355 protein-coding genes, 11 tRNA genes, 3 pseudogenes, 1 riboswitch and 1 other annotated feature (1 of these 371 only partly in view) are annotated in these 382,551 nt (G+C 57.0%); of the genes and pseudogenes, 175 read left to right on the top strand and 194 right to left on the bottom strand.

Annotated elements, in window-relative coordinates; all coding sequences use genetic code 11:
* Nucleotides 1-52: 52 nt before the first annotated feature.
* From H8Z83_RS02185 to H8Z83_RS02135, 11 genes are all read right to left on the bottom strand, one after another.
* Complete coding sequence (locus tag H8Z83_RS02185) at nucleotides 53-949, bottom strand: conjugal transfer protein TrbL family protein (protein ID WP_187013563.1); 897 nt, start codon at nucleotides 947-949, stop codon at nucleotides 53-55.
* 81 nt (nucleotides 950-1,030) lie between these two features.
* Nucleotides 1,031-1,366: a DUF3852 domain-containing protein gene (locus H8Z83_RS02180; RefSeq protein WP_187013534.1), complete on the bottom strand. Its 336-nt coding sequence runs from the start codon at nucleotides 1,364-1,366 to the stop codon at nucleotides 1,031-1,033.
* 64 nt (nucleotides 1,367-1,430) lie between these two features.
* Complete coding sequence (locus H8Z83_RS02175) at nucleotides 1,431-6,716, bottom strand: MSCRAMM family protein (RefSeq protein WP_187013533.1); 5,286 nt, start codon at nucleotides 6,714-6,716, stop codon at nucleotides 1,431-1,433.
* A 105-nt stretch (nucleotides 6,717-6,821) separates the two neighbouring features.
* Entirely contained in the window at nucleotides 6,822-7,790 is a 969-nt protein-coding gene (locus H8Z83_RS02170) for a CAP domain-containing protein (protein WP_187013532.1), read from the bottom strand.
* A 113-nt stretch (nucleotides 7,791-7,903) separates the two neighbouring features.
* Nucleotides 7,904-8,686: a class D sortase gene (locus H8Z83_RS02165; RefSeq protein ID WP_187013531.1), complete on the bottom strand. Its 783-nt coding sequence runs from the start codon at nucleotides 8,684-8,686 to the stop codon at nucleotides 7,904-7,906.
* Complete coding sequence (locus H8Z83_RS02160) at nucleotides 8,683-9,600, bottom strand: cell wall anchor protein (protein WP_187013530.1); 918 nt, start codon at nucleotides 9,598-9,600, stop codon at nucleotides 8,683-8,685. Before H8Z83_RS02160 ends, H8Z83_RS02165 begins: the two co-directional genes overlap by 4 nt.
* A gap of 4 nt (nucleotides 9,601-9,604) precedes the next feature.
* Entirely contained in the window at nucleotides 9,605-10,225 is a 621-nt protein-coding gene (locus H8Z83_RS02155; RefSeq protein ID WP_187013529.1) for a hypothetical protein, read from the bottom strand.
* Between the two features lie 13 nt (nucleotides 10,226-10,238).
* Entirely contained in the window at nucleotides 10,239-10,970 is a 732-nt protein-coding gene (locus H8Z83_RS02150; RefSeq protein WP_187013528.1) for a DUF3849 domain-containing protein, read from the bottom strand.
* Entirely contained in the window at nucleotides 10,967-11,488 is a 522-nt protein-coding gene (locus tag H8Z83_RS02145; protein ID WP_187013527.1) for a hypothetical protein, read from the bottom strand. Before H8Z83_RS02145 ends, H8Z83_RS02150 begins: the two co-directional genes overlap by 4 nt.
* A gap of 29 nt (nucleotides 11,489-11,517) precedes the next feature.
* Nucleotides 11,518-12,480 carry a DNA adenine methylase gene (locus tag H8Z83_RS02140; protein WP_243184678.1) on the bottom strand — a complete coding sequence of 321 codons (963 nt, stop codon included), beginning with the start codon at nucleotides 12,478-12,480 and terminating at the stop codon, nucleotides 11,518-11,520.
* Entirely contained in the window at nucleotides 12,477-12,785 is a 309-nt protein-coding gene (locus H8Z83_RS02135; RefSeq protein ID WP_187013526.1) for a hypothetical protein, read from the bottom strand. The genes H8Z83_RS02140 and H8Z83_RS02135 overlap by 4 nt, the downstream gene beginning before the upstream one ends.
* A gap of 214 nt (nucleotides 12,786-12,999) precedes the next feature.
* On the opposite strand from H8Z83_RS02135, the gene H8Z83_RS02130 reads away from it, so the two are divergent.
* Nucleotides 13,000-13,323, top strand: a complete 324-nt coding sequence (locus H8Z83_RS02130) for a helix-turn-helix domain-containing protein (protein WP_187013525.1) — start codon at nucleotides 13,000-13,002, stop codon at nucleotides 13,321-13,323.
* 131 nt (nucleotides 13,324-13,454) lie between these two features.
* Nucleotides 13,455-13,688, top strand: coding sequence for a sporulation initiation factor Spo0A (locus H8Z83_RS02125; protein WP_187013524.1), 234 nt, complete (start codon nucleotides 13,455-13,457; stop codon nucleotides 13,686-13,688).
* Nucleotides 13,689-13,722: 34 nt separating this feature from the next.
* On the opposite strand, the gene H8Z83_RS02120 is transcribed toward H8Z83_RS02125, so the two are convergent.
* From H8Z83_RS02120 to H8Z83_RS02110, 3 genes are read right to left on the bottom strand one after another with little or no spacing between them, the layout of a single operon-like run.
* Nucleotides 13,723-14,919: an antirestriction protein ArdA gene (locus H8Z83_RS02120; protein WP_187013523.1), complete on the bottom strand. Its 1,197-nt coding sequence runs from the start codon at nucleotides 14,917-14,919 to the stop codon at nucleotides 13,723-13,725.
* Nucleotides 14,912-15,889: a DUF4314 domain-containing protein gene (locus H8Z83_RS02115; RefSeq protein ID WP_187013561.1), complete on the bottom strand. Its 978-nt coding sequence runs from the start codon at nucleotides 15,887-15,889 to the stop codon at nucleotides 14,912-14,914. Before H8Z83_RS02115 ends, H8Z83_RS02120 begins: the two co-directional genes overlap by 8 nt.
* Nucleotides 15,889-16,593, bottom strand: a complete 705-nt coding sequence (locus H8Z83_RS02110; RefSeq protein WP_187013522.1) for a hypothetical protein — start codon at nucleotides 16,591-16,593, stop codon at nucleotides 15,889-15,891. Before H8Z83_RS02110 ends, H8Z83_RS02115 begins: the two co-directional genes overlap by 1 nt.
* 95 nt (nucleotides 16,594-16,688) lie before the next feature.
* Between H8Z83_RS02110 and H8Z83_RS02105 the strand changes: the two genes are divergently transcribed.
* Nucleotides 16,689-17,132 carry a GNAT family N-acetyltransferase gene (locus tag H8Z83_RS02105; protein WP_187013521.1) on the top strand — a complete coding sequence of 148 codons (444 nt, stop codon included), beginning with the start codon at nucleotides 16,689-16,691 and terminating at the stop codon, nucleotides 17,130-17,132.
* Nucleotides 17,133-17,194: 62 nt separating this feature from the next.
* On the opposite strand, the gene H8Z83_RS19845 is transcribed toward H8Z83_RS02105, so the two are convergent.
* From H8Z83_RS19845 to H8Z83_RS02070, 8 genes are all read right to left on the bottom strand, one after another.
* A complete protein-coding gene (locus H8Z83_RS19845) occupies nucleotides 17,195-17,320 on the bottom strand; it encodes a hypothetical protein (protein WP_256435282.1) in 126 nt (41 codons plus the stop codon).
* A 64-nt stretch (nucleotides 17,321-17,384) separates the two neighbouring features.
* A complete protein-coding gene (locus tag H8Z83_RS02100; protein WP_243184677.1) occupies nucleotides 17,385-18,572 on the bottom strand; it encodes an antirestriction protein ArdA in 1,188 nt (395 codons plus the stop codon).
* On the bottom strand, nucleotides 18,547-18,780 hold the full coding sequence (locus tag H8Z83_RS02095) for a hypothetical protein (protein WP_187013520.1): 234 nt from the start codon (nucleotides 18,778-18,780) through the stop codon (nucleotides 18,547-18,549). Before H8Z83_RS02095 ends, H8Z83_RS02100 begins: the two co-directional genes overlap by 26 nt.
* Before the next feature lie 57 nt (nucleotides 18,781-18,837).
* Nucleotides 18,838-19,515 carry a hypothetical protein gene (locus tag H8Z83_RS02090; protein ID WP_187013519.1) on the bottom strand — a complete coding sequence of 226 codons (678 nt, stop codon included), beginning with the start codon at nucleotides 19,513-19,515 and terminating at the stop codon, nucleotides 18,838-18,840.
* A gap of 203 nt (nucleotides 19,516-19,718) precedes the next feature.
* Entirely contained in the window at nucleotides 19,719-20,525 is an 807-nt protein-coding gene (locus tag H8Z83_RS02085; RefSeq protein ID WP_187013518.1) for an MORN repeat-containing protein, read from the bottom strand.
* 135 nt (nucleotides 20,526-20,660) lie between these two features.
* Nucleotides 20,661-20,981 carry a hypothetical protein gene (locus H8Z83_RS02080; protein WP_187013517.1) on the bottom strand — a complete coding sequence of 107 codons (321 nt, stop codon included), beginning with the start codon at nucleotides 20,979-20,981 and terminating at the stop codon, nucleotides 20,661-20,663.
* Nucleotides 20,982-21,129: 148 nt separating this feature from the next.
* Nucleotides 21,130-21,354 (bottom strand): hypothetical protein, encoded by a 225-nt coding sequence (locus H8Z83_RS02075; RefSeq protein ID WP_187013516.1) that lies wholly within the window; start codon nucleotides 21,352-21,354, stop codon nucleotides 21,130-21,132.
* A 524-nt stretch (nucleotides 21,355-21,878) separates the two neighbouring features.
* A tRNA-Cys gene (locus H8Z83_RS02070) sits at nucleotides 21,879-21,953 on the bottom strand.
* A gap of 287 nt (nucleotides 21,954-22,240) precedes the next feature.
* On the opposite strand from H8Z83_RS02070, the gene H8Z83_RS02065 reads away from it, so the two are divergent.
* Nucleotides 22,241-23,422: a pyridoxal phosphate-dependent aminotransferase gene (locus tag H8Z83_RS02065; protein ID WP_187013515.1), complete on the top strand. Its 1,182-nt coding sequence runs from the start codon at nucleotides 22,241-22,243 to the stop codon at nucleotides 23,420-23,422.
* Nucleotides 23,423-23,540: 118 nt separating this feature from the next.
* On the opposite strand, the gene proS is transcribed toward H8Z83_RS02065, so the two are convergent.
* The 3 genes from proS to H8Z83_RS02050 all read right to left on the bottom strand — a co-directional run bounded on the left by proS (nucleotide 23,541) and on the right by H8Z83_RS02050 (nucleotide 28,132).
* Complete coding sequence (gene proS / locus H8Z83_RS02060) at nucleotides 23,541-24,977, bottom strand: proline--tRNA ligase (protein WP_187013514.1); 1,437 nt, start codon at nucleotides 24,975-24,977, stop codon at nucleotides 23,541-23,543.
* Between the two features lie 99 nt (nucleotides 24,978-25,076).
* Complete coding sequence (locus tag H8Z83_RS02055) at nucleotides 25,077-25,511, bottom strand: divergent PAP2 family protein (protein WP_187013513.1); 435 nt, start codon at nucleotides 25,509-25,511, stop codon at nucleotides 25,077-25,079.
* Between the two features lie 188 nt (nucleotides 25,512-25,699).
* Nucleotides 25,700-28,132 carry a phosphoketolase family protein gene (locus H8Z83_RS02050; protein WP_187013512.1) on the bottom strand — a complete coding sequence of 811 codons (2,433 nt, stop codon included), beginning with the start codon at nucleotides 28,130-28,132 and terminating at the stop codon, nucleotides 25,700-25,702.
* A 162-nt stretch (nucleotides 28,133-28,294) separates the two neighbouring features.
* Between H8Z83_RS02050 and H8Z83_RS02045 the strand changes: the two genes are divergently transcribed.
* On the top strand, nucleotides 28,295-28,804 hold the full coding sequence (locus tag H8Z83_RS02045) for a M48 family metallopeptidase (RefSeq protein ID WP_187013511.1): 510 nt from the start codon (nucleotides 28,295-28,297) through the stop codon (nucleotides 28,802-28,804).
* A 90-nt stretch (nucleotides 28,805-28,894) separates the two neighbouring features.
* Here H8Z83_RS02045 and H8Z83_RS02040 read toward each other — a convergent pair whose 3' ends face one another.
* The 9 genes from H8Z83_RS02040 to H8Z83_RS02000 form a co-directional block, all read right to left on the bottom strand.
* Entirely contained in the window at nucleotides 28,895-29,896 is a 1,002-nt protein-coding gene (locus H8Z83_RS02040) for a globin family protein (RefSeq protein ID WP_187013510.1), read from the bottom strand.
* Between the two features lie 89 nt (nucleotides 29,897-29,985).
* Nucleotides 29,986-31,485: a carbon starvation CstA family protein gene (locus H8Z83_RS02035; RefSeq protein WP_187013509.1), complete on the bottom strand. Its 1,500-nt coding sequence runs from the start codon at nucleotides 31,483-31,485 to the stop codon at nucleotides 29,986-29,988.
* Nucleotides 31,486-32,457: 972 nt separating this feature from the next.
* Nucleotides 32,458-32,533, bottom strand: a tRNA-Gly gene (locus H8Z83_RS02030).
* A 3-nt stretch (nucleotides 32,534-32,536) separates the two neighbouring features.
* Nucleotides 32,537-32,612 (bottom strand) — tRNA-Phe (locus H8Z83_RS02025).
* A gap of 5 nt (nucleotides 32,613-32,617) precedes the next feature.
* Nucleotides 32,618-32,694, bottom strand: a tRNA-Asp gene (locus H8Z83_RS02020).
* Between the two features lie 7 nt (nucleotides 32,695-32,701).
* Nucleotides 32,702-32,778 (bottom strand) — tRNA-Val (locus H8Z83_RS02015).
* A gap of 147 nt (nucleotides 32,779-32,925) precedes the next feature.
* Nucleotides 32,926-33,813, bottom strand: a complete 888-nt coding sequence (gene hslO, locus H8Z83_RS02010; RefSeq protein WP_187013508.1) for an Hsp33 family molecular chaperone HslO — start codon at nucleotides 33,811-33,813, stop codon at nucleotides 32,926-32,928.
* A 19-nt stretch (nucleotides 33,814-33,832) separates the two neighbouring features.
* Complete coding sequence (locus H8Z83_RS02005) at nucleotides 33,833-34,582, bottom strand: class I SAM-dependent DNA methyltransferase (protein WP_187013507.1); 750 nt, start codon at nucleotides 34,580-34,582, stop codon at nucleotides 33,833-33,835.
* Complete coding sequence (locus H8Z83_RS02000; RefSeq protein WP_187013506.1) at nucleotides 34,579-34,890, bottom strand: YerC/YecD family TrpR-related protein; 312 nt, start codon at nucleotides 34,888-34,890, stop codon at nucleotides 34,579-34,581. Before H8Z83_RS02000 ends, H8Z83_RS02005 begins: the two co-directional genes overlap by 4 nt.
* A 191-nt stretch (nucleotides 34,891-35,081) precedes the next feature.
* Here H8Z83_RS02000 and H8Z83_RS01995 point away from each other — a divergent pair, with 191 nt between their 5' ends.
* Nucleotides 35,082-35,798 (top strand): RsiV family protein, encoded by a 717-nt coding sequence (locus H8Z83_RS01995; protein ID WP_187013505.1) that lies wholly within the window; start codon nucleotides 35,082-35,084, stop codon nucleotides 35,796-35,798.
* 52 nt (nucleotides 35,799-35,850) lie between these two features.
* On the opposite strand, the gene H8Z83_RS01990 is transcribed toward H8Z83_RS01995, so the two are convergent.
* Nucleotides 35,851-36,114 (bottom strand): HPr family phosphocarrier protein, encoded by a 264-nt coding sequence (locus H8Z83_RS01990; protein WP_187013504.1) that lies wholly within the window; start codon nucleotides 36,112-36,114, stop codon nucleotides 35,851-35,853.
* 407 nt (nucleotides 36,115-36,521) lie between these two features.
* Here H8Z83_RS01990 and H8Z83_RS01985 point away from each other — a divergent pair, with 407 nt between their 5' ends.
* The 6 genes from H8Z83_RS01985 to mnmA all read left to right on the top strand — a co-directional run bounded on the left by H8Z83_RS01985 (nucleotide 36,522) and on the right by mnmA (nucleotide 41,684).
* A complete protein-coding gene (locus H8Z83_RS01985) occupies nucleotides 36,522-36,884 on the top strand; it encodes a hypothetical protein (protein ID WP_187013503.1) in 363 nt (120 codons plus the stop codon).
* A 178-nt stretch (nucleotides 36,885-37,062) separates the two neighbouring features.
* Entirely contained in the window at nucleotides 37,063-37,752 is a 690-nt protein-coding gene (gene tsaA, locus H8Z83_RS01980) for a tRNA (N6-threonylcarbamoyladenosine(37)-N6)-methyltransferase TrmO (protein WP_243184676.1), read from the top strand.
* A gap of 362 nt (nucleotides 37,753-38,114) precedes the next feature.
* Nucleotides 38,115-38,891, top strand: coding sequence for a serine O-acetyltransferase EpsC (epsC, locus tag H8Z83_RS01975; protein ID WP_187013502.1), 777 nt, complete (start codon nucleotides 38,115-38,117; stop codon nucleotides 38,889-38,891).
* Between the two features lie 45 nt (nucleotides 38,892-38,936).
* Nucleotides 38,937-40,121 carry a cysteine desulfurase NifS gene (gene nifS, locus H8Z83_RS01970; RefSeq protein ID WP_187013501.1) on the top strand — a complete coding sequence of 395 codons (1,185 nt, stop codon included), beginning with the start codon at nucleotides 38,937-38,939 and terminating at the stop codon, nucleotides 40,119-40,121.
* A gap of 61 nt (nucleotides 40,122-40,182) precedes the next feature.
* Nucleotides 40,183-40,620: a Fe-S cluster assembly scaffold protein NifU gene (gene nifU, locus H8Z83_RS01965; protein WP_187013500.1), complete on the top strand. Its 438-nt coding sequence runs from the start codon at nucleotides 40,183-40,185 to the stop codon at nucleotides 40,618-40,620.
* On the top strand, nucleotides 40,620-41,684 hold the full coding sequence (gene mnmA, locus H8Z83_RS01960) for a tRNA 2-thiouridine(34) synthase MnmA (RefSeq protein WP_187013558.1): 1,065 nt from the start codon (nucleotides 40,620-40,622) through the stop codon (nucleotides 41,682-41,684). Before nifU ends, mnmA begins: the two co-directional genes overlap by 1 nt.
* A 65-nt stretch (nucleotides 41,685-41,749) precedes the next feature.
* Here mnmA and H8Z83_RS01955 read toward each other — a convergent pair whose 3' ends face one another.
* On the bottom strand, nucleotides 41,750-42,253 hold the full coding sequence (locus H8Z83_RS01955) for a metal-dependent transcriptional regulator (RefSeq protein WP_366463630.1): 504 nt from the start codon (nucleotides 42,251-42,253) through the stop codon (nucleotides 41,750-41,752).
* A 205-nt stretch (nucleotides 42,254-42,458) separates the two neighbouring features.
* On the opposite strand from H8Z83_RS01955, the gene H8Z83_RS01950 reads away from it, so the two are divergent.
* From H8Z83_RS01950 to H8Z83_RS01935, 4 genes are all read left to right on the top strand, one after another.
* Nucleotides 42,459-42,671: a FeoA family protein gene (locus tag H8Z83_RS01950; protein WP_187013499.1), complete on the top strand. Its 213-nt coding sequence runs from the start codon at nucleotides 42,459-42,461 to the stop codon at nucleotides 42,669-42,671.
* A gap of 46 nt (nucleotides 42,672-42,717) precedes the next feature.
* Nucleotides 42,718-42,939 carry a FeoA family protein gene (locus H8Z83_RS01945; RefSeq protein ID WP_187013498.1) on the top strand — a complete coding sequence of 74 codons (222 nt, stop codon included), beginning with the start codon at nucleotides 42,718-42,720 and terminating at the stop codon, nucleotides 42,937-42,939.
* A 52-nt stretch (nucleotides 42,940-42,991) separates the two neighbouring features.
* Nucleotides 42,992-45,481, top strand: coding sequence for a ferrous iron transport protein B (feoB, locus tag H8Z83_RS01940; RefSeq protein ID WP_187013497.1), 2,490 nt, complete (start codon nucleotides 42,992-42,994; stop codon nucleotides 45,479-45,481).
* 63 nt (nucleotides 45,482-45,544) lie between these two features.
* Nucleotides 45,545-45,718, top strand: a complete 174-nt coding sequence (locus H8Z83_RS01935) for a FeoB-associated Cys-rich membrane protein (protein WP_187013496.1) — start codon at nucleotides 45,545-45,547, stop codon at nucleotides 45,716-45,718.
* A 96-nt stretch (nucleotides 45,719-45,814) separates the two neighbouring features.
* On the opposite strand, the gene H8Z83_RS01930 is transcribed toward H8Z83_RS01935, so the two are convergent.
* The 4 genes from H8Z83_RS01930 to H8Z83_RS01915 all read right to left on the bottom strand — a co-directional run bounded on the left by H8Z83_RS01930 (nucleotide 45,815) and on the right by H8Z83_RS01915 (nucleotide 50,791).
* The gene (locus tag H8Z83_RS01930; RefSeq protein WP_187013495.1) at nucleotides 45,815-46,828 is read right to left on the bottom strand and encodes a Gfo/Idh/MocA family protein; all 1,014 of its coding nucleotides are present in this window, start codon (nucleotides 46,826-46,828) and stop codon (nucleotides 45,815-45,817) included.
* A 99-nt stretch (nucleotides 46,829-46,927) separates the two neighbouring features.
* Nucleotides 46,928-47,953 carry an ABC transporter permease gene (locus H8Z83_RS01925; RefSeq protein WP_187013494.1) on the bottom strand — a complete coding sequence of 342 codons (1,026 nt, stop codon included), beginning with the start codon at nucleotides 47,951-47,953 and terminating at the stop codon, nucleotides 46,928-46,930.
* Nucleotide 47,954: 1 nt separating this feature from the next.
* Nucleotides 47,955-49,457: a sugar ABC transporter ATP-binding protein gene (locus H8Z83_RS01920; RefSeq protein ID WP_187013493.1), complete on the bottom strand. Its 1,503-nt coding sequence runs from the start codon at nucleotides 49,455-49,457 to the stop codon at nucleotides 47,955-47,957.
* A gap of 329 nt (nucleotides 49,458-49,786) precedes the next feature.
* Entirely contained in the window at nucleotides 49,787-50,791 is a 1,005-nt protein-coding gene (locus tag H8Z83_RS01915; RefSeq protein WP_187013492.1) for a sugar ABC transporter substrate-binding protein, read from the bottom strand.
* A gap of 453 nt (nucleotides 50,792-51,244) precedes the next feature.
* Between H8Z83_RS01915 and H8Z83_RS01910 the strand changes: the two genes are divergently transcribed.
* From H8Z83_RS01910 to H8Z83_RS01840, 15 genes are all read left to right on the top strand, one after another.
* Complete coding sequence (locus H8Z83_RS01910; protein WP_187013491.1) at nucleotides 51,245-53,017, top strand: Na/Pi cotransporter family protein; 1,773 nt, start codon at nucleotides 51,245-51,247, stop codon at nucleotides 53,015-53,017.
* A 236-nt stretch (nucleotides 53,018-53,253) separates the two neighbouring features.
* Nucleotides 53,254-55,350, top strand: coding sequence for a single-stranded-DNA-specific exonuclease RecJ (gene recJ, locus H8Z83_RS01905; RefSeq protein WP_187013490.1), 2,097 nt, complete (start codon nucleotides 53,254-53,256; stop codon nucleotides 55,348-55,350).
* On the top strand, nucleotides 55,347-57,560 hold the full coding sequence (locus H8Z83_RS01900; protein WP_187013489.1) for a RelA/SpoT family protein: 2,214 nt from the start codon (nucleotides 55,347-55,349) through the stop codon (nucleotides 57,558-57,560). Before recJ ends, H8Z83_RS01900 begins: the two co-directional genes overlap by 4 nt.
* A gap of 145 nt (nucleotides 57,561-57,705) precedes the next feature.
* Nucleotides 57,706-58,146 (top strand): D-aminoacyl-tRNA deacylase, encoded by a 441-nt coding sequence (gene dtd, locus H8Z83_RS01895; protein ID WP_187013488.1) that lies wholly within the window; start codon nucleotides 57,706-57,708, stop codon nucleotides 58,144-58,146.
* Between the two features lie 24 nt (nucleotides 58,147-58,170).
* Nucleotides 58,171-58,806, top strand: a complete 636-nt coding sequence (locus tag H8Z83_RS01890) for an MBL fold metallo-hydrolase (RefSeq protein WP_187013487.1) — start codon at nucleotides 58,171-58,173, stop codon at nucleotides 58,804-58,806.
* 1 nt (nucleotide 58,807) lies between these two features.
* Entirely contained in the window at nucleotides 58,808-60,325 is a 1,518-nt protein-coding gene (hemZ, locus tag H8Z83_RS01885; RefSeq protein WP_187013486.1) for a coproporphyrinogen dehydrogenase HemZ, read from the top strand.
* Nucleotides 60,326-60,357: 32 nt separating this feature from the next.
* On the top strand, nucleotides 60,358-60,720 hold the full coding sequence (locus tag H8Z83_RS01880; RefSeq protein ID WP_187013485.1) for a zinc ribbon domain-containing protein: 363 nt from the start codon (nucleotides 60,358-60,360) through the stop codon (nucleotides 60,718-60,720).
* 329 nt (nucleotides 60,721-61,049) lie between these two features.
* Nucleotides 61,050-62,663, top strand: a complete 1,614-nt coding sequence (locus H8Z83_RS01875; RefSeq protein ID WP_187013484.1) for a putative polysaccharide biosynthesis protein — start codon at nucleotides 61,050-61,052, stop codon at nucleotides 62,661-62,663.
* Nucleotides 62,664-62,731: 68 nt separating this feature from the next.
* On the top strand, nucleotides 62,732-63,529 hold the full coding sequence (mazG, locus tag H8Z83_RS01870) for a nucleoside triphosphate pyrophosphohydrolase (protein WP_187013483.1): 798 nt from the start codon (nucleotides 62,732-62,734) through the stop codon (nucleotides 63,527-63,529).
* A gap of 67 nt (nucleotides 63,530-63,596) precedes the next feature.
* Nucleotides 63,597-63,872, top strand: a complete 276-nt coding sequence (locus tag H8Z83_RS01865; RefSeq protein ID WP_187013482.1) for an HU family DNA-binding protein — start codon at nucleotides 63,597-63,599, stop codon at nucleotides 63,870-63,872.
* Nucleotides 63,873-63,931: 59 nt separating this feature from the next.
* A complete protein-coding gene (locus H8Z83_RS01860; RefSeq protein WP_187013481.1) occupies nucleotides 63,932-64,174 on the top strand; it encodes an RNA-binding S4 domain-containing protein in 243 nt (80 codons plus the stop codon).
* A gap of 52 nt (nucleotides 64,175-64,226) precedes the next feature.
* Nucleotides 64,227-64,508: a YabP/YqfC family sporulation protein gene (locus tag H8Z83_RS01855; RefSeq protein WP_187013480.1), complete on the top strand. Its 282-nt coding sequence runs from the start codon at nucleotides 64,227-64,229 to the stop codon at nucleotides 64,506-64,508.
* Between the two features lie 3 nt (nucleotides 64,509-64,511).
* On the top strand, nucleotides 64,512-65,018 hold the full coding sequence (yabQ, locus tag H8Z83_RS01850) for a spore cortex biosynthesis protein YabQ (protein WP_187013479.1): 507 nt from the start codon (nucleotides 64,512-64,514) through the stop codon (nucleotides 65,016-65,018).
* Nucleotides 64,975-65,277 (top strand): septum formation initiator family protein, encoded by a 303-nt coding sequence (locus tag H8Z83_RS01845; protein ID WP_187013478.1) that lies wholly within the window; start codon nucleotides 64,975-64,977, stop codon nucleotides 65,275-65,277. The genes yabQ and H8Z83_RS01845 overlap by 44 nt, the downstream gene beginning before the upstream one ends.
* A gap of 65 nt (nucleotides 65,278-65,342) precedes the next feature.
* Entirely contained in the window at nucleotides 65,343-65,798 is a 456-nt protein-coding gene (locus H8Z83_RS01840) for a S1 RNA-binding domain-containing protein (protein ID WP_187013477.1), read from the top strand.
* Nucleotides 65,799-65,945: 147 nt separating this feature from the next.
* On the opposite strand, the gene H8Z83_RS01835 is transcribed toward H8Z83_RS01840, so the two are convergent.
* Entirely contained in the window at nucleotides 65,946-66,797 is an 852-nt protein-coding gene (locus H8Z83_RS01835; RefSeq protein WP_187013476.1) for a hypothetical protein, read from the bottom strand.
* A gap of 378 nt (nucleotides 66,798-67,175) precedes the next feature.
* Entirely contained in the window at nucleotides 67,176-70,100 is a 2,925-nt protein-coding gene (locus tag H8Z83_RS01830) for an S-layer homology domain-containing protein (RefSeq protein WP_187013475.1), read from the bottom strand.
* Between the two features lie 382 nt (nucleotides 70,101-70,482).
* Between H8Z83_RS01830 and moaA the strand changes: the two genes are divergently transcribed.
* The 8 genes from moaA to H8Z83_RS01790 all read left to right on the top strand — a co-directional run bounded on the left by moaA (nucleotide 70,483) and on the right by H8Z83_RS01790 (nucleotide 76,709).
* Entirely contained in the window at nucleotides 70,483-71,427 is a 945-nt protein-coding gene (moaA, locus tag H8Z83_RS01825) for a GTP 3',8-cyclase MoaA (RefSeq protein ID WP_187013474.1), read from the top strand.
* Nucleotides 71,428-71,430: 3 nt separating this feature from the next.
* The gene (gene moaC / locus H8Z83_RS01820) at nucleotides 71,431-71,910 is read left to right on the top strand and encodes a cyclic pyranopterin monophosphate synthase MoaC (RefSeq protein ID WP_187013473.1); all 480 of its coding nucleotides are present in this window, start codon (nucleotides 71,431-71,433) and stop codon (nucleotides 71,908-71,910) included.
* A gap of 7 nt (nucleotides 71,911-71,917) precedes the next feature.
* Nucleotides 71,918-72,352, top strand: a complete 435-nt coding sequence (locus H8Z83_RS01815) for an MOSC domain-containing protein (RefSeq protein WP_187013472.1) — start codon at nucleotides 71,918-71,920, stop codon at nucleotides 72,350-72,352.
* Nucleotides 72,349-73,368, top strand: coding sequence for a molybdopterin-binding protein (locus H8Z83_RS01810; protein ID WP_187013471.1), 1,020 nt, complete (start codon nucleotides 72,349-72,351; stop codon nucleotides 73,366-73,368). Before H8Z83_RS01815 ends, H8Z83_RS01810 begins: the two co-directional genes overlap by 4 nt.
* A 118-nt stretch (nucleotides 73,369-73,486) precedes the next feature.
* Nucleotides 73,487-74,362: a molybdate ABC transporter substrate-binding protein gene (modA, locus tag H8Z83_RS01805; protein WP_187013470.1), complete on the top strand. Its 876-nt coding sequence runs from the start codon at nucleotides 73,487-73,489 to the stop codon at nucleotides 74,360-74,362.
* Nucleotides 74,363-74,463: 101 nt separating this feature from the next.
* On the top strand, nucleotides 74,464-75,153 hold the full coding sequence (modB, locus tag H8Z83_RS01800) for a molybdate ABC transporter permease subunit (RefSeq protein WP_187013469.1): 690 nt from the start codon (nucleotides 74,464-74,466) through the stop codon (nucleotides 75,151-75,153).
* Nucleotides 75,150-76,199 carry a sulfate/molybdate ABC transporter ATP-binding protein gene (locus H8Z83_RS01795; RefSeq protein ID WP_243184675.1) on the top strand — a complete coding sequence of 350 codons (1,050 nt, stop codon included), beginning with the start codon at nucleotides 75,150-75,152 and terminating at the stop codon, nucleotides 76,197-76,199. Before modB ends, H8Z83_RS01795 begins: the two co-directional genes overlap by 4 nt.
* A 12-nt stretch (nucleotides 76,200-76,211) precedes the next feature.
* The gene (locus H8Z83_RS01790) at nucleotides 76,212-76,709 is read left to right on the top strand and encodes a MogA/MoaB family molybdenum cofactor biosynthesis protein (protein ID WP_187013467.1); all 498 of its coding nucleotides are present in this window, start codon (nucleotides 76,212-76,214) and stop codon (nucleotides 76,707-76,709) included.
* Between the two features lie 185 nt (nucleotides 76,710-76,894).
* On the opposite strand, the gene groL is transcribed toward H8Z83_RS01790, so the two are convergent.
* The 4 genes from groL to H8Z83_RS01770 all read right to left on the bottom strand — a co-directional run bounded on the left by groL (nucleotide 76,895) and on the right by H8Z83_RS01770 (nucleotide 81,783).
* The gene (gene groL / locus H8Z83_RS01785) at nucleotides 76,895-78,523 is read right to left on the bottom strand and encodes a chaperonin GroEL (protein WP_187013466.1); all 1,629 of its coding nucleotides are present in this window, start codon (nucleotides 78,521-78,523) and stop codon (nucleotides 76,895-76,897) included.
* 296 nt (nucleotides 78,524-78,819) lie between these two features.
* Nucleotides 78,820-79,104, bottom strand: a complete 285-nt coding sequence (locus H8Z83_RS01780) for a co-chaperone GroES (RefSeq protein WP_187013465.1) — start codon at nucleotides 79,102-79,104, stop codon at nucleotides 78,820-78,822.
* Between the two features lie 168 nt (nucleotides 79,105-79,272).
* Complete coding sequence (locus H8Z83_RS01775; RefSeq protein ID WP_187013464.1) at nucleotides 79,273-80,202, bottom strand: diacylglycerol/lipid kinase family protein; 930 nt, start codon at nucleotides 80,200-80,202, stop codon at nucleotides 79,273-79,275.
* Nucleotides 80,203-80,673: 471 nt separating this feature from the next.
* The gene (locus H8Z83_RS01770; RefSeq protein WP_187013463.1) at nucleotides 80,674-81,783 is read right to left on the bottom strand and encodes a THUMP domain-containing class I SAM-dependent RNA methyltransferase; all 1,110 of its coding nucleotides are present in this window, start codon (nucleotides 81,781-81,783) and stop codon (nucleotides 80,674-80,676) included.
* A 171-nt stretch (nucleotides 81,784-81,954) separates the two neighbouring features.
* Here H8Z83_RS01770 and H8Z83_RS01765 point away from each other — a divergent pair, with 171 nt between their 5' ends.
* Entirely contained in the window at nucleotides 81,955-82,401 is a 447-nt protein-coding gene (locus H8Z83_RS01765) for an NfeD family protein (RefSeq protein ID WP_187013462.1), read from the top strand.
* Between the two features lie 143 nt (nucleotides 82,402-82,544).
* On the opposite strand, the gene H8Z83_RS01760 is transcribed toward H8Z83_RS01765, so the two are convergent.
* The 3 genes from H8Z83_RS01760 to H8Z83_RS01750 form a co-directional block, all read right to left on the bottom strand.
* Entirely contained in the window at nucleotides 82,545-83,294 is a 750-nt protein-coding gene (locus H8Z83_RS01760) for an XRE family transcriptional regulator (RefSeq protein ID WP_187013461.1), read from the bottom strand.
* Nucleotides 83,295-83,628: 334 nt separating this feature from the next.
* Nucleotides 83,629-83,713: transfer RNA gene (locus tag H8Z83_RS01755), tRNA-Tyr, on the bottom strand.
* An 11-nt stretch (nucleotides 83,714-83,724) separates the two neighbouring features.
* Nucleotides 83,725-83,800, bottom strand: a tRNA-Thr gene (locus H8Z83_RS01750).
* A 92-nt stretch (nucleotides 83,801-83,892) separates the two neighbouring features.
* On the opposite strand from H8Z83_RS01750, the gene H8Z83_RS01745 reads away from it, so the two are divergent.
* From H8Z83_RS01745 to H8Z83_RS01730, 4 genes are all read left to right on the top strand, one after another.
* On the top strand, nucleotides 83,893-84,078 hold the full coding sequence (locus H8Z83_RS01745) for a hypothetical protein (RefSeq protein ID WP_187013460.1): 186 nt from the start codon (nucleotides 83,893-83,895) through the stop codon (nucleotides 84,076-84,078).
* On the top strand, nucleotides 84,075-84,296 hold the full coding sequence (locus tag H8Z83_RS01740; protein WP_187013459.1) for a hypothetical protein: 222 nt from the start codon (nucleotides 84,075-84,077) through the stop codon (nucleotides 84,294-84,296). Before H8Z83_RS01745 ends, H8Z83_RS01740 begins: the two co-directional genes overlap by 4 nt.
* Entirely contained in the window at nucleotides 84,293-84,589 is a 297-nt protein-coding gene (locus H8Z83_RS01735; protein WP_187013458.1) for a sigma-70 family RNA polymerase sigma factor, read from the top strand. Before H8Z83_RS01740 ends, H8Z83_RS01735 begins: the two co-directional genes overlap by 4 nt.
* A 138-nt stretch (nucleotides 84,590-84,727) precedes the next feature.
* On the top strand, nucleotides 84,728-85,375 hold the full coding sequence (locus H8Z83_RS01730; protein ID WP_187013457.1) for an aspartate/glutamate racemase family protein: 648 nt from the start codon (nucleotides 84,728-84,730) through the stop codon (nucleotides 85,373-85,375).
* Nucleotides 85,376-85,428: 53 nt separating this feature from the next.
* On the opposite strand, the gene H8Z83_RS01725 is transcribed toward H8Z83_RS01730, so the two are convergent.
* Both H8Z83_RS01725 and H8Z83_RS01720 read right to left on the bottom strand, forming a co-directional pair.
* The gene (locus tag H8Z83_RS01725; RefSeq protein WP_187013456.1) at nucleotides 85,429-86,046 is read right to left on the bottom strand and encodes a cytidylate kinase-like family protein; all 618 of its coding nucleotides are present in this window, start codon (nucleotides 86,044-86,046) and stop codon (nucleotides 85,429-85,431) included.
* A gap of 22 nt (nucleotides 86,047-86,068) precedes the next feature.
* Entirely contained in the window at nucleotides 86,069-86,665 is a 597-nt protein-coding gene (locus tag H8Z83_RS01720) for a TetR/AcrR family transcriptional regulator C-terminal domain-containing protein (RefSeq protein ID WP_187013455.1), read from the bottom strand.
* A 250-nt stretch (nucleotides 86,666-86,915) separates the two neighbouring features.
* Here H8Z83_RS01720 and H8Z83_RS01715 point away from each other — a divergent pair, with 250 nt between their 5' ends.
* The 6 genes from H8Z83_RS01715 (at nucleotide 86,916) to cdd (ending at nucleotide 96,042) form a co-directional block, all read left to right on the top strand.
* Nucleotides 86,916-89,501 (top strand): efflux RND transporter permease subunit, encoded by a 2,586-nt coding sequence (locus tag H8Z83_RS01715; protein ID WP_187013454.1) that lies wholly within the window; start codon nucleotides 86,916-86,918, stop codon nucleotides 89,499-89,501.
* Nucleotides 89,498-92,701 carry a coiled-coil domain-containing protein gene (locus tag H8Z83_RS01710; RefSeq protein WP_187013453.1) on the top strand — a complete coding sequence of 1,068 codons (3,204 nt, stop codon included), beginning with the start codon at nucleotides 89,498-89,500 and terminating at the stop codon, nucleotides 92,699-92,701. The genes H8Z83_RS01715 and H8Z83_RS01710 overlap by 4 nt, the downstream gene beginning before the upstream one ends.
* 121 nt (nucleotides 92,702-92,822) lie before the next feature.
* Entirely contained in the window at nucleotides 92,823-93,839 is a 1,017-nt protein-coding gene (spoVAD, locus tag H8Z83_RS01705) for a stage V sporulation protein AD (RefSeq protein WP_187013452.1), read from the top strand.
* Nucleotides 93,840-93,844: 5 nt separating this feature from the next.
* Nucleotides 93,845-94,201, top strand: coding sequence for a stage V sporulation protein AE (gene spoVAE, locus H8Z83_RS01700; protein ID WP_187013451.1), 357 nt, complete (start codon nucleotides 93,845-93,847; stop codon nucleotides 94,199-94,201).
* Nucleotides 94,202-94,340: 139 nt separating this feature from the next.
* A complete protein-coding gene (locus tag H8Z83_RS01695; RefSeq protein WP_187013450.1) occupies nucleotides 94,341-95,618 on the top strand; it encodes a polysaccharide deacetylase family protein in 1,278 nt (425 codons plus the stop codon).
* Between the two features lie 22 nt (nucleotides 95,619-95,640).
* Nucleotides 95,641-96,042 carry a cytidine deaminase gene (gene cdd / locus H8Z83_RS01690; RefSeq protein ID WP_187013449.1) on the top strand — a complete coding sequence of 134 codons (402 nt, stop codon included), beginning with the start codon at nucleotides 95,641-95,643 and terminating at the stop codon, nucleotides 96,040-96,042.
* A 98-nt stretch (nucleotides 96,043-96,140) separates the two neighbouring features.
* Here the strand turns inward: cdd and H8Z83_RS01685 are convergent, their stop codons facing one another.
* On the bottom strand, nucleotides 96,141-97,601 hold the full coding sequence (locus H8Z83_RS01685) for a S1C family serine protease (RefSeq protein ID WP_187013448.1): 1,461 nt from the start codon (nucleotides 97,599-97,601) through the stop codon (nucleotides 96,141-96,143).
* A gap of 187 nt (nucleotides 97,602-97,788) precedes the next feature.
* Here H8Z83_RS01685 and H8Z83_RS01680 point away from each other — a divergent pair, with 187 nt between their 5' ends.
* Nucleotides 97,789-99,375 (top strand): NAD(P)/FAD-dependent oxidoreductase, encoded by a 1,587-nt coding sequence (locus tag H8Z83_RS01680; RefSeq protein WP_187013447.1) that lies wholly within the window; start codon nucleotides 97,789-97,791, stop codon nucleotides 99,373-99,375.
* Between the two features lie 34 nt (nucleotides 99,376-99,409).
* Nucleotides 99,410-100,591, top strand: a complete 1,182-nt coding sequence (locus H8Z83_RS01675) for an iron-containing alcohol dehydrogenase (RefSeq protein WP_187013446.1) — start codon at nucleotides 99,410-99,412, stop codon at nucleotides 100,589-100,591.
* Nucleotides 100,592-100,670: 79 nt separating this feature from the next.
* On the opposite strand, the gene rny is transcribed toward H8Z83_RS01675, so the two are convergent.
* Both rny and H8Z83_RS01665 read right to left on the bottom strand, forming a co-directional pair.
* Nucleotides 100,671-102,203: a ribonuclease Y gene (gene rny, locus H8Z83_RS01670; protein ID WP_187013445.1), complete on the bottom strand. Its 1,533-nt coding sequence runs from the start codon at nucleotides 102,201-102,203 to the stop codon at nucleotides 100,671-100,673.
* A 226-nt stretch (nucleotides 102,204-102,429) separates the two neighbouring features.
* Nucleotides 102,430-103,173, bottom strand: coding sequence for an N-acetylmuramoyl-L-alanine amidase (locus H8Z83_RS01665; protein ID WP_187013444.1), 744 nt, complete (start codon nucleotides 103,171-103,173; stop codon nucleotides 102,430-102,432).
* Nucleotides 103,174-103,310: 137 nt separating this feature from the next.
* On the opposite strand from H8Z83_RS01665, the gene H8Z83_RS01660 reads away from it, so the two are divergent.
* The 3 genes from H8Z83_RS01660 (at nucleotide 103,311) to H8Z83_RS01650 (ending at nucleotide 106,278) form a co-directional block, all read left to right on the top strand.
* Nucleotides 103,311-104,540, top strand: a complete 1,230-nt coding sequence (locus H8Z83_RS01660; protein ID WP_187013443.1) for a class I SAM-dependent rRNA methyltransferase — start codon at nucleotides 103,311-103,313, stop codon at nucleotides 104,538-104,540.
* 152 nt (nucleotides 104,541-104,692) lie between these two features.
* Nucleotides 104,693-105,391, top strand: coding sequence for a helix-turn-helix domain-containing protein (locus H8Z83_RS01655; RefSeq protein ID WP_187013442.1), 699 nt, complete (start codon nucleotides 104,693-104,695; stop codon nucleotides 105,389-105,391).
* Nucleotides 105,388-106,278 (top strand): IS3 family transposase, encoded by an 891-nt coding sequence (locus H8Z83_RS01650; protein WP_187013441.1) that lies wholly within the window; start codon nucleotides 105,388-105,390, stop codon nucleotides 106,276-106,278. Before H8Z83_RS01655 ends, H8Z83_RS01650 begins: the two co-directional genes overlap by 4 nt.
* A gap of 240 nt (nucleotides 106,279-106,518) precedes the next feature.
* Here the strand turns inward: H8Z83_RS01650 and H8Z83_RS01645 are convergent, their stop codons facing one another.
* From H8Z83_RS01645 to H8Z83_RS01595, 11 genes are all read right to left on the bottom strand, one after another.
* Nucleotides 106,519-107,739, bottom strand: a complete 1,221-nt coding sequence (locus H8Z83_RS01645; protein WP_187013440.1) for an IS256 family transposase — start codon at nucleotides 107,737-107,739, stop codon at nucleotides 106,519-106,521.
* A gap of 186 nt (nucleotides 107,740-107,925) precedes the next feature.
* Nucleotides 107,926-108,363 (bottom strand): lipoprotein, encoded by a 438-nt coding sequence (locus tag H8Z83_RS01640; protein ID WP_187013439.1) that lies wholly within the window; start codon nucleotides 108,361-108,363, stop codon nucleotides 107,926-107,928.
* A gap of 84 nt (nucleotides 108,364-108,447) precedes the next feature.
* A complete protein-coding gene (locus tag H8Z83_RS01635) occupies nucleotides 108,448-110,415 on the bottom strand; it encodes an S-layer homology domain-containing protein (RefSeq protein WP_187013438.1) in 1,968 nt (655 codons plus the stop codon).
* A 13-nt stretch (nucleotides 110,416-110,428) separates the two neighbouring features.
* Nucleotides 110,429-111,688: an ABC transporter permease gene (locus H8Z83_RS01630; protein ID WP_243184674.1), complete on the bottom strand. Its 1,260-nt coding sequence runs from the start codon at nucleotides 111,686-111,688 to the stop codon at nucleotides 110,429-110,431.
* On the bottom strand, nucleotides 111,679-112,380 hold the full coding sequence (locus H8Z83_RS01625; protein WP_275955721.1) for an ABC transporter ATP-binding protein: 702 nt from the start codon (nucleotides 112,378-112,380) through the stop codon (nucleotides 111,679-111,681). The genes H8Z83_RS01630 and H8Z83_RS01625 overlap by 10 nt, the downstream gene beginning before the upstream one ends.
* Before the next feature lie 3 nt (nucleotides 112,381-112,383).
* Nucleotides 112,384-114,057: an HlyD family efflux transporter periplasmic adaptor subunit gene (locus tag H8Z83_RS01620; RefSeq protein WP_187013437.1), complete on the bottom strand. Its 1,674-nt coding sequence runs from the start codon at nucleotides 114,055-114,057 to the stop codon at nucleotides 112,384-112,386.
* Nucleotides 114,058-114,353: 296 nt separating this feature from the next.
* Entirely contained in the window at nucleotides 114,354-116,345 is a 1,992-nt protein-coding gene (locus tag H8Z83_RS01615; protein WP_337416109.1) for a TRAP transporter permease, read from the bottom strand.
* Nucleotides 116,346-116,743: 398 nt separating this feature from the next.
* Nucleotides 116,744-117,760, bottom strand: a complete 1,017-nt coding sequence (locus tag H8Z83_RS01610; RefSeq protein ID WP_187013436.1) for a TAXI family TRAP transporter solute-binding subunit — start codon at nucleotides 117,758-117,760, stop codon at nucleotides 116,744-116,746.
* Between the two features lie 284 nt (nucleotides 117,761-118,044).
* A complete protein-coding gene (thrS, locus tag H8Z83_RS01605; protein ID WP_187013435.1) occupies nucleotides 118,045-119,805 on the bottom strand; it encodes a threonine--tRNA ligase in 1,761 nt (586 codons plus the stop codon).
* Nucleotides 119,806-120,329: 524 nt separating this feature from the next.
* Nucleotides 120,330-120,959, bottom strand: coding sequence for a trimeric intracellular cation channel family protein (locus H8Z83_RS01600; protein ID WP_187013434.1), 630 nt, complete (start codon nucleotides 120,957-120,959; stop codon nucleotides 120,330-120,332).
* 3 nt (nucleotides 120,960-120,962) lie between these two features.
* The gene (locus H8Z83_RS01595; protein ID WP_187013433.1) at nucleotides 120,963-121,847 is read right to left on the bottom strand and encodes a LysR family transcriptional regulator; all 885 of its coding nucleotides are present in this window, start codon (nucleotides 121,845-121,847) and stop codon (nucleotides 120,963-120,965) included.
* Between the two features lie 399 nt (nucleotides 121,848-122,246).
* Here H8Z83_RS01595 and H8Z83_RS01590 point away from each other — a divergent pair, with 399 nt between their 5' ends.
* From H8Z83_RS01590 to H8Z83_RS01575, 4 genes are read left to right on the top strand one after another with little or no spacing between them, the layout of a single operon-like run.
* Nucleotides 122,247-123,020 carry a TIGR00282 family metallophosphoesterase gene (locus tag H8Z83_RS01590; RefSeq protein WP_187013432.1) on the top strand — a complete coding sequence of 258 codons (774 nt, stop codon included), beginning with the start codon at nucleotides 122,247-122,249 and terminating at the stop codon, nucleotides 123,018-123,020.
* A gap of 12 nt (nucleotides 123,021-123,032) precedes the next feature.
* Nucleotides 123,033-123,515 (top strand): NUDIX domain-containing protein, encoded by a 483-nt coding sequence (locus tag H8Z83_RS01585; protein WP_187013431.1) that lies wholly within the window; start codon nucleotides 123,033-123,035, stop codon nucleotides 123,513-123,515.
* Between the two features lie 15 nt (nucleotides 123,516-123,530).
* On the top strand, nucleotides 123,531-124,022 hold the full coding sequence (locus tag H8Z83_RS01580) for a YbaK/EbsC family protein (protein ID WP_187013430.1): 492 nt from the start codon (nucleotides 123,531-123,533) through the stop codon (nucleotides 124,020-124,022).
* 7 nt (nucleotides 124,023-124,029) lie between these two features.
* Nucleotides 124,030-125,127, top strand: coding sequence for a metallophosphoesterase family protein (locus H8Z83_RS01575; RefSeq protein ID WP_187013429.1), 1,098 nt, complete (start codon nucleotides 124,030-124,032; stop codon nucleotides 125,125-125,127).
* 87 nt (nucleotides 125,128-125,214) lie between these two features.
* Here the strand turns inward: H8Z83_RS01575 and H8Z83_RS01570 are convergent, their stop codons facing one another.
* The 6 genes from H8Z83_RS01570 to H8Z83_RS01545 all read right to left on the bottom strand — a co-directional run bounded on the left by H8Z83_RS01570 (nucleotide 125,215) and on the right by H8Z83_RS01545 (nucleotide 131,226).
* Entirely contained in the window at nucleotides 125,215-126,459 is a 1,245-nt protein-coding gene (locus H8Z83_RS01570) for an ABC transporter permease (RefSeq protein WP_187013428.1), read from the bottom strand.
* Nucleotides 126,456-127,199, bottom strand: coding sequence for an ABC transporter ATP-binding protein (locus H8Z83_RS01565; RefSeq protein ID WP_187013427.1), 744 nt, complete (start codon nucleotides 127,197-127,199; stop codon nucleotides 126,456-126,458). The genes H8Z83_RS01570 and H8Z83_RS01565 overlap by 4 nt, the downstream gene beginning before the upstream one ends.
* Before the next feature lie 3 nt (nucleotides 127,200-127,202).
* A complete protein-coding gene (locus H8Z83_RS01560) occupies nucleotides 127,203-128,834 on the bottom strand; it encodes an RND family efflux transporter (RefSeq protein ID WP_187013426.1) in 1,632 nt (543 codons plus the stop codon).
* 13 nt (nucleotides 128,835-128,847) lie between these two features.
* Nucleotides 128,848-129,480: a TetR/AcrR family transcriptional regulator gene (locus H8Z83_RS01555; protein WP_187013425.1), complete on the bottom strand. Its 633-nt coding sequence runs from the start codon at nucleotides 129,478-129,480 to the stop codon at nucleotides 128,848-128,850.
* A gap of 367 nt (nucleotides 129,481-129,847) precedes the next feature.
* On the bottom strand, nucleotides 129,848-130,528 hold the full coding sequence (locus H8Z83_RS01550) for a 3'-5' exonuclease (RefSeq protein ID WP_207731961.1): 681 nt from the start codon (nucleotides 130,526-130,528) through the stop codon (nucleotides 129,848-129,850).
* A complete protein-coding gene (locus H8Z83_RS01545) occupies nucleotides 130,528-131,226 on the bottom strand; it encodes a DNA/RNA non-specific endonuclease (RefSeq protein ID WP_187013424.1) in 699 nt (232 codons plus the stop codon). Before H8Z83_RS01545 ends, H8Z83_RS01550 begins: the two co-directional genes overlap by 1 nt.
* A gap of 131 nt (nucleotides 131,227-131,357) precedes the next feature.
* Here H8Z83_RS01545 and pdaA point away from each other — a divergent pair, with 131 nt between their 5' ends.
* Nucleotides 131,358-132,176, top strand: a complete 819-nt coding sequence (pdaA, locus tag H8Z83_RS01540; protein WP_187013423.1) for a delta-lactam-biosynthetic de-N-acetylase — start codon at nucleotides 131,358-131,360, stop codon at nucleotides 132,174-132,176.
* A 247-nt stretch (nucleotides 132,177-132,423) separates the two neighbouring features.
* Here pdaA and H8Z83_RS01535 read toward each other — a convergent pair whose 3' ends face one another.
* Nucleotides 132,424-132,837, bottom strand: a complete 414-nt coding sequence (locus H8Z83_RS01535) for a signal peptidase II (protein WP_187013422.1) — start codon at nucleotides 132,835-132,837, stop codon at nucleotides 132,424-132,426.
* Entirely contained in the window at nucleotides 132,831-135,476 is a 2,646-nt protein-coding gene (locus H8Z83_RS01530) for a translation factor GTPase family protein (RefSeq protein WP_187013421.1), read from the bottom strand. The genes H8Z83_RS01535 and H8Z83_RS01530 overlap by 7 nt, the downstream gene beginning before the upstream one ends.
* Nucleotides 135,477-135,767: 291 nt before the next feature.
* Between H8Z83_RS01530 and H8Z83_RS01525 the strand changes: the two genes are divergently transcribed.
* Nucleotides 135,768-135,989 (top strand): hypothetical protein, encoded by a 222-nt coding sequence (locus H8Z83_RS01525; protein ID WP_187013420.1) that lies wholly within the window; start codon nucleotides 135,768-135,770, stop codon nucleotides 135,987-135,989.
* Nucleotides 135,990-136,253: 264 nt separating this feature from the next.
* Nucleotides 136,254-137,315, top strand: a complete 1,062-nt coding sequence (locus H8Z83_RS01520; RefSeq protein WP_187013419.1) for a branched-chain amino acid aminotransferase — start codon at nucleotides 136,254-136,256, stop codon at nucleotides 137,313-137,315.
* 136 nt (nucleotides 137,316-137,451) lie between these two features.
* Here the strand turns inward: H8Z83_RS01520 and H8Z83_RS01515 are convergent, their stop codons facing one another.
* Together H8Z83_RS01515 and H8Z83_RS01510 are read right to left on the bottom strand one after the other, a co-directional pair.
* Complete coding sequence (locus tag H8Z83_RS01515) at nucleotides 137,452-137,634, bottom strand: ferredoxin (RefSeq protein WP_187013418.1); 183 nt, start codon at nucleotides 137,632-137,634, stop codon at nucleotides 137,452-137,454.
* 14 nt (nucleotides 137,635-137,648) lie between these two features.
* On the bottom strand, nucleotides 137,649-138,398 hold the full coding sequence (locus tag H8Z83_RS01510) for an ATP-binding protein (protein ID WP_187013417.1): 750 nt from the start codon (nucleotides 138,396-138,398) through the stop codon (nucleotides 137,649-137,651).
* A gap of 133 nt (nucleotides 138,399-138,531) precedes the next feature.
* Here H8Z83_RS01510 and fliB point away from each other — a divergent pair, with 133 nt between their 5' ends.
* The 4 genes from fliB to H8Z83_RS01490 all read left to right on the top strand — a co-directional run bounded on the left by fliB (nucleotide 138,532) and on the right by H8Z83_RS01490 (nucleotide 143,259).
* Nucleotides 138,532-139,566 carry a flagellin lysine-N-methylase gene (gene fliB, locus H8Z83_RS01505; protein ID WP_187013416.1) on the top strand — a complete coding sequence of 345 codons (1,035 nt, stop codon included), beginning with the start codon at nucleotides 138,532-138,534 and terminating at the stop codon, nucleotides 139,564-139,566.
* A gap of 533 nt (nucleotides 139,567-140,099) precedes the next feature.
* Nucleotides 140,100-140,346: a binding site (T-box leader), on the top strand.
* A 96-nt stretch (nucleotides 140,347-140,442) separates the two neighbouring features.
* Nucleotides 140,443-141,495 (top strand): ABC transporter substrate binding protein, encoded by a 1,053-nt coding sequence (locus H8Z83_RS01500; protein WP_243184673.1) that lies wholly within the window; start codon nucleotides 140,443-140,445, stop codon nucleotides 141,493-141,495.
* A gap of 77 nt (nucleotides 141,496-141,572) precedes the next feature.
* Nucleotides 141,573-142,472, top strand: a complete 900-nt coding sequence (locus tag H8Z83_RS01495) for an ABC transporter permease (protein WP_187013551.1) — start codon at nucleotides 141,573-141,575, stop codon at nucleotides 142,470-142,472.
* Between the two features lies 1 nt (nucleotide 142,473).
* Nucleotides 142,474-143,259, top strand: a complete 786-nt coding sequence (locus tag H8Z83_RS01490) for an ABC transporter ATP-binding protein (protein ID WP_187013415.1) — start codon at nucleotides 142,474-142,476, stop codon at nucleotides 143,257-143,259.
* A 321-nt stretch (nucleotides 143,260-143,580) separates the two neighbouring features.
* On the opposite strand, the gene H8Z83_RS01485 is transcribed toward H8Z83_RS01490, so the two are convergent.
* From H8Z83_RS01485 to H8Z83_RS01450, 8 genes are all read right to left on the bottom strand, one after another.
* On the bottom strand, nucleotides 143,581-143,925 hold the full coding sequence (locus H8Z83_RS01485; protein ID WP_187013414.1) for a HepT-like ribonuclease domain-containing protein: 345 nt from the start codon (nucleotides 143,923-143,925) through the stop codon (nucleotides 143,581-143,583).
* A complete protein-coding gene (locus H8Z83_RS01480; protein WP_187013413.1) occupies nucleotides 143,915-144,214 on the bottom strand; it encodes a nucleotidyltransferase family protein in 300 nt (99 codons plus the stop codon). Before H8Z83_RS01480 ends, H8Z83_RS01485 begins: the two co-directional genes overlap by 11 nt.
* Before the next feature lie 120 nt (nucleotides 144,215-144,334).
* Nucleotides 144,335-144,523, bottom strand: a complete 189-nt coding sequence (locus H8Z83_RS01475) for a helix-turn-helix domain-containing protein (RefSeq protein WP_187013412.1) — start codon at nucleotides 144,521-144,523, stop codon at nucleotides 144,335-144,337.
* Nucleotides 144,524-144,865, bottom strand: coding sequence for a hypothetical protein (locus tag H8Z83_RS01470; protein WP_187013411.1), 342 nt, complete (start codon nucleotides 144,863-144,865; stop codon nucleotides 144,524-144,526). It abuts the gene before it with no gap.
* Nucleotides 144,866-145,137: 272 nt separating this feature from the next.
* Nucleotides 145,138-145,806 carry a hypothetical protein gene (locus tag H8Z83_RS01465; RefSeq protein WP_187013410.1) on the bottom strand — a complete coding sequence of 223 codons (669 nt, stop codon included), beginning with the start codon at nucleotides 145,804-145,806 and terminating at the stop codon, nucleotides 145,138-145,140.
* A 285-nt stretch (nucleotides 145,807-146,091) separates the two neighbouring features.
* Nucleotides 146,092-146,736 carry a hypothetical protein gene (locus H8Z83_RS01460; RefSeq protein ID WP_187013409.1) on the bottom strand — a complete coding sequence of 215 codons (645 nt, stop codon included), beginning with the start codon at nucleotides 146,734-146,736 and terminating at the stop codon, nucleotides 146,092-146,094.
* A 2-nt stretch (nucleotides 146,737-146,738) separates the two neighbouring features.
* Nucleotides 146,739-146,993 (bottom strand): YkgJ family cysteine cluster protein, encoded by a 255-nt coding sequence (locus tag H8Z83_RS20110; protein WP_187013408.1) that lies wholly within the window; start codon nucleotides 146,991-146,993, stop codon nucleotides 146,739-146,741.
* Complete coding sequence (locus H8Z83_RS01450; RefSeq protein ID WP_187013407.1) at nucleotides 146,990-147,940, bottom strand: helix-turn-helix transcriptional regulator; 951 nt, start codon at nucleotides 147,938-147,940, stop codon at nucleotides 146,990-146,992. Before H8Z83_RS01450 ends, H8Z83_RS20110 begins: the two co-directional genes overlap by 4 nt.
* Before the next feature lie 116 nt (nucleotides 147,941-148,056).
* Here H8Z83_RS01450 and H8Z83_RS01445 point away from each other — a divergent pair, with 116 nt between their 5' ends.
* From H8Z83_RS01445 to H8Z83_RS01410, 8 genes are all read left to right on the top strand, one after another.
* Nucleotides 148,057-148,290: a helix-turn-helix domain-containing protein gene (locus tag H8Z83_RS01445; protein WP_187013406.1), complete on the top strand. Its 234-nt coding sequence runs from the start codon at nucleotides 148,057-148,059 to the stop codon at nucleotides 148,288-148,290.
* Nucleotides 148,291-148,701: 411 nt separating this feature from the next.
* The gene (locus H8Z83_RS01440; protein WP_187013405.1) at nucleotides 148,702-149,625 is read left to right on the top strand and encodes a DUF932 domain-containing protein; all 924 of its coding nucleotides are present in this window, start codon (nucleotides 148,702-148,704) and stop codon (nucleotides 149,623-149,625) included.
* A 15-nt stretch (nucleotides 149,626-149,640) separates the two neighbouring features.
* A complete protein-coding gene (locus H8Z83_RS01435) occupies nucleotides 149,641-150,585 on the top strand; it encodes a YqaJ viral recombinase family nuclease (RefSeq protein WP_187013404.1) in 945 nt (314 codons plus the stop codon).
* A 2-nt stretch (nucleotides 150,586-150,587) separates the two neighbouring features.
* Entirely contained in the window at nucleotides 150,588-151,397 is an 810-nt protein-coding gene (locus H8Z83_RS01430; RefSeq protein WP_187013403.1) for a recombinase RecT, read from the top strand.
* Between the two features lie 70 nt (nucleotides 151,398-151,467).
* Nucleotides 151,468-152,523: an AAA family ATPase gene (locus H8Z83_RS01425; RefSeq protein ID WP_207731960.1), complete on the top strand. Its 1,056-nt coding sequence runs from the start codon at nucleotides 151,468-151,470 to the stop codon at nucleotides 152,521-152,523.
* A 3-nt stretch (nucleotides 152,524-152,526) separates the two neighbouring features.
* The gene (locus H8Z83_RS01420) at nucleotides 152,527-154,290 is read left to right on the top strand and encodes a vWA domain-containing protein (protein WP_187013402.1); all 1,764 of its coding nucleotides are present in this window, start codon (nucleotides 152,527-152,529) and stop codon (nucleotides 154,288-154,290) included.
* 61 nt (nucleotides 154,291-154,351) lie between these two features.
* The gene (locus H8Z83_RS01415; RefSeq protein WP_187013401.1) at nucleotides 154,352-154,687 is read left to right on the top strand and encodes an LPD28 domain-containing protein; all 336 of its coding nucleotides are present in this window, start codon (nucleotides 154,352-154,354) and stop codon (nucleotides 154,685-154,687) included.
* 3 nt (nucleotides 154,688-154,690) lie between these two features.
* Nucleotides 154,691-155,236 carry a hypothetical protein gene (locus H8Z83_RS01410; protein ID WP_187013400.1) on the top strand — a complete coding sequence of 182 codons (546 nt, stop codon included), beginning with the start codon at nucleotides 154,691-154,693 and terminating at the stop codon, nucleotides 155,234-155,236.
* A gap of 42 nt (nucleotides 155,237-155,278) precedes the next feature.
* Here the strand turns inward: H8Z83_RS01410 and H8Z83_RS01405 are convergent, their stop codons facing one another.
* Together H8Z83_RS01405 and H8Z83_RS01400 are read right to left on the bottom strand one after the other, a co-directional pair.
* Nucleotides 155,279-155,836, bottom strand: a complete 558-nt coding sequence (locus H8Z83_RS01405; protein ID WP_187013399.1) for a relaxase/mobilization nuclease domain-containing protein — start codon at nucleotides 155,834-155,836, stop codon at nucleotides 155,279-155,281.
* A gap of 1 nt (nucleotide 155,837) precedes the next feature.
* On the bottom strand, nucleotides 155,838-156,110 hold the full coding sequence (locus H8Z83_RS01400; RefSeq protein WP_187013398.1) for a plasmid mobilization protein: 273 nt from the start codon (nucleotides 156,108-156,110) through the stop codon (nucleotides 155,838-155,840).
* A gap of 317 nt (nucleotides 156,111-156,427) precedes the next feature.
* On the opposite strand from H8Z83_RS01400, the gene H8Z83_RS01395 reads away from it, so the two are divergent.
* The 5 genes from H8Z83_RS01395 (at nucleotide 156,428) to H8Z83_RS01375 (ending at nucleotide 162,804) form a co-directional block, all read left to right on the top strand.
* Nucleotides 156,428-158,221, top strand: a complete 1,794-nt coding sequence (locus tag H8Z83_RS01395) for a hypothetical protein (RefSeq protein WP_187013397.1) — start codon at nucleotides 156,428-156,430, stop codon at nucleotides 158,219-158,221.
* Between the two features lie 11 nt (nucleotides 158,222-158,232).
* Nucleotides 158,233-159,261 carry an ATP-binding protein gene (locus tag H8Z83_RS01390; RefSeq protein WP_187013396.1) on the top strand — a complete coding sequence of 343 codons (1,029 nt, stop codon included), beginning with the start codon at nucleotides 158,233-158,235 and terminating at the stop codon, nucleotides 159,259-159,261.
* 166 nt (nucleotides 159,262-159,427) lie between these two features.
* The gene (locus H8Z83_RS01385) at nucleotides 159,428-161,098 is read left to right on the top strand and encodes a hypothetical protein (RefSeq protein ID WP_187013395.1); all 1,671 of its coding nucleotides are present in this window, start codon (nucleotides 159,428-159,430) and stop codon (nucleotides 161,096-161,098) included.
* 192 nt (nucleotides 161,099-161,290) lie between these two features.
* On the top strand, nucleotides 161,291-161,527 hold the full coding sequence (locus tag H8Z83_RS01380; protein WP_187013394.1) for a helix-turn-helix domain-containing protein: 237 nt from the start codon (nucleotides 161,291-161,293) through the stop codon (nucleotides 161,525-161,527).
* 65 nt (nucleotides 161,528-161,592) lie between these two features.
* Nucleotides 161,593-162,804 (top strand): site-specific integrase, encoded by a 1,212-nt coding sequence (locus tag H8Z83_RS01375; RefSeq protein ID WP_187013393.1) that lies wholly within the window; start codon nucleotides 161,593-161,595, stop codon nucleotides 162,802-162,804.
* A gap of 117 nt (nucleotides 162,805-162,921) precedes the next feature.
* On the opposite strand, the gene H8Z83_RS01370 is transcribed toward H8Z83_RS01375, so the two are convergent.
* From H8Z83_RS01370 to H8Z83_RS01360, 3 genes are all read right to left on the bottom strand, one after another.
* Nucleotides 162,922-163,920, bottom strand: coding sequence for a GGGtGRT protein (locus H8Z83_RS01370; RefSeq protein ID WP_187013392.1), 999 nt, complete (start codon nucleotides 163,918-163,920; stop codon nucleotides 162,922-162,924).
* Nucleotides 163,921-163,938: 18 nt separating this feature from the next.
* Nucleotides 163,939-164,631: an iron-sulfur cluster assembly scaffold protein gene (locus H8Z83_RS01365; RefSeq protein ID WP_187013391.1), complete on the bottom strand. Its 693-nt coding sequence runs from the start codon at nucleotides 164,629-164,631 to the stop codon at nucleotides 163,939-163,941.
* Nucleotides 164,632-164,876: 245 nt separating this feature from the next.
* Entirely contained in the window at nucleotides 164,877-166,868 is a 1,992-nt protein-coding gene (locus H8Z83_RS01360; protein WP_187013390.1) for a sodium-translocating pyrophosphatase, read from the bottom strand.
* Between the two features lie 744 nt (nucleotides 166,869-167,612).
* Between H8Z83_RS01360 and H8Z83_RS01355 the strand changes: the two genes are divergently transcribed.
* The 4 genes from H8Z83_RS01355 (at nucleotide 167,613) to H8Z83_RS01340 (ending at nucleotide 170,974) form a co-directional block, all read left to right on the top strand.
* Nucleotides 167,613-168,824: an ion transporter gene (locus tag H8Z83_RS01355; protein WP_187013389.1), complete on the top strand. Its 1,212-nt coding sequence runs from the start codon at nucleotides 167,613-167,615 to the stop codon at nucleotides 168,822-168,824.
* A 23-nt stretch (nucleotides 168,825-168,847) separates the two neighbouring features.
* Nucleotides 168,848-169,459, top strand: coding sequence for a hypothetical protein (locus H8Z83_RS01350; protein ID WP_187013388.1), 612 nt, complete (start codon nucleotides 168,848-168,850; stop codon nucleotides 169,457-169,459).
* A gap of 40 nt (nucleotides 169,460-169,499) precedes the next feature.
* The gene (locus H8Z83_RS01345; RefSeq protein ID WP_187013387.1) at nucleotides 169,500-170,663 is read left to right on the top strand and encodes a cation diffusion facilitator family transporter; all 1,164 of its coding nucleotides are present in this window, start codon (nucleotides 169,500-169,502) and stop codon (nucleotides 170,661-170,663) included.
* A gap of 234 nt (nucleotides 170,664-170,897) precedes the next feature.
* Nucleotides 170,898-170,974: transfer RNA gene (locus H8Z83_RS01340), tRNA-Ala, on the top strand.
* A 16-nt stretch (nucleotides 170,975-170,990) separates the two neighbouring features.
* Here the strand turns inward: H8Z83_RS01340 and H8Z83_RS01335 are convergent.
* The 6 genes from H8Z83_RS01335 to H8Z83_RS01310 all read right to left on the bottom strand — a co-directional run bounded on the left by H8Z83_RS01335 (nucleotide 170,991) and on the right by H8Z83_RS01310 (nucleotide 180,578).
* Nucleotides 170,991-172,655, bottom strand: a complete 1,665-nt coding sequence (locus H8Z83_RS01335; RefSeq protein ID WP_256435279.1) for a recombinase family protein — start codon at nucleotides 172,653-172,655, stop codon at nucleotides 170,991-170,993.
* 115 nt (nucleotides 172,656-172,770) lie between these two features.
* On the bottom strand, nucleotides 172,771-172,932 hold the full coding sequence (locus H8Z83_RS01330; protein WP_187013564.1) for a hypothetical protein: 162 nt from the start codon (nucleotides 172,930-172,932) through the stop codon (nucleotides 172,771-172,773).
* Between the two features lie 483 nt (nucleotides 172,933-173,415).
* Complete coding sequence (locus H8Z83_RS01325; protein WP_243184671.1) at nucleotides 173,416-173,679, bottom strand: sporulation initiation factor Spo0A C-terminal domain-containing protein; 264 nt, start codon at nucleotides 173,677-173,679, stop codon at nucleotides 173,416-173,418.
* Nucleotides 173,680-174,107: 428 nt separating this feature from the next.
* Nucleotides 174,108-178,658 (bottom strand): InlB B-repeat-containing protein, encoded by a 4,551-nt coding sequence (locus tag H8Z83_RS01320; RefSeq protein WP_187013386.1) that lies wholly within the window; start codon nucleotides 178,656-178,658, stop codon nucleotides 174,108-174,110.
* A gap of 470 nt (nucleotides 178,659-179,128) precedes the next feature.
* The gene (locus H8Z83_RS01315) at nucleotides 179,129-179,980 is read right to left on the bottom strand and encodes a tyrosine-type recombinase/integrase (protein WP_187013385.1); all 852 of its coding nucleotides are present in this window, start codon (nucleotides 179,978-179,980) and stop codon (nucleotides 179,129-179,131) included.
* 49 nt (nucleotides 179,981-180,029) lie between these two features.
* Nucleotides 180,030-180,578, bottom strand: a complete 549-nt coding sequence (locus H8Z83_RS01310) for an SLOG family protein (protein WP_187013384.1) — start codon at nucleotides 180,576-180,578, stop codon at nucleotides 180,030-180,032.
* A 152-nt stretch (nucleotides 180,579-180,730) separates the two neighbouring features.
* Here H8Z83_RS01310 and H8Z83_RS01305 point away from each other — a divergent pair, with 152 nt between their 5' ends.
* Together H8Z83_RS01305 and H8Z83_RS01300 are read left to right on the top strand one after the other, a co-directional pair.
* Entirely contained in the window at nucleotides 180,731-181,003 is a 273-nt protein-coding gene (locus H8Z83_RS01305; RefSeq protein WP_187013383.1) for a helix-turn-helix domain-containing protein, read from the top strand.
* Between the two features lie 158 nt (nucleotides 181,004-181,161).
* Nucleotides 181,162-181,359 carry a helix-turn-helix domain-containing protein gene (locus tag H8Z83_RS01300; RefSeq protein ID WP_207731959.1) on the top strand — a complete coding sequence of 66 codons (198 nt, stop codon included), beginning with the start codon at nucleotides 181,162-181,164 and terminating at the stop codon, nucleotides 181,357-181,359.
* 127 nt (nucleotides 181,360-181,486) lie between these two features.
* On the opposite strand, the gene H8Z83_RS01295 is transcribed toward H8Z83_RS01300, so the two are convergent.
* The 5 genes from H8Z83_RS01295 to H8Z83_RS01275 all read right to left on the bottom strand — a co-directional run bounded on the left by H8Z83_RS01295 (nucleotide 181,487) and on the right by H8Z83_RS01275 (nucleotide 186,872).
* Nucleotides 181,487-181,822, bottom strand: coding sequence for a hypothetical protein (locus H8Z83_RS01295; protein WP_187013382.1), 336 nt, complete (start codon nucleotides 181,820-181,822; stop codon nucleotides 181,487-181,489).
* Entirely contained in the window at nucleotides 181,822-182,157 is a 336-nt protein-coding gene (locus H8Z83_RS01290) for a hypothetical protein (protein WP_187013381.1), read from the bottom strand. The genes H8Z83_RS01295 and H8Z83_RS01290 overlap by 1 nt, the downstream gene beginning before the upstream one ends.
* A gap of 94 nt (nucleotides 182,158-182,251) precedes the next feature.
* Nucleotides 182,252-184,129 (bottom strand): C40 family peptidase, encoded by a 1,878-nt coding sequence (locus H8Z83_RS19485; RefSeq protein ID WP_243184670.1) that lies wholly within the window; start codon nucleotides 184,127-184,129, stop codon nucleotides 182,252-182,254.
* Between the two features lie 78 nt (nucleotides 184,130-184,207).
* A complete protein-coding gene (locus H8Z83_RS01280; RefSeq protein WP_187013380.1) occupies nucleotides 184,208-186,535 on the bottom strand; it encodes a VirB4-like conjugal transfer ATPase, CD1110 family in 2,328 nt (775 codons plus the stop codon).
* Nucleotides 186,528-186,872: a PrgI family protein gene (locus tag H8Z83_RS01275; RefSeq protein WP_187013379.1), complete on the bottom strand. Its 345-nt coding sequence runs from the start codon at nucleotides 186,870-186,872 to the stop codon at nucleotides 186,528-186,530. The genes H8Z83_RS01280 and H8Z83_RS01275 overlap by 8 nt, the downstream gene beginning before the upstream one ends.
* Nucleotides 186,873-187,002: 130 nt before the next feature.
* Between H8Z83_RS01275 and H8Z83_RS01270 the strand changes: the two genes are divergently transcribed.
* Nucleotides 187,003-187,374, top strand: a complete 372-nt coding sequence (locus tag H8Z83_RS01270) for a hypothetical protein (protein ID WP_187013378.1) — start codon at nucleotides 187,003-187,005, stop codon at nucleotides 187,372-187,374.
* Between the two features lie 34 nt (nucleotides 187,375-187,408).
* Here H8Z83_RS01270 and H8Z83_RS01265 read toward each other — a convergent pair whose 3' ends face one another.
* From H8Z83_RS01265 to H8Z83_RS01210, 12 genes and pseudogenes are all read right to left on the bottom strand, one after another.
* The gene (locus H8Z83_RS01265; protein ID WP_187013377.1) at nucleotides 187,409-188,245 is read right to left on the bottom strand and encodes a VirB6/TrbL-like conjugal transfer protein, CD1112 family; all 837 of its coding nucleotides are present in this window, start codon (nucleotides 188,243-188,245) and stop codon (nucleotides 187,409-187,411) included.
* A gap of 63 nt (nucleotides 188,246-188,308) precedes the next feature.
* Nucleotides 188,309-188,647 carry a glutamyl-tRNA amidotransferase gene (locus H8Z83_RS01260; RefSeq protein WP_187013376.1) on the bottom strand — a complete coding sequence of 113 codons (339 nt, stop codon included), beginning with the start codon at nucleotides 188,645-188,647 and terminating at the stop codon, nucleotides 188,309-188,311.
* A gap of 16 nt (nucleotides 188,648-188,663) precedes the next feature.
* A pseudogene (locus tag H8Z83_RS01255) lies at nucleotides 188,664-190,214 on the bottom strand (VirD4-like conjugal transfer protein, CD1115 family).
* A 273-nt stretch (nucleotides 190,215-190,487) separates the two neighbouring features.
* On the bottom strand, nucleotides 190,488-195,191 hold the full coding sequence (locus H8Z83_RS01250; protein WP_243184668.1) for a SpaA isopeptide-forming pilin-related protein: 4,704 nt from the start codon (nucleotides 195,189-195,191) through the stop codon (nucleotides 190,488-190,490).
* 77 nt (nucleotides 195,192-195,268) lie between these two features.
* Nucleotides 195,269-196,057, bottom strand: coding sequence for a CAP domain-containing protein (locus H8Z83_RS01245; protein WP_187013375.1), 789 nt, complete (start codon nucleotides 196,055-196,057; stop codon nucleotides 195,269-195,271).
* Between the two features lie 156 nt (nucleotides 196,058-196,213).
* Nucleotides 196,214-196,978 (bottom strand): class D sortase, encoded by a 765-nt coding sequence (locus H8Z83_RS01240; RefSeq protein WP_187013374.1) that lies wholly within the window; start codon nucleotides 196,976-196,978, stop codon nucleotides 196,214-196,216.
* Nucleotides 196,975-197,835, bottom strand: a complete 861-nt coding sequence (locus H8Z83_RS01235) for a hypothetical protein (protein WP_187013373.1) — start codon at nucleotides 197,833-197,835, stop codon at nucleotides 196,975-196,977. Before H8Z83_RS01235 ends, H8Z83_RS01240 begins: the two co-directional genes overlap by 4 nt.
* A 340-nt stretch (nucleotides 197,836-198,175) precedes the next feature.
* The gene (locus H8Z83_RS01230; protein WP_187013372.1) at nucleotides 198,176-199,045 is read right to left on the bottom strand and encodes a hypothetical protein; all 870 of its coding nucleotides are present in this window, start codon (nucleotides 199,043-199,045) and stop codon (nucleotides 198,176-198,178) included.
* A gap of 17 nt (nucleotides 199,046-199,062) precedes the next feature.
* A complete protein-coding gene (locus tag H8Z83_RS01225; protein ID WP_187013371.1) occupies nucleotides 199,063-199,686 on the bottom strand; it encodes a PcfB family protein in 624 nt (207 codons plus the stop codon).
* A 6-nt stretch (nucleotides 199,687-199,692) separates the two neighbouring features.
* The gene (locus tag H8Z83_RS01220; RefSeq protein ID WP_187013370.1) at nucleotides 199,693-200,157 is read right to left on the bottom strand and encodes a hypothetical protein; all 465 of its coding nucleotides are present in this window, start codon (nucleotides 200,155-200,157) and stop codon (nucleotides 199,693-199,695) included.
* Nucleotides 200,084-201,466 (bottom strand): relaxase/mobilization nuclease domain-containing protein, encoded by a 1,383-nt coding sequence (locus H8Z83_RS01215; RefSeq protein WP_187013369.1) that lies wholly within the window; start codon nucleotides 201,464-201,466, stop codon nucleotides 200,084-200,086. Before H8Z83_RS01215 ends, H8Z83_RS01220 begins: the two co-directional genes overlap by 74 nt.
* Nucleotides 201,467-201,775 (bottom strand): plasmid mobilization protein, encoded by a 309-nt coding sequence (locus H8Z83_RS01210; RefSeq protein WP_187013368.1) that lies wholly within the window; start codon nucleotides 201,773-201,775, stop codon nucleotides 201,467-201,469.
* Between the two features lie 133 nt (nucleotides 201,776-201,908).
* Between H8Z83_RS01210 and H8Z83_RS01205 the strand changes: the two genes are divergently transcribed.
* The gene (locus H8Z83_RS01205; protein WP_187013367.1) at nucleotides 201,909-202,751 is read left to right on the top strand and encodes a hypothetical protein; all 843 of its coding nucleotides are present in this window, start codon (nucleotides 201,909-201,911) and stop codon (nucleotides 202,749-202,751) included.
* 77 nt (nucleotides 202,752-202,828) lie between these two features.
* Here the strand turns inward: H8Z83_RS01205 and H8Z83_RS01200 are convergent, their stop codons facing one another.
* From H8Z83_RS01200 to H8Z83_RS01170, 7 genes are all read right to left on the bottom strand, one after another.
* A complete protein-coding gene (locus tag H8Z83_RS01200) occupies nucleotides 202,829-203,656 on the bottom strand; it encodes a hypothetical protein (RefSeq protein WP_187013366.1) in 828 nt (275 codons plus the stop codon).
* 14 nt (nucleotides 203,657-203,670) lie between these two features.
* Nucleotides 203,671-204,264: a hypothetical protein gene (locus tag H8Z83_RS01195; RefSeq protein ID WP_187013365.1), complete on the bottom strand. Its 594-nt coding sequence runs from the start codon at nucleotides 204,262-204,264 to the stop codon at nucleotides 203,671-203,673.
* A gap of 8 nt (nucleotides 204,265-204,272) precedes the next feature.
* Nucleotides 204,273-204,668 carry an LPD28 domain-containing protein gene (locus tag H8Z83_RS01190; protein ID WP_187013364.1) on the bottom strand — a complete coding sequence of 132 codons (396 nt, stop codon included), beginning with the start codon at nucleotides 204,666-204,668 and terminating at the stop codon, nucleotides 204,273-204,275.
* Complete coding sequence (locus tag H8Z83_RS01185; protein WP_187013363.1) at nucleotides 204,655-205,587, bottom strand: ArdC family protein; 933 nt, start codon at nucleotides 205,585-205,587, stop codon at nucleotides 204,655-204,657. Before H8Z83_RS01185 ends, H8Z83_RS01190 begins: the two co-directional genes overlap by 14 nt.
* Nucleotides 205,588-205,593: 6 nt before the next feature.
* Complete coding sequence (locus H8Z83_RS01180) at nucleotides 205,594-206,004, bottom strand: DUF3846 domain-containing protein (RefSeq protein WP_187013362.1); 411 nt, start codon at nucleotides 206,002-206,004, stop codon at nucleotides 205,594-205,596.
* Nucleotides 206,005-206,010: 6 nt separating this feature from the next.
* Complete coding sequence (locus H8Z83_RS01175) at nucleotides 206,011-207,807, bottom strand: ParB/RepB/Spo0J family partition protein (RefSeq protein WP_187013361.1); 1,797 nt, start codon at nucleotides 207,805-207,807, stop codon at nucleotides 206,011-206,013.
* Nucleotides 207,808-207,877: 70 nt separating this feature from the next.
* Nucleotides 207,878-208,834: a replication initiator protein A gene (locus H8Z83_RS01170; protein ID WP_187013360.1), complete on the bottom strand. Its 957-nt coding sequence runs from the start codon at nucleotides 208,832-208,834 to the stop codon at nucleotides 207,878-207,880.
* A 43-nt stretch (nucleotides 208,835-208,877) separates the two neighbouring features.
* On the opposite strand from H8Z83_RS01170, the gene H8Z83_RS01165 reads away from it, so the two are divergent.
* From H8Z83_RS01165 to H8Z83_RS01145, 5 genes are all read left to right on the top strand, one after another.
* Nucleotides 208,878-209,741, top strand: coding sequence for a hypothetical protein (locus H8Z83_RS01165; protein ID WP_187013359.1), 864 nt, complete (start codon nucleotides 208,878-208,880; stop codon nucleotides 209,739-209,741).
* A gap of 434 nt (nucleotides 209,742-210,175) precedes the next feature.
* Nucleotides 210,176-210,907, top strand: a complete 732-nt coding sequence (gene ymfI, locus H8Z83_RS01160; protein ID WP_187013358.1) for an elongation factor P 5-aminopentanone reductase — start codon at nucleotides 210,176-210,178, stop codon at nucleotides 210,905-210,907.
* 95 nt (nucleotides 210,908-211,002) lie between these two features.
* Nucleotides 211,003-211,248, top strand: coding sequence for a hypothetical protein (locus H8Z83_RS01155; protein WP_187013357.1), 246 nt, complete (start codon nucleotides 211,003-211,005; stop codon nucleotides 211,246-211,248).
* Between the two features lie 96 nt (nucleotides 211,249-211,344).
* Nucleotides 211,345-212,499: a DEAD/DEAH box helicase gene (locus H8Z83_RS01150; RefSeq protein WP_187013356.1), complete on the top strand. Its 1,155-nt coding sequence runs from the start codon at nucleotides 211,345-211,347 to the stop codon at nucleotides 212,497-212,499.
* A 16-nt stretch (nucleotides 212,500-212,515) separates the two neighbouring features.
* Entirely contained in the window at nucleotides 212,516-214,225 is a 1,710-nt protein-coding gene (locus tag H8Z83_RS01145; RefSeq protein WP_187013355.1) for a peptide ABC transporter substrate-binding protein, read from the top strand.
* 125 nt (nucleotides 214,226-214,350) lie between these two features.
* On the opposite strand, the gene H8Z83_RS01140 is transcribed toward H8Z83_RS01145, so the two are convergent.
* Nucleotides 214,351-215,619, bottom strand: a complete 1,269-nt coding sequence (locus H8Z83_RS01140) for an amidohydrolase family protein (protein ID WP_187013354.1) — start codon at nucleotides 215,617-215,619, stop codon at nucleotides 214,351-214,353.
* 28 nt (nucleotides 215,620-215,647) lie between these two features.
* Nucleotides 215,648-215,756: riboswitch (purine riboswitch) on the bottom strand.
* A 135-nt stretch (nucleotides 215,757-215,891) separates the two neighbouring features.
* Between H8Z83_RS01140 and H8Z83_RS01135 the strand changes: the two genes are divergently transcribed.
* The 7 genes from H8Z83_RS01135 to H8Z83_RS01105 all read left to right on the top strand — a co-directional run bounded on the left by H8Z83_RS01135 (nucleotide 215,892) and on the right by H8Z83_RS01105 (nucleotide 221,263).
* Entirely contained in the window at nucleotides 215,892-216,650 is a 759-nt protein-coding gene (locus H8Z83_RS01135) for a ZIP family metal transporter (RefSeq protein ID WP_187013353.1), read from the top strand.
* An 89-nt stretch (nucleotides 216,651-216,739) separates the two neighbouring features.
* Entirely contained in the window at nucleotides 216,740-217,549 is an 810-nt protein-coding gene (locus tag H8Z83_RS01130) for an AAA family ATPase (RefSeq protein ID WP_187013352.1), read from the top strand.
* A gap of 3 nt (nucleotides 217,550-217,552) precedes the next feature.
* Complete coding sequence (locus H8Z83_RS01125; protein WP_187013351.1) at nucleotides 217,553-218,749, top strand: VWA domain-containing protein; 1,197 nt, start codon at nucleotides 217,553-217,555, stop codon at nucleotides 218,747-218,749.
* Between the two features lie 51 nt (nucleotides 218,750-218,800).
* Nucleotides 218,801-219,481: a selenium cofactor biosynthesis protein YqeC gene (gene yqeC, locus H8Z83_RS01120; protein ID WP_187013350.1), complete on the top strand. Its 681-nt coding sequence runs from the start codon at nucleotides 218,801-218,803 to the stop codon at nucleotides 219,479-219,481.
* Between the two features lie 237 nt (nucleotides 219,482-219,718).
* Nucleotides 219,719-220,303, top strand: a complete 585-nt coding sequence (locus tag H8Z83_RS01115; protein ID WP_243184666.1) for an FUSC family protein — start codon at nucleotides 219,719-219,721, stop codon at nucleotides 220,301-220,303.
* A gap of 233 nt (nucleotides 220,304-220,536) precedes the next feature.
* Nucleotides 220,537-220,803, top strand: a complete 267-nt coding sequence (locus tag H8Z83_RS01110) for a helix-turn-helix domain-containing protein (RefSeq protein ID WP_187013349.1) — start codon at nucleotides 220,537-220,539, stop codon at nucleotides 220,801-220,803.
* A 52-nt stretch (nucleotides 220,804-220,855) separates the two neighbouring features.
* Entirely contained in the window at nucleotides 220,856-221,263 is a 408-nt protein-coding gene (locus H8Z83_RS01105; RefSeq protein WP_187013348.1) for a response regulator, read from the top strand.
* A 148-nt stretch (nucleotides 221,264-221,411) separates the two neighbouring features.
* Here H8Z83_RS01105 and pta read toward each other — a convergent pair whose 3' ends face one another.
* A complete protein-coding gene (gene pta, locus H8Z83_RS01100) occupies nucleotides 221,412-222,389 on the bottom strand; it encodes a phosphate acetyltransferase (protein ID WP_187013347.1) in 978 nt (325 codons plus the stop codon).
* 302 nt (nucleotides 222,390-222,691) lie between these two features.
* On the opposite strand from pta, the gene H8Z83_RS01095 reads away from it, so the two are divergent.
* From H8Z83_RS01095 to H8Z83_RS01040, 12 genes are all read left to right on the top strand, one after another.
* A complete protein-coding gene (locus H8Z83_RS01095) occupies nucleotides 222,692-224,389 on the top strand; it encodes a peptidoglycan DD-metalloendopeptidase family protein (RefSeq protein ID WP_187013346.1) in 1,698 nt (565 codons plus the stop codon).
* A 165-nt stretch (nucleotides 224,390-224,554) separates the two neighbouring features.
* Entirely contained in the window at nucleotides 224,555-225,172 is a 618-nt protein-coding gene (locus tag H8Z83_RS01090) for an NAD(P)H-dependent oxidoreductase (protein ID WP_187013544.1), read from the top strand.
* A gap of 19 nt (nucleotides 225,173-225,191) precedes the next feature.
* Complete coding sequence (gene miaB, locus H8Z83_RS01085) at nucleotides 225,192-226,604, top strand: tRNA (N6-isopentenyl adenosine(37)-C2)-methylthiotransferase MiaB (RefSeq protein ID WP_187013345.1); 1,413 nt, start codon at nucleotides 225,192-225,194, stop codon at nucleotides 226,602-226,604.
* 764 nt (nucleotides 226,605-227,368) lie between these two features.
* Entirely contained in the window at nucleotides 227,369-229,978 is a 2,610-nt protein-coding gene (gene mutS, locus H8Z83_RS01080) for a DNA mismatch repair protein MutS (protein WP_187013344.1), read from the top strand.
* 668 nt (nucleotides 229,979-230,646) lie between these two features.
* Nucleotides 230,647-231,354, top strand: coding sequence for a CPBP family intramembrane glutamic endopeptidase (locus H8Z83_RS01075; RefSeq protein WP_187013343.1), 708 nt, complete (start codon nucleotides 230,647-230,649; stop codon nucleotides 231,352-231,354).
* A 30-nt stretch (nucleotides 231,355-231,384) separates the two neighbouring features.
* Nucleotides 231,385-232,296: an AEC family transporter gene (locus H8Z83_RS01070; RefSeq protein WP_187013342.1), complete on the top strand. Its 912-nt coding sequence runs from the start codon at nucleotides 231,385-231,387 to the stop codon at nucleotides 232,294-232,296.
* Nucleotides 232,297-232,307: 11 nt separating this feature from the next.
* Nucleotides 232,308-234,350 (top strand): DNA mismatch repair endonuclease MutL, encoded by a 2,043-nt coding sequence (mutL, locus tag H8Z83_RS01065; protein WP_187013341.1) that lies wholly within the window; start codon nucleotides 232,308-232,310, stop codon nucleotides 234,348-234,350.
* Between the two features lie 73 nt (nucleotides 234,351-234,423).
* A complete protein-coding gene (locus tag H8Z83_RS01060; RefSeq protein ID WP_187013340.1) occupies nucleotides 234,424-236,574 on the top strand; it encodes a Tex family protein in 2,151 nt (716 codons plus the stop codon).
* A 485-nt stretch (nucleotides 236,575-237,059) separates the two neighbouring features.
* The gene (locus H8Z83_RS01055) at nucleotides 237,060-238,397 is read left to right on the top strand and encodes an alanine/glycine:cation symporter family protein (RefSeq protein WP_187013339.1); all 1,338 of its coding nucleotides are present in this window, start codon (nucleotides 237,060-237,062) and stop codon (nucleotides 238,395-238,397) included.
* A 207-nt stretch (nucleotides 238,398-238,604) separates the two neighbouring features.
* A complete protein-coding gene (locus H8Z83_RS01050; protein WP_187013338.1) occupies nucleotides 238,605-239,765 on the top strand; it encodes a CobW family GTP-binding protein in 1,161 nt (386 codons plus the stop codon).
* A 12-nt stretch (nucleotides 239,766-239,777) separates the two neighbouring features.
* Entirely contained in the window at nucleotides 239,778-240,710 is a 933-nt protein-coding gene (locus H8Z83_RS01045) for a TIGR03943 family putative permease subunit (RefSeq protein ID WP_187013337.1), read from the top strand.
* Between the two features lie 363 nt (nucleotides 240,711-241,073).
* On the top strand, nucleotides 241,074-243,050 hold the full coding sequence (locus H8Z83_RS01040) for an LTA synthase family protein (protein WP_187013336.1): 1,977 nt from the start codon (nucleotides 241,074-241,076) through the stop codon (nucleotides 243,048-243,050).
* Nucleotides 243,051-243,108: 58 nt separating this feature from the next.
* Here H8Z83_RS01040 and H8Z83_RS01035 read toward each other — a convergent pair whose 3' ends face one another.
* Nucleotides 243,109-243,531, bottom strand: coding sequence for a ribonuclease P Rpr2/Rpp21/SNM1 subunit family protein (locus H8Z83_RS01035; protein ID WP_187013335.1), 423 nt, complete (start codon nucleotides 243,529-243,531; stop codon nucleotides 243,109-243,111).
* Nucleotides 243,532-243,718: 187 nt separating this feature from the next.
* On the opposite strand from H8Z83_RS01035, the gene htpG reads away from it, so the two are divergent.
* A complete protein-coding gene (gene htpG / locus H8Z83_RS01030) occupies nucleotides 243,719-245,602 on the top strand; it encodes a molecular chaperone HtpG (RefSeq protein ID WP_187013334.1) in 1,884 nt (627 codons plus the stop codon).
* Nucleotides 245,603-246,002: 400 nt separating this feature from the next.
* Here htpG and H8Z83_RS01025 read toward each other — a convergent pair whose 3' ends face one another.
* Both H8Z83_RS01025 and H8Z83_RS01020 read right to left on the bottom strand, forming a co-directional pair.
* A complete protein-coding gene (locus tag H8Z83_RS01025; protein WP_187013333.1) occupies nucleotides 246,003-247,619 on the bottom strand; it encodes a putative manganese-dependent inorganic diphosphatase in 1,617 nt (538 codons plus the stop codon).
* 144 nt (nucleotides 247,620-247,763) lie between these two features.
* Entirely contained in the window at nucleotides 247,764-248,837 is a 1,074-nt protein-coding gene (locus H8Z83_RS01020; protein ID WP_187013332.1) for a M24 family metallopeptidase, read from the bottom strand.
* 430 nt (nucleotides 248,838-249,267) lie between these two features.
* Between H8Z83_RS01020 and H8Z83_RS01015 the strand changes: the two genes are divergently transcribed.
* From H8Z83_RS01015 to H8Z83_RS01005, 3 genes are all read left to right on the top strand, one after another.
* A complete protein-coding gene (locus H8Z83_RS01015) occupies nucleotides 249,268-250,284 on the top strand; it encodes an ABC transporter substrate-binding protein (protein WP_187013331.1) in 1,017 nt (338 codons plus the stop codon).
* Between the two features lie 82 nt (nucleotides 250,285-250,366).
* Nucleotides 250,367-251,287 (top strand): ABC transporter permease, encoded by a 921-nt coding sequence (locus H8Z83_RS01010; protein WP_187013330.1) that lies wholly within the window; start codon nucleotides 250,367-250,369, stop codon nucleotides 251,285-251,287.
* Entirely contained in the window at nucleotides 251,280-252,074 is a 795-nt protein-coding gene (locus H8Z83_RS01005) for an ABC transporter ATP-binding protein (protein ID WP_187013329.1), read from the top strand. The genes H8Z83_RS01010 and H8Z83_RS01005 overlap by 8 nt, the downstream gene beginning before the upstream one ends.
* A 252-nt stretch (nucleotides 252,075-252,326) precedes the next feature.
* Here H8Z83_RS01005 and H8Z83_RS01000 read toward each other — a convergent pair whose 3' ends face one another.
* From H8Z83_RS01000 to H8Z83_RS00970, 7 genes are all read right to left on the bottom strand, one after another.
* Nucleotides 252,327-253,721 carry an MATE family efflux transporter gene (locus tag H8Z83_RS01000; RefSeq protein ID WP_187013328.1) on the bottom strand — a complete coding sequence of 465 codons (1,395 nt, stop codon included), beginning with the start codon at nucleotides 253,719-253,721 and terminating at the stop codon, nucleotides 252,327-252,329.
* 303 nt (nucleotides 253,722-254,024) lie between these two features.
* The gene (gene prfB, locus H8Z83_RS00995; RefSeq protein WP_187013327.1) at nucleotides 254,025-255,149 is read right to left on the bottom strand and encodes a peptide chain release factor 2; all 1,125 of its coding nucleotides are present in this window, start codon (nucleotides 255,147-255,149) and stop codon (nucleotides 254,025-254,027) included.
* Between the two features lie 165 nt (nucleotides 255,150-255,314).
* Nucleotides 255,315-255,971 carry an HAD hydrolase-like protein gene (locus H8Z83_RS00990; protein ID WP_187013326.1) on the bottom strand — a complete coding sequence of 219 codons (657 nt, stop codon included), beginning with the start codon at nucleotides 255,969-255,971 and terminating at the stop codon, nucleotides 255,315-255,317.
* Between the two features lie 134 nt (nucleotides 255,972-256,105).
* Nucleotides 256,106-257,074, bottom strand: a complete 969-nt coding sequence (locus H8Z83_RS00985; RefSeq protein WP_187013325.1) for a PLP-dependent cysteine synthase family protein — start codon at nucleotides 257,072-257,074, stop codon at nucleotides 256,106-256,108.
* 290 nt (nucleotides 257,075-257,364) lie between these two features.
* A complete protein-coding gene (locus tag H8Z83_RS00980; RefSeq protein ID WP_187013324.1) occupies nucleotides 257,365-257,877 on the bottom strand; it encodes a Gx transporter family protein in 513 nt (170 codons plus the stop codon).
* Nucleotides 257,878-257,887: 10 nt separating this feature from the next.
* A complete protein-coding gene (locus H8Z83_RS00975) occupies nucleotides 257,888-258,295 on the bottom strand; it encodes a NusG domain II-containing protein (RefSeq protein ID WP_187013323.1) in 408 nt (135 codons plus the stop codon).
* Nucleotides 258,279-259,334, bottom strand: a complete 1,056-nt coding sequence (locus H8Z83_RS00970; RefSeq protein ID WP_187013322.1) for an FAD:protein FMN transferase — start codon at nucleotides 259,332-259,334, stop codon at nucleotides 258,279-258,281. The genes H8Z83_RS00975 and H8Z83_RS00970 overlap by 17 nt, the downstream gene beginning before the upstream one ends.
* 182 nt (nucleotides 259,335-259,516) lie before the next feature.
* On the opposite strand from H8Z83_RS00970, the gene H8Z83_RS00965 reads away from it, so the two are divergent.
* Nucleotides 259,517-260,257, top strand: a complete 741-nt coding sequence (locus H8Z83_RS00965) for a hypothetical protein (RefSeq protein ID WP_187013321.1) — start codon at nucleotides 259,517-259,519, stop codon at nucleotides 260,255-260,257.
* A gap of 220 nt (nucleotides 260,258-260,477) precedes the next feature.
* Here H8Z83_RS00965 and H8Z83_RS00960 read toward each other — a convergent pair whose 3' ends face one another.
* The 3 genes from H8Z83_RS00960 to rpsT form a co-directional block, all read right to left on the bottom strand.
* The gene (locus tag H8Z83_RS00960; RefSeq protein ID WP_187013320.1) at nucleotides 260,478-261,086 is read right to left on the bottom strand and encodes a TIGR01440 family protein; all 609 of its coding nucleotides are present in this window, start codon (nucleotides 261,084-261,086) and stop codon (nucleotides 260,478-260,480) included.
* 76 nt (nucleotides 261,087-261,162) lie between these two features.
* Entirely contained in the window at nucleotides 261,163-261,678 is a 516-nt protein-coding gene (locus tag H8Z83_RS00955) for an ECF transporter S component (RefSeq protein ID WP_187013319.1), read from the bottom strand.
* Between the two features lie 155 nt (nucleotides 261,679-261,833).
* The gene (gene rpsT, locus H8Z83_RS00950) at nucleotides 261,834-262,097 is read right to left on the bottom strand and encodes a 30S ribosomal protein S20 (protein WP_187013318.1); all 264 of its coding nucleotides are present in this window, start codon (nucleotides 262,095-262,097) and stop codon (nucleotides 261,834-261,836) included.
* Nucleotides 262,098-262,283: 186 nt separating this feature from the next.
* On the opposite strand from rpsT, the gene gpr reads away from it, so the two are divergent.
* Nucleotides 262,284-263,180, top strand: coding sequence for a GPR endopeptidase (gpr, locus tag H8Z83_RS00945; protein WP_187013317.1), 897 nt, complete (start codon nucleotides 262,284-262,286; stop codon nucleotides 263,178-263,180).
* A gap of 2 nt (nucleotides 263,181-263,182) precedes the next feature.
* Here the strand turns inward: gpr and H8Z83_RS00940 are convergent, their stop codons facing one another.
* A complete protein-coding gene (locus H8Z83_RS00940) occupies nucleotides 263,183-263,938 on the bottom strand; it encodes an exodeoxyribonuclease III (RefSeq protein ID WP_187013316.1) in 756 nt (251 codons plus the stop codon).
* Nucleotides 263,939-264,078: 140 nt separating this feature from the next.
* On the opposite strand from H8Z83_RS00940, the gene H8Z83_RS00935 reads away from it, so the two are divergent.
* The 6 genes from H8Z83_RS00935 to H8Z83_RS00910 all read left to right on the top strand — a co-directional run bounded on the left by H8Z83_RS00935 (nucleotide 264,079) and on the right by H8Z83_RS00910 (nucleotide 270,715).
* Nucleotides 264,079-265,428 carry an MATE family efflux transporter gene (locus H8Z83_RS00935; protein WP_187013315.1) on the top strand — a complete coding sequence of 450 codons (1,350 nt, stop codon included), beginning with the start codon at nucleotides 264,079-264,081 and terminating at the stop codon, nucleotides 265,426-265,428.
* A 407-nt stretch (nucleotides 265,429-265,835) separates the two neighbouring features.
* Nucleotides 265,836-267,884, top strand: a complete 2,049-nt coding sequence (metG, locus tag H8Z83_RS00930; protein ID WP_187013314.1) for a methionine--tRNA ligase — start codon at nucleotides 265,836-265,838, stop codon at nucleotides 267,882-267,884.
* 266 nt (nucleotides 267,885-268,150) lie between these two features.
* Nucleotides 268,151-268,324, top strand: a complete 174-nt coding sequence (locus H8Z83_RS00925; RefSeq protein WP_187013313.1) for a hypothetical protein — start codon at nucleotides 268,151-268,153, stop codon at nucleotides 268,322-268,324.
* A 76-nt stretch (nucleotides 268,325-268,400) separates the two neighbouring features.
* A complete protein-coding gene (locus tag H8Z83_RS00920) occupies nucleotides 268,401-269,057 on the top strand; it encodes an HAD family hydrolase (protein ID WP_187013312.1) in 657 nt (218 codons plus the stop codon).
* Nucleotides 269,058-269,175: 118 nt separating this feature from the next.
* Complete coding sequence (locus H8Z83_RS00915; protein ID WP_187013311.1) at nucleotides 269,176-269,664, top strand: sigma-70 family RNA polymerase sigma factor; 489 nt, start codon at nucleotides 269,176-269,178, stop codon at nucleotides 269,662-269,664.
* The gene (locus tag H8Z83_RS00910) at nucleotides 269,654-270,715 is read left to right on the top strand and encodes a DUF4825 domain-containing protein (protein WP_187013310.1); all 1,062 of its coding nucleotides are present in this window, start codon (nucleotides 269,654-269,656) and stop codon (nucleotides 270,713-270,715) included. The genes H8Z83_RS00915 and H8Z83_RS00910 overlap by 11 nt, the downstream gene beginning before the upstream one ends.
* An 82-nt stretch (nucleotides 270,716-270,797) precedes the next feature.
* Here the strand turns inward: H8Z83_RS00910 and H8Z83_RS00905 are convergent, their stop codons facing one another.
* The 5 genes from H8Z83_RS00905 to H8Z83_RS00885 form a co-directional block, all read right to left on the bottom strand.
* Complete coding sequence (locus tag H8Z83_RS00905; protein ID WP_187013309.1) at nucleotides 270,798-271,013, bottom strand: IS3 family transposase; 216 nt, start codon at nucleotides 271,011-271,013, stop codon at nucleotides 270,798-270,800.
* Between the two features lie 8 nt (nucleotides 271,014-271,021).
* A complete protein-coding gene (locus H8Z83_RS00900) occupies nucleotides 271,022-271,657 on the bottom strand; it encodes an IS3 family transposase (RefSeq protein WP_366463643.1) in 636 nt (211 codons plus the stop codon).
* Between the two features lie 23 nt (nucleotides 271,658-271,680).
* Nucleotides 271,681-272,343, bottom strand: a complete 663-nt coding sequence (locus H8Z83_RS00895; protein WP_187013308.1) for a helix-turn-helix domain-containing protein — start codon at nucleotides 272,341-272,343, stop codon at nucleotides 271,681-271,683.
* A 275-nt stretch (nucleotides 272,344-272,618) separates the two neighbouring features.
* Nucleotides 272,619-273,914, bottom strand: coding sequence for a M23 family metallopeptidase (locus tag H8Z83_RS00890; protein WP_187013307.1), 1,296 nt, complete (start codon nucleotides 273,912-273,914; stop codon nucleotides 272,619-272,621).
* A complete protein-coding gene (locus H8Z83_RS00885; RefSeq protein WP_187013306.1) occupies nucleotides 273,856-274,383 on the bottom strand; it encodes an RNA polymerase sigma factor in 528 nt (175 codons plus the stop codon). The genes H8Z83_RS00890 and H8Z83_RS00885 overlap by 59 nt, the downstream gene beginning before the upstream one ends.
* A gap of 273 nt (nucleotides 274,384-274,656) precedes the next feature.
* Here H8Z83_RS00885 and H8Z83_RS00880 point away from each other — a divergent pair, with 273 nt between their 5' ends.
* Both H8Z83_RS00880 and nadE read left to right on the top strand, forming a co-directional pair.
* The gene (locus tag H8Z83_RS00880) at nucleotides 274,657-275,868 is read left to right on the top strand and encodes an IS110 family RNA-guided transposase (RefSeq protein ID WP_187013305.1); all 1,212 of its coding nucleotides are present in this window, start codon (nucleotides 274,657-274,659) and stop codon (nucleotides 275,866-275,868) included.
* A gap of 332 nt (nucleotides 275,869-276,200) precedes the next feature.
* Nucleotides 276,201-276,971 carry an NAD(+) synthase gene (gene nadE, locus H8Z83_RS00875; RefSeq protein WP_187013304.1) on the top strand — a complete coding sequence of 257 codons (771 nt, stop codon included), beginning with the start codon at nucleotides 276,201-276,203 and terminating at the stop codon, nucleotides 276,969-276,971.
* Nucleotides 276,972-277,196: 225 nt separating this feature from the next.
* On the opposite strand, the gene rnhA is transcribed toward nadE, so the two are convergent.
* Entirely contained in the window at nucleotides 277,197-277,634 is a 438-nt protein-coding gene (rnhA, locus tag H8Z83_RS00870) for a ribonuclease HI (protein WP_187013303.1), read from the bottom strand.
* A 797-nt stretch (nucleotides 277,635-278,431) separates the two neighbouring features.
* On the opposite strand from rnhA, the gene H8Z83_RS00865 reads away from it, so the two are divergent.
* The 4 genes from H8Z83_RS00865 to H8Z83_RS00850 all read left to right on the top strand — a co-directional run bounded on the left by H8Z83_RS00865 (nucleotide 278,432) and on the right by H8Z83_RS00850 (nucleotide 282,025).
* Complete coding sequence (locus H8Z83_RS00865; protein WP_187013302.1) at nucleotides 278,432-278,680, top strand: helix-turn-helix domain-containing protein; 249 nt, start codon at nucleotides 278,432-278,434, stop codon at nucleotides 278,678-278,680.
* Nucleotides 278,677-279,351 (top strand): ComF family protein, encoded by a 675-nt coding sequence (locus H8Z83_RS00860; RefSeq protein ID WP_187013301.1) that lies wholly within the window; start codon nucleotides 278,677-278,679, stop codon nucleotides 279,349-279,351. Before H8Z83_RS00865 ends, H8Z83_RS00860 begins: the two co-directional genes overlap by 4 nt.
* Nucleotides 279,352-279,458: 107 nt before the next feature.
* Nucleotides 279,459-280,484, top strand: coding sequence for a rod shape-determining protein (locus H8Z83_RS00855; RefSeq protein WP_301332340.1), 1,026 nt, complete (start codon nucleotides 279,459-279,461; stop codon nucleotides 280,482-280,484).
* Nucleotides 280,485-280,618: 134 nt separating this feature from the next.
* The gene (locus tag H8Z83_RS00850; RefSeq protein ID WP_187013300.1) at nucleotides 280,619-282,025 is read left to right on the top strand and encodes a GNAT family N-acetyltransferase; all 1,407 of its coding nucleotides are present in this window, start codon (nucleotides 280,619-280,621) and stop codon (nucleotides 282,023-282,025) included.
* 272 nt (nucleotides 282,026-282,297) lie between these two features.
* On the opposite strand, the gene H8Z83_RS00845 is transcribed toward H8Z83_RS00850, so the two are convergent.
* The 5 genes from H8Z83_RS00845 to H8Z83_RS00825 all read right to left on the bottom strand — a co-directional run bounded on the left by H8Z83_RS00845 (nucleotide 282,298) and on the right by H8Z83_RS00825 (nucleotide 288,768).
* Nucleotides 282,298-284,184 carry an ABC transporter ATP-binding protein gene (locus H8Z83_RS00845; protein WP_418481995.1) on the bottom strand — a complete coding sequence of 629 codons (1,887 nt, stop codon included), beginning with the start codon at nucleotides 284,182-284,184 and terminating at the stop codon, nucleotides 282,298-282,300.
* Nucleotides 284,177-285,913, bottom strand: a complete 1,737-nt coding sequence (locus tag H8Z83_RS00840) for an ABC transporter ATP-binding protein (protein WP_187013299.1) — start codon at nucleotides 285,911-285,913, stop codon at nucleotides 284,177-284,179. The genes H8Z83_RS00845 and H8Z83_RS00840 overlap by 8 nt, the downstream gene beginning before the upstream one ends.
* Complete coding sequence (locus H8Z83_RS00835; RefSeq protein WP_187013298.1) at nucleotides 285,907-286,356, bottom strand: MarR family winged helix-turn-helix transcriptional regulator; 450 nt, start codon at nucleotides 286,354-286,356, stop codon at nucleotides 285,907-285,909. The genes H8Z83_RS00840 and H8Z83_RS00835 overlap by 7 nt, the downstream gene beginning before the upstream one ends.
* Before the next feature lie 390 nt (nucleotides 286,357-286,746).
* Nucleotides 286,747-287,655 carry a GDSL-type esterase/lipase family protein gene (locus H8Z83_RS00830; protein ID WP_187013297.1) on the bottom strand — a complete coding sequence of 303 codons (909 nt, stop codon included), beginning with the start codon at nucleotides 287,653-287,655 and terminating at the stop codon, nucleotides 286,747-286,749.
* A 198-nt stretch (nucleotides 287,656-287,853) separates the two neighbouring features.
* Nucleotides 287,854-288,768, bottom strand: coding sequence for a nucleotidyltransferase family protein (locus tag H8Z83_RS00825; protein ID WP_187013296.1), 915 nt, complete (start codon nucleotides 288,766-288,768; stop codon nucleotides 287,854-287,856).
* Between the two features lie 173 nt (nucleotides 288,769-288,941).
* Here H8Z83_RS00825 and H8Z83_RS00820 point away from each other — a divergent pair, with 173 nt between their 5' ends.
* The 15 genes from H8Z83_RS00820 (at nucleotide 288,942) to ribF (ending at nucleotide 301,649) form a co-directional block, all read left to right on the top strand.
* Nucleotides 288,942-289,349, top strand: coding sequence for a Fur family transcriptional regulator (locus tag H8Z83_RS00820; protein ID WP_187013295.1), 408 nt, complete (start codon nucleotides 288,942-288,944; stop codon nucleotides 289,347-289,349).
* A complete protein-coding gene (locus H8Z83_RS00815; RefSeq protein WP_187013294.1) occupies nucleotides 289,339-290,055 on the top strand; it encodes a metal ABC transporter ATP-binding protein in 717 nt (238 codons plus the stop codon). Before H8Z83_RS00820 ends, H8Z83_RS00815 begins: the two co-directional genes overlap by 11 nt.
* Nucleotides 290,052-290,864, top strand: coding sequence for a metal ABC transporter permease (locus H8Z83_RS00810; RefSeq protein ID WP_187013293.1), 813 nt, complete (start codon nucleotides 290,052-290,054; stop codon nucleotides 290,862-290,864). Before H8Z83_RS00815 ends, H8Z83_RS00810 begins: the two co-directional genes overlap by 4 nt.
* Nucleotides 290,865-291,075: 211 nt before the next feature.
* A complete protein-coding gene (locus H8Z83_RS00805; protein ID WP_187013292.1) occupies nucleotides 291,076-291,444 on the top strand; it encodes a CidA/LrgA family protein in 369 nt (122 codons plus the stop codon).
* The gene (locus tag H8Z83_RS00800; protein WP_187013291.1) at nucleotides 291,437-292,123 is read left to right on the top strand and encodes an LrgB family protein; all 687 of its coding nucleotides are present in this window, start codon (nucleotides 291,437-291,439) and stop codon (nucleotides 292,121-292,123) included. The genes H8Z83_RS00805 and H8Z83_RS00800 overlap by 8 nt, the downstream gene beginning before the upstream one ends.
* Before the next feature lie 138 nt (nucleotides 292,124-292,261).
* A complete protein-coding gene (locus tag H8Z83_RS19480; protein ID WP_243184665.1) occupies nucleotides 292,262-292,879 on the top strand; it encodes a hypothetical protein in 618 nt (205 codons plus the stop codon).
* A 224-nt stretch (nucleotides 292,880-293,103) separates the two neighbouring features.
* Nucleotides 293,104-293,565: a ribosome maturation factor RimP gene (rimP, locus tag H8Z83_RS00790; protein ID WP_187013290.1), complete on the top strand. Its 462-nt coding sequence runs from the start codon at nucleotides 293,104-293,106 to the stop codon at nucleotides 293,563-293,565.
* A 52-nt stretch (nucleotides 293,566-293,617) separates the two neighbouring features.
* Nucleotides 293,618-294,754: a transcription termination factor NusA gene (nusA, locus tag H8Z83_RS00785; protein WP_187013289.1), complete on the top strand. Its 1,137-nt coding sequence runs from the start codon at nucleotides 293,618-293,620 to the stop codon at nucleotides 294,752-294,754.
* A 132-nt stretch (nucleotides 294,755-294,886) separates the two neighbouring features.
* Nucleotides 294,887-295,168, top strand: coding sequence for an RNase P modulator RnpM (gene rnpM, locus H8Z83_RS00780; protein WP_187013288.1), 282 nt, complete (start codon nucleotides 294,887-294,889; stop codon nucleotides 295,166-295,168).
* Nucleotides 295,155-295,901: a L7Ae/L30e/S12e/Gadd45 family ribosomal protein gene (locus tag H8Z83_RS00775; RefSeq protein ID WP_187013287.1), complete on the top strand. Its 747-nt coding sequence runs from the start codon at nucleotides 295,155-295,157 to the stop codon at nucleotides 295,899-295,901. Before rnpM ends, H8Z83_RS00775 begins: the two co-directional genes overlap by 14 nt.
* 117 nt (nucleotides 295,902-296,018) lie before the next feature.
* Complete coding sequence (gene infB / locus H8Z83_RS00770) at nucleotides 296,019-298,415, top strand: translation initiation factor IF-2 (protein WP_366463641.1); 2,397 nt, start codon at nucleotides 296,019-296,021, stop codon at nucleotides 298,413-298,415.
* A gap of 91 nt (nucleotides 298,416-298,506) precedes the next feature.
* Complete coding sequence (gene rbfA, locus H8Z83_RS00765; protein ID WP_187013285.1) at nucleotides 298,507-298,899, top strand: 30S ribosome-binding factor RbfA; 393 nt, start codon at nucleotides 298,507-298,509, stop codon at nucleotides 298,897-298,899.
* 3 nt (nucleotides 298,900-298,902) lie between these two features.
* Nucleotides 298,903-299,862: a DHH family phosphoesterase gene (locus tag H8Z83_RS00760; protein WP_187013284.1), complete on the top strand. Its 960-nt coding sequence runs from the start codon at nucleotides 298,903-298,905 to the stop codon at nucleotides 299,860-299,862.
* Nucleotides 299,863-299,872: 10 nt separating this feature from the next.
* On the top strand, nucleotides 299,873-300,739 hold the full coding sequence (gene truB, locus H8Z83_RS00755; protein WP_187013283.1) for a tRNA pseudouridine(55) synthase TruB: 867 nt from the start codon (nucleotides 299,873-299,875) through the stop codon (nucleotides 300,737-300,739).
* A gap of 4 nt (nucleotides 300,740-300,743) precedes the next feature.
* Nucleotides 300,744-301,649 carry a riboflavin biosynthesis protein RibF gene (gene ribF, locus H8Z83_RS00750; protein WP_187013282.1) on the top strand — a complete coding sequence of 302 codons (906 nt, stop codon included), beginning with the start codon at nucleotides 300,744-300,746 and terminating at the stop codon, nucleotides 301,647-301,649.
* Between the two features lie 80 nt (nucleotides 301,650-301,729).
* Here ribF and H8Z83_RS00745 read toward each other — a convergent pair whose 3' ends face one another.
* From H8Z83_RS00745 to dusB, 4 genes are all read right to left on the bottom strand, one after another.
* The gene (locus H8Z83_RS00745; protein ID WP_187013281.1) at nucleotides 301,730-302,239 is read right to left on the bottom strand and encodes a QueT transporter family protein; all 510 of its coding nucleotides are present in this window, start codon (nucleotides 302,237-302,239) and stop codon (nucleotides 301,730-301,732) included.
* Between the two features lie 180 nt (nucleotides 302,240-302,419).
* Nucleotides 302,420-303,199 carry an anti-sigma factor family protein gene (locus H8Z83_RS00740; RefSeq protein WP_187013280.1) on the bottom strand — a complete coding sequence of 260 codons (780 nt, stop codon included), beginning with the start codon at nucleotides 303,197-303,199 and terminating at the stop codon, nucleotides 302,420-302,422.
* A 1-nt stretch (nucleotide 303,200) separates the two neighbouring features.
* Nucleotides 303,201-303,797 carry an RNA polymerase sigma factor gene (locus tag H8Z83_RS00735; protein ID WP_187013279.1) on the bottom strand — a complete coding sequence of 199 codons (597 nt, stop codon included), beginning with the start codon at nucleotides 303,795-303,797 and terminating at the stop codon, nucleotides 303,201-303,203.
* 8 nt (nucleotides 303,798-303,805) lie between these two features.
* On the bottom strand, nucleotides 303,806-304,780 hold the full coding sequence (gene dusB / locus H8Z83_RS00730; RefSeq protein ID WP_187013278.1) for a tRNA dihydrouridine synthase DusB: 975 nt from the start codon (nucleotides 304,778-304,780) through the stop codon (nucleotides 303,806-303,808).
* 172 nt (nucleotides 304,781-304,952) lie between these two features.
* Here dusB and H8Z83_RS00725 point away from each other — a divergent pair, with 172 nt between their 5' ends.
* The gene (locus tag H8Z83_RS00725) at nucleotides 304,953-306,971 is read left to right on the top strand and encodes a SpoIIE family protein phosphatase (protein WP_187013277.1); all 2,019 of its coding nucleotides are present in this window, start codon (nucleotides 304,953-304,955) and stop codon (nucleotides 306,969-306,971) included.
* A gap of 90 nt (nucleotides 306,972-307,061) precedes the next feature.
* Nucleotides 307,062-307,334, top strand: coding sequence for a hypothetical protein (locus H8Z83_RS00720; RefSeq protein ID WP_187013276.1), 273 nt, complete (start codon nucleotides 307,062-307,064; stop codon nucleotides 307,332-307,334).
* Nucleotides 307,335-307,383: 49 nt separating this feature from the next.
* Here H8Z83_RS00720 and H8Z83_RS00715 read toward each other — a convergent pair whose 3' ends face one another.
* The 3 genes from H8Z83_RS00715 to H8Z83_RS00705 form a co-directional block, all read right to left on the bottom strand.
* Nucleotides 307,384-309,690 (bottom strand): polysaccharide pyruvyl transferase family protein, encoded by a 2,307-nt coding sequence (locus H8Z83_RS00715; protein ID WP_187013275.1) that lies wholly within the window; start codon nucleotides 309,688-309,690, stop codon nucleotides 307,384-307,386.
* Between the two features lie 31 nt (nucleotides 309,691-309,721).
* Nucleotides 309,722-310,222 carry a deoxycytidylate deaminase gene (locus H8Z83_RS00710; RefSeq protein WP_187013274.1) on the bottom strand — a complete coding sequence of 167 codons (501 nt, stop codon included), beginning with the start codon at nucleotides 310,220-310,222 and terminating at the stop codon, nucleotides 309,722-309,724.
* Nucleotides 310,223-310,338: 116 nt separating this feature from the next.
* On the bottom strand, nucleotides 310,339-310,893 hold the full coding sequence (locus H8Z83_RS00705) for a biotin transporter BioY (RefSeq protein WP_187013273.1): 555 nt from the start codon (nucleotides 310,891-310,893) through the stop codon (nucleotides 310,339-310,341).
* A 129-nt stretch (nucleotides 310,894-311,022) separates the two neighbouring features.
* Here H8Z83_RS00705 and H8Z83_RS00700 point away from each other — a divergent pair, with 129 nt between their 5' ends.
* A complete protein-coding gene (locus tag H8Z83_RS00700; RefSeq protein WP_187013272.1) occupies nucleotides 311,023-312,015 on the top strand; it encodes a biotin--[acetyl-CoA-carboxylase] ligase in 993 nt (330 codons plus the stop codon).
* Between the two features lie 111 nt (nucleotides 312,016-312,126).
* Here H8Z83_RS00700 and H8Z83_RS00695 read toward each other — a convergent pair whose 3' ends face one another.
* From H8Z83_RS00695 to typA, 3 genes are all read right to left on the bottom strand, one after another.
* A complete protein-coding gene (locus tag H8Z83_RS00695) occupies nucleotides 312,127-313,143 on the bottom strand; it encodes a stalk domain-containing protein (protein ID WP_187013271.1) in 1,017 nt (338 codons plus the stop codon).
* Between the two features lie 143 nt (nucleotides 313,144-313,286).
* Entirely contained in the window at nucleotides 313,287-313,910 is a 624-nt protein-coding gene (locus H8Z83_RS00690; RefSeq protein WP_187013270.1) for a peptidylprolyl isomerase, read from the bottom strand.
* Nucleotides 313,911-313,970: 60 nt separating this feature from the next.
* The gene (typA, locus tag H8Z83_RS00685; RefSeq protein WP_187013269.1) at nucleotides 313,971-315,794 is read right to left on the bottom strand and encodes a translational GTPase TypA; all 1,824 of its coding nucleotides are present in this window, start codon (nucleotides 315,792-315,794) and stop codon (nucleotides 313,971-313,973) included.
* Nucleotides 315,795-316,193: 399 nt separating this feature from the next.
* Here typA and H8Z83_RS00680 point away from each other — a divergent pair, with 399 nt between their 5' ends.
* Entirely contained in the window at nucleotides 316,194-317,363 is a 1,170-nt protein-coding gene (locus tag H8Z83_RS00680; protein WP_187013268.1) for a phosphoglycerate dehydrogenase, read from the top strand.
* Between the two features lie 51 nt (nucleotides 317,364-317,414).
* On the opposite strand, the gene H8Z83_RS00675 is transcribed toward H8Z83_RS00680, so the two are convergent.
* Genes H8Z83_RS00675 through H8Z83_RS00660 form a run of 4 tightly spaced genes read right to left on the bottom strand, consistent with a single transcriptional unit; the run spans nucleotide 317,415 to nucleotide 322,245 of the window.
* Nucleotides 317,415-318,143 carry a type 1 glutamine amidotransferase gene (locus H8Z83_RS00675; RefSeq protein WP_187013267.1) on the bottom strand — a complete coding sequence of 243 codons (729 nt, stop codon included), beginning with the start codon at nucleotides 318,141-318,143 and terminating at the stop codon, nucleotides 317,415-317,417.
* Between the two features lie 3 nt (nucleotides 318,144-318,146).
* Nucleotides 318,147-319,475: a MurT ligase domain-containing protein gene (locus tag H8Z83_RS00670; RefSeq protein WP_187013266.1), complete on the bottom strand. Its 1,329-nt coding sequence runs from the start codon at nucleotides 319,473-319,475 to the stop codon at nucleotides 318,147-318,149.
* Nucleotides 319,476-319,488: 13 nt separating this feature from the next.
* Nucleotides 319,489-321,360 carry a tRNA uridine-5-carboxymethylaminomethyl(34) synthesis enzyme MnmG gene (gene mnmG, locus H8Z83_RS00665; RefSeq protein ID WP_187013265.1) on the bottom strand — a complete coding sequence of 624 codons (1,872 nt, stop codon included), beginning with the start codon at nucleotides 321,358-321,360 and terminating at the stop codon, nucleotides 319,489-319,491.
* Nucleotides 321,361-321,366: 6 nt separating this feature from the next.
* A complete protein-coding gene (locus tag H8Z83_RS00660) occupies nucleotides 321,367-322,245 on the bottom strand; it encodes a metallophosphoesterase (protein ID WP_187013264.1) in 879 nt (292 codons plus the stop codon).
* A gap of 305 nt (nucleotides 322,246-322,550) precedes the next feature.
* Here H8Z83_RS00660 and H8Z83_RS00655 point away from each other — a divergent pair, with 305 nt between their 5' ends.
* Entirely contained in the window at nucleotides 322,551-324,074 is a 1,524-nt protein-coding gene (locus tag H8Z83_RS00655) for a 4Fe-4S dicluster domain-containing protein (protein WP_187013263.1), read from the top strand.
* Nucleotides 324,068-324,991, top strand: a complete 924-nt coding sequence (locus H8Z83_RS00650) for an AEC family transporter (protein ID WP_187013262.1) — start codon at nucleotides 324,068-324,070, stop codon at nucleotides 324,989-324,991. Before H8Z83_RS00655 ends, H8Z83_RS00650 begins: the two co-directional genes overlap by 7 nt.
* A gap of 358 nt (nucleotides 324,992-325,349) precedes the next feature.
* Here the strand turns inward: H8Z83_RS00650 and H8Z83_RS00645 are convergent, their stop codons facing one another.
* Together H8Z83_RS00645 and megL are read right to left on the bottom strand one after the other, a co-directional pair.
* Nucleotides 325,350-325,727, bottom strand: a complete 378-nt coding sequence (locus H8Z83_RS00645) for a RidA family protein (RefSeq protein WP_187013539.1) — start codon at nucleotides 325,725-325,727, stop codon at nucleotides 325,350-325,352.
* Between the two features lie 184 nt (nucleotides 325,728-325,911).
* Nucleotides 325,912-327,108, bottom strand: coding sequence for a methionine gamma-lyase (megL, locus tag H8Z83_RS00640; RefSeq protein ID WP_187013538.1), 1,197 nt, complete (start codon nucleotides 327,106-327,108; stop codon nucleotides 325,912-325,914).
* A 421-nt stretch (nucleotides 327,109-327,529) separates the two neighbouring features.
* On the opposite strand from megL, the gene H8Z83_RS00635 reads away from it, so the two are divergent.
* A complete protein-coding gene (locus tag H8Z83_RS00635; protein WP_187013261.1) occupies nucleotides 327,530-328,489 on the top strand; it encodes a LysR family transcriptional regulator in 960 nt (319 codons plus the stop codon).
* Nucleotides 328,490-328,650: 161 nt separating this feature from the next.
* Here the strand turns inward: H8Z83_RS00635 and H8Z83_RS00630 are convergent, their stop codons facing one another.
* The 5 genes from H8Z83_RS00630 to H8Z83_RS00610 all read right to left on the bottom strand — a co-directional run bounded on the left by H8Z83_RS00630 (nucleotide 328,651) and on the right by H8Z83_RS00610 (nucleotide 333,426).
* Nucleotides 328,651-330,156, bottom strand: coding sequence for a Na+/H+ antiporter NhaC family protein (locus H8Z83_RS00630; protein ID WP_256435278.1), 1,506 nt, complete (start codon nucleotides 330,154-330,156; stop codon nucleotides 328,651-328,653).
* Nucleotides 330,157-330,399: 243 nt separating this feature from the next.
* Entirely contained in the window at nucleotides 330,400-331,050 is a 651-nt protein-coding gene (locus H8Z83_RS00625) for an HAD family hydrolase (protein WP_187013259.1), read from the bottom strand.
* Between the two features lie 18 nt (nucleotides 331,051-331,068).
* Nucleotides 331,069-331,800, bottom strand: coding sequence for a purine-nucleoside phosphorylase (gene deoD, locus H8Z83_RS00620; RefSeq protein ID WP_187013258.1), 732 nt, complete (start codon nucleotides 331,798-331,800; stop codon nucleotides 331,069-331,071).
* A gap of 12 nt (nucleotides 331,801-331,812) precedes the next feature.
* Nucleotides 331,813-332,892, bottom strand: coding sequence for an S-methyl-5-thioribose-1-phosphate isomerase (mtnA, locus tag H8Z83_RS00615; protein WP_187013257.1), 1,080 nt, complete (start codon nucleotides 332,890-332,892; stop codon nucleotides 331,813-331,815).
* Between the two features lie 12 nt (nucleotides 332,893-332,904).
* A complete protein-coding gene (locus H8Z83_RS00610) occupies nucleotides 332,905-333,426 on the bottom strand; it encodes a nitroreductase family protein (protein ID WP_187013256.1) in 522 nt (173 codons plus the stop codon).
* A gap of 158 nt (nucleotides 333,427-333,584) precedes the next feature.
* Here H8Z83_RS00610 and H8Z83_RS20495 point away from each other — a divergent pair.
* From H8Z83_RS20495 to H8Z83_RS00595, 3 genes and pseudogenes are all read left to right on the top strand, one after another.
* A pseudogene (locus tag H8Z83_RS20495) lies at nucleotides 333,585-333,698 on the top strand (sporulation transcriptional regulator SpoIIID); the annotation flags it as partial.
* A 435-nt stretch (nucleotides 333,699-334,133) separates the two neighbouring features.
* A complete protein-coding gene (locus H8Z83_RS00600) occupies nucleotides 334,134-334,682 on the top strand; it encodes a hypothetical protein (protein WP_187013255.1) in 549 nt (182 codons plus the stop codon).
* A gap of 10 nt (nucleotides 334,683-334,692) precedes the next feature.
* Entirely contained in the window at nucleotides 334,693-335,394 is a 702-nt protein-coding gene (locus tag H8Z83_RS00595; RefSeq protein WP_187013254.1) for a hypothetical protein, read from the top strand.
* Between the two features lie 65 nt (nucleotides 335,395-335,459).
* Here H8Z83_RS00595 and H8Z83_RS00590 read toward each other — a convergent pair whose 3' ends face one another.
* Entirely contained in the window at nucleotides 335,460-335,954 is a 495-nt protein-coding gene (locus H8Z83_RS00590; protein ID WP_187013253.1) for a hypothetical protein, read from the bottom strand.
* Nucleotides 335,955-337,307: 1,353 nt separating this feature from the next.
* On the opposite strand from H8Z83_RS00590, the gene H8Z83_RS19840 reads away from it, so the two are divergent.
* The 6 genes and pseudogenes from H8Z83_RS19840 (at nucleotide 337,308) to H8Z83_RS00565 (ending at nucleotide 342,281) form a co-directional block, all read left to right on the top strand.
* Nucleotides 337,308-337,442 carry a hypothetical protein gene (locus tag H8Z83_RS19840; protein WP_256435277.1) on the top strand — a complete coding sequence of 45 codons (135 nt, stop codon included), beginning with the start codon at nucleotides 337,308-337,310 and terminating at the stop codon, nucleotides 337,440-337,442.
* A 106-nt stretch (nucleotides 337,443-337,548) separates the two neighbouring features.
* On the top strand, nucleotides 337,549-339,195 hold the full coding sequence (locus tag H8Z83_RS00585) for a recombinase family protein (RefSeq protein ID WP_187013252.1): 1,647 nt from the start codon (nucleotides 337,549-337,551) through the stop codon (nucleotides 339,193-339,195).
* A pseudogene (locus tag H8Z83_RS00580) lies at nucleotides 339,152-339,298 on the top strand (sporulation transcriptional regulator SpoIIID); the annotation flags it as partial. The gene H8Z83_RS00585 and the pseudogene H8Z83_RS00580, both read left to right, overlap by 44 nt.
* Nucleotides 339,299-339,312: 14 nt before the next feature.
* Nucleotides 339,313-339,570 (top strand): hypothetical protein, encoded by a 258-nt coding sequence (locus H8Z83_RS00575; RefSeq protein ID WP_187013251.1) that lies wholly within the window; start codon nucleotides 339,313-339,315, stop codon nucleotides 339,568-339,570.
* Nucleotides 339,571-339,780: 210 nt separating this feature from the next.
* Complete coding sequence (locus H8Z83_RS00570; protein WP_187013250.1) at nucleotides 339,781-340,785, top strand: LCP family protein; 1,005 nt, start codon at nucleotides 339,781-339,783, stop codon at nucleotides 340,783-340,785.
* A gap of 23 nt (nucleotides 340,786-340,808) precedes the next feature.
* On the top strand, nucleotides 340,809-342,281 hold the full coding sequence (locus H8Z83_RS00565) for an S-layer homology domain-containing protein (RefSeq protein WP_187013249.1): 1,473 nt from the start codon (nucleotides 340,809-340,811) through the stop codon (nucleotides 342,279-342,281).
* A 307-nt stretch (nucleotides 342,282-342,588) separates the two neighbouring features.
* On the opposite strand, the gene H8Z83_RS00560 is transcribed toward H8Z83_RS00565, so the two are convergent.
* From H8Z83_RS00560 to H8Z83_RS00530, 7 genes are all read right to left on the bottom strand, one after another.
* Nucleotides 342,589-343,683, bottom strand: coding sequence for a DUF3810 domain-containing protein (locus H8Z83_RS00560; RefSeq protein WP_187013248.1), 1,095 nt, complete (start codon nucleotides 343,681-343,683; stop codon nucleotides 342,589-342,591).
* 94 nt (nucleotides 343,684-343,777) lie between these two features.
* On the bottom strand, nucleotides 343,778-344,512 hold the full coding sequence (locus tag H8Z83_RS00555; protein WP_187013247.1) for an ABC transporter ATP-binding protein: 735 nt from the start codon (nucleotides 344,510-344,512) through the stop codon (nucleotides 343,778-343,780).
* Nucleotides 344,509-345,300, bottom strand: a complete 792-nt coding sequence (locus H8Z83_RS00550; protein ID WP_187013246.1) for an ABC transporter ATP-binding protein — start codon at nucleotides 345,298-345,300, stop codon at nucleotides 344,509-344,511. The genes H8Z83_RS00555 and H8Z83_RS00550 overlap by 4 nt, the downstream gene beginning before the upstream one ends.
* Nucleotides 345,300-346,109 carry an ABC transporter permease gene (locus H8Z83_RS00545; protein ID WP_187013245.1) on the bottom strand — a complete coding sequence of 270 codons (810 nt, stop codon included), beginning with the start codon at nucleotides 346,107-346,109 and terminating at the stop codon, nucleotides 345,300-345,302. The genes H8Z83_RS00550 and H8Z83_RS00545 overlap by 1 nt, the downstream gene beginning before the upstream one ends.
* Entirely contained in the window at nucleotides 346,106-347,044 is a 939-nt protein-coding gene (locus H8Z83_RS00540; protein ID WP_187013244.1) for an ABC transporter permease, read from the bottom strand. Before H8Z83_RS00540 ends, H8Z83_RS00545 begins: the two co-directional genes overlap by 4 nt.
* A gap of 53 nt (nucleotides 347,045-347,097) precedes the next feature.
* Nucleotides 347,098-348,669 carry an ABC transporter substrate-binding protein gene (locus H8Z83_RS00535; RefSeq protein WP_187013243.1) on the bottom strand — a complete coding sequence of 524 codons (1,572 nt, stop codon included), beginning with the start codon at nucleotides 348,667-348,669 and terminating at the stop codon, nucleotides 347,098-347,100.
* 227 nt (nucleotides 348,670-348,896) lie between these two features.
* Complete coding sequence (locus H8Z83_RS00530; protein WP_187013242.1) at nucleotides 348,897-350,144, bottom strand: AI-2E family transporter; 1,248 nt, start codon at nucleotides 350,142-350,144, stop codon at nucleotides 348,897-348,899.
* A 169-nt stretch (nucleotides 350,145-350,313) separates the two neighbouring features.
* Between H8Z83_RS00530 and H8Z83_RS00525 the strand changes: the two genes are divergently transcribed.
* The 3 genes from H8Z83_RS00525 (at nucleotide 350,314) to H8Z83_RS00515 (ending at nucleotide 352,550) form a co-directional block, all read left to right on the top strand.
* Entirely contained in the window at nucleotides 350,314-351,204 is an 891-nt protein-coding gene (locus H8Z83_RS00525; RefSeq protein WP_187013241.1) for a diacylglycerol/lipid kinase family protein, read from the top strand.
* Nucleotides 351,201-351,812, top strand: a complete 612-nt coding sequence (locus H8Z83_RS00520; protein ID WP_187013240.1) for an NUDIX hydrolase — start codon at nucleotides 351,201-351,203, stop codon at nucleotides 351,810-351,812. Before H8Z83_RS00525 ends, H8Z83_RS00520 begins: the two co-directional genes overlap by 4 nt.
* A gap of 219 nt (nucleotides 351,813-352,031) precedes the next feature.
* Nucleotides 352,032-352,550, top strand: coding sequence for a CarD family transcriptional regulator (locus H8Z83_RS00515; RefSeq protein WP_187013239.1), 519 nt, complete (start codon nucleotides 352,032-352,034; stop codon nucleotides 352,548-352,550).
* Nucleotides 352,551-352,863: 313 nt separating this feature from the next.
* Here H8Z83_RS00515 and H8Z83_RS00510 read toward each other — a convergent pair whose 3' ends face one another.
* The 14 genes from H8Z83_RS00510 to H8Z83_RS00445 all read right to left on the bottom strand — a co-directional run bounded on the left by H8Z83_RS00510 (nucleotide 352,864) and on the right by H8Z83_RS00445 (nucleotide 366,074).
* Nucleotides 352,864-353,778 (bottom strand): RluA family pseudouridine synthase, encoded by a 915-nt coding sequence (locus tag H8Z83_RS00510; protein WP_187013238.1) that lies wholly within the window; start codon nucleotides 353,776-353,778, stop codon nucleotides 352,864-352,866.
* Nucleotides 353,747-354,250, bottom strand: coding sequence for a signal peptidase II (lspA, locus tag H8Z83_RS00505; protein WP_187013237.1), 504 nt, complete (start codon nucleotides 354,248-354,250; stop codon nucleotides 353,747-353,749). The genes H8Z83_RS00510 and lspA overlap by 32 nt, the downstream gene beginning before the upstream one ends.
* 345 nt (nucleotides 354,251-354,595) lie before the next feature.
* The gene (gene ftsH / locus H8Z83_RS00500) at nucleotides 354,596-356,467 is read right to left on the bottom strand and encodes an ATP-dependent zinc metalloprotease FtsH (protein ID WP_187013236.1); all 1,872 of its coding nucleotides are present in this window, start codon (nucleotides 356,465-356,467) and stop codon (nucleotides 354,596-354,598) included.
* A gap of 84 nt (nucleotides 356,468-356,551) precedes the next feature.
* Nucleotides 356,552-357,106: a hypoxanthine phosphoribosyltransferase gene (gene hpt, locus H8Z83_RS00495; RefSeq protein ID WP_187013235.1), complete on the bottom strand. Its 555-nt coding sequence runs from the start codon at nucleotides 357,104-357,106 to the stop codon at nucleotides 356,552-356,554.
* Complete coding sequence (gene tilS / locus H8Z83_RS00490; protein WP_187013234.1) at nucleotides 357,099-358,406, bottom strand: tRNA lysidine(34) synthetase TilS; 1,308 nt, start codon at nucleotides 358,404-358,406, stop codon at nucleotides 357,099-357,101. Before tilS ends, hpt begins: the two co-directional genes overlap by 8 nt.
* Entirely contained in the window at nucleotides 358,390-359,739 is a 1,350-nt protein-coding gene (gene dnaB / locus H8Z83_RS00485; protein ID WP_187013233.1) for a replicative DNA helicase, read from the bottom strand. The genes tilS and dnaB overlap by 17 nt, the downstream gene beginning before the upstream one ends.
* Nucleotides 359,740-360,075: 336 nt before the next feature.
* Complete coding sequence (gene rplI / locus H8Z83_RS00480; protein ID WP_187013232.1) at nucleotides 360,076-360,525, bottom strand: 50S ribosomal protein L9; 450 nt, start codon at nucleotides 360,523-360,525, stop codon at nucleotides 360,076-360,078.
* 1 nt (nucleotide 360,526) lies between these two features.
* Nucleotides 360,527-360,778 carry a hypothetical protein gene (locus tag H8Z83_RS00475; protein ID WP_187013231.1) on the bottom strand — a complete coding sequence of 84 codons (252 nt, stop codon included), beginning with the start codon at nucleotides 360,776-360,778 and terminating at the stop codon, nucleotides 360,527-360,529.
* A gap of 8 nt (nucleotides 360,779-360,786) precedes the next feature.
* On the bottom strand, nucleotides 360,787-362,781 hold the full coding sequence (locus H8Z83_RS00470; RefSeq protein WP_187013230.1) for a DHH family phosphoesterase: 1,995 nt from the start codon (nucleotides 362,779-362,781) through the stop codon (nucleotides 360,787-360,789).
* Between the two features lie 205 nt (nucleotides 362,782-362,986).
* Nucleotides 362,987-364,819, bottom strand: a complete 1,833-nt coding sequence (gene uvrC / locus H8Z83_RS00465; RefSeq protein ID WP_187013229.1) for an excinuclease ABC subunit UvrC — start codon at nucleotides 364,817-364,819, stop codon at nucleotides 362,987-362,989.
* Between the two features lie 61 nt (nucleotides 364,820-364,880).
* Nucleotides 364,881-364,968: transfer RNA gene (locus H8Z83_RS00460), tRNA-Leu, on the bottom strand.
* 61 nt (nucleotides 364,969-365,029) lie between these two features.
* Nucleotides 365,030-365,117: transfer RNA gene (locus H8Z83_RS00455), tRNA-Leu, on the bottom strand.
* A gap of 28 nt (nucleotides 365,118-365,145) precedes the next feature.
* A tRNA-Leu gene (locus H8Z83_RS00450) sits at nucleotides 365,146-365,231 on the bottom strand.
* A gap of 126 nt (nucleotides 365,232-365,357) precedes the next feature.
* Entirely contained in the window at nucleotides 365,358-366,074 is a 717-nt protein-coding gene (locus H8Z83_RS00445) for an NAD-dependent protein deacylase (protein ID WP_187013228.1), read from the bottom strand.
* Nucleotides 366,075-366,113: 39 nt separating this feature from the next.
* Between H8Z83_RS00445 and H8Z83_RS00440 the strand changes: the two genes are divergently transcribed.
* From H8Z83_RS00440 to H8Z83_RS00415, 6 genes are all read left to right on the top strand, one after another.
* Nucleotides 366,114-366,449: an arsenate reductase family protein gene (locus H8Z83_RS00440; RefSeq protein ID WP_187013227.1), complete on the top strand. Its 336-nt coding sequence runs from the start codon at nucleotides 366,114-366,116 to the stop codon at nucleotides 366,447-366,449.
* Nucleotides 366,450-366,474: 25 nt separating this feature from the next.
* Nucleotides 366,475-367,347: a YihY/virulence factor BrkB family protein gene (locus H8Z83_RS00435; RefSeq protein ID WP_187013226.1), complete on the top strand. Its 873-nt coding sequence runs from the start codon at nucleotides 366,475-366,477 to the stop codon at nucleotides 367,345-367,347.
* Nucleotides 367,348-367,399: 52 nt separating this feature from the next.
* Entirely contained in the window at nucleotides 367,400-368,629 is a 1,230-nt protein-coding gene (locus H8Z83_RS00430) for an aminopeptidase (RefSeq protein WP_187013225.1), read from the top strand.
* A 32-nt stretch (nucleotides 368,630-368,661) separates the two neighbouring features.
* On the top strand, nucleotides 368,662-369,141 hold the full coding sequence (locus H8Z83_RS00425) for a gamma carbonic anhydrase family protein (RefSeq protein ID WP_187013224.1): 480 nt from the start codon (nucleotides 368,662-368,664) through the stop codon (nucleotides 369,139-369,141).
* Nucleotides 369,142-369,284: 143 nt separating this feature from the next.
* On the top strand, nucleotides 369,285-370,649 hold the full coding sequence (locus H8Z83_RS00420; RefSeq protein WP_187013223.1) for an MATE family efflux transporter: 1,365 nt from the start codon (nucleotides 369,285-369,287) through the stop codon (nucleotides 370,647-370,649).
* Nucleotides 370,650-370,652: 3 nt separating this feature from the next.
* Nucleotides 370,653-371,813: an AI-2E family transporter gene (locus H8Z83_RS00415; RefSeq protein ID WP_187013222.1), complete on the top strand. Its 1,161-nt coding sequence runs from the start codon at nucleotides 370,653-370,655 to the stop codon at nucleotides 371,811-371,813.
* Between the two features lie 121 nt (nucleotides 371,814-371,934).
* Here the strand turns inward: H8Z83_RS00415 and H8Z83_RS00410 are convergent, their stop codons facing one another.
* The 3 genes from H8Z83_RS00410 to mtaB are packed head-to-tail and all read right to left on the bottom strand — an operon-like array spanning nucleotide 371,935 to nucleotide 374,189.
* Nucleotides 371,935-372,270: a hypothetical protein gene (locus H8Z83_RS00410; RefSeq protein ID WP_187013221.1), complete on the bottom strand. Its 336-nt coding sequence runs from the start codon at nucleotides 372,268-372,270 to the stop codon at nucleotides 371,935-371,937.
* 39 nt (nucleotides 372,271-372,309) lie between these two features.
* Nucleotides 372,310-372,885 carry a 5'-deoxynucleotidase gene (yfbR, locus tag H8Z83_RS00405; RefSeq protein ID WP_494546114.1) on the bottom strand — a complete coding sequence of 192 codons (576 nt, stop codon included), beginning with the start codon at nucleotides 372,883-372,885 and terminating at the stop codon, nucleotides 372,310-372,312.
* 2 nt (nucleotides 372,886-372,887) lie between these two features.
* Nucleotides 372,888-374,189 (bottom strand): tRNA (N(6)-L-threonylcarbamoyladenosine(37)-C(2))-methylthiotransferase MtaB, encoded by a 1,302-nt coding sequence (gene mtaB / locus H8Z83_RS00400; RefSeq protein ID WP_187013219.1) that lies wholly within the window; start codon nucleotides 374,187-374,189, stop codon nucleotides 372,888-372,890.
* Nucleotides 374,190-374,325: 136 nt separating this feature from the next.
* Between mtaB and H8Z83_RS00395 the strand changes: the two genes are divergently transcribed.
* The 3 genes from H8Z83_RS00395 to H8Z83_RS00385 all read left to right on the top strand — a co-directional run bounded on the left by H8Z83_RS00395 (nucleotide 374,326) and on the right by H8Z83_RS00385 (nucleotide 377,897).
* Entirely contained in the window at nucleotides 374,326-375,459 is a 1,134-nt protein-coding gene (locus H8Z83_RS00395; RefSeq protein ID WP_187013218.1) for a cysteine desulfurase family protein, read from the top strand.
* A 217-nt stretch (nucleotides 375,460-375,676) separates the two neighbouring features.
* The gene (locus tag H8Z83_RS00390; protein WP_187013217.1) at nucleotides 375,677-377,062 is read left to right on the top strand and encodes an MATE family efflux transporter; all 1,386 of its coding nucleotides are present in this window, start codon (nucleotides 375,677-375,679) and stop codon (nucleotides 377,060-377,062) included.
* A gap of 10 nt (nucleotides 377,063-377,072) precedes the next feature.
* Nucleotides 377,073-377,897, top strand: a complete 825-nt coding sequence (locus H8Z83_RS00385; RefSeq protein ID WP_187013216.1) for a putative RNA methyltransferase — start codon at nucleotides 377,073-377,075, stop codon at nucleotides 377,895-377,897.
* Nucleotides 377,898-377,944: 47 nt separating this feature from the next.
* Here the strand turns inward: H8Z83_RS00385 and H8Z83_RS00380 are convergent, their stop codons facing one another.
* The 3 genes from H8Z83_RS00380 to H8Z83_RS00370 all read right to left on the bottom strand — a co-directional run bounded on the left by H8Z83_RS00380 (nucleotide 377,945) and on the right by H8Z83_RS00370 (nucleotide 380,346).
* Entirely contained in the window at nucleotides 377,945-378,652 is a 708-nt protein-coding gene (locus H8Z83_RS00380; RefSeq protein WP_187013215.1) for an SGNH/GDSL hydrolase family protein, read from the bottom strand.
* A 78-nt stretch (nucleotides 378,653-378,730) separates the two neighbouring features.
* Entirely contained in the window at nucleotides 378,731-379,336 is a 606-nt protein-coding gene (locus H8Z83_RS00375; protein WP_187013214.1) for an MBL fold metallo-hydrolase, read from the bottom strand.
* 56 nt (nucleotides 379,337-379,392) lie between these two features.
* Nucleotides 379,393-380,346 carry a DUF4349 domain-containing protein gene (locus H8Z83_RS00370; protein WP_187013213.1) on the bottom strand — a complete coding sequence of 318 codons (954 nt, stop codon included), beginning with the start codon at nucleotides 380,344-380,346 and terminating at the stop codon, nucleotides 379,393-379,395.
* Nucleotides 380,347-380,542: 196 nt separating this feature from the next.
* Between H8Z83_RS00370 and H8Z83_RS00365 the strand changes: the two genes are divergently transcribed.
* The 3 genes in view from H8Z83_RS00365 to H8Z83_RS00355 are tightly spaced (at most 5 nt apart) and all read left to right on the top strand, a layout consistent with a single transcriptional unit that may run on beyond the window.
* Nucleotides 380,543-381,559 (top strand): alpha-hydroxy-acid oxidizing protein, encoded by a 1,017-nt coding sequence (locus H8Z83_RS00365; protein WP_187013212.1) that lies wholly within the window; start codon nucleotides 380,543-380,545, stop codon nucleotides 381,557-381,559.
* A 5-nt stretch (nucleotides 381,560-381,564) separates the two neighbouring features.
* Nucleotides 381,565-382,353: a threonine/serine exporter family protein gene (locus H8Z83_RS00360; protein ID WP_302643014.1), complete on the top strand. Its 789-nt coding sequence runs from the start codon at nucleotides 381,565-381,567 to the stop codon at nucleotides 382,351-382,353.
* On the top strand, nucleotides 382,350-382,551 hold the beginning of the coding sequence (locus H8Z83_RS00355) for a threonine/serine exporter family protein (protein WP_187013211.1). 242 nt of this gene lie beyond the right edge of the window; 202 of the gene's 444 nt are visible here — the first part of the coding sequence; its start codon is at nucleotides 382,350-382,352; its stop codon lies off the right edge, out of view. Before H8Z83_RS00360 ends, H8Z83_RS00355 begins: the two co-directional genes overlap by 4 nt.

The raw sequence follows: 382,551 nt of genomic DNA, 5'->3' as shown, positions 1-382,551 counted from the left end.
CGAACAGGCTGCCCATGGTGATTTGTGTTAACCAGGTCATATCATCACCCTTTCATTTGATCGCCGCGGCGATGGTTCGGGTGGTGTTGACGGCAGCCTGCGCCGTATAAACGGCGCTCGTAATATTGGCCTTTGTCGTGGTGTCCAAGCCGAAGCTGCCGGCGATACGGGGCACCTCTCCCGCCGAGAGCATAAGCCCCACGCCCATCAGTGCGTGGTCCTTGAACACCATGAGTCCCGCAATGAGGATGGTGGACTGGAGGAAGGCCGTCAGGCACAAGCCGATGACCTGCCGCATCCAGCCCATAAAGCCGTCCAGATAGCCCCGTGGGACGCTGAACATATAAAGGCTGCCCACCGCGATCTGGATGAGCAGGATGCCCCCGCGTTTCAGGTTGGCGAAAAACACCTTCAGCACCGCGTAGCCCATGAGGATCACGCAAAAGAGGAGCATAATGGGGCTGGTGATGATGCCGAGACCGAAGTGAGAACTGTTTACCACGTCCGAGAGCGTCTGGATCTCGCTGAGCTCCGTTATGATGTCCTGTCCCACCTCACCGATGCTTCGTCCGTAGCCGGTAAGTCCCGCGGAAAAAGTTCCCTGCAGCGACACCGATAAGGCATAGAGCCGGACGGGGACAACGGTGAACAGGCTCACCGCCAGAAAGCCCTTGATGATATTCATCCCGCACTGCTGGAGATTGCCCCTGCCGGTGGAGTATTCGATGCCGCACTCAAAGGCGCAGACCACTACGCTGACCGTAAATAACGCCCACGCGAGGCGTGAGAAAAAGAGGACGATGGCGCTGACCCATTCCAGCTCGAACAGCTCCACGCCCATATTGCCCATGAGGGCAAAGAAGTTGCCGAGAAAGCCCACGATCTGCCCGTAGAACCAATCTACCAACTGATCCAGGACTGTCGCGGCGACAAAATCCCAAATAAATATTTCTGGTCACCTCCTCAAAATGCAGAAAGCCGCCGCCCAGGTGGGCGACGGCCTCGAACAGTCTGTTTCATTTTGTGCTGCTTAGATCCCAATGATATTCCAGATGTATTTCGGTGCAACCAGGCTGAAAATCAGGCAGGCAAAGAGGATAGCGGGGCCGGTCCACTCAAATTGACCTCGCTGGCGGTAGTCAAAATACGCGCCGCCAAGTTTTACAAAGAACGCGATGGCGAGGATCATATCCAGCGCCGGGAACACCACCTTCTCCACCACAGCCTTGATCTGTTTGGCCGCCTCCTTCCATGTCTGCTCCACTGCGCCTGCCACATCGCCGCCCGCGGCAAGGGCGGAGGTGCAGCAGAGCGCGGTCAGGAGCAGGAGCGCCAACGCCAAAATCATGATTTTTTTGTGTTTCAAGATCTTAACCTCCTTAATTTGGGGATGCCGCCCCTTGCGGAGCGGCATCCGTTGTTGTTAGCTCTTAATAACCGGTGCGGGGCAGGGGCTTGCTGGGGGCGTAAACACGGGTGACCCAGCGGGAGGTCGCCATGATCCACTGCCCGTTGTAGACGCCGCCCGCGTCCGACGTGTTGACGAACTGCGTACCGCCGGTGAGCTTGGCAAGGGCCTTGCAGTCCACGCGGGGGGCCTCCACCTGCCGGAAGTTGGCGGGGACAATGCCGAACGATGCCATGAACTCCGTCACATACTCGTTGGCGGCAAGCCCCAGTGCCGCGGGAGAGGCGTCCAGCACATAGTTTTTGGATGTGTTCAGATTATCCGCCAGTGTGCGCCAGCTCTCTCCACCGAGATTCGTGCGATACACGATCTTATAATTTCCAGGGGTATTCCACGTGCCGGTGTAGATGGTCTGGAGCCGAACCGCCTTGACGGGCAGGGTATCGCGCCAGTAGAAGGATTCCAGCGCCGTGGTGGAATTGTTGGCAATACCGGTGAAGTTGTAGCGGACGAGCTGCCCCGGCATGACCTCCACATAGCCGGTTTTCTTGATGGAAACGTTGGTAGACAGGCTCTTGTTGGTCATGCTTGCCTTGACGATCTGACCGGCGTACTCGATCTCCACCTCAATGGGCGTTTTATCCAGCCCGTAAAATTCCGCCGCCTTGGATTCCACGATCTTATACCGCGCCAAAGGCAGGGGTTTACTCACAGCCAAGCCGTTTTTATCCGTCTTGATCGTATCCACCAGCCGATTGGTACGGGCGTTGTAGATTTCAAAGACGGTGTTGGGGATGGGCGTCCCAGCGGGCCAGCCGTTCATAGAGTTGTAGTCGGCGCTGACCTTCGTCACTTGGATCTGTCCGGTGATGGGCGTATTCTTCCATTCGATTTCCGTGGTTTCGCCGGACTTTACATACACGGTCTTTTTCTGCGTGTCGGGGATGTATCCCTCATTTTCAAGCTCACGCAGATAAAAACGGCCAGCGGTCAGGTTTTCAAAGCGGACATAACCGCGGTCATCGCTGGTTTCCTGCGCGATGGGGTTGTTGCCGCTGTCATAGAGAATAAAGGACACGCCGGGGATGCCCTCGCCGGTGACGGCGTTGACCTTGTGGATCAGGATGCCGGAGATGGCCTTGTTGGTGATCTCCAGCGTGGCGGTCTGTCCATCCCTGACCTCGATCCGGTGGGGCGTATCATCCAGACGGTAGCCCTCGGCGGCCTTCAGCTCCGTCACGGTGTACCAGTCGTTTTCCGCTTTGGGGAGATGGATCACGCCGTTTTCATCGGTGGTGTAGGCACCAACGATCTCGCCATCCATTTTCCGGATCTCAAACTGGACGCCGGGGATGCGCTCTCCGGTTTTTTCGTCCTTTTTAATGACGGTAAGCCCGCCCGCGCGGACATTATAAAAGCGAAGGGTCTGTACCTCACCCGCCTTGATGAGAATAGATTTCGGCGCGCCGTCCAGCACAAAGCCATCCACGGTCTTGACCTCCCGCACCGTAACGGTGGTGCCGGGTTCCAGATCATGGATAACGATGCGGCCATGTTCATCGGTGATGAACTCTCCGTTGCTTCTGCCCACAACAGCGCCGCTGCTGTCGGTCACAAGGAAGGTCACGCCCTTCAGCGGCGTTGTGGTGCCCTCGATATACTTTTCAATCACAAGGGTGGTGCTGGGCGTGTTGGTGAAGTGCAGTGTCTGTGTGTCATTGGGATTGACTACCACGGTCTGGGTGCGGCTGGCCTCGTCGATGGTGTAACCGGGAATGGTGGCCGTTTCCGTCACCACCAGCGTCCCTACCACACCATGGATGGTGATTTTGCCGTCCTTGTCGGTGAAGTACAGGCCGTTGCTGCTGATCTGTCCGTTTTCAGCGGGTACAAACTCGCCGGTAGAGGTCGTCACCTTGAAGGTCACGCCCTGCAAAGGCTTCCCAGTGAGGGCGTCCCGCTTGTCGATCACCAGGGTTCCGGCCTTGGAGTTTTTCACGATGACCGTCTGCGTATCGCCGTTTTTGCCGATGACCACGTTTGTGGACACACGATCCATCACATACCCTGTTGGGGCCTTGATCTCGTTGATGACATAAGCACCGGGGGCCAGATTGGTGATCGTGATCTCGCCCTGCCCATCCGTGGTAAAGATGCCGTTCTGCGTCAGGGTCGCGGTGCCGATCACGCCGTCCAGCCCCACCTCACAGCCAGCGGCAGTGGTCACCCGGAACTCCGCGCCGGGAAGGGGCTGACCGGTGGCACTGTCCCGCTTCTGGATGATGAGCTTGCCCTTGGGCTGGTTCTTGAAGGTCAGGCTGACCGTGCGGCCTTCCTTGATCTGAACGGTCTGGGATTGGGTATCAATGATATAGCCGTCTGGAGCCTTCGTTTCCGTCACAATGACGCTCTTGCCGGGTTTCAGGCCGGGGATACGGATCTCGCCGTGCTCATCCGTCCGGAAGATGCCGTTGCTGTCCCCAATCAGCGCACCGTCCGCGTAGGTGATCTTGAATTCCGCGTTGGCGAGAGTCACGCTGGGGTTTACGGAACAGACCTTGCGGATCAGGAGAATGCCGTCCGGGGCGTTGTCAAAACGGACAGTGACCACACTCTGCTCACCGCTGTCCGCCAGATAGATCGTTTCCGAGGCGTTGATGATGCTGTACCCATCAGCAGGGTCAACCTCCTCCACGATATAGGTGCCGCTTTTCAGCCCCGTCCAGATGGCGGTGCCGTTCTTGCCAGTGACCTTCTGCCCAATGGTCGTGCCGCCGGTGCCGGAGGTGCCGCCCAAAAACCGCAGCTGGAAGGCGCAGCCGGGGAGCGCCTCATGGGTCACACTGTCGTACTTCTCGACAACAATGGCGTTCAGCGGGGTATTCTGGAAGGTCAGGGTCTTGCTCTCGCTGCCGTGGAGGATGATCTTCTGGGTGGAGGGTTCCTTCATCTGGAAGCCGGGAGCGGGTTCCACTTCTGTCACGGTGTACTCGCCGGGATAGAGCTGCTTGCCCTGCTCATGGAGCCGGATCTCGCCCTTGGCATCTGTGAGGATATTTCCGTAATCGATGGTGCCGGGAGCCTCGGCGGATTCGCCGCTGCTGGTGTAGGTGATGTGGAACTTGGCTCCCTCCACAGGCGCGCCCGCCACGCTGTCCTCCTTGTAGATGGTGAGCTGGGGCATTTTCCGATTCTTGAAAGTGACATTCACCTCGTCACCGGCGTTCAGGCTGACGGTCTGCTCCCGGTCGGCGTTTTTGCTGGGCAGGTAGTACGGAGCGGGAACAGACTTTTCTGTAATTTTGTAACTGCCGGGGGCCACGCGGTCAGTCACCGTGCCGTCCTCACCGGTGGTCCAATCGGCGGAGAAATCACTGTCGATGCCCTCCACGGTGAACACGGTGCCGGGGATGGGCTTGGAATCCTCCGCGTCGATTTTGGTGACGGTCAGCCGGGGCATTTTCAGGTTTTCAAATACGAGGTTTTGATCGTCACCGGGGCCGAGGTAAATGGTCTGGATCATCTCGCCGCCCACCACATAGGGGTCAGGGACGGATGTTTCCTTTACCTCATAGCTGTCAACAGGGATCGCGGTGAGAACCGCCTTGCCGTCCGGCCCGGTGGTGACGTCCTGATGATAGCCGTAATGGATGCCCTTGATCTCAAAAACCGTGCCGGGGATGGGCTGCTTGGTCTGCTTATCCAGCTTCTGGATGGTCAGATTCGGGAGTTTCAAATCCTTCGCCGTTACGGTCACAGTGCCGCCGCTATTGACGGTAGCCTGATCCACATGGGCGCAGACGGGGGCGGTCAGCTTGGCGTAGGGGGCGGGAGCGCTGACCTCCACAAAGGCGTACATCCCCTCCGTCACGTGGGGGACGGTGATCCTGCCGGACGCGTCTGTGACCTCCGTGCCGACCAGCTGCCCGTCCCGGAGGACGTGGAATACCGCACCGGGGAGGGGGCTGTTGGCGTCGTTCAGCTTGATGAGCTGGATCTTTACCTTCGCGTCATTCTCAAAAACGAGAGATACGTCCCTTTTGCCGTCCCAATAGAATTCCTGACGGACTTTGCCGGCGTCCTTGCTCAGAGAGTAGCCGTTGGGCGGCGTCACTTCTTCCGCCACATAGCTGCCGATGGGCATGGTATCCCAAGGCACATCCGTGAGTGCGCCGCCCGCTCCGGTGGTATAGGTGCCGGTGAAATTGTTATCCACGCCGGTGATCTTGATGACCGCGCCCGCGAGACCTCTGGTGGGATCGTCCGCGTCCACCTTGCGGATCTTGCCGCTGGCGGTGACGGTGGGGGTATCCGTAAAGGTGATCGTCACGGTGCTGCTGCCGCTGTTCGGCAGGACCACATATTCAGGCCCCGCGTTGTCGATCTCGTAGCCGTTCGGAGCCACCGTTTCCGTTACAGCGTAGGTTCCGGCGTCCAAGGGAGAGACGGTATAGGTGCCATCCGCGCCGGTGACGATGTCCCTGGAGAAGGAGCCGTTGGTGGATTCCACATGGAACCGCGCTCCGGCAAGGCCCTTGGTGGGGTTGGTGGCGTCCACCTTCTTGATCACCAGCTTGTACTGCTCGTTTGTGACGGTAAGACTGCCGATCATAACGCTCTGGACGGTGCTGGCGGGGTGGGCGGCAGAGCCCGCGCCGGTGAAGGAATACTCTTTTACGGCGCAATCGCCCCAAACATCCTGCTTGCCAAGATCCAGGATATATTTCGCCCGGTCCCGGAATGTGGCGCCGTCGCAGGTCTGGTCGATGCTGGTATAACTTGCGCCCTTCAGCGAGTTCCAGACGTACATCAATTCCTCCGCACAGGCAGTGGCGGGATCACCCAGGGAGCCGTCCTTATACCGCCACACGATTGCCTGCACCCAGGCGTTCATGTACCAGCTATAACCGGAATCCCAGATGTCATCCACGCCAAGGGCGTGGGCCTTGTCCGTGAAGATGCCGAGAGAGTGGGCGTAGTAATAGGCCATCATCATTTTAACGGTGGGATCGGTGACGGGCTTCGGATCGCCCCAGGTCTGTCCGATCAGGGAGGTGCCCATGCCGCCGCCCTTCGTCCCGCAGAAGCCCACGGAGGTCTTTCCGGCCACGCCGTAATACATCTGGTGCATTGTGCATCTGCCAAGGCTGGCAGACTGATAGGAAACACCGCTCATGCCGAACCGCTCCAGCTTGATGGTGTCGGCCCCCGCCGCAAGCGCGGCAGTGGGGAGCAGGCCGAGGACGCAGATCAGGGCCAGCAGCATCGCGGTCACGCGATTTTTCAATGAATGCCATGTCTTTTTCATCGTTATTTGACCTTTCTTTTTAGATTTGCTCATAAGATTTGCTCATAAAAAATGGCCTTCCGGCAATGCTGGAAGGCCATGTGAGCATATTGTGTTATGCGTAGGTTATGCGTAGGGATTGTGCGCGTTGGGATCACCGGCGAACAGGAAGCAGATCGTTCCGCCCTCATCAGTTGAGATCCCAACGCCGATGGTGTCGCAATCAGGGTTTATCATCGTCTGGAAGTGGCCGGGAGAATTCCGCCAATTCTCTACCGCCCGCCCTGCGATCTCAGAGGCGGGCACATTTGCGAATGCGGTGATGTTCGATCCAAATCCATGGGGATACCCAGCAGCCGCAACCGTCTCGCACTCCACCTTATTCTGGTGGTATGTGACACGCAGGGACGCGCAATGCTGCGCCGCGTCCATCAGAGCCGCGTTGACCGTCAGCTCCGACACACCGTTTTCCCGGCGCACCTGGTTGACCAGCCGGACGATCTCCTGCCGTGCCGCGTCTGTCTGACTGGCGCCGGATTCCGGGACGCTTGCGCTCTGTTTGCCATCGGCCACTGTCAGCGTTAAAGCGGCGGTTTTGCCATGCTGATCGGTCACGACCACATCGGCTGTGCCGCTGCTGACCGCGATAGCGGTCCAGAAGCCGGAGGTATTTTCAACGCGGATGATGTCGGGCCGTGTGGAGACCACGCTTTTTATTTCCTCACTGGGACTGATATTCAAGCCGCTGCGGTCTCCGGGGCGGAGGGTGCTGCCCTTGTAGCTGCTGACGCGGATACCGGATGCGGCAGGGGCGATCCCCGTGTATGGATGCCCGGTGTCGATTTGGACTCCGGCGTTCCAATACACATTGAAACCGACCTGTTCGCCCATGTCCCGCAGCTTCACATAGTTGTGTCCCGCAATGTTGTAGGCTTCCATTTCCACCTGTTGACCATCCACAAAGATGGGCTGCCAGGTAGGTTCCGCCGTGATCCCGGCCGCGACCGCGATAGAGCCGCCGGTCAGTGCCGCGCCGATCACCATGCCGGTGAGCATCATACTGACATTCTTTCTCACATTTTTGCTCTCGTTCATCTTTCTGCCTCCATTCTAACTGTGTATGTGTGAAAATCTTCTTCGCAGCTTCACCATATCACAAGTAAGGGGCAGAAGTCGAACAGAACTGATTCGGCAAAAGGGAGAAAGATTCAGACCTCCGCTGCGGTGACACACCACCGCTGGTCCCGCTGGTTGCGGACGCAGGTGTAGAGCGTCAGCATATTTTCGCCGGAGTCCGCAAGACCACTGCGGTCTGTCTCGCTGACCTTGAAAACATCCGTTACCTTGTAAGTACGGGTGCCCAGCTTGGTGGTCAGGGTAATTTTGTCTCCGATGTCCAGCGTGTGGATCTGGCCGAAGTAGCTGTTGGCGCCGCGGTTATGGGCGGCGAGGCAGACGTTGCCGTTCCAGATGGAGGTGTCCTCAAAGTGCCCGACGCCCTTGGCAAGCATCTTGCTGTCCGTTCCCTGATAAATGCGGACGCTCAGATCCAGCGCGGGGATCTCCAGCCTGCCGAGGGAGCCTTTTTTGTAGTAGAGGTCGCTTGTCACCTCCGTGAACAGCACGGCGGGCTGATAGCCGCTGCCGCCATTCACCGTGCTGCCGGGTGTGACAACGCCGATGGCGCTGCCGCCAATGACCGCGCCGGACGCGGGAATACCGCCGGGGGCAAGGTTGGGCGTGAGGTACTCGCCGGCGTGGAGGGCGTTCATGCTCTCCGAGCCAAATGCAGGCGGAATGAGCGCGGCGTTTTTGCTCATGTCGGCGTTTTTCGTAGCGCCGCCATCCGCCGTGTGGATGACCTCAATAGATGTATCCCTGCCAAAGTCAAAGTCCTTCGGAGGGGCAATGCTGTATTCCAGCGCCGAGGCACTGGCCGCAAGGGATGCCATCATACTGACGGCAAGCGCGAAAGTCAAAATCTTTTTCATTCTGTATCCTCCTCATCCGCGTTTTCTTTTCTGTGCTTCACCAGCAGTGCGCCGCCGACACACGCACCTGCCGCAGCCACGACACCGATGGGGATGAGCACATAAGACCAACGGAACGCGGACGCTGTGGCGGGTGTCTCCGCAGGCTCCGTGGGCTGGATGGGCGTTCCCTCAAAGATGGCAACATAGCGGACTCGGTTCAAGGCAATCCGGCTGACGGTCCCAGCGTAGTCCGCCGTGACGGTGTAGCCCTTGACATAGCTGCTGGTGGCACTGCCGGAATAGGTGGCAACGGCCGTGTAGCGATCCGCCACGGCGTAGCCGTCCAGATTGGCGGTATTGTCCGTCTGCCACTGGATGTCCGTGAGCGTCAGGGTCTTGCCGTTTTCCGTAATGGTTTTGGGAAGATACTGCGTATCCTGCTCGGCAAGGTTAGGATAGCTGCGCTTGGTGGTGATTTCCTTGGTGGAGCTGCCGTAGCCGGACGGCTCCACCTGCACGGTATCAAGTCGGAGTGTCAGGGTTCCCATAAGCCCGTCATCCGTGATGAATTCCCGCTCCTGCGGCAGCAGCGCCAATACAGATTCCATATCTTTTTTGGCACTTTCAACGGAAATGTGCTCCGTGTGCTGGCGGCTCTCATTTTCCGGAAGTTCCTGCTTCAGAAGGTCCGTCAGGGTGTAGTGAAAGCCGTCCTGACGGAAGTCCGAGCGGGGGATACCGGCAGGATCGTCTTCGGGGCTCAGATCATAGATCTTTTTCAGTTCCGTGCCATCGTCACCGCGAACGATGGCGGTGGGGTAGCAGACCTTGGCGTTCGGTACCGCAGGCTCAAAGTCCGCCGCCAGCGCGGTGGGCGTCAGCGTCAAGGTCAGGCACAGCGCCGCGGCGCAAAGGGAAAGCATTCGTTTCATGTTGTTATCCTCTTTTCTTCATTTTATAGTGATCTCTTGTCTGCTCCAGCAGGAGGTCATATTCCCAAGGCTCCACTTCTAAGGAGAGGTAGGCCCCATCCTTCGTCATGCCGTCCACCCGATAGCGCAGCACCAGAGGAAGCTGCCGCTGCTTTTTCACATCCTGGGGCGAGAGCCAGCCAACGCCGCCCACAAAGACGGAGCGGATGGCAGACTCATAGTTTTCCTCATAGCCCTGCCAGAGAAGGGCCTCCCGCAGTTCTTTCCGCAGCTTCTTGCGCTGGGGAACGGGGATCAGGCGCTCCGGCTCCAGCAGAAAGCGGGGACGCAGGCTTTCCAAGCAAACATCCAGCGCGTCTTTCAGGGCAGCGTTCTTTTTCGTCAAGCCGCCGTGCCAGTGATCTGCCGCCAGCACATCCTCGCCCTGGGCATCGCCGGGGAAAAGACGCACACAGCGGATGAGCTCATAGGCGTGGGCATCATCCGCCATGCCGAGGACGCGGGCCCCATCCATAGGGAGAGACCGGTAATGGGAGATCGCATCATTCAACGCGGAAAAACGTTTCACACCCCAGCCGGGTCTTCCGGGGCGGAGATCGTCCACGGTGTAATAGGTCATGCTCATGCAAATATCCTCCTCACTTCATTTTCATACCGCCCATAGTGGGGGCGTCCGTCTGTTCCTGTGTCATCATCTCCTCCAGTTTTTCCCGCGCCCAGTCGGGCAGGAACTTGTCATCCAGTACGCCGATGAAATCCTCCCGGTTCCATCTGGCTGTTTCACCGTCCGAGAGGCAGGTGGCAAAGACTGCTCGACCACTGGAATGCGGCTCGCAGCCAAAACCGCTCCGAGCATACCAGAGCTGGTTTTCCTGCCCCCAATACTGCTCCCGCAGCGCCTCCGGCGACAGCACCAGCACCTTGCCGGTGAAGTCCTGCTTCGCGCGGTCACCAACGCAGTGCTCCGCGCCAAACAGATTTAACGCCTGCACCGCTTTGCGGTAGAAAGTGACGAAGCCATCCAGCACGGCCGGATGGCTTCGGACAACAAAGTCGCTGTTGCGGTTGATGTCTTTGGGGATACAGACGCGCTCCGCCCACTGCTTGTTGGCATGTCCGAAGCGCCCGTCCCACTTGAGCTCGTGCAGGGTGTTGGCAAGCACCCACGCGGTGCGCTTGTAGCCGTATTCCTCCAGCACCGGCGTGATACAGTCCTTGTCCAGATGCATTCCGTCGAAATTCTGACGGATGGCGTCCTCGATGGTGTTGCGGCAGGCGATGTTCGCCTTGTGGCTCTCCCGCCAGAGAGGAAGCTCGTCCCGATCTCTCGCCTCGGCGGAGGAATAGGGGTAGAGATAGGTGTCATTCATTCTGAGATCTCCTCCTTTTCCAGCAGGCGGCATACTCCCTCCATCCGCACACCGGAATCCTCCAGCATGGTGCGAACATCATCGTCCAGCTCGTCGATGAGCACATCCGCGGCGGTTTTCTCCGCTGCCTGCACGATGATTCTGCCCTCCTCTACAAAGGACTCCAGCGCGGCAGTGGGCGAGATCCCCGCCTCCGCCAGCTGACAGGGTGGAATTTCAAGGCCGGAGCATTGGGGTTTGCGTTCACAGGCGCCGCACGCCGTTTCCGTCATTCCGGTCTCCATCGCCATCTGGCTTCGCTCCGCCAGACGGGAGATCAGCTGCGGCGTTACGGTGGAAAGCAGAGAAATGGTTTTCAGCAGCTCTGCCACGGTGGGATCTCCCGGCAGCAGCAGAACACAGCCGCTGTCGGTATGGAGGATCAGGTCGCTGACATCTGCAAGGTCGGAGAGCTGCAGCGCGGCGCGGGGGATGGTAAGGGTCTTGTTTGCGGGGTCATGGTTCAAATGGAATTTCATGATGTTTGCCTCCTCTTTTTTTGATTTGTTTAACATTTCAATGGGCACTTTGGCTCGTGGATCATCTCATAGCGGGTATCGCCGTCACCGCCCAGCAGGTTTTCCAAGGAGAGCTGCCAGCAAGCCTTACGGGGATCATAGTTCGTGATGATGATTTCCTCATATTCACTTCCTGCCTTTTGCGACATACTATTTGGGCGCGAGGTCCGGAAAATAAAGCAGCCATCTTGATAGAGATCGCAAATGTATTCCTGATAGTTATACGAAACAATAAAGTACCCCTCACTCCCGATGAGCACATCGTGAAGCCGCTGGTGATCCTTCAGCGGAAACTCTACCGGATAGCAGCCCTCTGCCATATAGTAGGGCGGATCGCAGTAAAGTACGGCATTCTTCCTGTCATATTGGCGAATCAGCTCCTCAAAGTCCTTATTCTCAATGACAACATTGGCCAGCCTGCGGGAGCACTCCCAAATCAGATGGAAGAAGCGGCGGATATCGCAGGGCTTACCGCCAAAGGACTTGGCGCCGCCGCTGAAACTGTATCGCACCAGCTTGAAGTAATCCGCGGCACGTCGAATATCTCCGCGTGGCGCGCGTTCCAACATGAGGGCACGGATGGCTTCCGCGTCGGGAGGATCTAAGAATACCTCAGTCAGATCCATTTCCTCCTGCAGATAATCATCCGTGATCTCATCCTTTGAGAAAAATTTATAGAGGACGTTGAAGTCATCCCGTGTGTTCAGCGGCAGGAACCCCAATTCCGCTAAGAGCGCCATGGTACGGTTTTTCACGCAGCAGAAGAGGTTCGTTAGATTTCCGTTGTAGTCATTGTAGACCTCCATACAGCCCCGCTGGATAGGACGGCTCATTGTCACTGTGCCGCTGCCGCCGAATACATCGATGAAACGCTTATAGTGGTCCGGCATCAGCTTGTTGATGATCCACAGCAGCTTGCCCTTGCCGCCTACCCAGGGGATAAAGCTGTTCAAGATGCACCTTCTTTCAAAGGAAAAGCATCCAGTGACCGCTCTAATCCGCGTCTTGCTGCCGCAAGTCCATTTTCCATGTTTTGAAGCTGCTGAATCGTGGAGTAGACTTCACCGGCAGTCGCCGCGTAGAAGTATCCGCATCGATCGCTCCCAATAGGAACACCCTTGCGTCTCATACGATTTACAAGTTTTCGAAGATCTGTTCCGCTAATCCCTATAGCCGCTTCCAGCGCAGCGCTGCTCGCACTGTACCTTCGCCCGGTACATGCTCCTTTCAGATAACTCAATAATTTTTCTTCTCGCATTTTTGCTCCTTTCCGGGGTTGTACTCCCGGAGGAAGGGACAATGCGCAAAAAAGAAGGGGCCGCTTTCCCCCTCCGGGAATACGGCCCCTAAGTGTGATTGTTTTTCTGAATGTTCCGTTCTTACGGAACGGTAATCGCCCCGTGTGCTCCTGTGAAACAAACGCCATCTCCCATATAATTTAAGAACGGATACCGTTCAAAAGGAGATTGCGTATGGATCAGGTCGCATTGGGTAAACGGATCAAGGCCGCTCGCGAGCGAGTCGGCATGACGCAGGAAGATCTTGCTGCCGCTGTGGATTATAGCGTGGATCATGTGAGCGTTGTAGAGCGGGGCGTGAAGCCGCCAAAGCTGGAAAAGCTGGTTGCCATTGCCAACGTGCTCAATGTTGGGACAGACGAGCTTCTTCAGGACAGTTTGAACGCGGCGACGATGCTCCGAGCCACGGAGCTCTCCGAGCGTTTGAAGACGCTTTCCCCGGACGGGCAGCGTAAGGTGATGAATGTGCTGGAGGCGTTGATCACCGAATTCCAGTAACACTACGACAGAGGTTTGCTTTTTGCAGACCTCTGTTTTTTTCGACTGCGTTCGACATATTTCCCGTAGACTCCTGTGGTATTGTAGTTCCATAAGAACGATAATCGTTCTAAAAACAAGGAGTGAACAATATGAAACAAATGAATGTTCGTGCCGAAGCAGCTCTGCTGGAAGTAGCCTGCAGACACCATACCACCGTGGAAGAGGTGCGCAGGGAGATCCGTCTGGCTATGGCGATGGCAATGTGTAGCCCTGACCCTGCCACGCGGAAAATCTGGGGTGAGATCCCATGTGATGGAAACGTCCTCACGCCGGAGGATCTCATCACCTATGCCGCGATGCGATGCCGGGAAGGGGAGTGCTGAAAGTTTCTTGCCCGTTTTACGGGTCAAGGCGGTGTTATTTCATCTCCATTTTCTGTGTTTCCTGCATTGGTGACAGCATGGGCTGATAGTCCGCACGGTGCAGCAGACCGTAGGGTGAGAGGACAGCGTTGTCCTCCTTGATGAGGTCGCAGCCGTAGGTGTAGAGGTTCACATACGGGATCAGCCGAACGGCTTCTTCACGGTCCATGATGAAACAAAGCTGATCCAGCGCCGCTTCCTGCGGTGAACTGATCTCTGGCGTGAGGATGTAGTCCGCCAGATGCTCCGTTAGGAACAGGGCGGTTTCGATGTCCCGTACCTCGAACTGCTCCAGCAGAGCCTTCAGCTTTGACAGCTCAGATCTCGGAGTGTCCCGCGCGGCCTTGGTGAAGGCGTTAAATTCCTCCAGCTCCATGGGCAGATCCGCAAAGAAGGCGGCGTTGGGCAGAATGCCGTCATAGTTGAGGACAACAGTGTTTTCCCAATTCAGGGTGCCGAGCTGTTCCTGCGCGTCCAGCAGCTCCGCCTCTGCTGCGGGAAGATCCAGTGTCACCGTGCGCGCATCGCCAATGTCGGGATGCAATCCAAGCGTGAGCCGAAAGAGGTATCCCGGCTTTCCCGGCAGCGCCTTTTGGACAGGCGGCGCAGTTGTCAGTTCGCCATCCCGCAGCACATACAGACTGTTCACAAAAACGCCGTTTTCACTGCATCGCATCATTCTTCCAATGCCGGCGAAGTCCAGCATCTCGAATACCTCGTTGGATACGCCGTCCAGTTCGGGGATAAATTCATTTTCCGCGTAGAAGCGGCCAAGCTGGGCGTCATCCGCGGCATCCACCACATGATAGCAGTCTGTTTTTGCGCTGACCGCCAGATCCCGCAGATCCTGCAGCGTGATGACGCCGCCGTTGGCGTTTACTTTTCTCTGCACCTCTATGGAAAACAATCCCTCAAAGGCAACCTCCTGCACCTCGTCCAGCGCCGACAGCAGTGCGGCAAGGTCGTTCAGTTCGTTGAGGCTGATGTCCAACCCGTCCAAATGGGGCGAGAGATACTCAAAGGCATCGTAGTCTTCGATCTCCATGTACAGGATGTCATCTGTCTGAAGGCGTACCTTGTCCAGCGCATCCCACAGTTCCCACGGTGAGGCAGGCAAGTCCAGCTTGGCATACGCCTCGTTGTTGGGTATGCCTTCTTTTGCAAGATATACCTCGAATATCTTCTTATCCAAGGGTCATCCCTCCCATTTTCAGCCCGTTCTGCTCATAGACTTTCGGGTCCGCGCCGGGGATGTTCCAGCCGAACATGGAACCCGTTTTCATAGCTTTTTCCTGCGCGGGGGTAACGCCGAGCCGCTCGTTGTTGTAGTCCGCTATCTCACGGTTATGCGTGGGATCGTTGGTGTTCCAATCACTGTGGTAGTAGCCGCTCTCACCGCGCTTGATGCAGATGAGCTCGCCGGTGCCGGGGAGCGTGGAGAAGCACAACTCCGGCAGACCCTCCGCCAGCTTGGGGGAGAAAAGCTCCTGCTCCGTTTGGATGCTCCACTCGTCCGAATTCCAAAAGTGGACATACAATTCACCGCCGTCATCCACGGAAATCTCCCGCTGCTCAAACCCCTCGCACCAGCCATCAGAAGCCTGTCCGGTGATAAACTCTTTCAAAGTATCCATTTCGGTATCCGACAATTTTCCGGCGACGCGGCATTCCGCCACGCCCCAGAGCTGCCGGTCACGTTCCTCTACGATGAAGACGGCGGAGCGCACCTTGCGGTCAACGCTGTCGGCTTCATCATACCAATGCATGATGCCGCGCTCCGCCTCCTCCGGCATCCGGTTTTTCACCAGCGCCGCCGTGATCTGATCCTGATAGCCCCGCAGCTCACTGCCCTCCAGAAGTGTGCTGCTGTCATCAAATTCGCCGTACTCGTTTCGCTCGTAGAGATCGGCGGTCAAGGGCATATACAGCTTGAGGGTGGTCAGCTTGGGCGGCAGCACGGTGAAGCTGTCCTCGCCGGGGATGAGCGGCAGCGTGCGGCCATTGTCCCACTTCATAAAAATTTGCCCCTCATTGTCCACAAAGTCTACTTCGCCCTCCGTGCCGGGAAGAATGGGATGATAAGGGTCCTCCATCGAATTGAGCCGGATGCGGGTGCCGGGGGGATACTGCTCCTTGATAAAATTCACCATTTTTCTGTCCATCACTTTATACCTCCCATTGTCATGCCCTGTTTGGGCGTTTTTTGATATTTCTCCAACTGGCGGGGATTCTCCTCGCCGTAGAAGTCGAAGATCATGTCATCCACCTGCTTGCGGACGCTGGGATCGTCGGTCAGCACCTCGTAACGGAAGCCTGTGGTGGGGTGATACGGCAATTCCTCCCGCACACACTTGAGAAAGGCTTCGGCATCGGTAAATTCCTGTGCATCGCCGTTGGCATAGGTGACGCGGCCTACCAGCGGCTTGTCCCGCGCCATATTCTGCCGCTGGACATCCAGATCATAGGCCGTACAGTAGCAGTTATAATCGCCCGGAGACGGATTACAGCGCAGGCAGTAGCGGTAGCGCTCCGTTTCCACGATGTAGCCGTAGTTCTGTACATAGCCGCCGTCGATTTTCCCGCCGTGGTCATAGCAGAAACGCTCCATGGCGAAGCGATTTTTCAGCACACTCTCCCGCAGCGTGTCCACGACCTCCTGCAGTTCCAGTTTGAACGCGGGGCTGTTCAGCTCCTCCGGGCCGCGGGGCCACCAGGTATGCCAGAACTCGTTGCCACTGCGCCCGAAGTCCATGCGGACATGACCAACGGTACCCAGCCGCTTATCTTCTTCGGGGTGCGGGGTATAAAATAAGCCCGCTTCCTCCGGGCGGGCAGGTCGGATATGAAATTGTGTTGCATCTTTCAAGGTTAAGATCTCCTTTCGGTGTAGAATTTGGCTTTACACATTACTGGGGATACGCTATGATGAGGTAAAGAAATCGGAATTTGCAGGTGTGATTGATGAGAATTGTAGAAGTTACAGAAAACAAAAAACAATATCTTGATTTGCTCCTATTGGCGGATGAGCAGGAAGATATGGTTGACCGTTATCTCTATAAAAGTAAAATGTATGTTCTCGATGATGACGGAGTGAAATGCGAGTGTGTCGTAACGGATGAAGGGACTGGAATACTTGAAATTAAGAATATTGCTACAGTTCCCCCATTTCAGCGAAAAGGCTATGCCAAAGCACTGATTGAATTTCTTGTTGAAAAATACCGTGGACAATTTTCGATACTGCAAGTGGGAACCGGCGACAGCCCATTGACGATACCCTTTTATGAAAAATGTGGCTTTGTACGCTCGTATATCGTGCCAAATTTCTTTACGGATCATTATGATCACCCGATATATGAGTGTGGTGTACACCTTGTAGATATGGTGTATTTGCAAAGGCCTCTATAAAACCAAATCCAGTTTATCTGCTTAGCAAGCGGCTTGATCCAAATGGATCGAGCCGCTTTCGCTTACATCATCCTCTGCCCCTGCCGCTGCTCTGGAAACGGCGGCTCCAAGCGGCGCAGCAGGCCGAACTCCGTTTCCGTCACACAGTCGTTTTCCATGCAGTCCTGACCGTATTTCTCAAAGCCCATGTAGCCACAGCACAGGGTTCTGCCTCACTCCCGGTTTGCTTACACTTCAGTTCTGCCTGAATGATCATCGTGAAAGCCCTCCCATCTCCATGCCGTTTTTATGCCGGTTTTCCATCACTTCTTCCATGCGAAAAAAGCCTTTGTAGGCAACATAGCCCCGGTCGGTGAACATCCCGTCCTCCTCGTTCATGCGCTCCGCGCCGTACTTTTCATAGTCATAAAAAGCGTCGAGGTTTTCGTCATACTCGAAGTGACCGGACTGTTGGATCATGTACTTGCCGTACTCGGCGGGAGAGTGCGCGCCAGGGGCGAAGTCAAAGAGGTCAAGGTTTTCCGCAAGATTTTTGATCTGTGCCGCGGACTTTGGCTTTGCCAGCATGACCACGGCCCCCAGCTTATTCATGTCGCTATCGGAAAGGCTATCCGCAGCCTGTGCCAATGCATTAAGGTCAGAAAGATTTTCACGCTCCATATCCAGCAGCACATCCACCTCGTTGGGGAGCTGGCTGTCCTCCAGCCGCAGGCGGGCATCAGCGGGATCTGTGATGCCCCCGCGAAGGAGCGCGCGGTCGATCTCCTCCCGCTCCATGGGGAGGAACAGCCATGTGATGTGTTCTGTGTCCTCCGGCTCGTTTTTGGAGGTCACCGCAACGGTGATGGCGTTCGGTTCATAGTAATAGCAGGGGAAGAGGCGGCCATCGTAGACCTGCTCTAACTTCATGCCGTTGTCGTAGACCACACCGTAGGGAGTGATCGTGCCGCCGCCGTTTTCGATGAGCCGCCGCGCGGTTTCCTCGCCATCCAGTTTGTTCAGCTCATCCACACTTGCGCTACCGCCGTGCAGGTTCATGTAGTGGTCACGGCCAACAGCGGCGAGGTCGGAAAAGTCGGTAATGACCGTGGCCTGTTGGCAGCAGAAGGTCAGGTTGATGAGATCCTTTAACTCAAACAGCTCCAGCTTGTGGGCCATTGCCTGAAACTGTGCGGCCTCGCCGGTGTCGAAGCTGTCCAGCCGTTTGGCGAGGTAGTTCAGTTCCTCCACATTGACCGTGAGCATTTCCGTGCGCTTGAGAACGGTGTAGAAGCTGTCGACCTTCTCCACCTTGCAGTCCGTCTTGACCGCGTCACCGATCTCCAACGCCTCCAATAGCTCCATGCAGTGCGCGTACTGGTCGCGGGAGATGGGGAACGGGATGGTTGCCACGCCGTATTCCGGGTGGTTGGGATTACCGAGAACCGCTTGAATCATCATTTGTGTTTTCCTCCAATCCGTTGATTTTGTTCATTCTGGTCCGCAGACAGGTCCCGTCCGCGCCCCAGCAGAGAAAACCGTGGCGGGGATAGGGGCAGTCCTTGCAATCCGGGGAATGGCTGCAAACAGGTGCCGGCAGCGGCTCCTGCTGAAAGCCGGGGAAGTGCGGAAGAATGAGTTTGAAGTGGATCGTTCCGTAAATTTCCATTGATTTTCCTCCTAAACTAAAAAAGACCGGACATTTCTGTCCGGCCTGCGTGGATACTTATTTCATTGTCATGCCGCTCTGTTCCGGCGCGTCCCGCTGCCGCAGAGCATCCGCGGGCAGCAGTCCGCCGACCTGTTCCATGAGCTCCGCCAGTTCCTGATTCCGCCCGAAGGATAGCGTTTCGTCCTGTTCACGGACGAACGACAGTGCGTGGTAGATCTCCGCAAGCTGCTCCGGTTCAAAAAGGGCGTCTTTTGGAACAAGCCCGCCGCGGACGGTGAAGTCCCGCTTGGCGGCATCGTAGTCATCCTGAAAATAATGTCCGTGATGGACGCCTTTGCGGTCGAAGTCCCACTCCCAAGTCACGAATTGGACGCCCCGCTCGGTGGGGTGGGCCGCCAGCACTGCGTCACCAAAGTCCGCGAGGACGCGGTAGTCGCCATCCAGTCCGCTGGCTTTGAGCCGCGGTGCGGTTTCCAGAATCGCCATGTATTCCGAAGTCATTTTGACGGTGTCAATCACCGTCTGCAAAGCGTCCTGCGCCCGAATACTGTCCACGTTCTCTTGCCGGTACAACACGCTGCCCTTGCCGGATACGCGGCAGAGGCGCCCTTTTTCAACGCTGACGGGCAGGTGGTGATCTTCGATTGGTTCCACCGTGAAGCCGTTCTGCCGCAACTGATTGGCGGCTTCCTCAAGGAAGCGGAGCTGCGCGGGTTCGTTTTGATGATTCATTTTGGAGTCCTCCTCGTAAGCAAAAAAATAAGCCGGAGCATCCTGAAATGCTCCGGCCGGATGATGAATTAAGGTGTGAAATGAAAACTCCCTTTTAAGTTAATTGTTGCTACTGCTTGGTTAGCCAATTCTAATGTAGATTTATTCATCAGGGGACATAATAAGAGGCTCTCTCCTTATCGGAGAGAGCCTCTTCAAAGCTATTACTCTATATAGCAAGCAGCTAAGACGATGACATTGGTGGTTCCGCCGCTTATGTTATCAAACGAAGAAGTTGAACATGGAATGGCGTAGGCTGTAAATGTATCTTCATTGTAAACCTCTGTGCTGCCCAAATAGTACAGAGCATAATAGTTGTTATCGTCATCAGCGGCCAAAAGGTATGTTAGCTTACCTCCCAAGTAGTCATCCTCAAACACCTGCACGGCGTAGAGGTCTAACTTTACTAAGCCAATCTGATCTTGCTTGCGTGTCTTATTGAACTGTTTATTAGAGAAATCTTGTATGTCAGAGGACTGTATCGCTTCATTCGTTGCAGTAGGAAATAGATTTTCATTTTCGTCAATATACTCAATCACTGCATCTGAAATAGTAAATTTACCGAATAGGTCTAACTGACCAATGTAGTTGAAAGACTCACCTGTAGTCGGTGTAAACTCTCCATTTGTGTATGTTCCTGACATCTCCAATGTTTCGCCATCATTTATGATGGTTGTCACGCCGTAGCCGTTAAAGGCTCCGTTAGAGAAATTGCCTTCATACGTATATGTAGACCCGTTTTCTCCGTCTGCTTCGAATGTTCCTACACCTTGTGGCTTGCCATTGACAACTTCTCCAGTGTACTTTCCGTCAATACCATAAGTGTCCGTTCCCTCTACCATAGTAACGGTGATATCATAGTCTGAAACGGTAGATGGTGTATCGTTTTTAGGTGTCTCTTGTGCGGTGCTCCCACAACCGGATAGGAGTACCATAAGCAGTGACAAAACGATAACGCCCGCCTTTTTCATGACTGCATCTCCTCATTGGTGGTATATTAGCCGATTTAGGCTTGTCACCTGTTAGGAGTATACCATGTTTGGCGAATTATGCCAATAGGAAAAGAAAAGATACGAAAGCTTTTGTAATATGACAGATAGTCATTTCTATTTGCGTTCCTTGATGACAGCTTCTATGACATCAATATACTTTTGAGGAAGATTGAAGTCTTTGTATAGTTCATCATCGGTGTAAATGTGGTCGAATTTTCCGCTTGGAGGTGCAGGAACAAATCTAAATACATGATTTGTCAGCATCCCTGTAAGCTTACTCTGGTATATAGCAACGAAAAACCTTACAAATCTCGTATTCAACCAAGATAAGAAACTTTCACATTCTGATTTTATCTCAGATGTGAATGTCATATCTGAAGCATCAGATCCCTTTTTCTCTCCTGCTTGAGTATCTATTAGTTGACTTTTAGCCAAATCCCTTTTACCTTTTGTGTTGATATAAGCCTATCCGCCAAATCCTTCGTCGATTTAACGGAACTCTAAGCACATGAAAAGGAGCAAGGTGTATCGACCTTGCTCCTCCTATGGGATATACTATTCAGTTCAACTAATTGGAATTGGCTTACTTCTTCTTTCCAAAGAACAAGGGAATTGCACCAAATATAATTGCAACGACAAGAGATATCATCGTTTTGAAAAACACCATATGGGTGATACTCTTAAAGAATATTTCTATCGGTTCTGCTTCTAACTTAATTCTCATGCCAGGGATTGCAAAGCAAATAATCAAATAAGTTGCAATAAAGGCAATCAAAAACAACACTATGGATACAGTTTTCTTTTTCATACAAACACACCCCTTTGTCAAATTTGAATTTGTCTAGCTGCTTCATTATTTGTATAGACGGAAAAGCCAGCAAATTGTTCCGACTTTTCTATATTATACAATATTTTTGTGTTACTTTCAAGGTATGAAAAGATGCCAAAGTTGCCTTCGGCTCTTTTCGGTATCCAGTACCGGTTAAGTGCGTGATTTAGTGAAATCACCGGAGTTCTACCCTATCCACACAAAAGGTAAAAGGGAGAATGAAAAAGGGCGCCTTTTTGATGGCTTCGACGAAACCAACAAACAGACGCCCGAAAGATCGTATAAAATTTTGAGGAAAGATCGTTCTATTTTGTGCCCGCAAAAAGGGCACTTCTCAGGTTTTTGCCTTTGAATCTGTGAAAGGGGGAGTTCAAATCTCTCCGGTTACCAAAATAACGCGAAAATATCTTTTTTTCTGAGTGCGGAATTTGAAATAAAAAAAGGCGGCAACCCTTTGACATTCTAAGCGTTGCGCTTAAAATATCCAAATTGTTGCCACCTTATGGAGGTGACACCCGGATTTGAACCGGGGAATCAGGGTTTTGCAGACCCTTGCCTTACCACTTGGCTATGTCACCGAAGCCGTATGATTGAGTGCCTATATAGGATACCCTAAAACGCCCCGTTTGTCAAGACAATTTTTATTTTTTCCTGACATCCGAAAAAATATTTTACAAAGGTGTTCAACCGCCTTTCCCGACCTCCGCCCCCCTGTGTCAAACGGCACAAAAAAGTCCCGGCTTTTCACTTTCGATTGAGCGGTGATGCCGCTTTACAGTGGCCAGACCGGGCAGTAAAATAAAAATACGGTAAACTGCCGTTCATGTTGTAAAATCAACCGATGGGAAGGACAGGAGGAGTGTTTATGGTTTCTCAACGGATGCTGCAGCTGGGCACGGCCCGTTCCGTGATCCGGGAGCTGTTTGAATATGGCCGTCAGCGGGCCGCAGAGGTAGGTGCGGAAAACGTATTTGACTTTTCATTGGGAAACCCCAGCGTCCCCGCTCCCGCAGAAGTGAATGATACCGCTATCCGGCTGCTGCGGGAACAGGCAGACACGATTCACTGCTACACCAGCGCCCCCGGCGATCCCGCCGCCAGACAGCGGATTGCTGACTCCTTGAACCGTCGGTTTGGGGAGCAGTATACGGCGGACGAGCTGTACCTCACCGTAGGCGCGGCGGCGTCTCTCTGCTGTGTATTGGGCGGACTGACCTGCCCCGGCGACGAGTACATCCTCTTTGCCCCCTACTTTCCGGAGTACCGGGTGTTTATCGAGGGTGTCAAGGGGAAGGTCAAGGTGATCCCCCCGGAGCCGGAGCACTTTCAAATCGACTTTTCCGCCTTTGAACAGGCAGTCACCTGCCGCACCAAGGGCGTGATCATCAACTCCCCCAACAACCCCTCCGGCGTGGTCTACTCCCGCCAGACGCTGGAAACTCTGGCAGCGATCCTCCGGGCTAAGGAAGCGCTCTACGGCCACCCCATCTATCTGATCTCCGACGAGCCTTACCGGGAGATTGCCTTTCACGGCGTGGAGGTCCCCTGGGTACCGCAGATCTACAAGGACACCATCGTCTGCTACTCCTTTTCCAAGTCCCTTTCCCTCCCTGGCGAGCGGTTGGGCTATGTGTTGGTGCCCAAGCAGGTGACGGACGCTGATTCCGTCTACGCCGCGGCGGCAGGTGCAGGTCGCTCTCAGGGATATGTCAATGCCCCCAGCCTATTTCAGAGGGTGGCGGCGGAATGCTGTGACCTGACGGCGGACATCAGCGTCTATGAACGCAACTGCGCCCTGCTGACCGACGCACTTCGAGAGATGGGCTACCATGTGGTCCAGCCCGGTGGAGCCTTCTACCTGTTCCCCCGGTCACTGGAACCGGATGACATGGCTTTCAGCGAGCGAGCCAAGCAATTCGACCTGCTGTTGGTCCCCGGCAGCGGCTTCGGTGCTCCCGGCCACTTCCGGATCGCCTATTGCGTCCAGACGGAAATGATCGAACGGGCGCTGCCTCGGTTCAAGGCACTGGCGGACTCCTATCAATAACATAGCAACGGCGAAACACCCCGGCTCTTTTGAAAAGAGCCGGGGTGTTTTTATCAGGCAACGATCCCCGTCCCTTCCGAAGAAAGGACGGGGATCGTTTATTTTGCAGAAAGTCGGCTTAGTAAGCCACACCCCAGTAGATATCAGTGGTGCACTTCTCGCCGCAGACGGGGCAAACGCCCTCGGTGCCGGACTGCTTGAGCGGCATGCAGCGGCTGGAAACACCTGCCAGCTCCTTCATCTTCAGCTCGCACTCCAGCTTGCCGCACCACTTAGTCCGGGCGAAGCCGCCCTTGGTCTCCACCATCTCCTTGACCTCCTGCCAGGAGTTCAGGTCGAAGGTGTTGTCCTCCAGATTCTTTTCCGCCTGAGCATACAGGTTGTCGTGAACGGCGGTCAGCAGGCTCTGCACCTGGCTTTCCAGCCCGTCCAGAGCGACAAAGCTCTTTTCGCCGGTATCACGGCGGGCCAAGCAGCACTGTCCCTTTTCCAGATCGCGGGGACCGATCTCCACACGGACAGGCACGCCCTTCATTTCATACTCGGCGAACTTCCAACCGGGAGAGTTGTCGGAATCGTCCAGCTTCACCCGCAGGCCGGCAGCCTCCAGACGGGTCTTGATCTCAGCGGCTGCTTCCAGCACGCCGGGCTTGTGGGCCGCCACGGGGATCACTACCACCTGAATGGGGGCGATGGCGGGAGGCAGCACCAGACCGTTGTTATCGCCGTGGGTCATGATGACCGCGCCGATGAGCCGGGTGGTGGTGCCCCAAGAGGTCTGGAAGGGATATTGCAGCTTGTTGTCCCGACCGGTGAAGGTCACATCGTAGGCCCGGGAGAACTTGTCTCCGAAATAATGGCTGGTGCCGGACTGGAGGGCCTTACGGTCCTTCATCATGCTCTCGATGGTATAGGTGGCCTCAGCGCCGGCAAATTTCTCCTTGTCGGTCTTGCGGCCCTTGACTACCGGCATGGCCAGCGCATCGCGGCAGAAGTCAGCATAGCAGTTGAGCTGCTGCTCCGTTTCTGCCATAGCCTCCTCAGCGGTCTCGTGGATGGTGTGGCCCTCCTGCCACCAGAATTCCCGGCTGCGCAGGAAGGGGCGGGTGGTCTTTTCCCAGCGGATCACGGAGCACCACTGGTTATAGAGCATGGGGAGCTGGCGGTAGGTCTGAAGGACGCTGTGCCAGTGGTCGCAGAACATGGTCTCAGAGGTGGGGCGGAAAGCCAGCCGCTCCTCCAGCTTGTCGCTGCCGCCCATGGTGACCCAAGCCACCTCAGGGGCAAAGCCGTTGACCAGTTCGCCTTCCTTTTTCAGCAGGCTCTCCGGGATCAGCGCGGGCATTGCCACGTTCTCGTGTCCGGTCTTTTTAAACTCCCCGTCCATGATCCGCTGAATGTTTTCCCAGATAGCGTAGCCGTATGGACGCAGGATCATAAATCCCTTCACGCTGGAATAGTCGATCAACTCCGCCTTCTTGCAGATGTCCGTATACCACTGGGCGAAATCGTCCTCCATACTGGTGATCTGTTCCACTTTTTTGTCCTGTGCCATGATTCTTCCCTCAACTTTATTCCAGAATTGGAGGCAAACAGCCTCCTTTGAACTCATAACGTCTTATTTTATCGTCTTTTTCCCCTGTTGTCAACCATTTCACCCCAGGGCCAGCGCAACGATAAAGCCCAGCACCGCACCGCAGCACACCTGCATAGGCGTGTGGCCCAGGAATTCCTTCAGCTTCACCTCCGGTGCCTCCTCGCTGTCGAGCATTTCCAGCAGCTCATTGATGGCCTTGGCATGGCGTCCCGCCTCCCGACGGACGCCCATGGCGTCATGCATGACGATGACGGCCAGGATCACGCACACGGCAAAAACGGGGGAGTCATAGCCGTATTCCAGACCGGAGGTCACCGCCAGTGCGGTCACGGTGGCAGAGTGACCGCTGGGCATCCCGCCGTCCCCTGTAAGCCGCTTCCAGTCGATGGTGCGGTTCACCGCCAAATAGATAAAGAACTTCAGGAGCTGCGCCGTGGCCCAGGCCAGCAGCGCGTTCATCAACAGGTGGTTGCTGAAAATATCAGAAAGCATAGATAATCTCCGATCATGTAGTAGGCGCGGAGACCCGCACTGTCTCTACTATACACCAGACGTTAAGAAGCTGTCAATTTTTGCCGGCTAAAACCTTTGAAATTTGCGAAAATCCCAGTAGCGGCGCAGAAAAAAAGCAGGACGGCCGTGATCCGGCCGCCCTGCGCATATTGGGGGTTCTTTCGGCGTTAGCCCTCCCACTTCCAGTTCCGGACCTCCGGCAGGTCGATGCCGTTGTCCCGGATATACTGGCGGTGCTCCACCAGCTTGTCATTCATCTTCTGCACCAGATAGGCGCCCCGGTTGCCCAGCTGGGGCAGGCGGTGCACGGTGTCGATGACCAGATCGAAGCGGTCAATGTCATTGAGGACCCGCATATCGAAGGGCGTGGTGATGGTGCCCTCCTCCTTGTAGCCCCGGACATGGAGATTCTTGTTGTGACGGCGGTAGGTCAGCTCATGGATCAGGGTGGGATAGCCGTGATAGGCGAAGATAATAGGCTTATCCTTGGTAAAGAGTGTGTCGTACTCGGAATCAGTCAGGCCGTGAGGATGCTCGGTATGGGGCTGGAGCTTCATCAGGTCCACCACGTTCACCACGCGGATCTTCAGCTCCGGCAGTTCCTTCCGCAGAATGCTGACGGCGGCCAGTGTTTCCAAAGTGGGGGTATCGCCGCAGCAGGCCATCACCACGTCCGGCTCCTCGCCGGCATCATTGGAGGCCCACTCCCAGATGCCAATGCCTTGGGTGCAGTGCTTGACCGCCTGCTCCATGGTGAGCCACTGGGGACGGGGATGCTTGCTGGCCACGATGACGTTCACATAGTTCCGGCTCTTGATGCAGTGGTCGAAGCAGGAGAGCAGGCAGTTGGCATCGGGGGGCAGATACATCCGCACCACGTCCGCCTTCTTGTTGGCCACATGGTCCAGGAAGCCGGGGTCCTGATGGGTAAAGCCGTTGTGATCCTGCTGCCAGACGTTGGAGGCCAGAATATAGTTCAAAGAGGCAATATCGTGCCGCCAGGGCAGCTCGTTGCACATTTTCAGCCACTTGGCGTGCTGGGAGAACATGGAGTCCACGATGCGGATGAAGGCCTCATAGCTGTCGAAGAAGCCGTGGCGGCCCGTCAGCAGGTAGCCCTCCAAAAAGCCTTCGCAGAAGTGCTCAGAGAGCATGGAGTCCATGACCCGGCCATCGGGGTCCAGGTCCTCGTCCACATTGGGGATCTGCTCATCCAGAAAGCGGCGGCCGGTGACCTCAAACACCGCCTGCAAGCGGTTGGAGGCCGTCTCATCCGGCGCGAAAATGCGGAAGTTCCGGGCGTCCAGATTCAGCTTCATTACGTCCCGGACGTAGGTGCCGAGGACGTACATATCCTGCGCTTCCACCGCGCCGGGAGCCTTCACGTCCACAGCGTAGTCCCGGAAATCGGGGGTGCGGAGATCCCGCAGCAGCAGTCCGCCGTTGGCATGGGGGTTGGCGCCCATGCGGCGGGTTCCGGCAGGGGGGAAGGAGGCCACCAGATCCACGGGGGTGCCGTCAGCGTTGAACAGCTCCTCCGGCTTGTAGGAGCGGAGCCATTCCTCCAGCTCCGGCAGGTGTTTTTCCGTGTCGGGGCCCATGGAGATGGGCACCTGATGGGCCCGCCAGCTGCCTTCCAGAACGTGACCGTCCACTTCCTTGGGGCCGGTCCAACCCTTGGGTGTCCGCAGGACGATCATGGGCCAGCGGGGGCGGCTGGCGTCGCCGCTGGTGCGGGCGTATTCCTGGATCCGCTTGATCTCACGGATGGCCCAGTCCACCGTGGCGGCCATCTTCTGATGCATCTCGGCAGGCTCGCTGCCCTCCACAAAGCGAGGCTCCCAGCCGCAGCCCCGGAAGAAGCTCTCCACTTCCTCATGGCTCATGCGGGAGAAGATGGTGGGGTTGGCAATTTTGAAACCGTTCAGGTGCAGGATAGGCAGCACGGCGCCGTCGGTGATGGGGTTCATGAACTTGTTGCCGTGCCAGGAGGTGGCCAACGGGCCGGTCTCGGCCTCGCCATCACCCACCACGCAGGCGGCGATCAGGCTGGGGTTATCCGCCACAGCGCCGAAGGCGTGGGCCAGAGAATAGCCCAGCTCGCCGCCCTCGTGGATAGAGCCGGGGGTCTCCGGCGCCACATGGCTGGGGATACCGCCGGGGAAGGAGAACCGCTTGAAGAGCTTCTTCATGCCGTCCTTATCCCGGGTGATATTGGGATAGACCTCGGTATAGCTGCCGTCCAGCCAGTCCTGCGCCACCATGGCGTTGCCGCCGTGACCGGGGCCGGAAAGGTAGATCATATCCAGATCATCCCGCTTGATGACCCGGTCCAAATGCGTATAGATGAAGTTCTGGCCCGGGCAGGTACCCCAGTGGCCCACGATGGTCTGCTTCAGATCCGCAGCGGTCAAAGGCCGCTCCAGCAGGGGGTTATCCAGCAGATAGAGCTGGCAGGCGGTGAGGTAATTGGATGCGCGCCAATACGCGTCGATCTGCTTCAGCTGTGCAGGCGTCAGAGGCGGTTTTTTAGAAACACGGGCGCTGCCGCGCGGATTTGCGGTGAGCTTAACAGGCGCTGTTTTCTTTTTTGCAGGCATAGAAGAACCTCCTTTAATTATATTCTGATTTTAGTATACCCTTTATTCGATACATGTCAACGCTAATATCATAAAAACGATTACGCATCCAGCAAAATTTACAATTAGTACAAAAATTGCTCATTTTCCTCAAGGACTTGACGAAGGTGCTATACTGCTCTTATGAACACGTATGAATTGATCCGCTCCCGCCGGGAAACCCTGGCACTGGAGCTGACGCGGGATGGACGGCTGATCGTCCGAGCCCCTCTGCGAATCTCCCGGCGGGAGATCGACGCATTTGTAGAAAAACATAAGGACTGGATCGTCCGCCATCTGGCAAAGCAGGCCGCCCGCCCCACTCTGCCGCCGCCGGATGCTCCGGAAACTCAGGCACTGAAAACACAGGCACAGGCCGTTCTACCGGAGAGGGTGGCCCATTGGAGCGCCATCATGGGGGTCCACCCCACCGGTCTCCGCATCACCACGGCCAGAAAACGCTACGGGAGCTGCTCCAGCAAGGGCAGTCTGTGCTTTTCCTGCTACCTGATGTGCTGTCCAGAGGAAGCAGTGGAACTGGTGGTGGTCCATGAACTGTGCCATCTCCGGGAGATGAACCACGGCCCCGGCTTTTACGCGCTGCTGGAGCGATACCTGCCGGACTGGAAGGAGCGGAAAAAGCTGCTGAATTAGAAAAGCGCGGAAAATGCCATCCAATGCGCAGCAAAAAAGCGGAGGCCGACGGCCTCCGCTTTTTGCATACCTATATACTTTATAATACGATCACTCGTAATTGCTGACCAGGAACATGGGCTTGATGGCCACGACCTCGTCATATTCCTCCTGAGAGACCTGCACATCGGCGTTCAGGGCCTTCAAATCCGCCTTGACCACCGCCAGCGCCTCCTCGGCGTTCTGGGCGCGGCCCTCCCGCAGGACGCGGATCATCCGATCCAGCACAACGGGATGGGCATACCGGGCAGGCAGGGGGAAATGTTCCGGCAGTACCCCGGCCACGTCCTTCTGGGCCTGCTCCCAAGCGGCGGTGACCGCCCGCTTGTTGTTCTTCATGGTGGGAATGACCTGCGTACCGGAGAACAGGAACACCACCGCCAGGCCCAGCAGGGTGAAGTACATACCAAAGCCCTCCTGCCGCCGCCAGGCAATGACACCGTAGACTGCGGCGATCAGGCCCGCCAGCACAATGGCCAGCGCCACCCACTTATGGGCGGGATTGGTGTGCTCATTGACCCGCTTGGCCTTGGCCGCAGTGGAAAGCCGGTCCGTCAGCTTCGGATAGCCGGCGAGGAAGGTTCTGGCCTTTTCCAGCTTCTCCCGGGCCGCCTGTGCCTCCGGCGTCAGCACGTCCAGATACCGGACGGCTTCCTCCTGTGCCTTCCGGGCAAGGCGCTGCTCCGCCTGAACGCTGTGCAGCGGCAAACCGGGACAGACCTTCGCCAGATAGGCCAGCAGATCATCCACATTGTCCTCCCGCTTGAAGGTGCATTGCTTCTGCGTACCGTCACCGTATTCTACCACCAGGTACGGAATAGCGCCAAAGACGCCGTTTCCGGTGAAACCGCCCTTGCTCATGGCGACCCGCTTGAATACCCGGCGGATATCCCCCAGCGCCACATAGTAGTGCCGGTCAAACAGGAAACCGTTCAGATACAGCGCTTTTTCCCCTACGCCGCAGGGGCCGAAGTGCTTGCAGTTTTTAACATCCGCAGTCAGGACTTCCGCCGACAGGGCGGTGCTGCCGAGACGCACAGGCGCAAATAACATAGTGTTCCTCCGTGATCGTTCATTGATAGCTTCAAAAGCGGCGGAAAGGAGAGAGTCTTTCCGCCGCTTTCGGATTGATTACTCAGAGCTTACTTGCCCAGAGTTTCGTATTGAGGCTTCACGTCGCGCTTCTTGATGCTGTACAGGAAGATGCCCAGGAACAGCGCGGCAGCGATGATGCCGACGGGATAAGCAACAGCAGTGTTGTAAACAACCGCGCCGTCAGCAGTCTTGTGGTTCAGGAACTGGCCCAGGCACTCGTTGCCCAGCATGAAGTAGGTGATGGACACAGCGCTCATGAAGGTAGCGGGGACAGCGGTGATCCAGTAGTTCTTCTTCTCATAGAAGAGGTACATGGAAGCGGCCCACAGCACGATCATGGCCAGAGTCTGGTTGGTCCAGCTGAAGTAACGCCAGATGATGGTGTAGTCGATCTTGCCCAGAGCGTTGCCCACGCCCAGGATCGCGCCGATGCCCAGCACGGGGATGCAGAGCATCAAACGGCCCTTGATGGACTTCTGCTCAATGTGGAACCAGTCAGCCAGCACCAGACGAGCGGAACGGAAGGCCGTATCGCCGGAGGTGATGGGGCAGGCGATCACGCCCAGCATAGCCAGAGCGATGCCCACGCCGCCCATGGTCTTGGAGCAGACGTCATACACGGTGGTGGAGCCGCCGCCGCCCATGGCCAGCAGATCAGCGCCGGTGTAGATTGCGCAGCCGGCAGCAGCCCAGACCAGAGCGATGATGCCCTCGGACACCATGGCGCCGTAGAACACGAAGTGGCCCTGCTTCTCACTCTTCATGCAGCGAGCCATCAAGGGGCTCTGGGTGGCATGGAAGCCAGAAATAGCGCCGCAGGCCACGGTGATGAACATGAAGCTCCAAATGGGAGTGCCCTGAGGATGCATATTGGTGAAGTTGTTCCAGATCTCGGGGATCACATAACCCTTGGTGAAGATACCCACGGCCACACCAACAGCCATGATGATCAGGCAGATGCCGAACACGGGATAGATCTTACCGATGATCTTATCAATGGACAGGAAGGTGGCGATGAAATAGTACACCAGAATCAGCACCAGCCAGAACAGCTTGTTGGTGAGGATACCGGTGCTGCCGCCGTTGGAGAACAGGAGCTGGATCAGACCAGCAGGGCCCACGGCGAACACGGTACCGACCATGATCAGCAGCACAACGCTGAATACACGCATGACATTCTTCATGGTGCCGCCCAGGTAGATGCCGGAGATCTCGGAGATAGAGGCGCCCTCGTTACGCTCGCTGAGCATACCGGAGAAGTAATCGTGGACAGCACCGGCGAAAATGGTACCGAAAGTGATCCACAGGAACACAACAGGACCCCACAGAGCACCGCTCAAAGCGCCGAAGATGGGACCCAGGCCAGCAATGTTCAGCAGCTGGATCATGAACAGCTTCCACTGGGGCAGAACCATGTAGTCCACGCCGTCATTGATCTTGACAGCGGGAGTCTCACGGTCATCGGGCCCGAAGGTCCGATCCACCAGGGAGCCATAGGTGAAATAGCCGCCGATCAGCAGTGCCAGGCAAATGAAAAAGCTAATCATCTTGAACTCTCCTTCCAAAAACACGTTTTTTCTTCTGAAGCAGGCGCAAAAACGTTTACTCGCCTGTTTTCGCTTACATATTAGCACTCTAACCCAGAAGTTCAAGTGCTGAAATTCACAAGAATCGTATAGAATCTTTGTTAATTTTAACAATAGATTTACGGAAATCGCACAATATCATTCACTTTAACCGGAAACCGGTTTGTAGATTTCTCTATAATTCCTTCGCATTCCAAAAAGATTCCCTTGTAAGCCGCTCACGTTTCACAGACAAACGTCCGCTGTACAACGCACCTTTCCACCGGGATCTGGATTTTCTCCTTAGGTGTAGAATGAGCAGCTACGGAACGCTGATTATTTTGTAAAAAAGAGCAGTCTATCCGTCACTCAACCCATCACAAGCAGGGCGGAGCGGCAGCAAATTCCAAGGAGAACCGTTCAGTTCCTCCTGTTTGAGTATGTTTACGCCTTTTGCAGTCGAAGCAAAAAGCCCCATCCATTCGGGTGGGGACGTTTAGATCCATGCACGGGGTATGGAGCTTATGCGCTCGACGCAGAAACCCTGCCTCACCTCTGATTGAAATGCGCTTCGCGCATGGGTGTCGGCAGCAAGTTCTTTTCGTCTGACGAATGCAGAATCCTTCGTTCTTCGCGAGGAAGGGGGTGTTTGCGGGGGAAACCTTTGCGGGTTTCCCTCCGCTTTTCTATAAAAGTCGCCGCAGGCGGGCGATTTGCAGCGCAAATCGAAAGTGCTCCAAAAAGAAACACCACCCGAGTGGGTGGTGTTTCTTTTTGGAGCGGGCTACGAGGCTCGAACTCGCTTCCCGGCATCCCACGAATTGCGTTCCGCAATTCGCAGGAACCCTACCTCACCTCTGATTAAAATGCGCTTCGCGCATGGGTGTCGGTATCGAGTTCTTTCCGTCTAACGAAAAAAATCAGGGCATCCAAATCGGATGTCCTGATTTACTCTGGAGCGGGCTACGAGGCTCGAACTCGCTACCTCCACCTTGGCAAGGTGGCGCTCTACCAGATGAGCTAAGCCCGCAAATGGTGCCCAGAGCCGGAATCGAACCAGCGACACGAGGATTTTCAGTCCTCTGCTCTACCAACTGAGCTATCTGGGCAAAAATGGCGACCCGGAACGGGCTCGAACCGTCGACCTCTAGCGTGACAGGCTAGCGTTCTAACCAACTGAACTACCGGGCCATTTTTGTGGTGGGAACAACTGGACTCGAACCAGTGACCCCCTGCTTGTAAGGCAGGTGCTCTAACCAGCTGAGCTATGCTCCCAGGTTTCCGTCATCCGTCATCGTCAGACGGCAAAAGCTATTATATGTGAAAGCAGGTCAAATGTCAACCCAATTTTTCAAATTTTTTATTTTTATTTTTTTCAGACCGTCTGCCCCCTGCTGCACAGGGGGCAGACGGTCTGTTTGGTCAGGCTTCGGAGGCCTTTTCCAGCAGCTCCCGGATCTCCTCCGGGGTGAACCGCTGACGGCTGTCACAGAACTGACAGGTCAGCTCGATGCCGTTGGGGTCCTCCGCCAGCTCCGTAAGCTGCTTGCGGCCCAGACTCACCAGCGCCGCGGCCATTCGCTCCCGGCTGCAATAGCAGCGGTACTCCACGGGGACCGTTTCCAGGATCTCCAGCTCAAAATCCGCCATGACCCGCCGCAGCAGGCTCTCCGGGTCATCGTTCTCCATCAGCAGGTTGGTGACAGGTCCCGCCGCCATGATCCCTTTTTCCAGACGGTCGATGATGCCCTCCGGCGCACCGGGCAGCAGCTGGATGAGATAGCCGCCGGCGCGGAGCACGCTCCGGTCCCGGTCCACCAGCACGCCCAGGCCGCAGGCCGTGGGGATCTGCTCGGACTCCACGAAGTAGCTTGCCAGATCCTCCGCGATCTCGCCGCCCAGCAGTTCCACGCTGCCCACATAGGGCTCCTTCAGATTCAGGTCCTTGATGACCGTCAGCGTCCCGCCGTGGCCCACAGCGCCACCCACATCCAGCTTGCCGTCCTCCCGGATGGGCAGGTCGATCTGGGGATTCTGAACGCTGCCCCGGACGTTGCCCTCGTTGTCCGCCACCACCAGCAGCGTCCCCAGAGGGCCATCGCCCTTGATGCGGAGGGTCACGCTGGAACCGTCTCCCTTTAGCTCATTGCCCATCATGGAACCAGCCGCCAGCAGGCGGCCCAAGGCCGCCGTTGCCACCGGAGAGGTCTGGTGGATCTGCCGGGCACGCTCCGTCAGTGCCCGGGTGGACACCGCCGCCGCCTTTACAAAGCCATCCTTTGAGATGGCGCGAACCAGTTGATCGCTCATGATTTTCATTACTCCTTTGTCAGTTCACGGGCTTCCGGCAGCGGACGATCCACCGGTCCTCCGTATCCTTAGGCGCCCGGGCCGTCAGGTCGCCGGTGATCTTGACGGCCTCAAAGCCCGCGTCCGTCAAAAACGCCGTCAGTTCCGCCGCGCTCCACGCCCGCTCCCTGTGCTCCTCGTAGTCCCGGTCCCATGTACCGTCTGCCCGCAGCTGGAACAGGTCCACCTGATAGGTGCAGATACTTGTCTTTTCTGAGAAAAATGTTCGCCAGACGCAGTAGCTTTCCTCGGTCTCGTCCGTATAGAGCTGTCCGTCCATCCGCCGCAGCTTGTATGGTGTGTTGACATCAAAGAAAAAGCTGCCGCCGGGCTTCAACGCGCGGAACACCCGCCGGAAGGTCTCCCGGATATCCTTTTCCCGGGTCAGATAGTTCAGGGAATCCAGCGTGGACACCACGGCATCCACCGGCTCCGGCAGACGAAGCCGGGGCATGGACTGCTGCACAAACAGCGGCGGCTGTTCCAAAGCCGCCGCCTTGCTCATAGCCTGAGTCAGCATTTCCTCCGACAGGTCCGTAGCCGTGACCGCATAGCCCTTGGCCGCCAGCAGACAGGCAATGGTCCCGGTGCCGCAGGCCAAGTCCAAAACGGTATGCACCGGGATCCTACTTTTCCGAAACAGCTTTTCCAGATAGTCCGCACGGCGGCGGTACACGCCGTCCGCCATCAGGCCGTCATAGCTGGCGGCCAGTGCGTCATAGCTGCTCATTTCGCCTCTTCCCCGGCCTTTTCCGCCTTCAGACGGGCAAAGACCCGCTCATACGCGCCGGTACCGTAGCTCAAAGACCGGTTCACCCGGCTGATGGTAGCGGAGGACGCGCCGGTCTGCTCCAGAATGTCGCTGTAAATCATACCGTCGTTCAGCAGAGAGGCCACTTCAAACCGCTGCTCCATGGAGCGCAGTTCGGAAACCGTACAGAGGTCCTGAAAAAAATCATAGCACTCCTGGGGATCCTTCAACTGCAAAATCGCCTGATACAGCTTATCACTTTTTTCCTTTTTTCCAATTCTGATCATAAAGGAGGCACCTTTCTTCCATAATTTCATATTTTCCGCACAAATTGCAGGATTCACTTTCAGCATTTACATTTTAACACAGTAGTTTAAGAAAAGGAAGCCCTCCAAATGTTAAATTTTAATTTCAGCTGCCGAACCCTTCCCAGCCGGGCCGCATAGGATGCGACAGTGTCAGGAAAGGAGGCAGCGCTGTGGAAGCAGTCACATCAGGACTGAACACCGAGATTTTTTCCGCTGAGCGGGAATGGACTGTGGAGGGACTTCCGGTGCTTACCGCGCAGGTGTCCCTCCCTGAGCCTGTGGGCTCGGAGAACCGGACCACCCGGCGGATCCGGCGGTACTACCGCGCCCAGTGCCGGGCCTTTCTCCGGTACTGTGACCGCTGGCTGTTTCCCATGGCAGCGCGAGCCTGCCGGGAGGCGCTGGCAGACAGCCGCCCCCTTCCCCAGCTCCAAGCGGAGCTGTCCTTTCGGGTCACCTACAACGAGGGCGGCTTCTGGAGTCTGTATACCCAAATCCGGGAGCCAGCCGCCGATGGACACATTCTGCTGCGACGCTGGGGCGATACCTGGGACCTGCGGCGGGGCTATCCGGTTTCGCTTCCGAGCTTTTTTCCGCACCGGCGGGGCTGGAAGCGGCGCCTGCTGACTTTGGCCGCTCAGGAGATCCAGCGTCAGGAGACTGCCGGGTACGCCCGGTATCTGGACGGCTGGCGAAGGCGGCTGCGGCAGCAGTTCAACCCCATGCGGTTTTACCTCACCCCGGAAGGCCTTGCCTTCTTCTACCCCATGTACGCCATCGCCCCGGCGGCGGAGGGTATCCCTGTCTTTACCGTCCCCTACGAAGCGGTGGGGCCATACGTGCCCGTTTCAAAAGCAGAGCCGTCCTCGTCTGCTCCGCAGACATAGCAAACAGCGTCCCCGCTTCCGCAGGGACGCTGTTTATTATCTTATTGTTCGCTTATTCGCCGAAGTTGTCCTTCACCAGGTCCACCAGTGCGCCGACAGCTTCCTTCTCGTCTGCGCCGTCCGCGATCAGGGTAATGGTAGTACCCTTCACGATGCCCAGGGACAGAACGCCCAGCAGGCTCTTGGCGTTAACGCGCCGATCATCCTTTTCCACCCAGATACCGCTCTTAAACTCATTGGCCTTCTGAATAAAGAAGGTTGCGGGTCTGGCGTGCAGACCTACCTCGTTATTAACGGTGATTTCCTGTGTATACATGATACAGCTCTCCTTTTCTATACCAAGTAATTCCTCATCTTAAATCAAAGAGGTGTGCTCCACCAGTTTTCTGATTGTTATTTTACCTGTTTTTTCACGTTCCGTCAACGGCGTTTTTCACAAACATTTGAATTGAAATGTGGAACGCCCCCCAACAATACAGGCAGGATTCCCAAAAGCGATCCTCCGTCCGAAAAAGCGTGGTATGCTCTTTTCATCATATTCCGCCAGAGCGGAAAGCGTGACCAGAGTGCACAAAGCGCCGGGTCTGCGGAGCATCTTCCATACGTTCGGACGCCGCCAAGGCGCTTTTCCAGAAAATACAAACGGAATTTTGCGTGAAAACCAGACCTTTGCGGCATACTACGCCATGGGTATCGCAAACTCCCAGCAAAGGAGGAACGCACATGAAATCTCGCGCTTCCCTGTTTTTGGCGGTCTTGCTGCTGGCACTGTCCCTCACCGCCTGCGGCAAGGAGCCGGCCAAGAACGATCGAAATGACGCCGGGTCCGGTCAGAACAGCGCCTACGACGCCGTTTCGGACCCAAACCGGGACAATGTTCCCAACAATGACGCCATCATTGGGCGGGATGACCACACCGTCACCGCCCCGGACACCAATCCCGCCCCCAACCCCGCCAACGAGCCTGCCGGAGACCTTCCCGGCGCGTCTATGGACCGGATGCTCCGCAACGGCCGTGTCCATGACCGGGACGGCGACCTGCTAGACGGCGAAAATTCCGTCACCCCCGGCGCAGACCGTTGGTAAAGCCGTTATTCCACTTCCGCCCTGACATGCGGCGTACCGCCCGAACCGCCGGTACGCCGCTTTCCGTCATTCTGTCCATCAGGCGGCACGGGGCTTTTCATCAGGACAGACTTCTGCTATAATAAGATAAAAGTTCCGCTCCGTCCTGACTGGGGGAGTGATCGCAGGAGGTCCCGCCATGTCCCAGAAATTTTCCATGACGCCCATTGCCCATATCCACAGTGATTTCGCCGAAAAATTCGGCGTGCCCCGGCAAAGCGGGCTGGTGGAGGAGCTGGAGGCTGACATTGTTTTCGAACCGGCCTATCAGAACCCGGACGCCCTCCGGGGCTTGGAGGACTTCTCCCACATCTGGCTCATCTGGGTCTTTGACCGGGCCATCCGGGATACCTGGTCCCCCACGGTCCGCCCGCCCCGGCTGGGGGGCAACACCCGGATGGGTGTCTTTGCCACCCGCTCCCCCTTCCGGCCAAACCCCATCGCTCTGTCCTGCGTGAAGCTGGCGGGCATCCGGCAGACGGCGGAAGGCCCCGTGCTCCGGGTCCGGGGGGCGGATCTGGTAAACGGCACTCCCATTCTGGATATCAAGCCTTACATCCCCTACGCCGACAGCCATCCCGACGCACTGGGAGGCTTCGCCGCCGTACCGGCAGGGGAAACCCTGTCTGTTTCCATCCCCCCAGCCCTGTTAGCGCAGGTGCCCGCAGAGCGGCAGGAGGCTTTGCGGGGCGTTCTGGCTCAGGACCCCCGGCCCCACTACCAGAAGGACCCGGAGCGGGTCTACGGCTTCTCCTTTGCCGGTTTTGAAGTCCGTTTCACCGTGGACGGGAACCAGCTCACCGTCCGGGATATCCGTCCGGCTGAATAAAATATTTGCTGAAACTCCGGCGGTCCGCATTGCTGCGGACCGCTGCTTTTTTGGAGGTCCGTTTCCCTATGTGCGCAAAACAAAACGGAACTGCGCAAAGGTTCAACGAGTGGTTTTTTATTTTTCGTGTAAAAACCCATTGACAAAGTAGGTTTGTTGGTATATGGTTTAAACACACTAAGCTTGTAGGTGATTACATGACTGCGTTCACTCACACTCCTGATATCCGATGTTGATGGTCCCCTTCCCCGCCGACCCATCAAACAAAATCATGTTCAAGGAGCGCTTTTTTATGATCTATCCTGCCATATCCGGTATTGCCTCCTCTTCGCCGTCATTTGCGAAACAGGAGGTACCGGCCCATGATTAACTACGCCCATCTGAAATCCCAGATGATCCAGCTTTTGGATCTTCTGCGGTCCATTCTCTACCCCAATGTGTTCGACGCCATGGAGGAAGCCCACTCCAAAGAAGAACTGGAAGCGGCCGCCCGGCGTCAGCTTCGGGAGATCCTGGAGCGAATCTATCGGGAACCCCCTCAATATGACGATGTGATCGACACTCTGTTTTCCAAACTCCCCGCCATCCGGGATACGCTGGACACCGACGTGCAGGCTGCCTACGAGGGCGATCCCGCCGCCACCTGCCGGGAAGAGGTCATGCTGGCCTACCCAGCCTTTGAAGCCATCAGCATTTTCCGCATCGCCCATGAGCTGTATCTCATGAAAGTTCCCATGCTGCCCCGGATGATGACGGAATACGCCCACTCCCTCACCGGTATCGACATTCACCCCGGCGCCACCATTGGGCCGTACTTCTTCATTGACCACGGCACCGGTGTGGTCATCGGCGAGACCACCGTCATCGGAGAGCGCGTCAAGCTGTATCAGGGCGTGACGCTGGGCGCCAAGAGCTTTGCCGTCCAGTCTGACGGCACGCTGGTAAAGGGCAACAAGCGTCATCCCAACATCGGCAGCAACGTGGTCATCTACGCCGGGGCCACGATCTTAGGCGGCGACACCTATATCGGTGACAACTGCGTCATCGGCGGCAATGTGTGGCTGACCCACTCCGTGGAACCCGGCAAACGGGTCCTTACCGCCCGGGAGCAGACGGAATTTGTGACCACAGATATCTGATAATTTTTACATATTATACACAGCACCACAAAGGAGGAACCCGCTATGGTATACGCAGATAATGCTGCAACAACAAAAATGAGCCGCACGGCCATCGACGCCATGCTGCCCTATATGGAGACCCACTACGGCAACCCCTCCAGCCTGTACCGGCTGGGGCAGGAGGCCGCCGAAGCCTTACAGAGCGCCCGGGAGACCGTGGCCGCCTGTCTGGGCTGCACACCCCGGGAGATCACCTTTACCTCCGGCGGCAGCGAGGCCGACAATCAGGCTTTGATCTCCGCCGCCCGCATCGGTGAGCGCAAGGGCAAGAAGCACATCATCTCCACCGCCTTTGAGCACCACGCCATTCTCCACACCCTGAAAAAGCTGGAAAAGGAAGGCTTTGAGGTCGAGCTGCTGCCGGTGGACCCCATCGGCACCGTCACCGCCCAGCAGGTAGCGGACGCCATCCGCCCCGACACCTGCCTGGTCACCACCATGTACGCCAACAACGAGATCGGCTCCATCCTGCCCATTGCGGAGATCGGCGCGGTCTGCCGGGAAAAAGGTGTCCTGTTCCATACCGACGCCGTGCAGGCCGCCGGTCATCTCCACATCAATGTCAACGAGCAGAATATCGATATGCTGTCCCTCTCCGGCCATAAGTTCCACGGTCCCAAGGGCACCGGCGTGCTGTATGCCCGGCAGGGCATCCCCCTGACCAACATCATCGAAGGCGGCGCACAGGAGCGGGGCAAGCGGGCCGGTACGGAAAACGTCCCCGGCATTATGGGCTTGGCCGCCGCGTTAAAGGAGGCCTGCGATCACATCGGCGAAAACGCCGCCAAGGTCTCCGCGCTGCGGGACCAGCTCATTGCCGGTCTCTCTCAGATTCCCCACAGCGCCCTGAACGGCGATCCCGTCCACCGGCTCCCCGGCAACGTGAACTTCTGCTTTGAGGGCATTGAGGGCGAAAGCCTGCTGTTGCTGTTGGATCAGGCCGGGATCTGTGCATCCTCCGGCAGCGCCTGCACCTCCGGTTCTCTGGACCCCAGCCATGTGCTGCTGGCCATCGGCCGCCCCCACGAGGTTGCCCACGGCTCCCTGCGGCTAAGCCTGTGCGAATGGAACACTCAGGAGGATGTGGATCACATTCTCAAGGAGGTTCCCCGGATCGTGGCGTACCTGCGGAGCATTTCTCCCGTGTGGAAGGATCTTGCCAGCGGCAAGAAGCAGTTCATGCTGTAATGTTTCCGTTCTTCTCAACAACGCGAATATTTACTTTTTATAACCCAAGGAGGCTTTCAATATGGCACTCTATACAGAAACTGTCATGGATCATTTCACCCATCCCCGGAATGTGGGAGAGATCCCCGATGCCGACGGCGTAGGCGAGGTAGGCAACGCCAAGTGCGGCGACATTATGAAAATGTACCTCAAGATCAAGGATGACCGCATCGAGGACGTGAAGTTCGAGACCTTCGGCTGCGGCAGCGCCATCGCGTCCTCCTCCATGGCCACGGAACTCATCAAGGGCAAGACCATCGAGGAAGCGCTGGCCGTCACCAACAAGCAGGTGGTGGATGCACTGGGCGGTCTGCCCGCTTATAAGCTGCACTGCTCCGTACTGGCGGAGGAATCCATCAAGGCGGCTGTCAAAAACTATTACGACCGCAACAACATCCCCTACGACCACAGCAAGTTCCCCGACTGCGAGCACTGCGAGGGCGGCTGTCCCATGGTTTGATGGGTAAGGTACTGATCGCAATGAGCGGCGGCGTTGATTCCAGCGTCGCCGCTTACCTTTTGAAGCACAGCGGCTGGGACTGCGTCGGCGCTACCATGACCCTTTACCGCAACGAGGACATCGGTATTTCCCGCAGCCGCACCTGCTGCTCTTTGGAGGATGTGGAGGATGCCCGCAGCGTGGCGTTTCGTCTGCGGATTCCCTACTACGTTTTTAACTTCTCCGATGAGTTTCGCCGTCAGGTGATGGACCGCTTTGCGGATGCCTACGGGCAGGGGCGGACGCCCAATCCCTGTATCGACTGCAACCGCTACCTGAAATTCCGGCATCTCTATGACCGGGCAGCCCTTCTGGGCTGTGACACCATCGCCACTGGCCATTATGGCCGGATTGAGCGGGAAAACGGTCGGTATCTGCTGAAAAAGGCACTTGACGCAAGCAAGGACCAGAGCTATGTACTCTATATGCTGACCCAGGAGCAGTTGGCCCACACCCAATTTCCATTGGGTGCCCTCCATAAAGCAGAGACCCGGCAGTTGGCGGACAGTCTGGGCTTTTTTAACGCCAGAAAGCCGGACAGTCAGGACATCTGTTTCGTCCCGGATGGCGACTATGCCGCTTTCATCCGTCGGCACTCCGGAAAAGCGGACACCCCCGGTGATTTCGTAGACGAATCCGGCCGGATATTGGGACGTCACAGGGGCATCGCTCACTATACCATCGGCCAGCGGAAAGGATTGGGTATTCCTTCCAATCAACCGCTGTATGTAAAAGCCATTGATCCAAAGAGCAATCAGGTGGTCCTCAGCGAAAATGACGCTCTATTCTCCCAGCAGCTCACCGGTGAGAATTTCAACTGGATCGCCTGGGAAGCGCCGCCCCGCCAGTTCCGGTGCAGTGCCAAGATCCGCTACCGCCAGACGGAACAGCCCTGTGAGGTGACGGTGGAGGAGAACGGCTCCGTGCAGGTGCTGTTCGACCGTCCCCAGCGGGCCATCACTCCGGGACAGGCGGTGGTACTCTATGACGGAGACACCGTTCTGGGCGGCGGTACGATTTTATAGCCCATGGCCGCAGCACAAAAAACCAGCGGAAAGGTCGAACCTTTCCGCTGGTTTTTCAGTTTCTATCAGGTTTCCGCTGTTTCATCGGCGGAGGCCATACGCTTCCGGGCATGGTCACAGATGGCCTTGAAGGTCTGGTCGCTGATGTCATGCTCCATTTTGCAGGCATCCTCCTCCGCGGTCTCCGGCTCCACGCCCAAACTCACCAGAAAACGGGTCAGGGTCCGGTGCCGCTGGAGCATTTTGGACGCGATCTGCATACCGGCATCCGTCAATGTGATGAGGCCGTCCTTATCCATCTCAATATATCCGTTTTCCCGCAGACGCTTGGTGGCGTAAGTCACGCTGGGCTTCGTCACCCCCAAGTGCTCCGCTACGTCCACAGAGCGCACATATCCATGCTTGGTCTGCATCATCAGCATGGTTTCCAGATAATCCTCAGATGCTTTCAGGATCTGCACGGCCATCACCGGTCCTTTCTTCCTATCACGATTCAGGGCATCGCCGTCCGCCCAAAAGCCTTGGCGAAAGCGACAGCCCGCATGAAGCTGTTTTGGGCATTTTACCATATTTTCTTCACAAATGCAAGGTGTCTTCTCCCCTGAGATTTTGACAATATTTTTAAAAATCCCGGTTGACAGAAGAGATTAGAGATGTTAAACTAAGCTGTAGTTAGAGGAGGCTAACGCCTTACAAAGCGTGACGGCTGCACTCCGACTATTCTTTTTCCATAATAGTTAGTTCAATTTAACTAACAGATTCGGAGGGATCGTTATGATGCCGCTTGCACTGGCAAATATCGGTGAAGAATACATGATCCGCAGGGTCAGCGGAAATCCCGAGGTAAAAAAGCACTTGGAGGACCTGGGGTTCACCGCCGGCGGGTCCATCACGGTGGTGTCCGCTCTGGGAGGCAACATCATCGTCAAGGTGAAGGAGTCCCGGGTGGCCATCAGCGAGGAGATGGCCCGCAAGATCATGATCTGATTCATTTGAATTTGAAATCTGATAGAAACAGTAGGAGGAAATAAGTATGAAAACGCTGCGTGACGTCAAAATCGGTGAGACCGTAAAGGTCGTCAAGCTCCACGGAGAGGGCCCCATCAAGCGCCGCATTATGGACATGGGTATCACCAAGGGCGTGGAGATCTATGTCCGTAAGGTCGCCCCTCTGGGCGATCCCATGGAGGTCACCGTCCGGGGCTATGAGCTGAGCCTGCGGAAGGCCGACACCGAAATGATCGAGGTCGAGTAAACACAAAAATTTTTCAAATACGGTTTGAGCACTCAAACCAAAAGGAGCATGTATGGAAAAGCAGATCAAAATTGCCTTGGCAGGCAACCCGAACTGCGGTAAGACGACCCTGTTCAACGCCCTGACCGGTTCCAACCAGTTCGTGGGCAACTGGCCCGGCGTCACCGTGGAGAAAAAGGAAGGCAAGCTGAAAAAGCATGACAATGTAGTCATCATGGACCTTCCCGGCATCTATTCCCTGTCCCCCTACACCCTGGAAGAGGTAGTGGCCCGTAACTATCTGGTGGGAGAACGGCCCGACGCCATTCTGAACATCATTGACGGCACGAACCTGGAGCGCAACCTCTACCTCACCACCCAGCTTACCGAGTTGGGTATCCCGGTGGTCATCGCCATCAACATGATGGATGTGGTCCGCAAAAACGGCGACCAGATCAACGTAGCGGAGCTGTCCCGGGAGCTGGGCGTGCGGATCATTGAGATCTCCGCACTGAAGGGCGACGGCGTCATGGAAGCCGCTGAAGCCGCTGTGAAGGCCGCCGAGGGCACCAAAACCGTTCCTATGCACACCTTCTCCGGCCCTGTGGAGCACGCCATCGCCCATATCGAGGAGGCCGCAGTGCACAACCTGCCGGAGGAGCAGCAGCGCTGGTACGCCATCAAGATCTTCGAGCGGGATGACAAGGTGCTGGAAAAGCTCAGCATCCCCGCCGATGTCATGACCCACATCGACGCCGACATCCAGGCCGCTGAGAAGGAGCTGGACGATGATGCCGAGAGCATCATCACCAACGAGCGGTACGTCTACATTGCAGAGCTCATCAAGAGCTGCTACAAGAAACACAATCAGGGGCAGCTCTCCGCCTCCGACAAGATCGACCGCATCGTCACCAACCGCTGGCTGGGCCTGCCTATTTTCGCCGTGGTCATGTATCTGGTGTACTACATCGCCATGGTGACCGTGGGCTCCGCCGCTACCGACTGGGCCAATGATGGCCTGTTCGGTGACGGCTGGCACCTCTTCGGTATGGGCACCAGCGAATATACCGAGGTCGCTGACAATTACACCGCCGCTTCCGAGGCCATCAGTGCCTACTATGAGCTGGATACCGAGGCCGATGACTTCGACCCCGACGCCGCTCTGGCCGACATGAAGGCGGTTCAGCCCGACTCCGCGTCCACCACCATCGAAGTGGAGGACGAAGAGACCCTGGCCATGAATGACATGACCGTTTACTATGACGCCATCCCCGCTGACGCTGACGAGGAAACCACCGTCGGCATGAGCTATCTGGACGCTGTCACCTACTTTGAGGAGAATGGCTTTGACGAGCCCGATCCTGCCGACTACGGCGTGTGGGTCCCCGGCGTGCCTGTACTGATCGGCAACGCTCTGGAAGCCGCCGGTGCTGCCGACTGGCTCAACGGCCTGATTCTGGACGGCATTGTGGCTGGCGTCGGCGCGGTTTTGGGCTTCGTGCCCCAGATGCTGGTGCTGTTCCTGATGCTGGCCTTCCTGGAGGCCTGCGGCTACATGGCCCGTATCGCCTTCGTTCTGGACCGTATCTTCCGCAAGTTCGGCCTGTCCGGTAAGTCCTTCATCCCCATGCTGATCGGCACCGGCTGCGGCATCCCCGGCATCATGGCTTCCCGTACCATTGAAAACGAACGTGACCGCCGTATGACGATCATGACCACCACCTTCATCCCCTGCGGCGCCAAGGTGCCCTTCATCGCCATGGTGGCCGGTGCCATCTTCGGCGGCGCCGCCTGGGTGGCTACCTCCGCCTACTTCGTGGGCATGGCCGCCATCATCATCTCCGGCATCATGCTGAAGAAGACCAAGATGTTCTCCGGCGATCCCGCTCCCTTCGTCATGGAGCTGCCCGCTTACCACTGGCCCACTCTGGGCAACGTGCTGCGCAGCATGTGGGAGCGCGGCTGGTCCTTCATCAAGAAGGCCGGCACCATCATCCTGCTGTCTACCATCTTCGTCTGGTTCACCACCTACTTCGGCTGGGCCGAGGACGGCTTTCGGATGCTCTCCGAGGAAGAGATCGACTGCTCCATCCTCGCCCACATCGGCAGCCTGATCGCCTGGATCTTCGCACCTCTCGGCTGGGGCAACTGGAAGGCCGCCGTGGCCTCCATCACCGGTCTGGTGGCCAAGGAAAACATCGTTGGTACGCTGGGTATTCTCTACGGCGGCGGTGATGAGACTGTCTATCAGGCTCTGGGAACTGTCTTTACCCAGATCAGCGGCTACTCCTTCCTGGTGTTCAACCTGCTGTGCGCCCCCTGCTTTGCCGCCATCGGCGCCATCAAGCGGGAGATGAACAACGCCAAGTGGACCTGGTTCGCCATTGGCTATCAGTGCGGCTTCGCTTATCTGTGTGCCCTGATGGTCAACCAGTTCGGCAAGGCCTTCACCGGTAGCCTGAACGTCATCGGTCTGGTGGCTGCCATCGCCGCTCTGGCCTTTATCATCTACATGCTGGTTCGTCCTTACAAGGAAGCTACCAAGCTTTCCACTAAGGTCTGATTTTCCCCTCACCCTCCATTCTATATCTTCCATCTTCTATTTCTTTCAAAGGAGTGATTTTCCATGCTGACCTGGTTGAGTGCCAATCTTTCTACCCTCCTCATTTCTCTAGTCTTATTTGCCGTTGTCATTTCCATTGTCCGGTATCTCATCCGGCAGAAAAAGCAGGGTAAGCACACCTGCGGATGCAGCGGCGGCTGCGCCGGTTGTTCCGGCGACTGTCACTGCGGGCGATAAACACTCCCAAAGAGAACAGGCGCGTGGGGCATCCCACGCGCCTGTTCTTCTCTTTGCTAACTTGTTTACAATTTGAATTCCTGCTCCACAAAAGGATCAGATTTTGACGATCTTCCCGGTTTTCCACGCCTCCGTGGTGGCGTAGCCCACCCGTGTGGCATAGATGCCGTCCGCCACGCCGGTATCCGGCTTCCGCCCTTCCCGGACGCAGCGGACAAATTCCTCCATTTCCGTGAGGTATGCCTCCGCAAACCGCTCCGGGAAGGATTCCACACATTCGGTTCGGGCGCCATTCACATCGTAGACCATAGCCCGGTTCTTCTCCGGCACGGCAGAAATGCGGATCGTGCCCTCCGTGCCTACGATCTCCGTTTCGATATGGTAGCCGTAGGGGGCGGTGCGGCCCACATGGACCATGCCCATAGCGCCGTTTTTGAATTTGTAGACGGCGACGCCGGTCTCATCGTCCCCGGCGTCCTGAAAAGCCGGATGCTTAAAGGTGCAGCCCATAGCGTAGACCTCCGCAGCCTCGCTCCCCAGAAACCAGCGCATCAGATCCATATCGTGAATAGCGGAATCCAGGAAGATCCCGCCGGAGGTCCCGCTGTACCGGATGGCCCCCTCCACCACGGCTTCCGGGTCGATGCCGGTGGATTTCACCAGATACGGCGTGCCGATGGCCCCGGCGGCGATTTTTTCCTTGGCATAGGCGTAGGACTTGTCATAGCGCCGCATAAAGCCCAGCATACACACCAATTCCGGGTGCCGGGCCACGGCGGCCTCCGCCTGAAGGCACTGTTCCATCGTAACGCCCAGAGGCTTTTCGGAAAACACGTGCTTTCCCGCATCCAGCGCCGCCTCGATCTGCCAGCAGTGCTCTCCGGAGGGGGACACGATGGCCACCGCGTCCAGCTCCGGGTCGGCGACCATCTCCCTGAAATCGCCGTACACCTTTTCAAGTCCCAATTCCTGACGGGCATAAGCCTGACTGTCCGCGCCGGGCACGCAGGCCGCCGTCAGGACCGCGCCGGGAATCTTGTGGGCAAGGTTGGCAGCATGGACCCGGCCCAGCCGTCCCAGACCGGCAATGCCAACACGCAGTTCCTTCATAAGCGTCTCCTTCCATTCAACTTGATCGGTTCCAAATAAAATTACGCCGCCGCTTTCGCGGCGGCGTAATTCAACTCAACAGTGCGTCCGGGGGACGGTTTACTGTGCAGCCATCTTACGGGCCTTGGCCTCCATCTTATTACGGAAGACGTCGATGGTAACGGCCAGAATGATAACAGAGCCGATGACGATGTACTGGACATCGTTCTTGGCACCGGCCAGGTTCAGGCCGTTGCGGATAACAGCCATCAGCAGAGCGCCGATCAGGGTGCCCCAGATGGTGCCCTTGCCGCCGGTGAAGGAAGCGCCGCCCACGATGCAGGCTGCGATGGCGTCGTTATCATAGGTGGAACCGGCGTTGCCGTTAGCGGAAGCCAGACGGCCAACAGACACGATACCAGCCATACCGGCCATGAAGCCGGACAGGGTGTAAACGAAGGTCAGCACGTTTTTGGAGGGGATACCGGATAGACGGGCTGCCTCGGGGTTGCCGCCCACGCAGTAGATCTGGCGGCCCAGAGCGGTCTTGCGCAGGAAGATATCAAAGATGATGAACACAATGATAACCAGAATGAAGCTGAAGGGGATACCGGGGAACTTCACCTTGGTGGTGCCCTCATAATAGGTGGTGAACAGAGAGCCGCCGCCGATCCACATGAGGCCGTCAATGCCGGTGTTGGTGAAGGCAATGGACTTGGAACCGGTGATGACCAGTGCCAGGCCCCACAGCACGTTCTTCATGCCCATGGTGGACACGAAGGGATGGGGCAGATCCAGACGGGTCAGCAGCGTGCCGTTGATGAAGCCGGCCAGGGTGCTGACGGCCAGGCCGCAGAGCACCAGCAGGAAGGGGTTCGTGATGCCGGACTGGACCATAACGCCGATGGTGCAGGTGCACAGCACGCAGTTGGAGCCAACGGACAGGTCGATACCGGCGGTAATCAGGGCGCACAACATACCGGAAGCGATCAGGCAGTTAATGGATGCCTGCTTCAGGATATTCATGAAGTTACCGACCTTCATGAACTTGTCCGGCATGGTGATGCAGAAAATCAAAACCAGGATGGCAAGGGCCACCAGTGTACCGAGCTTTTGCAGAAGCTCTTTCATTTTCGTGTTTTTCATATCAGTCTAATTCTCCTCCCCAGGCCGCTTTCATGATGTCTTCGGAATTGAAGTGCGGCGTGTCCCGGTCAATATCAGCCATCACTCGGCCGCCGCGCATAACTACCACATGGTCGCTCATAGCCAGGATCTCCGGCAGCTCGGAGGAGACCATGATGACGCACTTGCCGGCCTTCACCAGATCGTTCATGACCCGGTAAACCTCGATCTTGGCGCCCACGTCGATACCACGGGTGGGCTCATCGAAAATAAAGATGTCGGCGTCGGTATTGACCCACTTGCCGATAACCACCTTCTGCTGGTTGCCGCCGGACAGCTGACCGACGACCTCATTCAGGGAGGGGGTCTTGATCTTCAGGGCGCTGACATTGTCATTGCCCGCCTGCTCAATGCGGTCCTTGTCCAAGAAGGGACCGTTGGAGAAGCCCTTCATATTGGCCAAGACCAGATTGGTCCGCACATCCAGGTTGAGCACCAGGCCCTGACCCTTACGGTCCTCTGTCAGGAAGGCGATCTTTCTCTTGATGGCGTCCTTCGGCGTTCTGATATGTACCTTCTCGCCCTTGACGTAGATCTCGCCGCTGTCCAGCTTGTCAGCGCCGAACACCGCCCGCATGGTCTCCGTGCGGCCTGCGCCGACGAGGCCCGCAAAGCCTGTGATCTGGCCCGCGTGGGCCTTAAAGCTGACATCGTGCAGGACGCCGGCCTCGTTGAGGCCCTTGGCCTCCAGCCACACCTCGCCCTTGGTGCCGAATTCCTTGGGATACAGGTTATCCAGAGTACGGCCCACCATGGCGTTGATGAGGGAGTCCTCCGTGAGGTTCACGGTATCCTCGGTGATGATGTGTTCGCCGTCACGCATGACGGTCACACGGTCGCAGAGCTCAAAGAGCTCTTCCAGTTTATGTGACACGAACAGGATGGCCACGCCCTTGGCCTTCAGGCCCCGGACGGTCTCCATCAACTGCTCGATCTCTTCCTTACCCAAAGAAGAAGTGGGCTCATCCATAATAATGAGCTTGGCATCCAGGGACACAGCCTTGGCGATCTCCACCATCTGCTGCTGACCCACGCCCAGCTTACCGCACTCCAGGTGGACGTTGATCTCCGGATGTCCCAGTGTTTTCAGCGCTTCTTCCGCCTCGGCGTGCATCCGGGGATAATCCAGCAGCAATCCCTTCTTAACGGCACGCCCCATAAAAACGTTATCCGTGACAGGCAGCTGCTTGACGATGTTCAGCTCCTGATACACACAGGCGATGCCTGCCTCGCGGGACTGAACAGGGTTTTTGAAAACGACCTTCTGGCCGTCCACAAAGATTTCCCCTTCTTCCGGAGTATGAACGCCGGTGAGCACCTTGATCAAGGTGGATTTACCTGCGCCGTTTTCTCCGATCAGACCGTGGATCTCACCGGGTCTGATGCCGATAGACATATCTTTTAACGCGACAACACCAGGAAAACGTTTGGTAATATGTTTCAGTTCGACAACATACTCGCTCATGGAATTACCTCGTTTCTGTTTTTCCTGATTTTCGAACCGCTCCCACCGCAGCGGAAGCGCTCTCTCGATCCCGATTCCCGGGGTCATTTTCGTTGAAATGTGCTTGCTGTTTAATCGTTTTCTTCTGTGCGTATTGTAACCGGGATCAGACAGAGAATGGTTCCTGCCAGATCCCGGCGTGCCGAAAATTTTCCGTTCCGCCGTGGGAACCCATCAGGTTTCCGCTTGCAGGCACGCGCATGATCGGCTTTTCGGAATACAGCGGCAGAAAACCTGCCGCTGTATTCCGGCTTTTTCGCTTTTCAGCTATGGATAGCAGTCAGGCTGAATTAGCCCTTCATGGCCTCCAGGTTGTCCAGGTAAGCCTGGCCGTTCTCAGCGGTAACGACCTGAACGGGAGCATTGATGACTTCGTCAACGGGCTCGAGCTTGACAGCCTTCACGGCAGCCTCGACCACCTGATAGCCCATCTCATAGGGCTGCTGAGCGACGGTAGCCTTCACCAGCTCGCCGTCCAGGATCAGCTTCACGGCGGAAGCGTTGCCGTCGAAGCCAACGATGGTGATGTCAGACACGCCGGCGGACTTGCAGGCGTTCATAGCGCCGATAGCGGTATCGTCATTGTGGCAGAGCACGATGTCGATCTGATCGGGATAAGCGCTCAGCAGGTCTTCCATGGCCTTGGTAGCGCCGTCGGTCAGGTTGTTGCCGGACAGCTTGGCCAGAACTTCCACGCCAGCCTCGGTGCAGGCCTTCTCATAGCCTTCCATACGCATGTTGGAGGTGTTGTCGCCTTCCTGACCGTAGATGATAACGGCCTTGGCGTCGGTACCGGCCTGCTCGATGGCCCACTTGCCGCCCTCATAAGCAGCGTCCACGTTGGAGGTGCCCACGAAAGAGGTCTGGCCAGCGATGCCAACGTTGGTGTCAACAGCCAGCACGGGGATACCAGCGTCGATGGCAGCCTGCAGAGCGCCCTGAGCGGCACCAGCATCGTTGGGAGCGCAGACGATGGCGTCGCAGCCAGCGCCGATCTGCTGCTCGATCATGGAAACCTGACCCTCGATATCGCTCTCAGCGCCGGGGCCAACCACGACCACGTCAACACCCAGATCATCACCGGCGGCCTTGCAGCCGGCCTCCACATAGCCCCAGTACTCAGAGGCCAGGGTCTTCAGGACAACAGCGACCTTGACATCGCCGGTAGTGGGGGTCTCGGTCTCGGTCCCGGTCTTGTTCTCGGTGTCGGCAGGGGCCTCGGTCTTCTTGCCGCCGCAGGCAGCCAGAGACAAAGTCATTACCAGTGCGAGAGACAGTGCAAACAACTTCTTCATTCTTCATTTGCTCCTTTTCATTTTTTTCAGGATGTTTCCGGCAAAAAGCCGAATTCCTGACAGTATTAATTTAGCACAAACATGGCAAACATTCAATCTTAAACTTTGCTCAAAGTGTAAAACTGTTATCGTGCACATGGAAAATCGTTTTCGTTTGGCACTTTTCACAGTCCATTCGGGGAGTCAGCCGCCGCAGGCATTAACCGTACTTATGAATATACCATCACGATTTATGGCTGGTTTCAGGCTGCAGCGCATCGTATGTCTGCCGCGGACATTCTTTGGTCAGTTTGCGCACACAGTATGTCTTGCCGTTGGTTTTCTCCGTTTTTTTGTCCGCTTTGTCAATAGCCACATCCCCGCTTTACCACTTATAATCAGGAATAGAATGTCATACTATAAATGAGATGCATACCTGGTCCGATGGATACTTCGGGCAGAAAGGGATCTGATATGAACATTTTCTCTCTCTTTACCCTGTGCGGAGGGCTGGCCTTCTTCTTATATGGCATGACGGTCATGTCCAAAAGTCTGGAAAAAATGGCCGGCGGCAAGCTGGAGCGGCTGCTCAAGCGCATGACTTCCAACCCCATCAAAAGTCTGCTGCTGGGCGCCGGCATCACCATCGCCATTCAGTCCTCCTCCGCTATGACGGTCATGCTGGTGGGTCTGGTGAACTCCGGTGTCATGGAGATCGGACAGACCATCGGCATCATCATGGGTTCCAATATCGGCACCACCCTGACAGCGTGGCTGCTGTCCCTCACCGGCATCGAAAGCGAGAACTTCTTTGTCAACTTCCTCAAGCCCAAGAATTTCTCCCCCCTGCTGGCTTTGATCGGTATTCTGCTCATTATGGGCTCCAAGCGGCAGCGCCGCCGGGACGTGGGCCGGGTGATGATGGGCTTCTCTATTCTAATGTACGGCATGGAGCTGATGAGCGGTGCGGTGTCTCCGCTGGCAGATATGCCGGGCTTCACCCACTTCATGACTGCCTTCACCAATCCCTTCCTGGGTGTGCTGGTAGGCGCCGCCTTCACCGGCATCATCCAGTCCTCCGCCGCCTCCGTTGGCATTTTGCAGGCACTGGCCATGACCGGCTCCGTCACCTACGGCATCGCTATCCCCATCATCATGGGCCAGAACATCGGCACCTGCGTTACGGCTCTGATCTCCTCTATCGGCGTCAGCCGCAATGCCAAGCGGGTGTCCGTCATCCACATCTCCTTCAACCTCATCGGCACCGCTCTGGGTCTGCTGGCCCTGTTTGGCGGCGAGATGTTCCTGAATCTGCCCTTCCTGACAGAGCCCATCGGCGCTGTTGGCATCGCATTCTGCCACACGATCTTCAATGTCTGCACCACCCTTGTGCTGCTGCCCTTCAGCCGGCAGTTGGAGCGCCTTGCCAACAAGGTGATCTCCACGGAGGACAAGCCCTCTGACTTCGCCTTCCTGGACCCCCGGCTGATGCGGACCCCCGGCGTGGCTGTCAGCGAATGCGCCGTCATGACCAACTGCATGGGCGCTCTGGCGCTGGAAAGCATGCAGCTGGCTCTGGCCCAGTTCATTCAGTATGACGGCAGCCGGGAGGAGCAGATCCTGGCCAACGAGGACAAGCTGGACACCTACGAGGACCGTCTGGGCGGCTACCTGGTCCAGATCTCCCAGCACGGCACCTCCTCCGCCGATATGCGCACCGTCTCCCGCCTGCTTCACGCCATCGGAGACTTTGAGCGCATCGGCGACCATGCTCTGAACCTGCAGGAATCCGCCAAGGAGCTTCACGAAAAGCAACTGGCCTTCTCCCCCATTGCCCGGGAAGAGGTGGATGTGCTGACCTCCCTGCTGGAGGATCTGCTGAACAGCGCCCTGCGCAGCTTCCAGTCGGACGATCCCCAGATGGCCCGGCAGGTGGAACCTCTGGAGGAAACTATGGACCTCCTTACGGAGGAGATCCGCAGCCGTCACATCCGGCGGCTCCAAAGCGGCCAGTGCACCATCCAACTCGGTTTCATCCTCAACGATCTGCTGAACAATGCCGAGCGTGTGGGCGATCATTGCTCCAACATCGCTGTCAGCGTCATTGAGGAGCAGGAAAAACAGGCCGCCTCCCACGCCTATCTCCACAATCTGAAGAAGAATGACGAGTTCTCCTTCCAGCTTCAGCAGAACCTGAGCCGGTACGTCCTGCCTGCGGAAACCTCAGAGGACCAGCCTGCCGAATAAGAAACCTTGCCAGCGTTCCCTTACGGGAGCGCTGGCTTTTTGCGTTTCCGGCCGCATATTCAGTTGAAGATGGCCCGTTCTGTCCGGGAAATCGAAAAATCAGCAGTCTCAGCCGCCGAAACATTCCCTTTCTGTATAAATATGTGCTTTACCTTCCGGTGTTTTTCTGTTATACTGTATGTTTGTTAATGTGGAACATTGTTTGTTCCGCCTGATTTGAGAATGGGGGTGTCCGAATGAAGTATCAGAAATGGCATATCGGTACGGCATCAGAACAGGACACTGCCCTTTTGAAGGAAGCCGGCTACCCCAGTCTGCTGGCCACGGTGCTGGCCGCCCGGGGCATCACCACCTCCGAGGCCGCTGCCGAGGCGCTGGAGCGGGAGACCTCTCTGACGATCTCCCCCATGCTCATGCGGGACATGGACAAGGCGGTGGCCCGGATCCAGAAGGCGCTGGCCAACGATGAGACCATCGCTGTTTTCGGCGATTACGATGTGGACGGCATCACCTCCACGGTGCTGCTTCTGGACTATCTGAAAAACTGCGGTGCCAAGTGCCTGCGCTATATCCCCCGGCGGATCGAGGACGGCTACGGCCTTTCCAAAGACGCCATCCAGGGCCTGCGGGACAAGGGCGCCACCCTGATGATCACCGTGGACTGCGGGATCACCGGCAACGAGGAGATCGATTTTGCCGCATCCATCGGCATGGACGTGGTGGTGACGGATCACCATGAATGTAAGGAAAACCTCCCCAGGGCCGTAGCGGTAGTGGACCCCCACCGTCCGGATGACACCTATCCCTTCAAATACCTGGCCGGCGTAGGCGTGGCGTTGAAGCTGGTGCTGGCCCTGGGCGGGCCGGACCGGGAAAACGCCCTGTTTGCCCGATACTGCACCCTGGCCGCCATCGGCACCATTGCCGACGTCATGCGGATGGAGGGCGAAAACCGCACCATTGTCTCCTGCGGCCTTGCCGCCCTGAACCACACGGATTTTGTGGGCATCCATGCCCTTTTGAAAGAGGCAGGGCTGCTGGGCAAGCCCATCACCTCCATCCAGATCGGCTTCGTTCTCTCCCCCCGGATCAACGCCGCCGGGCGCATGGGGGCCGCGGATCTGGCTGCGGACCTTTTGCAGGAGACCGATCCCGTCAAAGCAGAAGAGCTGGCCAAGCAGCTATGCGACCTGAACCGGGAGCGGCAGGCGGTGGAGCAGTCCATCTGCGCCGACGCCATCGCCCAGATCGAGCGGTTGCGGCCAGAGGAACGGAACGCGCTGGTGCTTTCCAGCGAGGAATGGCATCAGGGTGTGGTGGGCATCGTAGCCTCCCGTCTCAGTGAAAAATACGCCGCCCCCAGCTTCATGATCCATCTGAAGGACGGCTCCGGCAAGGGCTCCTGCCGCTCCTACGGCGGGTTCAACCTGTTTTCCGCTCTGGAATCCTGCTCCGACCTGCTGGACGGCTTCGGCGGTCACGAGCTGGCAGCAGGCTTTACCATTCCCGAAGAAAATATCGTTGCCTTCCGCCAGCGGATGAACCGCTTCGTAAAGGCCGCCTCCGGCGGTGAGCGGGCGGTGAGCTGTCTGGAGGTAGACGCCGCCATTTCCAACCCGGCGGATATGACGCTGGAGCAGGTGGACCATCTGGCCCAATTGGAGCCTTACGGCTCCGGGAATCCCCGCCCGGTGTTCGCCCTGCTGGGCGCCACGGTGGACAGCGTTCAGGCCGTGGGCCAGGGCAAGCACCTGAAACTGCGGCTCAGCAAGGGTCCCAGCCGGTTTGACGCCATTTTCTTCTCCATGCCGGAGGCCGCCGCTCAGTTGGAGCCCGGCTGCCGGGTGGACGCCGCCTTCTATTTGCAGGCCAATACCTTCCGGGGCACCACCACCCTGCAATTGCAGCTGGTGGACCTGCGTCCCTCTTTGACTCCCAGCCGCCACGAGGCGGAATCCTTGGACCTGCTGCACCGCCTGACGGGGGAGCAGCCCCTCACGGCCCAGGAGACCGCCCGGCTCATGATCTCCCGGGACCAGTTTGCCGCCTTCTGGCGGATTCTGGACCGGCACCTGAAGCAGGGCAAGCTGGAAACAGATCTGCTGCCCTATCTCCGTTCTCTGGCGGCGCAGGTAGGCGGCTGCGACAGTTTTCTCCGGGCCGCGCTGGCCCTGACGGTCTTTCAGGAGCGGGGGCTCATCTCCCTGTCCCGGCAAGAGGATCGGGTAACGCTATGTCTCAATCCCATTCAGGGAAAGGTGGATCTCTACGCCTCTCCCTGCCTGCGCCGCCTCCGGGGCGGTGCGGAGGTTAAACGAGGTGATTCGCAGTGACGATTGACGAACAGTTTGAGAAATTGGAGAATACCGTCCGGGAATACAATCCGGGCGCGGATTTCAAGCGCATCCGGGAATCCTATGAATTCGCCAAGCTGCATCACGGCGAGCAGCGCCGCAAAAGCGGTGAGCTTTATATCACCCACCCCTTAGCCGTGGCGCAGATTGTGGCGGAGGAACTGCACCTGGACTCCGAGTCCATCGAGGCGGCCCTGCTTCACGATGTCATTGAGGATACGGACGCCACGTATGATGACGTGGCCAAGCTCACCTCCCCCACGGTGGCGGATCTGGTGGAGGGCGTCAGCAAGCTGACCCGGATCCAGTACGCCACCAAGGAAGACGAGCAAATGGAGAACCTCCGGAAAATGCTCATCGCCATGAGTAAAGACATCCGGGTCATCCTCATCAAGATCTCCGACCGGCTCCACAATATGCGGACCATGGAGTATCAGACTCCCGCCAAGCAGAAGCAGAAATCTCTGGAGACCATGGAGATCTACGCCCCCATCGCACACCGGCTGGGTATGCAGCGGATGAAGTGGGAGCTGGAGGATCTCTCCTTAAAATATCTGGACCCCATCGGCTACGATGAGATCGTCTCCAAGCTGGACGCCAAGCGCCCGGAGTATGACGCTCTCATGAGCCGCACCCAGGCTCAGATCGATCAGCGGCTCAATGAAATGGGCATCAAGCACATTGTCTACGGCCGCATGAAGCACCCTTATTCCATCTACCGGAAAATGTTCAGCCAGAACAAATCTCTGGATGAGATTTTCGACCTCTTTGCGTTCCGGGTGGTGGTGGACACCGTCAGCGACTGCTACAACGTGCTGGGCGTGATCCACGACCTCTACAAGCCCATTCTGGGACGCTTCAAGGACTATATCGGCACCCCCAAGCCCAACGGCTACCAGAGCCTTCACACCACCGTCATGGGCAATGAGGGCATCCCCTTTGAGGTGCAGATCCGCACCACGGAGATGCACGAGATCGCCGAGTACGGCGTGGCCGCCCACTGGAAGTATAAGCAGAACGGTCAGGGTGCCGGCACCGAGGGCAAGTACGAGTGGGTACGCCGTCTGCTGGAAAATCAGGAAGGTGCCGATGCTGAGGAGTTTATCCACTCCCTGAAGGTGGATATGTTCTCCGACGAGGTGTTCGTGTTCACCCCCAACGGCGACGTGCAGAACCTCCCCGCCGGAGCCACCCCCATCGACTTCGCCTACGCCATCCATTCCGCCGTGGGCAACCGCATGATCGGCGCCAAGGTGAATAACCGCATCGTCACGCTGGACCATGTGCTGAAAAACGGTGACATCGTGGAGATTTTGACCTCCAAAAACGCCAAGGGCCCCAGCCGGGACTGGATGAAGATTGCCAAGAGCAACGAGGCCCGCTCCAAAATCCGCCAGTGGTTCAAAAAGGAAAAGCGGGACGAGAACATCGCCAACGGCCGCTCCGCCTTCGACGCGGAGCTGCGTCACTGCGGCATCGCCATGAAAGACGTACTGGACCCGGAATTCCTGCCGGTGCTGCTGAAAAAGGTAGCTTATCCCACGCTGGACGATCTCTACGCCGCCATCGGCTATGGCGGCTTCACCGCTCAGAAGGCGGTGAGCCGGATCCAGGGCGAGTTGCAGCGCCGCCAGCAGCAGCGGCAGCAGGAGCAGATGCTGGCAGAGGCTGTGACGGAGTCCAAGGAGGACCCCAAGCCTGCGGACACTCCCAAGCAGCCCAAGGCCGTCAAGAGCGAGCAGGGCATTATCGTGGAAGGTCTGGACAACTGTTTGGTGAAGTTCTCCAAATGCTGCACCCCCGTCCCCGGAGACGACATCGTGGGCTTCATCACCCGTGGCTACGGCGTGTCCGTCCACCGGGCGGACTGTCCCAACGCCTCGGAGGAAAAGCGGAAGGAGCAGCCCGGCCGCTGGATCCATGTCTCCTGGGGCACCGATACCAATGACAGCTATCCCACCACCATCGAGGCGGTCTGCAAGGACCGGCTGAACCTGCTGCTGGACATCTCCTCCGCCCTCTCCACCACCAAAACCTTTGTGCTGGGTCTGAACACCCGCAGCACGGAGGACGGCTTCGCCATCATCCGCATCGAGATCCAGATCAAGGATGGCGCGCAGTTGTCCACCCTCATGAACAAGCTCCATCAGATCTCCGGCGTTCTGCAGGTCAACCGGCCTGTGGGCTGATCTTTCGCGGCATTGGGGACGGATTTTCTCCGCTGCCGCAAAGATCCCCTCTTGATAAAATACAGAATACACGGATCTGCCCGGTTTGCGGGCAAGGCCCATTACGAAGCATACCCTTTCGGGTATTAAATAAGGAGTTGCTACCATGCGTGCTGTTGTTACACGAGTCAAAAACGCCTCTGTTGTCATCAATGAACAGGTCAACGGTCAGATAGGCACCGGTTTTCTGGTGCTGCTGGGCGTAGGCCCCAACGATACGGAGGTCACCGCCGACAAGCTGGCGGACAAGATCTGCAATCTGCGGGTCTTTGAGGATGAAAACGAAAAGATGAACCTGAATCTGGAGCAGGTGGGCGGCAGCCTGCTGGTGGTGTCCCAGTTCACCCTGTACGCCGATACCTCCTCCCGCCGCCCCGGCTTCTCCGGCGCGGCCAAGCCCGATCTGGCCATCCCCCTCTATGAGCGGTTCATGGCCCACTGCCGGGAGCGGGGCTTCGATGTGCAGCACGGCGAATTCGGCGCCGACATGCAGGTCTATTCCCAGAACGACGGTCCGGTCACCATCCTGTTCGACACGGAAGAGTAAACTGATTTCAATGAGGTGTGTCTTATGAAGATCCAAGCCTTGCAGGTGGGGTCCATCGGTACCAACTGCTACATTCTCTGCGACGAAGCGGCTAAGGTCTGCGCCGTGATCGATCCCGGTGCGGAGCCGGAGCTGATCCTCTCCGCCGCCGAAAAGCTGGACTGCACCGTGGATAAGATCCTGCTGACCCACGGCCACTATGACCACACCGGTGCGGTGGCAGCTTTGATGGAGACGCTGCCGCCGACGGCGGTCTATATCCATCAGGCGGATTTTGACAGTCCGCAGACCCAGCTGTTCCCTCTGAAAAGCGAACTGGCCCGGATCCCCTTCGGCGGCGTGAATTTCTACGGCGAGGGAGACCGCATCACGGTGGGCACGCTGGAGCTTCAGGTGCTTCACACCCCCGGCCACTCCGAGGGCAGCGTCACGCTGCTGTGCGGAGATACCCTGTTCTGCGGGGACACCCTGTTTGCCGGTTCCTGCGGCCGGACAGACTTTCCCGGCGGCAGCATGAAGCAGATGATGGCCTCTCTGGCCCGACTGGCCGCCCTTCCCGGGGACTACCGGGTCCTGCCGGGACACATGGAGCCCAGCACTCTGGACCGGGAGCGGCGCTTCAACCCCTATATGCAGATGGCACTGCGGGAGCAAGGCTGATATGAAGCTGGAATTTTTAGGTCATGACGAGCGCTATATCGTCGAACAGAGCCTGATGACCCTCTTTCCGCTGGAAAAACCGACCTATGACGCGGTGCAGCCAGGAGACGAGGCGTGGTGCCGCCTTGCCGCCGGGGAAACGGCGGCGGACTGTCAGGTCACAGCGGAGCTGCACTATCACGGATACACCGCCGCCGGGACCTTTGCATCCTCCCTCACCGGCACGGACTTTGAAAAAGAAGGCCAGCGGCGCTACGCCGTGGCGGCCTGCTTCTATCTGGCATTTCTGGATCTGTATCCCAAGCTGCCGGAAGCGCTCCGCGCCGCGGAAAAGCTGACGCTGCCCCCCTGGGGGATGCTCACCGGCGTCCGGCCCGACAAGCCCATCACACGGGCGCTGATGGAGGGCAAGACCCCGGAGGAAGCCAAGCGGGAACTGAAGGCGCGCTATTTCGTCCCTGAGGACCGGGCGGCGCTGGCTTTGGAGACTGGTGCCGTGGGCTATCAGGCGTTGAAGCGGTTGGAAAAGCGGGATATCGACCTGTATGTGGGTATTCCCTTCTGTCCCACCCGTTGCGCCTACTGCTCCTTTGTCAGTCAGAGCGTGGAGCGAAGTTTTTCTCTGGTGGAGCCCTATGTAAAGGCCCTGATCGCGGAGATCCGGGCTGGGGGAGAAATGGTGCGGAAAAACCATCTGCGGCCCCGCACCTTCTACATGGGCGGCGGCACCCCCGGCATCCTGACGCCGGATCAGATGGATGCCATCCTGACGGCTCTGGAAGAATCCTTCGATCTCTCCGCCTGTCCGGAGATCACGGTAGAGATCGGCCGTCCGGATACCATCACCGCCGAAAAACTGGCCGTTCTGAAAAGTCACGGCGTCACACGGGTCTGCGTGAATCCTCAGACCATGGAGGATCACGTCCTCGCCGCCATCGGCCGCCGCCATGTCTCTGCGGATACGGTGCGGGCCATGGAGCTGGTGCGGACCTACCGGTTCCCCCACGTCAACATGGACCTCATCGCAGGTCTGCCGGCGGATACACCGGAGGGCTTCCGCCGTTCTCTGGACAAATGTCTGGAACTGGGGGCCGATGACATCACCATCCACACGCTGGCGCTGAAAAAGGGCAGCCGCATTCTCATGGAGGGTCTCTCCATTCCCGATGGCGCCGCCGTGCAGGCCATGCTGGACTATGCCGCCCCTACCCTGCGGGCCGCAGGCTTTGTCCCCTACTACCTCTACCGGCAGAAGTATATGTCCGGCAGCTTTGAGAACGTGGGTTGGAGCCGCCCCGGCGGGGAGTGCTGGTACAACGTGGACATCATGTCGGAGCTGTGCTCCATCCTGTCCTTCGGTGCGGGCGGTTCCACTAAAATGGTGGAGCCCGGCACCAACCACATCGAGCGGGTCTTTAACCTGAAGTATCCCAAGGAATACACGGAGCGGCCGGAGAAAATCCAGCAAAACCAGGCTGCTTTCGCGGAGTTTTATCAAAAATACGTTCCCGAAACTTAAACGGGCGGCCACAGCCGCAAGGAGGGTCATTCATGGAACATAGCTGTGAAGCGTATTGGACCAAGGCGGAAGGACTGGCGCGGGACGCCATCTGTACCATGGGGTTGGGCGCCAAACGGCTGACGGATGCCGCCAAGCGGCAGTTAGAGATCGCGGATCTCCGCGCCGGCGTCAACGTCGGTCTCCGGGAACTGGGCGAGCTGCTGTATGCCACCCACACCGGCACTCCTACGGATTCCGAGCTGCTGCTGGAAAAAATGCGGGAGATCGATGAGCTCAAGGCCCGACTCCGGGATCTGGAGGGAGAACCCATCATCCATCTGATTTGCCCCCGCTGCGGACATGAGGTCCAGCCGGAGGACGTATACTGCCGGGACTGCGGCGAAAAGCTGTAATGACGGGTATGTTCCGCTCCTGCGGCGCATACCTAACCAATAGCGGCGGTACGCCGCCGAAAGACTGTCGATAAAGCGATAAATTCTCCGCAACGGTAAGGTAGGGCAGCCGTTAGCGGCTCCGCCGCTCTACGGATGCCGCATACCCCTTGCGGGTAAAGGGTGTGTGCGGGAAACCTAAGAGGGGTTTCCTGCGCCATTGAAATCCTAAGTTTTCAGAACTTTTATAAAGTTCTGAAAACCTGCTCAGCGGGGCGAAAAGATTTTTTTCGCCCGCTGAGTGGGGATACGCCCCGCCCCTCTCAATCTGAAAATTCGAGGTAACATCCATGGCAACTCCTGCGAAAAAGCAATCCTTCTTAGGCGGCGCCGCCATTCTGGCGGCGGCTGTGGTCATCGTCAAGCTCATCGGCGCGGCCTACAAGATCCCTCTCAGCAACATTCTGGGCAGCGCGGGACAAACTTATTTTGACACCGCCTACCAGATCTACAACTTTTTGCTGACCTTTTCCACGGCGGGCCTGCCCCTGGCCATCTCCCGGATGACCAGTCAGGCCCACGCCAAGGGGCTGGAAAACGAGAAGCGGCGGATCTTCTCCACCGCCATCTGGCTGTTCTTCGGTCTGGGTCTGGTCTGCTCCGTGCTGATGTTCTTCCGTGCGGACGCGCTGGCCCGGTTCCTGAACAACTCTCTGGCCGCCACCGCCGTACAGGCGCTGGCCCCAGCGGTGTTCTGCGTGTGTCTGCTGGCCTGTATGCGGGGCTATACCCAGGGGCAGGGGAACATGACTCCCACCGCCGTCAGTCAGGTGCTGGAGGCCCTTTTGAAGCTGGGCATCGGCCTGCCGCTGGCGTGGTACGTTCTGCACATCGGCAAAACCGCCGAACTCAGCGCTGCCGGGGCCATTGTGGGCGTCACGGCGGGCACAGCGGTATCCATGCTGTTCCTGTGCGCCTATCTCGTCACCCACCGGAACCGGAAGGAATCTTTGGACGTTCCCTCCTCCAGCGGGCAGATCATTAAGCAGATCCTGCTCATCGGCGTTCCCATCACCCTGAGCAACTCCGCCATGAGCATCATCAACATCATTGATACCAAGATCGTCATGGGCCGCCTGCAAAACGGACTGGGCCTTTCAGAAACGGCGGCGGCTGTGCTGAACGGCCAGTACCGCATCGCCATGAATATGCCCAACATGGTGGCCTCCTTTGTTTATCCTGTCACCATGAGCCTGATTCCCTTCGCGGCGGCGGCGCTGGCCCGGAAGGACCACGCTGAGGCGGACCGCATCATCTCCTCCGCCTTCCGGCTCATCGCCATTCTGGCGCTGCCTGCGGGCGTGGGGCTCTCCGTGCTGTCCACCCCCATTGAACGGCTCATGCTGCCCATGCAGCCGGAGGACGCGCTGGCGGCGGGACCCCATTTGCAGATTTTAGGCATTGCCCTGATCTTCATCTGCCTGATGATTTTGACCAATGCCATTTTGCAGACCTATGGTAAGGAGAAGCTTCCTATTTTCACCGTCATCGCCGGCGGCGTGGTGAAGGTGGTCATGAACTACATTCTGGTGGGCAACCCGGACATCAGCATCCACGGCGCGCCCATTTCTACCCTGTGCTGCTATCTGACCATCTGCGGACTGAACCTTTTCTTCGTGTGGAAATATTCCCCGGAGAAGCCCCGGTACACGCGGCTGTTCGGAAAGCCCATCGTAGCCTCCGCCGTGATGGGCGCCGCCGCCTGGGCAGTGTGCGGCCTTGTTGCCAGAGTCCTCAACGGCCACAGCGCTTACGGTGCCAATGCCCTCGCTACCTTCTGCGGCATTCTGGCCGGTGTGGTGGTATACGGCGTTCTGGTCATTGCCCTGCGAATCTTACAGGCAGAGGACGTAAAAGCTCTGCCTAAAGGCGAAAAAATAGCCAAACTTTTGCGCTTGAAGTGAACGATTTATAAAAAATCCTGTTATATCAACGTTTTCAGGATAAAATAGCTTGCAAAGGCAGTGGAGATATGGTAAATTTTCAAAGGAAACAACGCTATGGGTGGGAGGATCTTCTCACCATCATGCACCTGCTGCGTGCCCCCGAGGGCTGTCCTTGGGACCGCGAGCAGACCCATCAGTCCATCCGCCGGAATTTTCTGGAGGAGACCTACGAGGCGCTGGACGCCATTGACCGGAATGACATCCCCGGTATGTGCGAGGAATTGGGGGATGTTCTGCTTCAGGTGGTGTTCCATTCCGTGATGGAAGAGGAGCAGGGCCGTTTCACCGCAGATGACGTGGTGGACGGCGTGGCTCAGAAGCTGGTGTTCCGCCACACCCATGTATTCGGTGCTGCCGAGGCCGCCGACAGCGCACAGGCGCTGGAGGGCTGGGAGGCTCAGAAAAAGAAGGAAAAGGGGTTCACCTCCCCGGCGGACGCTGTGGAAGCCGTACCCCATACGCTGCCGGCGCTGTGGCGGGCGGAAAAGATCGTCTCCCGCTCTGTAAAGGCCGGATTCAACTGGGACTCCGCTGCCGGTGCGCTGGACAAGCTGGATGAGGAAACCGCCGAGCTGCGGCAGGCCGTGGAGGCCGGACAGCCTGTGGACAGTCCTCACGGCATCCGGGAGGAGCTGGGCGACGCTCTGTTCATTCTCTGCAAGATCGCCCAGATGTCCGGTGTGGACCCGGAGGACGCTCTGCACCGGGCCTGCGACAAATACCAAGGTCGCTTCCGCCGGGTGGCGGATGCCGCCGACCGCCCGCTGAACGCTTATACGGAAGCAGAAAAAATCGCTCTTTGGGAGCAAGCCAAAGAAAACTAAGATCTTCATTGCGGAAACGCGATAAAAGATAAAATTGATTTCAATTATTTTACAGGAGGATATACTCATGAACAAAGCTGAACTGATCGCCGCCGTGGCCGCTGCCGCTGAAATTTCCAAGAAGGACGCTGAGACTGCTGTCTCCGCTACCCTGGACGCCATTACCGCCGCTCTGAAGGAAGGCGACAAGGTCCAGCTGGTTGGCTTCGGTTCTTTCGAGGTCAAGTCCCGCGCTGCCCGCACCGGCCGTAACCCCCGTACCAAGGAAGTTGTCGAGATCCCCGCTTCCAAGGTGCCCGTGTTCAAGGCCGGCAAGGCTCTGAAGGACGCTGTGGCTGAATAAATTCACACCGTAAAGGGGGCGTTATGCCCCCTTTTTCATTTTTCAAGAAAGGAAGCATCATGCGCTTAGACAAATATCTCAAGGTCTCCCGGCTCATCAAGCGGCGGACCGTGGCCAACGAAGCCTGCGACAATGGATTGGTCACCGTCAACGGCAAGCCCGCCCGGGCCTCCTACGAGGTGAAGGAGGGAGACCAGATCACCCTGCGCTTCGGCGTACGGACCGTCACCGTGGAGGTGCTGTCCGTTCAGGAAACCGTGCGGCAGAGCGATGCCGCCGCCCTGTACCGGCAGATCCAATAAGTTCTTCTATCTTCCTCCCTGTCCGCATACACTGAGGGCAGGGAGGGATCTTATGACCAATGACTTCAATATGCCCGTCACCCCCCACCGGCTGGAGTTGATGGACCGGGCGCATCTCACCGTTTCCGGCGTGGAGGATGTGGAGCGCTTCGACGAGAGCGGCGTCATTATGACCACCTCCGCCGGGACCCTGATCGTCACCGGGGAGGACCTGCACATCGGTAAGCTGTCTTTAGAGGGGGGCGAATTGTATGTGGATGGCCGCATCACCTCCATCTCCTATGAGGACACTCCGAACCGTCAGGGCGGCTTTTTCAGCCGTCTGTTCGGATAGGCCATGGCCATCCATGTCACGGAGCAGCTCCGCACGTTCCTCCTGTCGATTCTGCTGGGTCTGGGTGCCGGGGTCCTGTACGACCTGCTGCGGGCGGTGCGGCTGCGGCACCCCCGACTGACGGCGCCGTTGGACCTGCTCTACTGTCAGGCCGTAGGTCTGGCGGTCTTTCTGTTCGTCCTGCGGCAGTCGGATGGCCAGCTCCGGGGGTTCATCCTGCTGGGAGGTCTGGGCGGCGGCGTTCTGTTTTTTTCCCTGCTCTCGCGGCCCCTGCGGCCGGTTTGGGACTTCTGGATGGACCGGTGGATGGAATTGTTCCAATTTCTGAGTCTACCGGGACGGTTTTGCGCCGCAGTTTGTAAAAAATTTGCATTTCAGGCAAAAACCCTCTTTTATTTTCTCAGGAAATACGCTACAATACATATTGAAGGAGTATGGAAGCCCCTTCGCAAAGGAGGGATGTCCCATGGCAAAGCCCGTCAAACCCGCAAAAAAGAAAAAATCAGGTAATCTGCTGGTCCATGTGGTGATCCTGCTGCTTCTGGCCACAGTGGGCTGGCGGCTTCATGCCCTTCAGGGGCAGGTCCGGGCCGCGCAGGCGGAACGGGATCAGTATGCCCGGCAGGTGGAGAATGTCCAGCAGGAAAATGAGACGCTGCGGAGCGACATCGCAGAAGGTCCCACCGAGGAGAAAATGAAAGAACTGGCCCGGGAAGAACTGGGCATGATCGACAGCAACAGCTATCTGTTTTTAGATCGATCCAACTGAGCATTACCGGCACAGCCGGTTACTATTATTTTAACAAGAATAAGAATAGGAGTAACACAGCACTTATGGAGTACGAGGTCGGAACAGTCTTAGAGGGCAAGGTCACCAGTATTACAAAATTCGGCGCTTTTGTGGCCTTGGAGGGCGGCAAGTCCGGCCTGGTACATATTTCGGAGATCGCCAATACCTATGTCAACGATGTCCATGATTTCCTGCAGGAGGGGCAGGACGTTAAGGTAAAGCTCCTTGCTATCAAGGACGGAAAGCTGGATCTTTCCATCAAAAAGGCGTTGCCCGCACCGGAGCGCCCCGCCCAGCGGAGCTTCCAGCCCCGTCCGGCAGCAGCCCCCCGTCCCGCGGCGGCTCCCCGGCGGCCCGCCGTTCAGGCAGCGGACACCACCCCCTCCGGCGATCTGGCCTTTGAGGACAAGCTCAAGCAGTTTCTCTCCTCCTCGGAGCGGAAAATGGCGGACCTGAACCGGAACATCTCCGGCAAGCAGGGCGGCCGCAGAAGAAGATAAATCCATTTCAGACTGATAACAACGCAGCCGTCTCCGGGAGAGCATCCCAGAGACGGCTGCGTCAACTTATATGTGTGAAAAATCACGCAGAAAAAGCGTCCACGCCTGCAAGGGCACATTTGATAGGGCCGATTTTCCGCGCCCCTTTTACGCCAGTCTGCGGAAGCATTTATTCTGGGTGTTGCTCCAGAAGTGGGTATCGTCGATGCCGGACACGTAGCAAACAAGCGGAGCGGAAAAGTCATTTTGCAGATAGTCAATGTCCAACTCCGGACAGTATCCCACGCTGCTGCGGTCCCGGACGCGGAAGGGATAGGCGGTTTCGCCAAGCAACTCCAGTTCCGGATACACGATGCGACAGCCGTCCTCGGAAAACAGCAGAACGGTGGTACCCGCATCGTCCACCCAGATGCCCGCAAGGGCTTCTTCCGTCACAGCGCTGTAATCCCCCGGCGCTTCGTAGCGGTACTCCGCGCGTTCCGTACGGTCTAAAATCTGCGTAAACAGGGGGAGCAGCTTCCACGCCGCCCACTTCACCCGGCCCGTGCTGCGGTACGGCTGTTCCATGGTATAGCCCGCGTCATCCAGTGCGTCATAGGCCGTCTCATCGCCCCGCATGAGGGCCTCCGCCTCCGTCAGCACCGCCGCCCATGCCCGGGCCAGCTCCGCAGAGTTTTCCATGGGCACGTTTTCATCTATCCACCTGAATACGTCCTCCTGCTCCACCGAGTTCACATCGATCCAGTCCAGCAGCTCTCCGGCGGCATAGGCGGCCCGCAGAGAGCTGCCCGCCGTGCCGGGCGCCACGGTGTAGATGTCTGTCAGCACATCTTCCAGACTCAGCGGTTCTTTTTCCTCCGGCTTTGCAGGTTCAGGTTCCGGCGTTTCATCGGGAGGTTCCGCTGCCTCCTCCCCCGGTGCCGATGGCTTCGCAGCCGGCGGATTCTCCGGCTCCCTGTTCTGCCCGCCGCAGGCGGTCAGCAGCAGCGCCAGCAGCAAACATACCTCAAGATTCTGCGTTTCATCCCATTCACCTCTCGATTTTTTATTCCGCGGCCATGCCAACACACGCAAAATACAAGACCTCCACTGGTTCCGGCCATGGCCGAAGCCGAACGCCGCACATGGATACATTGGAGCAGGCTTTCAAAGGAGACCTCAATGCCATAAGCAAGCACATCTGTATATGCTTATTATATCAATACCATGCGGAAATTCAAGCGGGACCCACAGATCTCCGGCTTCAAGGCGGCAAAGGAGGCACAGAAAATTCAGAATCACGGCTCCCCCGCCGCTTGCAGTCATGCGCTCTATCGACCTAAAAAACCACGCGGTCAGCCTCTCGGCTGACCGCGTGGTTCCACAAGTATTCTGTTTTTACTGTACGGAATTTTTCATTCTCCACACGATGGCAGAGACCTGACCGCGGGTCAAGGTGTTGTTGGGCTTATAGGTGCTGGTGCCGTTGGAGAAGTACCCCTCAATGATACCGGCGGCATTCAGCGCCTGCACATAGACGTCATTGGTGTCGGTAAAGGGTTTCTTGCTAGGCAGACCGGTGGTAGAAAGCTTCAACGCCTTGGCGGCGATCTGCGCGATCTGCAGACGGGTGATAGGCCCGTTCAGCTTGGGATTGCCGGACACCAGTCCGGCAGCCTTGGCCTTCGCCAGATAGCCGCTGAAGGGGCTGCCCTTCACCGTGGGGGCCTGCTCGCCGTAGCCCGCCGCCAGCATGATGAGCTTCAGGGCCGCGCCGTAAGTAATGGTATTCTTCTCTTGAAACGTTCCGTTGCTGTAGCCGGAGATAACATTGGCGCTGGCAAGTTCCGTAACATACTTATAGCACCAGGTGGAGGTGGAGATATCCGTAAACTTCTTCACGCTGTCCACCACGCCGATGGAGACCACACCGGCCCCCAAAGCGGTGCCGCTGCTGCTCAATGCCACATAGGGAATGGAGACAGAACCGGTGAACCCACTGTTGGGAATGAAGCGCAGCTGACCCATGGAATCAGTTCCATTTCCATAGCTGTAAGCGCTGGTGGTATCCGCCGCATAGGAGCCAACGTACAGAACACCGGCAGTGGAGGCAGGCAGCTCCAGCAGCTGGATGCTGCTAAGGCCGAAGCCAGTGGCGGATGCCACCGCGGAATACACAGAGTTTGCCGGGAAGTTCACGGAGGTACCCTTGGTGGTCACGCTGTAAACCTCAGACACCGGAGAAGCCGTCACACTGATCAGAATGGTTGCAGAAACAGCCGTTCCGCTGCTGCTGTATCCGGTAAAGGTGAGGGCTGTGCAGTAATTGCTGCCGCTGGGGATGTAGGTCAGCTCGGAGAGATCATATTCCGATGCAGAGGCGGGACTGTAGGAGAAAATCATACTGCCCGCCATAGAAGCGGTGAGCTGCGTCCGCGTCGCGCCGTACTTGCTGGCATTGTAATAGTTGTAGTATAGACTGCCGGTAGCGGGTACACTGGTCAGCGTCAGATACTGCAAGGACCCGCCGGAGGTGTACTTACGGAAAAGGCGGGCAATGTCATTGGCGTTGATCTGCAGGGCGGTGTTGGGCGTGGTATTGTAGCGGATGTTGCCCACATATCGGGATGTTACCGCAGATGTACCGGTGGTGATGACCAGTGTACCGGTGGTCGACTGATCGCATTTGCTGTTTTTTCCGCCGTAAAGGGTGAAGCTCAGCGTAATACTGCCCGAGAAGGTCCGATCCGCCACAAAGCTCAAATCGTCCAGGCTGTAATCCGCATCTTCGTAGCTGTCATAACCAAATGTGGTTCCGGACAGGCTGGAACGGGTAAAGGCTGTCTCATTCCGCTTGCCGTACCGGGAATAGAGGGTACCGGCATTGTTGAACGCACTGTCAGGCCGGCTGAATTCCACATACTTGAAGCTGCCGGTGCAGTTGCTGCTATCGTAGACCTTTTTAAAGTCATCCTCGTCAAAGGCAACTTCGTCACCGGCCTTCACCGTGTAGGTGACATCGCCCTTGGCCGTGGAGGAACCGGTCTTATCGGTGGTGATGACCAACGTACCGGTGACATTCTGGTTGGTTCGGGTGCCGGTGCCGCCATAAACAGTGAATCTCAGCTCCACGCTGCCGGAGAAGGTCCGATCCGCCACAAAGCTCAGCTCGTCCAGATCGTAGTCACCATAGTCGCTGTCACCGTAGTAGAACTTGTTGCTGCTGAGGCTGGAACGGGTGAAGGCAGTCTCATTCCGCTTGCCATACCGGGAGTAGAGGGTACCGGCATTGTTGAACGCGCTGTCGGGCCGGCTGAATTCCACATACTTGAAGCTGCCGGTGCAGCTGCTGTTCTCATAGATCTTCTCAAAATCGTCATCGTCAAAGGTAACTTCCTCACCGGCTTTCACTGTGTAAGTAATGTCACCCTTGCTGGAGGATGCAGATTTAGAAGATGTGATTTTCAGGGTTCCGCTGACAGAATCATTCTCCTTGCTGCCTCTCCCGCCGTAAGCTGTAAATGCAATCTCAATACTATCGGAAAAAGACTTATCCGCCACAAAGCTCAGTTCGTCCAGATCATAGTCACCATAGTCGCTGTCACCGTAGTAGAACTTGTAATCGTCCAGTTCAGAGCGGGTAAAAGAGGTTGCATTCCGCTTGCCGTACCGGGAATAAACGGTACCGGCATTGCTGTAATCAGAGGAAGGCTTTTCAAATACCACATACTTCAGCGTGCCGGAGCCGCCAGCCTTGTCATAGGCATTAACAAAATCTTCATCGTCAAAGGCAACTTCCTCGCCGGCTTTCACCGTGTAGGTGATGTCACCCTTGGAGGAACCGGAACCGCCGCCGACTTTAATATCCATGGTGCCGTACACATAATTCTTGCCGTCGGCGTCATAGATCTCAAATTTCAGCCGCAGCGTGCCGCTGTCGGCCCGGCGGTTGGCTTCAAATGTCAAGCCATCCAACGCGTAGTCCATATTCTTGGGCACATCGCGGCTGTCATAATAAAACCATGTGTTACGCAGATCGCTTTCACTGAGGCTCACAGTCTTATCATAGTAATTCACAGCGGTCAAGTACCCATAGTCATCCAGATCGCTGTAATCGGTGAATACCACATAGCTGGGATCACCACTATATTCACTTCTGTAAAGGTCGCGGAACTCCCGCTCTTTGAATGATACAGAGTCCCCCTTATCCACTTCATAAGTCAGATCCGCTGAAGATTTTGCGGACACGGCCGGGACCATCGTCATGACCATGACCAGCGTCAGCAGAAAGGCCGGAAGCCGTTTTCTGAAAAACCGTCTCATAAAAAACCTCCTAAATTCAGTTTAGCACCTATGTACACTTCTATAAACCTACCATAGCGGAAAGTCACTTTGCAATCATGAACAAATTGTGAACAAGATGCTACAATCCGGTTAAAATTTATCGCTGCGAACAGCCGGAATTTTTTACACCACAGCGGGCATTTCCTTCTCGTGAAACAATCCTCCAAGCCGGACCCGCTTTTCATGCCGCGCCGCCCTTCCCCAGCCGCGGAAAAGGGGTTTGTATTTTGAGGAAATATCTGCTATAATAAAGGTCAACCTTAGAAAACTTGGCGGCCGGACGCTGCTGCGGGCCGTGTGCCCCGGCGAACACGCCCGGAGAAATTCCGGGCCGCAGCTTGGGACGATAGGAAGTAATGCGATGATCGATCAATATGGCCGGACAATTGATTATCTGCGGCTGTCGGTAACGGACCTTTGCAATTACCGATGCCAATACTGTATGCCGGCGGACGGCGTGGAAAAAGGCCCCCATGGGGCCGTCCTCTCCGTAGAGGAATACGGTGAGATCGCCCGGACTGCGGTGAAACTGGGGATCCGGAAGATCCGTCTGACCGGCGGAGAGCCGCTGGTGCGGCACGGGATCTTGGATATCTGCCGCACCCTGCGGGCCATCCCGGAATTGAAGGAGCTTTGCCTCACCACCAACGGCAGTTTGCTGCCGGAGCTGGCAAAGCCTCTGTGGGAGGCTGGGGTAGACCGGCTGAACATCAGTCTGGATACCCTGCGGCCGGAGCGATTCCGGGAAATCACCCGCCGGGGAGATCTGGATGACGCCTTTGCGGGCATCCGGGCAGCGGAGGACGCCGGATTTCAGAATCTGAAGCTGGACACCGTGCTGATGGGCGGCTTGAACGATGACGAGATCGAGGATTTTCTGAGCCTGACGAAAGAGCACCCCTGGGAGGTGCGGTTCATTGAACTGATGCCTATGGGGCCCTGTGCGGCATGGCCAAAGGAACGCTTCCTGCCGGTAACGGAGATTCTGAACCGATTCCCGGCGCTGGAAGAAATCGAACCCAATGGCGTGGCCCGGCGGTACCGTCTGCCGGGAGCCATGGGGACTGTGGGGCTGATCACCCCCATGAGCCACGAGTTCTGTGGAGCGTGCCGCCGCATCCGGGTGACGGCGGACGGCAAACTGAAGGGCTGTCTCCACAGCCGGGAGGAAATCTCCCTCCGGGGACTTCACGGCAGGGAATTGGAGGACGCCATCCTCCGGGGCATCCTGCAAAAGCCCAAGGGGCACCACCTGACAGAGCATGCCAGCGACACGCCCCGGACCATGAATGAGATCGGAGGCTGAACCATGAGAGAACTGACCCATTTCAACGAGCAGGGCCGCGCCCGGATGGTGGATGTAACGGAAAAGGCTGTGACCCACCGGCGGGCCGTAGCCGCCGGAGAGATCCGCGTATCACCGGAAACTATGGTCCATATCAAAAACGGTACCCTGAAAAAGGGAGACGTGCTGGCGGTGGCCCAGGTGGCGGGCATCCAGGCCGCCAAGCACAACTGGGAGCTGATCCCCATGTGCCACCCTCTGCCCCTGACAGGTATCGACATCACATTCCATCTGTCGGACCAGCCGTGCATGGTGGAGATACAGGCGGCGGTCACCTGCACCGGCGTCACCGGCGTAGAGATGGAGGCCCTGACCGCCGTTTCTGTGGCGGCCCTCACCGTTTACGATATGTGCAAGGCGGTGCAGAAGGATATGGAGATCACCAACATCCGCCTGCTGGAAAAATCCGGCGGCAAGAGCGGAGACTATAAGCGAGAGGACTGATAGAACCATGGCAAAGGTCGTATCCGTCAATATCAGCGAGAAAAAGGGAACGCTGAAAAAGCCCGTTCCGGAAATTGAATTGAAACTGCGCCACGGCATCGTGGGGGACGCCCACGCCGGAGACTGGCACCGCCAGATCTCTCTGCTGGCGGAGGAAAGCATCGACACCATGCGCCCCCGCTCCCCCATCGCTCTGGACCCCGGCGTATTCGCGGAGAACATTAACACGGAGGGCATCGACCTCAAGCATCTGCCCGTGGGGACCCACCTGCGGATCGGTGAGACGGAGGTGGAGGTGACGCAGATTGGCAAGGAGTGCCACAATGACTGCGCCATCAAAAAGGCGGTCGGCAAGTGCGTCATGCCCACGGAGGGCATCTTCGCCGTGGTGGTAAAAGAGGGCGTTGTCAGGCCCGGAGACGAAATTGAGGTGCTGAAGTGAAGCTGATCCGAACAGAGGAGGCCGTGGGCCACGTGCTGTGCCACGATATGACCCAGATCATCAAGGATCAATATAAGGACGCCCGGTTCCGCAAGGGCCACATCGTCACGGAGGACGATATTCCCGTGCTGCTGAGCATGGGCAAGGAGAACCTGTATGTCTGGGAGATGACTCCCGGCATGGTCCACGAAAACGATGCGGCGGAGCGGCTGCTGGCCCTGTGCGGTCAGGAGAACATGGTCCGCAGTGAGACGAAAGAGGGCAAGATCGAGCTGCGAGCCGCCTGTGACGGCCTGTTCCGGGTGGACAGCCGCCGGCTGGTGGCAGTCAATTCGCTGGAGGAGATCATGATTGCCACCCGTCACGGCAATACCGCCGTGAAAAAGGGCGACAAACTGGCGGGGATGCGGGTCATCCCTCTCATCATCAAGGAGGAAACACTGCAAGCCGCTGAGCAGGCAGCAGGCGCCGGCCCTCTGTTGGAGCTGCTACCCTATGTGAAGAAAACCGCCGCTATCGTGGCCACCGGCAGCGAGGTGAAGAAGGGTCTGATCCAGGACACCTTCACCCCGGTGGTGAAGGAGAAGCTGGCGGCCTACGGCATTGAAACGGTCTCTGTGGCCTACTCCGGCGACGGCGTAGAAAATGTGGCCAACGCCATCGGCGAAGCCCGGAAAACCGGCGCGGACCTGATCCTGTGCACCGGCGGCATGAGCGTGGACCCGGACGACAACACCCCCGGCGGCATCCGGGCGAGCGGTGCCCGCATCGTCACCTACGGCGCGCCCGTGCTGCCGGGTGCCATGTTCCTGCTGGGCTATTTTGAGGACGGAACCCCCATCTGCGGTCTGCCCGGCTGCGTCATGTATGCCGGGGCCACCATTTTCGACCTGGCGCTTCCCCGGATCGCGGCGGGTGTGGAGCTGACCCGCGGAGACTTCGCCGTGATGGGCGAGGGCGGGCTGTGCCTTGGCTGCAAGCCCTGTCACTGGCCCAACTGCCCCTTCGGAAAATAAAAGCGAGAGCGCCCAAGCGCGCTCCTGCTTTTCCGAACCGTTCATCTTGATTGAGTATCACGCTTTACTCTGTAAAGTCGAGATAGATTTTCCATCGAATCAGAAAGGAAGAACCAACATGAAAAAATATTTGTCCCTGCTGCTGGCCCTGTGCCTGACCCTGTCCCTCGCCGCCTGCGGCTCCAAGGCCGACACCAGTGCCAACGCCGCCGACGGTTCCCAGACGCAGGACAACGCCTCCACGGAAGCCCCCGCCGGTGAGCCGGTGGAGTTGATCGTGTTCGCTGCCGCCTCCATGACGGAGACCATGAACCAGCTCAAAGAAATGTACGAGCAGAATAATCCCAACGTGACCATTACATATAACTTCGACTCCTCCGGCACCCTGCTCAAGCAGATCAAGGAGGGCGCGGACTGCGATCTGTTCATCTCCGCCGCACCCAAGCAGATGAACGCCATGGACGGCAGCCTCATCGGTGATGCCGAGAAGAACCCCGACGGGCTTGACCTCATCGTCACCGACAGCCGTGTGGACCTGCTGGAAAACAAGGTGACGCTCACCGTTCCCGCCGGCAATCCCAAGGGCATTGAGAGCTTTGACCAGCTTGCCGAGTTGCTGAAGGGCGGTGATGTGATGCTGGCCATCGGCAACAGCGACGTGCCCGTGGGCCAGTACACCCTGAAGATCTTCAACTACTACGGCATCGACGAGACCGCCGTCGCAAATAAGCTGACCTACGGCAACAACGTGAAGGAGGTGGCCGCTCAGGTCAGCGAGGGTGCCGTGGACTGCGGCATCATCTACGCCACCGACGCCCACTCCGCCGGTCTGACGGTGGTGGACAGCGCCACTGCCGAGATGTGCGGCCAGGTCATCTACCCCGCCGCCGTGCTCAAGGGAGACAAGGAGGATGCCGCCCAGGACTTCCTGGCCTATCTCCAGACCGATGCGGCCATGACCGTGTTTGAGTCCGTGGGCTTCTCCGCCGCTTGACCGAAAACTATCTGAAAAGGCCGACGGCAAACTGCTCGCCCGCCGCTGATACGGCGGCGGACCGCCGGTCTCCCCATCCCTTCCCCCTCAGGAGGTAACTTATGGACCTGTTTCCCCTATGGAACTCGCTGCGTGTTGCGGCTATTTCCACGGTGATCGTCTTTTTCGCCGGGATCTTCGCGGCGTACTATATCGCCCGCCTGCCCCGGCTGGTAAAGGGCGTTCTGGACGTGGTGCTGACGCTGCCGCTGGTGCTGCCCCCCACCGTCATCGGCTATCTGCTGCTGCGGCTGCTGGGGCCAAAGCGGATCCTCGGCGCGTGGCTGCTGCGTCATTTCGACGTGAAGGTGGTGATGACCTGGTGGTCCGCCATCTTTGCCACCGCCGTGGTGATTTTCCCGTTGATGTACCGCACCGCCCGCGGAGCCTTCGAGTCCTTTGACGAGACGCTGGCCTATTCCGGCCAGACGCTGGGACTTCCCAACAGCTGGATCTTCTGGCGGGTGCGGATGCCCTGCTGCCGTCAGGGTATTCTGGCGGGGACGGTGCTGGCCTTTGCCCGGGCCTTGGGCGAGTACGGCGCTACCAGCATGATCGCCGGGTACACGCCGGGAAAGACCGCCACCATTTCCACCACGGTCTACCAGCTTTGGCAGACCAGCAATGACGCGTTGGCTATGAAATGGGTAATGGTCAACCTAAGCATCTCCGCCGTGGTGCTGCTGACGGTGAATATGCTGGAACGCCGGGACTTTCTGGTATCCGGCGGGAAAAGGAGGGGGACGGCTTGAGCCTGCTTGTGGAGATTGAAAAGCAGCTGGGGAATTTCCATCTGAACGTCCGCTTTCAGGCGGAGACGGAAACGCTGGCCCTGCTGGGGGCCTCCGGCTGCGGCAAGAGCATGACCCTCAAATGCATCGCGGGGATCATGACCCCGGATCGGGGGCGGATCGTGCTGAACGGCCGGGTGCTGTTTGACAGTGAAGCCGGGATCGACCTGCCGCCCCAGCAGCGCCGGGTGGGGTACTTATTCCAGAATTACGCCCTGTTCCCCACCATGACGGTGGAGAAAAACATCCTCTGCGGCATCCGCTCCGGTTCCAAGGCGGAAAAAAACGCTGCACTGACGGCGACCCTCCACCGCTTTCGGCTGGAGGGTCTGGAAAAGCGGTATCCCGCCCAGCTTTCCGGCGGACAGCAGCAGCGGGTGGCGCTGGCGAGGATTCTCTGCTCCCAGCCGGAGGTCATTTTGCTGGACGAGCCGTTTTCCGCGCTGGACAGCTATCTGAAATGGGACTTGGAGCTGAAGCTGTCCGATTTTCTGGAGAATTTCTCCGGGCCGATTTTGTGGGTGTCCCATGACCGGGGCGAGGTGTTCCGCAACTGCAAGCGGGTGTGCATACTGGATCAGGGGGCCTCGCAAGGAACCTTCACTCTGCGGCAGCTGTTTCACGAGCCAGAAACGGAGGCTGCCGCCCGACTCTCCGGGTGTAAAAACATCGTGGAGGCCGTACCGGCAGGCAGCGCCGTAACGCTGCCTGCGTGGGGCCTGACGCTGAACTGCGGTAAACCGGTCCCGGCGGATGTCCGTCAGGCAGGCATCCGGGCAAGACACGTGATGACGGTGCCGGAGGGCACCCCGGACGCTTTCTACTGCACGGTGGAGCGGGTCATTCAGGATGTGTTCACCACCATCGTCCTGCTGCGGCCGAAGGGAGCCGCGTCCGGTGCCCCCCTCCTGCGGATGGAACTGGAACGGGACGATTGGCGGCGGCTGAACCGCCCGGAGGGGCTTTGGATCGCCGTCCAGCCAAGGGATATTCTACTGTTGAAATGAGGAGATGAGCGTATGTATCATGCTGCTGTATTGACGGTCAGCGACCGTGTTTCCCGGGGCGAGCGCCCCGACGAGGGTGGTCCGCTGGTGGCGGAACTGCTGAAAAACGCGGGCTATGAGGTGGTCCGGACCGCTGTGGTGCCGGACGAGCAGGCGCAGATCGAAGCGGCGCTGCGGCAGATGGCCGACGGCGGTGACATTCAACTGCTTGTGACCACCGGCGGCACCGGCTTCGCTCCCCGGGACGTGACCCCGGAGGCCACCCTTGCCGTGTGCGACCGGCTAACCCCCGGCATCCCGGAGGCCATGCGTTACGCCTCCATGCAGATCACCAGCCGTGCCATGCTGTCCCGGGCGCAGGCGGGCATCCGGAAAGGGACCTTGATCCTAAACCTCCCCGGTTCCCCCAAGGCGGCTAAGGAGAATCTGGAGGCGGTGCTGCCCACCATCGGTCACGGTCTGGAAATGCTCTCCGGCCGCCCCGCCGATTGCGCCAAGCTGACGGACTGACATAGAATTTTTCAGAATCGGATACTTTCCCGGTAAGCAAAAAAATCGGCACCTGCTTTTGGCAGGTGCCGATTTCTGTTATCCTATCATGCGCTTGAATTTTTGGCGTAAGTGGCGTAAGTTTGGCGTAAATCCGCTTTTGCCCACTCAAAAAATCAAGCGATTTCAAGGCTTTGCGGTGTCTCTTAGTACATGCCGCCCATGCCGGGATCAGCGGGAGCAGCAGGTGCGGGGGGTTCGGGCTTGTCGGCCACCAGGGACTCGGTGGTCAGCACCATGGCGGAGACGGAAGCGGCGTTCTCCAGAGCGGAGCGGGTCACCTTGGCGGGATCGATGATACCGGCGGCGACCATGTCGCAGTACTCCTCCTTGTAAGCGTCGAAGCCGTAGCCCAGCTTGCCGGAATTGCGGACCTTCTCCAGGATCACGGAGCCGTCCAGGCCGGCGTTGGCAGCGATCTGGCGGATAGGAGCTTCCAGAGCCTTGGCGATGATGCGGACACCGGTCTTCTCGTCGCCGTCCACGCTGTCCAGCAGAGCTTCCACAGCGGGGATGATGTTCACGAAGATGGTGCCGCCGCCGGCGACCACGCCTTCCTCAACGGCGGCGCGGGTGGCGTTCAGAGCGTCCTCAATGCGGAGCTTCTTCTCCTTCATCTCGGTCTCGGTAGCAGCGCCCACCTTGATGACAGCCACGCCGCCGGCCATCTTGGCCAGACGCTCCTGCAGCTTCTCCTTATCGTAGTCGCTGGTGGTGTTGGCGATCTGGCTGCGGATCTGAGCCACGCGGTCCTTGATGGCGGTGGCATCACCGGCGCCGTCCACGATGGTGGTGTTCTCCTTGGTGACCTTCACCTGACGGGCACGGCCCAGCATGTCGATGGTAGCGGTCTTCAGTTCCAGGCCCACTTCCTCGCTGACAACGGTACCGCCGGTGAGGACAGCGATGTCCTGCAGCATCTCCTTGCGGCGGTCGCCGAAGCCGGGAGCCTTGACGCACACCACGTTCAGGGTGCCCCGCAGACGGTTCACGATCAGGGTGTTCAGAGCCTCGCCCTCAACGTCCTCAGCGATGATGACCAGCTTCTTGCCGGACTGGACCAGCTGCTCCAGAATGGGTAGGATGTCGGAGATCACGGAGATTTTCTTATCGGTGATGAGGATATAGGCGTCATCAATGACAGCCTCCATCTTCTCAGTATCGGTGACCATATAGGGGGTGATATAGCCCCGGTCGAACTGCATGCCCTCCACGACCTCGCTGTAAGTCTCAGCGGTCTTGGACTCCTCAATGGTGATCACGCCGTCGGCGGAAACCTTCTCCATGGCGTCGGCGATCAGCTTGCCGATCTCCTCGTCACCGCTGGAGACAGCGCCCACACGGGCGATATCGCTGGAGCCGTTGACCTTCTTGGCCTGCTTCTTTACCTCGGCTACGGCGGCTTCCACAGCCTTGGACATGCCCTTCTTCACAACGATGGGGTTGGCACCGGCAGCCAGATTCTTCAGGCCCTCGTGGATCATGGCCTGAGCCAGCAGGGTAGCGGTGGTGGTGCCGTCACCGGCAACATCGTTGGTCTTGGTGGAAACCTCCTTCACCAGCTGAGCGCCCATGTTCTCAAAGGGATCGGGCAGCTCCACTTCCTTGGCGATGCTGACGCCGTCATTGGTGATGAGGGGAGCGCCGTACTTCTTATCCAGAACCACGTTGCGGCCCTTGGGGCCCAGGGTGATCTTAACAGTATCGGCCAGCTGATCAACACCGGCCTGCAGAGCCTTGCGGGCTTCATCGCCGCGCATAATGAGCTTAGACATAATTCATACCTCCGAATTTTTCTTAAAGTGGGGGACTGCGTCCCCCCTTTAGATTCCCCCTCGCCAGTTTGTGAACTGGCGACGCCGTCCAGGACGGCTGGGGTCAAGGAATTTTTGCCACGCACATGTCGCGGCAAAAATCAATTCAAGCATTTTGTCAGGACACATGCCCCACCGTTCCTTCGTCCCCTTCCGGCGCAAACCAGCGAAGCGTTTGTGCCGGAAAAACGAGGAGCAGCGGAACGAGAGAGCTTTGGCCGCAAGGCCGAAGCGAGGGATGTGCAGCTTGTGACGAGTTACTCGACGATGGCCAGGATATCGTTCTGACGGACAACTACGTACTCCACGTCCTCCAGGGTCACCTTGGTGCCGGCATACTGGCTGGTGATGACCTTATCGCCAGGCTTCACGGTCATGGTGACTTCCTTGCCGTCTACCATGCCGCCGGGGCCCACGGAAATGACCTCAGCCACGGAGGGCTTCTCCTTCGCGGAGCCGGTGAGGATGATGCCGCCCTTGGTGGTCTCCTCAGTCTCCACCATCTTCAGAATCACACGATCAGACAACGGGGTAAGTTTCATGCTGGATTCCTCCTTATATATTTTTCATGATAAACAAATTTCAGCGTTAGCACTCAGTCTCCTTGAGTGCTAACGCTGTTATCATAGTACAACTGTCCCGGTTTGTAAAGGGGTAATTTGTAAATAAGTTATGAAGTTTCCATTGGGGAAAATCGTCGGTTCCCGCCCTCACTTGGGACCGGCACCGTAATTGGGATCACAGCCCTTGGGTCCGAAGAAATTCAACCTTTTTTCCGACAAAGTCAGACGCACATCCCGGCTGTGGATGGTCTCCCCGTCCAGACAGGTCACAATGTCATCTTCCGACTGAATGCGGACGTTTTTGGCAGTCACCACCCGGATCACCTCCGGCGGCAGCGAGCGGTAGCGGCCATCGGAATAGGCACCGAACAATCCAGCAAATTTCAGGCGGCTGATATTTTTCACCAGAACGGTGTTTAGAATCCCGTCGTCCATTCGGGCCTCCGGCACCGGGGTAGAGCCGCCGCCGTAGTACCGGCCGTTGCACATGGATACAAGGGCGAAGTCGTCTTCGATCACCTCATCGTCCAGCGTCACGGTCCAGTGCTGGCCAATACCCCGGAACAGGAAATTCACCGCCACGGCGGCCAGATAGCTGCCCCGGCCGCTGAGAAAGGGGGAATCCCCCAGCTCATGGACGCTTTCCGCCACCCGGGCGTCAATGCCGCTGCAGGCAATGGTCAGACATTGGCGGCCGTTGCAGTCGATAAGGTCCAGAGGATGGGCCTCCCCGTCCCACAGATTTTCCGCGTCCGTAAACTTGGCGGCGTCCGGACCGAAGTTTTTCAGAAAATCGTTGCCGGTCCCGATGGGGATGCAGGTCACAGCCGCATTGTCAAAGCCTGCCGCGCCGTTGACCACCTCGTTCAGAGTGCCGTCTCCGCCGCAGGCGTAAAGCCGGACCTCCTCCCCGGAGGACACCAGCCGTCGGGCAATCTCCTCCGCGCCGCCGGGCCGCTGGGTCAGCAGGCATTGGCAGGTCAGGCCATGCTGCCGCAGACGGTCCGCCATTTCATAAATGCGGCCCGTCTGGTCCTTTTTCCCGGCATGGGGGTTAATGATGAAGATATGCTGCACGGGTGACCGCTCCCCTTTCAACTGAAACCGTCAAATTCTGATTACAAATTGTCATTTTTGCCCGCATGATTGCTTTTTGTATAAAATACTCCGGTCATCTTCCGTACATGAAAGCGTCGCACTTGATCATGTTCCCCACAAAATCTTTGATTTTGCGGGGCCCCGGATCTTACCTGACCGGTCAGGCAAAGCCCGCCCGGTCCAAGGTTTTGCCTGCGGCAAAACGCTTGCGCGCCGTTGACGCGGCGTCGGCGCGCTGCGCCGTTACGGCATGATCTCCGGTCATCTTCCGTACATGAAGGCGTCGCACTTGATCATGTTCCCCACAAAATCTTTGATTTTGCGGGGACCCCGCATTTTACCTGACCGGTCAGGCAAAGCCCGCCCGGTCCAAGGTTTTGCCTACGGCAAAACGCTTGTACGCCGCTGACGCGGCGTCGGCGCGCTGCGCCGTTACGGCATGATCTCCGGTCATCTTCCGTACATGAAAGCGTCGCACTTGATCATGCCGTTGTAGAGCTTGCGTTTTTTGTCGGCGGGACGGCCGAAACACCGCTCAAATTCCGTGTGGGAGCTGAGCACCAGCACCCGCCACTTGGGGGGCAGGTCCCGGAGGGCCGCGCCGAACATTCGATACAGGTCCTCGGCCTCCTTCTTTTCCAGCAGCCGCTCGCCGTAGGGCGGGTTGGTCACCAACTGGCCGTATTCGCTGTCCCGGTGGAATTTTCCTGCGTCCGCCACTTCAAAACGGATGCAGTCCTCCACACCGGCCAGCTCCGCGTTGTGCCGCGCCAGCTCCACAGCGGCGGGGTCAATATCGCCGCCCCAGATGTCATAATGGCCGTGGAATTCCTTATCCATGGCCTCGTCACCGGCCTCCAGCCACAGCTTGGAGTCCATGTTCTTCCACTTCTGGGCAGCGAAGCTGCGGTCCAGGCCCGGTGCCCGGTTCTTGGCGATAAGGGCTGCCTCGATGGGGATGGTGCCGCTGCCGCAGAAGGGGTCGCAGAAGGGATCCTTTCCCCGGTAACGGGAGAGAGTCACCAGCGCTGCCGCCAGCGTTTCCCGCAGGGGCGCACCCATGTTTTTGGCCCGGTAGCCCCGCTTGTAAAGGCCCTCGCCAGAGGTGTCCAGATACAAGGTCGCTACATCCTTGATGATGGAAAACTGGATCTGATACCGGCTGCCGGACTCCGGCAGGGTCTCCACGCCGTACTTCTCCCCCAGCCGCTTAGCGGACGCCTTTTTCACGATGGACTGGCAGGCGGGGACCGAATGAAGCTGAGAGTTCAGGGAATAGCCCTTTACAGGGAATTCGCCGTCCCGTGGGATATAATTCTCCCAGGGCAGGGCGTAGACCCCCTGAAACAGCGCCTCAAAATCACGGGCCGGGAAGGAGCCAAGCTCCATCAGCACCCGTGCGCCGCAGCGGAGGTTGATGTTCAGCCGGGCAATGTCAGCCAGAGTCCCTTCACAGTGGACCCGGCCGTTTTCCGCCTGGACATTTTTTAAGTCCAGACGGCGCATCTCGTCCGCCACCAGACTTTCCAAACCAAACAGACAGGGAACCGTCAGTGTCATGGTCCATGTCTCCTTTCAACTTTCAAAACTATATTAGGGTCAGTATAACAGACTGTCCGCCGATCCGCAACCGGAAACCGTGCTCCCACCGCAAATTGGAAGTGGTTTTTCGCCAAAAACTGTGCTATACTGCAAGCAGAAATGGATTTTGCAAAAAAGGAGGGTTCTTTGATGATGAACTGGATCTGGCTGGGGGCTGTGGTGGCCTTCGGCGTTTTGGAGGCCGCTACCGCGGCATTGGTATCCATTTGGTTTGTAGGCGGTGCGGCGGTGGCTCTGCTGGCGTCCTTTTTAGGTGCAGCGCTGTGGCTTCAGATTGCCCTGTTTCTGGCGGTCTCCGTGGGTATTCTGGCGGCGGTCCGGCCCCTGATAAAGCGAGCCAACGCAAAAACCGTCCCCACGAATCTGGACCGGGTCATCGGCTGTACTGCCCGGGTAACAGAGGAAATCGACAACGAGGCCGGCACCGGGGCCGTGTATGTAGAGGGCAAGACCTGGACCGCCCGCAGCAGCGACGGCACGGTGCTGCCCATCGGGACCCGCGTGATCGCGGAGCGAATGGAGGGCGTCAAGCTCTATGTGAAGCCGGAGCCGATAAGCTCCACGCGGCAGAGCTGACCGCTTAACTGAATAAACCCCCCTGCGAGGAAGCGGCTATGCCGTTTCCCGCAGGGGGGTTTTATCTTCTATCTTCGGATGGATGCCCCATCGCGCACTCGGAAGATTTTTGTTTTGATCCGCCCCAGTACAAGAGGTTCCATTCAATTTCGATTTGACAGAGTCCCTGTAAGCACCCGGCCAAAGCAGATCAGCGTCCCGGCCTCCGCTGCAGGCAAGGTCACATCCCCATCCGCACGGCGGCGATTCAGGGAAAACAAATATACCGTACCGGAATCGTCCCGGTCATACTGCCGGCAAAGGACCTTGCCGTTCACGCTGAAAATACCCACATCTCCCTCTCGCAGAGGCGTGCGGCTCACATACGCCACCGCGCCGTCCTCCAGATAGGGGGCCATAGCGTCCCCGCTGATGCGGACGGCAAATTCCGCCGTCTGCGGCACTTGCTCTGTGACGGAGATCTCATCAAAATCCTCTCCCGGTACTGCGGAAACACAGCCTACCGCCGCCAGCGTGTGGTACAGGGGGATGATCCTGCCCTCGGGCCGCTCCGCCGGGAGCGGGGACGTCTCCTGTCGGCAGGCCCACAGCGCTTCGGTCACAGACTGCACCGTTTCACGTCCCAATGGAGAAAGCTCCCGGAATTTCCGCAGCAAAGTCTGTTCTTCCGAACTCAGCGTCTGTCCGCCTCCCCGGAAGCTGTCCCGAAACAGTTGATTGGGATCTGTCTCCAAACTGTCAAACAGCCGCAGCATCACATCTTCCTTTGGAAAGCTCAGACCGTTTTCATAGTTGCTCACTGCCGAGGGGGACACTCCCAGCCGCCCCGCCAGTTCCCCACGGGACAGCTTCAGCTCCCCACGCCGGAATTTAATTCGTTCGCCAAAACTCATGGAAAAAAACTCCTTTCGTTCTGTTCCTCGACAACTCTCGACACAGGTGTCTTAATCATAACGAAAAAAAGTGTTGCTGTCAATCCATTTTAACAAGTTTCTTGTAAAATTATTCTTGACTTAGCAAAATTCTTGTGATAATGTTACCTCGTTGACAGGGAACTTGTCCTGGTGATAAGCAAAAGCCACATGGAAAGGATGGCAGCAAGCAGACGGGCCGCAGGCTGTTCCATGCAAGTCATCCGGTTCCGCTTTCTCTGGCCCACCCGCTGAAACCGTGCGGCGAATACTGTGGGCAGAAAAAAATTGAACGCAGACAAAGTCTGCGTTCGATTGGTGGGGGAAGGTGGATTCGAACCACCGAAGTCAGTGACAACAGATTTACAGTCTGCCCCATTTGGCCGCTCTGGAATTCCCCCATATGAAATTGTGGAGCTGGTGGACGGATTCGAACCCCCGACCTGCTGATTACAAATCAGCTGCTCTACCAGCTGAGCTACACCAGCAGTTCCCAACAGCAAGGATTATCTTAGCAGAACATAATCAATTTGTCAACAACTTTTTTTCATTTTCGTATTTCTTTTTAGGAGGGATCTGTTTGAGCACAAAAAAGCGCTCCGTTTCCGCCGTGGTACGCTGTTCCATTTGTGGGCGGGAAATCGCGTCAGGAGAGGAATACTGGGTCTGCAACGGCACCTTGGCCTGCACCGACTGTCTACCTGACCTGGCCCGGCAGGAGCTCCTGCCCTGCCGGGTGCTCCGAGGAAAGGAGGACAGACTATGACGCTGTTGGAAATGTCTGTTGTTTACGCGGAGCACGCCGCCGTGATCCGAAGTCGGATCGTGGAGCTTCGCGGTCTGACCCGACAGGAAACGGACCCGGAAGCCGTCCAGGCCCTCAAACGCCGGGTGGCGGCGCTGCTGCCCTTATGGCAGGAGGCCCGGGATCTGGCCAGACTCACCGCTCATTATTACGACTATGATAAGGAGGCTCACCGATGAATCAGATCAGTCTGGACGCCAAAGGCGGTCAATTTCTGGCGGATCTGGCCAACTGGCAGCGGGAAAGCGCCCCGGATAACTCTGCGGACCTGGAGCGGCTGCGCCGGAATCTGCGCTTTGCCCGCCAGCAGGTGCTGACGAAGCGGCAGCAGCAGATGCTGGAGCTTTACTACGATCAGGGACTCACCATGGGGCAGATCGCCGCCAAGCTCCATCTGAACCGCTCCACCGTCTGCCGCACACTTCAGCGGGCCAGAGAACGGCTTTATGCGTGTCTGCGTTATACCTTATAAGGACAGTTCAGTTAATCTTATAGGCGGTCCGTCTTGCGGTCCGGGAGAAAAGCCCGTATAATAAGGGCAGAATCGTTGATTTTACATCATACGCGCCCGCGCTTATAAAATCTGGTTGAAAAGGAGACCGCGATGGATATGAAACCGATCATTGTCATGGCCGGAACACCGGTAGATACCCAGATGGGCATGGACTGCCTCAGCACACAGGGATTGCCCGGCGTCTTTTGCCCGATATCAGAGGACCCCAACCAGCAGACGGCTTTTCAGATCTCTCCCACGGAGGAAAAGATCGACACCGTAGTCTCCCTTCTGTGCGCGGCGCAGCGGGAGCATGGCTGCGAAAAAGCCTTCATTTACTGCAATTCTCTTTCCGGCGCGCTGGATTTCCAGTTCGTTGCCCGGGAAACCGGCTTGAAGATCGTCACGCCGCTGGACGTTTACCGGCTGCTGGCGCCCAAATATCACTCTCTGGCCGTGATCGCCGCCAACGCTCAGGGCACCGCCGGAATCGAGCGGACCCTGCTCAGTGCCAACCCGGACCTGACCCTGCGCTCTACCGGACTTCTGCCTGTGGTGTTGGGGATCGAGGCCGGAGAGGACCCCGATACGCTGGTGAAACAGAACCGTCTGCCGGAGCTTGTGAACTGGTATCAGGCGTTGGGTGCAGAAGCGCTGGTGCTTGGCTGCACCCACTTCCCCTATTTCAAAGAGGCTCTCCTCCGACAGATCACCCTGCCGGTCATTGACCCCGCAGAGGAAATGCTCCGCCTGCTGAATACCTGAATGAAGAAAACACCCCGTCAGCCGCAATGCGGCTGACGGGGTTCACTTTACTTTCAGCAGGGGTTGCTGAACAGCTCCCGGCAATGCTCCGCCAGCAGCGCCGCCGTCCGTTCAATCCCCAACCGTGCGCTGTTGATGCAGATGTCGTAATTCTCCGGCAGGCCCCAGGGGCGGCCGGTATAATGCGTATAATACTTCTCCCGCTGGGCGTCGGTCTTTTCCACCAGTGCCCGGGCGGCCTTTTCGTCCAGATTTTCCAGTTCCATCCGGTGATGGACCCGCCACTCAAAGGGAGCGCAGATAAACAGGCTCAGGCAATCCACATCCTGCCCCGTCAGCACAAGATCCGCGCAGCGGCCCACGATGAGGCAGTCCTCCTTCTCCGCCAGTTCCCGGATGATCTCGCTCTGCATCTGAAAGAGCACATCCTCCGCCGACTGCCCCTGCTTGACCTTGGGGCCGCCCTGATAGAAGGCCTTGAACAGCCAGGGGTTGCCGGCCTTTTCATCCTTATCGGCGAATAGCTCCTCCCCTACCTCGGCCCGCTCCGCCGCCAGCTTCAGCAGTTCCCGGTCATAGTAGGCAAGCCCCAGAGACTCACTGAGCTTCCGTCCGATCTCGCGGCCGCCGCTGCCAAACTGTCGGCCCAATGCGATCACATGCTTTTTCATAGGAACACACCCTCCTCGTTTTCTATGCGTATACAGCGGCAGGAGCCTTCAGCCGAAGGGCCACACCGCGAATATAGTCCTGAAACATCATATCGATCCGCCGGGTCAGCTCCTCCGGTGTCTGGGTCAACTCTCCCCGGAGCCAGCTCTCCACCGCCCCTGCCATCATAATGGTCACCAGGCAGATCACCACTTCCACCTCCGGCGAATAGGCCGACAGGCCGTTTTCTTCCGCCGTCTGCCGGACGGCCCGGTCCACGATGCTGCTGACATCCGCCTCCAGCAGCTGTTTCAAAGATTCCTTGCCCAGAGAGTCCAGCGCGCAGAGGCAGACCGCCCGATTCTGATTGATATATTGGAACAGATGCAGAAAGCCGTTCTGCCAGGGGGACACGCCCTGTTGCTGCTGCAAAAGCTCCAGCGCTTCCTTTTCAAAGGTCCAGCGCAGCAGATCGTAAATGTCCGTAAAATAATAGTAGAAATGCTGCCGCCGCATCCCGCAGGTATCCATGATCTCCGCCACGGTGATCCGTTCCAGTGGCTTTTGGGTCATGAGCTGCTTCAGCGCACCGCTGATGGCCTGACAAGTGGTCTCGGAGGTTTTATACCTTTTTCCCATCTTACAGCCCCATTCCGTTAAGTTCTGTTAAGAGTATAGCACAGGTCAAGGGGGCTGTCATTGTTCATTTACAGGCGGTTTGCATAGATTTTAAAAGTTTTTTCAGGCTCTGTCCAGTCAAAAACTGGAAAATCGCAGAATTCTGACAAATGACCGAATTTGACTGTTGCAATTCCAAATGTCCGCGGATATGATACAAGTGATTTCATGTGAATGTGCTGTTGAAACGCGCCATAGAAAGGGGACTCCCATGAGCGACCAGCCGAAAAAAAGCAATTTTTTTGAAAAATTGGCCACGTTTATCGTGGATAAACGGAACCTGATCTTTTTTCTGTACGCCATTGCCATCATCGCCAGCCTGATCACCCAGAGCTGGGTAAAGGTCTGCGACGATCTGACCCAATATCTGCCGGAGACCACGGAAACCCGCCGGGGCCTGACGCTGATGGAGGATGAGATGAAGACCTATGGCACCGCCCGGATCATCGTGTCTCATGTGACGTATGAGATCGCACGGGATCTGGCGGATCAGATCGAAGATCTGAACAACATCTCCTCCGTGGACTTCTGGGACGCAGACAAGTCGGCGGATGATACCACCCTGCCCTCCGCTGCCAACAAGACCTATGAGGATTACATGCAGGGCGCCGACGCCCTCATCACCGTCACCTTCCGGGGTGAAAATGATGACCAGTCCGCCAAGGACGGTCTGGCCGCCGTGAAGGAACTGCTGGCCCCCTATGACACTTATATCTCTACCGATGTGGGCTACTCCAAATCCGAAACGCTGAATGAGGAAATGGGCATTATCTTAGTGGTGGCCGCGCTGGTCATCGTGCTGGTGCTGCTGCTGACCTCCCGTTCCTACGCCGAGGTGCCGGTGCTGTTGCTGACCTTTGTGGCGGCGGCGCTGCTGAACAAGGGCACCAACTTTATCTTCGGCGAGATCTCCTTCGTGTCCGACTCTGTGACGGTAGTGCTCCAGCTTGCGTTGGCCATCGACTACTCCATCATCCTGCTTCACCGCTTTCTGGAAGAGCGGGAACACGCCCCGGATGACCGGACGGCCTGCATCATCGCTGTCAGCGCCGCCATTCCCTCTATCTCCGCCAGCAGCCTGACCACCATTTCCGGTCTGGCCGCCATGATGTTCATGCAGTTCCGCATCGGCTTTGACCTGGGTCTGGTGCTCATCAAGGCCATCCTGCTGAGTATGCTGGCCGTGTTCACCCTGATGCCCGGACTGCTGATGCTCTTCTCCAAGGCGATGGAGCGGACCCGCCACAAGAACTTCATCCCCCAGATCGACCGCTGGGGCAAGCTGGTCTATGCCCTGCGTCATGTGGGCGTGCCCGTATTCATCGTGTGCGTGGTGGGAGGCTTCTTCCTCTCCAACCAGTGCCCCTATGTGTATGGCGACAACGCCGTCATGACCGTTCGCCGCAATGAGCATCAGGCAGCGACGGACCGGGTGGAAAAGGAATTCGGCACCCAGAATATCATGGCACTGGTGGTCCCCAAGGGGGACACCGCCAGTGAAAAGGCCGTTTTGAAGGAGCTGAGCGGACTGGACGAGGTGGATTATGCCATGGGCCTTTCCAATGTGGAGGCCAAGCCCGGCTACTTCCTCACCGACAAGCTGACGCCCCGGCAGTTCTCGGAGATGATGGGTCTTTCCTACGAGGAAGCCTGCATCCTCTACGCCGCCTATACAGCAGATCAGGAGGATAACTACGGCCCCATCGTGGGCGGCATCGACAGCTATACCGTATCCGCCATGGATATGATCCTCTTTATCTATCAGGAGAAGGAAAAGGGCTATGTGACGCTGGATGACGAGGATGAGCGGGAGATCAATGACGCCTATACGCAGATCACCGACGCCCAGGCCCAGATGCTGGGCCCCAACTACACCCGCATGGTCATGAACCTGAATCTGCCGGAGGAGGGGACCGACACCTTCGCCTTCCTGAAAACCGTTCACAGCATCGTGGAGAAATACTACGATGCCGACGATGTGTACTTAGTAGGCAACTCCACCAGTGACTACGATCAGTCCGTTTCCTTCGCCAGAGACAATGTGATGATCAGCGTCCTGTCCGTGGTGTTCGTGGTTCTGGTGCTGGTGTTCACCTTTATGTCCGTGGGTCTGCCCATTCTGCTGATCTTGGTCATTCAGGGCAGTATCTGGATCAACTTCACCTTCCCCACGGTGCTGCACACCAACATCTTCTTCATGAGCTATCTGATCGTTACCTCCATCCAGATGGGCGCGAATATCGACTACGCCATCGTCATTTCCACCTGGTATTCCGACCTCAAGACCCGGATGAGCCCCAGAGAGGCCCTGATCAAGGCGCTGGATCTCTCCTTCCCCACGGTACTGACCTCCGGCTCCATCCTGTCCGCTGCGGGCTTCCTCATCGGGCAGATCACCACGGAGCCGTCCATCGTAGGCATTGGCCAGTGCCTCAGCCGGGGCACGCTGATCTCCATGTTCCTGGTCATGTTTGTCCTGCCTCAGATTCTGGTGCTGGGTGACCGGATCGTGGAAAAGACCAGCTTCCAGGTAAAGCTCCCCGCAACACCCATCGCTTCTCAGCGTTTCTCCGGCACCACCTTTGTCAACGGCCGTGTCCGGGGGCGGATCTCCGGCTTTGTGGACGCGGAGATCCATGGCGTAGTCAAGGGCGACATTTCCGCCATCATGTCCTCCGGCAGCTATGATCTGCCGGAAGGCAGCGGCCAACCGCCCGAAGCAGGGGCGTCACCGGAGGATACACCGAACACGCCGCCTGCGGGTTCTGTCACCGGAAAGGAGGGGGACACCCAATGAAACACATTCAAAAATGGTCCGCCCTTCTCATGGCTGTGACCCTGCTGTTTACCCTGGCCGCTCCCGCCGCGCTGGCGGCCGAGAGCACCGTTACCATCAAAACTGCCGAGGATTTGGCCGAATTGTCCCGGAACTGCACGCTGGACACCTGGTCTCAGGGCAAGACCGTGATCCTGGAGAACGATCTTGACCTCCACGGTATTGACTTCACTCCGATTCCCACCTTCAGCGGCACATTCCAAGGCAACGGACACACCATCTCCGGCCTGACCCTTACCGGCAGCGGCAACGTCCGGGGTCTGTTCCGCTACATTCAAAACGGCGCCACCGTTCAGGATCTGACGGTCATGGGCACCATCCACCCCAATGGGCATCAGGATGAACTGGGCCTGCTGGCCGGCAGCAACGCCGGACGGCTCTTAAACTGCATCGCCTCCGGCACCGTCATGGGTGATAACCGCATCGGCGGTCTGGTAGGCGTCAATGAAACCGGCGGCGAGCTGGTGGGCTGTGCCTTCTCCGGCAGCATTACCGGCAAACATTCCACCGCCGGCGTGGTGGGCGAAAACCGCGGGACCCTGACCCGCTGTTCCAACAGCGGCAGCATCAACACCCACGATCTGGAAGACGATCCCAAGACCGACTATACAAATCTGGCCCAGCTGAACTCCATGGAAAACGTCCCGGCTTATACGGACGTCGGCGGTGTGGCAGGCTATTCCAAGGGCACCATCCAGAGCTGCTCCAACAGCGGCTCCGTGGGCTATGACCAGATCGGCTATAACATCGGTGGCATCGTCGGCCGCAGCACCGGCTGGCTGGATGGCTGCGTCAACACCGGCTCCGTCAGTGGGCGGAAGGACATGGGCGGCATCGTGGGCCAGCTGGAGCCGGAGGTCTTGCAGACCTTCAGCGAGGATTTCCTCGACAAGCTGCTGGCCCAGCTGGATACGCTTCAGGATATCATGGATCGTACCGCCAACCACGCTGACAGCATTTCCGACTCCGTCCACGCCCAGATGAGCGATCTCACCGGCAAGGTCCGGGACACCAAGGACATCGCCAAGGAACTGACCGATGCCATGACGGACTGGGCCAACGGCAACATTGACGAAATCAATGAACTTTCCGCTCGGATCTCTCAGGCGCTGGACGATCTGGCAGACATTCTGGATGACACAGGCAGTGCACTGGACGCATTGGACGCTCTGCTGGATACGCTGGAAAAAGTTCGGAAGGATCTGACCGGCGGCAATGACGCGGCAGAGGATTTTCAGAAAGCCCTTACCAATCTGCGGGATGCCCGGGATGCTGCCCGGGAGACCCATAAGGCAGTCACATCAGCAGCAAAAGATGTTCTGGATGCCATCATCAGCGGTAAGGATCCTCAGGAAGCTCTGGATCATCTGAAGGACGTACTGGGGAATTACAGCACCGCCCTCCGGTTGGTCGGCACCGCTCTGGAGCAGATGCGGCAGGCGCTGAATGCTCTGCCCGCAGATATTTCTCGGCTGAAAAAAGCGCTGGAGGATCTGGGGGATGTGGAGAACGCCGCCCACAAGGCCCTGAACCGACTGGATCAGGTGGTCCGCGGTCTGGAAGAACTGACGCGGAAGCAGGCTGACAAGCCTGAAATCAAAATAGATCCCATCGGATCTGATCTTACGGAAAAAGGCAGCCAGCTTCAAAACGCCATGGACGCCCTTCTGGACAGCGGTGAAGCTCTGAACCAACTGCTCAGTGACTCTGCCGACACCCTCATTGCCGACCTCAAGGCCATCAACAGCCAGTTCCGCTCCATTACGAATCTGATCCGCAGCGAAAAAAGTGACTGGAATCAGGATCAAAGCAAGAGCAAGGAGGATCAGATCCGGGATCATTTCCAGGACCTGTCCGATTCCTGCGACCCCGCCAAACAGCATGACGGCCGGATCTCCGCCTCTGAAAACAAAGGCGAGATCACCGGCAGCACAAATTTAGGCGGCATTGTGGGTTCCGTGGGAATTGAGATTGACTTCGATCCTGACGGCGATACGACCAAAGTCGGCAACTATTCTTTGGATTTCCACTACCAGACCCGCGCCCTTCTAACCGGCTGCACCAACAGCGGTACCATCACCGGTCGGAATGACTATGCCGGCGGCATCGTGGGACAGGCGTATATCGGTCAGATCACCGATTGCCAGAGCTACGGCGCCGTCTCCACCGACGGCAGCTATGTCGGCGGCATCGCGGGCCGCTCCGACAGCAGCATCCGCCTGAGCTGGGCCAAATGCACCCTTTCCGGTGAGGATTATGTGGGCGGCATCGCCGGTTATGGTAAAACGCTCTCCGACTGCCGCAGTCTCGTCACCGTGGACGGCGGCGCTTACACCGGTGCTATCGCGGGAGATGTGGACGAGGATGGCTCCGTGACCGGCTGCCTGTTCACCCACGAAACGCTGGGTGCCATTGACGGCATCAGCTACGCCGGGAAGGCAGAGCCCGCCGCCTTCGATGTTCTCTGCGCAGGAGACACTGTTCCCAAGACCTTCTCCCAGATGGAACTGACCTTCCGGGCGGACGGCAAGGTGGTAGTGGTAGTCCCCTTCCAGTACGGACGGGGGATCGACAGCCTGCCGGAGATCCCGGCGAAAAAGGGTTTCTCCGCTGTCTGGCCTGATCTGGACTATACCCATCTCACCGCCAGTCAGACACTGGATGCCGTCTACACACCTTACACCTCCTCCCTGACGGATGACACCCAGACCCTTCCCCAGATCCTGGTGGATGGCAGCTTCAGCAGCCGGGCCACCGTCAGCCACACTTCGGAACCTGTCTCCTGGACAGATGCGAAGGGCACCGCCCGCACCGGCACCGCCGTTACCGTCACGGTGGACGATCCGGATATGACCGCTATCTCCTACACGGTCCACTACCGGCTCCCGGAGGACGGCAAGCGCTATGACCTCTGGGTCAAGACGGAAAACGGCTGGGAAAAGCAGGACAGCACCGTGGACGGCAGCTATCTGCTGTTCACCTCCGACCGGGAAACCGTCACCTTCTGTGTGCAGGAGCGGACCGCCAGTCCTCTGCTGTGGGTCTTGCTGGCAGTTCTGATCCTTTTGGCTCTAATGCTGGTGGTGATCCGGATCCGCAAAAAGCGGGGCCGCCAAACCATACGGAGCCGCCTGCGGAAGGCCCGTCAGAAAAAATCGTAAATATCATAAGCAAGAAAAAACCGGACTGTGCGGCGCGCAGTCCGGTTTTTCTCGTCTCCCTCTCATAGATCCCGCCAAATGGGGCATACTGTTCGCATGACTTTCAGCTGGGAGGCATGGTATGAACAGCAAACGGATCGGCAGGCGAACAGTTGCGCTCCAGACACCGCCCTCAGTCCTCTCCTTTGCCAACATCGGCGGACGGATGGAGGGCCAGGGACCTTTGGCCAAATATTTCGACGAGCTGTGCGACGATTCCTTTTTCGGCGAAAAAACGTGGGAAAAGGCGGAGGCCACCATGCAGCGTCGGGTTTTACGGCGGGCGCTGGAGCAGGCGGGGCTGAAGCCGGGCGATGTGGACTATGTACTGGCGGGGGACCTGTTGAACCAGTGTATCGGCTCCTCCTTCGGTCTGCGGGAACTGGGCATCCCCTTTTTCGGCCTGTACGGGGCCTGCTCCACCATGGGCGAGGCACTGGCGTTGGCGTCGCTGCTCATTGACGGCGGCTTTGCGGAAACCGTCGCCGCCCAAGCAAGCTCCCACTTCTGCACCGCCGAGCGGCAGTACCGGATGCCAGTCCCCTATGGCAGCCAGCGCTCCCCTACCGCCCAGTGGACCGCCACCGCCGCCGGCTGCACCCTTCTCTCCGCCCAAGGGCCGGGGCCTTATATCACTCACGTCACCTGCGGGAAAATTGTGGATCAGGGTATCACCGATCCCAACAACATGGGGGCTGCCATGGCCCCCGCCGCCTATGACACTCTCCGGGCCTACTTTGCCGACACGCACACCGGCCCGGCGGATTATGATGCCATTTTCACCGGGGACTTAGGAGAGCTGGGTCACGAGATCGTAATGGACCTGTTTCGGCAAGACGGCGTGGACATGACCCGAAACTATGAGGACTGCGGCATGCTCCTCTATGACCGGGACCGACAGGATATGCACGCTGGCGGTTCCGGCTGCGGCTGCTCCGCGGCGGTATTCAACGGCTATCTTCTCACCGGCTTGAAACAGGGCCGCTGGCGGCGCATCCTGTTCGCCCCCACCGGGGCGCTGCTATCTCCCACTTCCAGTTTTCAGGGGGAGTCTATTCCCGGCATCTGCCATCTGGTGTGCGTCAGCACGGAAAGGTAGGGCGTATGGCATATCTTAACGCATTTCTCTGCGGCGGACTTCTCTGCGCTGTGGGGCAAATTCTGATTGACCGCACCCGGCTGACCCCCGCCCGTATTCTGACGGGCTATGTGGTCGCCGGCGTGTTCCTCAGTGCCGTGGGTCTGTATCAGCCATTGGCAGATTGGGGCGGAGCCGGGGCCACGGTGCCCCTGACGGGCTTTGGCCACGCGCTGGCCAAGGGCGTTGAAAAGGCGGTGGCGGAGCAGGGCTGGCTGGGTGTCCTCACTGGTGGTCTGTCTGCCACAGCAGGCGGCATCACCACAGCGGTAGTCTCCGCCGTGGTGATAGCCCTGATCTTCAAGCCGGGAGACAAGCGATAAGAAAACCGGGAGCGGCACAGCCACTCCCGGTTTTTCCCGCATTGTCCGCAAATTGTCACCGAATTGTTCTTCTTTTTCTGTCAAAAAACTGATATAATGAGACTTACATCTACGATTCGACAGAAAGGATCTGGTTTCTATGCGGCGTATCACCACGCTTTTCTTAGCTCTTTTACTGACCCTCTCCCTCACCGCCTGCGGCGGCACGGCCCAGCCGAACCCTCCCGCCCAGACCGGCGATGACGCTTCTCAGACGGAGACCCCCGACACCGCCCCGGAGCCTGCCGAGGAGCCGGAGGAACCCCAGCAGGAGCCATACGTCATCTCCTCCCCCACCGTTGACCGGGGCACCGTGGACGGCGTGACCTATGTACCGTGGGACGGCGTGGTGGAGCATCTGTTCTTCCACCCCATCGTGGCCTACCCGGAGCTGGCCTTTGACGGCGACAGTCAGGCCGACGGCATCGATGACTGGATGGTCACAGTGGACGAATATGACAAAATTCTCCAAAGCGTATATGACCGGGGCTATGTGCTGGTGGACATCAATGACGTATGGAGCGAAAGCACCGACGCCAACGGCCAGCCGGTGATGGTCCGGAACACCCTCTACATCCCGGAGGGCAAAAAGCCCCTGATCTTCTCCTATGACGATGTGAACTACTATGACTATATGCTCAAGGATGGCTTTACCTACAAGCTGATCCTGGGAGAGGACGGTCTCATCTGGAGCTATGGGCTAGACCCTCAGGGCAACGAGGTCATCTCTCAGGATCTGGACGCCGTGACTATTCTGGACAAGTTTGTCCGGGAGCACCCTGACTTTTCCCCCTTCGGCGCCAAGGGCAGCCTCAGCCTCACCGGCTATCAGGGGATCTTAGGCTACCGCACCAACACGGACACCAAGGTCTGGAATGATGAATTGGAGGCCAACCGTTTGAAGGAATGTGAGGCGGTGAAGCCCATCATCGCAGAACTGAAGCGCACCGGCTGGACCTTCGGCAGTCACACTTGGGGCCACATCAACCTTGCGTCCTCCTCGCTGGAACGGGTACAGGCGGACACCAAGCGCTGGATGGACGAGGTGGGCAGTCTGATCGGTCCCACCCCCATTCTCTATTATCCCCACGGCGCCCGGCCTGACGGGGACGACGTGAAGCAGACCGGCCCCATTTTTAAGTATTTGCAGGAGCAGGGCTTCCGGGTGTTCGCCTCCGTGGGCATCAGCTCCTACTCCAAAATCAAAACCGACATCTGCGCGGTGATCTGTGACCGGCTCCACCCGGATGGCACCACCCTCCGGGGCAGCGACAAGGTCATCGGCTGGTACAGCCAGTTCTACGATGCCAGAGACATCATCGACCTGGACGTGCGCCCCAACCGGGGCGTGAAGTGGACGCCGAAATCCGCGTCCTGACCGCGAAAAGGAGGCTTTATCCATGAGTCTTGACGAATTGAAGGCCGCAGCCGTGGCCATGCTGGACCGAGCCTATTGTCCCTACTCCCATTTCCCCGTGGGCGCCGCCGTGGAATGTACCGACGGCACGGTTTTCACCGGCTGCAACATTGAAAACGCCGTTTACCCCGTAGGCACCTGCGCCGAGCGCACCGCCATGGGGAAGGCCATCAGCGAAGGCCACCGGGACTTCGTCCGCATCGTCATCGCCGGACGCAGCGAGGACTATTGCTACCCCTGCGGCATGTGCCGCCAGTTTATGAAGGAGTTCGCCCCGGAGATGCAGGTCATCTGCCTCAACGGCAAGGGAGAAGCCAAAGAGCTGACCCTCCGGGAGTTGCTGCCCTACGGCTTTGACAGTACTTTCCTTCCGGGTGAGCAGTAATTCTTCGTAAAAACAATTTTAAACGAGGACAATAAAAGCAGGGCGCTGTGCGATGCACAGCGCCCTGCTTTTTCTGAATTTTTCAAACAGTGAGCTGATCAGCCCTGATTGCCGAAGTAGTAGTTGAAGATATCCCACGGATTACTGTAATAGCCATTGCCGCCGTTATAGGAGCCGTTGTTGGAATTGCTGTTATTGTTCTGGCTCTGCTGGGACTGGCTGTTGTTGTCCGTGGCCTGATCGGCAGGCACAGCGCCCCAGGTCACGGAGACCTCCTGCTGCTGGCCGCCCCGGTAGATGGTGAAGGTGGATTCGTCACCGGCGGAATACTTCTTCTTCAGGGCCACCAGCTCCTGATAGGAGTCCACATCCGTACCGTCGATCTTCATAATGACGTCGCCCATCTTCAACCCGGCCTTGTCAGCGGCGCTGCCCTCCTCCACGGAGTAGATGAACACGCCCTTGGTCACATCGTAGCGGTACTGAGCGGCCATCTGCTCATTCATGGTGCCAGGGGTGATGCCAAGATATGCCTTGTTGCTGACATAGCCGTTGGTCATGATATCCTGGATCATCGCCGCCACATCGTTGATGGGGATGGCAAAGCCCAGACCCTCCACGCTCTGGCTGGCGTAGCTGGAATACTTGGCGGACACGATACCCACCACCTCGCCGTACTCGTTGAACAGCGGGCCGCCGGAGTTGCCGGGGTTGATGGCGGCGGTGACCTGGATCATGTTGAAGGGGGTGCCGTCCACGTCAATGGCCCGGTTCACGGAGGAAGCGATGCCCTCGCTCATGGAGAAAGTCAGCTCACCCAGCGGGTTGCCGATGGCCAGCACGTGATCGCCCACGTTCAGGCTGTCGCTGTTGCCAAGAGTCACGTTGGGCAGATCGGTGGCCTCGATCTTGATGACGGCAATATCGTAGTCCTCGTCGCCGCCGATATACTGGGCGTCATAGCTGTCGCCATTATACAGCGTGACCTTCACGGTGTCCGCGTCGCCCACCACATGGTAGTTGGTGACGATGTAGCCGTCCGGCGTCAGGATGAAGCCGGAGCCGGCCCCGGCAGTCTGTGTGGTCTGGCCGAAGAAATTGGGGTCAGAGGTGGCGGTGATGTTGATGGACACCACGCTGTTGACGTTGGCGGCGTACAGTTCCGCGTCGGTCATGGGATTCTTGCCGTCCACGGTTTTCAGCTGGATCTCCGTGGGCTTGCGGTTGGAGACATTCACCTCTGTCGTATTGCTGCTGGAGCTGTTGCTTACCAGATAAGCGGTGCCGCCGCCTACCAGACCGCCCAGCAGGGCGCACACCAGCGCCAGAGACGCGATCTTCAGGCCCAGACGGTTCTTGCCGTTCTTGTGGGGCGTCTGCCCGCCCTGAGGCTGGGACTGATACACCGGCTGGGAGTTCTGAGTCTGCTGCTCCTGCTGCTGACGGTAGCTGTTGAGCTGCTCGTCCACGGTGGGCTGCTTGGCGTCATAGCGCTGGCCCGGCTCTGTGCCGTCCTTGCGATAGGTGTAGTGATACAGATTCTGTTCATCGTTATACATAAGTCAAACCTCCTTGAAAAGCGGGCGCTGATCTGCGTTCCGCCGGGAACTTCCTTAACTTTGATTGTAGTATAGGACCGAAAACTTAAAACTGTCTGAAAAAAATTTTAAACAAATGTGAACCTTATACATTTTTCTTTTTCCGTCCCTGTGGTACAATACAGCTATCAAAACAGGAGGTGCCGCCATGCTGCGCATCGAAAATCTGAAACTTTCCCCCGGCGGCGGTCCTTCCGCCCTGCGCAATGCCGTTCTTCACATTTTGCGGATCCCCGAAAAGGACCTGTTGGCGCTGCACATTCTCCGCCGCAGCATCGACGCCCGTGAGGGCGTCCGCATGGTCTACACCGTGGAGGTTGAGGCGGCGGACGAAGCTGCCGTGCTCCGCCGCTGCCGGGACAAGCACGTTTCCAAGGCGGCCCCCCGGCCTGTCTATCAGCTCCCGGAGCCTGTGACCCCGCCGGAAGTACCGCCGGTGGTGGTGGGTGCGGGACCTGCGGGCCTGTTTGCCGCGCTGGTACTGGCACGAGCAGGCGCACGGCCCATTCTGCTGGAGCGGGGCCGCCGCGTGGAGGACCGCACTGCCGATGTGGAGCGCTTCTGGTCCACCGGAGAGCTGGACCTCACCAGCAACGTTCAGTTCGGAGAGGGCGGCGCCGGGGCCTTTTCCGACGGCAAGCTGAACACCGGCACTAAGGACCTCCGGCACCGCTTTATTCTGGAGGAACTGGTCCGCTGCGGTGCGCCGGAGGAGATCCTCTATGACGCAAAACCCCATGTTGGTACCGACTATCTCCACATCGCCCTGAAAAACCTGCGGCGGGAGCTGCTGGACTTGGGTGCGGACATCCGGTTTGAAAGTCAGCTGACAGATTTAGACATCCGGGACGGGGCCTTGCATGGTATCACCGTCACCGGCCCGGAGGGGACCTACACGCTGCCCTGCCGGCAGTTGATCCTCTGCCCCGGCCACTCCGCCCGGGACACCTTTGAGATGCTCCACCGCCGGGGCGTCCCCATGGAGGCCAAGCCCTTTGCCGTGGGCGTCCGCATCGAGCAGCGGCAGTCTGACTGCGACGCCGCCCAATACAAGCAGTACGCCGGACACCCCGGTCTGCCTGCCTCCACCTATAAATTAAGCTGCCACCTGTCCAACGGACGGGGGGTGTTCTCCTTCTGCGTCTGCCCCGGCGGACAGGTGGTGGCCGCCGCGTCGGAGGAACACCGGGTGGTGACCAACGGCATGAGCGAATTTGCCCGTGACAAAGAGAACATCAACGGCGCTCTGCTGGTGAACGTCACCCCGGAGGATTTCGGTGGGGACAGCCCCTTGGCGGGTATCGCCTTCCAGCGGGATTTGGAAGCCGCCGCTTATCAGGCAGGACAAGGGAATTACCTTGCCCCCGCCCAGCGGGTGGAGGACTTCCTTGTCAAGCGTCCCTCCACAGGGCCGGGCCGGGTCATTCCCAGTTACCGCCCCGGCGTTACATGGACGAACCTCTGGGACTGTCTGCCGGACTTCGTGGCGGCATCCATTGCGGAGGCGCTGCCTATCCTGGGCCGGAAGTTGAAGGGCTATGACCAGAGTGACGCGGTGCTCACCGCCGTGGAAAGCCGCAGTTCTTCCCCGGTGCGTCTGCTGCGGAATAACGATCGCCAGTCCACCATTCAGGGGCTTTACCCCTGCGGCGAGGGCGGCGGCTGGGCCGGGGGCATCCTCTCCGCCGCTGCGGACGGGATGCGCTGTGGAGAAGAGATCTGCAAGCTTCTGTAAAGTATAACTCTATAACAGGATCAGGAGGTCAGCCATGAACAATTTCACTTTTTACGCCCCGACCATGTTTGCCTTTGGCCAAGGGGAAGCCAGCCGCGTGGGTGCGCTGGTCCGTCAGTTCGGCGGCAGCAAGGTCCTTCTGGTGGCAGGCGGTGGTTCCGTAAAGAAAAATGGAGCCTATGACGCTGTTGCCGCCTCTCTGAAAGAGGCCGGATTTCCCTGGTGTGAGCTATGGGGTGTTCAGGCCAATCCCCGCAGTGGCAAGGTGTATGAAGGCATTGATCTTGCCCGGACAGAGGGGGTGGACTTCCTGCTGGCCATCGGCGGCGGCAGCGTCATCGACACCGCCAAGGCCATTGGCATGGGCATCCCCTATGACGGGGACTTCTGGGACCTGTTCACCGGCACGGCCAAAATTGAACGCACTTTGCCGGTGGGCACAGTTTTGACCATCTCCGCCGCTGGCAGCGAAGGCTCCGACAGCTGTGTCATCACGCAGGAGGACGGCAATCTGAAATGGGGCTGCCCCAAAACAGACCTCATCCGGCCCAAATTCTCCGTGTTGGACCCCACCTACACCTATTCCCTGCCGGATTATCAGCTGGCCTGCGGTGCGGTGGATATGCTGGCCCACCTGTGCGAGCGCTATTTCACCAACACGCCGGACGTAGCCCTCACCGACCGGCTGTGCGAGGCCGTGATGAAAACCATTGTGGACGCCGCCCCCAAGGCGCTGGCGGATCACAGTGACTACGCCTCCCATGCGGACCTCATGTGGGCGGGAATGCTGGCCCACAACAATTCCTGCGGCATCGGCCGGGATCAGGACTGGGCCAGCCACCAGATTGAGCACGAGCTGTCCGCCTTCTATGACTGCGCCCACGGCGCGGGGCTTGCGGTGGTGATGCCCGCCTGGATGGAATACGTCTGCGGCCATGATGTCATGCGTTTTGCCCGGTTCGCCGTCAACGTATTCGGTTGTGAAATGGATTTCGCCCATCCGGAGCGCACGGCGCAAGCTGGCATCCGCCGTCTGCGGGACTTCTTCCGCACTTTGGGTATGCCCGCCACGCTGGAGGAAGTAGGCGGCAGGGCGGAGGACATTCCTGCCATGGTAGCCCATCGGTGCGAAAAGCCCAACGGCTTCCCCTTCGGCGGCTTCGTCAAGATTCAGGTAGTGGATATGGAAGCGATCCTCCGCCGCTGCGCCAACTGACCGCGCCGCCGCAAATCTCACTTGGAACAGCAAAACTCCCCCAAGGAACGATTCCTTGGGGGAGTTTTTCGACGGTTTATTACTTTGCGTATTCGACACACTTCGTCTCGCGGATGAGATTGACCTTGATCTGGCCGGGATATTCCATCTCTTCCTCGATCTTCTTGGCCAGGTCACGGGCCAGAATCACCATCTGATCCTCGTTGACCTGCTCGGGCTTCACCATGACACGGACCTCGCGGCCGGCCTGAATGGCATATGCCTTCTCAACACCCTGGAAGGAGGTGGCGATGCTCTCAAGCTGCTCCAGCCGCTTGATGTAGTTCTCCAGATTCTCGCGCCGGGCGCCGGGGCGGGCCGCAGAAATAGCGTCCGCCGCCTGCACCAGACAGGCCACGATGGTCCGGGGCTCTACATCGTTGTGGTGGGCCTCGATGGCGTGGATGATCTCTTCCTTCTCCTTGTACTTCCGGGCGAATTCCACGCCCAGCTGCACATGGGTGCCCTCCATCTCGTGATCGATGGACTTGCCCAGATCGTGAAGCAGACCGGCCCGCTTGGCAGTCTGCACATCGGCGCCCAGCTCGGCGGCCATCATGCCGGCAATGTGGGACACCTCGATGGAGTGCTGCAAAACGTTCTGGCCATAGCTGGTGCGGTAATGGAGACGGCCCAACATCTTCACCAACTCGGGGTGGAGGTTGCGGATGCCGCACTCGAACATGGCGCGCTCGCCCTCGGCCTTGATGGTGGCCTCCACCTCACGGCGGGCCTTCTCCACCATTTCCTCGATATGGGTGGGATGGATACGGCCGTCAGCGATCAGCTTTTCCAGTGCCAGCCGGGCGATCTCCCGGCGGACCGGCTCGAAGCAGGAGACGGTGATGGCCTCCGGTGTATCGTCGATGATGAGATCCACACCGGTCAGAGTCTCGATGGTGCGGATGTTGCGGCCCTCGCGGCCGATGATGCGGCCTTTCATCTCGTCATTGGGCAGGGGAACCACACTGACGGTCAGCTCAGCCACGGAGTCGGCTGCGCAGCGCTGGATGGCCTGAGCCACCACTTCGCGGGCGCGGGTCTCGCATTCCTCTTTCATCCGGGACTCCACCTCTTTGATCTTGAGGGCAGTCTCGTGGGTCACTTCGCTCTCCACCTGCTGAATGAGGTATTCCTTGGCCTCGTCAGCGGTGAAGCCGGAGATCTTTTCCAGCATAGCCGTCTGGCTCTGCTTGATGGTGCGGATCTCCTCCTGTTCCTTCTCCATGGCCGCGTGCTTCTGGGCCAGAGATTCTTCCTTCTTCTCAATGGTCTCCAGCTTGCGGTCCAGATTTTCTTCCTTCTGCTGCAAACGGTTTTCCTGCCGCTGCAGATCGGCTCTGCGGGACTTTTCTTCCTTCTCGTAATCAGTACGGCTTTTCAGGATCTCCTCCTTGGCTTCCAGCAGCGCTTCCTTCTTTTTGCTCTCGGCGTTGCGGATTGCTTCGTTGACGATGCGCCGACCTTCTTCTTCGGCGCTGGAGATCTCTTTTTCAGATACTTTTTTGCGATAAAGGAAGCCACCTGCAAAGCCGCCGGCTAAGGCAACAATGACTATAATCGCGGTCAGCATAAACTGTGACTCCTTCCTTTGACTTTGGCGAAAAATGCCATAAAATTCACCGTCCGTCCCACCAGTCAGCGGGCCGGTACGGTTCAGAACACAAACAGGCGGACACCCCTTTTGCCGCCTATAATGATCCCTATATAGTTTAATCAGAAGGCGTAGTTATGTCAAGTCATTTGCTGCAAATTTTGACCGGATCAGCTTTTCCCCCGCAGCCGGTCCGCTTTTCTCCCTATACGTCGATATAGGCTGCTGCGGCGTATCCCACCTGATCTCCGTATTGCACCACATACCATCCATTCCACTCGCCGTAAACCGTCACCTCCGCGCCGTTTGGCAGGTTGGCGATCACCGTACCGGCGGGGGATGGCGTGCTGCGGAGATTCAGTGTGCCGTAGCTCAGGCGGACCGTTCCCCGTTTCGGGTCCATGGGCTGGATGAAGGGCAGGCCGAAGTACTCCGTCAGGGCCCGGACCAGCTGCTGGGCGATGGCCTCCACATGGCCCTCGATCCACAGGGCGTCGGAATAGTTGTCATGGTAGCCGATCTCTACCAGCACCGCCGGGAACCGGGACCGGGACACCTCTCCCAGTGCGGTGGTAGGGCGGGTGGTGACCTTGTCGGGCAGCGGGTAGATCTCCCGCAGATTTTTGGCGATCAGCTCCGCTCCCCGCTGCCCGCCAGCGCTGCCGGGATAGTAAAAGGCGATAATGCCCCGGGCGGAGGTCTGGGCGGAGCCGTTTCCGATGGCGTTGGAGTGCAGTGCCAGATAGAAGTCATAATAGCCGCTGTTGGCCTCCCGGATGGCGGCCCCCGCCGAGGTGTCCGGATCGTTGCGGCGATAGCGGATGCCGTTGGACCGCAGATACGGCTCCATGGCGTCCACGATCCGGTTCATCCAGTATTCCTCGCTGCCGCTGCCGGTGACATAAGGGTTCCAGTCCTGAGTGGACGGACTTAAAAACACAATGGGCATCAGAGTTCCCTCCCATACAGATGATGAATGTGCAGAGATTTTTGTTATGGTGAAATTCTGTCTGTTTCATGGTATGGCGTTTTCCCCGGAATTGTGCTATACTGGCCCGGAAATCAAGCCTAAAAGGAGCACAGCTTATGAAAATAGAGCGTGGCTATCCCACTTATACCGTCACCCCCAAGGCGGAAAACGCCATCGTCAAGGGGCATCCCTGGGTGTATGATGCAGAGATCCTGAACATAGAAGGTGAAACGGCCAACGGCGGACTGGTGGATGTCATCAGCAAGAAGGGCCGCTATCTGGGCACCGGTTTTTTGTCCCAGCAGTCCAAGATCCGTGTGCGGCTCATCTCCCGGAACGCCAACGACCGCTTTGACGAAGCCTTCTGGCGGCGGAAACTGCAATGGGCGTGGGACTACCGGAAGTCCGTCATGGACCCGGCGGATCTGGACGCCTGCCGGGTGATCTTTGGCGAGGCGGACGCCTTCCCCGGCCTGACGGTGGATAAGTTCCATGATCTGCTCAGTGTGCAGGTGCTGTCCGTTGGCATGGAGAATTTACAGGACCTTCTGCTCCCCGCTCTGGTGGACATTCTCCGGCAGGACGGCCAGCCCATCCGGGGCGTATTCCTGCGGAACGACGTGGCTCTCCGGGCAAAGGAAGGTCTTCCGCAGGGCAAGGGCTGGTATCCCCTCCCCGGCGAAACACCCCCGGACAGTCCGGTGGTGGAGATCGTGGAAAACGGGGTCAAATATCTGGTAGACGTAGAAAACGGCCAGAAAACCGGCTTTTTCTTGGATCAAAAGTACAACCGGCGGGCGGTGGGCCGTCTGGCGGCGGGAAAAACCGTTCTGGACTGCTTCACTCACACCGGCTCCTTCGCCCTGAATGCCGCGCTGGGCGGCGCGGCCCATGTGACGGCAGTGGATGTGTCGGAATCCGCCGTGGAGATGGCCCGGGCCAATGCAGAGCGCAACTGCGTATCCGACGTTATGGACTGCGTGGCGGCCAATGTCTTTGACCTGCTGCCCCAGCTGGAAAAGGAACCGATGAAGTATGACTTCATCATTCTGGACCCCCCGGCCTTCACGAAAAGCCGGAAAACCGTGGCCAATGCCATCACCGGCTACAAGGAGATCAACTACCGGGCCATGAAGCTGCTGCCCCGGGGCGGGTACTTGGCCACCTGCTCCTGCTCCCACTTCGCCACAGCGGAGAAATTTGAGGCCATGCTCCGCTCCGCCGCTCACGATGCCGGGGTACAGCTGCGGCAGATCGAATCCCGGCAGCAGAGCTGCGACCATCCCATCCTCTGGGGCGTGGACGAAACGGATTATCTGAAGTTTTATCTATTCCAAGTTGTATAAATTCTGTCGAATATTGCGAAAAGGACTCGGATACTGATGCATCCGAGTCCTTTTTCTCTGCCCCTAAAATAGCGCCCCGGTGCCAAAGTGATATGCTCCCTCTATGAGAGACAGTGAAAAAACAAACTGTCAAACATGGAGGGAGCATTGTTATGTCGGAAAGAAAAAAACAGAAACCAGAAGAGAAAGTAAAAATCGTCAAGAGATATCTGGCCGGAGAGGTAAGCATGAGCGAAGCGGTCACAGAGGCCGGCGTGAATTGGAAAACACTTCAAAAGTGGGTCATGCAGTACGAGGCAGAGGGCGCGGCGGCCTTCCTGCCGGGCAGGCGGGAGCACATATACAGTCCGGAATTAAAGTTGCAGGCGGTACAGGAGTATTTGTCCGGAAAAGGAAGTCAGGCAGAGCTCAGCAAAAAATATGGATTACGGGACAGAAGGCAGCTCCAAAACTGGCTGAAGGTGTATAATGCTCATGGAGATTTCAACTCCAGAAAGAATTCCGGAGGAGGAAGCTACATGAAGCAGGGACGGGACACCACGCAGGAAGAGCGCATTCAGATCGTCAAGGACTGTCTGGCCAGTGGAAAAAACTACGGCGAGATGGCTCTAAAATACAAAGTAAGCTACCAACAGGTACGCACTTGGACGCTGCGGTTTGAGGAGATGGGAGAGGCCGGTCTGGAGGACCGGCGCGGAAAGCGAAAGAAAGACCAGAAGCCCAGAACCGAGCTGGAGAAAGCGCAAATCGAAATTGAACAGCTCAAGCACAAGCTGTATTTGGCGGAAATGGAGCGTGACCTGCTAAAAAAATTGGACGAGATTGAGAGGAGAGATGCCTTTCGGAAGTGAGACAGCGCCATATCTATGCCGCGATCCGGGAAGCGCACACTGAAAAGGGATATTCCATTGAACTGGCCTGTGAACTGCTCCATGTGGCACGCTCGGCCTACCACAGATGGGCTTCCGGCAAGCTGAGCCGGCGGGCCGCGGAGAACGAACATCTCGCGGATACGATCGAGAAGATCCATGAGGAAAGTCCGGATAAGGGTTACCGGAGACTCAATGACGACCTGCGTCATGACCACGGTATCCACGTCAATGACAAGCGGGTGCTCCGCATCTGCCGGGCCAGAGATATCCGTTCCACGATCAAGTGCAACAACCATGGCTGCATGCGGCGGGCGAAGAACCCGCAGTATCTTGCCGAAAACCTTTTGGACAGGCAGTTTTATGCCGCAAAGCCCAATGAGAAGTGGCTCACCGATGTGACCGAATTCAAGTGGTTTGAGGGTATGAAGGTACAAAAACTCTATCTGAGCGCCATTCTCGACCTTTGCGACCGGCGCATCGTGTCCTATGTGCTCAGCGAACGCAATGACAATCCGTTGGTTTTCAAGACCTTTGATAAGGCTGTGAAAGCCAATCCGGACGCGCATCCCCTGTTCCATAGTGACAGAGGATTCCAATACACCAACCGCGCTTTCCACAACAAGCTCGTGCAGGCAGGCATGACGCAGAGCATGTCCCGCGTGGCGCATTGCATCGATAACGGCCCGATGGAGGGCTTCTGGGGCATCCTGAAGCGGGAACGCTATTACGGCAGACGGTTTACCTGCAAGCGGGAGCTTGTGCAGATGATTGAGACCTATATCCATTATTACAACACCAGACGGGTGCAGCGTAATCTGGGCGTGTTGACCCCGATGGAAAAGCACGAGCTCGCCCTCGCCGCATAAAAAGCGGCCAGCAGCACATGGCTGTCGGCCGGAAAAACTTTATATTTTTTCACTGGGTCCTCGGCCCGGTGTAAAATTTTGTGTAAGCGATTTTCGACAAAGTCAAGAATGGCGCTGGAAAGCAGGGCGGATTCTGGCCTGAATCCCTTGATTACCGAAAGCCATGGCGGTCAGAGCGGTATGCGCGCGGGCACGGCGTGAATGCCAGCCTGGCCGCTGTGGCATACTAGGACAAGGGAGTCAGCCAACGGCTCGGTCTGCGAACATGATCTCCAGCTGGCTGAGCACCAGATCCCAGTTCTGGTATCTGGCGTGCCAGTGCTTCACGATGCGCTGTGAGGCCAGATACAGCATCCGGCGCAGGGAGTCGTCGTTCGTGAAGGAGGGCTTGTTCTTCGTGATCTGCCGGAACTGGCGATTCAGGCCCTCGATGATGTTCGTCGTGTATATGATTTTCCGAATCTCAACGGGGTATTCGAAGAATGTGCTTAAAACTGGCCAGTTTTCCTCCCAGCTTTTCACGCAGGAGGGGTACTGCTTACGCCAGGCCTCCGCAAAGGCCTGCAGGTTTTTCTCGGCTTCTTCCAGCGTAACGGCACTGTAGATCTTTTTCAGATCCGCAACGACTTTCTTGATGTCTTTGTAGCTGACATATCTGGTGGAACTGCGCACCTGGTGGACGATGCAGCGCTGCAGCCGACTTTTTGGGAAGACGGCCTCAATAGCCTGCATCATCCCACACAGGCCGTCCGTGCAGAACAGATATACATCCAAAACGCCCCTGCTTTTGAGATCATTCAGCACATTCAACCAGAATTTGCTGTTTTCATGCTCTCCGATCCAGACTCCCAGGATGTCCTTTCTGCCATCCATGGTGACACCCAGCACCACATAGGCTGCTTTGGTCACGTACCGCCGGTCTTCCCGAACCTTATAGTGAATGGCGTCCATGAACACGAACGGATACACCGGCTCCAGCGGACGGTTCTGCCAGGCTGTGACCTCCGGCATGATCTTTTCGCTGATCTTCGTTACCAGCTCCGGAGAGATCTCCACGCCGTACAGTTCCTTGACCTGCTCAGCGATATCCCGCTGGCTCATACCGCAGGCGTACAGCGCCAGGATCTTATCCTCCATCCCGTCTGCATTCCGGTCATACTTGCCGATGATCTTAGGCTCGAAGGAGCCGTTCCGGTCCCGGGGCACCTTGATGTCCACCTCACCCAGCTGGGTCTTGACGGTCTTCTTCGTGTAGCCGTTGCGGTAGTTTCTGGGGGCTCCCTCCGGCTCGTCTGAGCGCTCACAGCGCTCTCGACCAAGCTCCTCGTCCATCTCTACTTCCATGACGGTCTGGATGACGTCCCGGAACATTTCCTTCATGGCCTCCATGATTTCCGTCGTGCTGGTGAAGTGCTGGCTCTGAACATATCCCTTCAACAAATCCTGTGGTACTGGCTGCATAATCTTCGTCTCCTTCGTCTTGAATGTTTGTTCTCATTCTTGACTTAATCGAAGATTTTCATACTGTCGAGGATCGCCGATTACACAGAATTTTCTGCGGTCTCCTGTCCTCTTGACGGGGTGCGGTTCAAAGGGCACCGGGGCGCTGCTTTTTCAATTGGTTTTTATTGGGCGCACAAACGGAGATCAGCCGTATCCGCAGGTCACCAGTTCCCAGGCGCCGCCGTCGCTGCGGCCCAGCCACCACTGCCAGCCCTCATACTCCGTATCGGCATCCCAGGCGTCCCGCTGCTCCACGGGGGAGTGAAAGCTGCTGGAAAACAGGATGCACTGAGTAAAAGGCTCAGTCTGCTCTTTCATTTCCAGCCCGTTGAGCCACTCAATGTTTTCGTCGCTGCAGGCCGCGTCGCCGCCGTAGGCCAGGCTGTGAAGTTCACAGCCTTCCCAGGTGGCAAACTCCGCTTCAATTACCTGGATGGCAGCGTCCATGTCCTCCTGGGTGTAGAGTTCGGAATTGCCGTAGTCAATTTTCACCTTGGGCGGCTCCTGGGTGTCCTGCTTGCCGCATCCGCCCAGAGTGCCTAAAATCATGATCGTCAGGGAAACAGCCAAAAGTTTTTTCATATCCATTCCTCCTGCATTCCTCAATCATTTACTTTTCAGGTGATTCTGTGGCCTGACGGCTGAGCCGTCAGGCCACAGGTTTTTTTACGCCTTGATCTCTACGATGCGGACCACGCCGTCATAAACATAGAGGTTCATGGTGTCGCCGTAGGCTTTGGCATCATCCAGCGTCATCCACTTGCCGGTGTCATCGTTGTAGCACTGGACATTGGAGGGGACCTCGTAGGTCCGGCTGCCGAAGGTCACGGCCGTCTTGCCGATCCAGGCACTGGAAGAGACGTTGCTCAGCTTGCTCATGGTGTCAAATCTGGTGAACATGAGCCTGTCATTCACGCTCTTTTTGATACTTGCAGCCACAAAAGCACCAGTGCTGACACTGTTACCGCTATAAACCGTATATTTTTCTGTATCACTGCAAACGATCGTGATCGTGCGGTCAGTCTCCTTGCCGGTTGTCGGATCATACTTGCTGTCCACAATCGCACGGCCAAAAATCATATCGCCTGCAAGGCCGTTATTCAGCACGATCAAGTCCACCTGACCGGCCCAGTTGGTCCGGGCATAGGAGACGCGGCCGGAGTTGACGCCGGTCTGGCTCAGCTCGCTGAGGGCGATCTGTCTGCCGCCGTCAAAGAGCATAACGTTGTCCGCCAGCTTTCTGCCGCCCAGCGTACCTTCCTTGGGAAGCAGGTCACCGCCGACACCGCCGGAGATCTTGTTGAGCTTCAGGCCGCTCTTGTCGGCATACACCGACACTACCTGACCGGCGTATTCGCTCGCTGTGCCGATGTTCAGCAGCGCACCGCCGCAGACCAACTGCACATCACCCTTTTCGGACACCACCGCCATGGCATTGCCCCGGGCACCGGTGTTGTTGGCATCCTCGGCACCGGCCACCTGACCGTCCGCCGTCAGCAGAAGGACGATCTGCTTGCCAGGCTTCAGCTTGGACAGGGAATCCACTGCCGTAGGCAGAACATTCAGTTCCTTGCCGCCCAGCACCGTAATGGTGGCGGGGCTGCTGGGAGAGGGCTTGCAGTCCTCGTAGTAGACGGACACCCGGGTATCGCTGACAATGATGGAATTGGTAGCGGAGGCGTAGGTCGCCACGTCATACTTTTTGAGGTCTGCTGCCGTGGCAGGGGAACCATTCTTGTAAATCTGGTAGCTGTTGTTACCCGCCATGGAGTCCAGTCCGGCAACAGAGCCGTTGGCACCGATGATGACCGCCGCATTGGAAACGCCATTGCTGCCGGTGATGGGCAGGAAGGTCAGGATCTCGCCGGCGCTGTTGAGGACCGCCTTGCCCTTGGAGCCGATGAGGCTGGTAGAGGCAACGGGGTGCGCCATGGTATACGTCTTACCGCCGACAGTCATCGTGCCCTGACCGCCGTCCACGGCAGTAAGATAGACCTCATCCTTACCTACGTTGTAGTTGAACAGGAGCGTTTCGCCCTTGCCGTGCTTGGCCTCAAAGAGGTTCAGGAACAGCTTGGCCGCCTGTGCGCGGGTCAGGCCCGCGTAGGCGGAGGTGATACCGGTGGACTTCAAAAGGCCGTTGGTCTGGGCCTCCGCCATGTAGCTCTGGGGCCACACACCGCCCATGTCCTCGTCCTTGTAGCCCAGACCCCGCATGAGGATCGTCACCGCCTGTCCGGCGGTCACGGTCTGGCCGGGCTTGAACTTACCGTCGGCAAAGCCGGAGATGATCCCCTTCCTCGCCGCCATATTGATGTAGGCGGACGCCCAGTGGGAGGGCTTCACATCCGGGAAGATGGTAACGGTGGAATACCGTCCCAACTCGCCGCTGCCGTCCATGGCGTAGACCGCCATCTTGCAGAACTGCGCCCGGTTCAGAATGGTGTCCGGGCGGAAGGTGCCGTCGCCGTAGCCGTCCAGCACACCCATGAGCCGCAGAGATTCCACGGCGGTGGCGGTGTAGCTGTCGCTGACATCGGAAAACTTGGTGACAGCCGCCGCCCCGGCAGGCACCGTCAGCAGGGAGCCCAGCATGCTGATCGCCAGCAGCCAGGTCAAAATTCGTTTTTTCATAAGTCTCTCTCCTTTAATCCGCCCGCAGGGCTTCCACAGGCTGGAGTTTCGATGCTTTTGCCGCCGGATAGCTGCCAAACAGCACGCCCAGAGCTACCGACAGGCCAAAGGCCGCCAGCGTCACCCAAGTGGCGGGGAAAATGGTCATCTGGAACAAAATCTTGCCCAAAGCCAGACTGCCGATGGTGCCGAAGATAATGCCCACAATGCCGCCCATGCCGCAGAGCATACCGGATTCAATGAGGAACTGGGCCACGATGCTGCTCCGCTGTGCGCCAAGGCTCCGGCGGATACCGATCTCCCGGGTCCGCTCCGTCACCGTCACCAGCATGATGTTCATGATACCGATGCCGCCCACCAGCAGGGAGATGGCGGCGATGCCGCCCAGCACCAGAGAGATCATGGTCAGCTGCTGGTTCTGATAATCCTGCCAGTAGCCTTCCTTCTGCACCTGATAGCCGCCCATGCTCTGATCCACCACGCCGGAGAGGTACCCGCCGATCTCGGTGATGGCAGTTTTCATGCTGGCGTCATCCTTGGCCTTTACCAAAAATTCTGTGGGGGCCGTATCCCCCAGCAGCCGGGTAGCGGTGTAGGGAAGGATCATAAAGTTATCCGTCTGGTAAGCGGAAGGGGTATCTGGCTCCACGCGGGCGCCATACACGCCCACCACTTCAAAGTTGTTGCCGTTGACCTTCATGATCTGTCCCACAGGGTTGGCGCTGCCGAAAAAGACCCGCGCCGCCTGCGCGCCCAGCACGCAGATCTGATTGTATTTCTCGCAATCCAGCCACGCAAGGTCTCTGCCCTTTGCGATTGCCAGATTGTTGCAGGCGCTGTACTGGTCGGAGCCGTAGTAGATCTGCGGGGGACCGCTGACCACGTTGTATTGCTGGTCATATTTCCACTCCATTGTGGAGCTGTTTTTCGTACCGTATACCACCGTGGCGTTGGATGAGCCCTTGGGGGTAATGCCAATAATGGACTCCTTCAGTCCGGAGCAAAAGCGGTACAATCCGGCAAAATAGTCCTTGCTGATAGGATTGCCGCCCTCATCATACATATAGGCATAAACGCTCACTTCAATGCGGTTGGCGCCCATGGCGGCAAACTGCTCCATGGTTTTGGCCTTCATACCCTCCATGGTGGAGACAATGGTCATAACGGCGGCAATACCGATGAAAATAGAGAGAATGGTCAAGGCGCTGCGGCCCTTTTTGCCACAGATGGACCGCCACGCCATCTTAAATGCCTGCCCGATGTTCAATACCAATTCACCTCCTGGGGGTGATCCTCGATGATCTTGCCGTCCGCGATCCGCACAATGCGCCGGGCCGTGGCGGCGATCCCGTTGTCATGGGTGATGAGAATGACGGTGCTGCCCTCCTTGTTCAGCTGCTGGAGGAAGCCCAGCACCTCGTGGCCCGTCCGGGAATCCAATGCGCCGGTAGGCTCATCCGCCATGATGATGGGCGGATGGGTGGAAATGGCCCGGGCGATGGCCACACGCTGCTGCTGGCCGCCGGACATCTGGGTAGGCTTATGCTGCGCCCGGTCGGCGAGACCCACGCGGGTCAGCGCCTGTATCGCCAGCTCCCGCCGGTCAATGGGATCGATGCCCTGATAGATCAGCGGCAGCTCCACGTTTTCCAGCACCGTCAGGTTCTGGATCAGGTTGTACTGCTGGAAAATGAACCCGATCTGCTTGTTGCGGATGCGGGAGAGCTCCTTGTCGGAAAGCTCCCGGACATCCACGCCGTCCAGACGGTAAGTGCCCCGGGTGGGGATGTCCAGACAGCCCAGCACGTTCATCATGGTGGACTTGCCGGAGCCGGACTGGCCCACCACCGCCACGAACTCGCCCTTTTCAATATCCAGCGAAACGCCGTCCAGGGCCCGGACCTCGCTCTCAAGGCCCTCGCCGTAGATCTTATAGACATCCCGCAGTTCGATCAGTTTCGCCATGGCTTAACCCCACGCCTGATCGGTTATCATCTGGGTAAAGACGGTGTCGCCGTCATTTACGCCGGACTTGATCTCCACGTTATATGTATCCTGAATACCGATCTCCACCTGAACGGGATAGAAGCCGCTGGGGATCTCCTCGTCCTGATAGGGCAGCTCCAGCGCGTTGTCCGGCCGGCTGTCTGCCTGCACATAGACCACGGTGGCGGAAGAACCATCCTCCAGCCCCACGGTACGCACCGCCTGGATGGGCACCATCAGGCAGTTGTCGTTCTGGCTGGCCTGGATCTGATAGTTCACATAGCTGTTGACTTGCAGGTTGCCGTCCGTGTTGTCCGCGGAGATGGTGATGGGATAGGAGGCCACGCCGTTATTCACAGTGCTGGAAAGGCTCACCGTCTCCACCGTGCCGAAGGCGCTGGTGCCCCACTGGTCCAGGTTCACGGACATGCCGGTCTTGATATAGCTGATGTTCCGCTCGTCCACGGTGGCGCTGACGGTCACGGTGGAGGTGTCGGAAACGGTCACAAGGGTACTGTTTGCCTGAAGTTCCTGCCCCGGCGTCACGGACAGACCGATAACCTGACCGGAAATGGGAGCCACCGCATTGCAGTTGTCCAGATTCTTCTGGGCGGCCTCCAGCTTCTTCTGGGCCTCTTCCAGATTCTGCTGTGCGGTGAAGATCTCCGTCTCGCTGTCCTCGCCGTCGATCCGCACCAGAACCTGACCGGGCGTTACGGCGAGATAGTCCACCAGATTACTGGAGATCACCGTGCCGCTGACGGTGGAGTTCAAATCTCCCACCCGGTAATATTGCAGTTTAGCGGCTTCGTAGGGATACACGGTATCGCCGTTCACAATCGTAGTGGCAGTAGCCACCATATCCTTGGCCAGCACACCCTCGTTGGGGATCACGATCTCGGCGGAAAACAGCTTAGAACCCTCCGGGGTAATACGGCTGACCATGTGAACAGCCTCCACCGTGCCTTCCACGGTGGTCATCAGGGCAGGGATAGAGACCTGCACCTTCTGCCCCGCCTTCAGCTCCCCGGCGTAGGCGTAGCTGTAATACTGCTCCAGCCGCATCCGGGTATCGTCCGCGAGGACGGCGACCTTGGTGCCCTTGCTAATCTCGTCGCCGGGGTTCAGTGTCACAACATCCATCAGTTTTCCGGCGTAGGACGGAGAAAGATTCAGCCCCGCAATGTCCTTTTGCAGCGTATTGATCTGCTTCTGATAGCCCTCAACCTCATCGCGGGCCTTCTGGACCTCCGTGGCAGCATTGGGGGAATCAATGGTAAACAGGGGGTCCCCCTGCTCCACTTTCTGTCCCTCCTCCACGAATACATCCATCACCGTGCCCGCAGTGGTCAGGCTGATAGTCTCGCTGTTCTTGGCCTTTACCAGACCGCTGCCGTCCACCTCGGAGCTGATAGCGCCGTAGGACACCGTCGCCATGCCTACCTCGCTGCTGCCGTCCTTCTTTTTGAAGAATTTCACGCCGCCTGCGATCAGGGCGGCCACGACCACCAGCGCAACGATCCGCCGGATCGTACGCCGCCGCTTTTTCTTGTCTGCCGTGCTTTTTTCCGGCTTTTTCGCCGGGGTCTCCGGTGACGCCGGAGCGGCTGTCTCCGCCGGGGTCAGCTCCTTTTTCTCTTCCATGATCTCTGCCATGACATATTCTCCTTTTACGATTCTCCGGGCTGAGGCCCGCTTGTTTCCGATCCAGTGCTGTCAGCGCCCAAACAGGGCTGCCGACAGGCATATTCACCTTCGCTCACTGATGTTAATATAGCCAATAGGGTAAATCAACAACAAAACAGTAACAAATTCCATCAAAACCGCTTTCATTTGTAATAGACGGATTCAACTGCGAAAAGGTTTCCTTTTTTGCAAAAACTTTTTGATAACAGCAGACCGCACCGCCCGGGATCGTGGGCAGTGCGGTCACTTTTGTTGTTTTCAGGAGATCAGGCAGCCAGCCGCCGGGCGCTCATGCGCTGGATCAGCACGATGCCGCCGACCATCACGAGGCCAACCACATCCGATGCGGTGCCGGGGATCATCATGCACAGACCGCCGGCAGCCATCGCCAGACGGAACAGCATGGGGATCTTCTTATAGACGAAGCCGTTCAAAGCCGCAGCCACACCAAACAGACCGATGAGGGCGCTGACTACGATCTGCACTACTTCAAATGCGCTGCTCACATTGTCAAACAGCATAGCGGGGCTGTAGGCAAAAATGTATGGCACGATAAAGGCTGCGATGGCCAGCTTGGTGGCGTTGATGCCGGTTTTCATAGGGTTGGCCTTGGCAATGGCGGCGCCGGCATAGGCAGCCAGAGCCACCGGAGGCGTAATGTCCGCCACGATGCCGAAGTAGAACACGAAGAAGTGAGCCGCCACCAGAGGGAAGCCCATCTGCACCAGAATGGGGGCGCAGGTGGAAGCCATGATGCAGTAGTTGGCGGTGGTAGGAACGCCCATACCCAGAATGATGCAGCAGATCATCGTCAGCAGCAGGCCGATCATGGTAGCGTCGCCTGCCATCTGCACGATGGCGTTGATGAGGATGGAAGCAAGACCGGTGACAGTGATGCAGCCGGCGATCATACCGGCCATGGCGCAGGCCACAGCCACGGTGATGGCGCCCTTGGCACCGGCCTCCAGTGCCTCCACGATTTTACCGAAGGTCAGCCGCTCATCCTTGTTCAGGAAACCCACCACGATGGCGGCCAGAATGGACACCGCCGCGGAGAACTGCATGGTGCGGCTGCCGGAGGAAACCAGGAAGATCAGTAGGGCCAGAGGTATGATGAGATAGGCACGCTTGGCAAGCTCGCCCCAGGAGACCATCTCGGACTTGGGCATACCCTTCAGTCCCAGCTTCTTGGCTTCCAGATGGACGGCGATGAAAATGCCGGTGAAGTACAGCACGGCGGGAAGGATGGCCTTTACAGCCACCTTCGCATAGGGGATATTCATGTACTCTGCCATCAGGAACGCCGCTGCGCCCATGATGGGGGGCATGATCTGACCGCCGGTAGAGGCGGCGGCCTCCACCGCGCCGGCGAACTCCGGCTTGTAGCCGGTTTTCTTCATCATGGGGATGGTGACGGAGCCGGTGGTCACGGTGTTGCCCACGGAGGAGCCGGACACCATGCCGCACAGGGCGGAGGAAATGACCGCCACCTTGGCGGGGCCGCCGGAAGACCAGCCCGCCAGACGGTTGGCGAAGCTGATGAAGAAGTTGGCGATGCCGGTGCGCTCCAGAAATGCGCCAAAGATGATGAACAGCACAATGTAGGTGTAGCAGACGCTTACCGGCGTACCGATGACGCCGCTGGTGGTGTAGAACAGCTTATAGACGATGTTCTTCAGCGCCTTGTAGAAGCTGGGGTCCCAGCTGAGCTGGTTATAGAACGTGTAGATCAGCAGCAGGCCCAGCACCACCAGAATGGGCAGGCCTACGCACCGGCGGCACAGCTCGATCAGTACCACAATACCGATGGCACCGACGATGATGTGGATGGGCTGAAGCTTGGTGGCCAACTGAATGATGGAGAAAGCGTTGATGGCAAAATAGAAGAAGCTGCCAGCGCCCAGAACCATCAGGATCCAGTCATACCAGGGCACATGGTTCACCCGGGCAGCACCCTTTCTGGCGGGATACACCAGATAGCCGATGATGATGATAAAGCCCAGGAACAGGGACAGCCGCCGCTCCGGAAGTGCCTTGCTGAACAGGGTCATCAGGATACAATAGATTGAGAAGGCCGACATCAGCACCCGCAAGGCGATTTTCGGAGCCCCCTCCCAGATACGGGTGTTGGATTCCCGGTCATACTTTTTCATGACCGCATCCACGTCCGCCTGAATATCATGCTCCATCTCGTGCACCTCGTGGTCGAGTGCCTTTTCCACTTCAACAATGGGGTCTTTTTTTTTGAACAGGCCCATATGGTCTCCTCCTTGATCGTTTTCTCACATCCGCAGTTGACAGGGGCAGCGGATCTCTGTCCTTCTCAACCGGGGATCGGGGTAAATTCTTGTAAATTGGTCCGCAGCAAGCGCTCTGTTCTTCCGTTCCGGAGAGCTGTGCTTCTCTTTAGAACCACTCACGGCTGCGGCGGAGAAATCCGCCGCAGCTTTCCGGCGCATCGCGCCGGAAAGGCTGATTTTAATGGTGCAGGAATCCCCTGATGGGTTTCCCGCACACACCCTTCCTTTCCGTTCCGGAGAGCTGTGCTTCGCTTTAGAACCACTCACGGCTGCGGCGGATTTCTCCGCCGCAGCCTGAATGACATACTTATGGGTAAGGAAATGGCGGTGATGCTGTAAAGATCCCGTTCAGATCTTTACTTGGTTGCCACATCGAAGCCCTTCTCGGCGAAGTACTTGGCAGCGCCGGGATGATAAGGCACAGAGGTGATGGAAGCGCCGAACTCGGTGGACAGCTCGCCGTACTTGGCGTGGCTGCTGGTCAGATTGGGGGCGTTGTCGAAGATGTCAGCCGTCAGAGCATAGATAGCATCCTCAGATACATCGTCACGGGCCAGGATCACAGCGCCCACAGCCACGGTGGTCACATCCTCGTCCTGACCGTTGTAGGTACCGGCGGGGATGACGTGCTTGGTGTAGTAAGGAGAGGCGGCCAGCAACTCGTCGATATGGGCGTCATCCAGAGACACCAGATAAGCAGCCTTGGTGGTGGACAGATCCATGATGGCAGTGGTGGGGGCGCCGGCCACGATGAAAGCGGCGTCGATCTTGCCGTCCTTCAGGGAGTCAGCGCTGTCGCCGAAGCTCTGATAGGTGGCGTTGATCTTGGTGAACTTGCCGTCAGCGTCCAGATCGCCCAGACCATAAGCGCTCAGGATGTCCACAGCGTTGAAGTACACACCGGAACCGGCAGCGCCGACAGACACGTTCTTACCGGCCAGGTCAGCCACGGTCTTAATGCTGGGATCGGTGGTGACGATCTGCACATCTTCCATGTACAGGGCGGCCACGGTGGAGAAGCAGTCGATGGGGTTCTCAAAGAGGTTGGTGCCGTTGTAGGCATAGGCCATCACGTCGGACTGGCAGAAGGCCAGCTCCGCGTTGCCATCTGCCAGCTCTTCCACGTTGGACTTAGAGCCGTTGCCAACCAGACCGGTGACAGACACATCGGTATTGTTGGTGGCGTGCTGGGCGATAACGGAGCCGAAGGCATAGTAGGTGCCGGACTCGCCGCCGGTGACGAAGCGCAGCTTCGCGGTAGAAGCAGCGGGAGCGCTGTCGCCAGTCTCATTGCCGGAGGCGTTACCGCCGCCGCAGGCAGTCAGAGAAGCGATGAGGCCCAAAGCCAGAATCAGAGAAAACACTTTTTTCATTCCAAATCCCTCTTTCACAGTTGAATTAGGTGGAAACGCCCGGTGCTTTTTTCAAGGGTGTTTCCGTAAGCATGTGCATAGTATACATGTATATCATTCATTTTGCAAGGGTCATTTTCTCTTTTTGGTGATTTTTTGCAATGTTTAAGTATTCATCTTGCATTTTCACGCTATTCTCTGCGTTTTCCCACAAATGTCTTGCAAAACAAATGTCCGTCTTGCAAAAACACGCCCCGCCAGGAAAACCAGCGGGGCGTGTTTTGTGCAGTTTAACTAAGAGCAACTTACTGAATCACCTTGGAGTCTACAACTTCCTTCAGCTTGGCGGTGAAGTCCTCCAGGCTCATAGCGCCCAGATCCTCGCCGGCGCGGGTACGGACGGAGACCGTCTTGTTTTCCATATCCCGGTCACCCACAACGATCATATAGGGCACCTTCTCCAGAGTGGCCTCACGGATCTTCTTGCCGATCTTCTCGTTGCGGTCATCCACCTCCACGCGGAAGCCCTGACCGTCCAATGCGTCAGACAGATCCTTGGCATAATCCAGCGCACGGTCGGTGACAGGCAGGATCTTCACCTGAACAGGAGCCAGCCATGCGGGGAAGGCGCCGGCAAAGTGCTCGGTGATGATGCCGATGAACCGCTCGATGGAGCCGAACACAACACGGTGGATCATCACGGGCACGTCCTTGCCGCCGTCGCTGGTGGTATACTCCAGATCAAAGCGGCCGGGCAGCTGATAGTCCAGCTGAATGGTGCCGCACTGCCAGGTACGGCCCAGAGAGTCCTGAATGTGGAAGTCCAGCTTGGGACCGTAGAACGCGCCGTCGCCGGGGTTCACCACATACTCCTTGCCGATGGAGGTAATGGCGTCGGCCAGAGCGTTCTCTGCCTTCTCCCAGTCCTCCCGGGTGCCGATGTGGTCCTCGGGCATGGTGGACAGCTCGATCTTGTAGGGCAGGCCGAACAGAGAGTAGACCTCGTCGAACAGGCGGGCGATGCGGATGACCTCATCCTTGATCTGGTCCTTGGCCAGCAGGATGTGGGCGTCGTCCTGAGTGAAGCAGCGGACACGGAACATGCCGTGGAGCGCGCCGGAGAGCTCATGACGGTGGACCAGGCCCAGCTCACCGTACCGCAGGGGCAGGTCTCGGTAGGAATGGGGTTCCAGCTCATAGACCAGAATACTGCCGGGGCAGTTCATGGGCTTGATGGCAAAGTCCTCGCCGTCAATGACGGTGGTATACATATTATCCTTGTAGTGATCCCAGTGGCCGGAGGTCTCCCACAGAGTCCGCTTCATGATCTGAGGAGTGGAGATCTCCACATAGTTCCACTTCTTGTGGACCTGACGCCAGTAGTCGATCAGGGTGTTCTTCAGCACCATGCCCTTAGGCAGGTAGAAGGGGAAGCCGGGGGCCTCATCCCGGAAAGCAAACAGGCCCAGTTCCTTGCCCAGCTTCCGGTGATCCCGGCGCTTGGCCTCCTCGATGCGCTCCAGATAGGCGTCCAGTTCCTCCTTCTTGGGGAAGGCGATGCCGTAGATCCGCTGGAGGGTCTCCCGGTTGGAGTCGCCCCGCCAGTAGGCGGCGTTGCAGGCCAGCAGCTTGATGGCGTTGCCCTTTACCCGGCCGGTGGAGTCCAGATGGGGACCGGCGCACAGGTCGGTGAACTCGCCCTGCTTGTAGAAGGAGATGGGAGCATCCTCCGGCAGATCCTGGATCAGTTCCACCTTATAAGGCTCGCCCTTCTCCTCCATGAACTTAATGGCTTCCTCGCGGGGCAGCTCGAAGCGCTCCAGCTTCAGCTTCTCCTTGCAGATCTTCCGCATCTCGGCCTCGATCTCGGTCATGTGCTCCGGGGTAAAGGCAAAGGGTGCATCCATATCGTAATACCAGCCCTCCTTGATAGAGGGGCCGATGGCCAGCTTCACCTCGGGCCACAGGCGCTTGACGGCCTGCGCCATGATGTGAGAGCAGGTGTGCCAGTAGGTCTGGCGGTATTCCTCATTTTCAAAGCTGAATTCCTTGATTTCCTCAGACATAGTAATGTCTCCTTTCCTGCGGCGGTCTTTCCGCCCTTGGGGCAAAACAAAAAACGCCTCACCCCTGTTTTGGTCAGGGGTGAGGCGTAAAGCTCCACGGTTCCACCCTGCTTGCACAGTAAAACAAAATTTGTTTCGCTGTGCAAGCAGGGTAAAAAACTCCTTCGGAGTCTTCTAATTGAAATCATGCAAGACACCCTTCCTGGGTTTCTTGCACACATTCTTCCTTCCCGCCAGCGAAAGTCCTTTTGCGCATTGTGCCGCTCGTGTCCTCTGTAACGGGAGGTCCCGTCCCGGCCTACATATCGGCGGGCAGCTCCAAGGCGGTGACTGTTCCGGTTCTGACTGACGCTGCTTTCAGCCCATGACAGCGTCTCTCTGAAGTTCTTCCCGGACAGCGTCCTTTTCCAAGCCTTTTTTCAGAATGGAATTATGATAGCACGGCTCTTTTGGATTGTCAAGGGGCGCATCCTGTCGATTTTCACAGGAAATTCGCGCCATATCCGGAAAGTTCCGCCGTTTTTTCAGGCGTTGGGATGGGGCAGATTCCACCGGTAGTGGGCCGACAGACACCGGATGGCAAACACCGCCGCCGCGCCGGCCAGCATGGCCGTCATCTCCCCCGCCGGCTGGCGCAGCACCCCGCAAATCACCGCGCCGACGAGAGAGGCGCAGGCGTAAATATGCTTCACAAAAATATAGGGCATATCTCCGGCCATCACATCCCGCAGCAGCCCGCCGCCCACGCCGGTGAGTACGCCGACGAACACCAGCAGGTACAGGGACGGCGCTTCCACGCAGTTCCATACCACGCGGACGCCCATGACCGTGAAGATGCCCAGGCCCGCGCTGTCCATTAGCAGCATAAATAGATCATACCGCCGCTGGTTGCCCATCAGCAGGTGCCGCACGCCGGAGAGGAACATGATCAGCGAGGTGACCACCGCCACCGCAGAGGCCGTCGGATTCTGAAACGCCGCCGGGGGCGTGTTGCCCAGCAGCACATCCCGCACCATACCGCCGCCGCAGGCGGTGGTCAGGCCAAGGAAACAGACGCCGAACACATCCAGTCCCTTCCGGACCCCCAGCACCGCGCCGGAGGCGGCGAAGGCGATGGTGCCCAGCATTTCAAACAGAAAGAGAAAGGTCTCCATGTCTCACATGCCCCTCCGCACCATTTCCATAAATGCGGTAGCCGCGGCCGTGGGGGGCACTTCCTTCAAGGTACACATATCCACGCTGCGCTCCGGGATCGTGAAGTCCGTTTTCAGCAGACGGATGTCGCCGCTTTCCAGGTCCTTCCGGACGAATTCCAGCGTCACACCAGCCACGCCCAGACCGATCCCCGCCAGCGTCACCAAAAGCTGCCGGGAGGACAGCTCGATCTCCGGGGTCAGGGTAACGCCGGCCTTCAAAAACTCCTGTTCCAGAAAAACACGGGAGCTGGCCTTCCGTTCCAGCAGGATCAGGGGAAATTCCGCCATCTCCTGCCGGGTGTAGATCTTGTCAAAATCGCAGTGGTAATTCTTCCCCGCCACGAACACGGAATGGGTGGTAAAGCAGGGCCAGGTCTCCAGCGTGCTGTCCTTGGGAGAGGAGGCAAAGGCGATGTCCACCGCCCCGGAGCGAAGCATGCTCACCACCTTGGCGCTGCGGCCGGAGACGATCTTCAGCCGGATGCCGGGGTGCTGGTGGTGAAATTCGTCCAGATACGGCGTCAGGAACTGCCCCGTCACCGTGTCGCTGGCACCGATGGTCAGGGTACCCAACAGCAGCTGCTGAGCCTGAGAGAGTTTGTCCTCGCCGGTAGCCAGCAGACCCAAGGCGTTGCGGACATACTGATAGAGCATCTGGCCCTCTCCCGTCAGCGTCACGCCCCGGGGGGAGCGGGCAAACAGCCGGGCCTGCAGGGCCGTTTCCAGCTGTTTAATAGATTGGCTCACCGCCGATTGGGAAATATACAAATTCTTTGCCGCCGCCGAGATGTTGCCGGTCTCCGCGACCTCCTTGAACACCCGGTACAATTCCAGTTTTACTGCCATACGCGCTTCCTCCATAATCAGCGGGTCTTATCGCTACAATCAGCATTATAAGCAACCGCCGTTGGAATTGCAACCGTAAACTGATCGTCTCTTCTGTAAAATTTAGACTGTCAATAAAGTGGTAAATTCTCCGCGACGGTAAGGAAGGGTGTGCGCGGGAAACCCAAGAAGGGTGTCCTGCGCCATTGGAATTCTAAGTTTTCAGAACTTTTATAAAAGTTCTGAAAACCAGTTCAGCGGGGAGAAAAGGCTTTTTCGACACGCTGAAAATTTTTGATGTCCGAAGCCCCCCGCTTTCGGCGGCTTTCCATAGGCGGTGGGTTGCAAACAGCCGGAGAATACGATAAAATAAAGTGATTTTTGATTTGATCCCTCAACCTATATATTCGGAGGTACTCCATGCTCTATTCCGTTCTGGCTGTGGGCGATGTGGTAGGCGAGGCAGGTCTCGCCCATCTGGAACGCCATCTGCGGCCCCTGCAAAAACTGAAAAACATTTCGTTCACCGTGGTCAACGGGGAAAACATCTCCGGCGTGGGCCTGACCTGCAAGCAGGCGTGGCGGGTCTATGACGCCGGAGCCGACGCCGTGACCCTTGGCAACCACACCTTCGGCAAAATGGAGATCGGCCGTATGCTGGATGAGACGCCGTGGCTCCTGCGGCCCGCCAACCTCTCCGGCAGAATGCCGGGCCATGGCTGCGAAATTTTTGACCTCAATGGCCTGCGGTTCCGCGTGGTGAACCTCATTGGCCGCTGTACGCTGCAATGGAATGCCGAAAACCCCTTTACCATGGCGGACCGGCTGCTGAAGCAGGGCACTGCGGATTTTACTCTGGTGGATTTCCATGCGGAGGCCACCAGTGAAAAGCTGGCGCTTGGCTACTATCTGGACGGCCGGGTCAGCGCCCTGTGGGGCACCCACACCCATGTCCCCACTGCCGATGAGCGGGTCTATCCCAAGGGCACCGGCTATATCACGGATCTGGGAATGACCGGCCCCATCGAATCCGTTCTGGGCGTAGAGCCTGCGCAGTCGGTGGAATCGTTTTTGGGTGGTCTGCCGGGACGCTACCGCAACCCGGAGGGTCCCTGTAAGCTGCAGGGGGCTATTTTCACACTGGACAGCGCCACCGGCCTCTGCACCGCCGTGGAGCGGGTGGACATTCGATAAGGAGGCCGTTGTATGACAAGACCTGAGCATTACCGTTCCTATTCCGCTGTATTTCCCATTTTGCTGCGGGAGGGGGCCAACGGGCAGGAGGTGCTGCTGCACCTGCGGCAGAACACCGGCTATATGGACGGCTGCTGGGACTTTGCCGGCAGCGGCCATGTGGACGAAAACGAAACCGCCCGTCAGGCCGTGGCCCGGGAGTGTTTGGAGGAACTGGGTATCACAGTGGACCCCGCCGACATGGAATTTGTCCACCTGTGCCACCGGGTTGCCGGGGGCGACGGACGCACCTATTACGATCTCTGCTTCGTCATCCGGAAATATGACGGCACACCCGCCGTCATGGAGCCGGAGAAAAACGCCGGACTTCGCTGGTTCCCCACGGAGGCCCTTCCGAAAAATACCAGTACTGCCGTGGAGGTCATGCTGCGCCCCTGTCTGTGGGGCCAGCCTTACAGTGAGGTCATTCATGACCTTCCGGTCACATCAATCTAAAAAGAGGAAATCACTATGTCTATTCAAAAGGTAAGAGAGTATTTCAAGCAGTTCGGCATTGAGGACCGCATCCGGGAATTCGACGTTTCCTCCGCCACGGTGGAGCTGGCGGCGGTGGCCGTAGGCGTGGAGGGCGCCCGGATCGCCAAGTCTATGAGCTTCAAGGTCGGAGAGGAACCCATCATCATTGTGGTGGCGGGAGATGCCAAGGTGGACAACAGCCGCTACAAGGCCCAGTTCCACACCAAGGCCAAAATGCTGACCTTTGAGGAAGCCCATACCATGATCGGCCATGACCCCGGCGGCGTGTGCTCCTTCGCTTTGCCGGATAATGTAAAAACCTATCTGGACATCTCCCTGAAGCGGTTCGAGACCGTATTCCCCGCCGCCGGCAGCAGCAACAGTGCCATTGAACTGACCTGCGAGGAATTGGAGAAGTATTCCTCCAACTTCGTCTCCTGGGTGGATGTGGCAAAGGGCTGGCGTCCGGAAGAAAAGGAAGCTTGAGGGGCTTATGCTGAGATTTATTCACGCGGCGGACTTCCATCTGGACAGTGCCTTCGCCGCCTTGACCCCCCGGCAGGCGGCCGCCCGCCGCCGGGAGAGCCGGGAGCTACCGGTGCGGCTGGCTAACTACGTCAACCAGAATAACATTGATCTGGTGCTGCTGGCGGGGGACCTCTTTGACAGCGCCGCCTCCTACCGGGACACGGCAGAGGAACTCTCCGCCGCTCTGGGGCAGATGGAGGCACAGGTCTACATCGCCCCCGGCAACCATGACTGGTACGGCCCCGGCAGTCCCTACCTGACGGTGAAGTGGCCGGAAAATGTGCATATTTTCACTCAGCCCCGGTTGGAAACGATGGAATGGCCGGAAAAAAATCTGGCGCTCCACGGTGCGGCCTTTACCCACGGGGAACAAGCCGACGGCTTCCTCACTGGCTTCACCGCCCCCGCCGACGGGAAGCTCCATATCGGCCTGCTCCACGGGGAGATCGACCCCTCGGAGGCCCGGTACGATCCCATCCGCAAGGAGGAGATCGCCGCCAGCGGCCTTGCCTATCTGGCGCTGGGACACATCCACAAGGGGGCGGAGCCTTTGACCTTTGGCGGCACCGTCTGCGCGTGGCCGGGCTGCCCGGAGGGACGGGGGTTCGACGAATTGGGGGAAAAAGGCTTTTATTCCGGCACGATAGACGATTCCGGCAAGGTCAGCCTTACCTTCGTCCCCTTCGCCCGGCGGCGGTATGAAATTTTGACGGTGGACGTCACCGAGCAGGACCCCCGCGCCGCCATCGAGGCGGCGCTGCCCGCCGACACGGCGCAGGACCTGTACCGTATTCTGCTCACCGGAGAGACCGGTGAGGGCAGCGTCCATACGGACGCGCTGAAAGCGGCGCTGGCGGACCGGTTCTACGCATTGGAACTGCGGGACCGGACCCGGCTGGCGGAGGACCTGTGGGCCAAAGCGGAGGAGGACTCCCTCCGGGGCCTGTTTCTGAGGGATTTAAAGCAGCAGCTGGCGCAGGCTCAGACGGAGGAGGACCGCCAGCGCGTCACCATGGCCGCCCGGTTTGGGCTTGCGGCGCTGGATCACCGGGATTTAGGGTAACGTCGATTGTGGAAACGCATTTTAATAAAAGGCCACCGGAGCAGGTTGCAGAACCTCTCCGGTGGTCTTTTCACTTATGGCACAGATTTAATCGTACCGCAGGGCGTCGATGGGGTTCAGCTTGGCCGCCTTGTTGGCGGGCAGGTAGCCGAACAGAACGCCGATGCCTACGCTGACGCCGAAGCTGACAGCAATGTCGGAAAGAGTCGGCACCGCGCTGAAGGTGATGCCGTTCATGGAACTGGACATGATGGCCCCCACCGCAATGGTGGCAGCTCTGGCCAGCAGCAGGCCGAATACGATGCCCAGCACCCCGCCCACGGCGGAGGTGGTGCCCGCTTCAATGACGAACTGGCCCCGGATGTCCTTCTGCTTGGCGCCCAGAGATTTTCGGATGCCGATCTCCCTTGTCCGTTCCGTGACGGACACCAGCATGATGTTCATAATGCCGATACCGCCCACCAGCAGGGAAATGGCGGCGATGGCCACCAGTACGATCAGCATGGTGTTCATCATGGTGTTCATGGCATCCATCATCTCTGCGGAGGTCATGACCATGTAGTAGTCCGAGGACTGATAGGTTTTATACAGTCGCTTTTCCACAATGCCCTTGGCAGCGGACGCCGTATCCCGGCTGGTGGCCGTCAGCAGGAACATTTCATCGGTGCCCATCATCATGGTGCCGGTGCCCATCCGCTGGGCGTTTTCATAGGGGATGTAGATCACATCGTCGGCGCTGCCCTCGCTGCTGTCGCCGCTTTTACTCAACACGCCGATGACGGTGTAAGGCACACCGCTCAGAGAGATGGTCTTACCCAGTGCGTCGCCCCGGAAGGCGGTCTGCGCCAAATAATCGCCGATGACGCAGACATTCTGATGCCGATCCACGTCGATGTAGCTGAGGAAGCGCCCCTCCGCAAGAGTCTCCCCCTGCATGGTGCCCTTGGTGTCCTCCTTGAAAAACGCCTCGCTGACGCCGTAGACCGAGGTGCGGGCATAGTCATCCGTCTGGTAGCGCACCTTGGCAGAAGCGGAGACATAGGGGGTCACGCCGGTGAGGTACTGGGGATATTTGTCCACCAGTTCATAGAGATCCTCCACATCCACGTCACGGGTGCCGCCGGTCCCCCGGCCATAGGTCATGACCTGGATCAGATTGGAGCCCATTTTTTCAAACTGGCTGTTCATCATATTGGTCATGCCGTTGCCGAGAGACAGAATCACGATCACGGCGCCGACACCGATGATGATACCCAGCATGGTGAGAAACGCCCGCATCTTGCTGGTTTTCAGAGATTTCAGCGCCAGCTTGAAGGATTGGGTAAAGTTCATACGCCCACCTCCCCGTCTGCGCCTGTCTCCTCCGGCTGTACCACGGCGGCGGGATCGGAGGCGTCACCGTCATAGATGATGCGGCCGTCCTGAAGGCGGACGATGCGCTTGGCTTTTACGGCGATGGAGTTATCGTGGGTAATGAGCACCACGGTATCCCCCTCCTGATTCAGCTTCTGGAGGAAGCCCAACACCTCCCGGCCCGTCCGGGAGTCCAGCGCGCCGGTGGGTTCATCCGCCAGAATGACAGAGGGATTCCCCGCCAGTGCTCTCGCGATGGACACCCGCTGCTGCTGACCGCCGGAAAGCTGGCTGGGCAGATTTTTCTGCTTGTCAGCCAAGCCCACACGGCCCAGCGCCGCCACTGCCCGCTCCTTCCGCTCCTCCGCGCCGACACCGGCGTACAGCAGGGGCAGCTCCACGTTTTCCAGCACGGTCAGTTTGGGGATCAGGTTATACTGCTGGAAGATGAACCCCAGCATTTTGTTCCGGATCTCCGCCTGCTGGTCATCATCCATGGTGGATACGTCCACGCCCCCCAGATGATAGGTACCGCTGGTGGGCACATCCAGACAGCCGATGATGTTCATGGCGGTGGATTTGCCGGAACCGGACTGGCCCACAATGGCTACAAACTCCCCCTTGTCAATGGTAAGGCTCACGCCGTCCAGGGCGTGAACGTCCTCGTCGCCCATGTGGTAGATCTTGTAGACGTCTTTTAATTCAATGAGATGCTCCATGGCTTACATCCCCATCATTTCGGCCATCATGTTAGAGCTTTGGTTGGGGATCAGGACAGTGTCCCCCTCTTCCAGACCGCCGGTGACCTCGATGAAATCGCCGTCGCTCTTGCCCAGCGTCACTTCCCGTGTTTCCAGCTTGGAGACATCCGCCACGGCGGTATTGTCCGCGTTCATGGCGCCGGGGCCGGGGACTGTCACGGTGTTGCCCCGGTTCACAGCGTCCACGGGGATGCACAGGGCATTGGGGACCCGGTCGCCCTCGATGGTAGCGGAGACATTCATACCCGGCTTGAGGTCGCCGTAATCCTTGATGAGGATGGTCACGGGATAGCTGGTGGCGCCGCCCGCCGTGGTACCGTTGATGCTGACGTTGTCCACCACTCCGGTGAAGGTCTGCCCTTCCACCGCGTCCGCAGTGATGGTGACGGACTGGCCCGCCTCCACCTTGCTGATATCCAGTTCATCCACGGCCATTTCCAGCTTCAAGTAGCTCATGTCATAAACCACTGCCAGAGAACCGGAGTTCATGCCCTCCACCTTGTCACCGGCCTTGAAATTCTTTTCGATCACGGTGCCGGTGATCTGAGAGGTGATGTTGTAATCATCCAGACTGTCCGCTGCCATAGAGGCCGCCAGTTCCGCATTCTGCAGACTCAGCCGGGCGTTCTCCACCCGGTTCCGGGCATCGGCGGACTCCACAGTGCACAGGGGCTCCCCCTGCTTGACGGTGCTGCCCGCCAGCTTATTCAAGCCCTGAATGGTGCCGCTGGCACCGGCGTAGACAATGGTGGCTCCACCCAGATTGATGGGCGTCTGGCCGTAGCTGGCGTAATTGCCGATCCGGGCAGAGGCCGTGAAGGAATCCGAGACAGCGCCGGGATTCGCCAGCTTCACCCGGACGCTGACGGCGGACAGGCCGTTGCTGGTAATGCTGGTGGAGTTGGACACGGAATCCACCGTGCCGCTCACCGGGGCGTCATAATTGCCGATATACACCGTGGCCGCCTGACCCACATAGAAGTCCGTGGGGCTGGCGTAGGGGAACAGGAAGTCGATGGACAGATCCATGCTGGAGGTGATCTTGGCGATCTGAGCACCTGCGTTCACACTGTCGCCGTTGTGGACATACAGCTCCTGAATCGTACCGCTGATGGAAGCCACGGGGTTCAGCGCCTCCTTGGCCTGCTGATAGGCCATTTTGGCCTGCGCCACGGAAATCTCCGCCCGATCCACATTGTTCTGGGCGTCGCTGCTGTTCAGGGCAAACAACAGATCCCCCTTATCCACCAAATCGCCCAGCTCAAAGGGTGCGTTTTCGATCTCACCGGAGATCAGAGTGGTGACGTTATAAGAATCTGCGGGCTTCAGGGTCGCCGTTCCAGTAACGGACAGCGTCAGATCCTGCCGGGTGGCCTGAGCCACCAGATAGCTACCGCCGAGATAGGCGTTTGCCTTTTTGGATGCCCTGGCCATGCAGCCTGCCGCCACAGCGGCGATCACCACCGCGGCAATGGCAATTTTCATCCATTTTTTTGCTTTCTTGCTCTTGGGCAGGCCGAATTTCTTTTTCGGCTCCGTTTCGGACGCAGGCGCAGACTGACCCGCCTTCGTTTTCTTCATCAGTTCTTCCATACAGACAACTCCTTTATGAACGATGTGCGGGGAGGGACTTGGCCCCCATGCCCCGCCGCAGAATTTCCAACGCGCGCTCCAGCTTTTCCCGGCCCTCCGGATCGGCTCCGGGCCGCAGGCCGTTATACATGATGGGGACCATCAGCATAATGAGCATCCGCAGGATACAGCGCAGATCCTCCGGCTCCCGCAGCTCCAGCAGATCCGGGTTCACGCAGTTCTCTATCCGCTTCAGGATGCGTTCCGGGTCCACAAATTCCAACAGGCCGCCTTTCTGCAATCCGTCATTGCGGTTGACGATGGCAGACATCATGCCCATGCCCCCCAGACTGCGGTCCGCTGACCGGCGGCTCTGAAGATGATCGTACATGGCCGGCAGGGCTGCGAAGATGTCGCCACCCTGACTGCGAAGCACCTCCTCAAACACCATAAGCATCTCGTTGATGCTCTCCTCCATCAGATAGTGGAACAGGTCCTCCTTATCCCGGAAATACATGTAAAAGCTGCCACGGGGAATTCCCGCCTCTCGGACGATTCGGTTGATGGACGCCTCGTTATAGGGCCGCTCCGTAAATTCCCGGACTGCCGCTGACAGCAGCTTTTCCTGCTTTTCCGGTGCCAGATTCAAAAATGTACTGCTGGGCAATCCGCCAGCCTCCTTTCGATCCGTAATGATCTCCCTAATATCTGGGACAGGGTCCCGCACACCCCTTCCTCCCATCGAGAAAGCCTGTGCGGAACCGGATACTCTTCCTAATATGACAACCTGTCGGGTATGATACCCGACAGGTTCCGCATGGTTCCCATGCGGCCTGAATTTCGGGTTACCACCCAAAAAACTTATGATTTCAATGGCGCAGTGAAACCTTCCTGGTTTCCCCGCGCACACCCCTTCCTCCCGTTGAGAAAGCCTGTGCGGAACCGGATACCCTTCCTAATATGACAACCTGTCGGGTATGATACCCGACAGGTTGTCATATTGCAAGTATTTTCTTCAAATGTTCACAAACTTTTCACATTGTATGAGCCAGCTCATACAGCGGCGCCCGCCGGTCATAGGGCTGTGGGCAGTAGGTCACGGAGGCAATCTTTTTCCCGCTCATGCCGTACTTGGGATGGGTGCCGAACAGGTCGATATACCGCATCAGATCGTCCTTCTCCGCCGCCATCGCCTCCAAAAGCAGGACGGTGGCCCGGGCGTCATCCACTGCCCGGTGGCTGTTTTCCGCCTCCGTCAGACCGTAGGCTTCGATGGCGTTGCACAGCTTGTGGGGAAAGTCCCTCCGGTCCCGGTACACCGTCAGGGCATCCAGGAACCGGGGCTTCTGCAAGGCGGACAGCAGCCCCAGGGGCCGCAGCAGGTAGTAGAGAAAGTTCAGGTCAAACTGGGCGTTGTAGGCCACCAGCAGCGGCTGCTCCGCCCCGTTCAGCAGACGGCAGAAGCCCTCCGCCGCCCTGCGGTCGTCCACGCCCTCCCGCATCAGCTGGGCATCCGTAATGCCAGTGAGATTCGTGATGAACGGCGGCAGGGTCTGTCCTACCGGCAGGCGGATCAGGGCGTTGAAATTTCCCCGCTCCGCGCCGTTTTCCAGTGCCACAGCGCCGATCTCAATGATCCGGTCCCGGCCGAACTCAATTCCGGTAGTTTCCGTATCGAACACCACCAGCCGGTCAAAATTCTTCCAAAGTTCCATTATGCCTCCCAATTCTCTCCGGTGGCATAGTCGATCTCCACACCGGGCTGCACGTTGTAGCAGTAGACATGAAAGCAGACGCCCCGGCCCTGATCTTCCACGGAATATGCCTCCATCTCCACGCCCCGGGCTACCAGTTCTGTGCCTGTAAAGGCGGGGGTCACCCGGTAGAGCACATGATTCCCGGTGGAGGCCACATAGTCCGCCACCTGATTTTCAAAGGGCAGCATCCCCTCCACGTTCATGTACCGGGTGCCGGTAATGAGATTTTTTTCGTTGGCGTTTTCACCGGTAAGCTGAAAGCCGATGAGGTGACAGCGATTATAGAGACTCCCGCCGTCCACAAAATCATATTGGTGCTGCACCCAGCCGGTGGGCTTCACCTTGCTGATGCTCTCCCGCTCTTCTGTGGGCATCAGGTCCACGCCGACGCAGGCCTCCGCGATGCTGCAGCGGCCCAGACTGTCCAGCTCGCTGTAATACTCATAGGAATCGGTGGTGTATTCCTCCTCCGTAAAGGAAGGCCGATTCCGGTCGATGACGGCGTAAGCGCTGGTGCCGTCATAGTCCGGGATATTCGATAGATCATAGCTGGGGGCCAGCATTTGTCGGGCCAGACCGACGAGCATCGCCAGGATGATGACTGCCAAGGCCTCCTTCCGGCCGGGTTTTCGAGAGGTACGCCGTTTCTTTGCCATTTTGTTTCTCCTTTGGGTCCTGCGAAATTTTCACTGCCACATCATAACAGCTTTCGCCGGATTCCGCAACCAGGTATGAAGGGGTTTCCCTCCGGGCAGACTAATGAAAATCCATTCTCAGGAGGAACGCCATGCGCAAACGTCTGCAAATTTTCTGTCTGCTGCTTCTGCCCTGTCTGACGCTGATGGGGATCCTTGGCCGCGGCTCCCCCGCCGCCCTGTCCGCGTCCAGCGACGCCGCCATCCCCGCCTCCGCCGATAACTGGGGACTGTCCTTCCCTGCGGAGCACGAAACCCCCATTGGCAATGCCACGGCGGACTTTCTCACCCAGTATAACGCCTGGTATGTGGGAGACACCAGTCAGAAAGTCATTTATCTCACCTTTGACTGCGGCTACGAAAACGGCAACACCGGGGCCATTTTAGACGCGCTGAAAAAGCACAGCGCTCCGGCGGCTTTCTTCGTGGTTGGCCACATGATCGAATCTGCCCCGGACATCGTCCGCCGGATGGCGGCGGAAGGGCATATCGTAGGCAACCACACCTACCACCATCCGGATATGTCCGCCATTTCCGACAAGGCCAGCTTCCAAAAGGAGCTGGATTCTCTGGCGGCGCTGTATCAGGAGATCACCGGGCAGGAATTGTCCCACTTCTACCGGCCCCCGCAGGGGAAATACAGTGAGCAAAACCTGAAACTGGCTCAGGAACTGGGCTACCAGACAGTGTTCTGGAGCCTTGCCTACGTGGATTGGTATGCCGACAACCAGCCCACAGCGGAGCAGGCCTACGCCAAGCTGCTCCCCCGCATCCACAACGGTGCCATCGTGCTGCTGCACTCTACCTCCTCCACCAACGCCGCCATTCTGGACGATCTGCTGTCGAAGTGGGAGGACATGGGCTACCGCTTCGCCCCCCTGACGGAGCTTTCCGCCCCGGCCAAGTCCTGACCACCCGCCCCGCCGTTTCTAAAAAATTCCACTGTCCAAAATAACGCTGGAGACTGTCGATAAAGTGGTTAATTCTCAGTGATGGTAAGGAAGGGTGTGCGCGGGAAACCCAAGAAGGGTGTCCTGCGCCATTGAAATCCTGAGTTTTCAGAACTTTTATAAAGTTCTGAAAACTTGCTCAGCGGGGCGAAAAGACTTTTTCGACACGCTGACGCTGCCCGGAGGAATATCCTCCGGGCAGCGTTGCTCATTTTTTCCGTTCCAGCAGGGCCAGCAGCAATCCGCCGATCAAAATAGCGAGATCCGCCAGATTCCATACATAGCGGCCGATCTTCGGCAGCTTGGGAAACTGCACATAGTCATAGACCACACCGCGCCGCAGCCGCTCCCACAGGTTGCTGAGCCCTCCTCCCAAGGCCAGTCCCGCCCCTATGGGACTGCGGCGGCGGAATACCCACACCAGCGGCAAAATCAGAATGGACAGCGCCGTTACCAGCTTCCGTTTCAGAGGCAGGCTGAAGGCCGCGCCGTCATTCCACAGGGCCGTCAATCGGATGCGTCCTCCCCAGAAAAATGCGTCCTTCCGCTCCGGGCGGTTCAAAAAACACCGTAAACCGGCGCAGGCGGCCAAAACCGCCGCCGCGGTAAACAGTGTCAGCATCCGCCGTCCTCCTTCGCCTTTTCCAGTGCCGCCCGCACCGCGCCGCTGTTGGCGTTTTTCCGGTTATTCTGCCATACGGTATCTCCGATCTGCTTTTGGACCTCCATCAGCTCCTCGTGGAAGGCGGAGGCCGACAGCCGCAGCGCCCCGTGGCCCAGAATGATGATCTGCTCCGGCCCGTCGGAGGTGGCCACCCGAACCCGGTGCTGCCGTCCGATCTCGTAGGTGGCCCGCTCGATATAGGCGTCCGCCGTCTCCGCCTCCTTGGTGTAGACGATGGTGATGTTGTGGTACTTTTCCACGCTGCCCAGGCCGCCCTTCACCTTGTAGGCGTCGAACACCAGAATCACCCGGCACTTCCGGTAGCCCTGGTAATTGCACAGCAGGTCGCACAGCTTCTTCCGAGCGGCGTCCAGATGCTCCGCCGCCAGCTTTTTCAGCTCATCCCACGCGAAAATGATATTATACCCGTCTACCAGCAGATAATCCTCGCCGGAGAAGGCCCTTTTCAATTCCCGCCGTTTTTCCTCCGAATGATCGGCCACAGGCCGCTTAGGAGCCTTGGGTGGAAGAAAACTCTCCCGCTTCACCGCGCCGTAGGTCCGCTCGAAGATGGCCTGCAACTCCTTATCCTGGGCTGCGGTCCCGGCGTAGGTACTGACGGGCCGCCGCTGGGGGGGCGCTTCCTTCGGTTCAGGCTCCGTCCCCTGCGGGCGCCAGCCGCTGTCCACCTGGGCGTGCTGGGCCACCTCCCGCCACGGGATCACCACACCGGCCCCGTGGGAGCAGAACACGGAATCCGCCGTGTTTTCCACGTCCCGTTCCGGGTCATACCCCATGGCCTCGATGACGGCTTCCGCCTCCGCACAGGGGAAATACCCCGCCGGGACGCAGGACAACCGCCCCTGTCCACGGGTGTAGACCGCCACCTCCCGGGCATAATCCCGAAGGCCCGCCACCGGGGCCGTGCCGGTGAGGGCCGTTTCCTCTCCCACGGTCTCCGGCGGGTCCACCTTGCCGCCCATCTGCTGCAAGTCCATCATGGCCCGGCCCACCTGCTGGGCGGGGATTTCCAGCCGGAACCGGTACCACGGCTCCAGCAGCACACTTTCCGCCTGCATCAGCCCATGCCGCACGGCCCGGTAGGTGGCCTGTCGGAAATCGCCGCCCTCGGTGTGCTTTTCGTGGGCGCGGCCCGCCAACAAGGTGATTTTGATATCGGTGATGGGTGAGCCGGTCAGTACCCCCAAATGAGGTTTTTCCAACAGATGTGTAAAGATCAGCCGCTGCCAGTTCAGATCCAACTTGTCCGTGGGGCACACGGAGGCGAGGGTAATGCCGCTGCCCGGCTCGCCGGGTTCCAGCAGCAGATGTACCTCGGCATAGTGCCGCAAGGGTTCAAAGTGGCCGATGCCCTCCACGGCGTTGGCGATGGTCTCCCGGTAGCAGACAGCCCCTGCGCCAAAGCTGATCTCCATGCCCATCCGCTCTCGAACAAGCCGCTGCAACACCTCCATCTGCACCTCGCCCATGAGCTGGGCGTGGATCTCCCCGTTGTTCCAGACGATGTGAAGTTGGGGGTCTTCCTCCTCTAACTGCCGCAGCTTTTGCAGCGCCGTGTGGGGATCCGTGCCGTCCGTCAGCTCCAGCCGGTAGGTCAGGACCGGCTGCAAGACCGCCCCGGACCAGTCCGGCTCGATCCCCAACCCCTGTCCGGGGAAGGTGTGACTCAGGCCCGTCACCGCCACTACGGCCCCGGCCTCCGCCGTGTCCACGGGGTGGAATTTCGACCCGGAGTAGAGTCGGAGCTGATCCGCCTTTTCCTGCCAGACCGTGTCCCCCTCCCGGCCGGTGAGCAGTTCCTTGGTGTGCAGTGCACCGCCGGTGATCTTCATGTGGGTCAGCCGGGCGCCCTGCGCGTCCCGCGTGATCTTGAACACCTTGGCGCCGAATTCCGCCGGATAGGCCGGCTGGGGGGCATACCGCTCCACGCCGGCAAGCAGCGCGTCCACGCCCTCCACCTTCAGCGCGGAACCGAAGTAGCAGGGAAACAGCTTTCGTTCCCCGATCAGACGGGAGATCATGTCCTCCGGAAGTTCTCCCATTTCCAGATATTGCTCAAGAGCTGCCTCGTCGCAGACGGCGGCCTCCTCCCACAGGGTATCCGGGTCCCCAAAGTCCACGCAGCCGCCGCTGAGTTTATTCTTTAAGTGGGCCAACAGCGCCGCCCGGTCCGCGCCCGCCAGATCCATCTTATTGATGAACAGGAACGTGGGCACCTGATACCGTTCCAACAGATCCCACAGTGTCCGGGTGTGGCCCTGTACGCCGTCAGTGCCGGAGATCACCAGCACGGCGCAGTCCAGCACTTGCAGCGTCCGCTCCATTTCGGCGGAAAAGTCTACATGGCCAGGGGTGTCCAGCAGCGTCACACGGGTCTCCCCCAGTTCCAGCACCGCCTGCTTGGAAAAGATGGTAATGCCCCGCTGGCGCTCCATGGCGTCGGTATCCAAAAAAGCGTCCTGATGGTCCACCCGGCCCAGGCGGCGGATGGCCCCGGCGCGGTACAGCAGGGCTTCTGATAAGGTTGTTTTTCCGGCATCCACATGGGCCAGAATGCCGATACAGATCTGTTTCATGGGCAATATCCGTTTCCGCCGGAGCCTCTTGCCCGGCCTGTTTTTTTCTTATTATGACAGATTTCCAACGGGGGTTCAACCCCCGCTGCCGGTCCTTTTCCTGATTCCGTATTTGGAAAGGCCGACCTATCGGCAACCGTTTCCGCAAATTCCTACAAAATCACCTGCTCGGAAACATGAGGTTGTTGGTCACACCGCCGATCTCTTGGGCGTTTGCATGATTTCCTCTTGACGGACCGCCTTCACCGTGCTAAACTGCAGCCAACTTGAGTGAAAGGGCGAAGACAAACGATGACCTGCATGACCGGTTCTACTTTTGCATACGCTTCTGCGCAGGCAGTCTGCGCCGTTTCCGTCTGCTCTGAAGCTTCTTCCCCCTCCAATATCGCTATGATTCTGGACGCCAGCCTGCTGCTGGCGTCCATTATTATTTTACCCATTATTATTCTGGTACATCATTTTCCCATTTGTCGAATCCCGGTACAACGCCCGGTTTCCCTTTCGATCCTCTGAGGATCGGACCTGAAACACCAAGCGGCTCCGTCGATTCGACGGGGCCGCTTTTCTGTTTGCTTTCGCTCCGGTTATCCGGCTGTCAAAGCGTAAAACATTTGAAAGAACTCGAACTTATTTTCAGAACTTTACAAAAGTTCTGAAAATGTTTAATTCCAATGCGCAGGACACCCTTCTTGGGTTTCCCGCACACACTCTTCCTTACCGTCGTGGAAAATCTGCCACTTTATCAACAGACTCTTATTTTTTCAGGAGGTATCATCCATGTATATCAGCATCACGAAAACGACACACCCCGGAACACTCCTCCCCTCGGATCAGCTGGGCTTCGGCATCCACTACACCGACCACATGTTCATCATGGATTACAGCGATGAAAAAGGCTGGTACGATCCCCGTATCGTCCCCTTCCAGAACATCTCTCTGTCCCCTGCCGCCTGTGTGTTCCATTACGGCGCCGAGGTCTTTGAAGGGTTGAAGGCCTACCGCCGTCCTGACGGTGAGGTGCAGCTGTTCCGCCCCTGGGACAACATGGAGCGGATGAAGAACTCCGCCATCCGCCTGGGTCTGCCGGTAGTTCCCCCGGAGGACGCACTGGAAGCCGTCAAGGCGCTGGTGAAGGTTGACGAGCGCTGGGTCCCCTCTGATCCCGGCACCTCTCTGTACATCCGTCCCTTCCTGTACGGTACCGATGCGAAGCTGGGGCTTCACGGCGTTCACACGGCCCAGTTCATCATCATTCTCTCCCCGGTAGGCAGCTACTTTGACAACGGCATGGAGCCGGTGAAGATCATCGTGGAGACCGAGGACGTCCGGGCCATCCGGGGCGGCACCGGCGAGGCCAAATGCGGCGGCAACTACGGCGCTTCCAACCGGGCCGGAGAACGTGCCTTTGCCAACGGCTATTCCCAGGTGCTGTGGCTGGACGGTGTGGAGCATAAGTATGTGGAGGAAGGCGGCGGCATGAACGTGGTCTTCAAGATCAACGGCAGGATCATCACCCCCATGCTGACCGGGTCCATCCTCCCCGGCGTCACCCGCCGCTCCTGCCTCCAGCTGTTTGAGGATTGGGGTATGCCCGTAGAGGAACGGCTCATCTCCGTCGACGAGCTGTTTGAGGCCGCCGCCAATGGAACGCTGGAGGAGGCCATGTGCGTCGGCACCGCCGCCGTCATCTGCCCCATCGGTGAACTGACCTACGAAGGCAAGGCATATACCATCAACAACTTCCAAACCGGCCCTCTGGCACAGAAGCTGTATGACACCCTCACCGGGATCCAGTGGGGCACGCAGCCCGATCCCCATGGCTGGACCTGCAAGGTCTGAGCTGTCCCGGCGGTATTTCCGTCGGCATCAGATTCCGCATACGCAAACGCAGCCGTCTCCATTTTCCCGAAGACGGCTGCGTTTGCAATTTGATTAGAATGAAATTCCGCTGAATACTTGTGGCAGATATTATCCGTCAGTCCTCAATGCTGATAGCGCTGACAGGACAGCCGTCCCGGGCGGTCTCTGCCTCGGTCTGCTGGTTGGCCGGGATCTCTCCACCGTGGGCCAAGCCGTCATCCCCCATGGTAAACACCACCGGGCAGGTCCCCGCGCACAGGCCGCAGCCGATGCAGGTTTCATTCACTGTTGCTTTCATACGATTTACCTCCATTATTCCTGAATGGTTCCGTCCCGGCCCAGCGTTACCACCTGCCAGGGCAAAAACTTTCCGCTTTCCCGGAGCGCCGTTTCCGCCGCCCTCTGCAAGCCGCCGCAGCAGGGCACCTCCATGCGGACGATGGTGACCTCCCGGATGTCATTGCAACGGATGATCTCCGTCAGCTTCTCCGCGTAATCCCCCTCGTCCAGCTTGGGACAGCCGATCAGCGTGATCCGCCCCTTCATAAACCGCTCATGGAAGTCCGCCCGGGAAAAGGCGGTGCAGTCCGCGGCGATCAACAGTCTGGCCCCCTGATAGAACGGCGCCTGTACCGGCAGCAGCTTGATCTGAACAGGCCACTGCATGAGCCGGGAGGCCGGGGCAGACCGCATGGGGGCAGCCGTGTCCGTTCCCTGATGCAGTGTGTCTGCCTGACTGCCGGGGCAGTCCATCTGTAAGGGTGCGCTGCCGGAACAGCCGCTGCGGGTGATGGGTGCGCTGCCCTTCAGGGACGCCGCCTTTTTCATCAGTTGTGCGGCGGCAACAGCTTTTTCGTCAAACGCGGCGGCCTCCCGCTCCACAAAGGTGATGGCATTGGTGGGACAATGGGGCAGGCAGTTGCCCAGTCCGTCGCAGTAGTCATCCCGCAGGAGCACGGCCTTGCCGTCCACCATGCCGATGGCCCCCTCCTGACAGGCGTTGGCGCAGGCGCCGCAGCCGTTGCATTTCTCCCGGTCGATCTCGATCACTCTCCGTACCATATAGGGTGTCTCCTTTTTTTTCAGGTATGCAGGCTTGTTTTTGTGCTCTTAGTATCGTATAATAGGCTCATAAAATCTGTTGCGTTTGCAACTTTTGGTTTGAAATTTCCTGCCAGATTCAGGAGGAATTTCCATGCTGGTTCGTATTCCGGATTATTTTGATCAATTTGCCTGTCTGGCGGGGGCCTGTCCCCATAGCTGCTGCATCGGGTGGGAGGTGGTTCTGGACGAGGACACGGTCCGGCGGTATCAGCAGCTTCCGGGAGCCTTGGGCGAGCGGCTCCGGGATGCGATGGCCCTGGACGGAGAGGATGTCTGCTTTCCGCTGGATGGCCGCCGCTGTCCCTTTCTGAATCAGGAAAACCTCTGCGACATCCACTGCGCCTTGGGGCCGGAGGCCACCTCCGTCACCTGCCAGGAGCATCCCCGTTTTATTGAGGACTACGGTCCCTTTCAGGAGATCACTCTGTCTGCCGCCTGTCCCAAGGCCAATGAACTGCTGCTGGGCACCCGTGACCCTCTGACCTTCTCGGAGCGTCAGGATAACCAGCCCACGGAGGACGGGGACGAATGGCTGGATTGGCTGGTCCCTCTGCGGGACCGCCTGCTGGATCTCCTGCGGGACCGGAGCCGTCCCTTAAAGGCCCGTCTGCGGGACTTCCTGCTCATCACCGGGGAGGCCCAACAGCTATTTGACAGCGAAAACATGGCGGAGCTGGCCGCCTTCTGCACGGGATCTTTGGCGATTTCTGCGGAAACCGATGCCGGTTCCGGCTCTTGGGAAGCTGCCGCCTGCCGGTGCTTACAGGATCTGGAAATTCTGGAACCGGACTGGCTTGCGCTGCTGAAGCAATGGGAGCAAGCGCCGGAATTGCCCAGCTTCGCTCCCCAAGACCCGGAAAAGCTGGAACGCATCGCCGTGTACTTCGCCTTCCGGTATCTGCTGAAGGCCGTCAACGATGGAGACCTGCTGGGGCGGGCGCAGTTCTGCGCGCTGGGGGTGTTGGTAACGGACCGCCTCTCCCGTTTCGTAGGACTGCCGGAGGCCCTGCGGCTGTTCAGCCGTGAGATTGAGCATAACGAGGAGAATCTGGATACGCTGCTGGAACAGTTCTGGCAGACGGAGGGCCTTTCCCTGTCCGCTCTGCTGGCGGCCTTCGGCGGATAGGTCCACCTTTGTGCGACCTGCTTGTCCACCGCAGATCTTTTTGTCAAAAACGTTGAAATTGCACAAAAGCTATTGACTTACCGCCAATATCATTATATATTATAGACACAAAGAGGGAGAGAAAACCCTCAATGGGAAACCCTCTTTCTTCGCCGGAGAGCGTTACCGGAAGGTCAAATACGAAGCACATCATTTATGGGATCGCGTGAGACATGAATTCTGTACGCACGGTGCTTCATGGATTGGCAGGCAGTGTTTCAGCTCTCAACGGCAGATAGATGGAAGTAGAGGTAACCGTATTGAAAGAAATTCAGCAGAAGTAGCCCCCGTTTGTCGTTGGAACAAGCGGGGGCTGATGCTATTTATAGGGGCTCACCGCAGAAGGCCAGAGAATTATTTCGCCCCAATTTTGTAAGAACAGACGGAGATCCCGGCAGTTCTTGGCCCCTTTCTTGGCAGCTTCATCAAATTTGGATAAAAGGGTTGACATTCCGAATCTCCGCGCCTATAATACGGCACAACAAGGAAATCACAGCAAACCTATGACGGAGAGCAGTACCCAGTCAAGATGGCCTTTCAGAGAGTTCCGGGCGGTGAGATCGGAGCGGGAGTCGGCTGGCGAATGGACTTCGGAGGGCGGTCCGAACGGGAAACCAAGTAGAGACCGACGGGAATCCCACCCGTTATCCATCGGGGCGCGTATGATGGTACGCGTAAGCGAGCGGACGTATAAACGTCAATTTGGGTGGTATCGCAGAAGCATCAGCTTTTGTCCCATGAGTGGGGCGAAGGCTGTTTTTTATTTCCGTTTGGCCCCGGCACAGCCAAAACGGTCATCTGCCACTCAAACATTTTATATTTTTGGAGGAACCCAAAATGAAGAACAACATGATGAAGAAGCTCCTGACCATGACTCTTGCCTGTGCCATGACCCTGTCTCTGGCCGCCTGCGGCAGCAAGGCCGAATCCCCCGCCGACAGCTCTGCCGACCAGAACACCGCCGCGCCCACCGAAACCGATGCCAAGACCTACAAGGTCGCCGTCATCAATCAGCTGGACCACGCCTCTCTGGACGAGATTGCCAACGCCGTCACCGCGGAGCTGGATCAGATCTCCGCCGATAAGAATGTGAAGATCGAATACGAGGTCACCTCCGGTCAGGGCGACCAGACCATTCTCAAGCAGTTGAGCGACCAGGCCATTGCCGACGGCGTGGATGCCATCATCCCCATCGCCACCACCGCCGCCCAGATCGCCGCCCTCTCCGCCGAGGAGACCAAGACCCCTGTGGTCTACGCCGCAGTCTCCGACCCGGAGACCGCCAAGCTGACCGGGATCGACTGTGTCACCGGCACCAGCGACGCCTTGAATACCGACTTCATCATGGATATGATGTTCGCCCAGAATCCCAACACCGCAAAGGTCGGCCTGCTGTACTCCCTGTCTGAACCCAACTCTGCCAAGCCCATTGCCGACGCCAAGGCCTATCTGGATACTAAGGGCATCGAGTACGTTGAACAGACCGCCAATACCAACGATGAAGTAGTTGCTGCCGCCTCCGCCCTGATCGCTGCCGGTGTGGACGCCGTGTTTACTCCTACCGATAACGTCATCATGGCCGCAGAGCTGGCTATCTATGAAGATCTTGCCAAAAACGGCATCCCCCACTACACCGGCGCTGACTCCTTCGTCCGCAACGGCGCCTACGCCACCTGCGGCGTGAACTACACCGACCTGGGCGCCCAGACCGCTGACCTGGCCTACACCGCCATGACCGAGGGCATGGATGGCATGGAGGACTACTACCTGATGGACGGCGGCATCATCACCGTCAACACAGACACCTGTGCCCTCATCGGCAAGCAGGCCGACTACGCCTGCTTCAACAGTATGGGCGAGGTGGTAGAGGTCACCACCACCAAGGACTGATCCAGTCAAATTCCCCGCCCCGCTCCCCCGGCCTGCTGCCGGGGGCAGCGGCATGAAAGGAGCGCATTCTCTTGCTGATGATCACACAAACCGCTCTGGAACTGGGCTTTTTATACGCTTTGGTGGCCATGGCCCTGTTTCTGAGCTTCCGGATCTTGAACATCGCCGATATGACCACCGACGGTTGTTTTGTCCTTGGGGCGGCGGTCTCTGTCACGCTGGCCGCCGGGGGACACCCGATCCTGGCCATTCCTGCCGCCATGCTGGCGGGCAGCTGCGCCGGGTTCGTCACAGCTTTTTTGCAGACTCGCTTGGGGATTCCCTCCATTCTGGCGGGCATCGTCACCAACACGGGCCTGTACACCGTCAATCTGATGGCGATGGGCTGGAAAGCCAACCAGAGCCTGCTGGGCGGCAGCACGATCTTCACCCTTCTGCGGGACAGCGGCATCGGCAGTGATTGGTACGAGCTGCTGCTGGCGGCTTCCGTCACCGTTCTGGCAGGCGTGCTGCTGCTGGCATTTCTGAAAACACGCATGGGCCTTTCCATCCGGGCCACAGGTGACAATTCCGACATGGTGCGGGCCTCGTCCCTGAACCCGGCGTTCACCGTCACGGTAGGACTGTGCGTATCCAACGCCCTGACAGCCCTTTCCGGGGCCATGGTGGGCCAGTATCAAAAGACGGTGGACATCAACTCCGGCACCGGCATCGTGGTCATCGGTCTGGCCTGCCTCATCATCGGTGAAACGGTTCTGGGCCGCCGGACCGTTACCAAGGGCGTGCTGGCGGTGATGATCGGCTCCGTGATCTACCGGTTTATCTACGCCGTTGTCTTTTACACCAAGGTTGTACCGGTGGAGTGTCTGAAGCTGCTGACGGCCGTCATCGTGGCTCTAGCCATTGCAGCTCCCAGCATCCGAAAGTGGGCGGCCTTCCAGCAGCGGAAGCTGGCCGCTGGAAAGGGAGGGAACTGACATGCTGGACATTCAACGCATCTCCAAGACCTTCAATCCCGGCACTGTCAACGAGAAAAAGGCCATCACGGACCTGTCTCTCCATTTGAACAAGGGAGAATTTGTCACGGTGATCGGTTCCAACGGCGCAGGCAAGTCCACCCTGTTCAACGCCATCGCCGGCAGCTTTTACGTGGATGCAGGCGCCATCACCGTAGGCGGTCACAATATGACCTTTCTGCCTGAATACAAACGGGCGAAGCGGATCGGCCGTTTATTTCAGGACCCTCTGAAGGGGACTGCCCCCAATATGACCATCGAGGAAAATCTGGCGCTGGCAGCGGGAAATGGCGGTTGGTTTTCCCGCTTGACCCAGAAGGATCGAACTCGTTTCCGCGACCGGCTGGCCCTTCTGGACATGGGACTTGAGGATTGGCTGAATCAGCCGGTAGGGCTGCTCTCCGGCGGCCAGCGGCAGGCGCTGACGCTGCTGATGGCGACCATGAATCCCCCCTGGCTCCTGCTTCTGGACGAGCATACCGCCGCCCTGGACCCCGGCACAGCGGAAAAGGTACTGGAGCTGACGAAGCGGATCGTGGCGGAGGGGAACATCACCTGTCTGATGGTAACGCACAACATGCAGCAGGCTTTGGAGCTGGGAACCCGGACATTGATGATGGCTGACGGCCGGATCGTGCTGGACGTTTCCGGCGCTGACCGGGCGGGCATGACCGTAGAGGATCTGATCCACCGGTTCAAGGCCGGTACCGGCAAGACCCTGAGCAATGACCGGATGCTGCTCTCCTGAACTTAATGATAGAAAAACACCCGTTTCGTAAAGAAACGGGTGTTTTTCTGCTGGAAAAGTTCCTACTTTTTATGATTTCAGGGCTTTTCGTTTACTTTTTGCCCTCAGCAACGGCAACTGCCACAGCGACGGTCGCACCGACCATGGGGTTGTTGCCCATTGGGAACGTCAAATTTTTATTGTTTTATCTGATCTAAAAAGTACAAATTCCGAGTCAAATTGATGCTTTCTTGAATGGAATTTAGTTTTTGTTGTTACTTGCTTTTATCAGGATGTTTTTTTGTTTTTATGAACGGTTGACACGAGGTTGACATTATCCGCTCAGAACTTTGCCAAAATCTTTGCCAACTCCCGGTTCAACTGTGGAATATCTTCGGAGACAGTCTCCCAAACGATCAGCATATTTACGCCATCGTACCCATGCACAATGCGATTACGCATACCGTATATCTGCCGCCACGGAATAGCCGTGATCTGCTCTTTCGTTTCATCGCTCAGAGATGTCTTTGCCAGTTCTCCAATCTGCATGAGGTTGAAAACAGTCGCTTCAACACGCATAGAGTCCGCCTCAAAATCCGCAAGCTGCTTGCAGTTCTGGCAATAACGCATAATGGCGTCTGTGTGCTGCAACAGCTTCTCCAAAACGCGAATATCCTTATTGTCCATAAATGGCTACCCCGCTGTTTTGAATTTCATGCTCCACCTTGGAACCATGCTCGATCTGCGTCACATCCAGCAAATCTACCGGAAGATTCAAGGCACATGTCACACTTTCCAGCAGTCCAAAGAATTTCAGTCCCCGAAGGCCACTATCTACCAGCAGGTCAACGTCACTGTGTTCTGTGGCGGTTCCCTTAGCGTAAGAGCCGAATAATACCGCCTTCCGAACACCATGTTCGGAAAAGACAGGATTTAAAATAGACTGTAATTCAGCCAGCGAATAAATCTTACTCATAGAGCACCTCCTAACTCTTGTTTTACATATAGTATATCATAAAAAGTTGAAATGAAAAGTAGTAGTCTGCAAAATTAGCTGATAAATCGAGCGCAGAGATCTTCCCTGCGCTCATTTTATTCAATCCTTGGGCTTGATTCGTTGCAGAATGAAGTCCTGCACAGCGACCTTTGGAACCCGCCATACTCTGCCATTCCGATATGCTTTGAGCTTGCCCGAGCTTAGTAGTTCATACATGGCGTTGTAGCCGATTCTAAGGACTTCACAAGCCTCATCTACGGTGAGGATCTCCTGATACTCTTCCAGCATTTATTCTCCCTCCTGACAGCAGCGGCCACCTCTGCGGAGGGGACACAACGCCGGATCCGCCATGCAGGTGCCGCATAAGCACTTAGACTGCGCAGAGCAGCTCTTCTGCCGAGCCGGATACAGCCTGCGGTCATACAAGTTCATTTTCTCAATCTGCTGAATAATCGCTGTCTCCGAGCGCTGGAGAATCACAGCCATTTCCGTGATCCCAACGCCTTCAAAGAACATTTTAGAAAGGTTTTCCTTGTCCTCTTCGCTCCAATAATCTCCCTGACGCTCTAACCGCACCGCAGACTTTCTCATGTTTTTGACCGTATTGGTGTAATTTTGTTCATTAAGCATTTGCACCACTCCTTACTTGGTATTTTTTACTTTTATGTTGCTTTATCAAGAGTGAAAATGCTTAGAAATTCGGTGCCCACTGAAAATACGTCAAAAGTGAAGGAATGCCATATTCGTGATGATCGGAAATCACCAGTAAGCACCCAAGCTCGGGCGATTGTCCTGTCTGGAACAGTTTTTATGCTCCGTCAATCCATCACCAAACGGCCCTCCGGCTTGCGACAGAGGTACTGATTGACTGTCAGGTGATAGTTGCTACGCATTTAATTGCTTTAGTCCGCCATGCCATACCCAAACACGGTTCCAAGAGGATAATTCATCCGCAAGTCCAAATCAAAACTCTTGAGAAGGAACAATAAATCATGCACTCCGCCAAATTGAGCAAGTTCTTCTTGCATCACAATATGTCCCTGACGTTCCATGCGGCGATCCAAATCTTCAATTTTACTGCGTAAATCATGATATAAACTATACAGAATTGCGTCATGGTAGTAAGTCGGGTAAATTTCAAGCACAAACTCATGCATGTGAATCATCTCATGCAGAATCACATAGTCATCGTCTATATGACGCGGATCGACCTTGAGGGAATAATTCGCTTTATTAAAGCAAGCCATATAAGGCGGCGTCATCTCTCTGACGCGGTAATAGAAGCTGTTATAATTAAAATTGTGGAGTCCAACAGGCAAAACTGCGGTAGGAGCGATCTCATTTCCGTTGTCATCCGATATTTTACACTCCAGGAAAGGATATGTAATCGTCCCCGGCGTAAACAGCATATCTTCAAAAAAATCACTAAACTGTATAACTTTTTCCCACAATTTGCGGTCGAGGTCTGTCACCTTAGTTTGTCTCAAACGCCGCTCATCAAGCAGAAAATATTCTGCCCTTTCCTGCTTATTCCGAAATCCTGCATCTTTGTTGCTCAGCGATCTGCTCATAAGAATTCTCCTTTTCATAGCATTTAATAAAAAATCCGATTAGATTGGACCTGTCCTGAAATATTCCTACACAATTTATTATATAAACTGTATTTTTTAGTTGTCAATGCTGCCCTATACTATTTCTTTGGATTGGGTGTACCATAAGGGGCTACACAATGCTAAAAAAAAGACGTGTGCGGGCAACCCACACACGTCTGTAAGACTATTAAGTTCAGGGAAAGTTCAGTGCATCATGTACCCGGCAGAAAACCAATGTTAGGTGTTCTATAACCAGGAAGCCAATCAAACAATCCCATATCTATTCCTCCATCTCGCAAAGTGATTATACATTGCTAAAATAACACCTTGCATAATAAGATTCACTTTTGTACATTGCCTATTAATTTCTTCAATTTGTAATTTGAGCTGATTGCGCTTATCAAAGGCTTCATCAATTTTATAAGAAAGTCGAATGTTCGAAACAAGTCCGCCAAAAACTGCTAAACCGACCCCAATTCCACCAAATAGCGCGGTCGTAAAAAAAGCGGTTCCTGTTTTGCTCCAAAATTGATTGTAATATTCAAAATTTGATTGACACGATACCACTGCATTATCAACTTCGGATAATTTTTGGGTGAGAGTAATATCTCCGCCCATTTCTGTATGCTTGATATTGGACATAACTTGCGTAAACTCTGGAAGGACAGACAAATATGCGTTTGTACGCGCATCATCGAACTTTTCCATCGATACAGAATAAGTTTCTTTACAAGATGCTATTGCAGAGTTTGCATCTTCTGTCATCTTCTGCATATCGGCATTAATAGCATTCAATTCATCTTTAGATTCTTGAACGACCTCGTGAGCTGCTGCTGTAGCTGCCGCCCCAACAAATAGACCTGCCGCACTTGCAGCAGCACTCCCTAACACAATTAATACTGGTATCATTTTTAAACCTCCTTTAATTTTGTACAAAAGTAATAATTCATGTCTATATACTCCTCATAACTCATTAAACTTGCAAATGCGCTATACATCTTATCAACGTTGCATATATCTGGCCGCTGGTCATAAATAGTGCATAAATTGGTTTGTGAGTCATAAAATTTACATTTCCCAGTTCCGTCATCTAATCCGGGATCAATCACAAGAGCTGGCAATTTTTCACAGCATTTTCCACATTTATCACAGAAGAATCTTTTCATGTCATACCTCTACTTGTCCTAACATAATCGCCCTGACTTCTCAGCCACATTTCAATGCCCTTGCCAAACACCTCCGCTGAGATCGTCCAGCCATCAGCATCTTCGCTGATGACCTTAGCGGTAGGGAGGCGGTCAAGTACCGCTTCCAGAGACGGTCCAGTGTAACGGAACTTGATCCGTTCCAGCTTGCCGCCGTACATGAACTGTACCCGTTTACGGAACTCGCCCTCCTCAAATCGCCCGGCATAAGGAACATGAAAATGCTCGTCCAAGACCTTAAAACTGCGGATACGGTCAAGCCGATAAATCGTAGGAAAGAGGTCATCCGGGTTTTCAAAATTATCTTTGTTTTCAAGGAAAGCAGTCAGATAGAAGTAATACTCAGAAAACATGATTCCGACCGGCTGTACTCTCCGAGTCACCAGTTTCGGTGCTTTCATGCGCTCGTACTCAATCTCCATGACCCGCTGTTCTTTCACAGCCTGTCCGATCTCCCATAAACCGTTCAAAATGCTCTTGCCGTGATGTGGTTCAATATAGTGCAGCTTTTCATTACCTATCAGCAGCTTTACTGCTTGGCGCTGCTCCGGGGGAACAGCGCAGTCTACCAGCTTGTCCAAAATCGGCAGCATTTCATCCCGCCGCATGGAGCGGCTTTCCAACAGAATTTTGCAGACAGCCAAAATCTCGCTGTTCGTTAAGCCGGATGGAACGCTGCTCACCATTCGATAGCCGCCGTGTCTACGGTCATAGATGATCTCCTGCGACAATCCTTTTTCCATCAGGAAGCACCGCAGAGACTCCATATCCCGTTGGATACTCCGTGTTGTGACGCCATACTCGCTGGCAAGGTCTTGCTTGTTCAGCGTCTGTCCGGATATGAACCTCGCATAGAGGTCTAATAAGCGGGCCGACTTTGCCTCGGCAGACTGCTGTTCCAAGGTCATTCACCCTCCCCATTGCACTTTTACTTAGTTTTTTATATCTGTTAAATATAATAATATGATTGTAAAATCATGTCAACTGCTGTCGCCATCGATTACCATATTACCGAGGTGACGGTATGAATAGCAAATTCGAGATGGAATATCTGCAAGTGGGTCTTAAAATTGCATATTATCGAAAGCTGCGTGGTTTGACACAGGAAGAACTTGCAGAGCGAATCGACCGTACCCCGGCATTTATCGGTCATGTAGAAGCGCCCAACATCAAGAAAGCTGTTTCTCTGGATACGCTCTTTGCGATTTCGTCCGTACTGGATGTTCCTGCCTATAAGTTTCTCATGTTTGATGATTGATCCTCCGCTCCGGCACCCATGCGAAGATACAGCGTCCACAACCGCCTTTTCGGGAGCGGCCCGGGCGGAGAATTTACCCGGTATTTTTCCCCGCGCAATCGCGCGTAGGCATGGGGCCGAAGTTTCTTGGAGGTTAGCTTCAGTATAGCAAGTCATGTGGACACTCAATGTCACTTTGCGAAAAAACTCAAAATTTTTAGAAAATCGTGTCGAAATTTGAACAAGATAGTTAGAAAGGACTTGATGGAAATGCCATCAAGTCCTTTTTTGTTGGCCAAAACCGTAAAAGTACCGGATTTCAATTAGATACTATCATAATGGCACCGGAGACGCTTCGGCGATCTTACGTATCATAGGGCAGCGGATCGCAGGGCGTTTTCGGTGAAATTTTGTGAAAGAAGGTATTTGAAAATGGCAGCCAATGTCGAGACGATGATGTATGTGCGGGAGAAACCGTGGCACGGTCTGGGAGTGGAGGTATCCGAAGCGCCTAACAGTGAGGATGCTTTGCGCTTTGCGGGATTGGATTGGAATGTCCGTCAGGAAAACGTGTTCAATTCCAGAGGCGGCATCATCAAGGGCTTCAAAGCCAACGTGCGGGACAGCGATGACAGCGTGCTGGGTGTGGTGGGAGATCGTTACAAGGTGGTGCAGAACCGGGACGCTTTCAAGTTTACGGACGGCCTCATCGGTGGGGATGTCCGCTACGAAACCGCCGGTTCTCTCCGGGACGGCAAGCAGATCTGGCTTCTGGCGAAGCTGCCGGAGCAGCAGATCGCCGGTGATGCCGTAGAACCCTATCTCTGCTTTACCAACGCCCATGATGGCAGCAGCGGCGTCCGGGTCTGCATGACGCCGGTGCGGGTGGTTTGCAATAATACTCTGAACGTGGCGCTGGCAACCGCCAAGCGCACCTGGTCTATGCGACATACGGAAAATGTGCATGAGCGCCTGAACGAAGCACGGGACTGCCTGTTCCGCGCAGAGGATTATATGGACGGACTGGCGCAGTATGCGGATATGGCGGCCAATAAGACCGTTCAGGATGATGAGATCCGGGAAATCCTGAATGAACTCTTTCCTGTTACGGACAAAACCTCCGAGCGGGAAAAGGCTACCATTGATAAGATCAAAGACGAGTTTATGATCTGTTACTTCGCCCCGGACATCAGGAGGTTCCGGGGGACTGCTTGGGGTGCGATCAACGCTATCAGCGATCTTGTGACACACAGTATGCCCCACCGGAATACGAAAACCTATCAGGAAAATACTTGGAACAAGGTAATGAGCGGCCATGTCCTGTTGGACAGGATGGCCGCTCTTTGCATGAAATAAAGGAGGGGACGCACTATGCGAGGAATCCAGAGAGTATCTACCAAAGGCATGAGCCGGGAAGAATGGCTCATGCGGCGCAGAAAAACGATCGGCGGCTCTGATGCTGCCGGGATTGTGGGCTTGTCCAGATGGACAAGCCCTTTTTCTGTCTGGGCAGATAAAACCGGACGGGCAGCGGAGAAAGAGGACACCGAAGCCATGCGGCAGGGACGGGATTTGGAGGACTATGTGGCCCGCCGCTGGATGGAGGAAACCGGCAAGCGGGTCTACCGTCTGCCTGCCATGCTGTATCATCCGAAGTATCCCTTTGCACACGCTGACGTAGACCGGATGGTCATGGGCGAAAACGCAGGCTTGGAGTGTAAAACCACCTTTTCCTTAGACCTGAAACAATTTAACGGCGTGGAGTTCCCGGTGCAGTATTACGCGCAGTGCGTTCACTATCTGGCAGTGACTGGGGCAGACCGTTGGTATCTGGCGGTTCTGGCCTATGGCCGGGGGTTCTTTGCCTTTGTTCTGGAACGTGATCAGGCGGAAATTGACGCGCTCATGGCTGCCGAGGCAGACTTCTGGAAGCTGGTGGAACAGGATACGCCCCCGAACGCAGATGGTTCCGAAGCAACTTCCGCAGCGCTGCGGGAGATCTTCCCCATCAGCGAGCAGACCACCGCAGACCTGTTCGGGCGGGATACCGTTCTGCGGGAGTATATGCGGCTGAAGGAGGATAAAAAGGCGTTGGATACCCGGATCGGAGAAATTGAGAATACCATCAAGGCAGACATGGGCGAAGCGGAAAGCGGCCTCTGCGGCAGCTTCCATATCAGTTGGAAGTCACAGTCAAGGCGGACTTTTCAGGCAAAGGAGTTTGCCAAGGACCACCCCAGCATTGATTTGGCCCCCTATTACAAAAATACAAGCCTCCGTCCCTTTAAGGTGACAGAGACACGAGAGGCAGGTTAAAAATGATGAGTAATGATATGATCCAGAAAGCCACGGCGCAGCCTGCGGCAAAAGCGGACGCAAAAACGTCCATGCAAGCCTACATCAAGCAGATGCAGGGGGAGATCAAAAAGGCCCTCCCGGCAGTCATGACCCCGGAACGCTTTACCCGCATTGTGCTTTCAGCCCTTTCCACCAATCCCAAGCTGGGTCAGACTACTCCGCAGTCTTTTCTTGCCGCTATGATGACAGCGGCCCAGCTTGGCATGGAGCCAAACACGCCTTTGGGACAGGCGTATCTGATCCCATTTTATAATAATAAGACTCATTGCAGCGAGTGCCAATTCCAGTTGGGCTACAAGGGCTTAATTGATCTGGCCTATCGCAGCGGAGAGGTCAGCATCATTCAGGCGCAGGTGGTCTATGAACATGATAGCTTCAACTATTCCTTTGGCTTGGAACCGGTGCTGAAGCACATTCCCGCTGCCTCTGACCGTGGGGAGTCAACCTATGTCTATGCTATGTTCCGCACCAAGGAGGGTGGTTTCGGTTTTGATGTAATGAGCATGGATGCTGTCCGCACCTTTGCACAGCAGTACAGCAAGTCTTTTTCTTCCGGCCCGTGGCAGACAAATTTTGAAGAAATGGCGAAAAAGACAGTTTTAAAGAAAGTCCTGAAATATGCCCCTCTAAAATCGGACTTTCAGCGGGGCTTGGCCTTGGATGGCACCATCAAAACGGATGTCGGGGAAGATATGTATGCTGTTCCCGGCACGGTGCTGGAAGTGGACAGCGAGACAGGCGAAGTCACAGAGGTTGGGCCGGATGTATGAGAAAATTTCCTAAAAGGACACAGGCTGTCTACCGCAACTGCTATGGTATGGATAGGAAGGGGTGTCAGCGTTGAATTTGCCAGTACAAGTAGATCAGAAACAGCTTATGGATGTGCTGCTGAATGTGGCAACTGTTCGCCCGGTATTTATCTGGGGCGCTCCCGGTATTGGAAAATCTGCCATTGTACGGCAGTTTGCGGCAGATGTGGGATTGGAGTGCGTTTCTCTGCTGGGCAGTCAGTTAGCCCCGGAGGATATCATCGGCGTGCCGCAGATCGTAGAGGGGCGCAGCGTATTTTGCCCGCCCCGGAGCATTGCAAGAGAGGAACCGTACTGTCTGTTTCTGGATGAACTGAATGCCTGTTCTCATGAAGTGCAGAAAGCGTTTTATTCATTGATTCTGGAACGCCGCATCGGGGAATACCATCTGCCGGAGGGGTCTATCGTCATCGGTGCGGGCAACCGGGCGCAGGATAATGCCATCACCCGGCCCATGTCCTCGGCGCTGGTGAACCGGATGTTTCATGTGGAGCTGACTGCCAACAGCCGTGTCTGGCTGGAATGGGCGGCGCAGAAAGGTATTCACCGGTTTGTCTATGATTACATCTGCTCCCGCCCGGATCATCTGTGGGCACAGCCGCCCAAGACGGAGGAACCTTTCTCCACACCCCGAAGCTGGGAAATGCTCAGCGATATTCTGCACAGCTACGGAGAGAACATCCCGGAAAGTACCTTATCTCTGTGCGCTTATGGCTGTCTCACTGCCGCTCACGCTACACAATTTGTAGCCTATGTCCGGCAAGTCCGCAGCAAGTATTCCTTGAAGAAAATTCTGGATGGGACGCAGAAATGGCCCAATAAGCCGGAGGAACGGGATGTGCTGTATTTCCTCGCTCAGAGTTTTCGCAGTCAGCTGATCAAGGAACTTCCGGAATCCCGCAGCAAGCTGAGCGGGGAAAGTCTTGCATTGGCATTCCGGGCCAAGGAACTGCTGATCGAGTTGGCGGAAATCAGTCTGGAAATTGCCCAAATGTCGATCACGCCGGAGGACAGGACAGACCTGCCAAACTGGTTTGTTGTGGAGGCCGCTAAGGACATTCCAAATCTACTTAAAAAGCGGAAGTGAGCTATGAAGTACCAAAAGCAATCCGGTCAGGGGAATGTCATAGACGCTGCTCTTGCAAAGATCGGGGCTTCTCCGCTGGTGGGTCTGGCGGAGGAGATTCCCTACATCCATACAGATAACAGCTGTCCCATGTCAAAGGATGATTGGGGGTATGTCACCAGCTCCGGACATATCTTCCTGAACCCGCGCAAGGATGGGACGATTGGGGAATGGACGTATGTGCTTGCACATCTCATGCTGCACTTAGGATTGGGACACTTGCAGGAAGATCGTATCCATGATTCCGTATGGCAGCAGGCGTGTGACATTGCGGTGACACGGTTTTTACTGGACGGTAGAATCGGAACGCCGCCGATGGATGTCAGCGGTATTCTGAATACTGCTGCCGCAGATGAAGAAAAGCTGTATCGTCAGCTTCTTACGGAGCCAAATAAGCAGCCACAAACAAGTTTAAGTCTCATGTCACACGGTAGGCCAGATATGGTCTGGGATGGGGTGAGCCGCTTCCGTGACTTTGAAGCCGCCTTTGCCGATTCCCTCAGACGGTCCCTACGGAAATCCATTCAGTTAGCCGGTGGGATGACGAAAGCGGAGCAGAAAGCACGAAAAAATAACAACACTGGCTACCACAGAGCGAAAGAGTGGTTTGTCAGCAGCTACCCGTTGTTGGGGGCCGTTGCCGCCGGATTTCAACTGGTGGATGATCTGGCCGTTGTCCAGCGGATGCGTGTCCCCATTGCGGCGGTCAATGCACGTTTACAGGAACTTTACGTCAATCCCGGTTGTCGGCTGTCTTTTGAGGAATGGAAGTTTGTCCTCGCACACGAATTTCTCCACGCTGCCCTGCGGCATGATGTACGGCGGGAAGGACGTGACCCTATTTTATGGAATGTGGCCTGCGACTACATCATCAACGGCTGGCTGGTGGAAATGAACGTGGGGCAAATGCCGGAAGGGTTGCTGTACGATGAACACTTTAAAGGAATGTCCGCAGAAACGGTCTATGACAAACTGTGCGAGAATATCCGCTACTACATGAGCCTTGACCCCAAGGACATTATTTATAGCAGCGACAACGATTGGGAAACGCAGAACGGTGCGGAGGTCGATTCCTTTTACCGTTCCGCAATTCAACGTGGCTTGGACTACCACCAACAGCATAACCAGGGGACGCTGCCCGGTGACTTTATGGAAGAAGTCCGGGCCATTCAGCAGCCGCCGATCCCGTGGGATGTGCAGCTTGCCCGCTGGTTTGATGAACAATTTCAGCCGTTGGAACCTCGGAGAACTTATGCCCGATTAAGCAGGCGGCAGAGTGCGACACCGGACATTCCCCGTCCGGCGTGGTTTCTCCCCGAGGATCAGACAGAGCAGCGGATCTTCGGTGTTCTGCTGGATACATCCGGTTCTATGGAACGTGGGTTATTGGCTGCGGCATTGGGTTCTATCGCCAGCTATGCGGAATCACGGGACGTACATCATGTCCGGGTGGTATTCTGCGACGCTGCCGCCTACGATCAAGGGATCATGGCCCCGGATGAAATTGCCGGAATGGTGAAAGTGCGGGGGCGAGGTGGAACAAAGCTGCAACCGGGAATTGACCTTCTGGATGAGGATACTGCTTTTCCGAGAGAAGCACCCCTGCTCATTATTACAGATGGGGCCTGTGACCGGCTAAACCTCCGTGAACGCACCCATGCTTTCCTGATCCCTGCCGGAAACAGGCTGCCCTTTACACCCCACGGGCCGGTGTTCCGGCTGAAATAAACAACACTATCTGCTGCGGCTCCGGGGCATACCGGGGCCGCTTTTATTAGGAGGATGAACTATGAGAAAAAACGCAAATGAGATCATCTTTGACGAAATCATCGTACTTGGCACACCGGCCCTGTTTACCGACTGGCGTGTGGACAGGGCCAGCGTTCCCACAGATATGAAGATGTATGAAGTCCGCCATGCGGACGAGGATTGGGGTGATCCCTGCCAGTTAGCACGGGGTATCTTTGTTGACTTCTACGGAACTATTTTGACTTTACAGCCTTTACTGCTGAATGACTGCGGCTACTTGGACTTCGACAGCAGCAAGGATTGGGGTTATGTAGACAATGACCCTTGTGCCACGATTGCGGAGTTCCGCAGCAAATACGCCGGGAAGGAGGAATAAACCATGCACAGCACAATTTATGAATTTTCAGAGCAGCCGATTTCAGAGAGCCGGAGGGCTACCATAGACAGTCTGCCGGAATGGTTTTTCCAGACTGTGGCCGACTCGGCAGCGGATACGGACGAAATTACGAGAGCAGTCCAAATCCGTTGTTTGGAACAGCACTTTGGCGACCTTTGTATAAGGGACGGAGATCAGCTGCGCCTCGTCCACGATTTCAAGGCGCGATATTTCCGAAACAGTTATCCCTATTTTATGGCGGCAGTACGGGCTTTGGCAAAGGCGTCCTACGATATGTTCAGCGGCATTATGCCTGCCCCAGCTTTCCATGCGGCGCTCAATAGCGTCACGGAAAGCTACGCAGACCGCTTCGGCTTCTACGTCTATGACTCTGACCACGCCGAACTGCTTCCTATGGATGCCTGGCTGCGGACGGCGGATTTATCAAAGCCTTACTACATGGGTAGCGTAATGGATTACCATAGTCGGATGAACCTCAACTACAACTCTGTGACGAGCCATAGTTGTGGGGAATCATCTGTGTCATAAACGTTTAAAACGGGATGGAGAAATTTATCCATCCCGTTTTATTTAATATGTGTGGACATATTTGCTCACTGCTTGGTCGCTAATCGGCCACAAGTTAATTCCATAGTACCGCAATACAGATTTTGCATATGCGATATAGGCAGAATAATCAGTTTTACTGCCCGAATATTTCTTGCCATTCACAAGCGAAACTGTGGACATTGCGAAGTGGATATGCGGCTCTCGCGGCTTATCCAGATGCACGCCCCAAACAACCTGATAGTTTCCCTTATAGTATTCGGCAAGAAGCGCTCCCATAGTCCAGAGTAATTGATCCATGGCGCCCCCCACATTCGAAGATGCTCGTTCAATCTCGCTGGGAGTAAAACCTATAATCCAATGTCGGATGCGGACTCCGCTATCCTTATGATAAAGCCTTTGGAGCAATTCCATCTCTCGCACCGCATTGGTAGGTGATACTCCCCACCCGCCAATATAACCTTGCGTCTTATCAGGGTTCAAGACATACGAAACTACTGCTTCGATTGCCAGAGCATCTTTATACTTTTCGTCATAGCAACTGTCAGCAGGGTTTTTACAAATAACTTTCAAGGTAGCCATATTAAGCCATTCTTTCTATCAATGCCATAGTATCATCACGCCATTGAAATACATCTTCCTTTAATTGGGGCAACTCTTTTGCCCTCTGGGTAGTGTCATACAGACGCCCTAAACGGCCCATCAAATCGGTAAGATGTCTCGCTCCCCCTACCCCATTATCACAGCCACACCTGATCAAATATTGGTTTAAGCTTAGATGCGATTCCAGTGCCTTGTGTTCGATGATAGCATAATCGTTCTCAGGAATGCGAAGTGTAATTTTTTTCGTTCCCATGTTTTTCCTCCTATGTGACGTCATAGAACCGTCCCCTTTATATTTTATGGTTCGCAAGGGGAAGGGCGATGCCGCCACTTCCCCATTGGGTCCCCATTACTGTAATGTTATGTCTGATTACAAAGTTACATTGCAGATTGCCAGACACGGATGAGTCCCCCCTGACATTTACTATAGTTGACAAGCGTTATTTCACTTTGCGGTCATGTTTTTTCCAAAAAGTTGTACCGCTGGAATTAGATTTTTCCCTTGTACTTCCGTTAAAATTAGTCCAACAGTTAGTATTAAAATCTAATTTTTAAACGGAGGAAAATAACATGTCCGCAACGCCCTATGGTCCCCTCATCGACCCAATTCAGCCCGTCATGGCACCGGTTCCAAACATCGATCCCCATCTCTATTATGCTACCGAAACCATTCGGAAAATACAGGAACAATATGACCGCTTGAAATATCAGCTATCGCAAAAAAACCTGCGCGAATCTTCTCTGGTGCAGGCATACCGGCTGCAAGGCAATACATACTGGGCTCAACTTCCGAGTGGAGTGGTTCGTGAATTTACCGACTTCGTTTTTGAATATGTTCGGCTTTATTGTTTTGACCCATGCACCAACCAGGAAGCGTTGATTGAACTCAAGGTGAGCCACCATGATGCGTTTCAACTCACTGTGGATGATTTCTTGAATGATCGCAAGTTTTTGAATCATCTCCAATTGGCAGGGTGCAAGATCACCATGTACGGCCCAGTTTCAAAAATTGCTACGCTGCTACGTAGCATTGCAACACAACTCATGACTCGTGTTTGTGTGCCATTTTTTGCTGGCTGGTGTACCAGAGGCGGAAGCTGGGAATTTTTAGCCTTTAAGAATCTCGGAACATGTGCCAGAACCGCGCTCCCCGTTCATGCTTGTACAAAGCTGCCGCATGTGTTACCTGCTGCGGCCAAAATCGCTGTTGAACGCTTCACGGAGAATTTTAATGCAATAACGTATCTCCCTCTGCGGTTGGCAATTTTACTCTGGCAGCATATCGCATTTCTGAGCACAATATTGGCCGCAATGGGATGCCACGTTCACCATGCGTTATTCCTGGAACTACCAAGCGCACGTGTCGAGTCCCACCTGAAAAACATGTTATGTGAGGCCGCTAATCCAGTAATTTCTCTGGATATGTCCTCTACTGCATTTTTGCGTGAGATCGCATTCCACAAAGATCAGCCCCTTATTATCTATGAAGGTACAGTCAACGGAGCGGTTATTAAGAACAGTTCCGCCCTGTGTTTGGCTATCCGCCGAGGTGAACTTGATCTTTGCAATAAGGACGATATCCCTGTTTCGATTCCGCTCCGCACAGCGCCCATCATTCTCGGCAAAGAGGGTTCTTATTTGGCATGGCAGCCTGAGGTGATTTCACTCAAATTGGAAAATCTTGATTTTTCTGTTAAGAATTTGGGGAAATCCTCTCCTCAAATGGAATACTGGGCAGCATTTGCCGATTTTGCAATGGATAGCACTTCTGTTCTCCAATCTTTGTTAGAGGAAAGTATTTCAATTGCATTTGATATTGCTGATCAGTACGAATTCTCAGCAGAAACTGCTGAATTGATTAGCATCTTGATTGCGCTACATCGCTTTATCGAGATTTTCTACAAGCGCTTGAACTGCCCACCCTTGGCCAATCAATCTGATTGGTTGGACGGACTGGTGGAAATTCTCGACATCAATAGCGCACAGGCAACGGGTGAAGATGGATTGGCAGAAATTTTTATCGAAGTCGGGCGAAACATGCTCCGCAACAAGAGATTTTCGCTGTCTCCGATGGGGCAATGCACAACAGCGACGGATTCTCAAGGAACCGTTTATTTCGACCGCAACTACTTTGCGTTCGACAAGGCAGCTTTTGATCGTATTTGCAATGAAGCTGGATGTCCCCCCTCTGCTACAAAACAGAAACTAAAGGAAAAAGGAATTCTATCAGGTAAAACAGTCAATGCCCAATCATATTTGACCCGGATCGCCTGCTACAACGCATATGGACGGGTTCAAAGCATTCGCGTTTATAAGTTTAAGCGAGAGGTCTTTGAACGGCTTGGTGAGCCGCCACTAATTTGAGGAGGAGAATTATGGACTATAAACTTAATCTGGGGCATTCCTTAGACGGAATGTCCCTCCCTTGGGGAAATGCGAGCAATGGGCATATCGCCCTTCTCGGCCAATCTGGACGTGGCAAAAGCTACGCAATTAAACATTTTTTGAGCCAATTGCCAGAGCAAGGCGTACATGCCTACATTTTCGACTGCTCCGGCGATTTCAGAGAGAGCAGTATGCAGGAAATTCTAAAAAGTACCAGAATCAACATACTCGATGTTCGACAGCAAGCACGGGTTAACCCTTTTCGTTCACTACAACTTACCCCGTATTACACGGAGGAAGCAGGGGATACCGCAGCCAGATTGACGGAGGCTATCCTTGACGCCTATCGTTTTCGTGGTACTGCACAGCCGGTTCATTTGCGTCGTGCAATCAATCTGTTTATGCAAGCTTTTCCACATTCCACATCTTTTGCCAATCTGATTTCATTTATTGAGGCAGACTCCGAGCGGGCTGCAAAGATGGAACCATCTCTGGTTCGTTTGGAAGATCTTAGCCGATTGTTTTCCGGCGGTAATGGCTGTGATTGGCAATTTGACAAACCTGGTATTACCATTCTGCAATTTGATACAATTCCTGATCGTGCTTCTCAGTCTTTGATCACAGAACTGCTGTTATCTGACTTGTGGGCAGATAAATTGCAGGCATCGAAAGACACCTGCCCGGTGGTGGTCCTATTGGATGAATGCCAAAGATTTTCATTCAATGACTCCAGCATGTTGGTTAGAATCTTGCGTGAAGGGCGGAAATACCATGTCAACGGTTGGTTTGCCTCCCAGTGGATTGATAACAAGACTGCTGTGCAGGCATTGGAGCAAGCTGCGCTGCGAGGCTATTTTTACCCGGGGGATCGGCAGGTACATTCTCTCGCAAAAGTACTCTGTTCCGACACATCAAAAGTCCGTGAATACGAAACTCTAATTCGCAGACTCACCGTAGGTCAGTTTCTCTACACAGATGCAAGTGGTCATCTTCTTATTGATTGTGTACCAAGACTTTAACCACATTCCAAGATGTATTCTATGCTAAAAAATATGCTAATTTTTAAATGCAAATTCTCCAAAAGCGTACATCATAGCAATAATTTGGCTGTCAAGCATAAATTTTAGCATAAATAATAGCATTTGCGCTTGAGGTGTGGTAGGATAAATCAATGGAGGAAGCATTATGGATAAACAGCAAAGCGGTAGCAACGATTTCTGGCGTAAAGTCGATGAAACTCGGCAAGGCAGATACAAGATAAACTCCTCGCCTTTACGCCATGAGTTGTCTGAAAATTATAAATGGCTCAAGCAGTATTTGCTATGTGCAATTATCATGGGAAAATCCCCGTTCACATTTCTGGATTATAAAGGACATCCTATTATTCAAGAAATCTATGCAGTACGCCACCCGAATTTAAATAAGTTGAATTGCATCGCTGAAAAAGCAAACAAGCGATTCGAGGAACTGCATGATGCCAGTGAAAAGGACATCGCTGATGATCTCATTCTTTCCAAACTGAATAAAGACCTTGAATTTTTACTTCATTCATCCCCGTATCCGGTATTCTACTACAAATGGAACCCGGAAAACTATTTTACCTTATATGACATTCCTCTTTTAATGTATTTAAATAAACGTAGCGAGCAATCTAACAGACGTGAGATCACGGCCTTAAATTGTCCCGAGACATATCAACCAATATTGGATCGCAAATTTTCACATCTAAAAAAACACAGTGCTTTCGGTATTAGTGTCTCGGATCAGAACAGTTTAAATGACGGAATAAAGCTAATTGTTCCAACTTTTTGTGAGAAAGGAAGATTAGAGGCATATAAACGGTTTGTCATATGGGGGGACAAGGCCGAATACGTGCATATGCTCAAGTACTTTACACGAACGCTGCCTCCCCCTTGTGAAGTCCCGAAATTTGACCTTGACTTTACAGAAGAAGATGCTTGGTACTTTGAAATGTGTACTGGACTGTCTATAACTCTTGAAATCACGGTACTACTATCGGAATTAGGCATCAAGTGTGCTGCATCTGAGAGACCCGTAAAATTCAGAGAGGATTGTGCAGCAGGTGTTACCGCATCAGAACTGCAAAACACTATGAGTTGGGTTGACTGCCGAATTGAAATTATCAAGCGCTTATTAAAACTGTATCGAAATTTAATAATTCAATGTCCAGCAGTTCACTGGAGAGTCGCGTGTATACGAAATGTTATTCGACAGACAGATTATGACTGCCGAATCAAAGATTTATGCTGGGAACAACAGCTTCATGCCGCTTGCGATGAGGTCACTTCACCCGACTGGCAGCGGACCCCAGATGGTTGGTTTGAATTTGCCAAGGAACAGTTTGAAAAGTATCTCCTTGGGGATTTATCCCGGATCGGGCTTTACGATGAACATGCAACACTCTACACAACTCAAAAAACAATTGGACTTCATCTCTCTGGTAAACCCAGTGATTATCTTGCTTTTTCGAGCATTCATCCGAAAGACTTTATCTGTGCAGCCAAGGAAGCCGGGCATAAGTGGTTAACCGACGATATGCTCATTGATAGAATCCATATGCTGATAAAGGACAGAATTTCTGTTGATTCTTATACCTCGCGTTGGCAATCCCCTACATTATATTTTTACGGATGCATTCCCCGTGAAAATACTTTATTGGAGAGATTGAAATACGCATCTCCCCTGAGGCAAAAATCTACTGATAGTTTGGAAAAATTCCAAATAGCGAAAATTCGGAATACCAATCGCCACGAAGAGATGTTTGAGGTTGTTCATCGCACACTCTACGAAGATAGCACGAATGACTCTGGTTTTATACAGCCTACGATATTCTAATTATACTTTATATCCGCCATCCAGTCCGCTCCTGTGCGGGCTGGATTTTTCTCTATTTATTGCCCGTTGGAATACTGCTTGATTTCATCCTGTATGTTAAAATGGTCCTATCAAAAGCAGTTGTCTCTTCATCTTGGACTGACATTTGCAAATTCAAATTTCATAACAAATATTTATGTAAGGAGCTTTTTTATGAATGAACAAAATCTTGTAGCCTCCCCACCCCCCGTCTACACCGTAAAAGAAGTCAGTCAGTTGCTCCATACGAACCCGGCGTTCGTATATCGGCTCATCAACTTGGGGCTTTTGCCTGCGCTGAAGCTTGGCTCCATTCGGGTTCGCAAAGCGGCGCTGGATGAGTTCCTTCAGCGGTACGAGGGCCATGATCTCAGCGATCCGCTGAATATCAAAGAACTGGCAGTTGGGTAATGGCTACGGGCAGGTGTCAATATGGGCACCTGCCCCGTTTTTCAAAAGGAAAAGGAGCTAATATTTTGAGCGAATTAAGACTTAGAAAACGTGGTCCTTACTGGCAGTACAGTTTTGAGGGTGCTCGTATTGATGGTAAGCGACAGACCATCAGCAAAAGCGGATTCCGTACAAAAACGGAAGCTTCTGCCGCAGGTGCACAAGCTATGTCTGAGTACAATCGTGCCGGTGCAGTCTTTAAGCCCAGTGAAATCAGCGTTTCTGACTATCTGGACTTCTGGATGAAGGAATATTGTCAAAACAACTGCAAGCCCAGCACTATCAGCAACTATGATAAGAAAATCCGGCTACATATCAAGCCTGCCATTGGAAAATACCGGCTTGCGGCACTGTCTCCCGAAACTTTGCAAAAGCTAATAAACGATAAATTCAATCAGGGGTATAGCCGCAACACCTTAGCGGTGCTGAAAGGCATCCTGACTGGGAGTCTTTCCTATGCGGTTCAGCCGCTGAAATACATCCCATTCAGTCCTGCGGAGTATATAGACATTCCCTCTACTCGTGCAACGCCAAAAGTCAAAACCAGAAGTGCACCTCATGTGTACCTGTCCGCAGAGCAAATGGGGAAGTTATTCCAACGGTTCCCGGAGGGAAGCAGTTCTTATCTGCCTCTCTTGATTGGCTATAAGTGTGGTCTGCGTATTGCAGAAGCTTTTGCTTTGAAGTGGAAGGATATTGACCTGACCGCAAAAAAACTTACGGTTCGGCAGCAAATTCTATGGCAGGAAAAAGATAAGATTGCTGGTAGAGATTCGTATTGGTATTTCACAATGCCGAAATATGATAGCATCCGTACCATTGAACTATCGCAAGATGTTGTTAATGCCTTAGAGCGTGAAAAAGCACGTCAAGAACAAAATCGTGCAATCTGTGATGACCTCTACATCCGTTGGTTCTGTGATGATGTCGGACATCTTAACTGCAATGGGAATGGTGCAGAAATCCATTTGGTAATGGTCCGCCCGGATGGTTCCTATATCAATAGCCGCAATATGCAACACGTCAGCCATATCGCAAGGCATGAGCTGGGGATTCCAAAATTTGACTATCATAGTCTGCGGCATACCCATGCGACCATGCTGGCGGAAAGGGGTGCATCACCAAAATATGTACAGCACAGACTTGGCCACAAAAACATTCAGGTGACCATGCAAATCTACCAGCATTTAACCGATAAAATGTCAGAGGAAGGAGCTAAGCTTTTGGACACGCTTTGAAAATTTGGTTGACAAAATGTTGACAAAACAGTAAAAACACCCGTTTCTCTATGAAACGGGTGTTTTTGTTTATATCAAAAAAGTTCTTGTTTTTTTGCTATTTTCTGTAGTTTTCTATTACTTCTGGCTCTCCGCCACGGCGACGGCCACAGCCACAGTCGCGCCGACCATGGGGTTGTTGCCCATGCCCAGGAAGCCCATCATCTCCACGTGAGCGGGGACGGAGGAGGAACCGGCGAACTGGGCGTCAGAGTGCATACGGCCCATGGTGTCGGTCATGCCGTAGGAAGCGGGGCCAGCAGCCATGTTGTCGGGGTGCAGAGTACGGCCGGTGCCGCCGCCGGAGGCCACGGAGAAGTACTTCTTGCCCTGCTCGATGCACTCCTTCTTATAGGTACCGGCTACGGGGTGCTGGAACCGGGTGGGGTTGGTGGAGTTGCCGGTGATGGACACATCCACGCCCTCGTGGTGCATGACGGCTACGCCCTCGCGGACGTCATCGCAGCCGTAGCAGCGGACAGCGGCCCGCTCACCATCGGAATAGGCCACCTCCCGGACGGTCTTCAGCTCGCCGGTGTAGTAGTCAAACTGGGTCTGGACATAGGTGAAGCCGTTGATACGGCTGATGATCTGGGCGGCGTCCTTGCCCAGACCGTTCAGGATCACCCGCAGAGGCTCCTTCCGGGCCTTGTTGGCGTTGCGGACGATGCCGATGGCGCCCTCGGCGGCGGCGAAGGACTCGTGGCCCGCCAGGAAGGCGAAGCACTTGGTCTCATCCCGCAGCAGCATAGCGCCCAGATTGCCGTGGCCCAAGCCCACCTTGCGGTCCTCAGCCACAGAGCCGGGGATGCAGAAGGACTGGAGGCCGATGCCGATGGCCTCGGCGGCCTCGGCGGCGGTCTGAACATTCTTCTTCAGCGCGATGGCCGCGCCGACGCAGTAGGCCCAGCAGGCATTTTCAAAGCAGATAGGCTGGATGCCCTTCACGATCTCATAGGGATCAAAGCCGGCAGCCTTGCAGATCTCCCGGCACTCCTCCACACTGGAGATTCCGTACTGAGACAGGACGGAATTGATTTTCTCGATTCTTCTCTCGTAGCTTTCAAACAGAGCCATTTCCAATTCCTCCTTCTCTTATTCCTGACGGGGATCGATGTACTTGGCGGCGCTGTCCCACTGACCGTAGTGAGATTTGGCGCTCTCCAGTGCCTCGTTGGCGTCCACACCCTTCTTGACGGCTTCCATCATCTTGCCCAAGTTCACAAACTCATAGCCGATGATCTCGCTGTCCTTGTTCAGAGCCACGCGGGTGCAGTAGCCCTCTGCCATTTCCAGATAGCGGGGGCCCTTCTCCTTGGTGGCGAACATGGTGCCCACCTGAGAGCGCAGGCCCTTGCCCAGATCCTCCAGAGAAGCGCCCACAGGCAGGCCGCCCTCAGAGAAAGCCGTCTGGCTGCGGCCGTAGACGATCTGCAGGAACAGCTCCCGCATAGCGGTGTTGATGGCGTCGCACACCAGATCGGTGTTCAGTGCCTCCAGAAGGGTCTTGCCGATGAGGATCTCAGATGCCATAGCGGCGGAGTGGGTCATACCGGAGCAGCCGATGGTCTCCACCAGCGCCTCCTCGATGACGCCCTCCTTCACGTTCAGGGTCAGTTTGCAGGCGCCCTGCTGAGGAGCACACCAGCCGATGCCGTGGGTCAGACCGCTGATATCCTTGATTTCCTTGGCCTGAACCCACTTTCCTTCTTCAGGGATGGGGGCCGGTCCGTGATACGCGCCCTTGGCCACCGGGCACATACGCTGTACTTCGCTGGAATAGATCATTGTCCGCTCTCCTTTTCTATTCGTTCCGAATTTTGCCGGTTTTTCCAGAGCTGGCCCGGCATTTTGACGGTTTTTCGTTCATATTATATCGGCAAACGATTACTCTGTCAAGGGTCGTCACCATACCTTAAAAAAGAATATGGAATGCTTATGCTCTTCCGCCGCGATCCGGCAGGCAATAAAAACCGGGCTTCCGCTTATGCGGAAGCCCGGTCTGAAAAGCTTGTTGAGCTCTGACAGTTCTCTTACAGCAGGCCGCTGGCAGAGAAGATGGATGCGAACACCAGAGAAACAACGGTCATCAGCTTGATGAGGATGTTGATGGAGGGGCCGGAGGTATCCTTGAAGGGATCGCCCACGGTGTCGCCCACAACAGCGGCTTTATGAGCTTCGCTGCCCTTGCCGCCGTGGTTGCCGTCCTCGATATACTTCTTGGCGTTATCCCAAGCGCCGCCGGAGTTGGACATGAAGATGGCCATCAGGACGCCGGTGACCAGAGCGCCGGCCAGCATGCCGCCCAGAGCGCCGGTACCCAGCAGGAGGCCAACGGCCAAGGGAGCCAGAACAGCCATGACGCCGGGAACCAGCATCTCCTTCAGAGCAGCGGTGGTGGAGATGGCCACGCAGGACTTGTAGTCAGGCTTGCCGGTGCCTTCCATGATGCCGGGGATGGTGCGGAACTGACGGCGCACTTCCTCGATCATACTGTAAGCCGCCTTGGACACGGAGTCCATGGTCAGAGCGGAGAACACGAAGGGCAGCATACCGCCGATCAGCAGACCGATGGTCACGCGGGAATCCAGAATGTTGATGCCGGCATCACCGATGCCAACAGCCTGCGCATAGCTGACGAACAGAGCCAGAGCAGTCAGAGCGGCAGAGCCGATGGCGAAGCCCTTACCCATAGCAGCAGTGGTGTTGCCCACGGCGTCCAGCTTATCGGTGATCTCACGGACGCTGTGATCCAGGCCGCTCATCTCGGCGATACCGCCGGCGTTGTCGGCGATAGGGCCGTAAGCGTCCACAGCCACGGTGATACCGGTGGTGGACAGCATGCCGACAGCAGCCAGAGCGATGCCGTACAGACCGGCAACCTGATAGGAAACGAAAATACCAACGCAGATCAGCAGAATGGGCACGGCAGTGGACATCATGCCCACGGCGATGCCGCTGATGATGGTGGTAGCGGGGCCGGTCTCGGACTGCTGGGCGATCTTCTTCACGGAGTTATAATCGCCGGAGGTGTAGATCTCGGTGACGATACCGATGATCAGGCCAACGATCAGACCCGCGATGATGGCGATGGCCTGGGCCATACCGCCGAAGAACACATTGCTCAGAACCAGAGACAGGACCACCACGATGGCGGAGGAGACATAGGAGCCCATCTTCAGAGCCTTATGGGGGTTGGAATTCTCATCGCCCCGGACAAAGAAGCAGCCGATGATGGAAGCCACGATACCGGCGGCAGCCAGGATCAGGGGGAACAGAGCGCCGGCGCCGTTGAAGGTGCCGACCACAGCCACGCCCAAAGTCAGCGCAGACACCAGAGCGCCCACGTAGGACTCAAACAGGTCAGCGCCCATGCCGGCCACGTCGCCCACGTTGTCGCCCACGTTATCAGCGATCACGGCAGGGTTCCGGGGGTCATCTTCGGGGATACCGGCCTCGACCTTGCCCACCAGGTCAGCACCCACGTCGGCAGCCTTGGTGTAGATACCGCCGCCCACACGGGCAAACAGCGCGATGGAGGAAGCACCCAGAGAGAAGCCGGTGAGGATCTCCACGTTGCCGGTGAAGGCATAGATGGCGGCGCAGCCCAGCAGGCCCAGGCCAACCACGCACATACCCATGACGGAACCACCGGAGAAGGCGACGCCAAGAGCCTTGTTCATGCCGCTGGACTTAGCGGCGGCAGCGGTACGGACATTGGCCTTGGTAGCCACGTTCATACCCACATAACCGGCGCACACGGAGAAGATCGCGCCGATCAGGAAGCAAACAGCGGTGAGCCAGGTGATGAACAGGCCGATCAGCACGAACAGCACCGCCACGAAAATGACCAGGATCTTGTACTCCGCGAAGAGAAATGCCCGGGCGCCATCACTGATGTTTCCCGCGATCTCCTTCATCCGTTCCGTACCGGCGTCAGCCTTGGAGACCGCGGAGGTCTTCCATGCGGCAAACAGCAGAGCCAGAACCGCGCACAGCAAAACTACCCAAATGATGTTTTCCATTCCTTCCACTCCTTAAACGTTTTGTATAAAATTGAGTGTCTAACTTTGCTGTATCATTCTAACAACACCGCGCGTTTTTTTCAAGTAAATTTACCTAACGAGTGAATTACTTTAAATAAGTTTTACGTTTTGCCCAATTTTTTCCTTGAAAGCTTTTAAATTTTCGTCTTTATTTTTCATTTAACATTCATAAAATATGCGAATTATCAAATTTTTTTATATATATTAAGCCGTATTTTCTTTAAATACACATAAGAATGTGAATAATTTTTCGATTTTTTCTCAAACGTTTACGAAAAATTTCAGAAAAACGATTACGCGTAGTCGAAATTTTTGACACCCTCAAAAAGCATAAAAAAATCCACGCCCTCTCGGCGTGGTCCTTCCGGTTTTACCGTTCGCTGTGGCTCTGCTCCTGACCGTCAAAAATCAGGTCATCCACATCTGCCATGAACTTGTTCATCGTCATTGCACATCCCTCCTTTTCTCAATTTTCATCCTGATTATACGTCTGCATTTGAAGGTTTGCAAGGCAGTAATTGTGATTTTTTTGTAAACTCTGCGTCAAGTGCCTTCATCCGCGCCGGGGTGGGGCTTCCTCACACGCTCCGGAACTCCTGTTTCTTTTCCGCAAAATGAAGAAATTTGTTTACATTCCGGAGGGATATTACTATAATATAAAGATATTTCCCGACGGTACACCGCCAGGCAGCGTGCCGTCTACCTACACATCAGGAGGCGGTTATGCCGAATCTCAAGTCTCTTGAGTCCCTGCGCCGCCGGATCTGCACCATTATTGACATTGGTACGGCGGACGATCTCATCAGCCGCGCCTATGACATTTTCTACACCTTGGTCATTCTGGTAAACCTGATGGTCACCATTGCCTACACCTTCGACGAGGCAGAGGCCGCCTGCGGTCCGCTGCTGCTGCGGATCGAAGCTGCCACCGTGGCCTTCTTCGCAGTGGACTGCGCTTTGCGGATCTGGACTGCCAAGTACCACCATCCCAATCTGAAGGAATGGAAGGCCGTCTGCCGATACATTTTTTCCTTCTCAGGCATTGTGGACCTGCTGAGCTTTCTGCCTTACTACATGCCCTTTTTCTTCCCCTCCGGGGCCGTGGCCTTCCGGATGTTCCGGGTGGTGCGGATCTTCCGCCTGTTCCGGATCAACGCCTATTACGATTCCCTGAACGTCATTACTCAAGTCCTTACCAGCAAGGCCCAGCAGCTTCTCTCCTCCGTGTTTATCATTCTGGTGCTGATGACCGCCTCCAGTTTGTGTATGTACTCTCTGGAGCATGACGCGCAGCCCCAGGTGTTCTCCAACGCCTTTTCCGGCATCTGGTGGGCGGTATCCCCCCTGCTGACGGTGGGCTACGGAGATATTTACCCCATCACCACCCTTGGCAAGATCTTCGGCATTTTAATCACTTTCCTGGGCGTGGGCATGGTGGCGATCCCCACCGGTATCATTTCCGCCGGCTTCGTGGACCAGTATTCCCGCCTCAAGCGGATCAGCGAATACGGCACGGAGGCGGACATTCACTTCATCCGCATCCACCTGACCCCCCGGGACCGCTGGGCCAATGCCCCGCTGCGGGATCTGGGCCTGCCGGAGGGCGTCATCATCGCCGCCGTGCAGCGGGGACGGGACATCATTGTTCCCCGGGGCGATGTGGTGCTCCTTCCCGGTGACAATCTTGTGCTGGGAGCAGGCGTCTATGAGGATGACGTCCGCATCCAGCTAAAGGAGATCATCCTTCAGACACACCATCCCTGGGTGGGCCACCCGCTCCGGGATCTGGACATTTCCCGACAGACGGTCATCATCATGGTCCGCCGCCGGAACCGGACGCTGATCCCCAACGGCGGCCTGAAGCTGCTGGCGGGTGACAAGGTATTCCTCTATACGCAATCTCACCTGCCCCACGCGCAGGATATCCAAATCTGATCAATCATGCAAGGAGGCCCTCTATGGCTGACGATATGAGAACTCTGGGCTATATCTGCCCGAAATGCGGTGCGCAGGTAATGGGTGCCCGCTCCGCATTTGCGCTGGAAGCGTCTGATGCCGAGATCGAATGTTCCTGCGGCGGCAGCGTCCTGCGGACGAACTATGACGGCCAGAACTATCACATTCTGGTGCCTTGCGGCGTTTGCGGCCAGACCCACGAGGCCGTCTGTCCGCCGGAGCGGATGCTCCACGCTGCCACCGCCCTCAGCTGCCCGGACAGCAGGCAGTTCTGCTGCTTCATCGGCGATGAGGGCACGGTGGAACATCACCTCCGTGAGGCCAGCTTTGCCATCTCTAAGGAAAAGGCGCAGGAGAACAGCGGCGAGGCGGAGGCCTTTACCGACAATGTGATCATGTACGAATTCCTCTCGGAGCTCAAGGACATCGCCGCCCGGCCCAACGGCATCACCTGCAGCTGCGGCAGCCACGATTACAGCATGGAGATCCGCCGGGACGCGGTGGAGCTGACATGCCGGGACTGCGGCGCCCGCCTGCGGCTCAGCGCCGCCACCGACCGGGATCTGGACGATCTCTGCTGCCACATGAAGCTGGTCATTCCCGGCGGGAAGTGACCGTCTCCTTCTATTCTCAAAAAGAAAGGTGTAAAACTGTATGATCTCGCTTCTGGCCCGTTTCTTCTGTAAAAGCGACGGGAAAAGCCCCGCTCAGCTGCGGACGGCCTACGGCATTCTCTGCGGTGCTGTGGGGATCGGGCTGAACCTGCTGCTGTTTTTGGGCAAGTTCTTTGCTGGGACCCTCTCCGGCTCCGTCGCCATCACGGCGGACGCCTTCAACAACCTCTCTGATGCCGGTTCCTCTGTGGTCACGCTGCTGGGCTTCCGCATTGCCGCCAAAGCGCCGGACCCAGGCCATCCTTTCGGCCACGGCCGGGCGGAGTACCTCTCCGGTCTGGCGGTATCCATGCTGATTTTGCTGATGGGCGTGGAACTGGCCAAGGAGTCCCTGAATAAGATCCTGCACCCCGCTCTGGTGGAGTTCAGCTGGCTGGTGATCGGGATTCTGGCTGCTTCTATCTGTGTGAAGCTGTATATGGCCATGTACAACCGCTCCCTCGGCAAAAAGCTCTCCGCGCCGGCGCTGCTGGCGGCAGCGGCGGATTCGCTGGGAGATTGCATGTCCACCTCTGCCGTTCTGGTCGCCACCCTGATCGGCCATTACTTCCAGCTCCCGGTGGATGGCTGGGTGGGTGTTCTGGTGGCACTGCTCATTTTCAAGGGCGGCATAGACGCCGCCAAGGACACCATCGATCCCCTGCTTGGAAAGCCTCCCACACCGGAATTTGTTAAAGAAATCGAAGATCTGGTGATGGCCCACAAGGAAATCTCCGGGATTCACGATCTGGTGGTCCATGACTACGGCCCCGGTCGGGTGATGATCTCCCTCCACGCGGAGGTCCCGGCCACCGGCAGCGTCATGACGATCCATGACGCCATCGACAACATCGAACAGGAGCTGCACCGGAAGCTGGGCTGCGAGGCGGTGATCCACATGGACCCCATCGCCACGGATGACAGCATGACCGTTGTCCTCCGGAATAAGATCACAGAGCTGGCCCATTGCATCGATCCGGCCCTCAGTATCCACGATTTCCGCATGGTCCCCGGCCCCACCCACACCAATCTGATCTTCGACGTGGTAACGCCTTTCGGCTTTCGGCTGGAGGACGCCGAGGTAGCCCGGCAGCTCCGGGCCCTCATCCGCACCTTCGACAGCCACTATGTCCCCGTGATTCAGGTGGAGCACTCCTACATATAATCTGACAGCGGCGGCCCGGAGTCATTCCGGGCCGCCGCTGTATGCGCAGGCCGATCTTTTTTTGATTTTTCCCGCAAAAGGCCTTTACAAGTTTAGGAAATGTTGCTATAATAACAGGGCTGTATGGGGGCGTAGCTCAGCTGGGAGGAGAAGCGGTTCACTTATAGCCCCTCTTTTTCTCCGGTCTAACTCAGTTGCCCGCAAGCGGTTCCCATCTCACAAAATTTCATATCCGGGCCCGTAGCTCAGTCTGGGAGAGCGTACGGTTCGCATCCGTAAGGTCGAGGGTTCGATCCCCTTCGGGTCCACCATCAGCAAGGCAAGTGGTTATACCACTTGCCTTGTTTTTGTTTCCATCGCCAGAACCGTATCGTTTCTTCTCCCCCTGATTTCCTCTGGTTCTTTATCCAGATACAGTGCTTGAAATTCCTCAAACGACACGTTGAACTCTATGTCGATCTCATAATCACGCCGCACATGAACTTCTTTTACAAACTGAGCCACAATCATTTTCTTAGCTTCAAAGGTGCAGTTATCGTACATTTCAGCCCAGCCTATCAGCTGGTCATATTCCCGCAGCACCTGACTGGCGCTCTGGACAGTTTCCTCAAGTTCTGCTGTGGCTGTCTGAATCTGCCAGCTTAATTGTTTGATTTGCTCAGAGGTTTCTGCGACAAGACTATTAAGCAAGTCCACATTCAAACGGCTGTTGCCTTGAATGACCTTGATGGTCTCCGCCCGCAGGTCTTGATATTCCCGCTGTTTTTGCCGGTATTGCTCGTTCAGCAGGTTCAGCTTGGACTTTGCGAGGTCTACTTCCTTAGCCTGCTGTTTCGCTATCAATTCCTGCGAGGGTGCGCTCCAGATGCGTCCCAGCTGGATACGGATGATTTGATCTACCAGCTTGTCCAGCTTTTCAACGCCATACCCGGATTGCCCATCACATTCGCCGGGATGCCGGATATTGTAATGGCATTGATACCTCGCTCTGGTCTCGCGTATAACAGTTCCGTCCTTTCGGACACGCTTTCGTCCGCTGGTGGTCAGTGTCAGACGTCCGCCGCAGTGACCGCAATAGATATTCCCCACCAGCAAAGACCGTCCCTTTGTATTGAGCGGTACGTCATTATGTCGGGTCACTCGTTTTTCCATCAGCTGCTGTGCCTTTTCAAAGGTCTCTTCATCAATGATCTGAAGGTCGGTCAGCACATCTGACTGACTATCTCCATTTCGGATAACTCCGGTATAAATGGGGTTCTTGATGATGCGGTTGATAGATGTGGTTGGAATGTTGCGGCCCTTTTTGTTTTTGATTCCCTGTTCGGTAAGATACCGGCAAAGGCGTTGCGCCCCGTATCCCTCATAGAGATATTTTTGAAAAATCAGCTTAACGATTTCCGCTTCGTCTGGGTCTACAACAAGGTCTCCTACGTCCTGATTTCGCTTGTTCGTGCGGCCCTTATGCTCCAATCGGTAGCCAAAAGGAACCACCCCACCAGTGAAGCAGCCTTCTTTCGTCAGCTGTTCCATGCGGGTTTTGGTACGCACAGAGGTCTTGATGCTTTCCCCGGATGCCTGCCAATAGCGAATGTAGTTCAGCAGCTTGTCAACATGGGTATCAAACCGCTGTTGGCCTTCCTTGACGCTCCAGACTTCAATACCGTTTTTGGCGAACCATTCCACAACGAACGGTGTTTCGTCCTCTCTGCGTCCCAAACGATCAAACATGAACACCAGCAGAATATCAAACTTGTTCTGCAAAGCGTCTCGCTGGATTTCTTGAACGGCATCCCGGTCTTTGGCCGAAACCTTAAACCCGGAAACACCCTTTTCCGAAAACTCCTTGACGATTTCCCATCCGGGATGCTGCTGAACAAACTCCCGGCACGCTTCCTTTTGCATGGGAATGTCATCTTTTTCGACTTGTCCAAGCGTTGATACACGATAAAGGCAATAAACACGCCGCGCTGTTGTTATCAATTCTTCTAACATATACATCACTCCTGTTTTCTTCCGATATTGGGAATGGTGTATATGGCCTCGTTTCAATTTTCAAGGTGCATATCTACACCATTATTATCTCATATTCACGTAGAAAACACAAATTTTATGGCTTTTTAGAGACGTTTGAAAGAAGAATATCCTTGATCTCACGAACTGCGGCAGGGTTTTCCTTTCCGGCATATCGAACCGTAACCTTGCAGCCATCCACATAGATCGTCTGCGGCTGCTGCGTTCTCTGCGGAAATACAGTCTGCTTCTGCTTCACAATCCATTCCTCCGTATATTTTATAAAATGGCAGGGCCATATCCTCATGCGGACATGGCCCTGATATAAAATGCCGTTTTCCTCGAACCCGTTCCTGCCCCTGCACAATATTCAGCGGCGTTTTGATTTCCTTGGTACGCAGACGCGATACTTCACCGGAAAGCATATCCGATTCGGACGGTCATTCACTTCTCAAGGTGCAAGGTGTTCACCACATAGCTGTGATGAGCAAAAAGCTGTTACCAGCCCGCGCAGATGTATTTTCAATGCGCTTGCGCCGAATGGCGGCAGTGTCGAAATATGTCTCAAACTGAGCCATATTTTCAGCGGAGGGATAGGAGAAAGGCGGCAATGTGCCGCCTTTCTCCCTTTCAGTCAGTTTCTCAGGTAAGCGGCCAGAATGTCGATGAACTGGGAGTTGGTCGGTGGCTGCTGTAATTCAGTCCCAGCAATCAAGTTCAAAAAGCTGTGGTCGGGATAGCTTCAACAGCTCTGAATAAGAGTGCGAAGATTGCGCTCCACACAGCTCGGCGTTGTGTTGAAATGCTCCGCCGTCTGCATATAAAGTCGCTTTGTAATTAACAGCATATTCTCCGGCTGATCTCGGACTTGCTCCACCATGTAGACTGCATAGCGGAAACCGGCCAGTTTACCACTCGCGCCAAGGAGTCTCAGCAGGCGCTCGGCATTCAGTGAGATCTGCGAAGCGTCCCGCTCATATTCAGGCACATAATAAACTAAAGGCATAAAATACCCCTCCTGTTAAAAATTAAGATACAAACAGAGAAAACGCAGTAGGGGCGGGCCTCTCGGCCTGCAATAGGTCTCGGCACGGGCCCTCAACTATGCTGGAATTAAATTCTGCCGTTGGGGATCCCCCATTTTTCCGTTTTCATCGCAAAAGCGGGATGGTCGGGGGCTTTTATGCGAACGGTCATCAGGTAAAAATCCTGTGTAAACATCCATATCCTCCGTATCTCAATCATACACGATAAATGCCGCTTTGTGTCACGTATTCGTTCTACAATGCCCTACTAAAACTGGCTGATATTTGTTGTTTTCCGTCGAATATCGAGCTTTTAGCAAAATTGGTATAAAAGAAAAACTGCAAGGTAGCCCGCCGTAGAGCCGCCTTGCAGTTTTCCATCTATTCTCTTAATGCCTTATCGTGTTTTTTACTGATACTTCGTCCAGTCCGGTGCGCTTGTCAGCTTTGTCCACTTTTCACCGACCTCGCCCTTGCGCTTGAAGTCATGGCTGTTGGTGGCTTCCTGGACGGCAAGGTAATGCCAATCGGTGGGCTTGTTGTCCGGCCACACAACCATGCTGCCGAGCAGATCTTCCTCATCCTGCGGCATACGGCAGAGGACACGGTTGATCATCGTCATAGCCTGCGCACGGGTGATGTAGTCGTTCGGACGGAACGTGCCGTCTGGATAACCTGCGATCCAACCCAAAGCTGCGGCCCGCTTGATCTCCGCTTCGGCCCAGTGACCGGAAATGTCGGAGAAGTTGTTGTTGCCGTTGGTCTGCTTCGTGTCGAAACGGGCGCAGATCACTGCAAACTCAGCGCGGGTGATAGGGGCATTGGGATCGAAAATCTCAGCCGTGCGGCCCTTCACGATGCCCAACTTTGCCATGGTGGAGACGGATTTGTTGCACCACTGACCGTCGACCACATCGGTGAAGGTGTTCTCAGCAGTCAGGTTTCCGTCACGGATGTCTGCGTTGAGCAGCCTGAAGAAGATCGTGGCGGTCTCAGCGCGGCTGACGTTTGCATTCGGGCGAACATTGCCGTCCGAGTAGCCAATCACATAGGCGTAGTGGTCATCGCCATTGAGCATATCCGGCACAGTGGATGCCTTCCAGCCAGCATATACGGTCTTGTCGCTGGTCATCTTGATGCTGCTGATCTTTTTGGTCAGTTCCTTATCCGCATACCAGCCTGTGAACGTATAGCTTTCTCGGATGGGAACCTTGTCCAGCGTCACAGTCGTGCCGGAGGAATAGCTTTCGTCCTTATAGGAAGTACCGCCGTTCGACTCGTAGTGCAGGGTGTACCGGGTCGAATGGCCGGAGGAGGAGTTGTTCTTTGCCCACTGGGCGATATAGACCGCATTACCTGTCACCGTCGCAGTCACTGCCGGAGACCAACCCTTGAAGGTATAACCGCTGCGGGTCGGCGTTCCGGAAAATGCAGGAGTCTGATCACCGCTGTGCAGTCCGGTGGTTGTCTGATCCCCAAAGGCAGCACCGCCAACGCCATCCTTGTAGGTGACGGTATAGGTCGTGTTGGCCTTCCACTGGGCATACAGCGTTACCATATAACAAGGCATATAGAATGTGTCATCCTTGGTATAGGAAACTCCGGAACCATCCGCTTTGGTGTTCCAGCCGATGAACTGATAGCCATCACGTTCAGGTACTCCATCTGCGATATTAACCAAAGCATTGAATTGATAAGACTCCATGTCAGGTGCGTTTTTCCCGCCATTTGCGTCATAGATCACCGGATATTGGTCAGCCTTGTTCCATGTATAGACTGTGACCTCATTCTGCCCACTTGCTTTTACGTATCCCAACAACAGTGCTTCAAAGCTCATCTCCCTGCCCTGGGGAGTATAAGAAACAGGGTAATGGAACGCTACAACTTCATTTTGGAGTTCTGCTATATATTCATTGCGTTCTTCTTCAGTAATTTCCCCATTGTTATAGGCCTGATTGATTGCAGCCTGCTGATCAGTGACGTATTGCAGTGCTTCCTTCGCCTCTTTCTGCATTTCAGGTTTGGGCGAATTCATTAGCAGCTCCACCAAATTAACAGTCCACTTCCATTCGGTGATTCCAGAACCCGCCGGCGGAGCCGGAACCTCTTCAAGTTGACCGCCGTTTTCCAATGCCGATTCCATTATTGTCCTGGACGGGATCTCCTCAACACCGAATGTCTCATAGTGAACTGTGAATGGCATATCGATGTATTCTCCCCAAACTGCGTAGAACGTAATTTCGGCGGGACTTTCAGCGGTAAGCTGAACGGCTGCCGGGGATTCACTGGCCTTTGGATCGTCTGGATTAAGGTACCAACCTTTGAAGCGATAGCGCGTTCCATTTACAATTTTTACAATTTCGCTTTCTTCGTCAACGCGTCTATAATCACCGCAATCCGAAACGTATTTACTATCGTCTCCCGTCGGACGTTCGACAAGGAACTTCCAAGTAGTTGAGTTATCGATATCAGGGAAATAGCCGCCCTGCGCATCAAAGCTTACCTTAATGACATCTAATTTCTTCCAGATCGCATAAAGAGTCAGATCATGATCTGGCATTGTAATGCTGTCTATGGTACGAGAGTACGATTTACCAGTACCGTCCGGTTTGTCATTCCATTCTATGAATGAATAACCCTCTCTGGTAATCCCTCCCCACCAAGGCATCTTCGCCTTCTCACCGGGGTATGCTTTGGCAGTATAACTTGTGTCCGAGCCTCTTGTGCCACCTTGGAAATCGCAATGAAGCGTGACCTTTTCGATCCACTTGGCATAAAGCGTAATATCCTTGGTCACGCTGTCGTTGGCAAAATCCCACTTTTGCGTGTAATCCGGACTTGTATACCAACCGTCAAACTTGCAGTCGGTTTTTTGGGGTTCCGTTGGCTTGTATGCCTTCTGTCCATACTTAACTGTCTGATCTGTTATAGTCGATGGCGTTCCGCCCTTCGTATCAAATTTCACCGTGAACGGATCACCCAGCGTTAAGTACTGTATAGTAGTATCTTTTTCTACTACAGTGTACGGGATGTAGTTTTCATGACTATATCGATTGTTCGGCTCGTCCTTAACCCAGTCATATTTGGACTGCAAAGAAAACACTCCGCCTGCCATGTTGTAAAAATCATGAGCGCCCACGTTCGCAGTATTGCCCTTGATGGGAGAACCCCTCTGTATGGTTTCACCTTCATTGGCCACACCACCGCCGCATTCAGAAGCAGTATTGTTCGATATAATACCATCAGAACAATACAGAATTGCTGACTGACCAACATAGACACCGCCACCCACCGAGGCTGAATTATGGGATACCTCTCCGCAAGTGACTGATCTCTCAGTATTAGCATCGTCATCTCTGATGAACTCAGTTACATATACACCTCCGCCTTTTTCACCGGCTTTATTATACGACACTGCTCCATAAAGACGAACGTCTGCCCCTATCTTCGTAATATACCATCCGCCGCCATTTTTTCCGGCTTCGTTGTAGCTTACGTCGATGTTGGGGGCAGAAAACGACATTACGCTACCTCTGCAATAAATGCCGCCGCCATCCGTTTTCGCTTTGTTGTGGGAAACTGTACTGCCCTTATCGCCTGCAATGGCTATAGGGTACCATCCCGCATTGGATCTTCGATAAATGCCACCGCCACAGTCAGCCTCATTATATGAAACCTCTGCGGTATTATGCAGACGAACCGTAGCATTTCCATCTGCAAAAATGCCGCCGCCAGACTCGGCGGTATTACCCGTTACTTTTCCGGAAACAAAAATACCGCCAGTACTTACTCCTTCTCCAAAAATACCACCGCCTTGTTGTGCGCTGTTATTTGACACAACACCATCTTTTTTCAAAGTAACGCTTCCACCATCGGCATAGATACCGCCGCCTCTTTCCGCGCTGTTGTGCGAGATGGAACCTCCATATATTTCAATATCTGCGATGCTGAAGATTCCTCCGCCATAAGCTTCGGCCTGGTTATAGGCGATAAGACCACCGTACATTTCGATGGCTCCGTTTACACCGCCACCTGTATATGAAGAACGGTTGTTGAGGATGTTGCCGCCGTTCATGAAAAATCCAATATCTCCCTCATGTCCCGTATAGGTTCTGGGTGCATACACGCCTATATTCGCATTACCTGCAATTGTGCCGCCATTCATGACGAAATGACCATATCGCACATCTGCCAAGGGATGAGTCTTACCTGAGTCTATGTAGATGCCGGAACGTTTACCACCGGCAATAATACCGCCGTTCATGGTAAATGTTCCACATAACCCGATGTGAACACACCCTTCGCGCGTTCCTTCACACGAAGCATTACTGGAGATGATTCCTCCGGTTAGAACATCATAGTGGCCGGTAGAGGCGGGTGAGGAATCAATGCTGTAAGTATCCTCACTCCAATAGCCATAACGAGTACGAGGGGTTGCACCGCTATCATTCAGCGTCAACGTACCTTCAATGCGCAAAACATTAGTTGTCTCCTCGCCGCCATTTATGTCGTATCCATTTAGATCGAGCGCAATATACTGTTCTTCTGCAACCTTAATAGGCCAACTGGCAGGAGCGTTGGTGCCGGTAGTCACATCCTGATACAGTGTTACCTTGGCAGGAGCTTCCTCGGTGGTCGATGCCGCAGAGGCCACAGCCCACGCAGCAGCAAAACTATCATATGCGGTGATATCCTCACCAATTTGAACAGTTGCCGCCTTTGTGCTTCCGGTATCTCTTACAGGAGTCTGCTCTCCGAGTGATTCACTCTTACTTTTTTCTGCCGTGGGATCGTCTGCTGGCGGTTCCGCTACAGACTCTTCCACTTTCGTAGCCGACGAATCACCCTGATCAACGAGAACAGGGGCAGTTACAGATTCTTCTGCCGCCAAAGCCGTCGTCGGTATCATGGGAAGAATCATGCAAAAACATAAAAACAGGGATAACAGTTGCTTTTTCAAGTTTCTTTCCTCCTAAATATAAAATATCTATCTAAAAACCCCGGCATAGTCAGGTGCTGCTTTTTCTTTCGCGGCGGTCAAAAATACAGACTGATCGTCATGGCACTTCGTTCCGGAAGAAAGGCTGATTCCGGAAAAAGCAAAGATATTTCAATGTTGGTCAATCAGTCAATATACTGATGAACAGCGTATATTAACAAAAAAACAAGACTTAAAATGCGGAGAGTACCACATAATTTGCGTTCTGTGGTATACAATCTCATATTGTGAGATTTATCACCGTTCAAAGCACCGTCGTAGCGCAATTCCTCACAAATTGACGTAAAAAAATCCGAGGAAATGTGACAGGTTATAGATTCTCGTCGATTTTGTGAAATAGCTGTTGCAAACAGTATATTGCAATGCTATAATTTCAACGCAAAATTAGTGGATATTCAGGCGTTATGCAATAAAATACCACAGAACGCAAATTATGTTATCACAAGTCCCAATCGTCCCATTTGGCGTGCGTGAATGATTCCGCTCTCTGCCGTATAAATGCGGGTGGTAACAATACTGGAATGTCCCAAAATGTCAGCGAGGCGGCTCAGATCACGCTCCAGCGAGTAAAAAGTGCGGGCAAACAGGTGACGCAAGCTATGGGGAAAGACCTTCTCCGGCGCTACCCCAGCACGTTCACACAGGCCCTTCATATCTCGCCAGATATTTGACCGGTCTAACGGCCTACCCGTCCGGGTGGTGAATACCACCCCGGCGGTCTTTTTTTGTTTTCGCACATAGTTCCGAAGAAGCTGACGCAGTTTGTCCGGCAGGAACACCATACGCCGTTTGCCTTTGCTGCTGATCTCGACCCTGCCGTTCTGTACGGACTCAACGGTAATAAAGCGCAATTCTGACACACGGATACCCGTAGCGCAGATGGTCTGAATGACAAGGGCAAGGCGCTCGTTGTTCTTCCGTTGTGCTTCCTGCACCAAACGGTCATACTCTGCTTTCGTCAGCTCTTTTGATTCATCTATAAATAATGCTTTCTGCACTTTCAGCAGTTTCACAGATAGCCCTTGCCAGCCATAAAATCGAAGATAGCCGTTGACGGCGATAAGCATGGAGTTCACCGTAGCTGGGGCATACTTGCTGATAAGCAGTTCCTTCCAGTCAATCAGTGTAGATTTGTTCAGCGGCGCATTGTGCAGGTAGCCGCAGAGTTCATTCAGGTCATGCCTGTATTTCTGAAGTGTAGCAGCAGACCGCTCCTGCTCCCGTAAGTGGGTCAAATATCTGTCAATCATGGTTATCGTTACAGCGGGGTGTTTTTTCGACATATCAGTACCTCCAAATTGTAGTACCGATATTTTACCGCATCTGTAAGAGCTATTCAGTTGCGTTTTCCGGCATATTGACCCAACGGGCTTTCCGTGTTTGAGGGTGAATCACCAGAGTCGGCTTCCCCAGCGCAAGGGCATAGGCCACGGCCTTGTCTTCTGCACTGCCATTGGAAAGGTCGGGGTCATAGACAGTCATTAAAACCTCCGACTGCTTGATGATTTGCTGATAGGCTGAAAACTGGGCGTCTGGCTGCTCATGGAGAGCGATGCAGATTATGTCCGTGCAGCTCGCCAGCATATTAAAATAACGGTCTCGCAACTGCGGTGTCCACTTGGTAGCCTGCCCTTCGTGGGGCAGGGCACAGATCAAACGAAGGGCTTGGTCATTTTCCCTCAGCGTGTTGATGATCTCTGCGGCGTATAGCCCCACGCCGGGGTCGCAGGCCACCTGAAACTCTGTTACCCCGCATTGGCGCAGTTCCATGATGCGCTGCGCCAGCTCCAGCTTCATGCTGCGGCACTGGGTATCCTCCTCGTCAAACCCCCATGGGAAGCAAAGAGGATGTTGTCCCATGACCGCACAGCGATGATTCACCAAGCCCACCCGCTTTCTCTCTCGTTTTTCACCATTTGCTTTCCTATAATATACTATTGCTCACTAATTAAAGCAATAGCTTTCTGATATATACAGAAAAGGGCAGTGGGAACCCGTATAATTTTCTTATCATCAGAAAGGCAGGACACGGTATGAGCAAAGAAGTATCCTTCAAGAATCGTGACCGATTCATACAGCTTGGGATCGCCATTGCGGCGCTCCGTAAAATGCGTGGTCTGTCACAGGAGAAGCTGGCCGAGAAGGCCGGTGTCAGCCGCTCACTCATCAGCACGATTGAAGCGCCGAACATGGCTCACGGCTTCTCGCTGGATGTGTTCTTCGATATTGCCGATGCGCTGGAGGTCGATCCCGCTGACCTTATCAACGCTTCCGTATTCCCGGACAGGATCATAAAATCGAAATAGCTTTTAATGCGTCTCAAACTGAGACGCATTTTTCGACGATTTGTGCGCCAAGCCCCGTATCTGACTTACCTCTCATTTTACTGCATTGTGGGTATAATCACAATATGGTTTTCTCAGAATACCACATATAATTTCTTTATCAGACAGGAAATGTGGTGATGGAGATAGTCGATTACGGGCCGCTGTGGGAAACCATGAGACGAAACAATGTGACGCAATACCAGCTTTTGCAGAGTGGCATTGATAATCACACGCTCGACTCCCTCAAAAAGGGTGGAAACATCACCATGCTTACCTTGGAGAAGCTGTGCAAGATCATTGGCTGTACTCCGAACGATGTTGTATCCTTCAAGTAGCGGTTACCGGCATTTTTGTTGGCAGCCGCTATTGTTTTAGAGCAAAATAAAAACAGGCCCACACTACCAAATATGGCAGTGTGGGCCTGAAATAATGTGTCTCGATTCAAGACGAATTCGACAGCAATCACAGACTGACGGGATCTTCGACTTCTTCAACGAATAGCCCCATGAGGTCATGGTTAGTCCCCACGTTGGTCACTTCAAAGTGATTGACGCAGTGCTGAAGCCACGGGAAGGTGTCGCTCATATCGTGGATCAGATCGAATATCTCCAAATCCGTTGTTTTGTAGCAGGAATGGTAGCCGGAATACTGTTCATGGGAAAAGTTCCGTTTCGTCAGGAACTTTTTCATCAATTCATAAGCGCCCTTTGGCCGAGTTTTGGAGTAGTATTCCTCCAAATCCTTGATCCGCAAATCAAAGTAGAGAGCCTTAAAACGCTTGGCTTCTTTCCTCGCCATTATGCAGCACTCTCACGGTGGGCATAGTGATAGAGAACATCCTCCACGATGAAGTCCGTCTCATTTTCACCGTCATCACTATTGTACCAAAGCCATTTGACAAGGTAGGCCATAAACCATTCCTTGTCCTTCAGGGTGGTGATGAGCCGGCCAAACGTACCATAGTCACGAGGCATCCCATTTCCGTAATAGCAGATCGTCCCATCAGAGAGCGTTTCTCTGCGAAAGCCATACTTGGTGAAGGATTTGTCCAACGCGGCATAGATGGACTCTGGAGCATACTTATGCTCCGCTCGCATCTGAGCATCGTTAAATTTGATTTCCAGCTTCAGCATGGTATCTCCTCCTGTCGGCCAAAAAAGTTCTTTTTATATTCATAGTATATAGGATACCCCCTCGATTTGCAATGTATTTCTCCGTCGAAAAAAGTCAATTATCTGAAAAGTAATCCGGCCGCGCAACGGAAATGAAACCGCTTGTGCCGGTAATGACCACATTATTAGCGCCGCTGGCACAGTGGATCACCAGTAGGCTACCATTCTCATCCCGGCCGCAAACGATACCGACATGGGAATTGTCCGGGTAAAACACCAAGTCGCCGGGTTGTGCGTCCGACCACGAAATATCGGTGCAGTACGAGTGCTGCATCGTGGCGCCGCCGCCATGTCCGATGATGTAACTGCCGCCCGTGGCATTGTAAAAGGCCCAATCCACGAATCCACTGCAATCTAACCCGTAAGGCCGATAAGTGCCGGTGGTAGAACTGCCTGCGGCTGTGACCTGACGAAGCTGCCCCCAGCGGCTGTCCCAGCCAAGCACCAGTGATTTTCCGCCCCAAAAATACGATACCTTTCCATAAAGCATCAGTGCATTTTGGACGACCGCCCGGCGCTCCGGGGAAAGGTCTGCCGGGAGGTTCTGAAGAACTTCCTCTGCGTCCGCATTGGTGATGGTCAGGCTGGAGGCCAGCGAAGCCAGCGTGGTTCGGTCTGCCAACAGCTCGTCCAAGGCTTCATTCTGATACCGGGTAAAAGAGTAGATCGTCCGCATTTCATCCGCTGTTTTCGGCGTGATGGTGATATGCAAGATGTACTCCGTCCAACCATCATCGTCTCCACTTCCGGGATGGTCTATTGTCTCCACCCAAGAGGCGATCTCCGTCATATCCCAGAACACGGCAGTCAGACGGGCCACCCGGTCTGCATCCAGCGTGGCCACATCCACGCCATCATCCGTGCCTGCGGTTTTAGCTGCAAAGACAGCCAGCACTTCCGGCCAGTCCGGGGTCTGCCCTTGAATGTCGATGCTGTCATAGTCTCCGGCCTGCAACTCCTCCAGCTTGGCGTTGTAGGCGATATTCACCTGCGCCACGGCCTCAGCTACCGACACAGTATCCGGTGCGTTACGCTCTGCCGCAAAATACAGTCCAAAGGGGGAACTTGCCACAGCCGCGATGATGATAATGACCACCAGCGCCACCAAAACCACCGTGCCGCCAACGAAACCGGCCAAGGCAGAGATTAGGGCAGCAGCGGCACGGCGGAACATCCCCGCTGCCCGCTTGAACAGCTCTACCGCTGTCTTGGCGGTCTTTTTTGCCTGTGCCGCAGTCTGGTGGATCTGTTGCTGCGAAGCGGTTTTCTGTGCTGCTGATATAGGCTTTGCCGCAGTCTTGAAGGATGTACGCTTAACCTTTGGAGCAGGCAGGAACTTTTCTGGCTTGCTTCTGCTATGATCGTTCACGGCAAACCGTTTCTTCTCTTTGAAAGCGCTGTGCTTCGGCGTATCCGTCTTTGACGGTGAAACTGGCTCCCATTCTGCGTCATAGAAAGCAGGCGGCTCCTCCACAGAATGAACGGTCCGTTGCTCCGAAAGCAGCTTGCTCTTCTGCTTGTCCGCTACGAACTGGCAACGTGCTTCAAACTGCTGCTTTTCATCCAGTGGCCTTGCTTCTTCAGCGGAAGGAGTCTCCAAGAAGTTTTTACTTTTAGGCGCTGTGTATCTTGCAGGGGGTTCCCGCGAAGCGGCGGTTTGCTCATTTGCTTTGTGCTCACGCGGAATACTCGCAGACGATTTTTCCTTTATTGGCGGTTTTTGCCTTACCCTCGGCACCTGCGCCGCACGATCCTGCACCGTGTCCACCGCCCAGTTGGCCGTGTCCTCTACTTCATCGACAGCCTGTGTTTCCGCACTGTCTGATTCCGGTTCCTGACGCTCCGCCAACTGCTGGCGGTACTTCTCCTTCAGCACCATAGCCCGGTGGCAGGGATCAAGCATAGCGGTACGCTTGCTTTTGGGCTGCCCCATTTTGGTCTTCTCCTTAAATTCCGGCAATCTGGTACACCCCCTTAATGTGTCTCGATTTGAGACAAATTTCGACAATGCTCATTTGTCCCCCGGTGTCGTGGTCATCAGGCGATAAAGGGTGCCGTCACGGGGAAACTCGTTGACGAAGGGGATGATGGAACTGCCGATCCGCATAAGGCCGTGACCGGCCTCCACATTTGTCACATGGCTCATCTGCGTTTCCGAGATATGCAGCAGCTTCGCCAGCTCCGCCCGGTCAGTTGCCGCCTGATTGAGCAGGATCAAAAACTCGCTGTTGGCCAGCATCAGACGGGCCGTTTCCGAGCGCAGACATTCCTCAATATTCTGCGTGGCGGCGGTCATGGCAGCGGCGTACTTGCGAAAGCGTTTCCAGCACTTGTAGAGAAATTGTGCGGAGTAGTAATACTTGAAGAACAAATACACCTCGTCCACGAATACCCATGTGTACCTTCCGGCCAGCCGATTTGCCGCCACGCGGTTCTGGATCGTCTCCAGCACCACATTCAGCGCCGTGGGCTTGAGCTGTTCACCCATCTCGTAGAGGTCAAAACAGACAATGCGGTTATCAATATCAAAATTGGTTTCGTGGGCGAACATATTCAAGCTGCCCTCCACGAACAGCTCCGATGCAAGGGCCAATTCCTGTGCTTCACGCTCCGGCTGCCGCTTGACCTCGTTGCGCCAATCCGGGAGAGTCGGAATCCTGCCTTCGCCGCCGCTCTTGATGAAATCGTGATAGATATTGGCGGTACAACGGTCAATGATAGACTTATGGAACGCCCCCAGCTGTCCGACACCCATCTGCTGCTCGCAAATGCTCATCATCAATTCGGACTTCATAGCCACCGGGTTCTCCCCGGCTCCATAGCCCCGGTTAATATCCAGCGGATTGATGTGGTGCGGGCTGGATGGAGAGATCTCCAGCACCGCCCCTTGCAGTGCCCGCGTCAGCTCGCCATACTCACGCTCGGCGTCGATCATAATAATATCGTCATTGGTAGAGAGGGCAATAAAGGTGATAGCCTCCTTCATGCTGAAGGACTTGCCGCTGCCCGATACACCCAGCACAAAGCCGTGTGGGTTCAGTAGCTTCTTTCGGTTGCAGATCAAAAGATTTTTACTTACGGCGTTGACGCCATAATAAATACCGCCCGCGTCTTGGATCTCCTGAACGCGGAACGGCATTAAAACGGCGGTAGATTCAGTTGTCAGTGTGCGGGTGGTCTTGATGCGGCGCAGGCCATAGGGCAGGGCCGTATTCAACCCGTCCTCCTGCTGGTATCGCAGAACGGAGAACTGACACGCCTGCTCCAGCCCAATCGCTTGCAGCATCTCCGTGTCGGTGTTCAGCTGCTCCAGCGTGTCCGCCATGTGTACGATGGTGACATTGGCAAAAATCATCCGCTGGTCGCGGGTACTCAGATCGTCCAGAAACTCCTTCGTTTCCGCCCGCAGCTGCTCCAGCTCATAGGGAACGCTGGCCGTGAAGTTATTGCGGCTGTTCTGGCGCTGCTGCCACCGGGCAATATCCGCTTCGATACCGAGGATACGGCTCTGCACCTCCCGGATGGCCTCATCGGTGGGAATGGGGAGAATATCAATGGACAGCATGAGGTTTTGCGGGAAATCAGACAGCTTGGAGATCATCTCGTCCTTGATGTAGCTGGCATAGTCCCGCAAAAACAGAACACGGCCAACTTTGCCGCCCATCTCGAAGTGGTCTGCTTTGAAGCACAGCCCATCCGGGCAGATGTAATCCCGGAAGTCATGCCCTTTCTTCATGGCATCACTCAGGTCAAACCAGAAATGTTCTTCTTCGCCGGGACGGAAAAAATCATGGAAGATTCGCAGACGCTCCTGATTATCCAGTGCTTTTGCAGCGCTCTCCAAGCGCCCAAAATTTTTCCCAAGGTCAGCGTCTACCCGGTGGAAGAAGGTGCGGGCCTCCTCCATGTTTCTCCGGGGCACCGAAACCGTAATGTACTTGTCTTGAATGAGGTCATTACTTTCTGCGGCCTTGTCGGTCAGGACGCTGTTGTACTCCCTGCGGTAACCGTCCAGACCGTCCCCCCGCTCCCGCATCAGGACACTGCGCTGGAAGTCCGCGCCGTTGAGACGCCGGTTGTTGATGGTGATTTTGGTAGTGGCATCCGTTGGCAGACTGTTCAGCACACCGCAGTAGGAAGTGAACATATCCCGCTGATCGTCATGGGAGGCCAGCGCATAGTTAATATCCGCAAAGCGCCAAGTCCGGCTGAACTTGCCGCCGGTCTGCCAGATACCGTCCCGATAGATCTTTTGGATGGGGATGGATTGCTGGACGCTCCGGGGAATCCTGAACCGCTCCCGTTCACTGCGGTCAGCGGCAATCAGCGTTTTAATCATAGATGTTTTTCTCCTTCTCGTTCAGAATTTTGCAGTACAGATTTTCAGAGCGGAACACCCTCGGCCCCGCACACAAAATCTGCGACTTGATAAACGCCCACACGAACTGCTCAAAGGTCAGGCCATTATAGCGAAAGAAGCCGGCCACAGCCAGCGGCGCGGCGGCAACGATGCAAACCCAGCTGGCCGTTTCTTTGCCGATAGCACCTTTCGTCAAAAAGTAGGTGCCGATGGCGGCGCCTACGGCCAGCACCGCACAGATGAACTGCCGAGTAGACAAGCCGAAGAAAATCGTCTCGCTGTGCTGCCGGACTTCTTTGGGTATCTTAATTTCCATATATCTGCCTCCCGTCGAAATGTGTCTCAAATTGAGCCGCATTTCTTCTGAATTGATTTATTTTTCGATTTTTTGACACGATTTTTGAGGTATGAGATAATAGAAGTACCAAATATAGGAGGTTTTTACTATGACGATCCTGCAACAGGTACTTCTTGCTTTCGCCGCATTTGTTCTGTTTATCTTTGCGATCCGGTTGGTGTTCGCTCTGCTCCTGCATCTGCAACTTCTGCCCATTCTGGTCTGGCTGGGCGTAGGCCGCATCTATCCCCAATGGGCAGCGGAACATCCCTTTGTGTTCTACGGCGTTCTGGCATTTTTCGGATTGCTGGCGCTGTCCTGCTGGCTCCGCCCAGTGGTGGAGTGGGTACAGGAACGGCAGATGCTGCGGCTGGCCGAGCGGCAGATCAAAAATGACCTGCACCGTGCCAATGCGGAGGGCCGTACCATCACTGGCTTTCAACTGTGCAACGGCGTACCCATCCCTGAATATGGGGACTGAAAAACGGCGGGCTTCGGCCCGCCGTTTTCTTGTCTTATAGCCCGAACATCTCCTTTGCGATGCGTTCCGCACCTTTGATAAGGGCCACCAATATCAGCATATTGAAAATGGTCTGCGCTACATACTGCCAGCTCATCGTAACAACGGGCAGCGAAGTATCCGCAATCGGCGCGCCGCTGGCGGCAAAGGCGGAAAAAATCAAACAGGCCAGCACCACGATAGCACCCTCCATGCAGACACCGAGATAGCTTTTCAGGAAGGCTTTCCCCATAAAAGAGGTATCCTCCCCCGCAAAAGAGGCCAGCGGCAGCGGGGCCAGAGCCGTAAACATATACAGCCGAAAAAAACGCCCGTAGACGGTCATAATCAAAATAAATGACAATACTGTGATGAACAGGCTCCCCAAGAATGTGACCATCCAGAGGGGGACGGACTGAAAGAAGCCCACTTCTTCGATAGCGTCAGCTATCTCCTGCGGCAGTGTCACGCTGGCGGCACTCATGCCGCCGATGCTGCCCATGATGGACTGCACCACGCCACCGCACACAGAAAACACGGCAGTCATAATTTCCATAGCACTTCCCACGGCCACCTTTGCGATTATGAAGCGAATGAAATGCCGCAGGGCAAATTCCGGGCGCTGGAGGTCGCGGAAGCTGGCGGCAGAGCGGAACACGCTCATAGCGAAAAACAGCACCAGCAGGCCATAGCCGAAGGCTTTCAGACCGTCATTGATAGTGACGATGGTATTCCAAATCTCGCCGCCGCGAAAGGCTTGCGGCGTGGTGGTGACAAGGCTCCATATCTCTGTCAGCTTTTCGTTCCATGTATCAAAGGACGCTTGCAGATTGCCGACGATCCAGTTATTCAAATAATTTCACCCCATTTCTCCAGAGAAGTAAGAGGGGCAGGCTCCACGGCCTGCCCCTTTCCGTTAGACTGCACCAATGGCGCTCAAAATTTCCTTTGCAAATGCAATCATCAAACCGCCGAAAAGGCACAAAAAGCCCTGCGTCCTCTGGCTGGCGTCGTGAGACTGGATGCTCATGCCCACCTGCACGATGCCCCAGCCGAGAATGATAACGCCCAAAGCCTTGATGATGGAAAACACGAAGTCAGACAAATTCCCCACGATGGTCAGCGGGTCATCAGCGGCCAACGCGGGACAGGTCAGTGCGGCGCAGGCCAGCACGGTCAAAACGAGCGCCCCATAGCAGCGCCCGGCCCGGATAGTCCTGCGGTCGGCTTCAGACGGAATACGATTCTTCTTCATGGTGTCATTCTCCTATTCATTCAATAATTTCAATGGACTCCCAGCTGTCCGTGGACAACGGCAAGTCCTCCAGCGCATAGGTCAGGCCGGGGCGGTGGATATACGGTGCGGCACCGCCATCCTCCGTCAGCTTCAGGCCGGGATGCTTTAGGATGTCATACTTTCTGTCCATCACCGGCAACTCACCGCGGATAAACAAAATGCAGTGGTCATTATCCAGCGCCCGCACCTCGTCCGGGGTCATCAACTCCCGCCCGGTCTGCTGGTAGTTCACGCTGCTGGAGCCGCTGCGCCCCTTGGATACACTGCGCGTCCGGGTATCCAGCGTTTCCTTTCCCAGTAGCTCAGAGATATATTTGAAGGTGCTGACCTCGTTGCCGCCCAAGTACAATAGAGTGTCCGCGTTACCGATCAAGCCCTCCCAATCGTCCTTGAACAGCGCTTTGAGAGCGGAAATGTTCTGCAAAACAATGGTGGACATGATGTTGCGGCTGCGCATGGTAGCTTGCAGCTTGCCGAAATCATCTGGGAGAGAGACATTACAAAACTCGTCCATCATCATTCACACGGGAACGGGCAGCGCCCTTTGGTGTACCTTGTCGGCCTGATAGTAAAGGCTCTGAAAGGCGCAGGTGTAGAGCATACCCACAACGTAATTAAAGGTGCCGTCATTATCCGGGATAATGGCAAACACAGCCTGCTTGCGCTCTCCCATTTTTTCAAGCTCCATGTCGTCCTTGGCGGTGATATTCTGGATCTCCGGCAGGATAAAGGCAGACAGCCGCACCGCTGCGGAAATCAGGATGCTTTTGGCCGTTTTGCCAGCCGCCTGTTTGTAAATCTTATATTCCCGCACGGCGATGTGATTCGGGTATTCCTCCTCCAGTGCCTCAAACAGAAGGTCTAAGGGAGATTGGTAGTCATCGTCATCCTCTCTGGCCCCGCCGTTTTCAATCATGTAAATGAGCATTTCAAAGTTCTGCTCCTCCGGGGGCGCTTCATGGATCAGGTACAGGATGAGAGCTGTATCCAGTGCGATTTCCGAGCGCTCCCAAAACGGATCGTTCTGTTGTGCGCCCTTTGGTGTAGTATTCTTGATAAAGTTATTCACCAGCTTCATCACATCCTTATCATCCTTGATGTAGGCAAAGGCATTGAAGCTGTCCGAGCGGGATGGCTCGATCAGGTCAAACACCTTGATAACATAGCCCCTTTCGAGCAGCAGCGGCGCTACGGCCCGGAGCGTTTCCCCCTTGGGGTCAGTCACAAGAAAGCTACAATTTGCCTCCATCAGGTTCGGCTTCACAAAAAAGCGTGTCTTGCCCGCACCGGAGCCGCCGATCACGATTTGGAGCAAATTGCGCCGGTGCATTTTGCCGTTCAGGCTCATGCGGACATTCTGCGTCAAGATGGTGTTGTTGTGTGGGTCTTTGTCCCGGTATTTGGCGTTCAGCCGTTTGGCGCTGCCCCATTTTGCAGAGCCGTGCTCCTCGCCCGGCCTGCGGTTCTCACAGGTGGAGAGATAGAGCGTCACGGCAAAGCCATAGGCCGCCAGCGCCCACAGCATAAATTTCGGCGTGTACGGCGTCCACCGCACAGAAAAGGGATGCTCCATCAGCCACGAAAACCGCCCCATCAGCGTAAACATGGTCATTCCGGCCTTATACTCTGTTGCAAGCAGCGCTGCCAGCCAAAGCACCATCGGCACAGGCAGCAGCCACAGCAGCGGGTTCTGATTTTGATTTCGTCTCATGTAATCCCCCTTTACGCAAAAAGAGGCCGCCCCTTTTCAGGAGCGGTCTCAAAAATGCGGCTCAATGTGAGACACATTTCGACAGCATCAATATCCCGTGCGAGGCAGCTTAGGAACAGTGGGCTTTCCATATACGGATGTCACCCAGCGGCTTACCGCCTGCACCCATGTTCCGTTATAGGTGCCGCCTGCGTCAGCTACATTTACAAAGGAACCTGCGGGCAGCCCGGCCACAGCTTTACAGTGGAGATAGGGTGCTTCGACCTGACTAAAGCCCGCCGGGGCCTGCCCGAATACGAACATGATCTCCGTCACGCGCTCGTTGGAGGCCAAACCCAACGCCACCGAGGACGCTGCCAGCGTGTAATTCTTGCTGGTGGAGAGGTTGTCGGCCAGTGTGCGGTAATCGCCCCCATTGACACGGTAGACGATTTTGTAAGTGCCGGGGAAGTTATAAGTGCCTGTTACAACCTTTTCCAAACGCACCTGTGCCGGGATGGTATCTCTCCAGTAAAAATTGCTCAGGCTGACATTGGAGGTGTTGGCGATATTCGAGAACGCATACCGAACCGGCTGATTGGCCATGATCTCCTTGGGGCCGGTCTTGGTAATGGAAATGCCAGTAGCAAGGCTCTTATTCTCTGTCTCAATGCGGACGATCTGACCCTCATGTTCAAGGTAGACTGTCAGTTCCTTTTCGCTGATACCGTAATGTTCCGGTGCCTTGACCTCGCGCACAAAATACCGCGACAAGGGCAACCGCTTGGAGACGGCCAATCCCCGGTTATTGGTGCGAATGGTATCAACAACATTTCCTGCCTTATCGGTGATTTCAAATACCGCACCCTCCAGCAGCGTCCCCGCAGGCAGACCGTTGATAGGATTGTCGTTCGCAGATTTTTTGATAACCTGAATCTGTCCACAGATCGGCGTATTCTCCCATGTCAGCTCCGTCACCTCGCCGCTACGGACATAGACGGTTTTCAGTTCAGTATCCGAAACATATCCCTCATTCTCCAGTTCCCGCAGATAAAAGCGTCCGCTCTCGGTCAGATCGTCGATGTAGACATAGCCGCGCTGGTCGCTGGTATACTCCCCGATGGGACGATGATTGCCGTCATAAAGCAGGAAGGTCACGCCGGGGATACCCTCGCCGGTGATGGCATTGACCTTGTGGATCAGGATGCCGGAAATAGCCTTGTTAGTCACCGTCTTGGTGGTCATCTTTCCCTCTTCCACGGTAAAATAAATGGGCGTGCTGTCAAGCTGGTATCCCTTGCCTGCCTCAGTCTCCACGGCGTAATAGCTGTCACTTGCCAAGGGCACATACACGCGGCCATCCGGCCCGGTGGTGACGGTGTCCACCAGTCCGCCATCGCTGACACGGCGGATCTCGAAGGTGGTGTTGGGGATGCGCTGGGTTTTGTCCGCCGCATTGACCTTGATTAGCTCCACGCCGCCGATGGGGGCGTTATAAAAACACAAGGACTGCGTATCGTCGGGGTTGACTACAACGGTTTGGGTGCGGGTATTTTCGTCGATGGTGTAACCGTCAATAGATTTTTCCTCCGTTACCACCAGCGTACCGGTGACGCCCTTGAGAATGATCTGCCCGTTTTTATCGGTATAATACAGACCGTTGGAGCTGATTTTTCCGTTTTCGTCGGGGACAAACTCGCCGGTAGCCGTAGTGATCTTGAAGGTAACTCCCGCCAGCGGTTTCTTCGTCACAGCGTCCAGCTTGTTGATAATAAGCGCGCCCTGACGCTTGTTCCAGAAGGTCAGATTTTGCACCGTCCCTGCCTTGATGAGAATGTCCTGGGGTGTGCCGTCCAGCACGAATCCATCCACAGATTTGATCTCACGGGCAACTACGGTAGTGCCGGGTTCCAGACCGTTCAAAACGATCTCACCCGCCTTGTCCGTGTAATAAACGCCGTCATCGGGGCCAACGGCAGCGCCGCTGCCATCTACTACCTTGAAGGCAACGCCAGAAAGCGGCTCGTTCTCCGTTCCTTCGATATATTTGTGGATCACCAATGTGGTAGAAGGTTCATTGTCAAAGGTCAGGCTATTGGGTACACCGCTCCTGACCACAATGGTTTTTGGCGTCTCATCCTTGATATAGCCGATGGGCGCTTTATCCTCAGACACGATAATGGTGGCATTGGGATTCAGGGCAGTAATGGTCACAGTACCGTCAGAGCCGGTGACGAACCGCCCGTTGTCTGTTCCAATGGGCTTGCCCTCACTGTCCTTCACAATGAACTCCGCCTTTGCCAGAGGTTTCTTTGTCAGCGCGTCCCGCTTCAGAATGGTCAGGTTGCAGAGAGGCTTATCATAGAAAGTCAGAGGCGCGTTTTCACCCGCCTGCACCGTAATAGTCTGGGGTGTGCCGTCCAATGCGTACCCCTCCGGGGGACGAATTTCCTTTGCCACGATGGTCGTACCGGCAGGCAGCTTAGGGAGCTGGATGGCTCCGGACTTGTCCGTGGTGAACTCACCGTTGGCGGTGCCGATGAACGTACCCTTATCGTCGGTGACGAGGAAGGCCGCGCCCGCCAGCGGTGTTTTGTTGGCATCATCCGCCAGCTTCTTGATGAGGACGGAGCCGTAAGGCTGGTTGCTGAACCGGAGCGTCACCACATCCTGATCCTTACCACTCAGCAGCACGGTTTGGGGCGGCGTGTCGATGGAATAAAACGGACTGGCTTTGGTTTCCTCCACGATATAGGTGCCCGCTTTCAGGCGGGTGAGGATGATGGAGCCATTTTCCGAAGTGGTGTAGGTGCCAATGACGGTGCCGCCGGTTCCGGAGGTGCCGCCGAGGTAACGGATCTGGAACTCCGCGCCCTGTAAGGCCGCGCCGGTTTTTTCATCATATTTGAATACCACCAGCGCGCTGAGGGGGCGATTCTCCCAGATTTTGACCGCGTTTTCGTTGCCAGCCAGATAGAATTCCTGGGTCGGTTCGTCAGCGGGGGCGAATCCGGATGCCGGGGCCTCCTCTGTCACTTTATACCAGCCGCTCTTGAGGGCATCGCCCGTGAAGATGATCTCGCCATGGTCATCCGTGTAAAAGCTGCCGAGGTCATTCATGGCGCCGGTGCTTGTGTTGTCCGATGCCCACCAGATGTGGAACTTGGTGTTGGGGATGGGGGCTTTGGTAACTTCGCACCGCTTGATGATTTTCAAAGAAGGCTTCATGGCGTTGAAGAATGTCACCGTGCGGGTCTCGCCGGGGCCGAGGGCAATCGTCTGTGGAATGTCGCAGAGGATCACATCGGAGGGAACATTGACCTCCGTGACCTTGTAGCTGCCCACAGGGATATTCGCCAAGAAAATACGTCCCGCGCCGTCCGTGGTCGCGGTGGTGGAGTAGCTGCCGTCGATCTGCTCAATTTTGTAGGTCACATGGGCAATAGGTTCCCCGGTGGCAATGTTTTTCTTCAGGATCTCCAAACCGGGTTTTACATAGTTGGTGAAGGCGGCCTCCACAGTACCGGCACCGGCCAGCAGGGCGATGTCCTGATGAGTTCCGGTCTTGATATACGGCTCCTCCACGGATTGCTCGGTAACGCGGTACACACCGGGCTGGAGATCGGGCAGTGTCTTTTCGCCGTCCACGGTGACGGTGGTGGAGTAGCTGCCGGTCAGAGACTCCACCAGAAAGGTCGCTTTGACCTTGGCGAAGGTCTGGGCATCTGCCTTGGTGATTTTCAGGCTGGGCAGAGGACTGTTGCTGGCGGAAACAGTGTACTGCTTGTCGCCATCGGTGGTATCGACATAGACGCTGTGGGGGGTGGGGTCCAGAGCATAACCCTCCAGAGCTTCCACCTCCACGAATGTCCACAGACCCTTGGTGACATCCTTTACCTCAATGATGCCGCCATTACGAGTTACATCGCTGCCGACGATCTGACCGTCGCGGTAGATGTTGAACACAGCGCCATCCAAACCATGGGTAGTCCCGGCAATCACCTTCTTGAACGTGATGTCGCCATCACCGGCAACGGGAGGAGGCGGATTGTCACCGCCTTCCGGCTTATCATCCGTCACAACCTTACGGGCTGCGTGATAGGCAAAGAAGCTCTGGCGGCCAGCGGTTCCGGAAGTGGCAAGAACGGCCCACTTGCCAGACATGTCCTCCACGATGGATGCCTGCTTGCCCTGCGCGGTATATTCCTCGATCTGTTTCTGAAGTTCCGCATCCTCCTTAGCTTTCTGCGCCAGCATCCAGTTGTAATAGCCAACATAGGTTTCATAGGTATCGGCGTTGGCAAAGCCACCGGCATCAATGTCGCCGGAGGTATCGCCGCCTGCGGATTTATCGCTTTGATGATCCCAGATGTAGGTCTGCAAGGCCATAAACAAGCTGCCGGGGATGTCGCCGGTATAATCAGCGATATAGGACATCATCCACTTTACATTCTCCTTGACAGCGGCGTCCATCTCGCCCAGTCCGGTCTTGGCAACAGCTTTTTCCCACAGGGCATCTGCGTCCGCGCCGGTGGCACTTTGGTAGGTGTAGCTGTTCAAAAAACTGGCTGTCCCGTACCGATAGGAATAGCCGAGATCCATGCAATAGAGCTGTTTTCCAGCAGCCATAGGCGGGCGGTAGGAATATTGCTGGCCGGTGGAGGTCAGCCGGGTAGACCAGAGGTTGGGGTCTGTGGTTGCTTTGATGCCCGTTCCGCTGCCGGAAGCTGCCAAAGCGGAGGTGGGCAACAGGGTCAGCAAGGTCAAAAGAGCCAACATCGCTGACATGATCCGTGTTTTCCATGTTTTCATACACTGATTTCCTTTCACATTTTCATAATAGAAAAGCAGGCCGTATAACACGACCTGCTCTTTCAGAAAAGGGATATTTACTTGGGCGTAATAGGTGTATCTACCTGTGAGATCACACAGCCATCATAGAGAAAGAGCTGAACGCAGTACCAGCTTTCCTCTCCGGCAGCATTGACGCCCTTGGCAATGCCCACACCGATAGCGTTTAGGCGTTCATTGCGTATATTCCGCAGATGTGTCTCGGAATTGGCCCAGCCATCGACTGCCGCTTCCGCGAGGCTCACATCATGTTGGGAAAGGTAACGTGTGGCGATCCGATGGATGTTTTCCGCCATGTACGGGCAGTCCGTGACCGTATTGAAGTTCCGACCATCCGGTCTGGTGTGGGAATAGACCGTGTTGGCGGCCATTTCATCGGCTCGCACCTGCGCCGCCTGCATGAGCTTGTCGCTGGTGGTCAGGGCGGTGATGCCGTTTTCCTTACGAAGCGCGTTGGTGCGTTCCACGATGTCCTGTTTCATGGCATCCACATCGGCAGGGGCTGTGGATTCTGGCTGCGGTACCGGCTTGTCCGGTTCTGCCTTTGCAGGCGCTTCCCCAGTGTAGGGCCTTCCACTTTCCACCTGCACACAGCCGTTGTCGCTGTCCCAATAAACATTGAAGCCGACCTGTTCGCCAATGTCCCGCAGCTTCACATAGTTGTTGCCGTTGATGACATAGGCTTCCATCTGTACTTCCCGTCCATCGACAAATACGCGGTGGGTGCTGCGCTCTGCCATAATGCCCGCAGCATGGGCTGTGGCCCCGCCGAACAGGGCAACGCCAACCAGCAATCCGGCAACAAAGGATGTGTATGGTTTTTTCATGGCATTTCCTCCAGACATAAGAATGATTGGCATTTCTGCCTACCGTTATTATGTCATAATCTCACACAACTCGCAAAAAATCATCCAACGGCCACGAAATACATCGTCGAATTGTGTCTCAAATTGAGCCGCATTTTGACTGCCGCTATTCAGTTTTTAGCGCTCCACAGCGCAGACCATCCAGCGATATACCGACTGATCTCTGACGCAGGTATAAAGGGTCAGGCGGTTGTCACTACTGGCCGTTGTGCCGCTGGTGTCCGTCTCCAGCACCTTAGACACACTGGTAACGGTGTAGCTTCGTGTCCCCAGCTTCGTCGTGTAGGTGATGGTATCGCCTACGGTCAGCGTGTGGATCTGTCCAAAGTGATTGTTGACGCCGCGGTTGTGCCCAGCGATACACACATTCCCATTCCAAATGCTGGAGTCGCTGAAATGACCCGTTCCTTTTTTCAGTGCGTTGCTATCCGTCCCCTCATAGACCTTGACGGTTAGACCGATGGCCGGGATTTTCAGCGTTCCCAAACTGCCGTTGCTGTAATAAAGGTCAGAGGAAACCGGAGTGTACGCCGTGCTGTTCCAGCTGCCGCCGCTATCCACTGTGGGATAGGGCACACCGCCAACAGATCCGACGGAACTGACCAGCCCGCCGCTGTGGGCGCCGGGGGTCAGGTTAGGCGTCAGGGGCTCACCCGTATCGGGCAGGTAACTGGTGGGACTGCCAAAGGCGGGCGGGATCAGTGCCGTGTTCTTGCTGCGGTCAACATTGTCCGCGCCGTACTCTGTGACCGTTTCCACACTGGTCGGCCTGCCAAAGAGATAGTCCTCCGGGGCGTCCACCGTGTAATCCAGCGCATAGGCGGGCACCGCAGCCAGCACGGCGGTCAATGCCGCCGTCAGGCACAAGGTTTTCCATTTCATTTCGTGTACTCCTCCCATTTCTTTTCGTTCTTTCGCTTTTTCAGCCAATTACGGCCCAGCACAACGAGGCCAGCCACACCGGCACCAGCGGGCAGAATCAGCAGATAGCGCCAGTCGAAAGCACTGCGTTCCGGCTGGATAGGCGTCCCACTGAAAATTGCGGTGTAAATGGTATCGTCCATCGTGGTACGGACTACCTCACCGGAATAATCCGCCGTGACAATATAGCCGGTAGCATATTTGCTGGATACCTTTCCTGTGTAGGTAGCCGAGGCATGATAAAAACCGTCCGACTCCTGCCACTGCACATCTGCCAATTCCATCGTGCGGCCATTGTCCGTAATGCTCTTGGGGACAAAGGATATATCCGCATCAGACAGGTTTGGGTAGGTTCGGGTTGCCGTTACAGTCTTGGTGGAAGTGTTATAGCCCGCAGCTTCTACCTTGATGCTGGAGGTGTCCAGCACCAAAGTCCCGGTGTAACCGTCCTCCGTGGTAACGGTGCGCTCCGCAGCCAGCTGGGGCATGATCTTCTCCATGTCCTTTGTGTCCATGTTCAGCGTGTAGGTTTCGGCATAGTCCTTCTCATCGCTCTTGGAGTTCTCCTGCCGGGTCACATCCAACAGCGTGTAGTGCCAGCCCTCCCGGTCAAAATCGCCGACGGGGATGCTGGCCGGATCATCTGTGGGAGACAGGCAATAGGTGCGCTCCAACCGCATTTCCTCTCCGCTGGCGTACTCGTTGACCTCTGTGGGATAGAGCGTCGGAGTCAGGAGCAGCGTATCCGCTGCTAAGGCTGGGCAGGTCAACAGGCAGGAGAGCAACGCGGTGATGCACAACGATACTGTGCGTTTCATAGTGGTTCCTCCATATTGATATAATGTAGAAATGCGTCTCAAATTGAGCCGCATTTTTGAAAAACGCCCCGCCGATGGCTCACGGCGGGGCGGGCTGACGGGCTCGCTGGCACTGCGTTGGACGCGCCGCGCTCCCAATATGGCAAAAGCCGCTGACAGCGGCTTTTGGGGTGTCCTCCCCTTGATTACCTAATGAGCCAGCGAACAGCCCGGTCAAGGCTCAGCCAGTGCGCGCACTGGCTGACTCCGCGCATGATTGCGCCAGCAATCGTGCGGCCTTGACAGGGGTGGGCGGTGGCTCATACTCCCCAAAGGGGAGACACCCCCTGTTGTCGGGACTTTACCGGGTAGGACGATGTACCGGGGCGCGGCTGCGCTGTTTGCCCATCTCCAGATTTTTCTCAATGGAGCGCCCAAACTGCTTACTGGTATCCTGAATATTATCGAGAGCCTGTCGGCACTCCTGCGGTTCCCAGCCCTCATAGAGAGCAGCGAGGTTCGACATATCCGGCATAGGCCGTTCAATCCCGTATCTGCGGCAGAGGATATAGGAAATGCTCTGTGCGTCCAACTCACACTCGCCGCGGTCATAGCTGGCATTGGCGCCCTTGGCATGGAAACGGCTGTGGGCTACCTCGGCGGTGATCGCCGCAAAGGCTTCGTTGTCGGGGTAGTCCGGGTTGATGGCCAGTTCCAGATTGGCCGAATCATAAAAGGCGGGCGCGGGAAGCTCCTTGTCAATGACCACCGGCACAACGGCATAATTCAGAACGGTGGTCAACGCCGCCTCCATTTCCTTACTGTCATTCTGCAAGGTGATCCGGGAAATATCCCGGCCCTGCGTCTGCTTGATGTCATAGGCATCCGCCAGCGTATAACCGCGCCCCATAGGAGAGCGGGCAAAAATTTTCACGCCGTTGTTCTTCTCGCTGTCCATAACGGAACGGTTCAGCGTTTTCCAGCGGTCACGGGTTCCGAACACGGTGGCCTCCGGGTTCCCAAACATCACCAGCGCGATATTGCCGGCGCTGTAAGAGGGGTTGTCCCCCTGCATCTCCAGATAGCGGGCGTATGCTTCGGGATTGCTGGTGATCTCCGTGATTCCGGCGTCCTGCATCGCCGTAGTATTTTCCCTCTCGGCCTGCTGGGCTTCTTTCCACTTCGTATCGTTTTCGGCCTTACGGCTCACGATCTGTTCCAGATTTGCCATACTAAAAATTCCTCCTGTTATCTTGATTTCTGCTGTGTGGGCTGGGAACGCTGCTTCGCCTGACCGTCCCGCATCCCCGCAGCGGTTTTCTGCAACACAGCCAATCGGCCTTTTACCGTGGGAATATCACTGATTTTCTCAGCCGTATCAGTAGTCCTCGTCGTCTGGCTCATTCTCGATACTGTCGAGCCATTCCCGCGCTCTGGTGAGGAGTTCCCTTGTTGAGTGCGGGGTGCGTCTTTTTTTACGGTATCGTCCTCCTGCGTCTGCGTGGGGGCGGGATAGCCCCGGCGCTGCATGAACAGATTGACCTGCGATACAAAGTCTGTGTTGGTAACAAGCGCTACCAATCCGTCATCCTCCTTTGTATCCCGGATCGCGGCAAAGAGAATATTGGGCTTGGCGTATTTGCGGAAGTCGTTCAAATCCTCGGCCTTGATGCAAAAGGTTTTCAATTCCTTGCCCTCCCGCAGCAGGCGCTTCATACTGGTCTTTCCCACCAGCTTTTTATTATCCTTCGCCAAAGCATATAAAAAGGCGGTCAGGTTTTTACAGCCTGCCGCCAACAGCTTGATGCTTTCCTCCGTCAGCTGGATGCTCTCCTTTACCATCAGGTCGGCCACTTCTCCACTTGCGTCCATTTTCTTTCACCTCCCGGTTTTCAAATATCCGATCAGATCCACCATCGTACACTGCGGGGCGCAACGCAGACAGCGGCTTATCATCTGCTTGATATGCCTCTCTCGCTGGGTATTGGGGAGCCGGTTAAAAAGCACTACATCTCGGACGAGTTCAGGATAGTCCATTAAAATCACACTCCCACGGCGGACATCGCCCTCCATGTACTCTGCGTGAAGCAGCAGCGTTAAAACCGGCCAGCAGGTTTGTACCTCAAACATAGCGAGAAGCCTATTGGCATCACTACCGACGGTATAGACCTCAGACAGCGCCATCAAGCGAAAACGGTCTTTCCGGGCCAGAAAGAGATCATCGCTATATCCGTTTTGCGATAAAATTTCCAGTTCAGCTTTCAGGCTGTCACAGTTGATGGGTTGATACGCTGCGGTCAGTTCCAACACTTTGCTCAGGTCTGCTTTTATCAGTTTTTTCATGGCGGCTCCTTTCTTCCTGTATTCTGATTTGTGCCTGCACGGCTGGAATATCGCCTTCGATGCGAGCGCATAACTTCAGCTCCCGGCGCAGTATCCGCAGCCGTGCGGTGATCGTGCCAATTTCCTCGGAGCAGGCCGCATCCTCCGGCAGCCGTCGGTGCAAACGGTAAAGATCGCCACGGCGGTCAGTCAGATTGTCTATCTCTGCTTGCAGTGCATCCATCTGCATGGACAGCTGTTCTGCGCTGTCGATGCGATTTTCCCGCAGGTAGTAGAATTGCTCCTGATAGCGTTCAAACTTAATGGCCTCTGCCCGTGAGACAGGGGTCTTGCGCCGGGATGGCGGCTTCCTCAGCAGATAAAGATATTTCAGGTACAGAAGCCGGAAGCCCCGTGCGCGGCCTGTCTTTAATGGCAAATGGCCTTTCACACGGTATCGCCGCCCATAGGGGAAATACCGCTGCGGCAGGATGGGGGCATGGCTGCTGAGCGGCGGCGCTGTGCCGGTGCGGTTCTCCGTAAGGCGGGAGAATATCTCCGCCTCGCTATACCCAGTCCCCAGCTTGTCCAGCCGAAGAAAGCGTGCGCCGCCCGGCGGCTTGACCGCCGCATGGGTCACTTGGGGATACCGTTTGACTTGATAGCCCATTTTCACCAACTCTCCCCAAAAAGAACGCATGGTGTAGGCGCTGGCGATGGCTATATCTATGTCCGCACGGGTCAGCCCCCGAAAGTTGGGCTTCCCCGCCTTTTCTGCCCCCCACTCGGCACGGCTGACGGATGGCTCACTGGATTCAATGATCGACAGGCCATGCTCCAGACAAATCGCATCCGATGTTCCCCGGATACCTACCCCGGAGCCGCCCAGCAAGTCCGCGATACGGTCACGGTACATGGTTCCGTCCACAAAGGACACGCTGTTGAATACGATATGTGAATGTAGGTGCGCTTTGTTCAAATGCGTGGACACCACTACTTCGTATTTATCCGCCAAAAGCCGCTGCGCCAGTTCGACGCCGATGGCGTGGGCCTGCTCCGGCGCGACCTCGCCGGGAGCAAAGGACTGAATCACATGATAGCCCTTGCGTTTGCGGCTGGTCTTGCCCCAGCGGCGCTTGGTGTCCATCATGTCCGCATAGGCGGTTTCCCGGTCACAGTTCAGCGCAGTTTCAAAACAGTCCTGCTCGGTCTTATCCCGGTTCATGGCGTAGTCCAGCACTGTTTCCAAAGAGGTCTTTTCCTCGTCCTGCGTATAGCCCAGGCACCTGTCCAATCGGCTATGAATGACAATGATCTTCGTATACGCCATTCAAAGCCGCTCCCGCACCAATCGTGTGGCCTGCCGCACCAGATGCAGCGCTTCCGTGATCTCGTCACCGGTGGCTGCGCCCCTGGCGTTGGCTTGATGGGCCAACTGGTTGATGTTATTCCCGATGGCGGACAGCGCCCGAAGCAGGTCGGCATAGGCGTCAGGGGGACGAGGACGGAGATTTACGCCCATAATGAGCTGCCGTACCAACGGCTCCTTTTTCAGCCCGGTCACTTCTGCCTGTCGGCACAGGTGCGCGTACTCCGCGGCGTTCAGCCGGAGTGCCATTGTCTTTGCAGTTTCTCGCATGGTTGTCTCCTTTCTGATAAAAAATAATGCGTCTCAATTCGAGACGCATTAGGAATTGAAAAATCTGCCGCTTGATGTAAAATGAAAGATAATCAGTAAATAATTTAATGGCATTATGCTTGGGGGTACAAACATGAACGTTCCTCTTTATAATCGCGATAAATATTACAGAATAATGGATAGGACACAATCCAATTATGCAAATCAGTTGAAAAGAATATCAAAAGATGCCAAACGTTCGGATTTTATTCTAATCTATTATAGCATGGCCCTTATTGTATATGCGCTGTCTGCGGAATTTTACCCCGGGTTATTCGATAGTACATGGACTTCTTATAGCAGTATTATTCTTTCTACTATCGTTTTAATATATTCCATCGTAAATAGCAAAGCGGGTTATCCAGAGCGTATTTCAAAAATTCAGACGGCCTTAAATGAAGTAAAGCGTCTAAAGAGAGAAGTCGGTTCACTTCCAAATTTTTCTCACAATGACACCGATAGCACTTCACAAGTCGATACTATACCTGACGAGGAGTGCCAAAATTGCGGTAATAAATCTTGTACAAATAGAGCTTTATGTTGTGAAAAGTTAGAGAGGCTAAAGTTAGAGTACGATCGACTTGTAAGTAATACTGAGGTGCGCGATGATCTGGATTTCTATTATACCATTCGTCATCTTTGCAAAGAATATGATATCAACCTATATACAGGGAAGAAAAACGCTCATCGGTTTACAAGAAAGCTTAAAAATATCTTTTCCAAAAATGAAACCGCAGAAACTGTTGCCAATGATAAAAGCGACGAGGTGATAATCAAAGAATTAAACGGATATATTTCAGAAAATGCTCCTCATTTGCAACGTATTCATATTCTTTTTTTGCATCTTTGCCATCTTCTTCTGTATGTTGCACCTATTATTATTTTTGTGTTAGGCATATTTTTCAAACACACATCCTTTGAGTTTGGGGGGTCTTAGGGGCACGCCCCTAACCAGCGGAATTTTGATGTCAAAATTCCATGCTGGCTGGGACAGCGACGCAGAGCGCCGCTGTCCTACCGTGTCGGGATATGCTTCTTTTGGGCCTCGGTTTTCCTTTGCTCCTTCCGGCATTTCTCAGGCGGCTTGACGGGCGGCTCTGCCATATCCACATCGTCCAGACAGGCCAACAGGTCATCCACTGTCTGCTTGCTTGGTTCTGATTTGTCAGGAGGGGCCAGTGTGTATCCGGGGGCCAGATGGCCGTTGATGCTGAACATCCGTCTGCACTCATTGGGGACTGACGGGGATATTTCCCGGAACAGGTGGCAATACAGGTCAAACCGACCTTGGATATAATGTTGTGCGGCCTCCATACTGGGGTATTTTTTCTTGTCCTGCCGTGCGACATAGATACTGTCTCCCCAATAATTTTTGTAGTTACTATTCGGCTGCTTGGGTGCGTTGTAGATGATGCCCCAGCTGACGAGGTAAACATCGGCGGCCTTTTCATAGAAGATTTTGTACCGCATTTTATAGGTGCGGTTGCTGATCTCCCATATCCCGTTTTTGTCCTGTTTCCACTCATTGGAGGTATGCTCGACCTCTGGCGTTTGCAGATATTCCAGCGCCCGTTCCAGAAGCATCGTCTGTGCGGCCTGTTCATCCCACGCCGCCGCAAGTTTTTTTAGCTGGGCGTACAGCTCTTTTTCCAGCGTAATGCTGGCCTCCTTGCGCTGTGTGACTTCCTCTCTCGTCAGCGTGACCAGCGGGGCGATATGAGGGCCGGCCCGCCAATCGTTGAAAGAAATGTTATGCAGGATCGTCATTTTCTGGCCGGGCGTAATATCGTCCTGATATGCGTTCAAATAATAAAAGCTGTCCTCACTGTCTTTTTCAGGCATGGACTCAACACCTCCTATCTGGCCGGAGTGTCCGGCCCCTTTTTTGTTTTGGGCTGCCAGCACTTTTGCAAGCGATGTTCCATCGAAATAACGCGGTACAATTCCGCCTCGCTTTTGGGGCAGCAGCGAAAATTCTGAATGGCTCCATACTCAAAGAAAATTTCTTCCCGCTGCTTTCTGTACTGCTCCATCGGCATACGAAACTTCTCCCCGGAGTAAAAAGTAAGCTCCACATCATCAAAGGGGATAGCTACTTTTATGACCCGCTGTACCTGTTCCCGGTAATTCAGCTTCACAACATGACCCATAGGGGCTGTGCCGCGCCGCCCAGTGATGGTGACGCGATAGGCTTCGATGCCATCGGGCATATCCGCATAGTGTGTCCAAATCTTATACCCGTCGCTGTCTCGGAGAAAGACATCCCGTTCCAGCACACACCATGTCCCGTTAGGGCGAGACATGAAGTAGAATATCCGTTCATCCATATAGGGGCTGTTCAGTGCGTCACGCAGTTTCTGAGCATCCAGTTCAAAATCTTTTCTGTAATGCTGCGTATTCCGGGACACCACTTCGTCCAGAAACGCGATCAAACTGATTTCTTTTCCCATAACGCACCTCATCGAATCGGTGCAGGACGGCGGGGTGCGGCTTTATGGAGCACCTTTTTCTTGGGCGGTCGTTTGACTGGGGATAGCCATTTGGCTTCAAAATCAGCCAGCGTCATACGCTCGCCGCAGAACTGGCCTTCAAAATCACCGGGGGACAAATTGAGATACCCATTGGGCGGAATGGGAACAGGGCTTGCGGTCAGGACGGTGCCGAAATGCTCCACCGTGATATGCCGGGCAAGCAGGCAAGGTTGGCTCCAATCCTGTTCACTGGTTTGCATATCATAGGCATACACGCCTTTTGGGATAGTGGCACGGTCTACTCGAAGGGTAGTGAAAAGGCCGGGGATGCCTAAAATCTCCACGGCCTCATAGTGTTCTTTCCGGGCGTCAACTGCGCTCATAGGCATTTCTCCTTTTTGTTCGCTGTTTTTTCTGTGTAGGCGGGGGCAGTTCTTTCGGTGGGTCGATACCGTCGATCAGTTCTGCGGCGGTATTACGGATCAGTTCTAATGACGCTTTCAGCTGCGATAGATCCTTTCCGTGGCTCCATCCGGCCACATAGCCGAAAGAGTAATCAGCGGTATCAATCCCGAAATGCTGACAGACTACATAAGCCACGCTTTCAGCCTCCATTTCCCGGACAAAGCGCCGCTTGCGCTGTGGTGGTGTTTCACCGTCACCGTCCTCTATTGGTGCATGGAGTTTAGCGTGACTGACCTCATGGATCATGGTTTTGATGGTTTGTGCTTGGCTCATGTCGGGCTGGACAAAAATACGTTGTTCCGCAAAATTGCAGCAGCCATAAGCACCGCCCGGAAACGACTCCATGGAAATGGGGTAAGGGGAAATGCTGCGCAGAGTCGCAACCATGCTCTCATACTGTGCTACATCGCCGGTCAACTTTTTTACAAACTCAGGCAGCGGTTTTCCCTCCGTCTGGCTTACATCGAATACCGTAACGGTGCGGAAGCCCATGCGCTGCACCCATTGAACAGAGGTAGCGGGTGAACCATCCAAAGCAGTTTCCTCCACTTCTTCCTTCCTGCGGTATGGGCAAGGGGCGAGTATGGTGATGCCACGCTCGCCTCGCTTGACCTGTCGGCCAAAATTCCTTCTCCAATCGTGATAACCCGCAACATTGGTGGCATTTGGGCATTGCATGAAAATCAGCATGGTATTGCCAAAGCTATAATGGTGGAATTTCGACATGGCAGTAAGATAAGCTGCGTATTGACCGCTTTGAAAAATATCTGACACGCCCTGCTCCAATTGATCTGTCAGTGCCTTCAGCCGTTCGCTTGGGGAAGTATATTCCTGCATGACAGCTCACTCCCGCCCCGGAGGGTCATTCCGGCTTTTTTCTTGGCCGGGGCTGCCTACCGCTTTGGGCTGCACCTTCATCGTGATGGGAGTATTGCCTGTTGCTCCAATCAGGATTTCAGCACAGTGAAATTCCTTCTTGTAGGATTTGACCTGCTCCGGGGTCAAAGAGCAAAAGTCCTCTTCGCCCAAGCCGCACACAAAAAACGGGCCAAATACGCCGCCATATCCGCCGGGAACGCTTCGGTTGTACGGCATTCCCAAAAGAATACCCTCATCATTGCAGACAACTGCGGCCCTATCCTCAAAGGGGTAGATGGCCTGGATCGTTCCGCCTACGACCTCCTGCATTTCATCTAAGCCGTTGATCTCCGCCTCATACGGAGCATACCCCGGTTTAACAATTACAACCGTCATGCTCCGTCACCTCTCCGGCTCAGATTTCTTCTTAGGTTCCTTCTCGGTCTGCATCTTCATTTTCTGGCGTTCCAGCGCCTTTTTGCGAAGATCCATCGCCTCGAACATCGTGCGCTTGACCGTAGCGACGGTGGTTCCCTTGTCCGGGAAGTAGGGGCGCAACTCGTCATCTTGAAAAGTTACCTTCAACGGCGGGTCGATTTCCCGCTTGGTGGGCGCAACGGAGTTCTCAATTTTCTGTGCAGTGAGCGTACCGGCACGGCTTTCCTCCTTCAACTTGACCGCCTCCGTCTTGGATGGGACTTTTCCGCCCTCTTTTTCTATGGCGTCCGCAAGTGTTTTCTGCTCGGTGGGCTTCATGTGGGAAATCTGCTCGGCGGTATCCAGCGGCAGTTCCTTTTTATCCACCATTTTTTTCAGCGGCTCCTCCAACTGATTAACGCGCATCAATCGCTGCACGCTGGCGCGGCTCATGCCTAAATCTTCTCCCACCTGCTCATCGCTGCGCTTCATCGGCTCCTTACCCGCCAGAATATCCGCCTTGGAGCGGCGTCCGGCCTTGCGTTTCAGTGCGTCCATTTTCATCTGTGCGGCACGGGCCAGTTCGGAGATAGGAATATCCTTACGGTGGAGGTTTCCGTCTACGCATTGAATCTGTGCGTCATCCTCGTCCACACGCTCGATCAGAACAGGAATAGGGTAATTCAGCTGTGCGCCGATGTCATGGCGGCGATGACCGGAAATGATCTCAAGGCCACCGTTGCGACCGGGCCGACAGAGGACAGGTTCACGAATACCATAGGTCTTGATGGACTCAAACAGGTCTTTATAGTCCTGCGTCTCACGGTTCACCGTAAAGGGATGATCCAGAAAGTCCTTCAGATATGCCGGATGAACGGCCATACTGTAAATTTCTCCCTCATTGGGGATGGGCAGCTTGAAAAAATCAGCTTCGGCAGGGGCATCCAGCCGATCCTCAAACACCTTGGTCACGGCAGAGCCTTTTGGCCCATCTGCGGTACGGGTAGCCGTAGTAGCATCCTTCGGCTGTTCCGGCGATTTCTGCGTCACCGCCGCCTTGGCCGGTTCATCGGGCTTTTTAACCTCGTCAGGCTTGGTGGAAGCGACGGGAACATCAGCGGGCTTATCAGCCTTGACCGCCTTATCGTCCTTGGCGGGTTCGGCGGACTTCTTCACCTCGTCGGGTTTAGCGGGAGTAAGCGGAGCCGCAGCGGGCTTGCCATCCTTGGCTGCCTTATCGTCCTTGGCAGGTTCGGCGGGTTTCTTCACCTCGTCAGCTTTGGCGGGAGCGACCGGAGCCGCAGCGGGCTTGCCATCCTTGACCGCCTTATCGTCCTTGGCGGGTTCGGCGGACTTCTTCACCTCGCCAGGCTTGGTGGGAGCGGCGGGAGCATCAGCAGGCTTACTGTCCTTGACCGCCTTATCATCCTTGGCCAGTTCAGCAGGCTTCTTCCCCTCGTCAGGTTTGGCGGGAGTGACCGGGGCCGTAGCGGGCTTGCCATCCTTGGCTGCCTTATCGTCCTTGGCGGGTTCGGCGGGCTTCTTCCCCTCGTCAGGTTTGGCGGGAGTGACCGGAGCCGCAACGGGCCTACCATCCTTAGCCACTTTATCATCCTTGGCGGGTTCGGCAGGCTTCTTCACTTCACCGGGCTTGACAGCGGCGGGCGATAGAATGGGCGGTTTTGTTCCTTTGGCAGGAATAGGCGGTGCGGGAGTGGGCGGCGCTCCGGCAACAGGTGTCCGAAACGCACCAATCAGCGGGTTTTTCTTTTCATTGGACATTGATTTACCTCCATATTCAAGTTTTATGTCGAAAAATGTGTCTCAATTTGAGCCACATTTTCAACCAAAATTAAGGGCCGAAGTCATGTTGGACTTCGGCCTGATAGTGGTTATTCATGGTCAGCGGGGCGTTGAACAGCGTGGTGAGCAGGTATGCGCGGATATTACGGACTTGTGTGGTATTGCGGCGCAGACACTCAAACACATAGACCATCAGCGAGTAGTCCAGTCGGTAGAAGCGGGCTTGCACCTGTGGCAGCGGGATATTCTCACCGCCGATCCGTACCGTTGACTGTGTGGAACACATCACATCCGCCATCAGCCCCACGACCTCATCTACATCATCGGCATTGAACTGTTGACAAAGAAACGGGTACTCGATATTCTCTTTGATCTCTCTCAGATACTCGCTTCTATCCATCCATCCCGGCTGCTCGGCGGAAGGCGATGGATGGATAGATTGATTTTTATAGCTAAAATCAGTTTGATTAGATTCAATATAATTACCGTCTGATTTTCCGAAGTCTGCACTTCGGAAAATCGGAAGTCTTGACTTCGGATTATCGGAACTCTTGACTTCTGATTTTCCGACTTCTTGACTTCCGATTTTCGGAAGTCTGGGAGTCTCCTGCGGCGCAGGGGTTTCAGCAGGTACTCGGCGGGTAGTGAAGCGTTTGACATAGATTTTTGTTGGTCTGCCTTGCCCTTGCTTTACTCGCTCGATCAGACCGCAACCTTTATCTGTATCCAGTTCGGACAATAATTTGACAGCCTTTTCGTGACCACAATTTAAGTCCTCTTGTATCTCATCCAATGTATAAAAGATATAGACCCTGCCAGCGTCATCGTACCAACCGTTCCGCACTGACAGGCCCATTCGGTCAAGCAGGAGGCCATACAGCAGCTTCGCGTCAGTGGATATTTTCTTGAACTGCTGCCCGGTGACAAGCTGGCGGGGGATGCGGTAAAAAGAAAACTGGCTGCTTTCGTCTCCGTAGTAGTAGTCAAAAACCACAGATTGAGACATAGTATCACCTCCAGATAGTTTTATAGTAGATGGTACGGCTAATATGCCACAGATATCAGAAACACAATGTCCTTTTTGTGATGGGAAAATCCGTATTGAAAAAACGCCCAATTATATCGAAGCGGCAAAATCTGATTATAAGAAAATTAAACTTCAAGCAAAAGATCTGCAAAAGGCATACGACGAACTGTTGGCAGAAAAGGATATACTTGAATCGTCAATAGAGAGTCTTCTTGCAAAAAAGCAGTCTGCAGAAGAGTTAGTTGCCAATAAGTTAACTCCCAAAGCTAATCAATTGAAGGAAAAAATAGCGGAATACAAAAAGACTCTTGAATATCAAAATGAAATATCGTTTCTTAAGAAATTAGTTGAGCAAAAAACAAGCGACATAATAGATACAGAGTCTTTAGGTGAGTCTGAAAATAAGTTTAAAGTCAAAGACTACTTCGATTATTCTTTTGTTTCTGAATTTGGTAAATGGATAAAACTGTTCCTTGAAGACTGCAAATACCCAAATCTCACTTCGCTAATATTTGACAAAGCAACTATGGATATTGTTCTAAACGGGAAAAAGAAAAGTGCGAACGGAAAAGGATACAATGCATATCTGAACTCTGCCGTAGCGATAGTATTGTCAAGATACATGCAAAAACATGCACACTATGCACCCGGATTAATTCTCTTAGATTCGCCGATTCTCTCTTTGAAAGAAATTGATACTCAAAAGCCATCTCAGTCAATGCGAAATGGACTATTTGAAAATATCGCTAGCACTTCTGAGGGAATCCAAACTATTGTTATCGAGAATGAAATTCCAGAAATTGATTATTCCAATGTCAACCTTATTCATTTCACCAAAAATGCGAACACAGGAAGATATGGTTTTCTCATAGATGTCATGGACTGACGATCTTATTACTACCGCCACCCATAAGTGCCTTTGGATGCGAACATATCGTCCGAAATCTTCAATTTTCAACATTCCCCCAAGGGGATGCGAACCGTATTGTTGCCATTGTGTTGACATCCCAACAATATGCGAGTTATAATGCAAGAAAGTTTCTTTGACCTATTTGTAGACATTTTCAGCCTAAGAATGAAACGAGGCCATATACATTTTTCCTACAATTACTCTACAATGGTCGATTTTCAGCGACAAATACATACTTGCTTCGACGGGAATTGTGGTGCATATAAGTGACCCGGTTGGGAGAGCGTACGGTTCGCATCCGTAAGGTCGAGAGTTCGATCCTCTTCGTCTCCACCATAAAAACCACTCCATCGGAGTGGTTTTTCTTTTTCGTTAACGCTTCACTGGAAGTTTTTGTTTGGGGGTATCTTATGAAAACCGCATTGATCACCGGCGCGTCCCGGGGAATTGGCCGGGCCGTGGCCCGGGAATTAGCTCATCAGGGCTGGGCTGTAGGCATCAACTACCTGAATCGGACGGACAAGGCCCGGGAGCTGGTGGAGGAACTGACGGCAGCGGGCTGTCATGCCGCCATGTTCCAGGCCGATGTCGCGGACAGCGCTGCCGTGGCCGAGATGGTCCGGAAGCTGGGCGAGACTTTCAGCCCGGTAGAATTAGTGGTAAACAACGCCGGTGTGTCGGGTCAGGGGCTGTTTCAGGACACCACCGACGAGATGTGGGACCGGTATCTGGCGGTAAATCTGAGCGGCGCCCGGAACACCGTCAAGGCGGCCCTCCCTCACATGATTTCTGAAAAGCGGGGCTGTATCGTAAATATTTCCTCCATCTGGGGCCAGCGGGGGGCAAGCTGCGAGGTGGCTTACTCCTGCACAAAGGCAGGCATCATCGCCCTGACCCGGTCATTGGCTATGGAATTGGCCCCCTCCGGCATCCGGGTAAACTGCGTGGCCCCCGGCGTCATCAACACCGACATGGTGCAGGTGCTGGGGCAGGAGACCGTGGAGGAGCTGATCCGCGAGACGCCTCTGGGCCGCTTGGGAACACCCGAGGATATCGCCTATGCCGTGGCATTCTTCGCCTCGGAGCGGGCAGGCTTTATCACCGGTCAGGTCCTCACCGCCGACGGCGGCTTCATTGTATAAAACTTCATGCATGAGCAGTGCACCACGAACATGCGCAAATGCCAGTGCGTGAAGGTTTCGTGCATCATTTCCGGTTGCCCCGCAGGGGCGAGGAAATGGCACATTTCTTATTTTGCTATGCTTTTGCACAGCAAAACCGCACAACAAAAGGACTGCCGCTTAGCGGCAGTCCTTTATCGTTGACTGACCTCCCAGGCGTCCTGAAAGATCAGATCATCCACATCGCCCACGGGCTTTTTCAGCTCCATACGCTTCCCTCCTTTGCGATATCTGCATTTGCAACTTACTCAGTATATGCCGCCGAAGGTGAAAAATTGCACGAAACCGTGCATCGGAATTAAAAAAGCCGTCCGGGACGTCCCCTTTACAAATGACCTGAAAGTGTGTATAATATCTTTAATTATGTGCAAATATCTGCAAATGCGAGGAATTTAATCATGGAACTGACTCAAGGCGTCCGGTTCGACACATTGGAGCTGTCACTGGAAATTCTGCGCGCTTTAATGGAGCGCAATATTGTACAATCCACCCCGGTGCAGGCGGGCTGCATCCCTCCCATGCTGGAATGGCGGGACGTGATCGCCAAGGCCCCCACCGGTACAGGCAAGACCTTTGCCTACGGCATCCCCATCGTAGAGCATATCGACCCGGAGGACGAAAGCGTTCAGGCGGTGATCCTGGCCCCCACCCGGGAGCTTGCCATCCAGATCACCGATGAGCTGCGGATCCTCTACACCTATAAACCCGGCATCCGGGCAGTGTGCCTGTACGGCGGCGCACCCATCGGCCGCCAGATCGATGCGCTGAAAAAACATCCCCAGATCGTAGTGGCCACGCCGGGACGGCTGTCCGACCACATGAAGCGCCGCACCGTCCGGGTGGATACGGCGAAAACCGTGGTGCTGGACGAGGCGGACCGGATGCTGGACATGGGCTTCATCCATGACGTGACCCGGCTGCTGGACCGCATGGACAAGCGGAAAAATCTGGGACTGTTCTCCGCCACCATCTCCCGTGAGGTCATGGACATCGCTTGGGTGTATCAGCGGGACGCGGAGGAGGTCACCGTCCGGGAGGACGAGCAGAACAAGCCCGATATCAAGCAGTTCCGCATGGATGTGAGCTTCGACGGCAAGGCGGAGGCCATCGCCAAGATCTTGAACGAGACCGGCTTTGACCGCTGCATGGTGTTCTGCAACACCAAGGGCAACACGGAGCGCATCACCAAGTTCCTACAGATGCGGGGCATCGACGCCCAGTGCATCCATGGGGACATTCCCCAGAAGAAGCGGGAGCAGGTAATGGATCTGTTCCGCAAGGGTAAGCTTCGGGTCTTTGTTTCCACTGACGTGGCCGCCCGGGGCATCGACGTGGATGATGTGGACATCGTGTTCAACTGCGACATTCCTGATGAAAATCAGGACTATGTCCACCGGATCGGCCGTACCGGCCGGGCCAAACGGCAGGGCGTGGCCGTCAGCTTTGTGGCGGACTTCCCCTCCAAGATCCGGATCGACGATATTGCCAAGAACACCCGCAATGAGATCCTGCCGGTGAAATTCGATGAAAACGGCAGCCTGACCATGGCATAACATAAAAGGAGTCCCTATGAAATTATGGAAGCGCCTGACAGCGCTGTGTCTCAGCGCTCTGGTGTGCGTTACCCTCCTGACCGCCTGCGGCCGGAAGGAATCGGCAGATGGCCGGGCATCTCTCTCCGTCTGCGTGGGTGAGACCCCCGCCACCTATGATCCCATCTACGCCCAGCAGATCGGGGACCAGACCATCCTGAACCACCTCTATGAAAATCTGATGCGGCTGGAAACGGGCGAAAACGGCCAGACCATCGCAGTCCCCGGTGCCGCCAAAAGCGTGGACATGAAGGAGAACAGCGATGGCACCGTCACCTACACCTTCCGCCTCCGGGGCGGCAAGTGGTCCGATGGCGTAGAGGTCAAGGCCAGCGACTTTGTATACGCCTGGCAGCGTCTGGCGGACCCCGCCACCGGCTCCGTGTATGCCCCGCTGCTGTCCATTGTCAGCGGCTATGCGGAGGCTCAGGCCTCCGGCGACATGAGTCTGCTGGCGGTGAGCGCAAAAAGCAGCACCACCCTTGTGATGACCCTGACCGGTCATTATGACTGGTTCCTGCGGGAGGTCTGCACCTCCATCGCCACCATGCCTCTGCGGCAGGATGTTGTACAGCGGCTCAAGCAAGAGGCGGATGCCGCCAACGATAATCTGAAAGAGGATGAGACGCCCCGTCGCTGGTGGTCCGATCCCACCCGTCTGGTGACCAATGGTCCCTATACTGCCTCCGCAGAGGACGAAAACGCTCTGACGCTGACGGAAAATACTGCCTACGGCAAAAAGCTGACCGGTCCGGAGGATCTGACCTTCCGCTTCGGAGACACGCAAACGGCGGAGGTCCTGTATGATCAGGGCGTGGTAGACGCTGTCTGGCCTCTGACGGAGGAGGAGATGGCGGAGCAGATGGAAGCGGATGAGACCTGGCAGGCAGAGCCTGTTCTGGAGACTTACTCCGTCATGTTCAACTGCAGCCGTCTGGAGGATGAATCCATCCGCAAGGCCCTGAGCCTGGTGATCGACCGGGAACAGCTGACCGCCATGGCGGGGATTACGGCACAGCCCGCCGAGGGACTGGTGCCCCCCGGCGTGCCGGAGGACAACGCAGATCTGGATTTCCGCGCCTGCGGCGGTAGCCTGCTGGACAACGATCCGGAAAGCTACGCCGACCGCTGCCAGGACGCTGTGGACCTGATGCAGAATGCCGGATATGACCGGGGCAGCGACCTGAGTGCGGAGCTGGGTGCTCTGGAATATCTCTATGTGGATCAGGGCAGCAACAAGACCGTGGCCATGGCCCTGTGCGGTATGTGGGGCCACTATCTGGGCGTGAACGTGACGCCCAGAGCCGTAACGCCGGCGGAACTGGCCTCCGCTATGCGCAGCGGGAATTACACGCTGGCCGGTATGTCCGTCAGCGCCGTGTGCAGCGATGCGGAATGTTTCCTGATGGACTGGACCACCGGCAATCGGGACAACTTCCTCCACTATGAAAACAGCGCTTACGATACGCTGATGTCCATCATCGCCGGTGCAGAGGACGGCTCGGCCCGTATGGGTTGTCTCCATGACGCGGAGGACCTGCTGCTGGAGATCGACTGCGCCATATCCCCCCTCTACACGGTGGGAACGGCCTGGAAGCTGCGGGACACCTATCTGGGTGCCATCCGGGACCCCCGGGGCTGGTTCGACTTCCGGGGCGTGTATCCAAAGCCCGTCACCGTGCAGTAATTCCAACGGAACCAATGGAATACGCCGCGACCGCAATGAAATGTAAAAACAACGCAGCCGTTTTTGGGAGATCCTCCCGAAAACGGCTGCGTTTTTTATGTTCCAAACTCTTGCGGACAACTTTCTTACGGCTTCGCGTAGATTTTTCTTCCGGCGGACCAGACTGCCTGTACGGCCCCCTCCTGACGGCGGTACACCGCCCGTTCCAGCCGCTCCGCCGGAGTCAGGGTGCGGGACTGGGGCAGTGTGTCATCCGCCAGTACGATGGCGTGAAGGGAATTTCCCGCGGCAAAGCCCGGTTGCTCTCCAAAGAAAGCGGCCCCGGCAGAGGTAGCCAGATACCACCCCTCCGCCACGGTGAGGAAGGGGGTGTTCCAGTCATCCATCATCCGCCGGGCCTTGGAAGCCCGGACGGCGGCCGCCGTCACGTCAAACAGATCCAAATGATCGCCTCCGGCGATGTCGCTGCCAAGAGCCACCTTTACGCCTTCGTCCAGCATCCTCCGTACCGGCGCCACGCCGGAGCAGAGATTCTGATTGGAGTCGGCGCAGTGGACCACCGTTACCCCGGCGTCCTTCATGGCCTGCCGCTCCCGCTCGTCCGACCAGACGCAGTGGGCCATCACGGTGCGATCATTCCAAAGGCCGTACTTCTTGTAGGTCTCCCAATACTGTCTGCAATCCGGGTGGAGCTGGCGTACCCAGTCCATCTCCGCGCCGTTTTCCGACAGGTGAGACTGCACCGGCAGGTCGCGCTCCGCCGCCAGCTTTCCCAAAAATGCCATCAGCTCATTCGTGCAGGAGGGGGTGAACCGGGGGGTCAGAATCGGCTTGATGTGCCGGAGATCCTGACAGGCATCCAGCCATCGCAGCGTTTCGCGCATGGATTCCTCCGTGGTCTCCTCCAACACGCCGGGTGCGCCGTTGCGGTCCATATTCACCTTGCCCACATAGCCGGTGATCCCCGCTTTTTCCAGCTCATCCATCAAGATCAGGGTAGCGTCGGTGTGGAGGGAGGAAAACATGCACACCCGGGTCGTCCCGCAGGACACCAATTCCCCCGCCAGCTGCCGGTACACCGTCCGGGCGTAGTCCGGCTCCGCAAACCGGGCCTCCGTGGGGAAGGCGTAGGCATTCAGCCAGTCCAGCAGGGGCAGATCCATGCCCATCCCCAGCATGGGATACTGGGGAGCGTGGAGGTGCAGGTCCGCAAAGGACTGGACGATCAGGCAGTCTCCATAGTCCTCCACAGACGCTCCGGCATATTGCTCCGACAGCACCGGATACACCCCGGTAATGACGCCGTTTTCAGCGATAAGATAACCGTGTTCCGTCACATCCAGCCGGCCGCAGGCCGGCGCGGAAACGATATTTCCTTTCAGAATGGTGGTCATTGCGTCCTCCTTTCAAAACAAAAGAGCGCCCGCATAAGCGGACGCTCATAGCAAGATCTTAGGCGATCTCATAGAAACTTCCGCGCCTGAGACGATCCCATCAGCGGAATTATATGAGCCATATTTCCATTTATAGTTTAATTATACCACGGCGCCGGGAAAAAGGCAAGCCTCTCCGTCGGCACACACCGTCGGCACACATCCGGGAATTGTCGCCTATACTGGCGTACAGGCAAAATTCCGCCTGAATCGAGGAAAAGGCGTTGATTCGTATGCTGCAAGCATTGAGCTGGGCCGCTTTGGGCACCGGCTTTACCTTTCTGATGACCACCTTAGGGGCTGCGGTGGTATTTTTCTTTGTGGAGGAGCCCCGGCCCCAGTTCCAGCGGACGATGCTGGGCTTCGCCGCCGGGGTGATGACGGCGGCCAGTGTCTGGAGCCTGCTGCTGCCTGCCATTGAGCAGTCGGCGGACTTCGGCGTTCCCGGCTGGCTCCCCGCAGCGGCGGGGCTGCTGCTGGGCGTAGGCTTTCTCTCCGCGTTGGACGCCGTTCTGCCCCATCTGCGGCGGGCAAAGGACATGGACTTGACCCGCCGCCAAAGCACGCTGCTGATGGCAGCCATTACCCTCCACAATGTACCGGAGGGCATGGCGGTGGGCCTCGCCTTCGCACTGGCGGCAGAGGGAGAGGGCATGGCCGGGGCTGCGGCGCTGGCGCTGGGCATCGGCATCCAGAATCTTCCGGAGGGCGCCGCCATCTCCCTTCCTCTGCGGCAGGAGGGCAGCTCCCGGGGCCGGGCTTTTCTGTTAGGGACCCTCTCCGGCAGCGTGGAGCCGATTTTCGGTATTCTGGTAGTGCTGGTAGCTGCCGGTGTCCGTCCCTTGATGCCGTGGCTCCTCAGCTTCGCCGCCGGAGCCATGCTGTATGTGGTGGTAGAGGAGCTGGTGCCTCAGGCCCATTCCAAAGCCGGGACCTGCGGCTTTGTGGGAGGCTTTTTAATTATGATGATCTTAGACGTGGCGCTGGGATAGTGTGTCAAAACGTAAACTTACATTGTCTCCCGAAAAAAAGTCTGCTATAATCGGCCCAGCACACCAAACCCACGCAAAGGAGAACAAATATGGATACAAAATTCAGCGGCAGCGCAAATTACGTAGCGTCACGCGACCTGATGGAAACCGTTAACATCGCCGTGGCTTTGCAGAAGCCTCTGCTCATCAAGGGTGAGCCGGGCACCGGCAAGACCATGCTGGCCCAGGCCGTGGCGGACGCTCTTGGGAAAAAACTCATTATCTGGAACGTAAAATCCACCACCAAGGCTCAGGACGGCCTGTATGTCTACGATGTGGTGCAGCGGCTCTATGACAGCCAGTTTGGAAACGCCGGTGTGGATGACGTTAAAAAATACATCAAGCTGGGTAAGCTGGGCGAAGCCTTCTCCGCCGACGAGCAGGTGGTCCTGCTGATTGACGAGATCGACAAGGCGGATCTGGAATTTCCCAATGACCTTCTCTGGGAGCTGGACCGGATGGAGTTCTACATCCCCGAGACGAAGGAGACCGTACAGGCCAGGCAGCGCCCCATCGTCATCATCACCTCCAACGCAGAGAAGGAACTGCCGGACGCTTTCCTCCGTCGGTGCGTGTTCCACTACATCGAGTTCCCGGAGCAGGAGCAGATGGAAGCCATCCTCCGGGTCCACTTCGGTGATTTGGAGGAAAAGCTGGTAAAGCAGTCCCTCGCCGCCTTCTACTGGCTGCGGGAGCTGCGGGGCATTGAGAAAAAGCCCTCCACCTCTGAGCTGGTGGACTGGATCCGGGCGCTGGTGGCTGGCGGCGTGGACCCGGCCCGCATCGAAAAGGAGATTCCCTTCGCCGGTGTCCTGCTGAAAAAAGACAAGGATCTTCAGACCCTGCGAAAGGTGAAGTAAGCCATGTTCGCCGCGTTTTTTTACCTGCTGCGTCAGCGGGGGCTGCATGTCTCCCTGAACGAGTGGATGACGCTGCTGGAGGGCATGGAAAAGGGACTGCACCATTCAACGCTCACCGGCTTTTATCACCTGTGCCGGGCTATCGTGGTGAAGAATGAGACGGAATTTGACCACTTCGACCAGATCTTTCTGGAATTCTTCAAGGATGTCCCCTACACCGGGGAGCTGCCGGAGGATCTGCTGGACTGGCTGAACCACCCCAGCGAGGATCTGAAACGGACCATTGCGGACCTGCGCGCCGCCGGGTTCCCGGATGAAACACTGGAGGAACTTCTAAAAATGCTGGAGGAACGTCTAAAAGAGCAGACGGAGGAGCACAACGGCGGCAACTACTGGGTGGGGACTCAGGGCCGCACCCCTTGGGGGAACAACGGCTGGCACCCCAACGGTATCCGGATCGGCGGGCAGTCCATGCACCGCACCGCCATGATGGTAGCGGGGGAGCGGAAATTCCGGGACTTCCGGAAAGACAATAAGCTGGACACCCGCCAGTTCCAGATGGCCTTCCGCACGCTGCGGCAGCTGTCCGCCCAGGAGCGGAGCGCCGAAAAGGAGCTGGATGTGGATGCCACGATCCACGATACCTGCGAGAGCGCGGGGCGGCTGGAGATCCGGTACAAAAACCCCCGGAAGAACACGGTGAAGGTCCTGCTGCTGATGGACTCCGGCGGTTCTATGGACTACTATTCCGGGCTGTGCAGCCAGCTGTTTCAGGCGGCCACCAAATCCAACCACTTCAAGGAGCTGCACACCTACTATTTTCATAACTGCATTTACGGTGACGTTTACAACGGCCCCCGCCTCTGGCAGGACGGCCAAACGCCTACGGAATGGCTTTTGCAGAATTTCGATGCCAGCTACAAGGTCATTCTCGTGGGCGATGCCGCCATGAACCCCTACGAGCTACGGGAAAAGCAGTACGATTGGCAGAACCAGCGATACGGCCCCTCCGGTCTGAAATGGCTGGAGCTGTTCAAAAAGCACTTCCCCTATCTCATCTGGCTGAACCCGGAGCCTCTTCCGGCATTTCAGGACTTCTGGACCTTGACCCATCTGCAGTTGGCCAAGATGTTCCCCATGTTCGACCTTTCCGCCGAGGGTTTGGAGCAAGGCATGAAGCGCCTTATGGTAAGGCGATAAGTGAAACAGGCCCGCAGTATCGCGGACAAACCAAACAGAAAGAGGTGGATTATGGATTTTTCCAAGCTGCTGGAAGTATACCCCGGCGTCACCGCCGTCATCGGCAGCGGCGGTAAAACCAGTTTGCTGCGCCGTCTGGCGGCAGAATTGCCGGGGACGGTCCTCCTCTGTACCACCACCCATATCCGTCCCTTTGAGGAATACCCCCTGCTGACGGCCCCCACGCCGCAGACGATCCGGGATACCTTAGCCACCCATCGGGTCCTCTGTCTGGGAACCCCCTGCGAAAACGGCAAGCTGACCGCCCCCACCCTTTCCGTGGAGACGCTGGCCACACTGGCGGACCATGTGCTGGTGGAGGCCGACGGTTCCCGGCAGCTGCCTCTGAAGGCCCACGATGCCCACGAGCCGGTGATCCCCGCCGTCAGCCGTCAGGTGATCTGCGTGGTGGGCGCATCCGGTTTCGGGAAGCCCATCCGGGAGAGCGTCCACCGGCTGGAGCGGTTCTGCGTCCTGACCGGCGCCGCTGCGTCAGACCCCGTCACGCCGGAACAGGCCGCAAAGGCCATTTTGGCGGAACAGCTGTGCGACGCCGTGTTCCTGAATCAGATCGACACGGAGGCCCAACGGTCTCTGGCGGACCGCTTTGCCGCGGCGCTGGGCGGCTCCGGTCTCCGGATCGCCGCCGGGAGTCTTCGGGCCGGGAGCGGCTGGCTTTACCCGGATATCTGAAAAATATGACAGGCCCACTGTCCCCACATTCTGCTGCGAAGCCGCATTTTCTTCGCAAAAGTGCAAACATTTCCACAGAATCATTGATTTTCGCAAACGTTTTCTCCTGTGAATTGCATAAAAATACCGTCAGGGGGTTCACAGTCAACTGGTTCCATGGTATAATTTGACACGTTCTTAACAATATTTCCGCTGCCTTTATCCGCCGCGGAATGATTCTGAACGGAGAAAAACGCCATGGAACACCATGAAAAAGCAGGATGCCTGTTTCCTAAAATCGGTATGCGCAACGTCAAGACCGCCCTTGCGGCCGCTCTGTGTGCGCTGGTCTACTACTTTCTGGACCGCAACCCCACCTTCGCCTGCATCGGCGCTATTTTCGGCATGGGCAGCAGCTTTATGCAAAGCCGACTTCACGGCGGCAACCGCTTCTTCGGCACAATGGTAGGCGGTTTTATCGGCATGGGGCTGTTTGCCATTTACATGGAGCTGTTCCCTGACGGCAGCAACGCCTGGGTCCTGATCCCCTTGACCTTCGTCGGCGTAATCATTTTGATCCTGCTGTGCCAGCGCATCTGGGTGGGCGGTGTACAGCCCGGCGGCGTGGTGCTGTGCATTCTGCTGTTCAACACCCCCACGGACACTTATATCACCTACGCCATGAACCGTATTCTGGACACCGGAATCGGCGTGCTGGCGGCGATTTTTGTCAATGGGATGTTGCCCGGCGGCTTCACCTTCTCTTTTATGCACAGGCTCTACCAGCGTCTGGGGATCCGGGACGATGTAGAGGATGAATTCATGGCCAAACCCGCCGTCTGAGCGATCAGAGGCCGCTCCTTCCAAACGGATCCATTCGCGCAAATGCAAATATGCAAGAAGTACCGCTCCCCTGCTGAGAAAACGTTCAGCAGGGGAGTTTTCTATCTACGCCCCCAGGGTTTGACCCGTAAATTCCGTGTGAAACCCGAAAAAGAGGAAGTGCACTTCATGGAAGCCCACTTTCACCTGACATAGAATCTCGGTATCAGTCAGATATACGGAGGTTTTGACGAATGAACGGGTATAAAGAGTCACTTCGGCAGTACTTTTCTGTACAGGCGAAAGCGCTTCGCAAGAAGCGGAAGCTGACCCAAGAGGAAATGTCCGAGCAGTTACATATCACGGTTCGGGCCTATGGCGATTTAGAGCGCGGCTGCAGTTGTTGTTCTGCAATCGCTCTCTTATTCTTTTTACTGATGCTGGAGCCTGATGAACTGACGGCGTTTCTTGCGCAGATGAAAAAGCAGTTCCGGGAGCAGGATCAGCAGGAGGTCGCATAGGTCCCTTTTTTGCAGCATTTCTGTATCTGAAAATATGGGGGGGATTTAGAATATGACCAGTCGCAAGCGTGTGCTATTGGCCGACGGCAGCGAGGAATTTCGCTGGTTGATGTGGAAAAATGTGGCAAATCATGATTTTTTCTCCCTCGCAACCGTCGGCAGTGGCCGCGATGTTTTATTATGTATGCAAAAACAGACTGCCGATCTGCTGCTGATGGACACGGCGCTGCCGGATGTCTGCGGTCTAACCGTGTTGGATGAGTTGCAGCGCCGGGGGACTGCCCCTCAGAGGGTCATCCTTCTCTCCAGCATCGTTTCTGAGCAAGTCACCGATCAGGCTTTTGCTCTGGGCGTCTCACATTTTATTCCAAAGCCGTTTCATACCGATCTGCTGTTTGATGCCATGTACGAACTGTTTCCCGGCTGTTCCTGCGGTCATTGGCCGCATAGTCCTCAGTAGGATACAGATAGCCCACGCCCTCAGAAAATAAAAAAACCCCAACGGGCACCGCAAACGCGATGACCCGCCGGGGGATCTCCGGAATCAGTTGTCGCCTCCGTCAAAGGGAGTCGCATGATCCGGACTTTTTACTTTTCAAAGACGGGGATCAATCCACCAGACCGGCGGTGATGATGGCCATGGAGTAGACCTCCAGAGCGTTGCAGCCGCGGGACAGGTCGTTGATGGGCGCATTCAGACCCTGCAGGATGGGGCCGTAAGCGTCGAAGTTACCCATGCGCTGGCAGATCTTGTAGCCGATGTTGCCGGCGTTGATGTCGGGGAAGATGAAGGTGTTGGCATGACCGCCCACGGAGCTGGTGATGTGCTTGGTCTTGGCCACCACGGGAGACACGGCGGCGTCGAACTGGAACTCGCCGTCCACGGGAACGTCGGGCATGGCAGCCTTGGCCTTCTCGCAGGCGTTGCGCATCTTGTCCACGTCCTCGCCCTTGCCGGAACCCAGAGTGGAGTAGCTCAGGAAGGCCACCTTGGGATCAATGCCGAAGACCTTGGCGGTACGGGCAGTCTCAACGGCGATCTCCACCAACTCATCCTCGGTGGGCTTGATGTTGATGGCGCAGTCAGCCATAGCCAGGACCTCGTTCTCGCCGGTGGCGGAAGGACGGACCATAATGAAGCAGGAGGACACGATCTTGCTGCCCGGCTTGGTCTTGATGATCTGCAGGGCGGGACGGACGGTGTCGGCGGTGGAGTAGGTAGCGCCGCCCAGCAGAGCATCGGCATAGCCCATCTTCACCAGCATGGTGCCGAAGTAGTTGGCCTGAGACAGGGACTTGCGGCACTGCTCCTCGGTCATCTTGCCCTTGCGCAGCTCCACCATCAGGGCCACCATCTTGTCCATGTCAGGGAAGATGGCGGGGTCCATGATCTCAGCGCCGCGGATGTTGAAGCCGGCCTCTTCGGCAGCCTTGGTGATCTCGTCGGCGTTGCCCACCAGAACGGGAGTCAGGAAGGTACCGGACAGCAGACGGGCGCTGGCCTCCAGGATACGGGGATCGGTGCCCTCGGTAAAGACGATCTTGCGGGGATGCGCCTTCAGCTTTTTGATCAGAAATTCAAACATGTTGATTCCTCCAGTTTTTAATTCAGGGAACGGGGTTTCAATTCCACTCTTTATTATACACGGTCCACAGCCGGGGTCAATGAAAAAAGTGACGAATTGGGACGTGATTTTTTCCGATTTTTGCGTGTCAACTACGAAATTCGGCAAAAAAGCATCGTTAAAATACATAAAAATATGCCAAGAAGCCAGAAGTTGCTTGACGGGCGAATATAAAAGGGATAATATAAAGCGGTAACAATTTGTTACTTTTTATGGTTCACAAATTTTTAAAGGGCATCTGCCCGCGATACGATAGGAGCATTATGAGTCAAAACACCAAAAAGCCTTATGATCTGCCGGACTGGCCCGCAGAGGCGGAACAGACCCAGGAAGCGCCCAGACCCCGCAGAAAGCGGCGCGCTCCCGCTGAGCCCGAAGACCTCTGGGGCAAACTCCGCTTCCGGGCCGGAAAGAAGGTCCGCTGGTTTGGCCGCCGCTGCCGCCGGGTTGTCCGGGAGGCTCAGGCCCATCGGTTCCCGGAGTCCAACCGGAAGCCTCTGCAATTCCTGCTGATGCTTTGGGGGCTGCTGCCCTCCGCTGCCAGCCGGCTGCGGGAGATTCTGCTGGGCCGCCGCAGAGAGCGGAACCTCCGCACCAGCAGATTCTCCGTCTGGTTTGAAAAGGAAAAGCGCCTCCACTCCCTGATGTTCCTGGGAGGAAGCTGTGCGCTGGCAGGCATTATCCTGTTCTGTTCCTTCTTCACCATCGGCACCACCGTCTCCTATGACGGGCAGGTGTTGGGACGGCTGGCTTCCAAATCGGAAGCCGAAACCGTCCGGAAGGATCTGGAAAGCATCACCTCCCGGACACTGGGAGAGACCTACACCATCGACGATTCCCTGCTGCAATACGATTCCGGCTGGATGCTCCGTCAGGACATTGAGGATAAGGCTGTATACGAGGACCAGCTTTCCGACGAGATCGGTCTTGTGACCTCTGCATACTGCCTGTATGTCAACGATGTGCGCATCGGCGCCACTCCCTACGAGGGCGCGTTGGAGGAACTGTTGGACCAGCTGCAGAAGGCGGCCTCCGATGAAGATACCATTTCCTGTGAATTTGCAGAGGATGTTGAGATCCGGCAGGAGTACGTTCCCACCAGTGAGATCATGAATCTGGGCTATATTGCGGAACTGCTTTACAGCACCAAGACGGCCGAGGTCACTTACGAGGTGAAAAAGGGCGATACCTGGTCTCAGATCGCCGCCAAGAATGACATGTCCTCCGCAGAGCTGCTGGCGCTGAACCCCGGCTACAACATCAATAAGCTTCAGATCGGCGAAGTGCTGACCCTGTCCGCCTCTGTCCCCTACCTGACCATGACTGTGGTAAAGCAGGAACGGTATCTGGATGATGTGTCCTACAACATTGAGTACACCGACAGCGCTGACCTCTATCAGGGCGACTATAAGGTGACCTCCAAGGGTGAATACGGCAAGGCGGACGTGATGGCTAAGGCTACCTATGTCAACGGTGAGGAAACGGAGCGGACCATTCTCTCCTCCGTGACTTTGAAAGAGCCTGTCACCGAATACCGGCTCCGGGGCACCAAGGTCCGGCCCACCTGGATGCCTACCGGCAGCTTCCGCTGGCCCACCAGCGGTCGGATCAGCTCCTACTTCGGCGGACGGAAATCCCCCGGCGGCATCGGTTCCACCAACCACAAGGGCATCGACATCGCCGTCCCCAGAGGGACACCCATCTACGCCGCCGACGGCGGCACGGTGACCTACTCCGGCTGGATGAGCGGCTACGGTTATCTGGTGCAGATCGACCACGGCAATGGCTACGTCACCCGGTACGGTCACAACTCCAGTCTCACCGTCAGTGTGGGGCAGCACGTTTACAAGGGCCAGCAGGTGGCCCGGGCCGGCTCCACCGGCAACTCCACCGGCAACCACTGCCACTTTGAGGTGCGGTACAACGGCGTGGCGAAAAACCCGTTGAACTACCTGCCGTAACAAACTGCATTCCAGAAAAGGGAGGACTTTTGTCCTCCCTTTTTCTTGTGTTCCGGGAGCTTTTATGCTATGATATTTTAGTTAAGTTATGTGCTTTTTCTCCCGGCTTCAAGTGGATAAACACATAAGGCCGGGGCTCTGAAAGGAGTGCGAAGTATGAAGTCCCTGAAGGTTTTAATGCTCAACGGCAGTCCCCATGCCAACGGCAACACCGCCGTGGCCCTGCGGGAAATGGAAGCGGTTTTCAAAGAGAATGGCGTCGATGTGGAAACGGTGGTTCTGGGAAACCGGGACATCCGGGGCTGCGTGGCCTGCGGCGCCTGTGCCAAGACCGGCAAGTGCGTCTTTGACGATGGAGTAAACGAGCTGGCCCCCAAGCTTCAGGAGGCCGACGGTCTGGTGATTGCCAGTCCGGTGTATTACGCCTCCGCCAACGCCACGCTGATCGCCTGTCTGGACCGGCTGTTTCACAGCACATCCTTTGATAAGACCATGAAGGTGGGGGCCAGCGTAGTCTGCGCCCGGCGGGGCGGCTGCTCCGCCACCTTTGATGAGTTGAACAAGTATTTCACCATCTCCGGAATGCCTGTGGCCTCCAGCCAATACTGGAACAGTATTCACGGCCGGACGCCCGGTGAAGCGGAGCAGGACGGCGAGGGGCTTCAGACCATGCGGACCCTGGCCCGGAACATGACATTCCTGATGCGCAGCATCGCGCTGGGCAAGGAGCAGTTCGGTCTCCCGGAAAAGGAAGATCGGATCGCCACTCATTTTATCAGATAACTTTAGGAGGATATACCATTTGAAGCGAGAAAATGTACTGGTGTCCGAGGACGCGCTGGCGCGTCAGCGGGAGTTTGAAGCAAAGATCAAGGAGATGTTCACCTCCCGGGAAGCCCATCCTGTGGCCTGCGTGGACACCTTCGGCTGTCAGCAGAACGTAGCGGACGGCCAGAAGCTGATGGGTATGCTGGCCGACAGTGGCTTTACCTTTACAGAGGACCCCAAGGAGGCGGATCTGGTGATCCTGAACACCTGCGCCGTCCGGGAGCACGCGGAACAGCGGGTCTTCGGCAATCTGGGCATTCTCACCCACACAAAAAAGGAAAACCCGGAGCAGGTAATCTGCCTGTGCGGCTGCATGGCGCAGGAGGAGCGGGTCTCTCAGCGGGTGAAGGAATCCTACCGCCATGTGGATCTGGTGTTCGGCCCCCATGCCCTGTGGAAATTTCCGGAGCTTTTGTGGCAGGTCTACGAGACCCGGAAGCGGGTCTTTGCCGTGGACAATGAGGACGGCACCATTGCCGAGGGCATCCCTGTGGTGCGGGAAAAGGGCGTGAAGGCATGGGTCAGCATCATGTACGGCTGCAACAACTTCTGCTCCTACTGCATCGTACCCTATGTCCGGGGCCGGGAGCGGAGCCGGGACCCCCAGTGCGTTTTGCAGGAGGTCCGGGAGCTGGTGGAGGCCGGGTACAAGGACATTACCCTCCTGGGCCAGAACGTCAACTCCTACGGCAACGACCTGGGGCTGGATTACCACTTTCCGGATCTGCTGGAGGACATCGACAAGATCCCCGGCGAGTACCTGATCCGCTTCATGTCCAGCCATCCCAAGGACGCCACCAACCGGCTCTTTGACGTGATGGCCAAATGCCCCCATGTGGCAAAGCAGCTGCACCTGCCCTTCCAGTCCGGCAATGACCGGGTGCTGAAGGAGATGAACCGCCGTTACACCCGGGAGAAATATTTAGAGGAAATTCGCTACGCCAAAAGCGTAATGCCCGGTCTGGTGCTGACCTCCGACGTCATCATCGGTTTCCCCGGTGAGACGGAGGCAGAAGCCATGGACACCGTTTCTCTGGTGGAGGAAGTGGGCTTCGACGCTTTGTTTACGTTTATCTACTCCCCCCGTCCCGGCACAAGGGCGGCAGCCATGCCGGACCCCGCCACCCGGGCCGAAAAGCAGAAGTGGTTCGATAAGCTCCTGGAAGTCCAGAATGCCAATTCCGCCAAGCTCCACGCCGCCTATGTGGGCAAGACCGTCCGGGTGCTGGTGGACGGTGAGAGTGACGACGAGAACTTCCCCCTTGCCTCCCGCACCGAGGGCAACCGGCTGGTGCGGCTGAAGGGTGACAAGAGTCTGATCGGCAGCTTTATTGACGTAAAGATAACGGACAGCAACACCTGGGCGCTGTACGGGGAGCCGGTTTGATTTGCTGCTCCCGCAGGGGGACATTCCCATGTCAGGGCAAGGGGAAGGAGCCTTTGGCGCAAAGATTACCGGGGTTCCCGGCGGAACTGTACCGGTTCGGTACGGAGAAGCCAAGGGGATATTCTCTTTTGAAAAGAGAATGTCCCCCCGGCCCCCTAAAGAGAAACGCGGGGGGATTTCGATTTCCCCCCGCACCCCCTTGAAACGACACAAAGGGGCGGGCTGCGGCCCTCCCCTTTGGAAACCCTTCTTGGGAGAAGGAGGCGGGCCTCGCCTCTGGAAACCCCTCTTGGGGATGGGGAGCGGCAGCGGAAAGATGAGCAGAGGGTGTCCTATTTGCACCCTGAGGTTTGATGCAACTATCAGCACGGCGTACAAGGCCGGACAAGCTCTGCACCCCGCCCGTGATTTAGTACGCAATTCTTCACCTGCACAGCAGTTCTCACAGAATCCGTTTCCCCCAAACTTGCACCTGTGTGCAAGTTTGGAACAAACACTTTTTCTTTTCCACCGTGCACGGCGCATTTTCTTTTTGGCGTTTCAAAAAGAAAATGGGGGGTGCATTCCGGCAGGCAAAGCCTGCATCCCTGCGGCGGTTCGCCGCATCCCCTGTGGAGCACAGTCCCTGCGGAAGCAGAAAAGATGGGGATTCAATTCTGCATGGTATCACCATGCTTTCCCGTGCCGCAAGGCGGCACACCCTTATACGATCTGGTATCATAAAACAGAAACATTTGCTGAAAGATAAAGAAAGAGGTATTTTTATGGCGGAACTGACCCCCATGATGAAGCAATATCTGGAAATCAAGAAGGACAACCCGGATTCCATTTTGTTTTTCCGTCTGGGGGACTTCTATGAGATGTTCGCCGACGATGCCAAGCTGGCTTCCAAGGAACTGGACCTGACCCTGACCTCCCGGGACCACGGCAAAAACGCCAAGCCGGAGGAAGAACGGGTCCCCATGTGCGGCATCCCCTATCACGCCAGCGAGTCCTATATTGCCCGTCTCATCGCCAAGGGCTACAAGGTGGCCATCTGCGAGCAGATGGAGGACCCCGCCACCGCCAAGGGGCTGGTGAAGCGGGATATTATCCGGGTGGTGACCCCCGGCACCGTTATCGACGCCGCCTGCCTGGATGATAAGTCCGGCAACTACCTCTGCGGCATTTATCTGGACAGTCAGGGAGGCGGCGCGGCCTTCTGCGACCTCTCCACCGGTGAGACTCACCTCACCGCCTTCTCAGGTAAAGATACCCTGACCCACATCATCAATGAGCTGGGCCGGTTCAGCCCCGCCGAGGCCATTCTCAGCGACGGGGCATTCAGCGAGAAGGCGCTGACAGACGTCCTTACCGACAAATTCCACTGCCGCTATGAAAACGGCGGTGAGCGCCGGTTCCGGCTGGCAGAGGCGGAGAAAAACATCCGCGCCCAATTTGGTGAGGAAGCCTTTTCCAGGCTGCCTGCCGGGGAACCTGCCGCCGCCATGGCTCTGGGCGGTTTGCTGAACTACCTCTACGAGACCCAGAAAACCGACCTCTCCCACATCCGGGAACTGGATTACTACCGTCAGGGCCGGTTCATGGAGCTGGATCTGGCCGCCCGCCGGAATCTGGAGTTGACAGAGACCCTTCGGAGCAAGGAGAAGAAGGGCAGCCTCCTCTGGGTGCTGGACAAAACCAAGACCCCCATGGGCGGGCGGATGCTGCGAAGCTGGTTAGAACGCCCCCTCCTGTCCGTGACGGATATTGACCGCCGCAGCAGCGCCGTGGCAGCACTGGTGGATGACACCATCCGCCGGGAAGAACTCATCGCCGGAATGACCGGCCTTGGAGACATGGAACGGCTCATTGGCCGCATCGTCTATGGCACCGCCGGTGGCCGGGACCTGACCTCCCTCCGCGCCGCCATGGAAAAGCTGCCCAACCTGAAGGAACAGCTTTCCGGGTTTTCCGACCGCCGTCTGACCGAACTGACCGCCGAGCTGGACACGCTGGACGATATCAGCGGGGACATTGCCGCCGCCATCTGTGACGAGCCGCCCTTTTCCGTCCGGGAAGGCGGCATCATCCGGGATGGCTTCAATGAAGAAGTGGACCGCCTGCGGCACATCCTGAAAAGCGGCAAGGGCGTTATGGCGGAGATGGAGGCCAAGGAGAAAGAAAAAACCGGCATCCGCACCCTGAAGATCGGCTACAACAAGGTGTTCGGCTACTATATTGAGGTCTCCAATGCCTTTAAGGAGCAGGTGCCGGAAACCTACATCCGCAAACAGACCTTGGTAAACGGCGAGCGGTTCATCACACAGGAGCTGAAGGATCTGGAACATGAGATCCTGACGGCCTCCGAGCGGGTGGTGGCGCTGGAATATGAGCTGTTCTCCGCCCTGCGCCAGCAGATCGCGGACAACGCCGGGCGCATCCAGAAAACCGCCGCGGCGGTGGCGGAGTGCGACGCGCTGTGCTCCTTTGCCTCCGTAGCAGTCCACAACAATTTCTGCCGTCCGGAGGTGGACGAGTCCGGGGTCATTGAGATCCGGGAGGGCCGTCATCCGGTGGTGGAAAAGGTTCTGAAGGACAGCCTGTTCGTCCCCAATGACACCTTTATGGGTGAAAAGGAAGAACGGGTGGCCATCATCACCGGCCCCAACATGGCCGGTAAATCCACTTATATGCGGCAGGTGGCGCTGATCGTCCTCATGGCCCAGATGGGCAGCTTCGTCCCCGCCAAATACGCCCATATCGGCGTGGTGGATCGGATCTTCACCCGCATCGGCGCCAGTGACGATCTCTCCGCCGGGCAGTCCACCTTCATGGTGGAGATGACGGAGGTCTCCGATATTCTCCATCAGGCCACCAAAAATTCTCTCCTGATCCTGGACGAGATCGGCCGGGGCACCTCCACCTTTGACGGTATGGCCATCGCCCGGGCTGTTCTGGAATACTGCGCCGACAAAAAGACGCTGGGGGCCAAAACTTTGTTTGCCACCCATTATCACGAGCTGACAGAAATGGAAAACACCCTCCCCGGCACGGTGAACTACAACATCGCCGTCAAGCGCCGGGGGGAGGATATCATCTTCCTGCGGAAGATCATCCCCGGCGGCGCCGACCGCAGCTACGGCATCGAAGTCGCCAAGCTGGCGGGTCTGCCGGAGAAGGTGGTCCAGCGGGCCAAGGTCATCCTGAAGGAACTGGAGGACGAAAACGGCGTACAGTACGTGGCCGCTCGGAAGGAAAGCGATCAGGTCTCGCTGGACGCCATGAGCGAGGGCGAGGTACTGGACGCCATCCGCCGCTGCCAGCCGGACACCCTGACGCCCATTGAGGCCATGGGGCTGTTGTATGAATTGAAGCAGAAATTGAGCAAATAAAGGCTGCTCCCACAAAGGGCAGTCCCGGTTTCCGGGACGAGAAGCCAAAGGGGATATTCTCTCTGCTCCCACAAGGGGACATTCCATTTTCCTTGCTCCCGCAAGTGGTAGCTCCCACTACAGGGCAAGGGGAAGGGGCCTTTAGCGCAAAGGTCCCTCCCCCTTAGACCCCCACCCGAAACATGGGGGGACGCCACCGTCCCCCATACCCCCTCTGGCACAAAGGGGCGGGGCTGTGGCCCCTCCCCTTTGGAAACCCCTCCCGGAGTTGGACGGGGGAGCGGCAGCGGAAAGAAGGGCAGGGGGCGTCCTGTTTGGAACATTGGTGTGCGGCGGACTTTCTGATGCGGGGACACAGTTCCGGGCGGAATAGGTATAGCGCAGCCGGTAGGAGACTTCTGGATTTGGTCGGCAGTTTGTGACGGCCAGCCCCCCGTTTTGGATGATTTGACACCTTCGTGTCAAATCACCCCTCAGCGTTTTTTCTTTTGTACCGTGTCCGGCACGTTTTCTTTTTGGCAAGACAAAAAGAAAATGTGGGGGACATTCTGCACGGCAAAGCCGTGCCTTCCCGTGCCGCATAGCGGCACCGTGGTTCATCCCTGCGGCGATTCGCCGCACATTCTGGGTCCTCCCTTTCAGGGAGAACCATTCAAAGGAGCCTTGCAATGGCCAAACGTAAATCCGCCTCCTATATGACCCCCGGTGAGCAGATCGCCGGAACTGTTTTCTTTGTGATCTATCTGGTGGTGCTGCCCTTTGCCACAGCGCCCCTGTTCCGATTGGCGGAGCGGCTGCTGGATGCCAGCATTTCGCCCTCGCTGCAAAATGCCATCTATTATTACACATTGTTTGCCGTTACGCTCATTATTTTCCACAGCTTTCTGGGCCGCACCACCCGGAACTTCGCGGACAATTTGGGCAACGCCTGCAAGTCGATCTTAGTGGGTCTCATCGCTCTGTACGGCCTCAATGAGTTAGTCTACCGGCTGACCCGGATGCTGGTGAACAACCACACCAACCTGAATGACACCACTATCTCCGCCCAGATCCATGACGCCCCCAGAGTAACGCTGCTGATTGTAATTTTCCTGGCTCCCTTCGTGGAGGAAGTGCTGTTTCGCGGGCTGGTATTCGGCAATCTGAAAAGCAAAAGCCGGACGGTGGCCTATGTGGTGAGTTGTCTGCTGTTCGCTCTGCTCCATGTGTGGCAGTTTGCCGTAGTGCGGCAGGACATCACCTATTTCCTGCTGATGGTGCAGTATCTGGTGCCGGGTCTGGTGCTGGCCTGGGCCTATGACCACACCGGGACCCTGTGGAGCTCCATTCTGCTCCACGCCGCCGCCAATGCCCTTCATGTGTTGGCAGGTATGTGATACCCTATATAGAATCGAGCGTGGAGTTCTGTGAGTTTTTTTGACGTGTTTTCTGAAATGCTGGTCATTCTCTTCTGCATGGCCGCAGGTTTTCTCGCCCACAAGCTGGGATATCTGAGCAAGCAAACGGATCAGAATCTTTGCCGTTTGCTCCTGGGTATCATTGTGCCTTGCCTGATTTTAGGCTCCGTCTCCGCTGGAGATACCCTGCCCAGTACCGAGGAAATTCTTTCCGTTTTAAAGGTAGCAATCGTTTATTATGGGCTGGGTTTCTGTGCCGCTACCTTTGTGCCCCACCTGTTGGGTGGAACAGTCAAGCAGCAGTGTGTCTGGCGCTATTCGTTGATTTTTTCAAATATGGCCTTTATCGGCTATCCGGTATCGGTCGCTCTCTTTGGTCAGGAGGCACTGTTCTATGCCGTGATCCTGGTCCTGCCCTTTAACCTGCTGTCCTATTCTCTGGGTCCCTTGATACTGGCTGGACAGGCAAAGTTTCGTTGGCAGCAGTTGCTATCGCCATGTATCGTTGCCTCGGTGATTGCCTTGATGGTGGCCCTGTTCCACATCAATATGCCAGCCTTACTTGGGGAGTGTCTGAACTTTACAGGCAGCCTGACAACCCCCTTATCCCTCTTATTGGTCGGTTCTCTGCTGGCAGATTTGCCTTTTGGACGGGCATTTACCTCACCGCGGCTGTGGGCTCTGGCGGCCTTCCGACTTCTGATCCTTCCCATTATGCTGTGGCTGCTCCTGAAGTGGACCGGTATCGGCACACCTCTGGTGGCTAATATCGCCGTGATCCTCATGGCCATGCCCACCGCCCTCAACGGCAGTATGCTGGCCATGGAATACGGCGGTGACACCGAATGTATGGCCCAGAGCATTTTCCTGACCACCCTGATGTCTATTATTACCATTCCTGTTTTGGCAGCATTGCTGTAAGGAGAGATCGTATGCCTCACATTCAACAATTATCGTCTCATGTGGCCGACCTGATCGCCGCCGGCGAGGTGGTGGAGCGCCCCGCCTCTGTTGTGAAGGAGCTGGTGGAAAACGCCATCGACGCCGGAGCCTCCGCCATTGTGGTGGAGATCCAGCGGGGCGGCATGGGCCTGATCCGGGTGACAGACAACGGCTGCGGCATCGCGCCGGAGGAGCTGCCCACCGCCTTTTTGCGCCACGCCACCAGTAAGCTCCGCACGGCGGAGGATCTGGCCAAGATCGGGACCCTTGGCTTCCGGGGCGAGGCTTTGGCGGCCATTTCCGCCGTCAGCCGGGTGGATGTGCTGACCCGGCGGCCGGGGGATACCACGGGTTCCGCTATCCATGGCGAGGGCGGACACATGGAGCCTGTCCGGGAGGAGGGCGCCCCGGAGGGTACCACCATCCGGGTGGCGGATCTCTTTTACAACACCCCTGCCCGGTTGAAATTCATGAAGAAGGACAGTGCCGAGACCGCCGCCGTGGCGGGGCTGATGCAGCATCTGGCGCTGAGTCACCCGGACGTTTCCTTCAAGTTCATCAAGGACGGGCAGGAGTCCCTTCATACCCCCGGAGACGGCAAGCTGGAATCCGCCGTGTACGCCGCCTTGGGCCGGGAATTCGCCAAAACGCTGGTGCCGGTACAGGGCCGGGGCGGGGACATCGAGGTGCGGGGCTTTGTGACCGCTCCCGTCAATGGCCGCGGCTCCCGCTCCATGCAGGTATTTTTCGTCAATGGCCGGTTCATCAAGTCCCAGCTTCTGACCGCTGCTTTAGAGGAAGGCTACCGGAATCAGCTTCTCAAGGGCCGGTTCCCCGGCTGTGTGCTGGAGGTGCTGCTGCCGGTGACGGCGGTGGACGTGAACGTCCATCCCGCCAAGACCCAAGTGAAATTTGCCAAGGAGCATGACGTATTTGATGCTGTGTTCCACACGGTCATGGACGCGTTGGATGCTCGCGGTGGGGCTGTGACGAAGCCGGCTCCCCCGCCGGTCCGGGAGACCCAGAATCCCCGGCAGGACTTTTTTCAGTCCATGGACGCCAAAACCTACCGGGAGCAGGGCCACAAGCCCATCGCTCCCGCTCCGGAACCGGCGGTTTCTCCCCGGCCTTCCGGAGAGAAAGTACGGCCCGCTTTCAGCGCCCAGCCGGTGAAAGGGGCGGAGCCGGTTCGGCCCACATGGAATACGGAGTGGAATACCGGCGCCCGGGTGGCGGACAGCGTCCAGCCCATCTGGCCGCCTCGGGATGCTGTCAAAGCAGCGCCTGCCAGCGCCCTGGGAAAGGCTCCCGCCTCCGTGACCGCCAAGCCTGCGGAGCCTGTGGTTCCTGTGCCGGAAAAGGCGGCGGAACCCGCGCCGACTCCTAAGCCCTTTGTTCCGGCCATTCCCGCCGCCCCGGCCCAGCAGACTGCCATAGAACTGCCGGGGCAGGAAACGGTGCTGCCGGAGGCGGCCCCGTGGCGTATCGCCGGGGAAGTCCTGAATACTTACATTATCTGCGAGGATGACGCGGAGACCCTCTGGCTCATCGACAAGCACGCCGCCCATGAGCGGATGAACTTTGACCGGCTGATGACCTCCAAGGAGCCGCCCATGCGGCAGACCCTTTTGCAGCCCATCGCCGTGGAACCCGGCAAGGAGGACGCCGCCCTGCTGCTGGACAATCTGGAGCTGCTGGAACAGTTCGGCTTCGGCTGTGAGGATTTTGGTGACGGCGCAATTCTGGTGCGGGAGGTCCCGGCGGATTTGGACGCGGCGGACACCGCCGCCACGCTGGAGGAATTTGCACAGAATCTCCGCACAGGCCGGAATCTGGACGAAAAGCGGGAGGCGCTGCTGCACACCATGGCCTGCAAGGCCGCCATCAAGGGCGGCTGGACCAGCGACCCCGCCGAGTTGAAGATCTTGGTGGAAAAGGTGCAGAGCGGGGAGGTCCGGTACTGCCCCCACGGACGGCCCGTAGTGGTGAAGGTCACGAAATACGAGCTTGAAAAGCTTTTCAAGCGGGCCTGAGAAGGGAAATTTCAAACAGCCAAAAGCCACCGCCGTCGCGGCGGTGGCTTTTCAACGAAAGGATGCAACAAGCATGGATATGATTCAAACGCTGGCGCAGGAGCTGAATAAGGACCCCCGGCATGTGGAAAACGTGGTCCGGCTGCTGGACGAGGGCAACACGATCCCCTTCATTGCCCGCTACCGCAAGGAGCTTCATGGCGCTATGGACGACACCTCCCTCCGGACGCTGGAGGAACGGCTCCAATACCTCCGCGGGTTGGAGGAACGTCGGGATACGGTGAAAAAGTCCATCGAGGAGCAGGGCAAGCTGACGGAGGAATTGGCCGCCGCCATCGACAGCGCCCAGACCTTGGCAGAGGTGGAGGATCTCTACCGCCCCTACAAGCAAAAGCGCCGCACCCGCGCCACCGTGGCCCGGGAAAAGGGCCTGGAACCGCTGGCCGCGCTGTTATTTGCTCAGGAGCGGGACTGTCCCCGTCCGGAGGATGCGGCGGCGGGCTTCATCGATTCGGAAAAGGGCGTGGAGACGGCGGCGGACGCTCTGCAAGGAGCCAATGACATCATCGCCGAGTGGATCAGCGACGATGCGGCCGTCCGCAAGAGCCTGCGGGAGCTGTTGGAGCGGCGGGGTACTCTGCGTTCCCTCGCCGCCACGGAGGAGGACAGCGTTTACCGCCTGTACTACGATTTTGAGCAGTCCCTCAGCCGCTTGCAGGGTCATCAGATCCTCGCCATCAACCGGGGTGAAAAAGAGGAGAAGCTGAAGGTCACTGTCCTGCTGGACCGGGAGCTGGCGCTGCCGCTGCTGCGGCGCGCGGTGGTAAAGCCCGGCTCCGCCGCTATGGAGTTTGTGAAGGCCGCCGCCGAGGACGCCTATGACCGGCTCATTTTCCCCTCTCTGGAACGGGAAATGCGGACAGCACTGACGGAAAAGGCCAGCGAGGGCGCCATCGGCCAGTTTGCCCTGAACCTGAAGCCCCTTCTGATGCAGCCGCCGGTGAAGGGCAAGGTCACCATGGGTCTGGACCCCGGCTACCGCATGGGCTGTAAAGTGGCGGTGGTGGACGGCACCGGCAAGGTGCTGGATACTGCCGTGGTCTATCCCACCTACGGGGAGCGGCAGAAGAACGAGGCCATTGCCGCCCTCAGCAAGCTGATCGCCAAGCACGGCGTGGAGCACATCGCCATCGGCAACGGCACCGCCAGCCGGGAAACAGAGCAGATGGCAGTGGAACTGATCCGCAAGGTCGGCGGGAACGTCAGCTATATGATCGTAAGCGAGGCGGGGGCCTCCGTCTATTCCGCCAGCAAGCTGGCCGCCGAGGAATTTCCTCAGTATGATGTGAATCTCCGCTCCGCCGTGTCCATCGCCCGGCGGTTACAGGACCCCCTGGCGGAGCTGGTGAAGATTGACCCCAAGGCCATCGGCGTGGGCCAGTATCAGCATGACATGCCCCAGAAGCAGCTGGACGAGGCCCTGAACGGCGTGGTGGAGGACTGCGTCAACGCCGTAGGCGTGGATGTCAACACCGCATCCCCCTCCCTTTTGCAGCGGGTGGCGGGTCTGAACGGCACCACGGCGAAAAATGTGGTGGCCTACCGGGAGGAAAATGGTGTCTTTACCTCCCGCGCCCAGATCAAAAAGGTTCCCAAGCTGGGGCCCAAGGCCTTCCAGCAGTGCGCGGGCTTTTTGCGGGTGCCGGAGAGTAAAAGCGTACTGGACAACACCGCCGTCCACCCGGAATCCTATGACGCGGCCAAGGCCCTGCTGGAGCTGACAGGCCATACCTTAGCGGATGTGAAGAATGGAGCCATTTCCGACCTTCCCGCCCGCCTCGGCGCTTACGGAGAGGAAAAGGCGGCGGAGGAGATCGGCGTGGGCGTTCCCACCCTGCGGGACATCGTATCCGAGCTGCTGAAACCGGGGCGGGACGTCCGCGATGAGCTGCCTAAGCCCATTCTCCGCACGGACGTGCTGGAAATGAAGGACTTGAAGCCCGGCATGATCCTCACCGGCACGGTGCGGAACGTCATCGACTTCGGCGTGTTCGTGGATATCGGCGTCCATCAGGACGGTCTGGTGCACATCTCGCAGGTGTGTGACAAATTCATCCGGCACCCCTCCGAGGCGGTGTCCGTGGGGGATGTTGTGAAGGTGGTCGTTCTGGAGGTGGACGAGAAGAAAAAGCGCATCAGCCTTTCCATGAAGCAGGCAAAATAAATTTTTTCCATGTAAAATTCAAATCATCAGGAGAGTCGGCGGTCTTTTGGCCGCCGGCTCCAGCGTGTCGAAAAAGTCTTTTCTCCCCGCTGAGCAAGTTTTCAGAACTTCATAAAAGTTCTGAAAACTTAGGATTTTAATGGCGCGGGGAAACAGACGAAGTGCCGCCGGTGGCGGATCAAGCGAGTCTGTTTCGAGGAAGGCTCCCAATCAGCGGATATAAAGTATCCGCTGATTGGCTTGAGCCGACGGTGTATCCCTTCTTGGGTTTCCCGCGCACACCCTTCACCCACAAGGGGTATGCATCATCCGTAAAGCGGCGGAGCTGCTAACGGCTGACCTACCTTACCGGCGCGGAAAATTTATCACTTTATCGACAGCCTCAGCCGGCGACCTTTGGCCGCCGGCTCTTTTTTCGGCCAAACCACCCCGGTTCGTCTTGACGGGCAAAATCCCGCATAGACTGTCCCGAAAGGGGCGATGGGATGCTGGAAGTGCTGAATACCCTCCTGTGGGGGCCGGGGACGCTGGCGCTGATCTTAGGGACCGGGGTGTGGCTGACCCTGCGGACAGGGGGCTTTCCCCAGCGAAATTTAGGGCGGGCACTGACCCTGTCTTTAGGGAGGGAGGCTCGGCGGAAGGGCCGGGGCGGCGTATCCCCCTTCGGCTCCCTGATGACAGCGCTGGCCTCCACGGTGGGCACCGGCAACATCGTGGGCGTGGCGGCAGCGCTGGTATCCGGCGGGCCGGGGGCGCTGGTGTGGATGGAGCTGGCGGCGTTGCTGGGACTGGCGTCCAAGTTTGCCGAATGTATGCTGGCGGTGAAATACCGCCGTGTCCGCCGGGACGGCACCCGTTGGGGCGGGCCCATGGCGGTGATGGAAGCCCGGCTGGGCGCTCCGGGCAGATGGATGGGGAAGCTGTTTGCCGTATTCGCCCTGTTGATGGCCTTCACCATGGGCGCTTTGGCCCAATCCGGGGCCTTGGCGGACACCTTCTCCGCCGCCTTCACCCTGCCCCGCTGGCGGGTAGGACTGGTGACGGCGGCGCTGGCTCTGACGATCTTATTGGGCGGCATCCGCCGCATCGCGGATATTTCCACGGTGCTGGTGCCGGTGATGGCGCTGCTGTATTTGGGCGGCGGACTGGCGGTGATCCTGGGAAACCTCCGCCGCCTGCCGGAGGCGGTGACCCTGATGCTCCGGTGCGCAGTGGCGCCGGAAGCCGCGCTGGGCGGGGCCTTGGGGATCGTCACCCGCCGGGAGGCCCTCCGCTGGGGGGTGGCCCGGGGCGTTTTCTCCAACGAGGCAGGGCTTGGCTCCGCCGCCATCACCGCCGCCTGCGCCGACACGGAGGACCCGGTGCGTCAGGGCCTCATCAGCATGACCGGCGTGTTTTTCGACACCATGGTGATCTGTGCCGTTACCGGCCTTGCCATCTGCTGCTCCGGCACGCTGGGAGCGGCGGATGGCAATGGGCGCCCCCTCACCGGCGCGGCGCTGACCCTCCGGGCCTTTGAAACGGTGCTGGGGCCGCTGGCCCCATGGCTCATCGGCGTGGCGTTAGGGCTGTTCGCCTTTACCTCCGTGCTGGGCTGTGCGGTTCAGGCAGAGACAACGGCATCATACCTGCTGGGACCGGAGGCGGTACGGCCCTGCCGGGTGCTGTACGGACTGGCGGTTTTTGCCGGGGCGGTGATCCCCATGGCCACGGTCCTTCAGCTTGCGGATCTCGCCAACGCACTGATGGCCTTTCCGAACCTCGTCTGTCTGTTGCTGCTCTCCGATGAGATCGCCGGGGAATGCAGGAGAAAGGACCGGTAAAAATGGCAACCATCAGAAAAATAAAGCGGGTAGGAAATCGGTAAGGAAGAATGTCTCCGAAACCGCAAAGGTTCTGAAAATGGCTCCAGTGGTGCAAAAATGCTTTTTTGTGCCGCTGGAGCTGTAAATTTTCTGTGACGGCGTTGCATTTTTGTGATTTCGTGGTATGATAATCGTGGTATAAAATTTTTGAAAAGGACTGATACCATGACAAAAATCGACATCGTCTCCGGCTTCCTGGGTGCCGGTAAGACCACACTCATCAAAAAGCTGCTGGCGGAGGCCTACAAGGGCGAAAAGCTGGTGCTGATCGAAAACGAATTTGGCGAGATCAACATTGACGGCGGCTTCCTGAAGGAATCCGGCATCCAGATCTCCGAGATGTCCGCCGGCTGCATCTGCTGCTCTCTGGTGGGCGACTTCAACAAGGCTTTGAAGGACGTGGAGGCTCAGTTCCACCCCGACCGCATCCTCATTGAGCCCTCCGGCGTGGGCAAGCTCAGCGACGTGATCGTGGCGGTGGAGAACACCGTAAAGGACGTTCCCGAGATGAAGCTCAACAGCTTTGTCACCGTGGCAGACGCCACCAAGGTGAAGGTCTATATGAAGAACTTCGGTGAGTTCTACAACAACCAGATCGAGGCCGCCGGCACTATCATCCTCTCCCGGACTCAGAAGATGACGCAGGAGAAGCTGGAGGCCGCCGTGGCCATGCTGCGGGAGAAGAACGCCGACGCCGCCATCATCACCACCCCCTGGGACGAGTTGGACGGCAAGGCCATCCTCTCCGCCATTGAGAAGGTGTCCCTGGCGGACGAGCTGCTGGAGAAGATGCGCGCGGAACACGAGGCCGATGAACACGAGCACCATCACCATCATCACGACGGCGAGGAGTGCGACGATCCCAACTGCTCCTGCCACCATCATCATGGCGACGATGATGACGATGACGACCACGATGAGCACGAGCATCATCACGACCATGAGCACCACCACGACCATGACCATGAGCATGAACACGAGCATCATCATGACCACGGCGAGTGCGATGACCCCAACTGCTCCTGCCACGACCATCACCATCATCACCACGCCGATGAGGTGTTCACCTCCTGGGGTAAGGAAACGCCCAAGGTGTATACGCAGGCGGACATCGACCGTATTCTGACGGCGCTGGATTTGGGTGACTACGGCGCCATTCTCCGGGCCAAGGGCATCGTGAACGGCACCGACGGCGCATGGATCGAGTTCGACTATGTGCCGGAGGAGCATGAGATCCGGGCGGGCCATCCCGACTACACCGGCCGCCTGTGCGTCATCGGTTCCAATCTGAAGGAGGAAAAGCTGGCAGAGCTGTTCGGCCTGTAAGCGAAAAAATTCATGGCTGATATTCCTGTATATCTCATCGCCGGTTTTTTGGACGGCGGCAAAACGGATTTTATCAACGGCATTTTAGAGGACGGCTTCGCCCGTGAGGACAAAACCCTCCTGATCTGCTGTGAAGAGGGCGAGCTGGAATACGAGCAGAAGGCTCTGGACAACGTGACCGTGGTCACAGTGGACGAGGAGACCGCTCTCACCTGTTCCCAGTGCAAGGAATGGGAAAAGCAGTACAAACCCAAGCAGGTCCTCATTGAATACAACGGTATGTGGTCCATGGAGCGGCTGTACCGGGAGGTGCTGCCCGCCAACTGGGTCCTCTATCAAGTGATGACCTTTGTGGACGCCAATACCTTTGAGACCTATGCCAAGAACATGGGCCAGATCATGATGGAAAAAATCACCAACGCCGACCTGCTGGTGTTCAACCGCTGCACCGATGAGCTGAAGGCCGCACTGCGGAAGCGGAATCTGCGGATGGTGAACCGCCGGGCGGACATCTATCTGGAAGATCTGAACGGCAACAGCGAGGACTACAACAACGGTGAGGTCTGCCCCTTTGATCTGGACCAGCCGGTGATCAACATTCCGGACGATGACTACGGTGTCTGGTATGTGGACGTGATGGATTACCCTGACCGCTGGGCAGGGAAAACCGTTCACATGAAGCTGCTCATGTGCCACTCCAAGAAGTATCCCGGTACCCACTGCCCCGGACGGTTCGCCATGGTCTGCTGTGAAAATGACGTGCAGTTCTTGGGTCTGGTGGCCAAGGGCGTGGATCTGAATAAGTACAAGAACCGGGACTGGGTGGAAGTCGAAGCCCGTATGGCTTTGGAAAATCACTCTGCCTACAAGGGCAAGGGCCCGGTAATGCACATCATCTCCATCAAGCCCTGTGAAAAGCCCGCCAACGAGGTCGTGACCTTCTGATCTACTGATATTCAAAAAGCACGTTTCCTTTTGACAAGGAAACGTGCTTTTCTTCTTGCATACGCTTCTTATATTTGTCACCGTGCAAGCCATTGGCAAATCAACCGTTATTTCAGTGCCGTTGTGCCGCTCAGAATTGCTGAAGAGGGTCTGTTGTTCCGGTATCACCGCGGTTTTGATTCTGCGCCAAATCGCCCGCGCTTTCAATACGATTCGTATTTTTTACTTTTAAATCGACATTTTGTATTGTAATTCCGCAAGTTTTTTCGGGAATCCCGGTTTTCTTTCCGCTTCGCAAAGCTCGCAAAATTTCGGGAATACTTGCAAATTTCAGGCAAATCCATATAATAGAGGTATTCTGATATGAAAGGACTTTACGTTTTGAAAGAAAAGCGGATCTATAAAAGAGAACTGCCCCTCTGGGGGAGTCTGCTGGCCGCCGTTTTGCTGGCAGGCTGTATTACTTTACTGGCCTTGTGGTGCCAGCCAAACGCCCTGCGGACGGTGCTGGCAGGGTTCAAGACCCAGCCCCTGCTGATCGTTTTGAACGCCCTGCCCATCGGACTTTTGCTGCTGGCCTTCGCCTTCCTGTTCCGGAATGTCTTTTACAGCGGGGCGCTGGTGAATTTCTTCGTCTGCGCGCTGTCCCTTGCCAACCGGGTCAAAATCGAGGTCCGGGATGAGCCGGTGTTCCCCCGGGACTTCTCCCTTCTGCGGGAGGTAGGCAGCGCCATCCAGTCCTATGACATCCGCTATCCGGTGAAGGCCATCGCCGTGGTGGTGCTGACCACCGCACTGCTCATCGGCCTTGGGGTCCTGTTTCCCAGCCGCCCGGTGTCCTTCGCCGCACTGAAGGCCAAGCTGACAAAACGGGACACCGTGGCCGTGTTCCCCGGCCGCTGCTGGCCGGAGCGAATCGTGGGCGCGGTCCTCAGCTTTGGCGTTCTGACTGCGCTGATCTTCTCAGTGTACGCCAGCAACGATCTCTACAATTCTTTCCGGGTCAGCAACGCCTACTATGTCCCCTCGGTGTTCAACGAGCTTGGTTTCCCCTACTGTTTCTGCCACCAGTTCACCACCTATCCGGTGGACAAGCCGGAGGGCTTTTCCAAGTCCGAGGCCGCCGGTTGGGAGACTGGCGGGCAAACGGGGCTTGGCAAGGACGTCAGCGTGATCCTTGTGATGAACGAGGCGTTTTCCGACCTCACCGACCAGACCATGTTCAACTGGACGGAGGAAACCGATCCCCTGCCCAATCTCCACGCTTTGCAGAAGGACCCCCACACCCTTTCCGGTCACATCGTGGTCCCCGGCTTCGCCGGAGGCACCGCCAACACGGAGTTCGATGCGCTGACGGGAATGCAGACCAATGCACTGTCCGTCACCGCCACCTCCGCCATGCGGGTGGTGAACCGGAATCTGGACAGCTTGTTCCGAGTGTTCGGGGCGGACGGCTACCACACCTCCTTCTACCATCCCGGCGACGCCTGGTTCTATAACCGAGAGAACGTCTACCGCTGGCTGGGGGCGGAGCACGAGGTATTTGCCAAGGACATGAAAGATTTAGAATACAAGGGCCGCTGGGTCACGGATGACTACATGGCTGGTTTGATCGAGGAGGAATTTGAAACGGCGGTCAGCGAGGGCCGCCCCCTGTTCAACTACACCACCACCATCCAGAACCACATGAGCTACACCGCCGACAAGTACGGTGAGGGCCACACGTTCGCACCGGTCTCCACCACGGCGGATATCTCCCCGGAGACCCGCTCCATGCTGGAGGTCTACACCGAAGGCGTCCGGGACGCCGACGCCATGCTGGGCCGGCTGACGGCTTACTTCTCAGATCGTGAGGAGCCTGTGGTGCTTGTATTCTACGGCGATCACCTGCCCTATCTGGGGGACAACCAGAAGGGCTATGCGGAGTTGGGATCTGAGGTGTCCATTCCGGAAAACGAGCGGGAGGACATTCTCTGCTCTTACAAGACCCCCTATGTGCTCTGGGCCAATGACGCCGCCGCAGACACGCTGAACTGGAATGAGGCCGTGGCCGCGCTGGATTTGCCGGAGGACGGCGTTCTCTCTGCCGCCTTTTTGGGCAGCGTCCTGCTGGACCTCACCGGCCGCGCCGGGGAAAGTCCGTGGTTCGACTTTCTCTCCTCCCTCCGGCGGATCGCGCCGGTGGTGCAGAAGAAAACCTATATCCTGGCGGACGGCTCCGTACTGCCGCAGCGAATTTTGAACGAGCAGACGGATGAAGCGTCCATGGAATTAAAAGCCGCCGTCCGCAAGTGGCGCTGCTGGAGCTATTACAAGCTGAAATACGCGGACGTGGGTTAGACCCACTGCGAATATATGGGAAAAGCGGTTCCGGAACTTCCGGAACCGCTCTTTTGTATCAGCTTTTCGCTTCGATCTTCGCTCCGCATTTGGGACAGGTGATGACGATCTTCCCCTTCCCAACCGGCACCCTGCAGATGGCGCCGCATCTGCAGGTGAAGTACTTGTGCTCCTTATCCGCCCGGCGGGCCTTGGCCCCGGCGGCGTTGTTCCGGGCCTTCCAGATCCAGCCCATAAACTTCTGGTTCTCCGCCCGGCGCTTGGTCAGGTTTTTGGAGAACATCCGGAACAGAATAAACACCATCAGCACCCAAAGGAGGGATTCGCAGATCCGGGCGGGGATCCATAGCCGCAGAAGGCTGAAAATCAACTGGGCCACCAGAATCACCAGGTAGCCCCGAAGAAGCGCCTGATTCATCTGATCCATGCCGTTCCGGCCGTACATGAACCGCGCCACCGCGCATCTGAATTTATAGAACATACGCCTGTTGCCTCTTTCCGTCGGCTCCCGCGGAACCGTAACTGTTTTTACCTTACATATTTTAGCGGATAGGTCAGAGAAAGGCAACGGTTTAACAGCGGAGTTTACAAAAAAGTAATTTCTTTCCGGGACATTCCGTGTTAAAATGACATACGATATGAAAATACACAAAGGAAGTGTTTGGTTTATGGCAAAGGAACAATTCAAAGCGGAGTCCAAACGGCTGCTGGACCTGATGATCAACTCCATCTACACCCACAAGGAGATCTTCCTGCGGGAGATCATCTCCAACGCCAGCGACGCCTGCGACAAGCTGTGCTATCAGGCTCTGACGGATGACAGCGTGAAGCTGACCCGGAAGGACTTCAAGATCGACCTGTCTGTCAACAAGGACGCCCGGACCATCACCGTTACGGATAACGGCATCGGTATGGACAAGGAGGATCTGGAGAACAATCTGGGCGTCATCGCCTCCTCCGGTTCCTACAAGTTCAAGCAGGAGGTGGGAGATGACACCAAGGACACTGACGTGATCGGTCAGTTCGGCGTGGGCTTCTACTCCGCCTTCATGGTCTGCGATCAGGTGACGGTCCGCACCCGGAAATTCGGCAGTGACACCGCCTATCAGTGGCAGTCCTCAGGGGCCGACGGCTACACCGTCACGGAATGTGATAAGTCCGATGCGGGCACTGAGGTCATCATGCACCTGAAGGATGATACAGAGGACGAACATTACAGCGAGTTTTTGGAAGAATGGAAGCTCCGGGAGCTGATCAAAAAGTATTCCGACTACATCCGCTTCCCCATCCGCATGGCGGTCACGAAAACGAAAAAGGTGGCCTCCTGCATGTCCGACAAGCCGGACGAGGTACCCTATGTGGAGATGGAGACCCTGAACTCCATGGTCCCCATCTGGCAGCGGAAAAAGGCCGACGTGAAGCCGGAGGAATATAACGAGTTCTATCGGGAGAAGTTCCACGATTTCGCGGACCCCCAGCGGGTCATCACCGTGTCCGCCGAGGGTGCCGTGACCTACAAAGCCTTGCTGTTCATCCCCGGCGCCACCCCCTTCGACTTCTACACCAAGGAATACGAAAAGGGTCTGCAGCTCTATTCCAGCGGCGTTCTCATTATGGACAAGTGTCCGGATCTGCTGCCGGAGCACTTCCGGTTTGTCCGGGGCGTGGTGGATTCCCCGGATCTGAGTCTGAACATCTCCCGGGAGCTTTTGCAGCATGACCGCCAGCTGAAGGTCATCGCCGGAAATCTGGAAAAGAAGATCAAGAGCGAACTGGCCAAGATGCTCAAGGACGAGCGTGAGGCTTATGAAACCTTCTGGAAGAACTTCGGCCGCCAGTTGAAATACGGCGTGGTCAGCGAGTACGGCATCCACAAGGACCTGCTGCAGGATCTGCTGCTGTTCTGGTCCTCCACGGAGAAGAAGCTGGTAACGCTGGATGAGTACGTCTCCCGGATGAAGGAGGATCAGAAGGTCATCTATTATGCCGCCGGTGACACCGTGGACAAGATTGACAAGCTGCCTCAGCTGGAGGCCTTGAAGGATCAGGGGGTGGAGATCCTCTACTTCACAGAGGAAGTGGACGAGTTCGTGGCCCAGACCCTGCGGAGCTACAAGGACAAGGAGTTCCGCTCCGCCATGGACGGTGCATCCGACGAGTCCGCTCAGGAAAAGGCTAAAGAGGAGGCCGACACCCATAAGGATGTGTTTGCCTTCGTGAAGGAGACGCTTGGTGACGCGGTGGCAGAGGTGAAACCCTCCACACGGCTGAAATCGCACCCTGTATGTCTCACCGCCGGCGAGGGCCTGAGCTTTGAGATGGAGAAGTATTTCCAGCTCATGCAGCCTGACAACAGCATCAAGGCCCAGCGGATTCTGGAGCTGAACACGGAGCACCCGGCCTTCACCGCTCTGGAGAACGCCGTGACCGCCGACCCGGAAAAGGCCAAGATCTACGCCAAGCTGCTGTACGATCAGGCGCTGCTGATCGCAGGACTGCCGCTGGACGATCCCTCCGGCTACACGGATCTGGTGTGCGGATTGATGAAGTAAGTCTGATAAGACAGATCTTGCCCCGGCGTGTCCTGCAAGACACGCCGGAGACAGTAGGGCGGGAAGGTCTTTTCGCCCTACTGCCAATATTTTCAGAGCTTTTGTAAAGTTCTGAAAATATTTAATTTAAATAGCGCAGGACACCCTTCTTGGGTTTCCCGCGCACACTCTTCACCCGCAAGGGGTATGCGGCATCCGTAAAGCGGCACAGCCGCTAACGGCTGCCCTACCTTACTATCGCGGAAAATCTACCATTTTATCGAAAGACTCCCCCCGGCGTGTCTTACAAGACACGCCGGGGGCCTTTTTGCTATTTCTCGCTATTTCGGCAGTTTAGCGCGCAAAAACACCTCCGCGTGGAAAATCCACGCGGAGGTGTTTTGTCTGTATTCGGCGTTTCTCAGCCCCACAGAGCGGAGAGGGACGGGATAATTTGCTTTTTCCTGCTCATGATCTTGGACAGGAACACGCAGTTCTTTTCCTCGCCGGTGATATTGAATGCCTGCCGGATGGTCTCCGTATCTCCGGAATACAGCAGATAGGAGCCTTCCACCAATACGTTCGTGATCATCAGCAGCACAATGTCCAGACCGTTCTTCTTACGGATGGTCTCCATCGTGGCGAGGAATTCCTCTTTCCGGGCCATAAGACGATCGGAATCCAGACAGGTGATCTGGCTCACCGCCAGATTGTGACCGCCAATGTGAAATTCCTTGTAGTCGGTGCGGATAATGGACTCAGCGCTCTTGTCCTCACCGGTAGCGGCGGAGAAAATGGTCTGCCCCAGCTCTTCCAGAGAGACATTGGCAATACGGGACATCCGGTTGGCAATGTCGATATCCCGCTGGGTGCAGGTGGGAGATTTGAACATGACCGTATCCGACACGATGGCGGCAGCCATGAGGCCCGCCATTTTGGCAGAGGGCATCAGACCCTTTTCCTGATACATATCCGCAACGATGGTGGTAGAACTGCCCACCGGCTCATTCCGGACATAAATAGGATTGTTGGTCTCAATATCCGCCAGACGGTGGTGGTCCACGATCTCCAGAATGTCCGCCTGATCCAGACCGGGCACAGACTGGGCCTTTTCGTTGTGGTCCACCAGAATTACCCGCTTGCGCCGGGGACGCAGCAGATGGAATCGGGACAGGGTTCCCACCACGTGCTCATTTTCATCCAGAATGGGGTAAGCCCGGAATCGGCTTTCCAGCACGGTATTGCGCACGTCATCGATATAATCGTCCAGATGGAAGGAAACCAGATCGTGGCTCTTGCAGATGCGCTCGATAGGCAGAGAGTGGCAGATCAGGTGGACTGCCCGGTACGCGTCATAAGGCGTGGAGATGATGCAGGTATCGGTGTCCAGCTCCAGCAGCTCCCGGCTGACCTCCGCCTGACAGACGATGACGCAGGTGACCCGCAGCTCCAGTGCCCGCTTGATCATGTCCGGCTGATCGCCGCAGACCACGATGCTGTCCGGAGAGGAAAACAGCAGGTTTTCCCGTCCCGCAGGCAGGGCGATGGTGACCTCGCCGGAGATCTCATCCCGGATCTGGCCGCCCTCGTTGAGGACCTTTCCCTCCAAAACGGAGAGCAGGTTATAGACCGGCACGTTCTTGACCGTGGAATTGCGGACAGCCAGCATATCGTAGCTGGCCACGTCACCGGCGGAAAGCATACCGTAAAGCGTACCGTCCTCATTGGCCACAGGCAGTACGGAGATCCGGTCCGCCTGCATCATCTGCCAGGCCCGGCTGATGGTAGCGGCGGGAGACAGGGTGGGCGGCGTATCGAAGTCCAGGTCCCGGACCTGCGTCCGAACGTTGTTGATCAGCTCCGGCGGCTGGGCACCGAATTTGTCCAGAACGGCTTTCGTCTCATCGCTGATCTGGCCCAGGCGGGCGGCGCAGTACTGCCGCTGCCCCAGAGCGTTTTTCAGTGCGGCGTAGGCCATGGCGGATACGATGGAGTCGGTATCCGGGTTGCGATGGCCGGTAATGTAAACTTTGTCCATTCCACAGCTCCTTTCGGATCGTTTCTAAATTCTGTTTCTCTCATGATTATGAGAGTCCGGCGTGAAATTGTCAACAGTGCCTTTCACCAAATGGACCGTGCGAAAGTACAGTCTCACAACCCATTTTGTATAGTTCCGGACCATTTACAGGATCAGAAGCTCCTTGGATGCCAGCGTAATGTTCTGACAGCCCTGTTCTGTGATGACGATCACATCCTCAATGCGAACGCCCAGCTTCCCCGGCAGATAGATCCCCGGCTCCGCGCTGATGACAGCGCCGGCAGGCAGCGGCTTGCTGTTGGACGGCGTAGCATTGGGATTTTCATGGATCTCCACGCCAACGCTGTGGCCAAAGCTGTGACCAAAATAGGGACCGTATCCGGCGTCCGCGATGACCCGCCGGGCGGCGCCGTCCACCGCTGCGCCGGTGACGCCGGCCTTTGCCGCGGCGATTCCGGCCAGCTGGGCCTTGAGGACCGTGTTGTAAACAGTCTCCATCTCCTCCGTCACATGACCAACGGCCACTGTGCGGGTCATATCCGAGCAATAGCCGCCGAATTTGCAGCCGAAGTCCATGGTGACGAACTCCCCGGCCTGAATGGGCTTCTCACTGGGAACACCGTGGGGCAGGCTGCCGTTGGGGCCGGAGACCACGATGGGATCAAAGGACTTGTCCTCCGCGCCGTAGTGCAGCATTTTATAGAGCAGCAGCGCGGCAATTTCCTTTTCCGTAACGCCGGGACGGATCTCGCCGAGAATGTCCGCCAGCGCTTTTTCCGCAATCCGCTGAGCCTGGATCATACACTCCAACTCCGCCTGATCCTTGACGGCCCGCAGCGTCCACAAAAGCTCCGTGACGGGGACCAGCTCGCAGTGGAGCTTCTCCGAAAAGCGGCGGAAATCCGCCGCCGTCATATATTCATCCTCATACCCCATGCGGGTGATGTGTTCCTTTTCGATGACCTCGTTGATGAGGGCGGAGTAGGGATGTTCCCGGTCCGTTTCCCGGATCTCCGCATCCCGTACATGGCGGGCTGCGGCCTCCGTATACCGGCTGTCGGTGAAATAATAGTTGTGGTTTCGAGTGACGATGGCCACACCGTCCGTCCCGGAGGAGTGAAAACCGGAGGCGTAAAAGCGGTTGGCCTCGCAAGTCAGCAGCACAGCGTCCAGGCCGTGGGCCTCCAGCACACCGGCAATTTTTTTGAAATGATTCATAGCAGATCCTCTTTTTCTGAGAGCCGCGGCATATCAGGTGTAACCGACCCTCTGTGATGAGCAGTGTAGCAGAATTTCACGAAATTGTCAAAGCGGCTCGTCAGTTCGGATTTAATCTCACCGTATTTTGTGGAAAATCACAGTTGACTTTAGTCGTTTAAAGCTGTATGGTAATAACATCACAAAGCCCGGTGCGGCGGAAAGGAGTTCACAATGCGTTTCGGAATGTTTACCTATATTTACCGCTACGCACGCTATTTTGCGGGCTTCTTTCATAATGCAGAAACGGAACAGGCATTCTGCCGGGCATAAGGCTTGCACTCGTTAAACGCGAGGGGGGCTCTGTTCCACGGACAGAGCCCCCCTTGTTTTTTGGAAGGCATCCAACTTTGTGAATTCGTCCGAATACGGACAAAAGGAGAAGATCACTATGAAAAAGAAATTGCTCGCTCTTGTTCTGGCTGCGGCCATGACGCTGTCCCTTGCCTCCTGCGGCGGCTCCAAAACGGAGACACCCTCCACCGGCTCTGACAATTCCTCTGCCAGCTCTGACAATTCCTCCGCCGAGGGCGCCACCTATAAGGTCGGCATCTGCCAGCTGGTGCAGCACCCTGCGTTGGACGCTGCAACCCAAGGTTTTATCGACGCTCTGAATGAAGCCCTCCCCGGCCAGGTGGAGTTTGAAAACAAGAACGCCTCCGGCGAGGCCAACAACTGCGGCACGATCGTCAACGGCTTTGTTTCCGAGGGCGTGGACCTGATCATGGCCAACGCCACCGCCGCCCTGACCGCCGCCGCTTCCGCGACTGCCGACATTCCCATTCTGGGCACCTCCATCACCGCTTACGGCGTGGCCCTGGATCTTGACGATTTCGACGGCACCGTAGGCGGCAACATCTCCGGCACCTCCGACCTGGCCGACCTGAGCAAGCAGGCCGATATGATCACCGAGTGGTTCCCCGAGGCCCAGAAGGTGGCCCTGCTGTTCTGCTCCGCCGAGCCCAACTCCAGCTACCAGATCCAGGAAGTGGCGACCTGCCTGGCCAACAAGGGCATTGAGACCAAGGAATTTGCCTTCACCGACTCCAATGACGTGGCGTCCGTGACCCAGTCTGCCGCTGACTACGCGGATGTGGTCTATCTCCCCACCGATAACACCGCCGCCTCCAACACCGAGGCCATCGCCAACATCCTGGTGCCCGCCGGTGTTCCCGCTATCTGCGGCGAGGAGGGTATCTGCTCCGGCTGCGGCGTGGCGACCCTGTCCATCAGCTACTATGATCTGGGCGTGACCACTGGCAAGATGGCTGCCAAGATCCTCACCGGCGAGGCGGATATCTCCACCATGCCCATCGAATACACCAACGCCACCCCCAAGTACAACCCCACCATCTGCGAGGAGCTGGGCATCCAGCCTCTGGACGGCTATGAGGCCATTGAGGGCTGATCCAAAACAAACGCGATCCTATAACGAAAATCTGGCGGGAGGGGGCAATCCCCTCCTCCCGCTGTGAACAAGGAGAAACGGTATGAGTTTTCTATCCTCCCTTCTCAATGCGCTGCCGGGCGCTGTGGCCCAGGGCCTGATCTGGGGCCTGATGGCCATCGGCGTCTACATCACCTTCCGTATTCTGGATGTAGCTGATCTGACGGTGGACGGATCTCTGGCCACCGGCGGTGCCGTGGCCGTCATGCTGATCCGGGCAGGTCTGAACGCTTGGGCCGCGTTGCTGTGCGCCTTTCTGGCAGGTATGCTGGCCGGCTTTGTCACCGGCCTGTTCCACACGAAATGCGGCATCCCCGCCATTCTCGCCGGTATTCTGACCCAGTTGTCCCTCTACTCCATCAACCTGCGGATCATGGGCAGCAAGGCCAATCAGGCAGTAGGCGTGGATAAGTATGATCTGCTGGTATCCCAGCGGTATGTGCGGACCGTGAGTCTGGATAACCCCCTGCCTCTGCTGGTGGTATTCACGGTGGTGCTCATTGCCGTTTTGTACTGGTTTTTCGGCACGGAAAAGGGCTGCTCCCTCCGTGCCACCGGCGCAAACCCCAACATGGCCCGGGCTCAGGGCATCAATACCAACGCCAACGTGGTGCTGGGACTCATGGTGTCCAACGGTCTGGTAGCCCTGTCCGGCGGTCTGCTGGCCCAGTTCCAGGGTTCCTCCGACATCAACATGGGCCGGGGCGCTATCGTCATTGGTCTGGCCGCCGTCATCATCGGCGAAGTGGCCTTCGGCAAGGTATTCATCAACTTCGCGTTGAAGCTGCTGGCGGTCTCCATCGGTGCCGTCATCTACTACATCGTTCTGCAAATCGTTTTGCAGCTGGGTCTGAACACCAACGATCTGAAGCTGGTGTCCGCCCTGATCGTGGCCGTGTTCCTGGCGATCCCCTACTGGAAGGGCCACATCCACACCAAGAAGGGAGGTTCCGTCCATGCTTGAGCTGAAGGATATCTGCAAGACGTTTAATCCCAATACCATCAACGCTAAGGTAGCTTTGAACCATCTGAACCTGACACTGAATGACGGGGATTTTGTCACCGTTATCGGCGGCAACGGTGCGGGCAAGTCCACCATGCTGAACGCCATCGCTGGCGTGTTCCAGGTGGATTCCGGCACCATCACCATCGACGGACAGGACGTTACCAAGCTGCCGGAGCACAAGCGGGCGGCATTTCTGGGGCGGGTGTTTCAGGACCCCATGATGGGCACCGCACCCACTATGCAGATCGAGGAAAATCTGGCGCTGGCAGCCCGCCGGGGCCAGCCCCGGGGGTTGAAGTGGGGCATCACCGCCTTGGAGCGGGCAGATTACAGAGAGCTGCTGAAAACGCTGGATCTGGGGCTTGAGGACCGCCTCACCGCCAAGGTGGGCCTGCTCTCCGGCGGTCAGCGTCAGGCGCTGACGCTGCTGATGGCCTCCCTGAAGCAGCCCAAGCTGCTGCTGTTGGACGAGCACACTGCCGCTTTGGACCCCAAGACCGCTGACAAGGTGCTGGCTCTGTCCGACCAGATCGTGCAGGAGAACAACCTCACCACCCTCATGATCACCCACAACATGAAGGACGCCATCGCCCACGGCAACCGGCTCATTATGATGGATGCCGGCCGGGTGGTGGTGGATATCTCCGGTGAGGACAAGAAGAAGCTGACGGTCCCCGACCTGCTGGCCCTGTTCAGCCGCGCCAGCGGCTCTGACGAGGCCAATGACAAAATGCTCCTGTCCTGAAATCCTACATACATCTCTCCCCCGGAAGGTCTCTTCCGGGGGATTTTGCTATGCAAAAGCACAGTAAAATAAGAAATGTGCCATTTCCTCGCCCCCGCAGGGCAACCGGGAATGATGCACGAAAACTTCATGCACTGGCATTTGTGCATGTTCGCGGTGCGCTGCTCATGCATGCAGTTTTATGCGCAAAAATATACCCCGTTCTTCCGCTTTTTCAGAAGAACGGGGTGTACTTTTAAATCAGGCATGCGGTCAGTCCGCGCTGGAATTCATGACCTCGTTGGCGGACTTGACGGTGCGGCGCAGGAAGATTGTGCTCAGGGTGAAGGACATGACCTCCGCGATGGGGAAGGACCACCACACCAGCTCCAGCCGTCCAGTCCGGGACAGCAGCCACGCCACCGGCAGTAATACCACCATCTGACGGCACACGGAGACGATCAGGCTGTACACCGGATTGCCGATGGCCTGGAACACCGAGCCAGCGATGATACAGAAGCCTGCCAGCAGGAAGGAAACGCTGATGATCCGCAGGGCGGGAACGCCGATGGCCAGCATGGTCTCCGATGCGTCGAACAGTTCCAGCAGTGTGGAGGGAAACAGCTGGAAAATGGTGAAGCCCACAACCATAATGACCATGGCGGTGATGTTGGAAAGACGGATGGTCTTCCACACCCGCTGAGGCCGGGCTGCGCCGTAGTTATAGGAAATAATGGGCACCATACCGTTGTTCAGGCCGAAGATGGGCATGAACACGAAGCTCTGGATCTTGAAATACGCGCCGAACACGGCGGTGGCGGTGGGGGTAAAGACAAAGAGGATCTTGTTCATGCCGAAGGTCATCACAGAACTGATGGACTGCATGATGATGGAGGGGATACCCACCCGGTAGATCTCCTTGGCCACGATGGGATCCCAGCGGATGTTCTTCCGGTGGATGTGAATGTCGTGGTTGCACTTGATATTCACGATCAGGCCCACGATCGCCGCCACGATCTGTCCAACAACGGTGGCCACAGCAGCGCCGGCCACGCCCATCCGGGGTGCGCCGCACAGTCCAAAGATCAGAATGGGGTCCATGACGATGTTGATGATGGCGCCCAACAGCTGGGTGCACATGGCCAGACTGGTACGGCCGGTGGATTGCAGCAGCCGCTCAAAGCAGAACTGGCTGAAAATACCCACGGAAAGACCTAAGCAGATCCGGGTGTACTGCACGCCGTATTCCACGATCTCCGGCACTGCCTTGGCCTGCGCCACGAAGAAGGGCCGGGAGAGGAACAGGCCGATGAAGGCAAAGACAAGATAGCTGCAAATGGGCAGCAGGAAGATACCTGCGCCGGCAGCCCGGTCCGCCATCTCCTGCTTTTTCTCACCCAGAGAGCGGGAAAGCAGTGCGTTGATGCCCACGGCAGTGCCCGCGCCCACGGCGATCATCAGGCTCTGGAGGGGGAACGCCAGACCCACGGCGTTGAAGGCGTTCTCACTGAGCCGGGAGACAAACACGCTGTCCACGATGTTGTACAGCGCCTGTACCAGCATGGAGATCATCATGGGCACCGCCATACCGGCCAGCAGCTTGCCTACCGGCAGAACGCCCATCTTGTTTTCCTGGGGAGCCGCACCCGCGGCGTTTTGCTTACTCATAAATTAGATTGGTTCCTTTCATATCAGCTTTCGGAAGAAAGACGCGGCCTTTCAGCCGCGCCTTTTCTGGCATTTACTTTTTCAGCTCGCCGGTGGCTAACTGCGTCAGGTAGGTATTCAGGAAGCCGTCCAAGTCGCCGTCCATCACGTTGTCGATCTGGCTGGTTGCATCCCATGTGCCGGGGGCACATGGGAACCCTGCATTTCACTCAAATGTCCGGGCAAAGCCCGTCCATTTCAAGGTTTTGCTCCGCAAAACGCTTGTTCGCCGCATAAGCGGCGGGAAACCAGCCTGCCGACAACTTATTTTTTCAGCTCGCCGGTGGCTAACTGCGTCAGGTAGGCATTCAGGAAGCCGTCCAAGTCGCCGTCCATCACGTTGTCGATCTGGCTGGTTTCGTAGCCGGTGCGGGTGTCCTTTACCAACTGATAAGGCATGAACACATAGGAGCGGATCTGGCTGCCCCACTCGATCTTCATCTGAACGCCCTTGATGTCGGAGATCTTCTCCGCATGCTGCTGGATCTTCAGTTCGATCAGCTTGGCACGCAGTTGCTTCATACAGTTATCCTTGTTCTGGAACTGGGACCGTTCCTGCTGAGAAGACACCACAATGCCGGTGGGCTTGTGGATCAGGCGGACGGCGGAGGAGGTCTTGTTGATGTGCTGGCCGCCGGCACCGGAGGAACGGAACACCTGCATTTCGATGTCCTCCGGGCGGATCTCCACCTCTACGTCATCAGGCAGCTCCGGCATGACTTCCACAGCGGCAAAGCTGGTCTGACGGCGGGCGTTGGCATCGAAGGGGGACACGCGGACCAGACGGTGGACGCCGTGTTCGCTCTTCAGCAGGCCGTAGGCATTCTCGCCCTCGATGGAAATAACGGCAGATTTGATACCGGCCTCGTCACATTCCTCGTAGTCCAGCGTTTTCCAAGCGTAGCCGTGACGCTCCGCCCAGCGGGTATACATCCGATAGAGCATCTGGCACCAGTCCTGGGCCTCGGTGCCGCCGGCACCGGAGTGGAGCTGGAGAATAACGTTGTTTGCGTCATACTCACCGGAGAGCAGCGTGGTCATACGGATCTCTTCGATCTCGGTTTCCAGCGCGGGGAACTCTGTTTTCAATTCTTCCAGGATCTCTTCATCCTCCGCCTCCTGGCCCATCTCGCACAGGGTGGTCAGATCCTCCCAGGTGCTCATGAGTTTCTTGAAGCGGTGGAGCTTGTTTTGAAGCTGCTTCAGGCGGGTCTGCACCTTCTGAGAGCGCTCCAGATTGTTCCAGAAGCCGTCCTGAGTGGTCTCATCCTCCAGACGGGCAGCCTCCTGAGCCACAGCGTCGATGTCAAGGGCGTCCCCCAGCTTCTTCAGCTCCGGTTCCAGGTCCCGCAGCTTCTGCTTATAAACGTCATATTCGATCAAAGCCATACTGATTCTCCAATTTCCATATAGATTACTTTAGCCATGATATTATATAGGAGTTCCCTGGTTTTGTAAAGGGAAATATGCACAAAAATGACGATTTTCAAAAATTCAGCGCACGTTTGCGGAAAACAGGTGAAAAAAGAGACGGACAAAGTCCGTCTCTCACGCTCAATGATTCAGGATAAACTGTTCCAGCTCCTCCGCCGTCCGCACGACTGCGGCAGCCCCGGACTCCGCCAGTTCGCCGGGTGCGGCGTACCCGAAGAACTCCACGCCCACGCAGGCAAGGCCGCATTCCTGCGCACCAAGCACATCATACTTCCGGTCACCGACCATCAAAACGGTGGGCTTATCCGCATCAGTCAAGCGCAGGCGGCGCATGGCTTCCCGAATGACATCCGCCTTTTCCCAGTCGGCCCCCGCAGGGCTGCCGGTCACAGCGGACAGAAAGGGTGTAAAGCCAAAACGCCGACAGATGCTCACGCACAGCTCCTCCGGCTTGGAGGAGGCCAACGCCAGAGTGTATCCCCTGGCCTTCAGCCGTTCCAGAACGTCCCGCATACCGGGGGCCGCCTCGTTTTCATACTGTCCCACCGGTACATAGTGCTCCCGGAACACCCGAACGCCCTCCACCGCCTGTTCACGGCTGTAGCCGCAGTGCTCCATGAAGGATTCCTGCAGCGGCGGACCGATGAATTTCAGAAGGGTCTGGGCATCCGGCATGGTCCCGCCCAACTTTTCAATGGTGTATTTCACGGAGTTGACGATCCCCTCCCGCGAATCCGTCAATGTACCGTCCAGATCAAATAAAATCGTGTGAAACATCTGGTCTCTCCCTTCTGTAAGCAAAACGAAGCCGGGCCAACAAGCCCGGCTCCGCCGACTGTTTTGTCCCTTTACAGACGATTCTAACATGAATTCAAAGGCTCCGCAAGGAAAAGCTGCACAAAAATCGCAAATTACAGAGTTTCCACCGGCTCGTAATCCAGCAGTTCAATGCGGGAGCTCCACATATCCGCCGTTTCTGCCGGGGGATTGGATAGCATGGTGGTGAGATACTTCTTGCTGTCATCGGCAAAGACGGTAGCCACCTTCCGGCCCGGCTCCAGATTCTGAATCACAGAGCCAAGGAAGTTAGCGCCGGAGGAGATACCCACGCCAAGGCCCAGTACACGGCCAAATTTCGCCGCCATGGCAATGGCGTCCATATCGTTGATGTCCATTACGCCATCCACCAGAGTCTGGTCCACCACAGCAGGGATAAAGTCGTCGCCGATGCCCTCAATGTGGTGAGCACCCTTGATAGCTCCGCCGGAAAGCAGAGGCACTGCATCCGGCTCCACAGCCACAGCCCGGACGGCGTGATCCGCCTTCAGACGGCGGGCGGTGCCCATGAGGGTGCCGCCGGAACCGACGCCGGCCACGAAGTCCGTCACATCCGGAAGCTGGCGCAGGATCTCAACGCCGGTAGTAAGGTAGTGGGCCTCTGGGTTATCCTGATTTTCAAACTGCTTGGGCTGGAAGCCGCCAATCTCCTCCGCCAGATCTCTGGCCCCCTGAAGGGCTGCGTTGAAGCCGCCGGCTTCCCGTGAGATCAGGTGCAGGGTGGCACCGTACATAGCCATCAGCTTTTTCCGCTCCTCACTGGCCCAGTCCGGCATAAAGATGTGGACGGGATGGCCGGTGAACGTGCCCAGTGCGGAGAAGGCGATGCCGGTGTTTCCGCTGGTCATCTCCACGATGGGCTGGCCGGGCTTCAGGGTGCCGTTGGCGGTGGACTTGGTAATGACGTGGGCCGCCAGACGATCCTTGATGCTGCCGGAGAGGTTGTATGCCTCCAGCTTTGCCCAGACAAAGCCCTCCCGGCCGTCCAGCTTGTAGCGGATGCGGATCATGGGGGTGTTCCCTACCAAATGTGTGAAGTTCATAACGTATCCTCCTCATCAATATAATTCATGTTGAATCTTCCCATCTCTGGGAAACGCGGCCGGGTAAAACAAAAGGAGCGATGTGCGCTTGCACATCGCTCCTGAAAGCTCTTCATGCAAGACACAGGCACACTGAAACGGACGCCTGTATCTGCCATCAGCAGTTCAGCCGCCCTATGTCTTACAACAACAGGTTTTTACAAATTCATTTCTCATAGCAAGTTTAGTGTAGCACCTCTCCATTGGAAAGTCAACCATTTTTCCATTCTATGGGAAAATAGGCCGGTTTGTTACCGCAAAATGTTTGTATGGACCAGCGCCCGGAACAAGCAGGCCGCCGCCACGCCTGTCACTGCTCCGGTGATCAGGGAGGCTCCCAGCAGGATGGGCAGATAGTACAGCGGGGCCATCGAGCCCAGCGTCAGGCAGGCTGCGGCGATCTGGCCGCAGTTGTGGGCCGCCGCGCCGCCGATGGACACGCCGTAGATAGACAGATGCCGGGATCGGGACAGCAAGATCATCACCAGCATGGCGGAAAAGCCCCCCAGCAGGGAGAAGATCAGGGCGTTCATGTTCCCGGCGAACACCGCCCCCAACAGGCACCGGCCTGTCAAAATCAGCAGCGCCTGAGCGGGGCCAAGTGCGTACAGGGCGAATACCGTCACAATATTAGCAAGGCCCAGCTTGATGCCGGGGATGGGAATGGCCAGAGATAATGGGAAAAAGTTTTCCAGATAGCTGAACGCCAGCGCCAGCGCTGTCAGCACGGCGCAGAGGGTCAACTGCTTCGTTGTCAGTTTCACAGTTCCCCTCCTAACCGATTACAATGTCCACGCCGCTGCTGTCTGCCGCGCCGCCGATGAGCTGAATGACGATCCGGGCCGGAAGACACACGATGCTCTGTCCGCTGCGGGAAATAGTTCCGGTGCGGACGCAGTCCTGGGTGGGACAGTCGGAGGAACTGACCCGAAGGCCGTTTCCGTCCTCCGCCGCCACCGTCAGCGTCACGCCGTTGTAAGAATAGGTGCGGGGCGCGTCCAGCAGGTCTGCCGGGGCAAAGCGGTCGATCTCCTGCCCATCAGCGGTGACCACCGCCGTCAGGGTACCGGTTTCCGTGCCGCCACGCCAGACCGTCATGGCCGAGAGAGCCGCCAGCGCAATGACCGCCAAGACCACGATCACATCCCAGAAATTGGGCTTCAGCTCAGGAAACCGTTTCATAGGTGTACCCACTGTCCTTCACTTCCTCAAACCGGTCCGCCAGTCCGGCAGTGATGACCACCCGGCCATCCTCCGTCACCAGCACCAGATCGAAGTCATACCCGCCATTTCGCCAGAAGTCCAGCGCCTGCTCCTCTCCCATGACGAACAACGCCGTGGAAAAAGCGTCGCACATAGTGCCGTTTCCGGGCAGAACCCATTCCTGATCCGGCCCGTTGGCATCCGCCACCACCGTCACTGACAGCAGACCGCTGTCCGCAGGATAGCCGGTGGCGGGATCAATAATATGGTGGTAGGTTTTTCCGTTTTCCTCAAAGTACCGCTCGTAGCCGCCGGAGGTGATGGCGTAGGCGTCCCGCAGGGACAGGATCGCCGCAAGGCCACTCTCATTCCGGGGATCCTTGATCCCCACCCGCCAGTCGGAGCCGTCGGGCTTGGTCCCCAGCACGAACACGTTGCCGCCCAGAGAGATTTTACCGTTTTCGATCTCATGGTCATAGAAAACAGCCTCTACACAATCGGAGGTATAGCCCTTGGCGATGCCCCCTAAGTCGATGGCTTGTCCTTCCCCCAGCGTCACAGAATCAGAGGGCGACCCCAACATCTGAATCGCATCGCTGTTCACCTTTTTCAACAGTGTGTCCAGTTCGGACTGCTCCGGTACCCGGAAGCTGTCTCCGGTGAAGCCCCAGGCATCCATGACGGGAGCAATGGTAATATCAAACGCGCCGTTTGTGGCGTCCCGATACTCCTTCGCACGGGCGATGAGATTCCAGTAATCGTAAGTCAAGTGCCGGATGCTGCCGTCCCGATTCAGCCCGGATACCAGACTGTGCGCCTTTGTACGGGAGAGCCGATTTTCCAACTCTTCGATCCTTTTCTCTGTGTATTTTACCGCTTGCTCCGCATGTTCACCATAGGCCGCGACCTCCATCACCGTGTCCATGGCGAAGATCTGGGCAGTAGCCTCCGTTGTTTGTTTTCCGCAGCCTGTCAGGCACAGGCACAGGGTCAGTATCAGAATTGAGAACCGTTTCATGGCGTCCTCCGTTAGAATTTGATTCGATTTTTTCAGTATACCGCGAATATTGTAAAAAAGCAATGAAGGTTTTCCTTGCAAATTGGAAAAGAGACTGGTATACTATGAACGTGTGTCGGCGGGAACCGGTCTGGAATGGACTGCCCGCATTTTGGGAAATATAACCCTGGAGGTTTTAATAGATGGCAAAAAATCCGAATAAAAAGGTCGCTCCGAAGGACGAACCCATGAATGGAGCAATGAAATTTTTCCTGGCTGGCTGCGTAGCAGAACTGTATTTACTGATCCTGCGTCGTTTTTATATCAATGCCGACTCTGAACTGACCCGGATCGCCTGGTATGATCACTACCTCTGGACTCTGGCCGGGATCGGCGCGGGTGTGTTGGCAGTGGGCGTGATCGCCGCTCTGGTTTTGCGGGGCAGCGCCAAGAAGCAGAAGTCCGCTTGGATCCTTGCTGCGGCAGGCGCTTTTGTGGGTGCGGCTACGGCTCTGGTCCGCTTAAATATGGCCACCCTCTCTTTTATGACAATCGTTGTGCCGGTCATCATGCTGCTGGGAATCCTCTGGGCGCTGTATGACCGGGAATGTGCACTGGCTCTGACGGTGCTGGGAGCCTCCCTCTTTGTTCTGTGGGGCGTGCGTCGGTACGGCTCCAGCATGTATGTGGGCACCACCGTCAAGATCTGCGTTGTGATCTATCTGGTCCTGCTGGCAGTTCTCGCCGTGCTAACCAAGAGCGGCAAGCTGAATAAGCTCCTGCCCCCCAAAGCGGATAAGCTGCCGGTATATGCAGCCTGCGGTCTTTCCGCGCTGGCTCTGCTGGCCTCTCTGCTGGGCGGTGGCATCTCCTACTACGCCATGTGGGCACTGGCAGCGGTGGTCTTCGCGCTGGCTGTCTACTACACGGTCAAGCAGCTATAAAATGTGAGCAAACAGCTCCGGTCCAGTACGGACCGGAGCTGTTTTTTGCTGCAGCAAGTTCCAATCTGCACTTTGCTCCCCCGAAAGTACAGGGGACACCTGACGCCATTGGATACGATCTCAAAGCGGAACTGCATGAAAAGCCCCGGGAGAAACAACTGCTTTCTCCCGGGGCCTCTTTCCCATAAAATAATTGCGCGTAAGGAAAGCAGATACCCGATCAGTCCGTAAAATCGGGATAGCCCTCCTTCAGGGTCTCATCATAAACGGCGCGGTCACCGCCGATGAACTTGGGCCGTACCCGGGCCGCCAGCACAATGGCCTGACCGATGTGATCCTGCTCCAGCCGCACCGGCACCGCCACCTTTTTCAAGTGCATCCCGATGAGGGTGCCGCCGATGTCCAGTCCTGCGTCTGCCCGGATCTCCTCCAGCGCCACAGGATGCCGAAACGCCTTGTAAGCGGCGGTAGCGAAGGAGCTGCCCGCCTTGGGCTGGGGCACCACATTGACGATCTCCCCGCCGGGGACCGCCTCGTATTCCACGATCAAAGCCCGGTTCAGATGCTCGCAGCATTGGGCGGCCATGTAGACGCCCATGGGGCCGAACACACTGTCAAGGCCCCGGAAAATGGCATCCGCCACCTCCGGTGTAGACCAGCTTCCCACCTGATGCCCTACCACCTCACTGGTGCTGCATCCGATGACCACGAGCTGTCCCTTCCGCAGATGGGCAGTCTCCGCCAGTTGGCGGGCCGCAGCGGCGGACTCCCGCTCTACCTGTTCCAAAAGCTGCTGATTCTCCAATGTATGTACCGTAGTTCCTGCCATATATAAGCCTCCCTTTTGTTTTACGCACAAGGCGCCGTGTGAGAATTTTTCTCACACGGCCGCCTTATTTTTTCGTTTACAGTTCCAGACCGCTCAGCGCAGGCGCCTTTGCCTTTTGCAACAGCACAGCCAACACAAGGCCGATGGCGATACCGGCGATCCCCTGAACGATATTGCCGGGAATACTGGCGGCTGCCGCCAGACCCTTGCCCAGAATCATGGAGGCGTAGGCAAAATAGCCCAGGACCATGATGGTCTCCCCCACGATGCCGCTGACCAGCATGGCAGTCTTCCCGCGGCCCAAGGCCCGGAAGATCAGCGCCGCTACCAAGGCGTCAAGACCCTTAATGATCAGGGTGCCGGGAACATAGTGTCCGCAGCCGCTGAGCAGATCCACCAGCATGGAGCCGATACCGGCCGCCGCCGCGCCATACCAAGGCCCCAACAGCCAACCGGAGAGCAGCACGAAGCAGTCGCCCAGATTCACATAGCCGTTGACGGGGGACGGGATCTGAATGATGCTGGTAGCCACATAGACAAGGGCGGCCATCAAAGCACTGAGAACTAACTTTCTTACCTTCTGATTTTCCATTGCACTTCACCTGTTCCGGCGTGTACCGCCTGTTCTTGCATTCATTATATCCCAGCTTGATACTATCTCAATATTCAGAATTGCAAAATCTTATAAGGTCAGTTTAAGGTAAAACAAAAAAGGACATCCTGACGGATGTCCTTTTGTTTGGCCTATTAACCGATCTTGTTGAGCTTCAGGGTCATAGCGCTCTTGCGGTGAGCAGCCGTGTTCTTGTGCAGAACGCCCTTAGCGACAGCCTGATCGACCTTCTTGACCGCGACCTTGTAAGCGCCATCGGCCTCGGTGCGATTGCCTTCAGCGGCAGCCGCCTCGAACTTCTTGATGGCAGTCTTCAGATCGGACTTCGTAGCCTTATTGCGCGCGTTGCGGACCTCACCGATGAGGACACGCTTCTTGGCAGACTTGATATTCGGCAAACCAAACACCTCCTCCTGGCATTTCTTGGCGCGGTTTCATAATTTCCACCGTGCAGAATGATATTTTAGCAGAGAAGTTCAGAAAAAGCAAGCCTTTTTTTAATATTTCTATATTTTTTTGTATAGCGCGAATATCTCCGCAAAAGCTACCCTTAATACCACAAGATTTTGTGTCAGGAGGGCAAAATGTTTACAAAACGGACGGATCTGGCAATCGAGGCCCACGAGCTGTGGCAGGAATCCGCCGGGAAAACCACCCGGCTGGCAGGCGTAAAGGCCACGGAGAAGAAAATACAGGGATATCCGGTCACACAGGTGGATATTCTGGACCGGGAGGGGGAGGCCGCACTGGGAAAGCCTGCGGGCAGCTACCGCACCCTTGACCTCACCGCCTTCTGGCAGAGGGGGGATGGGTTTTTCGACCGGGCGGTGCGGGCCGTGGGGCAGCAAGTCAAGGAGCTGACCCCGGACAGCGGTCCGGTGCTGGTGGCGGGCCTTGGAAACCGGGCCATGACGCCGGACGCCGTCGGCCCGCTGGCGGCGGACAGCATCCTCATCACCCGCCATCTCATCGACGCTATGCCCCAGCACTTTTCCGGGTTCCGCCCGGTGGCGGCCCTGCGGCCGGGGGTGTTGGGGACCACCGGCGTGGAATCTGCAGAGGCGGTGCGGGGACTGGTGGACCGGCTCCATCCGTCGGTGGTCATCGCCGTGGACGCGCTGGCCTCCCGCCGGGTGGGGCGGGTGTGCTGTACCGTCCAGTTCAGCGACACCGGCATCATCCCCGGCAGCGGCGTAGGCAATCACCGCTCCGCCCTGAACCGGGAAACGCTGGGGGTACCGGTGCTGGCCGTGGGCGTTCCCACGGTGGTGGACGCCGCCACGTTAGCGGCGGATCTATTGGAGGAATCCGGGCTTCCCGAGCCGGATCTGGAAACCCTGCGGAGCCGCCCGGAAAACCTCATGGTCACGCCCCGGGACATTGACCAGCAGGTGCGGGACCTGGGTAAGGTCATCGGCTACGGCATCAACTGGGCCTTGCAGGATCTGGAGATTGAGGAGATCAACGCCCTGCTGTCATAGGGTCAGAGGTCCAGCTCCAGCACCACGGGGCAGTGGTCGCTGCCCGTGACCTCGCTCCAGATGTCGGCGCTTTTGATCTTGTCCTTCAGCCGGTCGGAGACAATAAAATAGTCGATGCGCCACCCGGCGTTGTTCTTCCGGGCATTGAAGCGATAGCTCCACCAGGAGTACGCGCCGGTCTTGTCCGGATACAGATACCGGAATGTGTCCGTAAAGCCGCTTGCTAACAGTTGAGTCATTTTGGCCCGCTCCTCGTCAGAAAAGCCGGGGTTCATGCGGTTGGACTTGGGATTTTTCAGGTCGATCTCCTGATGGGCCACATTGAGATCGCCGCAGTAGACCACCGGCTTCGTTTGATCCAGCTCCATCAGATAGTCCCGCAGATCGTCCTCCCACTCCATGCGGTAATCCAGCCGGGAAAGCTGGTCCTTGGAGTTGGGGGTGTAGCAGCACACCAGATAGAATTCCGGGTATTCCGCCGTAATGACCCGTCCCTCGTGGCGGTGGACCTCCTTGCCGAAGTCATAGGTAACAGAGAGGGGCGTCTGCCGGGTAAACACGGCGGTGCCGGAATAGCCCGCCTTGTCGGCGCTGTTCCAGTAGCGCTCATAGCCCGGCAGGTCGAATTCCGCCTGTTCCGGGCGCATCTTCGTCTCCTGCAGGCAGATCACATCTGCGTCCGCAAAGGCGCAGAAGTCCAGAAAGCCCTTGCCGAGACAGGCCCGCAGGCCGTTGACGTTCCAAGATACCAGTTTCATAGAGGCTCCTTCCCCGCCGCCCGGTCCCGGCGGCGGTTTTTGACGGTTTTCCCCCATTTTACCCGGTTTTCGACGGGAAATCAACTTGCCCTTTCCGACGAAAAGGAGTACAGTAAAATAAAAATGATTAGAGGTGCATCGTGGGGACGGAAAGCGGAATCCGGAATATGACGGTGGGCAATCCCTTCCACCATATTCTGATGTTTACCCTGCCGCTGCTGGCAGGCAATTTTTTACAGCAGTTTTACAATATGGTGGATAGCTGGGTAGTAGGCAACTATGTCAGCGACGGAGCCTTGGCCGCCGTGGGCGTCGGCTTTCCGGTGATCTTCCTGTTCACCTCCCTGTTCTCCGGCATCGCCACCGGCGGCACCGTGGTCATCGCTCAGGCCTTCGGCGGCGGAAGACCGGACCGGGTCCGGAGCGCCATCGACAGCCTGTATACCGCCTTTATCCGCAGCATTCTGCCCATCACCGCCGCCGCGCTGCTGCTGGTGCATCCCTTGATGACCGTTTTACGGGTGGACCCCGCCGCCTGGGCAGAGACCCGGACCTATCTGCTGGTGGTCTGTGCGGGGCTTGTCGGCAGCATCGGCTATAATCTCAACGCCGGCATTTTAGGGGGCATGGGCAACAGTTCCACCACACTGCTGTTTCTGGCGGTGTCCACGATTTTGAACATCTTTCTGGATCTGGCACTGGTGCTGGCGGTACCGCTGGGGGTGCTGGGTGTAGCGCTGGGCACCGTCATCGCCCAATTATGCAGCTGGCTGTTCGGTATCTGGTATATCAACCGCAGGTATCCGCAGCTGGCCATCCATCCCTTCAACGGGATCTTCGACCGCAAACTGTTCTGTGAAATCATCCGCATTGGCCTGCCCAGCGGTATCCAGATGTCTCTGGTGGCCCTGGGCGCCATGGGCGTACTCTCCAAGGTCAACAGCTACGGAAAGGCCTTCACTGCCGGCTTCAACGTGGGCAATAAACTGGATACCCTGTCCTTTCTGCCGGTCCAAAGCCTGGCCGCCGCTGTGATCTCCTTTGTGGGGCAGAATATGGGGGCAAGCCGGGAGGACCGGGTCCGTCAGGGTGTCCGGATCACCGTGACCATGGCCGTTGTGTGGACAGTTCTCAGTTCCGCCTTTGTGGTGTGGCTGTCCGTCCCTCTGTCCCGGATCTTCTCCCCGGACCCGGCGGTCATCGCCGCCAGCGCCCGGTATCTGCAATGTGTGATGCCGCCCTACGTGCTGTTTGCCATTCTGTTCGTACTGAACTCCGCCATGCGGGGCGCGGGCGACAGCCTGTATCCCATGGTGAACGTGGTGGCCTCTGTGATCCTGCTGCGGGTCCCCTTCCTGTACCTGCTGGCAAACCGCTTCGGCCCGGACGCTATGTATTGGAGCTACGGCATCGGCTGGGCCGTGGCCTGCGCTCTGTCCGTCTATCACTATGCTGCCGGAAAATGGCGGGGAAAGTACCACAGCGAATAAAAACAGCGGAAATCGGAAATATTTTGACCGGATGATTGACTAATCGTTTAAAATATGGTATAAGTGAGTGCAATCGAGAATGCAATGAAGGGGAGAGTACGTCCTCGCGGCATGGTTCAGAGAGTCCCGGCAGCTGAAAAGGGACCCATGCGGTGGGCAGAACATGGCCCCGGAGCCGCGCGGCTCAGCGCTTTGGCGCAGGCTGCGATGGGTGCGCCCATTACAGCGTCAGGGTATCGCGTGCCGGTTTCGGCAGGCTTGTACCCGCAGAGGCCCACGCTGCGAGGTGTGGGTGAATCAAGGTGGTAACACGGCTTTCTTCGCCGTCCTTGAGCGTATGCTCAGGGACGGCGTTTTTATTTGCGATCACTCAAAATTTATCATAAAGAAGAAAAGAGGAACCGGATATGGAAAAGGACACTTTTTATATCACAACCCCCATCTACTACCCCTCAGATAAGCTGCACATCGGTCACACCTACTGCACCGTGGCCACCGACACCCTGGCCCGGTATCACCGGCTGAAGGGCGAGGACGTCATGTTCCTCACCGGTACCGACGAGCACGGCCAGAAGATCGAGCAGAAGGCTGACGAGGCCGGCGTCACTCCCCAGGAGTTCGTGGACCGCATCGTGGACGGTCCCCGTGGCGTCCGGGATCTGTGGAAGCTGATGAACATCTCCAACGACCGTTTCATCCGCACCACGGACGATTACCATGTGAAGGCCATCCAGCGGATCTTCAAGCGGATGTATGACAAGGGCGACATCTATAAGGGCACCTACAAGGGCAAATACTGCACTCCCTGTGAGTCCTTCTGGACGGAGAGCCAGCTGAAGGACGGCTGCTGCCCCGACTGCGGCCGCCCCGTTGTGGACGCCGAGGAGGAAGCCTACTTCTTCCGTCTGAGCAAATATGCCGACCGTATTCGGGACCTGCTGGAAAACACTGACTTCCTCCAGCCCCGCTCCCGCGTCAACGAGATGGTGAAGAACTTCATTGATCCCGGTCTGGAGGATCTGTGCGTTTCCCGTACCAGCTTCTCCTGGGGCATCCCCGTGGACTTTGACCCCAAGCACGTGGTCTATGTGTGGGTGGACGCTCTGAGCAACTATATCACCGCGCTGGGCTATGAGAATGACCGCTATAATGACTACAAGAAATACTGGCCCGGCATCAACATCGTCGGCAAGGAAATTGTGCGATTCCACTCTATTATCTGGCCCGCCATGCTGATGAGTCTGGGGGAGCCTCTGCCCAAGCACGTTTTCGGCCACGGTTGGCTGCTGCTGGACGGTGGTAAGATGTCCAAATCCAAGGGCAACGTGGTGGACCCCTACCTGCTGGCGGAGCAGTTCGGTGTGGATGCCCTCCGCTTCTTCCTGATGCGGACCTTCCCCTTCGGCTCTGACGGCAACTTCTCCAATGAGCTGCTGATCCAGACCATCAATACCGATCTGGCCAATGATCTGGGCAACCTTCTCAGCCGCACTACCGCCATGGTGAACAAGTACTTCGGCGGCTCCCTGCCTGCAGGCTGCGGTGCCACGGAGGACGAGAAGCAGCTGGCCGCCATGGTCCGCATGGGCAGCAGCGTGGAGCTGGCCGCCAACGGCGACACTGTGGACCCCGTGCTGTACGACGCCCAGCTGGTGGCACAGGCCGCCGGTCTGAAGAAGGCCTACGCTCATGAGATGGACACCTTCGCCCCTCACAACGCCCTGTCTGAGACCTTCAAGCTGATCCAGCGGGCTAACAAGTATATCGACGAGAACGCCCCTTGGGCACTGGCCAAGGATATGGAAGCCAACGGTGCCCGGCTGGCTCATGTGCTCTATAACCTGCTGGAAGCCACCCGCATCTGCGGTATCCTGCTGACCCCCTTCATGCCGGAGAGCATGGAAAAGCTCTTCGCCCAGATCGGCGTAGGTGCGGAGGCCCGGACCTGGGAGTCTGCGGACCTCTGGGGCGAACTGCCTGAGACCGCTGCCGTGGTCAAGGGTGAAAACCTGTTCCCCCGTCTGGATCTGGACAAGGCCCTCGCGGAACTGGAAGCCGCTGAGGCCGCCGCTAAGAAGGCGGAGCAGCCCGACGTGGAGGTGGAGCCTCAGCTCACCGAAACGGTGGACTTCGACACCTTCTGCAAATCCGATTTCCGGGTGGTGAAAGTCAAGGCCTGCGAAGCCGTGAAAAAGTCTGACAAGCTGCTGCGCTTCACGCTGGATGACGGCACCGGCACCGACCGGCAGATCCTCTCCGGTGTCCACAAGTTCTATGAGCCGGAGGAGCTGGTGGGCAAGACCCTGGCCGCCATCGTGAATCTGCCTCCCCGGAAGATGATGGGTCTGGAAAGCTGCGGTATGCTGCTCTCCGCCGTCCGCACAGAAAAGGGCGAGGAAAAGCTGAACCTCATCATGCTGGACGATCAGATCCCGGCTGGTTCCAAGCTGTGCTGACTACTTAGGAGGGGGACTTGTCCCCCTCCTAACCACCTCCCACCAGTCTGCGGACTGGTGAACGTGCCCAAGGCACTTAGATCAAAGTATTTTTGTCAGGCACATGTCCTGACAAAAATGATTTCAATTTTTCCATGCGGGACACAAAGTATCTTCATCAGAGTATCATTCGTCAGGCAAAAAAGTCCCTTGCCCCGCGCGGGCAAGGGAAGTCCCCCAGGGATGCCCTGGCAAACATCATCTGAATTTTAAAGGAGATCTCTTTGATGAAAAGCAAAATAAAGCGGGCGGTTATTTCGGTAGTTGTATTTGCAGTGATTTATATATTATCTGGTTTTATCATTGGTTGGCATAGCTATGATATGTATCTCAAGGCAATTGAATTTTTAGCTGCTATCATAGGTGCAGGGTGCTATTGGATCGGCAGTAACGAACAATAAAATACCAGTTTTTTCATCTGCGCTCTATCGGCGCATATGCTGTAAGTTTCAAAATTTACGGAGATCGAGGTCATCAATGCGGTTACAAAGCGCGATTTTTGATATGGACGGGACCCTGCTGGACTCCATGCCCACCTGGCGGGAGCTGGGGCCCACGTTTTTAAAGGAGGCGGGTATTTCCGCCACACCGGAGCAGGACCGGATGCTCCACACCTTAGCGGACTGCGACGTGATCCCCTATCTGCGGGAGGTCTGCGGTCTGCCGTGGTCCCAGCAGGAGATCATCGACCAGATCATTCAGCGGATGGAGACGTTTTATTCCAGCCAGGTCCGGCCCAAGCCGGGTCTGGAAAAATTTCTCTCCATTTTGAAAATGGAGGGCGTATGGATGTATGTGGCCACCGCCACCCATCGGCGGCTGACGGAAAAGGCCCTGAAAACGGCGGGCATCGACCACTATTTCCGGGGGATCGTCACCTCCGCCGACGCGGGAAATCACAAATCTGAAAGCGCCGACATCTACGAGATGGCCATGCGGCGGCTCCAGTCCAACAAGCGGGACACCGTGGTATTTGAGGACGCCCTCCACGCCATCCGCACCGCCAAGGCAGCAGGCTTCCGGGTGGCCGGGGTCTATGAGGCCACGGCGGAGCAGGATCAGCCGGAGATCCAGCGTCTGTGCGACTATTACATCCGTTCCTACGAGGAACTGGTCCAGTCTGAAACCTTCTGAGCATCGCAAAAGGAGCCGCACGGCTCCTTTTTTTCAAAATCTTTTTCCAACGCTGTAACGAACCGCGCCCCAAACGGATATAGCAGATGAAAACACCGCTGAAAGGGGGAGAAACTCCGTGAAGGATCTGGATGCCGTCTACCGCCAGCACGCGCAGACGGTCTATAAATTTCTGCTCTCCCAATGCCGGGACCCCCAGACGGCGGAGGAACTGACCCAAGAGACTTTTTATCAGGCAGTGCGGTCCATCGACCGGTTTGACGGCAGCTGCAAGGTGTCCGTCTGGCTGTGCCAGATCGCCAAGCACCTGTGGTATCAGCATTTGCGGAAGGCCAACCGGGAAACGGCGCTTCCTGAGGAAGCAGAGCTGCCGCTGATGCCCTCCGCCGAGGATGAGGCCGTCAGCCGCTCCGGGCAGTTAGATATGCTGCGGCGGGTCCATGAATTACCGGAGCCGGGGCGGGAGGTGGTCTACCTCCGGGCCTTCGGCGGACTGTCCTTCCGGGAGATTGGAGACGTTTTAGGCAAAACGGAGACCTGGGCCAGAGTGACCTTTTACCGGGGCAAGGAACGATTGAAGCAAGGAGGCTGCGACGATGAAAAATGATCTAACCTGCGGTGTGGTGCGGGATTTGCTCCCCTCCTATGTGGAGGGCCTCACCTCCCCAGAGAGCAATACAGCGGTGGAGCGTCATCTGTCCGAGTGTCCGGACTGTGCCCAGCTTCGGACGGCGCTGGCAGGCGCGCCGGAGCAGGCGGCCCCAGAGGACGCAAAAGAGGTAGACTATCTGAAAAAAGTAAAGCGCCGGGGCTGGCGGCGGGTGGCGGCGGCGGTAGCCGTCACGGTTCTGCTGTTCGCTGTGGGCGTCGCGGCAAAGCTGTTTGTCATCGGCACGCCGATCCAGACACAGGGCATGAGCTGGACCATCAACACGGATGTGCCGGGACAACTGGACATTCAGGTGTACGCCATCTGGTCCGGCACGGCCTGCCGCCAGTGGGAAATGGAGCAGGAGCCGGAGGGGATCGTCCGCATCACCTGCCGTCAGGTATTGCCCTCTCCCCTCAGCAATTCCGGTGATTACCGGGCCGTCCTCAACACGGAGGGCGTCAACGCGGTCTATCTGGGAGATCAACTGATCTGGCAGGGTGGTGTCGAGATCTCGCCGCAGATTGACAGAATCTATCAGGCCCAAACGCCCTATGCGGGGGACGCCTCCACCGTGGGCCGGATGCTCAACGCCTTACGGTTCGACACCTGCGGCAGCTATACGATGGCGCTGCACACCTCCTCCGTGCCTTACCGCCTGACGCTGAATTTCTCCGTCCCCCAGACTTCCGGTAAAATGGGCGACTCTGAAAAGGGCCTCTATCAGGACATGGCGGCGGTGCTGGCAATCATCGGCAATCTGGACGAAATAGAATGTGCGTTCCGGGACGAAAACGGCCAGCCTTGGTCCCGTGTGCTGACGGTGGAGGAATTGAACCAAGACCTGCCCCGGATCATCGCTGACTATAATGAGCGGTTTTCCCACGGCAAGCCCTGTCCCCTCTATGATGATGCGAAGGATTACGCCGGCTCCTGCGCCGATCTTGAGCAGTTGTATGATGCCATGTGGTGGGCTGGTGAAGGCGGGATCTACGCGGAAACCAAATAAAAGCTGAACCGCACCCCGTCAAGAGGACAGTGAAAAAATATAAAGTTTTTCCGGCCGACAGCCATGTGCTGCTGGCCGCTTTTTATGCGGCGAGACCGAGTTCGTGCTTTTCCATCGGGGTCAACACGCCCAGTTTACGCTGAACCCGTCTGGTGTTGTAATAATGGATATAGGTCTCAATCATCTGCACAAGCTCCCGCTTGCAGGTAAACCGTCTGCCGTAATAGCGTTCCCGCTTCAAAATGCCCCAGAAGCCCTCCATGGGGCCATTGTCAATGCAGTGTGCAACACTGGACATACTCTGCGTCATGCCTGCACGAGCTTGTGGTGGAAAGCGCGGTTGGTGTACTGGAACCCTCTGTCGCTGTGGAATAGAGGATGCGCGTCCGGATTGGCTTTCACAGCCTTATCAAAGGTCTTGAAAACCAGTAGGTTATCGTTGCGTTCGCTGAGCACATAGGACACGATGCGCCGGTCGCAAAGGTCGAGGATGGCGCTCAGATAGAGCTTTTGTACCTTCATACCCTCAAACCACTTGAATTCGGTCACATCGGTGAGCCACTTCTCATTGGGCTTTGCGGCATAAAACTGCCTGTCCAAAAGGTTTTCGGCAAGATACTGCGGGGTCTTCGCTCGCCGCGTGCAGCCATGGTTGTTGTACTTGATCGTGGAACGGATATCTCTGGCCCGGCAGATGCGGAGCACTCTCTTGTCATTGACATGAATGCCACAGTCATGGCGCAGATTGTCATTGAGCCTCCGGTATCCCTTATCTGGACTTTCCGCATGGAGCTGTTCGAGCTTCTCCACAAGTTGCTCATTCTCCGCGGCCCGCCGGCTCAGCTTGCCGGAAGCCCACTTGTGGTATGCTGAGCGCGCCACATGGAGCAGCTCACAGGCCAGCTCAAGGGGATATTCCTTTTCAGTGTGCGCTTCCCGGATCGCGGCATAGATGCGGCGCTGTCTTACTTGTCCGAGGCATCCCTCCTTACTATTTCGTCCAATTTTTTTAGCAGATCACGCTCCATTTCCGCCAGATACAGCTTGTGCTTAAGCTGTTCGATCTCGATCTGCGCTTTCTCCAGCTCGGTTCTGGGCTTCTGATCTTTCTTCCGTTTTCCACGCCGGTCCTCCAGACCGGCTTCGCCCATCTCCTCGAACCGCAGCGTCCATGTGCGCACCTGCTGGTAGCTCACCTTGTACTTCAAGGCCATCTCGCCGTATTTTTTTCCACTGGCCAGACAGTCCTTGACGATCTGAATGCGCTCTTCCTGCGTGGTGTCCCGTCCCTGCCTCATGCAGCTTCCGCCTCCTGAATTCTTTCTGGAGTTGAAGTCTCCATGAGCATGATACACCTTCAGCCAGTTTCGGAGCTGCCTTCTGTCCCGTAATCCATACTTTTTGCTGAACTCTGCCTGCAGCTTTAATTCCGGACTGTATATGTGCTCCCGCCTGCCCGGCAGGAAGGCCGCCGCGCCCTCTGCCTCGTACTGCATGACCCACTTTTGAAGTGTTTTCCAATTCACGCCGGCCTCTGTGACCGCTTCGCTCATGCTTACCTCTCCGGCCAGATATCTCTTGACGATTTTTACTTTCTCTTCTGGTTTCTGTTTTTTTCTTTCCGACATAACAATGCTCCCTCCATGTTTGACAGTTTGTTTTTTCACTGTCTCTCATAGAGGGAGCATATCATTCGCCGTGGGCGCTCAGCGTGTCGAAAAAGTCTTTTCTCCCCGCTGAGCAAGTTTTCAGAGCTTCATAAAAGTTCTGAAAACTTAGGATTTTAATGGCGCGGGACACCCTTCTTGGGTTTCCCGCGCACACCCTTCCTTACCGTCGCGGAAAATTTATCACTTTATCGACAGCCTCAGCGCCCACGGCTTTCGCCGTGGGCGCTGCCTATTTATCCCATCCGCAGGGTCGATCGAACGTCCGCGTCGAAATAGGCCGTGGGATTCTGGGGAACATCGTCCTGCCGGACCTCAAAATGAAGGTGCGGACCGGTGGACCTTCCCGTGCTGCCCACAGCGGCAATCGGCGTCCCCGCCTTTACAGGATCGCCCTCGTTCACATCCACCTTGCTGCACGCGGCGTACAGTGTGGTGAGTCCATCGCCGTGGTCGATCATCAGGTAATTCCCGCGTTCCGTGTCAAAGCCGGTCTCCGTCACGGTGCCGTCCGCCGCCGCCAGCACCGGGGTTCCCCGTTCGGCTGGAATGTCGATCCCATTGTGGACGGTTTTCCCCTGTCCGCCGGGATTCCATCTGGCTCCGAAGGGGTTGCTGAGGCTGATGGTATTGCTGCCCTCCACCGGCCATTGAAACCAGCGGCTCTCCTCTTCGCTGACGGCATAAATGCCGTAAACGTACGCCTCCTCGTCCCCGGCCAGCTGGGGCAGGACCGTCCATGTCCCGTTTTCATACCGATCCAGCCGCAGACGGCCGGTGGAGAGGGTGTAGGTCCGAGTTTCTGTTTTGCCGTCCAGAAAAGTGGCCTCCACCGTCAGATGCGCTCCGTCAAAGGTGTCGATGCTGTCCCACGTATCCTGCTTCATGTCACCGCTCGCCGTTGGCAGCTCCTCCGGGGGCACCCAGAAGCCATAGCTGGCCGAAGGATCATAGTCCACGGTCACATCGCTGCCCAAAGCCGTCATGACATCGGCATTCATGGGGGCGCCCTCGTCTGCGCCATAGACGCTGCACACCAGTTCCCCGTTCTCCTCCGCCTGCCAGAGTGCCTGCGCCTCATCATTAGACAAAGCCTTTCGGGTCTCGCTGCGGTACAGTCCGCCCCGGTCCACAGATAAAGTCACCTTTTGAAGATTTTCTCCGGTCACCTGAAACAGGCAGCCGGTAAAATACCCCTGCAGCGGGTCCCAGATCCCGGTGCCGCTGCGCAGAGCCAACCCGCCGTTGGCATTGGGGACGATGGTCTCCCCGATGTCGGCGGCATAGGCCGTCAGACCAAAGCTGTAGGTGAGTTGGGGCAGTCCGGGTTCCTCTGCCGAACGGGGCGCAAGCCGCACCGTCCCCAGCACCAGAGCCAGCGCACAGGCAGCGCACACCGCCGCCCGCAGCGCCGTCCGTTTCCGCCGCGTTCCGACACCGGCCGCCTCCTGCCGGACCGCTTGCAGCACCCGGTCATTCAGCCCGCCGGGGACCGAAATTTGTTCCATCAGATCGTGATACGCACGTTTCATCGTCAATACCTCCCAGAAGTTCTTTCAACTGCTTGCGGGCCCGGTGGAGCCGGGTTCGGACCGTGGCGGCGGGAATGTGCATCAGTTGGCTGATCTCCTCCGCCGAATACCCCTCGGCGTAATAAAGATGCACCGCCGTCCGGGCCTTTTCCGGCAGGCGGCTCACCGCTTCCCACAGCTCCCGGCTCTCGTCCTCCGGCTGTGCCAGATCCGGTATCTCCGCGAAAGAAAGTACCGGCCTCCGTAGGCGGAACCGGTGCAGATCCGCGCAGCGGTTCAACGTTGTGCGGATAAGCCATGCCTTGGCGCGGTCTCCGTCCCAGTCCTCCGCCGCCTGCTTCCACAGCCGGAGGAACACCTCCTGATACACGTCCTCCGCGTCGGCGATATTCTGCATCCGGGTCAGGGCCAGCCTGTAAACCGTGGAGCCATAAGCATCCATGGCATTGCTGAGCTGTGCTTCCGTCATGCAATGCCTCCTATTACAATAAATTTGGACAGGAAAGCCGGGCAGCCAGTCCGGCTTTCTTTCCATCTCATGCCTAAGCTACAATAAGGGGAGCAACTGGCTGACCAATGCCTCCTTGGGCTTCTATGTCCGTAACAAAGACTGTCAGCCATCCCCTTATTGCAGCGTTCGATTTGAGCAGGTTGAGCCTTGGAGTTCGCGTCACCCAATAGATTGAATCGGCAATGAGAAAAAGATGGATTCCGGTTGCAAATTCGTGTTGGAGGAATGCAAATGAACTCTGTTGGCATCGACATTTCCAAAGGCAGGAGCACAATTGCCGTCATGCGTCCCTTTGGAGAGGTCGTCATCTCACCCTTTGAAGTCCGTCACACCGGCAGTGAACTGAGCAAGCTGGCAAAGCAGCTCAAAAGTCTGGACGGTGAGACTCGCGTGGTCATGGAGGCCACAGGAAATTACCATGCGTCGGTGGCAAAGCTGCTCCACAACGCAGGGTTATATGTTTCCGTCATCAATGCAAAGCTGGTGCACGGCTACGGGAACAACGAATTACGGCGTGTCAAAACCGATAGGAAGGATGCTGTCAAACTGGCTAACTATGGCCTTGACCGCTGGCTTACTTTGCCGAGGTATATCCCAGAGGAAGATACCCGGCTGCTGCTGAAGAACTGCTACCGCCAGTACCGGCAGTATTCCAAGGTGCAGACGGTTCTGAAGAACAATTTGATCTCGCTGCTGGATACGGTGTTTCCAAACGCCAACCGTCTGTTTTCAAGCCCGATCCGTGGGGATGGGAGTGAAAAGTGGGTGGATTTTGTGGCTGAATTCTGGCATTGCCGCTGCGCCAGCGAGAAATCCGAAAGAGCTTTCACAAGCAAATACCTGCGTTGGTGCAGGAAGCACGGCTACAACTTCAGGGAAGCAAAGGCGCACACAATTTACGCCGAAGCCAGCGGACATATTGGCGTCATGCCAAAGTCCGAAACAACGAAGTTGCTCGTAGAACAGGCGGTTGCACAGCTCAGGGCGACTTCTACCGCGCTTGCGGCTCTCAAGCAGGAAATGCAATCATTGGCTTCCGTGCTGCCGGAATATCCCGTTGTCATGGACATGTTCGACGTAGGCCCGACGCTCGGCCCGCAGCTCATAGCTGAAATCGGGGATGTGCGCCGCTTTTATTCCAAGAAAGCGCTCGTAGCCTACGCTGGGCTGGATGCTCCGCCAAATGATTCCGGCGATGTGACCGGCAGGCACAAATCCATGAGCAAAATTGGTGCATCATCTTTACGGCGGACACTCTTTCTTGTTATGAGCGTCTATTTGCAGACCGCACCGCTGGATGAACCGGTCTGCCAGTTCATGGACAGGAAACGCGCCGAGGGCAAGCCCTACCGCGTCTACATGATGGCTTTCGCCAACAAGTTTCTGCGGATCTACTACGCCACTGTAAAAGCCTATTTGGAGTCCTTGGAACACACCGTCTGATCTTCGCCATAAAGCCATTGGCTGGCCGCCGTTTCATTTTGAGATGCAAAGCGGCTTGGTTTGGTGCGGCACTTTTATAAGCTGCATTGCCTTGAAATTTCTACTTGACTTTTCTTAGCAGGTCTTTGTTGTGTGATTGAAAAGCGCTTTCACTGATAAAACGTTATGACAGGACAAATCGTTTCCCGCTCCGGCGGAATTTTTTTGCAGATGTCGAATCTAATCTGAATTTTACGCCATTTTTCGTGTTTTTGCCAAAAAACAGGAATCTGCTTGCAAATTACGGCCCAGCCCTTTACAATGGGGCATCATAAATCAGAAAGGGTGAGCGTATGGAATTTCACGCGAAGGAGCAGCTGCCCGGTCTGCTGGACTGGATGCGGCAGCAGATGAAGGCCTGCGGCGGAAAGACCGCCGTGATTGGCATTTCCGGTGGAAAGGACAGCTCCGTGGTGGCGGCGCTGGCGGTAGCGGCCTACGGAAAGGAAAACGTGGTGGGCGTGCTGATGCCTGACGGCATCCAGCCGGACATTGACTATTCCAATGGTCTGGTGGAATTTCTCGGAATTCGCCACTATGTATTCAACATTCAGGGCGGCACCAGCAGCATTTTGGATGAGATGGCGCATTTAGGCATGAAGCCCAGCCGCCAGACCACGGTGAACCTGCCCTCCCGGATGCGGATGGTGACGCTGTACGCCATCGCCCAGAGCGAGGACGCCGGTATCGTGCTGAACACCTCTAACCTCTCGGAGGACTGGGTGGGCTACTGCACGGTCTACGGCGACGCCACCGGAGCCTTCTCCCCCTTGGGAATGTACACCACGGAGGAGGTCATCGCCCTCGGTGCGGAGCTGGGCCTGCCGGAAAAATTTCTGATCAAGCCCCCCTCCGACGGGCTCACCGGCCTGACGGACGAGGACAATCTGGGCTTTACCTACCACGCTGTCAACGAGTATGTCCGCAAGGGCGTCGTGGACCCGGCGGTGAAGGAAAAGATCGACCGGCTCCACCGGACCAGCCGCTTCAAATTCCAGCTGATGCCGGTGTATCACAACGGCCTGCCCATGGCCCTGACGGACGAGACGGACTATTACAAGTGAGGAAACACAAAAACCCCTCGCCGCTCGGCGAGGGGTTTTTGCTGTGTGTTTTAGGAGGGAGAAAACGCATCGGGTTGGGAGGACCCTTTGCAAGTATTAAGATACCCGAACATTTTTGCGAAATTATGTGTTTGTTGTGAACAATTTGTAAACGTTCCGAGCCCTTTTCAACTTTTCGACCATGTTTTCCACAAATGCCCGTGAAAAACGGTAAAAATGCCGTCCTTATCGGAATTTGCGGCTCTCGGCGACCGCCAGTTCGTCGCAGCGGTTATTGAATTCGTTCTCCGCATGGCCCTTGACCCAGTGGTAGCGAAGGGTATGGACGCTCTCCAGCCGCAGCAGCTCGTCCCAAAGGTCCGGGTTCAGGGCGGGTTTTTTGTCGCTTTTCACCCAGCCCTTGGCCTTCCAGCCTTTAGCCCAGCCCTTGGAAAGGCCGTCGATCACATATTTGGAGTCGCTCCAAAGCTCCACGATGCAAGGCTCCTTCAAAAGGGACAGCGCCCGGATCACGGCAGTCAGCTCCATGCGGTTGTTGGTGGTATCGGCTTCCCCACCGGAAAGCTCCCGCTTGTGGGCACCGTACATCAAAATGGCTCCCCAGCCGCCGGGTCCGGGATTGCCGGAACAGGCACCATCGGTATAAATAGTGACTTGTTTCATCTTAAACATCCTTTGAGATTTTTCATGTTATCATACCATGGATTGGGGGATTTCACAAGAAGGTTGTTTTGATCGCGTCATAATAGTGCAAGGGGCGTCCCGGCTTCCGGGACAGGAAGCACGGCTTTGCCGTAAGAAGCGCCGCTATGCGGCACAGAATGCACCCGCTTCTCTCTGCTCCCACAGGGGGTAGTTCCCACTACAGGGCAAGGGGGAGGTATCTTTGGCGCAAGGAAGCACGGCTTTGCCGTGGGAAGTGCCGCTATGCGGCACTAGATTGAATCCCCATTTTCTTTTCGTCTTGCCGAAAAGAAAACGGCCATTCATGGTCAAAAGAAAAGACGCTTAGGGATGAGTTGACCGACGGAGCGGTCAACTCACCCAAAACGGGGGCTGGCCGTCACGAACTGCCGACTGAACTTGAAACTCCCCTGCCGGCTGCGCTATACCTGAATCTCAAATCAGTGCGCCGCCGCATCTACGGGCATGGAGCACAACGGGGTGCAAATAGGACATCCCCTGCTCTTCTTTCCGCTGCCGCTCCCCCGTCCAACTCCGGGAGGGGTTTCCAAAGGGGAGGGCCACAGCCCGCCCCTTTGTGCCACGAGGGGGCATGGGGGACGGGTGGCGTCCCCCATGTTTCGGGTGGGGGTCTAAGGGGGAGGGACCTTTGCGCCAAAGGCCCCTTCCCCTTGCCCCGTAGTGGGAACTGCCCTCTGCGGGAGCAGACGGTTTTATCTGATTTCCAGATAAAGTAAAAATATCTTATTTCAAGATACATATACTCGTTTTAGGTGATGTATATGCGAACTGAGATATTGAAATATGGAAGAATCCGAGATTTGCGAAACGACAGAGGCCTCACGCAGAGAGACGTTGCGAACGTGCTCCATGTCAGCCAAAACACATATAGCCAATACGAAATTGGCGTTTCACGGTATCCGCTGGACGCAATCATCAAATTGGCCGAATACTATGGCGTCAGCATCGACTATTTAGTTGGCCTGACCGATGAGCCGAAGCCTTATCCTCGGAAGAAAAAATGAATCATTTTTTTGAAAGCATCATCAACCTGTTTTTTCCTCCCAAATGCCCCTTTTGCGGCAAGGTTCTGGACGCCGTGGGCGTCTGCTCCAAGTGCGAGAAGGACCTGCCGTGGCTTCCGGAGGAACAGGTGGTCATGACCGACAAGGACCTGACCTGCGCCGCCCCGCTCTGGTATGAGGGCGCGGTGCGGGAGGCTTTGCTGCGTCTGAAATTCCGGGGCGGCTCCGCTCTGGCGGAACCCTTTGGTGAGCTTTTGGCCCGGTGTGCGGCGGAGCGGTTCGGTGGAGAATTCGACACGGTGACTTGGGTGCCGGTGAGCCAGAAGCGTCTGGAAACGCGCGGGTATGACCAGTCCCGGCTGCTGGCGGAGGCCGTCTGCCGCCATTGGGACACCCGGCCGATGCAACTGCTGGTGAAGGTGCAGGACAATCCCGCCCAGTCCGGATTGCAGGGAGAAGCCGCCCGGCGGGCCAATGTGCTGGGCGTTTACGATCCTGCGGACCCGGAACTGATCCGGGATCGACGAATCCTGCTCATCGACGATATCCACACCACCGGAGCCACTTTGTCCGAGTGTGTTCGGGTACTGCGGGACAATGGGGCTGCTTCCATCCTCTGCCTGACGGCAGCAAGAACGCCAAAACGGGAGAAAAAAGGAAAAAATTCATAGATAGCGTCTTGCAATCAGGGAAAAGCACACGTATAATAGAAAATGTATGATTGTGTGTTGAAAAACCGCTTATAATAGACTTGCAGAAAGTGCAGCGAGGTGTCAATATGACGTTTGCAAAAGATATCGGTATCGATCTGGGTACCGCTTCCGTTCTGGTATATGTAAAGGGCAAGGGCGTTGTCCTCAATGAGCCCTCTGTGGTGGCGATGGACAAGACCACAGGTAAGCTTCTGAAGGTGGGCACCGACGCCCAGGCCATGCTGGGCCGTACCCCCGGCAACATCATCGCCATCCGTCCTCTGCGGGAGGGCGTGATCTCCGACTATGACATGACGGAGCGGATGCTGAAGGAATTTATCCACAAGGTGGCGGGCTTCTCCTTCTTCAAGCCCCGGGTCATCATCTGCGTGCCCTCCGGCATCACGGAGGTCGAGGAGCGCGCCGTCATCGACGCAGGCATTCAGGCTGGCGCCCGGAAGGTCTACCTCATCGAGGAGCCTGTGGCCGCCGCCATCGGCGCAGGCATCGACATCACCCAGCCCGACGGCCACATGGTGGTGGACATCGGCGGCGGTACGGCGGACATCGCCGTGATCTCCCTCTCCGGCGTGGTGGAATCCGCCTCCATCAAGATCGCTGGCGACCAGCTGAATGAGGCCGTGGTGAAGTATATGCGCCGCAAGCACAACCTGCTGGTGGGCGAGCGCACCGCCGAGGAAATGAAGAAGCAGATCGGCTGCGTCTTCCCCAAGGATGAGGAAGAGACCATGGACGTAAAGGGCCGCTGCCTGCTGACGGGCCTTCCCAAGGTAGTGACCGTCAGTTCCACGGAGATGATGGACGCCTTTGAGGAGCCGGTAGAGCGCATCATGGAGGCCATTCACTCCGTTCTGGAGCGGACGCCCCCGGAACTGGTGGCGGATGTGTCCACCAATGGCATCATCATGACCGGCGGCGGCAGCCTGGTGTACGGCTTCGATAAGCTGGTTACCGCCCGCACCGGCATTCACACCACTGTGGCGGACGACGCCATTTCCTGCGTGGTTCTGGGCACCGGCAAGAGCCTGGATTCCCTGAATTCCATGCAGGACGGCACTATGAACCTCAGCCGCCGCAAGCAAATGACCTAACCAGCCTCTCCCCCGGAATTCCGGGGGAGTTTTCATCTGGACCGGAAACTTTTTCTTGAAAAAGTTGCAAAAGCGACTGTATCGTCCGCCCGTTTCAGGCGTATGATAGAGAAAACCGATCAAAGCGAGGATTTATGCTGACATTCAAAAATATTACGGTACGGGACGCGGCCATGCTGCGGCGCTATTACGAAAACTGCGATTACGCGCTATGCGAATACTCCGCCGGTGTCAAGCTCATGTGGCGGAGCGCGCTGCGTTATGCCTGGGCGGAGGCGGCAGGCTGCCTGATCATCCGGTGCGAAAGCGAGGGACGGGTATCCTTCGATTATCCGGTGGCCGGACCGGATGGGGATGAGGACGCAGCCCTGTCCGCCATTGAAGCCTACTGCATGGAAACGGGTATTCAGCCGGAGATCTCCATCGTGCCGGAGGAAAAAGCCCCTGTACTGCTATCCCGGTATCCTTATGTGCGGGTGAGCAACATCCGCACCTGGCGGGACTACCTGTACTACAAGGAGGACCTCCAGCTCTTCGCCGGGCGGCGATACTCCGGCCAGCGGAACCACATCAAAAAGTTCTACGCCCAATGGCCCAATGCGGAATTCCGTCCCCTCAGCGTCAAAGAGGACGCCGAGGCCATTGAGCAGTTCTGGATCGATTTCAAAGCGGAATTTCCCAAGGACAGCGGCAGCAAGGCCATGGCAGAGCTGGAACTCTCCAAAAAGATGATGGCCATGCCGGACAAGCCCTGGCTCCTGCGGGGCGGCATGTTCGACGGAGAAAAGCTGATTGCCCTGTCTCTCTGCGAAAAATGCGGTGAGACCCTCATCATCCACATTGAAAAGGCTCTTTATTCCTATGCCGGCGCATATCCCGCCATGGTACAGGCGGAGGTGGCTGCCTTTGGTGACGGCTGCGCCTATGTGAACCGGGAGGATGACGCCGGGGACCGGGGTTTGCGGACCTCCAAGCTGCAATACGGCCCCGCCAAGCTGTCTCCCAAGTATCATTTTCTGCCTCAGAACGAGCTGCTGCGGCACGTTTCCGCGATCCCGGAACTGAAAACCGAGCGACTGACCCTTTCCGCCATCACGGAGGCGGACATCCCTGCCTATAATGCATTGGTGCTGGACAGTGACCGAAACCGCTGGTGGGGTTATGACGATGTGGGTGGTCTGGGCGCGCCTGTGACAGAGCGCAGCTTTTATGACGTGGCCCGCCGGGATTTTGAAAATCGGATGGCGGTAAACTTCGCCGTGCGGTTGAATGGAACGCTCATCGGTGAGGCGGTGCTCTATAACTTTGACTACCGGGGCAGCGCGGAGTTGGGCTGCCGGATCGATAAGGCCTATGCCGGAAACGGCTACGGCACCGAAGCTTTCCGGTGTGCTGCGGAATGGGGTCTGTATCAGGTGAATCTGAGCCGGATCGTGGCAAAGTGCTACAAGGAAAATGAGGCATCCTACAAGATGCTGTCCGCCTGTATGCGGCGAAATGGTGAGGACGAGACCTTCTTCTATTTTGAAAAGCTGGTCTGACTGACCAACATGCTCAATGCCATCAAAAAGGTCCCTGCGTACTATGTACACAGGGACTCAGCGTGTCGAAAAAGTCTTTTCTCCCCGCTGAGCCAGTTATCAGAACTTTATAAAAGTTCTGATAACTAAGGATTTCAATGGCGCAGGACACCCTTCTTGGGTTTCCCGCGCACACCCTTCCTTACCGTCGCGGAGAATTTACTACTTTATCGACAGCCTCAGTCCCTGCGTACTATGTACGCAGGGACTTTCCTATATGGCGGGACTTTTCTTTACGCCAGTTCAGCCTGACCGGTGTAGAGCTGGTAGTAGCGGCCGTGCTGGGCCAGCAGGTCCTCGTGGTCGCCCCGCTCAATGATACTGCCCTGCTCCAGAACCATAATGGCCTTGGAGTTGCGGACGGTGGAGAGCCGGTGAGCAATGACGAACACAGTGCGCCCCGCCATCAGCCGGTCCATGCCCTTTTCGATGAGCTTTTCCGTCCGGGTGTCGATGGAACTGGTGGCCTCGTCCAGAATCAGCACCGGCGGGTTGGCGCAGGCGGCGCGGGCGATGTTCAAAAGCTGCCGCTCGCCCTGGCTGAGGCTGCCGCCCTCGCTGGTGAGGACCGTTTGATAACCGTCAGGCAGGTGGCGGATGAAGCCGTCCGCTCCCGCCAGCCGGGCCGCGGCCTCCACCTCCTCGTCGGTGGCGTCCAGACGGCCATAGCGGATGTTGTCTGCCACCGTGCCGGTAAAGAGGTGGGTATCTTGCAGGACCACGCCCAGTGACCGTCGCAGAGAGTCTTTCTGAATGTCCCGAACATTGATGCCGTCATAGGTGATGGTGCCGGACTGGATCTCATAGAACCGGTTGATAAGGCTGGTGATAGTGGTCTTTCCGGCGCCGGTGGAGCCTACAAAGGCGATCTTCTGACCGGGCTTGGCAAAGAGGGAAATGTCATGGAGGATGATCTTCCGGTCATCGTAACCAAACACCACATGGTCGAACCGCACATCCCCCCGCAGGGGCACCAGACTGCCGTCCGGCTTTTTCCACGCCCACGCCCCGGTGTCATAATTTGCCTCGGTGAGGGTGCCGTCCGGGTTTTCCTTCACTCGCTCCAGTGTCACCTTGCCGTCATCTACCTCCGGCTCCGCCTCCATGATCTCAAAGACCCGCTCCGCGCCGGCCACAGCGGAGAGGATGGTGTTCACCTGCTGAGAGATCTGGGTGATGGGCTGACTCACCTGCTTGGTGTACTGCAAAAAGGCGGAGAGCCCGCCCAGATCGCCGGTGCGGATGGCCAGCAGGCCGCCGATGCAGCAGGTGATGGCGTAATTGATGTGGCTCAGGTTTCCCATGGCGGGCATCATAGCCCCGGCGTAGGCCTGCGCCCGGGTGGCGGCGTCCCGGTAGGCCTCGTTCAGTCCGGCAAAGCCGGCTTTGGCGGCATCCTCGTGGTTAAAGACCTTAATGACCTTCTGGCCCTCGATCATCTCCTCGATATAGCCGTTCACCGCGCCGATGGCCTTCTGCTGGGCGGCAAAGTACCGGCGGCTGCGGCCGCCGATGGTTTTCACCACCAGCAGCATGACCCCCAGCATCACGGCGGTGATGGCCGTCAGGATGGGACTGAGGACGATCATCATCATGACTGTGCCCACAAAGGTCAGGGAGCAGGAAATGAGGCTTGCGAAGCTGTTGTTCAAAGCCTCGGACACCGTTTCGATATCGTTGGTGTACCGGCTCATCAGCTCACCGTGGGTGTGAGTATCGAAGAATTTCAGGGGCAGCTTCTGCATTTTGTTGAACAGGTCCACCCGGAGCTTTGCCACGATGTTCTGGGCCACATGGACCATGATCCGCGCATAACCGTAGGAGCACACTGCCCCCACAACATAGACCCCCGCCATGACACAGAGCATTTTGGCAAGGCCGATAAAATCGCCGGGGAGGATATAATCATTGATGAGGGGCTTGATGAGATAGGAGCCTGCCACGGAGCAGGCGGCGCTGATAAACAGCAGGATCACCACGATCACCAGCAGCGCCTTATACCGCCCCAGATAGCCCATGAGCTTGCTTAGGGTGCCCCGCAGGTCCTTGGGCTTTCGGAAGCCGCCCCGGGGTCCACCGGGACCGTGGCCCGGTCCGCGTTTCGTATTGTTCTCAGCCACCAATGCTCACTCCTTCCTGCTGGGATTCGTAGACCTCACGGTAGATCTCGCAGGTCTTCATCAGTTCCTCGTGGGTGCCTTGGGCCGCCACCGCGCCGTCATCCATCACCAGAATCAGGTCGGCGTCCAAGACGGACGTCACCCGCTGGGCCACGATGAGCTTGGTGGTTCCCGGCAGATCCTGCCGGAATGCCTGACGGATCTTCGCATCCGTGGCAGTATCCACAGCGCTGGTGGAATCGTCCAAAATCAGCACCTTCGGTTTTTTCAAAATAGCACGGGCAATGCACAGCCGCTGCTTTTGTCCGCCGGAGACATTGACGCCCCCCTGTCCCAGATCGGTGTCCAGACCGTCAGGCATCCGCTCCAGAAATTCGTCGGCACAGGCAGCGCGGCAGGCGGCCCAAAGCTGGTCCTCCGTGGCGTTGGGATCGCCCCAGAGCAGATTTTCCCGGATGGTGCCGGAGAACAGGGTGTTCTTTTGCAGCACCACGCTGACGGACTCCCGCAAATGCTCCATGGTGTAGTCCGCCACCGGCCGTCCGCCTACGGAGACGGTGCCTTCTTGCGCCTCGTACAGCCGGGGGATCAGGCTCATGAGGCTGGTCTTTCCGCTGCCGGTGCCGCCCAAAATGCCCACTGTGGCTCCGCTGGGAATGTGGATGTTCACATCCTTCAGCACCCACTCCGGGCTGGTTTCACTGTATTTGAAAAACACATGGTCAAAGTCGATGCTGCCGTCCTTCACGGCGGCGTCCGCCTTGGCGCTGTCGTCGGTGATGGCGGGCCGCTCCTCCAAAACCTCCACGATCCGCTTGGCGCAGGCGATGGACCGGGTCATCATCATGAACATCATGGAAACCATCATCAAGGACATCAAAATCTGGGTGATATAGGTGAAGAAGGCGGTCAGGTCGCCCACCGGCAGCGTCCCGGCGTAGACCATTTTGCCGCCGAACCACATGACGGCGATGATAGTGCTGTACACCACCAGCATCATCACAGGCATATTGATGACCACCATGCCGAAGGCCCGCATGGAGCTTTCCTTCAGATCACCGTTGCGCTTGGCGAACTTCTCCTCCTCGTAGTCCTCCCGGACGAAGGACTTTACCACCCGGATGCCGGTGAGGTTTTCCTGCACCACCAGGTTCAGGGCGTCCGTCCGCTCCTGGAGGGAGCGGAACAGCGGCCCCGCTTTGGTGAGGATCAGGACGATGACGATCAGCAGCAGGGGGATCACCACCAGAAATACGTTGCTCAGGTCACGGCTCAGCCGGATGGACAGCACCAGCGCCGCCACCAGCATCACCGGGGCCCGCACCAGCAGCCGCATCCCCATCATCAGCGTCATCTGCATATTGTTGACGTCATTGGTCAGCCGGGTCACAAGGGACGCGGTAGAGAACTTCTCGATGTTGGAAAAGGCAAAATCCTGAATGTGCTCATACTCCGCCCGCCGCAGCTCCGCGCCGAAACCCTGTCCGGCAACGGAGGAAGATGCCGCAGCCCCCAGGCCGAAGCACAGGGAGATGACGGCCATCCCCATCATGAGAAGGCCCTTTTGCAGAATGTAGTTCTGATTCGCCGTTTCAATGCCGATATTCACAATATCCGCCATCACCAGCGGGATCAGCAGCTCAAAAATAGCCTCGGCAGCGCTGCACAGAACGCCCACCGCGATCCATTTGGAATAGGGCCTTGCGTATGGCCCGAGTTTTTTCAGCATGTGGTTCGGTCCTCCTCTAAATTCTCGATAACGCGATACAGAAGCAGCCGCAGCGCTTCAGTCTCCTCCAGCCGTAGCCCCTTGACCATGACCGCTTCCGCCTCCTGAAAGGCAGCCTGCACCAGACTGTTCAGTTCCCGGCCCTTCTCCGTGGCCGTGACCTGCTTCTGCCGCTGGTCATTTTCATCCGCCGTGCGGCGGATCAGGCCCTTTTCCTCCATCCGGTCCAGAATACCGTTGGCAGTGGAGGGCCGCACCCGCAGGTGTTCCACCACATCCCGCTGGGGGGCGGTGTAGCCGTGACTGCTGAGATACAGCAGCGTATGGGTCTGGGAGGGAGTCATGTCATACCGGGATAACCGGGCATCCATCCGTTCCCGTGCCAGATGGGTCGCGTGGCCTAACAAAGGCCCCAAAAAATCCGGTCCGCAGGCTGGTTTCATATCGGTATCAGCTCCTTTACATTTAGTGTCCTAATTTTTAGTATGCTAAATATTATCATACGTTAAAACATTCGTCAACCCAATATTTCACCTGTATTTTTGAACATTTTATGAACAGATTTATTCGTTTTGTTATTCTGTGAACAATTTATGAAGAATCGGCATCACCTGTTGACTTTTCCGTTTTCACACCGTATGATAAAGCCATAGAAGCAATCCCAACCAATCTTATTTTCCCTCTCTTTTCTCTATCTTACACGGAAAGACGGACGGCTCACGCCGTCCGTCTTTCTACATATTCTCCCATAAAAAACAACTGCCTGTACCGATCCTCAAACCCGGTACAGGCAGTTTTCATTTATTGATCCAAGGGTCTTCAGCCCCGCGGGTTCACGGCTGCTCCGATTCCGACGGCGCAGGTGCAGGACCGGCTTCTTCCGATTCCGTCTGCGCGGACGCAGATTCCCCCGGTACTTTCCCCGCTACGCTGTGCGTCCGGAGATAGTCCAGCCAAAGCCGGCAGCCCGCCCGGTTCAGATGAACGCCATCGAAGCTCAACTCCTCCGGCAGACAGCCGTCCTCTCCGGTGAGGGCCTCCGCCACATCTACATAGGCGCAGCCGTTTTCCTCTGCCAGCTCCCGCCAAACCTGATTATAGGCCAAGATTCGCTGGTTATTGACATAGGAGCCTTTGGTGTCCTGCTCCGCCGAGACCGGCAGCAGAGACTGAATCACCAGCTCCGCGTCGGGATGGTCCGCCTTCAGTCGGCGAATCAGGTTTTCCGCATGGCCCCGGAAGATGTCCGTCCCCTTCCAGCCCAGTTCGTTGACGCCCAGCATCAGGTAGATCTTTCCGCAGTCTGCGGCGGCCACGGCCTCTGCCAGAGAGACCTTTTTCCCATTTTCGCCCTTCCAGTTTTCCAGTTCCGTAGCGGAGGCCACTGTTTCTCCGGTAACGCAGAAATATGTGCCTCGGTTCAATCCGCTGTAAAGCCGGAAGCCATCAGTCCGGGAGTCCCCCACAAAAGCCACATCGTCAAAATAGCTGTCATCCACCGGCGCCGATTCCGCCATCGGCCCCCAGGGTTTCTCCGGGACAGGCTCTTCCTCCACTGGCTCTTCCGGCAATTCCGGTTCCGCGGGGATCACCGTTACGGACGGCTCCTCCTGTGCCGGCTCCTCCGGTGGGACCGCCGCCGTCTGATGGGAATGTACCGCCAGCAGGCCAGCAGCCGCCAACAGCAGCACCGCAGCCAGCATCCAGCCATGCGGATTTTTCCTCATACGCTTACCTGCCACGGACACATTCCCCCTTTCCTTCAGCGCTTGACATTATGTAAACACAGTGCATCTCCTATTAGACACTTTTTACCGAAAAAAGTCGATACAATTTGGAAAAAATTCAATAACAATTTGGTGACAAATTTTTCACAATAAATACATAAGCCCGGAAGCGGGACCGCCGTCCTGCCTCCGGGCCAATGCGCATTCTTCTATTCAGTCCCGCAGAGAGGGCGGATAAACGCCGGACTCGTGAAGTCGCCGCAGGTCCTCTGCCACACGGCCCCGGTCCTCTCGGTAGGTCATACCGAACCACAGATCCTTGGAATGGAGCACGGAAACGGTCATGCGTCCCGCCTTCAACTCCTCGCCCACCATGAGCGGCAGCAGGCACTCCGCCTTCACCGCGTCATCAGGCAGCCCCCGGAGGAAGTTCTCAAAATAGGTCCGCAGCGCCGGGAAGATCGAGGGCATGAAGCCCCAGAAGTTCATGGAGACCACCGTATCCGGGGCCAGGTCCGTGTCGGTGTCCAGATCCGTCAGGTGTCCGTCGGGATAGAGCTGGACCTTCAGCGCCTCCTGAATGGTATCCAGTTTTCCGTCCTTGACCTTACAGACGCCCCGGGACACGGTGCCGTGGAGACTGGCAGTGTTTTTCAGCAGATAGCCCACCATGGTTCCCTTGCCCTCGGCAGGCAGCTTGACCAATTCCTCATAAATCGTCCGGTAGGCGTCCACCCCGTAATAGTCATCGGCGTTGATGACGCAGAAGGGGCCGTCCACTGCGGATTCCGCGCACAGCAGGGCGTGGACCGTGCCGAAGGGCTTGGTGCGTCCCTCAGGAATGTGATAGAAGTCCGGTACGGAGGTATAGTCCTGATAGACGTAGGCCACCTGCACCGGCTGGCCCTTCGCCGTCTTTTTCTCCTTGAGATAGCCCACCAGCTCGTCCATCATCTCCCGCATTTCCGGCTTGATGATGAACACCACCTTGTCAAAGCCGGCCCGCAGGGCATCGTGAATGGAATACTCCATCAGAATTTCGCCGTTGGGGCCGATGCCGTCCACCTGCTTGCTGCCGCCATACCGGGAACCGAGGCCTGCCGCCATGATCACCAAAGAAACAGCCATATTGCTTCTCCTTTATTTCTCTTGTCTATTCGATATTTGGCCCGGCGGCACTGCCGCCGTTCTATATTCCCCTCTACCATACCTTATTTTTTGAATTTTTGCAACGGTCTTGACAGGTTTGTTTTTCCGGTTATAATATGAAAACGATAATCATTTTCATATTGGAGGCAAGGATGGCTTATCAAACCAAACAGCAGCAGGCGGTACTGCGCTGTTTACAGCTGCGGGCGGAGGAATGTCTCTCCGCCGCCGATCTTTCTGAGGAACTGCGGCACGGCGGTCTCACCGTAGGGCTGGCAACCGTTTACCGCCAGTTGGACAAGCTGACCCAGCAAGGGTTGGTCCATAAGGTCACCACGGAGGAGGGGGCGCTCTACCAATACTGTCCCCAGGCCGGGCATTCCCACGACTGCTTTCTGCTGCGGTGTGAGGGCTGTGGGCGGATGATCCATCTGGACTGCCGGCACTTGGAGGAGGTCTGCCGCCATCTGTCCTCCGAACACCACTTTCGCATTGATCCCCGCCGCACCGTGCTGACCGGGCTCTGCGACCACTGTCAGGAGGCAAAGCATGAAGGATAACGAACTGATCGTCTGCCGAGACGTTTCCCTCGGCTATGAGGGAAAATCGGTGCTTACCGATCTGGACCTTACGATTGCAAAGGGGGACTACCTCTGCGTAGTGGGGGACAACGGCTCCGGCAAATCCACCCTCATGCGGGGACTTTTAGGACTGATCCAACCCCAGAGCGGCACCATTGAGCACGCCCCGGCACTGAAGCACGGGGCCATCGGCTACCTTCCCCAGCAGACCCGGGCCCAGCGGGATTTCCCCGCCACCGTGCTGGAGGTGGTGCTCTCCGGCTGCCTGAACCGGCAGGGGCTGTATTTTTTCTACACCCCGGCCCAGCGGTCCGAAGCCATGATGAACCTGGGCAAGCTGGGAATTCTGGAGCTGAAGGACGCCTGCTACCGGGATCTCTCTGGCGGCCAGCAGCAGCGGGTGCTATTGGCCCGCGCCCTGTGCGCCGCCAGCCAGCTTTTGATTTTGGATGAACCCATCACCGGTCTGGACCCCGCCGCCGCTCAGGACCTCTACAAAACGCTGGCCTACCTGAATCAAAAGGAGGGCATGGCCATCGTGATGGTGACTCACGATTTGAAGGCGGCGCTGAAAAGCGCCCGCACAGTACTGCACATCGGACGAAAGGGCCTCTTTACCGGCACGGCATCCGACTATCTGGCGAGTCCCCAGGGCCGCCGCTTCCGGGAGGAACTGGAATCATGAATATTTTGCAGATGTTTTCTTACCCCTTTATGCAAAGGGCTTTGATCGCCGGTGTGCTGGTGAGCCTGTGCGCCGCCCTGTTAGGCGTTCCGCTGGTCCTGAAACGGTACTCCATGATCGGCGATGGCCTGAGCCACGTCTCCTTCGGTGCGCTGGCCATCGCCGTGGCGCTGGGCGTAACGCCGTTGTATTTTTCCATTCCTGTGGTCATTTTGGCGGCATTTTTCCTGCTTCGGATGGCCAGCCATCCTCACTGGAACAGTGATGCCGCCATCGCCGCCGTCAGCGCTTCGGCGCTGGCCATCGGTATTCTGGTGATCTCCCGGACCACCGGCATGACCACCGATGTGGACAACTATATGTTCGGCAGCGTCCTTGCCATGACAAAGGGAGACGTGGCCCTGTCCGTGATCCTGTCGGTAACGGTGCTGACGCTGTACCTGCTTTTTTACCATCAGATCTTCGCCGTCACCTTTGACGAGAGTTTCTCCCGGGCCACCGGGTTGAAGGTAGATGCCTGCAACACCTTGCTGGCCATCCTCACGGCCCTGACCATCGTGCTGGGAATGCGGATGATGGGCGCTATGCTCATCTCCTCGCTGGTGATCTTCCCGGCTCTGACCGCCATGCGACTGTTCAAGAGCTTCCGTGGCGTGATCCTCTGCGCCGCCGTGACCTCCGTGGTGTGCTTCTGCGTGGGGCTCACCATCTCCTTCGGCTTTTCTACCCCGGTAGGGGCAACGGTGGTAGCTGCGGACCTGACGGTTTTTCTGGCTGCCTGCCTGCTGGCCGCTCTCCGGCGGAAATGACGGTTCACTCCCCTTACCGGAGAACAGCCAAGCGGCTCCCGGTTTTAAAAAATCGAAAACTGATCCGTCGGGGCGAAGCAGCAGTTTCGCCCCGTCGGCTTTTTCCTGCTAAAAATCTGCGAAAAAATACCGTTTCTTTCTCTGTTTCTCACATTGACTTCCCCGGCCGCCGCGCATAAACTGAGGATTGCTTTTTACCGAGGTGATCGTTATGAATCTGATTGTAGAATTTTGTATTGTATTTCTCATCTGTATGGCAGGTGAATGGATCGCGGCGCTGCTGCCCTTTACACTGCCCGCCAGTGTCATCAGCCTGATCCTGCTGTTGATCTTGCTGCTCAGCGGCGGGGTCAAGGAGCGGACGATTCAGGGGACCTCCCACTTTCTCATCGACAATATGGGGCTGTTTTTCATTCCCTCCGTGGTGGGAACTCTGGAATATCTGGACGTGCTGAAGCTGCAGCTTGTCCCCTTCCTGGTGGTCTCCCTTGTCAGCACACCGCTGGTGTACGCGGCAACAGTCTGGAGCGTCCGGCTGCTGATGAAGCTGTTTCACGCAAAGGAGGCGTCCCATGATTGATACGCTGACTTCCACGCCCTTTTTCGGTCTCGGCGTGACACTGCTCTGCTGGTATCTGGCCGTCCGGTTCCAGAAGCGGACGGGGCTTCTGATCTGCAATCCGGTGCTGGTGGCCAGTCTGCTGGTCATCGGGATCATGCTGCTGTTCCACATCCCTCTGGACAACTACAACGCCGGCGGCAGCATTATCAAACTGCTGCTGGCTCCCGCCACCGCCGTTCTGGCTCTGAACATCTACCAGCAGCGGGCCATTCTGAAGCGGCACTTCTGGCCGGTGGTGCTGGGCTGCTTTGTGGGTAGTCTCGTGAGCATGCTATTGGTACAGGTGCTCTGCCGCCTGTTTCAAGCGGAGGCCTCCCTGCTGAATTCTCTGCTGCCCAAAAGTGTCACAACGGCCATCGCCGTCAGCATTGCGGAGAGCAGCGGCGGTCTTCCGGCTCTGACTGCGGCGTCGGTCATTATCACCGGGATCGAGGGCGCTATGCTGGCCCCGCTGTTTGCCAAGGTATTCCATGTCACCGATCCGGTGGTGGAGGGCGTGGCCATCGGCGCGTGCAGCCATGCGGTGGGCACCAGCAAGGCGCTGGAGATTGGTCCTCTTCAGGGCGCCATGAGCTCCATCGCTCTATGTGTCTGCGGCATCATCACCTCCATTCTGGCCATGTTCTTTACCGCGTAAAGCAGGGCGGAACTTCTTTTCAGAAGTTCCGCTCTGTTTTTTTGCTTTCGTGCGGAACCAAACCGCTCTTTTTCCCGTCTATACAGGTAGAATGGAATCAACCCCCTCGGTTTATTGAACAGAAAGGAGCTCTTCTTTATGAAACGGTTTTTCGCAGCGCTTCTGACGCTGACCTGCATGCTGAGCCTGTCAGCCTGTCGGGAGGAACAGGCCGCCGCCAAGCCGGTGATCTACCTCTATCCGGAGGAGGAGACCGCCGTCACGGTAAAGCTGGACTACGCCGGAGCATTGACCTGCACCTATCCTACCTACGGCGACGGCTGGGCAGTGACTGCCTGCCCGGATGGGACTCTGACAGACGATGCCGGACAGACTTACAGCTATCTCTACTGGGAGGGTACGGATACCATCGCGTATGACTTCTCCCAAGGCTTCTGCGTGGCAGGAACCGACACCGCTGCCTTTTTGGAGGATGCGCTGGCCCAGCTGGGCCTCACCCGGCGAGAGGCCAACGAGTTCATCGTCTACTGGCTGCCCCAGATGCAGGAGAATCCCTATAATCTCATCGCCTTCCAGTCGGACCGCTATACGCAGGCGGCAAAGCTGACCATCGACCCGGCCCCGGACACCCTGCTGCGGGTATTCATGGCCTGGAAGCCCTTGGACAAGTTCATGGAGATCCCCGCCCAGAGCCTTACCGCTCCGGAGCGCACCGGCTTCACGGCGGTGGAATGGGGCGGCTGCCGGGTGCGTTGACTGTTTTTCGGCGGTTCCGGGGATTTTTCTCCGGAACTGGCCGAAAATTGTAAAAAATCAGCGTGATTTTTTCAAAAAAGTCTGGAAACGCCCTTGCAATTTATCATAAAGTGTGTTATCTTAATGCATATTAAAGGAGTGTAAGTTGTGAGTGGACCGCAAGGTCCGCTCTTTTTTGTGGTATCCGCACTCCGCCGCAAATGAAAAACCGAAAGGAGAATCCCATGGAAAAGGTCACCGATCTCACCGCCCGTCTGGCGGCACCCATCGTGGAAGAACAGGGCTGCTCCCTGTGGGACGTGGAATATGTGAAGGAGGCCGGCACCTGGTACCTCCGGGTCCTCATTGACAAGGAGGGCGGCGTGGATATTCTGGACTGTGAGAATATCTCCCGCGCCCTCAGCGATCTGCTGGACGAGGCCGACCCCATCGAAGGCAGCTATACCTTAGAGATAGGCTCCGCCGGCGCCGAGCGGGTGCTGAAGCGTCCCGCCGACTTCCAGCGGTATCTGAACAGCCCCGTGCTGGTGAAGCTCTACAAGCCGGTGGACGGCCGCAAGGAATTCCCCGGCACCCTGACCGCCTACAACGAGGCCGACGGTTCTCTCACCGTGGACCTCAACGGCACTGCCTATACCTTCGGCAAGAAGGATGTGGCCCTGTGCCGCCTGCGGGTGGAATTTTAATCTGTTATCCCTGTCTCAAAAAAAGACGTATAAAGTAAAAAGGAGAATCGCAATGAAAGGCAAGAAAAAGGTGAAGGAACCCGCGGGTATGAACATCCCGGAGATCTTCGCAGCTCTGGCTATGCTGGAAAAGGAACGGGGCATTCCCCAGACCTTCATGATGGATAAGATCATCCAGGCTGTCACCACCGCCTACAAGCGGGACCACAAGGACGTGGAAAACGTCATTGTGGACGTGGATGAGGAACATCAGCGGCTGAAGATGTACGTGCAGAAGAACGTGGTGGCGGAGGAGGACTATGTGGACCCCTTCAACGAGATCCCCGTTGAGGAGGCCAAGACCATTTCCGCCAGATACGAGATCGGCGACGTGGTGAACATCCCTGTGGACAACACGGAGTTTGGCCGCATCGCTGCCGGCAACGGCAAGCAGGTCATTATCCAGGGCCTCCGTGAAGCGGAGCGGGGCATGGTGTATGACGAGTTCAACTCCAAGCAGCACGAGATCCTCACCGGCGTGGTGACCCGGATCGACCCCCGCACCAACGCCGTGTCCCTGCGGATCGGCACCGGTACGGAGTCCACTGAGGCCCTGCTGCTCTCCGGCGAGCAGGTCCCCGGCGAGGAGCTGGTGGAGGGCCAGCACGTGAAGGTGTATGTGGTGGATGTCCGCCGCTCCACCCGCGGCCCTCAGATTCTCATTTCCCGGACCCATCCCGGCCTGGTCAAGCGCCTGTTCGAGCTGGAAGTCCCCGAGATCTATGACGGCACCGTGGAGGTGAAGTCCATCGCCCGGGAAGCCGGCAGCCGCACCAAGATGGCCGTCTGGTCTGCTGACGAGAACGTGGACCCCATCGGCGCCTGCGTGGGTCCCAAGGGCCAGCGTGTCGCCGCCATCGTGGACGAACTGCGGGGCGAGAAGATCGACATTATCAAGTGGAGCGAGGACCCCGCCCAGTTCATCGCCGCTGCTCTGGCGCCCTCCGACGTGGTGGACGTCATGATGGCGGAGGAAGGCAAGGCCTGCCGCGTCATCGTGCCTGACGATCAGCTGTCTTTGGCCATCGGCAAGGAGGGCCAGAACGCCCGTCTGGCCGCCCGTCTCACCGGCTATAAGATCGATATCAAGCCGGAGAGCTATCAGGGTGAGGACGATGAGGAGATCGTGGACGAGGAACCCGTCCAGTGACACAGTTGAGTTTCTTTCTCTGCGGCGTGGCTGCGGGTATCGCAGTGCTGTACCTGCGGCGCAGCAGAAGAAACAGAAGGAGATAAAGCCCGGCGCGGTCCGCCGCGCCATGTGTAAGGGAGGGCTGTCTGAATGCAGAAAGTGAAAAAGATCCCCCAGCGGCAATGTGTGGGCTGCCGGGAGATGAAGGATAAAAAAAGCCTGCTGCGGGTGGTCAAATCCCCGGAGGGCGTTGTGAGTCTGGATTTTGTGGGCAAAAAGCCCGGTCGTGGCGCCTATGTGTGCCACGATGTGGAATGTCTGAAAAAAGCCCGGAAATCCAGAGCGCTGGAACGTGCTTTCAGCACAGCCATCCCCCCGGAGGTCTATGACGCCATGGAAGCGGAATTGGAGGGACACAATGAACAGGAATGAACAGTTTCTCTCCCTCATTGGCCTGTGCCTCCGGGGCCGGAACCTGGAAGTAGGCGAAGAACCGGTGGAAGCTGTGGCCCGCGCCAGAGACGCACGGGTGCTCCTGCTGGCGTCTGATGCGGCGGACAATACCGCCCGCCGGGTGCAGCACTTTGCGGAAGCCGGTCAGTGTGTGTGGCTGCGGATCCCCTTTACCAAGCAGGAACTGGGGCAGGCCACCGGCCGTGGCTCCGCCGCCGTGGTCGCTATTACAGACATCGGCCTCGCAGTCGCCGTGGTCCGCCGCCTGGCGGAGATGGACCCGGAGAAATATGACGAAGATCTTGCCAAGCTGGAACTAAAGGCCAAGCGTGCCGCAGAGCGAAAAAGTGAAGCCGCCCAGCACGAAAAGAACCTGCGTCGGGGCATCAAGCGCCCCAAAAAGCAGGAAGTGCCCGATGCGAAAGAGGTCAAACCCGCAGACGTCTCCGGTAAGCCGTCCGGCGAGAAGCAGCGCCGCAGCGCAGAAGTGTCCGACAAGCGCGCAGAAAAGGCCGGTCCCCGCAGAACCGCCGAAAACGGCGGAACGGCAAAATCCTTTGCCAAGGATGACCGCACCGGCAGGCCCTTCCGCAAGAGCGGGTCCCGCCCTTCCAAAAGCAACCGCCCCAAACCCAAGGGGAGGCCGAATCCATACGCCCACAGCCGCCCGGTGAAAAAGGGCAAAGGCTCCTTCCGCAAGAAGGAAAGCTGATACGCTGTCGGTGTTTTCATAGATGAACGAGCCCAGCCCCCGGGTTGGAGAGTGTAAGAGGTGTTTTGATTGGCTATTGAAAAATATAGAGTAAGAGATGTGGCGCGGGACTTCGGTATGCCCGCCAAGGTCATCACAGAAATTCTGGATAAGTATGCCACTGCGCCCAAGAGCAACATGCAGGCGCTGGAGGACCATGAGCTGTCCATCGTATTTGAGCATCTGACCCAGAACAACCAGATTTCCAATATTGCTGCCATTTATGCTGACGAGCCTAAGAAGCCGGAAGCCCCCAAGGTGGAAGCGCCTAAGGCCGAGGCTCCCAAGGCTCAGCCCACTGCGGCGCAGCAGACCGCAAAGCCGGCACAGCAGCCCCAGCAGCGTCCTGCCCAGCAGGGACAGCAGAAGCCCGCACAGGCCCAGCCTCAGCAGAAGCCGGTCCAGCAGGTCCAGCGGCCCGCGCAGCAGCAGGCAGTCCCCCAGCAGAAGTCTAACAAGTCCACAGCCACCGCTCAGCCCACCACCCGTGTGCCTGAGAAAAAGCTGGTGGATACCCGCAAGGGCGGCGACGTGAACCTGGCCAAGTATGACCAGCGTCTGGAAGAGCTGGGCGGTCAGCGGGGCGAGCGCATGGCCCAGAAGGGCGGCAAGGAGAAGTTCCGCAACAACAAGGGCCGTCAGGGCGGTCAGGTCTTTTCCAACAAGCGCCGTCAGGACGAGGCCGAGAAGATGCGCAAGCTGCAGCTCGAAATCGCTAAGAAGGCCCCCGTCAAGGTCCAGATCCCCGATGAGATCAGCGTGGGTGAGCTGGCCAGCCGCATGAAGAAGACCGGCGCAGAGGTAGTCAAGTGCCTGATGAAAAACGGCGTCATGGCCTCTCTGAGCCAGATGATCGACTTCGATACCGCCTCCTTCGTGGCCGAGGAGCTTGGCTGCAAGGTGGAAAAGGAAGTGGTCGTCACCATCGAGGAGAAGCTCATTGACACCACTGAGGACCGTCCCGAGGACCTGGTGCCCCGTGCCCCCGTTGTGGTGGTCATGGGCCACGTGGACCACGGCAAGACCTCCCTGCTGGATACCATCCGGAACACCTCCGTGGCTTCCGGCGAGGCCGGCGGCATCACCCAGCACATCGGCGCGTATCAGGCGCAGATCAACGGCAAGCCCATCACCTTCCTGGATACTCCGGGCCATGAGGCTTTCACCTCCATGCGTGCCCGGGGCGCCATGGTGACGGACATCGCCATTTTGATGGTGGCTGCGGATGACGGCATCATGCCCCAGACCGTGGAATCCATCAACCACGCCAAGGCCGCCAATATTCCCATTATCGTGGCCGTCAATAAGATTGATAAGGAAAATGCCAACCCCGACCGGGTCATGCAGCAGCTGACGGAATACGGTCTGGTGCCCGAGGAGTGGGGCGGCGAGACCATCGTGTGCAAGATCTCCGCCAAGAAGCACATCGGTATTGAGAACCTGCTGGAAAATCTGGCTCTGCTGGCAGAGGTTCAGGAGTTGAAGGCCAACCCCAACCGGGCCGGTCAGGGCACCGTTATCGAGGCCCGTCTGGACAAGGGCCGGGGTCCTGTGGCCACTTTGCTGGTGCAGAACGGCACTCTGAAGCAGGGCGACATCATCATCGCCGGCACCTCCGTGGGCCGTGTCCGCACCATGCTGGATTACCGGGGCAACCGTCTCACCGAGGCCGGTCCCTCCGTCCCCGTGGAGATCGCGGGCCTGTCCGAGGCTCCCGTGGCCGGTGCGCCCTTCTTCGCCGTGGCCGACGAGCGTATGGCCCGTGAGCTGGTGGAGCAGCGCAAGGCAGAGGAGCGCGCTAAGGCCGCCGCACCCGTGCAGAAGGTCTCTCTGGAGAACCTGTTCGACCAGATCAAGTCCGGCGAGCGCAAGGAGCTGGCTCTGATCGTCAAGGCTGATGTTCAGGGCAGCGTGGAGGCTGTGAAGGCCTCTCTGGAGAAGCTGTCCAATGACGAGGTCAACGTCCGGGTCATCCACGGCGCTGTGGGTGCGATCAACGAGTCCGATGTGACGCTGGCCGCCGCGTCCAACGCTATCATCGTGGGCTTCAACGTCCGGCCGGATTCCGCTGCCCGTGAAAGCGCCGCCCGTCAGAACGTGGATATGCGGATGTACCGCGTGATCTACGACGCCATCGACGAGATCGAAACCGCTATGAAGGGTATGCTGGCTCCCAAGTACCGGGAAGTGGTCCTTGGCCACGCCGAGGTCCGGGAGACCTACAAGGTCTCCTCCGTGGGTACCGTGGCCGGCTGCTACGTGCAGGACGGCTGCCTGCGCCGGGATTGCTCCGTCCGTGTGGTCCGGGATGGCATCGTGGTCCACGAGGGCGTCCTCGGCTCCCTGCAGCGGTTCAAGGACTCCGTCAAGGAGGTCAAGGAGCGCTTTGAGTGCGGCCTGACCGTGGAGAAGTTCAACGACATCAAGCTGGGCGACATCATCGAGGGCTACACCATGGAGGAGATCCCCCGCTAAACCCTCTCAAAAAATCTGTTCCAACTGACCCCGGGCGGCGGCATAGCCGCCGCCCGGTTTTCATCTCCCACTATCAGAAAGGAGAATTTTTATGGCATCTAACCGTATCGGACGCATCAATGAGGAGATCCAGCGGGAGCTGGCAGACCAGCTTCGCCGTCTGAAGGATCCCCGCGTCTCTCAGGTAGGCATGGTCTCCATCACCCGTGTGGACACCACCGGAGACCTGCGCTATTCCAAAATTTATGTCAGTGTTCTGGATAAAAATCAGGAAAAGGATGTGCTGAAGGGACTGAAGTCCGCTTCCGGCTTCCTGCGCCGGGAGCTGGGCCACGCCTTGCAGCTTCGCTACACCCCGGAGCTTCAGTTCATCGCTGACGATTCCATCGCCTACGGTGCACACATTCTGGAGGTCCTTCGGGATCCGGAGAAGGTAAAGCCGGTGAACCCTGACAATGACGCCGTTTTGCCGGAGGAGGAATAAGGGATGCTGACCGTTTCCGAGGCCGCCGCGCTGCTGCGCTCCTTTGACCGCGTCCTGATCCTGACCCATATCCGGCCCGACGGTGATACCGTTGGCTGTGCTGCGGGGCTGTGCGCCGCGCTGCGGGCCATGGGCAAGACCGCTTACCTGCTGCCCAATCCCGGGCTGACGGAGAATACCGCTCCCTATTTTACCCCTTACAGCGCTCCGGCGGACTTCGTGCCGGAAAAAGTGGTATCCACGGACATCGCCACGGTGGGACTGTTCCCCGACAATGCCAAGTCTTACGCGGATAAAGTTGATCTGGCCATCGACCACCACCCCTCCTTTGAGGGCTTCGGCAAGGCCAACATCGTCCGTCCGGAGGCCGCCGCCTGTGGCGAGCTGATCTTGGACATTGTCCGGGAGCTGACGCCCCTGACGCCGGAGATCGCTTTGCCGCTGTATGTGGCCATCTCCACGGACACCGGCGGCTTCATCTACTCCAACGTCACCGCCGCCACCCACCGGGCCGCAGCGGAGCTGATGGACACCGGCATTGACTACCGCGCCGTCAACAAGCTGTTCTTCCAGACGAAATCCCGCGTGCAGATGCAGCTGGAGGCCGCCATGCTGGCAGAGGCAAAATTTTACGACAGCAACCGGACGGCGGTGCTGTCCGTCCCCCGGTCGCTGCTGGAAAAATTTCACGCCACGGAGAGCGATGCGGAGGAGCTTTCCGCTTTAGGCCCCCAGATCCAGGGGGTGGACTGCGCCGTGACCATGCGGGAGCTGGGAGACGGCGTTTGGAAGTTCTCTCTCCGCACTGGCGAGCGGGTCAACGCCACGGAGGTCTGCCGTCTGTTGGGCGGCGGCGGCCATGCCCGCGCCGCCGGAGCCACGCTGGAGGGCGTTACCCAGGCGGAGGCAGAGGAAAAAATGCTGAACGCCATCGCCCGGATCGTCCCGGATTTCAAGAAATGAGGAACCGCCTATGGCCAGCGGCATTGTAATAATCGATAAACCCTCCGGATGGACCAGCATGGATATCTGTGCCAAGACCCGGGGGATTCTGAAGGAAAAGCGGGTAGGCCACGGCGGCACGTTAGACCCCATGGCCACCGGCGTTCTGCCTGTGTTCGTGGGACAGGCTACCCGTGCTGTAGAATTCGCGGAAAACGGCGAAAAAGAGTATATCGCCGGTCTGCGGCTGGGGCTGGTCACCAACACCCAGGATACGTCCGGGGAAACGCTGGAGACCCATCCCGTCACTGTGGACCGGGCGGCGTTGGAAGCCGTCCTCCCCCGCTTCACCGGCCCTATCGCGCAGATCCCGCCCATGTATTCCGCCATCAAGATCAACGGCCAAAAGCTCTATGATCTGGCCCGAAAGGGCAAGGAGGTAGAGCGGAAGCCCCGCAATATCACCATTTTTGAGTTAGAGCTATTGGAACAGGTCAGCGAGACGGACTATCTGCTCCGCTGCCGCTGCTCCAAGGGAACATATCTGCGGACGCTGTGCCATGACCTCGGGCAAGCGCTGGGCTGCGGCGGCACTATGTTCAGTCTCCGCCGCACCATGGCCGCCGGGTACACACTGGCGGAGGCAGTCTCCCTTGAGGACGTACAAGCCCAAGGAGAAGCTCTGCTGCGGCCTGTGGAGTCCATGTTTGCGTCCTATCCTCTTTATACCCTGTCATCTCCCGGCAAGGAGGCCCGGGTCCGCAACGGCAACCCCATTACGGTGCCGGAGCTGGCGGACGGCACCTATCGGGTCCATGGCAAAAACGGTGAATTTCTCTGTCTTTCTTGTGCCGAAAACGGCACACTGACATCTATCAAGAACTTTTTTGGAGCATAAAACCATGTCCATTCAACCAAAAGTCATTGCTCTGGGCTTTTTCGACGGGGTCCATCTGGGTCACGGCGCCTTGCTGCGCCGCACCGTGGAGGAAGCCAAACGCCGGGGCGTCCGCTCTGCGGTGTTCACCTGGGCACAGCCGCCGAAGGAGGTGGTCACCGGTGTACCGGTGCCCCTCATCAACTCCCCGGAGGACCGGGCCTGGCTGGCCAAAAGTCTCTACGGCATCGATGAGGTCATCATGGTGCCCTTTAACAAGGAGATGATGACCACCTCCTGGGAGGATTTCGTAACGGAAATTCTCATTAAGCGGTATCACGCCGTCCATCTGGTGGCCGGTCATGACCACCGCTTCGGCCACAAGAACCAAGGCACTCCGGAACTGCTGAAAAGCAAGTGCGCCGAGTTGGGTCTTGGCTGCGACATTATCCCGGAGGTCACGGTGGGCGGCATCACCGTCAGCTCCACCTACATCCGCCGTCTGGTAAGCCTTGGACAGGTGGAGCGGGCCATGGAGTATCTGGGCCATCCCCATATCCTGACCCAGACGGTGCGGCACGGTCGCCGCATCGGCCACACCATCGGCATCCCCACGGTGAATCTGGTGCCGCCCCCTCATGTACTGGTGCCGGGAGACGGCGTTTATATCGCCCGTGTCTGCCTTATGGACGGCAGCAGCTATGCCGCCGTTACCAACGTGGGTACCCGCCCCACCGTCAACAACGGCAGCGACCTGACGGTGGAATCCTGGATGCTGGATTTTGACGGGGATCTCTACGGCCAGTCCATCCGGGTGGAATTCTACAAGCGGCTCCGGGACGAGATCCGCTTCGACTCTCTGGACGCTCTGAAAGCGGAGATCCGCCGGAACGCCGATGATGCCCGGGCCTATTTCGCAAGCAAAGCCTGATTTGCTTATCATTTCAGCAGCACATACGAAAAAATCCGCTTTGACATCATGTCAAAGCGGATTCTTTTTGTATACAGGCTTTACCGGACTGCCAGCCGTCCCCGCAGGGCAGGGATCCGGGGCATGACCTCCAGCAGAAGCAATCCCAGTACACAGCAGGCGATGGCCTCGCCGATGCCCACCGTCAGGGCATTGTAGGCGAACAGGGCGGGGAACTGGGCGGAGAAGCCGCCCTCATACCACGCGATCATTGCGCCGATGATGACAGCGTTGCAGATTACCGGCGGCAGGGTCGCCAAAAATTTGTTGGGCATCTTCGCCGTCCACAGCGCTGCCAGCAGCGTGGCCATGGAGCCAAAAATGATATCCAGCGGGCCGACGGTGCTCATCAAATTTGTCACCAGACACCCCACAAACAGGCCGGGGACCGCCTCCGGCAGGAAAAAGGGCAGCACCGTCAGTGCTTCAGAAAAGCGGCACTGGATGGGGCCATAGGTCAGGCCGAAAATTGAGGACAGCAGGGACATCACCGTGTAAAGTGCGGCGATGATGGCAGCAGTAGCGATCTGCCGGGTAGACCATTTGGACATAAAAAAACCTCCATTTTTTTGTTTAGAGAACGGCGGGCCTATGTTGGCTTGCCGAACGAACGCCCGGTCAAAGGCGCTTGGACAGGGAGATGGCACCTGTCGAAAAGGCAGTATAGCATAATTCAAACAAAAAAGCAATGCCAAAAGGCATTGCTTTTTCTGCATTTCCGTTTACGCGGTTTATTCGTCGAGCATTTCCAGCCAGATCTGGTCTCTGTCGGTGTCCTCTGTTTCCAGTGTCACACCCCGGTCGGCCAGCTTCGCCGCCAAGTCCTCAAACTCCTGCCGGGTCAGCAGATACCGGCACACACCCGGCTTTACCTCGGTGGGTTCCCGGTCATCCAGCAGCTCGCCCAGATCCGATTTGCTGACCGTCACCGTGGGGAGGTCATCCTGAGCGGAGGAACCGTCGGTCATAGCTGCCGCGCTGTCATTCTCCATAGTGGTCTGATCCGGCGGCAGAGCGCAGGCATAATACACATCTGTCTTTTTGCTTTCTGTGTTCGTATCGGCAAAGCTGTCCGAGTCGTTGTCCCCGCCGGCGGCGGTCAGGCACCGTTCCTCGGGAGCACTTTCCGCTGCGGCGGCCTCCATCGGGGCCGTATCACAGGCAGCGGAGGTATTGCTGCTGCCGCTGATGCTGCCCAACGTGCCGTGCTGCATCAGTACGATCATCGCCAGACACGCGGCAGCCGCCGCCAGCTTGCCCCAGGGCTGCCGCTTCTTAGGCCGGGACTGAGGCGTTTCCGCCACAGCCTTCATCACCGTTTCCGCAAAATCTGCCGGCAGCTCCGCATCGTCCTCCGTGGGGAAGGACGCCCGGATCGCCAGCGCGTCATCCACATAGGCCCGGCACTCCGGGCACTCGTCCAGATGGGACTGGACGAAAATCATTTCTTCACTGGTCAGCTCGCCGTCCACAAAGGCGTCCAGCAGGGCGGTGTTTTCATGGATATTCATTTCACAGCCCCCTTTCTGTTTTGTTAGACGCAGCGGACGATAAAAAGTTCCCCTGTTTCAGCAAAAATTCCCGTAATTGCCGCCGTCCCCTGTTGATTCGGGATTTTACCGTCCCCAGATCCAGCGATAAAACGTCGGCGATCTCATCGTAGCTTAGCTGCTGGATCTCCCGCAGGATCAGCACCTCCCGGTGCTCCGGGGACAGCGTTTGCAGTCCCGCCTCGATCTGCCGGCGCAGCTCCTGCTGCTCCACAGCCTTCTCCGGCGTGGGAGCGGGATCCGGAACCTCGGCGCTGACGGTCTCATCGTCCAGGGACGGTCCCTGATGGCGGTTTTCCTTCCGCAGAAGATCCACGCAGGCGTTGGAGGTCAGCCGGTAAAGCCATGTGGCAAAGGCGGAATCTCCCCGGAAAAAGGGCAGGCCCTGCCACGCGGCGAGGAATGCCTCCTGCGCCGCCTCCTCTGCCAGCTCTGGCGTGGGACACATCCGCACCGCAAGGGCGAACACCCGCTTCTGGTACTGCTGCACCAGCTCTCCGAAGGCCGCCTGATCGCCGTTCCGGGCCGCTTGTATCAAGTTGTGTTCCTGATCGTTCATGGCCCCTCCTAATCCCGCAGATCCCGTTGGATGCCTTTCGTAATGCGGTCCACATCCTCCAGGGTATTCATCTGTACGATCTGTTCCTTATAGTAATTGGCATGGGGGATCCCCTTGAGATACCAGCAATACTGCTTCCGGGCCTCCAGCACCGCCACCCGCTCGCCCTTGTAGCTTGCGGCCATGCGGATCTGCCGCACAGCGGTCTCGCACCGCTCTGCCAGCGGCGGCAGCGGGGGCACCGGCTGTCCCTCCAGCACGGCTTTGGCCTGCTGAAAGATCCAGGGATTTCCGAAGCAGCCCCGGCCGATCATGGCCATGTCCGCCCCGGTGTGGAGCAGAATACGCTCCGCGTCCTCCGGCTTCCAGATGTCGCCGTTGGCGATGACGGGGATGGACACAGCCTCCTTCACCGCCCGGATGCAGTTCCAGTCGGCGGTGCCGCCGTAGACCTGCGCCCGGGTGCGGCCATGGACCGCTACGGCGGCCGCTCCCGCCTGCTCCAGAGTCTGAGCAAACTCCACACAGTTGCAGTGACCCAGATCCCAGCCCCGGCGGAACTTGGCCGTGACCGGCACGCCGGGCAGGGCCTTCACCACCGCCTCCACGATGCGTCCCGCCAGCTCCGGGTCCTTCATCAGCGCCGCGCCGTCACCGTTGTTGACGATCTTACCCATGGGACAGCCCATGTTGATATCTAAAATATCCGCCCCGGTGTGTTCCATGGCGATCTGGGCGGCCTCCGCCATACAGACGGGGTCGCTGCCGAAGATCTGCACAGCTGCGGGATGTTCTCCGGGAAACTGGGTCAGCAGGGAAAAGGTCTTTTTGTCATGGTAGCACAGAGCCTTGGAGGAGATCAACTCCGTAATAGTGTAGCCCGCTCCCAGCTCGGAACAGATCTGCCGGAAAGCGGCATCCGTCACCCCTGCCATAGGAGCCAGCGCTAATTTTGAGGAGATCTCCACAGTTCCGATGCGCATGACGCACACCCCTTTCCACAGCACATTGATTTTAATAGTTTAGCGGAATTTCGGCAAAAATGCAAGGATAACAGAAATTGCGTCCCCCGATCCTGTTTGCGACGCTTTTCTTCCCGGACAGGCTGTAAACTGGGACTATATCATCAGCTTTACACAAAAGGAGGAATCCTTCATGGAGTATGGTTCTATGAGCATCCAGCGGCTTCAGTCCGGCCGGTGGCTGAACTGGGGCATCCGCTTTTTCCTGACGGCGGCCCTCACCGCCAGCCAGACCGCCGGCGGCTATGCCCCCTTTGCCTTGGGCTGCATAGCGGCAGCCGGACCGGGGGCAGACGGGGCAGCGGCGCTGCTGGGCGGCGTGACGGGGGCGCTGCTGTTTCTGGACTTTCAGCAAGTCCTGGCTTTGGCCGCCGTAGGCATTTTGATTCTGACTGCCGCCACGGCGTTCCGGGACACTGCCTTTCTGCAAAAGCCCTGGGTGCTGCCGGTGCTGGCGGCCGGGATGGTACTGGCGGTGGGCGGTATTTATGTGCTGCAATCCTTAGACCCGCTGAGCCACGCCGCCCCCTGTGCCGCAGCATCGGCCCTGACAGGCGTTTCCGCCCACTTCTTCACCCGGCTGTTCCAGCCGGAGGAGGACCGGCTGGCCCCGGAGGGGCTGCTGTTTTTAGGGGCGGCCCTGACGCTGGCTTTAGGAGACCTGACCATCTTGAACGTCTCCGTGGGCCGGGTCCTGCTGTGCGCCCTGCTGGCCTACACTGCCTATGATCAAGGTCCCATGACCGGCGTGACGGCGGGGCTGGGACTGGGACTCATCACGGATCTCTCTGCCGGAACCAGCGGGCTGTTCACCGCCGCCTACGGCGTGGCGGGACTGTGCGCCGCGAAATGCAGACGGCGAAGCATGGCTGCGCTTGCCTTCTTTTCCGGAGCAGCAGCGGCCATGCTGACCTCCCGGGAGGAGTTGGCCCAGACGCTTCTTCTGGAAACGGTGGCCGGTTCCCTGCTGTTTTTAGCCCTGCCCCGGCGGATCTTCGGCGGAAAGCGGCTTCTGCGGGAAGCGGCCCCGAACACCGCCCAGCGCACGGCCCTGAAAACCCATCTCAACCGGGCGGCGGAGGCGCTCCGGGAGCTATATGACAGCATGAGCCGCACCCCGCCGCCTCAGGAGGAAAACCCCGCCGTCATCTTTGACCGGGCGGCGGAAAAGGTATGCCGGGGGTGCGCCCTGTGCGAGCTGTGCTGGCAAAAGGATTACACCGCCACCTTCAACGCCCTCAATGACGCTACTCCCTACCTCCTCGAGCGCGGAAAGGCCAAGGCCAAGGACTTCCCCGTTCACTTCGCCGACCGCTGCATCCATCTGTCAGAATTGCTGCAGGCCATCAATGGGGAGTTGTCGGCCTTTCTGCTGCGGAAGCAGTACCGCCGCCAACTGGAAGAAACGCGCCGCAGCGCCAAGGGGCAATACGCCCAGATGTCGGACCTGCTGACGGCGGCGGCCGCCGGTCTCAGCGGGGCGGCCCCCGCCTTTGGAGAGATCCCTGCCTGCGTTATCGGCGCGGCTTTGCGGCCCAAGGAGGGGGAAATGGTCTGCGGCGACACCATGGAGGCCTTCCGCACGGACAGCGGTCTCTGGTGCCTGCTGCTGGCGGACGGTATGGGCAGCGGGGACGCCGCCCGGCGGGAGTCCTCCCTCACCTGCCGGCTGCTGCGGCAGTTTTTGGAGGCGGATATCCAGCCGGAGGCTGCCCTCACCACCCTGAATTCCGCTATGGCCCTCCGGGGTGCGGAGACCGGCAGCTTTACCACGGTGGATCTGTGCGTTTTGAAAGGCTCGGAGGCCACCTTCTACAAGTTCGGCGCTGCCCCCAGCTATCTGAAAAAGAACGGCGCCGTCCGCCGGATCACCGGCAGCAGCCTGCCGGTGGGACTGCGGGGCACTCCTGCCGCACCGGATATAACCACCGTGACGCTGGAGCCCGGCAGCTTCGCCGTGATGATCAGCGACGGCGTGGCAGACCCCAGCCGTGACGAATGGCTCCAAGACCTGCTGGCGGGCTGGGGTGGGGACGATCCTCAGACGCTGGCCAATCTGATCCTCTCTGAAAGTATCCGCCGGGAACGGCTGCAGGATGACTGCGCCGTGCAGGTGCTCTACCGCTTGCCGGAGTCGGAGCAGCCGGTATGAGGAAAATTTTCAAAAAGCCGCTGTTGGTTGGTATAGACTTCCCTCCCTTGCGGGAAAATGGAAACAGATCAACTGAGGAGGACAGCACGCATGGTAAAAGGCATTTCCCGGCGGGTCGTGGTGGTAGACGCGCCGGAGCATCGTTTTTTTGAACAGGCCATCTTCATCGTCCGCAATGACGCTGCAGGAGAGGGGATCACCTCCCGGGAGCTGGTGGAGGAAGCCCGGCGGGTGGCCCATAATTATGCGTCCAGCGGGACCAGCCGTTTTTCCAGCCGATGGCGGACTTTGAACCCCATCGTATACACCCTGATCGGCGCCGGGACCATCGGCCTTGCTTGGCTCATCGTGGCGCTGGCCTGAAAAAAGCACGTTCTCTTTTTGAAAGAGAACGTGCTTTTTTGTGTGAAAATCATCTGTGCAGCTTGGCCTTCAGCTTCGCCTTGGCCTCCGGGGACAGCAGCTTTCCCGCCGCCCGCACCGGCAGACTGGGAAGCCGGAAAAACTGTCTGCGGACCTCCTCAAAAGACTCTACCGCATAGCTGGCAAAGAATGATGCCCGGTCCGCCGCCGGGCCGATGGGCCGCGCCAGCCGGGGATTTCCCGCCACGGCCCGCTCCACCGGGAAGGGCTGGCAGTTCAGCTTGAGCTGGTCGAAGAGGTAGCTGCCGTGGGGTGTGTTCACCAGCAGCAGGCTGACGCCTGCGTGCTGCTGCTCCGGAAACTCATCCGGCCGCAGGCCCCACAGATCCCCCAACGTAAAATCGCCGGGACGGTTCAGATTTGTATATTGGCAACCGTGGCAGCTCTGGCGCAGAAACAGCGCCCGGCCAAAGGCCCGGCCAAAGCCTGTGGCAAACAAGGGTGCGGAATCCGCAGTGCCATCGTCATATACAGCGGTAAAGTGGCTGTTCTTCCATCCCTCCACCTTATTGCGGAAGCGGACATTTGCCAGCCGCCGCCGTTTATTTCCTTCGATAAACCGGGCCTCGTCCTCCCACACACCGGGGGATGGTACGCCGTGGCACACCAGATCGCAGGTGGTGAGATTTTCCGGGCGGCACCCTAAAAAGCGGTACAGCCCATCCACCTGACAGGGTGTACCGGAAAACAGCACCGGGCGGGTCTTCAACGCCTCCCGGATCTCCCGGAACACGCCGTCCAGATTGCTCTGGACATACTTGGCTCCCCGCAGCCGCCACAGGTCCTCTTTCCGGAAGCAGGGGATGTGCCGCAGATGCTGATGGCCGTCCATGGCAGCGCCGTATACCACGCCGCCGCCCTCCAGCACATATTCCGCAATGGCAGTGAACGCGCCGCCGGAGGTAGAGTCCTTCCGGACGGCGTCATCCCGGTTCCAGGCGGCGAAGGCAGCGGGCAGATGAGCCGCCGGACCGCGCTCCTGCAAAACTGGGCACAGCCGGGTACAGCGTCCGCAATGGACGCATTTTTCCAGATCCACTTCCGGGAAATCAAAGCCAGTTTTGTCCCGGACCATCGTAATGGCGTCATGGGGACAGCCTGCGGCGCAGGCGGTACAGCCGGTGCAGCGGCTCCGCTCTGCCAGCTTCGGGGCAAAACTCCGGGGAGAAAGCGGCGCTTCCGGCGCATAGGGCCGGTCTTCCAGCGCTGCCTGCAAATAATTCAGAGAATCCTTCCGGGCGGCAGTCAAAGCCGCTTCGGCAGCTTCCCAGTCAACGGGGTCCAGCAGCTCCGCCGTATCCCCCTTACCGATGACCCGGTTGGCAAGACCCAACCGGCTCAGGATGCTCACCGTCCGGGACCGTTCCGGGGCGGACAGCTCCGCCGGGGAGACCGTGGTGAAAAAGGGCCGGTGGAACTGGACGGAGAACACCGTGCCATGGAAGGAATTGGTGACAACATAGGCGGCATTCTGGAACAGGCCCAAAAATTCCGCCGGACCGGCATCCATGATCTGCTTCGCCTTGGGATGGACCTTCTGACGGATGCCGCAAAGCTGCACCACCGGCAGTCCCGTCTCCTGATGGAGCCGTTCCAGATAGGGTATCAGCGCACCGGGGCGGCTGATGCAGTAGCAGAGAATGTAGCCGCCCTTGGGATAATTGGCCGGGTGATCGGCCATGGCGGCCCACTGGTCCGCCGTCAGCAACAGGGTGGGGTCCAGCACCACCGGGGCGTCCTTCCCGGCGATATCCCGGATGATGGCGCTCCCCTGAGTCTCCCTTGCGGAGAGGTGGGAAAAACCGTCCAGATAGCCCTTCAGCTCCGCCTGCATCCCCTCCGGGATGGTGGGAACACCGAAGGATGGTGCGTAGGCAATGCGGCGCTTCTGAGAAAACGTACCGAAAAACACCGGGTCGAACCGGCCGTCCGGGAAGATCTTGGGGTTCCAGATCTGGTCGCTGCCGGAGAGGATCAGGTCATAGGGCAGCGGCCCCTCGGCCAGCTCGTCAAAGCGCCCATAGCGGCGATCTGAGATCCGCAGATGGTCCCGGCTGAACTTCTCAAACCGCCGGTAACGCTCCGACAGCGCCTGATAGTGCAGGGCCGTGTGAGCGTCATGGGCGGCGGAACCCAAGCCGGTGGGCCGCTTGAACAGGGCGTTGTCCTGATTGACGAAGTAGTCAATGATCTCGCAGTCCCAGCCAAAGCGCTCCACAGCCCGCTCTGTGGCCGCCGCCTGAAGTAAAGCGCCGTAATGGTGGATATGATAGAAGGTAACAAGTCCCGCCTTCAACGAAACGACTTCCTTTCCGCAGATCTCCTGCTCATTTCAGGTCCATGACCACATTTTCCGGGGTCAGCAGATCATCCTCTGCGATCCACGCCTCCACGGGGACCACCTCGAATTCCGTTTCCGTCCGGCGGATCACCACCCGGTCCAGACCCGCATTGATGATCATGCGGCGGCACATAAGGCAGGAGGTGGCATCATTCAGCAGCTCCCCGGTGGCAGCGTTGCGGCCCACCAGATAAATGGTGCCTCCCGCCATGTCCCGCCGGGAGGCAGAGATGATGGCGTTGGCCTCGGCGTGGACGCTGCGGCACAGCTCGTACCGCTCGCCGCGGGGTACCTTCATGGCTTCCCGGGAGCAATAGCCCATATCCACGCAGTTGGCCCGGCCCCGGGGGGCGCCGTTGTAGCCCGTAGAAATGATCTCGTCATTTTTCACGATGATGGCGCCATAGATCCGCCGCAGGCAGGTAGCCCGCTCCAAGACGGTCTCGGCAATATCCAGATAATAGTTTTCCTTGCTAATGCGATTCATAGACAGCCCTCCCGCCGAATTCTCAAAATTTGATAAAATATTTTATCATACCCGGCTTCGGATAGCAAGAGGGCAGCCGGTCATTCTGCCGTTCTCGCAGGCGGATGACCTCGTTTTTACAGGTTAGGCACCGCCTTTGCCAGGGTCCGGCGGAGAACCGGCGCCAGCGCCGTCACCACAACGATCTTCAGCGTGTCGCCGGGAACATACACCAGCATGGCCGCCAGCAGCGCAGGAAAGGTCTTGGCAGACTGCATATAAACGTGCAGGATGAGATACATATAGGGGACGCCCACGGCGTAGAGGATCAGATCTCCCACCAGAACCGTCGCCAGAACGGTCAGATACCCGGTGCGACGAGCAGTCAGCGCGCCGATCACGGCGGCGGCGGGGATCAGCCCCAGCAAAAAGCCGAAGCTGGGCTGGAGCACATAGCCGATGCCGCCGCCTTGCGTAAAGACCGGCAGGCCCAGCAGTCCGATGCCCACATAGAGCAGTTGAGAAACAGCTCCCCACTTCCACCCCAGCAGGAGACCGGCCAATGCGGTAAACAGAAATTGCAGCGTAATGGGTACGGTGCCTGTGGGGATCTGCAAAAACGCGCCGATGGCGGTCAGGGCGGCAAACAGGGCGGCGAGGACCATATTGCGGGTCATATCATGATGATTCATAATGAAAAACTCCTTTTCGGTTTGATGCGCCTAAAGTGTAGCAGACGCGGTCCCGATTGTCAACCATTTGTGAAAATCAGGTTGACAATCCGGCATGGACGCCGTATAGTACCGTTGGAGGGATGTACCATGACGAAGCAAATCGTTTTAAAACTCCTGCGGGAGCATACAGAGGAATTTCTGTCCGGCGAGGCTATCAGCCGACAGGCCGGTGTCAGCCGGGCGGCGGTGTGGAAGGCTGTGGAGCAGTTAAGGCAAGAGGGCTACGGTATTGAATCCGTCCCCAACCGGGGCTACCGCCTGACCCGCGTGACAGCGCGGCTCCGGCCAGAGGAGCTGTCGGAGCAGTTCCGGGATCGTCGGATCGGCCGGGAACTGCTGTACTTTGACACCATCGACTCCACTAACAACGAATTGAAGCGGCGGGCAGTCAGCGGCACCGTAGATGGAACGGTGATTCTGGCAGACCAGCAGACCGGCGGCCGGGGACGCCGGGGACGGAGCTTTGTGTCCCCCGCCGGGAAGGGGCTGTATTTATCGGCGGCCCTCCGCCCCCAGTGCCCACTCTCTGAGATCAGCACCCTGACAGCCTGGACCGCCGTGGCACTTTGCGACGCGGTGGAAGCCGCCTGCGGCGTCCGCCCCGGCATCAAGTGGCCCAATGATCTGGTGCTGAACCGGAAAAAGCTCTGCGGCATCCTGACGGAGCTGGAATGGGAGGTGGAAAGCGGTGAATTCTCCTGCGTCATCATCGGCGCGGGGATCAACGTCAGTCAGGATGAAGCCGATTTCGGCCCGGAGGTAGCCCCCATCGCCATTTCTCTGGCGCAGGCCCTCGGAACGGCCCCGGACCGAACAGAGCTGGCCGCCCAGGTGCTCCGGGCGCTGAATGCGTTATATGATGACTTCCCTGCCCAAAACGCCGCCTATCTGGAGTGCTTTCGCCGGGACTGCCTGACGGTGGGCAATCCGATAAAGGTCATCTCCGGTGCAGGAGAGCGCATCGGCACCGCCACAGGTATTTCCGATGACTTTGGTCTGACCGTCCGCTGGGAGGACGGCTCCACGGAGACTCTGACCTCCGGAGAGGTCTCCGTCCGGGGACTGTATGACTATGTGTGACCCCGTTAAAGCGGATTTTTTCCCATATTCAGCCCGTCCAGACAGTAAAAGCCCCCTGCTGAGAAAATCTCAGCAGGGGGCTTTTCCATATCATGTTTGTAATAATCGCCGTCAGCCGCCGTAGAACATCCCCAGCAGATGGGCCAAGTCCCCGGCCTCCAGATAGGTGATGCCATTGGCGATCAGGCAGGGGCCGGAAAGACTCTGCCGGTCAGCCGTGGCGGGACCGTGGGCCAGATCTGTGTCCGGGCAGATCTGGAAAACGATCTCGCCGCCGTCCTTCACCGTCACGCCAAACTCCTTATCCCAGGAAACGTCATACCCGGCGGCTTCCGCCACCGCCCGGATGGGCACATACAGCCGTTCATCCCCGTAGGGCCGACGCAGGGCTGAGGGCTCCGCCGCCACGACGCTGTTGACATACAGCCGCCCGTAGCCGTCCAGAGAAACGCTTCCCTTGTACTCGTAAGGAAATACAATGATCTTGCTGGCCTGCCCCTTGTCATCGGCCCACACCAGAACCCGGGTGCCGGGCAGCAGATCCTGATACGTCACCCGGTTGCGGGTAAGATAGGGTTTCACCTGCGCGTCCTGCCACACCTGATACACCGTCCCGTCGGACAGGGTGACGGACATACCGCTCCGGTTGGGAATTCCCAAACCCGTAAGGCCGTCAGACCGGACGATCACATCGTACTGAGGAACCTTGTAGTCCGCCGGGACATTCACCAGAAGAAGCTCCGGTGTGACCTGCGGGGGCAGGCTCATGGCCACGGCAGTCTGCGCCCCCAGCCACGCATAGACGGTGCTGCCGTCCTTGATGGACTTTGCATCTACCGGCTCGCCGCTGACGGCGTCCAGGATCATAACGCCCTCCGTCCACAGGATATAGTCCTCCGTTGGTTCTCCGGTGGACGTGCTCATCAGCAAGCCGCCGTCCTTCTGATGGGCAACGGTTCCCGAGATCACGGTATATTGAGGGTTCGGGACGTAGGCCCCCGCGCCGGTGGCGTTACCAGCCGCCTGAGCCAGCAGCGGGAGCTTCCGCTGGGTCCCGGCTGCCAGAGCGGGGACGCACAGCATAGCGGCGCACAGGGCCGCTGCGATCAGCTTCACAGAAAATTTCATAGATGATCTTCCTTTCTTTCGTCAGGGTCGGAGCCTCCGGAAGAATGCTCCGTTTGCCTGAATAGACGGAGGGCAGCCGGAAAAAGTTCCCACCTTCCGCAAAAATCTCGCTGAAAATTTCAGCGGGACCTTTATCGATCAACTCAGTCTATGACCCGGATGGCGGTGATGACCGGCTGCTGGTCCGCAGGGATGGTGCCGTTGCCGTCCGTAGGCTGGGCGGCCTCGCACACATCGTCCACCACGTCCATGCCGTCGGTCACATAGCCGAAGCAGGCGTACTGGCCGTCAAGGAAAGTGCTGTCTGCGTGGCAGATGAAGAACTGAGAGCTGGCGCTGTCGGGGTTCTGGCTCCGGGCCATGGAAATGGCGCCCCGGGTGTGGGACAGCGTATTTTCCACGCCGTTGGCGGAGAACTCGCCCTTGATGGTGTTCTCAGACCCGCCGGTACCGTTGCCGTTGGGGTCGCCGCCCTGCATCATAAAACCGGAGATGATGCGGTGGAAGGTAAGGCCGTCATAAAAACCAGCGTTGGCCAGGTCCATGAAGTTCTGCACCGTGATAGGGGCGGCGTCGCCGTCCAGCTCCACGGTGATGGTGCCGTAGTCCTGAATGTCGATCTCCGCGTGGTGGGTGCCCACGCCCGCCGTCTCAGCCGCAGGCTTGTCGGCCTTGCTGTCGGTGATGGTGTCCGTATCGGTCTTGCCGCAGGCGGTAAGGCTCAGAAGCAGAACGGCCGCCACGCATACAGTCAGTAACTTCTTCATTGAATTCTCCTTTTCAAAACGCAGCCCGCCGAAGGTCATCCGGCGGGCTGTAAGGTGTGTTTACTTCTTGCCCTTCAGGGACTTCATGCGCTGCTCGTGGTTCAAAATGGCCTTGCGCATCCGCAGGCTCTTGGGGGTGACCTCCAGCAGCTCGTCATCTGCCAGGAACTCCAGGCACTGCTCCAGGCTCATCTGGCGGGGAGGCACCAGACGCAGGGCGTCATCAGAGCCGGAAGCACGGGTGTTGGTCAGCTGCTTCTTACGGCAAGCGTTCACCACGATGTCCTCGCCCCGGTTGGCCACGCCGATGATCATGCCCTCGTACACGGGGACACCCGCGCCGATAAACAGGGTGCCGCGCTCCTGCGCGTTGAACAGACCGTAGGTGATGGAGTCGCCGGTCTCGGTGGAGATCAGGCTGCCCATGCCGCGGCGGGAAATATCGCCCTTGTAAGGCGCATAGGAATCAAATACGGAAGCCATGATGCCCTCGCCCTTGGTGTCGGTGAGGAAGTCATTCCGGTAGCCGAAGAGACCGCGGGCGGGGATCAGGAACTCCACCTTCATGCGGTCGCCCACGGGAGTCATCTCCACCAGATCGCCCTTGCGTTGGCCCAGCTTCTCGATGACGCTGCCCACGCAGTCGCCGGGCACGTCCACCACCAGACGCTCAATGGGCTCGCACTTCTTGCCATCGATCTCTTTGTACAGCACACGGGGGGGAGAGACCTGGAACTCATAGCCTTCCCGGCGCATGGTCTCAATGAGGATAGACAGGGACATTTCGCCGCGGCCCGCCACGTTGAAGGCGCTGTCCCGGTCGGTATCGGAGACCTTCAGGGAAACGTCCTTCAGGGTCTCACGGTACAGCCGATCCCGGAGCTGGCGGGAGGTGACGAACTTACCCTCACGGCCGGCATAGGGGGAATCGTTGACGGAGAAGGTCATCTCCAGCGTGGGAGCGCTGATCTTCACGAAGGGCAGCGGCTCCACGGCGCCGGGGGCGCAGACGGTATCGCCGATGGTGATGTCGGGAATACCGCTCATGGCAATGATGTTGCCGGCGGTGGACTCCGTCACCTGCTTCCGGGCCAGACCCTCAAACTCATAGATGGAAACGGCCTTGGCCTTCTTGGGGGCGGCGTCGGGATCGTGATAGTTGCACACCACGATTTCCTGGTTCTGCTTCAGGGTACCCCGCTCAATGCGGCCCACGGCGATACGGCCCACGAACTCATTGTAGTCGATGGAGCTGACCAGCATCTGGAAGGGCTGGTCCACATCCGCCTCGGGAGCGGGGATATACTCCAGAATAGTCTCAAACAGCGGGGTGAGGTCGGTGCCCACCACGTCGGGAGAGTAGGAAGCGGTACCCTGACGGCCGGAGCAGAACAGCATGGGGGAATCCAGCTGCTCGGGGGTGGCGTTCAGGTCCATCAGCAGCTCCAGCACCTCATCGATGACCTCGTGGATGCGCTGATCGGGGCGGTCGATCTTGTTGACCACCACGATGACCCGATGGCCCAGCTCCAGAGCCTTGGAGAGCACAAAACGGGTCTGGGGCATGGGGCCTTCAGCGGCGTCTACCAGCAGGATAACGCCGTTGACCATCTTCAAAATACGCTCCACCTCGCCGCCGAAGTCGGCGTGGCCCGGGGTGTCCACCACGTTGATCTTCACGTCCTTATAGCGGACGGCGGTGTTCTTGGCCAGAATCGTAATGCCGCGCTCACGCTCCAAGTCGCCGGAGTCCATGACACGGTCCACGACCTCCTGATTTTCCCGGTAAGCGCCGCCCTGCTTCAGCATCTCGTCCACCAGGGTGGTCTTGCCGTGGTCAACGTGGGCGATGATGGCTACGTTTCTCAAATGTTCGTTCTGCATATCTGGAACATCCCTTCTTGTTTTTTACCATCAATTGACAACAGTCGGCAGACAGCCCTCCGAATCAGAGAAGAACGTCTGTCGATTCTTGTCAACTGATGGCCTTACAGATTTCACATACAGTCACATATTATAATGCACAGTTTCCCTAATTTCAATGGGAAATTTCACATTTTCCGCCAAAAACGTGAGGTTTTTCTTGTATCTGTGCGTCATAGAAGGACTGACGCTTTTTTGAACAAAGAATTCCACAAAAAGCAAAACTTTTTTTCGTTTTCGGACATTGATTCCGAAAGAAAGGACCGTATAATGAAATTTACCTCGACGGAAGCGACGCCAGCGCCGCACGTTCCGCCGGGAGTATTGCGGCTCACTGGAGCCGCCAAGGAGGATATCCCCATGTATCGTATTCAAACCATGAACAAAATTTCCCCCGTAGGTCTGAACCGGTTCCCCTCCGAGCTGTACGAGGTCGGGGATGCGGTACAGGACCCTCAGGGAATTTTAGTCCGCTCCGCCAAGCTGCTGGACTTGGAATTCAACCCCAGTCTGCTGGCCATTGCCCGTGCGGGCGTAGGGGTCAACAACATTCCTCTGGACCGCTGCGCAGCGGCGGGTATCCCGGTGTTTTCCACCCCCGGCGCCAACGCCAACGCCGTGAAGGAACTGGTGATCTGCGCCATGCTGATGGGCTCCCGGGATATTCCCGGTGCCATCCGCTGGGTCCGGGAACAGGCAGCCTCCGGGGTGGATGTCTCCACCGTGGTGGAAAAGGGCAAGTCTGCCTTCATCGGCCCGGAGCTTTATAAAAAGACTTTGGGCATTATCGGTCTGGGAGCCATCGGCTCCATCGTGGCCAACACCGCCATCTCTCTGGGCATGGATGTGTACGGCTACGATCCGTTTTTGTCCGTGGATACCGCTTTGCGGTTGGACCGCCACGTTCATGTGGTAAAGGATATCAACGATCTTTATAAGCGGTCGGATTACATCACCATGCACATCCACTATACAGAAAAGACCGCCCACATGATCGACGCTGACGCCATCGCCGCCATGAAGCGGGGCGTGCGGGTCATCAATCTGGCCCGGGGCGAGATCGTAGACGATGAAGCCATGCTGACGGCGCTGGACACCGGTATGGTGGCCGCCTACATCACCGACTTCCCCAACAACCGTCTCCTGACGGCTCCCCACGTCATCGCCATGCCCCATCTGGGGGCCTCCACCCCGGAAAGCGAGCAGAATTGCGCCGCCATGGCAGTAGATACACTGCGGGACTATCTGGAAAGCGGCAACATCCGCTCCAGCGTGAATCTACCGGAGATGACCATGGACCGCAGCGGTGTCCAGCGGCTGTGCGTCCTGCACAAGAACGTCCCCGGCATGCTGGCAAACATCACCAGTCTGTTTGGCCGGGACGGCGTCAACGTGGAAAATCTGAGCAACAAGTCCCGTGGGGATTACGCCTATACCATGGTGGACCTTGGCAGCAAGGTGGGTGACAACGTGATCGAGGATGTGCGCCGCACAGCCAACGTGATCCGGGTCCGGTCCTTGGAATGGTAAATTGAACGGTCAAGATACAAAAAAGCACGGCTTCCGCCGTGCTTTTTTCTTTTATTTCGTGCAGCGGGCCTTCAACTGCTCCGCTGTGATGGCCCAGCCCTCGGCCATGTATTGATCCACCGGGATCTCCGGGCAGGTCTCTCCCCGGTGACGGTAAATGGCCTGGACCATGACCTTCAGCAGCGCCGGGTTCTTTACCAGAATGGGGCCGGTGAGCTGACTGGCGAATACGCTGCCCTTGTGATATCCCTCCGGGCCGCAGGGTCCCTCGTTGCCGTGGCCCATGTCCATGGAAGCCAGCAGCGGCGTCTCCACGCCGGTAATGACCGAACAGCGGTTGACGAAGCCCACCACTGCGTCCTCATAGAGGTCCGTGTGGCCGTAAACGTCCTCCACGAACCGCTTTTTGTTCTGGACGGCAGTGAAGTCCGCCAGTCCCAGTCCTTCGTACACCTTTCCGGCGTCATCGGTGATGGTCTTGCCCAGCAGCTCCATGGAGTTCCCGGCGAACAGCATGGTCACGCCTGCGTCCGCCGCCGCTTTTACAGCATCTCCCAGCTTGGAAAAATACAGGAGAGCCGCCTTCTGCGCCCGCTCTGTACCTGCGCCCATGTAAACAAAGTCCGCATGGGTCAGATCGGCGTCTCCGCCAAGCTCCACCCGCTCCACAGTGACGGTATTGCCCATTTCCTCCAACGTCCGCTTCAGAATGGACACGTTGGCATAGCTGCCATACAAGCTCATGAGATCCGGATAGAAATGCAGAATCTTCAATTCCATGGCTCAGCCCTCCTTTTTCACATCCGGCAAATTCAGCAGCTTGTCCCGGTCAGAGAAGCAGGTGACTACATACAACGCCTCGCTGCCGCTGTCCCGGATCGCTGCTGCCGCGTCCGGAATGCCGGGAATGACTTCCCAGTTCTGAACGCCGGTGAACCGGAACCGTTCCGCCAGATCGTTCCGGTACATACCGGAGAGGATGACCCGCTTCACATGGGGGACATTCAGCTGGTCAAAGTCGATGTCCCACAGCCAGCTTGTCTCGCTGGTGAAATACTTCCGGGACACAGCGTCCACGATGATGAGCACCGTGCAATCCTCGTTGGTGGAAGCGATATAGCGGAGGTTCGTGTCATAGGCGATGGAATTTTCGTGCTTGCTGGTCAGCAGGATGCCGTGGTGCTGACCAAGGGTGAAGGTCTGCATCCGTCCGTTTTTCAGAATGTAGCTGCTGAGGGTGTCCGCAATGGCGGCTCCCTCCACGCCGCATTCCCGGCAGGCGGCATAGGCCGCCAGAATGTTATACACATTGTAAATGCTGCGGAAGGCCAATGCCACGGTGAACTGCCCGTCCAGGATCAGTTTGCCGTTTTGCAGGTCCAGCTCCGTGGCGGCGTAGTCCGGGTCGGGCCGGGCGTGGCCGCAGCTGGTACAGCGGTACGCGCCGATGTGGTTGTAGTGGACGTACTCATATTCCATGGGCGCGTGGCACACTGGGCAGTAGGCCCCGTCATGATAGACCCCGGTGGAGGTCTCCGTATCCGTGGCGCAATGGTTCAGGCCAAACCACTTCACCTTTTCGTGGCCGATGGCAAAACAGCTGGACAGGGGATCGTCGCCGTTCAAAATCAGCTCCGTATCGGGGTGGATGGCGGGGAGAATGGCATCAAACACGCTTTCCGGATGGCCGTTCCGGGTCAGCTGGTCCCGGTACAGGTTGGTGATGACGAACTCCGTGGGGTGGAAATACTTGAAGCTGTGGGCGGCATACCGCTCGTCGCTTTCCAGCAGCAGTACGTCTGCGTTGACCTTCCCCCCCAGGGTGGCGTGGGTCAGGATCAATGTGGTGACGCCCTCTACCTGATTGGAGCCTTCGGCGTTGTAAATGACATTCTTCCCCTGCCCCCGCAGCACCGTGGCGATCATCTCCACCGTGGAGGTCTTGCCGTTGGAGCCGGTGACGGCGATGATGTGGGGCGGCAGCTGTACCCGTCTCAAAATGTCCGGGCAGATCTTCAGGGCGAACTTGCCGGGCATAGAGCTGCCCTTGCCCACCAGCTTGCCTACAAATCGGCCCAGCTTGCAGACCACGATTGCTAAAAACTTTCGCATGAATATCCTTCTTTCAGCGTTTATTTTCCAGCCAGATCATCAGCGCCGTCAAATCGGCGGGGCTGACGCCGGAGATTCGGGACGCCTGTCCCAGATCCATCGGCCGCACGGCGGAGAGCTTCTCTCTCGCCTCCAGCCGCAGACCCTGAATCGCGTTGTAATCCAGGTCCGGGGGTAGCTTGTGACCCTCCACCCGCTTGAACTCCGCCACCTGCTGCAACTGGCGCTTGATGTAGCCCTCATATTTCACAGAGATCTCAATTTCCTCGGCAATGTCCGCCGTCAGCGCCGGACGGTTGGGGTCAAAGGGCACCAGCTCATCATAGTGGAGCTGAGGCCGCTTCAGCAGCGCCAACAGAGAACAGCCATCCGGGGCATCGGCAGTGCCGTGCTCCGTCAGAAAGGCCGTCAGTGCCGGGGAGGGAGCCACGCCGGTGTGCTCCAGCCGGTTGATCTCCCGCTGGATGGCATCGTACTTTTCCTCCACCGCCCGGAGCCGCTCCTTCGGCACGAGACCGATCTCATAGCCTCGCCGGGTCAGCCGCTGATCGGCGTTGTCCTGCCGCAGCACCAGCCGGTACTCGCTGCGGGAGGTCATGATGCGGTAGGGCTCGTTGGTGCCCTTCGTCACCAGATCGTCGATGAGGGTGCCGATGTAGCTCTCCGCCCGGGAGAGGATAAAGGGGCTTTCCCCTTTCAGCTTTCTCGCGGCGTTGACACCGGCCACAAAGCCCTGAACGGCGGCTTCTTCATACCCAGAGGAGCCGTTGAACTGCCCCGCGCCGTACAGGCCGGACACCTGCTTTGTTTCCAGCGTGGGCAGCAGGGCCAGCGGGTCGATGCAGTCATATTCGATGGCGTAGGCCGGGCGGGTCATGACCGCGCGGCGCAGGCCGGGTACGCTATGGAGCATTTTGATCTGCACCTCCTCCGGCAAGGAGGAGGAAAAGCCCTGAATATACAGCTCCTCCGTGTTCAGACCCATGGGCTCCACGAACAGCTGGTGGCGGAGCTTGTCCGGGAACCGGACGATCTTTGTTTCAAAGCTGGGGCAATACCGAGGCCCGATGCCCTCGATCAAACCGGAGTACATGGGTGCCCGGTCCAGATTCTCCTGTACGATGCGCTTGGTCTCCTCGGTGGTCCAGGTGAGCCAGCATACCGCCTGGTTATAGGGCGGGTTCTCCGTGGAATAGGAGAAGGGCACCGGAATCTCGTCCCCCGGCTGGACCTCCATCTCGTCAAAGTCCACCGTCCGGGCGTTGACCCGGGGGGGCGTACCGGTCTTGAACCGCCGCAGGGGCAGGTCCAGCTTCAGCAGAGAGTCCGTCAGCGGACCGGCGGCGTGCATCCCGTCAGGGCCGGAATCCTCCACACAGGTGCCGATGATGGTGCGGCCCTTGAGATAGGTGCCGGTGGCCAGAACGGCGGCCTTCACATCGTACACCGCGCCGGTGGCAAGGACCACCTGGCTGACGGCACCGCGGTCCGTCCTAACCTCCACCACCTGGCCCTGACGCACTGTCAGGTGGGCCTGGCGTTCCAGGGTGCGCTTCATCCGCTCCTGGTACTTCCGGCGGTCCGCCTGGGCCCGGAGGGACCAGACGGCAGGGCCTTTCCGGAGGTTCAGCAGCCGGTACTGGATGCAGCATTCGTCGGCGGCTTTGGCCATTTCGCCCCCCAGGGCGTCCAGCTCCCGGACCAGGTGGCCCTTGCCGGTGCCGCCGATGGCGGGGTTGCAGGGCATGTTGCCCACGGCGTCCAGGTTGATGGTAAAGACGATGGTCTCCAGCCCCAGGCGGGCGGCGGCCAGGGCCGCCTCGATGCCGGCGTGTCCGGCGCCGATGACGGCAATATCAAATTGTCCGGCAGAAAAGGTTTCCATACATTTCTATCCTTTTTTCAGGGTGATGACCGCCACCTGCGGCCGGTTGAACAGACGGAAGGCCCACTTGGGAGAGTTGCCCAACCCTCGGGATACAAACACCTCCGCCCCCTCGCAGTCCACATCGTTGCAGTGATAAAAACCGCTGGTGAAGGACGGCAGCAGGTTCAGGTTGGTATCTACCAGCCCGTCGGTGAAGGGCAGACGCCAGATGCCGCCGTGGGCATGGCCGCAGAAGGTCAGGTCCGCTCCCAGACGGCAGTACCGGCCGTTGAAAAGCGTGTTGCGGTGGGCCAGCAGCAGCCAGAAGGGGGCCTCCTGCTGGGCATACAGCTTCGCCGCCAGCTCCTCCGGAGTAGTCTGGTCTGCGTAGCCGTTGGGATCGTCGATCCCGGCGATGAAGATCGTCTGCCCGTTTCGCTCCAGAGGAACGAACTGGTTGGAGAGCACCGTAACGCCGGACTCCCGCAGGGCTGTTTTCAGTTCCTCCACGGCGGCGTTGCCGTGCGCCCATTCGTGGTTGCCGGTCACATAGTAGGTGGGGGCAATGGCGCTGAGGGCCTTCCCTACCGCCTTTGCATACGGTATCGGGGCCTCGGCGTACTCGTCCACCAGATCGCCGGTAAGGAAGATCAGGTCCGGTACTGCCTGTTTCACGGCCGCATACAGCCGCTGATTGTTCTTTCCGAATTCCCGGTTGTGCAAGTCGCTGAGCTGCACGATCCGCAGCCCGTCAAATTCCGCCGGCAGTGCAGTGGAGGTATAGGTCAGGGAATCAGTCCGCAGCGCCGTATTGTCCCAATATACAAACAGGACCAACAGGGCCAGCAGCCCCCACCGCATGACTGCGTGGAGCTGGGAACGGGGACAGCGGCGATTTGCCATGAACGGACCTCCTCAAAAATGTAAAGCATTGGAATTACGGCCATATATTATAGCACAGCCGGACACAATAAGCGAGGAAAACTTTAAAAAGCTGCCGGATTTTCAGGATTTCTCAAGGAGCACGACGGCAGAAATTGAGAAGTGTGTGCAAAATCGGAAAAAAATTACAAAAAAGCTGTGAAAAAGGGCAGTTGAAAAGGAAAAAACGTTTGCTTATAATATGCTTGACTGCATCTGCTCATAAACAGATGACACTAACGATGCCGGAGTAGAATGCGACTGCTGCCGGACACAGGAGGAAAGACATGAGAGGTGTACACAGCGCGGTAGACGATATCCGCCGCAGCGTATTCACAGAAGTGGCCCGACTGGCCTATGAGAGCGACGATTACAAGCAGGTGGACATGATCCCCTACAAGATCGTTCCCGGAGAGGTTGCCCACCATCGCCATGACGTGTTCCTGGAGCGGGCCATTGTTTCCGCCCGGCTCAAGCTGGCTCTGGGCATGGATCTGGACCCCAACGGCCCCTCTGCCCCCATCAGCGCCAATATCCAGGATGCCGCCACGGATCAGAAATATTTCAACGAGCCCCTGGTCAATATCATCCCCTATGCCTGCAACGCCTGCCCTCCCAAGCAGGTCCGCATCACCGACAGCTGCCAGGGCTGCATTTCCCACCCCTGCATGAACGTCTGCCCCAAGGACGCCATCTATCTGGATGAAAACAAGCGCTGCCACATTGATCAGAGCAAGTGTATCAAGTGCGGCAAGTGCTTTAACCAGTGCCCCTACCGGGCGATCTCCAAGGTGGAGCGCCCCTGTGCTGCCGCCTGCGGCATGGACGCCATCGAGTCCGATGAGCTGGGCCGGGCTAAGATCAATTATGATAAGTGCGTCTCCTGCGGTATGTGCCTGGTGAACTGCCCCTTCGCCGCCATCGCCGACAAGAGCCAGATCTTCCAGCTGATCCAGGCCATCAAGCGTGGTGAAGAGGTCATCGCCTGCGTGGCTCCCGCATTTGTGGGACAGTACGGCCCCGACGCTACTCCCGCCAAGCTGAAAACCGCCATGCGGACCCTGGGCTTTGCCGACGTGGTGGAAGTAGCCATCGGCGCTGACCTGTGCACCGTGGAGGAGGCCAACGACTTTTTGCGGGAGGTGCCGGAAAAGATTGACTGGATGGGCACCAGCTGCTGCCCCGCCTGGTCCATGATGGCCAAGAAGCTCTTCCCCCAGTTCAAGGACAACATCTCCATGGCCCTGACCCCCATGGTTATCACCGCCCGGATGGTCAAGAAGGACCATCCCAACGCCCGTATCGTCTTTATCGGGCCCTGCGCCGCCAAGAAGCTGGAGGCCAACCGGAAGTCCGTCCGTTCCGACGTGGATTTTGTGCTGACCTTCGAGGAGCTTCTGGGTATGTTTGACGCCAAGGAGATCGACTTCAAGACCCTTGAGGCAGATCCTGCTGACGGCATGGACGAGGGCAGCGGCTTTGGCCGCGGCTTCGCCGTGGGCGGTGGCGTGGCTGCCGCTGTGGTGGAAGCCATCAAGCACATTGACCCGGATCGTGAGATCCTCATTGAGTACGGCGATGGTCTGAAGGAATGCCGCAAGATGCTGGCCATGGCTAAGGCCGGCAAGCGCAACGGCTATCTGCTGGAGGGCATGGGCTGTCCCGGCGGCTGCGTGGCCGGCGCCGGCACCCTCCGTCCCGTCAAGGAATCCACCGCCAGCGTGGAGCGCTTTAAAAATGCCGCTTCCAGCATGAGCACTACGGAAAGTCCCTATCTGGGCCGTCTGAAAGACGTAGAGGAGAAATGCTGAGTCTGATCCTGCTGCAGCAGATCGCCCAGTTGTTTATCATTATCTTTCTGGGTTGGGCCATTGTAAAGGCCGGTATCTTGAAATCAGAGGACAGTCGTGTACTGTCCATGCTGTTGCTGTATGTCATCATCCCCTGCGTGATCCTGAACGCTTTTCAGATCGAGCGCACAACGGATACCGTACGCATGATGGAGCTTTCGCTTCTATCTGCACTGATGATGAACGTGCTGAGTCTCGTGCTGGGAAGACTGTCGGCAAAGCTGTTTTGCCTAAATACAGTGGAAACAGCCTCTGTCATGTACTCGAACTGCACCAACATGGTGGTTCCGCTTGTCATCGGAATTTTTGGTGAAGATTGGGTCATGTATGTGACCTGCTACTCTATCGTGCAGACCATTCTGGTATGGACCCATGCCCGGATCCTCATCAGCGGCAAAAAAGAGATCTCCCTGCGGGATCTGGTATGCAATGTGAACATTCTGGCGATTGCCATAGGTCTGTTTCTGTTTGCATTTCAGATCCAGCTGCCCGCAGTCATTCGGTCGGCATTCGCCATGGCCGGAAATACCATGGGCCCGGTTGCCATGCTGATCATCGGTATGCTGATGGCGGATATGGATATGCAGCATCTGCGCTCCTATCGCCAGCTCTGGAAGCCTGTGCTGCTGCGACTGATCGTACTGCCGGTTATTTTGGTCTGCGTTGCCAAATACAGCGGTCTGGCCGCGCTGGCCCCTCACGGAGAAACGCTGATCATCATCAGTCTGCTCTCTGTGATCGCGCCCTCCGCCAACATTGTGACCCAGTTCAGTCAGATGTTCGGTCGGGATGCCCTCTATGCCAGTCTGATCAACACGGTGACCATGCTGCTCTGCATCATCACGATGCCGCTGATGATCACCCTGTTCCAGATGTGACCGCGCAGAAAATAGCGACTGGTTTTATTCGGCTATCCCCGTTTTTCACATAATCCCCCTATATGCACAAAAAGAGACGCCCGGTCGGGCGTCTCTTTTTTCGTGTTGAATTTTTTTCGACACACTCTGTCTTCTGTTTTCAGAGCTTCACAAAAGTCCTGAAAATGTTTGATTTCAATGGCGCGTCCCCTGGGTTTTCCGCACACATACCTTTTCTTCCCGGCAGCCAGGACTCTCTCCTCTATTAAACTATTTTCAAAAACTGCAGGCCGCTTTTCCGCCGTTCAGCGGAAAAGCGGCCTGTCCATTTCAAAACAAACGCTTTGCTTTTTGGTGCTCTTTGGTTGTCAGAAATGTCTTACTTGCAGACAGCGATGATCTCAATCTCGCACAGCAGCTTCTTGGGCAGCTCCTTCACGGCCACGCAGGAACGAGCGGGCTTGCCGGTGAAATACTTGCCGTACACGCCGTTGAAAGCAGCGAAGTCTTCCATGTTAGCCAGGAAGCAGGTGGTCTTGATGACGTCCTCGAAGCCCAGGCCGTTAGCAGCCAGAATGGCCTTGATGCTCTGGCAGGCGCGCTCAGCCTGCTCCTCGATGGTGGTGCCGACGATCTCACCGGTACCGGGCATCAGGGGGACCTGGCCGGAAGCAAACAGGAAGCCGTTGGCGGAGATAGCCTGAGAATAGGGGCCGATTGCGGCGGGGGCATCGGGAGTGTTGGTGTAATTCATAATGATGTACTTCCTTTCCAAATCGTTTCGTGCTGATTTTCCAAATCATGCCGTAGACAGAATTCCTTGAATCGTCCACGATTCAAGTATAAACACGGATCCGGCTTCTGTCAACCCTTGCCGATCCGGTCAAAAACCCCGCCGCCCCTCCTTCAAGAGGAGCGGCGGGTCAATTTTTTTGTGTAAATTACACCAAGGTGTCCAGGACAGCCTTCAGATCAGCGATGATGTCATCGGGATCTTCCAGACCGACGGAGATACGGACCAGACCCTCGGAAATGCCGGAAGCCTTCAGCTCCTCGGGAGTGTAAGTGGAGTGAGTCATGGAAGCGGCGTGCTCGACCAGCGTCTCGGCATCGCCCAGAGACACGGCGATGGTGCACAACTGCAGCTTGTTCAGAGCGTTGGCAACGGCATCGCGGTCGGCCTTCAGCTCAATGGACATCATGCCACCGTACAGCTTCATCTGCTTCTTGGCGATCTCGTGGCCCTCGAAGTCCTCCAGACCGGGATAATAGACCTTGTCGATGGCGGGATGATCGTGCAGGAACTCGGCAACCTTCATGGCGTTGGCGCTGTGGCGCTCCATACGGATGTCCAGCGTCTTGAGGCCGCGGGCGATCAGGAAGGCGTTGAACGGGCTCATAACGGCGCCGGTCATATCCTTCAGGCCGAACATACGGCACTTGCCGATGAACTCAGCGTCAGAAATCACGAAGCCCGCAATCACGTCGCCGTGGCCGTTGATGTACTTGGTAGCGCTGTGGACAACCACGTCAGCACCCAGGCTCAGGGGCTGCTGGATGTAAGGAGAGCAGAAGGTGTTATCCACGATGACGCGGATGTTCTTGTTGTACTCGTGAGCGATTTTGGCGACCTCAGCGATGTCAACCACCTTCAGAGTGGGGTTGCAGGGGGTCTCCAGATAGACAACCTTGGTCTTCTCGGTCAGAGCGGCTTTCACGGCAGCGAGATCGGCGAAGTCAACAAACTTCACGCCCACGCCGAACTTGCTCATGCCGTGGTTCAGCAGAGCGAAGGTGCAGCCGTACAGGGTATCGCTGGCAACGATCTCGTCACCGGCCTCAACAGAACTCCACAGAGCGGAGGAGATAGCGCCCATGCCGGAAGCGGTAGCCAGAGCAGCCTCGCCGCCTTCCAGAGCAGCCAGCTTCTCCTCGACCTGAGTCAGAGAGGGGTTGCCCAGACGGGAGTAGATGTAGCCCTCTTCCTGACCAGCGAAGCGGGCGCCGCCCTGCTGCACGGTATCAAACTCGAAGGTAGAGGTCTGATAAATCGGGGTGCACAGTGCGCCGACACCGTTGTCATGCTTACCAGCGTGAATCTGACGAGTAGCGAAGCCCATGTTCTTGCAATCCATAATAAATGCCTTCCTTTCCTTGTTCCGGGGCCGGTGAGACCGGCAAATTTTGTTGTTATCGTTTTTCAGTTATCTGTAAGAACTTTCCACGTTTCTGGCAAAAGGAGAGAGCGAGTCGAGTAGAGAGGTGTTTACACGCAAAATTTATGTAAACATTTGCCGTAAACCGGAAAGTCTCATCGGATACTTTTATTGGATTTCACCTATTATACTATCACGTTCCGCGAAAAGGTGTTAGTATCTCTTTTTCGCAATTCATTCACAGTTATTTTAATAATGGATTGACTTTTCGTGATAGGCTCCGTATAATGTGGTTCAACAAATGATGCGTAACTATATCCATGGGAGCCCGGCGGACGGACTTGTGTTCCCCTGCGGCATCCTGTGAAAAATTTTATGAATTTTGTAAAAAGGAGACGATCCAATGACCTTTCAGCAGCTGACGTATGTGGTAGAAATCTCCAAATGCGGTTCCATCAACAAGGCCGCCCACAAGCTGTTCCTGTCCCAATCCGGTATTTCCACCGCCGTGCGGGAACTGGAGGAGGAATTGGGTATCAAATTCTTCGTCCGCAGCAACCGGGGCGTGGAGTTCACGCCGGAGGGCAAGGAGTTTCTGGGCTATGCAGTCTCGCTGCTGGAGCAGAAGCAGCGGATCGAGAGCCTGTACGGCGAATCCCGCAGCACCATCGCGCCGGTGCATTTCAGCGTTTCCACCCAGCGGTATCCCTTTACTGAGGACGCTTTCCTGGAAATGCTCCAGCAAAATCAGGAAAACCGCTATCAATATACATTGAAAGAGACCAGCATGGACGGCGTGATCGACGATGTGTATGACCACCGGGCGGACATCGGCGTCATCTTCCTGACCAAATTAACGGAAAAGATCGTCTGCCGTCTGCTGGACGCCCGGGAGCTGACCTTCCACGAGCTGGCGGCGGTGCCCCCCTGTGTATACGTCCGGAAAGGACATCCCCTCACCCAACTGGAACACGTGTCGGAGGCAGATCTGGAGGGCTATCCTTACAGTTCCTTTGAACAGGCTCAGGGCGTAGCCGTGGACTTTTCTGAAGAGCTTCCCATGGTATCCATGCGTAAGCCCTCCAAGGCCATCATTGTCAACAACCGCTCCACCGCCATGAATGTTCTGGCCAATACGGACGCTTACAGCACCGGCAGCGGCCTCCTTGCAGAGCATCTCTCCCCCGCCAATGTGGTCACCATCCCTCTGGCAGACAAGGATCCGGTACGACTGGGCTGGATCTATCCGCAGAACGCCAAGCTCTCCTCTCACGCCGAGGGATTTGTCCGCCTTCTGGAACAGTCTATTCAGCGTTCCATTGCATATACCTCTTCCCTGCATCGTCAGATCGTCGGCAAATAAGCACATATAAATAAATGAACCGGACGATTTCGTCCGGTTTATTTTTTGCGCAGGTTCTTTTCGCCTGAAACACAGAACCTTGCAGGCAACAGGAAAACGCCGGCCAATGGCCGGCGTTTTCCGTTAGGAGAGTGCGAGAGTAGGAGAGATCCAATGTTTGATTACTGCTGTGCCTCAGCGGCTTCCTTCTCCAACAGGGCCTTCTTAGCGGCCACGTTGGACTCAGCGCAGTCATACTCCCAGTTCCAGGGATCCTTGCGGCAGATACCATCGGCGAAGGGGATGAAGATGGACAGGATGCCGAAAGCAGCCAGGAACCAGCAATACCACAGAGAGCCAAGGATGTTGGCGGCGCTGATGGTGGTGCCGTTGGTAACGGTAGCGTTGCACAGGGAGGAAGCTACCAGGAGCTGCGCGCCGTAGGGGATGATGCCCTGGAACACGCAGGAGAACATATCCAGCAGAGAAGCGGTGCGGCGGGGGTCAACCTTGTACTCGTGAGAGACCTCACGGGCCATGTCGCCAGCCACGATGATAGCCACGGTGTTGTTAGCGGTAGCGCAGTCGCAGAGAGAGACCATAGCGGCAATGCCCACCTGAGCGGACTTGTTGCCCTTCATGACCTTGCCCAACTTCTGGATGATCCACTCGATACCGCCGTTCTTGGCGATCAGCTCAGACATACCGCCGCACAGCAGGGTCAGGAAGAAGACCTCGTTCATGCCGCAGAAGCCGTTGTAAACAGCCTGAGCGAAACCGGCCAGATCGATAGCGCCGGTGGCGATGCCCACGATACCGGCAGCGAAGATGCCGATGGTCAGCACCAGGAACACGTTCATGCCGACCAGAGCCAGGATCAGAACCAGCAGATAGGGAATAACCTTGATGAAGCTGTAGGACAGGTCGCCGATCTCGGTAACGGTCTCGGGACGGCCCACGATCAGCAGCACCACGATGGTGACCAGAGCGGCAGGCAGAGCGGTGAGGAAGTTCACGCGGAACTTATCACGCATCTCGCAGTGCTGGCTGCGGGTAGCGGCGATGGTGGTATCGGAGATCATGGACAGGTTATCACCGAACATAGCGCCGCCGATAACTGCGCCCAGAACAACCATCATGTTCAGGCCACCCTTTTCCGCAACGCCGACAGCGATGGGAGTGATGGCGGAGATGGTGCCCATGGAAGTACCGGTAGCGGTGCCCATGAAAGCAGCGATGACGAACAGGCCAGCGGCCAGGAACTGGACGGGAACCAGGCTCAGGCCCAGGTTGACGGTAGCGTCGCGGCCGCCCATCTCAGCGGCCACGGTGGCGAACGCGCCGGCCAGGATGTAGATGATCAGCATGGTCAGAACGTCCACGTTGGCAGCGCCCTTGGCGAAGGTATCAAACTTTTCGTTGATGCTGCCCTTGAACATAATGAAGGCCACCAGAACGGCCAGGAACATCGCGGTAACAGAGGGGAACTGATAGAATGCCATGTCGACGCCCTTGGACTGGTAAACCAGACCGGCGCCCATGTAGACAACGATGAATACCAGGAACGGGAGCAGTGCGAGACCATTCGCTTTCTTGTTGTTCAGGGTATTGCCCATATAGGGTTCCTCCTTTTTTCTTCCAAAGCTTGTTGATAGGTTCTTGGGACTGCTTATTGTGTTTTTACACAATTAAAGTGGGGTTGCCTCTCTCCTCTATCGTCAAGTATACCATAATTGTGAACGGATTGTTAATGCTTTTTTTCTATAATTGGTTATCGCTTTCCTGATAGCAATTAAAACTTTTTCCGTTAACCGTTTTTCTATCGTTCCGCTGCTTCATTTTATGCACTTTTGAGTGCATTCAGCCCTCCCCTGGCAACTTTTTCAGACAGCAAAAAATTGAGGCGGCCCCTTGCGGGACCACCTCGATTTTCAGTTCATCAGGAGTTTTTCTAGTTCCGCCGGGGTATCTGCCAGAAAATCCGCTCCCGCGTTTACCAGATTTTCCCGGCTGCGGAAACCCCACGTCACGCCGCAGGCCTTCAAGCCCGCGTTGTGTCCGGTGCGGATGTCCACATCGCTGTCTCCCACCATCAGCGTCTCCTCCGGTCGGGCGTTCAGCTTTTCCAGAATCCCGCGGGCCACGCCGGGGTCCGGCTTCACCGGTGTGCCGGGGAGATTCCCCCGGATCACCTCAAAAATACCGGGGAAGTAGTGAGCTACGATCACCTGACTGAATTCGTCCGCCTTGTTGGAGCAGACCGCCAGCTGCACTCCGGCGGCTTTCAGCTTTTTCAGCAGCTCCGGCATCCCGGCATAGGGCGCGGTCAGCTCCATATTGTGAGCACCGTAAACCCGGTTGAACTGCGCAAGGGTCCGTTCCAGCGTCTGCGGCTCCTGCGCCTCCGCCGGGGAGAACCGGCTCACCAGATTGGGGATGCCGTGACCCACCATGCCCTCGACGGCCTGTACGGTGTACTCCGGCCAGCCGTTTTCCCGGCAGACTGCGTTGGCGGCGGCCGCCAGATCCCCGATGGTATCCAGCAGCGTGCCGTCCAGATCAAAAATCACTGTGCGATACATGTATGATGCCTTTCTCTCTTATTCCGCCGCGTTCCACGCGGTCTCCAGGGCGATCTCCATCATCTCATGGAAGGAGTCCTGCCGCTCCTGAGCGCTCAGGGCTTCGCCGGTAAAAATATGGTCAGAAATGGTAAGGATAGACAGCGCCCGCTTGCCGAAGCGCTGAGCCGTCCAGTAAATACCGGCGGTCTCCATCTCCACCGCCAGAATACCGAACTTCCGGTAGGTGGCGTTGGCCTCCGGATTGTCATTATAGAACTGGTCGGAGGTGAACACCTGTCCCACGTCCGCCCGGATGCCCAGCCGTTCCGCTGCTGCGGCAGCGTCCTTCAAAAGGCCGTAGTCCGCCGTGGCGCAAAGCTGGCCGGGGAACCGGTACTGGTCGGCAAAGTGGGAATTGGTGGAGGCGCCCATAGCCAGCACCACGTCCCGCACCTTCACATCCTCTCCGATGCCTCCGGCGGAGCCGATGCGGATGATGGTGTCCACGCCGTAGAAGTTATACAGCTCGTGGGCGTACAGTCCCGCAGAGGGAACGCCCATGCCGTGACCCATGACGGACAGCTTCCGACCCTTATAGATGCCGGTATAGCCCAGCATATTCCGCACGGTATTGAAGCACACCGGGTTTTCCAGATAGTGCTCCGCTACGAATTTCGCCCGCAGAGGGTCGCCGGGCATCAGTATCGCCTTGGCGATGACGCCCTCCTCCGCTGCGATGCAGGCAGAGGGAGATTCTAAAATAGCCATATCAGATCCTCCTTATTTTTTGTCCTTGAACAGCGCCGCAAGGCTCTCGGTAAAGGGCGGGTAGCAGATGCCCTTCTCCGTCACGATGCCGGTGAGCAGCTCATGGTCCGTCACATCGAAGGACGGGTTGAAGCACTTCACCTCCGGCAGGGCCATGGGCTTTTCGTACCAGAGATTCTTGATCTCGTCGCCGTCCCGCAGCTCGATGGGGATGTGCGCCCCGTCGGGACAGTTCATGTCGATGGTAGAGGTGGGCCCCAGCGTATACACCGGGATACCGTAGTGCTTGGCTAGGATGGCCACGCCGCTGGTGCCGATCTTGTTGGCGAAGTCGCCGTTGGCGGCGATGCGGTCACAGCCCACGAAGCAGGCCTGCACCCAGCCGTTTTTCATCACCATGGACGCCATGTTGTCGCAGATGAGGGTCACGTCTACCCCCGCCCGCTGCAGCTCATAGCTGGTAAGCCGCGCCCCTTGCAGAAGGGGGCGGGTCTCGTCGGCAAACACGCGGATGTGGATGCCCCGCTCCGCCGCCAGCAGGAAGGGGCCCTGTCCGGTGCCGTACCGGGAGGTGGCCAGCGGACCGGCATTGCAGTGGGTCAGAACGCCGTCGCCGTCCTTCAGCAGGCTCAGACCGTATTCGGAGATGGCGGTGCATTTGGCGATGTCGTCCTCGTGGATGTCCACCGCCTTGCGGTACAGGGCCTCCAGCAATTCCGCCCGGTCATCCTTCAAGTGGGCCTTGGCGGCATCCAGCATCTCCCCCACCGCCCAGCGGAGGTTCACCGCCGTGGGCCGGGCCGCCCCCAGCAGTTCGCCGTCGATCTGCAATTTCCGGTAAAAGGCCTCGTTGTCCTTGGCGTCAATGTCCCGGGCCAGCGCGTACATGCAGTAGCCCGCGCAGATGCCGATGGCCGGCGCGCCCCGGATGCGGAGCATTTTGATGGCCTCGATCATCTCCTCCACGGTGCGCAGCTCGATCTCTTTTTCCTCGTTGGGCAGCAGCGTCTGGTCGATGATGTACAGCCGCTCCGTGGCCTTGTCATAGCGGATGTTCTGAACGTGGGTCACCTGCCGGATCGCTTCATTCATAGTCTGCCCTCCTCACACATACAGAACGCGGTCCTCTTTCCGGGCCTTGTCCCCCAGGACAGCCTGATCCGTATAGCCTAAAATGCAGTTGCCGACGCCCTTCCAGTTTTCGCCCAGACCCCACTCCGCCAGCAAAGCCTTGCCCTCCGGCAATTCAAAGGTCTCCATGGCCCGGTTGATCCAGCAGGAGCCGATGCCCAATGCGGCAGCAGCGTTCATCAGGTTGCCCATTACCAGAGAGCCGTCCTGAAGCCAGTTGGGATACTCGCTGTCGGACAGCACCACAATGGCCTCCGGCGCACCATAAAAGGGTGTCCCCTCCGGTGTGCCTAAAATCCGGCTGTTCAGCCGTTCCAGTCTGGCAAGCACGGCGGCGTCCCGTACCACCACCAGCTTGGTGCTCTGGAGATTCTTGGCAGAGGGCGCGTAAAGGCCAGCCTCCACAATGGCGTCCAGATCCTCCTTTTTCAGCGGCTCCGGGCGGAATGCACGGATGCTGCGGCGCTCTTTCAGAATCTTTAATGCTTCATTCATGGCCAACACTCCTTTTGCAATAAGATCGTTATGGTTATTCTATCACGGTTTTTTTGATTCTCCAATATTTTTTCATGGGGAGCGGCCATATTTCCCCTTGCATAAGCCTGTTTTGGACCGCATAGGATAAAGCAACAAAAGGCGGGGAGTGTTGTGCTTTGAAGGGAAATATGGAGGAGCGGGCGGAGCGCCTTGCTCTTTACATCATAGAGAACCGGACCACGGTCCGCGCCGCCGCTGCCAAATTCGGCATCAGCAAATCCACGGTCCATACCGTAGATACTTTAAGTGTCGGTTCAATATGGTGTTCGATTTCTCGGCGTGATAGGACAAAAGGCGGTATGCTTTCAATGAGCGTACCGCCTTTTTACAAGGGGAAAAAAGAACGAAAGTGAAAATAGCACCGTCCCTCCCGCCGCAAGTCCCGCTATTTTGCCGCTATCACAAAATAGCAGGACACCGCCGAAAAAATCTGCCGACGCTTGTGGAGCGTGGCAGACCACAATGCCGCCCACACTCTTGCGGAGTATGGGCGGACATTGTTTTTTTGCGGCTTTGCTCTGGTCGGGCGGTGGGACGAGGGGACGAAAGACGGGGGACGAGGGACGGGAGCAGGCTTCACAGCCCTGCGGGGCTGTGTCAAACCTCTTTTTCGCATACTACGGCGTTCAATCGCCGTAGTATGTCAAAAAAGGAGGTTTCTGCTTATGCGTAATATCAACCGTTTGAACTTCCGAGACATTCAAGCATTAAACGGACTGCGGGTCTGCGGCTATGCCATGCGGGCAGATATGGAGAAAATCATCAGCTGCAACCGTGTTGAAACATTTTTGAAGCGGGGCTATCTGGAACAGCGTGTAGATTGCCGTGGGCAGTCTGTGCTGACCTACACGGGTAAAGGGAAAAACCTTATTCGGAAGATAGACACACTACAGGGGCGGACATTCTACCCGAAGCAGCCCAACGCCGTGAAGCATGACACCACGCTTTTCCGCCAGTACGTCGGCCTGTCGCCCACTGAACGCATGACCGCCAACTCGGAGACAGAGACACGGGACATATACCGCGAGTCGCTACACGGGAGCGGCCACGGAGACGGTCAGCGGCACTCCGTGCCTGATATGGTCTATACCAGCACATCAGGCGAACTGGTAGCTGTCGAAATCACGACCAGCAACTACACGCAGGAAAAACTGGAACTGAAAGAAGCCACCGCCCAAGCCATAGGGGCGAGTATTCATTTTGTGAGAGCATGAGGGGGAGCGTATGAATGAACTGACACCCAAAGAGGTACAAATCTTAGAAGTTGTCTATGACGCTTTCGGCGGGGCTTGCTTGGAGCGGCAGCTCCTTGCCTTCAGTGATGTTTCCCATGACGATATAGACGAACTTGCCAAAAAGAATTTCCTGAAACGGTACGAGGTGGAGGGCTTGCGTTTTCTCATTGTCCGTCATGCCTTTTACAAATGGATAGGCAACCCCAATAGGAGCTTCACCTTGACGGGCTACAACCTCAAGAAGTCCGCTCTGCTGACGGAATATTGGCTGGCGAAGTTCCCGACCGTCCCCCTACACTGTGGTCTTGTGCTGGACGGGCTGAAAGCGGGGACAATGAGCCAGCACCGAAAAGCCGACTGGAGCGGCTACCTCACCCTCCTACACGCACAGGGCTTTTATTCAGAGGGTATCGTCCCCAAGGACGACGGCAAGCACGGCGTTCGGCTCATGGCCTATTTTCCGCAGTCCACAAACCCCGCAACCATAGCCAAACGCATAAAGGGCTTCTTTGACAGCGAAAGCGAGTTCGAGGACATCGACGAGATAGAACCACGCTTGACGGTGTGTGTCGCCAGCGAGAGAGCGAAGGCCGCTATTCTCCGCCGCATAGACGGGCGGTATTGGTGGATAATGGAGCGGCTGGACTTTATCACGCTGACCTGTCCAGAGGTGGCGGGGCTTATCGTGTAAAGGAGAGCCGAGCGGCTGACCGCTCGGCTCTCCTTTGCTTACCGTACAAACCAGAACCCGTCTTATCAATCATCCCACTCAAAATTGGTATACCCACAATGCGGGCATATAACATACCCTTCAGAGTTATTTCCGTTTTCCCACGGAGCGGTATATTCTCCTCCACTTAAAGATTGTCCACAATTTGAGCATATACGACTGCTATTCTGTCTGCTGCTATCAAATGGACTAATCAATTCACCATCTTCAAGGTAAAAGCGTTCGCCGCACGATTTGCAGTTAAACCAATAAGTTGCATCTGGTGCATCACCCTGCACCATACCTCCACAATTTGGACATCTCGGAATCCCCATAGACTCCTGATAATCTTCTTCACTTTCATAAATATTATCCGGGGTTACATCATTTACAAAACCACATTCTGCACATATCCAAGTCCCACTATCTGTGTTAAATCCATCTTGTTCATTTAAAATAGCATTACAACCATCACAATGCCAAATGGTATCGTTGTCGCCTGAAGAAAACAAGCCTTTTAAAATACTTCCAAATAGACCCATATTATTTCCTCCATAAATCCTGATTTGTTAGCCCAATGATATTATTATTTTAATGGAAAGTCAGCACAATAGCAAGATATTTTCATTGTCAAACACTAAAACGGAATATTTCGGGCAACCCTGCTTATTGTATAAGGAAAGCAAAATTGAAAACAGGGCTGGCTACGCCCGCACGAAAGAATGGAAGCGTCGCCCGTGTTGAAAGTCTCACGCAAAAATAACTGGAGGGCTAACCACCCTTTACGCGGCCGTGAAAGGGTGGCGTCCTTTTCTTGCTCAAAATCTGAGTACCGCCCCTTGCTTTCGGGGCGTGAAAGGTGCGAGCCGTGAATCCCACGAGAGAGGCTGCCGCAGTCATCGAGCGGCGAGCGAGACCGTCCTGTTTGTGGGGGGCGAGTGAGTAGGCGTGGTAGCCTTACGGTATAATGGCAGACCTAAGACCGTCGGAGCTTGGTTGATAACCTGATGAACATTTTGATGTTCTTTCATTCCCCTGTGCTTTTTTTATTTTTAATAAGCACAGGGGGGAATGAAATTGAACGGCCAAAATCGAGGGAACAGATTCATTCCCCCGATTTTGAAATGGCCTGCCGGTTGTGGCACGGGTCTTGACCTACCCCCCCACCTCCCCGATGATAGACGAAAAGCCTTTCAATTTCAGGTAAGGGGTTAAAAATTAAAAAATATAAGAAATACTATACTCTTTTCTCTCTCCAAAAGCATAAAGGAAATAAAAATGTTTGATTCCCGCGAAAAAGAGTTATATTTGCCGAAGCACCGCATACTATTATAGTAGGAACGGCGTTGAGCCGCTCACTCTCCGAGCGGAGAGATTTTCGCTACACAAATAACCAAGGCAGGAATGTACTATGGCCGCCCGAATGACAAAAGGCGAAAGAAAGCAAACTGGTGAAGAAGAAAGACGCTTGACGGAATGACCGCCAAGCGTCTTTTTTGTCTGTTAGATTTTTAATATTTTGAAAATCTAATGCTCATAGTATTTTTTGAATATTTTCCGCACAAAACCAGTAATATTTAGCAGAACAAGGCGAAAATCAACAAAACCGGAGGGCTTTTAGAATATTGTTTTTCAAAATCTGTTCCGCACGGGCGGGGAGCAGAAATCTTGTCGCAAAAAATCAAAAAAATCAAGGGGAAAGTCTAACGAAAATATATCGTCAAAACACAACAAAGCGTCAAAAATTATAGAAACACTCCATATTGTCCATTTCCGAAAACTTTTTGCGTTATAATAAAGATGTCTCCGAAAAAAACACCACTCCCGAACATAATATGGGACAAGCCATCATAACAATAGAATACCGATAAGGAAAGGAGGAAACTTACTTAATTATGGCTTTACCTGCCCGTTCTTTTACGAAAGAGGAAGGTCAGGAATTGGAAATGGGCATTACTGCCATGCTCGCGGATGTCGCGGCAAGGACGATTTCCGAGCAAATTATTAACGAGATGAAAAGAGCAGGCTGATAGAGATGCCGAAAACTTACTATAATTCTTGACGCCACCCTCGGTTTCGGGGGTGGCTCTTTTCAGAGATATAAAACAATTAAAATATAGAAAGGACGATTCCCTAATGATGAACAGCAACTTGGCCTATGCAAATCCCCAGAAAATGCGGGCGGTGGCGTATATTCGCGTATCGACGGACAAGGAGGAACAGAAAAGTTCCCTCATCAACCAGCGGTCATTTTTTGAGACCTTTATTGAGCAGCGGGGCGACACGCTCACCCGCATTTACTGCGACGACGGAAAGTCGGCTACGAAAATGGAGAACAGAAAGGCATTGAACGAAATGCTGCGGGACGCGAGAGCCCACAAGTTCGACCGCGTTTATGTCAAAGATGTCAGCCGCCTGTTCCGTAATGTCAAAAACTTCGTCAATGTCATGTCGGAACTTTACGAACTCGGCATTAACATCTACTATGTCGATTTGGGCGGAACGAATGTTGACCCCGTTATTTTGAACCTGTTCGCAACGCTGGCGGAGAGCGAAAGCGAGAAGATGTCCACCCGTATCAAGTTTGCCAAGAACTTGAGCAAGCAGAAAGGCATTGTCCCTAATTTCGTATTCGGCTATGACCGTATCGACAAATGGACGATGGAGCCGAATCCGGAAGAAGCCGAAACCGTCCGCTTTATCTTTAATCGCTATACGGAGGACGGCTGGGGACAAGCCCGTATCGCCAAGTATCTCCACGAGAACGGCGTCAAGACGAAAAAGAACAAAAAGGACGCTTGGTCGAATGCGACCGTCGGAAAAATCCTTACCAATCAAATCTACATCGGGAAAGTTGTCAACGGCAGACAGACCACGAAAGGCCCGCTGACAAATCAGCGGGACAAGCATAGTGAAGAGGACTGGATTGTTGTTGAGCGACCGGAGTTCCGTATCATCAGCGACGAACAATTTGAAAAGGCTCAGCGGTTGAGAAAGGAAAACGCCGCACGCTATCCCACCCTTGGAACAAAAAGTGAAAAGCACATCTTTTCCAACCTTATCAAGTGCGGCTCCTGCGGCTTCTCCTATCGCCGCGTTCAGCGGAAATACTCGGAGAATACGCCCGTTCGTGCGTGGTGGGTATGCTCACACCGTTCCGTCTATGGCTCTGACCGCTGCGAAAGCGAGCACATCCGCATTGACGAGGACTGGCTGTTGAACTCCATTCGCCAACTGCTTGGCTCTATGGTGCGGGACAAGCAGAAGTTTTGTGCCATGGCGGAGCAGAAGTGTAATGCTATCATTCAAGAATATCTCGGCTCTACGCTGGGGCTTACCGTGGACGAACTCAAAGAACAGATTGACGGGCTGGAAAAGGAACGCGGACGCATTAAGGAAATGGCTCGCCGCGGTATCATCACGCTGGACGAGGCCGAACAGGATATGCTCCCTTTGAACGCCCGCGTTGAAAAACTTCGCTTCAAGCTGAATGAAGCGGACAAATCTCTGGAGGTCATGAAGCAGGTCAAAAAGAGGCTGTCTGCGTTCGTGTCCGATTTTTCCGCTTTCACCCTTACGGAAAATCTGACAAACGCAGACCTCAAGAAAATCATTGACAAAATCGTTGTCAAGAGCAAAGAAGAAATCTATGTCTACTTCAAAATCGGCGGCGAGTACGACGAGGTTTTCACCGTTCCCGTTCGTCTGACGGAGACCGTAGAAACCGACACCAATGTGGAACACGGTACACAAGGACATTTCAGAACGGCTGCCCCTTTTTAACCGGGCGCTGTACTTGCAGGTCAAGGAGGTGCTGGACGTGAACAAGGCCCAGCGGCACATCCGGGGCGGCATCGCCACCCGAAAAAAATACAAGGGTACATAGAAGGAGGAAGTCCCATGGCTGTACGTGATCCCGGCGGCTGCCGCCGCCAAAGCGGCCCCCAAAAGTCAAACGCTGTCCCGGAACTGCCCGCCGCTCCGGCAGTTCAGCCCGTCATGCGCCGATGGCCCCACCCGGTAGCGGTCCATCCCGCGCCGGAGGGACTGGCAGCAGAGCTTCATTATATCAGTTGCGCCCTTTCCCAGCAGACCCGGCAGCTGGACGAGATCCGGTGCCTGCTGAAAAGGCTGGCGAACAGCGCCGGAAGCGAATAGCAGGCTGCGGGGGACCTTCGGAGGGTCCCCCGCCTCCTTTAAGAAACGCCGATTTCCGTAGGCCAGCGTTTTTCGGACAGGCCGTTTGTGAATAAACTGGAAATTTCCCGGAACCCCTTGTAATTTGTGCCGTATCCTTATAGAATATTATGTAAATCTGTCGAAAAAGAGAAGCGGCCTTCGCCGCGCGTTAAAGGAGCGTCCGTTCACATGTCCAGAGCAGTCCGCCACAAAAAGCACCTCACTACCCTGCAAATTTTCCTGTCCATCGTCCTGATCCTGCTCACTGCCTGCGTGGCGGTGAAGGCATTTTTCCTGAAAGCCCCGGAACAAAAGGTGGATGAGCTGCCGTCCCAGTCTGCCTCCGCAGGGGATCCCCAGCTATCCGAGGAGGAGCAGGCGGCTCAGGAGGCCCTGCGGTCCCATCTGGAGCGCAAGGGCGGCTTTTACACCATTCTGGTCTCCGGCTCTGACGATGGCAACGGCAACAGCGACACTAATATTTTAGTAGCCGTGGACACGGTGAACGGCTATGTCTATGGCGTCAGCATCCCCCGTGACTCCAAGGCCGTATGGGATGGAAAATCCCACAAGATCAACGCCGCCTTCGGCAAGGGCGGCATGACCAAGCTGGCGGAGGTGGTGTCCGATCAGCTGGGCATCCCGGTGGACTACACCGTTTCCGTGGACCTCACCGGCTTTGAAGCGCTGGTGGACGCCATTGGCGGCGTGAATTTTGATGTACCCATCAACATGGACTATGACGATCCCATTCAGAACCTCAGTATCCATTTCAAAAAGGGCGTTCAATATCTCAACGGCGCCGACGCCATGCGGGTAGTCCGCTTCCGCCACAACAACGATGGCACCGGCTACGGCAGCGAGGATCTGGGCCGGATGCAGACCCAGCAGAAGTTTTTGAAGGCCGTGGCGAAGAAAATGCTCACCGCCAGCAATATCCTGACGAAAATCGACGATTACGCCAAAATTTTCAATCAGTATGTAGACACCGACCTGTCCGTGGGCAATCTGGCCTGGCTGGGCACAGAGGTTTTGAAAATGGGCGTGGACAAGATCGACTTCTCCACCCTGCCTAACGAGTGGAGATCTCCGTATATCTATCTGATCCCGGACGAAACTCTGACTCTGGTGAATACCTATCTCAACCCCTATGTGGAGGATCGGACGGCGGAGGACCTGCATCTTCCGTCCTGACCTCCGGAAAGGAGTGACACTCCATGAAAAAGCAAGCGCTGTCCCTGCTGCTGGCACTGTCTCTGATGAGCGTTCCCGCTCTGGCCAAGGAGAACAGCGCGGACAACTTTGTCCGCGGCAAAACCTATGCCGGTCAGTTCTCTGATCTGCCGGAAGGCCATACCTTTTATGAAAATGTAGCCGCCCTGTATGAATACGGTCTGTCTGTCGGCCAGGCCGACGGCACTTACGGCCTGACGGCGCCTATGACCGTGGGACAGGCGGTGATCTTCGCCGGGCGCATCCGCAGCCTGTATCGCACCGGAGACCCAGAGGCCGGCCCCGCCGCCTTCACTGCCGCCGCCATCGGTCTGAAGGACGCCCAGCGGGTCTATGCTCCCTACCTCTGGTACTTACAGGCGGAGGGTGTTTTAGACAAGGCTCTGGACGAGCAGCTCGCCAATGTGGCTACCCGAGCCCAGATGGCCCATGTGCTGGCAAATCTCCTGCCGGAAACAGTACTGCCCCCGGTCAACGATTCCCTCATCACTCAGGCCTACGCCAGCCGCCGCCGGATCACCGACGTGACGGAATACACTCCCTATTATAATGACATTCTCAAGCTCTATCGCTGCGGGATCAGCGTGGGCAGCGACGAGACCGGCTCCTTTCTGCCGGATTCTCCCATCACCAGAGGGGCCGCCGCAGCCATGCTGACCCGGATGGTGGATCCCTCCCTTCGACTGACGCCGGACTGGCACCTGCCGGAGCTTTACAGCGCCGAGGGGGCCGCCTACGAGGATCTGGTCACGGCGGGAACCTACATCGCCGCCCCAGAGACTGCGGCGGACTATGACCAGGCCGTCCGCTATATGCTCTCTCAGGGGGAAAACACCCTGTCCCTGAAATACGATCAGGACTTTACCGTTTCCAGTGCTCAGGAGGCTCTGAACAATGCCCTGCTGGCGGTCAAGCGGCACTGCGAGCAAGGCTATAACAACGCCTCCTGCTCCTATAACGCCGCCGGGACCATGATCCTGAAATTCAGCTCCATCGCCGGCGACCGTACCGAGGAATACCGGTCGGAAACGCTGTCTGCCGCCATTGCCGTCCATGACGCGCTGTGGCAGCAGGGGACCATTACCCCCGCCTCCACCCAGCGGGAGATCGCCTGGGCCTATTACCAGTGGATCGCCGCCAACTGCACCTACGATGACGCCGGGGACAACACCTCCGTCAGCCACCTGCCCTACAGCCTGTTTCATAACGGCAAGGCCGTCTGCGACGGGTATACCGGCGCTTACAATCTGCTTTTGAAGCTGGAGGGCATCGACTGCTACGCTCTCCCCAACGCCACCCACATCTGGACCGTGGCCACACTGGACGGCGAGACCGTCCACATCGACGCCACCTGGGGGGATCAGGGGAACACCGGCACAAAGCAGTATTTTGCCATGACCCCGGAGCAGTCTTATTCGCTGCACCCCTGGCCCAAGGAAAACGAACTGCCCCAATGATTCAAAAAAGGACTTCCGCAGCAATGCGGAAGTCCTTTTTGTTATACAAAAGCATGGCAACATAAGAAATATGCCATTTCCTCGCCCCTGCGGGGCAACCGGAAATGATGCGCGAAAACTTCATGCACTGGCATTTGCGCGTTTTCGTAGTGCGCCGCTCATGCATGAAGTTTTGCTATGCAAAAGCATAGCAAAATTAAGAAATGCGCCATTTCCTCGCCCCTACGGGGCAACCGGAAATGCTGCGCGAAAACTTCATGCACTGGCATTTGCGCGTTTTCGTAGTGCGCCGCTCATGCATGAAGTTTTATACCAGATTCTTATAATACGCCACCAGCAGCTCCACCACCATGCTGTAAGACTTCATGCCGTTGGCGTCACCGTAGGATTTCAGCGCGGCGTCATACACTGTGTCGGATACCTTTTCCACCACGTTGTCCCGGAACTGATCCCAATAGACGCTGTTGTCCCGGAGGTCTGCCTCCACCGCTGCCGGAAGGGTGCCCCGAATGGCCCAGTAAGCCTCCGGGTCTGTTTCGTACAAGGCGTTGCCAAGGTGGATGAATCCCAGCAGCCAGCCGGAATATATGTAGTCCGGCATCCCGCTGGTGACAGAGGCCAACACGCCCAAGAAGTTACACTCCTGCTCCCACGCGACGCCCCGCTGGTGGGCCAGTTCGTGGGCAATGGTGGAGGGCAGCAGGCAGGCGGGGCTGTCCACATTCACGTTGGACTCCCCCACACAGGCGAAATACACTCCGGTAAAGCCCATGACGCTCATAAACCGGGAGCAGCGTACCGCCTTGACCCCGGTATCCGGAAATTTGAGAAAGGGAAACAGTTCCGTCACACCGCCGTAGACCGACCGGCTCTCTGAAAGGATTTGCTCTTTCGACACCGCGTACACGCCGTTTTCGTCCCGTGGCACCGTGTTCGCCGTTTCGGACAGCCGCTCTGCGAAATAGGCGGTCACGTTTTTCAGATCTTCCGCAGCCACCGGCTGAGCTGTGATGCCGGAGCGATCCTGAAAGCTGTCTGTCCAGTAGTTCACGCCCCACATGAGGCAGAACAGGACGTAAACTGTCAAAATACCGTCCGCCGCTCCCAAAAGGGCGCTGTATACCCGCCGTCCCCGGTGACCCCTGGCCTTCACCACGGCGATCACTGACCAGACGGTATATGCCACAGCCCCCACTGCCGCCAGAGCATACAGGATTTCCATGATGGACAGGCTGGTAAGCGCGCACAGCCGCCCCAACGCCGCCTTCAGCGGTGTGGTGACGTGATCCGCAAAGCTGTTCATCAGCTGCCGGTTCTGCCGCAGAGCCAGATACAGGCCCAACACCGCCAGATCGACAGCCAGCCCGATATGCAGTTTTCGATATTTTTTCCAGAAGCTCATAGCAATGCCTCATCTGTCATTTTTCAAGCTCAGGATTTGGAAACAGCAGGCGGAACCGCCTGCTGTCCTTATATCCAGTTGTTCGGCTATGCGGTTATTCCGCCGCCGCCAACAGCTGCTTTGTGTACGGGTCCTTGGGATGGTCAAACAGCTCGTCCACCGTCCCCTGTTCCACAATGCGCCCCTGCTTCATCACCAGAGCAGAATCGCAAAGCTGGTAGACCACGTTCAGATCGTGGGAGATGAATAGGTAGCTGAGGTCCAGTTCATCCCGCAGTTCCCGCAGCAGCTTCAAAATCTGGGCCTGAATGGTCACGTCCAGTGCACTGACCGGCTCGTCAGCAATGAGGAAGCGGGGCCGCTGGATCAGGGCCACGGCGATGGACACCCGCTGCCGCTGTCCGCCGGAAAGCTCCGATGGCTTCGCCTTCAGCACTTCCTCCGGCAGCTCCACCCGTTCCAGCATCTCCCGGACTCGGCGCTTCCGCTCCGGGCCGTCATACTTTCCGTAGATCCGCAGCGGCTCCTCTAACAGCCACTCCACCGGATACGCCGGGTTCAGAGAGCTGTACGGGTCCTGAAAGATCATCTGAGGCCGTTTCGTATAATGGATGACCTGTCCGGCCTCCGGCCGCACCATGCCCAAGATGGTCTTGGCCAGCGTGGATTTTCCGGTGCCGGACTCGCCTACTAATCCTAAAATTTCACCCCGGTGCACATCGAAGGAAACATCGTGGAGCACCTCGTGAAAGTACTTACGGCCCAGCACGCCGCCTTCCCGATACCCGGCGGTAACATGTTGAAGGGAGAGTACCAATTCGTCCGTCATGGCCGCTCCTCCTTTCGGTTCCGGGTGGGGATGGCGTCGATCAGCTTTTGGGTGTAGGGGTGCTGAGGATGGTAGAATACCTGATCGGTATCTCCCTCCTCCACCAGAACGCCCCGCTGCATCACCGCCACCCGGCGGCACAGCTTCCGTACCACATTCAGGTTATGGGAGATAAACAGCATGGACACGCCGCTCTCCCGGTTCAGCTTTTTCAGCATTTCCAGAATTTGGGCTTGAATGGTCACATCCAGCGCCGTGGTAGGCTCGTCCAGCAGCAGCAGCTTGGGCCGGTTCACGATAGCCGCCGCGATCATAGCCCGCTGGAGCATACCGCCGGAAAGCTCATGGGGATATTTGTCGCAGATCCCCTCCGGGTCCGGCAGCTCCGCCGCCGCCATTGCCGCCAGCGCCCGCTGGTGGCGTTCCTCTTTCGGCATTTGGGTATGGATCCGCAGGGTCTCCTCCACCTGAGAGCCAATTTTCATCAGGGGGTCCATGCAGCTTTGAGGCTCCTGAAACACCACGCCGATCTCCGCTCCCTGAATCTCCCGCAAAACGGACCGGTCCGCGTGGAGCAGTTCCTGCCCGTCCAGCAGGATGCGGCCGGTATAGTCGCACTGCTTCCGGGGCAGCAGACCCGCCACGCTCATGGCGGTGACGGATTTTCCGGAGCCGGATTCACCCACCAGACCCAAGATTTCGCCGTCCTGAATGGTCAGGCTCACACCGCTGACCGCTTCCCGGTCCCGGTTATGAAATTTCACATGCAGATCCTGAATTTCCAGCATCAGACCTCACCTCCGCCCCGGCGCTGCAGTCCTTCGCCGATCAATCCCACGCCGAATACCATCCACACAAGGGTCAGGCCCGTTCCCAGCGCGTACCAGGGTGCGCTCATAAACATGCCCTGGCTTTCCGAGAGCATATAGCCAAGAGAGGCGTCCGGCGGCGTTACGCCGATGCAGAGATAGCTCATGGATGCCTCCGCCAGCACAGCGTTGTTGAAGCCGATGGTCAGCGCCGGCAGCAGCACGCTCCAAGTATTAGGCAGGATATGCCGCCACAGGATGCGGCTGCTGGATGCCCCCATGAGTCGGGCGCTTTTTACATAGTTGACCTCCCGCAGTCCGGCGTAGGTACCACGGGCCATCCGAGCAAAGCTGGGAATGAACACCAGCCCCAGAGCGAGGATGACGTTCCCGGTCTTGCCGGGGCCCAGCAGACTGATGACCACCAGTGCCAGCAGAATACTGGGAAATGCCGTCAGCACATCGCCAAGGCGCATCAGCACATCGTCCACGATGCCGCCGAAATAGCCGGTAACGGCGCCCAGCACCGTGCCGCACACCGCGCCCACGGCCACAGTACACAGCGCGATTCCGTAGGTGGTCCCGGCGCCCTTCAGCACCCGGCTGAAAATATCCCGGCCAAAGCTGTCCGTTCCCATCAGGTGAGCCAGAGACGGCCCCGTCAGCTTCGGCCCCGCTGCCATGGCGTTGGGGTCATAGGGCGTCCAGAAAAAGCCGAGAACGATCAGAGCCGTCAGGATGCCGGTCATCACCAGTCCCACTGTCAGGTAAGGATTTCTCTTTTTCATTTGCCGATCCCTCCCATCCGGGGGTCGATGCAGCGATTGACCAGATCCGCCAGAGTGCCGGAAAGCACCACCCAGAAGGCCAGGATCACCACGATGGCCTCCACCACAGGGTAGTCCTGACTGGAAATGGAGGCCACCAGCATCCGCCCCAGGCCCGGAACAGAGAACACCTGCTCCACCACGATGCTGCCCGCTACGATCTCCGCCATGGTCTGCCCCAGGAATGTGACGGTGGGCACCAGAGAGTTTTTCAGCACATGGCCCCACAGCACCTGCCGCCGGTCATTGCCACGGGCAATGGCCGTGCGGACATAGGGCTTGTTCATCTCGCTGATGACCGTGCTGCGCAGCATCCGCACCGTCATCGCCACCCGGGGGATGGCGATGGACACGGCGGCAAAGAATAAGTACACCAGAGACTTGCCAAGGTTCCGGTCCAGTCCTGGAAAGTCACCGGGGACAAAGGCCCGAAGGCAGATGCCGAAGCACCAGGAAATGAGGATACCGGTAAAGAACGGCGGTACTGCCATACAGAACTGATTCAGGAACGTGTGGAGCCCGTCCAGCTTTCCGTTGGCAGACAACAATCCCAAGGGCAGCGATACCACAACGATCAGCACAAAGCTCACCAGGCTCAAGCACAGCGTCACCAGCATTTTCGGGCCTAACAGCGCCTGCACCGGCTGGCGGTACTGGAAGGAAACGCCCAGATTTCCGGTGAAGAAACCGGCCAGCCATTCCCCGTACCGCACCAGCATGGGGCGGTTCAATCCCATTTCCGTCCGGAGGGCCTCCACCTTTTCCGGCGTGGCCTGCGTCCCCAGCAGGGTGGCGGCGGGGTCTCCGGAGATCATATCAAAAGCCGCGAACGTCAGAAGGGAGACGACGAGCATGGTGACAAGCAGCGTCAGAATTTTCCGCGCCGTGTATCGCATGACTGTCATCTCCCTTCCGGGTCAGCGGCGTCAAAACGTCCGCTGTTCATCACTTATTTCGTATAGTGGATAGTGGAAAGATCCAGAACATAGATGGGGTAGAAGGAGGGGCCCTCAAGACCATCCCGCACTGCCACGAAGTCTGCCATGTCCTGAATATAGACGTTGGCAGCGTTTTCCGCCAGGTTCTTTTCCATTGCTCTGTAAAGGGCGGTCTGCTCCCCATCGTCATAGCAGGCCTGAGCCTGGGCGAACAGAGCGTCATAGTCCGCGTTGTTGTAGTTGATAAAGTCGCGGCTGGCGGTAGAGACGAACCGCTCCAGCATGGCCCGTGCGGTCATGTTGGAAGCGTCCACGCCCACCACAGTGGACTGGAACTGCCGGTTGGAATAGGTGTCCTGCACCCAGCTCTCCCAAGTGACGGGCTGAATGGCGGCATTGATGCCCACAGCCTTCAGCTGCTCCACGATGACCTGTGCGGTATCCATGTGAGACTGGTAGTTGCTGGGGACGGTGATGGTCATATCGAAGCCGTTGGGATAACCGGCCTCCGTCAGCAGTTCCTTGGCCTTTTCGGTGTTGTAAGTATAGTAGTTGGTCAGCTCATCATCAAAATACTTGCTGAAAGCGGGGTACATGCTGGAGCCCAGCAGGGTGCCGTAACCGTCGAAGGCCAGATCCAGGATCTGCTGACGGTCAATGGCGTAGCAGAGAGCCTGCCGCACCCGCACATCGTCAAAGGGCTTCTCGGCGTTGTTGAGGTACAGGGCCTGCACCAGATTCATGGTGCCTTCCTCCACATGGAAGCCGTCGCCAAGCTGCTGGATCTGGTTGGTGGTCAGATGGGCAAATACATCCACAGCGCCGCTCTGGAGGCTGAGAAGGATGCTGTCGGCATTCTCAATGATCTTATAGGTGACCTTGGTCAGGTCGGGCTTTTCGCCCCAGTAATCATCAAACCGCTCCAGCACCACGGACTCCTGAGCCGTCCGGGAAACGAACTTGAACGGGCCGGTGCCCACGGGGGCGGTATCCTGCTCCGTGTAGTCCTTGGGCAGCACAGCGGTGGTCAGGTAAGAAGCAAACTCATTATTGGGTTCCTGAAGCTGGAAGCAGACGGTGTCATCCCCCTCCTGATACATCTCCACGTTGGCAAAAGCCGCCACCTGGATGATGTCTGCCGGGGCATTGGCATCGCCGCAGCGCTGGTAGGACCAAATCACGTCCTCCGGCGTCACTTCCTGACCGTTGTGGAACTTCACACCGGCGCGGAGCTTAAAGGTATACAGCAGATGGTCTTCGGAAACGGTATAGCTCTCTGCCACAGCGGGATTCAGGTTGCCGCTGGCGTCGGGCTTCAAAAGTCCTTCAAATACGTTGAACATGACCTCACGAGTTCCTGCCTTCACGGTTTTGTGAGGGTCAAGACTGCTGTCCAGGTCCTGGGCGATGCCCACGTTCAGTTCGCCGGCCGCAGCGCGGGCCGCGGGGCCTTCCGTCTGGGTGTTCGCGGTGCTCTGGTCCGTAGTTCCGGTCGTCCCGTTCTGGCTGCCGCCTCCGCATCCGCTGAGTACGGCGCTCAGGAGGCAGACCGCCGCCAAAAGCGTCAGGATTCTCTTCTTCATATGCAATTCTCCTTTTTATATCACTGCTCCGGGGAGTCAGTGTATTCGCGGAGCGGTTTTCTCCGTTCCGCAAATTCCCAGTCCCTTACGGGTACTGAAAATCCATGAGGGAATATGCGGTGGCCAATCCGCAAAAACAGCCCTGGGACACATCGTTTGTTATTTTTCTAACGATATGTCCGCAAGGCTGTATTGTACAGGATACTGCGGCTGATTGCAAGCCTTTTTTACAAGTTTTCCGACGTTTTCTCCGGTTTTTCAGGCTCGGTTTCCTGCTCTGGCAGCGGAGCGGTGTAATGCTCCGTTTCCACGGGGAGATCCTTTTCCGCCAGACGTCGGTCCACCAGAAACGCCACCAGACTGTACAGGCAGGCGCATACCGGCACGCCGAAAAACATACCCGCCACACCGAAAAAGCTGCCGCCCACCAGGATGGCAATGATGACCCACAGGCTGGAAAGGCCCGTGCTCTCTCCCAGGATCTTGGGGCCGATCACGTTGCCGTCCAGCTGCTGGAGAGCCAGCACGAACAGCAGGAAATACAAAGACTGAATGGGATCGACCAACAAAATCAGGAAGAAGCTGGGGATCGCCCCCAGGAAGGGGCCGAAGAAAGGAATGACATTGGTGACGCCCACAAAAACGGACACCAGCGGCGTATACGGCATATCCAGCAGTGAGCAGCCGATGAAGCACAGCACACCAATGATGAGGGAATCCAGCAGCTTGCCCCGGACAAAGCCGGAGAAAATGCGGTCGACCTTGGCGCTGCCCCGAAAGACCCAGTAGACCGCTTCCTCGGAAAACAGGCTGTAAGCCAGCTTCCGGGCATGGGCGGCACAGCGCTCCTTGGTAGCCATGAAGTACACAGAGACGATCATGCCCACCAGCAGGTTCTTCAAGAACACCAGCGTACTGAGCACACCGCCGGAGACGGCGATCATCAGCATCTGCGTCCGGGTAAAGACCTGATTTTTCAGCCACTCCGTTGCGGACTCGTAGAACTTATCCATCTGGTCGGCTACCCAAACCTCCACGGTGGGGTTGCTCTCCAGCAGATGCTCCACCCAGCCGCTGATGGTGTTGTAGTAGCCTTCCACGCTGGAAATCAACTGCACCACGCTCCGGTACAGCTGCGGGATCAGCACATGGCCCAGCAGATAGCAGAGCAGGCCGATGATGGCCCAGGTCACCACCAGACTGACGGCCCGGGCGCTTCGGGAGGTCATGCGCCCCTCTGCGTGGGCCTTTTTCATCTGTTCCGGAAAAAACAGGTTTTCAATAAAGTCGATGACCGGCGCCAGCAGGTACGCCAGTACCGCGCCGATCAGAACCGGCTGCAGTGCTTTCAGCAGTTGACCGCCGAAGGATGGCAGTACCCGGCGGCCAAACAGGGTATCGTAAAAAAGCAGGATCGCGCCCACGGTCAAAAAGAGGGCAAGTCCCCACCGCACCGCGCTGTCTTTTTTCTTCATCCAACCGCCTCCTGCCGACAGGGTCCGCCCGCCTGCGGCAGACTTCTCCCGAAACCTTTATATAAACTTTATTCTACACGTCGCCCGGGGGAATTGCAATCCTCAATTCCCCATGCTATACTACTTTAACCGTCTGTTAACATTTATAATCATTTTCGGAGGCATGGACATGGAACCCCAAAAGAAGCTCCTGATGATCGTCAATCCCCGGGCGGGACGCAGCAAGCCCCGGGGGCCGTTATATGATGCGGCTGCCGCCCTGTGCGATGCCGGATATCTGCTCCGTATCCGCCGCACCACCGCCGCCGGGGACGCAGCCCGCATTGCCGCCCAAGAGGGCGGAGATTATGACACTGTGGTGGCCGTGGGCGGCGACGGCACCCTCAACGAGGTCATCTCCGGCATCCAAACGCTTAAAACTCCCCCGGCGGTGGGTTATCTGCCTCAGGGGAGCACCAATGATTTTGCCGCCAGCCTGGAGATCCCCTCAGATCCCGTTCAGGCGGCGGAGGCCATCGTCCGGGGGCAGCGCCGTCAACTTGACATTGGCCGCTTCGGTGAGCGTATTTTCGTATATGTAGCCTCCTTCGGAGCCTTCACCCGGACATCCTACACCGCCTCTCAGGATGTGAAAAATGCTCTGGGCCACTTCGGCTATCTGCTGGAAAGCCTCCGGGATCTGGATACGCTGCGCCCCTATAAGGTCCGCATCACCGCTGATGGGGAGACGCTGGACGGTGAATACCTGTTCGGCGCCGTTGCCAACTCCACCTCCATCGCCGGTATGATGAAGCTGGAGCGGGAGGAGGTCATTCTGGATGACGGCCTCTTTGAGCTGCTGCTGGTGCCCCACCCCCAAAATGCATCGGAGCTGCAAAATCTGATCTGGGCCTTGCTGAATCAGCAGTATAACAGCGGCGGTCTCATTTTCCGCCATGTGTCGGCCCTTCATGTGGAAACGGACGAGGATCTGCCCTGGTCCCTGGACGGAGAGTACGAACCCAGCCAGCCGACGGTGGACATCACCAACTGCCAGCGGGCTTTGACGATGCTGCTATGAGAGAAGAACTGACAAATCTGCGCCGGTTTTACGACGATCATGTTCCCACGCTGCTGGAAGCCCGGCACGAATATGCTGTTTTGTGTCCTCTGGTAGAGCGTCCGAATGGACTGCACCTGCTGTTTGAGGTCCGGTCTGCCGGGGTCAGTCAAAGCGGCGAGACCTGCTTTCCCGGCGGGCAGATGGAGCCGGGAGAGACCCCGGCAGACTGCGCCCTCCGGGAGACGGAGGAGGAATTGTCTATCCCCCGCGCCGAGATTCGGCTTCTGGGCCAAGGGGACTTTATCTGCAATCAGCGGGGCTTTCTTCTGCGGCCGCTGCCGGGGCTGGTATCCCCTGCCGGTCTCGCAGCCCTGCGTCCCGCCCCCGCTGAGGTAGCGGAGGTGTTCACTGTACCGGTGGAATTTTTCAGGACCACCCTGCCCCAGCCATGTGCCTATGATCTGATCCCCCGTGTCCCGGAGTCTTTCCCCTATGAAGCGGTTGGGATTCCCCGGGATTACCCTTGGAACTGCGGCAAGGTAGAGGTCCCGGTGTGGCTCTACGGAGGCCACGCCATCTGGGGCATGACCGCCCGGATCGTGCGTGATTTGGTTTCCCATTTGTAAAAAAAGCGTCTGAAAGTTCTCACTTTCGGGCGCTTTTTCCCTGTCCATGTGTATATCATGCGCTAAATCCCTATATTTTCCACAAAAAAGAGCGCCTTCTTTTCAGAAAAACAGAGATTTTTTACTTTTTTCGTATATTCCCTGACATTTCTGCCAAAATAATGTTAGAATGGTTATGAATCTGAAATCTTTGCAATTTTTGGAAAGGAGGCACTTCCCGTGTTTCAGGCAGGAGATCTGCTGGTCTATGGCATCACCGGCGTCTGTCGGGTGCTTTCCATTGACCGGCGGCAGGAGCGGGTGGGCAGCACCCGTCAAGAGCGGCTTTACTATCAGCTTAAACCCATCTATCAGGGCGGTTTGATCTATACCCCGGTAGACAATGACAAGGTGTCCATGCGACCCATTATCTCCCGGCAGGAGGCGGAAGATCTTATCGGTGAAATTCCCACTCTGCATCCCGCTGCCTGTCGGGCTTCCACCACTCAGGCGCTGACTCAGCAGTATCAGGCCAGTCTCCGGCAGCATAACTGCCGCAGTCTGGTGGAGCTCGCCATGTCCATTCACGCCAAGCGCCGTCAGGCAGAATCCCAGAACCGCCGCCTCGGCATGGTGGACGAGCGCTATCTCAAGCAGGCAGAGCAGCTTCTGTTCGGCGAGCTGGCCGCCGCGCTGGAAATTCCCTACGAGGCGGTCCAGCCCTATATCGCAGACCGGATCGCCGCCGTCCATTCCTGATCTGCGAAACAACACGAAAAACCATACGGAACAAAAGAGGGGCCTCGCTGAAAGCGAGGCCCCTCAGCGTGTCGAAAAAGTCTTTTCTCCCCGCTGAGCCAGTTTTTAGAACTTTATAAAAGTTCTGAAAACTTAGGATTTCAATGGCGCAGGACACCCTTCTTGGGTTTCCCGCGCACACCCTTTACCCGCAAGGGGTATGCAGCATCCGTAAAGCGGCAGAGCCGCTAACGGCTGCCCTACCTTACCGTCGCGGAGAATTAACCGCTTTATCGACAGTCTCAGGGGCCTCGCTTTCAGCGAGGCCCCTTGCTTATGCCATATTCCGGTATTTTTTCAGCTGCTTTTCAAATTCCTCCGGCAGACCGCAGGTCAGCTCCACCAATTCTCCCGTGCGGGGATGGATAAATTTCAGCCCTACAGCGTGAAGGCACTGTCCCTGCAAACCGGGGACCGGTTTTTTGTTGCCGTATACGGTATCTCCCAAAATCGGATGGCCGATGTAGGCCATGTGCACCCGGATCTGGTGGGTGCGGCCCGTTTCCAGACGGCACTCTACATAATTCACACCGGGATAGCGCTCCAGCACCGTCCAATGGGTCACGGCGTTCCGTCCGCCGGCCACCACAGCCATTTTCTTCCGGTCTGCGGGACAGCGGCCGATGGGAGCGTTCACCGTCCCGGTATCCTCCCGAAGATTGCCGGTGACGATGCAGCGGTAGGTCCGGGCCAGTGTGTGATCCTGAAGCTGCTCCGCCAGTTTCACATGGGCGAAGTCGTTTTTTGCGGCGATGATGAGACCGGAGGTGTCCCGATCGATGCGGTGGACGATGCCGGGCCGCAGTTCCCCATTGATCCCGGAAAGACTGTCCCCGCAGTGGTACAGCAGGGCGTTCACCAGCGTACCGTCCGGGTGCCCCGGTGCGGGGTGGACTACCAGGCCCTTCGGTTTGTTCACCACGATGACGTCCTCGTCCTCGTACACCACGTCCAGCGGGATATTCTGAGGCACGATGTCCGCCGCCTCCGGCTCCGGCAGTTTCACAGACACCGTTTCCCCGTCGGTCAGCCGGGTGTTTTTAGCGAGGGGTTTTCCCGCCGCCGTCACCCGGCCCTCCTCCATCAGTTTTTGAACGGCGGAGCGGGTCAGCTCCGTTTGCTCTGCCAGCCATGCGTCCAGCCGCTTCCCGGCATCCTCACTGGCCGTTTGCAGGATCAGAGGCTCCATCCGTTTTCCTCCTGTCATGCTTTTCGTAGATCAATACATAGTAGATCGCGCCCAGAATGGCCCCGGACACGATGCACACATCCGCCACGTTGAACGTGGGATAGCTGGGCCAGAATTGGAAGTGGAGCATATCCACCACATAGCCCAGCCGGAATCGGTCGATGATATTGCCGATGCCGCCGGAGAGGATCAGGCAGCAGGCGCAGATCCCCAGCGGGTGCCGGACGATCCTTCGGGCCAGCACCCACAGTACCGCCGCCAAAATGACGCCGGTGACACCCAGCAGCAGCCACTTCTGCCCGGCAAAGCTGGACCACGCCGCGCCGTAGTTGTGGACCCGCATCAGTTCCAGAAATCCCGAAAACAAAGAAGTGGTCTCCCCCATCTGCAAATGGCCCACGACCCAGGCCTTGACCCACTGATCGGCGCCCAGCAGCGCCGCCCCCAGCAGGCCGAAAATCACATAGTACATAAACGCTCCTTTTTGCAAAGGCTTTTCCAAGCCCGTCTCGGTTTCAGAAATTGCTACCAGTATACACGAAGTCCACCTAAAATGCAACGCCGGGGGAGCTATGCTCCTCCGGCGTGTGAAACTATCGATAAAGTGGTAGATCCTCCGTGACGGTAAGGTAGGGCAGCCGTTAGCGGCTCTGCCGCTTTACGGATGCTGCATACCCCTTGCGGGTAAAGGGTGTCCCGCACCATTGAAATCAAATATTTTCAGAACTTTAACAAAGTTCTGAAAATAAGAGCAGCGTGGCGAAAATATTTTCGCCACGCTGAACGCCAGGGGAGCATAGCTCCCCCGGCGTGTACTTTAGTCTTGATCCTCGGCGTCCGCAGCCGGAACGTTCTCCGGCTGTTCATGGGTTTTCTCCCCGAACACCGTCAGGAAGGCGTCCCGCTCCATGGTCTCGTGCTCCAGCAGGTACTGGGCCACCTGCTCCAGCTTATCTCGCTGCGCTTCCAGAATATCCTGGCAGCGGCGGTAGGCGCCGTCCACCAGATCCTTGACCTCCTGATCGATCTGGGCGGCCACAGCCTCGGAATAGCCCCGGCTGTGTCCCATGGTGCGGCCGATGAACACCTCGTCATTGCCGCTGTCAAAGGACACGGTTCCCAGCCGCTCGCTCATGCCATATACCGTCACCATCTTCCGGGCAATGGCGGTGGCGCGCTGAATGTCATTGCTGGCGCCGGTGGAAATATCGTTGAGACACAGCTTTTCAGCCACACGCCCGCCCAGCAGGCCCACGACCTGATCCTCCATGTAGTGCTTGGAAAGGTAAGAGCGGTCCTCCTCCGGCAGGGAAATGGTCATACCGCCGGCCATACCTCTGGGGACAATGGTGATCTGGCTCACCGGGTCCTGTCCCGGCAGCATGTGCATGACCACCGCATGGCCCGCCTCGTGATAGGCTGTCAGTTCCCGCTCGTGCTGGGGGATCACCCGGCTCTTTTTCTCCGGACCGGCGATGACCTTGATCTCCGCATCCTTCAGATTCTGCATGGTGATGAAGTGCTGATCCTTCCGGGCTGCCAGCAGTGCGCCCTCGTTGATGAGGTTCTCCAGATCCGCGCCGGTGAAGCCCGCAGTGCCTTGAGCCAGCTTACGGAGACTCACGTCCTCTGCCAGAGGCTTCCCCTTGGCGTGGACCTTCAGGATCTCCTCCCGGCCCTTGATGTCCGGCAGGCCCACATACACCTGACGGTCAAACCGGCCGGGCCGCAGCAATGCGGGGTCCAGCACGTCCGCCCGGTTGGTGGCGGCCAGGACCACCACGCCCTCGTTGGCGGCAAAGCCGTCCATCTCTACCAAAAGCTGGTTCAAGGTCTGCTCACGTTCGTCATGACCGCCGCCCAGACCGGTGCCGCGCTGGCGGCCCACGGCGTCGATCTCGTCAATGAACACAATGGCGGGGGACTGCTTTTTCGCCTGCTCAAACAGGTCCCGGACACGGCTGGCGCCTACGCCCACATACAGCTCCACAAAGTCGGAACCGGAAATGGACAGGAAGCCCACGCCGGCCTCGCCGGCCACCGCCTTGGCAAGCAGCGTCTTGCCGGTACCCGGAGGGCCCACCAGCAGCACGCCCTTTGGGATCCGGGCGCCCAGATCGATATACTTCTTTGGATTTTTTAGGAACTCCACGATCTCCCGGAGCTCCTCCTTTTCCTCGTCGGCTCCCGCCACATCGGCAAAGGTGACCTGCTTATCCTTTTCGCTGAGACCACGGATCTGTGCGGAGCCAAACTTTGCCATCCGGTCCGGCCCCATGCCTCCCTGTGCCCGGACGCTCATGAGGTACCACATACCGCCGAACATCAGCGCCATCATCAGATAGGGGAGCATGATCCCCAGCCAGTCAGTCCCCTCCGGAGGGGGATAGCTGTAAGATTTGATGATCCCTGCTGCTTTCTGCTCCTTTACCAGATCGTTGAGATCGCTGTAAAAGAGGATATAGTCATGGATCCGGCAGCGGACCGGCTGGTCGCTGCCCTTGACCTGCAGCATCAGCGTGCTGGAATCCGTAAAGCGGAAGGCTTCCACCTTCTGCTGCTCAAAAAGCTGCACCATCTCATCATAGGTCATCTCATCCCGCTGATTGAGCTGGGTCAGCCAGCTGACACATAAAATCACGATCAGCATCAGCGGCAGAATGCTGACGCCGGGTCTTCTTTTTACCATACGGGGGATCCCCCCTTTCTGTATTATCGCCGCATACAGGCGGCTGCGGCGGTTCCCGCACCTGCCGGGAATCGCCGGTCATGCTCAGGTGTTTTCGTAAACGGCGGGCTTCAGCACACCGATGTAAGGCAGATTCCGGTAAAGCTGGGCATAATCCAGGCCGTAGCCCACCACGAATTCGTCCGGCACCACAAAGCCTGACAGGTCCGCTTCCACCGCCTTTTCCCGGCGGGAGGGCTTATCCAGCAGCGTCACGATAGAGATGCTCTTGGCACCCTTTGCCATCAGATAGCTTTTCAGGAAGGCCAAGGTATTGCCGGAGTCCAGAATATCCTCCACAATGACGATCTCCCGGCCCGTGATGTCCTGCTGGAGATCATGGGTGATCTGCACCCGGCCGCTGGACACGGTGCCGTTCTGGTAAGAGCTGACAGCGATGAACTCCACGTCGCACATCAGCTGGGAAGCCCGCATCAGGTCCGCCATGAAAATGAAGGAGCCCTTCAGCACCCCCAGAAACAGGGGCCGATGCCCCTCATACCGCTTGTACAGCGCTTCACCCAGCTCCGCGATCCGGGTCTTCAGCTCCTCTTCCGTTACCAGAACCTTGAGAATGTCTTTCTCCATCTCACTATTCATTGTTGTTCTCCTCTGTCACTTTTAAAAATATCACCCGCACCGCCCGCTCATATCGGTCCGGCGCGAAATTTTCCTGGATAGGCAGCCCCGGCACCGCCACCGCGATGCCGTTCACCCGCAGGACCGGAAGCCGGTCCCGCTCCTGTGGGGAAATTCCCCGTTCTCCGCACAGGCGCTTGACAGTGCGGCCGTTCAGTCGGTCCTTGGAGTCCCAGGCCGTCACAGTCAGGTCGGCGGTCTCCGAGATGGAAATGAGAACACCCTCACCGGCCGACTCTGCCAGACTAACCTGCCACTGACCGAATGTGACGATCTCTCCCACGGTAACGGCCTGCACCGCCGGCGCAGACGCCGCCTTGAAAAAGCGCAGCGCCGCCGGCTCCCGGAGGACCGTGACGCCGTAGGGCATGGAAAGCTGGCCCCGGTCCAACGTCAAAACCGCCCGGATATGAGCGGCGGTCAAGTCCTTTTCATGGCCTGCCACCGCCGCCAGCACCGCCAGCACCAGCCGTCCCCGCAGGGCCTCCGGCGCGTCTTGCAGCACGGCGAGGGGGATCATTCCGGAAACGTTTGGGGTCACGGCGCATTGGGCCAGCAGTTTTCGACACGCAGCGTCCAGAGCCGCTTCATCCGCCGCTAGCAGCGATGCCGTGCGGCTCATGTTCTCCACAACTCTGGGATTCAGCTTCTTCAAAACCGGGAGCACCTGATGGCGCAGCATGTTCCGGGCGGCATCGTCCAAAGCGTTGGTGGAATCCTCCACATAGGGAACATCACGGGCGGCGGCATAGGCCGCCAGTTCCGCCCGGGTCACACTCAGCAGCGGACGCAGGATACAGTCCCGCTTTTCCGGAATGCCAGTCAGCCCTTTCAGGCCCGTGCCCCGCAGCAGATTTAACAGCATGGTCTCTGCGCTGTCATCCGCGTGGTGGGCGGTCAGAATGCAGCCAAAGCCCTCCCGCCGCCAGGTCTCCTCCAAAAATTCATAGCGCAATTGTCGGGCGGCTTCCTCAACGGTGCGCCCGGTTTCCTCCGCAAAGGCCCGGACATCGCCCCGGCCCGCGAAAAAAGGAATTTCACGGGCGGCGCACCAGTCCCGGACGAAGGCCTCGTCCCGGTCCGCCTCCGCCCCCCGGAGCTGGTGATTGAAATGGGCGGCGGCTACCCGCCGTCCCTGCTTCTGCCCCTGCCGGACCGTCATTTCCAGCAGGCACATGGAGTCCAGTCCGCCAGACACGGCGCACAGTGCGCCGCCCTCCGGCAGCTCCACCGCCGTCAGAGGATCAGTCATCCTCATCATAGCGGTTTTCCAGCGTGGCAAAGGTGGTGTACTCCGGCATCCACCGCAGTTCCACCTTGCCGGTCTCGCCGTGACGGTTTTTCGCTACGATACACTCGGCAATATTCCGCTTTTCGGAATCCTCGTTATAGTAATCGTCACGGTACAGGAACATTACAATGTCGGCATCCTGCTCGATGGCGCCGGATTCACGGAGGTCCGACAGCATGGGCCGTTTATCGTCCCGCTTCTCGTTAGCACGGGACAACTGGCTCAGACAGATCACCGGCACATTCAGTTCCTTGGCCATGACCTTCAGCATACGGGACATTTCGCTGACCACCTGCTGACGATTCTCGCCGCTTCGTCCACCGGATGCGGAGGTCATCAACTGTAAATAGTCGATGACTACTAGACCCAGACTGTCGATCCGGCGGCATTTGGCGTTCATATCCGCCACGCTCAGCATGGGGTTATCGTCAATACGGATATCCACTCTATTCAATACGCCGGCAGCGGCGGCGATCTTCTCCCAGTCCGTCTCCCGCAGAGAGCCGGTAACAAGCCGGGTGTTCTCCACACAGGCTTCGGAGCTGAGAAGCCGGGTCGCCAGCTGCTCCCGGGACATTTCCAGCGAAAACATGGCTACGGTCTTTTTCTCAGACTTCGCCACATTCAGCGCCACGTTCAGCGCAAAGGAGGTTTTGCCCATACCGGGACGGGCCGCCAGCAGGATCAGGTCCGATTTATTCAGGCCGCTGATCTTCCGGTCCACAGCGGACAAGCCGGTGGACAGGCCCGGAAGTCGGCTTTCGCTCTCGCTCATCTCGTTGAGCCGGTCCAGCACATCCGGCAGCACTATCCGCAGAGGCACCATATCCTGCGCACTCTGGCCGCGGCGGACGGCGTAGATCTTCTGCTCGGCAGCTTCCAGAATGGCAGCGGCTTCTCCGATGCCCTCCTGCACCAGCACTGTGATCTCCCCCGCCGCCTGAGCAACGCCCCGCAGCAACGCCTTATCCCGAACGATGGCCACATACTCCATCACGTTGGCGCTGGTGGGGGTGATCTCCATCAGCTGCGCCAGATAGGAGCGGGTGGTATTTTCGTCATAAGTCCCGGCCTTTTGCATCTCCTCGCAGACGGTGATGCCGTCAATAGGCCGGGCGTAGGTGAACATGGTGTAGATGGTCTCAAAAATCTCCCGGTTCTGCCGCAGGTAGAAGTCCGAGGGCACCAGCTTATCCATCACGTCCTTGACGCAGCCCTCGTCGATGAGCATGGAACCTAAAACGGCCTGCTCGCCTTCCAACGAATGGGGCATCTGCCGCAGCAGAAGATCTTCGTTAGCCATGGAACTCTCCTTCCCGCTTCTCCGGAAGCGCAAGTTAGACATTCAGACATACAATCATTTTTGTCAGGGCGTCCCCCAGGGGAGCCTCTCTTGCCCCTGCGGGGCAATTCACCTTCTGTACCTGGCAAAAACACATTGACTCAGCTGCCTTGGGCAGCGTTCACCAGTGAGCGGATCTCACTGGTGCAGGGTTTACTCAAGGGGAAACCGCCGCAGCGCCGCCAGTGGCGGAATAAGCAAGGCTGTTTCGAGGATGCGGCACGATTTGCAGTCTTATCATAGAGACTGCAAATCGTATTGCCGCGACGGTGTATCCTGATCCCCCTTGAATTAGTCTTACTTCTCCTCGCAGACGGTGACGTACACGGTACCGCTGACCTCAAAGCCCAGCTTGGCCTTCACCTGATAGCTGCCGTAGGCCTTGATCGGCTCATCCAGCACGATCTTCTGCTTGGGAATATCCACGCCGTACTGGGCCTTCAGGCCCTCGGAGATCTCCTTGTTGGTCACGGCGCCGAACAGCTTGCCGCCGTTGCCGGCCTTGGCGCTGAGCTTCACGGGACAGTTCTGGAGCTTCCCGGCGATCTCCTGCGCCTCAGCCTTCAGCCGGGCTTCCTCGGCCTTGCGGGCCTTCTCTTTCAGGTTCATGGTGTTGATGGCGTCCGCCGTGGCAGGCACCGCCAGCTTTCTGGGCAGAAGGAAGTTCCGGCCGTAGCCCTCGGAAACCTCGATCATCTCGCCCTTCTTGCCCTGACCCTTCACGTCCTGCTGTAAAATCACTTTCATGTTATATATCCTCACTTTCCGAATGTTCTGAATGAATTTGCTTTTTCAATTCCTGAAGCTCTGCTTCCAGCGCTTCGACCTTTTGCGCCGTACTGCTCCACGCGCAGACAGCGACCGCCAGAATCAGCGCAATCACAGCGCCTGCCCGATAGATGCCGGTACCTCTGAGATCAAACAGCATCCACCCACCAAAGAAGATAAATACCTCCATCAGGATCAGGCAGACCGCATACGCCTTCAAAAACGCCTTCATAGGCTGCCTCACTTTTCAAAGTATGCGTCCAAGACCCCAATCAACTGCTGACGGACGCTCTCCGGGTCCGTGTCCTCGATCCGTGCGCCTGCGGTGGTAGAGTTGCCGCCGCCGCCCAGGGCCTCCAGGATCACCTGCACATTGATCTCGCCCAAAGAACGGGCTGACATCAGCACCGCTCCCTCGGCGGCGTAGACCACGAAGGAAGCCTGAACACCCTTCAGGGTCAGCAGATCGTCCGCCGCCTGGGCCGCTGCAACGCGGTCCACGCCCGGCTCCTCCACCACGGAGACCGCGATGTTGCTCCGGTACATCTCCGCGCGGCGGATGATGTCATATTTCGTGACCATATCCTTCAAATCGCCTTGGAACAGCCGCTGGACCTCAGCCGTATCCGCACCGGAACGCCGCAGGAAGGCCGCCGCCTCAAAGGTGCGGCCGCCGGTCCGCTGAGTGAAATGCTTGGTATCCAGCACGATACCCGCCAGCAGCGCCCCCGCTTCCTCCCGCAGAAGATCGGTGGGCTCCACCAGATATTGCAGCAGCTCCGTCACCAGTTCGCTGGCGGACGAGGCGTAAGGCTCGTGGAAGTTGAAGGCAGCATTTTCGATATAAGTCGCTGCCCGGCGGTGATGATCAATGACCGCCACCCGGTTGCAGGATTCCAAAAGCTGGGGATTTTCCACCATGTCCGGACGGTTGGTATCCACCACTACCAGAAGCGTGTCGGCCCGCATCTGCAAAAATGCCTCAGCAGGGGTAAGGAACACGCCGCTGTACTCCGGCAGCGCATCCAGCCGGGCGATCAGGGTCTCGGCCGCAGTGTGCTCCCGGTCAATGACGATCCGTGCCTGCTTTCCACGCTTCCGGGCGGCGCAACAGATACCCGCGGCAGCGCCCACGGCGTCCATATCCGCAAAGGAGTGGCCCATGATGTAGACCTCTCCCGCGTCTGCGATCAGCTCCCGGAAGGCGTTGGCCATCACGCGGGATTTCACTTTGGTCCGCTTCTCCGTGGCCTTGGTGCGGCCGCCGTAGAAGGCGAAGTCCACCTGATTCCGCACCACCGCCTGATCGCCGCCCCGGCTCAGTGCCATTTCCAGCGAGAGCTTGGCGTTTTTGTACAGCTCCGGGATACTGGGAGAATCCTTGCCGATGCCGATGGACAAGGTTGGGTGGATATTCTCCGCCACGCGGATCGCCCGGACAGTGTCCAGAATGGAGAACTTTTCGTCTACAAAATGCTGAAAATACTGTTCTTCAAACAGGAACAGGTAATGGTTCCGGTCCGTTTTCAGCAGGATGCCCTGGCCTGCGTTGGCCCAGGTCTGCAATTTTTCGTCGATCTGCGCCAGAACCGCGCTGCGCTGGGTATCCTCGCAGGCCTTCATCAGGTCCTCGTAGTTGTCCAGCATCAGGATCGCCGCCACCGGGCGGCTGGCCTCGTAGACCTCTCTCAGATGATCGGCCTCCGTAGTCTCCACCCAGTAGGTGGTGGCCACCAGGCTCTGCACGCCGGTGCGGTTCCGGGAGCGCACCAGGCTGCCGTAGACCCGGAAACGGTGATTGTTCAGCTCCACCCGCTCCGGGCTTTCCTGTTTTCCGCTCAGCAGCCACTGGACCTGAAAATCCGGTACAGCCTCGGAAAGCCGCATCTCAAAGAGATGCTCCCGGACGCCGGCCAGCTGCAAAAAGCTCTCGTTGCTCCAGATGATCTCCCCCGTATCCGGCCGGAACACCAGCGTGGGCAGAGGGGAGTTGATGAGGGTGGACTTGCTGGCGGTGTCCACACTGCCGGTGACAGAGTCGATGTACTGCAAAACGCCCTGCCGCCGCTTCTGATTGCTCTGCCGGAAATAGAAGTACAGCAGAACGGTCAGAGTTCCCTCAGCCAAGGCCAGCTGCCAGTTGACAGGGATGGCCGCCACGGCGAACAGCAACATAACGGCGAAATAAAATTTTAAATTCGGCTCCAACAGGCGGGAGAGTTTCTTATTGCTCATTCCTTACCTCATTCTCCGATGGGGCAGGCTGGCCTGTCCCTCAGAAATCATGAAATTCATCCGATAGGTTTTTTTATTATATCAGTTTACCGGCAAATACACAATGGTATTTCTACTGAAATCTTGCGAAAACAGGCGACAGGCGGGGTGGATACGCCCGATGGCGGAAACGCCCCGCTGCCCCGTGGGGCAGCAGGACGTTTTTTTAAGTGGATTCCTTTTCATGGAGTCTGATCCAAAGGGTATGGGCCACATTTTGCGGCAGCACCGCCGCCAGTGCCGTCTCGTCCGCCTCCCGGATGGCCTTCACCGTGCCGAAATGCTTCCGCAGCTCCGCCTGCCGCTTGGGTCCCAGACCGGGAACGCCGTCCAGTGCGGAGCGCATGGCGCTCTTGGTATGGTGCTGGTGGTGATAGGTGATGGCGAAACGGTGGGTCTCCTCCTGGATCTGGCCGATGAGTGAAAACACCGCTTGATCGTTCACAATGCCGATCTCCCGGCCCTCCGGGGTGACCAGCGCCCGGGTGCGGTGGCGGTCATCCTTCACCATGCCGAAGATGGGCACCGTGCAGCCGAATTGCTCCGCCACCTCCCGGACGGCGTCGGCATGGGTCACGCCGCCGTCGATCAAAAACACATCCGGCAAGGGCAGGAACTTTTCGTCCCCGTCCGCCGCCCTTTGCAGCCGCCGCCGCAGGACCTCCCGCATGGAGCCGTAATCATCGGGATGGCCGCCAGTCAGCTCCTTGATCTGAAACCGGCGATAGGCGGATTTCAAAGGCTTCGCCCCCTGATAGACCACCATGGACGCCACAATGTCGCTGGCGCCGGTGTTGGAAATATCGAAAGACTCCATCCGTCTGGGCGGCTGGGGCAGGTTCAGCATTTTTTGCAGGGCTTCCAGCGTATACGCCGTTTTTTCCTCGGCGGTGGTGGCCCGCCGGACCTCCTCCTGTGCGTTGCGGACCGCCATATCCGCCAGTGTGGACTTCTCTCCCCGCTGGGGCACATGGACCCAGACCTTATGCCCCGCCCGCTGGGTCAGGGCCTCGGACAGTTCCTCGCAGTCCCCCGTGTCCACGCAGAGCAAGATCTCATGGGGCAGAATGGCCCGCGGCAGATAATACTGGGCCGTGACCGCCGCCAGCAGCTCCGCCGCCGATTCCTCCATAGGCGCGGTCAGCAGTTCCGTCTCCCGGCCCACCAGATCGCCGTTTTCCATGTGAAGAACGGCATAGCCGCTCTTGCCCGCCCCCCGGAACACGCCCCACACGTCCGTATCGGCGCACAGTCCCGCGATGACGGTCTGCTTTTTGCTCAGGGCGCTGATGGCTTGGATACGGTCCCGCAGTTGGGCCGCCTGCTCAAACCGCAGGGCCTCCGCCTCCGCTTCCATCTCGGCGGTCATGTCCCGGAGGAGCTGCTTGGAGCGTCCCTCCAACAGCTGGGCCGCCTGCTCCATCCGGCGGTCATATTCCGCCTCCGGCATCTCCGGGCGGCAGAACCCGTCGCACCGGCCCATGTGGAAATTCAGGCAGGGCCGCTCCGCGCCGATGTCCCGCGGAAACTGTCGGCGGCAGGTGGGCAGGCGCAAAGCCTGACATACCGCATCCACTGCCTGACGGGTCTCGTACCGCCCGCCAAAGGGACCGAAGTACTTCGCGCCGTCATTGGCGGGTCGATTCACCAGAGTGAATTTCGGATACCGCCCCCGGCTGAGGCGCACCAGCGGATAGCCCTTGTCATCCTTCAGCAGGATGTTGTACCGGGGCATATGCCGCTTGATGAGGGAGTTTTCCAGCACCAGCGCCTCAAATTCACTGGTGACGAAGATCGTGTCGAAATGATCTACCTGACTGACCATCTGCCGGGTCTTGACACTGTGGGCCGCGCTGTCCTGAAAATACTGGCTCACCCGGTTTTTCAGTTTTTTCGCCTTGCCCACATAGATGACCTTCCCGGTCTTGTCCATCATCAGATAGACGCCGGGCTGTAAGGGCAGATCGTTGGCCTTTTCCCGCAGCTCGTCCTTTGTCATGATTTCGCCTCCTATCCGGCCTAAGAACAAAAGAGCATCACTTTACAGTGATGCTCTTGTTTGGTGCGCGAGGCGGGACTTGAACCCGCACGTCCGTAACGGACACTAGAACCTGAATCTAGCGAGTCTGCCAATTCCACCACTCGCGCGTATCAATATGAAGTTAATCCCCGAAGGGTGCCCATCGGAAGAAACTCCGATGGGGCTTTCTGGTGCGCGAGGCGGGACTTGAACCCGCACGTCCGTAACGGACACTAGAACCTGAATCTAGCGAGTCTGCCAATTCCACCACTCGCGCGCATAAGCAATCTTTCCGGAGAGAAAACTGGTGCGGCTGACGGGACTTGAACCCACACGTCGAATCGACACCAGCACCTCAAGCTGGCCTGTCTACCAGTTCCAGCACAGCCGCAAACAAATACCGCCTAAAAAAGACTGCTTGATTATTATATCCATTCGTATCCATAATGTCAACCAGAATTTGCGGTTTTTCTAAAAAAATTTTCCGGGCGGCAAAACCGCCCGGAAAAACAGGGCCTCAAAGCTGGGACAAAACCTCGCCGATGGGGTCCGTAATGACCAGCCCAGCCGCCAGATCCCGGGCCACCGGGGATTTGTTGATGAGGGCCAGCCGGTCCCCACGGAAATAGTTGATAAGTCCCGCCGCAGGCCACACATTCAGGGAGGTGCCGCCCACGATCAGCAGATCCGCCTGCGCGATAGCGTTCACCGCGCCGTCGATGATCCGGTCATTCAGGGCCTCCTCATAGAGCACCACGTCCGGCTTGATGACGCCGCCGCAATCGCACCGGGGAACTCCTGTGGTGTGGAGGATGTGATCCAGATCGTAGAATTTTCCACATTTTTCGCAGTAATTCCTGTGTACGCTGCCGTGCAGCTCATAGACCTGTTTGCTGCCAGCGGCCTGATGAAGTCCGTCGATGTTCTGGGTCACCACTGCCAGCAGCTTCCCCTCCCGCTCCCATTCCGCCAGCTTTTTGTGGGCGGCGTTGGGCTTTGCGCCGGGGCAGAGCATCTTCGCCCGGTAAAAGCGGAAAAATTCTTCGGGATTGCTTTTATAAAACGTATGGCTTAAAATAGTCTCCGGAGGGTATTTCCACTCCTGATGGTATAAGCCGCCGGTGCTGCGGAAATCCGGGATCCCGGACTCCGTGGACACCCCCGCCCCGCCGAAAAAGACGATTTTCCGGGCCGCGTCGGTCCATTCCTTTAATGTTCTGACCGCATCCGTCATAAAAATACCCCTCCAGTCTGTATAATAAGGAAGTTATCTATGAACATTCAGATCTTCGGCTCCTCCAAATCCTTTGACTCGAAGAAGGCGGAGCGCTGGTTCAAGGAGCGCCGCATCAAATATCAGTATATCGACGTTCCCTCAAAGGGATTATCTCCCCGGGAGTACCAATCCGTCAAGCAAAAAGTTGGCTTTAAGGCGCTGGTGAATACAAAATGCCGGGCGTACGAGGAGCTTTACATGGCCTATATCACCCCGGACGCCCAAGAGGAAAAGCTGCTGGAATATCCGGAGCTGTTCAACACCCCCATTGTCCGCAATGGCAAGGAGGCCACTGTGGGCTACTGCCCGGACGTCTGGGCCAAATGGGAGTAAAATCTTCCCGGAGGGAGACACTGCTATGTGGGACAACACCCTGCCGAAAAACCGATTTCTCCGCTTCTGTGTACTGATGGTCCATCGCTGCGGGCGGCATAACGTGGCCACGCAGAGTGCGGCGCTGGCCTTTTACCTGCTGTTCATGATCTTTCCCTTCCTCATTTTCATCAGTGCCCTGCTGGGTCTGCTGAATCTGAACATCACCGGCATGATGACCGTCCTCTCGGATTTTCTGCCGGAGGAAGTGGTGGACCTGCTCCGGATGTACTTCACTTACGTCACCGACAATCCCAGCCCCCAACTCATGGTATTCGGTCTGGTCTTTTCCATCTACTTCCCCATGCGGGCCACCAACTCTCTGATGGCCGCCGTGCGGATAGCCTACCATTTAGGCCCGCCCAAGGGCTTTATCACCCAATGGATCAAGGTGCTGCTCTATACCGTGACCCTCATTGTCACCATCGCCCTGACCTTGTCTCTGATGACCTTCGGAGAGCGGGCGCTGTGGTACACCGTGGAGCATTTTCACCTGCCGGAATTCCTGGCGAAGCTGTGGGTAACGCTGCGGTTCCCCGTAGCCGGGGCCGTCAGCTTTCTGGCACTGTTCCTGCTCTACGCCCTGGCCCAGGATACCATCCAACCCCTGAAAAATATCTGTCCCGGCGTTCTGTTCTCTCTGGCAGCGTGGATGGCGTTCAGCTGGCTCTATTCCTACTACGCCAACCACTTCTCCCACTACTCTGTGCTCTATGGCTCCATCGGCGCCGTCATTGTGGTGCTGATCTGGCTGAACCTCTCGGCATTCACATTGATTCTGGGTGCGGAGATGAATGGTGTGCTCATCAGTATGCGGAAGGACCGTCTGGAGCAGGGCGTCAACATACCCAAGACATAAATCGTCTGTCAAATCTCAGCCGCGGCCTCGCTGCGGGAAAGGAAGCTGTTTTATGGATACAAAACTGCAGGAATATGCAAAATTACTGATTGAAGTAGGCCTGAATGTTCAAAAGGGCCAGACTCTCATCATTTCATCGCCGGTGGAGTGCGCCTCCTTCGCCCGGCTGTGTGCTGACGCGGCCTATGACGCAGGCTGCCGGGAGGTCATCATGAACTGGAGCGACGACTATCTTAGTCGGCAGAAGTTCCTCCGGGCGGACGCCTCCGTTTTCGATGACACACCGGAGTGGCGCGAAAAGTTTTTCACCTGCTATGCGGAAATGGGAGCCGCCTATCTGGCCATTGCCGCCAGCGATCCGGAAACGCTGAAGGGCGTGGACCCCGACCGGCTGGTCCGGTCTCAGAAATCCGGTTCCGTGCTCCGCAAGACCTTTGACCGGCTCCAGATGAGCAACGGCTTCCCCTGGTGCATTGCCTCGGTGCCCATCCCCTCCTGGGCCGCCACCGTGTTTCCGGAGCTGCCGGAGGATCAGGCCATGGAAAAGCTGTGGGATGCCATTCTCCGCTCCGTCCGCATTCAGGGAGACGGCACCGCCGTTTCCGCATGGCGCCAGCATCTGGACACCCTGGGCCGCCGGAAAAAGCTGCTGAACGAGTACCACTTCAAATACCTGCACTACACCAATTCTCTGGGCACTGACCTCACCATCCAGCTGCCGGAGGACCATCTCTGGGCCGCCGGCAACTCCGTGATGAAAAACGGGGTGGAGTTCGTGGCCAACATGCCCACGGAGGAGATTTTCACCGCCCCTCTGAAAACCGGCATCAACGGCGTGGTCTATTCCGCCATGCCTCTGGTGGACAGCGGCAACATCATCGACAAGTTCTACTTCATCATCCGGGACGGCAAGATCGTGGAAGCCCACGCCGAAAAGGGTGAGGAATTCCTGAAAGCCGCCATCAGTGTGGACGAAGGCGCCAGCTACTTCGGAGAAGTGGCCCTGGTCCCCTATGACAGCCCCATTTCCAATCAGAAGATCCTGTTCTACAACACCCTGTTTGACGAAAACGCTTCCTGCCATCTGGCCTTCGGCGAGGCATATCCCGAGTGCATTGAAGGCGGCGAGTCCATGACCCGGGAGGAGGTGCAGGCCCACGGCCTGAACTATTCGCTGACCCATGTGGACTTCATGGTTGGCACCGCCGACCTCTCCATCGTGGGCACCACCCATGACGGCCGGGAGATCCCCGTCTTTATCAACGGAAACTTTGCCATCTGATGCAGCAGACCTAACAAGAAAGAGAGAATTATATGATCACAAAACCGAAATTTGACGAATCCGTTTTTGTCTGTCCCGGTGCCGCCATCGTGGGAGACGTGACCCTGGGAAAGAATGTCAACGTGTGGTACAATGCCGTCCTCCGCGGAGATGACGGTGCCATCAAAGTGGGCGACAACACCAACGTTCAGGACTGCGCAGTGCTGCACGAGGAGACCACGGTCGGTTCCGGCTGCACCATCGGCCACGGGGCCACTGTCCACGGCTGCACCGTGGGCAACAACGTGCTCATCGGCATGGGCGCCACCGTTCTCAACGGTGCAAAGATCGGCGATAACTGCATCGTAGGCGCCGGAGCGCTGGTCACCGGCAAAATGGACGCTCCCGCCGGCTCCATGATCCTGGGCAGCCCCGCCAAGGTGGTCCGTCCCCTGACGGAGGCCGAGATCGAGAGCAACCGGGAATCCGCCCGGGAATACTGTCATCAGGCAGACCGGTACCGCGAGGACTGATTTGCGCCAAAAATAGGGAAAATGCTGAAAGAAGCCCGGAATTTCACACTTCTTTCGGCGCTTTGCCGCTTGCAACCAAACCGTTGTACGCATATACTTGCTCCGATATTAAACGATTACTTCTCAAGCAAGGAGCTATTTATATGACATTGCAGTTTTCACCTCAAACCCGACGGGTCTTTCACCTCTCGCTGCCCATCTTCGCAGAGCTTCTCTTGCAGCTTCTGGTGGGCAATATGGACCAATTCATGATCTCCCACTTCGGCTCCGCCGCCGTGGCCGCCATCGGCAACGGCAATCAGGTGATGAACGTGGTCATCATCGTGCTCACCACCATGAGCACCGCCGCCACCATTCTCCTGACCCAGCACATCGGCGCAGGCCGGGTCGGTGGGGAATGCAGCGAGATCGTCACCGTGGCCGTTACGGTCAGCGCCGTATTCAGCTTTCTGGTGGGCCTGTTTTTGCTTTTAGAGCCGGAATTGGTCTTTCAGCTCCTGCGGACGCCGGAGGACGCCTTTGACGGTGCCTGCCTTTACACCCGCATCGTAGGCGGTACGGTACTGCTTCAGGGGCTGTATATCCAGCTCTGCGCCGTTCTGCGGAGCTACACCCTGCTGAAAGAGGTGGTGGTGCTCTCCGTTTCCATGAACCTTCTGAATGTGGTAGGCAACGCCATTCTGATCAACGGCTTCTTCGGCTTCCCGCAAATGGGCGTGGCTGGCGCCGCCGTATCCACCGTGATCTCCAAGGCTGTGGGCCTGACGCTGGCCTGCATCACCCTGAAACGCAAATGCACCGTCCGTTTTTCCCTGCAATATCTGCACCCCTTCCCCGCAAAGACCTTCCGCGCCCTGCTGGGCATCGCCCTGCCCTCCGGCACGGAGGCCCTGTCCTACAACGTATCCCAGACCTTCATCCTCCGTTTCATCAATCTGATGGGTGCGGCGGTGGTCAGCGCCAAGGTCTATGGCAGTATGCTGGCCAACGTGGCCTATGTGTACTCCATCGCCGTGGGGCAGGCCACCCAGATCATTCTGGGCTACATGATCGGCGGCCGGAAGCTGGACGAGGTCAGCGGCCGTGTCTGGTCCACCATCCGCATCGCGCTGGCTGCCTCCGAGCTGCTGACACTGCTGATCCTCATTTTCTGCGATCCCATTTACAGCATCTTCACCGATGATCCTGTGATCCACGCGCTGGGCCGGCAGATCCTTTATGTAGAGTTCGGTCTGGAGATTGGGCGGTCCATCAATATCGTCATGACCCGCTGCCTCACCACCGCCGGAGACGTCTGGTACCCTGTGGGCGTGGGCATTTTCAGCATGTGGATCGTGGCCGTAGGCGGAAGCTGGCTGCTGGGACACGCGCTGAACTGGGGTCTTGTGGGCATCTGGATTGCCATGGCCTGTGACGAGTGTCTCCGGGGTGCGCTGTTTACGATCCGTTTCCGGAGCGGCAAGTGGAAGGAAACCCGGCTGGTGGCTGATTCAACGAAAGGAACCTGACATATGGAATTCAACAAGCAGACCGTAAAGGCCCTGTTGGGCGTTGTCTGCGGCGGCATTGCCTTCGCCGCGGCGCTGCTGCATCTGGATGTGGTGGCAGGTGCCGCCGGGTGGCTGCTGGGCATTTTGGCCCCGCTGCTGCTGGGCTGCGCCATCGCCTTTATCCTCAATGTCCCCATGCGGGCGCTGGAGCACTGCCTGTTTCCCCACGTCAAAAAGGCCAATAAGCTCCGCCGCCCGCTGGCGCTGCTGCTCACCGTTGCGGCAGTATCCGCCGTGCTGGCGCTGGCCGGCATGGTGATCGTCCCCGGCGTGCGGGACGCCGTCGCCTCCATCGCGGCGCAGGTGCCGGAAGCCTTTGAGCGCTTGCAGGAAAGCGCCGCCCGCTTTCAGGAATACCTGCCCCTTCTGGCAAACCAGATCGAAGGGCTGTCTATCGACTGGGCCAGTCTTTCCCAGAAAGCCGTGGGGCTGGTCCAGAACTGGGGCAAGGGCCTTCTGATCTCCGGCGGTGGACTGGTCAGCGGCATCGTCAGCGGCGTCACCACCTTTTTCATCGGCCTGATCTTTTCTCTGTACATCCTGCTGCAAAAGGAAAAACTGGCCCGGCAGGGCCGTCAGCTTTGCTACGCCTTTCTGCCGGAAGCCGCCGCGGATCAGCTTCTGAATATTCTGCGGCTCAGTGAGCGAACCTTTTCCAGCTTTCTCTCCGGTCAATGTCTGGAGGCCGTGATCCTGGGCACCATGTTTTTTGTGTCCATGACCCTGCTCCATTTCCCCTATGCGCTGCTGGTGGGCGTTTTGATCGCACTGACCGCTCTGATCCCCATTGTAGGGGCGTTCATCGGCTGCGCCGTGGGTGCGCTGCTGATGCTGGTGAACGATCCCTGGCAGGCGCTGTGGTTCATCGTCCTGTTCCTGGTGCTCCAGCAGATCGAGGGCAACCTCATCTATCCCCATGTGGTGGGCTCCTCCGTGGGACTGCCCTCCATCTGGGTGCTGGCAGCCGTGACAGTGGGCGGCAGTCTCATGGGCATTCTGGGAATGCTGGTGTTTATTCCCCTGTGCAGCGTGCTGTACGCCCTGCTGCGGCAGCTCACGGTCCACCGGCTGAAGCAGCGGCGCGTCCCCGCCGAAAAGTGGCGGGAACCGCCCAAGAAATAAGAAAGCAGTTCCATATAACTGGCAAAAAAGCCAAGCCGCGGAACGCGGCTTGGCTTTTTGCGGTCTTTTTGATTTTGTGGCAAGAGGCGGATACCACGCGGGAGGGGACGCCCTCGCTCCGTCAATTTCCCTCATCTATGATCGCTTTCCACTGGCGATACTCCGGGGTTTCATCCCACTCCAGCGCCCTGTCGATATAGAACTCCGCAAGCTCAAAAGACGCGGGCGGCGTCAATGCGATAAAAAGATAATACGCCATCAAAAACGCACAGTAGGCAGCGGTTTTCATGCGTTCTTTCCCTTGAAACCTATGCAGTGACGCCTCCAAAACGAAGAACAGGTTGAGCCGGTCTACTTCACTTGCGTCCCCGTAAAAGCAATTCAGGTCATCCGGTGTGAGCCCCAATAAGACGTTCTCCTCAAAATACGGATGTCCGAAATCGATCGTTATCTTCACAGAATTCGCCTCCACGGGGCCGTTCCGCCAGCTTTCCCGCTATTTCAACTGGTCCAGCGTGAGAGAAAAGCTGGGCATGAAGGTCTCCAGAAAATACGTCACCTCCGGCAGCTCGTATTCCTCCAGCGCCGCGCGGGTCTGTACGGCGGCGTCCCGAAACTCGCTGTTCCCGGCCTTCAATTCCTCCACGCATTTGATGTAGGCGGACAGCTTGTCCGCCGCCTTCACCAGCCGCTCCGTCTCCGGGTCCGTCACCGTGAGGATGGGGGCGTACACCGGCTGAAATTCCTCCGGCAGCATATGCAGCAGCTTTTCCTCCGCCACCGCTTCCACCGCCTTGTAGGCTTTGCGGATGGCGGGGTTGTCGTACTTGATGGGCGTAGGCATATCGCCGGTCAGGATCTCGCTGGCGTCATGATACAGCGCCGCCACCGCCACCGCTCCGGCGTCCGCATGGCCGCCGAACTTCTCATTGCGGATCACCGCCAGAGCGTGGGCCAGCACCGCCACCTGATGGCTGTGCTCCTGCACGTTTTCCGGGGCCGTGTTCCGCATCAACGCCCAGCGCTGGATGAAGCGCATCCGGGAAAGATAAGCGAAAAAGTGACTGCCGATCCTCATGCTTCCGCCTCCTGTTCCACGATTTCTCCCAACAGGGCCTCGCCGTCCACATCGGTGATCCGCACGGTCCGCAGTGCATTATGCAATTCCGCACCGTCCACCAAAACTTCCATATAGTTCGGGGCATGGCCGAAGAACTTCCCGTTTTTCGGCTGCTCAAACAGCACCGGATACGTCCGGCCCACGCAGCCCTCCAAATAGCTCCTGTGCATTTCCTCCGCCACCGCCGCCGCCCGGCGGGCCCGCTCCTCCTTGACAGCCTTGGGTACCTGTTCCATCTTGGCCGCTGGGGTGCCGGGACGGATGGAGTAGGGGAAAATGTGCATCTGGGCAAAGCGGCACTTCCGGATGAAGTCTAAGGTCTGAGCGAACTCCTCCTCTGTTTCCTCCGGGAAGCCGGTGATGAGGTCCGTGGTAACGGCGGGGCGGTCAAACCAGCGGTTCAGCAGTTCCACGGATTCCAGATACCGGGCGGTATCGTACTTCCGGTTCATCCGCTTCAAGGTGGCATCGCACCCGCTCTGCATAGACAGGTGGAACTGGGGGCACAAGTTCGGCAGCGCCGCCGCCCGGCGGCAGAAGTCCTCCGTCACAGTGCGGGGCTCCAGACTGCCCAGCCGCAGGCGCACCTCCGGCGCCGCGGCGGACAGGGCCTCCAGCAGGTCGATAAGACTTTGGCCGTTTTTGAAGTCATGGCCCCAGGAGGAGATCTCGATGCCTGTCAGCACGATCTCCCGGTAGCCCTCCGCTGCCAGCTGCCGCGTCTGCTCCACCGCCTGTTCCAGCGAAAGGGAGCGCACCGGTCCCCGGGCGTAGGGGATGATACAGTAGGTGCAGAAGTTCACGCAGCCGTCCTCGATTTTCAGCATGGCGCGGGTGCGGCCCTCCATGCCGCCGGCAGGCAGCACCTCAAACACCCGCCGCTCAAAGGACTTGTCAATGGCCTCCAGATTCTTCTTTCCGGCGGCAGCCTCCTCAAGCAGGGAAATGAACCCCTCCCGGTCGCCGGTACCGGCGATGAGATCCGCCCCCAGCTTCCGCACATCCTCCGGATGGGTCTGGGGATAGCAGCCGCACACCGCCACCACCGCCGCCGGGTGCTGCTTCTGTACCCGGTGGATCACCTGCCGGGACTTCTGGTCGCTGACGGCGGTGACAGAGCAGGTATTCACCACATAGGCGTCGGCCTCGTCGGAAAATTCCACCACCTGATGTCCTTTTGCCCGGAGGGTCTGCTCCATAGCCTGCGTCTCATATTGATTCACCTTGCAGCCAAGGGTGTAAATGGCAACTTTCATAGGTTCTCCTTGCGTTTTCAGAATCGTTCTTATATAATGAATAATTACGCTATTGAAAGAGATTTCCGGGGGGATTCCCGTGATTTCCCTCCCATTATACGTTTATTTTCGGAATAGGGCAAGAGGAGGATTTTTTATGATCTATCTGGACCACGCCGCCACCACGCCGGTCCCCAAGGCTGTGGCGGACGCCATGTACACCGTGCTGACAGAACAGTACGCCAACCCCAACGCACAATATCCCTTCGGACAGGAAATGCGCCGCAGCGTGGAGGATTGGCGGGCTGTGATTGCCAAAGCCGTAGACTGCGAAGCAAACCAGCTTTTCTTTACCTCCTGCGGCACCGAGGGTGACAACTGGGCCATCCGGGCCGCCTGCTGGCAGAACCGCCATGTGGGCCGCCACATCGTCACCACCGCCGTGGAGCACCACGCCGTCCTCAACTGCTGCCAGCAGCTGGAGCAGGAGGGCTGGGAGGTCACGACCATCCTGCCGGATCAAAACGGCGACATTTCCGCCGAATCCGTTCTGGCGGCGGTGCGGCCGGACACGGCGCTGGTGTCCGTGATGATGGTGAACAACGAGCTGGGCAGCATCTATCCCATTGCAGACATCGCCAAGGGTTTGAAGGCCGTCAACGAAAAAACCCTGCTCCACACCGACGCGGTCCAAGGCTTTTTGAAAGTCCCCTTCTCTGCCAAAGCTTTGGGAGCGGACTTCATCGCCATCTCCGGTCACAAGGTCGGCGCCCCCAAGGGCATCGGCGCTCTTTATATCGGCCCCCGGGTTCGGAATCCCCGGCCCTTGCTGCCCGGCGGCGGTCAGGAAATGGGCCTGCGCTCCGGTACGGAGGCCACTGCCCAGATCGCGGGTTTCGCCAAAGCGGTGGAGCTCCGCTGGGATCATCTGGAGGACAAGCTCCGGCACATGGCAGAGGTCAAGGCCTACGCCGTGGAAAAGCTGACGGCCATTCCGGACCTCCAGATTATCGGGGACGGCAAGGCCCCCCATGTCCTGTCCGCTTCCATGGCGGGCTGGCCCAGTCAGAACGTGGTGAACGATCTGGGCAGTCAGGGCATCTGCGTCTCCGCCGGCTCCGCCTGTCATCATGGCAAGTCCAGCCAGGTGGTGGCGGCGCTGCATCTGCCCAAGCGGGTGGCCGCCGGTGTCATCCGGCTGAGCTTCGGCCCGGAGACTACTTTTGCGGACATCGACGCCTGCGCGGAGGCTCTCCGGAATCATCACAATCACCGGATGCCCATGCTATAAAGCTATAAAATATCAAGGGGGAGCAGACTCCCCCTTGAGAATTCCTCACACGGTTCACTGCTATGCAGAAGGTGAATTGCCGCAAAGCTGCAAGAGACGCCCCTCTGGAGAGCTCGCTACGCTCGCACACTTGTGAACCGCAAAGTATGTTTTGTCAGGTACACGCCCTGACAAAACATGGATTCCATTTATTATTCTGAATAAGGAATTTCATTTTATGAATTTCAGCTATCTTCGCCGGGAGCCCGGCTTCTACCGCCGGGTCTTTACACTGGCTCTGCCAGTGGTCCTTCAGAACCTCATCACCACCTCTCTTGGCTTCATGGACACCTTCATGGTGGGTCTGGTCGGTCAGGAGCAGATGTCCGCCGTCACCGTGGCCAATGTACCCATCTATATCATCCAGCTCATCGTTTTCGGTCTGCAAAGCGGCTCCCGCGTGCTCATCAGCCAGTTCTGGGGTCGGGGAGATCGGGAATCCATCAACCGGGTCATGGGTATCGGCTTCTTTGTGGCAGGAGGCATTTCCACCCTCTGCGCTCTGACCATGGGGCTGTTCCCCCGGCAGGTGCTGATGCTCATTACCGACAATGCCCGTCTGGTGGAGCTGGGCACCTCCTACATCCGCATCGTGGGCTTCTCCTATATTCTCAACTCCCTCTCCTCCATCTACATCGGTATGCAGCAGAGCATTGAGAATCCCCGCTTCGGCATGACGGTATTCGCCATTTCCACCGTCTGCAACACCGTAGGCAACTACATCCTGATCTTCGGCAAGCTGGGCCTGCCCGCACTGGGGATCACCGGCGCCGCCATCGCCACCTTCTCCTCCCGTGTGGTGGAATTTGTCATTTCCCTTGTCTACGCCCTGCGCTGCAAGCAGATGCCCCTGATGCCCGCCTGTATTCTCCGGCCCGGCAAGGCCACCTTCCGCAGCTTTGTGAAGTTCTCCACGCCGGTGCTGCTGAACGAGACTCTCTGGGGTACCGGCACCTCACTCTACACCGTCATCATGGGCCACATGGCGGGCAGCACAGACCTGATCTCCGCCTACACCGTGGCGGGCAACATCGATAAGATGGTGACGGTAGCCATCTTCGGCGTGGCAGCGGCGGCCGCCGTGATCGTCGGCAAGGAGGTTGGCATGGGCGGCAAAAACGCCTATCCCATTGGTCAGGCCCTGACCTTTGTGGCCTTTTGCACCGGCTTTGGTGTCGCAATAGCGGAGCAGCTGCTGTTCTGGCTCGTGCTGAAGCCCCACGTGCTGCCTCTGTTCTCCATGACCGCCGCCTCAGCGTCTCTCTGCGTGACCATGATGATCTGCTACTCCATCTCTGCCCCGCTCCACGCCTTTGCCACCACCGGCATCGTGGGCGTTCTCCGGGGAGGCGGCGATGTGCGGATTGCCATGCTGATCGACGTTCTCCCCCTGTGGTGCTTCACCCTGCCGCTGCTGGTGCTGCTGGGGCTGGTACTCCACGCTCCCATCGCCATCTTCTGCTTCATCATGGCCACGGAATCCGCTTTGAAGGTTCCCTTCGGCCTGCACCGGATCCGCAGCGGCAAGTGGATCCATGACGTGACCCAAGATCTGAACGCATAGGAGGGATCGTATGAAATCTCTGTTCCGCTGTCCTGTCTGCGGCGGTCCGCTGGACCGGGAGGAACGGGTCTACCGCTGCGCTGACCGACACAGCTATGACATCGCCAAGGAGGGCTACACCTATCTGCTGCCCCCCAATCAGAAGCACTCCGCCGATCCCGGCGATGACAAGGCTATGTCGGCAGCTCGCCGGGATTTCCTATCCAAAGAGTATTATATGCCGCTCTTAAATACGCTTTGTAGCCAGATTTTGCCGCTTGTGGGCGAGCATCCGGTGATTTTGGATGCCGGCTGCGGAGAGGGGTACTACACTGCCGGCATCCGGGCAGCCCTGACTGCCGCCGGGAAAACGCCCGCTATAGCCGGTATCGACATCTCCAAATCTATCCTCCGGCTGGCCGCCAAACGGGAAAAGCAGGTGGAATTCGCAGTGGCCTCCTGCTATCATCTTCCCTTTGCGGATGAAACGGCAGACCTGCTGCTGGACTGCTTCTCCCCCCTGGCCATTGACGAATTCCGCCGGGTCCTGAAGCCCGGAGGCCATTTTCTCTATGTGGTACCCGGCGCCGACCATCTGTGGGAGCTGAAGCGGGTCCTCTACGATGCGCCCTACCCCAACGAGGAAAAAGAAACTCCCTACGAGGGCTTCACCTATGAGGCCATCGTTCCGGTGGACTTCACCCTCCATCTGGCAAATCAGGCGGATATCCAATCCCTCTTCCGTATGACGCCCTACTGCTGGAAAACCCCCAAGGCGGGCGTAGAGCGGATGGAAGCGTTGGAAAATCTGGACTGTCAGGCATCCTTCCGCATCCACATCTTCAAAAAGCTGTAAAAAATACGGGTCGGTTTTCAAAACCGACCCGTATTTTTGTCCTTCTGTCAGACGGTCTGACCGGCCAGCCGCAGCCCCCGGCCAAAATCCTGAAACGCCTTTGTGATCAAGCCCTGACCGACGGTGTTGGGGTGGGTACCATCGGCGCAGAGGGTCTGCTCCAGATGGCCGTAGTCCAAAAAGGCTCCACGGACATCCACCAGCGGCACATTTTCCTCCCGGGCCAGACGCTCCACCGCACGGGAATACCGCTCCTGCCAGACGTAGATGTTGCCCACGTCTCCCAGCCAGCGCATCACAGCCTCTTTATCCAGATCTCCGCACCACCAGTTGAAAAAGCGCTCGCTGTCCAGCGGCGGCAGGTTGGTAAGGATGGGCCGGATACCGTGGCTCCGTACCCGCCGGATCATCTCCCGGTACAGCTCCACAAACTCTGGCAGCGGCACGTTGGGCTGATGGTCTCCCGTGGGGTCCTCCGCGATCTCCTTCCAGCGGAAATCGCAGTCATTGCCGCCGAAGTCCATCACCATCATGTCGCAGGGCAGCTTCCGGGCCAGCATCCGGTCCAGCAAGCGGCTGCCCTTGCGGACCGTGGCTCCAAAGTGCGCGTCATTATGAATGGAAAGCTGAAATTCCGATTCCAAAGCCTCCATATTGATCTCATTATGAGTACGATAGCGCCGGTCACCCAGATCTACCTGAATTCCCTTTAAGATGGAATCCCCTAACAGGGTCACCTGTCTGTTCTGTACCATACGATCACCTCATTGCCATGTAATATAGTTTTCAAAACTATATTACATAGTATTCATCGTTTTGTCAAGAGCTATTCTTCAAAACGAAGGAACCATGACCCCGGCAGTCTGCTCGGTCAGCTCAAACGCCGCTCCTTGCAGGTGGTGGACCGCCTCCGCGGGCCACAGCTCCAGAAACGGCTCCACGCTGTCCACCTCCGTCAGGCCGTAGGGCGCGTGGTGGTAGTGCATGGGCACCACGCAGCGAGGATGCAGCGCATCGCACACTGCCTTTGCTCCGGCGGCATCCACTGTGTAAACACCCCCGACCGGCACCAGTACGGCGTCCACCGGGCCGATGGCCGCCGCCTGCTCCGCCGTCAGCTGGTGCCCCAGATCGCCCAGATGGGCCACAGACAGGCCGCCGGCTGTAAAAATCCGGACCGTGTTGGTCCCCCGCAGCGCGCCGCCCCGGTCATCATGAAAGGTCTCTACCTCCCGGACCGTAAACGGGCTTTCCCGCTCCGGCAGCAGCTCCACACAGTCTGTGGCGTGATGGTCAAAATGGCCGTGGCTGCAAAAAACGGCGTGAGCCTGTATGTGCAAAGGCGGATACCCCGCCACGCCGGTATACGGGTCCAGTACAATGCGATAGCCGTCCTCCTCCAAAAGAAAACAGGCGTGTCCCAGCCAGGTCAGCTTCATAACGATCCCTCCTAAAATATCAGAAAAGGCAGCGGTCTCCCGCTGCCTTTAGTCTATCAGGTATCACCGGACTTGTCATCCGGTTTTACATCGTTTTTCTTCTTGAACAGCGGTTTTTTCATTCCGCTCCGCCGCCGGATCTTCCGCAGGATGACCACCGCCGCTGCGATGATGACCGCCCACAGGATCAGCCACATCCAGCTGTACGCCAGCGCCACGGCGAAGTCCTCCATGCCGTTCACAAAGGAATGCCAGCCCCGGCTCATAGCGCTGCTCAGGCGATCTCCGAAATTCTCCGGCAGTTCCTCCGTGTCGGAATACTTATAGACCTCCGACACATGGACGTTGATGGTGGCGAAGTCCACCAGCGCGTCATAGTGCCGCAGGGTACCGGAAAGGTCCTCGATATTCCACTCTGTTTCGGAAATGGCGGACTCAATGGTGATGATGTCCTCCATGTTTTCCGCCTGGGACAGCAGCTTTTGCAGCCGCTCCAGCTTGATCTGCTGGGTCTTCAGGCGGCCTGCCGTGTCATAATAGGTCTCTGTGATATTTTCCAAATTGGTGTTCCGCCACGTCACATGGGCAAGCTCCCCGGCCTGATCCAGAAAGCTCTGAAACTGAGCGGAGGGCACCCGGACGGTATAATCCGCCCACCGGTAGCCCCGGCTCCCGCCGCCTACGGTGCTGCTCTCCAGGTAGCCGCCCTTGGCCTCCGCCAGCGATGCCAGCGCCTTGACGGCCTCGTCAAACTCCGTGGTCTCCAGATTGATGTCCCCGGTGTAGATGATCTTCTGGTTTTCCAGAACACCTCCGCCGCTGTCCCGACCCTCGTCATCATAGCCGTTGGTGTCAGCGTCTCCCTTCTCCTCTGTCACGGCGGGGCTTTCCGCAGGGTGGTCGTTGGCGCTGGAATCAACGGAAGCCGCAGTTTTGCTGCTGGCTCCGCAGGCAGTCAGACTCAGGAGCATAATCATTGCGAGAAAACAGACAAATAACTTTCTTTTCATGGCGCCTCCTCCTTTTTCAGCGGTCGTGCCGCTCTTCTACTTATATAGACGAAATTCCCGCCAAAAAGTTCCGCCGCTCTCAACATTTTACCGACTTGTATTTTTCTGCCGCCTGCTGTAAAATGAGGCCAATCGGGAATATGTTTGATCTTTAACGGGATTTTTACAAAGCTATACGATTCAGGAGGAAACTGCAATGACTTATCAGGAAGTTTTGGAGCAGGCCCGGACCTGCATGGGCAAATGCCATGCCTGCCCTGTGTGCAACGGCCTCGCCTGCAAAAACACGGTCCCCGGTCCCGGCGCCAAGGGTCTGGGCACCGGCGCCATCCGCAACTACCAGAAATGGCAGGAACTGTGCGTCAATATGGACACCATCTGCGAAAACGGTGATGTGGACACCTCTTATGATTTCTTCGGCCACAAGCTGACGATCCCCGTAATGGCCGGCCCCGTTGGTGCCGTGGCTATGCATTACAGCGACAAATATGACGACCTGCGCTATAACAATGTACTGGTGGAGGGCTGCGCCAAAGCCGGTATCCTCGCCTTCACCGGTGACGGCACCAATCCCGCCGTCATGGAAGGCGCTGCGGATGCCCTGAAAGCCAACGGCGGCTGCGGTGTTCCCACTGTGAAGCCCTGGAATCTGGAAACCGTCCGGCAGAAGATGGACCTGGTAAAGGCCGCTGATCCCTGCGCCATCGCCATGGACATTGACGCCGCCGGTCTGCCCTTCCTGAAGGGGATGACTCCCCCCGCCGGCAGCAAGACCATGGATCAGCTGAAGGAGATCGCTGCCATGGCAGGCAAGCCCTTTATCCTCAAGGGCATCATGACGGTGAAGGGTGCGGAAAAGGCACTGGAAGCCGGTGCCGCTGGTATCATCGTCTCCAACCACGGCGGCCGTGTGCTGGATCAGTGCCCCGCCACCGCCGAGGTCCTGCCCGCCATTGTGGACGCTGTGGGCGGCAAGATGAAGGTCTTTGTGGACGGCGGCATCCGCTCCGGCATGGACGTGTTCAAGGCTCTGGCTCTGGGTGCCGATGCGGTGCTCATTGCCCGCCCCTTCGTCACCGCGGTCTACGGCGGCGCTCAGGAAGGCGTGCAGGCCTATGTGGACAAGCTTCAGGCAGAGCTTGCGGACACCATGGCCATGTGCGGTGCTCACAGCCTGGCCGACATTGATCGCTCTATGCTCTTCGGCTTTTAAGTGACGTGAACGCAGATAAGATCCCTGTCCCGGCGCAGCCGGAGGTCCTGCTGCACTGTCTCATGGACATTGCGGAAGCGCTTTTGGCCGTAGGGGCAGAGGTAAACCGGGTGGAGGACACTCTGACCCGTATGGGCACGGCCTACGGGGCTGTTCGGATGAACGCCTTTGTCATCACCTCCAGCATCGTGGTAACCATGACGCTGCCCAGCGGGCGGGACATCACCCAGACCCGCCGGATCCTGACTCCCGGCGGCACGGATTTCACCGTTCTGGAAGCGCTGAACGATCTGAGCCGCCGGTGCTGCGCCGATCCTATTCCGCTGGATGAGCTGCGCCGGGAAGTAGCCCAGATCACGGCAGAAGCCCCCAAGCCGCTGCTGGTCTACCTGGGCAGTGCGCTGGCCGCAGGAAGCTGCGCCCTGTTTTTCGGCGGTTCCATGACGGATGGTCTGGTGGCTGCCCTGTTTGGCTTGGTGATCTGCCGCCTCCAGCGGCACTTTGGCCCTCAGTGCCCCAACCGCTTGGTATTCAATCTGCTCTCCGCTCTGGCTGTTGGCATCAGCATTACCCTGTGCGCCTTTTTCCTGCCGGAGCTCCACGCCGACAAAATCCTGATCGGTGACATCATGCTGCTGATCCCCGGTCTGGCCATGACCAACGCCGTCCGGGACACCATGGTAGGCTCCCCGATCTCCGGCGCCATGCGGCTCATCGAAACGCTGCTGTGGGCCGGGGCGCTGGCTATGGGCTTCATGAGCGCCTTTTTACTGATGGGAGGGATCGGACTGTGATCGTGCAGCTTCTCACATCTTTTACCGGGGCGCTGGGTTTTTGTCTAGTGTTCCACCTGCGTCGGCGGTATATGTTCGCCGCTTCTCTGGGGGGTCTGCTGACCTGCGGTGTCTATCTGGCGGCCGCCTCGATCTGGTCCGGTATCCTGCTCCCCACCCTGACCGCCGCCGCCTTTGCCGCGTTGTATGCGGAGTTTC

Origin of the sequence: Dysosmobacter segnis (assembly GCF_014297285.1) — a bacterium.
In the GTDB taxonomy this organism is placed as follows: Bacteria; Bacillota; Clostridia; order Oscillospirales; family Oscillospiraceae; genus Oscillibacter; species Oscillibacter segnis.
This window is presented reverse-complemented; position numbering and strand designations above follow the sequence as displayed.

What these genes read in the sequence shown, in the direction of transcription:
- H8Z83_RS02175 (WP_187013533.1), bottom strand. Translation starts at nt 6,716, where the DNA reads ATGAAAAAGACATGGCATTCATTGAAAAATCGCGTGACCGCGATGCTG.
- H8Z83_RS02170 (WP_187013532.1), bottom strand. Translation starts at nt 7,790, where the DNA reads ATGAACGAGAGCAAAAATGTGAGAAAGAATGTCAGTATGATGCTCACC.
- H8Z83_RS02165 (WP_187013531.1), bottom strand. Translation starts at nt 8,686, where the DNA reads ATGAAAAAGATTTTGACTTTCGCGCTTGCCGTCAGTATGATGGCATCC.
- H8Z83_RS02160 (WP_187013530.1), bottom strand. Translation starts at nt 9,600, where the DNA reads ATGAAACGAATGCTTTCCCTTTGCGCCGCGGCGCTGTGCCTGACCTTG.
- H8Z83_RS02155 (WP_187013529.1), bottom strand. Translation starts at nt 10,225, where the DNA reads ATGAGCATGACCTATTACACCGTGGACGATCTCCGCCCCGGAAGACCC.
- H8Z83_RS02150 (WP_187013528.1), bottom strand. Translation starts at nt 10,970, where the DNA reads ATGAATGACACCTATCTCTACCCCTATTCCTCCGCCGAGGCGAGAGAT.
- H8Z83_RS02145 (WP_187013527.1), bottom strand. Translation starts at nt 11,488, where the DNA reads ATGAAATTCCATTTGAACCATGACCCCGCAAACAAGACCCTTACCATC.
- H8Z83_RS02135 (WP_187013526.1), bottom strand. Translation starts at nt 12,785, where the DNA reads ATGCGAGAAGAAAAATTATTGAGTTATCTGAAAGGAGCATGTACCGGG.
- H8Z83_RS02130 (WP_187013525.1), top strand. Translation starts at nt 13,000, where the DNA reads ATGGATCAGGTCGCATTGGGTAAACGGATCAAGGCCGCTCGCGAGCGA.
- H8Z83_RS02125 (WP_187013524.1), top strand. Translation starts at nt 13,455, where the DNA reads ATGAAACAAATGAATGTTCGTGCCGAAGCAGCTCTGCTGGAAGTAGCC.
- H8Z83_RS02115 (WP_187013561.1), bottom strand. Translation starts at nt 15,889, where the DNA reads ATGGACAGAAAAATGGTGAATTTTATCAAGGAGCAGTATCCCCCCGGC.
- H8Z83_RS02105 (WP_187013521.1), top strand. Translation starts at nt 16,689, where the DNA reads ATGAGAATTGTAGAAGTTACAGAAAACAAAAAACAATATCTTGATTTG.
- H8Z83_RS19845 (WP_256435282.1), bottom strand. Translation starts at nt 17,320, where the DNA reads ATGGGCTTTGAGAAATACGGTCAGGACTGCATGGAAAACGACTGTGTG.
- H8Z83_RS02100 (WP_243184677.1), bottom strand. Translation starts at nt 18,572, where the DNA reads ATGATGATTCAAGCGGTTCTCGGTAATCCCAACCACCCGGAATACGGC.
- H8Z83_RS02095 (WP_187013520.1), bottom strand. Translation starts at nt 18,780, where the DNA reads ATGGAAATTTACGGAACGATCCACTTCAAACTCATTCTTCCGCACTTC.
- H8Z83_RS02090 (WP_187013519.1), bottom strand. Translation starts at nt 19,515, where the DNA reads ATGAATCATCAAAACGAACCCGCGCAGCTCCGCTTCCTTGAGGAAGCC.
- H8Z83_RS02085 (WP_187013518.1), bottom strand. Translation starts at nt 20,525, where the DNA reads ATGAAAAAGGCGGGCGTTATCGTTTTGTCACTGCTTATGGTACTCCTA.
- H8Z83_RS02075 (WP_187013516.1), bottom strand. Translation starts at nt 21,354, where the DNA reads ATGAAAAAGAAAACTGTATCCATAGTGTTGTTTTTGATTGCCTTTATT.
- H8Z83_RS02065 (WP_187013515.1), top strand. Translation starts at nt 22,241, where the DNA reads ATGGTTTCTCAACGGATGCTGCAGCTGGGCACGGCCCGTTCCGTGATC.
- proS (WP_187013514.1), bottom strand. Translation starts at nt 24,977, where the DNA reads ATGGCACAGGACAAAAAAGTGGAACAGATCACCAGTATGGAGGACGAT.
- H8Z83_RS02055 (WP_187013513.1), bottom strand. Translation starts at nt 25,511, where the DNA reads ATGCTTTCTGATATTTTCAGCAACCACCTGTTGATGAACGCGCTGCTG.
- H8Z83_RS02050 (WP_187013512.1), bottom strand. Translation starts at nt 28,132, where the DNA reads ATGCCTGCAAAAAAGAAAACAGCGCCTGTTAAGCTCACCGCAAATCCG.
- H8Z83_RS02045 (WP_187013511.1), top strand. Translation starts at nt 28,295, where the DNA reads ATGAACACGTATGAATTGATCCGCTCCCGCCGGGAAACCCTGGCACTG.
- H8Z83_RS02040 (WP_187013510.1), bottom strand. Translation starts at nt 29,896, where the DNA reads ATGTTATTTGCGCCTGTGCGTCTCGGCAGCACCGCCCTGTCGGCGGAA.
- H8Z83_RS02035 (WP_187013509.1), bottom strand. Translation starts at nt 31,485, where the DNA reads ATGATTAGCTTTTTCATTTGCCTGGCACTGCTGATCGGCGGCTATTTC.
- hslO (WP_187013508.1), bottom strand. Translation starts at nt 33,813, where the DNA reads ATGAGCGATCAACTGGTTCGCGCCATCTCAAAGGATGGCTTTGTAAAG.
- H8Z83_RS02005 (WP_187013507.1), bottom strand. Translation starts at nt 34,582, where the DNA reads ATGAGCAGCTATGACGCACTGGCCGCCAGCTATGACGGCCTGATGGCG.
- H8Z83_RS02000 (WP_187013506.1), bottom strand. Translation starts at nt 34,890, where the DNA reads ATGATCAGAATTGGAAAAAAGGAAAAAAGTGATAAGCTGTATCAGGCG.
- H8Z83_RS01990 (WP_187013504.1), bottom strand. Translation starts at nt 36,114, where the DNA reads ATGTATACACAGGAAATCACCGTTAATAACGAGGTAGGTCTGCACGCC.
- H8Z83_RS01985 (WP_187013503.1), top strand. Translation starts at nt 36,522, where the DNA reads ATGAAATCTCGCGCTTCCCTGTTTTTGGCGGTCTTGCTGCTGGCACTG.
- tsaA (WP_243184676.1), top strand. Translation starts at nt 37,063, where the DNA reads ATGTCCCAGAAATTTTCCATGACGCCCATTGCCCATATCCACAGTGAT.
- epsC (WP_187013502.1), top strand. Translation starts at nt 38,115, where the DNA reads ATGATTAACTACGCCCATCTGAAATCCCAGATGATCCAGCTTTTGGAT.
- nifS (WP_187013501.1), top strand. Translation starts at nt 38,937, where the DNA reads ATGGTATACGCAGATAATGCTGCAACAACAAAAATGAGCCGCACGGCC.
- nifU (WP_187013500.1), top strand. Translation starts at nt 40,183, where the DNA reads ATGGCACTCTATACAGAAACTGTCATGGATCATTTCACCCATCCCCGG.
- mnmA (WP_187013558.1), top strand. Translation starts at nt 40,620, where the DNA reads ATGGGTAAGGTACTGATCGCAATGAGCGGCGGCGTTGATTCCAGCGTC.
- H8Z83_RS01955 (WP_366463630.1), bottom strand. Translation starts at nt 42,253, where the DNA reads ATGGTAAAATGCCCAAAACAGCTTCATGCGGGCTGTCGCTTTCGCCAA.
- H8Z83_RS01950 (WP_187013499.1), top strand. Translation starts at nt 42,459, where the DNA reads ATGATGCCGCTTGCACTGGCAAATATCGGTGAAGAATACATGATCCGC.
- H8Z83_RS01945 (WP_187013498.1), top strand. Translation starts at nt 42,718, where the DNA reads ATGAAAACGCTGCGTGACGTCAAAATCGGTGAGACCGTAAAGGTCGTC.
- feoB (WP_187013497.1), top strand. Translation starts at nt 42,992, where the DNA reads ATGGAAAAGCAGATCAAAATTGCCTTGGCAGGCAACCCGAACTGCGGT.
- H8Z83_RS01935 (WP_187013496.1), top strand. Translation starts at nt 45,545, where the DNA reads ATGCTGACCTGGTTGAGTGCCAATCTTTCTACCCTCCTCATTTCTCTA.
- H8Z83_RS01930 (WP_187013495.1), bottom strand. Translation starts at nt 46,828, where the DNA reads ATGAAGGAACTGCGTGTTGGCATTGCCGGTCTGGGACGGCTGGGCCGG.
- H8Z83_RS01925 (WP_187013494.1), bottom strand. Translation starts at nt 47,953, where the DNA reads ATGAAAAACACGAAAATGAAAGAGCTTCTGCAAAAGCTCGGTACACTG.
- H8Z83_RS01920 (WP_187013493.1), bottom strand. Translation starts at nt 49,457, where the DNA reads ATGAGCGAGTATGTTGTCGAACTGAAACATATTACCAAACGTTTTCCT.
- H8Z83_RS01915 (WP_187013492.1), bottom strand. Translation starts at nt 50,791, where the DNA reads ATGAAGAAGTTGTTTGCACTGTCTCTCGCACTGGTAATGACTTTGTCT.
- H8Z83_RS01910 (WP_187013491.1), top strand. Translation starts at nt 51,245, where the DNA reads ATGAACATTTTCTCTCTCTTTACCCTGTGCGGAGGGCTGGCCTTCTTC.
- recJ (WP_187013490.1), top strand. Translation starts at nt 53,254, where the DNA reads ATGAAGTATCAGAAATGGCATATCGGTACGGCATCAGAACAGGACACT.
- dtd (WP_187013488.1), top strand. Translation starts at nt 57,706, where the DNA reads ATGCGTGCTGTTGTTACACGAGTCAAAAACGCCTCTGTTGTCATCAAT.
- H8Z83_RS01890 (WP_187013487.1), top strand. Translation starts at nt 58,171, where the DNA reads ATGAAGATCCAAGCCTTGCAGGTGGGGTCCATCGGTACCAACTGCTAC.
- hemZ (WP_187013486.1), top strand. Translation starts at nt 58,808, where the DNA reads ATGAAGCTGGAATTTTTAGGTCATGACGAGCGCTATATCGTCGAACAG.
- H8Z83_RS01880 (WP_187013485.1), top strand. Translation starts at nt 60,358, where the DNA reads ATGGAACATAGCTGTGAAGCGTATTGGACCAAGGCGGAAGGACTGGCG.
- H8Z83_RS01875 (WP_187013484.1), top strand. Translation starts at nt 61,050, where the DNA reads ATGGCAACTCCTGCGAAAAAGCAATCCTTCTTAGGCGGCGCCGCCATT.
- mazG (WP_187013483.1), top strand. Translation starts at nt 62,732, where the DNA reads ATGGTAAATTTTCAAAGGAAACAACGCTATGGGTGGGAGGATCTTCTC.
- H8Z83_RS01865 (WP_187013482.1), top strand. Translation starts at nt 63,597, where the DNA reads ATGAACAAAGCTGAACTGATCGCCGCCGTGGCCGCTGCCGCTGAAATT.
- H8Z83_RS01860 (WP_187013481.1), top strand. Translation starts at nt 63,932, where the DNA reads ATGCGCTTAGACAAATATCTCAAGGTCTCCCGGCTCATCAAGCGGCGG.
- H8Z83_RS01855 (WP_187013480.1), top strand. Translation starts at nt 64,227, where the DNA reads ATGACCAATGACTTCAATATGCCCGTCACCCCCCACCGGCTGGAGTTG.
- yabQ (WP_187013479.1), top strand. Translation starts at nt 64,512, where the DNA reads ATGGCCATCCATGTCACGGAGCAGCTCCGCACGTTCCTCCTGTCGATT.
- H8Z83_RS01845 (WP_187013478.1), top strand. Translation starts at nt 64,975, where the DNA reads ATGGCAAAGCCCGTCAAACCCGCAAAAAAGAAAAAATCAGGTAATCTG.
- H8Z83_RS01840 (WP_187013477.1), top strand. Translation starts at nt 65,343, where the DNA reads ATGGAGTACGAGGTCGGAACAGTCTTAGAGGGCAAGGTCACCAGTATT.
- H8Z83_RS01830 (WP_187013475.1), bottom strand. Translation starts at nt 70,100, where the DNA reads ATGAGACGGTTTTTCAGAAAACGGCTTCCGGCCTTTCTGCTGACGCTG.
- moaA (WP_187013474.1), top strand. Translation starts at nt 70,483, where the DNA reads ATGATCGATCAATATGGCCGGACAATTGATTATCTGCGGCTGTCGGTA.
- moaC (WP_187013473.1), top strand. Translation starts at nt 71,431, where the DNA reads ATGAGAGAACTGACCCATTTCAACGAGCAGGGCCGCGCCCGGATGGTG.
- H8Z83_RS01815 (WP_187013472.1), top strand. Translation starts at nt 71,918, where the DNA reads ATGGCAAAGGTCGTATCCGTCAATATCAGCGAGAAAAAGGGAACGCTG.
- modA (WP_187013470.1), top strand. Translation starts at nt 73,487, where the DNA reads ATGAAAAAATATTTGTCCCTGCTGCTGGCCCTGTGCCTGACCCTGTCC.
- modB (WP_187013469.1), top strand. Translation starts at nt 74,464, where the DNA reads ATGGACCTGTTTCCCCTATGGAACTCGCTGCGTGTTGCGGCTATTTCC.
- H8Z83_RS01790 (WP_187013467.1), top strand. Translation starts at nt 76,212, where the DNA reads ATGTATCATGCTGCTGTATTGACGGTCAGCGACCGTGTTTCCCGGGGC.
- groL (WP_187013466.1), bottom strand. Translation starts at nt 78,523, where the DNA reads ATGTCTAAGCTCATTATGCGCGGCGATGAAGCCCGCAAGGCTCTGCAG.
- H8Z83_RS01780 (WP_187013465.1), bottom strand. Translation starts at nt 79,104, where the DNA reads ATGAAACTTACCCCGTTGTCTGATCGTGTGATTCTGAAGATGGTGGAG.
- H8Z83_RS01770 (WP_187013463.1), bottom strand. Translation starts at nt 81,783, where the DNA reads ATGACACTGACGGTTCCCTGTCTGTTTGGTTTGGAAAGTCTGGTGGCG.
- H8Z83_RS01765 (WP_187013462.1), top strand. Translation starts at nt 81,955, where the DNA reads ATGATGAACTGGATCTGGCTGGGGGCTGTGGTGGCCTTCGGCGTTTTG.
- H8Z83_RS01760 (WP_187013461.1), bottom strand. Translation starts at nt 83,294, where the DNA reads ATGAGTTTTGGCGAACGAATTAAATTCCGGCGTGGGGAGCTGAAGCTG.
- H8Z83_RS01740 (WP_187013459.1), top strand. Translation starts at nt 84,075, where the DNA reads ATGACGCTGTTGGAAATGTCTGTTGTTTACGCGGAGCACGCCGCCGTG.
- H8Z83_RS01735 (WP_187013458.1), top strand. Translation starts at nt 84,293, where the DNA reads ATGAATCAGATCAGTCTGGACGCCAAAGGCGGTCAATTTCTGGCGGAT.
- H8Z83_RS01730 (WP_187013457.1), top strand. Translation starts at nt 84,728, where the DNA reads ATGAAACCGATCATTGTCATGGCCGGAACACCGGTAGATACCCAGATG.
- H8Z83_RS01725 (WP_187013456.1), bottom strand. Translation starts at nt 86,046, where the DNA reads ATGAAAAAGCATGTGATCGCATTGGGCCGACAGTTTGGCAGCGGCGGC.
- H8Z83_RS01720 (WP_187013455.1), bottom strand. Translation starts at nt 86,665, where the DNA reads ATGGGAAAAAGGTATAAAACCTCCGAGACCACTTGTCAGGCCATCAGC.
- H8Z83_RS01715 (WP_187013454.1), top strand. Translation starts at nt 86,916, where the DNA reads ATGAGCGACCAGCCGAAAAAAAGCAATTTTTTTGAAAAATTGGCCACG.
- H8Z83_RS01710 (WP_187013453.1), top strand. Translation starts at nt 89,498, where the DNA reads ATGAAACACATTCAAAAATGGTCCGCCCTTCTCATGGCTGTGACCCTG.
- spoVAD (WP_187013452.1), top strand. Translation starts at nt 92,823, where the DNA reads ATGAACAGCAAACGGATCGGCAGGCGAACAGTTGCGCTCCAGACACCG.
- spoVAE (WP_187013451.1), top strand. Translation starts at nt 93,845, where the DNA reads ATGGCATATCTTAACGCATTTCTCTGCGGCGGACTTCTCTGCGCTGTG.
- H8Z83_RS01695 (WP_187013450.1), top strand. Translation starts at nt 94,341, where the DNA reads ATGCGGCGTATCACCACGCTTTTCTTAGCTCTTTTACTGACCCTCTCC.
- cdd (WP_187013449.1), top strand. Translation starts at nt 95,641, where the DNA reads ATGAGTCTTGACGAATTGAAGGCCGCAGCCGTGGCCATGCTGGACCGA.
- H8Z83_RS01685 (WP_187013448.1), bottom strand. Translation starts at nt 97,601, where the DNA reads ATGTATAACGATGAACAGAATCTGTATCACTACACCTATCGCAAGGAC.
- H8Z83_RS01680 (WP_187013447.1), top strand. Translation starts at nt 97,789, where the DNA reads ATGCTGCGCATCGAAAATCTGAAACTTTCCCCCGGCGGCGGTCCTTCC.
- H8Z83_RS01675 (WP_187013446.1), top strand. Translation starts at nt 99,410, where the DNA reads ATGAACAATTTCACTTTTTACGCCCCGACCATGTTTGCCTTTGGCCAA.
- rny (WP_187013445.1), bottom strand. Translation starts at nt 102,203, where the DNA reads ATGCTGACCGCGATTATAGTCATTGTTGCCTTAGCCGGCGGCTTTGCA.
- H8Z83_RS01665 (WP_187013444.1), bottom strand. Translation starts at nt 103,173, where the DNA reads ATGCCCATTGTGTTTTTAAGTCCGTCCACTCAGGACTGGAACCCTTAT.
- H8Z83_RS01660 (WP_187013443.1), top strand. Translation starts at nt 103,311, where the DNA reads ATGAAAATAGAGCGTGGCTATCCCACTTATACCGTCACCCCCAAGGCG.
- H8Z83_RS01655 (WP_187013442.1), top strand. Translation starts at nt 104,693, where the DNA reads ATGTCGGAAAGAAAAAAACAGAAACCAGAAGAGAAAGTAAAAATCGTC.
- H8Z83_RS01645 (WP_187013440.1), bottom strand. Translation starts at nt 107,739, where the DNA reads ATGCAGCCAGTACCACAGGATTTGTTGAAGGGATATGTTCAGAGCCAG.
- H8Z83_RS01640 (WP_187013439.1), bottom strand. Translation starts at nt 108,363, where the DNA reads ATGAAAAAACTTTTGGCTGTTTCCCTGACGATCATGATTTTAGGCACT.
- H8Z83_RS01635 (WP_187013438.1), bottom strand. Translation starts at nt 110,415, where the DNA reads ATGAAAAAACGAATTTTGACCTGGCTGCTGGCGATCAGCATGCTGGGC.
- H8Z83_RS01625 (WP_275955721.1), bottom strand. Translation starts at nt 112,380, where the DNA reads ATGGCGAAACTGATCGAACTGCGGGATGTCTATAAGATCTACGGCGAG.
- H8Z83_RS01620 (WP_187013437.1), bottom strand. Translation starts at nt 114,057, where the DNA reads ATGGCAGAGATCATGGAAGAGAAAAAGGAGCTGACCCCGGCGGAGACA.
- H8Z83_RS01615 (WP_337416109.1), bottom strand. Translation starts at nt 116,345, where the DNA reads ATGGGCCTGTTCAAAAAAAAAGACCCCATTGTTGAAGTGGAAAAGGCA.
- H8Z83_RS01610 (WP_187013436.1), bottom strand. Translation starts at nt 117,760, where the DNA reads ATGAAAAAAGTGTTTTCTCTGATTCTGGCTTTGGGCCTCATCGCTTCT.
- thrS (WP_187013435.1), bottom strand. Translation starts at nt 119,805, where the DNA reads ATGTCTGAGGAAATCAAGGAATTCAGCTTTGAAAATGAGGAATACCGC.
- H8Z83_RS01600 (WP_187013434.1), bottom strand. Translation starts at nt 120,959, where the DNA reads ATGGAGACCTTTCTCTTTCTGTTTGAAATGCTGGGCACCATCGCCTTC.
- H8Z83_RS01595 (WP_187013433.1), bottom strand. Translation starts at nt 121,847, where the DNA reads ATGGCAGTAAAACTGGAATTGTACCGGGTGTTCAAGGAGGTCGCGGAG.
- H8Z83_RS01590 (WP_187013432.1), top strand. Translation starts at nt 122,247, where the DNA reads ATGCTCTATTCCGTTCTGGCTGTGGGCGATGTGGTAGGCGAGGCAGGT.
- H8Z83_RS01585 (WP_187013431.1), top strand. Translation starts at nt 123,033, where the DNA reads ATGACAAGACCTGAGCATTACCGTTCCTATTCCGCTGTATTTCCCATT.
- H8Z83_RS01580 (WP_187013430.1), top strand. Translation starts at nt 123,531, where the DNA reads ATGTCTATTCAAAAGGTAAGAGAGTATTTCAAGCAGTTCGGCATTGAG.
- H8Z83_RS01575 (WP_187013429.1), top strand. Translation starts at nt 124,030, where the DNA reads ATGCTGAGATTTATTCACGCGGCGGACTTCCATCTGGACAGTGCCTTC.
- H8Z83_RS01570 (WP_187013428.1), bottom strand. Translation starts at nt 126,459, where the DNA reads ATGAACTTTACCCAATCCTTCAAGCTGGCGCTGAAATCTCTGAAAACC.
- H8Z83_RS01565 (WP_187013427.1), bottom strand. Translation starts at nt 127,199, where the DNA reads ATGGAGCATCTCATTGAATTAAAAGACGTCTACAAGATCTACCACATG.
- H8Z83_RS01560 (WP_187013426.1), bottom strand. Translation starts at nt 128,834, where the DNA reads ATGGAAGAACTGATGAAGAAAACGAAGGCGGGTCAGTCTGCGCCTGCG.
- H8Z83_RS01550 (WP_207731961.1), bottom strand. Translation starts at nt 130,528, where the DNA reads ATGGAACTTTGGAAGAATTTTGACCGGCTGGTGGTGTTCGATACGGAA.
- H8Z83_RS01545 (WP_187013424.1), bottom strand. Translation starts at nt 131,226, where the DNA reads ATGGCAAAGAAACGGCGTACCTCTCGAAAACCCGGCCGGAAGGAGGCC.
- pdaA (WP_187013423.1), top strand. Translation starts at nt 131,358, where the DNA reads ATGCGCAAACGTCTGCAAATTTTCTGTCTGCTGCTTCTGCCCTGTCTG.
- H8Z83_RS01535 (WP_187013422.1), bottom strand. Translation starts at nt 132,837, where the DNA reads ATGCTGACACTGTTTACCGCGGCGGCGGTTTTGGCCGCCTGCGCCGGT.
- H8Z83_RS01530 (WP_187013421.1), bottom strand. Translation starts at nt 135,476, where the DNA reads ATGAAACAGATCTGTATCGGCATTCTGGCCCATGTGGATGCCGGAAAA.
- H8Z83_RS01525 (WP_187013420.1), top strand. Translation starts at nt 135,768, where the DNA reads ATGACCTGCATGACCGGTTCTACTTTTGCATACGCTTCTGCGCAGGCA.
- H8Z83_RS01520 (WP_187013419.1), top strand. Translation starts at nt 136,254, where the DNA reads ATGTATATCAGCATCACGAAAACGACACACCCCGGAACACTCCTCCCC.
- H8Z83_RS01515 (WP_187013418.1), bottom strand. Translation starts at nt 137,634, where the DNA reads ATGAAAGCAACAGTGAATGAAACCTGCATCGGCTGCGGCCTGTGCGCG.
- H8Z83_RS01510 (WP_187013417.1), bottom strand. Translation starts at nt 138,398, where the DNA reads ATGGTACGGAGAGTGATCGAGATCGACCGGGAGAAATGCAACGGCTGC.
- fliB (WP_187013416.1), top strand. Translation starts at nt 138,532, where the DNA reads ATGCTGGTTCGTATTCCGGATTATTTTGATCAATTTGCCTGTCTGGCG.
- H8Z83_RS01500 (WP_243184673.1), top strand. Translation starts at nt 140,443, where the DNA reads ATGAAGAACAACATGATGAAGAAGCTCCTGACCATGACTCTTGCCTGT.
- H8Z83_RS01495 (WP_187013551.1), top strand. Translation starts at nt 141,573, where the DNA reads ATGATCACACAAACCGCTCTGGAACTGGGCTTTTTATACGCTTTGGTG.
- H8Z83_RS01490 (WP_187013415.1), top strand. Translation starts at nt 142,474, where the DNA reads ATGCTGGACATTCAACGCATCTCCAAGACCTTCAATCCCGGCACTGTC.
- H8Z83_RS01485 (WP_187013414.1), bottom strand. Translation starts at nt 143,925, where the DNA reads ATGGACAATAAGGATATTCGCGTTTTGGAGAAGCTGTTGCAGCACACA.
- H8Z83_RS01480 (WP_187013413.1), bottom strand. Translation starts at nt 144,214, where the DNA reads ATGAGTAAGATTTATTCGCTGGCTGAATTACAGTCTATTTTAAATCCT.
- H8Z83_RS01475 (WP_187013412.1), bottom strand. Translation starts at nt 144,523, where the DNA reads ATGCTGGAAGAGTATCAGGAGATCCTCACCGTAGATGAGGCTTGTGAA.
- H8Z83_RS01470 (WP_187013411.1), bottom strand. Translation starts at nt 144,865, where the DNA reads ATGCTTAATGAACAAAATTACACCAATACGGTCAAAAACATGAGAAAG.
- H8Z83_RS01465 (WP_187013410.1), bottom strand. Translation starts at nt 145,806, where the DNA reads ATGAGCAGATCGCTGAGCAACAAAGATGCAGGATTTCGGAATAAGCAG.
- H8Z83_RS01460 (WP_187013409.1), bottom strand. Translation starts at nt 146,736, where the DNA reads ATGATACCAGTATTAATTGTGTTAGGGAGTGCTGCTGCAAGTGCGGCA.
- H8Z83_RS20110 (WP_187013408.1), bottom strand. Translation starts at nt 146,993, where the DNA reads ATGAAAAGATTCTTCTGTGATAAATGTGGAAAATGCTGTGAAAAATTG.
- H8Z83_RS01450 (WP_187013407.1), bottom strand. Translation starts at nt 147,940, where the DNA reads ATGACCTTGGAACAGCAGTCTGCCGAGGCAAAGTCGGCCCGCTTATTA.
- H8Z83_RS01445 (WP_187013406.1), top strand. Translation starts at nt 148,057, where the DNA reads ATGAATAGCAAATTCGAGATGGAATATCTGCAAGTGGGTCTTAAAATT.
- H8Z83_RS01440 (WP_187013405.1), top strand. Translation starts at nt 148,702, where the DNA reads ATGGCAGCCAATGTCGAGACGATGATGTATGTGCGGGAGAAACCGTGG.
- H8Z83_RS01435 (WP_187013404.1), top strand. Translation starts at nt 149,641, where the DNA reads ATGCGAGGAATCCAGAGAGTATCTACCAAAGGCATGAGCCGGGAAGAA.
- H8Z83_RS01430 (WP_187013403.1), top strand. Translation starts at nt 150,588, where the DNA reads ATGATGAGTAATGATATGATCCAGAAAGCCACGGCGCAGCCTGCGGCA.
- H8Z83_RS01420 (WP_187013402.1), top strand. Translation starts at nt 152,527, where the DNA reads ATGAAGTACCAAAAGCAATCCGGTCAGGGGAATGTCATAGACGCTGCT.
- H8Z83_RS01415 (WP_187013401.1), top strand. Translation starts at nt 154,352, where the DNA reads ATGAGAAAAAACGCAAATGAGATCATCTTTGACGAAATCATCGTACTT.
- H8Z83_RS01410 (WP_187013400.1), top strand. Translation starts at nt 154,691, where the DNA reads ATGCACAGCACAATTTATGAATTTTCAGAGCAGCCGATTTCAGAGAGC.
- H8Z83_RS01405 (WP_187013399.1), bottom strand. Translation starts at nt 155,836, where the DNA reads ATGGCTACCTTGAAAGTTATTTGTAAAAACCCTGCTGACAGTTGCTAT.
- H8Z83_RS01400 (WP_187013398.1), bottom strand. Translation starts at nt 156,110, where the DNA reads ATGGGAACGAAAAAAATTACACTTCGCATTCCTGAGAACGATTATGCT.
- H8Z83_RS01395 (WP_187013397.1), top strand. Translation starts at nt 156,428, where the DNA reads ATGTCCGCAACGCCCTATGGTCCCCTCATCGACCCAATTCAGCCCGTC.
- H8Z83_RS01390 (WP_187013396.1), top strand. Translation starts at nt 158,233, where the DNA reads ATGGACTATAAACTTAATCTGGGGCATTCCTTAGACGGAATGTCCCTC.
- H8Z83_RS01385 (WP_187013395.1), top strand. Translation starts at nt 159,428, where the DNA reads ATGGATAAACAGCAAAGCGGTAGCAACGATTTCTGGCGTAAAGTCGAT.
- H8Z83_RS01380 (WP_187013394.1), top strand. Translation starts at nt 161,291, where the DNA reads ATGAATGAACAAAATCTTGTAGCCTCCCCACCCCCCGTCTACACCGTA.
- H8Z83_RS01370 (WP_187013392.1), bottom strand. Translation starts at nt 163,920, where the DNA reads ATGGCTCTGTTTGAAAGCTACGAGAGAAGAATCGAGAAAATCAATTCC.
- H8Z83_RS01365 (WP_187013391.1), bottom strand. Translation starts at nt 164,631, where the DNA reads ATGATCTATTCCAGCGAAGTACAGCGTATGTGCCCGGTGGCCAAGGGC.
- H8Z83_RS01360 (WP_187013390.1), bottom strand. Translation starts at nt 166,868, where the DNA reads ATGGAAAACATCATTTGGGTAGTTTTGCTGTGCGCGGTTCTGGCTCTG.
- H8Z83_RS01355 (WP_187013389.1), top strand. Translation starts at nt 167,613, where the DNA reads ATGCCGAATCTCAAGTCTCTTGAGTCCCTGCGCCGCCGGATCTGCACC.
- H8Z83_RS01350 (WP_187013388.1), top strand. Translation starts at nt 168,848, where the DNA reads ATGGCTGACGATATGAGAACTCTGGGCTATATCTGCCCGAAATGCGGT.
- H8Z83_RS01345 (WP_187013387.1), top strand. Translation starts at nt 169,500, where the DNA reads ATGATCTCGCTTCTGGCCCGTTTCTTCTGTAAAAGCGACGGGAAAAGC.
- H8Z83_RS01335 (WP_256435279.1), bottom strand. Translation starts at nt 172,655, where the DNA reads ATGTTAGAAGAATTGATAACAACAGCGCGGCGTGTTTATTGCCTTTAT.
- H8Z83_RS01325 (WP_243184671.1), bottom strand. Translation starts at nt 173,679, where the DNA reads ATGCCTTTAGTTTATTATGTGCCTGAATATGAGCGGGACGCTTCGCAG.
- H8Z83_RS01315 (WP_187013385.1), bottom strand. Translation starts at nt 179,980, where the DNA reads ATGTCGAAAAAACACCCCGCTGTAACGATAACCATGATTGACAGATAT.
- H8Z83_RS01305 (WP_187013383.1), top strand. Translation starts at nt 180,731, where the DNA reads ATGAGCAAAGAAGTATCCTTCAAGAATCGTGACCGATTCATACAGCTT.
- H8Z83_RS01300 (WP_207731959.1), top strand. Translation starts at nt 181,162, where the DNA reads ATGGAGATAGTCGATTACGGGCCGCTGTGGGAAACCATGAGACGAAAC.
- H8Z83_RS01295 (WP_187013382.1), bottom strand. Translation starts at nt 181,822, where the DNA reads ATGGCGAGGAAAGAAGCCAAGCGTTTTAAGGCTCTCTACTTTGATTTG.
- H8Z83_RS01290 (WP_187013381.1), bottom strand. Translation starts at nt 182,157, where the DNA reads ATGCTGAAGCTGGAAATCAAATTTAACGATGCTCAGATGCGAGCGGAG.
- H8Z83_RS19485 (WP_243184670.1), bottom strand. Translation starts at nt 184,129, where the DNA reads ATGGGGCAGCCCAAAAGCAAGCGTACCGCTATGCTTGATCCCTGCCAC.
- H8Z83_RS01280 (WP_187013380.1), bottom strand. Translation starts at nt 186,535, where the DNA reads ATGATTAAAACGCTGATTGCCGCTGACCGCAGTGAACGGGAGCGGTTC.
- H8Z83_RS01275 (WP_187013379.1), bottom strand. Translation starts at nt 186,872, where the DNA reads ATGGAAATTAAGATACCCAAAGAAGTCCGGCAGCACAGCGAGACGATT.
- H8Z83_RS01270 (WP_187013378.1), top strand. Translation starts at nt 187,003, where the DNA reads ATGACGATCCTGCAACAGGTACTTCTTGCTTTCGCCGCATTTGTTCTG.
- H8Z83_RS01260 (WP_187013376.1), bottom strand. Translation starts at nt 188,647, where the DNA reads ATGAAGAAGAATCGTATTCCGTCTGAAGCCGACCGCAGGACTATCCGG.
- H8Z83_RS01250 (WP_243184668.1), bottom strand. Translation starts at nt 195,191, where the DNA reads ATGAAAACATGGAAAACACGGATCATGTCAGCGATGTTGGCTCTTTTG.
- H8Z83_RS01245 (WP_187013375.1), bottom strand. Translation starts at nt 196,057, where the DNA reads ATGAAAAAACCATACACATCCTTTGTTGCCGGATTGCTGGTTGGCGTT.
- H8Z83_RS01240 (WP_187013374.1), bottom strand. Translation starts at nt 196,978, where the DNA reads ATGAAATGGAAAACCTTGTGCCTGACGGCGGCATTGACCGCCGTGCTG.
- H8Z83_RS01235 (WP_187013373.1), bottom strand. Translation starts at nt 197,835, where the DNA reads ATGAAACGCACAGTATCGTTGTGCATCACCGCGTTGCTCTCCTGCCTG.
- H8Z83_RS01230 (WP_187013372.1), bottom strand. Translation starts at nt 199,045, where the DNA reads ATGGCAAATCTGGAACAGATCGTGAGCCGTAAGGCCGAAAACGATACG.
- H8Z83_RS01225 (WP_187013371.1), bottom strand. Translation starts at nt 199,686, where the DNA reads ATGGACGCAAGTGGAGAAGTGGCCGACCTGATGGTAAAGGAGAGCATC.
- H8Z83_RS01220 (WP_187013370.1), bottom strand. Translation starts at nt 200,157, where the DNA reads ATGAAAAAACTGATAAAAGCAGACCTGAGCAAAGTGTTGGAACTGACC.
- H8Z83_RS01215 (WP_187013369.1), bottom strand. Translation starts at nt 201,466, where the DNA reads ATGGCGTATACGAAGATCATTGTCATTCATAGCCGATTGGACAGGTGC.
- H8Z83_RS01210 (WP_187013368.1), bottom strand. Translation starts at nt 201,775, where the DNA reads ATGCGAGAAACTGCAAAGACAATGGCACTCCGGCTGAACGCCGCGGAG.
- H8Z83_RS01205 (WP_187013367.1), top strand. Translation starts at nt 201,909, where the DNA reads ATGAACGTTCCTCTTTATAATCGCGATAAATATTACAGAATAATGGAT.
- H8Z83_RS01200 (WP_187013366.1), bottom strand. Translation starts at nt 203,656, where the DNA reads ATGCCTGAAAAAGACAGTGAGGACAGCTTTTATTATTTGAACGCATAT.
- H8Z83_RS01195 (WP_187013365.1), bottom strand. Translation starts at nt 204,264, where the DNA reads ATGGGAAAAGAAATCAGTTTGATCGCGTTTCTGGACGAAGTGGTGTCC.
- H8Z83_RS01190 (WP_187013364.1), bottom strand. Translation starts at nt 204,668, where the DNA reads ATGAGCGCAGTTGACGCCCGGAAAGAACACTATGAGGCCGTGGAGATT.
- H8Z83_RS01185 (WP_187013363.1), bottom strand. Translation starts at nt 205,587, where the DNA reads ATGCAGGAATATACTTCCCCAAGCGAACGGCTGAAGGCACTGACAGAT.
- H8Z83_RS01180 (WP_187013362.1), bottom strand. Translation starts at nt 206,004, where the DNA reads ATGACGGTTGTAATTGTTAAACCGGGGTATGCTCCGTATGAGGCGGAG.
- H8Z83_RS01175 (WP_187013361.1), bottom strand. Translation starts at nt 207,807, where the DNA reads ATGTCCAATGAAAAGAAAAACCCGCTGATTGGTGCGTTTCGGACACCT.
- H8Z83_RS01170 (WP_187013360.1), bottom strand. Translation starts at nt 208,834, where the DNA reads ATGTCTCAATCTGTGGTTTTTGACTACTACTACGGAGACGAAAGCAGC.
- H8Z83_RS01165 (WP_187013359.1), top strand. Translation starts at nt 208,878, where the DNA reads ATGCCACAGATATCAGAAACACAATGTCCTTTTTGTGATGGGAAAATC.
- ymfI (WP_187013358.1), top strand. Translation starts at nt 210,176, where the DNA reads ATGAAAACCGCATTGATCACCGGCGCGTCCCGGGGAATTGGCCGGGCC.
- H8Z83_RS01155 (WP_187013357.1), top strand. Translation starts at nt 211,003, where the DNA reads ATGGCACATTTCTTATTTTGCTATGCTTTTGCACAGCAAAACCGCACA.
- H8Z83_RS01150 (WP_187013356.1), top strand. Translation starts at nt 211,345, where the DNA reads ATGGAACTGACTCAAGGCGTCCGGTTCGACACATTGGAGCTGTCACTG.
- H8Z83_RS01145 (WP_187013355.1), top strand. Translation starts at nt 212,516, where the DNA reads ATGAAATTATGGAAGCGCCTGACAGCGCTGTGTCTCAGCGCTCTGGTG.
- H8Z83_RS01140 (WP_187013354.1), bottom strand. Translation starts at nt 215,619, where the DNA reads ATGACCACCATTCTGAAAGGAAATATCGTTTCCGCGCCGGCCTGCGGC.
- H8Z83_RS01135 (WP_187013353.1), top strand. Translation starts at nt 215,892, where the DNA reads ATGCTGCAAGCATTGAGCTGGGCCGCTTTGGGCACCGGCTTTACCTTT.
- H8Z83_RS01130 (WP_187013352.1), top strand. Translation starts at nt 216,740, where the DNA reads ATGGATACAAAATTCAGCGGCAGCGCAAATTACGTAGCGTCACGCGAC.
- H8Z83_RS01125 (WP_187013351.1), top strand. Translation starts at nt 217,553, where the DNA reads ATGTTCGCCGCGTTTTTTTACCTGCTGCGTCAGCGGGGGCTGCATGTC.
- yqeC (WP_187013350.1), top strand. Translation starts at nt 218,801, where the DNA reads ATGGATTTTTCCAAGCTGCTGGAAGTATACCCCGGCGTCACCGCCGTC.
- H8Z83_RS01115 (WP_243184666.1), top strand. Translation starts at nt 219,719, where the DNA reads ATGGAACACCATGAAAAAGCAGGATGCCTGTTTCCTAAAATCGGTATG.
- H8Z83_RS01110 (WP_187013349.1), top strand. Translation starts at nt 220,537, where the DNA reads ATGAACGGGTATAAAGAGTCACTTCGGCAGTACTTTTCTGTACAGGCG.
- H8Z83_RS01105 (WP_187013348.1), top strand. Translation starts at nt 220,856, where the DNA reads ATGACCAGTCGCAAGCGTGTGCTATTGGCCGACGGCAGCGAGGAATTT.
- pta (WP_187013347.1), bottom strand. Translation starts at nt 222,389, where the DNA reads ATGTTTGAATTTCTGATCAAAAAGCTGAAGGCGCATCCCCGCAAGATC.
- H8Z83_RS01095 (WP_187013346.1), top strand. Translation starts at nt 222,692, where the DNA reads ATGAGTCAAAACACCAAAAAGCCTTATGATCTGCCGGACTGGCCCGCA.
- mutS (WP_187013344.1), top strand. Translation starts at nt 227,369, where the DNA reads ATGGCGGAACTGACCCCCATGATGAAGCAATATCTGGAAATCAAGAAG.
- H8Z83_RS01075 (WP_187013343.1), top strand. Translation starts at nt 230,647, where the DNA reads ATGGCCAAACGTAAATCCGCCTCCTATATGACCCCCGGTGAGCAGATC.
- mutL (WP_187013341.1), top strand. Translation starts at nt 232,308, where the DNA reads ATGCCTCACATTCAACAATTATCGTCTCATGTGGCCGACCTGATCGCC.
- H8Z83_RS01060 (WP_187013340.1), top strand. Translation starts at nt 234,424, where the DNA reads ATGGATATGATTCAAACGCTGGCGCAGGAGCTGAATAAGGACCCCCGG.
- H8Z83_RS01055 (WP_187013339.1), top strand. Translation starts at nt 237,060, where the DNA reads ATGCTGGAAGTGCTGAATACCCTCCTGTGGGGGCCGGGGACGCTGGCG.
- H8Z83_RS01050 (WP_187013338.1), top strand. Translation starts at nt 238,605, where the DNA reads ATGACAAAAATCGACATCGTCTCCGGCTTCCTGGGTGCCGGTAAGACC.
- H8Z83_RS01045 (WP_187013337.1), top strand. Translation starts at nt 239,778, where the DNA reads ATGGCTGATATTCCTGTATATCTCATCGCCGGTTTTTTGGACGGCGGC.
- H8Z83_RS01040 (WP_187013336.1), top strand. Translation starts at nt 241,074, where the DNA reads ATGAAAGGACTTTACGTTTTGAAAGAAAAGCGGATCTATAAAAGAGAA.
- H8Z83_RS01035 (WP_187013335.1), bottom strand. Translation starts at nt 243,531, where the DNA reads ATGTTCTATAAATTCAGATGCGCGGTGGCGCGGTTCATGTACGGCCGG.
- htpG (WP_187013334.1), top strand. Translation starts at nt 243,719, where the DNA reads ATGGCAAAGGAACAATTCAAAGCGGAGTCCAAACGGCTGCTGGACCTG.
- H8Z83_RS01025 (WP_187013333.1), bottom strand. Translation starts at nt 247,619, where the DNA reads ATGGACAAAGTTTACATTACCGGCCATCGCAACCCGGATACCGACTCC.
- H8Z83_RS01020 (WP_187013332.1), bottom strand. Translation starts at nt 248,837, where the DNA reads ATGAATCATTTCAAAAAAATTGCCGGTGTGCTGGAGGCCCACGGCCTG.
- H8Z83_RS01015 (WP_187013331.1), top strand. Translation starts at nt 249,268, where the DNA reads ATGAAAAAGAAATTGCTCGCTCTTGTTCTGGCTGCGGCCATGACGCTG.
- H8Z83_RS01010 (WP_187013330.1), top strand. Translation starts at nt 250,367, where the DNA reads ATGAGTTTTCTATCCTCCCTTCTCAATGCGCTGCCGGGCGCTGTGGCC.
- H8Z83_RS01005 (WP_187013329.1), top strand. Translation starts at nt 251,280, where the DNA reads ATGCTTGAGCTGAAGGATATCTGCAAGACGTTTAATCCCAATACCATC.
- H8Z83_RS01000 (WP_187013328.1), bottom strand. Translation starts at nt 253,721, where the DNA reads ATGAGTAAGCAAAACGCCGCGGGTGCGGCTCCCCAGGAAAACAAGATG.
- prfB (WP_187013327.1), bottom strand. Translation starts at nt 255,149, where the DNA reads ATGGCTTTGATCGAATATGACGTTTATAAGCAGAAGCTGCGGGACCTG.
- H8Z83_RS00990 (WP_187013326.1), bottom strand. Translation starts at nt 255,971, where the DNA reads ATGTTTCACACGATTTTATTTGATCTGGACGGTACATTGACGGATTCG.
- H8Z83_RS00985 (WP_187013325.1), bottom strand. Translation starts at nt 257,074, where the DNA reads ATGAACTTCACACATTTGGTAGGGAACACCCCCATGATCCGCATCCGC.
- H8Z83_RS00975 (WP_187013323.1), bottom strand. Translation starts at nt 258,295, where the DNA reads ATGAAACGGTTTCCTGAGCTGAAGCCCAATTTCTGGGATGTGATCGTG.
- H8Z83_RS00970 (WP_187013322.1), bottom strand. Translation starts at nt 259,334, where the DNA reads ATGAAACGGTTCTCAATTCTGATACTGACCCTGTGCCTGTGCCTGACA.
- H8Z83_RS00965 (WP_187013321.1), top strand. Translation starts at nt 259,517, where the DNA reads ATGGCAAAAAATCCGAATAAAAAGGTCGCTCCGAAGGACGAACCCATG.
- H8Z83_RS00960 (WP_187013320.1), bottom strand. Translation starts at nt 261,086, where the DNA reads ATGGCAGGAACTACGGTACATACATTGGAGAATCAGCAGCTTTTGGAA.
- H8Z83_RS00955 (WP_187013319.1), bottom strand. Translation starts at nt 261,678, where the DNA reads ATGGAAAATCAGAAGGTAAGAAAGTTAGTTCTCAGTGCTTTGATGGCC.
- gpr (WP_187013317.1), top strand. Translation starts at nt 262,284, where the DNA reads ATGTTTACAAAACGGACGGATCTGGCAATCGAGGCCCACGAGCTGTGG.
- H8Z83_RS00940 (WP_187013316.1), bottom strand. Translation starts at nt 263,938, where the DNA reads ATGAAACTGGTATCTTGGAACGTCAACGGCCTGCGGGCCTGTCTCGGC.
- metG (WP_187013314.1), top strand. Translation starts at nt 265,836, where the DNA reads ATGGAAAAGGACACTTTTTATATCACAACCCCCATCTACTACCCCTCA.
- H8Z83_RS00925 (WP_187013313.1), top strand. Translation starts at nt 268,151, where the DNA reads ATGAAAAGCAAAATAAAGCGGGCGGTTATTTCGGTAGTTGTATTTGCA.
- H8Z83_RS00920 (WP_187013312.1), top strand. Translation starts at nt 268,401, where the DNA reads ATGCGGTTACAAAGCGCGATTTTTGATATGGACGGGACCCTGCTGGAC.
- H8Z83_RS00910 (WP_187013310.1), top strand. Translation starts at nt 269,654, where the DNA reads ATGAAAAATGATCTAACCTGCGGTGTGGTGCGGGATTTGCTCCCCTCC.
- H8Z83_RS00905 (WP_187013309.1), bottom strand. Translation starts at nt 271,013, where the DNA reads ATGTCCAGTGTTGCACACTGCATTGACAATGGCCCCATGGAGGGCTTC.
- H8Z83_RS00895 (WP_187013308.1), bottom strand. Translation starts at nt 272,343, where the DNA reads ATGTCGGAAAGAAAAAAACAGAAACCAGAAGAGAAAGTAAAAATCGTC.
- H8Z83_RS00890 (WP_187013307.1), bottom strand. Translation starts at nt 273,914, where the DNA reads ATGAAACGTGCGTATCACGATCTGATGGAACAAATTTCGGTCCCCGGC.
- H8Z83_RS00885 (WP_187013306.1), bottom strand. Translation starts at nt 274,383, where the DNA reads ATGACGGAAGCACAGCTCAGCAATGCCATGGATGCTTATGGCTCCACG.
- H8Z83_RS00880 (WP_187013305.1), top strand. Translation starts at nt 274,657, where the DNA reads ATGAACTCTGTTGGCATCGACATTTCCAAAGGCAGGAGCACAATTGCC.
- nadE (WP_187013304.1), top strand. Translation starts at nt 276,201, where the DNA reads ATGGAATTTCACGCGAAGGAGCAGCTGCCCGGTCTGCTGGACTGGATG.
- rnhA (WP_187013303.1), bottom strand. Translation starts at nt 277,634, where the DNA reads ATGAAACAAGTCACTATTTATACCGATGGTGCCTGTTCCGGCAATCCC.
- H8Z83_RS00865 (WP_187013302.1), top strand. Translation starts at nt 278,432, where the DNA reads ATGTATATGCGAACTGAGATATTGAAATATGGAAGAATCCGAGATTTG.
- H8Z83_RS00860 (WP_187013301.1), top strand. Translation starts at nt 278,677, where the DNA reads ATGAATCATTTTTTTGAAAGCATCATCAACCTGTTTTTTCCTCCCAAA.
- H8Z83_RS00855 (WP_301332340.1), top strand. Translation starts at nt 279,459, where the DNA reads ATGACGTTTGCAAAAGATATCGGTATCGATCTGGGTACCGCTTCCGTT.
- H8Z83_RS00850 (WP_187013300.1), top strand. Translation starts at nt 280,619, where the DNA reads ATGCTGACATTCAAAAATATTACGGTACGGGACGCGGCCATGCTGCGG.
- H8Z83_RS00840 (WP_187013299.1), bottom strand. Translation starts at nt 285,913, where the DNA reads ATGCTGAAAAAACTCGGGCCATACGCAAGGCCCTATTCCAAATGGATC.
- H8Z83_RS00835 (WP_187013298.1), bottom strand. Translation starts at nt 286,356, where the DNA reads ATGAAACCAGCCTGCGGACCGGATTTTTTGGGGCCTTTGTTAGGCCAC.
- H8Z83_RS00825 (WP_187013296.1), bottom strand. Translation starts at nt 288,768, where the DNA reads ATGGCTGTTTCTTTGGTGATCATGGCGGCAGGCCTCGGTTCCCGGTAT.
- H8Z83_RS00820 (WP_187013295.1), top strand. Translation starts at nt 288,942, where the DNA reads ATGGCTTATCAAACCAAACAGCAGCAGGCGGTACTGCGCTGTTTACAG.
- H8Z83_RS00815 (WP_187013294.1), top strand. Translation starts at nt 289,339, where the DNA reads ATGAAGGATAACGAACTGATCGTCTGCCGAGACGTTTCCCTCGGCTAT.
- H8Z83_RS00810 (WP_187013293.1), top strand. Translation starts at nt 290,052, where the DNA reads ATGAATATTTTGCAGATGTTTTCTTACCCCTTTATGCAAAGGGCTTTG.
- H8Z83_RS00805 (WP_187013292.1), top strand. Translation starts at nt 291,076, where the DNA reads ATGAATCTGATTGTAGAATTTTGTATTGTATTTCTCATCTGTATGGCA.
- H8Z83_RS00800 (WP_187013291.1), top strand. Translation starts at nt 291,437, where the DNA reads ATGATTGATACGCTGACTTCCACGCCCTTTTTCGGTCTCGGCGTGACA.
- H8Z83_RS19480 (WP_243184665.1), top strand. Translation starts at nt 292,262, where the DNA reads ATGAAACGGTTTTTCGCAGCGCTTCTGACGCTGACCTGCATGCTGAGC.
- rimP (WP_187013290.1), top strand. Translation starts at nt 293,104, where the DNA reads ATGGAAAAGGTCACCGATCTCACCGCCCGTCTGGCGGCACCCATCGTG.
- nusA (WP_187013289.1), top strand. Translation starts at nt 293,618, where the DNA reads ATGAAAGGCAAGAAAAAGGTGAAGGAACCCGCGGGTATGAACATCCCG.
- rnpM (WP_187013288.1), top strand. Translation starts at nt 294,887, where the DNA reads ATGCAGAAAGTGAAAAAGATCCCCCAGCGGCAATGTGTGGGCTGCCGG.
- H8Z83_RS00775 (WP_187013287.1), top strand. Translation starts at nt 295,155, where the DNA reads ATGAACAGGAATGAACAGTTTCTCTCCCTCATTGGCCTGTGCCTCCGG.
- infB (WP_366463641.1), top strand. Translation starts at nt 296,019, where the DNA reads ATGCCCGCCAAGGTCATCACAGAAATTCTGGATAAGTATGCCACTGCG.
- rbfA (WP_187013285.1), top strand. Translation starts at nt 298,507, where the DNA reads ATGGCATCTAACCGTATCGGACGCATCAATGAGGAGATCCAGCGGGAG.
- H8Z83_RS00760 (WP_187013284.1), top strand. Translation starts at nt 298,903, where the DNA reads ATGCTGACCGTTTCCGAGGCCGCCGCGCTGCTGCGCTCCTTTGACCGC.
- truB (WP_187013283.1), top strand. Translation starts at nt 299,873, where the DNA reads ATGGCCAGCGGCATTGTAATAATCGATAAACCCTCCGGATGGACCAGC.
- ribF (WP_187013282.1), top strand. Translation starts at nt 300,744, where the DNA reads ATGTCCATTCAACCAAAAGTCATTGCTCTGGGCTTTTTCGACGGGGTC.
- H8Z83_RS00745 (WP_187013281.1), bottom strand. Translation starts at nt 302,239, where the DNA reads ATGTCCAAATGGTCTACCCGGCAGATCGCTACTGCTGCCATCATCGCC.
- H8Z83_RS00740 (WP_187013280.1), bottom strand. Translation starts at nt 303,199, where the DNA reads ATGAATATCCATGAAAACACCGCCCTGCTGGACGCCTTTGTGGACGGC.
- H8Z83_RS00735 (WP_187013279.1), bottom strand. Translation starts at nt 303,797, where the DNA reads ATGAACGATCAGGAACACAACTTGATACAAGCGGCCCGGAACGGCGAT.
- dusB (WP_187013278.1), bottom strand. Translation starts at nt 304,780, where the DNA reads ATGCGCATCGGAACTGTGGAGATCTCCTCAAAATTAGCGCTGGCTCCT.
- H8Z83_RS00725 (WP_187013277.1), top strand. Translation starts at nt 304,953, where the DNA reads ATGGAGTATGGTTCTATGAGCATCCAGCGGCTTCAGTCCGGCCGGTGG.
- H8Z83_RS00720 (WP_187013276.1), top strand. Translation starts at nt 307,062, where the DNA reads ATGGTAAAAGGCATTTCCCGGCGGGTCGTGGTGGTAGACGCGCCGGAG.
- H8Z83_RS00710 (WP_187013274.1), bottom strand. Translation starts at nt 310,222, where the DNA reads ATGAATCGCATTAGCAAGGAAAACTATTATCTGGATATTGCCGAGACC.
- H8Z83_RS00705 (WP_187013273.1), bottom strand. Translation starts at nt 310,893, where the DNA reads ATGAATCATCATGATATGACCCGCAATATGGTCCTCGCCGCCCTGTTT.
- H8Z83_RS00700 (WP_187013272.1), top strand. Translation starts at nt 311,023, where the DNA reads ATGACGAAGCAAATCGTTTTAAAACTCCTGCGGGAGCATACAGAGGAA.
- H8Z83_RS00695 (WP_187013271.1), bottom strand. Translation starts at nt 313,143, where the DNA reads ATGAAATTTTCTGTGAAGCTGATCGCAGCGGCCCTGTGCGCCGCTATG.
- H8Z83_RS00690 (WP_187013270.1), bottom strand. Translation starts at nt 313,910, where the DNA reads ATGAAGAAGTTACTGACTGTATGCGTGGCGGCCGTTCTGCTTCTGAGC.
- typA (WP_187013269.1), bottom strand. Translation starts at nt 315,794, where the DNA reads ATGCAGAACGAACATTTGAGAAACGTAGCCATCATCGCCCACGTTGAC.
- H8Z83_RS00680 (WP_187013268.1), top strand. Translation starts at nt 316,194, where the DNA reads ATGTATCGTATTCAAACCATGAACAAAATTTCCCCCGTAGGTCTGAAC.
- H8Z83_RS00675 (WP_187013267.1), bottom strand. Translation starts at nt 318,143, where the DNA reads ATGGAATTGAAGATTCTGCATTTCTATCCGGATCTCATGAGCTTGTAT.
- H8Z83_RS00670 (WP_187013266.1), bottom strand. Translation starts at nt 319,475, where the DNA reads ATGCGAAAGTTTTTAGCAATCGTGGTCTGCAAGCTGGGCCGATTTGTA.
- mnmG (WP_187013265.1), bottom strand. Translation starts at nt 321,360, where the DNA reads ATGGAAACCTTTTCTGCCGGACAATTTGATATTGCCGTCATCGGCGCC.
- H8Z83_RS00660 (WP_187013264.1), bottom strand. Translation starts at nt 322,245, where the DNA reads ATGGCAAATCGCCGCTGTCCCCGTTCCCAGCTCCACGCAGTCATGCGG.
- H8Z83_RS00655 (WP_187013263.1), top strand. Translation starts at nt 322,551, where the DNA reads ATGAGAGGTGTACACAGCGCGGTAGACGATATCCGCCGCAGCGTATTC.
- H8Z83_RS00650 (WP_187013262.1), top strand. Translation starts at nt 324,068, where the DNA reads ATGCTGAGTCTGATCCTGCTGCAGCAGATCGCCCAGTTGTTTATCATT.
- H8Z83_RS00635 (WP_187013261.1), top strand. Translation starts at nt 327,530, where the DNA reads ATGACCTTTCAGCAGCTGACGTATGTGGTAGAAATCTCCAAATGCGGT.
- H8Z83_RS00625 (WP_187013259.1), bottom strand. Translation starts at nt 331,050, where the DNA reads ATGTATCGCACAGTGATTTTTGATCTGGACGGCACGCTGCTGGATACC.
- deoD (WP_187013258.1), bottom strand. Translation starts at nt 331,800, where the DNA reads ATGGCTATTTTAGAATCTCCCTCTGCCTGCATCGCAGCGGAGGAGGGC.
- mtnA (WP_187013257.1), bottom strand. Translation starts at nt 332,892, where the DNA reads ATGAATGAAGCGATCCGGCAGGTGACCCACGTTCAGAACATCCGCTAT.
- H8Z83_RS00610 (WP_187013256.1), bottom strand. Translation starts at nt 333,426, where the DNA reads ATGAATGAAGCATTAAAGATTCTGAAAGAGCGCCGCAGCATCCGTGCA.
- H8Z83_RS00600 (WP_187013255.1), top strand. Translation starts at nt 334,134, where the DNA reads ATGCGTAATATCAACCGTTTGAACTTCCGAGACATTCAAGCATTAAAC.
- H8Z83_RS00595 (WP_187013254.1), top strand. Translation starts at nt 334,693, where the DNA reads ATGAATGAACTGACACCCAAAGAGGTACAAATCTTAGAAGTTGTCTAT.
- H8Z83_RS00590 (WP_187013253.1), bottom strand. Translation starts at nt 335,954, where the DNA reads ATGGGTCTATTTGGAAGTATTTTAAAAGGCTTGTTTTCTTCAGGCGAC.
- H8Z83_RS19840 (WP_256435277.1), top strand. Translation starts at nt 337,308, where the DNA reads ATGGCTTTACCTGCCCGTTCTTTTACGAAAGAGGAAGGTCAGGAATTG.
- H8Z83_RS00585 (WP_187013252.1), top strand. Translation starts at nt 337,549, where the DNA reads ATGATGAACAGCAACTTGGCCTATGCAAATCCCCAGAAAATGCGGGCG.
- H8Z83_RS00575 (WP_187013251.1), top strand. Translation starts at nt 339,313, where the DNA reads ATGGCTGTACGTGATCCCGGCGGCTGCCGCCGCCAAAGCGGCCCCCAA.
- H8Z83_RS00570 (WP_187013250.1), top strand. Translation starts at nt 339,781, where the DNA reads ATGTCCAGAGCAGTCCGCCACAAAAAGCACCTCACTACCCTGCAAATT.
- H8Z83_RS00565 (WP_187013249.1), top strand. Translation starts at nt 340,809, where the DNA reads ATGAAAAAGCAAGCGCTGTCCCTGCTGCTGGCACTGTCTCTGATGAGC.
- H8Z83_RS00560 (WP_187013248.1), bottom strand. Translation starts at nt 343,683, where the DNA reads ATGAGCTTCTGGAAAAAATATCGAAAACTGCATATCGGGCTGGCTGTC.
- H8Z83_RS00555 (WP_187013247.1), bottom strand. Translation starts at nt 344,512, where the DNA reads ATGACGGACGAATTGGTACTCTCCCTTCAACATGTTACCGCCGGGTAT.
- H8Z83_RS00550 (WP_187013246.1), bottom strand. Translation starts at nt 345,300, where the DNA reads ATGCTGGAAATTCAGGATCTGCATGTGAAATTTCATAACCGGGACCGG.
- H8Z83_RS00545 (WP_187013245.1), bottom strand. Translation starts at nt 346,109, where the DNA reads ATGAAAAAGAGAAATCCTTACCTGACAGTGGGACTGGTGATGACCGGC.
- H8Z83_RS00540 (WP_187013244.1), bottom strand. Translation starts at nt 347,044, where the DNA reads ATGCGATACACGGCGCGGAAAATTCTGACGCTGCTTGTCACCATGCTC.
- H8Z83_RS00535 (WP_187013243.1), bottom strand. Translation starts at nt 348,669, where the DNA reads ATGAAGAAGAGAATCCTGACGCTTTTGGCGGCGGTCTGCCTCCTGAGC.
- H8Z83_RS00530 (WP_187013242.1), bottom strand. Translation starts at nt 350,144, where the DNA reads ATGAAGAAAAAAGACAGCGCGGTGCGGTGGGGACTTGCCCTCTTTTTG.
- H8Z83_RS00525 (WP_187013241.1), top strand. Translation starts at nt 350,314, where the DNA reads ATGGAACCCCAAAAGAAGCTCCTGATGATCGTCAATCCCCGGGCGGGA.
- H8Z83_RS00520 (WP_187013240.1), top strand. Translation starts at nt 351,201, where the DNA reads ATGAGAGAAGAACTGACAAATCTGCGCCGGTTTTACGACGATCATGTT.
- H8Z83_RS00510 (WP_187013238.1), bottom strand. Translation starts at nt 353,778, where the DNA reads ATGGAGCCTCTGATCCTGCAAACGGCCAGTGAGGATGCCGGGAAGCGG.
- lspA (WP_187013237.1), bottom strand. Translation starts at nt 354,250, where the DNA reads ATGTACTATGTGATTTTCGGCCTGCTGGGGGCGGCGCTGCTGGGCGCC.
- ftsH (WP_187013236.1), bottom strand. Translation starts at nt 356,467, where the DNA reads ATGGTAAAAAGAAGACCCGGCGTCAGCATTCTGCCGCTGATGCTGATC.
- hpt (WP_187013235.1), bottom strand. Translation starts at nt 357,106, where the DNA reads ATGAATAGTGAGATGGAGAAAGACATTCTCAAGGTTCTGGTAACGGAA.
- tilS (WP_187013234.1), bottom strand. Translation starts at nt 358,406, where the DNA reads ATGATGAGGATGACTGATCCTCTGACGGCGGTGGAGCTGCCGGAGGGC.
- dnaB (WP_187013233.1), bottom strand. Translation starts at nt 359,739, where the DNA reads ATGGCTAACGAAGATCTTCTGCTGCGGCAGATGCCCCATTCGTTGGAA.
- rplI (WP_187013232.1), bottom strand. Translation starts at nt 360,525, where the DNA reads ATGAAAGTGATTTTACAGCAGGACGTGAAGGGTCAGGGCAAGAAGGGC.
- H8Z83_RS00475 (WP_187013231.1), bottom strand. Translation starts at nt 360,778, where the DNA reads ATGAAGGCGTTTTTGAAGGCGTATGCGGTCTGCCTGATCCTGATGGAG.
- H8Z83_RS00470 (WP_187013230.1), bottom strand. Translation starts at nt 362,781, where the DNA reads ATGAGCAATAAGAAACTCTCCCGCCTGTTGGAGCCGAATTTAAAATTT.
- uvrC (WP_187013229.1), bottom strand. Translation starts at nt 364,819, where the DNA reads ATGACAAAGGACGAGCTGCGGGAAAAGGCCAACGATCTGCCCTTACAG.
- H8Z83_RS00445 (WP_187013228.1), bottom strand. Translation starts at nt 366,074, where the DNA reads ATGACGGATGCGGTCAGAACATTAAAGGAATGGACCGACGCGGCCCGG.
- H8Z83_RS00440 (WP_187013227.1), top strand. Translation starts at nt 366,114, where the DNA reads ATGAACATTCAGATCTTCGGCTCCTCCAAATCCTTTGACTCGAAGAAG.
- H8Z83_RS00435 (WP_187013226.1), top strand. Translation starts at nt 366,475, where the DNA reads ATGTGGGACAACACCCTGCCGAAAAACCGATTTCTCCGCTTCTGTGTA.
- H8Z83_RS00430 (WP_187013225.1), top strand. Translation starts at nt 367,400, where the DNA reads ATGGATACAAAACTGCAGGAATATGCAAAATTACTGATTGAAGTAGGC.
- H8Z83_RS00425 (WP_187013224.1), top strand. Translation starts at nt 368,662, where the DNA reads ATGATCACAAAACCGAAATTTGACGAATCCGTTTTTGTCTGTCCCGGT.
- H8Z83_RS00420 (WP_187013223.1), top strand. Translation starts at nt 369,285, where the DNA reads ATGACATTGCAGTTTTCACCTCAAACCCGACGGGTCTTTCACCTCTCG.
- H8Z83_RS00415 (WP_187013222.1), top strand. Translation starts at nt 370,653, where the DNA reads ATGGAATTCAACAAGCAGACCGTAAAGGCCCTGTTGGGCGTTGTCTGC.
- mtaB (WP_187013219.1), bottom strand. Translation starts at nt 374,189, where the DNA reads ATGAAAGTTGCCATTTACACCCTTGGCTGCAAGGTGAATCAATATGAG.
- H8Z83_RS00395 (WP_187013218.1), top strand. Translation starts at nt 374,326, where the DNA reads ATGATCTATCTGGACCACGCCGCCACCACGCCGGTCCCCAAGGCTGTG.
- H8Z83_RS00390 (WP_187013217.1), top strand. Translation starts at nt 375,677, where the DNA reads ATGAATTTCAGCTATCTTCGCCGGGAGCCCGGCTTCTACCGCCGGGTC.
- H8Z83_RS00385 (WP_187013216.1), top strand. Translation starts at nt 377,073, where the DNA reads ATGAAATCTCTGTTCCGCTGTCCTGTCTGCGGCGGTCCGCTGGACCGG.
- H8Z83_RS00380 (WP_187013215.1), bottom strand. Translation starts at nt 378,652, where the DNA reads ATGGTACAGAACAGACAGGTGACCCTGTTAGGGGATTCCATCTTAAAG.
- H8Z83_RS00375 (WP_187013214.1), bottom strand. Translation starts at nt 379,336, where the DNA reads ATGAAGCTGACCTGGCTGGGACACGCCTGTTTTCTTTTGGAGGAGGAC.
- H8Z83_RS00370 (WP_187013213.1), bottom strand. Translation starts at nt 380,346, where the DNA reads ATGAAAAGAAAGTTATTTGTCTGTTTTCTCGCAATGATTATGCTCCTG.
- H8Z83_RS00365 (WP_187013212.1), top strand. Translation starts at nt 380,543, where the DNA reads ATGACTTATCAGGAAGTTTTGGAGCAGGCCCGGACCTGCATGGGCAAA.